This window comes from Rhodopseudomonas boonkerdii, from assembly GCF_021184025.1.
GTDB lineage: Bacteria > Pseudomonadota > Alphaproteobacteria > Rhizobiales > Xanthobacteraceae > Tardiphaga > Tardiphaga boonkerdii.
On the sequence record NZ_CP036537.1, the window covers coordinates 859,310 to 1,317,836 of the forward strand.

At 61.8% G+C, this 458,527-nt stretch carries 413 protein-coding genes, 3 tRNA genes and 3 pseudogenes (2 of these 419 cut by a window edge); 229 read left to right on the forward strand and 190 right to left on the reverse strand.

Annotated features, from left to right (window positions below; translation table 11 throughout):
* The 3 genes in view from E0H22_RS04035 to E0H22_RS04045 are tightly spaced (at most 24 nt apart) and all read left to right on the forward strand, a layout consistent with a single transcriptional unit that may run on beyond the window.
* On the forward strand, positions 1 to 1,277 hold the 3' portion of the coding sequence (locus E0H22_RS04035; protein ID WP_151612083.1) for a relaxase/mobilization nuclease domain-containing protein. The gene continues 463 nt to the left of window position 1, outside the view; 1,277 of the gene's 1,740 nt are visible here — the last part of the coding sequence; its start codon lies beyond the left edge, outside the window; it ends in the stop codon at positions 1,275 to 1,277.
* A gap of 24 nt (positions 1,278 to 1,301) precedes the next feature.
* Positions 1,302 to 3,287, forward strand: a complete 1,986-nt coding sequence (locus E0H22_RS04040; protein ID WP_151612085.1) for a conjugal transfer protein TraG — start codon at positions 1,302 to 1,304, stop codon at positions 3,285 to 3,287.
* Positions 3,288 to 3,297: 10 nt separating this feature from the next.
* Entirely contained in the window at positions 3,298 to 3,729 is a 432-nt protein-coding gene (locus tag E0H22_RS04045; protein ID WP_151612088.1) for a ribbon-helix-helix protein, CopG family, read from the forward strand.
* Between the two features lie 34 nt (positions 3,730 to 3,763).
* Here E0H22_RS04045 and E0H22_RS04050 read toward each other — a convergent pair whose 3' ends face one another.
* Positions 3,764 to 4,243, reverse strand: coding sequence for an SRPBCC family protein (locus E0H22_RS04050; protein ID WP_151612090.1), 480 nt, complete (start codon positions 4,241 to 4,243; stop codon positions 3,764 to 3,766).
* Positions 4,244 to 4,410: 167 nt separating this feature from the next.
* On the opposite strand from E0H22_RS04050, the gene trbB reads away from it, so the two are divergent.
* Genes trbB through E0H22_RS04105 form a run of 11 tightly spaced genes read left to right on the forward strand, consistent with a single transcriptional unit; the run spans position 4,411 to position 14,264 of the window.
* Complete coding sequence (gene trbB / locus E0H22_RS04055; RefSeq protein WP_151612092.1) at positions 4,411 to 5,427, forward strand: P-type conjugative transfer ATPase TrbB; 1,017 nt, start codon at positions 4,411 to 4,413, stop codon at positions 5,425 to 5,427.
* Between the two features lie 50 nt (positions 5,428 to 5,477).
* A complete protein-coding gene (locus E0H22_RS04060; protein ID WP_233026127.1) occupies positions 5,478 to 5,771 on the forward strand; it encodes a TrbC/VirB2 family type IV secretion system protein in 294 nt (97 codons plus the stop codon).
* Positions 5,771 to 6,052: a VirB3 family type IV secretion system protein gene (locus tag E0H22_RS04065; RefSeq protein WP_151612094.1), complete on the forward strand. Its 282-nt coding sequence runs from the start codon at positions 5,771 to 5,773 to the stop codon at positions 6,050 to 6,052. The genes E0H22_RS04060 and E0H22_RS04065 overlap by 1 nt, the downstream gene beginning before the upstream one ends.
* A gap of 14 nt (positions 6,053 to 6,066) precedes the next feature.
* Positions 6,067 to 8,505 carry a conjugal transfer protein TrbE gene (gene trbE, locus E0H22_RS04070; protein WP_151612096.1) on the forward strand — a complete coding sequence of 813 codons (2,439 nt, stop codon included), beginning with the start codon at positions 6,067 to 6,069 and terminating at the stop codon, positions 8,503 to 8,505.
* Positions 8,502 to 9,263, forward strand: a complete 762-nt coding sequence (gene trbJ, locus E0H22_RS04075) for a P-type conjugative transfer protein TrbJ (protein WP_151612098.1) — start codon at positions 8,502 to 8,504, stop codon at positions 9,261 to 9,263. The genes trbE and trbJ overlap by 4 nt, the downstream gene beginning before the upstream one ends.
* 10 nt (positions 9,264 to 9,273) lie before the next feature.
* Complete coding sequence (gene trbK-alt, locus E0H22_RS04080) at positions 9,274 to 9,675, forward strand: putative entry exclusion protein TrbK-alt (RefSeq protein WP_151612100.1); 402 nt, start codon at positions 9,274 to 9,276, stop codon at positions 9,673 to 9,675.
* Between the two features lies 1 nt (position 9,676).
* Positions 9,677 to 11,032: a P-type conjugative transfer protein TrbL gene (gene trbL, locus E0H22_RS04085; RefSeq protein ID WP_151612102.1), complete on the forward strand. Its 1,356-nt coding sequence runs from the start codon at positions 9,677 to 9,679 to the stop codon at positions 11,030 to 11,032.
* 2 nt (positions 11,033 to 11,034) lie between these two features.
* Positions 11,035 to 11,715, forward strand: a complete 681-nt coding sequence (gene trbF / locus E0H22_RS04090; protein WP_151612104.1) for a conjugal transfer protein TrbF — start codon at positions 11,035 to 11,037, stop codon at positions 11,713 to 11,715.
* The gene (gene trbG, locus E0H22_RS04095; protein WP_151612106.1) at positions 11,715 to 12,767 is read left to right on the forward strand and encodes a P-type conjugative transfer protein TrbG; all 1,053 of its coding nucleotides are present in this window, start codon (positions 11,715 to 11,717) and stop codon (positions 12,765 to 12,767) included. Before trbF ends, trbG begins: the two co-directional genes overlap by 1 nt.
* Positions 12,764 to 14,023: a TraB/TrbI/VirB10 family type IV secretion system protein gene (locus E0H22_RS04100; protein ID WP_192799971.1), complete on the forward strand. Its 1,260-nt coding sequence runs from the start codon at positions 12,764 to 12,766 to the stop codon at positions 14,021 to 14,023. Before trbG ends, E0H22_RS04100 begins: the two co-directional genes overlap by 4 nt.
* A 1-nt stretch (position 14,024) precedes the next feature.
* On the forward strand, positions 14,025 to 14,264 hold the full coding sequence (locus tag E0H22_RS04105; RefSeq protein ID WP_024584635.1) for a DUF2274 domain-containing protein: 240 nt from the start codon (positions 14,025 to 14,027) through the stop codon (positions 14,262 to 14,264).
* On the opposite strand, the gene E0H22_RS04110 is transcribed toward E0H22_RS04105, so the two are convergent.
* The 6 genes from E0H22_RS04110 to mgtA form a co-directional block, all read right to left on the reverse strand.
* The gene (locus E0H22_RS04110) at positions 14,197 to 15,156 is read right to left on the reverse strand and encodes a LysR family transcriptional regulator (RefSeq protein ID WP_080890913.1); all 960 of its coding nucleotides are present in this window, start codon (positions 15,154 to 15,156) and stop codon (positions 14,197 to 14,199) included. The genes E0H22_RS04105 and E0H22_RS04110 overlap by 68 nt on opposite strands.
* A gap of 418 nt (positions 15,157 to 15,574) precedes the next feature.
* Complete coding sequence (locus tag E0H22_RS04115) at positions 15,575 to 16,207, reverse strand: response regulator transcription factor (protein WP_151612108.1); 633 nt, start codon at positions 16,205 to 16,207, stop codon at positions 15,575 to 15,577.
* Positions 16,207 to 17,271, reverse strand: a complete 1,065-nt coding sequence (locus E0H22_RS04120) for a sensor histidine kinase (protein WP_151612110.1) — start codon at positions 17,269 to 17,271, stop codon at positions 16,207 to 16,209. Before E0H22_RS04120 ends, E0H22_RS04115 begins: the two co-directional genes overlap by 1 nt.
* An 87-nt stretch (positions 17,272 to 17,358) precedes the next feature.
* The gene (locus tag E0H22_RS04125; RefSeq protein WP_151612112.1) at positions 17,359 to 18,057 is read right to left on the reverse strand and encodes an MgtC/SapB family protein; all 699 of its coding nucleotides are present in this window, start codon (positions 18,055 to 18,057) and stop codon (positions 17,359 to 17,361) included.
* 82 nt (positions 18,058 to 18,139) lie between these two features.
* A complete protein-coding gene (locus tag E0H22_RS04130) occupies positions 18,140 to 20,275 on the reverse strand; it encodes a carbohydrate porin (protein WP_233024414.1) in 2,136 nt (711 codons plus the stop codon).
* Positions 20,276 to 20,837: 562 nt separating this feature from the next.
* Positions 20,838 to 23,552 (reverse strand): magnesium-translocating P-type ATPase, encoded by a 2,715-nt coding sequence (mgtA, locus tag E0H22_RS04135; RefSeq protein ID WP_151612203.1) that lies wholly within the window; start codon positions 23,550 to 23,552, stop codon positions 20,838 to 20,840.
* 969 nt (positions 23,553 to 24,521) lie between these two features.
* Here mgtA and E0H22_RS04140 point away from each other — a divergent pair.
* Together E0H22_RS04140 and E0H22_RS26020 are read left to right on the forward strand one after the other, a co-directional pair.
* Entirely contained in the window at positions 24,522 to 24,998 is a 477-nt protein-coding gene (locus E0H22_RS04140; protein ID WP_124810153.1) for a hypothetical protein, read from the forward strand.
* A gap of 145 nt (positions 24,999 to 25,143) precedes the next feature.
* Positions 25,144 to 25,389, forward strand: a complete 246-nt coding sequence (locus tag E0H22_RS26020) for a PilZ domain-containing protein (protein ID WP_080655009.1) — start codon at positions 25,144 to 25,146, stop codon at positions 25,387 to 25,389.
* A 548-nt stretch (positions 25,390 to 25,937) separates the two neighbouring features.
* On the opposite strand, the gene E0H22_RS04145 is transcribed toward E0H22_RS26020, so the two are convergent.
* The 3 genes from E0H22_RS04145 to E0H22_RS04155 all read right to left on the reverse strand — a co-directional run bounded on the left by E0H22_RS04145 (position 25,938) and on the right by E0H22_RS04155 (position 31,685).
* Complete coding sequence (locus tag E0H22_RS04145; RefSeq protein WP_006022566.1) at positions 25,938 to 26,633, reverse strand: VIT1/CCC1 transporter family protein; 696 nt, start codon at positions 26,631 to 26,633, stop codon at positions 25,938 to 25,940.
* Between the two features lie 598 nt (positions 26,634 to 27,231).
* Positions 27,232 to 30,414, reverse strand: coding sequence for an efflux RND transporter permease subunit (locus E0H22_RS04150; RefSeq protein WP_230646591.1), 3,183 nt, complete (start codon positions 30,412 to 30,414; stop codon positions 27,232 to 27,234).
* Positions 30,415 to 30,458: 44 nt separating this feature from the next.
* A complete protein-coding gene (locus tag E0H22_RS04155; protein ID WP_223806706.1) occupies positions 30,459 to 31,685 on the reverse strand; it encodes a TolC family protein in 1,227 nt (408 codons plus the stop codon).
* Between the two features lie 167 nt (positions 31,686 to 31,852).
* Here E0H22_RS04155 and E0H22_RS04160 point away from each other — a divergent pair, with 167 nt between their 5' ends.
* Both E0H22_RS04160 and E0H22_RS04165 read left to right on the forward strand, forming a co-directional pair.
* On the forward strand, positions 31,853 to 32,506 hold the full coding sequence (locus tag E0H22_RS04160) for a response regulator transcription factor (RefSeq protein ID WP_024343199.1): 654 nt from the start codon (positions 31,853 to 31,855) through the stop codon (positions 32,504 to 32,506).
* Positions 32,506 to 33,852: a sensor histidine kinase gene (locus E0H22_RS04165; protein ID WP_006022561.1), complete on the forward strand. Its 1,347-nt coding sequence runs from the start codon at positions 32,506 to 32,508 to the stop codon at positions 33,850 to 33,852. The genes E0H22_RS04160 and E0H22_RS04165 overlap by 1 nt, the downstream gene beginning before the upstream one ends.
* A 31-nt stretch (positions 33,853 to 33,883) precedes the next feature.
* On the opposite strand, the gene E0H22_RS04170 is transcribed toward E0H22_RS04165, so the two are convergent.
* Entirely contained in the window at positions 33,884 to 34,330 is a 447-nt protein-coding gene (locus E0H22_RS04170) for a tetratricopeptide repeat protein (RefSeq protein WP_209612057.1), read from the reverse strand.
* 882 nt (positions 34,331 to 35,212) lie between these two features.
* Here E0H22_RS04170 and E0H22_RS04175 point away from each other — a divergent pair.
* Positions 35,213 to 36,472, forward strand: a complete 1,260-nt coding sequence (locus tag E0H22_RS04175; protein WP_233026130.1) for a DUF6538 domain-containing protein — start codon at positions 35,213 to 35,215, stop codon at positions 36,470 to 36,472.
* Positions 36,473 to 36,580: 108 nt separating this feature from the next.
* Here E0H22_RS04175 and E0H22_RS04180 read toward each other — a convergent pair whose 3' ends face one another.
* From E0H22_RS04180 to mbfA, 6 genes are all read right to left on the reverse strand, one after another.
* Positions 36,581 to 36,832 carry a recombinase family protein gene (locus E0H22_RS04180; RefSeq protein WP_210251723.1) on the reverse strand — a complete coding sequence of 84 codons (252 nt, stop codon included), beginning with the start codon at positions 36,830 to 36,832 and terminating at the stop codon, positions 36,581 to 36,583.
* Between the two features lie 141 nt (positions 36,833 to 36,973).
* On the reverse strand, positions 36,974 to 37,702 hold the full coding sequence (istB, locus tag E0H22_RS04185) for an IS21-like element helper ATPase IstB (RefSeq protein WP_151612119.1): 729 nt from the start codon (positions 37,700 to 37,702) through the stop codon (positions 36,974 to 36,976).
* Entirely contained in the window at positions 37,702 to 39,201 is a 1,500-nt protein-coding gene (gene istA / locus E0H22_RS04190; protein ID WP_151612121.1) for an IS21 family transposase, read from the reverse strand. The genes istB and istA overlap by 1 nt, the downstream gene beginning before the upstream one ends.
* A gap of 59 nt (positions 39,202 to 39,260) precedes the next feature.
* Complete coding sequence (locus E0H22_RS04195; protein ID WP_151612123.1) at positions 39,261 to 41,270, reverse strand: hypothetical protein; 2,010 nt, start codon at positions 41,268 to 41,270, stop codon at positions 39,261 to 39,263.
* A gap of 256 nt (positions 41,271 to 41,526) precedes the next feature.
* Entirely contained in the window at positions 41,527 to 42,063 is a 537-nt protein-coding gene (locus E0H22_RS04200) for a cytochrome b (RefSeq protein WP_151612125.1), read from the reverse strand.
* Positions 42,064 to 42,080: 17 nt separating this feature from the next.
* Positions 42,081 to 43,085 carry an iron exporter MbfA gene (gene mbfA / locus E0H22_RS04205; protein WP_151612127.1) on the reverse strand — a complete coding sequence of 335 codons (1,005 nt, stop codon included), beginning with the start codon at positions 43,083 to 43,085 and terminating at the stop codon, positions 42,081 to 42,083.
* Between the two features lie 157 nt (positions 43,086 to 43,242).
* Between mbfA and E0H22_RS04210 the strand changes: the two genes are divergently transcribed.
* Positions 43,243 to 43,602 (forward strand): hypothetical protein, encoded by a 360-nt coding sequence (locus E0H22_RS04210; RefSeq protein ID WP_192799973.1) that lies wholly within the window; start codon positions 43,243 to 43,245, stop codon positions 43,600 to 43,602.
* Positions 43,603 to 44,347: 745 nt separating this feature from the next.
* On the opposite strand, the pseudogene E0H22_RS04215 reads toward E0H22_RS04210, so the two are convergent.
* The 7 genes and pseudogenes from E0H22_RS04215 to E0H22_RS04245 form a co-directional block, all read right to left on the reverse strand.
* Positions 44,348 to 44,640 (reverse strand): annotated as a pseudogene (locus E0H22_RS04215) (SDR family NAD(P)-dependent oxidoreductase); the annotation flags it as partial.
* A gap of 36 nt (positions 44,641 to 44,676) precedes the next feature.
* On the reverse strand, positions 44,677 to 44,874 hold the full coding sequence (locus E0H22_RS04220) for a substrate-binding domain-containing protein (RefSeq protein ID WP_192799974.1): 198 nt from the start codon (positions 44,872 to 44,874) through the stop codon (positions 44,677 to 44,679).
* Entirely contained in the window at positions 44,871 to 47,603 is a 2,733-nt protein-coding gene (locus tag E0H22_RS04225; RefSeq protein WP_192799975.1) for a molybdopterin-dependent oxidoreductase, read from the reverse strand. The genes E0H22_RS04220 and E0H22_RS04225 overlap by 4 nt, the downstream gene beginning before the upstream one ends.
* Positions 47,600 to 49,099 carry an NADH-ubiquinone oxidoreductase-F iron-sulfur binding region domain-containing protein gene (locus E0H22_RS04230; protein WP_192799976.1) on the reverse strand — a complete coding sequence of 500 codons (1,500 nt, stop codon included), beginning with the start codon at positions 49,097 to 49,099 and terminating at the stop codon, positions 47,600 to 47,602. The genes E0H22_RS04225 and E0H22_RS04230 overlap by 4 nt, the downstream gene beginning before the upstream one ends.
* Positions 49,089 to 49,886: a phosphonate ABC transporter ATP-binding protein gene (phnC, locus tag E0H22_RS04235; protein WP_151612138.1), complete on the reverse strand. Its 798-nt coding sequence runs from the start codon at positions 49,884 to 49,886 to the stop codon at positions 49,089 to 49,091. Before phnC ends, E0H22_RS04230 begins: the two co-directional genes overlap by 11 nt.
* A 33-nt stretch (positions 49,887 to 49,919) precedes the next feature.
* Positions 49,920 to 50,783, reverse strand: a complete 864-nt coding sequence (gene phnE, locus E0H22_RS04240) for a phosphonate ABC transporter, permease protein PhnE (protein ID WP_151612140.1) — start codon at positions 50,781 to 50,783, stop codon at positions 49,920 to 49,922.
* A gap of 106 nt (positions 50,784 to 50,889) precedes the next feature.
* On the reverse strand, positions 50,890 to 51,771 hold the full coding sequence (locus E0H22_RS04245) for a phosphate/phosphite/phosphonate ABC transporter substrate-binding protein (protein WP_233024415.1): 882 nt from the start codon (positions 51,769 to 51,771) through the stop codon (positions 50,890 to 50,892).
* Between the two features lie 318 nt (positions 51,772 to 52,089).
* Between E0H22_RS04245 and E0H22_RS04250 the strand changes: the two genes are divergently transcribed.
* A complete protein-coding gene (locus E0H22_RS04250) occupies positions 52,090 to 52,959 on the forward strand; it encodes a LysR family transcriptional regulator (protein WP_151612142.1) in 870 nt (289 codons plus the stop codon).
* A 41-nt stretch (positions 52,960 to 53,000) separates the two neighbouring features.
* Positions 53,001 to 53,981, forward strand: a complete 981-nt coding sequence (locus E0H22_RS04255) for a phosphonate dehydrogenase (RefSeq protein ID WP_151612143.1) — start codon at positions 53,001 to 53,003, stop codon at positions 53,979 to 53,981.
* Between the two features lie 25 nt (positions 53,982 to 54,006).
* Here E0H22_RS04255 and E0H22_RS04260 read toward each other — a convergent pair whose 3' ends face one another.
* On the reverse strand, positions 54,007 to 54,183 hold the full coding sequence (locus E0H22_RS04260; protein ID WP_192799977.1) for a hypothetical protein: 177 nt from the start codon (positions 54,181 to 54,183) through the stop codon (positions 54,007 to 54,009).
* A gap of 191 nt (positions 54,184 to 54,374) precedes the next feature.
* On the opposite strand from E0H22_RS04260, the gene E0H22_RS04265 reads away from it, so the two are divergent.
* Positions 54,375 to 55,400 (forward strand): IS110 family RNA-guided transposase, encoded by a 1,026-nt coding sequence (locus E0H22_RS04265; RefSeq protein ID WP_151612146.1) that lies wholly within the window; start codon positions 54,375 to 54,377, stop codon positions 55,398 to 55,400.
* Positions 55,401 to 55,781: 381 nt separating this feature from the next.
* On the opposite strand, the gene E0H22_RS04270 is transcribed toward E0H22_RS04265, so the two are convergent.
* Positions 55,782 to 55,955 (reverse strand): hypothetical protein, encoded by a 174-nt coding sequence (locus tag E0H22_RS04270; protein ID WP_192799978.1) that lies wholly within the window; start codon positions 55,953 to 55,955, stop codon positions 55,782 to 55,784.
* A 360-nt stretch (positions 55,956 to 56,315) separates the two neighbouring features.
* Complete coding sequence (locus tag E0H22_RS04275) at positions 56,316 to 56,528, reverse strand: hypothetical protein (RefSeq protein WP_210251724.1); 213 nt, start codon at positions 56,526 to 56,528, stop codon at positions 56,316 to 56,318.
* 282 nt (positions 56,529 to 56,810) lie between these two features.
* Between E0H22_RS04275 and E0H22_RS04280 the strand changes: the two genes are divergently transcribed.
* Both E0H22_RS04280 and E0H22_RS04285 read left to right on the forward strand, forming a co-directional pair.
* Positions 56,811 to 58,162 (forward strand): IS3 family transposase gene (locus E0H22_RS04280; protein ID WP_151612149.1). Its coding sequence is split into 2 segments (ribosomal slippage): positions 56,811 to 57,147 and positions 57,147 to 58,162, totalling 1,353 coding nucleotides; the frame shifts between segments, so codons are not numbered across the junction.
* A gap of 134 nt (positions 58,163 to 58,296) precedes the next feature.
* Positions 58,297 to 60,126, forward strand: coding sequence for a prolyl oligopeptidase family serine peptidase (locus E0H22_RS04285; protein WP_233026132.1), 1,830 nt, complete (start codon positions 58,297 to 58,299; stop codon positions 60,124 to 60,126).
* A gap of 130 nt (positions 60,127 to 60,256) precedes the next feature.
* Here the strand turns inward: E0H22_RS04285 and E0H22_RS04290 are convergent, their stop codons facing one another.
* Entirely contained in the window at positions 60,257 to 61,336 is a 1,080-nt protein-coding gene (locus E0H22_RS04290; protein WP_233024416.1) for an MBL fold metallo-hydrolase, read from the reverse strand.
* Positions 61,337 to 61,365: 29 nt separating this feature from the next.
* On the reverse strand, positions 61,366 to 62,526 hold the full coding sequence (locus tag E0H22_RS04295) for an NAD(P)-dependent alcohol dehydrogenase (RefSeq protein WP_233024417.1): 1,161 nt from the start codon (positions 62,524 to 62,526) through the stop codon (positions 61,366 to 61,368).
* 104 nt (positions 62,527 to 62,630) lie between these two features.
* Here E0H22_RS04295 and E0H22_RS04300 point away from each other — a divergent pair, with 104 nt between their 5' ends.
* The 4 genes from E0H22_RS04300 (at position 62,631) to E0H22_RS04315 (ending at position 66,610) form a co-directional block, all read left to right on the forward strand.
* Positions 62,631 to 63,530 (forward strand): LysR family transcriptional regulator, encoded by a 900-nt coding sequence (locus E0H22_RS04300; RefSeq protein ID WP_233024418.1) that lies wholly within the window; start codon positions 62,631 to 62,633, stop codon positions 63,528 to 63,530.
* 173 nt (positions 63,531 to 63,703) lie between these two features.
* Positions 63,704 to 64,564: a pirin family protein gene (locus E0H22_RS04305; RefSeq protein WP_233024419.1), complete on the forward strand. Its 861-nt coding sequence runs from the start codon at positions 63,704 to 63,706 to the stop codon at positions 64,562 to 64,564.
* A 26-nt stretch (positions 64,565 to 64,590) separates the two neighbouring features.
* Positions 64,591 to 65,547, forward strand: coding sequence for a zinc-binding dehydrogenase (locus E0H22_RS04310; RefSeq protein ID WP_233024420.1), 957 nt, complete (start codon positions 64,591 to 64,593; stop codon positions 65,545 to 65,547).
* A gap of 58 nt (positions 65,548 to 65,605) precedes the next feature.
* The gene (locus E0H22_RS04315; RefSeq protein ID WP_233024421.1) at positions 65,606 to 66,610 is read left to right on the forward strand and encodes a zinc-dependent alcohol dehydrogenase family protein; all 1,005 of its coding nucleotides are present in this window, start codon (positions 65,606 to 65,608) and stop codon (positions 66,608 to 66,610) included.
* A 674-nt stretch (positions 66,611 to 67,284) separates the two neighbouring features.
* On the opposite strand, the pseudogene E0H22_RS04320 reads toward E0H22_RS04315, so the two are convergent.
* The 3 genes and pseudogenes from E0H22_RS04320 to E0H22_RS04330 all read right to left on the reverse strand — a co-directional run.
* Positions 67,285 to 67,621: pseudogene (locus E0H22_RS04320) on the reverse strand (Atu4866 domain-containing protein).
* A gap of 125 nt (positions 67,622 to 67,746) precedes the next feature.
* Positions 67,747 to 68,295 carry a nuclear transport factor 2 family protein gene (locus tag E0H22_RS04325; RefSeq protein ID WP_233024423.1) on the reverse strand — a complete coding sequence of 183 codons (549 nt, stop codon included), beginning with the start codon at positions 68,293 to 68,295 and terminating at the stop codon, positions 67,747 to 67,749.
* Positions 68,288 to 68,479: pseudogene (locus tag E0H22_RS04330) on the reverse strand (hypothetical protein); the annotation flags it as partial. The gene E0H22_RS04325 and the pseudogene E0H22_RS04330, both read right to left, overlap by 8 nt.
* Before the next feature lie 76 nt (positions 68,480 to 68,555).
* Here E0H22_RS04330 and E0H22_RS04335 point away from each other — a divergent pair.
* A complete protein-coding gene (locus E0H22_RS04335) occupies positions 68,556 to 68,729 on the forward strand; it encodes a hypothetical protein (RefSeq protein WP_233024425.1) in 174 nt (57 codons plus the stop codon).
* Positions 68,730 to 69,142: 413 nt separating this feature from the next.
* Here E0H22_RS04335 and E0H22_RS04340 read toward each other — a convergent pair whose 3' ends face one another.
* The 4 genes from E0H22_RS04340 to E0H22_RS04360 form a co-directional block, all read right to left on the reverse strand.
* Positions 69,143 to 69,292 (reverse strand): hypothetical protein, encoded by a 150-nt coding sequence (locus E0H22_RS04340; protein ID WP_233024426.1) that lies wholly within the window; start codon positions 69,290 to 69,292, stop codon positions 69,143 to 69,145.
* 33 nt (positions 69,293 to 69,325) lie between these two features.
* Entirely contained in the window at positions 69,326 to 70,621 is a 1,296-nt protein-coding gene (locus E0H22_RS04345; RefSeq protein ID WP_283818787.1) for a hypothetical protein, read from the reverse strand.
* A 227-nt stretch (positions 70,622 to 70,848) separates the two neighbouring features.
* Positions 70,849 to 72,276: a hypothetical protein gene (locus E0H22_RS04355; protein ID WP_233024428.1), complete on the reverse strand. Its 1,428-nt coding sequence runs from the start codon at positions 72,274 to 72,276 to the stop codon at positions 70,849 to 70,851.
* Between the two features lie 41 nt (positions 72,277 to 72,317).
* On the reverse strand, positions 72,318 to 73,187 hold the full coding sequence (locus tag E0H22_RS04360; RefSeq protein WP_233024429.1) for a MotA/TolQ/ExbB proton channel family protein: 870 nt from the start codon (positions 73,185 to 73,187) through the stop codon (positions 72,318 to 72,320).
* Positions 73,188 to 73,507: 320 nt separating this feature from the next.
* Here E0H22_RS04360 and E0H22_RS04365 point away from each other — a divergent pair, with 320 nt between their 5' ends.
* Positions 73,508 to 74,014: a hypothetical protein gene (locus E0H22_RS04365; RefSeq protein ID WP_233024430.1), complete on the forward strand. Its 507-nt coding sequence runs from the start codon at positions 73,508 to 73,510 to the stop codon at positions 74,012 to 74,014.
* Between the two features lie 10 nt (positions 74,015 to 74,024).
* Here the strand turns inward: E0H22_RS04365 and E0H22_RS04370 are convergent, their stop codons facing one another.
* From E0H22_RS04370 to E0H22_RS04385, 4 genes are read right to left on the reverse strand one after another with little or no spacing between them, the layout of a single operon-like run.
* The gene (locus tag E0H22_RS04370) at positions 74,025 to 74,657 is read right to left on the reverse strand and encodes a hypothetical protein (RefSeq protein ID WP_233024431.1); all 633 of its coding nucleotides are present in this window, start codon (positions 74,655 to 74,657) and stop codon (positions 74,025 to 74,027) included.
* Between the two features lie 2 nt (positions 74,658 to 74,659).
* Positions 74,660 to 75,214, reverse strand: a complete 555-nt coding sequence (locus tag E0H22_RS04375) for a hypothetical protein (RefSeq protein ID WP_233024432.1) — start codon at positions 75,212 to 75,214, stop codon at positions 74,660 to 74,662.
* Positions 75,215 to 75,231: 17 nt separating this feature from the next.
* The gene (locus E0H22_RS04380; RefSeq protein WP_233024433.1) at positions 75,232 to 76,707 is read right to left on the reverse strand and encodes a VIT domain-containing protein; all 1,476 of its coding nucleotides are present in this window, start codon (positions 76,705 to 76,707) and stop codon (positions 75,232 to 75,234) included.
* A 1-nt stretch (position 76,708) separates the two neighbouring features.
* Complete coding sequence (locus E0H22_RS04385; protein WP_233024434.1) at positions 76,709 to 77,095, reverse strand: MerR family transcriptional regulator; 387 nt, start codon at positions 77,093 to 77,095, stop codon at positions 76,709 to 76,711.
* 209 nt (positions 77,096 to 77,304) lie between these two features.
* Between E0H22_RS04385 and E0H22_RS04390 the strand changes: the two genes are divergently transcribed.
* The gene (locus tag E0H22_RS04390) at positions 77,305 to 78,003 is read left to right on the forward strand and encodes a hypothetical protein (protein WP_233024435.1); all 699 of its coding nucleotides are present in this window, start codon (positions 77,305 to 77,307) and stop codon (positions 78,001 to 78,003) included.
* 477 nt (positions 78,004 to 78,480) lie between these two features.
* On the forward strand, positions 78,481 to 79,122 hold the full coding sequence (locus E0H22_RS04395) for an AAC(3)-I family aminoglycoside N-acetyltransferase (protein ID WP_283818788.1): 642 nt from the start codon (positions 78,481 to 78,483) through the stop codon (positions 79,120 to 79,122).
* A 108-nt stretch (positions 79,123 to 79,230) separates the two neighbouring features.
* Here E0H22_RS04395 and E0H22_RS04400 read toward each other — a convergent pair whose 3' ends face one another.
* Both E0H22_RS04400 and E0H22_RS04405 read right to left on the reverse strand, forming a co-directional pair.
* On the reverse strand, positions 79,231 to 79,821 hold the full coding sequence (locus tag E0H22_RS04400) for an alanyl-tRNA editing protein (protein ID WP_233024436.1): 591 nt from the start codon (positions 79,819 to 79,821) through the stop codon (positions 79,231 to 79,233).
* A 146-nt stretch (positions 79,822 to 79,967) separates the two neighbouring features.
* A complete protein-coding gene (locus tag E0H22_RS04405; RefSeq protein WP_233024437.1) occupies positions 79,968 to 81,266 on the reverse strand; it encodes a DUF2130 domain-containing protein in 1,299 nt (432 codons plus the stop codon).
* 172 nt (positions 81,267 to 81,438) lie between these two features.
* Here E0H22_RS04405 and E0H22_RS04410 point away from each other — a divergent pair, with 172 nt between their 5' ends.
* On the forward strand, positions 81,439 to 82,608 hold the full coding sequence (locus E0H22_RS04410) for a Fic family protein (protein WP_233024438.1): 1,170 nt from the start codon (positions 81,439 to 81,441) through the stop codon (positions 82,606 to 82,608).
* A gap of 166 nt (positions 82,609 to 82,774) precedes the next feature.
* Positions 82,775 to 84,178, forward strand: coding sequence for a methyl-accepting chemotaxis protein (locus E0H22_RS04415; RefSeq protein ID WP_233024439.1), 1,404 nt, complete (start codon positions 82,775 to 82,777; stop codon positions 84,176 to 84,178).
* Positions 84,179 to 84,521: 343 nt separating this feature from the next.
* Here E0H22_RS04415 and E0H22_RS04420 read toward each other — a convergent pair.
* Together E0H22_RS04420 and E0H22_RS04425 are read right to left on the reverse strand one after the other, a co-directional pair.
* A protein-coding gene (locus tag E0H22_RS04420) for an IS3 family transposase (RefSeq protein ID WP_151612149.1) occupies positions 84,522 to 85,873 on the reverse strand; the annotation gives its coding sequence in 2 pieces (ribosomal slippage) (positions 84,522 to 85,537 and positions 85,537 to 85,873; 1,353 coding nt in all).
* A 15-nt stretch (positions 85,874 to 85,888) separates the two neighbouring features.
* Positions 85,889 to 86,380 carry a GntR family transcriptional regulator gene (locus E0H22_RS04425; RefSeq protein WP_233024440.1) on the reverse strand — a complete coding sequence of 164 codons (492 nt, stop codon included), beginning with the start codon at positions 86,378 to 86,380 and terminating at the stop codon, positions 85,889 to 85,891.
* A 421-nt stretch (positions 86,381 to 86,801) separates the two neighbouring features.
* Between E0H22_RS04425 and E0H22_RS04430 the strand changes: the two genes are divergently transcribed.
* From E0H22_RS04430 to E0H22_RS04450, 5 genes are all read left to right on the forward strand, one after another.
* Positions 86,802 to 88,229 carry an FAD-binding oxidoreductase gene (locus E0H22_RS04430; RefSeq protein WP_233024441.1) on the forward strand — a complete coding sequence of 476 codons (1,428 nt, stop codon included), beginning with the start codon at positions 86,802 to 86,804 and terminating at the stop codon, positions 88,227 to 88,229.
* Complete coding sequence (locus E0H22_RS04435) at positions 88,226 to 88,996, forward strand: SDR family NAD(P)-dependent oxidoreductase (protein WP_233024442.1); 771 nt, start codon at positions 88,226 to 88,228, stop codon at positions 88,994 to 88,996. The genes E0H22_RS04430 and E0H22_RS04435 overlap by 4 nt, the downstream gene beginning before the upstream one ends.
* A 20-nt stretch (positions 88,997 to 89,016) precedes the next feature.
* Positions 89,017 to 90,360, forward strand: coding sequence for an MFS transporter (locus tag E0H22_RS04440; RefSeq protein ID WP_233024443.1), 1,344 nt, complete (start codon positions 89,017 to 89,019; stop codon positions 90,358 to 90,360).
* Positions 90,357 to 91,220, forward strand: a complete 864-nt coding sequence (locus E0H22_RS04445) for an isocitrate lyase/PEP mutase family protein (protein WP_233024444.1) — start codon at positions 90,357 to 90,359, stop codon at positions 91,218 to 91,220. The genes E0H22_RS04440 and E0H22_RS04445 overlap by 4 nt, the downstream gene beginning before the upstream one ends.
* A gap of 133 nt (positions 91,221 to 91,353) precedes the next feature.
* On the forward strand, positions 91,354 to 93,210 hold the full coding sequence (locus E0H22_RS04450; RefSeq protein WP_233024445.1) for a bifunctional sugar phosphate isomerase/epimerase/4-hydroxyphenylpyruvate dioxygenase family protein: 1,857 nt from the start codon (positions 91,354 to 91,356) through the stop codon (positions 93,208 to 93,210).
* A 114-nt stretch (positions 93,211 to 93,324) separates the two neighbouring features.
* Here E0H22_RS04450 and acuI read toward each other — a convergent pair whose 3' ends face one another.
* The 8 genes from acuI to E0H22_RS04490 form a co-directional block, all read right to left on the reverse strand.
* Complete coding sequence (acuI, locus tag E0H22_RS04455; RefSeq protein WP_233024446.1) at positions 93,325 to 94,311, reverse strand: acrylyl-CoA reductase (NADPH); 987 nt, start codon at positions 94,309 to 94,311, stop codon at positions 93,325 to 93,327.
* A 33-nt stretch (positions 94,312 to 94,344) separates the two neighbouring features.
* Positions 94,345 to 95,091 (reverse strand): SDR family NAD(P)-dependent oxidoreductase, encoded by a 747-nt coding sequence (locus E0H22_RS04460; protein ID WP_233024447.1) that lies wholly within the window; start codon positions 95,089 to 95,091, stop codon positions 94,345 to 94,347.
* A 51-nt stretch (positions 95,092 to 95,142) separates the two neighbouring features.
* On the reverse strand, positions 95,143 to 96,102 hold the full coding sequence (locus tag E0H22_RS04465) for a sugar kinase (RefSeq protein ID WP_233024448.1): 960 nt from the start codon (positions 96,100 to 96,102) through the stop codon (positions 95,143 to 95,145).
* 33 nt (positions 96,103 to 96,135) lie between these two features.
* On the reverse strand, positions 96,136 to 96,822 hold the full coding sequence (locus E0H22_RS04470; RefSeq protein ID WP_233024449.1) for an L-fuculose-phosphate aldolase: 687 nt from the start codon (positions 96,820 to 96,822) through the stop codon (positions 96,136 to 96,138).
* A 72-nt stretch (positions 96,823 to 96,894) separates the two neighbouring features.
* Entirely contained in the window at positions 96,895 to 97,464 is a 570-nt protein-coding gene (locus E0H22_RS04475) for a peroxidase-related enzyme (protein WP_233024450.1), read from the reverse strand.
* A gap of 15 nt (positions 97,465 to 97,479) precedes the next feature.
* Positions 97,480 to 99,792, reverse strand: a complete 2,313-nt coding sequence (locus E0H22_RS04480) for a molybdopterin-dependent oxidoreductase (RefSeq protein ID WP_233024451.1) — start codon at positions 99,790 to 99,792, stop codon at positions 97,480 to 97,482.
* A 33-nt stretch (positions 99,793 to 99,825) separates the two neighbouring features.
* The gene (locus E0H22_RS04485; RefSeq protein ID WP_233024452.1) at positions 99,826 to 100,593 is read right to left on the reverse strand and encodes a CoA transferase; all 768 of its coding nucleotides are present in this window, start codon (positions 100,591 to 100,593) and stop codon (positions 99,826 to 99,828) included.
* Positions 100,593 to 101,408 carry a CoA transferase subunit A gene (locus E0H22_RS04490; RefSeq protein WP_233024453.1) on the reverse strand — a complete coding sequence of 272 codons (816 nt, stop codon included), beginning with the start codon at positions 101,406 to 101,408 and terminating at the stop codon, positions 100,593 to 100,595. Before E0H22_RS04490 ends, E0H22_RS04485 begins: the two co-directional genes overlap by 1 nt.
* A gap of 246 nt (positions 101,409 to 101,654) precedes the next feature.
* Between E0H22_RS04490 and E0H22_RS04495 the strand changes: the two genes are divergently transcribed.
* The 4 genes from E0H22_RS04495 (at position 101,655) to E0H22_RS04510 (ending at position 106,551) form a co-directional block, all read left to right on the forward strand.
* Positions 101,655 to 102,806: an ABC transporter ATP-binding protein gene (locus E0H22_RS04495; RefSeq protein ID WP_233024454.1), complete on the forward strand. Its 1,152-nt coding sequence runs from the start codon at positions 101,655 to 101,657 to the stop codon at positions 102,804 to 102,806.
* Positions 102,803 to 104,596, forward strand: coding sequence for an ABC transporter permease subunit (locus tag E0H22_RS04500; protein WP_233024455.1), 1,794 nt, complete (start codon positions 102,803 to 102,805; stop codon positions 104,594 to 104,596). Before E0H22_RS04495 ends, E0H22_RS04500 begins: the two co-directional genes overlap by 4 nt.
* A gap of 27 nt (positions 104,597 to 104,623) precedes the next feature.
* On the forward strand, positions 104,624 to 105,712 hold the full coding sequence (locus E0H22_RS04505) for an extracellular solute-binding protein (protein ID WP_233024456.1): 1,089 nt from the start codon (positions 104,624 to 104,626) through the stop codon (positions 105,710 to 105,712).
* 83 nt (positions 105,713 to 105,795) lie between these two features.
* A complete protein-coding gene (locus E0H22_RS04510) occupies positions 105,796 to 106,551 on the forward strand; it encodes an IclR family transcriptional regulator (protein WP_233024457.1) in 756 nt (251 codons plus the stop codon).
* Between the two features lie 298 nt (positions 106,552 to 106,849).
* Here the strand turns inward: E0H22_RS04510 and fahA are convergent, their stop codons facing one another.
* From fahA to E0H22_RS04535, 5 genes are all read right to left on the reverse strand, one after another.
* Positions 106,850 to 108,118, reverse strand: a complete 1,269-nt coding sequence (gene fahA, locus E0H22_RS04515) for a fumarylacetoacetase (RefSeq protein ID WP_233024458.1) — start codon at positions 108,116 to 108,118, stop codon at positions 106,850 to 106,852.
* Between the two features lie 9 nt (positions 108,119 to 108,127).
* Positions 108,128 to 109,474 carry a homogentisate 1,2-dioxygenase gene (gene hmgA, locus E0H22_RS04520; RefSeq protein WP_233024459.1) on the reverse strand — a complete coding sequence of 449 codons (1,347 nt, stop codon included), beginning with the start codon at positions 109,472 to 109,474 and terminating at the stop codon, positions 108,128 to 108,130.
* A gap of 3 nt (positions 109,475 to 109,477) precedes the next feature.
* Positions 109,478 to 110,431, reverse strand: coding sequence for an MBL fold metallo-hydrolase (locus E0H22_RS04525; RefSeq protein WP_233024460.1), 954 nt, complete (start codon positions 110,429 to 110,431; stop codon positions 109,478 to 109,480).
* 107 nt (positions 110,432 to 110,538) lie between these two features.
* Positions 110,539 to 110,751, reverse strand: a complete 213-nt coding sequence (locus tag E0H22_RS04530; RefSeq protein WP_233024461.1) for a DUF2783 domain-containing protein — start codon at positions 110,749 to 110,751, stop codon at positions 110,539 to 110,541.
* Positions 110,752 to 110,760: 9 nt separating this feature from the next.
* On the reverse strand, positions 110,761 to 112,371 hold the full coding sequence (locus E0H22_RS04535) for an FAD-dependent oxidoreductase (protein ID WP_233024462.1): 1,611 nt from the start codon (positions 112,369 to 112,371) through the stop codon (positions 110,761 to 110,763).
* Positions 112,372 to 112,526: 155 nt separating this feature from the next.
* Between E0H22_RS04535 and E0H22_RS04540 the strand changes: the two genes are divergently transcribed.
* Positions 112,527 to 113,003 (forward strand): MarR family winged helix-turn-helix transcriptional regulator, encoded by a 477-nt coding sequence (locus tag E0H22_RS04540; RefSeq protein ID WP_233024463.1) that lies wholly within the window; start codon positions 112,527 to 112,529, stop codon positions 113,001 to 113,003.
* A gap of 378 nt (positions 113,004 to 113,381) precedes the next feature.
* On the opposite strand, the gene E0H22_RS04545 is transcribed toward E0H22_RS04540, so the two are convergent.
* A complete protein-coding gene (locus E0H22_RS04545; protein WP_233024464.1) occupies positions 113,382 to 115,442 on the reverse strand; it encodes a GumC family protein in 2,061 nt (686 codons plus the stop codon).
* 233 nt (positions 115,443 to 115,675) lie between these two features.
* Here E0H22_RS04545 and E0H22_RS04550 point away from each other — a divergent pair, with 233 nt between their 5' ends.
* The 6 genes from E0H22_RS04550 to E0H22_RS04575 all read left to right on the forward strand — a co-directional run bounded on the left by E0H22_RS04550 (position 115,676) and on the right by E0H22_RS04575 (position 122,997).
* On the forward strand, positions 115,676 to 116,647 hold the full coding sequence (locus E0H22_RS04550) for a WecB/TagA/CpsF family glycosyltransferase (RefSeq protein ID WP_233024465.1): 972 nt from the start codon (positions 115,676 to 115,678) through the stop codon (positions 116,645 to 116,647).
* 173 nt (positions 116,648 to 116,820) lie between these two features.
* Complete coding sequence (locus tag E0H22_RS04555; RefSeq protein WP_233024466.1) at positions 116,821 to 118,113, forward strand: lipopolysaccharide biosynthesis protein; 1,293 nt, start codon at positions 116,821 to 116,823, stop codon at positions 118,111 to 118,113.
* Position 118,114: 1 nt separating this feature from the next.
* Positions 118,115 to 119,248 (forward strand): glycosyltransferase family 4 protein, encoded by a 1,134-nt coding sequence (locus tag E0H22_RS04560; protein WP_233024467.1) that lies wholly within the window; start codon positions 118,115 to 118,117, stop codon positions 119,246 to 119,248.
* Entirely contained in the window at positions 119,245 to 120,732 is a 1,488-nt protein-coding gene (locus E0H22_RS04565) for a glucosamine inositolphosphorylceramide transferase family protein (protein ID WP_233024468.1), read from the forward strand. Before E0H22_RS04560 ends, E0H22_RS04565 begins: the two co-directional genes overlap by 4 nt.
* A gap of 205 nt (positions 120,733 to 120,937) precedes the next feature.
* Positions 120,938 to 121,867 (forward strand): cupin-like domain-containing protein, encoded by a 930-nt coding sequence (locus E0H22_RS04570; protein WP_233024469.1) that lies wholly within the window; start codon positions 120,938 to 120,940, stop codon positions 121,865 to 121,867.
* Positions 121,868 to 121,875: 8 nt separating this feature from the next.
* Positions 121,876 to 122,997 carry a GNAT family N-acetyltransferase gene (locus tag E0H22_RS04575; RefSeq protein ID WP_233024470.1) on the forward strand — a complete coding sequence of 374 codons (1,122 nt, stop codon included), beginning with the start codon at positions 121,876 to 121,878 and terminating at the stop codon, positions 122,995 to 122,997.
* Between the two features lie 170 nt (positions 122,998 to 123,167).
* Here the strand turns inward: E0H22_RS04575 and E0H22_RS04580 are convergent, their stop codons facing one another.
* The gene (locus E0H22_RS04580) at positions 123,168 to 124,814 is read right to left on the reverse strand and encodes an amidohydrolase (protein ID WP_233024471.1); all 1,647 of its coding nucleotides are present in this window, start codon (positions 124,812 to 124,814) and stop codon (positions 123,168 to 123,170) included.
* Positions 124,815 to 124,974: 160 nt separating this feature from the next.
* Here E0H22_RS04580 and nthA point away from each other — a divergent pair, with 160 nt between their 5' ends.
* The 3 genes from nthA to E0H22_RS04595 are packed head-to-tail and all read left to right on the forward strand — an operon-like array spanning position 124,975 to position 126,640.
* Positions 124,975 to 125,601, forward strand: a complete 627-nt coding sequence (gene nthA, locus E0H22_RS04585) for a nitrile hydratase subunit alpha (protein ID WP_233024472.1) — start codon at positions 124,975 to 124,977, stop codon at positions 125,599 to 125,601.
* Positions 125,601 to 126,257 (forward strand): nitrile hydratase subunit beta, encoded by a 657-nt coding sequence (gene nthB, locus E0H22_RS04590; RefSeq protein ID WP_233024473.1) that lies wholly within the window; start codon positions 125,601 to 125,603, stop codon positions 126,255 to 126,257. Before nthA ends, nthB begins: the two co-directional genes overlap by 1 nt.
* Positions 126,257 to 126,640, forward strand: coding sequence for a nitrile hydratase accessory protein (locus E0H22_RS04595; protein WP_233024474.1), 384 nt, complete (start codon positions 126,257 to 126,259; stop codon positions 126,638 to 126,640). Before nthB ends, E0H22_RS04595 begins: the two co-directional genes overlap by 1 nt.
* Positions 126,641 to 126,731: 91 nt before the next feature.
* Here E0H22_RS04595 and E0H22_RS04600 read toward each other — a convergent pair whose 3' ends face one another.
* Positions 126,732 to 127,883, reverse strand: a complete 1,152-nt coding sequence (locus tag E0H22_RS04600) for a serine hydrolase domain-containing protein (protein WP_233024475.1) — start codon at positions 127,881 to 127,883, stop codon at positions 126,732 to 126,734.
* 144 nt (positions 127,884 to 128,027) lie between these two features.
* On the reverse strand, positions 128,028 to 129,884 hold the full coding sequence (gene recQ, locus E0H22_RS04605; protein ID WP_233024476.1) for a DNA helicase RecQ: 1,857 nt from the start codon (positions 129,882 to 129,884) through the stop codon (positions 128,028 to 128,030).
* Between the two features lie 178 nt (positions 129,885 to 130,062).
* Here recQ and E0H22_RS04610 point away from each other — a divergent pair, with 178 nt between their 5' ends.
* The 4 genes from E0H22_RS04610 to E0H22_RS04625 all read left to right on the forward strand — a co-directional run bounded on the left by E0H22_RS04610 (position 130,063) and on the right by E0H22_RS04625 (position 132,375).
* Positions 130,063 to 130,386, forward strand: coding sequence for a hypothetical protein (locus E0H22_RS04610; protein WP_233024477.1), 324 nt, complete (start codon positions 130,063 to 130,065; stop codon positions 130,384 to 130,386).
* 139 nt (positions 130,387 to 130,525) lie between these two features.
* Complete coding sequence (locus E0H22_RS04615) at positions 130,526 to 130,870, forward strand: RidA family protein (protein ID WP_233024478.1); 345 nt, start codon at positions 130,526 to 130,528, stop codon at positions 130,868 to 130,870.
* Positions 130,871 to 130,873: 3 nt separating this feature from the next.
* The gene (locus tag E0H22_RS04620; protein ID WP_233024479.1) at positions 130,874 to 131,689 is read left to right on the forward strand and encodes a beta-keto acid cleavage family enzyme; all 816 of its coding nucleotides are present in this window, start codon (positions 130,874 to 130,876) and stop codon (positions 131,687 to 131,689) included.
* A 119-nt stretch (positions 131,690 to 131,808) separates the two neighbouring features.
* Positions 131,809 to 132,375 carry an NUDIX hydrolase gene (locus tag E0H22_RS04625; protein WP_233024480.1) on the forward strand — a complete coding sequence of 189 codons (567 nt, stop codon included), beginning with the start codon at positions 131,809 to 131,811 and terminating at the stop codon, positions 132,373 to 132,375.
* Here the strand turns inward: E0H22_RS04625 and E0H22_RS04630 are convergent.
* Complete coding sequence (locus E0H22_RS04630) at positions 132,359 to 133,426, reverse strand: methyl-accepting chemotaxis protein (RefSeq protein WP_233024481.1); 1,068 nt, start codon at positions 133,424 to 133,426, stop codon at positions 132,359 to 132,361. The two genes, E0H22_RS04625 and E0H22_RS04630, sit on opposite strands and share 17 nt — an antisense overlap.
* A 323-nt stretch (positions 133,427 to 133,749) precedes the next feature.
* On the opposite strand from E0H22_RS04630, the gene E0H22_RS04635 reads away from it, so the two are divergent.
* The 5 genes from E0H22_RS04635 (at position 133,750) to E0H22_RS04655 (ending at position 138,026) form a co-directional block, all read left to right on the forward strand.
* Positions 133,750 to 134,073 (forward strand): hypothetical protein, encoded by a 324-nt coding sequence (locus E0H22_RS04635; RefSeq protein WP_233024482.1) that lies wholly within the window; start codon positions 133,750 to 133,752, stop codon positions 134,071 to 134,073.
* Between the two features lie 151 nt (positions 134,074 to 134,224).
* On the forward strand, positions 134,225 to 134,383 hold the full coding sequence (locus E0H22_RS04640; RefSeq protein ID WP_233024483.1) for a hypothetical protein: 159 nt from the start codon (positions 134,225 to 134,227) through the stop codon (positions 134,381 to 134,383).
* Positions 134,384 to 134,492: 109 nt separating this feature from the next.
* Positions 134,493 to 136,364: a molecular chaperone HtpG gene (htpG, locus tag E0H22_RS04645; RefSeq protein ID WP_233024484.1), complete on the forward strand. Its 1,872-nt coding sequence runs from the start codon at positions 134,493 to 134,495 to the stop codon at positions 136,362 to 136,364.
* 112 nt (positions 136,365 to 136,476) lie between these two features.
* Entirely contained in the window at positions 136,477 to 136,698 is a 222-nt protein-coding gene (locus E0H22_RS04650; protein WP_233024485.1) for a hypothetical protein, read from the forward strand.
* A gap of 122 nt (positions 136,699 to 136,820) precedes the next feature.
* Entirely contained in the window at positions 136,821 to 138,026 is a 1,206-nt protein-coding gene (locus tag E0H22_RS04655; protein WP_233024486.1) for an ABC transporter substrate-binding protein, read from the forward strand.
* A 67-nt stretch (positions 138,027 to 138,093) separates the two neighbouring features.
* On the opposite strand, the gene E0H22_RS04660 is transcribed toward E0H22_RS04655, so the two are convergent.
* From E0H22_RS04660 to E0H22_RS04675, 4 genes are read right to left on the reverse strand one after another with little or no spacing between them, the layout of a single operon-like run.
* Positions 138,094 to 139,134 (reverse strand): lipocalin-like domain-containing protein, encoded by a 1,041-nt coding sequence (locus tag E0H22_RS04660; protein ID WP_233024487.1) that lies wholly within the window; start codon positions 139,132 to 139,134, stop codon positions 138,094 to 138,096.
* A 31-nt stretch (positions 139,135 to 139,165) separates the two neighbouring features.
* Positions 139,166 to 141,628, reverse strand: coding sequence for an ABC transporter permease (locus tag E0H22_RS04665; protein ID WP_233024488.1), 2,463 nt, complete (start codon positions 141,626 to 141,628; stop codon positions 139,166 to 139,168).
* Entirely contained in the window at positions 141,625 to 142,278 is a 654-nt protein-coding gene (locus E0H22_RS04670; protein WP_233024489.1) for an ABC transporter ATP-binding protein, read from the reverse strand. Before E0H22_RS04670 ends, E0H22_RS04665 begins: the two co-directional genes overlap by 4 nt.
* Positions 142,279 to 142,330: 52 nt before the next feature.
* The gene (locus E0H22_RS04675) at positions 142,331 to 143,542 is read right to left on the reverse strand and encodes an MFS transporter (RefSeq protein WP_233024490.1); all 1,212 of its coding nucleotides are present in this window, start codon (positions 143,540 to 143,542) and stop codon (positions 142,331 to 142,333) included.
* A gap of 473 nt (positions 143,543 to 144,015) precedes the next feature.
* Between E0H22_RS04675 and E0H22_RS04680 the strand changes: the two genes are divergently transcribed.
* The 3 genes from E0H22_RS04680 (at position 144,016) to E0H22_RS04690 (ending at position 148,142) form a co-directional block, all read left to right on the forward strand.
* A complete protein-coding gene (locus E0H22_RS04680) occupies positions 144,016 to 145,569 on the forward strand; it encodes a GMC family oxidoreductase (protein WP_233024491.1) in 1,554 nt (517 codons plus the stop codon).
* A 10-nt stretch (positions 145,570 to 145,579) separates the two neighbouring features.
* On the forward strand, positions 145,580 to 146,743 hold the full coding sequence (locus E0H22_RS04685) for a M20 family metallopeptidase (protein ID WP_233024492.1): 1,164 nt from the start codon (positions 145,580 to 145,582) through the stop codon (positions 146,741 to 146,743).
* 298 nt (positions 146,744 to 147,041) lie between these two features.
* Positions 147,042 to 148,142: an alpha/beta hydrolase family protein gene (locus tag E0H22_RS04690; RefSeq protein WP_233024493.1), complete on the forward strand. Its 1,101-nt coding sequence runs from the start codon at positions 147,042 to 147,044 to the stop codon at positions 148,140 to 148,142.
* Here E0H22_RS04690 and E0H22_RS04695 read toward each other — a convergent pair.
* Positions 148,139 to 148,480 (reverse strand): MarR family winged helix-turn-helix transcriptional regulator, encoded by a 342-nt coding sequence (locus E0H22_RS04695; RefSeq protein ID WP_233024494.1) that lies wholly within the window; start codon positions 148,478 to 148,480, stop codon positions 148,139 to 148,141. The genes E0H22_RS04690 and E0H22_RS04695 overlap by 4 nt on opposite strands.
* Before the next feature lie 561 nt (positions 148,481 to 149,041).
* On the opposite strand from E0H22_RS04695, the gene E0H22_RS04700 reads away from it, so the two are divergent.
* The 9 genes from E0H22_RS04700 to E0H22_RS04740 all read left to right on the forward strand — a co-directional run bounded on the left by E0H22_RS04700 (position 149,042) and on the right by E0H22_RS04740 (position 160,894).
* Complete coding sequence (locus E0H22_RS04700; protein WP_233024495.1) at positions 149,042 to 150,547, forward strand: porin; 1,506 nt, start codon at positions 149,042 to 149,044, stop codon at positions 150,545 to 150,547.
* Positions 150,548 to 150,773: 226 nt separating this feature from the next.
* A complete protein-coding gene (locus tag E0H22_RS04705; protein ID WP_233024496.1) occupies positions 150,774 to 152,756 on the forward strand; it encodes an O-linked N-acetylglucosamine transferase, SPINDLY family protein in 1,983 nt (660 codons plus the stop codon).
* A 496-nt stretch (positions 152,757 to 153,252) separates the two neighbouring features.
* Positions 153,253 to 153,459: a hypothetical protein gene (locus E0H22_RS04710; RefSeq protein ID WP_233024497.1), complete on the forward strand. Its 207-nt coding sequence runs from the start codon at positions 153,253 to 153,255 to the stop codon at positions 153,457 to 153,459.
* Between the two features lie 245 nt (positions 153,460 to 153,704).
* The gene (locus E0H22_RS04715; protein WP_233024498.1) at positions 153,705 to 154,604 is read left to right on the forward strand and encodes a LysR family transcriptional regulator; all 900 of its coding nucleotides are present in this window, start codon (positions 153,705 to 153,707) and stop codon (positions 154,602 to 154,604) included.
* 295 nt (positions 154,605 to 154,899) lie between these two features.
* The gene (locus E0H22_RS04720; RefSeq protein ID WP_233024499.1) at positions 154,900 to 155,376 is read left to right on the forward strand and encodes a formate dehydrogenase subunit gamma; all 477 of its coding nucleotides are present in this window, start codon (positions 154,900 to 154,902) and stop codon (positions 155,374 to 155,376) included.
* On the forward strand, positions 155,373 to 156,929 hold the full coding sequence (locus E0H22_RS04725) for a formate dehydrogenase beta subunit (RefSeq protein WP_233024500.1): 1,557 nt from the start codon (positions 155,373 to 155,375) through the stop codon (positions 156,927 to 156,929). The genes E0H22_RS04720 and E0H22_RS04725 overlap by 4 nt, the downstream gene beginning before the upstream one ends.
* A 13-nt stretch (positions 156,930 to 156,942) precedes the next feature.
* On the forward strand, positions 156,943 to 159,846 hold the full coding sequence (gene fdhF / locus E0H22_RS04730; protein WP_233024501.1) for a formate dehydrogenase subunit alpha: 2,904 nt from the start codon (positions 156,943 to 156,945) through the stop codon (positions 159,844 to 159,846).
* A gap of 3 nt (positions 159,847 to 159,849) precedes the next feature.
* Positions 159,850 to 160,695, forward strand: a complete 846-nt coding sequence (gene fdhD / locus E0H22_RS04735) for a formate dehydrogenase accessory sulfurtransferase FdhD (RefSeq protein WP_233024502.1) — start codon at positions 159,850 to 159,852, stop codon at positions 160,693 to 160,695.
* Complete coding sequence (locus E0H22_RS04740; RefSeq protein WP_233024503.1) at positions 160,664 to 160,894, forward strand: formate dehydrogenase subunit delta; 231 nt, start codon at positions 160,664 to 160,666, stop codon at positions 160,892 to 160,894. Before fdhD ends, E0H22_RS04740 begins: the two co-directional genes overlap by 32 nt.
* Before the next feature lie 54 nt (positions 160,895 to 160,948).
* On the opposite strand, the gene E0H22_RS04745 is transcribed toward E0H22_RS04740, so the two are convergent.
* The gene (locus tag E0H22_RS04745) at positions 160,949 to 161,218 is read right to left on the reverse strand and encodes a BolA family protein (protein WP_233024504.1); all 270 of its coding nucleotides are present in this window, start codon (positions 161,216 to 161,218) and stop codon (positions 160,949 to 160,951) included.
* Between the two features lie 147 nt (positions 161,219 to 161,365).
* Here E0H22_RS04745 and E0H22_RS04750 point away from each other — a divergent pair, with 147 nt between their 5' ends.
* Both E0H22_RS04750 and E0H22_RS04755 read left to right on the forward strand, forming a co-directional pair.
* Positions 161,366 to 162,013, forward strand: coding sequence for a J domain-containing protein (locus tag E0H22_RS04750; protein ID WP_233024505.1), 648 nt, complete (start codon positions 161,366 to 161,368; stop codon positions 162,011 to 162,013).
* A gap of 393 nt (positions 162,014 to 162,406) precedes the next feature.
* A complete protein-coding gene (locus E0H22_RS04755; protein ID WP_233024506.1) occupies positions 162,407 to 163,900 on the forward strand; it encodes a L,D-transpeptidase family protein in 1,494 nt (497 codons plus the stop codon).
* Between the two features lie 12 nt (positions 163,901 to 163,912).
* Here E0H22_RS04755 and E0H22_RS04760 read toward each other — a convergent pair whose 3' ends face one another.
* Together E0H22_RS04760 and secA are read right to left on the reverse strand one after the other, a co-directional pair.
* A complete protein-coding gene (locus tag E0H22_RS04760; RefSeq protein ID WP_233024507.1) occupies positions 163,913 to 164,617 on the reverse strand; it encodes an MgtC/SapB family protein in 705 nt (234 codons plus the stop codon).
* Between the two features lie 167 nt (positions 164,618 to 164,784).
* Positions 164,785 to 167,634: a preprotein translocase subunit SecA gene (gene secA / locus E0H22_RS04765; RefSeq protein ID WP_233024508.1), complete on the reverse strand. Its 2,850-nt coding sequence runs from the start codon at positions 167,632 to 167,634 to the stop codon at positions 164,785 to 164,787.
* Between the two features lie 345 nt (positions 167,635 to 167,979).
* Here secA and E0H22_RS04770 point away from each other — a divergent pair, with 345 nt between their 5' ends.
* Complete coding sequence (locus tag E0H22_RS04770; protein ID WP_233024509.1) at positions 167,980 to 168,912, forward strand: peptidylprolyl isomerase; 933 nt, start codon at positions 167,980 to 167,982, stop codon at positions 168,910 to 168,912.
* A gap of 361 nt (positions 168,913 to 169,273) precedes the next feature.
* On the opposite strand, the gene E0H22_RS04775 is transcribed toward E0H22_RS04770, so the two are convergent.
* Both E0H22_RS04775 and E0H22_RS04780 read right to left on the reverse strand, forming a co-directional pair.
* Positions 169,274 to 170,236, reverse strand: coding sequence for an acetyl-CoA carboxylase carboxyltransferase subunit alpha (locus E0H22_RS04775; protein WP_233024510.1), 963 nt, complete (start codon positions 170,234 to 170,236; stop codon positions 169,274 to 169,276).
* A gap of 106 nt (positions 170,237 to 170,342) precedes the next feature.
* Positions 170,343 to 170,999: a DedA family protein gene (locus E0H22_RS04780; protein ID WP_233026136.1), complete on the reverse strand. Its 657-nt coding sequence runs from the start codon at positions 170,997 to 170,999 to the stop codon at positions 170,343 to 170,345.
* A 258-nt stretch (positions 171,000 to 171,257) separates the two neighbouring features.
* On the opposite strand from E0H22_RS04780, the gene cobS reads away from it, so the two are divergent.
* The 4 genes from cobS (at position 171,258) to E0H22_RS04800 (ending at position 175,770) form a co-directional block, all read left to right on the forward strand.
* Positions 171,258 to 172,265 (forward strand): cobaltochelatase subunit CobS, encoded by a 1,008-nt coding sequence (gene cobS / locus E0H22_RS04785; RefSeq protein WP_233024511.1) that lies wholly within the window; start codon positions 171,258 to 171,260, stop codon positions 172,263 to 172,265.
* Positions 172,266 to 172,275: 10 nt separating this feature from the next.
* A complete protein-coding gene (locus tag E0H22_RS04790; RefSeq protein WP_233024512.1) occupies positions 172,276 to 172,686 on the forward strand; it encodes a GNAT family N-acetyltransferase in 411 nt (136 codons plus the stop codon).
* On the forward strand, positions 172,686 to 174,584 hold the full coding sequence (gene cobT, locus E0H22_RS04795) for a cobaltochelatase subunit CobT (RefSeq protein ID WP_233024513.1): 1,899 nt from the start codon (positions 172,686 to 172,688) through the stop codon (positions 174,582 to 174,584). The genes E0H22_RS04790 and cobT overlap by 1 nt, the downstream gene beginning before the upstream one ends.
* 142 nt (positions 174,585 to 174,726) lie before the next feature.
* Entirely contained in the window at positions 174,727 to 175,770 is a 1,044-nt protein-coding gene (locus E0H22_RS04800) for an esterase-like activity of phytase family protein (protein WP_430715213.1), read from the forward strand.
* A gap of 24 nt (positions 175,771 to 175,794) precedes the next feature.
* On the opposite strand, the gene E0H22_RS04805 is transcribed toward E0H22_RS04800, so the two are convergent.
* The 3 genes from E0H22_RS04805 to E0H22_RS04815 all read right to left on the reverse strand — a co-directional run bounded on the left by E0H22_RS04805 (position 175,795) and on the right by E0H22_RS04815 (position 180,993).
* Entirely contained in the window at positions 175,795 to 178,533 is a 2,739-nt protein-coding gene (locus E0H22_RS04805; RefSeq protein ID WP_233024514.1) for a bifunctional diguanylate cyclase/phosphodiesterase, read from the reverse strand.
* A 102-nt stretch (positions 178,534 to 178,635) separates the two neighbouring features.
* Positions 178,636 to 180,048: a GGDEF domain-containing protein gene (locus tag E0H22_RS04810; protein WP_233024515.1), complete on the reverse strand. Its 1,413-nt coding sequence runs from the start codon at positions 180,046 to 180,048 to the stop codon at positions 178,636 to 178,638.
* A gap of 252 nt (positions 180,049 to 180,300) precedes the next feature.
* Positions 180,301 to 180,993, reverse strand: a complete 693-nt coding sequence (locus E0H22_RS04815; protein WP_233024516.1) for an SDR family NAD(P)-dependent oxidoreductase — start codon at positions 180,991 to 180,993, stop codon at positions 180,301 to 180,303.
* 298 nt (positions 180,994 to 181,291) lie between these two features.
* Here E0H22_RS04815 and E0H22_RS04820 point away from each other — a divergent pair, with 298 nt between their 5' ends.
* On the forward strand, positions 181,292 to 182,203 hold the full coding sequence (locus E0H22_RS04820) for an AraC family transcriptional regulator (protein ID WP_233024517.1): 912 nt from the start codon (positions 181,292 to 181,294) through the stop codon (positions 182,201 to 182,203).
* A 377-nt stretch (positions 182,204 to 182,580) separates the two neighbouring features.
* Positions 182,581 to 183,213: an HAD-IA family hydrolase gene (locus tag E0H22_RS04825; protein WP_233024518.1), complete on the forward strand. Its 633-nt coding sequence runs from the start codon at positions 182,581 to 182,583 to the stop codon at positions 183,211 to 183,213.
* A gap of 335 nt (positions 183,214 to 183,548) precedes the next feature.
* Here E0H22_RS04825 and E0H22_RS04830 read toward each other — a convergent pair whose 3' ends face one another.
* From E0H22_RS04830 to rpmB, 5 genes are all read right to left on the reverse strand, one after another.
* On the reverse strand, positions 183,549 to 183,872 hold the full coding sequence (locus E0H22_RS04830) for a PepSY domain-containing protein (protein WP_233024519.1): 324 nt from the start codon (positions 183,870 to 183,872) through the stop codon (positions 183,549 to 183,551).
* A 188-nt stretch (positions 183,873 to 184,060) separates the two neighbouring features.
* Positions 184,061 to 185,749 (reverse strand): adenylosuccinate synthetase, encoded by a 1,689-nt coding sequence (locus E0H22_RS04835; protein WP_233024520.1) that lies wholly within the window; start codon positions 185,747 to 185,749, stop codon positions 184,061 to 184,063.
* Positions 185,749 to 186,312, reverse strand: coding sequence for an AAA family ATPase (locus E0H22_RS04840; RefSeq protein ID WP_233024521.1), 564 nt, complete (start codon positions 186,310 to 186,312; stop codon positions 185,749 to 185,751). The genes E0H22_RS04835 and E0H22_RS04840 overlap by 1 nt, the downstream gene beginning before the upstream one ends.
* A complete protein-coding gene (locus E0H22_RS04845) occupies positions 186,309 to 187,034 on the reverse strand; it encodes a hypothetical protein (protein WP_233024522.1) in 726 nt (241 codons plus the stop codon). The genes E0H22_RS04840 and E0H22_RS04845 overlap by 4 nt, the downstream gene beginning before the upstream one ends.
* A gap of 176 nt (positions 187,035 to 187,210) precedes the next feature.
* Positions 187,211 to 187,507 (reverse strand): 50S ribosomal protein L28, encoded by a 297-nt coding sequence (gene rpmB, locus E0H22_RS04850; RefSeq protein WP_233024523.1) that lies wholly within the window; start codon positions 187,505 to 187,507, stop codon positions 187,211 to 187,213.
* A 571-nt stretch (positions 187,508 to 188,078) separates the two neighbouring features.
* Here rpmB and E0H22_RS04855 point away from each other — a divergent pair.
* The 5 genes from E0H22_RS04855 to E0H22_RS04875 all read left to right on the forward strand — a co-directional run bounded on the left by E0H22_RS04855 (position 188,079) and on the right by E0H22_RS04875 (position 194,958).
* Entirely contained in the window at positions 188,079 to 188,870 is a 792-nt protein-coding gene (locus E0H22_RS04855; RefSeq protein ID WP_233026140.1) for a DUF3108 domain-containing protein, read from the forward strand.
* A gap of 387 nt (positions 188,871 to 189,257) precedes the next feature.
* Positions 189,258 to 192,608, forward strand: a complete 3,351-nt coding sequence (locus tag E0H22_RS04860) for a helicase-related protein (protein WP_233024524.1) — start codon at positions 189,258 to 189,260, stop codon at positions 192,606 to 192,608.
* A 54-nt stretch (positions 192,609 to 192,662) separates the two neighbouring features.
* Entirely contained in the window at positions 192,663 to 192,932 is a 270-nt protein-coding gene (locus E0H22_RS04865; protein ID WP_233026141.1) for an RNA-binding S4 domain-containing protein, read from the forward strand.
* A gap of 212 nt (positions 192,933 to 193,144) precedes the next feature.
* The gene (gene fdxA, locus E0H22_RS04870; protein WP_233024525.1) at positions 193,145 to 193,483 is read left to right on the forward strand and encodes a ferredoxin FdxA; all 339 of its coding nucleotides are present in this window, start codon (positions 193,145 to 193,147) and stop codon (positions 193,481 to 193,483) included.
* A gap of 572 nt (positions 193,484 to 194,055) precedes the next feature.
* Positions 194,056 to 194,958 carry a CarD family transcriptional regulator gene (locus E0H22_RS04875; protein ID WP_347340824.1) on the forward strand — a complete coding sequence of 301 codons (903 nt, stop codon included), beginning with the start codon at positions 194,056 to 194,058 and terminating at the stop codon, positions 194,956 to 194,958.
* Positions 194,959 to 195,111: 153 nt separating this feature from the next.
* Here the strand turns inward: E0H22_RS04875 and E0H22_RS04880 are convergent, their stop codons facing one another.
* Positions 195,112 to 196,671 (reverse strand): M48 family metalloprotease, encoded by a 1,560-nt coding sequence (locus tag E0H22_RS04880; protein ID WP_233024527.1) that lies wholly within the window; start codon positions 196,669 to 196,671, stop codon positions 195,112 to 195,114.
* Positions 196,637 to 197,368: a thermonuclease family protein gene (locus E0H22_RS04885; RefSeq protein ID WP_233024528.1), complete on the reverse strand. Its 732-nt coding sequence runs from the start codon at positions 197,366 to 197,368 to the stop codon at positions 196,637 to 196,639. Before E0H22_RS04885 ends, E0H22_RS04880 begins: the two co-directional genes overlap by 35 nt.
* Before the next feature lie 255 nt (positions 197,369 to 197,623).
* Between E0H22_RS04885 and E0H22_RS04890 the strand changes: the two genes are divergently transcribed.
* The 4 genes from E0H22_RS04890 to E0H22_RS04905 all read left to right on the forward strand — a co-directional run bounded on the left by E0H22_RS04890 (position 197,624) and on the right by E0H22_RS04905 (position 202,763).
* Positions 197,624 to 198,835 (forward strand): ABC transporter substrate-binding protein, encoded by a 1,212-nt coding sequence (locus E0H22_RS04890; RefSeq protein ID WP_233024529.1) that lies wholly within the window; start codon positions 197,624 to 197,626, stop codon positions 198,833 to 198,835.
* A gap of 136 nt (positions 198,836 to 198,971) precedes the next feature.
* Entirely contained in the window at positions 198,972 to 199,760 is a 789-nt protein-coding gene (locus E0H22_RS04895; protein WP_233024530.1) for an enoyl-CoA hydratase, read from the forward strand.
* Positions 199,757 to 200,524, forward strand: coding sequence for a VOC family protein (locus tag E0H22_RS04900; RefSeq protein ID WP_430715214.1), 768 nt, complete (start codon positions 199,757 to 199,759; stop codon positions 200,522 to 200,524). Before E0H22_RS04895 ends, E0H22_RS04900 begins: the two co-directional genes overlap by 4 nt.
* 109 nt (positions 200,525 to 200,633) lie before the next feature.
* Complete coding sequence (locus E0H22_RS04905) at positions 200,634 to 202,763, forward strand: acetate--CoA ligase family protein (RefSeq protein WP_233024531.1); 2,130 nt, start codon at positions 200,634 to 200,636, stop codon at positions 202,761 to 202,763.
* A 208-nt stretch (positions 202,764 to 202,971) separates the two neighbouring features.
* On the opposite strand, the gene E0H22_RS04910 is transcribed toward E0H22_RS04905, so the two are convergent.
* The 3 genes from E0H22_RS04910 to E0H22_RS04920 all read right to left on the reverse strand — a co-directional run bounded on the left by E0H22_RS04910 (position 202,972) and on the right by E0H22_RS04920 (position 206,143).
* Positions 202,972 to 203,775 carry an enoyl-CoA hydratase/isomerase family protein gene (locus E0H22_RS04910; protein WP_233024532.1) on the reverse strand — a complete coding sequence of 268 codons (804 nt, stop codon included), beginning with the start codon at positions 203,773 to 203,775 and terminating at the stop codon, positions 202,972 to 202,974.
* Between the two features lie 137 nt (positions 203,776 to 203,912).
* Complete coding sequence (locus tag E0H22_RS04915; protein WP_233024533.1) at positions 203,913 to 205,073, reverse strand: acyl-CoA dehydrogenase family protein; 1,161 nt, start codon at positions 205,071 to 205,073, stop codon at positions 203,913 to 203,915.
* Positions 205,074 to 205,090: 17 nt separating this feature from the next.
* A complete protein-coding gene (locus tag E0H22_RS04920) occupies positions 205,091 to 206,143 on the reverse strand; it encodes an acyl-CoA dehydrogenase family protein (RefSeq protein WP_233024534.1) in 1,053 nt (350 codons plus the stop codon).
* 243 nt (positions 206,144 to 206,386) lie between these two features.
* On the opposite strand from E0H22_RS04920, the gene E0H22_RS04925 reads away from it, so the two are divergent.
* On the forward strand, positions 206,387 to 207,181 hold the full coding sequence (locus E0H22_RS04925) for an SDR family NAD(P)-dependent oxidoreductase (RefSeq protein ID WP_233024535.1): 795 nt from the start codon (positions 206,387 to 206,389) through the stop codon (positions 207,179 to 207,181).
* A gap of 43 nt (positions 207,182 to 207,224) precedes the next feature.
* On the opposite strand, the gene E0H22_RS04930 is transcribed toward E0H22_RS04925, so the two are convergent.
* A complete protein-coding gene (locus tag E0H22_RS04930) occupies positions 207,225 to 207,494 on the reverse strand; it encodes a GlsB/YeaQ/YmgE family stress response membrane protein (RefSeq protein WP_233024536.1) in 270 nt (89 codons plus the stop codon).
* Between the two features lie 23 nt (positions 207,495 to 207,517).
* Positions 207,518 to 208,162, reverse strand: coding sequence for a YidB family protein (locus tag E0H22_RS04935; RefSeq protein ID WP_233024537.1), 645 nt, complete (start codon positions 208,160 to 208,162; stop codon positions 207,518 to 207,520).
* A gap of 134 nt (positions 208,163 to 208,296) precedes the next feature.
* On the opposite strand from E0H22_RS04935, the gene E0H22_RS04940 reads away from it, so the two are divergent.
* The 3 genes from E0H22_RS04940 to E0H22_RS04950 all read left to right on the forward strand — a co-directional run bounded on the left by E0H22_RS04940 (position 208,297) and on the right by E0H22_RS04950 (position 210,799).
* The gene (locus E0H22_RS04940; protein WP_233024538.1) at positions 208,297 to 209,301 is read left to right on the forward strand and encodes a 2-dehydropantoate 2-reductase; all 1,005 of its coding nucleotides are present in this window, start codon (positions 208,297 to 208,299) and stop codon (positions 209,299 to 209,301) included.
* A gap of 476 nt (positions 209,302 to 209,777) precedes the next feature.
* Positions 209,778 to 210,068, forward strand: coding sequence for a hypothetical protein (locus E0H22_RS04945; RefSeq protein WP_233024539.1), 291 nt, complete (start codon positions 209,778 to 209,780; stop codon positions 210,066 to 210,068).
* A 293-nt stretch (positions 210,069 to 210,361) separates the two neighbouring features.
* Entirely contained in the window at positions 210,362 to 210,799 is a 438-nt protein-coding gene (locus E0H22_RS04950) for a CAP domain-containing protein (RefSeq protein WP_233024540.1), read from the forward strand.
* A 54-nt stretch (positions 210,800 to 210,853) separates the two neighbouring features.
* On the opposite strand, the gene E0H22_RS04955 is transcribed toward E0H22_RS04950, so the two are convergent.
* Complete coding sequence (locus E0H22_RS04955) at positions 210,854 to 211,525, reverse strand: hypothetical protein (RefSeq protein ID WP_233024541.1); 672 nt, start codon at positions 211,523 to 211,525, stop codon at positions 210,854 to 210,856.
* 246 nt (positions 211,526 to 211,771) lie between these two features.
* A complete protein-coding gene (locus E0H22_RS04960) occupies positions 211,772 to 212,221 on the reverse strand; it encodes a hypothetical protein (protein WP_233024542.1) in 450 nt (149 codons plus the stop codon).
* Between the two features lie 191 nt (positions 212,222 to 212,412).
* Between E0H22_RS04960 and E0H22_RS04965 the strand changes: the two genes are divergently transcribed.
* The 9 genes from E0H22_RS04965 (at position 212,413) to E0H22_RS05005 (ending at position 220,564) form a co-directional block, all read left to right on the forward strand.
* Positions 212,413 to 212,489: transfer RNA gene (locus E0H22_RS04965), tRNA-Arg, on the forward strand.
* 72 nt (positions 212,490 to 212,561) lie between these two features.
* Positions 212,562 to 212,912, forward strand: coding sequence for a VanZ family protein (locus E0H22_RS04970; protein ID WP_233024543.1), 351 nt, complete (start codon positions 212,562 to 212,564; stop codon positions 212,910 to 212,912).
* Positions 212,913 to 213,173: 261 nt separating this feature from the next.
* On the forward strand, positions 213,174 to 214,037 hold the full coding sequence (locus tag E0H22_RS04975; protein WP_233024544.1) for a LysR family transcriptional regulator: 864 nt from the start codon (positions 213,174 to 213,176) through the stop codon (positions 214,035 to 214,037).
* A 145-nt stretch (positions 214,038 to 214,182) separates the two neighbouring features.
* Entirely contained in the window at positions 214,183 to 214,620 is a 438-nt protein-coding gene (locus E0H22_RS04980) for a TadE/TadG family type IV pilus assembly protein (protein WP_233024545.1), read from the forward strand.
* Between the two features lie 2 nt (positions 214,621 to 214,622).
* Positions 214,623 to 216,293, forward strand: a complete 1,671-nt coding sequence (locus E0H22_RS04985) for a TadG family pilus assembly protein (RefSeq protein WP_233024546.1) — start codon at positions 214,623 to 214,625, stop codon at positions 216,291 to 216,293.
* Between the two features lie 53 nt (positions 216,294 to 216,346).
* Entirely contained in the window at positions 216,347 to 216,727 is a 381-nt protein-coding gene (locus E0H22_RS04990) for a ribbon-helix-helix domain-containing protein (protein WP_233024547.1), read from the forward strand.
* Between the two features lie 109 nt (positions 216,728 to 216,836).
* Positions 216,837 to 218,504, forward strand: coding sequence for a methyl-accepting chemotaxis protein (locus E0H22_RS04995; RefSeq protein WP_233024548.1), 1,668 nt, complete (start codon positions 216,837 to 216,839; stop codon positions 218,502 to 218,504).
* A 55-nt stretch (positions 218,505 to 218,559) separates the two neighbouring features.
* A complete protein-coding gene (locus tag E0H22_RS05000) occupies positions 218,560 to 219,189 on the forward strand; it encodes an NUDIX hydrolase (RefSeq protein WP_233024549.1) in 630 nt (209 codons plus the stop codon).
* A gap of 151 nt (positions 219,190 to 219,340) precedes the next feature.
* Positions 219,341 to 220,564 (forward strand): hypothetical protein, encoded by a 1,224-nt coding sequence (locus E0H22_RS05005; RefSeq protein WP_233024550.1) that lies wholly within the window; start codon positions 219,341 to 219,343, stop codon positions 220,562 to 220,564.
* Positions 220,565 to 220,598: 34 nt separating this feature from the next.
* Here the strand turns inward: E0H22_RS05005 and E0H22_RS05010 are convergent, their stop codons facing one another.
* The 5 genes from E0H22_RS05010 to E0H22_RS05030 form a co-directional block, all read right to left on the reverse strand.
* Positions 220,599 to 221,321, reverse strand: coding sequence for a DUF4167 domain-containing protein (locus tag E0H22_RS05010; RefSeq protein ID WP_233024551.1), 723 nt, complete (start codon positions 221,319 to 221,321; stop codon positions 220,599 to 220,601).
* A gap of 523 nt (positions 221,322 to 221,844) precedes the next feature.
* Positions 221,845 to 222,735 carry a peptide chain release factor N(5)-glutamine methyltransferase gene (gene prmC / locus E0H22_RS05015; protein ID WP_233024552.1) on the reverse strand — a complete coding sequence of 297 codons (891 nt, stop codon included), beginning with the start codon at positions 222,733 to 222,735 and terminating at the stop codon, positions 221,845 to 221,847.
* Entirely contained in the window at positions 222,732 to 223,817 is a 1,086-nt protein-coding gene (gene prfA / locus E0H22_RS05020) for a peptide chain release factor 1 (RefSeq protein WP_233024553.1), read from the reverse strand. Before prfA ends, prmC begins: the two co-directional genes overlap by 4 nt.
* 55 nt (positions 223,818 to 223,872) lie before the next feature.
* Positions 223,873 to 226,140 carry a phosphoenolpyruvate--protein phosphotransferase gene (gene ptsP / locus E0H22_RS05025; RefSeq protein WP_233024554.1) on the reverse strand — a complete coding sequence of 756 codons (2,268 nt, stop codon included), beginning with the start codon at positions 226,138 to 226,140 and terminating at the stop codon, positions 223,873 to 223,875.
* 265 nt (positions 226,141 to 226,405) lie between these two features.
* Positions 226,406 to 227,659 (reverse strand): aspartate kinase, encoded by a 1,254-nt coding sequence (locus tag E0H22_RS05030; RefSeq protein ID WP_233024555.1) that lies wholly within the window; start codon positions 227,657 to 227,659, stop codon positions 226,406 to 226,408.
* 155 nt (positions 227,660 to 227,814) lie between these two features.
* Between E0H22_RS05030 and E0H22_RS05035 the strand changes: the two genes are divergently transcribed.
* The 4 genes from E0H22_RS05035 to E0H22_RS05050 all read left to right on the forward strand — a co-directional run bounded on the left by E0H22_RS05035 (position 227,815) and on the right by E0H22_RS05050 (position 232,721).
* Positions 227,815 to 228,282 carry a PH domain-containing protein gene (locus E0H22_RS05035; protein WP_233024556.1) on the forward strand — a complete coding sequence of 156 codons (468 nt, stop codon included), beginning with the start codon at positions 227,815 to 227,817 and terminating at the stop codon, positions 228,280 to 228,282.
* 9 nt (positions 228,283 to 228,291) lie between these two features.
* Positions 228,292 to 229,050: a bifunctional 2-polyprenyl-6-hydroxyphenol methylase/3-demethylubiquinol 3-O-methyltransferase UbiG gene (ubiG, locus tag E0H22_RS05040; RefSeq protein ID WP_233024557.1), complete on the forward strand. Its 759-nt coding sequence runs from the start codon at positions 228,292 to 228,294 to the stop codon at positions 229,048 to 229,050.
* Between the two features lie 876 nt (positions 229,051 to 229,926).
* A complete protein-coding gene (locus tag E0H22_RS05045; protein WP_233024558.1) occupies positions 229,927 to 231,114 on the forward strand; it encodes an HlyD family secretion protein in 1,188 nt (395 codons plus the stop codon).
* Positions 231,111 to 232,721: a DHA2 family efflux MFS transporter permease subunit gene (locus tag E0H22_RS05050; RefSeq protein ID WP_233024559.1), complete on the forward strand. Its 1,611-nt coding sequence runs from the start codon at positions 231,111 to 231,113 to the stop codon at positions 232,719 to 232,721. Before E0H22_RS05045 ends, E0H22_RS05050 begins: the two co-directional genes overlap by 4 nt.
* Here E0H22_RS05050 and E0H22_RS05055 read toward each other — a convergent pair.
* The 4 genes from E0H22_RS05055 to E0H22_RS05070 all read right to left on the reverse strand — a co-directional run bounded on the left by E0H22_RS05055 (position 232,718) and on the right by E0H22_RS05070 (position 237,442).
* A complete protein-coding gene (locus tag E0H22_RS05055) occupies positions 232,718 to 232,912 on the reverse strand; it encodes a hypothetical protein (RefSeq protein ID WP_233024560.1) in 195 nt (64 codons plus the stop codon). The two genes, E0H22_RS05050 and E0H22_RS05055, sit on opposite strands and share 4 nt — an antisense overlap.
* Complete coding sequence (locus E0H22_RS05060; RefSeq protein WP_233024561.1) at positions 232,909 to 234,108, reverse strand: PepSY-associated TM helix domain-containing protein; 1,200 nt, start codon at positions 234,106 to 234,108, stop codon at positions 232,909 to 232,911. Before E0H22_RS05060 ends, E0H22_RS05055 begins: the two co-directional genes overlap by 4 nt.
* A gap of 71 nt (positions 234,109 to 234,179) precedes the next feature.
* Positions 234,180 to 236,471 (reverse strand): TonB-dependent siderophore receptor, encoded by a 2,292-nt coding sequence (locus E0H22_RS05065; protein WP_233024562.1) that lies wholly within the window; start codon positions 236,469 to 236,471, stop codon positions 234,180 to 234,182.
* A 155-nt stretch (positions 236,472 to 236,626) separates the two neighbouring features.
* Positions 236,627 to 237,442: an MBL fold metallo-hydrolase gene (locus tag E0H22_RS05070; protein WP_233024563.1), complete on the reverse strand. Its 816-nt coding sequence runs from the start codon at positions 237,440 to 237,442 to the stop codon at positions 236,627 to 236,629.
* A 228-nt stretch (positions 237,443 to 237,670) separates the two neighbouring features.
* Between E0H22_RS05070 and E0H22_RS05075 the strand changes: the two genes are divergently transcribed.
* From E0H22_RS05075 to E0H22_RS05100, 6 genes are all read left to right on the forward strand, one after another.
* On the forward strand, positions 237,671 to 238,570 hold the full coding sequence (locus tag E0H22_RS05075) for a DMT family transporter (protein ID WP_233024564.1): 900 nt from the start codon (positions 237,671 to 237,673) through the stop codon (positions 238,568 to 238,570).
* A 73-nt stretch (positions 238,571 to 238,643) separates the two neighbouring features.
* Entirely contained in the window at positions 238,644 to 239,399 is a 756-nt protein-coding gene (locus E0H22_RS05080; RefSeq protein ID WP_233024565.1) for a thermonuclease family protein, read from the forward strand.
* A 112-nt stretch (positions 239,400 to 239,511) separates the two neighbouring features.
* Positions 239,512 to 240,462, forward strand: coding sequence for an AAA family ATPase (locus E0H22_RS05085; protein ID WP_233024566.1), 951 nt, complete (start codon positions 239,512 to 239,514; stop codon positions 240,460 to 240,462).
* 3 nt (positions 240,463 to 240,465) lie between these two features.
* Positions 240,466 to 241,842 carry a vWA domain-containing protein gene (locus E0H22_RS05090; RefSeq protein ID WP_233024567.1) on the forward strand — a complete coding sequence of 459 codons (1,377 nt, stop codon included), beginning with the start codon at positions 240,466 to 240,468 and terminating at the stop codon, positions 241,840 to 241,842.
* A gap of 135 nt (positions 241,843 to 241,977) precedes the next feature.
* Positions 241,978 to 243,183: an amidohydrolase family protein gene (locus E0H22_RS05095; RefSeq protein ID WP_233024568.1), complete on the forward strand. Its 1,206-nt coding sequence runs from the start codon at positions 241,978 to 241,980 to the stop codon at positions 243,181 to 243,183.
* A gap of 69 nt (positions 243,184 to 243,252) precedes the next feature.
* Positions 243,253 to 244,842, forward strand: a complete 1,590-nt coding sequence (locus E0H22_RS05100) for a gamma-glutamyltransferase family protein (RefSeq protein WP_233024569.1) — start codon at positions 243,253 to 243,255, stop codon at positions 244,840 to 244,842.
* Positions 244,843 to 244,976: 134 nt separating this feature from the next.
* Here the strand turns inward: E0H22_RS05100 and E0H22_RS05105 are convergent, their stop codons facing one another.
* From E0H22_RS05105 to E0H22_RS05150, 10 genes are all read right to left on the reverse strand, one after another.
* Positions 244,977 to 246,554 carry a class I adenylate-forming enzyme family protein gene (locus tag E0H22_RS05105; protein ID WP_233024570.1) on the reverse strand — a complete coding sequence of 526 codons (1,578 nt, stop codon included), beginning with the start codon at positions 246,552 to 246,554 and terminating at the stop codon, positions 244,977 to 244,979.
* 124 nt (positions 246,555 to 246,678) lie between these two features.
* Complete coding sequence (gene dmeF / locus E0H22_RS05110) at positions 246,679 to 247,623, reverse strand: CDF family Co(II)/Ni(II) efflux transporter DmeF (protein WP_233024571.1); 945 nt, start codon at positions 247,621 to 247,623, stop codon at positions 246,679 to 246,681.
* 8 nt (positions 247,624 to 247,631) lie between these two features.
* Positions 247,632 to 247,907: a metal/formaldehyde-sensitive transcriptional repressor gene (locus E0H22_RS05115; RefSeq protein WP_233024572.1), complete on the reverse strand. Its 276-nt coding sequence runs from the start codon at positions 247,905 to 247,907 to the stop codon at positions 247,632 to 247,634.
* Between the two features lie 97 nt (positions 247,908 to 248,004).
* On the reverse strand, positions 248,005 to 249,555 hold the full coding sequence (locus E0H22_RS05120) for a SpoVR family protein (protein ID WP_233024573.1): 1,551 nt from the start codon (positions 249,553 to 249,555) through the stop codon (positions 248,005 to 248,007).
* Positions 249,552 to 250,820 carry a YeaH/YhbH family protein gene (locus E0H22_RS05125; RefSeq protein ID WP_233024574.1) on the reverse strand — a complete coding sequence of 423 codons (1,269 nt, stop codon included), beginning with the start codon at positions 250,818 to 250,820 and terminating at the stop codon, positions 249,552 to 249,554. Before E0H22_RS05125 ends, E0H22_RS05120 begins: the two co-directional genes overlap by 4 nt.
* A 32-nt stretch (positions 250,821 to 250,852) precedes the next feature.
* Positions 250,853 to 252,796 (reverse strand): PrkA family serine protein kinase, encoded by a 1,944-nt coding sequence (locus E0H22_RS05130; protein WP_233024575.1) that lies wholly within the window; start codon positions 252,794 to 252,796, stop codon positions 250,853 to 250,855.
* Between the two features lie 446 nt (positions 252,797 to 253,242).
* Positions 253,243 to 253,698, reverse strand: coding sequence for a DUF1178 family protein (locus E0H22_RS05135; RefSeq protein ID WP_233024576.1), 456 nt, complete (start codon positions 253,696 to 253,698; stop codon positions 253,243 to 253,245).
* Complete coding sequence (locus tag E0H22_RS05140) at positions 253,695 to 254,579, reverse strand: carbon-nitrogen hydrolase family protein (protein WP_233024577.1); 885 nt, start codon at positions 254,577 to 254,579, stop codon at positions 253,695 to 253,697. The genes E0H22_RS05135 and E0H22_RS05140 overlap by 4 nt, the downstream gene beginning before the upstream one ends.
* Positions 254,576 to 254,845: a glutaredoxin 3 gene (gene grxC / locus E0H22_RS05145; protein WP_233024578.1), complete on the reverse strand. Its 270-nt coding sequence runs from the start codon at positions 254,843 to 254,845 to the stop codon at positions 254,576 to 254,578. Before grxC ends, E0H22_RS05140 begins: the two co-directional genes overlap by 4 nt.
* Positions 254,846 to 254,885: 40 nt before the next feature.
* Positions 254,886 to 255,695 (reverse strand): ComF family protein, encoded by an 810-nt coding sequence (locus tag E0H22_RS05150; protein WP_233024579.1) that lies wholly within the window; start codon positions 255,693 to 255,695, stop codon positions 254,886 to 254,888.
* A gap of 225 nt (positions 255,696 to 255,920) precedes the next feature.
* Here E0H22_RS05150 and E0H22_RS05155 point away from each other — a divergent pair, with 225 nt between their 5' ends.
* Positions 255,921 to 256,766, forward strand: coding sequence for a methyltransferase domain-containing protein (locus E0H22_RS05155; protein WP_233024580.1), 846 nt, complete (start codon positions 255,921 to 255,923; stop codon positions 256,764 to 256,766).
* 10 nt (positions 256,767 to 256,776) lie between these two features.
* Here the strand turns inward: E0H22_RS05155 and E0H22_RS05160 are convergent, their stop codons facing one another.
* The 3 genes from E0H22_RS05160 to E0H22_RS05170 form a co-directional block, all read right to left on the reverse strand.
* Positions 256,777 to 257,175 carry a (deoxy)nucleoside triphosphate pyrophosphohydrolase gene (locus tag E0H22_RS05160; RefSeq protein ID WP_233024581.1) on the reverse strand — a complete coding sequence of 133 codons (399 nt, stop codon included), beginning with the start codon at positions 257,173 to 257,175 and terminating at the stop codon, positions 256,777 to 256,779.
* A gap of 160 nt (positions 257,176 to 257,335) precedes the next feature.
* Positions 257,336 to 258,583: a bifunctional glutamate N-acetyltransferase/amino-acid acetyltransferase ArgJ gene (gene argJ, locus E0H22_RS05165; protein ID WP_233024582.1), complete on the reverse strand. Its 1,248-nt coding sequence runs from the start codon at positions 258,581 to 258,583 to the stop codon at positions 257,336 to 257,338.
* 112 nt (positions 258,584 to 258,695) lie between these two features.
* On the reverse strand, positions 258,696 to 259,010 hold the full coding sequence (locus E0H22_RS05170; RefSeq protein WP_233024583.1) for a hypothetical protein: 315 nt from the start codon (positions 259,008 to 259,010) through the stop codon (positions 258,696 to 258,698).
* A gap of 194 nt (positions 259,011 to 259,204) precedes the next feature.
* Between E0H22_RS05170 and E0H22_RS05175 the strand changes: the two genes are divergently transcribed.
* The gene (locus E0H22_RS05175; protein ID WP_233024584.1) at positions 259,205 to 259,681 is read left to right on the forward strand and encodes a hypothetical protein; all 477 of its coding nucleotides are present in this window, start codon (positions 259,205 to 259,207) and stop codon (positions 259,679 to 259,681) included.
* A gap of 109 nt (positions 259,682 to 259,790) precedes the next feature.
* Here E0H22_RS05175 and E0H22_RS05180 read toward each other — a convergent pair whose 3' ends face one another.
* The 5 genes from E0H22_RS05180 to E0H22_RS05200 form a co-directional block, all read right to left on the reverse strand.
* Entirely contained in the window at positions 259,791 to 260,792 is a 1,002-nt protein-coding gene (locus tag E0H22_RS05180) for a Bug family tripartite tricarboxylate transporter substrate binding protein (protein WP_233024585.1), read from the reverse strand.
* Positions 260,793 to 260,889: 97 nt separating this feature from the next.
* Complete coding sequence (locus E0H22_RS05185; RefSeq protein WP_430715215.1) at positions 260,890 to 262,179, reverse strand: MFS transporter; 1,290 nt, start codon at positions 262,177 to 262,179, stop codon at positions 260,890 to 260,892.
* Positions 262,180 to 262,300: 121 nt separating this feature from the next.
* Positions 262,301 to 263,272 carry a TAXI family TRAP transporter solute-binding subunit gene (locus E0H22_RS05190; RefSeq protein WP_233024587.1) on the reverse strand — a complete coding sequence of 324 codons (972 nt, stop codon included), beginning with the start codon at positions 263,270 to 263,272 and terminating at the stop codon, positions 262,301 to 262,303.
* A gap of 39 nt (positions 263,273 to 263,311) precedes the next feature.
* Positions 263,312 to 264,268: a TAXI family TRAP transporter solute-binding subunit gene (locus E0H22_RS05195; RefSeq protein ID WP_233024588.1), complete on the reverse strand. Its 957-nt coding sequence runs from the start codon at positions 264,266 to 264,268 to the stop codon at positions 263,312 to 263,314.
* Positions 264,269 to 264,480: 212 nt separating this feature from the next.
* Entirely contained in the window at positions 264,481 to 266,511 is a 2,031-nt protein-coding gene (locus E0H22_RS05200; protein ID WP_233024589.1) for a TRAP transporter permease, read from the reverse strand.
* 222 nt (positions 266,512 to 266,733) lie between these two features.
* Between E0H22_RS05200 and E0H22_RS05205 the strand changes: the two genes are divergently transcribed.
* The 5 genes from E0H22_RS05205 (at position 266,734) to E0H22_RS05225 (ending at position 270,878) form a co-directional block, all read left to right on the forward strand.
* Entirely contained in the window at positions 266,734 to 267,672 is a 939-nt protein-coding gene (locus tag E0H22_RS05205) for a TAXI family TRAP transporter solute-binding subunit (protein ID WP_233024590.1), read from the forward strand.
* Positions 267,672 to 268,184, forward strand: coding sequence for a tetratricopeptide repeat protein (locus E0H22_RS05210; protein WP_233024591.1), 513 nt, complete (start codon positions 267,672 to 267,674; stop codon positions 268,182 to 268,184). Before E0H22_RS05205 ends, E0H22_RS05210 begins: the two co-directional genes overlap by 1 nt.
* 66 nt (positions 268,185 to 268,250) lie before the next feature.
* Positions 268,251 to 270,161 carry a propionyl-CoA synthetase gene (locus E0H22_RS05215; RefSeq protein WP_233024592.1) on the forward strand — a complete coding sequence of 637 codons (1,911 nt, stop codon included), beginning with the start codon at positions 268,251 to 268,253 and terminating at the stop codon, positions 270,159 to 270,161.
* A gap of 63 nt (positions 270,162 to 270,224) precedes the next feature.
* A complete protein-coding gene (locus tag E0H22_RS05220) occupies positions 270,225 to 270,491 on the forward strand; it encodes a hypothetical protein (RefSeq protein WP_233024593.1) in 267 nt (88 codons plus the stop codon).
* Positions 270,492 to 270,659: 168 nt separating this feature from the next.
* Positions 270,660 to 270,878 (forward strand): alkylphosphonate utilization protein, encoded by a 219-nt coding sequence (locus E0H22_RS05225; RefSeq protein WP_233024594.1) that lies wholly within the window; start codon positions 270,660 to 270,662, stop codon positions 270,876 to 270,878.
* Positions 270,879 to 271,011: 133 nt separating this feature from the next.
* Here E0H22_RS05225 and E0H22_RS05230 read toward each other — a convergent pair whose 3' ends face one another.
* A complete protein-coding gene (locus tag E0H22_RS05230; protein WP_233024595.1) occupies positions 271,012 to 271,713 on the reverse strand; it encodes a DUF1013 domain-containing protein in 702 nt (233 codons plus the stop codon).
* Positions 271,714 to 271,976: 263 nt separating this feature from the next.
* Between E0H22_RS05230 and ispH the strand changes: the two genes are divergently transcribed.
* Genes ispH through rnhA form a run of 3 tightly spaced genes read left to right on the forward strand, consistent with a single transcriptional unit; the run spans position 271,977 to position 274,382 of the window.
* Complete coding sequence (ispH, locus tag E0H22_RS05235; RefSeq protein ID WP_233024596.1) at positions 271,977 to 272,942, forward strand: 4-hydroxy-3-methylbut-2-enyl diphosphate reductase; 966 nt, start codon at positions 271,977 to 271,979, stop codon at positions 272,940 to 272,942.
* A 4-nt stretch (positions 272,943 to 272,946) separates the two neighbouring features.
* Complete coding sequence (locus E0H22_RS05240; protein ID WP_233024597.1) at positions 272,947 to 273,939, forward strand: homoserine kinase; 993 nt, start codon at positions 272,947 to 272,949, stop codon at positions 273,937 to 273,939.
* The gene (gene rnhA, locus E0H22_RS05245; protein ID WP_233024598.1) at positions 273,936 to 274,382 is read left to right on the forward strand and encodes a ribonuclease HI; all 447 of its coding nucleotides are present in this window, start codon (positions 273,936 to 273,938) and stop codon (positions 274,380 to 274,382) included. Before E0H22_RS05240 ends, rnhA begins: the two co-directional genes overlap by 4 nt.
* Positions 274,383 to 274,489: 107 nt before the next feature.
* Here rnhA and E0H22_RS05250 read toward each other — a convergent pair whose 3' ends face one another.
* The 6 genes from E0H22_RS05250 to E0H22_RS05275 all read right to left on the reverse strand — a co-directional run bounded on the left by E0H22_RS05250 (position 274,490) and on the right by E0H22_RS05275 (position 282,578).
* Positions 274,490 to 274,975 carry a peroxiredoxin gene (locus E0H22_RS05250; RefSeq protein ID WP_233024599.1) on the reverse strand — a complete coding sequence of 162 codons (486 nt, stop codon included), beginning with the start codon at positions 274,973 to 274,975 and terminating at the stop codon, positions 274,490 to 274,492.
* Positions 274,976 to 275,205: 230 nt separating this feature from the next.
* Positions 275,206 to 275,751 (reverse strand): DUF924 family protein, encoded by a 546-nt coding sequence (locus E0H22_RS05255; protein WP_233024600.1) that lies wholly within the window; start codon positions 275,749 to 275,751, stop codon positions 275,206 to 275,208.
* Positions 275,752 to 275,855: 104 nt separating this feature from the next.
* Positions 275,856 to 277,544 carry a long-chain fatty acid--CoA ligase gene (locus E0H22_RS05260; RefSeq protein ID WP_233024601.1) on the reverse strand — a complete coding sequence of 563 codons (1,689 nt, stop codon included), beginning with the start codon at positions 277,542 to 277,544 and terminating at the stop codon, positions 275,856 to 275,858.
* A gap of 294 nt (positions 277,545 to 277,838) precedes the next feature.
* Complete coding sequence (locus E0H22_RS05265) at positions 277,839 to 279,296, reverse strand: D-alanyl-D-alanine carboxypeptidase family protein (RefSeq protein ID WP_430715216.1); 1,458 nt, start codon at positions 279,294 to 279,296, stop codon at positions 277,839 to 277,841.
* Between the two features lie 299 nt (positions 279,297 to 279,595).
* The gene (locus tag E0H22_RS05270; RefSeq protein ID WP_430715217.1) at positions 279,596 to 281,371 is read right to left on the reverse strand and encodes a glucan ABC transporter ATP-binding protein/ permease; all 1,776 of its coding nucleotides are present in this window, start codon (positions 281,369 to 281,371) and stop codon (positions 279,596 to 279,598) included.
* A 151-nt stretch (positions 281,372 to 281,522) separates the two neighbouring features.
* The gene (locus tag E0H22_RS05275; protein WP_233024602.1) at positions 281,523 to 282,578 is read right to left on the reverse strand and encodes an ABC transporter substrate-binding protein; all 1,056 of its coding nucleotides are present in this window, start codon (positions 282,576 to 282,578) and stop codon (positions 281,523 to 281,525) included.
* A 251-nt stretch (positions 282,579 to 282,829) separates the two neighbouring features.
* Between E0H22_RS05275 and E0H22_RS05280 the strand changes: the two genes are divergently transcribed.
* From E0H22_RS05280 to E0H22_RS05340, 13 genes are all read left to right on the forward strand, one after another.
* Positions 282,830 to 283,237: a hypothetical protein gene (locus E0H22_RS05280; RefSeq protein ID WP_233024603.1), complete on the forward strand. Its 408-nt coding sequence runs from the start codon at positions 282,830 to 282,832 to the stop codon at positions 283,235 to 283,237.
* Positions 283,238 to 283,331: 94 nt separating this feature from the next.
* Entirely contained in the window at positions 283,332 to 283,721 is a 390-nt protein-coding gene (gene hisE / locus E0H22_RS05285; RefSeq protein ID WP_233024604.1) for a phosphoribosyl-ATP diphosphatase, read from the forward strand.
* A gap of 78 nt (positions 283,722 to 283,799) precedes the next feature.
* Complete coding sequence (locus E0H22_RS05290; protein WP_233024605.1) at positions 283,800 to 284,381, forward strand: YqaA family protein; 582 nt, start codon at positions 283,800 to 283,802, stop codon at positions 284,379 to 284,381.
* A 48-nt stretch (positions 284,382 to 284,429) separates the two neighbouring features.
* Positions 284,430 to 284,996, forward strand: coding sequence for a hypothetical protein (locus tag E0H22_RS05295; protein ID WP_233024606.1), 567 nt, complete (start codon positions 284,430 to 284,432; stop codon positions 284,994 to 284,996).
* Between the two features lie 150 nt (positions 284,997 to 285,146).
* Entirely contained in the window at positions 285,147 to 286,115 is a 969-nt protein-coding gene (locus E0H22_RS05300; protein WP_233024607.1) for an NAD(P)H-dependent flavin oxidoreductase, read from the forward strand.
* A 20-nt stretch (positions 286,116 to 286,135) separates the two neighbouring features.
* Positions 286,136 to 286,909: a thioesterase family protein gene (locus tag E0H22_RS05305; RefSeq protein WP_233024608.1), complete on the forward strand. Its 774-nt coding sequence runs from the start codon at positions 286,136 to 286,138 to the stop codon at positions 286,907 to 286,909.
* A 93-nt stretch (positions 286,910 to 287,002) separates the two neighbouring features.
* Positions 287,003 to 288,478, forward strand: coding sequence for an ATPase domain-containing protein (locus E0H22_RS05310; protein ID WP_233024609.1), 1,476 nt, complete (start codon positions 287,003 to 287,005; stop codon positions 288,476 to 288,478).
* Positions 288,475 to 290,532 (forward strand): hybrid sensor histidine kinase/response regulator, encoded by a 2,058-nt coding sequence (locus tag E0H22_RS05315; RefSeq protein WP_233024610.1) that lies wholly within the window; start codon positions 288,475 to 288,477, stop codon positions 290,530 to 290,532. Before E0H22_RS05310 ends, E0H22_RS05315 begins: the two co-directional genes overlap by 4 nt.
* 181 nt (positions 290,533 to 290,713) lie before the next feature.
* Positions 290,714 to 290,983 (forward strand): hypothetical protein, encoded by a 270-nt coding sequence (locus E0H22_RS05320; RefSeq protein ID WP_233024611.1) that lies wholly within the window; start codon positions 290,714 to 290,716, stop codon positions 290,981 to 290,983.
* A 119-nt stretch (positions 290,984 to 291,102) separates the two neighbouring features.
* The gene (locus E0H22_RS05325; protein WP_233024612.1) at positions 291,103 to 291,774 is read left to right on the forward strand and encodes a hypothetical protein; all 672 of its coding nucleotides are present in this window, start codon (positions 291,103 to 291,105) and stop codon (positions 291,772 to 291,774) included.
* A gap of 119 nt (positions 291,775 to 291,893) precedes the next feature.
* A complete protein-coding gene (locus E0H22_RS05330; RefSeq protein WP_233024613.1) occupies positions 291,894 to 293,522 on the forward strand; it encodes an inorganic phosphate transporter in 1,629 nt (542 codons plus the stop codon).
* 331 nt (positions 293,523 to 293,853) lie between these two features.
* The gene (locus E0H22_RS05335; RefSeq protein WP_233024614.1) at positions 293,854 to 294,885 is read left to right on the forward strand and encodes a CorA family divalent cation transporter; all 1,032 of its coding nucleotides are present in this window, start codon (positions 293,854 to 293,856) and stop codon (positions 294,883 to 294,885) included.
* A gap of 5 nt (positions 294,886 to 294,890) precedes the next feature.
* Positions 294,891 to 296,252 (forward strand): carbohydrate porin, encoded by a 1,362-nt coding sequence (locus E0H22_RS05340; RefSeq protein ID WP_233024615.1) that lies wholly within the window; start codon positions 294,891 to 294,893, stop codon positions 296,250 to 296,252.
* Between the two features lie 74 nt (positions 296,253 to 296,326).
* On the opposite strand, the gene E0H22_RS05345 is transcribed toward E0H22_RS05340, so the two are convergent.
* Positions 296,327 to 297,343, reverse strand: a complete 1,017-nt coding sequence (locus E0H22_RS05345; protein WP_233024616.1) for an LLM class flavin-dependent oxidoreductase — start codon at positions 297,341 to 297,343, stop codon at positions 296,327 to 296,329.
* A 297-nt stretch (positions 297,344 to 297,640) separates the two neighbouring features.
* Positions 297,641 to 298,654: a 1-aminocyclopropane-1-carboxylate deaminase gene (locus tag E0H22_RS05350; protein WP_233024617.1), complete on the reverse strand. Its 1,014-nt coding sequence runs from the start codon at positions 298,652 to 298,654 to the stop codon at positions 297,641 to 297,643.
* Between the two features lie 159 nt (positions 298,655 to 298,813).
* Here E0H22_RS05350 and E0H22_RS05355 point away from each other — a divergent pair, with 159 nt between their 5' ends.
* Both E0H22_RS05355 and zigA read left to right on the forward strand, forming a co-directional pair.
* Positions 298,814 to 299,278, forward strand: a complete 465-nt coding sequence (locus E0H22_RS05355; protein WP_233024618.1) for an Lrp/AsnC family transcriptional regulator — start codon at positions 298,814 to 298,816, stop codon at positions 299,276 to 299,278.
* A gap of 209 nt (positions 299,279 to 299,487) precedes the next feature.
* Entirely contained in the window at positions 299,488 to 300,693 is a 1,206-nt protein-coding gene (gene zigA / locus E0H22_RS05360) for a zinc metallochaperone GTPase ZigA (protein WP_233024619.1), read from the forward strand.
* A 94-nt stretch (positions 300,694 to 300,787) separates the two neighbouring features.
* Here the strand turns inward: zigA and E0H22_RS05365 are convergent, their stop codons facing one another.
* Positions 300,788 to 301,699: an alpha/beta fold hydrolase gene (locus tag E0H22_RS05365; protein ID WP_233024620.1), complete on the reverse strand. Its 912-nt coding sequence runs from the start codon at positions 301,697 to 301,699 to the stop codon at positions 300,788 to 300,790.
* Positions 301,700 to 301,855: 156 nt separating this feature from the next.
* Positions 301,856 to 303,124: a hypothetical protein gene (locus E0H22_RS05370; RefSeq protein WP_233024621.1), complete on the reverse strand. Its 1,269-nt coding sequence runs from the start codon at positions 303,122 to 303,124 to the stop codon at positions 301,856 to 301,858.
* Between the two features lie 134 nt (positions 303,125 to 303,258).
* Between E0H22_RS05370 and E0H22_RS05375 the strand changes: the two genes are divergently transcribed.
* Positions 303,259 to 304,425, forward strand: coding sequence for an acyltransferase family protein (locus E0H22_RS05375; RefSeq protein ID WP_233024622.1), 1,167 nt, complete (start codon positions 303,259 to 303,261; stop codon positions 304,423 to 304,425).
* A gap of 193 nt (positions 304,426 to 304,618) precedes the next feature.
* Here E0H22_RS05375 and E0H22_RS05380 read toward each other — a convergent pair whose 3' ends face one another.
* The 6 genes from E0H22_RS05380 to E0H22_RS05405 are packed head-to-tail and all read right to left on the reverse strand — an operon-like array spanning position 304,619 to position 309,125.
* The gene (locus E0H22_RS05380) at positions 304,619 to 305,650 is read right to left on the reverse strand and encodes an ABC transporter substrate-binding protein (RefSeq protein ID WP_233024623.1); all 1,032 of its coding nucleotides are present in this window, start codon (positions 305,648 to 305,650) and stop codon (positions 304,619 to 304,621) included.
* A 34-nt stretch (positions 305,651 to 305,684) separates the two neighbouring features.
* Complete coding sequence (locus E0H22_RS05385; protein ID WP_233024624.1) at positions 305,685 to 306,008, reverse strand: hypothetical protein; 324 nt, start codon at positions 306,006 to 306,008, stop codon at positions 305,685 to 305,687.
* A gap of 3 nt (positions 306,009 to 306,011) precedes the next feature.
* Positions 306,012 to 306,770, reverse strand: coding sequence for an ABC transporter ATP-binding protein (locus E0H22_RS05390; RefSeq protein WP_233024625.1), 759 nt, complete (start codon positions 306,768 to 306,770; stop codon positions 306,012 to 306,014).
* Positions 306,767 to 307,576, reverse strand: coding sequence for an ABC transporter permease (locus E0H22_RS05395; protein ID WP_233024626.1), 810 nt, complete (start codon positions 307,574 to 307,576; stop codon positions 306,767 to 306,769). The genes E0H22_RS05390 and E0H22_RS05395 overlap by 4 nt, the downstream gene beginning before the upstream one ends.
* Positions 307,573 to 308,349 (reverse strand): ABC transporter permease, encoded by a 777-nt coding sequence (locus tag E0H22_RS05400; RefSeq protein ID WP_233024627.1) that lies wholly within the window; start codon positions 308,347 to 308,349, stop codon positions 307,573 to 307,575. The genes E0H22_RS05395 and E0H22_RS05400 overlap by 4 nt, the downstream gene beginning before the upstream one ends.
* On the reverse strand, positions 308,346 to 309,125 hold the full coding sequence (locus tag E0H22_RS05405) for a FadR/GntR family transcriptional regulator (protein ID WP_233024628.1): 780 nt from the start codon (positions 309,123 to 309,125) through the stop codon (positions 308,346 to 308,348). The genes E0H22_RS05400 and E0H22_RS05405 overlap by 4 nt, the downstream gene beginning before the upstream one ends.
* Before the next feature lie 153 nt (positions 309,126 to 309,278).
* Here E0H22_RS05405 and E0H22_RS05410 point away from each other — a divergent pair, with 153 nt between their 5' ends.
* The gene (locus E0H22_RS05410) at positions 309,279 to 310,406 is read left to right on the forward strand and encodes an iron-containing alcohol dehydrogenase (protein ID WP_233024629.1); all 1,128 of its coding nucleotides are present in this window, start codon (positions 309,279 to 309,281) and stop codon (positions 310,404 to 310,406) included.
* 135 nt (positions 310,407 to 310,541) lie between these two features.
* Complete coding sequence (locus E0H22_RS05415) at positions 310,542 to 311,294, forward strand: SDR family oxidoreductase (RefSeq protein WP_283818792.1); 753 nt, start codon at positions 310,542 to 310,544, stop codon at positions 311,292 to 311,294.
* 195 nt (positions 311,295 to 311,489) lie between these two features.
* On the opposite strand, the gene E0H22_RS05420 is transcribed toward E0H22_RS05415, so the two are convergent.
* Positions 311,490 to 311,574: transfer RNA gene (locus E0H22_RS05420), tRNA-Leu, on the reverse strand.
* A gap of 255 nt (positions 311,575 to 311,829) precedes the next feature.
* On the opposite strand from E0H22_RS05420, the gene E0H22_RS05425 reads away from it, so the two are divergent.
* The gene (locus E0H22_RS05425) at positions 311,830 to 312,294 is read left to right on the forward strand and encodes a disulfide bond formation protein B (protein ID WP_430715261.1); all 465 of its coding nucleotides are present in this window, start codon (positions 311,830 to 311,832) and stop codon (positions 312,292 to 312,294) included.
* A 13-nt stretch (positions 312,295 to 312,307) separates the two neighbouring features.
* Here the strand turns inward: E0H22_RS05425 and E0H22_RS05430 are convergent, their stop codons facing one another.
* The 3 genes from E0H22_RS05430 to E0H22_RS05440 form a co-directional block, all read right to left on the reverse strand.
* On the reverse strand, positions 312,308 to 314,578 hold the full coding sequence (locus E0H22_RS05430; RefSeq protein WP_233024632.1) for a TonB-dependent siderophore receptor: 2,271 nt from the start codon (positions 314,576 to 314,578) through the stop codon (positions 312,308 to 312,310).
* A gap of 222 nt (positions 314,579 to 314,800) precedes the next feature.
* Positions 314,801 to 315,871, reverse strand: a complete 1,071-nt coding sequence (locus E0H22_RS05435) for an AbrB family transcriptional regulator (RefSeq protein ID WP_233024633.1) — start codon at positions 315,869 to 315,871, stop codon at positions 314,801 to 314,803.
* Between the two features lie 111 nt (positions 315,872 to 315,982).
* On the reverse strand, positions 315,983 to 316,258 hold the full coding sequence (locus E0H22_RS05440; RefSeq protein ID WP_233024634.1) for a PsiF family protein: 276 nt from the start codon (positions 316,256 to 316,258) through the stop codon (positions 315,983 to 315,985).
* Between the two features lie 186 nt (positions 316,259 to 316,444).
* Between E0H22_RS05440 and E0H22_RS05445 the strand changes: the two genes are divergently transcribed.
* From E0H22_RS05445 to E0H22_RS05465, 5 genes are all read left to right on the forward strand, one after another.
* Entirely contained in the window at positions 316,445 to 316,939 is a 495-nt protein-coding gene (locus E0H22_RS05445; RefSeq protein WP_233024635.1) for a hypothetical protein, read from the forward strand.
* Positions 316,940 to 317,017: 78 nt separating this feature from the next.
* Entirely contained in the window at positions 317,018 to 317,404 is a 387-nt protein-coding gene (locus E0H22_RS05450; protein ID WP_233024636.1) for a CidA/LrgA family protein, read from the forward strand.
* Positions 317,401 to 318,123: an LrgB family protein gene (locus E0H22_RS05455; RefSeq protein WP_233024637.1), complete on the forward strand. Its 723-nt coding sequence runs from the start codon at positions 317,401 to 317,403 to the stop codon at positions 318,121 to 318,123. The genes E0H22_RS05450 and E0H22_RS05455 overlap by 4 nt, the downstream gene beginning before the upstream one ends.
* Positions 318,124 to 318,230: 107 nt before the next feature.
* The gene (locus tag E0H22_RS05460; RefSeq protein ID WP_233026148.1) at positions 318,231 to 319,010 is read left to right on the forward strand and encodes a sulfite exporter TauE/SafE family protein; all 780 of its coding nucleotides are present in this window, start codon (positions 318,231 to 318,233) and stop codon (positions 319,008 to 319,010) included.
* 33 nt (positions 319,011 to 319,043) lie between these two features.
* Positions 319,044 to 319,715, forward strand: a complete 672-nt coding sequence (locus E0H22_RS05465; protein WP_233024638.1) for a DsbA family protein — start codon at positions 319,044 to 319,046, stop codon at positions 319,713 to 319,715.
* 107 nt (positions 319,716 to 319,822) lie between these two features.
* On the opposite strand, the gene E0H22_RS05470 is transcribed toward E0H22_RS05465, so the two are convergent.
* Positions 319,823 to 320,038, reverse strand: coding sequence for a hypothetical protein (locus E0H22_RS05470; protein ID WP_233024639.1), 216 nt, complete (start codon positions 320,036 to 320,038; stop codon positions 319,823 to 319,825).
* A 135-nt stretch (positions 320,039 to 320,173) separates the two neighbouring features.
* Between E0H22_RS05470 and E0H22_RS05475 the strand changes: the two genes are divergently transcribed.
* On the forward strand, positions 320,174 to 320,830 hold the full coding sequence (locus E0H22_RS05475; RefSeq protein WP_233024640.1) for a DNA-3-methyladenine glycosylase family protein: 657 nt from the start codon (positions 320,174 to 320,176) through the stop codon (positions 320,828 to 320,830).
* 93 nt (positions 320,831 to 320,923) lie between these two features.
* Positions 320,924 to 322,018, forward strand: a complete 1,095-nt coding sequence (locus E0H22_RS05480; protein WP_233024641.1) for a DUF2855 family protein — start codon at positions 320,924 to 320,926, stop codon at positions 322,016 to 322,018.
* A gap of 7 nt (positions 322,019 to 322,025) precedes the next feature.
* Here the strand turns inward: E0H22_RS05480 and E0H22_RS05485 are convergent, their stop codons facing one another.
* Positions 322,026 to 323,780 carry a chloride channel protein gene (locus E0H22_RS05485; protein ID WP_233024642.1) on the reverse strand — a complete coding sequence of 585 codons (1,755 nt, stop codon included), beginning with the start codon at positions 323,778 to 323,780 and terminating at the stop codon, positions 322,026 to 322,028.
* Positions 323,781 to 324,006: 226 nt separating this feature from the next.
* On the opposite strand from E0H22_RS05485, the gene E0H22_RS05490 reads away from it, so the two are divergent.
* The 3 genes from E0H22_RS05490 (at position 324,007) to E0H22_RS05500 (ending at position 326,946) form a co-directional block, all read left to right on the forward strand.
* Positions 324,007 to 324,564 (forward strand): HNH endonuclease, encoded by a 558-nt coding sequence (locus E0H22_RS05490; protein ID WP_233024643.1) that lies wholly within the window; start codon positions 324,007 to 324,009, stop codon positions 324,562 to 324,564.
* A 253-nt stretch (positions 324,565 to 324,817) separates the two neighbouring features.
* Positions 324,818 to 325,885 carry a carboxylesterase family protein gene (locus tag E0H22_RS05495; protein WP_233024644.1) on the forward strand — a complete coding sequence of 356 codons (1,068 nt, stop codon included), beginning with the start codon at positions 324,818 to 324,820 and terminating at the stop codon, positions 325,883 to 325,885.
* A gap of 89 nt (positions 325,886 to 325,974) precedes the next feature.
* Positions 325,975 to 326,946, forward strand: a complete 972-nt coding sequence (locus E0H22_RS05500) for a S1C family serine protease (RefSeq protein WP_233024645.1) — start codon at positions 325,975 to 325,977, stop codon at positions 326,944 to 326,946.
* Positions 326,947 to 327,605: 659 nt separating this feature from the next.
* Here E0H22_RS05500 and E0H22_RS05505 read toward each other — a convergent pair.
* The 4 genes from E0H22_RS05505 to E0H22_RS05520 form a co-directional block, all read right to left on the reverse strand.
* Positions 327,606 to 328,565, reverse strand: coding sequence for a DUF1775 domain-containing protein (locus E0H22_RS05505; protein WP_233024646.1), 960 nt, complete (start codon positions 328,563 to 328,565; stop codon positions 327,606 to 327,608).
* Positions 328,566 to 328,609: 44 nt separating this feature from the next.
* Entirely contained in the window at positions 328,610 to 330,802 is a 2,193-nt protein-coding gene (locus tag E0H22_RS05510; RefSeq protein ID WP_233024647.1) for a TonB-dependent receptor family protein, read from the reverse strand.
* A 69-nt stretch (positions 330,803 to 330,871) separates the two neighbouring features.
* Complete coding sequence (locus E0H22_RS05515) at positions 330,872 to 331,255, reverse strand: DUF2946 family protein (RefSeq protein ID WP_233024648.1); 384 nt, start codon at positions 331,253 to 331,255, stop codon at positions 330,872 to 330,874.
* Between the two features lie 296 nt (positions 331,256 to 331,551).
* Positions 331,552 to 332,439, reverse strand: coding sequence for a cation diffusion facilitator family transporter (locus E0H22_RS05520; RefSeq protein ID WP_233024649.1), 888 nt, complete (start codon positions 332,437 to 332,439; stop codon positions 331,552 to 331,554).
* A gap of 157 nt (positions 332,440 to 332,596) precedes the next feature.
* Between E0H22_RS05520 and E0H22_RS05525 the strand changes: the two genes are divergently transcribed.
* From E0H22_RS05525 to E0H22_RS05540, 4 genes are all read left to right on the forward strand, one after another.
* Positions 332,597 to 332,827: a hypothetical protein gene (locus E0H22_RS05525; protein WP_233024650.1), complete on the forward strand. Its 231-nt coding sequence runs from the start codon at positions 332,597 to 332,599 to the stop codon at positions 332,825 to 332,827.
* An 87-nt stretch (positions 332,828 to 332,914) separates the two neighbouring features.
* Positions 332,915 to 333,589 (forward strand): L,D-transpeptidase, encoded by a 675-nt coding sequence (locus E0H22_RS05530; protein ID WP_233024651.1) that lies wholly within the window; start codon positions 332,915 to 332,917, stop codon positions 333,587 to 333,589.
* A gap of 125 nt (positions 333,590 to 333,714) precedes the next feature.
* Positions 333,715 to 334,599, forward strand: a complete 885-nt coding sequence (gene gluQRS, locus E0H22_RS05535; RefSeq protein WP_233024652.1) for a tRNA glutamyl-Q(34) synthetase GluQRS — start codon at positions 333,715 to 333,717, stop codon at positions 334,597 to 334,599.
* 90 nt (positions 334,600 to 334,689) lie between these two features.
* Positions 334,690 to 335,952, forward strand: coding sequence for an ATP-binding protein (locus E0H22_RS05540; protein ID WP_233024653.1), 1,263 nt, complete (start codon positions 334,690 to 334,692; stop codon positions 335,950 to 335,952).
* Here the strand turns inward: E0H22_RS05540 and E0H22_RS05545 are convergent.
* Positions 335,876 to 336,769 (reverse strand): YihY/virulence factor BrkB family protein, encoded by an 894-nt coding sequence (locus E0H22_RS05545; protein WP_233024654.1) that lies wholly within the window; start codon positions 336,767 to 336,769, stop codon positions 335,876 to 335,878. The two genes, E0H22_RS05540 and E0H22_RS05545, sit on opposite strands and share 77 nt — an antisense overlap.
* Before the next feature lie 198 nt (positions 336,770 to 336,967).
* Between E0H22_RS05545 and E0H22_RS05550 the strand changes: the two genes are divergently transcribed.
* Positions 336,968 to 338,221, forward strand: a complete 1,254-nt coding sequence (locus E0H22_RS05550) for an aminopeptidase (protein WP_233024655.1) — start codon at positions 336,968 to 336,970, stop codon at positions 338,219 to 338,221.
* Positions 338,222 to 338,227: 6 nt separating this feature from the next.
* On the opposite strand, the gene E0H22_RS05555 is transcribed toward E0H22_RS05550, so the two are convergent.
* A complete protein-coding gene (locus E0H22_RS05555) occupies positions 338,228 to 338,668 on the reverse strand; it encodes a DUF2147 domain-containing protein (RefSeq protein ID WP_233024656.1) in 441 nt (146 codons plus the stop codon).
* Between the two features lie 238 nt (positions 338,669 to 338,906).
* A complete protein-coding gene (locus tag E0H22_RS05560; RefSeq protein ID WP_233024657.1) occupies positions 338,907 to 339,431 on the reverse strand; it encodes a GNAT family N-acetyltransferase in 525 nt (174 codons plus the stop codon).
* Between the two features lie 115 nt (positions 339,432 to 339,546).
* On the opposite strand from E0H22_RS05560, the gene E0H22_RS05565 reads away from it, so the two are divergent.
* The 11 genes from E0H22_RS05565 to E0H22_RS05615 all read left to right on the forward strand — a co-directional run bounded on the left by E0H22_RS05565 (position 339,547) and on the right by E0H22_RS05615 (position 348,429).
* On the forward strand, positions 339,547 to 340,788 hold the full coding sequence (locus E0H22_RS05565; protein ID WP_233024658.1) for an MFS transporter: 1,242 nt from the start codon (positions 339,547 to 339,549) through the stop codon (positions 340,786 to 340,788).
* An 87-nt stretch (positions 340,789 to 340,875) separates the two neighbouring features.
* The gene (locus E0H22_RS05570; protein ID WP_233024659.1) at positions 340,876 to 341,475 is read left to right on the forward strand and encodes a superoxide dismutase; all 600 of its coding nucleotides are present in this window, start codon (positions 340,876 to 340,878) and stop codon (positions 341,473 to 341,475) included.
* Between the two features lie 168 nt (positions 341,476 to 341,643).
* On the forward strand, positions 341,644 to 342,018 hold the full coding sequence (crcB, locus tag E0H22_RS05575) for a fluoride efflux transporter CrcB (RefSeq protein ID WP_233024660.1): 375 nt from the start codon (positions 341,644 to 341,646) through the stop codon (positions 342,016 to 342,018).
* A gap of 105 nt (positions 342,019 to 342,123) precedes the next feature.
* Positions 342,124 to 342,333, forward strand: a complete 210-nt coding sequence (locus tag E0H22_RS05580) for a hypothetical protein (protein ID WP_233024661.1) — start codon at positions 342,124 to 342,126, stop codon at positions 342,331 to 342,333.
* The gene (locus tag E0H22_RS05585) at positions 342,330 to 343,088 is read left to right on the forward strand and encodes a metal ABC transporter ATP-binding protein (RefSeq protein WP_233024662.1); all 759 of its coding nucleotides are present in this window, start codon (positions 342,330 to 342,332) and stop codon (positions 343,086 to 343,088) included. Before E0H22_RS05580 ends, E0H22_RS05585 begins: the two co-directional genes overlap by 4 nt.
* A 2-nt stretch (positions 343,089 to 343,090) precedes the next feature.
* Positions 343,091 to 343,960, forward strand: coding sequence for a metal ABC transporter permease (locus tag E0H22_RS05590; protein WP_233024663.1), 870 nt, complete (start codon positions 343,091 to 343,093; stop codon positions 343,958 to 343,960).
* Between the two features lie 32 nt (positions 343,961 to 343,992).
* Entirely contained in the window at positions 343,993 to 344,889 is an 897-nt protein-coding gene (locus tag E0H22_RS05595; protein WP_488267563.1) for a metal ABC transporter substrate-binding protein, read from the forward strand.
* 149 nt (positions 344,890 to 345,038) lie between these two features.
* The gene (locus E0H22_RS05600; protein WP_233024664.1) at positions 345,039 to 346,088 is read left to right on the forward strand and encodes a CobW family GTP-binding protein; all 1,050 of its coding nucleotides are present in this window, start codon (positions 345,039 to 345,041) and stop codon (positions 346,086 to 346,088) included.
* The gene (locus E0H22_RS05605) at positions 346,088 to 347,107 is read left to right on the forward strand and encodes a WD40 repeat domain-containing protein (protein ID WP_233024665.1); all 1,020 of its coding nucleotides are present in this window, start codon (positions 346,088 to 346,090) and stop codon (positions 347,105 to 347,107) included. The genes E0H22_RS05600 and E0H22_RS05605 overlap by 1 nt, the downstream gene beginning before the upstream one ends.
* A 209-nt stretch (positions 347,108 to 347,316) precedes the next feature.
* Entirely contained in the window at positions 347,317 to 348,033 is a 717-nt protein-coding gene (locus tag E0H22_RS05610; RefSeq protein WP_233024666.1) for an MgtC/SapB family protein, read from the forward strand.
* Between the two features lie 69 nt (positions 348,034 to 348,102).
* The gene (locus E0H22_RS05615; protein ID WP_233024667.1) at positions 348,103 to 348,429 is read left to right on the forward strand and encodes a hypothetical protein; all 327 of its coding nucleotides are present in this window, start codon (positions 348,103 to 348,105) and stop codon (positions 348,427 to 348,429) included.
* A 59-nt stretch (positions 348,430 to 348,488) separates the two neighbouring features.
* Here the strand turns inward: E0H22_RS05615 and E0H22_RS05620 are convergent, their stop codons facing one another.
* From E0H22_RS05620 to E0H22_RS05645, 6 genes are all read right to left on the reverse strand, one after another.
* Positions 348,489 to 349,001 (reverse strand): MaoC family dehydratase, encoded by a 513-nt coding sequence (locus E0H22_RS05620; RefSeq protein ID WP_430715218.1) that lies wholly within the window; start codon positions 348,999 to 349,001, stop codon positions 348,489 to 348,491.
* A gap of 280 nt (positions 349,002 to 349,281) precedes the next feature.
* Positions 349,282 to 350,730, reverse strand: a complete 1,449-nt coding sequence (locus tag E0H22_RS05625; protein WP_233024668.1) for a homospermidine synthase — start codon at positions 350,728 to 350,730, stop codon at positions 349,282 to 349,284.
* Between the two features lie 122 nt (positions 350,731 to 350,852).
* Positions 350,853 to 351,239: a RidA family protein gene (locus E0H22_RS05630; RefSeq protein WP_233024669.1), complete on the reverse strand. Its 387-nt coding sequence runs from the start codon at positions 351,237 to 351,239 to the stop codon at positions 350,853 to 350,855.
* A gap of 54 nt (positions 351,240 to 351,293) precedes the next feature.
* A complete protein-coding gene (locus E0H22_RS05635; RefSeq protein ID WP_233024670.1) occupies positions 351,294 to 351,884 on the reverse strand; it encodes a GNAT family N-acetyltransferase in 591 nt (196 codons plus the stop codon).
* A 233-nt stretch (positions 351,885 to 352,117) separates the two neighbouring features.
* Positions 352,118 to 353,260 carry a type III PLP-dependent enzyme gene (locus E0H22_RS05640; RefSeq protein WP_233024671.1) on the reverse strand — a complete coding sequence of 381 codons (1,143 nt, stop codon included), beginning with the start codon at positions 353,258 to 353,260 and terminating at the stop codon, positions 352,118 to 352,120.
* An 849-nt stretch (positions 353,261 to 354,109) separates the two neighbouring features.
* Entirely contained in the window at positions 354,110 to 354,361 is a 252-nt protein-coding gene (locus tag E0H22_RS05645; RefSeq protein WP_233026154.1) for a hypothetical protein, read from the reverse strand.
* Between the two features lie 194 nt (positions 354,362 to 354,555).
* On the opposite strand from E0H22_RS05645, the gene E0H22_RS05650 reads away from it, so the two are divergent.
* The 6 genes from E0H22_RS05650 to E0H22_RS05675 all read left to right on the forward strand — a co-directional run bounded on the left by E0H22_RS05650 (position 354,556) and on the right by E0H22_RS05675 (position 361,260).
* A complete protein-coding gene (locus E0H22_RS05650) occupies positions 354,556 to 356,637 on the forward strand; it encodes a M3 family metallopeptidase (RefSeq protein ID WP_233024672.1) in 2,082 nt (693 codons plus the stop codon).
* Positions 356,597 to 357,286: a DUF1007 family protein gene (locus E0H22_RS05655; protein WP_233024673.1), complete on the forward strand. Its 690-nt coding sequence runs from the start codon at positions 356,597 to 356,599 to the stop codon at positions 357,284 to 357,286. The genes E0H22_RS05650 and E0H22_RS05655 overlap by 41 nt, the downstream gene beginning before the upstream one ends.
* A 101-nt stretch (positions 357,287 to 357,387) precedes the next feature.
* Positions 357,388 to 358,515 (forward strand): nickel/cobalt transporter, encoded by a 1,128-nt coding sequence (locus E0H22_RS05660; protein ID WP_233026156.1) that lies wholly within the window; start codon positions 357,388 to 357,390, stop codon positions 358,513 to 358,515.
* 38 nt (positions 358,516 to 358,553) lie between these two features.
* Complete coding sequence (gene hemH / locus E0H22_RS05665; protein ID WP_233024674.1) at positions 358,554 to 359,591, forward strand: ferrochelatase; 1,038 nt, start codon at positions 358,554 to 358,556, stop codon at positions 359,589 to 359,591.
* Positions 359,592 to 359,823: 232 nt separating this feature from the next.
* Positions 359,824 to 360,804, forward strand: a complete 981-nt coding sequence (locus tag E0H22_RS05670; protein ID WP_233024675.1) for an SPFH domain-containing protein — start codon at positions 359,824 to 359,826, stop codon at positions 360,802 to 360,804.
* A gap of 12 nt (positions 360,805 to 360,816) precedes the next feature.
* The gene (locus E0H22_RS05675) at positions 360,817 to 361,260 is read left to right on the forward strand and encodes an NfeD family protein (protein ID WP_233024676.1); all 444 of its coding nucleotides are present in this window, start codon (positions 360,817 to 360,819) and stop codon (positions 361,258 to 361,260) included.
* Here the strand turns inward: E0H22_RS05675 and E0H22_RS05680 are convergent, their stop codons facing one another.
* The gene (locus E0H22_RS05680; RefSeq protein ID WP_233024677.1) at positions 361,261 to 361,599 is read right to left on the reverse strand and encodes a winged helix-turn-helix transcriptional regulator; all 339 of its coding nucleotides are present in this window, start codon (positions 361,597 to 361,599) and stop codon (positions 361,261 to 361,263) included. It abuts the gene before it with no gap.
* Positions 361,600 to 361,669: 70 nt separating this feature from the next.
* Here E0H22_RS05680 and E0H22_RS05685 point away from each other — a divergent pair, with 70 nt between their 5' ends.
* On the forward strand, positions 361,670 to 362,209 hold the full coding sequence (locus E0H22_RS05685) for a carboxymuconolactone decarboxylase family protein (protein ID WP_233024678.1): 540 nt from the start codon (positions 361,670 to 361,672) through the stop codon (positions 362,207 to 362,209).
* 18 nt (positions 362,210 to 362,227) lie between these two features.
* On the opposite strand, the gene E0H22_RS05690 is transcribed toward E0H22_RS05685, so the two are convergent.
* Positions 362,228 to 363,235, reverse strand: a complete 1,008-nt coding sequence (locus E0H22_RS05690; RefSeq protein ID WP_233024679.1) for a KpsF/GutQ family sugar-phosphate isomerase — start codon at positions 363,233 to 363,235, stop codon at positions 362,228 to 362,230.
* Between the two features lie 215 nt (positions 363,236 to 363,450).
* On the opposite strand from E0H22_RS05690, the gene E0H22_RS05695 reads away from it, so the two are divergent.
* Positions 363,451 to 365,133 (forward strand): outer membrane beta-barrel protein, encoded by a 1,683-nt coding sequence (locus E0H22_RS05695; RefSeq protein ID WP_233024680.1) that lies wholly within the window; start codon positions 363,451 to 363,453, stop codon positions 365,131 to 365,133.
* 25 nt (positions 365,134 to 365,158) lie between these two features.
* Here the strand turns inward: E0H22_RS05695 and E0H22_RS05700 are convergent, their stop codons facing one another.
* Positions 365,159 to 365,431 carry a hypothetical protein gene (locus E0H22_RS05700; protein ID WP_233024681.1) on the reverse strand — a complete coding sequence of 91 codons (273 nt, stop codon included), beginning with the start codon at positions 365,429 to 365,431 and terminating at the stop codon, positions 365,159 to 365,161.
* A 155-nt stretch (positions 365,432 to 365,586) separates the two neighbouring features.
* On the opposite strand from E0H22_RS05700, the gene E0H22_RS05705 reads away from it, so the two are divergent.
* Both E0H22_RS05705 and E0H22_RS05710 read left to right on the forward strand, forming a co-directional pair.
* Positions 365,587 to 365,769 (forward strand): hypothetical protein, encoded by a 183-nt coding sequence (locus tag E0H22_RS05705; RefSeq protein ID WP_233024682.1) that lies wholly within the window; start codon positions 365,587 to 365,589, stop codon positions 365,767 to 365,769.
* Positions 365,770 to 365,779: 10 nt separating this feature from the next.
* Positions 365,780 to 367,129 carry a sensor domain-containing diguanylate cyclase gene (locus E0H22_RS05710; RefSeq protein ID WP_233024683.1) on the forward strand — a complete coding sequence of 450 codons (1,350 nt, stop codon included), beginning with the start codon at positions 365,780 to 365,782 and terminating at the stop codon, positions 367,127 to 367,129.
* A 66-nt stretch (positions 367,130 to 367,195) separates the two neighbouring features.
* Here E0H22_RS05710 and E0H22_RS05715 read toward each other — a convergent pair whose 3' ends face one another.
* Positions 367,196 to 368,080 carry a UTP--glucose-1-phosphate uridylyltransferase gene (locus E0H22_RS05715; RefSeq protein WP_233024684.1) on the reverse strand — a complete coding sequence of 295 codons (885 nt, stop codon included), beginning with the start codon at positions 368,078 to 368,080 and terminating at the stop codon, positions 367,196 to 367,198.
* A gap of 295 nt (positions 368,081 to 368,375) precedes the next feature.
* Here E0H22_RS05715 and E0H22_RS05720 point away from each other — a divergent pair, with 295 nt between their 5' ends.
* On the forward strand, positions 368,376 to 369,713 hold the full coding sequence (locus E0H22_RS05720; RefSeq protein ID WP_233026158.1) for a lytic murein transglycosylase: 1,338 nt from the start codon (positions 368,376 to 368,378) through the stop codon (positions 369,711 to 369,713).
* A 14-nt stretch (positions 369,714 to 369,727) separates the two neighbouring features.
* On the opposite strand, the gene E0H22_RS05725 is transcribed toward E0H22_RS05720, so the two are convergent.
* A complete protein-coding gene (locus tag E0H22_RS05725) occupies positions 369,728 to 370,606 on the reverse strand; it encodes a TauD/TfdA dioxygenase family protein (protein WP_233024685.1) in 879 nt (292 codons plus the stop codon).
* Between the two features lie 115 nt (positions 370,607 to 370,721).
* Positions 370,722 to 371,501 (reverse strand): SDR family NAD(P)-dependent oxidoreductase, encoded by a 780-nt coding sequence (locus E0H22_RS05730; RefSeq protein WP_233024686.1) that lies wholly within the window; start codon positions 371,499 to 371,501, stop codon positions 370,722 to 370,724.
* Positions 371,502 to 371,679: 178 nt separating this feature from the next.
* Here E0H22_RS05730 and E0H22_RS05735 point away from each other — a divergent pair, with 178 nt between their 5' ends.
* Positions 371,680 to 372,042 (forward strand): CsbD family protein, encoded by a 363-nt coding sequence (locus E0H22_RS05735; protein ID WP_233024687.1) that lies wholly within the window; start codon positions 371,680 to 371,682, stop codon positions 372,040 to 372,042.
* Positions 372,043 to 372,115: 73 nt separating this feature from the next.
* Here E0H22_RS05735 and E0H22_RS05740 read toward each other — a convergent pair whose 3' ends face one another.
* From E0H22_RS05740 to E0H22_RS05750, 3 genes are all read right to left on the reverse strand, one after another.
* Entirely contained in the window at positions 372,116 to 373,801 is a 1,686-nt protein-coding gene (locus tag E0H22_RS05740) for an SGNH/GDSL hydrolase family protein (RefSeq protein WP_233024688.1), read from the reverse strand.
* Positions 373,802 to 374,063: 262 nt separating this feature from the next.
* On the reverse strand, positions 374,064 to 374,471 hold the full coding sequence (locus E0H22_RS05745; RefSeq protein ID WP_233024689.1) for a DUF930 domain-containing protein: 408 nt from the start codon (positions 374,469 to 374,471) through the stop codon (positions 374,064 to 374,066).
* Positions 374,472 to 374,772: 301 nt separating this feature from the next.
* Positions 374,773 to 375,654, reverse strand: coding sequence for a hypothetical protein (locus E0H22_RS05750; RefSeq protein ID WP_233024690.1), 882 nt, complete (start codon positions 375,652 to 375,654; stop codon positions 374,773 to 374,775).
* Between the two features lie 534 nt (positions 375,655 to 376,188).
* Here E0H22_RS05750 and gltB point away from each other — a divergent pair.
* Positions 376,189 to 380,946 (forward strand): glutamate synthase large subunit, encoded by a 4,758-nt coding sequence (gltB, locus tag E0H22_RS05755; protein ID WP_233024691.1) that lies wholly within the window; start codon positions 376,189 to 376,191, stop codon positions 380,944 to 380,946.
* A 137-nt stretch (positions 380,947 to 381,083) separates the two neighbouring features.
* Entirely contained in the window at positions 381,084 to 382,541 is a 1,458-nt protein-coding gene (locus E0H22_RS05760; protein ID WP_233024692.1) for a glutamate synthase subunit beta, read from the forward strand.
* A gap of 247 nt (positions 382,542 to 382,788) precedes the next feature.
* Here E0H22_RS05760 and E0H22_RS05765 read toward each other — a convergent pair whose 3' ends face one another.
* Positions 382,789 to 383,265 (reverse strand): Hsp20 family protein, encoded by a 477-nt coding sequence (locus E0H22_RS05765; protein ID WP_233024693.1) that lies wholly within the window; start codon positions 383,263 to 383,265, stop codon positions 382,789 to 382,791.
* A 197-nt stretch (positions 383,266 to 383,462) separates the two neighbouring features.
* On the opposite strand from E0H22_RS05765, the gene E0H22_RS05770 reads away from it, so the two are divergent.
* Together E0H22_RS05770 and E0H22_RS05775 are read left to right on the forward strand one after the other, a co-directional pair.
* Entirely contained in the window at positions 383,463 to 384,410 is a 948-nt protein-coding gene (locus tag E0H22_RS05770) for an alpha/beta fold hydrolase (protein WP_233024694.1), read from the forward strand.
* A gap of 85 nt (positions 384,411 to 384,495) precedes the next feature.
* Positions 384,496 to 385,134, forward strand: a complete 639-nt coding sequence (locus E0H22_RS05775; RefSeq protein WP_233024695.1) for a LysE family translocator — start codon at positions 384,496 to 384,498, stop codon at positions 385,132 to 385,134.
* A 2-nt stretch (positions 385,135 to 385,136) separates the two neighbouring features.
* Here the strand turns inward: E0H22_RS05775 and E0H22_RS05780 are convergent, their stop codons facing one another.
* Positions 385,137 to 385,889, reverse strand: a complete 753-nt coding sequence (locus E0H22_RS05780; RefSeq protein ID WP_233024696.1) for a sulfite exporter TauE/SafE family protein — start codon at positions 385,887 to 385,889, stop codon at positions 385,137 to 385,139.
* A gap of 90 nt (positions 385,890 to 385,979) precedes the next feature.
* On the opposite strand from E0H22_RS05780, the gene E0H22_RS05785 reads away from it, so the two are divergent.
* On the forward strand, positions 385,980 to 386,873 hold the full coding sequence (locus E0H22_RS05785; protein WP_233024697.1) for a LysR family transcriptional regulator: 894 nt from the start codon (positions 385,980 to 385,982) through the stop codon (positions 386,871 to 386,873).
* Between the two features lie 196 nt (positions 386,874 to 387,069).
* On the opposite strand, the gene hisN is transcribed toward E0H22_RS05785, so the two are convergent.
* From hisN to E0H22_RS05805, 4 genes are all read right to left on the reverse strand, one after another.
* Positions 387,070 to 387,852, reverse strand: coding sequence for a histidinol-phosphatase (gene hisN, locus E0H22_RS05790; RefSeq protein WP_233024698.1), 783 nt, complete (start codon positions 387,850 to 387,852; stop codon positions 387,070 to 387,072).
* 662 nt (positions 387,853 to 388,514) lie between these two features.
* Positions 388,515 to 388,679, reverse strand: a complete 165-nt coding sequence (locus E0H22_RS05795; protein WP_233024699.1) for a Flp family type IVb pilin — start codon at positions 388,677 to 388,679, stop codon at positions 388,515 to 388,517.
* A gap of 185 nt (positions 388,680 to 388,864) precedes the next feature.
* Positions 388,865 to 389,752 carry an N-formylglutamate amidohydrolase gene (locus E0H22_RS05800; RefSeq protein ID WP_233024700.1) on the reverse strand — a complete coding sequence of 296 codons (888 nt, stop codon included), beginning with the start codon at positions 389,750 to 389,752 and terminating at the stop codon, positions 388,865 to 388,867.
* On the reverse strand, positions 389,749 to 389,931 hold the full coding sequence (locus tag E0H22_RS05805; protein WP_233024701.1) for a hypothetical protein: 183 nt from the start codon (positions 389,929 to 389,931) through the stop codon (positions 389,749 to 389,751). The genes E0H22_RS05800 and E0H22_RS05805 overlap by 4 nt, the downstream gene beginning before the upstream one ends.
* Before the next feature lie 109 nt (positions 389,932 to 390,040).
* On the opposite strand from E0H22_RS05805, the gene cpdR reads away from it, so the two are divergent.
* The 9 genes from cpdR to E0H22_RS05850 all read left to right on the forward strand — a co-directional run bounded on the left by cpdR (position 390,041) and on the right by E0H22_RS05850 (position 399,470).
* The gene (cpdR, locus tag E0H22_RS05810) at positions 390,041 to 390,400 is read left to right on the forward strand and encodes a cell cycle two-component system response regulator CpdR (protein ID WP_092145876.1); all 360 of its coding nucleotides are present in this window, start codon (positions 390,041 to 390,043) and stop codon (positions 390,398 to 390,400) included.
* Between the two features lie 107 nt (positions 390,401 to 390,507).
* Positions 390,508 to 390,582: transfer RNA gene (locus E0H22_RS05815), tRNA-Val, on the forward strand.
* A gap of 157 nt (positions 390,583 to 390,739) precedes the next feature.
* Entirely contained in the window at positions 390,740 to 391,543 is an 804-nt protein-coding gene (locus E0H22_RS05820; protein WP_233024702.1) for a gamma-glutamyl-gamma-aminobutyrate hydrolase family protein, read from the forward strand.
* 242 nt (positions 391,544 to 391,785) lie between these two features.
* The gene (locus E0H22_RS05825) at positions 391,786 to 392,700 is read left to right on the forward strand and encodes an amino acid ABC transporter substrate-binding protein (protein ID WP_233024703.1); all 915 of its coding nucleotides are present in this window, start codon (positions 391,786 to 391,788) and stop codon (positions 392,698 to 392,700) included.
* A 226-nt stretch (positions 392,701 to 392,926) separates the two neighbouring features.
* Positions 392,927 to 393,658 carry an amino acid ABC transporter permease gene (locus tag E0H22_RS05830; RefSeq protein ID WP_233024704.1) on the forward strand — a complete coding sequence of 244 codons (732 nt, stop codon included), beginning with the start codon at positions 392,927 to 392,929 and terminating at the stop codon, positions 393,656 to 393,658.
* Between the two features lie 3 nt (positions 393,659 to 393,661).
* The gene (locus tag E0H22_RS05835; protein ID WP_233024705.1) at positions 393,662 to 394,354 is read left to right on the forward strand and encodes an amino acid ABC transporter permease; all 693 of its coding nucleotides are present in this window, start codon (positions 393,662 to 393,664) and stop codon (positions 394,352 to 394,354) included.
* Between the two features lie 23 nt (positions 394,355 to 394,377).
* Complete coding sequence (locus E0H22_RS05840; RefSeq protein WP_233026159.1) at positions 394,378 to 395,109, forward strand: amino acid ABC transporter ATP-binding protein; 732 nt, start codon at positions 394,378 to 394,380, stop codon at positions 395,107 to 395,109.
* 295 nt (positions 395,110 to 395,404) lie between these two features.
* Positions 395,405 to 397,435: a methyl-accepting chemotaxis protein gene (locus E0H22_RS05845; protein ID WP_233024706.1), complete on the forward strand. Its 2,031-nt coding sequence runs from the start codon at positions 395,405 to 395,407 to the stop codon at positions 397,433 to 397,435.
* Positions 397,436 to 397,466: 31 nt separating this feature from the next.
* Positions 397,467 to 399,470, forward strand: coding sequence for a HAMP domain-containing methyl-accepting chemotaxis protein (locus tag E0H22_RS05850; RefSeq protein ID WP_233024707.1), 2,004 nt, complete (start codon positions 397,467 to 397,469; stop codon positions 399,468 to 399,470).
* A 115-nt stretch (positions 399,471 to 399,585) separates the two neighbouring features.
* Here the strand turns inward: E0H22_RS05850 and E0H22_RS05855 are convergent, their stop codons facing one another.
* Positions 399,586 to 401,388, reverse strand: a complete 1,803-nt coding sequence (locus E0H22_RS05855; RefSeq protein WP_233024708.1) for a carbamoyltransferase family protein — start codon at positions 401,386 to 401,388, stop codon at positions 399,586 to 399,588.
* A 361-nt stretch (positions 401,389 to 401,749) separates the two neighbouring features.
* Between E0H22_RS05855 and E0H22_RS05860 the strand changes: the two genes are divergently transcribed.
* The 5 genes from E0H22_RS05860 to hemC all read left to right on the forward strand — a co-directional run bounded on the left by E0H22_RS05860 (position 401,750) and on the right by hemC (position 406,378).
* On the forward strand, positions 401,750 to 402,058 hold the full coding sequence (locus tag E0H22_RS05860; RefSeq protein WP_233024709.1) for a hypothetical protein: 309 nt from the start codon (positions 401,750 to 401,752) through the stop codon (positions 402,056 to 402,058).
* Positions 402,059 to 402,281: 223 nt separating this feature from the next.
* Positions 402,282 to 403,394: an NADH:flavin oxidoreductase/NADH oxidase gene (locus E0H22_RS05865; protein ID WP_233024710.1), complete on the forward strand. Its 1,113-nt coding sequence runs from the start codon at positions 402,282 to 402,284 to the stop codon at positions 403,392 to 403,394.
* Between the two features lie 285 nt (positions 403,395 to 403,679).
* The gene (locus E0H22_RS05870) at positions 403,680 to 403,865 is read left to right on the forward strand and encodes a DUF3311 domain-containing protein (RefSeq protein WP_233024711.1); all 186 of its coding nucleotides are present in this window, start codon (positions 403,680 to 403,682) and stop codon (positions 403,863 to 403,865) included.
* Entirely contained in the window at positions 403,855 to 405,327 is a 1,473-nt protein-coding gene (mctP, locus tag E0H22_RS05875; protein ID WP_233024712.1) for a monocarboxylate uptake permease MctP, read from the forward strand. The genes E0H22_RS05870 and mctP overlap by 11 nt, the downstream gene beginning before the upstream one ends.
* Positions 405,328 to 405,406: 79 nt before the next feature.
* Entirely contained in the window at positions 405,407 to 406,378 is a 972-nt protein-coding gene (gene hemC / locus E0H22_RS05880) for a hydroxymethylbilane synthase (RefSeq protein ID WP_430715263.1), read from the forward strand.
* Positions 406,379 to 406,407: 29 nt separating this feature from the next.
* Here the strand turns inward: hemC and E0H22_RS05885 are convergent, their stop codons facing one another.
* Positions 406,408 to 408,510: a S9 family peptidase gene (locus tag E0H22_RS05885; protein ID WP_233024714.1), complete on the reverse strand. Its 2,103-nt coding sequence runs from the start codon at positions 408,508 to 408,510 to the stop codon at positions 406,408 to 406,410.
* A gap of 145 nt (positions 408,511 to 408,655) precedes the next feature.
* On the opposite strand from E0H22_RS05885, the gene E0H22_RS05890 reads away from it, so the two are divergent.
* The gene (locus E0H22_RS05890; protein ID WP_233024715.1) at positions 408,656 to 410,194 is read left to right on the forward strand and encodes a class I adenylate-forming enzyme family protein; all 1,539 of its coding nucleotides are present in this window, start codon (positions 408,656 to 408,658) and stop codon (positions 410,192 to 410,194) included.
* A 9-nt stretch (positions 410,195 to 410,203) separates the two neighbouring features.
* On the opposite strand, the gene E0H22_RS05895 is transcribed toward E0H22_RS05890, so the two are convergent.
* From E0H22_RS05895 to E0H22_RS05905, 3 genes are all read right to left on the reverse strand, one after another.
* Positions 410,204 to 410,419, reverse strand: a complete 216-nt coding sequence (locus tag E0H22_RS05895; protein WP_233024716.1) for a SlyX family protein — start codon at positions 410,417 to 410,419, stop codon at positions 410,204 to 410,206.
* Positions 410,412 to 411,206: an oxygen-dependent tRNA uridine(34) hydroxylase TrhO gene (gene trhO, locus E0H22_RS05900; protein WP_233024717.1), complete on the reverse strand. Its 795-nt coding sequence runs from the start codon at positions 411,204 to 411,206 to the stop codon at positions 410,412 to 410,414. Before trhO ends, E0H22_RS05895 begins: the two co-directional genes overlap by 8 nt.
* A gap of 154 nt (positions 411,207 to 411,360) precedes the next feature.
* A complete protein-coding gene (locus tag E0H22_RS05905) occupies positions 411,361 to 411,576 on the reverse strand; it encodes a CsbD family protein (RefSeq protein ID WP_233024718.1) in 216 nt (71 codons plus the stop codon).
* Positions 411,577 to 411,745: 169 nt separating this feature from the next.
* Here E0H22_RS05905 and E0H22_RS05910 point away from each other — a divergent pair, with 169 nt between their 5' ends.
* Positions 411,746 to 412,282, forward strand: a complete 537-nt coding sequence (locus tag E0H22_RS05910) for a cupin domain-containing protein (RefSeq protein ID WP_233024719.1) — start codon at positions 411,746 to 411,748, stop codon at positions 412,280 to 412,282.
* Positions 412,283 to 412,458: 176 nt separating this feature from the next.
* Here the strand turns inward: E0H22_RS05910 and E0H22_RS05915 are convergent, their stop codons facing one another.
* The 11 genes from E0H22_RS05915 to ygfZ all read right to left on the reverse strand — a co-directional run bounded on the left by E0H22_RS05915 (position 412,459) and on the right by ygfZ (position 426,000).
* Complete coding sequence (locus E0H22_RS05915) at positions 412,459 to 413,967, reverse strand: flavin-containing monooxygenase (protein WP_233024720.1); 1,509 nt, start codon at positions 413,965 to 413,967, stop codon at positions 412,459 to 412,461.
* A gap of 137 nt (positions 413,968 to 414,104) precedes the next feature.
* Positions 414,105 to 415,433, reverse strand: a complete 1,329-nt coding sequence (locus E0H22_RS05920) for an amidase (protein ID WP_233024721.1) — start codon at positions 415,431 to 415,433, stop codon at positions 414,105 to 414,107.
* Positions 415,434 to 415,659: 226 nt separating this feature from the next.
* Complete coding sequence (locus E0H22_RS05925) at positions 415,660 to 416,628, reverse strand: ABC transporter substrate-binding protein (protein ID WP_233024722.1); 969 nt, start codon at positions 416,626 to 416,628, stop codon at positions 415,660 to 415,662.
* Positions 416,629 to 416,676: 48 nt separating this feature from the next.
* Positions 416,677 to 417,534, reverse strand: coding sequence for an ABC transporter permease (locus E0H22_RS05930; RefSeq protein ID WP_233024723.1), 858 nt, complete (start codon positions 417,532 to 417,534; stop codon positions 416,677 to 416,679).
* Positions 417,531 to 418,313 (reverse strand): ABC transporter ATP-binding protein, encoded by a 783-nt coding sequence (locus tag E0H22_RS05935; RefSeq protein WP_233024724.1) that lies wholly within the window; start codon positions 418,311 to 418,313, stop codon positions 417,531 to 417,533. The genes E0H22_RS05930 and E0H22_RS05935 overlap by 4 nt, the downstream gene beginning before the upstream one ends.
* Positions 418,314 to 418,545: 232 nt before the next feature.
* Positions 418,546 to 420,237 (reverse strand): thiamine pyrophosphate-dependent enzyme, encoded by a 1,692-nt coding sequence (locus E0H22_RS05940; RefSeq protein ID WP_233024725.1) that lies wholly within the window; start codon positions 420,235 to 420,237, stop codon positions 418,546 to 418,548.
* Between the two features lie 130 nt (positions 420,238 to 420,367).
* A complete protein-coding gene (locus E0H22_RS05945; RefSeq protein WP_233024726.1) occupies positions 420,368 to 423,067 on the reverse strand; it encodes a DUF2339 domain-containing protein in 2,700 nt (899 codons plus the stop codon).
* Positions 423,068 to 423,341: 274 nt separating this feature from the next.
* Complete coding sequence (locus E0H22_RS05950; RefSeq protein WP_233024727.1) at positions 423,342 to 423,848, reverse strand: tyrosine phosphatase family protein; 507 nt, start codon at positions 423,846 to 423,848, stop codon at positions 423,342 to 423,344.
* 33 nt (positions 423,849 to 423,881) lie between these two features.
* Positions 423,882 to 424,496, reverse strand: a complete 615-nt coding sequence (locus E0H22_RS05955; RefSeq protein ID WP_233024728.1) for an HD family hydrolase — start codon at positions 424,494 to 424,496, stop codon at positions 423,882 to 423,884.
* Positions 424,496 to 425,122, reverse strand: coding sequence for a DNA-3-methyladenine glycosylase I (locus E0H22_RS05960; protein WP_233024729.1), 627 nt, complete (start codon positions 425,120 to 425,122; stop codon positions 424,496 to 424,498). Before E0H22_RS05960 ends, E0H22_RS05955 begins: the two co-directional genes overlap by 1 nt.
* On the reverse strand, positions 425,119 to 426,000 hold the full coding sequence (ygfZ, locus tag E0H22_RS05965) for a CAF17-like 4Fe-4S cluster assembly/insertion protein YgfZ (RefSeq protein WP_233024730.1): 882 nt from the start codon (positions 425,998 to 426,000) through the stop codon (positions 425,119 to 425,121). Before ygfZ ends, E0H22_RS05960 begins: the two co-directional genes overlap by 4 nt.
* A 130-nt stretch (positions 426,001 to 426,130) precedes the next feature.
* Here ygfZ and E0H22_RS05970 point away from each other — a divergent pair, with 130 nt between their 5' ends.
* Positions 426,131 to 427,465 carry a dihydroorotase gene (locus E0H22_RS05970; RefSeq protein ID WP_233024731.1) on the forward strand — a complete coding sequence of 445 codons (1,335 nt, stop codon included), beginning with the start codon at positions 426,131 to 426,133 and terminating at the stop codon, positions 427,463 to 427,465.
* Positions 427,466 to 427,592: 127 nt separating this feature from the next.
* On the opposite strand, the gene E0H22_RS05975 is transcribed toward E0H22_RS05970, so the two are convergent.
* The 4 genes from E0H22_RS05975 to E0H22_RS05990 form a co-directional block, all read right to left on the reverse strand.
* Positions 427,593 to 427,859, reverse strand: a complete 267-nt coding sequence (locus E0H22_RS05975) for a hypothetical protein (protein ID WP_233024732.1) — start codon at positions 427,857 to 427,859, stop codon at positions 427,593 to 427,595.
* 239 nt (positions 427,860 to 428,098) lie between these two features.
* Entirely contained in the window at positions 428,099 to 428,761 is a 663-nt protein-coding gene (locus E0H22_RS05980) for a sulfite oxidase-like oxidoreductase (RefSeq protein ID WP_233024733.1), read from the reverse strand.
* 30 nt (positions 428,762 to 428,791) lie between these two features.
* Positions 428,792 to 430,027 (reverse strand): MFS transporter, encoded by a 1,236-nt coding sequence (locus E0H22_RS05985; RefSeq protein WP_233026160.1) that lies wholly within the window; start codon positions 430,025 to 430,027, stop codon positions 428,792 to 428,794.
* Positions 430,028 to 430,414: 387 nt separating this feature from the next.
* The gene (locus tag E0H22_RS05990; protein WP_233024734.1) at positions 430,415 to 431,839 is read right to left on the reverse strand and encodes an amidase; all 1,425 of its coding nucleotides are present in this window, start codon (positions 431,837 to 431,839) and stop codon (positions 430,415 to 430,417) included.
* 155 nt (positions 431,840 to 431,994) lie between these two features.
* Here E0H22_RS05990 and E0H22_RS05995 point away from each other — a divergent pair, with 155 nt between their 5' ends.
* The 8 genes from E0H22_RS05995 to E0H22_RS06030 all read left to right on the forward strand — a co-directional run bounded on the left by E0H22_RS05995 (position 431,995) and on the right by E0H22_RS06030 (position 439,639).
* Positions 431,995 to 432,837: an alpha/beta hydrolase gene (locus E0H22_RS05995; protein ID WP_233024735.1), complete on the forward strand. Its 843-nt coding sequence runs from the start codon at positions 431,995 to 431,997 to the stop codon at positions 432,835 to 432,837.
* Positions 432,838 to 433,261: 424 nt separating this feature from the next.
* Positions 433,262 to 433,891 (forward strand): flavodoxin family protein, encoded by a 630-nt coding sequence (locus tag E0H22_RS06000; protein WP_233024736.1) that lies wholly within the window; start codon positions 433,262 to 433,264, stop codon positions 433,889 to 433,891.
* Between the two features lie 39 nt (positions 433,892 to 433,930).
* Positions 433,931 to 435,310, forward strand: a complete 1,380-nt coding sequence (locus tag E0H22_RS06005; RefSeq protein WP_233024737.1) for a glutamine synthetase family protein — start codon at positions 433,931 to 433,933, stop codon at positions 435,308 to 435,310.
* Between the two features lie 36 nt (positions 435,311 to 435,346).
* Positions 435,347 to 436,123, forward strand: a complete 777-nt coding sequence (locus E0H22_RS06010; protein WP_233024738.1) for a creatininase family protein — start codon at positions 435,347 to 435,349, stop codon at positions 436,121 to 436,123.
* Positions 436,120 to 436,836, forward strand: a complete 717-nt coding sequence (locus tag E0H22_RS06015; RefSeq protein WP_233024739.1) for a TetR/AcrR family transcriptional regulator — start codon at positions 436,120 to 436,122, stop codon at positions 436,834 to 436,836. Before E0H22_RS06010 ends, E0H22_RS06015 begins: the two co-directional genes overlap by 4 nt.
* A 98-nt stretch (positions 436,837 to 436,934) precedes the next feature.
* Positions 436,935 to 438,005 carry a putative urea ABC transporter substrate-binding protein gene (locus tag E0H22_RS06020; protein ID WP_233024740.1) on the forward strand — a complete coding sequence of 357 codons (1,071 nt, stop codon included), beginning with the start codon at positions 436,935 to 436,937 and terminating at the stop codon, positions 438,003 to 438,005.
* Between the two features lie 45 nt (positions 438,006 to 438,050).
* Positions 438,051 to 438,863 carry an ABC transporter permease gene (locus E0H22_RS06025; protein WP_233024741.1) on the forward strand — a complete coding sequence of 271 codons (813 nt, stop codon included), beginning with the start codon at positions 438,051 to 438,053 and terminating at the stop codon, positions 438,861 to 438,863.
* Positions 438,860 to 439,639: an ABC transporter ATP-binding protein gene (locus tag E0H22_RS06030; protein WP_233024742.1), complete on the forward strand. Its 780-nt coding sequence runs from the start codon at positions 438,860 to 438,862 to the stop codon at positions 439,637 to 439,639. Before E0H22_RS06025 ends, E0H22_RS06030 begins: the two co-directional genes overlap by 4 nt.
* A gap of 141 nt (positions 439,640 to 439,780) precedes the next feature.
* Here E0H22_RS06030 and E0H22_RS06035 read toward each other — a convergent pair whose 3' ends face one another.
* Positions 439,781 to 440,791, reverse strand: a complete 1,011-nt coding sequence (locus E0H22_RS06035) for a polyprenyl synthetase family protein (protein ID WP_233024743.1) — start codon at positions 440,789 to 440,791, stop codon at positions 439,781 to 439,783.
* Positions 440,792 to 441,014: 223 nt separating this feature from the next.
* On the opposite strand from E0H22_RS06035, the gene E0H22_RS06040 reads away from it, so the two are divergent.
* From E0H22_RS06040 to E0H22_RS06070, 7 genes are all read left to right on the forward strand, one after another.
* Positions 441,015 to 441,245: a putative signal transducing protein gene (locus E0H22_RS06040; protein WP_233024744.1), complete on the forward strand. Its 231-nt coding sequence runs from the start codon at positions 441,015 to 441,017 to the stop codon at positions 441,243 to 441,245.
* Positions 441,245 to 442,009, forward strand: a complete 765-nt coding sequence (locus E0H22_RS06045) for a tRNA1(Val) (adenine(37)-N6)-methyltransferase (RefSeq protein ID WP_233024745.1) — start codon at positions 441,245 to 441,247, stop codon at positions 442,007 to 442,009. The genes E0H22_RS06040 and E0H22_RS06045 overlap by 1 nt, the downstream gene beginning before the upstream one ends.
* Before the next feature lie 226 nt (positions 442,010 to 442,235).
* Positions 442,236 to 443,120, forward strand: a complete 885-nt coding sequence (locus tag E0H22_RS06050; protein WP_233024746.1) for a S49 family peptidase — start codon at positions 442,236 to 442,238, stop codon at positions 443,118 to 443,120.
* A gap of 257 nt (positions 443,121 to 443,377) precedes the next feature.
* Positions 443,378 to 443,566, forward strand: a complete 189-nt coding sequence (locus tag E0H22_RS06055; protein ID WP_233026164.1) for a hypothetical protein — start codon at positions 443,378 to 443,380, stop codon at positions 443,564 to 443,566.
* A gap of 279 nt (positions 443,567 to 443,845) precedes the next feature.
* Positions 443,846 to 444,781, forward strand: a complete 936-nt coding sequence (locus E0H22_RS06060; RefSeq protein ID WP_233024747.1) for a glycine--tRNA ligase subunit alpha — start codon at positions 443,846 to 443,848, stop codon at positions 444,779 to 444,781.
* Positions 444,781 to 447,021: a glycine--tRNA ligase subunit beta gene (gene glyS / locus E0H22_RS06065; protein WP_233024748.1), complete on the forward strand. Its 2,241-nt coding sequence runs from the start codon at positions 444,781 to 444,783 to the stop codon at positions 447,019 to 447,021. The genes E0H22_RS06060 and glyS overlap by 1 nt, the downstream gene beginning before the upstream one ends.
* A 376-nt stretch (positions 447,022 to 447,397) precedes the next feature.
* The gene (locus tag E0H22_RS06070) at positions 447,398 to 448,492 is read left to right on the forward strand and encodes a hypothetical protein (protein ID WP_233024749.1); all 1,095 of its coding nucleotides are present in this window, start codon (positions 447,398 to 447,400) and stop codon (positions 448,490 to 448,492) included.
* 321 nt (positions 448,493 to 448,813) lie between these two features.
* On the opposite strand, the gene E0H22_RS06075 is transcribed toward E0H22_RS06070, so the two are convergent.
* Positions 448,814 to 449,179 (reverse strand): DUF1236 domain-containing protein, encoded by a 366-nt coding sequence (locus E0H22_RS06075; RefSeq protein WP_233024750.1) that lies wholly within the window; start codon positions 449,177 to 449,179, stop codon positions 448,814 to 448,816.
* Positions 449,180 to 449,422: 243 nt separating this feature from the next.
* Here E0H22_RS06075 and E0H22_RS06080 point away from each other — a divergent pair, with 243 nt between their 5' ends.
* From E0H22_RS06080 to E0H22_RS06110, 7 genes are all read left to right on the forward strand, one after another.
* A complete protein-coding gene (locus tag E0H22_RS06080; RefSeq protein ID WP_233024751.1) occupies positions 449,423 to 449,581 on the forward strand; it encodes a DUF3096 domain-containing protein in 159 nt (52 codons plus the stop codon).
* 118 nt (positions 449,582 to 449,699) lie between these two features.
* On the forward strand, positions 449,700 to 452,645 hold the full coding sequence (gene ppdK / locus E0H22_RS06085; RefSeq protein ID WP_233024752.1) for a pyruvate, phosphate dikinase: 2,946 nt from the start codon (positions 449,700 to 449,702) through the stop codon (positions 452,643 to 452,645).
* A 683-nt stretch (positions 452,646 to 453,328) separates the two neighbouring features.
* Positions 453,329 to 453,853 carry a crossover junction endodeoxyribonuclease RuvC gene (gene ruvC, locus E0H22_RS06090; RefSeq protein ID WP_233024753.1) on the forward strand — a complete coding sequence of 175 codons (525 nt, stop codon included), beginning with the start codon at positions 453,329 to 453,331 and terminating at the stop codon, positions 453,851 to 453,853.
* On the forward strand, positions 453,850 to 454,467 hold the full coding sequence (gene ruvA, locus E0H22_RS06095; protein WP_233024754.1) for a Holliday junction branch migration protein RuvA: 618 nt from the start codon (positions 453,850 to 453,852) through the stop codon (positions 454,465 to 454,467). Before ruvC ends, ruvA begins: the two co-directional genes overlap by 4 nt.
* 79 nt (positions 454,468 to 454,546) lie before the next feature.
* A complete protein-coding gene (gene ruvB, locus E0H22_RS06100; protein WP_233024755.1) occupies positions 454,547 to 455,593 on the forward strand; it encodes a Holliday junction branch migration DNA helicase RuvB in 1,047 nt (348 codons plus the stop codon).
* Positions 455,594 to 455,596: 3 nt separating this feature from the next.
* Entirely contained in the window at positions 455,597 to 456,052 is a 456-nt protein-coding gene (ybgC, locus tag E0H22_RS06105) for a tol-pal system-associated acyl-CoA thioesterase (protein WP_233024756.1), read from the forward strand.
* An 82-nt stretch (positions 456,053 to 456,134) separates the two neighbouring features.
* Positions 456,135 to 456,602, forward strand: a complete 468-nt coding sequence (locus tag E0H22_RS06110; protein WP_233024757.1) for a nuclear transport factor 2 family protein — start codon at positions 456,135 to 456,137, stop codon at positions 456,600 to 456,602.
* On the opposite strand, the gene phnF is transcribed toward E0H22_RS06110, so the two are convergent.
* Entirely contained in the window at positions 456,603 to 457,337 is a 735-nt protein-coding gene (gene phnF / locus E0H22_RS06115) for a phosphonate metabolism transcriptional regulator PhnF (protein ID WP_233024758.1), read from the reverse strand.
* Positions 457,338 to 457,462: 125 nt separating this feature from the next.
* Between phnF and phnG the strand changes: the two genes are divergently transcribed.
* Both phnG and phnH read left to right on the forward strand, forming a co-directional pair.
* The gene (gene phnG / locus E0H22_RS06120; protein WP_233026166.1) at positions 457,463 to 457,924 is read left to right on the forward strand and encodes a phosphonate C-P lyase system protein PhnG; all 462 of its coding nucleotides are present in this window, start codon (positions 457,463 to 457,465) and stop codon (positions 457,922 to 457,924) included.
* Position 457,925: 1 nt separating this feature from the next.
* Positions 457,926 to 458,527: the 5' portion of a phosphonate C-P lyase system protein PhnH gene (gene phnH, locus E0H22_RS06125; RefSeq protein WP_233024759.1), read on the forward strand. 7 nt of this gene lie beyond the right edge of the window; the window shows 602 of its 609 coding nt (coding positions 1-602); it begins with the start codon at positions 457,926 to 457,928; its stop codon lies off the right edge, out of view.

Consider the following 458,527-nt stretch of genomic DNA (forward strand, 5'->3'; position numbering starts at 1 on the left):
CCCGCGACCTGATGGGCCAGATGGCAAAGGATCTCGGCACGAAGCTCGATTGGGCGGCGGTCGATCACTGGAACACCGACAACCCGCACGTCCATATCATCCTGCGCGGGCGCGCCGACGATGGGCAGGATCTCGTCATCGCGCGTGACTACATCAAGGAAGGGATGCGCGCCCGCGCCGCCGATCTCATCACGCAGGAATTGGGGCCGCGCACCGATCTCGACATCCGCCGCAATCTGGAGCGCCAGGTCGAGGCGGAGCGCTGGACCCAACTCGATCGGCAGCTTGTTCGCGATGGCCGCGAGGGAGGCGTCATCGACATGGCGCCCGATCCGAACATCCGGCCCGACGAGTATCACGCGCTGAAGGTCGGGCGGCTTCGCAAGCTCGAAACGCTTGGTCTCGCTGAACAGGTCGGCCCCGGCCAGTGGATGATCGACGGCAGGGCCGAGACGACGCTGCGCGAGCTCGGCGAGCGCGGTGACATCATCAAGCGGATGCACCGCGCGCTGACCGAACGCGGCATCGAGCGCGGCTCGGCCAGCTATGTGCTGGCGGCAGAGAGTCTCGACACCCCGATCATCGGTCGGCTGGTCGATCGCGGCCTCGACGACGAGCTGAAGGGCACGGCCTATGCTGTGGTCGATGGTGTCGATGGCTGCACCCATCACATCAAGCTCCCCGACCTCGATGCGGCCGGCGACAGCGCGTCGGGCTCGATCGTCGAGCTGCGCAGGTTCGAAGACAACCAAGGGCAGCGGCGCGTGGCGATCGCCATCCGCTCCGATCTCGACATCGACCGCCAGATCTCCGCGTCAGGCGCAACCTGGCTCGACCGGCAGAATATCGCCCGCGAGCCGGCCGCGCTGTCCCAGGGTGGGTTCGGCGCTGAAGTTCGACAGGCGTTGGAGCGCCGCGCTGATCACCTGGTCAGACAGGGTTTCGGGGAGCGTCATGGCCAGCGTGTTACCTTCACTCGAAACCTGATCGACACGCTGCGCCGCCGCGAGCTTGAGGCGCTCGGCGACAAGCTGGCCGCCGAGACCGGCCAGCCGTTCAATCGGGCGGCCAGCGGCGAATATGTCGCCGGCTCCTACCGTCAGCGCTTCACGCTCGCCTCGGGCCGTTTCGCCATGCTCGACGACGGCCTCGGCTTCCAGCTCGTGCCGTGGACGCCCTCGCTGGAAAAGCAGCTCGGCAAGCACGTCTCCGGCGTCGCCCGCGATGACGGCGGCATCGACTGGAGCTTCGGCCGCAAGCGCGGCCTCGGCCTCTGATCCCTCGCAGAAAGATCCATCCCAATGTCCGCTACGAAAATTCTCTGGGGCCAGATTCTCACCGTCTTCGCCATCGTGCTGGTCACGACCTGGGGCGCGACCGAATGGGTGGCCTGGCGGCTCGCCTTCCAGCCTGAGCTGGGGCAGCCGTGGTTCCGGCTATTCGGCTTTCCCTTCTACCTGCCGCCCTCGTTTTTCTGGTGGTGGTATGGCTTCGACGCCTATGCGCCATCGATCTTCGTCGAGGGCGCCTACATCGCGGCATCGGGCGGCTTCATCTCGATCGCGGTCGCGATCGGCATGTCGGTCTGGCGGGCGCGCGAGGCCAAAAAGGTCGAGACCTACGGCTCGGCACGATGGGCCGAACGGCAGGAGGTGCAGGCCGCCGGCTTGCTCGGCGCCGATGGCGTCGTGCTTGGTCGATACGAGCGGGACTACCTCCGCCATGACGGGCCGGAGCATGTGCTGTGCTTCGCGCCGACACGATCCGGCAAGGGCGTCGGCCTGGTGGTGCCCTCGCTGCTGACCTGGCCCGGCTCGGCCATCGTTCATGACATCAAGGGCGAGAACTGGACGCTGACGGCGGGATTCCGCGCCAAGCACGGCCGCGTACTGCTGTTCGATCCGACCAACGCCAGATCGTCGGCCTACAATCCGCTGCTCGAAGTGCGCCGCGGCGAATGGGAGGTCCGCGACGTTCAGAACATCGCCGATATCCTTGTCGACCCCGAAGGCTCATTGGAGAAGCGCAATCACTGGGAAAAGACCAGCCATGCGCTGCTGGTCGGCGCGATCCTCCATGTCCTCTACGCCGAGGAGGACAAAACGCTTGCCGGCGTTGCGGCGTTCCTGTCGGACCCGAAGCGCCCGATCGAGTCGACGCTGGCGGCGATGATGAAGACAGCGCACCTCGGCGAAGCTGGGCCGCATCCCGTCATCGCCAGCGCCGCGCGCGAGCTGCTCAACAAGAGCGACAACGAGCGATCGGGCGTGCTCAGCACCGCCATGTCGTTCCTCGGCCTCTACCGTGATCCCGTCGTCGCCGAGGTGACGCGGCGTTGCGATTGGCGCATCACCGACATCGTGGGCGGCAAACATCCGACGACGCTCTATCTTATCGTGCCACCCTCCGACATCAACCGCACCAAGCCGCTCATACGTCTGATCCTCAATCAGGTCGGCCGCCGCTTGACGGAGGATCTGCAGGCGAAGGCCGGCCGCCATCGGCTGCTGCTGATGCTGGACGAGTTTCCGGCCCTTGGGCGGCTCGACTTCTTCGAGTCCGCGCTGGCCTTCATGGCGGGCTACGGCCTCAAGAGCTTCCTGATTGCCCAGAGTCTCAACCAGATTGAAAAAGCCTACGGCGCGAACAATTCGATCCTCGATAACTGCCATGTGCGCGTCAGCTTCGCCACGAACGACGAGCGCACGGCCAAGCGCGTGTCAGACGCGCTCGGCACCGCCACCGAGATGAAGGCGATGCGGAACTATGCGGGGCATCGGCTGTCACCCTGGCTCGGGCATCTGATGGTCTCCCGATCCGAGACGGCCCGCCAGTTGCTCACCCCCGGCGAGATCATGCAGCTCCCGCCGACCGACGAGATCGTCATGGTCGCGGGCACGCCGCCGATCCGAGCGAAGAAGGCGCGCTATTATGAGGATGCCCGCTTCAAGGAACGCATCCTGCCGCCGCCGGCGCTCGCGCAGCCGAAGCACGGCCGGCCTGACGATTGGACCGCGCTGCCGCTTCCGGCTCGGCCTGCGATCGCCGAGGCAAAGCCCGGGATGGAGACGGGCGACGAAGATCCGACCGGATCCGAGCGTCGCCAACAGCCCGAATTGAGCCGCATGAAGCCCGTCGAGAAGAAGGCGCCGATCGAGAACGAGTTCGAGATCGGCCTTGCCGATGACGCCGAGGATGACGCCACCCGCAATAGCCGGATGAACCGGCTGATGCAGGGTGTGGCGCGTCAGGTGTCGCTCGATCCCGGTGACGGCATGGAGCTTTAGTTAGGTCGCCATGACGAAATCCGCGAAAAAGCAGCGCCTCTCTGTCTATCTCGATCCCGCCGTGATGCGCCGGCTTACCGAGCATGCTGCGCGCCGCGATCATTCACGATCGCTGGTCGCGGAGGCGGCCATCGAATCCTTCCTGTCGCCCGATGCGGCTGAGCGGCAGGAAGCCGCAATCACCAAGCGCCTCGATCAGCTCGATCGCCGCATGACGCGGATGGAACGCGACGTCGGCATCTCCGTCGAGATGCTGGCAGTGTTCGTGCGGTTCTGGGTCGCCACCACGCCGGCGTTGCCGGAACCTGCTGCGCAGGCTGCGCGTGCCAAGGCCGGCGAACGCTATGATCAGTTCGTCACCGCTCTCGGCCGCCGCCTCGCGAAGGGTCCGAAGCTAAGGCAGGAGATTTCCGAGGACGTCGCCGCCGACGGTGAGCCATAGTGTGTCGCGTCAATCTAACCGGATCGGCGTAAGATCATCCTTCGACAAATCTCGCGAGGTTTTCGAGAGTCGAACGAAGCCCGACATCGTGGTCCGCTTTGCTTATTCCGATCGGCACATTCTCGGCGATGATCGAGACATCAGTGCCGCCCGCCACGGGCGACAGGCTCCACGTCATTCGCATCTCGCCGGCGAAAGCCGGATCATCGGACTGAAACGTCACGATCTGGACGACGCGACGATTCGGGACCAGCTCTGCGAAGCGACCTTCGACGACATCAGTGTCGTCGGAGGTCTTGCCTGCATTCGGGTGATCGCCGCGATAGGTCAGCGCCATCCTGTAGGTGCCACCTGGCCGGGCGTCGAACTCGTAGATCTGGCCGGTCATCCCATCCGGCGGAAGCCACTGCGGCCATGCCTTGGGATCAACAAACGCACGATAGATCACGTCCGCGCTGGCGGCGATGAATCGCGTCGCTGAGTCGGTTCTCCCATGGCTGATATTCGCCGTCATTGATCGCTCACCTCGCGTCGTTCGAATTCTGACCCCGCCGTTCTCCTGTATTTGCACGCTACACTACTACGCCGATGAATCTTTGTTGAATCGGCCCAAAATCAGGCCCTTTTAATCATCCCCGTCCGGGGAAGGACTGTCTCGACCCCGATGGAATCGGGGGTCATGTGGCGGCTTCACATCAACATGCGGAAGGTCTGGCGCGCGGCGCGCGAATGCTGCGCACGGCGCTTGGCCCGGCGATCGCCCGCTACCTCGACGACGCCAGCATCGTTGAAGTGATGCTCAACCCTGATGGGCGGCTCTGGATCGACCGCCTATCCGAGGGGCTGTCCGACACGGGCGAGCGGCTGTCAGCGGCGGACGGCGAGCGCATCGTCCGCCTGGTCGCCCACCACGTCGGCGCCGAGGTTCACGCGGGCGCGCCGCGCGTGTCGGCGGAGCTGCCCGAGACGGGAGAGCGGTTCGAGGGCCTGCTGCCGCCTGTCGTCGCCGCGCCGGCCTTCGCGATCCGCAAGCCCGCGGTCGCGGTGTTCACGCTCGACGATTATGTCCACGCCGGGATCATGTCGGCCGGACAGGCTGTGATGCTGCGCCAGGGCGTGGCGTCTCGCGCCAATATCCTCGTCGCCGGTGGCACATCCACCGGCAAGACCACGCTTACCAACGCTCTCCTCGCCGAGGTCGCGAAGACCGCCGATCGTGTCGTCATCATCGAGGATACGCGCGAGCTGCAATGCGCCGCGCCGAATCTCGTGGCGATGCGTACCAAAGACGGCGTCGCCTCGCTGTCCGATCTCGTGCGCTCGTCGCTGCGCCTGCGCCCCGATCGCATTCCGGTCGGCGAGGTGCGCGGAGCCGAGGCGCTGGAGCTGCTCAAGGCTTGGGGCACCGGACACCCCGGCGGCGTCGGCACGATCCACGCCGGCACCGCGATCGGTGCGCTGCGCCGGATGGAGCAGCTCATCCAGGAGGCCGTCGTCACTGTCCCGCGGGCGCTGATCGCCGAGACAATCGACATCGTCGCCGTCCTCTCCGGCCGCGGCTCTCTGCGCCGGCTTTCCGAACTCGCACGCGTCGAGGGCCTCGGCCCGGACGGGGACTATCGCATCGCGCCGGCCGTCATCGAGGGCGACGGCGACCCGGCCCTGCTCACCCCAAGCCCTGAAGGAGAAAGCCTGTGATCGACCGCCTGCGCCCAATGCGCCTGACTCAAGTGCGCCAACGTCTCGGCATGACCGTGTCCATCGCCACGCTGTCGGTAGTGATGGCCGCGCCCGCCCACGCCTCCGGCTCGTCGATGCCGTGGGAGCAACCGCTGCAACAGATCCTGCAATCGATCGAAGGCCCCGTGGCCAAAATCATCGCGGTGATCATCATCATCGTCACCGGCCTGACGCTCGCCTTCGGCGACACGTCCGGCGGCTTCCGTCGGCTGATCCAGATCGTGTTCGGTCTCTCGATCGCCTTCGCCGCGTCGAGCTTCTTCCTGTCGTTCTTCTCGTTCGGCGGCGGGGCGCTGGTCTGATGACGGGCATTGTCGAACAGGGCGGTGAAGTCCCGGGTTACACGGCCCCCGTTCACCGGGCGCTGACCGAGCCGATCCTGCTCGGCGGCGCGCCGCGCGCCATCGCCATCATGAACGGGACGCTCGCTGGCGCCGTCGGCCTGGGGCTGCGTCTCTGGCTGGTCGGCATCGCCATCTGGGCGATCGGCCATGTCGCGGCAGTTTGGGCAGCGAAGCGCGATCCGCTCTTCGTCGACGTAGTGCGCCGCCATCTGCGCGTCCCCGCGCACCTCTCGGTCTGACGGGGAGCGCGCCGATGATGAACCTCGCCGAATACCGCAACCGCAACAGCCGACTCGCCGACTTCCTGCCGTGGGTGGGCCTGGTGGGCGCCGGCATCGTCCTCAACAAGGACGGCAGCTTCCAGCGCACCGCGCAGTTCCGCGGCCCCGATCTCGACAGCGCCGTCCCGGCCGAACTGGTCGCTGTCGCCGGCCGCCTCAACAATGCCTTCCGACGCCTCGGCTCCGGCTGGGCGATCTTCGTCGAGGCGCAGCGCCATGCCTCGAACCTCTATCCCGACAGCCGCTTTCCCGATCCCGCGTCGGCGCTGGTCGATGCCGAGCGCAAGGCGGATTTCGAGGAAGCCGGCGCGCATTTCGAGTCGAGCTATTTCCTGACCTTCACCTATCTGCCGCCGGCCGAGGACGCCGCGCGTGCAGAATCCTGGCTCTACGAGGGGCGGGAAAAGTCGGGCCTCGACCCCAACGAGGTGATGACCGGCTTCGCCGATCGCACCGATCGCATCCTGCGCCTGGTCGAAGCCTTCATGCCGGAATGCCGCTGGCTCGATGACGCGGAGACGCTCACCTATCTCCACGGCTGCGTCTCGACCAAGCGGCATCGGGTCCGCGTCCCCGAAACGCCGATCTATCTCGACGCGCTGCTCGCCGATCAGCCGCTCACTGGCGGGCTCGAGCCGCGCCTTGGTACGTCGCATCTGCGCATCCTCACAGTCACCGGCTTTCCGACGGCGACGACGCCGGGCCTGCTCGACGAGCTGAACCGTCTCGCATTTCCGTATCGCTGGTCAACGCGCGCGATCCTACTCGACAAGACCGACGCGACCAAGCTGCTGACCAAGATTCGGCGGCAGTGGTTCGCCAAGCGCAAGTCGATCGCCGCGATCCTCAAGGAGGTGATGACCAACGAGGCGTCCGTCCTCGTGGACACCGACGCCGCGAACAAGGCGGCTGACGCCGATCTCGCGCTCCAGGAACTCGGCGCCGACTATGCCGGGATGGCGTATGTCACCGCGACGGTGACGGTGTGGGACGAGGATCCGCGCATAGCCGACGAGAAACTGCGCCTGGTCGAGAAGGTCATCCAGGGCCGCGACTTCACCGCCACGGCCGAGACCATCAACGCGGTGGACGCCTGGCTCGGCTCGTTGCCCGGCCACGTCTATGCGAACGTCCGCAAGCCTCCGATTTCCACGCTCAATCTCGCCCACATGATCCCGCTGTCAGCGGTGTGGGCGGGGCCGGAACGGGACGAGCATTTTGCAGCGCCCCCTCTGCTCTTCGGCAAGACCGAAGGCTCGACCCCGTTCCGGCTTTCGCTTCACGTCGGCGACGTCGGCCACACGCTGATCGTCGGCCCGACCGGCGCGGGCAAGTCGGTCCTGCTGGCGCTGATGGCGCTGCAGTTCCGACGCTATGCCCGCGCCCAAGTCTTCGCCTTCGACTTCGGCGGCTCGATCCGCGCGGCGGCGCTCGGCATGGGCGGCGATTGGCATGACCTCGGTGGCGATCTCAGCGACGGCGCGACCGATAGCGTCAGCCTTCAACCGCTCGCTCGCGTTCACGACGTGCCCGAGCGCGCTTGGGCGGGCGACTGGATCGTATCGATCCTGACCCGCGAGGGGGTGCCGATCACGCCCGAGGTGAAGGAGCATATCTGGACGGCGCTGACCTCGCTGGCATCGGCGCCCGTCGAGGAGCGCACGATCACTGGCTTGGTCGTGCTGCTCCAATCGAACGATCTCAAGCAGGCGCTCAGGCCTTATTGCGTCGGCGGTCCCTACGGCCGGCTGCTCGACGCCGAGCGCGAGTATCTTGGCTCGGCCTTCGTTCAAGCGTTCGAGACCGAAGGGCTGATCGGCACCGGCGCGGCGCCCGCGGTTCTCTCCTACCTCTTCCATCGGATCGAAGATCGGCTAGATGGTTCGCCGACTCTTCTCATCATCGACGAGGGCTGGCTGGCGCTGGACGATGACGGCTTCGCCGGCCAGCTCCGCGAATGGCTGAAGACGCTCCGCAAGAAGAACGCCAGCGTCATCTTCGCCACGCAATCGCTCAGCGACATCGACGGCTCGGCGATCGCGCCCGCCATCATCGAAAGCTGTCAGACCCGGCTCCTGTTACCGAACGAGCGCGCGATCGAGCCACAGATCACCGCGATCTATCGCCGCTTCGGCCTCAACGACCGCCAGATCGAGATCATCGCGCGGGCGATGCCGAAGCGCGACTATTACTGCCAGTCGCGGCGCGGCAACCGGCTGTTCGAGCTCGGCCTGTCCGATGTCGCGCTCGCGCTCTGCGCCGCGTCATCGAAGACCGATCAGGCGGCCATCGCCCGAATCGTCGCCGAACACGGCCGCGACGGCTTTCTCGCCGCCTGGCTTGATCACCGTGAAGTCGGCTGGGCCGCCGATCTCATCCCCACGCTCACCAACAAGGAGACGTCCCAATGAAACTGCGCAATTCCCGCGCAGCGCGTTTTGCTGCCGCGCTGCTATCCGCTCCCGTCGCGCTCACGCCCATGCTGGCGACGCCCGCCCACGCCATCATCGTGTTCGATCCCTCGAACTATGCGCAGAACGTGCTGACGGCGGCCCGATCGCTCCAGCAGATCACCAACCAGATCACCTCGCTTCAGAACGAAGCGCAGATGCTGATCAACCAGGCACGCAACCTGGCGAGCCTGCCGTTCTCGTCGCTGCAGCAGCTTCAGCAGTCCGTTCAGCGCACGCAGCAGCTTCTCAACCAGGCGCAGAATATCGCCTACGACGTCCAGCAGATCGATCGGATGTTCCAGCAGAAATACGGGAACGTCTCACTGTCGGCCTCCGACCAGCAACTCGTCATCGATGCGCGCTCGCGCTGGCAGAACACTGTCGGCGGCCTGCAGGACGCGATGCGGGTGCAGGCGGGCGTCGTCGGCAACATCGACACCAACCGCACGCAGATGTCCGCGCTGATCGGCCAGAGCCAGGGCGCGACCGGCGCGCTGCAGGCGACGCAGGCCGGCAACCAGCTCCTCGCGCTTCAGGCGCAGCAACTCGCGGATCTCACCGCCGTCGTGGCGGCCAACGGCCGGGCGCAGGCCTTGCAGTCGGCTGAGCAGGCCGCCGCCGCCGAACAGGGCCGCGAGCAGCGCCGGCGTTTCCTGACGCCGGGCTCGGGCTATCAGCCCGGCAACGCCCGAATGTTCCCGAACAGCGGCAACTGAGGCTAGCGCGATGGACGGCAAGACCCTCGCTCGCGTCGGCGCCATTGTCTTCGTCGCGGTCGCCATCACGGCGACCGCGATCGAGATGAGCCGCAAGGACGTTTCGCCGGACGTCCTCGCGACGCAGGGCCGTTCGGTCACAGCACAAGATCCTCTCGCCGCCGAACTGCTTCGCTGTTCCGAGATCGGTGAGGCCGGCACGCGCGATCCCAATTGCCTGAAGGCATGGGCAGAGAACCGGCGCCGCTTCCTCGGCCGGCCGGCCCCGGTTTCATCATCGTCGCCGGTTGCGCCGACCACGATGTTTCCAAGTGCGCCCGCGTCGGCTGATCCTATCCACAAAGACAGTGCGCCAGCGGGCGTGACCGAGCCTGCGATGCAGGCCGAGCGCGCCCGGCCGGAGGTTCGCTGACATGGGCGGCACCGGCGTCATCGACCATTTCCTTGAGGTCTTCACTCGCTACATCGACGGCGGCTTCGGCCTGCTCGGTGGCGAAGTCGGTTTCATCGCCACCACCTTGATCGTCATCGACGTCACGCTCGCCGCACTCTTCTGGTCGTGGGGCGCGGACGACGACATTATGGCGAGGCTAATCAAGAAGACGCTCTTCGTCGGTGTCTTCGCCTACCTTATCTCCAACTGGAACAATCTCGCCCGCATCATCTTCGAGAGCTTCGCGGGCCTCGGCCTGAAGGCGTCGGGTACGGGCTTCGCCGTCAGCGATCTCATGCGACCCGGCAAGGTGGCCCAGACCGGTCTCGATGCCGGCCGCCCACTGCTCGACTCCATCTCCAGCCTGATGGGCTACTGGTCGTTTTTCGAGAACTTCATCCAGATCGCCTGCATGTTTTTCGCCTGGGCTCTGGTGCTGCTGGCGTTTTTCATCCTCGCGATCCAGCTCTTCGTCACCCTGATCGAGTTCAAGCTGACCACGCTCGCCGGCTTCGTCCTCATTCCCTTCGGCCTGTTCGGCAAATCCGCCTTCATGGCCGAGCGCGTGTTGGGCAACGTCATCTCCTCCGGCATCAAGGTGCTGGTTCTCGCCGTCATCATCGGCATCGGCTCGACGCTGTTCTCCGAGTTCACCTCCGGCTTCAACGGCGCAACGCCGTCGATCGACGACGCCATGGCGATCGTGCTTGCCGCGCTGTCGCTGCTTGGTCTCGGCATCTTCGGCCCCGGCATCGCCAACGGCCTCATCTCCGGTGGCCCGCAGCTCGGCGCAGGCGCGGCCATTGGTACTGGTCTCGCCGCCGGTGGCGTTGTCGCAGCCGGCGCGGCCGCCGCCGGCGCAGCCGTGTCCGGTGGAGCTGCACTTGCTGGCGGCGCAGCCGCTGCGGCCCGCGGTGGTGCAGCCCTCGCAGGCGGGGCCTCCACCGCCTATAGCCTCGGCGCGGCCGGACAAACGGGTGCATCGGGTGTCGCGTCCGGTCTTGGTAATGTTGCCAGCACCGGCGCGAAGGCGGCCGTCTCACCGTTGAAGCGCGCAGCCGGGCGCGCCGCCGACAGCCTCAAGCAGAGCTATCAGGCCGGCGGCCAAGCCGCGACGGAGATCGCCACGGGTACTTCCGGCGCCGCAACGACAACCGCTGCGGAGGCCGCATCTGCGGGAGCCGCGTCCTCTGCCGGCGACGGCCCGCCGGCCTGGGCGAAGCGCATGAAACGCTCGCAGCAGATGTCACACGGCGTTCAGGCCGCCGCCCACGCCGTGCGCAGTGGCGACAGCCATGGCGGCGGCTCCTCCGTCAACCTTTCCGAAAGCAACTGACCATGTTCAAACGACCATCCACTCATTACGGCAAAACCCCTCAGCCCGAGACGCCCTATCAGCGCGCCGCGCAGGTCTGGGACGATCGCATTGGCTCCGCCCGCGTGCAGGCCCACAACTGGCGCTACATGGCCTTCGGCTCATTGGCGCTCGCGGGCGGGCTTTCGGCCGCGCTGGTCTGGCAGTCCGCCAACGGCTCGATCGTGCCCTGGGTGGTGCAGGTTGACCGGCTCGGCCAGGCGCAGGCCGTGGCACCGGCGACCGCCGACTATCAGCCGAACGATCCGCAGATCGCCTTCTACCTCGCGCGCTTCATCGAGCAGGTCCGCTCGATCCCGTCCGACGCCATCATCGTGCGGCAGAACTGGCTGCGCGCCTATGATTTCACGACACAGGGCGGCGCGCTCGCGCTCAACGACTATGCTCGCGCCAACGACCCGTTCACCAAGGTCGGCAAGCAGCAGATCGCGATCGAGGTGTCCTCGGTCATCCGCGCCTCGCCGTCGAGCTTCCGCATCGCCTGGATCGAGCGCCGCTATCAGGATGGCTCGCTGGCTTCCACCGAGCGCTGGTCCGCCATCCTCACCGTTGTCGTGCAGCCCCCTCGTGACGCCGACACGCTGCGGAAGAATCCCCTCGGAATCTACGTCAACGCCATCAACTGGTCGAAGGAGCTTGGATAATGACACCGACCTTCCGCAAAGCCGGGAGGCCGGCTTTCCTCAACCGCGCCGTTCCGGCTTTCCGTAAATCCGGCTTGCCACTTCTCTGGCTTTGCACGTCGGCGCTCGCCGGCTGTGCCGGACACACGCCGCCGCCGGAGATCTCCTACGACAATGCGGCTCCGGCCGTTCAAACGTCCGATCCGCCAGCGCCGGTCAGGGTGGTGGAATTGCCCAAGCCGCTCCCGCTGCCCGGTCAGTTGAAGCCGCTCGGCAAGGACGGCAAGCCCGAGCCAGAACCGGCCGATCCCGCCACGCGCGTCAACCAGGCCAACGCCGCCGCGCGCGTCCAACCCGTCCGCAACGGCTTCATCAACTCGATGCAGGTCTATCCCTTCGTCGATGGCGCGCTCTATCAGGTCTACGCGTCACCGGGGCAGATCACCGACATCGCGCTTCAGCCCGGCGAGCAGCTCGTCGGCTCCGGTCCCGTCGCCGCCGGCGACACGGTGCGCTGGATCATCGGCGATACCGAGAGCGGCGTTGGCGCGGCGAAGCAGATCCATATCCTCGTGAAGCCCACCCGCGCCGAGCTGATGACCAACCTCGTCATCAACACCGACCGGCGCACCTATCACATGGAATTGCGCGCGACGCCTTCGACCTACATGGCGTCGGTGTCCTGGCAATATCCGCAGGACCAACTCATCGCGCTGCGCCGTCAGAACCAGCAGGCCGAGGCCGCGCAGCCCGTCTCCAGCGGCATTGATCTCGCCCGCGTCAATTTCCGCTACGAGGTGACGGGCGACCGCGCGCCGTGGCGGCCGCAGCGCGCCTTCGATGACGGGAAACAGGTGTTCATCGAATTTCCGCGCGGCATCGGCCAAGGCGAGATGCCGCCGCTGTTCGTGGTCGGGCCGGAGGGCGACACCTCCGAGCTGGTGAACTATCGCGTGCGCGGCAACTACATTATCGTGGATCGCCTGTTCGCCGCCGCCGAATTGCGGTTCGGCGCGGGCAAGGACCAGAAGCGCGTCCGCATATCCCGCACCGACGGGAGGCCGGCATCGTGAGCGACGAACGCGATCCCGAAATGGAAGAAGGCCGGGCGCTGGGTTCGACGCCCGAGCCTCAGCCGGCCGACGTTGATGACACCCGGCCGCTGACCGGCGAACCCGCCGCGACGATGCGGCTGCGTGCCGAGCCGCCGCGTGTGACCCGCCTTTCCCGCAAAGTGCTGGCCGGTCTGGGTCTCGCTGCAAGCCTCGGTGTTGGCGGGGCGCTAATCTACGCGCTTCAAACCCGTCACGGCGGCCAGGGCCAGGAGCTGTACTCGACGGACAACCGCTCGACACCGGATGGCCTCGCTGGATTGCCGAAGGATTATTCCGGCGTTCCGAAGCTCGGCCCGCCACTGCCCGGCGACCTCGGCCGTCCGATCCTCAATGCGCAGAATGGCGCCCCCGTGCCGCCGATCGGCGCACGGCCGACAGGCCCCGTGGGACCAAGCCCAGAGGAACAACGCCGGGCCCAGGAGCTGGAGGCTGCGCGGACCGCACGGCTGTTCGCCTCGACCGAGAATCGGCCCGCCAGTGCCGCGACCTCGGCGCAACCGACCGCGACCGCCACGCCTCTCGCCGATCTCTCCAGCCTCGGCCTCGCGCCGCAGCCGGCGACGCCCTCGGCGCAGGACCGGCAGCTCGCATTCCTCAACCAGGCGCCCGACAAGCGAACCGTCTCGCCGGATCGTGTTGCGGCGCCGGCGTCGAAGAATGTGCTTCAGGCCGGTGCCGTCATCGCCGCCGCGCTCATCACAGGCATTCGCTCCGACCTGCCCGGTCAGATCACCGCGCAGGTGACCGAGAACATCTATGACAGCCCGACCGGCAAGATCCTGCTCGTGCCCCAGGGCACGCGCGTCGTCGGGCAGTATGACAGCGGCGTCGGCTTCGGTCAGCGGCGCATTCTCCTCGTCTGGAATCGGCTGATCTTCCCCAATGGCCGCTCCATCGTGCTGGAGCGTCAGCCTGGTGCAGACGCGGAGGGCTATGCCGGGCTCGAGGATGGTGTCGACTATCACTGGGGCGAACTGTTCAAGGCCGCTGCGCTCTCAACGATCCTGAGTATCGGCGCCGAGGCCGGTTCGTCGGGTCAGGACAGCGATATCGTCCGCGCTCTTCGTCAGGGCGCCTCGAACAGCGTCAGCCAGACCGGTCAGCAGATCGTCCAGCGTCAGCTCAACATTGCTCCGACGCTCACCATCCGGCCGGGGTTCCCCGTCCGCGTCATCGTCACGCGCGATCTAGTGCTCGAACCCTACGGAGGCTGAGATGGCCAAGCTGAAATTGGGACCGATCGTCGACGACAAGCCGGTGAAGGTCTCGGTGGAGCTGCCAGCGAGCCTTCACCGCGATCTCGTCGCCTATGCCGAGATTCTCGCCCGCGAAGCGGGGCAGTCACCGGCCGACCCCGTTCGCCTAATCATCCCGATGCTGGAGCGGTTCATAGCCACGGATCGGGGATTTGTAGCGGCGAGGAGGTCAAAAGGATCGCCGCGGTCGCCTGGATGATTGTCGCAGCTGCTGACCGTGACATCGAACGTGCGAGACTCAGGAGGCGGCGCCATGCGGGGTTGTCATTCCGTGGTGACCAGACCGCACAAAATGGTAGAACCTCATCCACAAGCTGCCGATAAACAGTTCCAGGAAACTGGGCTGCCGTTCCGGCCTCACTCATGACGGTCAGGCCACGCCCGATCGCAACGAGCGATAGGAGATTGTCTCTCCCCACGTATTGGGTGTGGATTTCCGGGTGTCGCCCAAGATCGGCGAGGCGCTGGACCAAATAGTCGTGGATCTCCGATCCAGGGGCGCCGTCACTTACAATAAATCTCTCGCCAGCAAGATCACTCCAGCTAAGCACCGGTTTCTCGGAAAGAGGGTGGTCGCTGGGCAGCACTGCGAATACTCGCTCGGACCAAAGCTGTTCTGTTTGGCAGTCCGACCACTGTGCGGTTCCCGTAATGAAAGCTACATCGAGCTGAAGTCGCCGGATCGAGGCAACATGATCCGCAGGATCACCGTCAAAAAATTCGACCCGTACACTCGCATGTTCCTTGCCATAGGCCCCCAGTAACTCGCACAGGAATCCGGACGCGAGCGACGAAAAGATACCAACCTTGATATGCCCCCGCTCAGAGCGGCCTATGGCGGCCACATCCCTAGCGCCGTGCTCGATCTGCTGAAGACCCTTACGTGCGCGACGCACGAAATGCTGCCCCGCCAACGTCAGGCAGACGCCGCCGTTGTGCCTCTGAAACAACGAGGCACCAAGTTCGTCTTCAAGATCGCGGATGCGACGGCTGATCGCTGATTCCTGTATCTCCAAGGCCGACGCCGCCTTTCGAAAGCTACCGTGCTCGGCCGCAGCAAGGAAGTACCGAATCTGGCGGAGTTCAAGCATGGGCCGCTCGCGACCACGGCCTATTTGAAATGAGGTCTGACGTTGTAACAGCCCAAGGTCGCATTTGCTTCTGTATGTATTCGGCCAGAAGCGCTTTTGTATGTTCCTTGAGTGGGCGTCGACCGTTCAAGAACGTACGCGCGATACCGATCGACAACCTTCGCAACCTGATCGCATGCATCGATCTATATGCACAAGCTACCACGACCACCGCGTCCAAACCGCAACTAAGGCAGCACCTCCTGATTCATGCCTCAAATAGACGGTCGCATGCGCGCGCGGACGGATGATTTTATATAGTCTCGATATACGAAGGTATCGATCAAATATACCGGCCCCTGAATAGGTCGGGCGCCGATATATCCCACTGATTTGGTGCCGACGAATTTGGCAGATGTCATTCAGCCGGTATCGAGATTCAGACGCTTAAATTGTCTGAAATCCTAACAAGGTCAATAACCGTCTTGGCTTGCAACTTTTGCATAAGATGGCTCCGGCGAACCTTCACCGTAATCTCACTAACATTCAATTCGGCAGCAATCTGCTTATTAAGAAGACCCTTTACAACGAGCTTGAAAACGTCTCGCTCGCCGGGCGTTAGCGTCTCCCAACGGGCGTTCAAGTCCAGCGAGCGCGCTTCATTCTCTCGCCTTTGTCGATCTTTCTCGATCGCCTGTTGGATGGCATCCAGCAAATCTTGGTCGCGAAAAGGCTTCGTCAGGAATTCGAAGGCGCCATTCTTCATGGCGCTCACGCCCATCGCGATGTCCCCGTGTCCCGTGATGAAAATTGTCGGGAGATGAATGCCGTATTCCGGCATTTGTCGGTGAAAATCGATGCCGCTTTGTCCAGGCATTCTAACGTCAAGCAGCAGACAGCCGGGTACATCCAAGATAGTGCTTTCGAGGAATTCGGCGACCGAGCTGTGCGAGCGAACTTGAAGCCCGACCGACGCGAGCAAATCTTCAAGCGCAGCTCGAACAGACCGATCGTCATCTATGACATAGACGATGGGTTGCGGCCGCGGTTCTATGATCGGTTCGTTCTTCATCAGGCTACCTCCGTGTAGCGCGGTAGGCGTACCTCGAATGCGGCTCCGCCCACCGGATTGGGAGCAGCACAAATTTGGCCCCCATTTGCTTCGACGATCGCCTGACTGATGGTCAGGCCGAGCCCCATGCCTCCTTCTTTTGTCGTCCAAAAGGCATCAAAAAGATGTTCGCGCGCGCTTGGCGTCAGGCCGGCACCGGAATCGGCCACCGTAAGAACAACGGTATCTGGCGCCGCCTGCGAGGCGGTGATTCGTAAGCGACGCTCAGGCAACGCGCCGGCCGCCATCGCCTCCGTAGCATTAAGAACAAGGTTGCTTATGACCTGCTGGATCTGCACTCGGTCAGCGAAAACGCGAGGTAGGTCGTCATACATGTCTAGCTGCAGGGCGATGCCGCTACGCTCGATCTCGCTGCGTGACAAGGTTACGATTTCACGAACGGCTTCCCTTAGGTCGAATGGCTGTCTGTGCGGAGCCTCGCCCTTCGAAAGGGCACGGATCCGCGCTATGACCTGACTCGCCCGGTTCGCGTCACTAACGATGCGGTCAAGCGCGCGACGGGCCTTCTCGAGATTTGGCGGCTCCTGGCTCAGCCATCGGGCGCACGCACCACCGCTGGCGACAACGGCAGCCAATGGTTGGTTTACTTCATGCGCTATCGACGCCGACAGTTGGCCCAGCGTCGTCACCCGCGCAATACGCAAGAGGCGGTCGCGGGCCTCCAGCGCCTCTGCCTTTGCGGCGACCATCCTCAAACTGAGATAGGTTGTGACCCCGATCGCAACGATGCTAATCCCGGTATTGACGATGCCTACTTCGTATGCGCCGGAGGGGGTCAGAAAGAAGCTGATCAAGGTCAGCGCGACGCAAATGCAAGCGAGAACTACCACAGCCGCGCCAGACAAGATGCGTGTAGCAACGAGAATGACTGCCGTGTAAAATACGGCTGCAGCGATGGCATAATCCGTAACCGTATCGGCGATGAAAATGCCTGCCATCGCAACACCCATCGCGATCAGTGTCAGTGCCGATCTTGGACGGCTGTCATTGACCACCTTGAGCATTGTTAGCCTCTCTCGATCAACCTACGCGCTTTCAGTATTCTTCCCGAATCTACTCCGCTCAGTGGCTAGATATCTATTAATTCTCGATCATTCGCCTAGCTCTAACCGCCATCGAGCGGACGTTACCAGCGGCTCCAGGCTGAGACGACCGATAATCTGTTCCAGAACGCGATCCTGCCGAGTGTCGGCCCGCACGGTCGCGCTCACCTGGACTCGATTTGTGTCCTCGATATTGGTGCTTTCGAGGTCGCGAATGTGTAGAACGCCGGCAAGATCACGAAGAAGAAGCGCTCGAACATGCGCCTCGGCCTCTCCATGACAGATAATGCTGATAGCATAGGCGCTCTCCAACTGGCCTCCAGCGAATGACTGGCGCTCAATGAGGCGCACGAGCGGACGCAGAACTCCATTGACTGCGATGACGAACATCGTCGCAATCAACGCGTGAAAGAAAAATCCAGCTCCGCATAGCGCGCCGATCGCGGCCGAACACCACAGCGTCGCCGCCGTGTTGAGCCCGCGCACGTTCAATCCCTCCTTGAAAATGATGCCTGCGCCCATGAAGCCGATGCCGGAAACGATCTGGGCCGCAACACGCGTCGGACTCGACTCTCCGGGGAATAGCCCTGCAAAGAGGACGAAGATGGCGGCGCCGAGTGCAACGAGGGTGTTGGTTCGTAGCCCAGCCAGGCGTTGGCGCCATTGCCGCTCGAAGCCGATCAAACCGCCGAGAAGGAATGCGCCTCCGAGCGTGAGCGCAGTATGGCCAAGACTTTGCCAATCCATATGAATGTCCCATCTTGCAGCGTCGGCTACACTCCACCGACGGAAGTCCCTGCAATTGTTGGAATTTCTGCTCCATCGGCTGTCAGAACTCGGCGTGTGCGCGAAGCGACAGAATCGAAGCTGGTCCGCGGTCGGCGTTGTAGGCGGGGTTTGCAACAAACTGATAGTCGAAGGTGACGGCGCTCCAATCGTTGAACCGCAGGGCGTAGTATGCCTCGATGATCGACTCGTGACCGTAACGCAGCCGCCCATCACCGATCAGCAATCCCGTGCCTCCCGCAGCGAGGAAATCACGATGTGCGCGTGACAGGCCGTTGACCGCAGCCCCGAGCCCAATGGTGTCCGAGGGCCGTCCCCATGCGGTGCCCTTCAGGGCGAAACCGCCGGAAATGCTGCGGTCGATATCCGTGAAGGATAGAATTTCGGTTCGACCGTCGTTCCAGCTTGCACGGGCGAAAAGCCCGAGGTCAGCCGTCAAAGCCTGTTCGATGTTCCCGTAAAAGCCATATTTATTCTGATTGCGGCGCAGGGCCGTCATCGCATCGTTGATATCCGTTTGCGGACTTGCCTGGGCGATGTCGATGGCATCGCGATACGCGCCGGTGCGGCCGCGGTTGACGAAAGTGCCAATGCGAACCTTACCGGGCTGCCCGAACAGGCTGTGCCGTTCCTCGAACTCGACGACGCCGCCACCGCCGCCCTTGAAGACCAGGACGTCGCTGTTTGGCTGCTCCGGCACCTGGAAGGCGCCCGCTCGCACGGCCCAATTCTTCTGATTAAGCTCGATCACCGCGCCGCGCGTGAAGCCCGGCAGGTCGGCGGGAAAATCATAGGCCCCCGATGACCAGATCGCCCAATTCATGAAATCGGCGCGCGGATCCTTGGCATAGGCATTGGCGTCGAAGAAGTCTCCAACTGCGAAACGGCCAACCGTGACGGTGATGCGATTGATATCGCGTCGTCCCGCCAGTTGCAGAGGGCCGTCCGCGACATCCTCCTGCTCGCCGCCGAGACCAAATGTCTGCCGAACATAGTAGCGCTGAGCGCGGAATTTTGGAAATTCTGTCCCGCCTTTTTGCGCTTCTCCATTTGGAAAACCTGCGAGTCCGAGCGTTCCGTTCAGTCCGAAGCCCTGGGCCAGTTCGGGATTGAAGTAGAACTCACCACCCTCCCAAAGCCGCACGCCGAGAAAAGCATCCGCGGTCCATGTCTCGCGCAGTTGCCCGCCGCCGGGGAGACTGTTGGCGGACGCGTAAGGAGATCGAATTGCAGGATAGCCCTGGGCAATGAATGTTGTCTGGCCATGAACATTCCAGTCCGGCGATGCTTCGCCAGTCGCCGATGGTTTCGCGAGTGCCGAGACCCCATCACCCAGTCGGTAGTTCAGACCAAATGTGATCCTTTGGACTTGAGGGTGGACCGAAACGTCGCGCAGTCCAGTTCCATCGAGTCGATAGATCGAAGAAGCCAAATCGAGGTAGTCGTACTCAGCGCGTGCGGTCCACGGTCCTCCCAAGGCCATTTCGATACCTACGCCCGCCGTCCACCCAGCGTGCCAGCGCCTCAGCTTCGACAAAACGGCGCCGTCATCTCCATTGATGTCGACCTTCGTTCGTGCCCAAGCAAACCCGCCCGTTGCATAGGGGAGGAATGGGCCGAACGCATAGCCGATCCTGGCGCGCACTGTCCCCATCGCGTCCAGGGTCGTATTGAAGGGAGCAGCAGTCCGACGCGTCTCGTCGGGCGGACTCACGAATGTGATGTCGGCTTCTGTGCCAAGTACCCAGCCATCACCTGGCTGAAAGTTGTAGCCCCCCTGAAGGCCGCCGATCATCCCCGTCACCGTCGGCGGCAGGCCAACTGACTGATTCAAGATCGCGTTCGTCCCTGGACCAAGATCGCCGGTCCCGAAACCGGTGTGACCACCAAAATAGATGCCCGACCAATCGACCTTGTTCGTTTTCGCGCTGCTCTCACGTGAAGCTTCCGGCAACTTCGTGGGCGTCGCCGGAATGGGTTGAGCATCTGGGCGGTCGGCAGTCGTTTGAAGCTCTTGCGCATGCGCCTTGGCGATCTGAAGAATTGCCACGATGCCGAGTGCCAGCAAATAGAAGGCGATCGCCATAAATCGGCAAAAAAGGACTCGGCGATTCCTGAAAACCCTCAATCCGGCAGCGCTCGCGGTATTGAAGAATCCTGGGGCGGCAAAATAGTTCATGGGGCACTCCTGGCGTCGGGTTACGAGAGCGCCCGTCGCCAATAACTCCGAGCCGCCCTGCTAGTTTTGTCGTGAATTCAAATGGCGCGAGTTATTGGTCGCGCCGCGACTAGACGGGTCGTCCATTTGAAGCTCCTTGCTGATCGAAACCCGGTTCGGGCCCGGGCCTCGTGCTTTGTTTCCATGCAAGCAATCGTTTTGCGCTTGTGTGGCTCACCAGCGGCAATGCCGCATTCGCGATATCGCCGCTCTGTTCAACCGCGCGCCGCCGCGTAGTAGGAATCTGAGCTTGGAACCGTCCAGTAGGCGGCGACGAGCAAGGTGGACGGCCACACGCGTCAGGAGCGTCGCCGAAACCGCCAAAGCCCAGCACAAACGTCTGTTCAACCGGTTCCGAAGCGAGGACAGGACATCGCGGGGCTCCCGATTGTGGGGCGGACGCGGCGCCTGTCGCCTCGGCTGCTTCGGTGGCGGCCCTCGTCTCGGGCGGTCTCCAGCCTGCGGCGGCGCAAATCTGAGGATCAACGATGTGGACATGATCATGATCTCTCATGCGTCGCCGTCAGAGCCATTGTCCGAACCGGCGGATGTAGACGGTCTTCATCAGTTGAGCGACGAGGCAGTAGCAGAGCAGCGTGCCAGCCAGCCACGGGAAGTAAGCGATAGGCAGTGGCTGCAATCCGATGGCCGCGCCCAGCGGAGAGAAAGGCAAATAAATCCCCAGCACACAGATGACGCTCGACATCAGCAGCACTGGCAAAGCCGCTGTACTGTTGACGAATGGAATCTTCTGGGTACGCAGCATGTGGACCACGAGTGTCTGAGAAAGAAGGCCCTCGATGAACCAGCCCGACTGAAAGAGCGACTGATGCTCTGGAGCATTGGCGGCAAAGACGAACCACATCAGAGCGAACGTCGTGATGTCGAAGATCGAGGACGTCGGTCCGATCCAGATCATGAAGCGACCGATATTCTTGGCATCCCACTTCCGCGGCCTGCTGAGGAATTCCTTGTCCATGTGATCCCAAGGCAGCGCCAATTGGGAAATGTCGTACATCAGGTTTTGCACGAGCAAATGGATCGACAGCATCGGCAGGAACGGAATGAATGCGCTCGCCACCAGCACCGAAAACACATTTCCGAAGTTGGAGCTGGCGGTCATATTGAGGTATTTCATGATGTTGCCGAAGGTTTCGCGCCCCTTCAGCACACCCTCCTCAAGAACCATCAAGCTCTTCTCGAGCAGGATAATATCGGCCGACTCCTTCGCGATATCAGCGCCGCTGTCGACGGAAATGCCAACATCGGCATCGCGCAGCGCCGGAGCGTCATTGATGCCGTCGCCGAGGAAGCCGACGGTGTGCCCGTTGGCCTGGAGTGCCTGTAGCACGCGTGACTTCTGAAGCGGCGTCAGCTTCGCGAAGATCGTCCGCTCCTCGACCAAGGTCCGGAGTGCGGCGTCGTCCAGTTTTTCAATATCGCGACCGAGCACCGGCTGGCCCGGTTCAAGTCCCACTTCACGGCAGATCTTGCTGCTGACAACCGCATTGTCGCCGGTAAGAACCTTGACCCTGACGCCGTGTTCGGCGAGCGCCGCGATCGCTGGTCCAGCCGTCTCCTTCGGCGGGTCGAGGAAAGTCAGGAACCCCTGAATCGTGAGATCGGTTTCGTCCTCGATGGCATAATGCGTATTGGTGTCGGACGCCGCGAACTCACGGGTGGCGACGACCAGCACACGGAACCCGTCTTCGTTGTAGGCGCGTGCCAGCGCGGCCAGGCTTTTGCGCTCCGCGTCGCCGAGGCGGATTACGCCTTCGCCACTCCTGACGCGCGTGGAGATTGACAGCATCTCCTCCACTGCGCCCTTGCAGATGAGCAGATGATCTCCCGCTTCGCCCTCGACGACCACCGAGAGCCGGCGACGCACGAAGTCGAAGGGCAACTCGTCGACTTTCCGGTAGCTCGCGGCTGCGTTCGTGATGGCTGGCTCCGCGCCGGCAAATCGCACGACGGCCTGGTCCATCAAGTTCTTCACGCCGCTCTGGTGATAGCTGTTCAACCAGCCCAACCGGAGAACGTCGGCGTTTGGTTGCCCGGTAACGTCGACGTGGTGCTCCAGAATGATCTTGTCCTGGGTAAGCGTGCCGGTCTTGTCCGTGCAGAGAACATCCATCGCGCCGAAGTTCTGAATGGCGTTGAGCCGCTTCACGACGACCTTGCGCCGGGCCATTGCAACGGCGCCCTTGGCGAGATTCGACGAAACGATCATCGGCAGCATTTCGGGGGTAAGTCCGACGGCGACGGCAAGGCCGAACAACAGCGCTTCCACCCAGTCGCCTTTGGTCAGGCCGTTGATGACAAAGACGACAGGAACCATGACGAGCATGAAGCGGATGAGCAGCCAGCTCACACTGTTGATGCCGCGATCGAACGCCGTTTGAGCGCGCGATCCGACGATCGCCTTGGCTAACGATCCGAAATAGGTGCGAGCACCCGTGGCAACGACAAGCGCGGTCGCCGTGCCGCTCACGACGTTGGTGCCCATGAAGCAGACGTTGGGCATGTCGAGCGCGTTCATTTCGCTGGACGCTACGCTCGCCGCGGACTTCTCGGCGACAGACCCGAGCGTGTCATACTTCTCAACAGGGATGGCCTCACCGGTGAGCACTGCCTGGCTCACAAACAGATCGCGGGATTCGATCAGCCTCACGTCTGCCGGGATCATATCCCCTGCTGAAAGACGCACGATGTCGCCGGCGACGATCTCTCGCATCGGGATTTCGAATGCTTCGGGATTTGACGTTGCCGATCCTCGACGAAGAACCGTCGCCGTCGTGCGGACCATCGCCTTCAGAGCTTCGGCCGCAGCGCTCGATCGGTACTCCTGAACGAAGCGCATCAAGGCGCTGGCAAGCACCATCACGATGATGATGGTGACTTTTGTCGGATCCGCATCCTCGCCATGTTGAAGCCGAAGCCAGATGTCCGTTACAGCGCTGATCCCAGCCAGGATCAGCAGCACTGCAATGAACGGATTCTTGAAAGCGCCAAAAAACTGAACAACCGCTGGCAGGCGTCGCTCTTGCGCAACCTCATTGGGGCCGTCTTTTGCCAGCCGTTCGATCGCATCTCGGGCAATCAGGCCGTTGCGGTCGCCTTTGACGTTTTCGAAGGTGTCATCCAACCCATTCTGGGCTTCACGGACCGCCTTCATCGACAGCTTGCGTTCGTCTTTTCCGCGCGGCTTGAGAGCCGCCTTGAGGATGGGGGCATTCATTGGATGAATCTCCTGCCGCAAGCGCCGAGACCATGCGCCTCTCGGCACGGTCTTCGGCGCTTGGGGTCTTGGTCGGCTGAGGGGATAATGAAACCGATGCATCTTCACGACGCTCGGCATTCGGACCGCGCTTGAGCAGCGCAGCCGCTCTTCACCAGGGAGGGTCCGCACCTTCGCGCGACCGTGCGATTCTGCGCGAGTACGGATTGCCGCCCCGGCGGGGGTGAAGCCCGTCCAGGCCGGCGGACACCAGAACCATCGCCGTGCTGGCCTTATGCAGCGTGAGGGAATGCATCACACGCCTCACGCCGCAAAGCGACCATGCTGGTAAACTGCAAGAAGGAGTCCGGCGCGCTCGATCAATCGGCGCAACCCGCCGCCCGTGTCTGGTTCGGCGTCAAGCATCCAGATGCATTCGAGCCGACCGGTCTCGCCATTGACACGCCACGCCGCGACCAGTCGAGTCCGGTTCGTGCGGGGAGACTTCGTGAAAGGACGGTCACGCTCGCATCGCGGGTCGGCGAATGCGGGATTGCGTTTCGGCGAGGCGATCCGCGAAACGCGGAGCGAAGCCGGCAGAGTAAAAAATTGGAGAGTCATGTCTCACCTCCGTGACGAGCCGCTCGGCCGTCACAGGCGAGACTGATGATTCAGACTCGCGAGAACGACCTGAGCGGCACGCTTGCTCGACTACTGTCGCTTGGCATTGCTCGTTGATCCTCATGCGTCGGCAGCGGGTTGGAGCCGCTAGATGACATTGGCTGGATATCACCGTCATTCCTTGAGTGACAGTGTCTTGCGGGGTTGATCCGATATACAAAACAATATCCGGGATATACCATCGTATATTGTAAGGTCTTCGGCGATAACTACCTGCGCAATATCAAGCCGCTTAGACTCACCGGACACGGGCGCGTCGACTTCACTAGCGATGTGATCGCTCTGATTTATTTCGATCCGAGGTCTAGTGTGGGTATCGATATGGTTCTTGTCGAGCGCATCGTCGCGCGAAGCCCTCGTCTTCGGCGATTGCTTTATTCGTTGTCCTTAACCTTTCTGAAAGCGGCGTTTCGGTTTCGCCGCACGGGCTTGGATGCCTTTGCCCGACCGACATTGCGTTTATCGCAGTGTCTCTTTCGTACTGCCTCTTCGCGGATACGACGTCGTTATGCAGCCGAGCCGAAAATGACGTCGGACTCGCGCTTTGTGCTCCGTCGCCTTTCTCTCAAACTTTTGATCGTGCTGATCTTTGCCGGTGCTCAAAGCCCGCTGCCCTGGGGATTCGGGAAAGCGCTTACGATGATGCTGTTTATGAGCGCGGCTATCAGCTGTGCCTTGGCCCTCATGAACCACCAACGATTCAGATTGGGAGTCTTGAGCTACTGGGACGAATCTTTGGCCTTTGTCCTGCTCGGCCAAACCGCGCGGATGGTGTTTCTACGTTGAAGTATTGCGAGTGCGCTATGCCGGGGGCTCTCGTCTTCAAAATACTCGCCAATAACCTGCCACGCGATACGGGAATCGCGAAGGTGGCCGTCGAGGCGAGACGCGGGGCAGCGACAACCGCCTGCGGCGTCGTTTGGTATTGGTTATGACGGAGCGTCGCACCACTCGCCGTCGCCGCACGCTGTTGACGGGGAAGATCATTCTCAATCAGCGATCGTCCGTGATAAGTTGCGTCGTCCGAAACTTGTCGGACACAGGCGCCTGCCTCGAAGTTCCTGCTGCCCTGAACATTCCGGATGCCTTCGAGCTGAAAATAGAACCTGGCGGCGCTTGCTCACAGTGTCGAATAGTCTGGCGGAGCGCTACGCGCATCGGCGTGGCGTTCGATTGACACAAAGCTAGAACGCGCCTTCACTTTCAAGGGCGAGTGTAAAGGCGCTGGCCCGAGATACTGGCCGCGCGCACGGCGCTGCAGGCGTGACGGCTGATATGGCCGGACGGCAGGCTACAGAAATAACAAGGACAATGTGTGGGGGAAAGAGCCAATCTCACAAGGAGAATGGCGCGCCGTACTGGATAAAAGTGCGAACGCATATGTGATTGAATCTGCGATTAATTTATTTTGGGGCATCGTGATCCTCTCATCTTTCAGCGTTCGCCGGCTGCCGCCAATAGCCCCACCCAAACGGGTGCGCCGAACCGAACGCGGAGCTGATATCGGACCAAGTACAAGGTATCCGGTATTTTGCTTCTCCCGGGTCTATGAGGAAATGACTAGCTCTTTCCAAATCTGGGCCGCGTACGCAGTGGCTCTCTCCTAGTCCTGAAGTCCGCGGCATGTGTGATTGGGTACCGCTGGAATACATCGCAGAAAATCCCATTCTGCAGCGATGCAAATATCGAGTGCAAAATCGATTAAAAAATAGAGAGCTCCGCGAACTAGACGGCTCGACCGATGAGGGCACCAATGGTCGCAGTTGAGGCCATGGCGACTGCTCCCCAAAACACGACCCGAAGAGTGGGTTTCCATATGCTGGCGCCGCCAGCGCGAGCGCCGATCGCTCCGAGAACGCCAAGTCCGATGAGGCAGGCAATGGAGACGGTCCAGGTGGCGGTCCAGGCCGGCGACAGGAGAGCGACGGCCAGCGGCAAAGTCGCGCCAGATGCGAAGGTGACCGCCGAAGTGAAAGCCGCTTGAACTGGCTTCGCCATCACATGACTGGTCAGTCCGAGTTCATCCCGCGCATGGGCCCCGAAGGCGTCCTTTGCCATCATCTGCTCGGCGACCTGTCGCGCCAGTTCGGGCGTTACACCACGCTGCTCGTAGATCGCGGCGAGTTCGGCCAGCTCCGCTTCAGGTTGCGTGGCAAGTTCGCGGCGCTCACGCGCCATGTCGGCTTCTTCCGTATCGGCCTGGGAACTGACCGACACATATTCGCCTGCAGCCATCGACATTGCTCCGGCGACGAGCCCCGCTACGCCAGCAACCAGAATTTCGTGGGAAGCGGCGGTCGCGGCGGCAACACCGACGATCAGACTCGATGTTGAAATCAGCCCGTCATTGGCGCCTAGCACCGCTGCGCGAAGCCAACCTATTCGTTCGATCAGATGGTTCTCTTTATGAAGGGCTCGCATGGAACATGGTCCTGAATTACATTTCTAAGGCTTTGTAACGCGGCGCTGAGCACATAGGAAAAGGCGCCTTGCCTTCGAGATCGATCTGGAAACTTGGCCGGTCAGGCTGATCAATGATGCTATCTTCCGATGAAACGCCTACCGTTCCATCGCCACATACGCTGTAGTCCAAAGCCGCATTCAACTTCAATCGCCGGAGTGTTGTCCAGGCCTCTCAACGTGACTTCATTTGCCCTGACACTCATCACCAGATGATATCGTCCGTGGTGCGACATGTAGACCTGATGGAGGCATTTTCCGCTGCTACAAAACGTAAGGCGGTCGCCACATCTGAGTTCATGAAGATGAAGAGCGATGAGACGAACGTTCCCAACGTCAATGAAGCGGCTGAAGCCACGCGTTGTTGTCAATTCATCGCCACATACCTTCCTGTATTTTTGAAGGCCTGCCCGCACTTCCGCCGGCAGGTTTTGCACGTAGAAAGGACTGGGTTGATTGTCATGGACAGGAGAACTTGCGAGCGAGAGGGCCGGCGAGACAAAGAAAAGTGACGTCATAGCGGCTAAGATTGCCACGTCACGGAGCCGATTCGATCTTTTCATGCTGAAACCTCCACTTCCAACGGCTGTTTCTCTCGTTCGACGACGGCTGCGGAGCGGCGCTCCATCCATCGGTAGATCGCCGGCAACAGCAGCAGCGTCAGAACGGTGGACGACAGGACGCCGCCGATGACGACAGTGGCGAGCGGTCGTTGCACCTCCGCTCCCGCGCCCTGTGAAATCGCCATCGGTACGAAGCCGATTCCCGCGACCATGGCGGTCGACAATACCGGACGGAGCCGATCCGTGGCGGCTTGCCGGACTGCCTCGATAACAGGCAGCTTCCGCCGCAACGCATTGATATGATCGATCAGAACGAGACCATTCAGCATCGCGATGCCGGAGACCGCGATAAAGCCGATCGCGGCGGTGATCGAGAATGGCATGTCACGTAGCCAGAGTGCCAGCACGCCACCGGTGATCGCAAACGGAATACCGGTATAGACGACGGCGGCATGACGGACGCTCCCCAACGCCGAATAAACGAGCAAGAAGATCATCAGCAGCGCCGCCGGCACGACGATCATCAGACGGGCTCGGGCCGCTTCTAGCTGACGGAACTGGCCTCCGAACTCGATGCGATAGGATTCAGGCAGCGCAAGCTTGCCGTCGAGGCGTGCACGCGCTGCGGTCACATAACCTTCGATGTCGCTGGTGTTGAGATTGACCATCAAGGCGGCGCGGCGCTTACCATTGTCGTGCAGGATCGGTTCGACCGTTCTCATCTCGCGCAGACTTGCAACGCGGTCCAGCGGCACAAGGCCGGACGCGCCGACGCGCAATGGAAGGGAGAGGATCGATTTTGTGTCCGCGCGTAAGGACTCGGGCATACGAACGACGATCGCGTGTCGATGCTCTCCGTCCGCGATGAAGCCGACCTCGTCCCCACCGATCGCTGACGCAATGGCACGGTTGACCTCGGCGGTTCCCAGCCCCAACCGCACCATCGCGTCGTGATTGATCTCGACCACCACACTGTGGGTGCGGCTGGCCGCTTCGAATGCGGCATTGGCGGTGCCGGGCACGCCTTGCAATTCCTCTCGCGCCTGCGCGGCGAGCCGCTCAAGCACGTCGTAGTCGTCTCCGAATATCTTGACCGACAGATCCGCCCGCGTGCCCTCCAACATTTCGTTGAAGCGCATCTCGATAGGCTGCGCGAAAAGGAATGACTGCTCCGGCGCCAGCGCAGTGGCAGCCTTTTCGATCGCCGCAACCAGCTCGCTCTTGTTGCGCGGCATGTCCGGACCTTGCGGCCATTGGTCGAGCGGCTTGTAGAAGATGTAGAGGTCGTTCTCATTCGGCGGCATCGGGTCGGTCGCAACCGCGCTGGTGCCGATGCGGGAGAAGGTTCGGGTCACTTGCGGAAAGCGACGCAAAATTTCACGCTCGGTTTGCTGCTCGATCTCAAGGCTACGGTCGAGCGACATCCCCACGGGCTTGTAGACCATCGCCGTGATGGAGCCCTCATCGAGGCGTGGCGTAAACTGCGAGCCAAGGGTCAGGAATATCCTCAATGCCACGGCCAACAGGACTGCCGATGGAACGAGAAGGGCAGCGGGATGACGGAGGGCGAAGTCCAGGACGGGACGGTAGCCCCGGATCACGAGGCCGGCGAAGCCACCGTTATGCGTGATGTGGTTGTCGGCGGTTATCTCCGGGAGAGAATCTTCCTTTTCACTGACGCTCGGCTGACGCACCTTCTCGCCTCGTAGCAGCCGGGCGCACAGCGCCGGCACTAGCGTAAAGGTAACGATCAGCGCCGCTGCCAGCGCCAGCATCACGGCTTGCGCCATCGGCTGAAACAGCTTCCCCTCGACGCCGCCCAGGCTGAGTACCGGCACATAAACCAGCGCGATGATGGCCATGCCGAAGAACACGGGCCGCGCCACGCCCCCCGCAGCGTTGATGACGATGCGACGGCGTTCATCGGCCGTCAGCTCGCGCCCCTTGAGGCGCTGTGCCTCGCCCATCAGACGCAATGTGTTTTCCACGACGACGATCGCGCCATCTACGACCAGGCCGAAGTCGAGCGCGCCGAGGCTCATCAGATTGCCCGATATACCGAGCGCATGCATGCCCGAGATCATCATGAGAAAGGCCAGCGGGATGACCGACGCGACGATAAATGCCGCGCGCCAGTTGCCGACCACGATCAGCAATACGACGGCGACCAGCAACGCTCCCTCGCCAAGGTTGCGCTCGACCGTCGCGATGGTGCGATCCACCAATTCTGAACGATCGTACTGAACCTGAAGGATCATGCCTTTGGGCAGCGCGGCGCGCAGGTTCGGCAATTGCGCATCGACGCGCCGGGCAACGTCCCGGCTGTTCTGCCCGACCAGCATCATCACTGTGCCGAGCACGGTTTCCTTGCCGTTGGTGGTCGCGGCGCCATCGCGTGGAGCATGGCCGATGGTCACGGTCGCCAGATCCGCTACAGTCAGCGGCCGCACGCCACCTGCGAATTTCACGGGTAATGCGCGGATCATCTCCGCCGTCGTGACACGCGCTTCGGTTCGGACGGTGAAGCGTTGGCCGTTCTTGGTGATGGTCCCGCCGCCGGCATTGGCGACGTTGGCGCCAACAGCCTGGGCAAGCTCGCTCGGCGTGATGCCCGCTGTCGTGAGCTTCTTCAGATCAGGCTCGATGACAAACTGACGTTCGAGGCCGCCGTTGGAATTGACGTCGGCGACCCCCTCGATCGCGCGCAGCATCGGGCGCACGATATATTCCTGAGCCTCGAACAACTCCATCAGTTGTTGCCGCTCGTCCAAATCGGACGGCGGTTGCGCCCATTCGAGTGTGTAGTACCAGATTTCGCCAAGCCCGGTGGTGATCGGAGCGAGGCGCGGCGATGATCCGGCTGGCAGCATGTCGCGCACTGCGGAAAGCCGCTCGTTGACGAATTGGCGTGCGCGAAGCTGGTCCGTGCCGTCCTGATAGATGAGCGTGACCTGTGACAGTCCGGTCTTGGTGAGCGATCGCATTTCCCGCAGGCCCGGCTGACCACCCATGCTGCGCTCGATGGGCAGCGTCACAAGACGCTCGATTTCCTCTGGCGCCAGGGCAGGAACAGTCGTGTTGATCTGCACCTGCACGCCTGTGATGTCGGGAATGACATCGATTTGCAGATTCACGAAAGACCAGATTCCAAGACCAGCGATCAGCAAAGCGATGATCATCACCGTGGCTGGTCGACCGGTTGTCCATTCCAGAATCCGCCGCGTCATCGGGACACGCCGTCGAAGCTGCGGCCGCCATTGAGCGCCCGAAGTTGAAGCATCGCTTCCATAGCCTCACGTCGCGTGTCGAGCAGAGCCGACAGCGCGTCCAGATACTGGCGCTGCATCTCGACGTAAGTTGCGATCGGGATCGCTCCCTGGCGATAACTATCGGCGGCGGCGGTAGCTGCGGCCGCAAATTTCTCGGTGGCCCCGGCTGGCCAGCCCGCAAGGGCTCGACGCTTCGCCTCGTAGTAGGCTGCCTGTTCGTAAACCTGCCTCGCGATCCGTCGGTTGGCGGCGAGCAGGGCCGCATCGCCCTGGGATTGACGGCTCAACTCCTGTGCGAGGCCAGCAGCCTGGCTATTCCAAAGCGGCAACGTCGTCGTCAGCCGTATGCCGAAATTGGTCTCGCGGCTGTCTGACTTCGCGCGATTGAAGTAGGGACCGACTGAGACGTTCGGCACACGCGCTGCTTGTGCGAGGTCAACGCGCAACCCTTGCTGCTGCAATTGCGCGCGCAGCGACTGAATCTCGAAATTGTTGATGCCAGCTTGTTGCGCCATGCGCTCGACCGACGGAAGGCCGGGCAGCGTGATATCGGGCGGAGCAATGCGGAGCCGCGCTTTGAGCGGCGCGCCGCGAAGTTGATTCAGTTCGTAGACGATCGTGCTGGTCTCGGAATCAGCCATCGCGGCATTTCGCTCCGCCGTGATGGCACCCGCATCCAGAATGGCCGTGTCCAGCGTGGTGGCGATGCCCGCCGGATCCCGCTGCTCCACAACGCGTGCAAGCTCGCGCATCCGCGCGGCAACGTCGCGTGCCGCGGCGGCTTTCCGCTCGGCCGCGAACAAGGCATATCCCAAAGAGCGTGCCCGGCTTGCGAGCGTTGCGTCGAATTGCGCAAGACCGAGCCGCGCCAGCGCGATCTGATGCTCGGCGATGGCGCGACGGAGCGCCCCGCGTCCGGCAAAGTCGAGCGGCTGCATAATCGACAAGCCATATGTCGGCCCGGCGCCTTTCGGTGCACCTGTCAGGCCGTCGGCCATCCGGCGTTCGCCTAACTCGAATGCAGCTTCAGGGTCCGGCAGGCGATCAGCCGCGTCGCGCTCAACACCTGCAAGCCCGATCTGCTGGAAATAAAAGCGTCGTTCGGGGTTACTTGCCACGACGGAATTGGCAAGTGCATCAATCGACAGCACGGCGGCCTGCTGAGCGAAGGCTGGGGTCACCAAGATAATTGTTGATATGCGAACGATTATCAGGAGCAATTTTAACATTGGCACGAGTCTCAACACTGACTTCTAGACGCCTGATTGCCACGCTAGTCTGAACACAAGCTGTCAGCGTAAATGCAGGTTGATCCAGTATCGGACTGCAGCAATCAGGAGACATGACCATTCGCATTCTTCTTGTCGAAGACGATCAGGACATTGGCGCCCGCCTGAAGGAAGGGTTGGCCAGCTTTGGCTTTGTCGTTGAGCATGTGGAAGATGGTGAGCACGCCCTTTCCTTCGCGCTGCAAGAAGAATTCGACGCGATCGTTCTCGATCTCGGTTTACCCGGCCTGTCAGGCATCGAGGTCTTACGGAGGTTGCGACGTACCGGGGCCGCCACACCGGTCCTGATCCTGACGGCGCGCAGCAGCTGGACTGAGAAGGTGGAAGGTCTCAATGCAGGGGCTGATGACTATGTGGCGAAGCCGTTTCACGTCGACGAAGTCGCAGCTCGCCTGCGCGCGCTGATGCGGCGCGTCGCGGGCCAAGCCACCTCCGAATTGCGCCACGGAGATATCGTGCTTGACCCCGTTGCCGGCACCGCCAATGTTGCGGGCCAGCCGATCGAATTGACGGCACAGGAATTTCGCCTGCTCCACCTCTTCCTGCATCGCGTCGGCCGCGTCGTGACGCAAGCCGAGTTGCTCGACCATCTCTACGGCCTGAATGAGGAACGCAGCTCGAATACGATCGAGGTCTATGTCGGTCGGCTGCGACGCAAAATCGGCCGCGATACCATCAGGACCCTGCGCGGTCTGGGCTACAGGTTCGGCTGATGGTCAGAAGTCTGCGCGCCCGGCTGCTGGTTGGCGTTATTCTCACGACCGTGACAGGTATCGCTGTCGCTGGCGTTTCGATTTCCGCGCTGTTCCGGGCGCACGTCACGGAGCTTGTCAATGCCGAGCTGATCGGTCATCTCGACGAGCTCGAAGGTCTGTTGGCCCGCACGGCCGACGGACATGTCGCTCTGGCACAAAGGCTCAGTGATCCGCGCTTCGCGCAGCCCGGGACTGGCTATTACTGGCAGGTGAGCGATCGCAACGGCATCGTCCTACAATCAGCCTCCCTCGAACCGCAACGGCGTTTTCCGCCACCCGCGCGGGGGGCGGATCGGCAGCTTACTCGCTCAGTCGAAGCTGGCCCGGCTGGTGAGCCGATGATCGCATATGAGCGACCGTGGCAGACCGCTGAAAACGGTTACGTGCTTCAAATTGGCGCCGACCAGCGGATCGTCGATGATGTACTGAGACATTTTAATCAGGCGCTGGCCCTGTCACTCGGCACACTGGCAATAGCCCTAATTGGGGCCGGCACGTTGCAGGCCTGGTTTGGTCTGCGTCCCATGCGCCGTCTGCGCGACGCGCTGGGCGACATTCGCGCGGGCAAAGCAGAAACCCTGCCTGGTGACTTCCCGTCCGAAGTTCGGCCGCTGGTCGATGATCTCAACGCTCTGATCGACGCCAATACCCAGATGGTTCGCCGCGCCCGCACGCAGGCGGGCAATCTCGCGCATGGCCTGAAGACACCATTGGCCGTGCTGACGGACGAAGCGCGCCGGCTGCTCGCGAGAGGTGATACCGAGGGCGCCGCGGTCCTGACTCAGCAAACAGGGCGGATGCAGCGCCAGATTGATTTCCAGCTTGCCCGAGCCCGTGCCGCAGCCAACGCCGGCCTGCCTGGCGTCATCACGCAGGTCGAACCTGCCTTCGCATCAATAGCCGCGGCGATGCGGCGGCTCTATGCTCATCGTGAGCTGACGATCGTCCATACAGCCGAGACGGAATTGCTTGCCGCCGTCGATCCCAACGACCTTGACGAGATGGTCGCCAACCTGGTCGATAATGCCTGCAAGTGGGCTCGTGGTGTTGTCTCGATCAAGGCTACGCGCGATACCCCGACGGGGCAGCTCCTTATTACGATCGTTGATGACGGGCCAGGCATCCCGGCTGATGCACTAAACCGCGCGTTCGCCCCAGGCGAGCGGCTCGACGAGGCCAAACCGGGAAGCGGGCTCGGACTCGCAATCGTCCGCGATCTCGCCACACTGCACGGCGGCTCTGTCGAACTATCCAATGGCAGAAATGGAGGCCTTCACGCGGAGTTGCGGCTCCCATCAGCCTGACAAGTTCAACGGCGTCTAGGTTGGGCGAGTTTCATCGTGGCCGCGTCGTCCGCGCACCATTCGACCTGAGCGATTCGGCGCGCTCGAAATCAGCATCCGCGCCGCTCTGATCTCCAGCGTTCGCTTTCATCGTTCCGCGTTCGAACAAGAAGGTCGGATTCTTCGGATCAGCCTTGATGACCAGATCATAATCCGCGATGGCACGATCAAAGAGTCCTTTACGCCCGAGTGCCTTCCCGCGATTATAATAGGCACCGAGGTAGTCAGTCCTCAGTTGTACGGCGCGATCGAAATCAGAAATCGCGCGATCAAGCTCTCCCTTGCTCATTAAAGCAACGCCTCGGTTGTTGAGCGCGACATAGTAGTCGGGGGACAAACGAAGTGCTCGATCGTAATCCTCCATGGCACGGTCGATATCTCCACTCGACCGCAGCGCGACACCGCGATTGTTATAAGCCGCCGCCAACTGGGTGATCATCCGCTCGCCTGCCTGGATAACCGCTGTGCATCCCCGGATCGAGCGATCGGGTACGATTTCGGCCGCATGCACGCACGAGTCCCAATCCTCGTCGCTCAAAGCTGATGTGGGCGACGAGTTAATTGCAAAGTACGCAATAAATATCGTTGTGCTCAATAACGTAAGAGCACAACGCTTCCAGCGGGTGGTTCGCGCTAGGATCGATGCAGTTCGTGTTCTCGTATACAGCGGCGTAATGCAAATGAGCAAAGAGTAGCCTCAAGTACGTGCATTATATTATTCCCAGTTTGTTCTCTAACAATCCTGTCTGAATTTTCCCTGACAATCGACGTTTGAGACATCCGATCTGGTCGCTTCCCGAACGAGAGTACACCCGTCGAGTGCTATAGAGATTACCAAGCGAGCGCCGTGCGTGCCATCCGACAGGGACAGATCCAAGACTCCCGGACTAAGCCTCAGTCTGGTAGCATGAAGACATCAGCGGTGTTTGATGTACTAGCAGCGGCAATCGACGGGACGGGATGGATCCGGACTCGGTCACGGGAGGGCAACGAGGAGCCGCTATCCGGAAGAAATCGTCCTGCAAGAATTGAACATCGCGCTCTGCGGCGCTGCCAACTTGAATGACCTCTGAAATATCTGGAGGTCAATACGGCGAATTGCTCTGCAACGGCGCTCCGCAAATATGCAAGATATCAACCTAATATTAAGTTGGCGCGCCCGACACGACCCCGTTCCCGCGTCCGGCCGCCAAGCCGAACCCATTCTTTTGATTGCGGATTCTCGGATCAGGGGTAGCCTTTCACCTTCATTTTGAACGGGTTGGCCGATCGTTTCGGCCGAAGGTGTGGGTGCAGATCGAGGATGCCGAGGTACGCGTTGGTGCCGTACTCGCGACAATGGACGAAGGGCGGCGTCTTCGGTTTCCGGCTCCAGCTTCCTGGCGATGTGTACGAGCGGCTGATCGATGTCGGCACGGCCGGTGCGCGACGCTCGGTGACCTTCTCGCTGAAGACCCGCGATCCGCAGGTCGCGCGAAGTCGGGCTTTGCGCGCTGCGGCCGACGTGGGCGACATGATCGTGGCGGTACGATCGGGGGCCACACCGCCCTGGACGTTCGACCCGGCCGCATATCTGTACGAGCGCGGCAGCGTGACCTCGATGCGGCCGGAGCCCTTGATCTCGAAGCGGAAGGCCGAGGCGAAGCAGATCGTCGGGATGACGATGCGCAAGGTCTACGAGGAGGTCTATCTGCCGCGCCGCCAGGAGCGGAAGGGAGCGCCACCGCGTCGGCGATCCAGGCTCGACATGGAGAAGGCGATCACTCGCTTCGTGGCCTCAGCCGGGGACATCCCGATCACCAACATCACCCGGCAGGTGGCCGAGCAGTTCGTGCGCTCGGTGAAGGTGGGTTCGGCCGCCACGATGAAGAAGACCACGACCTGTCTCTCGTCGATCTGCAACGCCGCCGTTGCGGCCGACCTGATCCCCGGCAATCCATTTCGCGGGCTTGGTCCAGACCGGGCCACGATCGTCGCCTCACGGCGCAGCTACAGCCGTTTCGACCACGACCAGCTTGCCCGCTTCTTCGGCCGGACTGAGCGCGAGGACGGGGCGGTCCTGTGGTTGCCCCGGCTGCTGCTGCTGACCGGTGCCAGACTCGAAGAGATGGCCCAGCTTCGCAGCGAGTGGTTCGTCCGGCGCGACGGCATCGACGTGATCGACCTGCACGAGGCCAGGGTGAAGAGCGCGCACAACAAGCGGTACATCCCGCTCCACCGCGACCTGATCGACCTCGGTGTTCTGGACCGTGTTCGTCGATCGCCCGAGCGGCTCTTCCCCGAGTTGAAGTACAGAGCCTCGGCCGAGCGTTGGAGCGGCGCGATCAGCACGAGGCTCAACCGCGAGATCGATGCGGCGCTCGGCGCGGATCGCAGGCTGACCGTGCACTCGCTCAGGAAGACGTTCGAGCACGCGGCCTATGCGGTCGGGATACCGAAGCCCTCGATCAACGCGATCTCCGGGCACAAGCCGAACGACATCAGCGAGGAACACTACCTGATGTTGAAGGACGACGTGCCGCTGCTGAAGCAGCATATCGACCGGATCGACTTCCCATTCCTGCGGCGGATCGCGGCCTGAGAGGGGTCGTTTTTGACTGACTCTCGTGCATGGGGACTGACGAGGGCATGGTCTCCATGACCATGTTCTGGTCGATGTAGATGCCCATGTAGACCATGAAGAAGCAGCCTATGCGGCGACGGTCCCCCCGCCGTCTCCGACTGTCATCGCGCGCTTCAGGCGCTGGACCGTAGCGGTCCCTGCACCGGTCCGGCGGGCCGTCTCGCGCACACCCAGCCCCTGCGCGAGCATGGTGCGGATGGCCTCGACCTTCTCCTCAGGCATGGGCGGGCGGCCCAGGCGCTTCGTGGTCCGCTGCAACCCGGCTCGCACTCTGGCCACGATCATCGAGCGCTCGAACTCGGCGAAGACGCCCAGCATGTCAAACGGCCCGCAAAGTTGCCCCCCGATCGGCGTCCAATGTTGACCCCTTGAGTATGCTTCGCGGCGAGGAGGCGGCGCGGCGGAGCTGGTGTGGATTGCGCAGCCGCGCCGGCTCCGGATCGGTGGTGTGCGGGGAACTCAGAGCCTGTTCTTGAAGCGCCAGCTCTCGTTGCCGGTCTCGACGATGTCGCAGTGATGGGTGAGCCGGTCGAGGAGCGCGGTGGTCATCTTGGCGTCGCCGAAGACGGACGGCCATTCGCCGAAGGCGAGGTTCGTGGTGACGATGACGGAGCTCTGCTCGTAGAGCCTGCTGACCAGGTGGAAGAGCAGTTGTCCGCCGGACTGGGCAAAGGGCAGATAGCCGAGTTCGTCGAGGACGATGAAGTCCATGCGTGCGAGATAATCGGCCATGCGGCCCTGGCGGCCGGCGCGGGCTTCGGCCTCGAGCTTGTTGACGAGATCGACGACGTTGAAGAAGCGGCCGCGAGCACCGGCACGGATGCATGCCCGGGCGATCGCGATGGCGAGATGGGTCTTGCCGGTCCCAGTCCCGCCGACGAGGACAACGTTGCGCTGGTGCGCCAGGAAGTTGCCGCCGGCGAGATCATGAACGAGGGTCTCGTTGATCGGGGTTCCGTCGAAGGCGAAGTCGGCGACATCCTTGGCGAGCGGCAGCTTGGCGATGGTGATCTGATACTTGATCGAACGAGCCTGCTTCTCGGCGATCTCGGCGGCGAGCAGATCGCCGACGACGCGCTGCGGCTCGTGCTGGCGCTTCACCGCCGAGGCGATGATCTCGTCGAAGGCGGCCTTCATGCCATAGAGCTTGAGCTCGCCCATGGTGGCGAGAATCTCCGAGCGTTCCATCACACGGCTCTCCTGAGGCTGTCGTAGCGGGCACAATCGGCGGCGGGCTCATGGCGCAGGCGCAAGGCATCGGGCGTCATGATCGTGATCGCTGCCGCCGGCTCGCGGCGCCGGGCCAGGATGTTGATGATCACGTCGGCGGAGTGGACGCCTTGCCGCAGAGCGTCCGCGCAGGCGGCTTCGACGGCGGACAATCCGTCGCTCAGCACCGCGGTGAGGATCTCGACCATCTGCCTGTCGCCGTCTTGAACGGCCGCGAGCTTGCGCCGGACCCGGTCGATCGCGCCGGGCAAGACCCAGTCCTTGAAGGGCGCTCCGTTCCGCAGGGCGCCCGGCTTGCGAGCCAGTACCGGGACATAGTGCCAGGGATCGTAGATCGTCTGGTCGCGGCCATAGCAGCGGGAATGCTCGCCGACGATACGCCCGTCCTGGCGCAGCTCGATCCGATCGGCATAGGCGCGGATCTCGACGGGGCGCCCGACCGCACTCGCGATGACCGAGTACTTGTTGTTGTCGAAGCGCACGAGACAGGTCTTCGACACCGAGGCTGGCAGTGAGTGGAAGCCGTCGAACCGCCCCGCGTAAGGCACCAGGCTCGGGCGCTCGGCTTCGAACATCTCCCAGATCGTGCGGTCACGTTGCTCCGGATGGCGGTGGGCCTTGGCGTAGCGGAGCACCTGATCCAGCAGCCAAGCGTTCAACTCGTCGTAGTTCTTGACCCGCAGGCGCGGGGCGAAGAAGCGCTCGCGCACGAGCCCGACCTGGTTCTCGACCTGCCCCTTCTCCCAGCCCGAGGCTGGCGTGCAGGCGACAGGGTCGACCAGATAGTGGCTGCACATCTGCTGGAAGCGGCGGTTATAGGCCCGCTCCTTGCCGACGAAGATCGTCTCCACCGCGGTCTTCATGTTGTCGTAGATGCCGCGCGTGCAGGCGCCCTTGAAGAAGGCGAAGGCGCGGTCATGGGCGTCGAAGACCATCTCCTGGCTCTCGCGTGGATAGGCCCGCACGAACAGCATGCGCGAGTGACAAAGCCGGACATGCGCCACCTTCACCTGGGTCGTGGCGCCATTGATGACGACGATCTCGTGGCTCCAGTCGAACTGGTAGGCCTCGCCGGGCGCGAAGCTCAAAGGCACATAGGCGTCGGCTGTGACGGCGGATTGCTCGCGGCGCCAGCCTCGCGCATAGCGACGAACGGCATCGTATCCGCCCTCGTAGCCGAGATCCCGCAGCTCTTCAAAAAGACGGATCAGCGTCAGGCGCTCGCGGGCCGGCTTGCCGTTGTTCGCCATCAGCAGCCGATCCAGCTCAGGGCGCCAGGGCCCTATCTTCGGCTGCGGCTGAACCTTCCGCTCATACTCGAACGACGTCGCGCCAGAGCGCAGCACCTTGCGCACCGTGTTCCGAGAGACGTGCAGCTCGCGGGCGATCTCCTTGATCGTCTTCCCGCGGATCGAAAACTCGCGCCGGATCCGCGCAATCGTATCCACGCCCTTCATCCCCCGCCCGCCCATCCGAAACCAGGATGGGCAGTCTCACCGAAACCGGCTCAAGGGGGTCAAAGTTGGACGCCGATCCCCCGCCTCATGGGGTCAAACTTGCACGCCGAAACACAGTTGGTCTCCTTCCGCAGAATGGCGTCGCGGTCGTCACCGAGATCGTCCATCCAGTACGAGCGCGCCCACATTGTCCGGGTCGGGCTGTTCTTCCACCAGTCATGGGCGACTTGATGGACGGCGAAGAAGACCGGCTGCTGGCTGCCGACCTGCGACCACGCCTGCGCGTGCCGTTGGCGAAACCGATCCATCACCTGCGGCTGACGTTGCCGGATTGCGCTGAAGCGCGAAGAGAACCCGGACCGGGCAGCCTCTACGGTCGAGAGCACCTTCAAGCCCAGGCGCTGGCACTCCTCCTCATACATGCGTGAGAAGCTCGGGATCGTCACGCCGACGAAGCCATTCGTCCGTTGCAACTTGTTGAAGGCGGCGCATTTCTCGTCTGCCGTCTTGTAGTCAGCAAACGCGTACATCGCGAGTGTGCTCTCGCCGCGACGTTCGAGGTCAGCGGCGATCTCATGATGCTGCGCCATGACGACAGAGGTCTTGCCGACACCTTCCGGGCCGACGACCATCATGACGGGATTCACCGGTATGGTGGCGCGGAAGAAGCGGTTCATCGCCGTCGCGGCGCTGGCGTTGTCGATGACATCGTCCCGGAATTTTTGCTCGATTTCGGTGAGAGGTTGCGTAGGCGGGGCAGCGATCAGATCGTCGAGCAGGACGACATCGTCTTCCCGACCCTGCTTGCGAGCCAACTGGCCGCGCCACAGGCGGAGCATCACGCCGAGGTCGTAGGGCAGCCGCCGGGGCTTGAGATCAGTCGCGTCACGACCGGCCAGATGAATGGTCGAGTAGTCCTCGCGCATGATCGAGGCCGGGTTGCGATCGGCCTCCGAGTTCCTGAACAAGGCGCTCCACTTGCGGCCGTCGAAGTCGAAGTGATCAAACCGAGGCCAGCCAGGATACCATTCGCGGAGCCGTTCCCCGCAGTAGGCGATCTCCTCCTGGCTCATGTCGCCGACCGGCTTCGCAGCGCGCTGGGGCTGCGATTTTGTTGTACCCTTCCGGGTGGGCATGGTCCCGCCGAATGCCTCGGGCGTCCAGAACAGGGGCAGATCGTTGCCCGATGCCCTTTCCCTCGACTTCTCCCACAACGTGATCTGGGGCACCAACGTCCCGACTGGAATGCCCAGCAAATGCGTCTTGTCGATCTGGCGACAGCCGTTGGGCACGCGGCGGAACGCTTCGGCGAACCGAAGCGCCGAGTCAGCGCGGAGACCCTCAACGCCCAGGATCGGCAGCAGCGTCTCATGGAGCCGTTCCCAATGGGTCGCGAAGCCGTCACGCAGTTCGGTCGCCCCGCAGCCGTCCAGGCCGAGCTTCTGGCGGGCGAGCGCGGTCGAGAACACGACGTGGATGTGCAGGCTCTTGCTGCCGCTGTAGTTGACGGTGATCCCGGAGAAGTCAGCATAGCCCGAGCAGTGCTTGAACAGCCCGCCGATCGGAGAATCGAGCTTGTTTCCCGAGGTGCGCAGCCACGAAAGCTGCTTCTTCAGGAACTCGATATCGTCCAGATCGAACTCGTAGGTCAGGATGTGGTAGTCGCCGAGGACCACGCGGTCCTTCGGGGCATCGGCGGCGATCGCCTCGTTGATCGACTGGTCTTCGCCGACTGGACTACGGTTCCAGACACGAAGGGGGTTGGCGAAATAGGCCAGCGCCGACCACGGGTCAGCGCCGAATTTCGTCAGCGGATCGGCCTCGGACGCGATCGTTTCCGCGACGTGGTGATTGCGACCGACCGAAAACGTCGTCACGTCCACAGGGTAGTAGACGCCGCCGAACTGGTCCGGCAGGAACAGCCTGGGCCGGACAAGGTCGGCGAACCACTTTTCCTGCTTCTGCGTGGCCGAGAGGAATTGCTTCAGAGGCCACTTGCCAAGCGTCGGGCCGACGTACTCGTGCCACAACGTCTTGAAGTTCTTTGTGTCGGTGTTCGAATAGATCATGCTCAAATCCAGGAATGAAAAACCCTGCACGCTCGGCAGCCGTGCAGGGTTCTCGCCACTGGATCGTGGCCATTCTCTCCGGCGATTTCTTCTCCCTCCAACGGAGTTTCATCGCTTGGGTGAGCATGTTCTGTTTCGCCCTGCCGAGGCGCGCTTCAATATTTATCCAGTCTACGGCAGGCAGGGCCGGAAAGTCGAAATTCAAATGAAGGCTGTCTTACTTCTGGAGTGTGGCGAACGATCCTGCTGAGGATGTTCACCGCCTCGGCGCGATCATGCGGTTAAGCACGCCATCTTTTCGCACGAACTGATGATATAGCGCAGCCAAAGCGTGGAATGCGGCAAGGCCAAGCAGAACATTGGCAGCAAGTTCATGCCAGCCGTTGATGGAGCGGCGGAGAGCACGATTGTCGGGTGCAAAAGCCGGTACTTGCACGAATCCAAAAAAGTCCCACCCTCTGGCGGCCACGTTGACGATCCCGAGGGCGAGGGTCGCCGCGAGGAGAACGTAGAGCAGTCCATGGGTGGCATGTTCCAGCAGCCGAAGCAGACCGGAGTTGACGGAGGCAAGCCGCGCTCCCGATGTCATGCGCCAGGGCAGACGAACGCAGTATATCAGAACAAGGGTTGCTCCAGCGGCAATGTGGATGGACCACATCCCGTGACGCCATTCGCGCGGCAAAAGCCCCTCGCTTTGAGCCATGAGCCAGAGCACCAGCACAAGTACAGCAGTCAGCCAGTGAAAAGTGATGCTGGCCCGGTCGTACCGGTCTCTATCGGGATTACTCAGCATAAACGTCCTCGTTTCTATCACGCGCCGCCGATGAGGATGCCAGTTGCGAGGACGAGAAGGCCGCCCAGAATGATCTGGAACATGGCGCGACCGATGGGGGTCTCCATGTATCGGTTCTGAATCCAGACAATTACCCAGAGTTCCACGAAGACAACGCAGAGCGCGATGGCCGTCGCAGTCCAGAAATGTGGGATGAGGTAAGGAAGCGCATGCCCCAAACCACCAATCGCCGTCATGACACCTGATGCTAGGCCACGCTTCCACGGCGATCCACGCCCCGACAGCTTGCCGTCATCGTGCGCTGCCTCGGTGAAGCCCATGGAGATACCAGCGCCCACTGAAGCAGACAGACCGATCAGAAAGGTCGTCCACGGATTCTGCGTGGCGAACGCTGTCGCAAAGATCGGTGCCAAGGTCGAAACTGAGCCATCCATGAGCCCAGCGAGGCCCGGCTGGACCCAAGTCAACACGAACTGGCGCTTGGCCTGATCCTGCTCGGCCTTACCCTCGCCGCCCGTCGTCAATTCGCCTTCGAGAGACAGAGCCTTGCGCTCGTGCTTCGCCTCGGCGGCTGCGAGGTCACCGAGTAGCTTGCGCGTTTCCGCATCGGTGCTGCGCGATGCCGCCAACCGGTAGAAGGCTTCCGCCTGCCGCTCCATCTCGGCAGCATCGGCGCGTGCGCGCTCCAGCGGCAGTGACCTCACCAGCCACAGGGGCTTTCGCGCATAGAACCCTTCAACATGTTCCCGGCGAATTGGGATGATCGTGGGGCCGAACTTGCGAACATAAAGGTCCAGCAAGGCGCTCCGATGCTCATTTTCTTCCGCAGCCATGGTGTCGAACATCGCCGCCGATGCGGGGTATTCTTGGCTCAGGTTTGCTGCATAGGCAGCGTAGATGCGTCCGTCCTCTTCCTCAGCGAGAATCGCGAGCGACAGGACCTCCTGCGCATTCAGGTCATCGAACCGTCGCCGTGTAGGACGAAACAAGGAGAAGAGAGCGGGCACAATCCACCAGCGCATGAGAGGCGGTGCATTGATTAGAATTATTCTAATCTATAGTCCAGTGACCAAATGACGCGGCGACAACCTCGCCAGCCTCTGCGCGGAGTTTCGCGCTGCCCGTCCCAACGACTCCTGGTTCATCGTTTCCAACCGTGTCGCGACGCTGACCGACACCATGACCCATGTCGGGGCTCGGGGATCGAATGCCCTGAAGGGCCTCGACATTCTCCAGACCATGACCTGGATGACGGCGTTCGAGTACGAGCAGCTACAGGCGCTGAATGCCTGGACGGGCCGCAACGATCTGGTTGGCCTTCGTCACATCGACGAGTTCAACCAGACCTGCGGCCGGAACCTTGGCTTCCGCCATCGGGGAGACGCTCGCCACACGTTGCTGGTGAACCTTCGCCTGCTCAAGGTTCTCCTCGATCATCATGCCGGTGTTCTCGGTCGCGCCCGGTATGGGCTGTGCCTGCACATGGATTCGGACCAGCGCTACGAGGCCACCGGCCGCGCCAAATCGCGCGCGGCCTGATCAGGGAGTTCTCTCGGGAAAAACCCCTTCAGTAGTCGTATTCCTTATATGTCTTATAGGGAATACGGCCTGTGTAGGGGATTTTCCGCGCGCATCTCTGGCCAGAGCCATCGACGGGGGAGCGGGCGGGTCGAGGCCGCGCAGCAGGCCGAAGTTGCCCGGCCCGATCTCCCCGGCGCGAGCGGGTGGGTGCGAAGCACCTACCCCTCGTTGATCACACGGGTATCCTTAGCCCGGTATTGCGCACCTGTACTCAGTGTCCCACGCGATAGGCTCAGCGTCCCGACTGCTGTGCTTCGGGTCTTGCGCCCGCCCCTTCTCCCACCGTCGCGCCAACGATTGGCGCGCATCATCGCTCGTTGATTATGGCCTCGACCGGGACAACATCAACAACATCGTCATCCCGACCTTGAACGGCACGTTCTTGAAGACCGTCCTTCCCGGTCGGATTCGGAGCGTTCGAAAACGGTCCTAAAAACCGGTCCTAACGCCTCGTTCGAGACGGTCCTAAAAACCGGAATTCTTCAATGAAATTAGGGTGTGGCGCGCCATTCAGGACAAAACTGCGAACACTTATGTGTTTGAAATCGTGATATAATGGAATTCCTTCGAACGCTGCTGGGGGCGGGCCCTGCCACGGGTCGCATTTCGCGCCAGACGGCAACGTCCTCAACGGCCCCCATCGCGCCGCTGCCGCCGGCAGAGGATCACGGCATCCCGCCGATACGAAGAAGCGAGGTTAGCTCCACCGCTTGACCACGTCGCCTTCGCCTCCACCATCGCGTCGAAGCCGATCTGCGCGGCCTCGGCAGGGTCGTCCTTCTCGGCCTAGCCGATCTGGGTGTCGAGCAGGTCGGCCCGCTCGAACAAACGGGTCTCGGTTGCGCCCGGCATCAGGCAGGTCACGGTCACGCCACCGGTATCCTTCAGCTCGTTGCGCAGCGCGAAGGAGAAGGAATCGATGAAGGCCTTGGTGCCGTTGTAGACTCCACCGATCGGCAGACGCTCGTTTTGTCCAGAGCCTTCAGGCAGACCCGCGGCTGCCACGCGTCACCAGCCCCGGCGAAGCAAGCTCTATCGTGTTCCGAAACCTTGGGCAGCCCACGCCTGTTTCAACGCTGGCGAAGAAAGATAGGCGATAAGATCTTTTGTGGCTGCGATGTCTTTGCTGCTTGCGGCAGTTCCGATCGTATAGATCGTGTAGGTCTGAATGTCGGCCGGCAGCGGCGTGGCAACAAGACCGCTCACGACCAGAGCGTCGCCGCGGCTCATGGCATCCATCGCTCCACGGTTGCCGCGCAGAATTTGTACACCGGCACACGCGTCGTCGGATCAAGACGATTCATGGTCAGTTCATTGGCGGCCGCCTCAAAGAAGGACATCGCCATCCAGATCACGCCGGGCTGCAAAGTCGCATCCGGTTTCACAATCAGGCAGACCGCACCCCGCCTTGTCCGCACCTCAACCGTGTCGCCGGCCTTGACGCCAAGACGGGCCATGTCATCCGGATGCAGATGGGCGCGCGGCTCCGAGCTCAGGGCTTCCAGCACGGGCGCGCGACGTGTCATGGCGCCCGTATGCCAATGCTCGCGCAACCGTCCCGTCATAAGAATAAAGGGATAGTCGGCATCCGGTATCTCGTCCGCACCGGTCGCATCAAGCGGCACGATGATGGCTTTCGAGCCATGAGCGAAACTGTCGCTGAACAGACTGTCACTCGCTCCATCACTTTGCAGCGGATACCGGGCATGTCCAGACCGGACGAGAAACGGCCAGCTAAATCCCTTGAGCACCGGCACGACATTCGCCATTTCGTCGAAGATGCTGCCCACAGTGACGTCCTGCCACGGCAATCCGAGACGCACGGCAAGATCGCGAACGATCATCCAATCCGGCCGCGCTTCACCGGGCGGCGGCAGTGCAACCGCGATGTGTTGCACGATGCGATCCGTATTGGTGACTGAACCTTCCCGCTCGGCCAGAGCCGCCGCAGGGAAAATCACGTCCGCGAAGGCTGCCGTTTCGGTCGGGAAAATGTCCTGAACAACGAGATGATCGAGTCCAGCCAGCGCCGCGCGCGTCATCGCAAGATCAGGATTGGCGAGCGCCGGATTCCCGCCCATGACATATACCCCCCGGATATTTCCTCCGCGAGCGGAATCAAACATCTCCACGACCGAAAGACCAAGGTTGGACGGCGTATCGATATTCCATAGCGCGTCAAAGATGGCGCGCTCGGTATCGTCTTCCAGATCGCGGTAGCCCGGAAGATAGTTCGGCAACAGCCCTGCGTCGCAGGAGCCTTGCACGTTGTTTTGACCGCGCAACGGGTGAAGTCCCGCTCCAGGCCGTCCCACCTGGCCGCACACTAGAGCGAAAGCAATAACGGAACGGATGTTGTCGGCACCGAACGTGTGCTGGGAAGCGCCCATGCCCCAGAACGTCATGGCGGCACTGGCCCCGGCGAACAGCCGCGCTGCTGCGATGATGTCTTCTTCCGGCACCTGACAGACCCGGGCTGCAGATTCCAATGTGTATGGCTCAACACGTGCACGGAGCGCTTCAAAGCCTTCCACGCGTGCATTGACAAAGTTACGGTCGTAAAGCCCTTCTTCAATCACGAACCGCGTCATCGCTGAAAGCAGCGTCACATCGGTTCCGGGAGCGATACGGAAGTGATGGGTCGCAAAGCGTGACAGGGCCTGAATATGCGGGTCCACCAGGATCAGCTTGGTCCCGCGCCGCAACGCGCCCTTCATGAAGGAGGCAGCGACTGGATGGTTCGAATCCGGATTTGAACCGACCATCAGAACGACATCGGCCTTTTCGATCTCCTCAATGGGAGCGGTGACGGCGGCAAGACCCGTCGCCTCGGCCAATGGCGGAACCGATGCACAAAGACGGGTGCAATGATCGATATGCGACGTGCCGAAGCCAGTGCGCCCGAGTTTCTGAAGCAGATAGGCATCTTCGTTCGAAGCCTTTGCCGAACCGAGCACGGCCAGCGACGAACCACCATGGTGGCTTCGCACGCGGGCGAAGCCCTCAGCCGCCACGCTGAGCGCTTCGTCCCAGCTCGCGAGCCGGAAAAGCGCGAGCGCCTCGGGGCCGCTCAATGTTTGTGTGGCATCTTTGGGCGTATTTGGCCGCCGGATGAGAGGAGCCGTCAGCCGGTCAGGATGGCGCAGATAGGAAAAGCCGAACCGCCCCTTCACACAAAGCCGCCCATGGTTCGCGGGGCCATCGGCGCCCTCTGTGAAAACGGTGCCGTTATCGGCGGCGTGAAGCGTGACGCGACAGCCGACACTGCAAAACGGGCACACTGTCTCTCCCGACGAGTTAACGCCAGAACGCCCGCCGATTTCCACGGCCGCCTTTAATGAAAACGCACCAGTTGGACAAAGCTGCGCACACTCGCCACACGATGCGCAATTGCTTTTCCCCATGGCCGCGCCGCTATCGAAGGCCACATGAAGATCGCTGCCCCGACCCGCCAGCGCGATAACCCCGTTGACCTGGACATCGCCGCATCCGGTCCGGCATCTGCCGCAATGAATGCAAGCGTCGGAGTCGAACACGATCCCGGAATGGCTTGCATCCGGCGCATGCGTTTCCTGCTTGCTCCCAAAGCGTTCGGCATCCGCGCCATTGCGCGCAAGGAGCAACATAAACGGACTGTCGGGCTGGCGCGCGCGCGCCTGCCCGGTCATCTCGGACGCCAGCAACTCCGTCGCCAGCCGGCGAACGCGATTAGTCCGCTCCGTATCGGTGCGAATGTGCAATCCGGGCGCAGCGGGATAACGGCAGGCCGGCACCAGATCCGCCTCGCCCTCCACCTCGACGAGGCATGTGCGGCAGCTGCCGATCGTGGGAAAGCCCACGCGGGTGGATGCACACAAATGGGGAATATCCAGCCCGCCCTGCGTAGCCGCCTGAAGTAGACTCTGACCGGACTGCGCGGGGATCGCCTGCCCATCGATATGGATATCGAAGCCGTTCATGAATCGCATGTCTCCAGAAGAGAAGGCAAGCGGCCCAGGAACCGGCCCGCATTGCGGCCGAGCGCGCAGATGGATGCTTCGCTCATCACGACGGAAAGATCATTGATAAGCGGCACATCGAGACGTCCGGGCGCGTTGAGAGCTTGCGCGGCCTTGGCCGTTCCCACACGGCAAGGGCCGCATTGCCCGCAGCTTTCGCGGGCGAGATAACCCGCCATCTTCGAGGCAACGCCCCGCATGTCGTCGCCAGTTCCAAAGACGACAATGCCGCCGGTGCCGAGCCGCAGTCTGCCGCTCAGAAGCTCGTCCAGCGGACGCCGGCAATCGGCGGCGGGAAGCAACGTTCCAGAAGACCCGCCTACCACCATGCCGCCAAGCTCGACTCCCTCCGTCAAGCCGCCTGCAATGTCTACAAGATCGATGAGCCGCGAAAGGCCGCGCACCGGCTTTGGCCCCGGATTCCGGACCCGCCCCGATACACTGAAAAGCGTTACCTCCGCGGCCAGCAGGTCAGACACGGGCAGATCGGGCTCCGGCGCACTGCCCCAGACAGACCTCAACCGGAAGAACGTTTCGACGTTGTGCACGAGCGTCGGGCGCCCGAAATAACCGCGCGTGGTCGGAAACGGTGGCCGCTCCGCTGGCCTCGGCGGACGGCCCTCAAGGCTTGCAATCAGCGCGGTTTCTTCACCGCAAATATACGCCCCGCCGCTTCGCCTCAATTCAATGGCGATGCCGCTGGCGAGCCCCGCCGACACCACATCCGCGATGGCCTTCCGCAGAATGACATGAATGGGCTTGTAGTCGTCCCGGATATAGAAAAAGATTTTGTCCGCGCCTGTCACCCGCGCCGCGACGAGCGCGGCTTCAATGACGCCATGCGGATCGTTTTCGAGAATGAAGCGATCCTTGAAGACGGCAAGCTCGCCTTCATCGCCGTTGACGATGACGACCGGAACTGCGCCGCGTCTCATCACTTGGCGCCACTTCTCAACCACCGGAAAGCCGACGCCAGCCCGGCCGATCGCGCGATATGTGGCGATGCTCTCCATGAGGCGCGGCACCTCCTGCAAATCTCGGCTGAGGCGATCGAGTATTTGATATCCTCCCGCAAACCGATAGGCAGAAAAGCTGCGCGGATTTGGCGCGGACCTTGCTCCATCGCACCTGTTGCGGCAGACGCCGTGCCCCGAACCTTCTCCATGCAGCAGTGAACAAACAAGATCGCCGCACGCATGAAGCGCATAAGGAACGGAAGCCATATAGTTCACAGCCGGAAAGGCCGTCGCCACTTCATAGGCTTCGGATGGAAACAGGCGGAGACGCTCCGCGACACGAAGCAGTCCCTGCTCCGAAATGCCGAGGCCGCCCTTGACGTCACGGACTTCAAGCAAGATTTCAAGAAGCCGCTCCCGGCTTGCGCCGCGCGCGAGTGACTCCGTGATCGCTGCTGCTTCAACCTCTTCCAGATGAAGGGCTTCAGACTCATGCGGCACGATACAGTTCCTCTCGCAGATCGGAGGTAAAGGCCTCGGCCGGACCGTCGAAGAAAATGTTCCCTTGGCGCAATGCAATGATGTGGTCCGCATAACGAAGAGCTAGCTCCACCTGATGCAGGCTGCACAGAACCGTGAAACCCCGCTCGCGCGCGGCTTGCTGGAGAATTTGCAAAACATTCTCCGACGATTCCGGATCGAGGCTGGAAATAGGTTCGTCGGCCAGAATCAATTCTGTCTGCTGGGCAAAGGCGCGGGCGATGGCAACACGCTGCTGTTGACCGCCGGAAAGCCGCTCGGCCCGTTGATAGGCCTGATCGAGAAGACCCACGCTGTCCAGGCAGGCAAGCGCAAGCTGCCGGTCATCGTAACGGAAGCGCCTCAACAACACCCGCCACAAAGGAGTTCCGGCAAGCCGGGCCGTCAGAACATTGTCTATTGCGCTGAAGCGCTTGACCAGATTGAACTGCTGAAACACGAAGCCGACTTCGCGGCGCAATGCCCTAAGGGCTTTCAGTTTCAGCGCAGTCACCTCACTGCCGCGGATCGTCACAGTGCCGCTGTCAGGTTCTACAAGGCGCGTGAGACAACGGAACAAAGTGGACTTGCCGCAGCCAGATGGCCCCAGCAAGACAACAAACTTTCCGACGGGAATGGAGCAGGAGATGCGATCCAGCACCATGCGCCCTTCAAAGGTCTTGCTCAGGTCCGTCACGGTGATCGCGTTTTTGCTCTTGTCCATCGACGGCCCGGCAGGAACAAGATCAGCGGGCGATACGGTCTTCATGAGGTAATTCCACCGATTCGGCACAGGGCTTTGCTAAGCGATACGCGAGGGCGTACCGGCGCGAGTTGCAGTCGTTTCGGGATTGAGAACGAGACGGCGCAGGTACGCGCTCAAGGTATCGATGGCGATGACCATCGTCAGGATGACGCCCAGCACCGTCGCCAGCTTAGGAAAATCGAGCAGGTCGATCGAATCTTTAAGCGTCTGCCCGATGCCGCCCGCACCGACGATGCCGAGCACCGTGGAAGCACGAACATTGAACTCCCAGATGTAAAGTGTCACGGAAACGATATTGGGCCACACATCTGGAAGCAGCGCATAGCGAAAGGCGCGCACCGATCCGGCGCCGGTCAATTCCGCCGCCTCGACAGGCCCGGGATCAGCAGGCTCAATAACTTCGGTCAGCAATTTGCCGAGCGCACCGACCATGTTGAACGTGATTGCGAGCACGCCCGTAAACGGCCCAAACCCCACCGCAGCCACGAAGATCAGCGCGAAGACCAGCATCTCGGTGCCGCGCAAAACACCCAACAGGCTGCGCACCAGCCGTGACAGAACAGGATTTGGAGTGGTATTGCGCGCCGCGAGCGGCACAAGCGGAATGCAGATCATAAGAGCGCAAAGCGTGCCGACCGTTGCCATGGCCAGGGTCTGGAAAGCATCTCGCAGCACGCGGCCAATATCGCTCACATCCGGCGGAAACATCTGCGTGAACCAGGAAGCGATCTTGGGCAGACCCTCGGCGAGTTTGCCGAAATCGACCCGCGCGGACACAAAGCATGCAACCAGGAACACTGCGACGGCCAGGAAAACGATAGCCCGCGCGATGGTGTGCCAGCCAAGCAATGACTGAGTCGGCTCCGCATAATGCTGCTTGTTAAAACCGACGATGCTCATTCCCTCTCCTGCCGCTTGCCGCCGCTGAAAACCCAGGCGAATGGCCCGACACAAAATGCCGGTTTGAAGGACGGGGCGGCCCAGCGGACCGCCCCGTCCGGGATCATCAGGATTTCAGCTTGCCCGTCAGGACGCCTGCTTCCTCGATAGTCGCATAGTCCTTGTGCACGGCCGGAACGAAGCCGTTATAGCCGCTGCCCATCATAGACTGGGCTTTTTCTTCGGAGAGAGAGGTCAGGATGTCGCGAATCTTGACCTTGAGCGCCGGATCAAAGCCCTTGGGCACACAGATGGCATCATTCGGCAGTTCTTGCGACGTCCAATAGACTACGACTTTTTTCGGGTCCATTTCGCCAGCTTCGATCATGCCGTTACGGCCGCGATCCATATTCGAGCCGAGATCGATGAGACTCTGCTGAATCATGGAAACGTTGTTGCCGAAGGTCGCTCCCTCGCGCAGCTGGAAGAATTCGCGCGGATCGACGCCGTTCTTGACGAAGAATGCATAAGGGATGAGCCAGCCGGACGTATTGCCCTGATCGCTCAGGGACAACTTCATGCCCTTCGCATCCTTCGGAAAATCCTTGATGGGCAAACCGGGGCGCCCCTCGATAATCGCGTGATAGGACGGCTTGCCATTGTATTTCGCCGTTGCGATGACCTCGGTGCCGGCATGCTTGTTGGCAAGCACATAGCCCCACGGCCCCAGCCAGCCCACATCCAAATGGCCGTTACTCATCGCGACGGAGATAGCGGCCCAGCTCTCAGGGCTGACCAGTTCGTAAGTGGCCCCGAGTTGCTCCGCAAGATAGCGAAACATCGGCTCGAATTCCTTGATGGTGGTTGCCGGAGTCGGCCGCACCGGAGCAATTGCGAAACGAAGATGAAGCTTGCCATCGCGCATCGCCTGCCCTTGCGCGGCATTGGCGATGAACGGCAGCGAAAGCGCGGAAGCGGCGACCGCCCCAAAGCGACGACGTGTAATCATGACGACCTCTCGAATTTGCATCGCGTGCGTGAGAGCGAGCCGACCCAAGCCATTCGCGCAGTGCTGGACCGGGCGGCGCGCCTTGGCTATGAACATTACGAATTCTTATGAAAATAAGATGACAATAATTTTTAGTTTCATGAAAATTCAAGCAAAAGGTCCTATCCGCACAATTTATAACGTAGAATCAATGTACTAGTTTGATTATCAGAAATGCCCCGATCGTATCCGATCAATGAAATTTGGCTTTTCATTGCAGTTTCTTATATATCTCCTCTAAGCGCCGCCAAAAAACGTTAAGGCGGCAGGATCGAAGCGATGTTGAATCTGGCCCAAGTTCAGACCTTTCTCGCCGTTGTCGACGAAGGCGGCATTCAGGCGGCTGCCCAGCAGCTCAATTGCTCGCAGCCTGCCGTTTCTCAACAATTGAAAAAGCTTGAGGAGTTTTTTGGCGTCCTTCTGGTGGTACGAAATCGCAGTCGGGCGATACCGACTCGCGACGGTGAACTATTCCTGCCCAAAGCTCGTTCGTTAATCGCCGCAGCCGAGCGCGCACGCGGGGTGATCGTAAACCGCCGCCTCGTCATTCATGCCAGCGGCAATGCCGGCACATTCCTCGCTCCCAAACTCATCGCAACATTCGAGCGTGAGATAAATCGGCCTGAAGGTGCAGAACTCATCATAGGAACAAACCGCGAGGCCGTGGACGCTCTTCTCGCCGGCGAAGCAGACGTGATCCTGACCGAGTGGAATGAGGATCACCCGCTTATCGAATGGCAAAAATGGCGCCGCGAAAAATTGGTGGTGATAGTTTCGCCGGATTATCCGCTCGCAACCCATCGCCGCGTTTCTCCGGAAGCACTTCTCGATTACCCCATGATCGGAGGAGAACCCGGCACCGGCACGGGACGCGCGCTCGCCAGCGTATTGGGCGCTGACGCCAGCAAACTCAAAATTGCCCGCCAACTCGGCAGCACCACAGCCGTCAAGGAAGCCGTGAAAGCCAATCTCGGGCTGTCCATCGTGTTTGCTTATACCGTGACGGAAGAAGTCAAGGCCGGAACGCTTGTGGCGCTGGAACTGGAAGAGGCAGACATTTTCAAGACGCTGTTTGTGGGCATCGCACACGAAAGCCCCGGCACATCGATGGCACGACGCTTCGCTGCCATCTGCACCTCTTTCATTTAATTCAAAAACGTCTTCCTCCTTAGCGCTCCAGGAACATCATCATGACCCGCAAGACCCTTGTCACCAACTGGGTCCACCCTGAAGTACTCGATCTGCTCAGGACCCGAGGCGATGTCGACGCCAACTTAACGCGTGAACCATGGCCGCAGGCAGAGATTATCCGCCGCGCCGCAGATGCCGACGCGATCATGACCTTCATGACAGACACCATCGATAACGCCTTCCTTGATGCTTGCCCCAATCTCAAGGTGGTGGCGTGCGCACTCAAAGGAGCGGACAATTTCGATATCGAGGCCTGCAAGGCTCGGGGCGTCGAGGTCGCTGTCGTGCAAGACTTGCTGACCGCTCCCACGGCCGAGCTTGCCATCGGCCTCATGATCACACTTGCCCGCAAGATTCTTTCAGGGGACCGGGTCATCCGCGAAAAGCCATTCGCCGGCTGGCGACCGATACTCTACGGACTGGGTCTTGACGGCTCTAATGTCGGAATCGTCGGCATGGGGGCAGTGGGCCAGGCTGTCGCTCACCGCCTGTGGCCGTTCCGCTGCCGCATGTCCTATACCGACCAAACTCCTCTCTCGCCCACCAATGAAGATCGGCTGGGGCTGATACGGCGAAACTTATCGGATATTCTTGCCAACAGCGACTATCTGGTGCTCACACTGCCGCTCACGGCTTCGTCTCAACATCTGATCAATGCCGCCAGTTTGTCCGCCTTGAAACCGGGAGCGCTTCTCATCAATCCGGCTCGCGGCTCGTTAGTCGATGAAGCAGCCGTAGCCGACGCGCTGGAACAAGGCACGCTCGGCGGCTACGCCGCAGACGTGTTTGAAACCGAAGACTGGGCCCGGCCCGATCGGCCATCCGGTATCGAACCGCGCCTGCTTTCGCACCAAAACACTGTCTTTACACCTCATATCGGTTCGGCAGTCGACAATGTACGACGCGACATCGCTCTGGATGCCGCTCGCGATATTCTGCGTCACTTGGATGGCCTACCTATGAGAGGACGGCTCTTCTAGCGATCACACTGATCGATATCGGCCTTCAACGCATAAGCTTGGCGGCCGAGACGACATTGAAGGCGGAGTCCATGGCATCGATGGAGCCGCCGTTCTCGCCGACGATGCCAAGCAGCATGAGCGTGTTTGCCGTCGACGATCCTGCGGCGATCACCACCTTCTGCTTCAGGTCGGACCTTGCGATGTCGCTATACGAGGTCATCAAACTCTGAAAGTCATAAGCCGGACAGGTGACCGCAACGACCAAGTGCCGTAACGGCCGAGTAGACTTGAGTCGATGGTGGCTGCATCGGCGGGTGCATCGGCGGGTGATGGTGTGGATGGCGTCCGCAACCGGCATCTGATGTGCCAAAGTGAGTCGTTGTCAGATTCACTCAAAGGGAGCCATCCACGATGCCCGTTATGACAGTCGGTCTTGATCTTGCAAAACACGTTTTCCAGATTCATGCGATCGACGAAACTGGTGGAGTCGTCGCCCGTAAAAAGCTTCGCCGCTCGGAAGTGCTCGAATTCTTCCAGGCGCTGTCACCCTGCTTGATCGGCATGGTGGCCTGCGGTAGCGCTCATCATTGGGGCCGGGAGCTGACCGCGCTCGGCCACGACGTTCGGCTGATGCCGGCGGCCTACGTCAAGCCTTACATCAAACGAGGCAAGAACGACGCGGTCGACGCGGAGGCAATCTGCGAGGCGGTCACCCGACCGACGATGCGATTTGTCGAGATCAAGAGCGCTGAGCAGCAATCTGGCTTGATGCTGCACCGGACACGCGAGCTGCTGGTCCGGCAAAGGACCGCATTGATCAACTCGCTTCGCGGCCAGCTTGGCGAATTTGGATTGATCGCGCCGAAGGGCGTCTGGAGCATCCCCGACTTGCATGCGCTCGCCAAAAACGCGACCTCTGCCATCCTACCCGACGCGGTTCGCGGATGCGTCGAGCTGATCATGGGCCAGATCGACGATCTGCAGACGCGCATCCGGACCATCGAGAAGGCTATCCGCGTTCAAGTTCGCGCCAGCGAGGTTAGCCAGCGGCTGAAGACAATACCCGGCATCGGAGTAATCACGGCTTCCGCTCTCACCGCCACTATTGGCGACATCAAGGCCTTCAAGTCTGGGCGGCATCTAGCAGCTTGGATCGGTCTCGTGCCACGACAGTCCGGATCGGGCGGCAAGGTCCACATGGGCAGCATTTCGAAGAAAGGGGACGCCTATCTGCGCAAGCTACTCGTCCTCGGCGCCACCGCGGTGATCCGTTATTGTCGCAACAAGCCCGAGCTTGCCGGCTGGATTAACGCGCTGCTCCAGCGACGCCCCGCGCGTGTGGTGACGATCGCGGTGGCCAACAAGATGGCGCGGATTGCGTGGGCGATCATGAGCCGTGGCGAAACATTCCGCCAGGCGGCGTCTGCGATCGCCTGAGCTGAGATCGCGCCGACAAGGAAAGTAAGTTAGCTGCCGGAGTGGGACTATCGAATTGGTGAGAGCGACGACGACGTAATGGCAACCGGTCGAGACCGGGGATCAGGAAAACCCGAACCTGTGCATGCGCATCAAGCGCGACACGAGTGGCTGGGACCAGATCCGCGGACTACCATTAGGGCCCGCGGACAGGAATCCGCTTCGATGAGGCCGGATCGATGACCGCACCCCGACCAAACGTTGCTGAGACATCGAAAAAGTTCTTGCCAAGCGGACGCCATCCATCGATGCACAGGTGTGATCTCTGCGATCTTCTGCATTTTCTGCAATGTAAGGCAGAATTTTACCGAAATTTGCAGAACGGCCATGAGCTCCTATCTCTCAGAGATACTGTGAGGGATCGACGTGGTTGGAAACAAAGAACTGGAGGCCGGGCTTAAGGCCATGGCGGAGGACTTCCATCTGCCTGGTGGAGGACGCAAGAAGCTCGCGCGGCTTGTCGTCGGACACCTGTGGTGGTTCGATGCTGCCGAACAGCGGGGCATGAGTTGGCAAGACATGATCCGGGCGATGACTGCCGCCGGTGTGAACGGCAGAGGCAACAAGCCCATCACCGTTGGGACACTATCCTCAACGGTCTGGCGAGTACGGACGAAGGGAGAGGCGAGCGGTGCCCGCGAACAAGAACGGCCTGGACCAACGCCCACCCTACCGAGCGGGCAAACTCGGAAAAGCACAAAAAACTGCGGCACCGGCCAGCCGCGGCAACGCATACGAAAGGCCCCCCCGGAGAATAGTGATGATGACGAGCTCAGTCGACCTGCACCGAAGTGGGCGGTAGACAGAGAACGGTCCGGTCGGGCCAACAAGCATGTGCGGGCCTTTATGGACAGAGCCCGAGCCGTGCGCCGCCGATCAGAGGACGACTAGCAACGGCCGCACCTCGCCGAGGGCATGAGCCGGACCGTCAGCGGCTTTCGGCCTTCCAAATCGGCTCAGCGGGTTCGGCCCAGACCGGGCGCTCCGCAGTTCCCGCTCGATCGGCTTGTCGGCGAACCGCTGCCTACTCTTGCCGCGTTGTCGCTCAATCAGCTTAGGAAAGTCGACAACATCGATATCGAGGCGCATACCGAAATCCTTGGCGAGGATACTTTTCCGCGTGGGCAGGGACCTCGGGGGTCGGAACTACGAGTCGCGCCTGCCCCATCGGGGAAAAGCTTTTTTCCGCTCTTGACCCAGAAGGCGCACCCGCCGTATCCGGATGAGGGTCAGCCGGCGAGATAGACTCGGCGTTTGCCGTCCCTGCCGGTCACCCTGCTCACGATGTGTTCGGCGTCATCGCCTCTGAGACCAAATGAGGGACTTCACGAAAGGAGGATTTCTGGTTCATCGTAGCCGTCAGGAGCGAAGATGAAGCAGAAATCCGAACTGGGCAAAGCGCCCGCAGAACAAGTGCTAAAAGATATCCGGCGGCAGACGCGTCGGCAGTATTCGGCGGAAGAGAAGATCCGTATCGTGCTGGAAGGACTGCGCGGCGAGGAGAACATCTCCGAGCTGTGCCGCCGCGAAGGCATTGCCGCCTCGATGTATTACGGTTGGTCGAAGGAGTTTCTGGAGGCCGGCAAACGCCGCCTGGCGGGTGACACGGCCCGTTCCGCCACGTCCGGTGAGGTGAAAGACCTTCGCCGCGAAGCCTCCGAATTGAAGGAGGTGGTGGCCGACCTGACCCTGGAGAACCGCCTGCTCAAAAAAAGCATGAACGGGGCTGGGGAAAACGAGGCATGAGGTATCCAGCATCCGAGAAATCCGAAATAATCGCGCTGGTCGAGCAATCGCATCTGCCTGCCAGGCGCACGTTGGAAAAGCTCGGCATCCCGCGAGCCACCTTTTATAGATGGTACGATCGCTATCGCGAGGGTGGCATCGAGGCGCTGGCCGATCACCGCTCCAAGCCGGACCGGGTCTGGAATCGCATCCCGGACGATGTCCGCGGTCAGATCGTCGATCTGGCACTGGAACACCCCGAGCTGTCGCCGCGAGAGCTGGCGGTGCGCTTCACCGACGAGAGAAAATACTTTGTCTCCGAGGCTTCGGTCTATCGGCTGCTGAAGGCGCACGACCTGATCACCAGCCCCGCCTATGTGGTGATCAAGGCGGCTAATGAGTTCAAGGACAAGACCACGGCGATCAACCAGCTTTGGCAGACCGACTTCACCTACCTCAAGATCACTGGCTGGGGCTGGTACTATCTATCGACGGTGCTCGACGACTTCTCTCGTTACATTGTGGCCTGGAGGCTTGGTCCCACCATGTGCGCCTCCGACGTCACGGCCACGCTCGATCAGGCGCTTGCCGCCTCAGGCCTGGACCACGTCAATATAAAGCAGCGGCCACGGCTTCTGAGCGACAACGGATCAAGTTACGTCGCGGAAGATCTGGCCACCTGGCTCAAGGGCAAGGATATGCAGCATGTGCGCGGTGCGCCGTATCATCCCCAGACCCAAGGCAAGATCGAGCGCTGGCATCAGACCTTGAAGAACCGCATCCTGCTCGAGAATTACCATTTACCGAGGGACCTCGAACGTCAGGTCAGCGGCTTCGTCGAACACTACAACCATCACCGCTATCATGAGAGCATCGACAACCTCACGCCTGCGGATGTTTACTTCGGCCGAGCCGAAACCATCCTGACTGAGCGTGCGCGCATCAAACGTGAAACCATTGCAAACCGCCGCTTGCAGCATCGATTGCAAGCCGCTTAAACTTTAACCCTAGATGAGCCAGATCCTCCCTTCTCGAAATGCCTGAGCGGTCTCAAATTATCTGACGACGAACACCTGGTCGCGACCTGTTCAAGCAGCGCCTCCAAGCGCTTTTCGATCACGAACGCCTCCCGATCCCTCCCGAAAAGCGCGGCGACCGTTACTTCTTCGTCCGGAGCGCCGGTTTAGAGGCGCAACCAGTCCTGTATGTCCGCGAGGACGGAACGGATCGCGTTGTAGTCGACCCCAACGGCTGGTCTGAGGACGGAGCAACCGCGCTTGCCGAATGGGCGGTCTCCAATAACGGGCGCTATCTCGCATACGCGATCCAGGAGGGGGGCGCCGATTGGCGAACCATTCGCGTGATGGATATGGACACCGACAGGATCCTCAATGACGAAATCCGCTGGGCGCGTTTCTCGAAGATCGGGTGGGCACAGGATGATTCTGGCTTCTTTTACTCCCGCAACGCCGAGCCAGAAGAAGATGCCGCCTTCGAAGCGAAGGTGCTTGAGCATACCGTGCACTTCCACCGACTTGAGACGCCGCAGTCGCAGGACAGACTTATCTACTCTTCCGACACTGATCAGCCGCTCCTCCACATAGCGGTCACGACGGCGGACGGGCGCTATGTTATGATCTATTCAACCCGGCTTGGAGGCGGCAACGGCGTTACCGTCATCGATCTGGCGAAGGATGGATGGAAACCCGAAAAGCTAGTCTCCTCGTTCGATCATGCGTGGACCTTGATCGGAAACGTCGGCGCGCGGTTGTTCTTCACTACGCAGGAAGGTGCCGAGCGCGGCAAGGTCGTCGCCATCGACTTCGATGCAGAAAAGCCGGCATTCCGAGACTTCGTTCCGCATCGGGAGGATTCCATCATTCTCGCAGGCAGCATCGTCGGCGATCGGCTCGTGATATCCTACATGGTAGATGCGAAGACGCGGATTGAGCGCTTCAAGCTGGACGGCACGCGGGATGGCGTTGTTGAACTTCCCAGCGTCGGCACGGCCGGCGCCTTCAGGGGGCGGCCCGGCGACAATGAGTCATTCTACGTCTTCAGCAGTCAGGATACGCCTACTACGATCTATCGCTACGACGTGGAGACCAACACGAGCACTGTATGGGCGAAGCCCCGGATTGCGAGCGATCTCGATCAACTCGTCGTGGAGCAGCACTTCTTTGCCTCGAAGGATGGTACGCGCATTCCAATGTTCGTCATGCGGCGCAAGGACGTGACAGGCCCGGCCCCCACCATGCTGTACGGCTATGGCGGCTTCGGGATTCCGCTCGTCCCATACTTCTCTGCGGAAGCGCTAGCCTGGGTGGAGCAAGGCGGCGTCTACGCCGTGCCCAACATCCGCGGCGGCGGCGAATATGGCCGAGCGTGGCACGAAGCTGGGCGACTGACGAACAAGCAGAACAGCTTTGACGACTTCATCGCCGCTGCGGAATTTCTGAAGCGGGAGGGCATTACTCCACTCGATGGGCTGGCGATCCACGGCGGGTCGAACGGTGGCCTTCTGGTTGGAGCCGTGGTGAACCAGCGTCCGAATCTCTTTGCTGCGGCCTTGCCCGATGTCGCCGTGCTGGACATGCTGCGCTTCTCCTTGTTCACGGGCGGAGCGTTCTGGACCCAGGAATATGGTGACCCGGCGGTTCAAGCCGACTTCGAGAACCTTCTATCCTATTCACCGCTCCATAACGTAAAGGACGGCACGGACTATCCCGCCATCCTGACCACGACTGGCGACACGGACGATCGAGTGGTGCCGGCGCACTCGTTTAAATACGTGGCCACGCTCCAAGCAGCCGCCCTCGGATCTCGGCCTCGGCTCCTGCGCGTCGAAACGAGAGCGGGACACGGAGCGGGCAAGCCGACGGACAAAATTATCGAGCAGACGGCGGACATGTGGGCCTTTGCGGCACACTGGACAGGCCTGCGCCTCCAAAAGGGAAGGTAACCGATGGCGGTGGCCGTCCCGCGTGCGTCGGCAGCGCGTTCGTCGCTCGCTTGGATTGATCATGGCCCGTGTCTGGAAGGAGACGGCCCGCGGAAGTTTCGGCTGCCGCGAGGCCGCGAGGCCGCCGGGGTCAGGTCAGGAAAGGCGGGGCGTTCTCACCGCGCAGGCGAAAGTTCGGCCGCGGGCGCTCGAGCCTGATCGACTCCAGCACCGTGTAGGCGTGATACTTCGTCTGGGTAGTCACTCCGGCCAGCCGTTCCGACCACAGTTGCCCGTTGCTGCTGCGCTTCTCGAGCACATACTTCGTGGCGAAATTCACCATCGAGTTGATCCAGTTCTCCGTTCCGACGAATACCTTGTCCCAGCCCGCACCGTCGAGTATGCCGATCAGCGCGTCTGAGCGGGAGAAACGGTCGACTGCGGCCTGGGCGCCGTCGAGGACGTCGGCGAAGTATTCGATCGAGGCCTTCACCGTCTCTGGTGTGCCGTAGGACATGTGATGACCGGCGACCAGGAAGTCGAAGTCGAATTCCGTCAACTGCTGCTGCGCCTGATACCAGCCCATGATATTCTGCGACGCATCGCAATGCATGAAGGTGGCGCTGCCGGGGCTGATGATGTCGATGACAGTCAGCACTCTATGGGCCGGCGCATAGATGAAAATGTTACCGGGGCAGTGGTTCTCGCCCTTGTACGATAACTCCAGAGTCACGCCGCCGACGTTCAGCGTATAGTCCTTGTCGAATGTCATAGTCGGGATCGGGCGGTTCCGGTCGGGAAAGCGTTCGAGCAGTTCCTTTGTTATCTCGTGCGCGACGATCTCAACGCCAGAGCCGAACACCGATGCGGCCCCGATATGGTCGGTGTGCCAATGGCTATAGATGACGTGCGTAACGGGCTTGTCGGTGACCTCCTCGATCGCCGCCAGCATGTTCTCGCCGATCGTCGGGGGGGCGTCGATCGCGATTACGCCGTCGTTTGTCACGACGAAGGCCGCGTCGTACCCGCCGCTCGTAACCCAGTAGAAGCCGTCGCGAAGCTCCTCGACATGGTAGCCGAGCCTTTGAAAGCGTTCGCTGGAAAAATAGGGCGGATAATAGTTGGGTGGGTCCGCCGGATGCTCACCAGCTTCGGGGAAGCCGTAGTTGTCGATCGCGAAGAATGCCGGCGTATCGCTAGCGGTGATGTGCTTTTGATGATTTTTGCACATGGGTCTGTTTCCTTTTGGTAGTGAAGAGGTCAGGCGTGCGCGGCGTCAAACCGCAGCACCGCCTTGATGACGCGGCCGGCGGCCACGTCGTCGAACGCCCGGTTGATGTCCGCGAAGTCGTAGAAGGTGATGAGGCGGTCGAACGGGAAGCGACCAGTGCGGTAGAGGCCGATCAGCTCCGGGATCATCAGTGCGGAAACTGCGTCACCTTGGATGATGCCCTGCAGCGTCTGCCCGATGGTGAGGCGCGATGCGTCGACGAACGCGCCTGAATGCGCATTGAAGGCGACGAAGCCGAAATGCCCCATAGGTGCCAGCGCTCCGATACCGGCATCGAGGTTGGCGGCCCGCCCGCTGGTATCGAGGACGAACTCGATCCCGCGTGGCGTGATCGCGCGGATCGCGGCCGTAACGTCCGGTCCACCGGCGGCGTTCACGACGTGCGTCGCTCCGAGTTCGCGTGCGAGCTCGAGCCGTTCGGCATTCACGTCGATCGCAATGACGGTTGCGGCGTCCGCGACCTTCGCCGCCATGATGGCGGCAAGGCCGACCGCGCCGACGCCAAAGACCGCGACGCTCGCGCCCACCGGCACCTTCATCCCCTTGAGGATCGCGCCCGCGCCCGTCTGGAAGCCGCAGCCTAGCGGGCCCAAAATCTCCAGCGGAACATCATCCGGCACTTTGACGGTGTTGCGCTGGTGAGCCAGCGCGTAGGTCGCGAAGGACGATTGGCCGAAGAAATGCGCGTGGAGGTCGTCGGCGCCATCTCGCTCGATGCCGATGGTGCCGTCCAGCCGTGCCCCCGCGAAATTCGCCTCCCAGACCCTCTCGCAATAGGCGGCATGAGAGGACAGGCATGGCTTGCACTGTCCGCATGAATGATAGGACAGTACGACATGGTCGCCCGGCTTTAGATGGGTGACCGACGCGCCGGTCCGCATGACGACGCCGGCGCCTTCGTGACCAAGAATGGCGGGCAACGGTGACGGCATGAGTTGTTGGCGGACATGCGAGTCGGTGGCGCAGATGCCAGTCGCGACCATGCGAATAAGAACTTCGTCGGCTCGCGGCGCTTCGAGAGCGATGTCCTGCATGATGAACGGTCCATCCTTTTGCTCGACCACGGCCGCGCGGGCATGGGTGATCGTGGCTTGTTGCTGTGCGGCACTAGGGAGTGCTGGCTGGTTCATCGGTCCTCCATGAGGTTCGTGAGCGGTCTTTCGCTGCGTCGGCGTCTGGTTTACCCCTCGTGCCCTGTTGCAATAGCCGCCAAGGCAGGAACCTGGAGTTGCGCATGCCGGAACCCGCGCCCGTCGATCTGCTCGATGTGATTGCTTTCGTCCGCGTGGTTGAGACGGGAAGCATCGCGAATGCAGCGGCGCGCCTGGGCATCGCGAAATCGATCGTCAGCCGCCGTGTGAGCCGCCTGGAGGGGGTGCTCGGCGCGCAATTGCTGACGCGCACCCCGCGCGGCACGACGCTGACCGATATCGGCCGCGAGTATCACGAGCGGGCCGCCGCCGGCCTGTTGGAGCTGGAATCGGCGCGCGAGGTCGTCACCAAGTCCACCAGCGAGATCTTCGGGCAGCTTCGCATCCAGGTGCCCGCCGCCTTCGGCGAGTTCTTGCTGGCACCGATCCTTGCGGAGTTCGCGGCGCGCTATCCGCGCATCGAGTTCGACGTTCGGTTCACCGATCGTCAGGTGGACATGATCGCCGAGGCCTATGATCTGGCGATCTGGCCGGGTGCCGTGCCGGACTCGGTCCTCATCACGCGCAAACTGGCTAAGGTGCGATGGGCGATGGTGGCGAGCCCGGCCTATCTCGACGCGCGGGGGCGTCCCGCCGGGCCGGCGGACCTGGCCGACCACGATATTATCCTGTACGCGCTCGATCCCGGTCGCTGGCGACTACAGGGACCAGACGGCTGGGAGCCCGTGCGGATAAACTCGCGCTTCTGCACCGACAGCGGGCGGATGCTGCTGGCCGCGGCGCGCGCGGGTCTCGGCATCGTGCTCGTCCCCATGTTCATGGTTGAAGAGCCGCTGGCACGCGCCGAGTTCGAGGCGGTGCTGCCGGACTTCCCGCACGAGGGCGGCGACCTGCAGATTTTTATGCCGCCAGCACGCGCCGGTATCGCACGGGTGCGGGCACTCGTCGCCTTTCTTTACGAAAAGTTCGACCGCGAAGTCTGAGGTGCGTAGGAGACCGATCGCGAACTTCTTCCTTGTTCGGGTTGCGCTTCCAGCAACGCTGAGTTCTTCGATCCCCGTCTTCATTGCCGCGAGGATATTTCGAGATGATGAGGCACAAATCGACACGATGACCGGTTTGGCAATAGTCCGGCTTCACCCCGAAGGGATGGAACATGCTTCACAGATCGATCGATCGTGTCACCGCCATACCGCCGCTCGGACCTGGCTTCGATGGCGAGCATCACAAGGCGGCGCTGGTGGTGGCCCCGGGAAATTTCCACGCCACAGACCCGTTTTTTCTGATGGCCGACGACCACATCACGCTGGAAGGGCGCTTCGGCGAGGCGCATCCCCATGCCGGGCTGGAAACTGTAACCTTCATGCTGGACGGCACGATGGAGGACACCGGCGGCCGGCTGGCAAAAGGCGACGTCGAATGGATGACGGCAGGCAGCGGCATCGTCCATTCGGAGGATGCGATGGTGTCGACGGGTATGCGATTGTTCCAGCTATGGCTGGTGCTGCCCGTGGAACAGCGCAACATGCCGCCGCGTGTGCAGATCCTGCAGCGCGCGGCGATGCCGGTCCATCTTGAACCGGGGATCGAGGCGACGGTCTACAGCGGCCGGTTGGGTAACGCGGCGGCGCCGACGAAGAATGCGGTCCCCGTCACGCTGGCGGACATCCGGATGGAGCCGGGCGCTACCTTCGCGCCGGAACTACCCGCCGCCTATAACGCCTTCACAGTGGTGATCGATGGTGAGGCGGCGGCCGGTGCCCGTGACGAACCGCTGTCGGGCAACATGGTTGGCTGGACCGGTCCCGTCGGCGGCGGTTCCAGCACGCTTGCGCTGCGAGCCGGGGCGAAAGGCGCCCGGATGTTGCTGTACGCCGGACAGCCCCAGAACATTGAGGTCGTGGCGCAGGGGCCATTTATCGCCGGGTCCCGGGACGAACTGGCGGCATATCACGCCGCTTATCGCCACGGCAGATTCCCGCACGCCGGCACGATGCGGCCGATGGCCCTCGCATGACGCGGTCAAATCTAAAGGAGCCGAACATGGCGAGGAAAATCGAGATACCGACGACCGGCACGCCTGCCGTCCTGAGAGTGGTGGAAACAGAGGTCGGATTGCCCGGCGCCGGGCAGGTGCGGCTGGTGCAAACAGCGATCGGCATCAACTATGTCGATGTCATGGTCCGCAAGGGTCTATACCCGATGCGGCTTCCCGCCACGCTGGGCTTCGAAGCGGCGGGTGTGGTCGACGCTCTAGGTCCGGGAGTGATAGGCTTCACACCGGGAGACCGCGTCGCCTATTTCTTCGTCGAGGGAGCATACGCCACCGCCTCGCTCGTCCCCGCAGAGGCGCTGGTTCGCCTGCCGGGCGATATTTCAAACGGGGTGGCGGCGACCTTCCTTGCGAAGGGACTGACGGCCTGGATGGGATTGTACGCCTTGCACCCGCTGAAGGCGGGTGAGGTCGCCCTCGTGCTCGGGGCGTCGGGCAGCGTCGGGTCGATCCTGTCGCGCTGGGCGCGGTCGCTTGGCGCGACGGTGATCGGAGTAGCAGGATCGGGCGGCAAACTGGCGTCGGTCGCGGCCGGCGCCGACCATGCATTCGTCGCCGACGATCTAGCGCTTTCCGAGAGGGTCCGCACGATCGTGCCCATCGGCGTGGACGTGGTTTACGACTTTGTCGGACGTGCGACCTTCCCGTTGGCGGTCGCTTGTGTGCGCGATGGCGGCGTGATCGCCTCGATCGGTGCCGCGTCGGGACAAGCGCTTCCCGCAGCCGATCAGCTCCGCTCTCGCGCCGTCCAACTCCGGGGCGGCGGCACGCCGCAATATGTTCGGGGCGAAACCGTTGCTGTTGCCACGTCGCAGCTCTGGGGCGCGATCCGTGACGGCCTGTTCAGTGATCTCCAGGTGGCCCGATATTCGTTCGACAGGATCGCCGCCGCACACGAGGACATGGAAGCACGGCGGCTCACCGGCCTTCCTGTTGCGATAGTGTGACATCCATGCAGGTGTGCGCTTCTTTTGCTCCTGAATTTAACTTCATGGGAGATTTCCCATGACCGAAACCATGAAGGCGGTTGTTCTTAGTCGCTTCGGCGGGGCCGACGCATTCGAACTGCGCGACGTGCCCGTGCCGCCAGCCGGCGCCCGGCAGCTACGCGTCCGGATTCATGCGACAGCTGTCAACCCGCTCGACTACCAGATCCGTCGCGGTGACTATGCCGATCTGGTGCCCTTGCCATCGATCATCGGACACGACGTTTCCGGCGTAGTCGAAGAAATCGGGACAGAAGTGACGGAATTCGCGGCAGGCGATGAGGTTTACTATACACCTCGTATCTTCGGCGGTGCTGGCTCCTATGCCGAACGGCACGTCGTCGACGTTGAGCTGGTGGCCCGCAAGCCGTCGAACCTCAATCATGTCGAGGCGGCCAGCCTGACGCTGGTCGGGGGCACTGTCGTGGAAGCGTTGGTGACGCGTGCGCGCCTTTCTGTCGGTGAAACCGTTCTCATCCACGGCGGTGCCGGCGGCGTGGGAACGATCGCGATCCAGATTGCCAAGGCGATAGGCGCCCGCGTGCTGACCACCGCGCGTGCCGCCGACCATGCGTTTGTGCGGTCGCTCGGCGCCGACGAGGCGATCGACCATAGTATGGAGGGTTATGTCGCTGCCGCAACGCGGCTGACGGGCGGTCGCGGCGTCGACGTCGTGTTCGACACGATCGGCGGCGATACGCTGACGCGTAGCCCGTTGGCGCTTGCGGACATGGGACGTGTCGTCAGCATCGTTGACATTCCAAAGCCGCAGAACCTTATGGAGGCATGGGGCAAAAACGCCGCATATCACTTCGTTTTCACACGTCAGAATCGAGGAAAGCTTGATCTGCTTACCGGCCTTGTGGAACGCGGCCTCGTTCGGCCCATCGTGGGTGCGGTTCTGCCGCTGGCCCGTATCGGAGAGGCGCACGAACTTTTAGAGGGCAGGAGTGCTTACGCGCTTCGTGGGAAGGTGGCGATTGACGTGGCGGGAGACACTGTATCTTTCCCGCCCCGCCGCTGACAGCCGACGGTCCAGCAGCCATCTCCTAGGTGGTGATCGCAAGGTTCGCGCAAGCGTGCGGCCATGTCGCCGATGTTTCAGCGGCAACGCTGCCACGTCGGCGCGCGGCCGTCGTCGGTAAGGTCGTTCACATGTTAAGGACCGTTTCTTCGAAGCCCGGGGGCTCCCACGGATCGCCTGGCGGCACTCGCGTCGAAACTTGGTCGACATCCACTCGAAGGCGTGCAGCCAATGAACGGCCGGCCGCTACTTCGACGGACACCGGCGCGGTGTCTGACGCTAGCGACGATGGTCGCGTTGCTCTTTGCGCCGGTAGCCATCCCCGCTTCGCGTCTTGCTGTTAGCCGGGCCGGCGCTGCTGTGGACCTTCGTAGAGGCGGGAAGGCTGGCGCCGGTCGGCCGACCTCGGCTATACCAAGAAAACCTCGAACGATAAGGCACGGCGAGTGCTCGCGTGGACCCACGCGATCCTCATGAGGCGATAGTCGCGGCGGCCACTTCTATGATCGAGAGAGCTTGCTAAGCCGTCGAACAGACTGCGTAGCAATCATTTTGGATCACGCGTTCTCTATCAGAATGTGAGGGGCGGGTCAGTTCCGAAGCGACGCTCGAAGGCTTTCAATCGATTCAGGCATCTGTAAATCGAAGAAGCCCTTTGTCCGCCGCAACGGGGCTCAGGGCTTTCCCGCCGGGCTCGGTCGACGGCGCAGTATCATGCCGCCGTGATGCAAGGTGTCGGGGTCCACAAAATCACCATCGGCAGTAAAATGGGTATCGTCCCAATATTCGATGTGCGTGCCCCTAATTTCATAACGGCCTTCATAGGCGCGCTCGCGAGTGCCACGCGCCTCGACATAGCGACCATTGGGCAGGAGCTCGTGGCGGATACGGTCATCGTCCGTCATCCACATGCCAATATAAGGATGATCTGGTCGCATCGTGGGATGATCGGGCTCGTAGCGATTGGCTTAAGAAAGTGGTGGTCATCAGGATTGCAAGCGTATGTCGCATGATCGGGCTCCAAGACATCGTCTGACGCTGTCGGAGCCGAAAGCCGAACCGGAGCGCCGCAACAATTCTGGGGTCAGCTCCTGCGCGCGATGCGCAAGACTGGCCATGGAAGGGCGCGCCGCCAACTATTGCCGGCGCGGTTCGTTGTTCTCAATGACTTGCTGGTAGGCGACGAGATCTAGAAATGCCTCCGCCTCGATGACCAAGCCGTCCTTCATTCGAAGCATCCAGAGGAACCGGTTGCGATAGGGGGCGCCCGATGTGGTCGTCGCCGAACCGTCGAAGCGTATGAGGACCGTGTCTCCGACTGCATAGATACCGTGTACCTCCGGTACGACCGGACTGGCGAGACGGCTCGTCAGGGGGCGCGATGCCCGCTCGACGAAGTCAACCTGGCTACGATAGGTGCCAGCAACCGGGCCGGAGCCGTGGATCGTCCAAACGACATCGGGGGCGAGAAGGGCGGCGAAGACGTACGTTCCTTTGCGCCATTTGTCGAAAGCCTCCTGGACGATGTCCTTGTTCCGCTTTTCCATCGCGGTTTCATAGGTCTGTGCGCCCGGGTCGTGCGCCGTGATCTCCCCATGCGCTGGCCCCATAACAGTCAAGAACGCCGCGGCGATGAGCAACATATGGCGTGCGCCGGCAAAGCAGGAGCTTGAAATTTTAGTCATAGATCGTTCCTTTTCGTTGGCTTCTATGGTCGATGTTGGTCATGATTTGGTCCCAACCTGCCAAAGCGATTTCCGCCACGTTCTGAAGTTCGGCGCGATCCGCTCCATCTCGAGCGCGGATCGCCATGCCGCTTTGAACGGTCTGCACGAACCTTGCTAGTTTGGTGGTGTCTGCCGCGGCCTGAAGGTCGCCATCGGTGAAAACTTGCGCGACGCCTGTGCATGGGTTTTCGCTCTGGGACAGGCGTAAGAGCTCCGAAATGACGGCGCTGATCGGGCTGCGAATCGAGGGCCGGGTCGGCACCAGCAAGATCCCGCCCAACCAGATCACCTTCGGCACGCCCTTCGGGGCCCGTATGGCGCCCAAACTCGTCAAAGAGGACGAAGGGGCCGAATCGTATGTGTCCACTGAACTCACGTTATCCGGGCTGTAAGTGATTCGCCAAAAGCGATCTTTGCTAGTCCGGACAAATTCCTTTTTAGGCGATCTCGATCGTCTAATTCGTTAAGACGCAGCTTGTCTGTTTCGGACTTTGCCTGCGCAAGTCTGAGTGACCAATCTAAAACCCGTTTGGGAGCGTCGGCGGGACGAACAAGTGCGCGCACCGAACTACACAAACGTAGGACAGACCTTCTCGCCTTGCAAGGATATGTAAGGCTATCTGAATCAAATACTAAATATGGTGGAAAGGGCGGATAATCAGGGGGGCGGCCACGCCTTGATGCGTGCCAACTATCGGTGAGTCCACACAGAATCCCAAGCCGAAAACTTTTTGCAAAAGTGGCGAAGAGATCAGCCTAGACGGCCGTTGCATGTGCTGTCTCACCCACTGCGCTCTCATCCGACTCAGTTGATGATAATCTTCTGACAAATGCCGCCCGCGCTTTGATCGAAGCCGTCGGTCGTTTTGATTTTGCGCTGTTCATGATGTTGCAGATGCCGTTTGCAGCGTGCAGCTGCACCGTCTGTAATTTGCAGAAGCTGGACCAACGACATCAAGCGGCTCGAGGAGTACGGTACGCTCCGCGTTCACCACCGCTTGCCCAGTGCCGATGTGACACCCTTGAAATAGGGTTCGAGGCCATTGCGCTGAGTCTGGTCTAGGCGCGCGAGATAAGGCTCGATGGCCGGCCCCACGGGCTGGTTTGGTGCAAGTTCAAACACTTGGCCGGCGAACGCGAAGATCGCCTGGTCCGCGCGGTTCATAGGGCCGCCCGGGGTGTTCACCTCGGTGCGCCCGATGGAATTCGCAAGCTCGGCCGTTTTGATCATCGCGCGTTCCTTGCCGCGCACGGCTGCGGCCTGACTGAGAGCAAGTTGGGTCTCGACGTCGAAATCAAGCACGGGATTGGCGATAGATTTGACGCTGAGAATGTGCAGCGCCAAGCTATCGCCGCCGGCGGCGCGCTCTATAAAGGCATCCAGCGCGTCCGCCGGGGCCTTGTCGCCGGCATCGATCAAGCGGCCTGCAAGCGCAATTGTCATTTCCGGCAGCTTGTTGATATCAACTCCGATGCGCTTCAGCGTGTTCTGTGCCGATGAATCGCCGCGTCGCGCGACATCGACAATCTGCATGGCGCCCGGGCCATTGCGGGCATAACCATACATGAAGCTGTCACGCGGCGAATAAGCCCCGACCTTGATTCCGCCCGCCGGGGTCTCGCCGCGCATGAGCTTGAGGTCTCGCGCGCCGGGGCCGAAAAACGCAACACTCGGACCGGCATCGGCTATCCCAATCCGCTCCGCGATGGCCATCCATAGCTGTGCGCGGCTGCGCTGCTCAGGAAATGCGGGATCGTACAGATAGGGCCCCGCCAGCGCGAAGGTGCAGATCGCGCAGCCGAAATAATAGCCGGCCTCGTAGCGGAGTAGCGCGGTGGGCAGGTCGTTCTTTTTCTGCGCCGTAAACCCGGACAGATAGAGCAGCAATCCCTTCGTCACGTTGGCGGTTGGCTGTGCGGCCTGAAACGCCTTCTTTGCTGCATCATCCATCGCCCCCATAGCCCATTGGTCGGGCGGATCGCGGCGCTTGATCCAAGGCGGTTCAATGTCGGTGGAATTCTGGGCGAGCCGGGTCAGAATACGCTGCGCATTGTGCATGGTGGCGGCGTTCTTGCCCGGCTGCATCGTCGGAAGCGGCGGCGCCGGCGCGGCCGGCGCCGGAACGGGGATCGGTCGCACGGTAGATTGCGGTGCCGGGATCGCTTCGGGCGGCGGAGCTGGTGCAGGAGCAGGGCTCGGGGCAGCCGGCCGATCGGTAGAGGCCTGCTTCTGCAAATCAGGCGGATTTGCAGGCACCGGCGGCACGGTCTTCGGCTGCAACATGTAGACTGTAGCCCCGAGAAAAGCGACTCCGGCGACCGTCCATATTAACGGGGTCTTGTGCCACGGCGCAGGCGAGGGTGCCGCCTGCTCCCCGCGAAGGCCGTTGCTTACCGACCCTTCGGTAGGCGCCGCGCTGACCTTGGCCTCGCGCGAAGCACAGATTGGGCAGGTCTCATGGGCGTTGGCGTCGAACGGATGTCCCTGGACACATCGAACCATTCGCCGGGTCATTTGGCGGCCCCTTGCTGGATAGCGGCGACGCTGTTGACGCGCCTGGTGAACTCTTCCGGCGTCCACCAGCCCTGATTTGCGCGCGCAAGGAATTCACGCTGGAGCGCGGGCGGTGTGCCAAGCGCCGAGAGGCGCTTGGTCGCATCGGCGATGGCGTTGCCGTCCGGGACGGCGCCGCCTCCGGCGGATGCCGGAGCCACCGCCAAAGCCGCGAGGCGGGAGAGGGCGGTTTGCGTTAGCTGTCCGGTCAGGAACCGATCGCGGAATTCGCCGAGGATCGCGGTGACGGCCTCGCCATTGGCGGTGATCTGGCGCGACGGTGTGCGCATGAGGCGCGACTGGTAGGCCCCCTGCAAGGCGGCGAATGCGTCCGACTGCGCCTGTTTCGACGCGGGATCACACGTCAATGCGGTGCACGCCGACTGCTGCAGATAGTGTTCGAACCAGCCTCTTTCCGTGGGAGACGTATTGACAGCAACCAAGCGGTTCTGCTCGTCGAGCCGAACAACGCCGACCAGATTGAAGGGATTTTTGCTGCTGACGCTGATCCCGCTTTCCAACGTGCCGCCCCCTGCATAGACGCTCACGCGCACGCGACAACTGCTCTCGGCGAGGCTGGGACCTTGCGTTGAGATTTGTTGAGCGGGCTGCGTGTTCAGATAGTTTAGGTAGATAGCGAATGTATCGCCCGCCGCCGCAAAGTTTTCGCTCAGGATGTGCGAGACTTCCTCACCATAGATTGAGTCGGTACGGAACTTGAAGCTCGATCCCTTGAAGTCCGAGGACGCCGGGAAGCCCCTGCGAACGAGAGTGTAGCCGGATGAGTCCGCTGTCGGGATCAGTGGTTCCGGTTTCCCGTCCTTCCCTCTCTGGCGTGCCACGTCCAGTGCAAGGATGTCATCCCCGCAATTCTGGTAGCGCGCGAAAAAGATGACCGGGTCAGTCCTGCGGATCTTGTCCAGCACCTCTTCGAGTTTCTTGGCCTCAAGGATTCTCTCGACGAGGTCGGAGCTGAGGCGGTCGATTTCCGCCTGCATCTTGACAGGATCGAACGCCTTTAGGCGCGCGATCTCGGCTTTCAGTTCCTGCGTTTCCGTTTCGAGACGTGTGCGTTCGCCTTCGACCCGCCTGAGCTGCGAGACGGACTGATCGAGCCGTGTTTGCAGGCGCGTGATATCGCCTTCCGCTTGGGCGAGCTTGGCGAGCGCCACCTCGATCTCACGCTGGAGCGCATCCATGTCCTGCCGGGTGAAGTCACCCTTTTTTATGCGATCCACCGCACCGGCGAGCTCCTTGCGCACGCTGCCGATGGACCGGTTCACGATGGCTGCGATCTGCTCGGCGGTGAAGTCGGGGATGTAGTACTGCATGGCAAACACCATGAGGATGAGGAAGGCGCCCATCGCCTTCGTCATCACCGCCATCAGCGCCACTTCGCTGGTGTCGGACTGGCGCCTGCGCCGCCTCATGACATGGCGCCCGGCTTCTCCTGATCAATGTAGACACGGTTGATCAGGTTGGCGAGGCAGTATTGGCCGGCGGCGTTGAGGGCCAGCTCCTCCTGTTCCTGCACGCTGTGCTGGGCGAAGGCGAGGACGGCGCTGGCCAGCAGGGCCACCAGCGTCGTGTAGAACGAGACCGACAGGCCGCCGACGACGCGGCCGAGATCCATGTTCTTCGGGTCGATCAGGTGGAGCGCCAGCGACAGACCGATGACCGTGCCGAGAAAGCCGATGGTGGGGATCAGCCAAGCCATATAGCGCAGCATCTGGTAGCGGAGATCGACACGGTCTCCCATCAGGCTCAGCGCATTGGTCAGGATGGTCATCGACTGATCGACGGATTTGCTCGCCTGGAATTGCAGGATCGTCATGTCCAGCAGCGCCGGCAGGAACCCGCTCTCGGCATCATGAAGAGGCGCAACGCGGATGCGGATCGGCCCGAGTTCGTGGATCTCGAGCATCGTCGTCGAATCCTCCGGCAAGAACCCGGCGTTCAGGAAGGCACGCTCCCGCTGCGTCATGCGCCAGCGCACAAACAGATCCGCAAGCGACCAAGCCAGCAGAATGTAGGTGATGTTCTGAATAGTGAACGGGTAGGGGAAGATACTGTAGGGCTGACGATCAAGCAGGAGCGCGGCGCCAGCCGAGCCATAGGGCAGAACCAGCGTGAGCAGGGCGATGGTGGTGGCGGCGGCACCGATCGCGATGGCTCGGGCCCGGCCACGCGACGGAATCGAGGGCCAGACCGGATTGGATGGGTTTGAAAGTGGATCGGACGAGGTGGGTAGTCCGACGATCGGCAGGTGTGAGCCGGCGGTATTCTCGCTCGTCAACGCGAAACCTCCTGCTGGCGATCACAGCGCAGGCGATCGCCCTTACATAAGAAAAAGGTGTCGAAAGTAACGGAGTGCGTAAAAGACAATTTTCGGATGGTCGCGTGAGGCCATCCGAGAGCAATAGTTACAAGTGAGGACAGCCCTGTAAACTTGATAATTTGGCGGACATGATGGATCGGCCGGATGGATGCTACACATTTCTGTAATCGGTCGATGAAGGGCGCGATTGACGCTGCCGTGGTACCGTCCCTCGACAAGTCGACACCCGCTGTTGAGCAGATCGTTTCAAGAAGAGGCCGTTCATGATGGAAGATCATATGACCGATCTGGTCCTCTCGGACGCGTTGAAGCTCTACTTTGTGCGCCTCAGGCACACCCACGCAGCGGTTGGAATTTTCTATGGAAGCTGGGGCTCTCTGCGCGACATGCTTCCGTCGGAGATTGACGCCCGACTCTGTGAAGCCGTCGAACTCAACTGTCTCGGTGGCATCGTGTTTTTCGGCGCCCCGGTGCTCCACGTGCAATCCGGTCTGCATCCCGGCAGTGCTCCTGCTTATGCTGAACAATCTTGCGTGCTGACTGGCATGTTCCCGCAGATACTCGCCGACGACGGCACGGGCGAATGCGCGGACTACGCCGTGTTTGAGCCTCTCCTGCATGTGCCCGACTTTCCGGCGCTGGCGGCTGCCATGAGCGATTCCGCCTTGCTCGAGGACTGGAATGAGATTGTCATGTTTCCCGGCGGGCGGCCCGACGCGTGGAAGGTGGTCGTGAGGGAGCAGCTGCAACGTCGCGGCATTCCGCATGACGCGGAAGCGACATAGATACGGTTCGTCATGCCGCTTGCGGGTGTTGCGCCTGATAGGCCGCAAACCGCTCCTGCATCCGCATCTTGATGTAGAGTTGGTATTCCTGCCCTTCCCAGAACACGAGCCGCGATCGCCGGTCTGCCGGCTTCTTCAATTCGACCACGGCGAAGTGTCGCCCTTTATAGGCAGGCGTGTCCATGTAACGGATGGCCTTCACATCGGACCACGGAACGATCCCGCCGGATGAGGCTTCGTCCGCGTAGGAAATGCCCTCCTGTGTGAGTTCACGGATCATCACAAGTTCGGATCGCTTGACGTGCCGCAGGGGCGCGTCGGTCTTCATGATGTCGTAGAATTTCCAGAGGCTCCCGGGACCGATGAGAACGACGATCGGAACAACAGCGATGTGCCTGGCAAGGACTAAGGTCATTCCGAGATGATGACCGAGCGAATACTGCCCGAGATTTGACCACCATTTGGCCAGAACGCCCGGCAGCGCTTGCGCCGTGCCGATCATCGCAAACGGCACTAACATCGTGACACCAAGGCCGACGACCAGCAAAAGACCGGCAAGCCATAGCCTGGTTGGCTGCGGCAGCACACCGGCATAGATCTCTTTGTAGGATGCGTCCATGGATGCCGCGGCCGGCTCGCTCATCGTCACTGCTCCTCTGTCTCATCGCTGACCGAAGTTGAAGCAAAGCCCGCCAGCCGCATCGGATGATGCGCGGCATGGGCTGCAATCAGAAGCGCGGCGGTGCGTGCGGCCTGCTGGCGATCTGCCATAAGCACCGTGGCAACCGCGGCGCTGTCGGGACGGCTTGCCTGGCACAGCCACGCCGTTCGGTGGTGCCTCGAGACCATCGCGCATAGTCCGGGGGCAATGGGATTGTCCATCGTGGACATGACGTGACCCGCATCATGCCGCCACATGCGCGGCAGGAAATTTCGCAGAAAGGCCGTATCGTCGTCGTCTGACGGCTTTTCGCCAAGCCCGCGCGACAGGTGGGCGACGTGGCGGGCATCGGCCGGCGATCGATAGAGGGTCAGCATCATGTGGTGTTCGGGGCGTCCCGACATCCAGCGCCGTGACCAGGGACCGCGATCATGCACGGCCAGGAACGGCTTTCCGGGCGCCCAGCCGGGCAGACCGGGCACGGAGCGGCCCTGCGCGCGCACGGGCGGGCCGTCGAGGGTGCCGGCGCAGATCAACATCGCGAGGCAGACCTGTCTCAGCATGGCAGACCGAACCGATTGGCAAGCGAGCGCAGCGCCGGCTTCAAGGTGCCGCTGCGGTCGTCCGGAAAGAGGTCGGCAAGGGCATGGACCGCGAGCGGATTTGCGGGTCCGGCGGCGATTGCGAGCAGGATAAGCGCGATGTGCTCCGGCGACAGCTGCAATCCGTCCGCCGCCTCGCGGACCGGCGCGTGGCGCGCGATTTCGCGTATCAAAAAAGCAGTGGCCGGGGGCAGGTGCGCGGGGTCGCCGCTTCGCAGGGCAAGCAGCCCGTCCGGACGCCATGTAACGCCGGTCGCGGCCTGGACAAGTGACACGCCGAGATCGGGTAGGCTCTGTTCGCGCGGCGCGCGGTGCAAACGGTGCGCCAGCCAGTTGCGCCATCGTGTGATCAACGGGGGTGGCTGCAGCGCAATCCGTGGCCGCGACAGCCGTCGCCGTCCCGGTCTTTCCGAACTCGGTGGAGATAGGGTGGGCTCGACCTCTGGCGGCGGCGGTGCAGCACTCGGGACGGAAGGCGGCGCGGCAGGCACAGGCTGCATCGATTGTTTGCCTGCCATCAGGGCAACCTTGCGCATCGCGGGAAGGATACCGCTGGCCTCGCCGTCGGGGCCGGTGAAAACGAGACTTGTTTCGGGCGTCATCAGGTTGGCCGAAAGCGCCAATGCGCGGATTTCGTCGCGCTGGCTGGTCGAGGCGCCTGAGCTTGCCAGGGCGGCAATCCGTTCGGCTGCCTGAAGCGCTGCCAATGCGGCTCCATCCTGTGCCGCGGTCGGCTGTCCGAAACTCGCTGGCACATCGATGGCGAAGGCAATCGGTGCGGGCGTGATTGTAATGGGCGTGCTGCGTGGGATCGTATCAGCGTCCACCCGGATATCGATGTCGGGGGACGCTTCGACGATCAGAGCCATGTCGTGAGCGATGTCGGTGAGCCGCGGCAATAGGTGATCCGGCAGCGCCGGCACCACACGATCCGGGTCGGCACCGGGGCGCAGCGTTAGGATTGTCATCCCGGGCGGTAGCGCGACGACACTGTCCGTCCGCACCGAAACCGCTTCGCCGGGCTGGATGCCGGCGATCGACAAAGTGCGCCAACCGTCCTTCAGTTGTTCGATGAGAATAGCGCGGTTACCGTCGACAGTCGCCGCGTCATAGCTGTTTTCCGCGCGTCGGCGGGCCTGCGCGTGTGCGTGCCAGACATGGCCGCCGATTTCGACAGAAGTGGCATACACGACCTCCTTATCGACTGCCGGCGGCAACGTCAGCACGGCCTCGATCGGAACAGCTTCGGTATTGCTGAAGTGGCGCTCGACGATCAGTCGCGCGAGCGGCGGGGCCAGCCGTAGATGTATGTTGGTGCGCGAAAGCAGGAGGGGTGGCGTCGGCAGGGGCGCAGGACGCAGGAAAGGGGCAAGCGGATCGGTCAGTCGGTCATGTCCGCTCGACGGCCACTCGTTCCCCGCGCGCTCCATCCTATCCCCTCGCGCCATGTGCGGCCGCACGCCGACGTCGTTTCGAGACGTTCTGCGTCAACACCTCGGTCAGGCGTATCTTGGCAAGTTCGCCAAGACGTTCCGCTTCCAGGCTGTTACCGATGATGTCCGGCGCAACCACCAACGTCACGCCATCCGCGACGGGCACCGGCACGCCTTCCCGAGCATTCATCAACAATCGGATAGCCGCATTCGGAAACCCCAGTGATTTCATGCGCTGGAAGCGACGGATCGCGCGCACATGCGGATCGCCGTAGGTTGCGTAGGTGCGTCCTCCCTGAGGCGACGGCACGAAGCCCTCTGCGATCAGGAAACGGATCTGTCGGACGCTGACGTCCGTCGTTGCAGCGAGTTCTTCAATCTTCATGGGTTTCTTTTATCATGCCGCTTGTCGAAAGCAATTGGCGCGAATTCTATGCGCGATTGACCACTCATGACGCGAGAAGCGTGTCGAGGGCGGTGATCACCACTCAAGCAGGAGCGAGGGTGTCGTGCCGGCTTCTGGTAGTTTCGAATTGTCTCTTTTCTTTTTACAATAGATCTGTTAAAAGACTTGAGTAAGCTGGAGGAGCGGCAATGCATAGGCTTCTTGCACTGGCCACAATCTCAATCTTGGGCGGAGTGGCGGCGGACGCGAAAGCCGACAACACGAAGCAGGCAAGGCCTGGTTGGGACGCCGCAGCTCGCGTCGGAAGCAATCCGGGAAGCACGTCCGCTCGGATCAACGAGGTTGCCAAGGATGCTTTGCAGGTAACGGAAAGTTCGCAAGCTACACCCGGGCCATCTCCCGAACGGCTCCAGGCGGCCAACAGGGTGGCGAAACTTCTGCCCCCAATCGGTAGCGGAGAGAGTGGGGCGAAAGTGACTCAGTATGAGATCAACATAGATCCGCCGCCGGACGCACCATACGTTGCGCGCGCAACGATATCCTTCGCGGGCGATCGCCCGGTTACTCTTTACGTGCTCAAGAAGCCCATTGTTCAGCCAGGCGCGCCGGATCAGGACGGGGCTAAGGCAGCCAGCAATACGCTCATGGACATCGTCGGGCTGCCGACGGGTGAATCGGCCCGATTGTCTTCCGCCGGTGGCAACCCGACAATTGCCTGCATGGCAAAGCCAATGGTCAAGGATGGCAATGGCACATGCTCGGTCAGCCTGCCTGGAATTCCAATGCTGCTAACGGGGGCATATCCCCGACGAAACGATAAGGATCAGGCATTCGATCGGGAGACCAACAATCGACTCGTTGCAATTTTTAACAGGCTTCGACGCTGACGTTCGTGGCGTCCAAGATCGATCTTGAAGACCACGAAAGATCGATTTCTACCCCTCTGAACTCGTCTGGAGATCCCCTAATCACCCATGTGCAAAGGAGAATGAATATGTCGAAGACTACCTACCGCCTTTCGCTCATCCTGTCGGTCCTATTTGTCGTGGCAGTTGCGACCCCAAGCATGGCGCAAAACAGCCGTTGCGCAGTGACCTGTAACGGAACAGACAACGCTTGCTATCGGGCGTGCGTCGGACGGTGAAGAAAGCTGCTGGAAGCAGCAGAACTGGGCACAATGTGAGAGACTAAAGCCCATTCGGTCGGAACCATAAGAAGCGGTGCCATTTCTCGTTTGTATAACTAGCACGGACGGTACAACGGCGCCCGTGCTAGTGAGACGGCCGATAGCAGATCGCCGGAAATGCGGTGATTTCACGGGCATTTGGTTGGGGAGCTACTGATCTTCCGACGAGAGACGGCCCGTGCGCGAAGCGGACGGAGATACAGCATTCATCCGGGCAACGCGGCTATATGGCACAAGGATGCCGCGCATCTACCGTCTACGCGTTTTCGCTTTTGCTGATGTAAGGTTTGGCAAATTTGCTTTCTCGGAGAGCGTTGCCATGAAGCAGGACAGAGATCAGATCATCTATTCGCAGTTGACGACAGGCGACCTCAAGACGTTCCGGTCATTGCTGAATTTGTTTGCCGAGGCGTTCGACGACGCGGAGGCGTATGCCAGTAGTCCTCCGAGGAACAGCTACGTTGAAGACTTGCTCGACACGTCTCATATCATCCTGATTGCCGCTAAGCATGGAAACGATGTCATCGGCGGCCTGGCGGCCTATGAAATGAAGAAGTTCGAGAAAGAGCGGACCGAGATATACATCTACGATCTGGCGGTTTCCGGATTGCACAGGCGTCGTGGCGTGGCCACCAATCTGATCAAGTCGTTGGCGTCGATCGCTTCGCGTAGGGGCGCATACGTCATGATGGTGCAGGCTGATCCGCCAGACGAGCCCGCCGTGGCTCTCTACGAAAAGCTAGGCTCGCGCGAGGAAGTCTATCACTACGACATTCCGGTCCCGAAAGACCGCGGAATAATAGATGACACGCCTCGCTGAGTGCCGAACTCTCCGAGGATCGCTAAAGCCTATGGCCGCTTTGATAAAGGGAGTCGGCGCGCGCCTCTAAGCATGCACGGGCATGCGGCCGTTAGGTATAATTGCCTCTCAAACATCAAACCCGACTTTGATACGTCGGTTCTGCCGGCCCTTGTTGTCAACCTTGAGAATTCGCACCGGCCTTGCTTCTCCAGTCGACTTCAAATGCGTGCCGCCGCATCCCTGCCGGTCGATGTCTCCAATCTCCACGATGCGGATATTGCCGTCGGCCTGTCGGGGCGGCGACACGGCTTTACTCCGAAAATGACCGGGAACTGCGTTTGCAGCGTCCCATGACATCAGGAAGGCTCTTATGGGATGATCAGCCTGTATGACGTCATTGACCGAGCCGGCCAGGATACGAAGCCGGTCGACGTCCGAAGCGGGAATGTCAAAATCTAACCGGAAAGTCCCGTCGCCCGACAATTGGGCCCCCGTCAGAAGCGCTCCGTCGAATGTCTTGAAAACGATGCTGTTGGCAATATGGGCCAAAGTGTGCAGTTCGCACATGAGTCGACGAAAACCGGCGTCGACCGAGACGCGGACAGGTCCTGCGACCTCCTCTCCCTCGAATGTGTGCCACCATCCGCGCTCGTCTCGGGTTACGCCCGTGATCGCCGCTTCGCCATCGTACCATTGCAGCAGAGCCCGGTCAGGCAACTGACCGCCTCCACCGGGAAAAAAATCGACTGATCCAGCAGCACCATCCCGGGACGTGCGTCGATCACACTGGTTTCCAGCGCGAGAAGATCGGAATGCGTCTGATAGAGAGGTTGAGCGTTCAAAGCGTTACCCATGATAGGTCTTCATCTTGCCCCCGCCGTTGCGGACTCTTCGAGGAGCCGCGGCTCCAGGCTTTCGATCTCAGGCATTGCCTTCCCGGCGATTGCCTGCAGGTCGCCGACCATGCCGACCGTGGAATCGATCACCGAAAGAATCTGGGTTTCACGCTTGGCCCACTGCCGGCCCATGAACTTGCGCTCTTTATCAAGGTCTTCGCGCATATCATTGAACTTTTCGACGACGGCCTCGACGCGCTGCCTGAACTTCATGCCGGTCAAATATTCGTAGACCTGCTCCATCTTGCTCCTTTGGCCCTGCTGCACCAGCCGGGAGCTGCTGACGTCGATCACGCCTTGGCGGAGAGCGACGGCAACGGCGAGGGCACATTGGGGATGAGCGACCCAGATGCCATCTATCAGATCGAAGTGCTCGACATGCTTGGGCAGGGCTTGAGAGACGATGAGGGCAACATCCGCGCCGCTGCGCCGCTGATCGTCCCTGAGTTTGGCGAGCCAGCCGTCACTCCATGACTTGGTCCGCTTGCTTTCCCACAGGATCACGCCAGCGGGCTGACCGATCGCGGCATTGACGCGCTGGACGATATCGGCGCCAAGCTCACCTTTACTGACCGGCTCGACTGCATCCATCGGGAAGCGGCCGCGCAACAGATCCTCCAGCTCGATTTCCAGGACTTCGCCTTGCGTCTGCTGGGAGCCTTGCTCGGCTTTACGCTTGAGCTCCTCGATCGTCCGGGCCATTGACTCGATAGTCTGATCTTTCTCAGCGACCCTCAGGCGCGCCGCTTCATCGGCGTCCTGCCGGGCCTTGGTACGAATGCCTTCTACTGAAGCCTGAACCCGTTTCTCGATGGTGAGATCCAATTCGCGTTTCTCCTCATCGAGCGCGCGCTGTTTGCGCATGAGCTCCGCCTGCGCCTGTTGGGCCTCGGCAAGCTTGGCATTGTTAGCCTCCAGCAATGCTTTAAGTTCTGCAGCTTCTTTGTCCTTGGTGGCCAGTTCAGCCGCAGCCGCTTCGCGTGCCTTCTTGCCTTCGGCCGCAATCAACTGCGCGCGCTCGGCATCCAGCCGTTTGGCGACATGGTCGTTCAGCTCCGCTCGCTGCTTGGTGAGGCTTTCCCGCTCCTCCCGGACCTGGTCCTGGATCTTTCCCATTTCAGCGTTGCGGTCTGCGAGCAGGGCCTCATAAGTCCGCTTGGTCTTCTCAAGTAGCGGCCCGGCCAGCGACTCGGTGAGCCGGATGTCGTTGCGACAGTGGGGGCACTGTAGGGTCGGCTCATGAGCCTGCGTCGCTGCGAAATTCATTTCATCCTCCCTGTTCCCGGTTTGTCCAGAATGGCGGAATTCTGCCAACGGGTCAATTTACGGTGTAATGATGCCTCTTAAAGCGGCAAATAAACCGGCAAAGTACCGTGACCGGTCGGGGCCTAATCCCCTATATTTCCACACGAATTAACCGGCAAAGAAAGCGGCAAAAATGTCGATCGCACGTATGGAGCCGATGCTCCCGCCTGAAAACAAGGGCTTAACAGATCTGGCGACCGATCTCGTCTCGAAGGCCAGTGGTCTGGCCGCACGTTTGAACCCTGCCCTGCGCGAATCCGTCGGCGACCTCGTCCGGTCGATGAATTGCTATTATTCGAACCTGATCGAGAACCATAGCACGACCCTCATCGACATTGATCGGGCACTAAAGAACGATTTCGAGAAAGAGCCCGAGAAGCGCAATCTGCAGCTCGAAGCGCGTGCCCACATCGAAGTCCAGCAGATGATTGACCGGGGGGAGGGGCCTCGCGCGGGTTTGTCGGTCGAGACCATCCAGTGGATACACCGCGAATTCTATTCGCGCGTTCTGGAGGACATGTGGTGGGTCACCAACCCTGAGACGGGCGAACGCATCAAGATGGAGCCCGGCGAACTGCGAACGCGTCATGTGGCGGTCGGCCGGCACGTGCCCCCCGACCCAGACGAACTTGACGAATTTCTCAGGCGCTTCTGCGAGGCCTACTCGTCGAAGCATCTAACGAAGATTGAAAAAATCATTTCGGTTGCAGCCTCCCATCACCGCCTTGCGTGGATCCACCCCTTCCTGGACGGCAATGGCCGCGTGTCCCGCCTGCTTTCTCACGCCTATATGCGCGAGCTCGGGATTGGCTCCGAGCTCTGGTCCGTCTCCCGCGGACTTGCACGCACCGTCAATGACTACAAAGCGAAACTGCAGGCCGCCGATGAGCCCCGGCGTGGAGACCTCGATGGCCGCGGCACGCTGACCGAAAAAGGTCTCGTTGATTTCTGCACCTACTTCCTGACCGCTTGTGTCGATCAGGTCGACTTCATGGAAAAGCTGCTAGAGCCTTCCGAGCTCAAGAACCGAATGGAGATATGGACCAAGGAAGAAATCGCCGCAAAACGCCTTCTGAAGGGTTCATGGCCCATTTTGCAGCTCGCGATCATGCAGGGCGAGTTTTCGCGCGGAGAGGCAGCCAACGTCACCGGCTACGGGGAGCGCCAGGCCCGTAGTGTGCTGAATACCCTTGTCGACAAGGGATACCTGGTCTCACCAACGTCGCGAAGCCCAGTGCGACTGGGTTTTCCTGCCGACGTGGTCGATCGCTGGTTTCCAAGACTTTATCAGCCGCGACAATAGCCTGGTTGAGACAAGGCTCAGCACTACTTAACTACGAATTAACGTAGAATCTTCATAATGAATCTGTATTTCAGCGGAGAAATATTCAGTGTTTAGATTTGGAAAGACGGCTTCTTCGCGCTCGTTACTCACTTCGGTGGCCCTAGAATCGCTCAGGGCAAACGTGATGATTGCCGACGCTGAACTAAACATCGTCTACATGAATCCCGCGCTGACTGACCTGCTGCGGGAAGCCGAGGACGAACTCAAGCGGGAATTGCCTCGCTTTAGCGTGTCGACGCTTATCGGCAGCAACATCGACATTTTTCATAAGGAGCCGTCACATCAGCGTCGAATGCTTGCGGCACTTGTAAAACCACACAAGGCGACCATCCGAGTGGGCAGTCGTGCTTTCGATTTGGTCGTGACGCCGCTCATCAAGGACGGAGGCCGTAATGGTTTCGTTGTCGAGTGGGCCGATGCAAAGGAGCGCCTTCTCAACCTCGATTATGCTGCTCAGATTGCAGCGATAGCGAAGTCACAGGCTGTGATTCAATTCGCTATCGACGGATCCGTCGTGGATGCGAATGCGAATTTCTTACAGGCGATGGGTTACACTCTCGACGAAATTCGCGGGAAGCATCACAGCATTTTTGTCGAACCTTCGTTTCGCGCTTCGGCGGAGTATTCCGCGTTCTGGGCATCGTTGCGACGAGGTGAATATCAAGCTTCTCAGTACAAGCGCATCGGTAAGGCCGGAAACGTCGTGTGGATCGAAGGCGCATACACGCCAATTCTTGATCTCAACGGAAAGGTTGCAAAGGTCATTAAGTTTGCGACTGACGTAACCAAGCAAGTTGAACTTCTATCTCAGCTCAAGGCCCTCATCGACACAAATTTCGGCCAGATCGATGTCGCTATGGACTTGACGAATGATCAGGCGAACGCCGCTCTGCAATCCGCCATCGCAACCTCGCAGGACGTCCAGATGGTGGCTACGAGTGCAGATCAACTCGCCGATTCCATCCGGGAGATCGCCACGGCGATGGCGAAATCGAAGGATGTATCGGACACTGCGTATAATCAGACGATAGCGGCAGACGAAGCCACTCAACGCCTGGCAAAGACTGCGGGTGCCATGGGAAACATTGTTGTCCTCATTCAGGATATCGCCAGCCAGATCAATTTGCTGGCGCTCAACGCCACCATCGAATCAGCGCGGGCGGGAGAAGCCGGACGGGGGTTCGCAGTTGTGGCAGGGGAAGTAAAAAATCTCGCGAAGCAGGCAAGCGATGCCACGAGTAGGATCACGACAGAAATCGAGGCGATGCAGAGCGTATCCAGCGAGGTAGTCACAGCTCTCGGCATCATTGGTCAATCGATCGAGTCTGTCCGCTCTTACGTCGCTGGCACTGGTAGTGCTGTCGAAGAGCAGAGTAGTGTCACGCGCGGGATGTCCGACAGCATGCGGACTGTCGCCACGTCGGTTGAGGCGATCAACACGAATATCAGTCGGATTGCATCTTCCGTTGAGCAGGCAACAAGCGCGGTTGGCAGCACAAAAGAAGCCGCTAGGGTACTGGCTCGCTAAGGATCGGTGCGAAGTCGCAGACGAACGCAAGGCACCGCCGAGACTAGGGCCTAACTTGTTCGCGCGGCTCTAGCAGTTGATGGCGGTCTCGCAACGAGAGAGCTGCCGCGGCCCGTGCGCGCTAACTAGAGCGGGCCGAAGCGTCGGACCTAGCCCGAAGTCGTCGATTGGAATACCTACGCTTTCTCGGGACAGAGTAGAAAGTTTGTCATTTGTTGCGCATACCCATGGTAGTCTCCGTGGTGGCTCGATCTCGAGCATGGACGAAGTGTTCGTCGTCAGATAATTTGAGACCGCTCAGGCATTTCGAGAAGGGAGGATCTGGCTCATCTAGGGTTAAAGTTTAAGCGGCTTGCAATCGATGCTGCAAGCGGCGGTTTGCAATGGTTTCACGTTTGATGCGCGCACGCTCAGTCAGGATGGTTTCGGCTCGGCCGAAGTAAACATCCGCAGGCGTGAGGTTGTCGATGCTCTCATGATAGCGGTGATGGTTGTAGTGTTCGACGAAGCCGCTGACCTGACGTTCGAGGTCCCTCGGTAAATGGTAATTCTCGAGCAGGATGCGGTTCTTCAAGGTCTGATGCCAGCGCTCGATCTTGCCTTGGGTCTGGGGATGATACGGCGCACCGCGCACATGCTGCATATCCTTGCCCTTGAGCCAGGTGGCCAGATCTTCCGCGACGTAACTTGATCCGTTGTCGCTCAGAAGCCGTGGCCGCTGCTTTATATTGACGTGGTCCAGGCCTGAGGCGGCAAGCGCCTGATCGAGCGTGGCCGTGACGTCGGAGGCGCACATGGTGGGACCAAGCCTCCAGGCCACAATGTAACGAGAGAAGTCGTCGAGCACCGTCGATAGATAGTACCAGCCCCAGCCAGTGATCTTGAGGTAGGTGAAGTCGGTCTGCCAAAGCTGGTTGATCGCCGTGGTCTTGTCCTTGAACTCATTAGCCGCCTTGATCACCACATAGGCGGGGCTGGTGATCAGGTCGTGCGCCTTCAGCAGCCGATAGACCGAAGCCTCGGAGACAAAGTATTTTCTCTCGTCGGTGAAGCGCACCGCCAGCTCTCGCGGCGACAGCTCGGGGTGTTCCAGTGCCAGATCGACGATCTGACCGCGGACATCGTCCGGGATGCGATTCCAGACCCGGTCCGGCTTGGAGCGGTGATCGGCCAGCGCCTCGATGCCACCCTCGCGATAGCGATCGTACCATCTATAAAAGGTGGCTCGCGGGATGCCGAGCTTTTCCAACGTGCGCCTGGCAGGCAGATGCGATTGCTCGACCAGCGCGATTATTTCGGATTTCTCGGATGCTGGATACCTCATGCCTCGTTTTCCCCAGCCCCGTTCATGCTTTTTTTGAGCAGGCGGTTCTCCAGGGTCAGGTCGGCCACCACCTCCTTCAATTCGGAGGCTTCGCGGCGAAGGTCTTTCACCTCACCGGACGTGGCGGAACGGGCCGTGTCACCCGCCAGGCGGCGTTTGCCGGCCTCCAGAAACTCCTTCGACCAACCGTAATACATCGAGGCGGCAATGCCTTCGCGGCGGCACAGCTCGGAGATGTTCTCCTCGCCGCGCAGTCCTTCCAGCACGATACGGATCTTCTCTTCCGCCGAATACTGCCGACGCGTCTGCCGCCGGATATCTTTTAGCACTTGTTCTGCGGGCGCTTTGCCCAGTTCGGATTTCTGCTTCATCTTCGCTCCTGACGGCTACGATGAACCAGAAATCCTCCTTTCGTGAAGTCCCTCATTTGGTCTCAGAGGCGATGACGCCGAACAATCCGCGCGGCCATAGCTTCTGCCGTCGTTCTGCTGAAGCGCCTTTTTCATATCCAGGTTCGCGGCTTTCATGCCCGCACTCGCAGCTGCCCGGTTGCGCTCGAATGAAAACGAGGCGGCGTGCAATTCCAGCATCAAGCGATACTCGCAGAGCTGCTCCATGTCGGCTTCCGTTGGCTGGAAGACAAATGTGCCGGCCCGTGGGAGGACAGTCACGAGGCCCTGGAGTCTCAGCAGAGCAAGCGCCTCGTGAACGGGCGTGCGGCTGATGCCGAATGCGAGCGCCAATGTCTCCTCAGAAAGTGCCTCGCCAAGCTGCAGTGCGCCCTCGACAATTGCGTTCCTGATCTGCTCCGCTGCTCTCGAAGCAGCCGATGGGGAAGAATCTGAGAAAGCGCCCTTGTTCTTGTGTCCCCGTTTCATGGGCGAAGAAATACGAGATAATCTCCACCACAGCCAACAATTTTTGCAGTTGACTCCGTCGGGCAGTGTTCGATGGCGATTGTGAATCGATGCTCTTAAGAGCCGATCATGTCTCGAGAATTGAAGCGTTGCCGTGGCTCCAGTCAGGCTATTCGCTTCGCCGGATCAACGCTTGCGACTTTCTCGTTGAACGCCTTCCTCGCCGTGACACGGGCATCTTCCGAAGCACGAATTTCTCTCGCCGCGCGGCGATCATTGCGCTCCTTCTGCCCAGCGCGAAGCAAATCCAGCGCGACACCAGTCAGCATTCCGGTGCTTTAGTACCTTAAGCTGACATGTCACATCTGATATATCAGTGTTGATGCGGCGATATTGTCGTGCTAGGGAGCGGCCAAATCCGAATGATTGCACGGGAGGTTTTATGGACGCGGATGCAGCACCTGCACGTCGAAGCGAGACAGACAGCCGCATCCCGCGAGCCGCAATCGATGCATTGATTTCGATCCTGGCGGATCGATTTTCGCTCAATCGCGCCGAGCGCGATCAGCATGGTCGGGGCGAATCCTATCATCCAACGATTCCTCCCGACGCCGTCTGTTATCCGCTTTCGACGGACGAGGTCTCACAGATCGTTCGAATCTGCGCTGCTCATCGCGTCGCGGTCATTCCTTTCGGTGCCGGAACCTCACTCGAGGGCCACGTCGCTGCCTTGCAGGGCGGCTTGTGCATCGATCTCAGCAGGATGACGCGTATCGTCGCGGTTCACGCCGATGACCTCGATGCGACGATCGAGGCCGGGGTAACGAGGCAGCAGCTCAACGAATATCTGCGTGACACAGGGCTCTTCTTTGCCGTTGATCCGGGCGGCGAGAGTACGATCGGGGGCATGGCGGCCACACGCGCCTCCGGCACGAATGCGGTCCGCTACGGCACGATGCGTGACAACGTCATCTCGATCACGGCAGTCATGCCAGATGGTCAGGTCATTCGCACCGCAAGCCGTGCCCGCAAGTCCTCGGCCGGCTATGATCTGACAAGGCTGTTGGTCGGCTCCGAAGGGACGCTTGGCATCATCACCGAGCTGACCGTGCGTCTTTACGGCATTCCGGAGGCCATCAGCGCCGCCGTTTGTTCATATGCCACTGTCGAGGACGCTGTCGCGACAGTCGTCGGCGTCATCCAATGCAACATTCCGATCGCTCGAATTGAGCTCCTCGATGCCCGCACCATCAAGGCAGTGAACAGCTATTCGACGATGGGGCTCAAGGAGGGGCCGACCCTTTTTCTGGAGTTTCACGGCTCACCGACCAGCACGGCGGAACATTTGATGCTGACGCAGGACATCGCTCAATCCAACAATGTCGTGCAGTTCGACGCAGCAGGGACTGCGGACGATCGAAGCAAGTTGTGGCGGGCGCGGCATGACGTGCATTACGCAATTCAGAGCATGCGCCCGAACGCGAAAGTCTGGAGCACGGATGTCTGTGTCCCGATCTCTAACTTGCCGCAATGCATTGCGGAGACGCAGGCCGACATCGACGCCGCATCTTTCTTCATTGCCACCGTAGGTCATGTCGGCGACGGCAATTTTCACCTGGGTTTGGTCGTCGATCAATCCAATCCCGACGAAATGGCCGAAGCCGAAATCCTCAATGAGCGCCTGATGCGCCGCGCGATCGCGCTTGATGGCACATGCACCGGGGAGCATGGAGTGGGGCTCGGAAAGATCAAGTTCATGGAGTTGGAGCACGGTCCGGCTGTTGACGTGATGCGCGCCGTGAAAGCCGCGATCGATCCGAACGGAATCATGAATCCCGGAAAAATTCTGGCTGCGAAGGAGAGCCGATGATGGGTGTGGCCTCAGGCTCGGCCGTCTTGGCATCGAGAGATCTCAACGAGGCGACGGTGATCGTAACCGGTGGCGGGTCGGGCATTGGCCGCGCCATCGTTGATGCCGTCGTAGCCAGCGGTAACCTCGCCGTGGCGTGGGATATTAATGAAGAGAGCCTCGCATCCTGCAGAGCGCAGCATGGCGATGCTGTTCTAACCGCTTGCGTCGACGTATCCGATTATAACGGTGTGGCAGAAGCGATGAGCAGGCTCTCCGGCAAATGGTCCCCCACGCATCTGGTCAACAATGCCGGGATTATTGGCCGGCGCATGATGCTCGCGGAGATGGATCCTGCAGAAATTGATCGGGTGCTCTCGATCAATCTGAAGAGCGCAATCTACTGCACGCGAAGCTTCCTGACACACCGCCGTTCGCATGCATCATCGGCCATCGTCAATCTGGCGTCGATTGCCGCTCGGACAGGTGGCATGCCAGGAAATGCACTCTATGCCACCACCAAGGGCGCCATCGTGTCACTTACGATTGCTTCAGCGAAGGAGCTGGCGCCGGCCGTGCGTGTCAACGCGCTCGCGCCGGGAGTGATCGATACTCCGATCCAAGGGGATGTGTTCGACGATCCGACCAAGGTCGCAGAGATTGCGAAGGTTATCCCGGCGAAGCGCGCGGGATCGGTCGAGGAAGTCGCGGCAGCGGCAATCTGGCTGTTATCGCCAGCCGCATCCTATGTGACCGCCACAGTGCTGGACGTCGCCGGCGGGCGGTGACGTCAAACGACAAGAAAAACATGGAGGAAACGGTGCAACAAACTGATGTGACGACCAGGGCGATTCAACGCGCAAAGTGGCGTTTGATCCCCTTCCTCGTGCTCATGTATATTCTGGGATATCTCGACCGCGCGAATGTCGCTTATGCGAAGCAGGCGCTGCAGACATCTGTCGGAATTACCGAAGCGGCCTTTGCATTTGCCGCCGGCATCTTCTTCGTTGGTTATGCCGTCTTTGAACTTCCAAGCAATCTGGTTTTGCACCGTATCGGTGCGCGGACATGGCTCGCCCGCATCATGGTGACGTGGGGGCTCGTTGCAAGCGCGATGGCTTTCGTTGTCGGCGATACCTCATTCTGGATACTGCGCCTGTTGCTGGGTCTGGCCGAGGCTGGCTTTTTCCCTGGCGTGCTTCTTTACCTGACCTACTGGTTCCCGGCGCGTGATCGCGCTCAGATGATGGGGCTGTTCTATCTGAGCCAGCCGCTATCGTTCATTTTGGGTGGCCCGCTATCAGGCCTCTTGCTCGACATGGACGGCGCGTTCGGACTGCATGGCTGGCAGCTCATGTTCCTGGTCGAGGGGTTGGCCGCAAGCGCAGTCGGAGTCTGGGCATATTTCTATCTGACCGATCGTCCGGAGACCGCGCAATGGATGCCGGCCGATGAGCGAAAGGCGCTGAGTCAGGCGATCGCTGCCGAGGAGCAGGCGAAATCAAAGCAAGGCACGATACATTTCTGGGACGCCATGCGGAATCCTCTGCTTTTGCAATTTGCGCTCACCTACTTCTGCGTCGCTATCTGCGGTTATGGCATCGCATTCTATCTGCCGGCACAAGTCAGCGCACTGCTGGGCGTTAAAGTTGGACTGTATGTGACAATCGTTGCGGCCCTGCCCTGGCTGTGCGCATTGGCCGTCACCACATTCTGGCCGGGTCTCGCGCAGCGCACAGGGCTGCGGCGCACCTTTACCGTGATATCGCTGCTTTGCGCCGGTGGCGGGATGATCGCAGCGGGATACACGACTCCGGCGATCGCAATCGTGGCACTTTGTATCTCGGTATCCGGGCTTCTGAGCGCTCAGCCGATCTTCTGGACGTTCCCGACGATCTATTTTGGTGGCTACGCAGCCGCAGGTGCAATTGCTGTGATCAACGCCATCGGCAATCTGGGTGGGTTCGTCGCTCCCAACCTCAAGGTGGCGGCTGAGGCAACCTTCGGCACCAGCGTGGCTGGTAACTGGGTGATCGGCGGCGGCGCTTTGGCGGCGGCGTGCATTGTCATGCTGATCCCGCGGAAAGTCGACGCCGTTAATAGTTCGTCGGAGACGCAGGATCGCATAGCAACTTCAGGGGTACGCTCATGAGCGCTGCGGCCACTCTCAAGGCATTGTTGACGCGAGATGAGATCATCATGGCGCCCGGCGCCGCCGATCCTCTGACCGCTCGTTTGGTGGAGCAGGCCGGCTTTCCGTCCGTATACATGACAGGGTTCGGCGCGACAGCCAGCCGGCTTGGTTTGCCGGATCTAGGTCTTCTAACCCAGACGGAAATGACCGAGCACGCGCGTAATATGACAAATGCAGTCGGCATTCCGGTCATCGCGGACGCCGATACTGGCTATGGCGGTCCGAACAACATTCATCGGACCGTGCGAGAATACGTGCAGGCTGGAGTTGCCGCGATCCACCTCGAGGATCAGGTGTCGCCAAAACGGTGCGGTCAACTGGCGGGCGTTCGACTGGTTGACGCCGCCGAGAGTGTATTGCGTCTGCGGTGTGCAATCGAGGCGCGCGGGAACGACGAGCTGCTGATCATTGGAAGAACCGACGCGTTGCCGGCGCAAGGCATCGACGAAGCAGTGCGTCGTGCCAAGATGTATCAGGATGCCGGCGTCGATCTCGTCTTTGTCGATGGTATCAAACGGATTGCGGAGGTCGAAGCCGTCGCGCATGCCGTTTCCGGGCCGAAGGTGGTGTCGATCGTCGACGGCAACGAGACCACCGCTCTCACGGCGTCGGATTTGCAGTCCATGGGCTTCGATGTCGTCTTTTATGCCGTGAGCGCGTTGTTTTCTGCGGTGAAATCAATCGCAGACACGCTTGCGGTGTTGCGCGAGACAGGTACGCCAGCAGGCCGGGCCGACGCGATGATGAGCTACGCCGATTTTGCGAAGATCGTCGGCTTGCTCGATCTGCAGCAGCGCGCAGACAAATTTGGAGGATGATCGGTGATTGCCCGGTGAGCGGTGCTCACGGGCTTCTACGATTATCTACCAAGAGGCCACCGACACAAGCCGTCCGGATCATCTGCTGCGCCGTGCCGTCGTCTATCGTTTATTCATCTAGAAAGCTGCAATCATGAATATACGCTCCATCGCAACGGTGTCGCTGTCGGGATCGTTGGATGAAAAGCTGCGTGCGATAGCTTTCGCTGGCTTCGAGGAGGTCGAGATCTTCGAGGCCGATCTCCTTTCCTTTAATGGCTCCCCGCGCGACGTACGGAAGATGTGCGAGGATCTCAATCTAAAGATCTGCGCCTTTCAGCCGTTCCGAGATTTTGAGGGAATGCCGGAGCCGCTTCGGAGTCGCAACTTCGTGCGCGCCGAACGCAAATTCGAATTGATGCAGCAGCTCGGCACCGGCCTGCTGCTCGTTTGCAGCAACATATCTCCGGCCGCAATCGGAGGCCTTGATCGCGCAGCGGCGGATTTCCATGAACTCGGTGAACGGGCCAAAGAGTACAACATCAAGGTCGGATACGAAGCGCTCGCATGGGGAGTTCACGTAAACGACTATCGCGACGCATGGGAGATCGTTCGTCGCGCCGATCATGGAAACATCGGTGTCATCTTAGATAGTTTTCACACGCTTGCGCCGGGGTTTCCAACCAACTCCATTGCTTCGATTCCGCCCGAAAAAATTTTCCTCGTCCAGCTCGCCGATGCCCCGAAGCTTGGTCTGGACGTACTCTCGTGGAGCCGGCACTTTCGCTGCTTCCCTGGTCAGGGCGACCTTCCTGTGGTCAGATTCATGGAAGCCGTTCAAACTGCCGGTTACCGCGGTCCCTGGTCGTTGGAGATTTTCAACGATCAGTTCCGAGCCGGGTCCGCCGTGCGGACGGCAGCCGATGGTTTACGTTCATTGATCCAGCTCCAGGATCAGCTATCGGATCAGCCGAAGGTTTTGCAGCCTAAATCGCAGACACTCGGTGTCGGTTTCATCGAGTTCGCGGTAAACGAAGGCAAGGCCGAAGATTTCTCGGTCCTTCTGAACCAACTTGGATTTCGCAAGTCCGGTTTGCATCGCAGTAAAAACGTGTCTCGATGGTCTCAGGGAGAGATCAATCTCGTGGTGAATTGCGAGCCTGACGGCTTCGCCCATTCGCACTACATCGCCCACGGTGCCGGCGTCTGCGCGATCGCGCTAGAAGTCGGCAATGCGCAGCAGGCGATGGCCCGCGCGGAGGCGCTGAAGGCTCGGACTTTCTACCAGCCAGTCGGTTTGGGTGAACTGGAAATTCCAGCAATCCACGGGGTCGGAGGCAGCTTGCTCTATTTCCTCGATGAGACGCGTGACAACTGGGATACCGATTTCGTTAAGCTCGAGGCGTCGCCCTCGTCAGAGCACCTCATCGCCGTCGATCATATCTCGCAGTCGATGCCTTACGATGAGATGTTGTCATGGCTTCTGTTCTATACGGGCATCCTCGATCTCCAGCGCCTGCCTCAGACCGAGGTCCCCGATCCATCAGGCCTGGTACAGAGTCAGGCACTGGTTGCGCCGAATGGGTCGCTGCGTTTGATCCTTAACGGATCATCAGCGACACGCACTCTGTCGAACCGTTTCATTGCCGAATTCTTCGGTTCCGGCGTGCAGCATATCGCATTTTCATGCAGCGACATCTTCCAGACGATTTCGGCGATGCGAGCCAGGGGCGCCAGATTTCTTCGTATTCCCGACAACTATTACGACGATATCGAAGCCAAATATGGTCTCGATCCGATGATGATGCGCGCACTGCGCGACAACCATATTCTGTATGATCGCGATGGCGAAGGACAGTTCTTTCAATGCTATACTGAACCGTTCGACGATCGCTTCTTCTTTGAGATCGTGGAGCGACGAGCCTATGCGGGTTTCGGCGCTCCCAATGCAGGTGTAAGGCTGGCCGCCCAGTCGCGCGATACTCGCTCGTTCACGGTGCCACGCGTATAGTTTGTCGTGTCGTCTTCGAAACGCTTTGGAGGATATCGGGGCAGTATCGCACCCCAACGGCTCGGATGCTCCGATTGGCCGTTGAGGTGATCTCTTTGCGGATGTGTCTGTGATTTAGCCGACCTTGACCACGATCCGCCCCCGAACCTGTCCGGCCAGCACCTTGGCTCCGGCATCGATCACTTGGTCGAGTGCGATTTCCTGGGTGATTTCAGCCAGTTTTGCGGCGTCCAGATCGGTGGACAGACGCGCCCAGGCCTGTTTGCGCAGCGCGATGGGGGCCATCACGGAATCGATGCCGAGAAGGCACACGCCGCGCAGAATGAAGGGCGCAACCGAAGATGGCAGGTCCATGCCCCCGGCGAGACCGCAGGCTGCGATGGCGCCGCGATACTTCGTCATGGCCAGGAGATTCGCTAGCGTGGTCGAACCGACACTGTCCACGCCACCCGCCCAGCGTTCCTTGGCGAGAGGCTTGCCGGGCGCCGAGAGCTCATTGCGGTCGATGATCTCGGCGGCGCCGAGGCCTTTGAGATAGTCCTCTTCCGAGGACCGGCCGGTGGAGGCGATGACGTGGTAGCCGAGCTTGGAGAGCACGGCAATTGCCACCGAGCCGACGCCGCCGGCCGCGCCGGTGACGACCACCGGACCATCGGCTGGCCTCAGCCCATGATTTTCCAGCGCCAACACTGACAGCATCGCTGTGTAGCCGGCGGTGCCGATCGCCATGGCGTCGCGTGCGCTCATGCCGTCGGGTAGGCGCACCAGCCAGTCGCCCTTGACACGGACCTTTTCGGCATAGGCGCCGAGATGAGTCTCGCCCATGCCCCAGCCATTGCCAATGACCTGGTCGCCGACCTTCCAGTTCGGATTGCTGGAACTCTCGACGGTGCCGGCGAAATCGATGCCGGCGATCATCGGAAAACGTCGCACCACCGGTGACTTGCCGGTGAGCGCCAGACCGTCCTTGTAGTTCAGCGTGGACCACTCGACGCGGACGGTGACGTCACCCTCCATCAGCTCCGCTTCGTCGAACTGCGTCAGCGCAGCCGTGGTTCCCTTGTCCGCCTTGTCGATGCGGATAGCCTTAAAGGTCGCCATGTATCTCTCCTTTAATCCGTTCCCGGTGCAAGTTTAGCTGTAGAAGATGCCGCCATCGACATTGAGCGCCTGACCCGTCACGAAAGCTGAATCGTCGGAGGCGAAGAATGCGACCGGGCCGACCACGTCTTCGGGTTCGCCGAGCCGGTGCAGATCGGTGATCTTCTCAAAATAGGTGACGCGCTCGGGATCGCGCAGATTGTTGCGGCCCATTTCGGTGAGGATGATGCCCGGGCATACGGCATTCACTGTAATGCCGTGGCCGCCGAATTCCATCGACGATACGCGTGTGAAGCCGACCACGGCGGATTTCGACGCCGCGTAATGCGACTGGCCGGGGCCGCCGGTGCGTGCGGCCAGCGAGGCGATGTTGACGATGCGCCCGTATTTACGTTCTTTCATATGGACGACCATAGCCTGGGTCATCTGGAACACGCCGCGGACATTGACGGCAAAGGTCTGGTCCCAGTGCTCCGGCGTGGTCTCGTCGATGGTGGCGAGGCGCAGGATGCCGGCATTGTTGACGAGCGCATCGATATGGCCGAGGCCGTCGACCGCTTCAGCCACCGTGCGCTGGCAATCCTCGATCTTGCTGACATCGGCCAAAATCGGGACGCATTTGCGGCCGAGCTTCTTCACTTCGGCGACGGTCTCCTGCAACGTGCCTTCCTGGGCCGCGATATCGGTGAGAGCCAGATTATAGCCTCGCTGGGCGAGGCCGAGGGCGATGGCGCGTCCGATGCCGCGGCTCGCGCCGGTCACAATGGCATGTCTGGTCATAGGAGGTTCCTCGAGACGTTTTCAATTTAGAGAAATTTATCGTTAAGCCGATTAGGCACGCGCGCCGCGAATGGGCAACGTGTTCATCGCCTTCACCGTTTCCTCGAAGGACACGAGATTGGCGCCGGAGCCCAGCCCTGTCGCTACAGTGGCTGCCGTGGCCGTCGCCAGTCTGGCGCAATCCAGCAGATCCCAGTCGCGGACCAGGCCGGCGATGAAGCCGCCGGTATAGGAATCGCCACAGCCCGACGTATCGCGAACCTTCACGTCGAAGGCCGGTACAGTGAATTGGCGTCCATCGCGTGTCATGACGAATGAGCCGTGCTCGCCGAGTGAAATTGCGCAGGCGCCAGCACCCTTGCCGATGAAGTACTGTGCGCAAGCGGCGGGATCGTCGGTGCCGACCAGCGCATGGGTCTCGTCGATGCTTGGCATGAAGAAGTCCGTATAGGGCATCAGCGGCTCGACCAGTTTCAGCGTTTCGGCGCGGGCCTGAATCAGATCGACGGTGGTGATGCAGCCGGCCGCCTTGGCATCGCGCAGCAATGCGATTGTCGGCTCGCCGTCCATCGCCAGCAGCGAGCCGACGCCGCCGAGATGCAGCACCTTGCTCTGGCAGGCGGCCTTCTGAGCCTCTGGAGAAATCTTCCAGCGGGCCGAAGCGCCGCGCGCATGCAGCACTGGCCGCGAGCCGTCGGGGCGGATCGGCAGGATGGTGGCGGAGGTCGGCGCATCGGCCATGCGTTCCATCACCGAAATGTCGATGCCCTCGCGCTCCATCGCATTCAGCACCCAGTCGGCTTTCTCGTCGTCGCCGACCGCACCGACGGCCAGGGCCTTCAGGCCGAGACGCGCGCAAGGCACCACGGTGCCGCCAGCAGTGCCGGCGACCGTGAGCTTGATTTCATCGATCAGCGCGCGGCCGCCGCCGGCCGGGATTTCAGTGACGGGCACGCCGAGGATATCGAGGATATAGGTGCCGCAGACGCTGACGTCTTGGGAATGGGCCATGGGCAAGTCTCGCAAATTGTCGGTTCTGATTTGTTAGGTCGAGGTCTTCGGCATGCCGTTGCTGTCGCGCAGGCCGTATTGTCCCCATCGCCTCAGGATGCTGTCGATCTCCGCATCCGGCAGCAGCGGCGGTGTGCCGAGCTGCAGGCAGCCGTGATACTGCTTGGCCAGCACCTCCACTTCCACCGCAAGCCACAGGGCCTTGCGCAGGTTGGGGCCGATGGCAATCAGTCCGTGATGGGCGAGCAGACAGGCGCGCCGATCACGTAGCGCGTCGAGCGCGGCTTGCGACAGTTCCGCGGTGCCATATTGGGCATAGGGCGCGCAGGGGATATCGTTGCCGCCACCCGCCGCGATCATGTAGTGGATCGCCGGAATCGCGCGGTTCATGATCGCGATGATGGTGCAGAAGATCGGATGCGCATGCACCACGGCATTCGTTTCAGGCTTGGCCTTGAGAATGTCGAGATGGAAACGCCATTCCGTCGAAGGAACGCGGCCATCCGGCGCGGTCCAAGAGCCATCCCACTTCATCGCGACGATGTCTTCCGGGCGCATCGTGTCATAGGGAACGCCCGACGGTGTCAGCAGGATGCCCTCCTCGGTGCGCACGCTGATGTTGCCGGACGTGCCCTGATTGATACCCGCGGCCGACATCTCCCGGCAGGCATCGATGATGGCCTGCCGGGTTGCGATGTCTGTGGCGCTCGGATGCGTCATGGCGTGTTCCTCGAAGGTCGTCGATGCGGCTCTTCGGGCCGCTGCTGAAGTCGCGATACCGGATGAGGCGCATCAGCGCCCCATGGAGAAGAACTCGTCGTTCGGCCGCATGCTGGTGACATTGGCAAGGCGGTTGGACATGCCGAAAAAGGCGGCGATGGCAGCGATATCCCACGCATCGTCTTCAGTGAAGCCGTGGCCTGCCAGCGTCTCGATATCGGCGTCGCCGACCTCGTAGGCCTGCATCGCGACCTTCATGGCGAAGTCGAGCATCGCGCGCTGGCGCGGCGTGATGTCGGCCTTGCGATAGTTCACAGCGATCTGGTCGGCGATGAGCGGGTTCTTGGCGCGAATGCGCAGGATCGCGCCGTGCGCCACCACGCAATACTGGCACTGATTGGCGTTGCTGGTGGCCACCACGATCATCTCGCGCTCGGCTTTGGTGATCGGGCCGGGCTTGTCCATCAGCGCGTCATGATAGGCGAAGAAGGCGCGGAATTCGTCGGGGCGATGCGCCAGCGTGAGAAACACATTGGGCACAAAGCCGGATTTCTCCTGCACCGCAAGGATGCGCGTGCGGATGTCCTCGGGCAGGCTGGAAATTTCGGGAACGGGGAAGCGGCTGATGGCAGGTTCGGTCATGATGTCTGTTTCCTCTCAGGCGGTCGCGAGTGCAACCAGTCGATCCTGGTATTCTTCAAAAGCATCGCGTTGGTCTGCGATATAGGGTTCGGCACGGACAAGGCATGTATGTGCGGAACAGCCCTGGCCGAATTGTGAAGTGCCGATGTCGAGTGTTAGCACATTCGGATTGCCGGCGACTTCGAGACCGTTCTCGTCACGGGGCGTGAACCATGCGCCGGTCGGCAGCACCAGCACGCCGGGGCGCACGGTGTCGGTGATAGCGGCAGTGGCGAGGCAGGCGCCGCGTGCATTCCAAATGCGGATGGTCTGGCCATCGCTGATGCTGCGCGCTTTGGCGTCATCCGGATTCAGCCGCGCCTGTTCGCGACCATTGCGCTTGGTAGAGGCGCTGGCTATGCCGGTTTCGATCTGGCTGTGCAGCCGGCCGACCGGCTGATGCGAGATCATATGCAGATCGGCCGCCTCGCTGTCGCTGCGGAGCCATTCTGCAGGTTCTACCCAGGTGGGATGCGACGGGCAGTCGGCATAGCCGAGCCGGGCAAGGGCCTCGCTGCCGAGCACGATCTTGCCGCTTTCGGTCTTGAGCGCATGCGCTTCGGGATCGATGCGGAAATCGGCCAGGAAGGTGTGGTTGGCGCGTACCGGGCAGCGTGCATAACCATCGCGCCAGAACGTATCGAAGTCCGGCATCTCGAAGCCAAGTCGTTCGGCGGCATCGCGCCGGCTTTCTTCGTAGAGATGCTGCACCCAGCCCATTTCGTCGCGGCCTTCGTTGAACTGCTCGGCGACGCCGAGTTTGCCGGCGACGCGATTGAATATCTCGAAATCGGGCAGGGAGTTTCCGATCGGCTTGATGGCCTGCTTCATCGCCAGGATGAAATCAGATCGTTTGTTGCCGGCGAGGTCGTTGCGTTCGATCGATGTGGTTGCTGGCAGCACGATATCGGCGCGTTGCGCCGTCGCGGTGAACATCGGATCCTGGACGATAATCGTCTCCGGTCGCGTCCAGGCTTCGGACAGCCGATTGAGATCCTGATGGTGATGATAGGGATTGCCGCCAGCCCAGTAGACCAGCCTCGTGTCGGGATAAGTCCGTGTCTCGCCTTCATAGGTGAAGGTTGCACCGGGATTGAGCAGCATGTCGCTGATGCGCGCCACCGGGATGAAGCTGTCGATCGGGCGCGTCAGTTGCGAGATGGCCGGTGACTTGCCAAGATTGAAGGGAGAGCCGACGCCGCCGAGCGAGGCATAACCGTAGCCGACCCCGCCGCCCGGTAGCCCGATCTGACCAATGATCGAGGCGAGGCCGAGTGCGGCCCAGAAGGGTTGCTCGCCATGATGCGCGCGTTGCAGGCTCCAGCTCACGGTGAGCATGCTGCGCGTATCGATGAGGCGCTGCGCCAGCTGGCGGATGGCCCCGGCATCGAGTCCGCAGATATCGGCCGACCAGGCTGCATCCTTGTGCACGCTATCGGCTGAACCATCGAGATAGGCGAGTAGTTGTTCGGAGCCGCTGGTGCAGCGGGCGAGGAAGTCGCGGGCATGCCGACCAGCCTTCACGATCTCGCCGGCAAGGCCGAGCATCAGTGCGGTGTCGGTGTTCGGGCGGATCGGCCACCATTCGGCACCGGCCCAGTCGGGCATATCGTCCTTCAACGGTGAGACATGGACGATGCGGATGCCGCGCTTGGCGATGGCCCTGAGATAGGTTTCGAGCCGATGCGCGCCGATGCCGCCGGCTTCCGTCTGGGCGGTACGCGGCGACAGCGCGCCGAATACGACAAGCGTCTCCGTATGTTCGGCGATAGTGTCGAGCGTGTTTGCCTGACCGTCGCAGGCGTCCGAACTTCCCAGCGTGTGGCGCAGGATCACCGGGCCGGCGGCGATCGAATACGTATCGACGTGGCGTGTAAAGCCGCCGGCCAGATTGAGCATGCGCTTGAGCAGCGATGATGCGTGATGCAGGCGGCCGGAATTGGTCCAGCCATAGGAGCCGGCAAAGATCGAGGCATTGCCATAGGTGCCGGAGACGCGCCGGATTTCATCGGCCACGAGCGTGGTCGCCTCGTCCCAACTGACGGGAACGAATTTCTCCGCGCCGCGCTTGCGCCGGTCGCTGCCTTCGCGTTTCTCGAGCCAACCCTTACGCACCATCGGACGCAGGATGCGACGTTCGGGATTGGCCCATTCCGGCACCGAATGAATGATCGGTGAGGGGGCAGGATCATGGGCGAACGGTTCGACGCCCACGATCTTTTCGTCCTGCACGAGCAGCGTATAGGCGCCCCAGTGGCTGCAATGCGGGATTCGCCTGATCTCACTCACGCGCTGTCTCCGTGTGGCTGCTCATTCGTTCGGTCAGGATGCATCGGCGAGAGGACGTTCGATCTCGCGTCGCATCTGCGCGGCGAAGTCCGGATAGGTCTCCGCCACTTCGTCGTAGACGCGTCCGCGCAGCAAGGCCAGCGTTTGCGTGTCAGGCAGTGCCGTCTGGACCGGCTGGCTGTCATATGTGAACTGGAAGCCGGTGGCCTCCTTGATATCGCCGATGCTGTAGCCGGGATGAATGCTCTGCAGTTCAAAGCCCGGCCGCGTCTTGTCGAAGCGGAACAGCGCCTTGCCCGTCAACAGCGCGATCGGGCCGCCGCTGCGATGGACGCCGGCGTCGCTGACGCCTGGCGTGCTGATGAAATCCACTTTCTCCACCAGCGCTCGCGGCGTGTGTTCCTCTCGAAACAGGATCACACGCGGCACCACGTAATAGAGATAGGCCGAGCCGAACGAGCCGGGCCAGCGCACCGGCGTCTGCGGATAATCGCCCGTACCCACCAGATTGATATTGCCACGGCCGTCGATCTGGCCGCCGCCCAGAAAGAATGCATCGATACGGCCCTGTCCGGCGCAATCGAACAGTTCGGCGGAGCCGTTGGTGAAAAAATTATGCTCCACGGATCCGAGGATCGAGATGCGTGGGCCCTTCTCGCCGGCCTGCTGCTTTTGCGCGCGGAGCAGCATCGCGCCGGCGGCAGGAATCGGTGATGACGCACCGACCGCGACATGGCGAACGCCGTCCAGCAGCTTCGCGATGGTGCAGATCAGGATTTCGCGCGGATGAACCTCGCTCATCATGCTGGCTCCGTTTGTGTTCGTGCCTGTGCCATATACTCGGCAAAGCCATCGGAGCTACGGGCTGCGCGCGCATAGCGCAGGATCTCGGCGGTGTCGGTCGCATACTCGCCCCATACGCCGTAGGGCCACGCGCCCTTCGGCGCCACGGCGATCTCGGTAACGTAGAGCGCTGGCAACACGCCCGCGGCGCTCATTTCATTGGCGAGCAGGCTGTCGTCAACGATACGCTCCACTGTGACGAGCGTGGTGGTCGAGGCATAAGCCATCGCGGCGAGTTCGCGGCGACGTCCAATCCACACGTTGCCGAAGCGGTCGGCCATCGGCGCGTGGAAAATGGTGACATCGGGCCTGATGGCGGGAATGAGTACGATGGGATCGCTGTCATCGGCCATGGGATTGTCGATCACGCGCCAGTCGTCGCGATGGCGCAGCAGGTCGCTGCCGATCAGGCCGCGCATCGGCATGAACGGGCTGCCTTTCTGGGCGGCCGTCAGGCCGGCATGGATGGCAGGGCAAGTAGCGTCTTTCAAGGCGATGGTGCCGTCCTTGACGGCTGCGTTGAAACGCGGTGCACCGCCGGCCTCGCCGAGCGACACGGCGCTTGTCTCGACCGAGCGAACGCAGCCTGCGCCGATCAGCTGATCGACCTGAAGGCCGCCGGTCGGGACACAAACGAGATCGAGATTGCGCGCGCCGCGTTCGATAATCGGGCGCGTCATGGCCATCGAAACGCCGGCATAGTCGACCGGCACGGCCAGCCGGATCCCCGGTTCGACATGCTTCGCCAACGCGCGAAGATCGCTCATCACCATTCGCCTCCCGTTCGTATTGTTCTACATTGTGGAACGTAGTTCTAAATAAAAGTAGTCGCGAGCTCGGGCTGCTGTCAATTGGCATGCGTGCGAAACGGCTGTGATCTCGGCGTCAACGCGTGCCGTAGGTAATTTCAGTCGATGTGCGACGATCTTCGCGACGCCCGTTCTCTTGACAACACTTCGCACTCAGCGAACAATAATTGGAATAGTGTTTCATAATATAGAACGTCTAGGGAGGTTGAGATGGCTGAGCCTTTGGCTCTGCGCACGGGGAAGCCCGGCGCGGAGACGTCCGCATCGCAGGCGCGCGGAGCGCGCGCCGGGCAGGTCATCGGCTCGAGCATCACCGTGCGCGATGCGGTGAAGCGATATGACCAATTCCATGCGGTCGATCACATCGATCTCGACATCGAGCCGGGGGAATTCATCACGCTGCTCGGCCCTTCGGGCAGCGGTAAGACCACCTTGCTGAATCTGCTGGCGGGCTTCCAGAATCTCGATGGCGGCGAGATCCTGGTCGATGGCAAACCGGTGCACAATGTCCCCACGCACAAGCGTGGTTTCGGCATGGTGTTCCAGAGCTATGCGCTGTTTCCCAACATGACGGTGACGCAGAACGTCGCCTTTCCCATGCGCATGGCCGGCATCGACCGCGCGACCACGGAGCGGCGCGTAGCGGAGACGCTGGACATCATGCGGCTGTCGGCGCATGCGCACAAGTCGCCCTCGGAAATGTCGGGCGGCCAGCAGCAGCGTGTGGCGATTGCGCGCGCGATCGTAATGCGGCCGAAAGTGGTGCTGATGGACGAGCCGCTCAGCGCGCTCGACCGTCGCTTGCGGGAATCGATCCAGATCGAGATTCGCGATCTGCATCAGACCATCGGCAGCACGATCCTGTTCGTGACCCACGATCAAGGCGAGGCGCTGACCATGAGCGATCGCATCGCCGTGCTCGATGCCGGCAAGATCGTGCAGATCGGCCGGCCGCTCGAGATCTATCGCCATCCGTCCAATCGATTCGTGGCCTCGTTTGTCGGCGAGAGTAATCTGATCGAAGCCGAGATCGTGCAAAAGCGTGGCACCACGGTGACGCTGAAGAATCGCGCCGGCTATGTGTTCGATGCTGAGAGCCGCGATGCCATCGATGTCGGCCGCGTGACCGTGCTGGTGCGGCCGGAGCGTGTCGCGATTCACAATGAACAGACCGCGAGTTCGACGTCGGTCAGTGTGACGTCGGCGATCTTCCTCGGCGAGATCCTGCGCATCGAGGCGCAGATGGAAGGCGGTGATACGCTGATGATCCGCTGCACCGATACGGCGCGGCGGCCTCTGCCAAACATCGGCGACCGGCTGCATGTCAGCTGGGGCCCGGACGATTGCTGGGTGCTGACATGACGACGATCTCGTTGCACGACGCGCCGCAGCCACAGGTGCGCGCGAGCCTGGTCCTGAAGCTCAAGAACCCGGCGTTGCTGCTGCTACCGGCCGTCGGTTTCCTGACCTTCATCTATATGCTGCCGCTGATCGACCTCATTCGTATCAGCATCAGCGGGCCGAGCTGGCTGACATACTTCGAGCGCGTCTTCGCCGTGCCGCTATACTGGGAATCGCTGGTGCGGACCATGCAGATTTCGGTGACGGTGGCATTCCTGTGCCTGCTGTTCGGCTATCCCACCGCGCTGCTGATTCATCGCACCCGCGGCCTCACCCGCGCGCTGATCGCCACGGCGATCGTGCTGCCCTACTTCATCGCGATCCTGATCCGCACCTATGCCTGGATGGTGCTGCTCGGCCGCAACGGGCCGGTGAACAAGTTTCTGGTCTCCATCGGCGTGCTCAGCGAGCCCGTGCAGCTCCTGTTCCATCGCGGCACTGTGCTGCTTGGCATGACAGCGGTGCTGCTGCCGTTGATGGTACTCACCATCTATTCGAGCGTGTCGCGGCTCGATCCCGCGCTCACGCGTGCCGGATTGGCGAGTGGCGCGGGTCCGCTCGCCATCTTCTGGCGCGTGCTGCTGCCATTGACACTGCCCGGCATCGGCGCCGGCTTCCTGCTGGTCTTTGTCGCTGCGATCGGCTTCTTCATCACGCCGACATTGCTTGGCGGTCCGGGCGACCAGATGTTTGCGATGCATATCACGCAGCAGGCTGACTCGGTGACCTCCGAAGGCTTTCTGCAGGCGCTTGGCGTCGTGTTACTGCTGATCACGCTGGCCGTTGTCGCCATTGCCGGTCGTTTCCTTGGCCTCGAATTCATTTGGGGCGGGCGCAAGCTCACGGAAACGAAGGCCTCCCATGTCACGTCTGCGGCTATTTCGGCAATGCCGCGTCAGAGCTTCGGCATCCGCTTTGCCGACACGATCGGCTGGCCACTGCTGCGGCTGTTCGGCATGCTCCCGGCGAGCTGCGGCACCTGGACCGTCCGCATCATGGGCGGCCTCGTCGTGGCCGTGCTGATTCTGCCGATCATCGTGGTGATGGTCATCTCTTTCAGCAGTGCCAGCTATCTGACTTTCCCGCCGCCCGGCTTCTCGCTGCGCTGGTATGAGCAGTTCTTCTCCGACAGCAACTGGATGAGTGCATTCTGGTCGTCGGCGCTGATCGCGCTTGTCTCCGCTGCGATCGCAGTCGGTCTCGGCACATGTGCCGCGCTCGGTATCGTCCGCGGCGATGTGCGCGGCAAATCGGCGATCATGCTTTTGTTGGTGAGCCCGATCATCGTGCCGCCTGTTGTGCTCGGTCTGTCGCTGTACACGCTGTTCCTGAAATTCGATCTGGTCGGCTCTGTATTCGGTCTCGCCGCAGCCCATGCCATCGGCGGATTACCCATCGTGGTGGTGATCCTCGCGGCAGCTCTCCAAGGGGTGGACAAACGGCTGGAACAGGCGGCTTCGGTGCATGGCGCGTCGTCGTTTACGGTACTGTGGCTGGTTACGTTGCCGGCGATCGCGCCGGGCCTTGCGGCGGCGACTTTCTTCGCCTTCCTGCATTCGTTTGATGAACTGGTACTGACGCTATTCTTGTCAAGCGCGCAACTGAAGACGCTTCCATTGATGCTGTGGGGCGACATCAATTACCGACTCAATCCGGTGCTGGCTGTGGTCTCCACGCTCGAAGTTCTGCTGGTCGTGGGAGGACTTTTCCTCGCGCGTCCGGTGCTTGCAACGTCGCAAAAGGCGACCTGACAAAAGTTCAAACAGAGGAAATGGATGATGCTGGAAATGAAAAACTTGCGGTTGACCGCTCTCGCCTCGGCGGCGTTCATCGCAATGGGAGCCGGCATGGCGGTTGCCCAGAGCAATGTCGTGATCATGCAGGATCCGGGTGGTGGCTATGGCGACGCGCTCCGCAAGGTGATGTACGGCCCATTCGAGAAGGAGACCGGCATCAAGGTCGTCACCGTGCAGGAAGCGCGCAGCGGTCCGCGCATCAAGGCGCAGGCAGAAGCCGGCAAGGCGCAGTGGGACCTGACCTTCATCTTCGATCAGGAAACCAAGCTGCTCGGCGATTGCTGCCTCGCGGACATTGACTATTCAAAGTTGTCGGAATCCGCGCAGAAAACTCTGGCGGCGATGCCGGAGAATCTGAAGCGCAAGAAGGGCGTCGCGCTGCAGGTGATCGGCGTCGGCCTCGTCTACAACAAGGACAAGTTCAAGGGCGACAAGGCCCCCCAGAACTGGGCAGATTTCTGGGATGTGAAGAAGTTCCCGGGTCGCCGCTGCATGCCGGCCTGGCCACGCTTCACCTTCGAGGCGGCGCTGATGGCCGATGGTGTCGACAAGGACAAGCTGTATCCGATCGATATGGAGCGCGCGCTCAAGAAGCTCAAGGAAATCAAGCCTCATATCGTCAAATGGTGGACTACCGCCGCACAGCCGCCGCAGCTTATTCTCGATGGTGAAGCGGATATGTGCCAGGCCTATACCGGCTCGATGAGCAAACTGGCCCTGGAAGGTGCCCCCATCGATCTCACATTCAATCAGGGCTTTGTCTATTACGACTTTTTCTCGATTCCGAAGGGGGCTCCGAACTACGACAACGCGCTCAAGCTGCTGTCCTGGCGTCTCGACCCGACGCGAGCGGCCCAGCTGACGTCGACATTCCCTGTCGCGTTGCCGTCGAAAGTCGTGTTCGATGCTGCGACCGACAAGAACATCGCGCGTTACTGGGCGAACAATCCCGACAACGTCTCCAAAGCAATCGAATGGAGCCCGGATTTCTGGGGCGCGCCATCGCCGGCGGGCAACTCGACCAACGAGGAATATGCCCAAGAGAAGCTAAACGCATTGCTTGCCCAGTAAATTGGGTCATACAGCGATCAGATCGGCGGTCTTAGGCCGTCGGTCCGATTTCGACAAAACGGCAACTGACAGCGGCTGCTCAAATGGATAAGGCCTTTATCAAAGGACTACGACTCCTTGAGGCGCTGGCCATGAGCGAGCAGCCGCGTGGCGTCACCGATCTTGCTAATGAGTTGAATTTCACTAAGAGCAATGTGCACCGGCTTCTTGCGACGCTGCAGTCTCAAGGCTTCGTTCGTCAGATCCCGCCGCACAGCACCTACGAACTCACCACCAAACTATGGATGCTGGGCAATCAGGTCATTCAGCGTATGGATCTCATCCGTATCGCGCGCCCGGCGATGGCGGCTCTGGCCGAAGTAACCGGTGAGACCGTTCATCTCTCGGTGCTTGAGGGTACGGATGTCGTCTATGTCGACAAAATAGAAAGCGCGCATCATATTCGTGCGCATACCAGCGTCGGCATGCGCGCACCGGCGTTCACTATGGCGACGGGGAAGGCCATGTTGGCCCAGATGCCGGACGATTATCTCGAGAATTTCCGTCCGCATCTCAGGCGTTACACTGAAACGACGCGGACGAGCATCGAGGAACTGCGTGAGGACATTCAGGCCATACGTGCGCAAGGCTATTCGTCGGTGCTGCACGGCGAGTGGCGGGAGGGGATCGCCGCCTGCGCCTGCGCGATCGTAGGGCGCTCCGGCGAACTCGTTGGGGCCATCGGCATGTCTGGCCCGGACATCCGGGTGAAGCGCAAACAGATCAAGGAATATTCCGTGCACGTCGTGGAAGCTGCTCGCCGTATCGGTTCGGCGCTAGGCCATATCCGAGCGAAGTGAATACCCGCCGACGCCATGCAGCGTTAGTCAGAACTGATGCGTAGGCCCGCGCCCGTATAGATCGCCTCTATAGCTTGTCTATCTACTGACAGGTATTCTCGGTAGAATTGCTTGCGCGCTCGGTTGTCTCGATTTCCGTTTCGCGTCCTGTGCCTGGCGCGCGTCGCGGCCCGCGCTCAGTTCCTGGTTCGCACGCATTGCTTAGCGTCCATCGCTACGAGCTTCCGTTCCAGTTGAGGCATGAGGGAGGACGCCGAGCGGGCGTACCGTGCCATTTGCCTCGGCGCGTCGGGCAGGATCATCGTGCCGGGATAATCGTGCCTTCGACCTGACCGAAGCCGACGCGGTAGCTGTTGCCTTGACACCAACCGCGCATGGTCAGGGAGTCGCCATCCTCCAGGAACGAGCGCCTGCTGCCGTCTGGCATCTCGACCGGCTCCGATCCGTTCCAGGAAATCTCTAGCAGGCTGCCGCGCTGATGCTTTTCCGGGCCGCTGATCGTGCCGGAGCCGAGCAGGTCGCCGATACCGATCGCACAGCCGTTAGAAGCCTGATGCACGAGCTGCTGCACCGAGGACCAGTACATTAGCTTTGAATTGGTGGTCGAAAGCCTCACGGGCTGCGATGTACCGGCACCGAGCAGGTCGACTTCGAGATGCAGGTCGTAATTATTTGCGCCACGCTGTTGAAGATAGGGCAGCGGCGCCGGCTGCTGAACGGGACCGTGCACGCGGAATGGCTCTAGGGCCTCGCGCGTTACGATCCACGGGCTGATCGAGGTGGCAAAGCTCTTGCCGAGAAACGGGCCAAGCGGGACATACTCCCATTGCTGGATGTCGCGGGCGCTCCAGTCGTTAAGCAGCGTAAAGCCGAAGATGCTTTCTTCCGCCTGTGCTTCGCTGAGCATACCGCCCATGGGTGAGGCCTGGCCGATCACGACGCCGAGTTCGAGTTCGAAATCCAACCGCTTGCAAGGGCCAAAGGATGGCTCATCCACATTCGGCGATTTCAGCTGGCCGCGCGGGCGCGGCACCTTGGTGCCGCTGACCACCACGGTGGAGGCGCGACCGTTATAGCCGATCGGCATATGGAGCCAGTTCGGCTGCAGCGCATTGTCCTTGCCGCGGAACATCACGCCGACATTGGTGGCGTGTTCTTTCGATGAATAGAAATCGGCAAAGCCCGCCACGACGAGCGGCAGATGCATCGTGACGTTTTTGCGCGAGAGGAGCGCGCGCTGGCGCAGGGCCGCGTTGTCGCGCAGCTCGATATTGTCGTGGCGCAGCAACGCGCTGATGCGCGCCCGCGTCGCTGTCCAGACTTTCGGGCCGAGCACCATGAAGGCATTGATCGACGATTGCGCAAATACGCCCTTGGCGCCGCCAAGATCGAGCAGCCCCTCGGCGTCGATGGCCGTGAGATCCAGCACGTTGTCGCCGATGGCGACACCGACACGCGGCGATGTGCCTGCTGTCGAGAACACACCATAAGGCAGGTTCTGAATCGGGAAGTCTGACGCTGGATCGACGTCGATGAAGGAGCGGAGCGCGGGATCGTTGGGATGCATGACAGTATCTTATGGCTTGTTCGGATCGAAGCGCTTTTCGAGCCCGTTCCAGCAATCGGCATAGTCGCTCTGCAAGGCCGGCGTCTTGGCGGCATATTCGGTGACCCGTTGCGGAAAACGCGTCTCGAACATGAAGGCCATGGTGCCGGTCAGCTTCACCGGTTTCAATTCGCCATTGCTGGCATGGTCGAAAGCTTCGCGATCCGGTCCGTGTGGCAGCATCATATTGTGCAGGCTGATGCCGCCCGGGACGAAGCCTTGTGGCTTGGCGTCATAGACGCCATAGATCAGGCCCATGAACTCCGACATGATATTCATGTGATACCACGGCGGACGGAAAGTGTTCTCGCCCACCATCCAGCGCTCGGGGAAGATGACGAAATCGATATTCGCGGTGCCCGCCGTTTCCGACGGCGAGGTGAGCACCGTGAAGATCGACGGATCGGGATGATCGAAGCCGATGGCGCCGATCGGCGAGAAGGTGCGCAGATCGTATTTATAAGGTGCGTAATTGCCGTGCCATGCCACCACATCGATGGGTGAGTGACCGAGCTTGGTCACATAGAGTTCGCCGCCCCATTTCACATAAAGCTCGGTTGGCGTGTCCTTATCCTCATAGAACGCCACCGGCGTGAGGAAGTCGCGCGCATTGGCCAAGCAGTTGGCGCCGATCGGGCCGCGCTCCGGCAGCGTGAAGGCGCCGCCATAGTTTTCGCAGAGATAACCGCGCGCCGGACCATCCGGCAGTTCCACGCGAAACTTGACGCCGCGCGGGATCACCACGATTTCGCCGGGCTCGGCATCGATGCGGCCGAATTCGGTGACGATCAGCAGCTTGCCCTGCTGCAGCACGAACAGCAGTTCGCCATCGGCATTGTAGAAATTCTGGTCCACCATGGATGCGGTGATCAGATAGACATGCGCAGCCATGCCCGCCTGCGCTCCGGCATCGCCAGCGGTCGTCATGGTGTGAATACCCTGAACGAAAGTCAGCTTCTCGCTCGGCATCGGCAGCGGATCCCAACGCAACTGCGCGATGGGCAGGTCGTTTTCATGGCACGGTGCTGTGCGCCAGTGCTGGCGATCGACCTTGATGAAGCGGCCGGAGTGTTTCACCGACGGACGAATACGATACAGCCAGGAGCGCTCATTGGTGCCGCGCGGGGCGGTGAAGGGTGATCCTGACAGTTGTTCGGCATAGAGGCCGTAGGCGCAGCGCTGCGGCGAGTTGCGGCCGATGGGGAGCGCGCCGGTCAGCGCCTCGGTCTCGAAGGAATTGCCGAAGCCGGACATGTAGCCCGGTGTCACTTGTGCGGAGGCACGGTGGATCTTGTCAGGAGCGGTGTTGATGTTCATGGCTCAATCTCCCTGCAGGGCAGCCCACATCTCGCGGTCGCGCTTGTCGGTCCAGATGACCGGATCGTCGATACCGGACGCTTCGTCATAGGCACGCGAGACGTTGAAGGGAAGACAGTGCTCGTAGATGGCGAAACTTCCGAACTTCTTGTCCATGACGTCGCGTGTCGCCGCCATACTCTCCTTGAGGCTACGACTCTTGGCGACGGATATTTCCGCAGCGCCATAGAGCGATGTCACGAAATCGCGTGTCATGGCGATGGCTTCGCGTGTGGTGTCGAGACCTTTCAGCGCATCGCCACGGCCCGGCGCAATCGCCTTCGGATTGAAGCTGCGGATTTCGTCCAGGGTGGATGGCCATTCGCGCAGCCAGGCATCGCCGCAATAGCAGGCGGAGTGATACTCGATGAGATCGCCGGAGAACATCACCTCGGCATCGGGCACCCAGGCAACGATGTCGCCGGACGTGTGACCTGCGCCGAGCTGCATCAGGCGCACCTCGCGCTTGCCAAGATAAATCGACATCTCCCCTTCGAAAGTCAGCGTCGGCCAGGTGAGACCGGGAATACTCTCCGAACCCTGGAACAGGCGCGGGAAGCGGCCAAATTCGGAATCCCAGTCCTGCTGGCCGCGCTCTTCGACCAGACGATAGGTCTCCTGCGAAGCCACGACGCCCTGTGCCTGGAAGGCGGATGCACCAAGCACACGCACGGCATGATAGTGCGATAGCACCACATACTTAATCGGCTTGTCGGTTACGGTGCGGACGCGTTCGATCACCTTGCTTGCCAGTGTCGGCGTGGCCTGCGCGTCAAACACGATGCAGCCATCGTCGCCGACGATGACCGCGGAGTTCGGATCGCCCTCGGCGGTGAAGGCATAGAGGTCTGGGCCGATTTCCGAGAAGGTGATTGTTTTCTCGGTCATGTCAGTGGTGGATGCGAAACCTTTTGCCATCTCTCGATGTCCTTTTTGATTTCAGTCGTCATTGCGAGTGCGACGAAGCAATCCGGAAAGCCAAGAGCTGGAGTGTTTCGTCGCTACGCTCTTTGCAGCGGAGAGGTTCATCTGTGTTGCTCCATCTCCGGCAGCTGTCGCTTTGCCAGTGCCAGTGCTTCCTTCAGCACTTCGATGTCGCCGATATGATTGGCCAGGATCAGCACCAAAGCGGTGTCGAGCGCGGCGCTTTGCATTTCGCTGAGGCCGCGATGTGCCTCGACGACGCTGCGATAGGCGGCATCGGGGTTGGGGAAGTTCGATTGCGTCGATAACGCCATGATCGGCCCTCACGACTGGCCGCTGGCGCGCGCAAGGGCTTCGGCGACCGCTTGCGACGTCGGATGCTGGAAGCGCGCGGCCACATAACCGTCGGGGCGCAGCAGATAGGCTGCGCCGGGTTCGGTGCCATAGCGCTTCCTGAAAAGGCCGTTGACATCTCGCAGTTGTGCATCGTCGCCGATCACGAGACGTCTGACGCCTTCGGGCAAGTCGATCGCGCTGGCGTCGGTCTGCAGCACCGTGAAGCCGCGCCCGGCCATGGCAAAGCACTCCGACAGAAACACATTCGCGCCGTCGACGGTTGTCAGCGGTACGTCCGGCATGTGAGTGCCCGGACAGGGGCCGTTCTGCCATGCATCGCCATCCGCCGTGGACAGCGGAGACGGATAGACCGAAGGCACCGAAAGCCGTCCGCCATTGATCATCCGTTTGGCAAATTCCGTCTCTCTGGCGAGCGCGAGAACGGCCTGTCGCAATCGCTGCTCCTGCAGCGAAGGCGGCGCCATAAAGTCGGTGGCATGCGTGGAGGCGCGGATATTGTCGTCCGCAGCGAAGCCGCGTTCGAGATCGTAGCTTGCGAGCAACGAAGCGGGCGCATCGCCTCGCAGGATCATGGCCAGTTTCCAGGCCAGATTCTCCGCATCTTCCAGCCCGGAATTGGCGCCGCGTGCGCCGAACGGGGACACCTGATGCGCGGCGTCGCCTGCGAAGATCACGCGCTCGTGCACGAAGCGCTGCATGCGGCGGCACTGGAATTTATAGACCGAGATCCATTCGAATGTGAAATCGTCGTGGCCGAGCATGCGTGCGATCCGCGGACGCACTTTTTCAGGTTGTCGCTCTGTCGTCGCATCGGCGTCGCGGCCGAGCTGCAGATCGATTCGCCAGACATCGTCGGGCTGGCGATGCAGCAGCGCCGATCGGCCGGCATGGAACGGCGGATCGAACCAGAACCAGCGTTCGGTCGGGAATTCCGCGGTCATCCTGACATCGGCGATCAAAAACTGGTCTTCGAAGACCTCGCCGTCGAACGTTGCGCCCACCATATCGCGCAAGGTCGAGCGCGCGCCGTCGCAAGCCACCACATAATCCGCGCGAAGTCTGTAGGGGCCGTCCGGCGTATCGACCGTGAGTTCGACGTGATCGTTGCGCTGCGCGAGGTCGGTGACCTTGTTGCGCCAACGCAGGTCGATGCCCGGCAGATCGTGGAGCCGATCGACCAGAAAGGCTTCGGCGTAATATTGCTGCAGGTTGATGAAAGCCGGCATCTTGTGCCCGTCTTCGGGCAGCAGATCGAACTGATACAGCAGGTCCGGGCCGGAAAAGATCTTGCCGACATTCCACACCACGCCCTTCTCGATCATCCGGCCGGAGATACCGAGACGGTCCCAATATTCGAGCGAACGTTTGGAGAAGCAGATGGCGCGCGATCCTTCGCCGATCCGGTCGGCGTCATCGAGCAGCACGACCTTCTGATCGCGCAAAGCAAGATCGATGGCCAGGGACAACCCGACCGGGCCGGCGCCGACAATCACGACGGGATGATGCGCAGCCTCACGCGCCAGGCGTGCCTGATCGGCATGGCGGCGATAGGAGAATTGGCGGGCTTGCTGCGCCATGATCCGCGTCCCTGGGTTCCCGTATCGGAGCTTGGCATCAACATCGGGCTGGCCGATGGCGTGCAGACTCTCTATGATAGTTTCACTTGCAACTATCTAAGCGCCGATCACCGGGACTCGTCAAGAAGGAACGCGCATATTTCGCGGAGACTCGGATGAATGAATTCGACCTGTTTCGCTTTGTACCGTTCCGGCTCAATCGGCTGTCAGCCGAGGTGAGCGCCGCGCTGGCGGAGGAATATCGCGCGCGTTACGGCCTTGATATCCCGGAATGGCGCGTTCTGGCGACGCTCGGTGCCAGAAATGCACCCTGTAGCGCGCAATTCATTGTCGAATCCACGCGCACCCACAAATCGACGATCAGCCGCGCCGTGACCAATCTTCTGGCGCGTGGTCTGCTCGAGCGGATCGGGAGCAGCGACGATCGGCGGGCCTTCGAACTCAAACTATCCATCGCCGGGCGCAAGCTGTTCGATGAACTCTGGCCTCGCCTGATCGCGAAGGAGAGCGAGATTCTTGCCTGTCTTTCGCGTCAGGAGCGCAAGCAGCTCGCTGGAATCTTGAACAAACTGGAAAGCAGTTTTGAACTTCCCACGACTCCGCACGAGGAAGATCGCGTTAACGCGCGATAACCTTGTCGAGATTCAGCGAAGTGCTCCTTTGGCTGTCGAATGGTTAGCGGATTTCAGCTGTCCAAACTCGTCGCGTTGAGGCGAAATCGGCTGATTTCAGCGTGTTTTCAGGGGTCGGAAGAGTTGCCGCCGTCTAAACGCTCCTTGCCCGATTTGCCTTCTCTCAACCATCGCCGCCGTTCATCTGTCGGCAACCACGCCTGTTAGGCCGCAGGGAAGGTCGCGGGGCGATGGTGGTCGCACGATCGAAAATCAATTTCGACAGGAGGCAACTTTGGCTCTTACGATTCTTCCCTATATCGCTGCAGCACTCGGCGTGACTGTTTTCGCACTGGCCACCAGCGCGCCAGCGCGCGCCGATCGACCAGATACCGAGGCCTAAGCAGCAACAGCATCCGGCGCGGGATCGACGAGCACGGTGCGTGCCTTGATGCGGCGATGCTGCAGCAGGTCCGCGACCACCTGTACGTCGTCGGCATGGGCGTCGCGGCCGGTCTCCAGCAGGATCACCTCGTCGACCATGGCATAGAGGCCATATTCCGACGATGTGGTCCCGAGTTCGCCGCCATCGATGATCACGCGATCGAACTGGCGTGCATCGCGTAGTGCAGAAGAGAGAGCCTCGCGCATCTGCTGGTCGGGTGCGCGCAGGCTGACGGTGCCGGTTGGCACGATATGAATATTGGTCTTGCCGAGCCGATGCGCGGCATCCCGCATGCTCGCGACATGGGCGAGCAATTCGCGCAGGCCCGTACGTCCGTCGAAGCGCAGGCGTGAGGTGACGCGGTGGCCCCGCAGGTCGGCATCGATGATCAGCGTGTTCTGTCCGGCTTCTTCCAGCGCGCGGGCCAGCTCAAGCGCAACGAGGCCGAGCGAGGGATCGGCCGAGGCGCGAACCAGCAGCACGGAGTGCCCCTTCGGCGCGGCGGCCAGTTCGGCTGTCACGCGCGCCAATTGCGCTTGCGGCCGGGTTGGCGCAGGTGAAGGGGCCGGTGCAGGCGGCGAGATCTGCGGCGGCGTTTCGGGCTCCGGCGATGTCACCGGCCGTGCAGCGAGGCTTTCGCGCGCGAGAGCGGCGACGATGCCGAGGAACAGGCCGCCGAACAGCGCCGCTGCCATGATGATCATGGATGGCGGCCAGCTCTTGCGATCGGGAGGCGAGGCGCGCGAGATCAGGCGGGCATTCGTGGTGTCGATCACCTGTTGCTCGCTGGCGGTCTTCGCCTTGGCGAGGAAATTCTCATAGATCGCGCGATCGGAATCCGCCTTCCGCTCCAGTTCACGCAGCGGCACGATGGCTTTCTCGTTGGTCTGCGACAGCGTTTTCAGCGTGTCGAAGCGTGCCTGCAGATTCTGTACGTTGGTACGCTCACTGGCCGCTGCATTGCGCACGGCTTGGGCGATCAGCCTCACTTCGCTCTTGATGGCGGCCTGAGCATCGCGTACCTGCGCGCGGGCTGCCTGTAGCAGCGGGTGACTCGGCCCGTTGATCTGTGCCAGCTGCGCTTCCTCGCGCGAGGCATTTGCTGCCTGTGCGCGCAGCTGTGCCATGGTCTGCGACTGCACAGCCTCCGGCAATGCGTCAAGCGAAGCACCGCCGGCCTCGATCTGCTCGATCAGCTTGACGCGCGCTTGCGCGTCTGTGAGACGAGCGCGGGCATTGGTGAGCTGCGTGTTGGCCTCATCCAGTTCCTGCTCGGTAACCAGACGATTGCGCGCGCCGACCAGATTGTTCGCGGCCTTATAGGCGGTTACCGCTTGCTCGGACTGGCTCACCGCATTGCGCATGCGCTCAAGTTGGGTGGTGATCGCTTCGGAGACGCGGCGATTGAAGCCGGCATTCGCATTGGCCTGTTCTTCGAGATAGGCATTGGCGACTGCGTTGGCGAGCTTCGCCGCGCGCGCGGCCGTGTCGGCTGAAACCGAGATATCGATCACGAAGGAGCGGTCATTGCGCTTAGCGGTCGTCTTCTGGCGCAGATTGCGTATCGCAGCTAGTGCAGGATCTTCTGATCGCGCGATGCCGAACAGCGCTTTGATATTGGCGCCGAGACCGCCTGTGCCGTTGAACTCCGGATCTCTCGTCAGATCCGTTTCGGAGACGACGCGCGATAGTACCTCACCGGAGGTGATGATCTTCAACTGGCTTTCGACCAGCAGCATGCCGTCGCCCGGCACTGAGTTCTGCATGGCCACGTCGTCCTTGGGCGTCTGTCGATCACGGGGATCGACATAGACCTGCGATGTGGCCGTATAGGACGGGCGTGCGGTGAGGATATAGCTGGCGGCGAGCGTGCAGAATGCGGCGGTGACGCCCACGACCCAGCCTTTGCGTCGGAGCAGGATGCCGATCATATCCCTGAAATCGAAGCCGTCAGTTATGTTGTCCGGTACACCGCGGGCGGCTGTATCGTTACTCTCCGCACGCTGAACCGACATGTCCCACTCCAACTCGATCGGCCGATCACTGACATTCGCCGCTCGTAGTCATCGTAAATAAGTAGGGTTAATCGCCGGTTACCCGCGCGGCGCAGGACAAAAGCATAACGGATGATTAATGCTGGACGTGCAATTGCACGTTTCTTCTATCCGGTTAACCAGTGCTTAAGTGTGTAGCAAGTCGCAGTGCAGTTTTACTACACATGTAATCATATGCGTATAAGGATACGCCTATGGTTGTACACTCGAACAAACTCGTCGCGGCAAAGATGCAAGCCGTTATCGACGCAGCACATGACGCCTCCGAGCGCATCCTGGACGAGCGCCGGGACACGTCCGACCGGCGCACGGCGTCCTTCATTGCCACACAAACGAATCTCGCGCAGCTCGGCCTCGAGGAGCGGCGTTTGTTGCCCGACCGGCGCAGCAGTGTGTTTCATCGCTGGCGTCGTCTGCCGCTTGGTGGACTTCCGGTGGTTGCGGCCGACAGCAAAGAAACCGCGCGCGTCATCGTGGACGAGGCTCTGAGGCGCAGTTCGCTGTGGCGCTTTCCCGCTTATCTCACCTCGACCAATGGCGAGGTTACCTATCGTTGCGCGGTCGATAGCGCGGAACGCGCTCTCTTCATGGAGGCCGACGCCATTCATGCCGATGGCATGGCGCATGTCTTCGCGTCGCGCCTGCATCACGCCGATGGGCTCCCCGAACGCGTCGCTACTTCCGATCTGTTCTATGACGTCGCAGCAGAAGCAGAGGAGCGTGGCGCTAGCATGTATATGCTCGGCGCCACCGAGGCTTCAAATGCCGCCGCGGTGACGGCGTTGAAGGCACGATATCCCGGAATCAAGATGGCGGGTCATCGTCATGGTTTTTTCCGCGACGAAGCCGAGGAGATTGCGGTTTGCGCCGACATTTGCGCGCGGCAACCGGATATCCTGTGGATCTCCATGGGCGTACCACGCGAGCAACGCTTCGTCGTCCGGCACCGTCATCGGCTCACCGCGGTCGGAGTCATCAAGACCTCGGGTGGTTTGTTCGACTTTATCTCAGGGGCGAAAAAGCGCGCCCCGGTCTGGATGCAGGCGATCGGCGTCGAATGGCTGTGGCGCATGTTGCTTGAGCCTCGCCGGCTCGGCTGGCGCTACCTGAAGACCAATCCGCTCGCTTTGTATCTGCTTCTGAAGAAGCAGGAGTTAAACAAGTAGTTCTGCCCCTGCGCCGGATATGCGTGCAGGTGACCGATAAAAGACCGGGCGTAGACCAAACAACTCTGTCCGGGGCCCGTTCGCACCGATATTCTGCGCCAATGATATTGCCCGTCATTCATAGAGCCAAAGGCCTGTTCGGTTCGGCAGTCTCGCGACATCTCCGTCAAGGAGTGGCGCTCACTTTCGGCCTGCAATTCGGCGGCGCCATCGTTTCCTTTGTCATGTACACGCTGGCGGCGCGGATTCTGTCGCCGGCCGACTTCGGCCATTTAGCGATGTGGCTCTGCGTCTGTCAGCTCAGCAGCGTGGCCGCCGTGCTCGGTCAGGAAATGTTCGTGCTGCGATCCCTGCACGAATACGCCGTTGCCGGACGGCCCGATCTCGCCAAGGGATCGTTGCTGTTCTCGCTGGCGATCGTTGCCGTCACGCCGCTGTTGCTGGCCGTTGTCATCGGGATTGTCGGTGTTCTCCTGCTCGGCGAGACGCCGCGTTTGATGGTGGCGACAGGCCTGTTCCTCGTGGGGTCATCGTCGATCACGTTATCCAGCCATATCGGCCGCTCTACGGTTAGCGTCTTGCTCGCCGAAGGCATGCGCGATTTCTTCTGGCGGAGCATTGTCGTGGCCGTGATGCTCGGCCTGATCGTAACCGGCACGATCATCGAGATCCATGAATTCTTCCTGTTGTCGGTCGCAGGCATCGTGCTTGCGCTAGCAATACAGATTGTCGCCATTGCCCGGCGGTTGCCGAAGGATCTCTTGGCCGCGCGCCCGAACTGGCAGTTTCGCCACTGGATCAAGGCTTCGCTCGGCTTCTGGGCCGCCGCGATTCTCGAGACCATCAACCAGTATTTCGATGTGATCATCGTCTACTGGTTTCTCGATCCGGTCTCCGCCGGCGCCTATTTCGTCGCGTCACGCATTGCCAATATGTTTGCGGTCGGACTAGGCGCTCTGCACAACGTGTCCACGCGCCGGATTCCGGCGTTGTATTTCTCCGGCAATACGGAAGAGCTGAACAAGGTCCTGAAGTCGATGGCGGAAATGATGCTGCTCTGCGTCGGAGCCGGTATCGCGCTCGTCCTGTTCGGCGCAGATGAAATCCTTGCGTTGTTCGGTCCTTCTTTCATCGCGCAGAAATGGACGCTGATCACCCTGGCGCTGGGCACCGCGTTCTATGCGGCTGGCGGGCCCGCATCGTCGGTGCTGATGATCGCTGGTTATGAACGGCGCTATCCATGGATCGTCGCCGCCAATATCGTGCTGCGCTTCATTGGATTTGCGATTTTCATTCCGATTTTCGGCCTTTGGGGCGCGGCGTTGGCCGCGTCGATCAGCCTCGCCATCGTCACCATTGTGCTCAATGTGTTGTGCCGGCGCTGGCTTGGGCTCGATCCGTCGGTACTATTCCTGTTCCGCAAGCGTCCTGCAACGCTGCCGGAAGCCACGACGCGCGTGTCCTGACATGTCATCGCGCCGCCTCCTCTTCATTCAGACCCAGGGCGAGAATGCCGGAGCGCAGGAGATCTCACGCCTGGTGGGGGCCGGGCTGGGCAATCGCGGTTACAATGTCAACCATCTGTTCTTCTACCGAAAGTCTCCGAGCTTCGACGCGCCTGCCAACACGCGCTATTGCAGCCTCGATCGCCCGCGCGGCTTGGCCGGCGCGCTCAAGTTTCCCATGCAATTGTTGCGCGAAATTCGTGCGATCAAGCCGGATGCCATTCTCACTTTCCAGCACTATGGCAATACGGTCGGCGGCATCGCTGCGCGACTTGCCTGCTCTGCGCCAATCATTGCCAATCAGGTTTCGGCACGGATGCTGATGAATCCTTTCGTACGCACAGCAGATCTCGCACTCGGCCTGCTCGGCACATTCGACCTGATAACCGTCAACTCCGCCGACATGCTCGCGGACTATTCGCGCTATCCGAACAACTACAGCAAACGGCTGCGTTACATTCCGCATGGCTTCGATCTGAAGCGGACGAAACTCACCAGGCAGCAAGCCCGCGCTGCTTTCGGTTTGCCCTCCGATGTTCCTCTGCTCGGTTCCGTCGCCCGCTTGAACTCGGGCAAACGTCTTGATGCGGCGATACGCACGTTGACGAGCTCGCCCGACTGGCATCTCGTGCTCGCCGGGCAGGGCCCGGATGAGCGACGGCTGCGACAACTTGCTGTTGAGAAACATCTAGAAACTCGGGTATATTTTACCGGCGAACTGCCGCCTGAACGGATCGGCGATTTTCTGGCGGCCCTCGATGTCTTCGTTTTCCCATCGCAAGCAGAGACGTTCGGCCTCGCAGCAGTTGAGGCCGCGAGCGCAGGCGTGCCTGTCGTCGCCAATGATCTTCCTGTTCTGCGCGAAGTTCTTGCAGCCGACGGCAAGCCGGCGGCGCTGTTCGTCGATGCGGCAGATGATCGCCAGTTTAGCGATGCGATCTCACGTGCACTCCACGACGAGAGACTCCGCGCCGATCTCATTGCGGCCGGCCGGGGGCTGCATGCGCGGTATTCTGTCGCGCGTATGGTCGATCAATACGAGCAGCTCCTGTGCGGTCTGTTTGCGCCCGCTGAACAACTTGCGCGGCAGCCATGATCGTTGAGCTGCGCTGCGATCCGAAACGCCCGAGGGCCTGGATCGCAGCTGCGGTTCGGTCGCTGCAGGCGGCCGGCCATACTGTTCAGTTGCGCTGGGTCGAGGCGGCGACAACTCTTCCTGGCTATTTCGACAGGCTGTTTGCCCTAGAGAAACTGGTGCTGCAAACAGGACCGGCCTGCGGCACTGATCTTGTTGATCGCAATACGGTTGCATCGTCTCCGCCTGAGCCGTCCATCGATATTGTCGTCGATTTTACCGACGTTCCGGCGCGTGAAGCCGCGACGCGATCCTATCTGCGCCCACTCTTCAACGGCGAAGCGGGGGAGCTTGCGGCGGTCACCGCCATTCTCGCCGGCGATATGCCCGTGGTCGAATTGCGGGACGAGGTCACTGGCGAGATTGTCGATCGCGGGCATCCTTCCACCGAAGTAGCCAACGGACTGAGCGGCGCGCTGGACTCGCTGATGGTGCGCACGGTCACGCTCGTCATCGCCAATCTGACCGGCGTGCCACGGCCGCCGCTTCATATGACGCCGTCGTCACAGCGGCGGGATATCGGTCTGGCACCGCGCTTCGTGCTGTGCGGGCTGGTCAAGCACTTCTTGCGGAAGGTCTATCGGCGGGTCTGCTATGCCCCGCACTGGCATATCGGCTGGCGCTTCACCGACGATGACGGGGTGTGGCGGAACCATGATCTCACTGGCGCGCCATGGCATCGCCTGAAAGAGCGTCCGCATCGTTTTGCGGCGGATCCGTTTGCGGTGACATGGCAGGGCCGCACGGTTGTGTTCTTCGAGGAACTCGATCATCGCGTCGGCAAGGGCGCCATTGCGGCAATCGAGTTCGATGATAGGGGGCCGGTCGGCGAGATTTTCACCGTGCTCGACGAGCCGTGGCATCTATCTTATCCGTTTCTGATCGAGGATGGCGGCGAGCTCTGGATGATTCCGGAGTGCTCGACCACCGGCGAGGTTATCCTCTATCGTTGCAAGCGTTTTCCGGATCAGTGGGAGCGCCGCGCCACACTGCTTTCCGGCATCGAGCTCAGCGATGCGACCATCACCCGGCACGATGGCCGTTATTATCTGTTTGGCGTCACCCGTGAGGGTTCTGGCGGTTATTCCGATACGCTATCGATCTATCACGCGGACTGCCTGCTGGGCCCATGGCGACCGCATGCACAAAATCCGGTGTTGCTGGATCGTGCCAATGCGCGCCCCGCCGGCAACTTCGTCGTTCGTGATGGCCGTCTCTGGCGCCCAGTGCAGGACTGCAGCAGGGGCTATGGTGCCGCCGTCGCGCTGGCCGAGATAACCGAACTCTCGCCGACACGCTTCGCGCAAATCCGCCGCCATCACGTGACGCCGTCGTCACACTGGCCCGGCCGTAACCTACACACACTCAATCGTCTCGGCCGGCTGGAATTCATTGATGGCACGCGCATTCAGCCGAAGATCTTTTCTTATTTATTCAAATTGTAACGATTGTGGTTACGTTTCGTTAGTTCGATTGACAGCAATGCGATGAGCGCAACTTAACCTTGATATCGCTTCCCACGTCAGCGCGATTCCAGCGCTTCCGGAATATCGGTACAACGCTACTCAATATCGTTTGAATTTTTCGGTGATCGTCGGCTCGGTTAGGGTCGCGGTGGCCGGCCCGATACAAATCGACAGGGATGGAGTCATGCTGAAAATTCCGGACAACAAGATCATTGCCGACTGGAAGCCTCATCATAAGGATTTGTTCGGCGTCCACGTCATCAAGCTGCATCATCGCCTCATCGATACCGGCCTGTTCACGCGCGAAGCGCTGGGCAGGGTGATCGAGCGCTGCCCGGCCAAGGAGCTCGGAATCGAATCCGTCAGCTTCGATGGCGACGATCATCGCCGCGTCTATGGCGAACTCGGCAAGACCTCTGGCGTTGACGCCATCGCTGCCATCGAGAAAGGTCGCATCTGGATGAACATCCGCCGCGTCATGGATTGGGCACCGGAATATCGCGAACTGCTCGACAAGATCTTCGACGAGTTCGACGATCGAATGGACGGATTCAAGACCTTCAAGCGCAATCTCGGCATTCTCATCTCGTCGCCAAACTGCAAGGTGCCGTATCACTCGGATATCCAGGGGCAGTCGCTGTGGCAGATCGAGGGCATCAAGCGCGTGTTCCTGTATCCGCGCTCGGATGTTTTCATGTCGCCGAAGAACATCGAGAGGATCCTGCTGCGCGAGACCACCGAGGATATGCCTTATCGAGGCTGGTTCGACGAGTTCGCTCAGACCATCGATCTGCATCCGGGCGAGATGATCACCTGGCCGCTTTATGCGCCGCACAAGGTGGAAAATCATGACTGCCTGAACATCTCGGTCACCATGGAACACTGGACCAAGCCTATCTGGAATTCCTATGCCGTGCATTACGGCAACGGCGTGCTGCGGCGGACGATTGGTCTGAGCAACGGATCGACAGCGGATCACGGCATCCACGTCTATCCGAAGGCCGCCTCGGCGTTGATCTGGAAAAAGATGGGCAAGCAGATCGAGGGCGATGTCATCAAGACACGCAATTTCCGCCTCGATCCTGCGAGTGACGACGGTCGCGTGGCGATCTGAGCGCCGCCATGGACATGCAGGTTGAAACACGTGTGGCCATTGGAGGCGCCGCCGTCGTCGGCGTCGAAGCCGATTTCGACTTTTTGTCCGCCGAGTACCGCGACCTGTTCGCACGCTCGGACGTAACGGCTTTTCAATCGCCGCTGTGGCAGGCGGCGATCCATCGCGATCTCGCCCCGGCACTCGGTGCGCGCCAACATACGGTCACGGTGCGCAATTCCGTCGACCGCAGCCTGCTCGCGGTCTTGCCGCTGGTGATACAGAAACTCGGCCCGCTCGCGGTCATCCAGCCGGCCGATTTCGGCGTTTGTGACGCCAATGCGGCGATTGGTGAAACTGCCGTGCTGGGCGCGCTCGCGGAGGACGCGGCGATGCGGCAGCGTTTCGGCGCGGCGCTGAAAGGCGCCGGCGCGCTGCTGTTTCGCAAGGTCCGCCGCGATGGTTTCGACGTGCGCCAGCTGTTCAATGGCGCTGTGACGAGCATCAATGAAAATGCTGCCTATCATAGCGAGACCGGCGATGATTTCGAATTCTGGCAGCGCAAGACGCTGAACCGGAAGTTCTCCAAAGAGCTCGGTCGCCTCAATCGCCAGGTCGAGCGCGAACTCGGGCCCTATGAGCATCGCGTTGCGATGTCCGAAACAGATATCCGGGCGGCTTTCGACCTGTTGCAACGCGCGCGAAAGGATCGCTTCAAATCGGATCTGCTCGACAACCCCGTTTTCTTCGATTTCTATCGCAACTACGCCATAGTCGGAGCGGCGAGCGGCGAGGCCATCACCTATGTCAGTTGTCTCAACAGTGAGCCGGTCGCGGTGCTGTTCGGTGTCGGCCACGAGGAGCAGTGCCACGCAGTGCTGATCGCCGCCGATACCGAACGTCTGGCGAAGTATTCGGTCGGCATGCAGTTGCTTTATCGTGTTATCAAGCTCCGCTTCGACGCCGGCCTGCACCGGCTCGATTTCGGCGTCGGCAATACCGGTTACAAATCGCTGTTCCGCGTCGAGGAAGTCCCACTCGACAACTTCAGCGTGTCGCGCTCGCCGGCTGGTGCCTTGCTGACGACAGTCTATCACCACGCCAAGCCGTTGAAGAACAAGCTGCGGAGATTTGCGCAGCGGTTGCGGTAGGCGAGCAGGGCAGAGGTAGTGCTTATCTCTCACTCCACCCTCATCATGAAGAGCGCGCCGGTGGCGCGCGTCTCGAAGGATGGCGATACGCTCGGAGCCAAGTCAGCTCATGGTTCGAGACGCGGCCAGGTGGCCGCTCCTCACCATGAGGGACAGAGTGTATGGCGACGTTACTCTGCCGCTTCCGCCACCTGTCCTAGCCGGTCATACACCACCTCGCCACCGAGGATGGTGAGGTCGCAGCGCGTGTCCTTTTCCACCTGCTCCGGCGCGACGGTGAAAACGTCGTGGCTCAGCACCGCGATGTCCGCAAGCTGGCCTGGCACCAGGCGGCCGACATTGCTCTCGGCAAATTGTGTATAGGCACCGAAATAGGTGTAAGCGTGAATTGCTTCCGCCATCGATAGTTTCTGGTTCTCTCCCAGCACCGTATGCCGATTGGACATACGCGTCGTCATCGTGAACAAGTTCTTGAACGGATCGGTAGTCGAGACCGGCGCGTCCGAGCTTGCTGCCGGATGCAGTCCGGCCTCGAACCATTTGCGCATAGGATAGGCGACATCGGTGCGCGCCTGGCCGACGTTGGTGACATAGAGATCGCCGAATTCATACATGAAGACCGGCTGCGGAACGGGATCGATGCCGGCTGCGGCCATGCGCGCGATCTGACCGTCCGAGAGAAATCCGCAGTGCTCGATGCGATGGCGGCGGCCGAGCACCGGATTGGCGTCGGTGGACGCCTTCTCGATGCCCGACAGTACCTGTTCAATGGCGGCATCGCCGATGGCATGGATGGCGAGCTGGTAACCGCGGTTGTGGTAATGCGACAGGAAGTCGTGCATCTCTTTGTCAGTATAGCAGAAGATGCCGCGATTGTCGGGGGTGCCGACAAGATAGGGCTCGCTCATTGCTGCGGTGAGGCCGCCGGCGCTGCCGTCACCGAACACCTTCATCGCCCCATAGCGCAGCTTGCCGACCTCGCGGCCGAAACGGTAGCCGGCGTCATACGCTTTGTCACCGATGCCGTCGGTGTTGCCATAGATGCAGACCCAGGTGCGGATTGGCAGCGCGTCGGTCTTCGCCAGATGCTCATAGGCATCGATCTCGTCCATGCCCGCAGCCATGCCGACCGCGGCGTCCATCACAGCGGTGAAGCCCTGCGAAAGCATGAAACGTCCGGCACTGTCGATGGCTTCGCGCAGATGCTCGGCGCTCGGTTTCGGTGCCGCATCGACGATCAGGCGCAGCGCGCGCTCGGCGATCAGGCCGGTCAGCTTGTTGTCGCGCCGCTCGATCATGCCGCCATCGGGCTCAGGCGTGTTATGGCCGATGCCGGCCTCGCGCATCGCAGCAGTATTGATGACGGCCACATGGCCGCAGGTGCGTTTGAGATAGACCGGGTTGTTCGGCGCCACCGTGTCGAGTTCTTCGGCCGTGGGATGGCGGCCTTCAGCCAGCTCGTTGTGGTCGTAGCCGCGGCCGTTGATCCATTCGCCGGGCTTCGCGATCTTTGCCTTTTCGGCGACGCGGCGCAGGATTTCACCGATCGAGTTGGCGCCCGTTTCCGGCCGCAGATTGATCTCGGTCATGGTCAAGCCGAGCGGCAGCAGATGCATATGCGCATCGTTGAGACCGGGGATCGCTGTGCGGCCGGCCAGCTCGATGACACGGGTGTCGGGACCTGCCATGTCAGCGATCTGCTCGGCGCTGCCGGTGGCAAGCACGCGGTCGCCAGACAGCGCTATCGCTTCTGCAAAACCTTCGTTGAGGCCGCAGAAAATGCGACCGCCGGTGAGGATCAGGCTAGGCTTGGACATGTTGACCTTCCGTCGTCATTGACATCAGGCGAATGACGCAATTCCCGGTACGCTGCAAGATTGTAGAGTGGGCACCTCGCCTGCGCTTTCAGCAGGCGGTCGCGTGTTGCCTGGGCGCGCCATCTGTGATGGATTCTCCGGTAACAAGGGGATCAACGCTATGAGCGGGCACGATCATCATCATGACCACGATCACTCGGAGTTGTCCGAGACCGAGCTGCGCGTGCGCGCGCTGGAAAGCATCTTAGTCGAGAAAGGCTATGTCGATCCTGCCGCGCTGGACGAACTGATCCAGACCTATGAGACCAGGGTCGGTCCGCGCAACGGCGCGCGTGTCATCGCCAAGGCATGGAGCGATCCCGCTTATTACGAACGCCTTTTGCGGGACGCGACGCCGGCCATCGCCGAACTCGGCTATGAAGGCCGCCAGGGCGAGCACATCGTTGCAGTGGTCAACACGCCGGACATCCACAACATGGTCGTGTGCACCTTGTGCTCCTGCTATCCGTGGTCGGTGCTCGGCCTGCCGCCGGTCTGGTACAAGGCCGCACCGTATCGCTCGAAAGCGGTGCGCGATCCGCGCAGCGTGCTGGATGATTTCGGCGTGTCGCTGCCGAAGGCAACAAAGATCAAGGTGTGGGATTCCACCGCCGAGATTCGCTATCTCGTGGTGCCGATGCGGCCGAAGGGCACCGACGGCTGGAGCGAGGAGCGCCTTGCCGATCTCGTCACTCGCGACAGCATGATCGGTACCGGCCTCGCCAGGCAGCCGGCGGAGGTGGTCTGATGGACGGCGCACACGATATGGGGGGCGTCCAGGGCTTTGGCCCGGTCGAGCCCGAACAGAATGAGCCGGTCTTCCATGGCGAGTGGGAGCGCCGCATGCTCGGCATCACGCTGGCGATGGCAAGGCCGGGCCAGTGGAACATCGACATGTCGCGCTATGCCCGCGAAAACCGCTCGCCGCGCGATTATCTCAACTGCAGCTATTACGAAGTCTGGCTCGGCGGCCTTGAGACCCTGATGGCCGAACGCGGCCTCGTCTCGCGCGAGGAACTCGACAGCGGCCAGGCGTTGCTGCCGCGTAAGAACGTCCCGGTGCTGAAGCCCGATGAAGTCGATGTCATGCTCCGTCGCGGCGGCCCGACCGAACGCGCCATCGATACTCCGGCGCGCTTCAAGGTCGGTGATCGTGTTCGCGCCAAGGTGATGGCGCCCGCGACACACACGCGATTGCCTCGTTATGTGCGCGGGCATGCCGGCACCGTCGAACTGCTGCATGGCGCCCATGTTTTTCCGGACAGTAATGCCATGGGCAGGGGCGAAGCGCCGCAATGGCTCTATACGGTGTGCTTCGATGGGCGCGAGCTGTGGGGCACTGACGGCGATCCCGATGTCACCGTGTCGGTGGACGCGTGGGATTCCTATTTGGAGCCAGCGTGATGTCGGGCGATCGTGCCGCCGCCGTCGTTGCCGTCGCGTCCGTCCCGACCATCCCGCGCGACGCCGATGGTCCGGTGTTTCGCGCCCCGTGGGAGGCGCAGGCCTTTGCGATGACGGTGACGCTGCATGAGCGTGGCGTCTTCACCTGGGCGGAATGGGCCGATGCGCTCGCTGCCGAGATTAAGCGCGCGCAGGCCGCCGGTGATCCCGATACAGGCGAGACCTACTACCAGCACTGGCTGGCGACGCTGGAAAACCTGATCGCGGAAAAGGGCGTGACGACGCGCAGCGATCTGCATCGCTACCGCAATGCCTGGGATCACGCTGCCGATCGCACACCGCATGGGCAGCCGATCGAGCTGAAGCCGGGAGACTTCCGGTAGGCGGATTAGCGAAGCGTAATCTGCCGGCCGAGTTCCTTCCTGAAACTCCACGGCGGATGACGGCTTCGCCTAACCGCCCTACCGTCGAGCGCTACCTCACCGCCTCCACCAGCGCATTGAAGAACGCATTGTCAGCTACTGCCGGATTGATCATGCTCGCCGGCTTCGAGCGTGCGCTGAGCACCACGCAGATTACCCGCTGCCTCGGATTGATATACATCAGCTGCCCAAAGATGCCGCGCGCCGTGAAGGCGCCATCGTCCAGCGAGCCGTCTGCGCCCGGGACGATCCACCACATATAGCCGTAATCGACGCGTTTGCCGCCGATCTCGCGTGCCGAACCCGCCTCGCGCACCCAGCCTTCCGGCAGCACGCGGATGCCATCGATCACGCCATCATCGAGAATGAAGCGGGCGAAGCGCGCATAGTCGCGCAGCGTGGCGAAGAAGCCACTCCCAGCGACTTCGAGACCCTCAGGTGCCTCCAGCCACCACGCGCCATCCTGCTCCATGCCGAGCTTCGACCAGATTTTCTCCGAGAGATAATCACTTAGCCACTTGCCGGTCGCCGCCTTCACGAGCGCGCCAACGACGTGGGTGTCGCCCGTCGAGTAGCACCACTGCGTGCCCGGCGCGGCAGCGCGTGGCCGCTCGGCCATGTAACGCATAATAGCGCCGTCCTGCTGGGCGATCTGCATCTCCAGCATGTGGCGACGTTCGGAATTGGCGTCGGTCTGGTCGTCGCTCCAGCGCACGCCCGACGTCATCTGCATCAAGGTCTTCACCGTCACGCCGTCGAAGGCGGTGCCGGTGAAATCCGGCAGATAGGTGGTCAGCGGCTCGTCCACGTTCTTGATGAAGCCATCCTGGATCGCAGCGCCGATCAGCGTGGTGCTGATCGATTTAGCCATCGACATGGACAACCAGCGCGTTTGCGCGTCGATGCCGAGGTCGTAATGCTCGAGCCGGATCTCGTCGTTCTTCATCACCAGCAGGCCGGCAACGCGGTTACGCGAGACATAGTCATAGATGTCGTAGGTTGCGCCGTTCCATGCAATTGGAAAATCCGGCAACGGGCGGTTGCAGTATGTCAGCGGCCGCACCGGCGCTCCTGCCTCGACGGCGCGGGTCGCGAAATTCATCTCGGGGGTGACGAAGGTCCGCTGGTGCTCGATTGGCATCGACTTGCCGGCATAGGAGCGGACAATCGCCTGGCTGTCGGAGAGGGATTTTGTGTCGGTCAACGGTCCACCTGCTCGTCCGGCGCATTGGCACGCCAGTGATCGGGGATAGGGCAGCGGCGTCCTGATGTCGACCGCGTGGACGCGATGGCTGTACTGCGGCGCGTGGTTTCCTTCCTGTTCGCCTTGCTCTGGAGCGAGAAGAGCTTACCTGTTCACGATCGCCAGAATGTTCGCGCCGTAATGTTCCAGTTTCTTGTCGCCGATTCCCGGGACCTCGCGAAGCTGGCTCATTGTGGTCGGATGTTCGCTCGCAATCACATCGATGGTCGCATCATGCAGCACCACATAGGCCGGCACATTGCGCTCGCGTGCGATGCCGGCTCGCCAGGCGCGCAGGCGTGAGACAAGATCTGCATCGGCATTGTCGGCACGTGGCGAGGCCAGTTCGCCGCGGCGCGCATGTTTGCGCGGTGCGCGGATGCGGCCGGTCTCCTCGCGAAACATCAGCTCCACTTCGCCGCGCAGCACACCACGCGCGCTTTCGGTCAGCATGAGCGCGTTAAAATGTTCGGCATCCGCATAGAGAAAGCCGCGCGCCACCAACTGCCGCATCACGGCGCGCCATTGCTTCTCGTTGAGCTCGGAGCCGATGGCGAAGACCGACAGTCTGTCGTGGCCGAACTGCTTCACCTTGTCGGTGAGTCGACCAATGAGCACGTCGATCAGATGCATGGCACCGAAGCGCTGCCCGGTCCGATAGGCGCAGGAGAGTAATTTTTGCGCGGCGACCGAGCCGTTCCAGAGTTTGGGCGGCGAGACGCAGTTGTCGCAGTTGCCGCAACTTGTGCCGGCGGTTTCCTCGCCGAAATAACGCAGCAGCCGTCCGCGTCGGCAATCCACAGTCTCGGCGAGGCCGACAAGCGCATCGAGCTTGCCGATGGAGACACGCTTGAACGCATCTGAGCCATTGGATTCATCGATCATTCGGCGCTGCTGCACGATATCCTGCAGGCCGTAAGCCATCCATGCCGTGGACGGCTTGCCGTCGCGACCGGCGCGGCCGGTCTCCTGATAATAGGCCTCGACGCTTTTCGGCAGATCGAGATGGCAGACAAAGCGTACGTCCGGCTTGTCGATGCCCATGCCGAAGGCGACGGTGGCGACGATGATCACACCGTCCTCATTGATGAAGCGGTCCTGATTGCTCTCGCGGATGCGCGCATCGAGGCCGGCATGATAGGGCAGCGCCAGAATGCCAGCCTTGTTCAGCGCAGCGGCGGTGTCCTCGACCTTGGCGCGGGACAGGCAATAGACCACGCCGGCATCGTTCGGGTGGCGCTCGTTGATAAAGGCTTGCAACTGCTTTTGCGAATTCGTCTTATCGACGATCTCGTATTTGATGTTGGGCCGGTCGAAACTGGAGATGAAGCGCGGCGCGTCGGTGAGGCCGAGGCGTTGGGCGATTTCCTCACGGGTGAGATCGTCGGCGGTCGCGGTCAGCGCGATTCGCGGAATCTGCGGGAAGCGCTCGGCAATGACCGACAGGCCGATATATTCCGGACGGAAGTCGTGCCCCCACTGCGACACGCAATGTGCCTCGTCGATGGCGAACAGCGCGATGTCGGTCTGTTCTAGCATGGCGAGGCAGCGCGGTGTCACCAGGCGTTCGGGCGCCACATAGAGCAGATCGAGATCGCCGGCGCGCAGGCGCCGCTCCACTTCGTTGGCCTCTTCCCACGACAGAGTGGAATTGAGTACCGCCGCATTGACGCCGAGTTCGAGCAGGCCTGCGACCTGATCGCGCATTAAGGCGATCAGCGGGGATACCACGATGCCGCAGCCTTCGCGCAGTAGGGAGGGCAGCTGGTAACATAGGGATTTGCCGCCGCCGGTGGGCATCAGCACGAGGCAGTTCCCGCCATCGGTGACGTGGCGAACGATTTTCTCCTGCTCGCCGCGGAACCCGGGCAGCCCGAAGGTCGACCGCAGCCGCGCCAAGGCATCGGCGCCGAGCGGGTCGGACGGAGCAGCGGACTGACGCGCAATACCGGAAACGGGCATGACGATGGTCTATTCCTGATTCGGTGGCAGGGTATATCCTGGGGAATGCCTTCGTCCTTCCGGGAATCCGGCGCCTTGCCTTGATCAGGCCGCTTTACCCCTGTGAGTGCAAGTTCTATGACATAGGAGATGCGCGAGCACGCCGGCCGCGCTGCAACCGGGCAAAAAGAAAAGCCGTATGCCATTCATTTTGCGCCTGTTTTCTTGGCTTCTGAATCGCAAGCCGCGGCCACGCGTCCGCTGGCAGGCCGCGAACGAGAATGCCGCACGGAAGAAACGCCGCCGTTTTGGCAAGGGACCGAAAACGGCGGTGCTAGCACATGTGATCGCGCACAGGCCTCCGGTCGAATTGCTCGGCCGCTTGCCGACGGTTGAATTCTGGAATCTATCCGATCCGAAGCGCGTTGCGCTGCTGTATCTGCAGCATGGCCGCCGGCTGCGCCTGCCGGCACCGAAAGCGCTGATGGACGATGCGGTGAAGCGAGCGCGGGCGGCCGAGTAGAACGACGCTTGGTTCTCGGTGGATAGCGGACACGGGTTTGGAGCGTCTCTCATTTGCGCGAGGTCGATGCTCTTGACGCCGGATGCATGACCGGGAATGGTCGCGACGTTTTTCTGCTCCAGCAATGAAAGTGCTTCGCATGATCAAGCGTCTCGGCCCCGGCAAGCGTCTCAGCCAGGCTTCCATCCATGGCAACACCGTCTATCTCGCTGGCCAGGTGCCAGATGACTACAGCGGCGACGTCAAGGCGCAGACCAAGCAGGTGCTCGACAAGATCGATGCCCTGCTGACGGAAGCGGGCACCGACAAGAACAACATTCTCAGCGCGACCGTCTGGCTGCCGAACATCGGCGATCGCGACGCCATGAACACGGTCTGGGACGCCTGGGTGCCAGAAGTCGGCCCGGCGCGTGCCTGCGTCGAATCGAAGCTCGCCGATCCGGCCATCCTGGTCGAGATCGCTGTCATCGCAGCGATCCCGTAAATCATGCAGTCTGTTGCCATTGCGGTCGCCCCCAACGGCGGCCGCAAGGTCAAGGCCGATCATCCCGCCGTTCCGCTCACCGCAGCGGAACTGGCGGTGACTGCCGCGCACTGCCTTGACGCCGGCGCGGCGATGATTCACGCCCATGTCCGCAATCCCGATGGCAGCCATCTGCTCGATGCCGATGCCTATCGCGCGGCCATTGCCGCGATCCGCAGCGCGGTCGGCAGTCGACTTGTTATCCAGATCACCTCGGAAGCACTTGGCAAATACACGCCTGCACAGCAGCGCGCGGTGGTGCAGGCAGTGAAGCCGGAAGCCGTATCGCTCGCGTTGCGCGAGCTGGTGCAGGATGCGGGCGAGGAGAAGGCATTCTCCGATCTGCTCCGATGGATGAAGCGCGAAAACGTAACGCCGCAGATCATTCTCTATGACGTGAATGACGCCATCAGGCTCGCCGAATTACAGAAACGGGGATTGATTCCTTTCGAACGCCTGCCGGTGCTGTATGTGCTCGGGCGCTATACGGCTGGCCAGACATCGAAGCCGGCGGATTTGCTCCCTTTTGTCGCTCCGGATGCACCCAAATTTGCCCATTGGAGCGTGTGCGCTTTTGGTGCGCAGGAGATCGCGTGCGTGACCGCCGGCGCGTTGCTCGGCGGCCATATGCGCGTGGGCTTCGAGAACAACGATCTGCTGCCGGATGGTGCACGCGCCAAAGGCAATCGGGATCTGGTCTCCGCAGCACGCAGCGCCATGTTGGCAGTGGGTTTGAAGGTGGCAACCGCTGACGAACTGCGAGCCGCGACGGCAGACTGAACCAGGCTGCTTCGTGACGATCGTGTGACAGCTGCACGCGGGCAGGAGACATCCAGCCCTGCGCTCACCGCGTGTCACAGACCGGTTGTATTCGTCGGCAATCCGGTTATGTCAGCAAGATGGCGCGTGAAATCATCATGGCTGCTGGAGGCATCGTCGTGCGACGTGAAGCCACGCCGCTGTTCGCGGTCGTATGCATGCGCAAGCGTGGCGACTGGGTGTTGCCAAAGGGCAAACTCGACCATGGCGAGACCCCGTTGGACGCCGCCCGGCGCGAGGTGCTGGAAGAGACGGGGCAGGCGACGTCGGTGCAGCAATATCTGGGTACGCTGGCTTATCCGTTGGGCGAGGAACGCACCAAAGTCGTGCATTTCTGGCATATGGAAGCCGACGGAAGGCCGCCGCGCAAACTGATGAAGGATATCGCCGAAGTTGCGTGGCTACCGCTCGATCAGGCGTTGAGGCGGCTGACCCGAAATCATGAGCATGCGTTTCTCGCCCAGGTCGGTCCGATGGTGCTGGCAGCAATGTACGAGGCTGCTGCTCCTGCCGAAGCGGCGCCGCAGATCGTCGAATCGCCGCCTGTTGTGCCACCGATTCCTGTGGGGCCTTCGCCCGAAGGCTGGTTCGCCAAACTCCGCCGCTGGCTGAATGGCAGCGCGGGGCCCGTCAGTTCCCGCGAATGATCACGCCATACCAGCCGAGGCCTTTATAGGTTTCGTAGCCGGGTGTGGCATGGAAGGCGATGAGGCGGCCGGAGCGGTCCTGATAGAAACCATTGGTGCGGCCGTTCAGCGCCAGCGAGATGCGTTCGCCGAACGGGTCCTGCCCGTCGGAGGCAGCGATCACGCGCAGATTGGAGTCCACCAGCAGCACGCGTGTCTTGTCGTCATCCACGCGAACGCCCCCGACAATGGCGCGAGCCTGCGCTTCCCAGTTGAAGTGAATGGCGAGCACGCCTATCGCGCGGCTATTGGCCTTTCCACCTTCGCGCACGCTGGCGCAATAAGTTGCGACCTGTGCATTGCCGAGCAATGGCTGACGTTCGACATCACCGGCCACATAGTCGTTGCCCGAGCGCAGGCTGCGGGCATCGCGAAACCATGCGGTGTCGGCGACGTTTTGGCCGTGTAGGTCGAAGCGGCCGCCGCGGCCGCTGGCGATCACATTGCCCTGCATGTCGCAGAGCCATAGGTCGAGATAGACGGTGTAGGCGCCGAGGATCACAGCCAGACGTTCGGACACATGGGTTAGCGTCTCGTCGTCTGGATGCGCCGCGCCGTCGACAACCGCGGAATCGGTCGCCCACCAGCGCACGTCGCAGGTGCGCTCATAGAGATTCCGGTCGATCAGCTCGATGGCATTGAGTGCAAGATCCACCATGCGTTCGCCGCGGGCGCGCTCGGTCATCTCCTTGATCGAGGCCATCAGGCTGCCGGTGCGGGCGGTAAGCTGCGATTCCAGGTCGCGCGCAATGGTCTCGACCTGCTGGCCGACATTACGAACCTCCTGCGCGACGACGGCGAAGCCCGCACCCTGTGGGCCGGCGCGCGAGCTTTCGATCAGCGCGTTCAGTGCCAGCATCTTCATTTGATTGGTAATGTGCTGAATCGCCCCCGTTTTCTCACAGGCGATCTCGTTGACCTCGCTGGTCAGGCGCGCGATCAGCGCGGAAATGTCGGCGGCATCGGTATCGTCACCCTCGTTTGCTGCCGCGGGCGGGACTGCGGGCACCATGGGGGTCATCGCTAAAACCATCTATGCGTCCCCATCGGCCGTAAGTTCTATCTGAAGTTGTTTATCGTTATGGCTAATAGAGCGTTAATATTCCGCCATATGGATACCAGGGCATTTAAATCAGAACACAATGCGAGGGCAGGCTTGCTCCAGGCTGATCGGTGGAACCGAAGTGATGAGGAGGTGTCCATCCCCCGCCGTGTATTTAGGTGGCGTTAACCATGGAGGCGCCCACATATGGTGATCCGTTGGAGGAACAACGGGATATCAACCAGACGCAGGCATGACTGACGCGTCACCACCTTGACCGGAATCGGCCTGCCATGCCCGTACCTGACGATCAAATCGGCGGTCGCGCCGCCGACCCCCTGGGCGCAACCACGTCCGAACTGTCTGAAGAGCTGATCTTCCAGATCGCCTCGGCCGTGACGGACGACCAGCGCAAACGGGCCACCGAGCTGTTTCGATACTTCAGTCGACAACTCGAAGAAGAGGCGTATCGGCGCGGGCAGGAAAGCGTCGCTGCGCGCCAATTGCCGCCGCCGGGGGCGCCGCTGGTGCTGGAGGCGCCGACGCTTCAACCCTCGGAGCAGGCTTCCGACGAAGCGCAGGACAGCTTGCTGCCGCAGGTGCGCTGGCTGCGTTGAGGCACGGACGCGGGGCGAGGTCGTTAGCCATTAGCTTAACCATTCGCTGGCCAAATGTGCTTCTGTGATTCGTGCGTGTCCCTTCGTGCAGAGCGGTTGTCCAGTGAGTGTAGTCATCCCATTTCCAAAGCGTACGGCCCCAATCGACGATGTGGCCGATGAGTGTGAGATCGATATCTTCAGCGCCGTCGACCTGGCGATCCGTGATCTGCGTGAAATTTCCGAAATCGCCAATGAAGTCGGCCGCGCCCGTGCCCGCGAATGCCTGGCGATGCTGGAAAACGCCTATGCGGGGGCTCTGGAAGCCTGAGCCCGACATCACTAGTTAGGGGGCGTGGAGCCGCGGTCATCGCCATGGACTCCGCAAAATCGCGCCGTTATATGCGGCGTCCTCCCCCTATCGTATATCGGGCTCCTTCATGACGACCACCGACACCGCTGCACCTGTTTCCCAGCCGTTTCAGGCCGAAGTCGCCGAATTGCTGAACCTGATGGTTCACTCGGTCTATTCCGAGACCGACATCTTCCTGCGCGAACTCGTTTCCAATGCGTCGGACGCTTGCGACAAGCTCCGCTATGAGGCGATCGCGAATCCGCAGCTGATTGCCGAAGGCCAGTCACCGCACATCACCATCGTTCCGAATAAGGAAGCGAACACGCTGACCATCGTCGATACCGGTATCGGCATGGATCGGCAGGAGCTGATCGACAATCTCGGCACCATCGCCAAGTCCGGCACCAAATCGTTCCTCTCACGCCTCACCGAAGCCAAGGATGGTGTCGGCCTGATCGGGCAGTTCGGCGTAGGCTTCTATGCGGCTTTCATGGTGGCGGAGAAAATCGTCGTCACCAGCCGCCGAGCCGGCACCCACGATGCGTTCACCTGGACCTCGACAGGCGGCGCCGGTTTCGAGATTGCGCAGCTCAATGACGGCATGAGCGTGCCGGCCGGGACGTCGATCGAGTTGCAGCTCAAGGACGATGCCAGGAAGTACCTTGAAAGCTGGGAGATCGAGCGCATCGTCACTTCCTATTCGGACAACATCCAGTTTCCGATCATGCTCAAGGACGGCGATGCAGAGCCGAAGCAGATCAATTCGGCAAGCGCGTTGTGGCAGCGCTCGAAATCCGAGCTGACGCCGGAAGACTACAGTAAGGCCTACAAATCCATCGCCCATGCCTATGACGAGCCGGCGATGACACTGCATTATCGTGCCGAAGGTCGCTACTCCTACGCCGTGCTGCTGTTTGCGCCGGAATCAAAGCCGTTCGATCTGTTCGAGCCCGAGCGCAAGGGCCGCGTCAAACTGTATGTCCGGCGTGTCTTCATCACCGACGATGCGGATCTCTTGCCGTCCTATCTGCGCTTTATCCGCGGTGTCATCGATGCCGAGGATCTTCCGCTCAACCTCTCGCGCGAAATGCTGCAGAACAATCCGCAACTCGCCCAGATCAAGAAGGCGGTGGCAACGCGTGTGATCGGTGAATTCGAGACACTCGCCGAGAAGGACGCGGAGACCTTCACCAAGATCTGGGATGCCTTCGGCCCGGTGCTGAAGGAAGGCATTTATGAGGATTTCGAGCGTCGCGAAAAGCTGTTGGCGTTGTCCCGTTTCACCACCACGGCTGGCGAGAAACGCACGCTGAAGCAGTATGTCGCCGATCTCAAGCCGAACCAGACCGAGATCTATTATCTTGCCGGCGACAGCCTCGATCGTCTGAAGTCGAATCCGAAGCTCGAGGCCGCCAAGTCGCGCGGCATTGAAGTGCTGCTGCTGTCGGACGCGGTGGACGCGTTCTGGACTTCGGCGCCGCTGGAGTATGAAGGCAAGCCGCTGAAGTCGCTGAGCCAGGGTGAGGTTAATCTCGACCTGATACCGCAGGTTGATGAAGACAACAAGGACGAGCCGAAGCGGGAGGCGGCCGACGAGGCCTCAACGATCGCCGTGATCAAGGAGGCGCTCGGCGAGCGTGTCTCTGACGTAAAGGCTTCAACGCGCCTCACCACCTCGGCCTCGTGCCTCGTTGCTGGTGGCCGCGGTCCGGATCGCGAGCTAGAGCGGATGCTGGCGATGCAGAATCGCGGCAGCGCCACCAAGCCGATCCTCGAGATCAATCTGCGCCATCCGTTGGTGACGAAGATCGCGAGCGCCGACAAGGCTGCAGGTGGCGAAGCCTCGGATATCTCGTTCCTGCTGCTGGAGCAGGCGCAGATTCTCGACGGCGAATTGCCGGAAGACCCGGCTGCCTTCGCAACTCGCCTCAATCGGCTGGTGCTGCGCGGGCTGTAGGATCGTCAGTGCGAGCGCAGCGAAGCAATCCAGAAAGCCAAGAACTGGATTGCTTCGTCGATGCGCTCCTCACAATGACGGTTATCTCCCCTTCGTTGAAAAGGACCATCCCATGAGCGCCGTTTTCGAAAAGCTGATCGGCAAATATGCCGAGCGCGGGGACTTCGAACGCCTGAAGCAATATCAGGCCGACCGCATCGCCTGGATCGAGAGCATCCGTAACGGCACTTATGAAAAGATGCATCTCGTCGACGACAACGACCCTGTACCGCTGATCGCGGAGATCGAGCGCGAACTGGCCTGTATCGAAGCAGCGCTCAGAAAGCAGCACTGAACTGCCCGCCCCGGATGCTGCAAATGACATCCTGGTGATCGTACCGCATCATCCGAAAGTCACACTCGCCAGTTGCAACCATCTCCCATAGTGTGCCGCCATAAAAATCCTGGGAGGCACCTATGAAACTTGGACTTGTGCCCGCTGCTGCGCTGTGCGGGCTTTTCCTCGCCACATCGACGCTAACGCCCGCTGCGGCGCAAGGCGTCAAGATCGGCATTCTCAACGACCAGTCCGGTGTCTATGCCGACTACGGCGGAAAGTGGTCGCTCGAAGCTGCCAAGATGGCAGTGGAAGACTTCGGCGGCGAAGTGCTGGGAGGCAAGGTCGAACTCGTCACCGCTGACCACCAGAACAAGCCGGATCTGGCTGTCGCCATCGCGCGGCGGTGGTACGATGTCGAGAATGTCGACATGATCACCGAGCTGACCACCTCGTCGGTGGCGCTGGCAGTGCAGGAATTGTCCGCGCAAGCCAAGAAGATCGACATCGTGGTCGGTGCCGCGACCTCCCGCATCACCGGCGATGCTTGCACGCCCTATGGCTTCCACTGGTCGTTCGATACGCGCGCGCTGGGCGTCGGCACGGGTGGCGCGTTGACCGAGACCGGTGGTGACACCTGGTTCTTCCTCACTGCGGACTATGCTTTTGGCTATTCGCTGGAGAAGGACACAGGCGATATCGTGAAGGCGAAGGGGGGCAAGGTGCTTGGCGCTGTTCGCCATCCTCTCAACTCGTCGGACTTCTCGTCCTTCCTGCTGCAGGCGCAGGCATCAAAGGCCAAGGTCGTTGGTCTCGCCAATGCCGGCCTAGACACCACCAATGCGGTGAAACAGGCGGCCGAATTTGGCATTGTTGCCGGTGGCCAGAAGTTGGCGGGCCTGCTGATGACCCTGTCGGAAGTGCATGGTCTCGGTCTTAACGCGGCACAGGGCCTCGTGCTGACCGAATCGTTCTACTGGGATCGCGATGACAAATCGCGCGACTTCGCCGAACGTTTCTTCAAGCGCACCCAACGCATGCCGAACATGATCCAGGCCGGTACCTATTCGTCGACACTGTCCTATCTCAAGGCCGTCAAGGCTGCCGGCACCAAGGACGCTGACGCCGTCGCCAAGAAACTGAAGGAGCTTCCGGTGGATGACGCCTTCGCCCAGGGCGGCAAGGTGCAGGCCAACGGCCGCATGGTGAAGGATCTCTATCTGTTCGAGGTCAAGAAGCCATCGGAATCTAAGAAGCCATGGGATTACTACAAGCAGCTCGCTGTGGTGCCCGGCGACAAGGCCTATCCGACCGCCAAGGATAGCGGCTGCCCGCTTACGAAGTAACCCGCTTAACCTCTCCCCGCCTGCGAAGCTTCGCTTTGCGGGGAGAGGCTAGCAACGTCGCTGCTGCTCAATATCCCGTCATTTCCAGATAGCCGACGCCGTCATGTGTGCCGCTGAAATGTACCGGCCCCTCCCAATAGGCGAAGCTCGTCGCCATCCAGCTTTGAGCATTGAGCGGCGTCGTTTCGATCTGTAACCCGCGTGATGCGATAGAGACGTGCCAGGCGGTAGGAATCTTGCGGCCTGCGATATCTGTTGTAACCGTCGACGTCATTGCGATCGCGTCGGATGCCAATTGCTCGGACTTGCCGTTCGCCGAGATCCAGTTGCCAGCAAAATAGTGGCTGCCGTCCTTCTGCCGAAGCCGAAACAGCATCAGTTTCTCATCTCCGGGCAGATGCAGCGAAAACCAGTCCCAGCCGGTTTGATCCGAGGCCAGCGGTTGGCTGGAAAATTCGCGGTCCATCCAGGCGCGGCCCGTGACGGCGATATCCTTGCCGTCAATCGTGGCCGACCCCGATGCGGTGAAGTAAGGCTGGCTGTAATAGTAGGACGCTTGGCCGCGCTCCGATTTACGGCTGTAACCGGAATCGCCCTGCAGCACCAAAGACTGGTTCGCGTCGAGGCGAAGCCGGTAACTGAAATTTTCGGCCGACGCCGCGACATCGAGTGGGGCCACGTTCATATCGGTGAAGCGATCGAGCCCGCGCATCTCCCACGCATCGATCCAGGCGCGGAACGGGGTTGCCGTGACACCCGCTTGTCCAATGCCGCCGCGGGCGAACGTTTCTGCGGAGCGATGCGCCGTTGCCGACGTCACGGCGGCATGGCCCATCCAGATCTGCGGCGTCGCCCAGCCGTTGTCTCGTGCGTCAGGTGCCATCGCCTGCCGGAACAGCGTCCATTGCGCGCCATAGGCATGGCCCGCAGCATCGGCGAGATTGGCGGTGAGGTACCACCACTCAATGCGGAAATCGGGGTGCGGACCGTGATCGGCAGGAAAAGCCAGAGTCCGGCCGGCCACAACGGGAGCAAAGTCTCCGGAATCGCGGCCAAGGCCTGCAAATCCCTGAGCCAGAGCGCGCGGGGCCGTCAGGCTCGTCAGCATGAGACCGGCCGCAAAACTCCGTCGTGTCGGCCTAACGCTCATTGGCGAATACTTTCACGAGTTCGACAGGCTGCATGCGCAGCAGCCGCAGGATGGGAAGCAGCGATGCAAGCAGCGCCGCCAGCATGGCAACGCCCAGCAGTTCGATCAGCTGCAGCGGGAAGACGTAAAACGGCAGACGCCAGCCAAATGCCTTCACATTGACGATGGCGATCAGGCACCATGCCACCAGCAGGCCGAGCGGTAGCGCCAGCAGCGAGGTGATTAGCGCCATACACATGGTCTTCAGCAGTTCGATGCCTGCGAGTCGCCGTCGCGTCAGGCCGATGGCCCAGAGCGGCGCGAGCTGAGGCAAGCGCGAATTGCCCAGGGTCAGCAAGCTGGTCAGCAGCGCCACGCCGGCAACGCCGAGCGTGAAGGCATTGAGCGCGGAAGTGACGGCGAACGTGCGATTGAAGATGCCGAGCGACTCCTTCTTCACGCTGGCCTGATCGGCGAGATTCCGCCCGTCCAGGCCGAAGCGCATGCGGATAGCGTCGATCACTGCGGGCACATTTTCCGGCGTGACCCGCAGACCCATGCGGGTCCGCGGACTTTCGGGAAAATGTTTCAGCAGCGCATCGACATTGACGGCAAGCTGTCCCTTCGGATTGCCGTAATCGGCATAGATGGCGGCGATCCGCATGGTCCAGGGGCCGGCTGGCGTCGGCACGGTGATCGTCTGGCCGATGGCAAGGTTCATCCGCCGCGATAATTGCTCGCTGATCAGTGCGCCATCGCCATCACGGACTCGATCCCATGCATCATGGGTCGCATCGAGGAGCGGCCAGCGATCGCGGAAGGTCGCATGATCGGGCAATCCGTTGATTTCCACCGGCGCGCCTTCGAGCTGAACTTCAGCGCGACTACCTGGCAAGATCGCTTGCACGTCGGAACGCTGCTTCAGCCAGTCTTGGATCTCGCCGGCCTGCGCATCGCTCGCGGCGTTGATGTAGATCTCGGATGACAACCGTCCATCGAGCCAGCCGGTGAAGGTGCGGCTGAAGCTCTCGACCATGGTGCCGACGCCGACATTGACGGCGAGTGCCAGCAGCAGGGCCATCAGCGCCAGCGAGAGGCCGGAGAGCTGCAGACGGCTGTCGGCCCAGAACCAGGCGAGTAGCGGTCGTCGCGTGTTGCGCTCGCCGGCAGCTAGTACCAGACCGAGCAGCACCGGAAGCGCGAGCGCAGCACCAAGAAGCAGAGCAGCGAGAACGGTGAAGCCGGCAATCAGGGAGCCACCGAACCACAGCACGATGGCGGCGGCGGCGAGGACGAGCACCGCGCCGGCGCCCTGCAGCCGCAGCCAGCGTTGCTGGACCTGCTGCCAGGCATAGGGCTGCGCGGTCGCGAGCAGCGGCAGGCGCGCGGCCTTGAGCAGACTTGATATTGCGGCCAGTAGTGCGCCGCTCACCGAGATGGCGAGACCGGCCAGCCACCATTGTGGCTTCAAGGTCAGCTGTCCGGGGATCTGCGCGCCATAGAGTCCACGCAGGCTGGCGGCGACATCGGGCAGCAGCGAGGCGGCGATAACATAGCCACAGATGAGACCGATGATGCCCGCAAGTAGCGCGATGGAAACGAGTTCGAGGATCAGTACGGCATTCAGCTGCCGCGCCGAGACGCCACAGGCGCGCAAGGTGCGCAGCATCGGCAAGCGTTGCTCGAAGCCGAGGCCGATGGCGGAGTTGACGATGAACAAGCCGACGAAAAAGGACAGTAGGCCGAAGGCGGTGAGGTTGAGATGGAAGCTGTCGGTGAGGCGCTCGAGGTCTGTCTCACTTTCGGGTTGCACGATGCGGAGCTGCTGCCCGGTTACGCTGTCCAAGGCAGCGCGGGGACCTTTTGCTTTGCCGATCAAGAGCCGAGTGACCTGATCGGGCAGCGCCAGCAGCGTCTGCGCGATCCCGATATCGACCACGATAACGCCCGGTGCCAAGGCAGGCTGCAGTTTCAGCGGCGGCAGCATGCGGCCATTGCCGAGTGTCGGCGTTGCGCCCTCGCGCAAACCGAGTTCGGTCATCGTCTCGCGTGCGATCAAGGCCTGTCCGGGCGGGGTGATGAAGGCCTGCGCGCCGGAAGTGCCGATTTCGGCGGCGGCACCGGCTTCCGGTGGCATGGTCACCGGCTCGATGCCGAGCAGGCGCACGCTGCGACCTTCGATCTGCGCGCGCGCTTCCAGCACGGGCGACACCGGCCAGCCTGCGCGGCGTAGATCGACGAACAGTTTTTGTGAGAACGCGCCGCCGCCCGGCGATACCAGCATCGGTGTCCGCATGCCGCCGAAGGCCGCTGCGGCGCGGTCATAGCTTGTGCGCGCTTGCTGGTTCAGCGCCTGCACGCCGCTCCAGAGGGCCGTGGCAGCGATCAGTCCGATCATAACCGTGGCGAACTGCAGCGGATGCCGACGCCAGTGGCTGAGCAACACGGCGAGAACCCAGAGCGCGCGCCTCACGCGATCAGTCCTGCGTGGAGATGGACATGGCGGTCCAGCATGGCGGCAAGGCGCTCGCTATGGGTCACCATCAGGAAGCCGCAGCCGCTGCGGGTGACCAGGTCGCGGACGAGGCGCATCACCTCGTCGGCAGTGTCTTCGTCGAGATTGCCGGTGGGCTCGTCAGCCAGCAGGAGCGATGGCTTCGAGGCCAGCGCGCGGCCAATGGCGACGCGCTGCTGCTGGCCGCCGGAGAGTTGCTCGGGATAGCGTTTGAGTAGCGCGCCCAGCCTGAGACGTTCGATCAGTTCATTTTGCCAGGCAGCGTCGTGTCGTCCGGAAATGCGCGACTGGAAAGCGAGATTGTCCGCAACGGAGAGTGACGGGATGAGGTTGAACTGCTGGAATACGAGACCGAGCCGGTCCCGGCGAAGCGTGGCGCGTTCAGCATCGTTCAGCCCGGTAATGGCGACATCGCTCAGCACGATTTCACCGGCATCGGCTTCGTCGAGGCCGGCGATCAGATGTAGGAGCGTGCTTTTGCCGCTGCCGCTCTCGCCGGTGAGTGCGACACTTTCTCCAGGGGTAACAGCAAGATCGACGCCGCGGAGAACTGCGACGTCTTCCTGCGCGGAACGATAAGATTTAACGAGATGACGGACTGTGAGCATGTGGTGCCATCCTAGCAAGGATGGCAGGTGAGATCACGGGTTCAATGTCCCGCTAGGCGATGGCCGGTTTCGGTTTTCGCTCCGACACCATTGCCAGCAACACCGTCGCCAGCATGAAGCAGGCCGAGGCGCCGAATACCCAATGCGGCAATGCATGGTCCATGAACCAGCCGAACATGATCGGCGAGACGATGCCGCTGAAATTGAAACCGGTGGAGACGATGCCGAAGGCACGTCCGGCCGCACCGGGCGGCGCGGCTTGGCGCACCAGCATGTCGCGCGACGGCGTAATGACGCCGCCGAGAAAACCGGCGACGGTCATGGCGATGACGATCGCCGGTGCCGGCAGGGCGAAAGCCGCGATCGCGCCGATGATGGCCGCATTGACGGTGAAGCATACGGCAGCAACGCGGCTGTGATGCACGGTGCGATCGGCCAGCCAGCCGCCGGCCAGCACGCCAGCGGCGCTGGCGGCGAGGAACGAGGTCAGCGCGATATTGGCCGAGGACAAAGTGACGCCATAGCCATTCATCAGTGCGACGATGCCGAAGCTGTTGATGCCGCCCTGCGACAGCGCCAGCAGCGTGAAGAACACCGTCAGCATCATGATCGCGGGAGTCATGACGCTGACCTTCGGGGCATCGCCCTTGGTGCCGCTGCTCTGTATTGCGCCCGCGTCGGGAATGCCGACCACGATCAGCATCAGGGCGATGGCGATCCCGATGCCGCCAGCGACGATCAGTGCGCCCTGGCCGCCGGCCGAGGCCAGCAACGCGACCATCATGGGAGGCGCCACTGCGCCGCCGACAAAGCCGGCAAAGGTATGGATCGAGAAAGCGCGGCCCATCCTGGACTCGTCCATATGGGCGGCGAGGATCGCATAGTCGGCGGGGTGATAGACGCTGTTGGCTAAGCCGAGCAGGCCGGCACAGATGATCAGCGTGGGATAGTTGAGAAACAGGCCGAGTGCGACCAGCGCGGCGCCGCCGAGCATGACGCCCAGGATCAGGATGATACGCGCGCCCACACGATCGACCAGAAAGCCGATCGGCGCCTGGGTCAGGCCTGACACGACGGCGAAAGTCGTGAGGGCGAAGCCGAGATCGATATAGCTGACGCCGAGCCGGTCCTTGAGAAAGGGAAACAGCATCGGCAACACGAAAATATGAAAATGGCTCACCCAATGCGCGATCGAGATCGCGGTCAGGGTCCGGTTGGCCGAAGCCTCCGGCGGATGCGCTGTTGCGGCCGGAATATCGACCATTCTGTTTCCACCCTCTAACGTGTTGTTCAAGGTCGGGAATTTCCCGCTATCCGTAGAGCGCGCGCGGCAAATTGTCCATGAACGGGGCAACATGCTGCCATTGCAGGCAGCGCAGGGGAGGCCGGCGCTACGACACCTCCCGCCACAACGTTGCGAGGGGAGAGCTGCCTCCATCGATGCACATCAATGGGGTTTCTGCCGATAGTTTATCTTCCGGTGATGCTGCGCAAAGTTGCGCTGACTGTGGTCTTGCTCATCATCCGACGGGAATGTCCGGCCGACCGTCGCTTGAGCATGCGGTCGGACCGGCCGTAATTCGCGGCGCGATCTGTCGCGGGCGCATCGGGCGGTTTTCCGTCGCATGCATCCGCTCGTCACCGGGCGCATGCTTCCAGGAATAGTTCTTGCAAACGAAGCGGCGGCGCATGACGCTCCGTCATGTTGCGTGACTCGTCCTGGAAGAAGCGACTTTGATGTATGATGTGATCGTTGTCGGCGGCGGCTCCGCCGGCGCTGCCATTGCCGCCCGCCTCACCGAAAATCCCTCAACGCGCGTGTTGTTGCTCGAAGCCGGTCTCGACTGGCGCGCAGACGACGCCCCATGGGAGGTCACCACAGCCAATCCGATCCCGATCATTCACCAGCGTGAATTTCAAGAAAAGTGGCAATGGCCGGACCTGCACTCGCGCCGAGTGGCCGGGCAGGACCAGCGCTTCTACTGGCGGGGCAAGGGCCTCGGCGGCTCCTCCATGATGAACGGCCAGATCGCCATTCGCGGTGTTGCCGACGCATTCGACGAATGGGCCGATCTCGGCTGCGCCGGCTGGTCGGCGAAAGAGATCATGCCGCTGTTCTCGGTGATCGAGGACGATGCCGATCTGGGCGACGCGCCCGGCCATGGCCGCGGTGGCCCGTTACCGGTCTATCGCGCCCCGCCGGAGACATGGGGCCCGATCGACAAGGGCCTGCGCGATGCCGCGCTGGCATCTGGCTACAAGTGGTGCGATGACGTCAATGGGCCGGATGGCGAGGGCGTGGCCTGTTATCCCATCAACAGCCGCAACCTGCGCCGCATCTCGACCAATGAGGGCTATCTCGAGCCAGCACGGGGCCGTGCCAATCTCGAAATCCGCGGCCACGCGCTGGTCGATCGCGTGATTATCACCGATGGTCGCGCTACTGGCGTGGTCGTGCATATCGAAGGACAGGGCACGCAGGAGCTATCGGCGCGGGAGATCGTGCTGTGCGGCGGCGCGATCCACAGTCCGGCCATCCTGCTGCGTTCGGGCATCGGTCCGGCGGCCGATCTGCAGGCGATGGGGATTGCGGTCGAGAGGAATCTTCCCGTCGGCCAGCATTTCTTCGATCATCCGCTGTTTCGTCCGCTGATCAAAATGCGGGATGATGTTGCGCCGACAGATCGCGACACCCGCCATACCAACTGCTGTGTCACCTATTCCTCCGGTCTCGACGATGGCCGCCGGGACATGATCTTCATCGCCTTCAACCATCGCGGTATCGGCAATCCCGGCGCGATCGGTGCCGGGCTCTACCGCGCTTATTCGCGCGGTACGCTAAAACTGGCGGCACGCGATGCATCCATCGATCCCATCGTTGAAGAAAACATGCTGGCCGATCCGCGCGATATGGCGCGGATGATCGACGCGGTGAAGCGGCTCGCCGTGATCACCGCACAGCCAGCGCTGACAGGAATCTCCGAATGGATCGGCCTGTCCGAAGGAGGCTTGACGATGCAGCAGGCCACGGCGCTGCCGACCTCCGAAATCGAGGCCGTGTTACGCCGCGAGACCGGCGACATTCAGCATGCGGCGGGCACCTGCCGCATGACGGGCTTCGATCGTGATGACGGTGTCGTTAATCCGGATGGCACCGTGAAGGGTATTGAGGGCCTGCGTGTCGCCGATGCTTCGATCATGCCGGCCGATTGCCGGGCCAACACCCATTTCACCACGGTGGTGATCGGCGAGAAAGTCGCACGCATGATGATGCGTGCCGCGACGAAATGAAGGATTCGCGATGTCGAGCAACACTGAAGCACTGATCGTCGAGTGGCTTGCCTCGCAGCGGCAAGCCATGATCGATCTCCTGCGCGATGTCGTGAACATCGATTCAGGCTCGTATGACAAGGCCGGCGTCGATGCGGTTGGCGAGCGATTCCAGCAGTATTTTGCGGAACACGACATCGAAACCTGGCGCGAGCCGAACGATGTGTATGGTGATGCCGTCCACGCCGTCGTTACCAAGCCTGGCAGCAACGAGAAGCCGATCCTGTTGCTCGGCCATCGCGACACCGTGTTTCCAAAGGGGGAAGTCGAAAAGCGCCCATTTACCATCAAGGACAACAAGGCTTACGGTCCCGGCGTTGCCGATATGAAAGCCGGCGTCGTCATCAACGTCTTCGTTGCTGCGGCGTTGAACAAGTTCGAGGCCGCGCCGCATCCCATCAAGGTGCTGATCACCGGCGACGAGGAAATTGCCTCGCGTGCGTCCCGCCCGATCATCGAGCGCGAAGGCCGCGCGGCTCGCGCTGTCTATAATTCAGAGCCAGGCCGTCCGTCTGGTAATATCGTCACCGGCCGCAAGGGTGGCGTCTTCATGCGCTTCGAGGTGTTCGGCAAGGCTGCGCATTCCGGCAACAACTTTTCTGTCGGTGTCAGCGCTATCGGTGAACTCGCGCATAAGGTCTTGCAGATTCACGCGCTCACCGACATGGACAAGGGCATCACGCTGAATGTCGGCCTGATCTCCGGCGGCCAGTCGGTCAACACCACCGCGCCCTATGCCGCGGGGGAGATCGATTTTCGCTACGTCGAACCTGCCGATCGCGCTGTGATCATGAGCGCAATCGAGACCATTATCGCAACATCGACGGTTCCGGGGACGACGGCGAAACTGCATGTGGATGGCGAGTTTCTGCCGCTCGTCCAGGACGCCGCAGCGAAGGCGATGTTCCGGACCTATCAGGCTGCCGCCGTCGATTCCGGCCTTGCGACCCTGGACGGCGAATTCGCTGGCGGGTGCGCGGATTCCGGGTTTACCGCCAGCGTCGGCACGCCGACCCTGTGCGGTCTGGGTCCGGTGGGGGGCAATGTCCATACCGATCTCGAATGGCTCGATATCGACAGTATCGTTCCGCGCGCGCAGACGCTGGCGCGTGCGATCCTGCGGTCGCAGATCTAGTGTACTTGCTGCGTCGATGTCTCGCTCAGGGGTTGCTTATTTCGCCAGATCAACCATCATCCGCGTCGCTAGGCCGCGAGGCTTTGTCAAAAAAGTGTCACATCTGCCTTGCGCTCTGCCAGAACTGGGCTAGCGTCCTCGCCGCGCAGTTGCCGCAGAAGCAACGCGCACTCCTTCCAAACCGGCCAGAGCGCCGCCACACATTGGCACCGAGCCGATGCGTACAGACAACGACACCGGGGAAATGACGCATATCGCATCTGAGGAGTTGCTCCCGTCTTTCGATTCGCGCGGTTGGATGCAATGGCCCGCGAATGAGGATTACTCGCTCCAGTTCCGGCGTCTGCTCGGCGCTGCGCAGGATGGCGGAAGCACCGTCTCGGAATGCATGCTGGCTGCAAGCGGGATCAATCCCGCTTGTGAGGAGAGCTGGTACGGGCAGTGGAAGAAAGCTGCGGATCTCAACAAGTCGCGCGGGGATATCGCCCGGGCGCGTGGCCATATCCCGACCGCATTGAGCAACTGGCTGCGGGCGGCGAATTATTATCGCACGGCACAGGCCTTCATGGGCATCGACGATGCCCGCCAGGGGGCGGCGATCGCTCAGATGATGGCCTGTTCCCGCCTCTATCTGCAGAACTCGACGCCGGCAGGTGAGGTCGTCGAGATCGCCTGGGGTAACGAGGGCGCCCTGCAGGGTTATTTTCTGCCGCCGGCGGGGCGGGCTGGCCGTAAGGTGCCGGTGGTGGTCTGTGTGGGCGGTCCGGACCAATACAAGGAAGAACATCTGTGCCGGATGCCGCGCTACGCCCATGAGCGCGGCATGGCGCTGTTGCTGATCGACCTTCCCGGTCAGGGCCATCGGCGCAGCCTCGACGAGGGGTTCGGTCGTTACGACATCGAGACGGCGATCAGTGGCTGGATCGACCTCCTGGAGACGCGGCGCGAGGTCAATGCACGCAAGATCGTGATTCTCGGCGATGGTCTCGGCGCTCCGATCGCCACCCGCGGCGCCAGCTTCGATCCGCGCTTTGCTGCAGCCGTATGCGACGCGGGTATCTGGGACCAGCACGAACGGGCGTTTCTCGCCTCACGCATCTATGGCGCGGAGTCGACCTCCGACCAATTCGGCGATGACGTCGTCCGGCTTTGCAGCAGCAGCAGTATCGCCACCCGGATTGCATGCCCGATGCTGGTCCCGCTCGGCGAGCGCGACTGGCTGGATGCGGGCCATGTCAGGAAATGTTGCGAGGCTCTTGCGGCGGGCGGATGCGACGTTGAGCTCAAGGTTTTCTCCGCTGCCGAGACGGCGGCCTCGCATGCCCAGCGTGACAACCCGACCGTCGCCAACGAATTCATCTTCGACTGGATCGCCGACCGTCTGGCCCGGACACGTTAGCTTTCTACCGCCAGCATCACCGCCGCCTTCTGCAGGCGGGCTTTCAGCTTGCCCAGCTGGGACATGATGTCCAGCAAGGCCTTGTGATCGAAATCCGCCAGCACGAAATCGCTCAGCGAATCGCGCCGCGACGCCAGCATGGCAATCTTCTTGCTGGCCTTGTCCGACAGCGACATCAGCACCACCCGGGCATCCTGCCGGGACGGAACCCGGCGCATGAAGCCATTCTTCTCGAGCATCTTGGACTGGGTGGTGACAAAAGACGGGTCCACATGCAGCATGGCCGAGACGTCTTTCACCGGCACGCCATTGCCGGAATCGAGATCGCCCACCGCCATCAGAATCATCCATTGCGGACCGCTGATGCCGAGCTCCTTGGCCCAGAAATGCCGAATCTCCTCCAGGTGGACATTGATCGATGCAATGTCCCAGAGAAATTGCCGGACAGCCTCCTGATTCCTGCCGTTTTCGTCGTTGTCTGCGGGCTTGCTCTTGCTCAAGGGGAAGGCCATCGGGTCCGTGTGCTTCTCGTCGTCTCAGCATTCCCATAGCGGGGAATTTTGTAGAATACATAACTGGATCAAATAATTGTGCGCCGCAATTGCGGGTTGGGGCGTGTGGCGCAGATACCACACTGCATCGCGATAAAGTTACCTGAGTACATAAAGTATTTTGCTTCTAAGAATTGCGAAGGCATTCTCTGTGGCGGCGATGGGGCAAACCCGTGATCGTCCCGTTGAAGTGGTTCGCTTGAGTGCCTCGCGTGATGCGGGTTTCCGAAAGCGCGAAGCACTCCGGCGGTTGGTTTGGGGAATGGGGGAACCAACCATCGGGCTTAGCCTTCGGGCTCAAGTCTGGCGGATCCGGAACCTTCCCGATTAGCAACTTGGAGGTTTAACATGACGAAACTTAAGAGCCTCGTTCTCGGCTCTGCGGCGGGTCTGATCGCCATCGGCGGCGCCCAGGCAGCTGACCTTCCGGTCAAGGCCAAGGCCGTTGAATATGTGAAGGTCTGCTCGCTTTACGGCGCAGGCTTCTATTACATCCCGGGCACCGACACCTGCATCAAGATCGGCGGCGCGATTCGTTTGGACACCGCTTTCGGTGGTAGCACCTACGACGTTCCGTTCTGGCAGGGCGGCGCTGGCGGTGCTGGCGCGTTCACGCAGGACTACTTCGTGACCCGTGAGCGTATCAACCTGACCACGGACACCCGCACCGCGACTGAATACGGCGTGGTCCGCACCTATGCGAACATCCAGTTCGACTTCCTGCAGAACCGTGAATCGATTGCCGGTGGTTACACCGAAGTCGACTACGCCTTCATCCAGTTCGCCGGCTTCACCTTCGGTAAGGCCGTATCGCAGTTCGATCCGCAGTGGGCGCTCTCGAAGCCGTACATCTCGTCGGGCTTCAACGCCGGTTCGAACAACGCGACCGGTATCCCGCAGATCGCCTACACCGCTTCGTTCGGTAACGGCGTGTCGGGCACCATCTCGCTCGAAAACGCTTCGCCCTATCGCAACGCCGGTCTCTGGAACACTGATACGCAGATCATCGGTCCGTTCGGTGCGACCGCTCCGGGCTACGGCACGGTGTCGAACAACTTCGCTGGTAACGCCTATGGCGGCAACCACATTCCGGACGTTGTCGGTAACCTCCGCCTCGACCAGGCATGGGGCACCCTGCACTTCGGTGCGGCGATGCACGCCATCACCCCGACCTTCTACGCCACCGCTGCTGGCGCGGCGGGCAATGCCAGCCTCGGCCATGCCGATGACTCCTACGGCTTCGCTGTGACGGGTGCTGTCGAGTTCAAGAACCTGCCAACCGGCGCAGGCGATACCTTGAAGCTCGAAGCTTCGTATGCGAAGGGCGCTGCCAAGTACATCTTCGGTGGCACCACCGATACTATCGGTGGCGGTCGTTACGCCAAGGCTAACGCTAACAGCATTGGCTTCGGCTATGTGCTCGACGGCGTCTACCAGAACAACGGCCAGATCATCCAGAGCGAAGCCTGGCAGGTCAGTGCATTCTACGAGCACTACTGGAATCCGGCATGGCGCACCTCGGTGTTCGGTAACTACAGCCACATCTCCTACGGCGACGGCAACGCGCTCATGCTCGCCGCGTTCCAGGCTGGCCGCAACAACACGGGTGGTGTTCTGTCTCCCGGCACGACTGGCAACTTCGACCTCGGCCTGGCCCAGATCGGTACCCGTACCGCCTGGACTCCGGTTCAGAACCTGACCCTGTCGGCTCAGTTCACCTATAGCCGCATCGAGCAGAACCTGAACGGCACCTACACCGGTCCGGTGACCGGTCGTGCGACTCCGGTTGGTGGCTACACCCTCAGCAACCAGAACGCCTACAACGGTTCGGTGCAGATCCTGCGCTCGTTCTAATACCGACCGCCTCAGGGCGATCGATATCTGAAACAGAAACCCCCGGCGGGAAACCGCCGGGGGTTTTTGCTTCTGGCTTGCAGGGGCCTTCCGGAGCTGGCCAGGCCTGATCGTTCGGCTGTCCCGCGACGCAGGGTCTCGCCGCTGTCCTCGACGATAGTACGACTGGCGGCTATACCGGCTTCGACCCGTTGTCTCCGTGTTTCGATCTGAAGTCCCGCACGTCATGGCGCCGCCGACCGATCTCTTCCAAAGCGCTTTCGCCGCGTTCCAGCAGGGTAAGATGGGCGACGCGGAGCGCGATCTTCGCCGTATCCTGCGCAAGGCGCCCGACCATGTCGGCGCTCTGAACGTGCTGGCGGTCGTGCTCGTGACACTCAAACGGTACGTGGAGGCCGAGCCATATCTGAAGGCCGCGCTTCGGCTGCAACCGCGATCGGATGTGACGCTCTATAATTACGGTTTGGTGCTGAAGGCGTTGAACCGGCCCGACGAGGCATTGCAGCGCTTCACCGAGTCGCTGGCGCTCAACCAAGCCAATGCCGAGACACTCAACAATCGCGGAACGGTCTTCAACGATATCGGCGACTACACCGCGGCTCTCGCAGATTTCGACCGCGCCCTGACCCTCAGCCCGCGCCACGCCGCCGCTCACTTCAATCGCAGCAAGTCGCTTGCCGAGCTGAAGCGATTTGAAGAGGCGCTCGCTGCCAGCGATGCTGCCCTCGCTTTGCAGCCTGATATGGCCGAGGCGTGGTTCGGTCGCGGTTTCATTTTCGCAAGGTTGCGCCGGCCTGTGGAAGCTGTTGCCGCTTACGAGCGTGTCCGCACGCTGAATCCCGAATTGCCTCTCGTGAAAGGCAATCTTCTGCATCAGAAGATGCTGGTCTGCGATTGGGCTGGCATCGGCGATCTTGTCAGCGAGATCGAGGCCGATCTCGTTGCCGGAAAACTCGCGGCAGAGCCGTTCGGCTGGCAAGGGATCGCGAAATCGGAAGCCAGCCTGCAGCGCTGCGCAGAACTCGCCAATGCTGCGCAGTTCGGCAAAGCACCGACTACGAAAAACATCAGGCCCACCGCGCCAAACGGCAAGATTCGTGTCGGCTATCTCTCCGGCGAATTCCGCGAGCAGGCGACGTCATTACTACTCGTGGGGGTCCTCGAGCAGCACGATAAGAACAACTTTGAAATCGTGGCCTTCGATAACGGTTTCGATGACGGTGGGCCGACACGGCGGCGTATCAATGATGCGGTAAGCCGCATCGTCGATATTTCAGCGATGGGCGATGTAGAAGCGACAGCAGCCGTCCGCGCCGAAAACATCGACATCCTCGTCAATCTCAACGGCTATTTCGGCGCCCAGCGCAATGGCGTGTTCGCCCGCCGCGCGGCGCCAGTTCAGGTCAATTATCTCGGCTTTCCCGGCACCCTCGGCGCCGGCTTCATGGATTACATCATCGCCGATCCGCATGTGCTGCCGGCCGAACATCGCCGCTTCTACAGCGAGAAGGTCGTCTGGCTGCCGCATTGCTATCAGGCCAATGACGATCGTCGCGAGATCGCCGCGCAGGGCCTTACGCGCGACGACTGTCGTCTGCCCCTGGATGGCGTCGTGTTCTGTTGTTTCAACAATGCCTACAAGATCACGCCTGAAGTCTTCGACGTCTGGATGCGGATTCTCGATGCTGTCGATGGAAGCGTGCTCTGGCTGCTCGATGACAGCGAGACCGCAGTTGCCAATCTCCGCCGCGAGGCTGCGGCGCGCGGTGTCGATCCAGCACGGCTCGTGTTCGCCAAACGGTTGCCGCCCGCAGAACACCTGGCCCGGCATCGTTGTGCCGACCTGTTTCTGGATACGCTGCCTTACAATGCGCATACGACTGCGAGCGACGCGCTGTGGGCGGGATTGCCGCTGCTGACCTGCGAAGGAACGACATTCGCGGGTCGTGTGGCGGCGAGTCTGCTCCGCGCGCTCGACCTGCCGGAACTGATCACCCGTGACAGCAGTGATTTAGAGCGCCGCGCAATCGAACTGGCCCGATATCCCCGGCAGCTCGAGGCGATTCGCGAGAAACTGGTCCTGAGCCGTTCGACAAAACCGTTGTTCGATACGCGCCGTATGGCCCGTGACATCGAAGCAGCGTTCCAGACCATGCAAGGGCGTCGATTGGCCGGATTGGCGCCGCAGCATTTTGCGGTAACACCGTAACCCGCAACGATAAAAATGATTATCTGAGTAGATCAGGTATTGCGCTCAACGATCTGGCTCATGTAATCTTTTTCTTGCGCAGCCGCGATCTCTTTCACGGCCCTGCCTTTTCGAAGGCCGCGAACTTTATGTAGACCTCCGAAGCCACCGGCGATGCCCCGCCGGTGGCTTTTCGGTGTCTGGTCTGCGAGTCAAAATTTCGGTTTGTACGGTAGTAAGGTAAGCCTTTTTATGGCCGGCCTTCACGGCTTGTTAACGTATGTTTTGCCGCTCCCCAGCAGTGACCGAATCAGTCAACCTCCTCAAAATGCAATGGAATTGCTGCTGGGAGAGGCGGCAACAGGCGCTTAATTCCGTCGCATCCGCCTCAAGATTATGGCGGTTTGGTTGCTCGCGCATAGCAGTCCTGCCCGGCTATCTGGCAGAAATTGCTCATGAATTCTTGATTTTTGGAATTGTTGTGGCTAAAAAGCGCACATCGTGGAGAGTATGAATTATGGCGCATAACTACGCAATCAATGAAGACGTCCACCACCAGCTGCAGGGTCCGCAGGGCCGCACCGGTGCCCGTGAGCGCGCGATTTACACCATCACCGGTCGCCTGCCGATCGAGGCCGATGGCCGTGCCCGCTACCGCATTCGCAGCAAAGCCGACAATGTCGAGCGTGTTGTGACCGAAGAGCAGATTAGCCGCCTCGGTTGATCCTTTCGCCGCTCGCCATCGGCGGTTCCGATGGCGAGGCCGGCAACAAAATTCCCACATCGATGATTGTCGCAGGCTCGGCCATCCGGTCGGGCCTCACTCTTTCCTGCGTCATTGCACCGCCTGCCGCGAGTTGCAGAGGTGCCTGTCTGCGCCCTATGTTCATTGCGGGAACGGATTGGCCGTAAGCCAAACACGCAGCCGCGTGCCGGCCCCAGTCCTCTGGCGCCCGGAGCGAGACGCTTTTGATCGACAAGCTTGAATTATTGTTGTCGCTCGCCAAGGAGCGCCATTTCGGCCGCGCCGCGGAGGCCTGCGGCGTGACGCAGCCGACCATGTCCACCAGCCTCAAGCAGCTTGAGGACATGCTGGGTGTCATGCTGGTCCAGCGCGGGTCGCGTTTCCAGGGCTTTACGCCGGAAGGCGAGCGTGCACTCGACTGGGCTCGCCGTATTGTCGGCGATGCCCGCGCCATGAAGCAGGAAATTAACGGCCTCAAGGACAGTCTGTCCGGCGAGATCCGGATCGCCGCGATCCCCACCGTGCTCGGCATGGTGGCATCGCTGACCACGCCGTTCCGGGCTCGTCATCCGGATGTTCAGTTCCGCATCGTGTCCTGTACCTCGGCCGCGGTGCTGGGCCTCCTCGAAAATCTCGAGGTGGACGCCGGTCTGACCTATATCGAGAACGAGCCGCTCGGAAAGGTGCGTTCGATTCCGCTTTATAAAGAGAGCTACCGCCTTCTGACGTCCCCCGATGGCATGTTCGGTGACCGCAAGCAGGTGACCTGGGCGGAAGTCGGCCAGGTGCCGCTGTGTCTATTGACGCCTGACATGCAGAACCGCCGTATTATCGATCGGGCGTTGAAATCGGTTGGCGCCGAAGCACGCCCCACGCTGACCTCGAACTCGATCATCGTGCTCTACACCCATGTGAAAACGGGCCGCTGGGCAAGCGTGATGCCAGCCAAATTGGCTGAGACGCTCGGTCTCACCGCTTCGGGCTCCGTCCGGATGATCCCGATTGTCGACCCGGTAGTAAATTATGGCGTCGGCCTCGTCGTACCTCAACGTGATCCGATGACCCCACTGGTGGCCGCTTTGGTGCAGGTCGCCCGCGAAGTGGCGCCGTCGCTGGAGAGCTGAGGCCTCAACTCCGCCCCTCATGATCGCGCCCCTCATGGTGAGGAGCGCGCCTCTTGGCGCGCGTCTCGAACCATGAGATGGCCTGGCTCGGATTTCGCGCCATCCTTCGGGACGCCGCTGTGCGGCTTGTCAGGACGAGGGTGGAGCAGGCGGTACCCGCTGCCTGCGACAAAACGGCAATTCCGCCAATCGCTTGATACAGATTCCGTATCGCAGCATGAGACAGCTTTATTGATCTTTGGATCGATTCCAATTCCAATCGCATTTCTACCAATAACGCGATCGAGTACCCGGGATGAACGCTGTCTACGAACCATGGAGCGCCGCGCGCTGTACCGAGATCATCGAGAGCCATTCCCATGTGGAAGGCGGGGTGATCGTGATCCTGCACGCAATTCAGGATGCTTTCGGTTATGTCCCGGAACCTGCCATCCCGATGATTGCCCAGGCGCGGAATCTGTCCCGCGCCGAAGTTCATGGCGTTTTCACCTTTTACCACGACTTCCGGCATGAGCCGGCTGGCAAACGGGTGCTGAAAATCTGTCGCGCCGAGGCCTGTCAGGCCGCCGGCGGCGACGCGCTGGCTGCGCGGGCCGAGCAGTCGCTGGGTGTGAAGCTCGGCCACACCACCGCCGATGATCGCGTCACACTGGAGCCGATCTATTGCCTCGGTCTCTGCGCCACCGCGCCATCGGCCATGCTCGATGGCAAACTGGTCGGTCGCCTCGATGAGAAGCGCATGGATGCGCTGGTCGCGGAGGCGCAGCGATGACCCTCAAGGTCTACATCCCGCGCGATGCTGCCGCCGTTTGTGTCGGGGCCGATGAACTGGTCACCGCCTTCGAAGCCCAGGCTGCGGCCCGCCAGCTCGACATCGAGATCGTCCGCAATGGTTCACGCGGTCTGCTCTGGCTCGAGCCGATGGTCGAGGTTGTCACGTCGAAAGGCCGCGTCGCCTTCGGCCCCGTCGAGGAAAAGGATGTCGCATCCGTTCTCGAAGCGATGGTCGCCGATGGTCCGCATGACCTGCGCCTCGGCATCGCCGACGAGATCCCCTGGCTGAAGAAACAGACCCGCCTGACCTTCATTCGCTGCGGTGTCGTCGATCCGCGCTCGGTTGCCGATTACGAGGCGCATGGGGGCTACAAGGGTCTTACCCGCGCGCTAACGATGGATGGTGCCGGCATCATCGCCGATGTCACTACCTCCGGCCTGCGCGGCCGCGGCGGCGCCGGTTTCCCCACCGGCATCAAATGGAAGACCGTCGCCGACACTGCGGCCGATCGCAAATTCATCGTCTGCAATGCGGACGAGGGCGACAGCGGCACCTTTGCCGACCGCATGATCATGGAAGGCGATCCCTTTGTGGTGATCGAAGGCATGACGATCGCCGGCATCGCGGTGGGCGCCACCAAGGGCTATATCTATATCCGTTCGGAGTATCCGCACGCCGTCGAAGCGATGAATGCAGGCATTCAGGCTGCGAAGCGTGCCGGCTGGCTCGGTGAGAAGATCAAGGGCTCCGCCCATTCGTTCGACCTCGAAGTTCGCGTCGGCGCCGGCGCCTATGTCTGCGGCGAGGAAACCTCGCTGCTGGAGTCGCTCGAGGGCCGCCGCGGTCTCGTTCGCGCCAAGCCGCCGTTGCCGGCGCACAGAGGCTTGTTCGGCAAACCGACCGTCATCAACAACGTGCTATCCTTCGCGGCCATCCCGTTCATCCTCGACAATGGCGCCAAGGCTTATGCGGATTACGGCATGGGCCGCTCGCGCGGTACCATGCCGATCCAGCTCGCCGGCAATGTGAAGTTCGGCGGCCTGTTTGAAGTCGCATTCGGCATCACGCTCGGTGAACTCGTCGACGACATCGGCGGCGGCACTTTCACCGGCAAGCCTGTAAGAGCCGTGCAGGTCGGCGGTCCGCTTGGCGCATATTTCCCTCGCGAGTTGTTCGACACGCCGTTTGACTATGAGGCCTTCGCCAAACGCGACGGCCTGATCGGCCATGGCGGAATCGTCATCTTCGACGACAGCGTCGACATGTCGAAGCAGGCGCGTTTCGCCATGGAATTCTGCGCCATCGAATCCTGCGGCAAGTGCACCCCATGCCGCATTGGCTCCACCCGCGGCGTCGAGACCATCGACAGGATACGCCGCGGCGAGCGCGTGGCCGAAAATATCGCCGTACTGGAAGATTTGTCGCAGACTATGAAGTTCGGCTCGCTCTGCGCGCTGGGCGGCTTCACGCCATATCCGGTGATGAGCGTTCTCAAGCATTTCCCTGAAGATTTCGGTCCGGCGCCCACGCGCCTGCAGGCCGCCGAGTAAGAGGAGCAACACCATGTCGCTCGTTCACGAAATCGATTACGGCACTCCGAAGTCCAAATCCGAGAAGATGGTGACGCTGACCATCGACGGGCAGAGCGTCACGGTGCCCGAGGGCACCTCGATCATGCGTGCCGCCATGGAGATGGGCACGCAGATCCCCAAACTTTGCGCCACCGACATGGTCGATGCCTTCGGTTCCTGCCGCATGTGTCTGGTCGAGATCGAGGGCCGTGCCGGCACGCCGGCGTCCTGCACTACGCCGGCGATGGAAGGGCTCGTCGTCAAGACGCAGACCTCGCGGCTCAAGGCGCTGCGCAAGGGCGTGATGGAGCTCTATATCTCCGACCACCCGCTCGACTGCCTCACCTGTGCCGCCAATGGCGACTGCGAATTGCAGGACATGGCAGGCGCAGTCGGCCTGCGCGACGTACGCTACGGCTATGACGGCGAGAACCATGTGTTCGCCAAGTCCGGCCCCAAGCACACCCACAATTCGCCGGAAGCCTGCGAAAACGATCGCTGGATGGCGAAGGACGATTCCAACCCGTATTTCACCTATGATCCGTCAAAGTGCATCGTCTGCTCGCGCTGCGTCCGCGCCTGCGAGGAAGTGCAGGGCACCTTCGCGCTGACCATCTCCGGCCGCGGCTTCGACAGCCGCGTCTCCCCGGGCATGAGCGAATCGTTCCTCGGTTCGGAATGTGTCTCCTGCGGCGCCTGCGTGCAGGCCTGCCCGACGGCGACGTTGACCGAGAAAGCGGTCATCGAGATCGGTCAACCCGAGCATTCCAAGGTCACTACCTGCGCGTATTGCGGCGTTGGCTGCACGTTCAAGGCGGAAATGCGCGGCGAGGAGCTGGTGCGCATGGTGCCGTATAAGGACGGCAAGGCCAATCGCGGCCATTCCTGCGTCAAAGGCCGCTTCGCCTGGGGCTATGCGAATCACAAAGAGCGCATCCTCAATCCGATGATCCGCGACAAGATCACCGAGCCATGGCGCGAAGTGTCGTGGGACGAAGCGTTCAACTTTGCTGCCACAAAGTTCAAAGGCATCCAGGCCAAGTATGGCAAAGACGCTGTCGGCGGCATCACCTCGTCACGCTGCACCAACGAAGAAGTCTATGTGGTGCAGAAGCTGATCCGCGCCGGCTTCGGCAACAACAATGTCGATACGTGCGCCCGCGTCTGCCATTCGCCGACCGGCTACGGCCTGTCGTCCACCTTCGGCACCTCCGCCGGCACCCAGGATTTCGACTCGGTGGAAGACACTGATGTGGTTGTCATCATCGGCGCCAATCCGACCGATGGGCATCCGGTGTTCGCCTCGCGCCTGAAGAAGCGCCTGCGCCAGGGCGCCAAGCTGATCGTGGTCGATCCGCGCCGCACCGACATCGTCCGCTCGGCGCATATCGAGGCTCAGCACCATCTGCCGCTGCTGCCCGGCACCAATGTCGCCGTGCTTACGGCGATGGCGCATGTCATCGTCACCGAAGGCTTGGTCAACGAGACCTTCGTGCGTGAGCGTTGCGACTGGAGCGAGTTCGAGGACTGGGCGAGCTTTGTTGCCGAACCCTCGCGAAGCCCGGAAGCCACCGCCGTCCAGACCGGGGTCGATCCGAAGGAACTGCGTGCGGCCGCCCGTCTCTATGCCACCGGCGGCAATGGCGCGATCTATTACGGCCTCGGCGTCACCGAACACAGCCAGGGTTCGACCACGGTCATCGCCATCGCCAATCTCGCCATGGCGACCGGCAATATCGGCCGTCCCGGCGTCGGCGTGAATCCGCTGCGCGGCCAGAACAATGTGCAGGGCTCCTGCGACATGGGCTCGTTCCCGCACGAACTGCCGGGTTATCGCCACATCGCCGGTGATGCGGTGCGCGAGCAGTTTGAGGCGATGTGGAACGTGAAGCTCAATCCGGAGCCGGGCCTGCGCATCCCCAACATGTTCGACGCCGCTACCGAAGGCACCTTCATGGGCCTTTATGTACAAGGCGAAGACATCCTGCAGTCCGATCCTAACACCTCGCATGTGGTCGCGGCGCTGTCGTCGATGGAATGCGTCATCGTGCATGATCTCTTCCTCAACGAGACCGCCAACTACGCCCACGTGTTCTTCCCGGGGTCGACCTTCCTGGAGAAGAACGGCACTTTCACCAACGCCGAACGTCGCATCCAGCGCGTGCGCAAGGTGATGTCGCCGAAGAACGGCATGGAAGACTGGGAAGTCACCTTGGGCTTCGCCAAGGCGCTCGGCTTCGAGATGAACTATACCGATCCGTCCCAGATCATGGACGAGATCGCGGCGTTGACGCCGACTTTCGCCGGCGTCTCCTACGAGAAGCTGGAAAAGGAAGGTTCGGTGCAGTGGCCGTGCAACGAGAAGCAGCCGCTGGGCACGCCGATCATGCACATGGATGGCTTCGTGCGTGGCAAGGGCAAGTTCATGCGTACCGAATATGTAGCGACGGACGAGCGCACCGGTCCGCGCTTCCCGCTGTTGCTCACCACCGGCCGCATTCTCAGTCAGTACAATGTTGGCGCGCAGACCCGCCGCACCGATAACGTCGTCTGGCACGAGGAAGATCGGCTCGAACTGCATCCGCACGATGCCGAACAGCGCGGCATCCGCGATGGCGACTGGGTGCGGCTGCAGAGCCGTGCCGGCGAGACGACCCTGCGTGCGCTCATCACCGAGCGTGTGGCGCCGGGCGTGGTCTATACGACCTTCCATCACCCGACCACGCAGGCCAATGTCATCACCACGGAGTTCTCGGACTGGGCCACCAATTGTCCGGAATACAAGGTGACGGCGGTGCAGATCTCGCCCTCGAACGGTCCGTCGGAATGGCAGAAGGAATATGAGGAGCAGGCCCGCCAGTCGCGCCGGATTGCGCCGTTGGAGGCCGCCGAATAATCCATGTTTGAGCCGGTTCGCAAAGCTGCCCGAAAAGTCTGGCGCCGTCACGGCGTCAGCGAGGGGCTGCGCGCCGTACCTGAAGAGACTGCGCTGGCGATCACCTATAACGGCGGGACCTATGCCGTCATGATGGGAACGCCGCAGGATTACCGGGACTTCGCCTATGGCTTCAGCCTGAGTGAGGGGGTGGTTGCAGACATCGGCGAGATCGAAAGCTTCGAGGCCGTCGAATTCGACGATGGTGTCGAGCTGCGCATGTGGCTATCCTCCGACAAGGCAGAAAGCATCAGCGCGCGGCGTCGGCAGATTGCAGGCCCGACGGGCTGCGGATTGTGCGGCATCGACTCGATCACCGAAGCGGTAAAACCAGCTGCGGTGGTCGGAGCGGGTGGCTCATTCACTTTCGGTCAGATCATGACGGCAGTGGATGCGCTTGCGCCGTTGCAGAAGATCAATATCGAGACGCGCGCCGTGCATGCGGCGGCATTCTGGACGCCGGATCACGGTATCGTCGCGCTGCGCGAGGATGTCGGTCGCCACAATGCGCTCGACAAGCTCGCGGGCTCGCTGGCGCAAGCCAGGATCGATACAGGGCAGGGCATGGTGCTGCTCACCAGCCGTGTCTCCGTCGAAATGGTGCAGAAGACCGCTGCCATCGGTGCGCCACTGATGGTGTCCGTTTCCGCGCCCACTGCGCTTGCCATCCGTCTGGCCGAAGCTGCGGGCATCACGCTCGCCGCGATCGCGCGTAGCGACGGTTTCGAGGTTTTCACACATCCGCACCGCGTCACCGCGGGCGTTTCGGGACAAGACAATGGACACCCACGTGCACACTTCGTCGCCTGACCGGCTGATCTACATGGCCAACCAGATCGGCGACTTCTTCAACAGCCAGGGTCATGACAAGGCCGTGGCGGGCATCGCCGAGCACATCAAGAAGTTCTGGGACCCGCGCATGCGGAAGAAGATCTTCGAGCACATCGACAATGGCGGGGCAGGGCTGAAGCCGAATGTGCTGGAAGCGATCACGTCGCTGAAGAAGTGACGCTGTTGCGTCGTTCCGGGTTCGCGCCTGTGGCGCCCCCCGGAATGACGAATATTAGGCCTCCCCCGGCGTCTGTGCCTTCACTGCGAGCGCATGCACGGTTCCGGCGAGTTCCGCAGCCAGCAGGGTATTGATCATCCGGTGCCGGTCGATCCGGCTCTTCCCTTCGAAGGCCTCCGACACAATATTGACCCTGAAATGGGTTTCACCCTCGGGACGGTGGCCCATGTGACCGGCATGCAGATGCGACTCATCGGTCACGGTTAGGCTGTGGGGCGAGAAAGCCTCCGTCAGCTTCTTTGTGATGTTATCTTTCATGGTCATGATGACCGGCTTAGCCGCTCGGGCGGGGGGCCGCAATCGTGATGTCATGTCGGCCGGCAGGGGTGGTATCTCCCTCGTGGAGGGCCTGTGAGGGTAATCCGAATGTCAAGACTTGAAGCTTTGTGCGTTGCGTAGTCAAAGTCAGCCATGCCCATCGACTCATCCAAATTCTTCGACAGCATCCGTATCAAGCCGAACAAGCTGAGTGCGAAGCAGCAAGCCGCTGCCCGCGAGGCGTCGGTGATGTGCGAGTGGCCCGAATGCAAGAACAAGGGCCCCCATCGTGCGCCGAAGGGCCGTGCGCAGGACAAGGAATATTGGCATTTCTGCCTGAATCACGTCCGCGAATACAATCAGGGCTACAACTTCTTCCAGGGCATGGCCCCGGATGCCGTTGCCAGTTACCAGAAGGACGCGCTGACGGGCCACCGTCCGACCTGGAAAATGGGCGCTAATGGCACCAAGGGCAAAGGCAAGACCGGCGCGGCCAATCTCGACGGCGCCGTCGATCCATTCTCCATGTTCGATGAGATGAATGGCCTCGGCCGTGGTCGCCGCCGCGCTCAGGCGGAAGCGCCGAAGCCCGAAGCGCGCAAGGTCATGAATGCCGAGCGCAAGGCGCTCCAGGTCATGGGCCTGACCGCCGAGGCGACGCTGGACGACGTCAAGGCCAAGTACAAGGCGCTGGTCAAACAGCACCACCCGGACGCCAACGGTGGCGACCGCTCCACGGAAGATCGCCTGATCGAAGTCATCAAGGCTTACAACTACTTGAAGACGGTTATCCGGGCTTAGGCTCTGCCTTCGGGTGGCCTCGCCACCCATTCCGCCCGTCATCCTAAGGAGCCGCGTAGCGGCGTCTCGAAGGATGGCCGAAGAGCGCCGGGCCATGCCATTTCATGGTTCGAGACGGCGCTGCGCGCCTCCTCACCATGAGGGACTGCGGAAGTGGCCTCGGGCGCACCCATACTTCCAATTAACCATCTGCTCCGTCCGTCGATCCTCCGCCGCAATTCCGCCCGTCGTCGAATCTTCAATCTCTTTTCACCATCGCCCGAATGGAACCGGGCCCTCACGGGTGGTTGTGTTGCGAGCAGGGCGCCTTAAGGCTAATATTTCGAAATGAATAAGGACAAATTTGTCTTTATTCGTTGGGGTGTCGGTTTCAGCCGGCTGCGGAGTTTCATCTTGATCAATCGCACGCTCGTTCGCGCGCTGCTCACCTCGGCCGTGTTGTCGGCCGGTGCGCTGTTGGCTGGCTGCAACGGCGAGCAGATGTCGCTGGCCAATAATGCCAAGGCGAACAAGCCGATTCCGGAGAAGATGCTGGCCGAGATGGCGGCCAAGGACATGGATCCGCAGTCACCGATGCTGATCCGTCTGTTCAAACAGGAGGCCGAACTCGAGGTCTGGAAGCAGACGCGCTCAGGCCAGTTCGCGCTGCTGAAGACCTATCCGATCTGCCGTTGGTCTGGTGACCTCGGTCCGAAGATCAGGGAAGGTGACCGCCAGGCGCCGGAAGGTTTCTACGCGATTACGCCGGCTCAGATGAACCCGCAGTCGTCCTACTATCTCTCCTTCAACATGGGCTATCCGAACGCGTTCGATAAATCGCTCGGCCGCACCGGCTCGCAATTGATGGTGCATGGCGATTGCTCGTCGCGCGGCTGCTACGCCATGACCGATGAGCAGATTTCGGAAATCTATTCGTTCGGCCGCGAGAGCTTCTTCGGCGGCCAGCGTGCCTTCCAGGTGCAGGCCTATCCATTTCGCATGACGCCGGTGAACATGGCGCGTCATCGCAACAATCCGAACATGCCGTTCTGGAAGATGATCAAGCAGGGCTATGATCATTTCGAAGTGACGAAGCAGGAGCCGAAGGTTGAGTTTTGCGAGCAGCGCTACGTGTTCGATCCCGCTGCGCCTGCCGGCTCGAACAGGCCGCTGACCTTCAACGCCTCAGCCAAATGCCCGGTCTATGAAGTGCCGGCCGAGATCGCCGACGCCGTTCGCGCGAAGGAGGCGTCGGACGATGCCAAGACGGCGGAGCTGATCTCGAAGGGCACGCCGATGGCGCAGCGCCGCCCGGACATCGATGGCGGCATGAACCGGATCTTCGCTTCCAAGATTCCCGAAGGCTCGACCGGCCTGTCGGAGCCGGATCTGCCGGGCTCGCAGAGCGTCGCTTATACGCGTGCGCCTGGCACCATCCCGCCTCACGTCAATCCGCCGAAGGCGACGGCCATGGCAACGGCTTCGCCGTCGTTCGCTGCCTCGATGTTTGCGTCGTCGGATGAGACGGCTTTGCCTGCGGCCCCGGCCACGACGCGCGTTGCCGCCGCTTCGTCGGAGAGCGGCTTCTTCAGCAGCCTCGCCCGGAAGGTGGGTATCGGCGGTGACGATACGACGGCAACCGCGGCATCGGCCCCTGTTGCCGTGCCCGTCCCCGTGGCGAAGCCGAAGTCTGCCGTTGCCAGCAAGTCCGGTCCGGCGCCTGCACCCGCAGCGAAGCCTGCTGCTCCCGCTTCGGCCGCTGTCGCTGCGACCGGCCGTCCGCCGCTGAAGCCGACGGTTGCGGCCGAGCCTGCTGCGCCGGTTGCCTCAGCCAGTGCCTCCCTATCCGGCGCGGCGCCGGTGATCTCGGGCAATTCCTTCGACAGCCGCTTCTCGGCGATGCGCTGATCGTGCACGCGGTCAGGTCAGGTTGGCCGGCCGATCCGCGACACGCTTGATCACCGTCACGCTTCGTACGCCGTCGAGTTCCCGCAGCTTTGCCGGATAGGTCGCAATATCCTGCGACGACACTTTGTTGAGCAGGATCGAGAGTTCATCGATCCCCTGCGGATCGCGGCTCTCCACGAGAAAGCGTTTCACCTGACCGGCGCGCAGCGTCAGCGTTTCCCGCAGGAGCTCCGGCGTCAGCGCATTGTTCTCCACTTCCACCTTCAGCATGCAGGTCTGGCTGCGGGAACGATAGGCTTCCTCCAGCGGCTTCATGCCGGCGAGAATGATCAGGATAATCACCGTGGACGCGCCGGCAGCGAGATAAAGTCCGCCGCCGACCGCGAGCCCGATCGCCGCCACCGTCCATATGCTCGCGGCCGTTGTCAGTCCCTTGATGATCTCGCCGCGCACGAGGATCGCCCCCGCGCCGAGAAAGCCGATTCCCGACACCACCTGCGCCGCGATACGCGAGGGATCGAGCACCACATGTTCCTGCGTGAGGATATGGGTGAAGCCATATTGCGAGACCAGCATGACCAGACAGGAGCCGACACAGACGAGCATGTGCGTGCGGATGCCCGCGGCCCACAGCAGCCGCTCGCGCTCGAAGCCGATCAGGCTGCCGAGCGCGGCCGCGGAGACGAGGCGGATCATCATTTCGGTGTGGGACAGCATCGGCAATTCCTCGCGGAGTGCGCGAGGATGGCAACGATGAGGAGCGGGGGCAAGTTCCGTCAGATTTAGCCGTAGGACGGATTAGCGAAGCGTAATCCGCCGGCGAGCATATAATTGAAACACCGCGGCGGATTACGGCTTCGCCTCATCCGCCCTGCGGCAATGCCTTACGCATACCGACCGTGGCAGTGCTTGAACTTCTTGCCTGACCCGCACGGGCAGTCCTCGTTGCGTCCGACCTTGCCCCAGGTCTGCGGATTGTTCGGATCGCGCTGCGCGGCCGGCACGACGGCCGCCCCTGACGGCGCCAACGCGACGTTTGCGAAGGCCATCTCGTCCTCGCCCGTGTTCGGATTGAGCTTGTGCGCTTCCATGACAGGCAATTCGGGCTGCTGTTCGGGCGGCACGATCTCGACGCGCATCAGCTGCGCCGTGACCGCCTCGCGCATGTTCGAGATCAGGGCCTCGAACAGGTTGAATGCTTCTGCCTTGTATTCCTGCAGCGGATCGCGCTGGCCATAGCCGCGCAGGCCGATCACTTGGCGCAGGTGGTCCAGCATCACCAGATGCTCGCGCCACAGATGGTCGAGGGTTTGCAGCAGGATCGTCTTCTCGACGTAACGCATCACGTCGGGACCCCACTGGGCGACCTTGGCCGCCATGTGCTCGTCGGCCTTCTGCTCGACGCGGCTGAGGATTTCCTCATCCGCGATGCCTTCTTCCTTGGCCCATTCGTCTACGGGCAGATCGAGGTCGAGCACGCGCTTCAGCTCTTCCTTCAGGCCGGCGACATCCCACTGCTCGGCATACTGGTTTTCCGGCACGTGCTTGGAGACGAGTTCGTCGATAAAGGCGTGACGCATGTCAGCCACGGTCTCAGCAACGCTTTCGTTCTTCATCAGGTCGATGCGCTGCTCGAAAATGACCTTGCGCTGGTCGTTCTGCACGTCGTCATATTTCAGCAGGTTCTTGCGGATGTCGAAGTTGCGCGCCTCGACCTTCTGCTGCGCCTTTTCCAGCGCCTTGTTGATCCACGGATGGATGATCGCCTCGCCTTCCTTCAGGCCGAGCCGGGTCAGCATGGTGTCGAGCCGATCCGATCCGAAGATGCGCATCAGGTCGTCTTCCAGCGACAGATAGAACTTCGAGCGGCCGGGGTCGCCCTGTCGGCCGGAGCGGCCGCGCAGCTGGTTGTCGATGCGGCGCGACTCATGGCGTTCGGAGCCTATGATGTAGAGCCCGCCCGGCTTCTCGACGGTCTTGGCGGGCTTGTTGCCCTTCGCCGGCTCAATCTCGACGGTTTCCTTGGCGTTCAGCACGGCCTCGCGGAACTTGTCGATCTCGGCCTTGATCTCGGCGATCTTGGCCGCCTTCGCAGCTTCGTCCTCGATGCCCGCGGTCTCGACCTGCGTGCGCATTTCCAGCGAGCCGCCGAGTTTGATGTCGGTGCCACGGCCGGCCATGTTGGTGGCGATGGTGATGGCGCCAGGCACGCCGGCTTCGGCGACGATGTAAGCTTCCTGCTCATGGAAGCGCGCATTCAGCACCGCGAACAACTTTGCCGGCTTGCCCGAGCGCGCAGCAGCATAGAGCTTCTCCATCCCCTTGGGATCGGCGAAGTCGATCATCTTGTAGCCGTTCTTGAGCAGGTATTCGGCCAGCACTTCCGATTTCTCGATCGATGCCGTACCCACCAGCACCGGCTGCATCCGCGCATTGGCGCGCTGAATCTCGGCCAGGATCGCGGCGTTCTTTTCGTTCTGGGTGCGATAGACCTCGTCGTCTTCATCCAGACGGTTGATGCCGATATTGGTCGGCACCTCGACGACTTCGAGCTTGTAGATGTCGAACAGTTCGTCCGCTTCGGTCAGCGCCGTACCGGTCATGCCGGCGAGTTTGCCGTACATGCGGAAGTAGTTCTGGAAAGTGATCGAGGCCAGCGTCTGGTTTTCCGGCTGGACCGTCACATGTTCCTTGGCTTCCAGCGCCTGGTGCAGGCCTTCCGAGTAACGGCGGCCCTGCATCATGCGGCCGGTAAATTCATCGATGATGATCACCTCGTCATTGCGGACGATGTAGTCCTTGTCACGGGTGAATAGCGAATGGGCGCGCAGCGCCTGATTGACGTGGTGCACGACGGAGACGTTCTCGACGTCGTACAGGTTCTCGCCCTTGAGCTGGCCGGCATCGCGCAGCAGTGTCTCGATCTTCTCCATACCGGCTTCGGTCAGCGTCACCGTGCGCTGCTTCTCGTCGACTTCGAAATCGGTCTTCTTCTCGAGCGAGGGCAGGAAGGTGTCGATGGTGTTGTAGAATTCCGAACGGTCGTCGAGCGGGCCGGAGATGATCAGCGGCGTGCGCGCTTCGTCGATCAGGATCGAGTCGACTTCGTCGACGATCGCAAAATTGTGCCCGCGCTGGACCATGTCCTCGAGCCGGTACTTCATGTTGTCGCGCAGATAGTCGAAGCCGTATTCGTTGTTGGTGCCGTAGGTGATGTCGCAGGCATAGGCCGCCTGGCGCTCGGCATCGTCGAGGCCGTGCACGATCACGCCGGTGGTGAGGCCCAGGAAACCGTAGATCTGGCCCATCCAGCTCGAGTCGCGCTTGGCGAGGTAGTCGTTGACGGTGACGACATGCACGCCCTTGCCGGCCAGCGCGTTAAGATAGACGGCGAGGGTGGCGACGAGGGTCTTGCCTTCGCCGGTCTTCATTTCGGCGATGTCGCCTTCATGCAGCACCATGCCGCCGATCAGCTGCACGTCGAAATGGCGCTGGCCGAGGGTGCGCTTGGCCGCTTCGCGCACCGTGGCAAAGGCAGGCACGAGGATATCGTCGAGCGTCTTGCCGGCGGCGAGCTGCGCCTTGAATTCGTCGGTGCGGGCCTTTAGCGCTTCGTCGGAGAGCGCGGCGATTTCGCTTTCCATCGCATTGATGGCGGCGACGCGCGATTGATACGTCTTGATGCGGCGGTCGTTGGCGGAGCCGAAGAGCTTGCGGGCGAGCGCGCCGATCATCACGAAATCCTGTCTTCTCGATGCGGCCCTGGAGGGCCGTGGAATTGGTTCAGCGGATCGCCCCGCGATGGTCTGCGGCGCATCGCCTGCCGGCCACGATATCGAAGGCCGTCGGGTGATAGTGGAGGTCGGGCGATCAAGGGTTCAATGGCCTCGGCGCAGCCGAAATCGCACCTTCGCCACCGGCCCGGTCGGGGAGAGATATGGGGCGTCCGGGGGGATGTCAACGGCGGCAAGGTGTCAAGGATTTCATGATTTTGACAGAGTTTTCGCGTTGCCAAAATGGGTAGTTTGGGAGACTGTCCGCCGTCCCAAACAGGCACCCTACAGATTGAGGAATTCCCGATGTTCAACGTTTCGCCCGCCCAGAAGCCGGGCAAGCGCCCCGGCCTGATCCTGGCCTCTCTCACCGGCGCTGTTGCGGTGGCGTTCCTGTCCAGTTTCCCGGTTTACGCGCAAGACGCCAATCCGGTTCTGGCCAAGGTCAATGGCCAGGAAATCCGCCAGAGCGACGTCGCCATCGCGGAAGAAGAGCTCGGGCCGAGCCTCGCCCAGATGGACCCGGCGACCCGCAAGGACAACGTGCTGTCGTTCCTGATCGACATGAAGATCGTCGCCAAGGCGGCCGAGGACAAGAAGGTCGCCGACCGCGACGACTTCAAGGCCAAGCTGGCTTTCGCCCGCAACCGCCTGCTGATGGACAGCCTGCTCGGCACCGAAGGCAAGGAAGCGTTGACCGATGCCAATATGAAGAAGGTCTATGACGACGCTGCCAAGCAGATTTCCGGCGAGCAGGAGGTTCATGCCCGCCACATCCTGGTGGAGACCGAGGACGAGGCCAAGAAGATCGCCGAGGAACTGAAGAAGGGCGCCAACTTTGCCGAACTGGCGAAGAAGTCGTCGAAGGATCCGGGCGCGGCCGATGGTGGCGATCTCGGCTTCTTCACCAAGGACCAGATGGTGCCGGAATTCTCCAAGGTCGCCTTTGAGCTGGAGCCGGGCAAGATTTCGGACCCGGTGAAGTCGCAGTTCGGCTGGCACATCATCAAGGTCGAGGAAAAGCGCAACCGTCAGGCGCCGAGCTTCGATCAGGTGAAGCCGCAGATCGAGCAGTATGTCGTCCGCAAGGCGCAGGCGGATTATGTCACCAAATTGCGCGAGGGCGCGAAGGTGGAGCGTCTCGATCAGGCTGCTGCGAAGCCGGCGGAAGCCGCTCCGGCCGCAAAGGATGCACCGAAGCCGTCCGACAACAAGATGGCGCCTCCTGCAAAGAAGTAAGCACGACGCTAGCTGCTGAAACGCGAAAGCCCGCCGAAAGGCGGGCTTTTGTTATGTGTGTGAATGACTAAGGCCGCCTGCAGCCATCCTTCGAGACGCCGCTACGCGGCTCCTCAGGATGAGGGACGGAGAATCGAGATCCTGAGCTGAACGGGCATTATTCCGAACAAAAGCAGCCGAAAACCACCTCGACTGCTTTATGAGTCGACTCTTAGGATGAGGACTGAGGATGGCTCTGTAGAAGATCCTCATGGTGAGGAGCCCGCGAAGCGGGCGTCTCGAACCATGCAGGCCGAGCACTATCCTCTTTGCGCTTCGCCAAATCCTCTAGCCCTGCCCTTGCGGGGAGGGAGAAGAAAGATCAGCCAATCTTCCTGCCGATATCCAGAAACTTCTGCCGGCGCTGCTGACGCAAAGCTGTGCTGTCCATGCCGTTCAGTTCCTTGAGTGCCTGCGCGATCGCATCGCCGGTCGTCGCGATCATGGCTGCGGGATCGCGATGGGCACCGCCGGGCGGCTCCTTGAGCACCATGTCGATCACGCCGAAGCGAAGCAGGTCCTGCGCGGTGATCTTCATGTTGGTCGCGGCTTCCTGCGCCTTCGATGAATCGCGCCACAGGATCGAGGACGCCGCTTCCGGCGAGATCACGCTGTAGATCGCGTGTTCCAGCATCAGCACCTTGTTAGCGGTGGCGATGGCGATGGCGCCGCCTGAGCCGCCTTCACCGATGATGACGGCGATATTGGGCACGCCGAGCGCGAGGCAGGCATCGGTGGAGCGCGCGATGGCTTCCGCCTGCCCGCGCTCTTCCGCGCCGATGCCGGGATAAGCGCCGGCGGTGTCCACCAGCGACAACACCGGAATGCCGAAACGGTCGGCCATCTCCATCAGGCGAACGGCCTTGCGATAACCTTCGGGGCGGGCCATGCCGAAATTGTGCTTGAGGCGGGTTTCGGTGGTCGAGCCTTTTTCCTGACCGAGCACGCAGACGCTCTCGCCGCGGAAACGGCCGAAGCCTGCGATCAGCGCTTCGTCCTCGCCGAATTTGCGGTCGCCGGCGAGCGGGGTGAATTCAGTGACCAGCGAGTCGATGTAGTTGACACAATGTGGACGCTGCGGATGGCGCGCGACCTGGGTCTTCTGCCACGGCGTCAGGTTCGCATAGAGCTCGTGCAGCGCGGCGACTGCCTTGTCCTCGATACGGACGATCTCCTCGCCGATATCGCTGCCACCGGCGGCGAGCACGCGCAGTTCGTCGATCTTGGAATCAAGCTCGGCAACCGGCTTTTCGAAGTCGAGGTAGCTGCGCATGGGGTCGGACATTCGTTCAATATGGGGAGATCGGGCGGCAGGCAAAACTGCGGTGGCAGGCTTTTCGGGTGAAACAGTGGCCGGAGTCAAGCCGAGAAGGTTTCTTTTAGTTGATAAATCAAAGGGTTGATTTTTGGTTGCCGTGCGACGCATTGCGCCGGCACCACCACCAGATGGCGCCGCCGAGGACAATCGCAAGCACCAAGACGACCAAGACGCTGTAATGCCTGGCCTTGTGCTCGAGGCCGGCGAGCCCGCCAAAATGTTCGAGCGCGGAGACGGCGAAGGCGGCCGGCAGCACATGCGCGGGCGCCCAGATCAGTGCGGCGGGGATGTTTACCGGAGCGAATTTTGCTGGCGCCATGCCGAGCGCGCCGGCGGTGACCGGCACGAAAGCGCGGATCGGCGGCACGAAACGGGCAAGGAACACCGCCCAGACACCGAAACGATCGAAGAAGGTTTCGCTCTGCGCAACGACGCCGGGATAGTTCTTCAGCGGCCAAGCCTGCAACAATGCGCGCTGCCGCACATGTCCGGCCCAGTACGCACCGCCATCGCCGAGGACAGCTCCGAGGACCGCCGCTGCCAGCACGCCGGCAAGGCTGAGGTCACCCGCCGGGATCAGGGCCGAGAGGGCCAGGATCAGCGTCGTACCGGGGATGAAGGTGCCGAGCACCGGGATCGCCTCCAGCAGCGCGGCCAGGAATACGGTGAGATAGCCGAGCCAGGCATGGGCACCGACGAATTGTGTGATGGTGTCGATGATGTGGTGCACGAAAGTCCGATCTGGCCGGGTGGCCAAGGATTACCTCAATGAATGGCAGCTACTTTAGCATCGCCCAATTCGCAGGGCAGGGCTCCAAAAACCGTCATTACAACCTATCTATATGATTACATTTTGGAACTTTGCCGTTCGCTTTGACGTCCCCTTGGGCTTTGTCCGGCCGCGGCTCTCTGCTACGTTCCGCAAAGCACCCCATCCGTAGCCAAACTGAAAGACTGGTTTCGGCATTCCCGGGACCACGGAGGATCGATGACCGCCGCCATGACCAAAGCGCAAGACCAGCAGGAAGCGTTGACCGGCATTCCCGACATCAAAGTGTCGGTGCGCAAGGTATTCGGTATCGATTCCGACCTCGAAGTGCCTGCCTTCTCCTATGGCGATCCGCATGTGCCGGATGCCGATCCCGATTACCGCTTCGACCGCGCCACGACCCTCGCGATTCTCGCCGGCTTCGCCCGCAATCGCCGCGTGATGGTCACCGGTTTCCACGGTACCGGCAAGTCGACCCATATCGAGCAGGTCGCGGCTCGCCTGAACTGGCCCTGCGTGCGCGTCAATCTCGACAGCCACATCAGCCGTATCGACCTCGTCGGCAAGGATTCCATCGTCGTCCGCGACGGCAAGCAGGTCACGGAGTTCCGCGACGGCATTTTGCCTTGGGCGCTGCAGCACAATGTCGCGCTGGTGTTCGACGAATACGACGCCGGCCGTCCGGACGTGATGTTCGTGATCCAGCGCGTGCTGGAAGTCGCCGGCCGCCTGACGCTGCTGGACCAGAACAAGGTCATTAAGCCGCACCCGGCCTTCCGCCTGTTCGCGACCGCGAACACGGTCGGTCTCGGCGATACGTCAGGTCTCTATCACGGCACCCAGCAGATCAATCAGGGCCAGATGGACCGCTGGTCGATCGTCACCACGTTGAACTATCTCGCTCACGACGAGGAAGTGAAGATCGTGCTGGCGAAGGCCAAGCACTATCAAACCGCCGAGGGCAAGGACATCGTCAACAAGATGGTGCGCCTCGCCGACCTCACGCGCAACGCCTTCGCCAATGGCGATCTCTCCACGGTGATGAGCCCGCGTACGGTGATCACCTGGGCCGAGAACTCCGACATCTTCGGCGATATCGGCTTTGCCTTCCGTGTGACCTTCCTCAACAAGTGCGACGAACTCGAGCGTCCTTTGGTCGCCGAATTCTATCAGCGCTGCTTCAATGCCGAGCTGCCGGAAAGCTCGGTGAACGTGGCGCTGACCTGAGGCCGATTAGATGGAAGTCCAGATCGAGACAACATACGGCGCGACGAAGAAGTTCGTCGCCGCCGGTCTCGGGGACTTCAATCGATCACATCAGACCGTCAGTCCGCTGAAATCATTCGCGGTGACCGTGAAAGAGAAAGACGTCGCCCGCGGCGGCTTGGTTACTGAAGGGGTCGGGACATGGATGATCGTCACGCTGTTGTGGGTCGAGGATGGATACCGGGCACGCGGGTTCGGTTCGTCCCTGCTACAGGCTGCGGAAACCGAAGCAAGGCGAAGAGGTGCGACAGGTCTATTGGTCGATACCTATTCGTTTCAAGCGCCAGCTTTCTATAAGAAGCACGGATATCTGGCGTATGGACAAGTCGACGACTTTCCCGAACCGGGAATGACGTGGTTCCGATTCAAGAAGGCGTTGTGATGTCGTCGCCCAACATTAAGTTCAGGACTGGAGCCAAGGAAGCGCCGACAGAGCCGTTCAAGCGCTCGGTGGCCTCCGCATTGCGCGCGATCGCCAGGACGCCGGAGCTGGAAGTCACGTTCGCGGCCGAGAAGCCCGGCCTCGCGCCCGGCAAGGCGCGGTTGCCGGAGCCGGCGCGCAAGCTGAGCAAGCGCGATGCCGCCATCGTGCGCGGTCATGCCGACTCGATCGCGCTGAAGCTCGCCTGCCACGATCCGAAGGTGCACCGCAAGCTGATGCCCGGCAATCCGCAGGCGCGTTCGGTGTTCGAGGCCGTCGAGCAGGCGCGCGTCGAGGCGATCGGCTCGCGCCGCATGGCCGGCGTCGCCAAGAATCTCGGCGCCATGCTGGAAGATCACTTTCACCGCGGAAAATTCGACGAGATCACCGACCGTGCCGATGCGCCGCTGGCCGATGCGCTCGCGATGCTGGTGCGGGAGCGCCTGACGGGCCTTGCGCCGCCTGCCGCAGCGAGGAAAGTCGTCGATCTCTGGCGTCCGATCCTCGAAGAGAAGATCGGCGCGCGCCTCGATCAGCTCGAAAGCCTCACCGAGAATCAGGCCCGGTTCGGCGATGCCATTCACAGCCTGCTCTCCGATCTCGATCTCGGCGATGACCGTGACGCCCAGCCCGATGACGAGGAGAGCGATGACGACGAGCGTCAGGGCGAGAACAATCAGGACGGCGCCGAAGGCTCGCCGGAAAGCGACGCCGCGCAGGAGATGAGCGCGGACCAGGCGCAGCAGTCGTCGGACGAGATGACTGACAGCGCCATGGAGAGCGCGCAGGCCTCCGCCTCGGACACGTTCGACGAAGACGGTGAGATGGGCGACGACGAGACGCCCGGCGAAGCGACGCGTCCGAATTCGCGCAACCAGAACGAACGCCTCGGTCCCGAATATCACGCCTTCGCGCCGAAATATGACGAAATCATCGCCGCCGAAGACCTGTGCGATCACGACGAGCTGGAGCGTCTGCGCGCCTATCTCGACAAGCAGCTCGCGCATCTGCAGGGCGTCGTCGCGCGCCTTGCCAACCGGCTGCAGCGCAAGCTGATGGCGCAGCAGAACCGCGCCTGGGATTTCGACCTCGAGGAAGGTATCCTCGACCCCGCGCGGTTGTCTCGCGTGGTCACCGATCCGTTCTCGCCGCTGTCATTCATGCACGAGAAGGAAGCGACGTTCCGCGATACGGTCGTCACGCTGCTGCTCGACAATTCCGGCTCGATGCGCGGCCGCCCGATCACCGTCGCTGCCACCTGCGCCGATATCCTCGCGCGCACGCTGGAGCGTTGCGGCGTCAAGGTCGAAATTCTCGGCTTCACCACGCGGGCGTGGAAGGGCGGGCAATCGCGCGAGGCGTGGCTGGCGGCCGGCAAGCCGGCCAATCCCGGCCGCCTCAACGATCTCCGCCACATCATCTACAAATCCGCCGACGCCCCCTGGCGCCGTGCGCGCAAGAATCTCGGCCTGATGATGCGCGAAGGGCTCCTGAAGGAGAACATCGACGGCGAGGCGCTCGATTGGGCGCATAAGCGCCTGCTCGGCCGTCCCGAACAGCGCAAGATCCTGATGATGATCTCCGACGGCGCACCGGTGGACGACTCCACGCTGTCGGTGAATCCCGGCAATTATCTGGAGCGTCACCTCCGCCACATCATCGAGGAGATCGAGACCCGCTCGCCGGTCGAACTGATCGCCATCGGCATCGGCCATGACGTCACGCGCTATTATCGTCGCGCCGTGACCATCGTGGATGCCGAAGAACTCGGCGGCGCCATCACCGAGAAGCTCGCCGAACTTTTCAGCGAGACGAATGGGCCCGCGCCAAGCCACGGCCGGCGGCGAAGGGCGAACTGAGGTCATGTACTCCGCCCTCATCCTGAGGAGCCGCGAAGCGGCGTCTCGAAGGATGGCCGAGCACTCCATTCATGGTTCGAGACGCGCGCTTTGCGCGCTCCTCACCATGAGGGTGGTGGGCGTGGCAAAGTAGTTCATCATCATGCTCACCCGCCGCTCCATGCTCGCCTCGCTCGCCGCCACCGCGGCGCTGCCGGCGATGGGGCGCGCGCAACCGGTCCCCGTTCCGGCGCCGGCTTCCGCCAAAGCGGCGGAAAAGATCTCCGTCGATGCCCGCCCGGTGCCGGCCTTCGACACCCGCGATCCGTCGCGCACCCGTTTCGGTTCGCTGCAATATCGCAGCGGCCTCGTGCTCACGTCGTCCTATCGCGACTTCGGCGGCATTTCCGCGTTGCGGCTCGACGACAAGGGTGAACGCTTTGTCGCGCTCAGCGACAAGGGCATGTGGTTCACTGGCAAGATTACTTATGGCGGCGCCATCATGACAGGCCTCGTCGATGTGGAAGCCGCGCCGATTCTGGGCGCCGACGGCAAACCGCTCGAAGCACGCGGCTGGTATGATAGCGAAGCCCTCGCCCTCGAGGACGGTATCGCCTATGTCGGCTTCGAGCGGGTGCATCAGATCGTGAAGTTCGATTTCGCGCGCGATGGCGTCTATGCGCGCGGCGAGCCAATCCCGCAGCCGATCGGCATGCGCAGGTTGCCGGACAACAAGAGTCTGGAATCGCTGGTTCTGGTGTCGAGGGAGAAGTTCAAGTCTTCGCCGCTGGCCGGCATGTTGCTGGCGATCTCCGAGCGCGGCCTCGATAGCGCCGGCAACATTCAGTGCTGGATCATCGGCGGCAAGGCGCCGGCGACATTCGGCATTCGCCGCACGCTGAAATACGACATCAGCGACGCCGCCCAGCTGCCGTCCGGCGATCTGCTGTTGCTGGAGCGCAAATTCTCGCTGTTCGGCGACACCGGCATTCGCATTCGCCGCATTCCGCTGGCCGCGGTGGTGCCCAACGCCGTGCTCGACGGCGCGACCATTCTCGAAGCGGATCTCGGCTATGAGATCGACAATTTCGAAGGCATCGACACCCACGAGACCGAGCATGGTGAGACGGTCATCACGCTGATCTCCGACAACAACTTCTCGATGCTCCAGCGAACGCTGCTGATGCAGTTCACGCTCATTGAATAGCACTCATCCGCTCTAAGGCGGAGTTCACGCCGCGGCGCCTTCTTGCGGTGTTCCGCGCGCCAGCAGTTCCCGCACCTCCGCTGCCGGTACAGGCTTGCTGAACAGATAACCCTGCATCTCCGTGCAGCCGAGCGCGCGCAGCAATTCCTTCTGCGGCAGGGTCTCAACGCCTTCCGCCGTGGTCGTCATCTGCTGCGAGGCCGCAATGTTCACCACTGCCTGCACGATCGAGGACGAGCCATGGGCGTCGGCGATATCGGTGACGAAGCAGCGGTCGATCTTGATCTTGTCGAACGGGAAACGCTGCAGATAGCTGAGGCTCGAATAGCCCGTGCCGAAATCGTCGAGCGCGATGCGAACGCCGATGTCGCGCAGGTCGTGCATGATTCCGAGTGCGATCTCGTCATCGCGGATCAGCACCGCTTCGGTGATCTCGAGTTCGAGCCGCCGCGCCGGCAATCCGGACGCGACGAGCGCCGCCGCCACCTTCAGCGGCAGCGATCCGCCGCGGAACTGTGCCGGCGAGACGTTGATCGCGATGCGAACTTCGTCCGGCCAGTGGGTGGCCTCCTGGCACGCGGTCGAAAGTACCCATTCGCCGAGCTGGCTGATGACACCGATGTCCTCGGCCACCGGAATGAAGTCGGCTGGCGAGATCATGCCGCGCTCCGGGTGCCGCCAGCGCAACAGAGCCTCGCAGCCGACCACGGCGTCGTCGCGCAGGTTCAGCAGAGGCTGGTAAAACACCTCGAAGCCGCCGGCCGCGAAGCCGCCATCGGTCGCCGCCTGCCGCAGGTCGAACTCCAGCATCCGCCGTGCCTTGGCCCTGGCGTCCATCTGCGGTTCGAAGAAACGGAAGGTGCGGCGGCCCTCTGCCTTGGCGCCGTACATCGCGAGGTCAGCGTTCTTCAGAAGTTCATCCAGATCGGTGCCGTCGCGCGGCGCCATGGCGATGCCGATCGAGGCGTCGGTGAGCAGGCGATGGCCGAGACATTCATGCGGCTCGCGGATCGCCGCATAGATGCGGGTCAGGAGGTCGGTGATGTCGCTGTGGGTGCTGATGTCGGTCTGTACGATGGCGAACTCGTCTCCGCCGAGACGGGCCACCACATCGGAGCCGCGCACGCATAGCCGCAGCCGGCGCGCGATTTCCTTCAGCAGCTCGTCGCCCACGGGATGCCCGAGCGAGTCGTTGATGCTCTTGAATTCGTCGATGTCGATATAGAGCACGGCGCATTGCGCGCCGCGGCCGACGCGCGTCAGCTCGCGCTCCAGCTCGGTGCGAAACAGCGTGCGGTTGGGCAGATCTGTGAGCGCATCGTAATGGGCGAGATGTGCAATGCGTTCGTCGGCAGCACGCCGCTCGGTAATGTCTTCGTGCGTCGCCACCCAGCCGCCATCGGCCACCGGCTGCGACAGGATCTGGATCGAGCGGCCGTCGGCGGTCTGCATGAATTGTGTGTGGGAGCGACCGTTATCGCGCATCACGGCGTCGATATAGTCATCGACGTTGCCGGCGAAGGAACCGGTGTCCTTGCGATGCTGGATTACGCCGCGGAAGGAAAGGCCGGGGACGATGATATCCGGCGACAGGCCGTACATATCGAGATAACGCTGATTGCAGACGACGACGCGGGCATCGGCGTCGAACAGCAGCAGGCCTTGCGTCATGTTGTTGATGGCTGTCGCCAGCCGGTTCTTTTCGAGCGTCAGTTCGCGCTGCGCGTTCTCGCTCTGCCGGCGGATGTGCCGGATGATGAGGAACAGAAAGCCGGTCAGCAGCAGGGTCGCGGCCACTGCGAGAAGGACAAGGAACTTGGTCTGGTTACGCCAGTCCGCCAGCACGCCATCGACGGACGATGTGGCGATCAGCGCGATGGGAAATTCCTTCAGCAACCGGATCGTGCCGAGGCGATCGGTGTTGTCGATCGGACTGACGGTACGGATCGTCGCCGGCTCGTTGCTCTGGCGCAGATGTTCGAGCAGGGGACTGCCACTGAACACACGTCCGATGGCGTCCTGCTTCTGCGGGTAGCGCGCCAGCAGCGTGCCGTCGCGATGAAACATGGCGACAGTGGAATTTTCGCCCAGCGACACCGAGGCGAAGAACTTTTCCAGGTAGATGGGCTCGATGCCACGCGTGATCACGCCGAAGAATTCACCTCGGGGGCCGTTGATGCGGCGCGCGAAAACCGTTTTCCATTTTCCGCTAAGCCGGCTGAACACCGGCCGTACGATCTCTTCGTCGCGGAAGTTCTGCGCCTTGATGATGTTGAAATAGTCCCGGTCGGCCATGTTGATGTCCGGCGCCGGCCATGAGCCTGACCAGTTGATCAGGCGCCCCGATGCATCGATCAATGTCAGCTCGCCGGCGAATTCGTCGTCGAGCTTTGACTTCAGCATCAGATGCGCTTCGAAGCCGCTCAGCGCGTGAGCGAAGCTCTGCGGCGTCATGATGCCGTCGGTCATCAGTTGTGCGCGCAAACCTTTCTGGATGCGCTGCAGTTCCTGAAACTGCTGGTCGAAATGGTGTTGCAGCAGCAAGGCCGTGTTTTCGAGTTCGCGTTTGCTGTTGTCGAGGGCGCGCTTGCGGAAGTTGTTCACGGTCATGGCCGTGCCAATGATGATGGCGATGATGATCATCGCGCCCACCAGGATGAGCCAGCGTACCACGCCGCGCCGCGGTATGGCGCCACGAACGCCAGGCACGAACGGTGCGATGTGCCCGTTTTCCCTCACCTGTCCTTCAAACTGCAAACGCATGTCCTCGCCTCTGTGAGGATATGGATACCCTCACAGAGGTAGAAGCGAGGTTAGTAAGTCAGGTGAATATGGAGTTAATTGCAACCAGAAAGTGGTATTGAGTTATGCGGCGAGGCTGTTTCGTGCGCTCGGCGGATAGGTCTGGTTGCGGCCGAGCGATTTGGCGGCATAGAGCGCCGTGTCGGCCTTGTTGATGAGTTCCATCATCGATGTCTGTGCCGACGGCACCAGACAGGCAGCGCCGACGCTGATGGTGGTTGGTGCCATGCCCTCGCGCTCGATGCTGCCGACCTCGTTGCGGATGCGTTCACCGAGTTCGATCGCCTCCGCCAGCGACAGGCCGGGCAGGATCAGTGCGAACTCCTCGCCGCCATAGCGCGCCGCGCAGTCGCTGGCGCGCTTACCATGGCGGGCGATGCTCCAGGCGATGCCGCACAGAACGAGGTCGCCTGCCTGGTGGCCATAATGATCGTTGAAGTCCTTGAAATGGTCGGCATCGATCATCAGCAGCGAGATCGGCTGCTGCGCGCGCATGGCGCGCTGCCACTCGCGTTCGATCACGATATCGAAGCGGCGGCGATTGGCGAGGCCGGTGAGGCCGTCGGTCATTGCGAGGCGTGCCATCTCGGCTTCCATGGTGGCTCGTTTCTTCATCTCGCTGGCCAGCACCAGAATCAGGATACAGGCGATCAGGCCGAGCGCACCCATGGCGCCGGCAATCTGCTGCGCTTCCTTGTGCCATTGTCCGAAGATCACCGCCGTGGAGCGGCCCACCATCACGATCAGCGGATGTGAGCTGTCGCGCCAGACATAGAGGCGCTGGACACCATCCTGGGCGGTTTCGCCGAGATGGCTGCCGGTGAAGGCCGCAAGCGCGCGCTGCACCGCGGGCAATCGGCTGAGATCGCGGCCGATGAGGTTCTGGTCGAAGGGGGCGCGCATGATCAGCACGCCGTCCTGCCGCAGCACCGAGATCATGTCACCGGTCTCGAGCTGCAACCGGCTCGCGATCTCATTGAAGTAATTATAGTCGATGAAACCGGTGACGACGCCGATGAGCTGACCGTCACGGGCCGCGATGCGGCGGCTCAGCACGATGCCGTAAACGCCGTTGTGCAGCATCGGGCGGGAGATATAGAGGCCGAACAGCGGGTCGCGCTGGTGCGTGGTGAAGAATTCGTCGCCGGCAAAATTCTGCTGTTTCGGATCGAGCGTCGATGAATCGAGCGTGACATTGCCGCCCGCATCCAGCACCTGGATCGCGCCGAAATGACGTGCCGTGGCGGCATAGTCGAACAGCACCATCTGCCGCACGCTGCGCGAGACTTCCATCAATTCCGGCGACGTCATGTTGGCGGCGACATTGCGCATCGACATGTCGTAGAGTTCGAGATTGCGCGCGATCTCGGCGTCGATGGAGGAGGCGAGATTGCCGAGGGTCTGCTGCGCCAGCTTCTCGTCGCCACGGCGCATGCTGAACAGCACGCTGGCGCAGATCAGTGAAAAGCCGATCACGATCGTCGCTGCCGCGGCTACGAGCCAGCGCGGGGAGAGTCGCCATGTCGGTTTGATGTCGTTGCGGGAAATCATCGTCGGGCAAAGGTATGTTGTTGCAATTGTGGTACCCTTTAGCACCCGACGATGTAATTATTTGAAGCTTCCGCGACGTTTCAGCAGCTTGTCCTGCCAATTTACCACCGGCGGTTAACGCTGGGTGAAGGCCCCATGCGCGATTGGATGCATGACGGACGGCTGACAGCCGGGGCGTCAGCTTGCCGCCATCAGCGGCGCACAGCCGTTGCCGCAGGCCAGGTCGGCGGCGAGCCTCGCCACCGCGTCGGGCGACGTATGCCGGGGCAGGGCAACGAACTGCCTGCTTCGGGCATCGCCGTCGAGCACATCGATCTCCGCGGGTTCCTGCGGCCCGAACACGCCCGGCGCGATGGCATGGACGCGGATGTTGCGGCCGCCGAGTGCGCGGGCGAGGCCGAGGGTCAGCGCGTCGATGGCCATTTCCGGCACAGCCTGGGGCGCAAGCTCGCAGCGGGCGAGCGAGGTGAGATTGATGATCGCGCCGCCGTCATTGCCAAACAGGCGGATCGCCTCCTGGCACATCAGCATGGCGCCGAACAGATTGATCTCGTCGCGCCGGCGGTCGTCGCCGGTCCACTCCGCCGCGCTGCGTGCATCGTTCACCAGAATGTCCAGCCGCCCGAAGGTGGCGGCGGTTTCCTCGAACAGCCGGCGCACATCCGGCCAGAACGCGACGTCGCCCTGCACGGCCATCGCACAGCCGCCCCGCCAGATGATGTCAGCGACCAGGCGCGAGGCGCTGTCCGCGTCGTCCTTGTGGCTGATCACCACGCAGGCACCCTCGGCGGCAAGCCGGCGGGCGACCGCGGCACCGATGCCGCTCCCTGCCTGCGTGACGAGCGCAACCTTTCCTGCCAATCGTGTCATGGCATGATCCCTGTCTTGCTGTCGCACGCGCACATCCCGGAAAAGGAGAGCGGTGGCGTGCGGAATGTCGATGAGAGAGAAGAGGTGGCGTCACCGCGATCCGGGGGCCCTCGGGCAACCCGGCGATCACCGGTCTGGCGCAACTCCCTTATCGCAGATCGCGGCGCTGCAGCGTTAGCGCGATCCTGCCGATGTCATGCACGATCCTGCAAATGTGATCGCCGTGCCATTCCCCTGCCGTGGCCCCGTTGCTAGATGCGACACGGCCCAAAAGGCCAGCACCATGAGGGGTTTGCAGATGACTGATCGGATCGCCGAATTCCGCGACATCATTGCCCGGAACGCCAGCGCGGATATGACGACCCCGATCCGCGGCCTCTATCTGAAGCAGCAGACCGCCCCCACCGAGCTCACCCACACCGCCCAGTCGCCGATGTTCGGTCTCGTGGTGCAGGGCCGCAAGCGGCTGCAATTCGGCAGCGAGACTCATGAATACGGCGTCGGCGACTATCTCCTGGTCTCGCTCGATCTGCCGGTCTCGTCCTGCATCGTCGATGCCACGGAAGACGAGCCGCATCTCGGCATGGGCCTGATCATCGATCCGCGCCAGCTCCATGACGTGCTCGGCCGCTTCGGGAACGGTTTTGCCGATGCGCAGGCCGCCGTCCCCGCGCGCGGCGTCGTGGTCGCCAAGGCGTCCGACGACCTGCTCGATGCCGCCCTGCGTCTGGTCCGCCTGCTCGATCGCCCGCAGGACATTGCCGTGATGGCGCCGCTGCTCGAACAGGAGGTGCTGTACCGCCTGCTGGTCGGCCCCTATGGCGCCCGCCTGCGCCAGATCGCTCTGGCCGAGAGCCCGAGCAACAAGGTCGCCAAGGCGATTGCGTGGTTGCGGGAAAATTACACGCGCCAGCTCCGCATCGAGGATCTCGCCGACAGCGTCGGCATGAGCGAGAGCTCGCTGCATCATAATTTCAAGACCATCACGGCGATGACGCCGATGCAGTATCAGAAGCAGCTCCGCCTGCACGAAGCGCGCCGCCTGATGCTGGTGGAGCGCCTCGATGTCGGCTCGGCCGGCTATGCGGTGGGCTATCAGAGCCCGTCGCAATTCTCCCGCGAATATGCCCGCCTCTATGGCGCGTCCCCCCTGCGCGATCTCGGCCCGCGCAGCGGCCTCGCCGTGTCCGAACAGCGCGCCGCGGAATAGCAGCGACGCTGTTCTAGAGCAAATTCACTTTGAGATGAATCAGAAGCTTACACTCCGCCCTCATCCTGAGGAGCGGTCGTTTTCGACCGCGTCTCGAAGGATGGCCTCACGCGTAGAAGCTGAACATCTCATGGTTCGAGACGCGCGCCAAGCGGCGCGCTCCTCACCATGAGGGTAGTGGATCGCTTCAATATAAAAACGCTCTAACCTCTCCCCGCTTGCGGGGAGAGGTCGTCCGGCGTAGCGAAGCGGAGCCGGGCGGGTGAGGGGATTCTCCACATGCTCCGCGCCCGCGGAGAGTCCCCCTCACCCAGCCTCTCCCCGCAAGCGGGGAGAGGAGCGCCCTCGCGCCCAAGCAACAACATCAGGGAAACCCCATGATCTCGGCAGTGATCTTCGATTTCGGCGGCGTCATCACCTCGTCGCCGTTCGAGGCATTTGCGCATTACGAGCAGACCCACAATCTTCCGAAGGACATCATCCGCCGCACCAATGCGCTGAACCATCACGAGAACGCCTGGGCGAAATTCGAGCGCGCCGAGCTCGATATCGACGCCTTCGACACGCTGTTCGCCGACGAGTCCAAAGCCCTCGGCGCCGAGGTGCGCGGCCGCGAGGTGGTGAAGCTGCTCAAGGGCGAGATCCGCCCCGAAATGGTGGAAGCGCTCCGCCGCATCAAGCAGAGTTTCAAGACCGGCTGCATCACCAACAACCTCCCTGCGAACGCGATGGGCTCCACCGATGGTCGCGCGCTCTATGTGGCGGAGGTGATGGTGCTGTTCGATCACGTCATCGAAAGCGCGAAGATCGGCCTGCGCAAGCCCGATCCGCGCATCTACACGATGATGACGGAGAAGCTGGGCGTCGATCCCAAAACCTGCGTCTATCTCGACGACCTCGGCGTCAACCTCAAGCCCGCCCGCGATCTCGGCATGCGCACCATCAAGGTGACGGGTGCGGCGCAGGCGCTGGCCGAACTGGAAGCCGCCACGGGATTGAAGCTGACCTGAACCCAGAGGCTTCGCCAGATGTGTCCCCTCTCCCGCAAGCGCAGGGCCATCGCATATGGCGTTTGAGAGATGCAGATAGTGCTCGGCCTGCATGGTTCGAGACGCCCGCTTCGCGGGCTCCTCACCATGAGGGTCTTCTATCACAACATACTCTGCCCTTATCCTGAGGAGCGGCCACTTGGCCGCGTCTCGAAGGATGGCCGCAGGATGCTTCTCGCGATTCATATGTGATAGCTCTGCCGGCTCAAGCGAAGCTTCGCTTCGCACCGGCGGGCAGGGGACAAAAAAGCGACGCGCCTCCCGGCGCGCCGCTTCCATCCTCATCCTCACCCGTCTCAGATGATCGAGCGGTCCACATTGCGCACCTCGCCGGTGCGCGCATCCACATCGACCTGGATCCACTTGCCATAGGCGTCGCGGCCCTCGATCTCCCATTCATCCCCATCGAAATGGGTGTTCTTCACCTGCACCACGCCGATGCGATAGGCGACCTGGATCGCCTGTTCGACGGTGAGCGGACCGACCGGCATCACCGGCACGGCGACAGCCGCGCGCGGCGCGCGGGGCACATAGACATCGGCCGCCATGGCCGGCACCGCGGTGACGAGGGCGCCCACAGCCAGCATCGGCAGCACGGCTTTTCGCAGGGTCTGTTGCATCGGAAATCTCCTCATGAATTCGCATCTCGCCTTCGCCGGCACGGCGAAGCGCACCGCCCACAGCAGCGCTCCGGAAATACGAACGCGAGCGGCGGCAGGGGAGTTCCGCAGGGAAATGGGGCGATTTGATGCGGGAAAAGCGGCGACATCGCTAGGATCGGCTTGTCCGATCAAGTTTTCAGTACCGTTCAAATGAAACGCGGTGTTCTCGATGTCTTCCAATTTCTACGATCAATTACGCTTCTAAGATCGATTGATCGTTCATCATCTCGAGAGAAGCGAGTGTTAATCAAAGATACTGGGGATTGAGAGATTCGTTCGAGTTCTTCGATGAACTTGATTGTATCTTCGCTCAACTGTTCAAAACGTCGAGCATTCTGATTTTCGACGTCAATATAGTCCGCAAATGTGAGGACAATATCAGTAGGCGCGTTGAGAACGCATGCTTTTCGAAACTGATCCCATTCGAACCAGCCGACACGGCGAGGGCGCTTGGTTGTCGATGTGATTTCTTGCTCGGTTACGATATCGGGATCGAGGTGGGCTTGCTCCGCGACCTCCTTAAAAGATATTTCGTGTTTTAGGGTACCTGACGTTTCCCCAGGAGTGTCCGGATTCCCGACACGGATGGGTTGCGGTCGAACGACCATTAGGATGCGACGAACACGAGCGGGAGAGATACCTGCTTCAGCCAAGCAGCCCGCAACGTTAGTGTCGCGCGATGTCACGTACGGGTGTTCGCCGTGAAAAATGCTTAGGCCGCTGCCTTGTGTCCCCTCCAGTAGAATCGAGTTTCCGCTTTGATAGGCCTTCTCTAGGTTTGCGACGATCGAACCTCGGAACGGCTCGGTTGTGCCAACATAAGGCTCAAGTTCAGGAATGTCTTTCGCAAGACGAATCTCACCTGGCTTGCGGCCGAGAATTCGTCTTGCCATTGCGGCGCCACTCCCGCGTCCGGTCGATGCAATCTTTTTCTTTAGAGAAGCCTCAGCTTGAATATCGAAGTCTTCAATAATCATAGCTTGAGGATCAATAAAGAGACGATCCGGCGTGATTTTGCAGTCTTTGATTTCTTCAAGGAGGTCTGGAACGCGAATAGTCATGCCCGGACCAAGTAGTAGTACGGCGTCTGTGTCGCGACTTCCTGAAGGAAGTTGATGGTACGTGTAGATGCCCGATTCGCTGGAAACAGTATGGCCAGCATTCGGTCCTCCGACGCGTACAAGGACATCGTAGTTACGAGCGAGGTAGGCGGCAACGTGACCCTTCCCCTCACTTCCGTACATTCCTCCAACTATAACATCGACGCACCTGGTGTCCGAAGGGGCGTAGAGACCGAGGCGCGCGGCAACGCGGACAAGTGTATCTTTGCCGTCGGTCCTTTGAGTATTTATTCTAACATCAGCGTCTCTTTTAAATTGCTCGATGTCCTTTTCGTTCTTAATCAAGTCCGCATTTGAGTAGTTTTCGTTGGAGCCCTGAGGTCGCCTTTGGTTTTTTTCCTCGAAGCGCCTTTCGAGTTCTGCCTTCGGTGCGTAGAGATGGGCATGAACCACCACGAAGTCTCGTTGGGTCCGAAAGAACTCGAGTTGGCTTCCGGTTCGTATGCTATCAACAATTATTGGGCGGTTGGCAGGCAGCAAGTTCACTTGACGTAAAACGTGCTCAAAGACCCATCTGCTATTTGTTTCAGCATCAAGGCAATCGCCGAGCGTCTGAAGCGATACGCGGTCATTTGGAAGTCGCCGATGGTCTGCAATTTCTCTCAGAATGTCGCTTGTTCTTATGCTGTGAAACGCGAACTCTTCTTTTAGGCGGCGTGCCAGGTCCGATTTTCCAGTACAAATATGGCCGCTTATAAGAACTACTTGACGCATCAAACTCCCCCAGCATTCCAGTTTTTTATGATCTCAGTCGCCGTCTTCTCGGGAGGCGTTTGGCTGACATCAAAAATAAAGTCCGCAATCTCGATGAGGCTGCGAGATGCAATTTCATTAGGATGGATCCTTGCTAGTCCGTAAGGTGTTGCGCCGGAATATTCTCCGCCCGTATCGGACCGCTTTTCGTACCTTTGCTTCAAGATAGATTCTGGCGCCGTGAGGTGAACGTGCAGCGTTTCTTTTTTGTAAGCGTTCTTGAAGTGAAGTACTTGTCGATGTTTTCGAACGCTATCAAATAGCCAAAAGTCTTGTTGTTGATTCTTTTCAAATATCTTTGCGGCGATGTCGTCGATCAGCCAGCGATAGTCAGTTGCAGCGTCGAGTTCGTCGCCAAGAACCTGTAGGTCAGCTCTGCTCGATCCTATACCTTTGGATTCCGCTAGTTCTTTTAAGTATCCACCTGAACGGATTGATAGAAAGCCGTGTTGCTCAATAAGGTTAGCCGCGATCGCGGACTTTCCTGCCGCGATTGGGCCACTTATGAGCAATAGCCGCTTCATTTGAATTTATCGAACTCAAGGCCGTTTCCGCGCCATGAAGGGTCGGCTAGCGCCTGCGCGATGAAATCGGCGACAGACTTGCTGTGCAAGTCGCTTCGAGGATAGTTGCTCGGAGGGTGTGTTAAGTCGACACTCCAGGGCGAGCCTAGTTGCGTTAGGATGTTTTTTGTGACCTTGAAGTCCTCATCTGAGTAGCTGATGATTTTCGTGTTAGTAGGCAAAAGTAAATCGTCGTGAATTAGAACCTCGATCATCGTCCGAGCGTTGAGAGGGTGGCTGAGCATTGTCGTCTTTTCGTTGATCGTTCGGGCGATCGGAATCTCATGGCCTTCGTAGTACTTACCATTTCGGGTGCTTTCGTCATGGCCTGGCATGTTTCCCCGGCGAAGTTTGCGCGTCATGGCAACATTGAAGCGACAGAGACTGTGATCGACGGCGTCGACGGCGGCCACAGGTATGCTGATCGCGATATGTGGAAATCCTGCCGCGAGCTTTGCTTTAAGAATTCTGGGTTCTAGATCGAGAGTTAAGTGGGCGTAATCGCCAAAGCCCCGGACAACGTCCTGTCCATTTGACATAGAGCGATAGTGAGTTTTCGGAAAACCCGCTGCAGCAAGCGAGGGTTTGCGCATAAGCGAGTTGGAGCGAGCAATAAAAGGTAGATAATGCAGAGGCGCGTAGTGACGGACGTCCTCGATTCCTTGGTCAGAAAGCGTTCCCATAAAGCAACTACTCCTTATGCATCCTAGAGTAGCACGAGGGAATCTGTCCTGTCAGCGTTCTCAGAAACAAAAACGGCCGGATCTCGCGATCCGGCCGTTTTGTTAGTTCTGATACGAAGCTGCGTCCTTACGACGCGCCGTCCTTCAGCCCAGGCGGCTCACGCCGCCCAAAAACCTCAGGCAGCCTTGGCTTCGGCCTGCTTCTTCTCGATGGCGCGCTTGAGCAGCACGGCCTTGGCGGAGAGCTCGCTCTCCTTCGCCGCGATCAGGTACGCGTCGAAACCACCGCGGTGGTCCACCGACTTCACGGCATTGGCGGAGACGCGCAGGCGCACGCCGCGGCCGAGCGCGTCGGAAATGAAGGTCACGTTGACCAGGTTCGGCAGAAACCGGCGCTTGGTCTTGATGTTCGAATGGCTCACCTTGTGGCCGACCTGCGGGCCCTTCAGTGTCAGTTCACAACGCCGGGACATGGCGAAAATCCTCTGTCATCCCCGCCTGCGACCATCAGGCCGGGCAGGGGTTCAAAAATCACGTCCATTTCAGGAACCGCGGACGTATAGGGTTTGGAGCTGCTGGCGTCAAGACGAGTCACGGAAATGACATGCCATTTAAGGACTTGGTATCTCAGGATTTGGCATGTCAGGACGTGCGACAAGACCCGGCCCGCCGTGCAAGGGGCCGCGCTGGCAACGCCGGCTCTATAACCGGTCCCGGCCGCATTGACCACAGGGAACTGCGCCCCATCCGCCGCTCACATGTTGGAAAGCGCGAAAGTTCCCATCATATAAAGGACGTATTCCGGCCGGACACCACATCCGGCACCGCGATGTGCTTTCCCAATGACGCAGGGCGCCGCGGTTTGCGCATGATCCCGAAAAGCGGTCGACCGGTTTTCGGACAAGATCGTGTGCGAAGAGAGACATAACCCATGAGGTGAGACGAGACGTGCGCTGGCTTGACCTCCCTGGCTCCAATCGCTCCCGAAAGCCGACCCTGACGCCGCGCGCGCGCCTGCTGGTGGCGGGCGCCGTGGCCGGTTTCATGGCGGCGGGCAGCGCGCAGCCGGTGTTCGCGCAGGGCAAGGTGGAAGCGAAGTATGAAGCCAGCCTCGCCGGCATTCCGGTGGGCAAGGGCACCTGGGCCATCGACATTGCCGAGGATCAGTACAGCGCGGCGGCGACCGGCGGGACCGCGGGTCTGCTGAAGGCGTTTTCCGGCGGCTCCGGTTTCGGCCAGGCGCAGGGCCGGGTGGTCGCGGGCCAGCTGTCGCCCACCAATTATTCCGCCACCACCACCTCGGCGCGGAAGTCCGAAGCGATCAAGATGCTGATCGCGCTGGGCTATGTGAAGGAATACTCCATCGAGCCGGAGCCGCCGGACGATCCCGAGCGCATCAAGGTCACCGATGCGCATCGCCGCAACGTGATCGATCCCATGACCGGCGCGCTGCTGCGCGTGAACGGCACCGGCGACTTGCTGGCGCCGGACAGCTGCCGCACCGGCACGTCGATCTTCGACGGCCGCATGCGCTATGACATCAAGCTCGACTACAAGCGGATGGAGCAGGTGAAGGCCGAGAAGGGCTATCACGGTCCGGCCATCGTCTGCGCCGTCTATTTCACGCCCATCGCCGGCTATGTGCCCGACCGCGCCGCCATCAAATATCTCGCCGCCCAGCGCGGCATGGAGGCGTGGCTGGTTCCCGTCGCCGGCACCCGCGTGCTGGTGCCCTATCGCGTGACGATCCCGACCCCGCTCGGCCAGGCCATGCTGGAAGCGACGGAATTCGTGACCACGGCGACGCCGGCCAGGGCGGCGGCGAAGACGAATTAGCGCGCAAAGGCGCTGCCTCTGTATTGCCGCAAGAGATGCGGCCCCTATGTGGGAAAAACCGGGTTCTCGACGGCCAATGTCCCGCGGCAAACCAGCGGCGGCTGCGGCAGACCGGCGGCAGTCTTGCGGCATCGCAGCGGCACCGGAGCGCAGTTGACTCTTTTGCCAATCGGAGTCCGCCGGACTCCGCGCTGACGCCATGAATCCACAGGCCTTGTTGCCCTGTCACAAACTTGATCTAGTGAGGAATTAGGGCGCTCGCCGCGACATCTTGGGGATGAACGGACACCGGCGGTGGAGAGTCACCGATTCGGACCGGTTTCGTTCCGGAGTCGTTCCAGACCTCTCTCGCCTTGACAGAAGGCCGCTCGGAAATACTTGATAAACATGGCCTTTTCGCATTCCCCGCTCGGCTCCGGCCGGGCGCCCGGCGCCGGCGTCACCGCCGTCCTCGGTCCCACCAATACCGGCAAGACCCACCTCGCGATCGAGCGGATGCTGGCGCATCCCTCAGGAATCATTGGCCTTCCGCTGCGCCTCCTGGCCCGCGAAGTGTATAACAAGATCCTTGCCAGAACCGGCCCCGAAGCGGTCGCGCTGGTCACCGGCGAGGAGAAGATCAAGCCGGCCAAACCACGATATTGGGTATCCACCGTCGAGGCGATGCCACGAGATCTTGATGTTTCGTTCCTGGCCGTGGACGAAATCCAGATCGCATCCGACCTCGAACGCGGTCATGTTTTCACCGACCGGATTCTGAATCGCCGCGGCCGCGACGAAACCTTGTTGCTCGGCGCCGCCACGATGCGCCCGATCGTCGAGAAATTACTCCCTGGAATCAACATCGTAACCCGCCCGCGGCTGTCCACGCTGGAATTCGCCGGTGACCGCAAGATCACCCGCCAGCCGCGCCGCACCGCCATCGTCGCGTTTTCCGCCGATGAAGTTTACGCCATCGCCGAACTCATCAAACGCCAGCACGGCGGCGCCGCTGTCGTGCTCGGAAGTCTTTCTCCGCGCACGAGAAATGCCCAGGTGGCGATGTTCCAGAACGGCGAGGTGGACTACCTCGTCGCCACCGACGCGGTCGGAATGGGCCTCAATCTCGATGTCGATCACGTCGCTTTCGCCAGCGATCGCAAATATGACGGCTACCAATTCCGCCGCCTCACGCCGTCCGAATTTTCCCAGATCGCCGGCCGCGCCGGCCGTGCGACGCGGAACGGCACGTTCGGTACGACAGGACGCTGCGAGCCGTTCGAGCCCGAACTCGTCAATCAGCTGCAGAACCACATTTTCGACCCGGTGAAAGTGCTGCAATGGCGCAATTCCAAGCTGGATTTCGCTTCTATTGCAGCATTGCAGGTCTCGCTCGCCGAACCGCCGCTTCATGAGGCGCTGACGCGTGCGCCGATCGCGGAAGATCTGCGTGTGCTCGATCATGTCGCGCGCGATCATGAGGTGCGCGATATCGCGCAGGGTAAGGATGCCGTCGAGACATTGTGGGACGCCTGCCAGATTCCAGATTACCGCCGCATTGCGCCAGCCGCGCATGCGGAGCTGGTGGCGACGATTTTCAACTTTCTGATGAAGCGTGGCCGTATCCCCGATGCCTGGTTCGGCGCCCAAATCGCGCAGGCCGATCGAACGGATGGCGATATCGATACGTTGTCGGGCCGGATTGCGCAGATTCGCACCTGGACTTTTGTGGCAAATCGCCCCGATTGGCTCGCAGATGCCGAACATTGGCAGGGAATCTCCCGTGAATTGGAAAATAAACTGTCAGATGCCCTTCATGAGAGGCTTACAGAGCGTTTCGTTGATCGTCGTACCAGTGTATTGATGCGCCGCTTGCGGGAAAACACGATGCTGAATACTGAAATTGGTAAGACGGGCGAAGTTGTTGTCGAAGGCCATACCATTGGTCGGCTCGATGGTTTTACATTCTTGCCCGATGCGGCCGAGGCCGGCTCCGATGCGAAGGCCTTGCAGGCGGCAGCTCTCAAGGCGCTTGCCGGCGAGATCGATTCGCGCGCGGAGAAACTATCCAACGCGCCGGACGATCAGTTCGTTCTGACGTCGGACGGCACGCTGCGCTGGACCGGCGATGCCGTGGCGAAGCTGGTCGCTGCCGACGACGTTCTGCATCCGCGCCTGCGTATCATCGCTGATGAACGCCTCACCGGCGCTCCGCGCGACGCCGTGCAGGCCCGTCTCGATCTGTGGCTGAAGACCCATATCGAAAAGCTGCTCGCGCCGCTGTTTGAACTCGCGAAGGCCGAGGACGTCACAGGCATTGCCCGCGGCATTGCCTTCCAGCTGAATGAAGCGTTGGGCGTGCTCGAGCGGCAGAAGATCGCTGCCGAGATGAAGGATCTCGATCAGCCGTCGCGTGCGACGCTGCGCAAATATGGCGTGCGCTTCGGCGCCTATCACATCTACTTCCCGAACTTGCTGAAGCCGGCCGCTCGCTCGCTCGCTGCGCTGCTGTGGGCGCTGAAGCAGGACAATGTGGATATGTCCGCGCTGTCCAGCGCGCAACATCTCGCAGGCTCCGGGCGTACGTCGTTTCCGGTCGACAAGGCGCTTGGCCGCGATGCCTATCGTGTGCTCGGTTATCGTCATGCCGGCGAGCGCGCCGTGCGCGTCGATATTCTCGAACGCCTTGCCGATCTCATTCGTCCCGCTTTGTCATGGCGCGAGAATTCGCCGGGCGAGAAGCCGGCTGGCGCCTATGACGGCCGCAGCTTCACCGTTACGCAGGCGATGACCTCGCTCACGGGCTCGGCTGGAGAAGACTTTGCCTCGATCCTGCGTGCGCTCGGCTATCGCATGGAGAAGAAGCCGGCACTGCCACCAGCGCCGCCGAAGCCGCTCGCGGCAACGACGCCGATCGAAGCTGTGACCGCCGATGCAACGGTGGAAGCGACGGCGGATGCATCCGCGTCCGATGCCGCGCCGACTGCCGTGCCCGCGAGCGAGGCCGCCGCTGCAGAACCCGTCGTCCAGGCCGAAGCCACCGAGACGGCGACGGCCGAAGCGGCTGCTCCGTCGTCTGCGTCGCTGCTGCCGGAAGTCTCGCCTGTCGCCAGCGAGCCCGTTGTCGAAGCGCCTGCGGAAGCAACGACGGAAGAAGCTGTTCAGGTTGAAGCTGCGGTTGCCGAGGCTGCTCCTGCTGCGACTGCTGATGCGGAAACGCCGGCTGCTGAGGCTGCGGCGCCTGCAGAATCCGAGATGGTCGAAGTCTGGCGTCCGGGCGGTCGTTCTGACGAGCGTCGTCCGCCGCGACACGATCGCAACCGCAATCATCACCGCCGCGACAACAATGCGGCGCAGGGGGCGGCTGCCGCCGGTCAGGCTGAAGGCACGACCAATGAAGGCGGCCGCCGCGATCATCGCGATCGCAATGGCGGCGGTGGTCGTCGCGACCGCGACGGCGATCGTGGCAATAAGGATTTCCGTCGTCCGCGCAGTGATGCGCCGGAAGGCAGCCCGAACCGCGAGGCGCGGGGCGACAAGGGCGGCCGTCCGCCGCGCGATCGAGATCAGCGTTTCCAGGGTGGCAAGGGCAAGTTCGGTGGCGACAAGGGCCGCGACGGTGGTCGCGACCGTGATCGTGGCGGTGCCACGCGGCCGTTCGCATCAAGCGCCTCGCCGCGCGATCGCGGTGGCGCCATGGATCCGAATTCGCCTTTCGCCAAGCTCGCTGCCCTCAAGGAGCAGATGGGCAAGGAGTGAGGTTTCTAACCTCGTCCCGCTAGCGGGGAGAGGTCAGATTGCGTGAGCTTCCCATTGGACCGACAGCGTCTCGACAAGTGGCTGTGGCATGCGCGGGTCGTCAAAGCCCGCACGAGCGCCGCTGCACTGGTGGAAGGCGGTCAGGTCCGCGTCAATGGCGGGCGGCAGAAGTCGCCCGGCCACGGCATCAAGGTCGGCGATGTCATCACCGTCGCGCTCGATCATGCGATCCGGGTGATGAAGGTGGAAGGCTTTTCCGAGCGCCGAGGGGATGCAACGTCCGCCCGCGTGCTCTATACGGATTTGCAACATCCGCCGGAGTAGCTATCTAGCGTACGACCCTGAAAAGCGGTTACCGGTTTTCGAACCAGGTCATGCGCCAGCAAACAAGGTGGAACAGCCCGGCCGGAGCCGGTTCGTGGCAAAATCCTTTCATATGACGGAAACGCACCGATCCAATCCTGCCGCATGTCTTGCAGCAGGGGGGTGGGTGCGCTACGCAACCGTCAAAATATTGATCGTTTCCGGAGTTTTGGATGACCTACGTCGTCACCGACAACTGCATCAAGTGCAAGTACACCGACTGCGTCGAGGTGTGCCCCGTGGATTGCTTCTACGAGGGCGAGAACATGCTGGTCATCCATCCCGATGAATGCATTGACTGCGGCGTGTGCGAGCCCGAATGCCCGGCCGACGCGATCAAGCCCGATACCGAAGGTGGGATCGAGAAGTGGCTGCAGATCAATCTGGAACACGCCAAGAAGTGGCCGAACATTACCCAGAAGATCGATGAACTGCCGGAAGCCAAGGAGTTCGACGGTCAGGAAGGCAAGTACGAGAAGTACTTTTCGGCCGCTCCCGGCAAAGGTGACTAAGACGCACCATTAATACTTTGCGTCATCCAGCTACCTGTGACGACCTGGAATTTACCCTGACGCCGATTATGGCCCCGCTTGCGACCGCTCGGCGGCCGTGAGGGGCATAAATCATTGATTTTTGCGGGAAATGTGCTATTATAGGCGCATTCAGAAGCTGGACCGTGTGGTGCCGCTCGTTTTTGGCCCTGCCGGGTTCCCGTTTAACAAAGATCAAACAGGGGCGCGGCGGTTTCCGCGCACAGGCCGTGTCACAGAAAACGCGTAAAAAGAGTATTTCCAAGGCTTCGAAGAAGACAGCTGCCGCTAGCTCCATTTCGAGCAAACGCAGCGCAAGCAAAGGCCATGCACGGCCCCCTGTCAAGGACACACGGACGACGACCCGCACCACAGCCAAGGTTCCTCCGGCCAAAGCTTCACCGGTCAAGGCTTCGACAGCCAAGGTTCCCGCAGCGAAGATTGCTGCAGGCAAGCCTTCTGCAGCCAAGACCGTGATCGGCAAGACGTCGGGAGCCAAGACTTCGGGTGCTAAGGCCGCTGCGCCAAAGTCCGCCCAGAACAAAAGAAATGAAATGCCGAACAAGACTGCCAAGCCTGCGACCGAGAAGCCCGCCGTCAAGGCGGCCGCTCCCAAGAATGCTGCCGCCAAGCCTGCTGCTGCCAAGCCTTCGACTGAAAAGACTGCCGTGAAGCTCGCCGCAAAGCCGGTGACTGAAAAGGTGCATGTCGAGAAGGCTTCCATCGAGAAGTCCGCTGCACCGAAGACCACCGCGTCGGCGATGAAGGCGGCTGCGGCCAAGGAGCAGGCGAAGGCTGCGGCGGCCGAGAAGCCGGTGGCCGCAAAGCCGGTAGCGCCGGCCCCGCGTGTCGAGGAGCCGAAGAAGGCGGCGACCCAGCGTCAGGGCTTCAAGACCAACGAGTATGTGGTCTATCCGGCCCATGGCGTCGGCCAGATCATGGCCATCGATGAGCAGGAAATCGCGGGCGCCAAGCTCGAACTGTTCGTCATCAATTTCATGAAGGACAAGATGACGCTGCGCGTTCCGACCGCGAAGGTCGCGAATGTCGGCATGCGTAAACTGTCCGAACCGGCGCTGGTGAAGAAGGCGCTCGAGACCCTGAAGGGGCGCGCACGCATCAAGCGCACCATGTGGTCGCGTCGTGCGCAGGAATATGAAGCGAAGATCAATTCGGGTGACATCGTTGCCATCGCCGAAGTCGTCCGCGATCTGTTCCGTTCGGAATCGCAACCCGAGCAGTCCTATAGCGAACGCCAGCTCTACGAGGCCGCTCTCGATCGCCTGTCGCGTGAGATCGCTGTGGTCCAGCATGTCACCGAGACCGAGGCGGTTAAGGAAATCGAAGGCCAGCTCGCCAAGAGCCCGCGTCGCGGCGCGAAGGCCGAGGATGCCGAGGCCAACGCAGACGACGCGGACGAAGGCGATGAGGATGTCGCCGAGGACGAAGCTGCATAAGCGGCGACGCTCCGAACAAATTCAAAAGCCCGGCCGAAAGGTCGGGCTTTTTTGTTGCCTGATGCGCTTTGCACTCGCTCAGCTTGTCGTGGCCCGGCCTCGACATTACTGGATCACCCGCTTTCGCGGGTGATGACATAAGGAGGTTGAGCGTCAGTCCACCACGATCTTCACACGATCACGCGCTTTCACCTGCGCATTAGCTTCGAGCCCGTTCATCACGCGAAAACGCTCCAGTGGACGATCGACGCCGCTCATGCGATGCGACAGCGATTCCACGGTGTCGCCGGGCTGGACATTGATTACTTTAATGCGCAGCGGCCGTGCGGCCTGGATTTCCGCCAGAGTCAGGCGTCGGAACGAGTTGACGGTCTCGCGGGCGTTGCGCTCGCTCTCATTGGTCTTCTGCTTGGTGGCGAAGATGAAGCGATAGACGTCGCTGCCGAAGCGCAGCGCATAGACGCGAAACTGCCACTGGTCGCCACGAGCGAGCGCCGTCGCTGCAGGAAAGCCGTTGATGGTGACTTCCTCGGTCGTCGCCTTGTCGACATTCTCCATCCAGCCGGAATTGAGATAGTCGCTGAGCGATTGCTCGGATGGCACACGCACCACGTCGAAACGCATGGCCTGGTTGCCGCCTTCGCGCACGCCGATCACCGCCTGTGCGGTGTTGTCGAGTGTAAAAGCGTCCGGCGCCTGGAAGGTGAAGCCTAGTTTCGGATGCAGGAAGCGTCGGCCACGCACAAAGCCTTCGCTCGGATCTTCGCCATAGACGATGCCGTCGATGGCGGCGAGATAGGTGTCGCGGTCGCGCTCGCCGCTGCCGCCCGAGGGCGAGGCATACTGCCGGGCATTGGCCTGCGCGTTCTGGACGCGTTCCGGCGTTGCGGGGTGCGAGGACAGGAAGTCCTGAGCCCGCGGGTCCAGCGGTGTGCGGCTGGCTTTCAGCGCGGCGTTGCGCTCCATCGCCGAGAGGAAACGTGAGGCGCCGAACGGATCGAAATGGGCGCGGGCGGAGATGCCGACGCCGATGCCATCGGCCTCGAATTCCTGCGCACGCGAGAAGCTTGCCATGGTGAGTTTCGATTTGGCGAGCGCCAGCGCAGTGAGATCGGGATCGTTGGTGCCCATGTCGGAGACGACGCGGGTGACGACCGCAGCCTGTCGCGCCTGCTCCTCGCGGATCGAGGCGTGCTTGGCGAGGACGTGCGCCATTTCATGCGACAGCACGGAGGCAAGCTCCGACGTGTCGCTGGCGAGTGCGATCAGACCGCGCGTCACATAGAGCTGGCCGGTCGGCAGCGCAAAGGCATTCACGGCGCCGGAATTCAGGATGGTGACCTTGTAGGCGAGGTCGGGCCGTTCGGAGACGGCGACCAGGCGGTCCACGGTCCTGGAGATCAGGGCTTCAAGTCGTGGATCGTCATAGGAGCCGCCATAGGAGGCGAGGATGCGTTCGTGCTCTTTTTCTGCAGCGGGGGTCTGGACGACAGCAGGTTTCGGTGGCCTGGCGGGCGCCGGTGGCTTCACGGCGGCAGAGGCTGCTTCGAAACGGCTCGCGTCGCCGCAGCCCGAAAGCGCGAGGGTCACGCATAGCACCACCGGCGCAGCCCAAAGGCGGCGGCTGAAGCTGGTTTGCCGTCCCACACCCGTCACGTTTACGTCCTGCCTGGCGGTCCTACTGGTCCCCGACCACCTCGATCTGCCCCACATGGCGGGCCTCGATCCGCGGCCCGCCGCGGCTCTCGACCCATCCACGCACACGAATTCGTCGTCTTTCAAGGGACTTGATCGTGATTCCTGCCCCTGCGAAAGCAGTCATCATGCGCCTTGAAATAGACACGGCAAAGTCCCGTGTCCAGCGACGGCCGAAATTGAGATAAGTCGTGTTTCCGGCTTCCCGGACAGACAAAACGTGTCCCTCGACCACGACAAAACGCCCCAACTGGGCCAGAATATCGCCGGGAATTACGGCCTTTTTGATGACGCCACTGCGCGACCATATTCCCGTTTTGGCACGCCGGGCAGCGGCCTCGGCCGCGGCAAGTTCCATGGCGCAGGCATGATCGGGAACCGTGCCGGAGGCGAAGGCGGCGCCGGCGAGCAACAGCCGGACCTGCAGCGGCGGCCCGTCGGTCTCGACGAAGATGAACGCGGACTGCCGGCCATAACGATCCGGAGTGTCGCTGTCGCCATGGAAGGCGACGTCGCCATCGGGGATCAGGGCGGTGAGTGCCGCGCTGGAAGACTCGTCAATGGCGGGCTCGATACCCGCCAGCCGGATTTCAACGCCATCGGCCATGCGCAGTGTGCGGATATCGATTACGTCTGCGATTCGTCCCGTGCCTTGCGGCTCGAACGAACAGGCGGATGCGCATGCGATGGTCGTGGACACGAGGACGCCGACCATGGGTGACGTCACCATCGCCGCACATCGTCCCGCATGCCCGTGGGCTGTGACACGCATTGGCCGCCCTGCCGATTGATACGCAACTCTATGTCGGCGCGATCGATCGTGTCCATTCCGCTTGGCGGAAACTTTGTTTCTTTCGAATAATTCTCGCAACGGGGTGCGTCGCGCAGCGGCTTGCCGCTGTGGTTCCCTTGTTGCATGATCGCGGCAACAACAAATGCCGTGCCCAATGCGCGGCGAGGGAGGGACTACGTGAAGACGCTGCTTTCTGGCCTGCTCGCATCGACCATGATTCTGGCCGCGACATCGGGAGCGATGGCGCAGAACAAGCCGCTCAAGCTTGGCGCGATCCTCGATATGTCCGGCCTCTATGCCGACATCACCGGACCGGGCAGCGAAACGGCGGCCAAAATGGCGGCGGAAGATTTCGGCGGCGAGGTGCTGGGTCGCAAGATCGAGATCGTCGCCGCGGATCATCTCAACAAGGCCGATCTCTCGGCGAATATCGCGCGCGATATGCTCGACAATCAAGGCGTCGAGGCGATCATCGACGTGGCGGCATCGGCCACTGCCCTGGCTGCGAGCGAGATTGCGCGGGCGCGCAACAAGATCATCATTTTCAACGGTCCAGGCTCGATCCGCCTCAGCAACGAAGCCTGCGGTCCCTACACCGTGCACTATGTGTTCGATACTTACGCCCAAGCCAACGTGACCGGCCTCGCTACCGTCAGGAACGGTCTCGACAGCTGGTTCTTCCTGTCGGCCGACTATGCATTCGGTCAGGATCTGGAAAAGGATACAACCGCTGTCGTGACCAAGGCGGGCGGCAAGGTACTGGGCAGCGTCAAACATCCGCTGAATACCGCGGATTTCTCATCCTTCCTGCTGCAGGCGCAATCGTCCAAGGCCAAGGTCGTCGGTCTCGCCAATGCCGGCGGCGACACCATCACCGCCATCAAGCAAGCGGCCGAATTCGGTCTCACCAAGAGCGGTGGTCAGAAGCTGTCGCCGCTGCTGGCCTTCATCTCGGACATCGACAGCGTCGGTCTCGACACCGCGCAGGGCCTGATTCTCGCGGAAGCTTTCTACTGGGATCTCAACGACGAGACCCGCGCTTTCACTAAACGTTTCCAGGAACGCAATAAAGGCCGTGTGCCGACCTCGGCCCAGGCCGGCGTCTATTCGTCCGTGTTGCATTATCTCAAGGCGGTGAAAGCGGCCGGTACGACCGATTCTGCGGCGGTCATGAAGCTGATGAAGGAAACCCCTATCAACGACATGTTCGCCAAGAACGGCAAGATCCGCGAGGACGGCCGCATGGTTCATGACTTCTATCTGTTCGAGGTGAAGAAGCCGTCGGAATCAAAGGGACGTTGGGACTATTACAAGCTCTCTGCCACCGTTCCGGCCGATCAGGCATTCCAGCCGCTGTCGGAATCGCGTTGCCCGCTGGTGAAGAAGTAATACTCCGCCCTCATCCGGAAGGGCCTTGCAGCGACGTGTCGAAGGATATGCGGCCATGGTTCGAGACGGCCCCAAGGGAGCCTCCTCACCATGAGGGCGGGGATGAGATGACGAAGAAAAAGAAAAGGAAAATGCAATGAGCGACATCGTCCTGCAGGACCTCGACAACGGTCTTCTCACCATCACCATGAACCGTCCGGATCGGCGCAACGCGCTCAATCCGGAAATGACCGAAGGGCTGGTCGCGGCCGCGCGCCGCGCCCAGGAGGATCACGAGGTGCGGGCGGTGCTCATCAAGGGCGCCGGCGGCACGTTCTGCGTCGGTGGCGATGTCAAGTCGATGGCGGCGGGGCGCGCGCCGCTTCCGTTCGAGGCCAAACGCGTCAATCTGCGCAAAGGCATGGAGGTCTCGCGTATCCTGCACACAATGGCGAAGCCGGTGGTGGCGCAGCTCGATGGTGCCGCTGCGGGCGCGGGTCTTTCGATCGCGCTGTCCTGCGATCTCCGCGTTGCCTCGTCCTCGGTGAAGATCACCACGGCATTCGCCAAGGTCGGTTTCTCCGGCGATTATGGCGGCACCTATTTCCTGACCAAGATGCTCGGCAGCGCCAAGGCGCGCGAACTCTATCTGATGTCGCCGGTGCTCACGGCACAGGAGGCGCTGGCACTCGGCATGGTCACCAAGGTGGTCGATGACGCCGAAGTGGAAACGGCGGCGCGTGACCTCGCGATGTCGCTCGCGCGTGGGCCGAGCATCACTTACGGCTATATCAAGACCAACATCAACAACGCCGAGACGATGACGCTGGAAGCCTGCTTCGACGGCGAGTCGATACACCATACCCGCTGCGGCGACACCGAGGATCACAAGGAAGCCGCCAAGGCCTTCGTCGAGAAGCGCAAGCCAGTCTTCAAGGGGCAATGATCATGAGCCAGGTGCGGTTGCGGCAAGTCTGTCTGGTCGCTTCGCATTTGGAGCCTGTGATCAGCGACATCACGGCTATTCTCGGTCTCGATGTCTGCTATCGCGATCCGCATGTCGAGAAATACGGGCTTGAAAATGCGCTGATGCCCGTCGATGCCACGCTACTCGAAGTCGTAGCGCCGACACAGCCGGGGACCGCGGCCGGACGTTTCCTGGAAAAGTCCGGCGGACGCGGTGGCTATATGGTGATCCTGTCCTGCGAGGATCCGGACGAGCGCGGGCGCTTTGCCGCCAGCATCGGTGTTCGCACCGCCAATGTGATTGATCATCCACCCTATCACGGCGTGCAGCTGCATCCGCGCGATTGTCGGGCCGCCTTTATCGAATTCAATCATACCGCGGGCAGCGATGACGATTTCGATATCTATCCACCGGCCGGACCAAACTGGCAGGAATCGATCCGCCACGATGTGACGCGCGCATTGCTCGAAGTCGAGCTGCAGAGCCCGGACCACTACGACCTGGCGCAGCACTGGAGCAATCTGATCGGTGTCCCGCTGACCTCGTCGAAAGGGAACGATCCGCAGATCGCCTTTCCGAATGGTTGCTTGCGTTTTGCCAAAGGCAACGCCGAAGCGATGACCGGACTGACCTTTCGCGTCAATGATGTGGCGCAGGTGCTGGGCAAAGCGAAGGCGCGCGGATGCCCGTTGGCCGGTGATGCATTTCTGCTGGGTGGGGTCACATTCCGGGTCGTTGCCTGATCAGCGTTGCCGCGGCACGATCCCGTTTGCTCTGACGCGTGTCTTTAATACGAGCCGGAAGCCGCTTCGTTCGGAAACGCGATGACAACAACAAGAAACGGGAAGCGCCATGAGTGTATCAGGTCCGCCGCATCCGCTGGACTCGTTCTTTAACCCGTCCAGCATTGCCATCATTGGCGCTTCGCGCGATGCCACCAAGATCCCCGGTCTCCTGTTGGCCTTTCTGCGTAAGAATAAATTTGCGGGCGCGATCCATCCCGTCAATCCGAACTATCCCGATATCGATGGGTTGACATGCTATCCATCGCTGGATGCGATTCGACAGCCGGTCGACCTGGCGATCGTCATCATTCCCGCGCGCGCAGTGCTTGGCGCACTGGAAGATTGCGCGGGACTCGGCGTCAAGCATGCGATCGTCATTTCCTCGGGCTTTGCCGAGGAGGGCGGCGATTCCGTCGCCATGCAGGAAGCGATCGCGGCACTTGCGAAGCGCACAGGCATGCGGATCTCTGGGCCGAATGCCGAGGGCTATTACAACCAGATCGCCGGTATCGCCGCAACCTTCAGTCCGACCGTTGACGTGAAGCCCGACCAGCCGCGTCTCGTCGCAACCACAAAGCGGATCGGCATTGTCGCGCAGTCCGGCGGCATCGGCTTTGCGATTTATAATCGCGCCAAGGCGCTGGGTATCGCGCTGAGCACGGTGATCTCGACCGGCAACGAGTCCGATCTGGGCGCCGGAGAATTCCTCGACTATATGGTGCAGGACCCTGGGACCGATGTGATCCTGCTGTTCATCGAGGGCATTCGCGATGTCGATCAATTCCTGGCTGCCGCAAGGAAAGCGGCGGAGATCGGCAAGCCGGTCATTGTCACCAAAGTCGGTCGCTCCGGCGCGGGTGAGCGCGCGGCAGCGTCGCACACGGCGAGTATGGTGGGCTGGACGACAGCCTATGATGCCATCTTCGCGCGCCATGGTTTCATCGTTTCCAACGATCTGGACGAGGCGGTAAGCATCGCTGCCGTGCTAACAACGACTCCGTTGCCGAAGGGCGAGCGGGTGGCTGTCGTGACGGTCTCGGGCGGTGCAGGCATCTGGGGCGCCGATGCGATATCGGCGCAAGGGCTTCAGGTCCCGGAACTGTCGGACGGCTTACAAGCGGCGATCCGCGGCCTGATCCCGTCCTACGGCTCGCCGCGCAATCCCATCGATATCACGGCGCAGGCCGTGCATAGCGGCGGGCTGCAGAAGACCATCGAACTGCTCGACAGATCGGACGAGGTGGATGCGATCCTGGTGGTCATCTCGCTGTCCAGCGAAACGCGAATGCCGTTCAAGACGCTGGAGCTGAAGCCGGTGATCGCGGCACAGAACAAGCCAATCGTGTTCTGGTCCTATACGCTGCCGTCGAATTTTGCCCGGACGGGACTGGCTGAATCCGGCGTCGTTGTCCTGTCGGGGCTCACGCATGTGAGTGTGGCCTTGAGACGGCTGGTCGATCATGCGCGCTTCAAGCCGGTCGAGGCCGTCGTGATGGCCAGGCAAATGCCAGCCGATCTTGCCAAGCACCTCACGGCATCGACTTTGTCCGAGCATGACAGCAAGACCTTGCTGCATGTGGCGGGCGTTACGTTGCCGGATGAGATTCTTGTCGTCGACAAATCTGGACTTGACGCTGCGCTCGCCAAGATTGGCTTCCCGCTGGTGATGAAGATCCAGTCGCGCGATATCCCGCACAAGAGTGAGGTCGGCGGCGTCAAGGTCAACATCGCGACCAAGGAGGAAGCGGCTGCCGCCTATGACGCGTTGATAGCAAGCGCGCAGAAGCACAGGCCCGAAGCGGCCTTGCAGGGTGTTCTGGTCTCACCGATGGCAAAGAAAGGCGTTGAGATCATCGTCGGCACGCTGCTCGACAAGACATTCGGGCCCATGGTGATGGTCGGTCTCGGCGGCGTGACGACGGAGCTGTTCAAGGATGTCGTCTATCGCCCTGCGCCAGTGAGTGGGCAAGAGGCAAAGGAGATGCTGAATGCCTTGAAGGGGGCGCCGTTGCTGAACGGGTTTCGTGGGGCGGCGAAAGCGGATGTGTTGGCTGCGTCGACACTGATTACGCAAGTCTCGGAACTGGCTGCGCAGCTCAAGGGCGAGGTGGCGGAGATCGAGCTCAATCCCGTGCTGGTACATCCAGCGGGAGAAGGTGTGACGATCGTCGATGCGTTGGTGGTGCGGAAGATTTAATGGGCTTCCGTACACTCCGCCCTCGTCCTGAGGAGTGGCCATAGGCCGCGTCTCGAAGGATGGCTGCAGAGTCCGATTCGAGTCAGCTCATGGTTCAAGACGCGCCGAAGAGCGCGCTCCTTACCATGAGGGGCGGAGTGAAAATAAAAATGGCCGGGCAAGCCCGGCCATTTCGCAGTGAGGTTTGCAAAACAAACCCGGCGGGGACTTAGCGCCCCTTGAAGTTCGGTACGCGACGTTCGGCTGTGGCCTTCACGCCCTCCTTGAAGTCTTCGGTCTTGCGTAGACGTGTCTGTTCCGCCAGCTCGTGTTCGGTCGCCTTGGCAACGCGATCGGCCAGGCCGTTGCGCATGGTGGCGCGGGTGGAGAGCAGGCCGAGGGGCGAGTTCTCTGCGATTTCTTCCGCCAGCTTGATGGCGGTGTCGCGGACCTGATCCTGGGGCACCAGCACATTGGCGAGGCCCATCTTCAGCGCTTCCTCGCCGCCGACGCGGCGCGATGTGTAGAACATCAGCTCGGCATTGTTCTTGCCGATCAGTTCGGTCAGCGACACCGTGAGGCCAAAGCCGGGGTGGAAGCCGAGGCGGGTAAAGTTTGCGGCGAAGCGGGTTTCCGGGCAGGCGACACGGAAGTCGGCAGACACTGCGAGGCCAAGGCCGCCACCAATGGCTGCGCCATGCACTGCGGCGACAATGGGTTTCTTGGCGCGGAAGATGCGCACGGCTTCCATATAGAGATGCCCGATAGAGCCGAGATTGTCGGCCGGATCGCCAGACGCATCGGCGACGGTTTCCTTGCGGTTGGGATCGCTGAAATCCGCGCCGGCGCAGAACGCCTTGCCCTGCGCGCACAGCACCGTGGCGCGCAGCTCTGGGTTGGCGTCGATCTCGTCGAGCGCGTTGGCGATCTGCTGGATCAGCAGGATGTCGAAGAAGTTCAGCGGCGGCTTGCGAATCTCGATGATCGCGATGTGGCCTCTGGTCTCGATGGCGATGTCTTTGTAGCTGGTCATGTCCTGGTCCTCGTCGGCATTCCGGGGCGCGAGCGCCACTTGACGGTCGCTAACCCGGAATCTGGATGTGTTTTAGCTACTTCGAGGTGCCGGGTTCGCACGCAAGATACGTGCGCCCCCGGAACGACGAGGTCGTGTCACCGCAGCCCCAGCCCCCGCGCGATGATGCCGCGCAGGACTTCGGTGGTGCCGCCCTGGATGGTGAGTTTCGGGGCCGTCTTGATGGCGAAATCGAGCATCTCCTCCAGCGTCGCATGGTTGGAGGCGCTCTCATCGACGAAGGCGGCGAGGTCGCGCACGCGATGCGGGAGCTGCTGCTCCCAGACGGTGCCGATGTCCTTGACGATGGAGGCTTCCACCACCGGTTCTTTGCCGGCCTGCAGCATGCCGGCCACCGACACCGACATGCGGCGCATCGTGTGAAGCTGCGCAACCAGCCGGCCGATGCCTTCGGCGCTGCGTGTATCCGGATCCGAGCCGATCGCGCGGACCAGTTCGGTCAGCGTGTAATAGGTTTCGAGGAAACGCTCGGGGCCGGACCGCTCGTAAGCGAGTTCGGAGGTGGCCTGTTTCCACGCGCCGTCAATCTCGCCGAGCACGTGATCGTCCGGGATGAAGGCGTCGGTGAAGACGACCTCGTTGAATTCCTGTTGGCCGGTGATCTGGTCGATGGGGTTCACCTTGATGCCCGGTGCCTTCATGTTGACCAGGAACTGGGTGAGGCCGTGGCGACGATTTTCCTTGGTCGGCGGTGAGGTGCGGAAAATCGCGATCATGTAGTCGGCGATATGTGCCGAGGTCGTCCAGATCTTGCTGCCATTGATCAGAAAGCCGCCGTCGGTCTTGGTCGCCTTGGTCTTGGCGGCGAACAGATCGGAGCCGGAATTCGGCTCGCTCATGCCGATGGAGAAGCAGATCTCGCCGCGGCAGATGCGCGGCAGAATGTCCATCTTGATGTGTTCGGGCGCATATTTCAGCAGCACCGGGCCGCTCTGGCGGTCGGCCACGAAGAAGCGGCGCACCGGCGCGTTTGCGACGCGCATTTCTTCAGTGACGACGTAGCGCTCAAGGAAGCTGCGCTCATGACCGCCGTATTTCTTGGGCCATGTCATGCCGAGCCAGCCCTTCTCGCCGACACGGCGGGAGAATTCGCGGTTATCGGCGTCTTCCTGCACCGGGCGGTGCGGATCAAAAGTGCCGGCGGCGATTTCATCGGCGAGAAAGGCGCGGACTTCCTTGCGGAGCTGTTCGCATTCGGGCGGCAGGCGGATCGGATCGAAACGAAGGGCTGCGGTCATGATGTTTGTTTCCGTCGTCAGCGCGATGCAACCAGCGGCCACAGCTCGTCAGCGCCGCGTTTGGCGACGAGCCTGCCGAGTTCGACGGCCCAGTAGCTCTCGCTGCCGAAATCGTCGCGCCAGGCGAGAGCACGCAGGGTGTAGCGATGCAGGATATGCTCCTGCGTGAAGCCGATGGCGCCATGCACCTGATGGGCGATGGCCGCGCCTTTCTCGGCTGCTTCGGAGCAGCGAATCTTGGCTGCTGCGGCTTCGAGGAAGAGCGCGTCGTCGATCGGAGCGCCGTGCGAGAAGGCGTCGGCAGCTGAGCTCGCCGCGGCGAGTGCGGCAGATGTCTCGCCAGCCAGCTTTGCGAGATTGTGCTGCACGGCCTGGAATTTCGAAATCTTCTTCTCGAAGGCGACGCGCTCGCCTGAATATTGCACGCTGATGCCGAGCATGGATTCCAGCGCGCCGGCGATCTGCAAGCTGCGCGCGAGGGCGCCCATCAGCAGCAGGGCTTTTTCATCGACGCCGTCGGGCGCCTTCGCGGTCGCGACGGGCTTCACCTTGTCGAAATGCACGGTGTCGGAATGATCGCCGGCGAGGCTGAGGCCTGCATCGATCTTGCAAGCGCCAGCATCGACCAGTGCGATCGAGCCGCCGGCGATGACAGCGATGTGCTTTGCTTCCTTGGCGAAGGGAATAGCGCGGGCGCGGCCGGAAATGGTGCCATCGGCATTGAGCGTGAGGCGATCGCGCGGACCTGCCGGTGCCACGGTCATCATGCCTTCGGGTGACTTGATCTTGCCTTGGGTCAGCAGCCAGCCGGCAAGCATGGTTTCGGCGAGCGGAACGCTGACGCCGGCGCGGCCGGCAACACCGAGCACGCTGAATCCTTCAGCCATGCTGGTACCGGAGCCGTCGCACTCTTCAGGTACCCAGGACAGAGGCAGACCGGATTCGGTGAGCGCTTGCCAGAGCGGCGCCTTCCAGGCGCCTGACTTGTCGTGATTGATGGTCTGTGCGTCCGCGAGATCGGCGAAAATCCTCTCAGCGGTTTCAGCGACAATATTGTCTGGTTCGGTCAAGGCGTTCCCCGTCTGATAGCGCATCTCATTCGGCAGGGAATGCCGGGCATGGGATGCTGCCACTCTTGTTGCGGGCATGATGCGGAAAAGCCGGCGCGATGCAAGCGGCGCACCTGCATTGTGGTCTGCGGTGGCGACATGATGCACGCTTATTCCGCGCAGCGAATGATTGGGGTTGTATACCAGCGCAAGGCGGCCGTGTTAGATCACTCAGCCTGAACAATAGAAACAGAGGAAATGCTGATGTCTGCGGATGGTTTGTGTGCAGTGATTACGGGATCGGCGTCGGGGCTCGGCGCTGCAACGGCGGCCATCCTCGCGAAGGATGGGGCACGCCTCGTAATCAACTATTCGTCGAGCGCGAAGGAGGCAGAGGCGACTGCCGAGCAATGCCGCCAGCTGGGAGCCGCCGAGGTCGTGGTCGTGCAGGGCGATGTCTCGAAAGACGAGGACTGCAAGAAGATTGTTGCTGCTGCCGAGCCATGGGGGCGCATCGATGCTCTGGTGAACAATGCGGGCGTCACCAAACATGTCGCACACGACGATCTCGACGGGCTTTCGGCGGAAGACTTCCAGTGGATCTATGGCGTCAACACCATCGGGCCCTATCAGATGATACGTGCGGCGCGGCTCCTGCTTGAAAGCAGTGCAAAGGCTTCCGGTCGTGCGGCGGCGGTAGTGAATGTATCGTCGATAGCTGGCTTGTCGGGCGCGGGTTCATCGGTTGCCTATGCGGCCAGCAAGGGTGCGCTGAACTCGATCACGCTGTCACTGGCGCGCGCATTGGCACCGCTGATCCGCATCAACACGGTTTGCCCCGGCTATATCGATACGCCGTGGTTTACCAAGGGGCGCGGGGCGGATGCGGCCGCCAAGGTACGCGAGGCGGTCATAGCCCGCGTACCGCTTCAGGCGGCTTCAACGGCCGAGGATATTGCGCAACTCATTTACTTCCTCGCCACGCCGCCATCCAGCCATATGACCGGAGAACTGGTGCGCATGGATGCCGGCATGCATCTGTTGACTGTGCGGGCATAAAAAAAAGCCCCGGTCGAGACGACCGGGGCTTTTCATTCGGTCTTCAACGCTGGCCGGGATCCGGAATCGATCCACGGACGACCAGCCTGTTCCAGATGAACAGCACCACCAGTGCGCCGATCGTGGCGGTGATGAAGCCGGCGCCCTGGTTCGGGCCGTAATGGCCGATCTGCTGACCGATGAAAGTGGCCAGGAACGCGCCGGCAATCCCGAGCAGCGTCGTCAGGATAAAGCCCGAGGGATTATTCGGGCCCGGGGATATGATGCGTGCGAGAATACCCGCGACGAAGCCGACAAGAATGATCCAGAGCATTGCAGTCCCCCTCTCAGTATAAATTAGACCCAGTGGGACGAGGCTTCGTCCTCGGTCGGTAGCCGGCCATGTGGTGTAAATGCATCCACCGCACCGGGAAGTTCGCTACTAAGTTCGGAAAGCAGTTGTTCGCGCGACATGCCAGTACGTGCGGTGAGCTGCGCGATACTGTCTGCACCGAGTGCGGCGCCGAGATCGCCCGGTGAGATCTGCTTGTTCGGCCCTGGCTGAACCCAGGAGTCCGCTGCATCGCCTTGACCGCTCTCCTGCAGGCGTTTCACGAGATCGCTGAGACCGCCGCTGAGCACTGTGCCGGCTGCTGCGCCGCCAAGCAGCCCGCCGAGCGGGCCACGCAGCAGGTCGCTGAGACCTCCGCCACCGGTCGCGCCACCCTGTGAGGCTCCGGCGTTGCCGCCCAGAAGACCACCGAGCAACCCGCCGAGACCGCCGCTATCATTGACGCTGGCCTGGGTCGGTGCCGGTACTTGCTGCGGCTGCCCTTGCGGTGCCGGCTGTTGCTGGCCCCCGGCGATATGTTTGTAGCCTTTGTAGGCTAGCAGCGCGAGGATCGCCATGGTGAGTGGCGACATGCCGCCGCTCTTGTCATTGGGATCGCTGGGGCCGCGCGGCCCGTTCGCCATGCCATTTAGAATGTCGAGCAAACCCATCGTCGTCTCCTGTCAAGCCAGCCCATGGAAAAAGATAGCTTCGCGATATGACGCGGACAAGTCCAGTCGGTTCCACAGGTATGCAGGACTGTCGCATTTTGCTAGGAACGGGCAGTTCATGAATGGGAGGTGACGTGAACGTACAGCGTCCCATCTGTATTGCCGGTGCCGGCAGCATTGGCTGCTACGTCGGAGGCATGATCGCAGCGGCTGGTCGTCCCACATCGCTACTGGGGCGCCGGCGTTTGGTCGATGGTATCACGCGCCACGGATTGCAACTGACGAGTTTTGAGGGCGGGCGCTGGCAATTGCGTGCCGAGCACGTCAATCCTTCAGATGATCCGACGATCATGGCAGACGCCGACACCATCATTGTGGCCGTGAAGAGCGGCGACACGGCTGCAATGGCAGAACTGATCGCTCGACACGCCGCAGGAGACGCCGTAGTCGTCAGCTTGCAGAATGGCGTCGGCAATGTCGCTATTCTCAAGCAGGCCTTGCCCGGCCACAAGGTGTTGGGCGGCATGGTGCCGTTTAATGTGGTGACGCAGGATGACGGTACGGTGCATCGCGCAACGTCCGGCGCATTGGTGATCGAGCGCGACAGCAATGACATGGCGGCCCGATTGTCGGTCGCCAATTTACCGGTTCGGCCGACCGACGATATCGCCGGTGTGCAATGGGGCAAGCTGCTGGTCAATTTGAGCAACGCGTTGAATGCGCTGTCCGATCTGCCGCTGTACACGCAGCTGCAGCAGCGCATATGGCGACTTCTGTTCGCCGATCAGATGGCTGAAGGGCTCGCGGTATTGCGTGCCGCCGGCATCTCGCCGGTCGCCGCGACGCCAATTCCTCCCTGGTTCACGCCGCATCTGCTGCGGCTGCCGGATAATCTGTTTGGTCCAATCCTGCGACGAGTGATGAAGATCGATGCGAATGCGCGCTCGTCGATGTGGGAGGATCTGCAGCGCGGGCGTCCTACGGAGATCGACTATCTGCAAGGCGTTATTCTGCAGTTGGCGAATCAATATGGCGTCGCAACGCCGCTGAGCCGGCGCGTGGTCGAAACTGTGAAAGCCGCGGAGACGGCACGGCAGGGGTCACCGGCCCTGTCAGTTCAGCAAATTCGTGGTCTGTAGTTATTCGCTACCGACTTCCATCGTTCCTTTCCCCGCTCCTGCACGTTCTGAAATCAAATCGAGCAAGCGCTCGTGCAGCCGCATAACGAGCGAGTGATCGTTTAACTGCACGCATCGTCATACGCGGCGGTAACATCATGCATCATTTGATGTGTGAGTTGCCGATGAAAATGTTTAGCTGAGCTGCGCTACTTAGAAACTGACAAATCTTCATACGATCAGTAGTGCAGCGACTGATCGGAAGGTGCGGTAGTAAATTCGTATCAATCATTGAGTTCGAAGAAGCGTAGAATGCGTTCGATACTGCTCATCGCGATGTGTCATCAAATCCTATGTCATTCTCAACTTCTCTAGTATAGATAGTCACGTGATTTGACGGAGGTTCAATCTCGTTGAGAAAATCTGACGTCAATCCTTCCATACGCATCGGCAGGACGTGTGCCAGCTGAAATTCTCAACTACAAATCGGAGCTCCTATGGCCAAGAAAGCAAAGAAGAAACTTGTGCGTCGTGAATACACGAAAGAAGACGAAAAAATCCTCCGCGCACATTCGAAGGCCCAGACCCCGCTCGAACAGATCGCCAAGGAAATGAAGCGCACCGGCGGTTCGCTGCGTCAGAAGGCCATCAAGCTTGGCATTCCGCTGGGGCACCGCCGCCGTAAGGCCAAGAAGGTAGCAACCGCGAAGACCGCCAAGGTCGCCGCGAAGTCCGTGAAGAAGGCGAAAGCGGCCAAGACCGGCAAGGCGAAGAAGACCAAGAAGTAAGCTTCGATCTCGAAAGCTGTGGCCTGAAGCGCTTGCGCTTCAGGCCATTTTGGAGATGACGAGGAGGGTTGGCAGATGCGACCTCTCTCTGTTTTTTTGATTTCGGCGTTGTTCGCATGTGCAGTCGCTGCACCTGCCCTGGCTGCTCCGCCGACAGTCACGCCATCGCCTGGCTATGATGCGCGTCTGGCCGAGCAGCGCCGCGTGCTTCAATCTCAGCAGCCTCGGATCATCGAAAAACCGGTCAGGCGCCGACCGGTACTCTGGCATCGTCACACGCGCTGAGTGCCCCGATGAAGTCGCCGATCCTGAGAACGCTCCTTCTGAGTTGTATCGCTGTTATCGTCACTTGCGTGCCTGTCATCGCGGCAGATTATGCCAGCCAGATCAGTGCGTTCCGGCGCGCGCACAAGCTTTCGGCCGTTACGCAGGATAGCAAGCTTGCAGCCGTCGCTCTCGGTCAGGCGCGGGCCATGGCGACAAGCGGCAAGGTCAGTCATGACGTCGGGGGATCGTTTCCGGCTCGTGTCGCCAAGTTGCGCAAGTCGAAGGCTGCCGAGAATATCGCGGCCGGATTTCTCACTTTTACGGAAACATTGAAGCAGTGGGAGGAGAGCCCGGGTCATCGTGCCAATCTGCTGATGCCTGGCGCACGCAAGGTCGGCGTGGCCTCGGTAACCAATCCGAAGTCGCCATATCGCATGTTCTGGGCGATGGTGATCTCGGACTGAGCACGCCCCTCGCGGCAGCTCGCGTCGATCAAGGAACCAGGCCTGGAGGCAGAATCAGGTGCGCTTGCTCTTGATCGGTGCGGGTGTGCCGAACAGGGCATCCTTGATGTCCTTCAGGCCTGACGACAGTTTTGACCAGCCGCAGACGAGCGGCTCTGTGGCGCAATCCGGCCCTTTGGCGGCGCGCTGCTTCGGGCGCGGACGAGGGAGTACGACCGGCGATGTATTCCTGACAACAGGTTGCGTCCCGGCATCGTCGCGAAAGTCTGCCGCGACGACGGCCTGTTGCTGAGCTTCACTTTGCTTCTTGGCGAAAGCGGCGAGGATGACATTGCGTCGTTGATTGTTGAGATAGATCGCGTATTGCTCGTCGATCATCTTCTGCTCCGCTGCCGTGGGATTGGGCCCGGCGATGTCGAAGCTGCGGTTCTGCATGAAGTCATGATAGGTGTAGCCGCCGCCGCGCTTGCGTCGCGCGGCAAACTTGCTTTCGCAATTCGATAGCGCCGATGCCTTCGCCTCACCGCTCAGTAAAGATTTTTCCACGCGTTCGGCACAATCTTCATAGTCAGCCGGCGCCGCTGTCCACCATTGCGCATGTGCGTGATCCGGCAGCGTGAAAGGTGCCGCAAGCAGGATAATTGCCGATGTCGTTGCTGTCAGGCTCGATTGCCTTGATCGGATCACGCCCGCCCCCGTGGTCGTATCTGCGGCGATTGTCACCATCGAGCGCCATTTTTCAACCGTGGTTGACGCATTGCTCCCCCTTTTTAGACACAAAGCATCCCGGCACAGTAACTGTGGTGCTCACTGTGCCTCTCATGGAGCTTTTGCACGCAGGTTATTGTGTAGTTGAGGAGTCAATCGCGAGGCGCGGGGCTTGTGGTCTCGCGTGGTCGCCGACCTGGACCGAGAACCTTCCGCAGAAAAGGCGGTCGAGACCGCCTTTCCTATTGTATCGATTATCAAGCCTTACTGGCAAAGATGTCGCTGTCCATCTTCGCCACGGATCCAGGTGCCGGGCTGGCAGACGAAGTTATTACGACGCGCATATGAGTCGCGTGCGTCGTAGCTATCCATCGGCCCGATAGTGTACCCGTTATTGTAATAGGCATAGCTATTGTCCCAGGGACGGAACGGAGCGGCCGCGATCGCGCCAGCTGTGTTCACCGCCGCGCTGGCGACACCGATCGCACCGCCAACGGCACCCGCGGCGACGTCAGCCGGCCAGAAGCCGCTGTCCGCGCGGCGTATATCGCTGCGATAGCCGCTATTTCGATAACCATGACCGTTGTCATTCATCTGCATGCTGTAATCAGGCGGCATCTTCGCGCGATGCTTGGCCTTGTCCTTGGCGAGTGCCGGTGTTGCCACCAGTCCGGCGGCCACGGCTACAGCCGTGAGGAGTTTCATGGTCTTCATGCGGGGTCTCCATCTTTTGTCATAACTCAAGACCCAACCAACGGTGATGGAGGGCGTTCCTCTTATCGGGAAACCGCTTTTCAAAGGAATGTGAGACCGAGAATCTGCAGTATATGGGCGCCAACAAGTGGTAGCGACCTGCGTTGCGCTCTGATATGGAACAGGCCGGTGGCCCTATCGGCCATTCGAGCGGTCCCGTAGCTCAGCCGGATAGAGCGGCGGTTTCCTAAACCGTAGGTCGGATGTTCGAGTCATCCCGGGATCGCCAGTCAGTTCCGGCCTATTAACCCTGCATTACGAGAAATGCCGCGCTGGCGCGGGCTTGCGATAAGACCGCGCGATGTTTCAAAGAATTGTCATCATTCTCGCCTGGTTGATGCTCCTGGCCATCGCTTTTGCGACGCTGTCACCGATTGGGCTGCGGCCACATCTGGGCGATGTCAGCGGTGAGCGGTTCTTGGCGTTCGCGGCGCTTGCCCTGTTGTTCGGGATGGCCTATCCGCGCCATTTGTGGCTGGTGGCCTTCATGGTTGGCGGTGTTGCGGTGGGTCTCGAAGTGCTCCAGCACCTGACCCCTGACCGTCACGGCCGAGTTCCCGATGCGCTTGTGAAACTGTCTGGCGGCTTCGCTGGCGCGGGGCTGGCTTACGTCCTAAGCGGGACGATGAGAAAGATGTCGTCACCGGATTGATGCTCTCCGGTGGATCCGGCAATTGAGTATCATTTCGGTAAAATAGAACCGACCATCCTTCTGCGCTATGTATGTACCGAAAATTGCACGAAAATACTTGGCAGCGGACGTGGATCGATACACCTTGAGACGGTGTAGATTCGGATATGCAACCCTTGGCCTAGAGGTCGCGCTGCACCCTTACTGCGCACTTCGGCGGGGCGAGCGGAGAATACTGCGTCGCTGGGCAACGGTCGTTGCCGATCTCGAAGGATCATGTCGATGCACCGCCGGTATCAAAGTTCGAGCATCCCGACCGAGATCATGCGCTCGGTGGTCGGAATTTCCGAAACGGGCAGCATCACCAAGGCCGCCAAGGTCCTCGGTCTCAGCCAGCCAGCTATCAGCTCGCAGATCAAGCGCATCGAACATGTGGTTGGTGGCAGCATCTTCCAGAAATCGGCGAACGGGTCCGCCGCGACCGAGCTCGGCAAGCTGGTCCTGATCCAGGCAAAGAAGATTCTCGAAGCTAACGATCAGTTGTTGATGCTGCGGGGCGGCACGCCGGACGATCTGCCGATCAGGATCGGTTTGAGCAACATCTATTCCCGGCGCATGATGGAAGTGTTCAGCAAGGCCGAGATTACGAATATCTCGATCTACGCAGACAACTCCGCCGAGATCGTAAAGTGTCTGATCGACGGTTTCATCGACATCGGTATCTATCTGAGCCTCAGCGATACACCGCCGGATCCGACGATCGAGGTCGTCGATCAGCGCGCCGATGAAGTCGCTTGGATACGTGCGAAGGATTTCACGCTAAGTCCTGGAGCGCCGATCCCGTTGCTCACTTGGCCGGGGCAGATCATGCACGAACTCATGGTGCAAGCGCTCGAGCGCAAGGGAATGATCTATCGGATCGCCTTTTCCAGTCCCGATTTTCACACCCGTATCGAAGCGGCGAAAGCCGGGATCGGACTCACGGTGTTGCCGAAGCGGCTGGTGCCATCCTCCTTGACGATCGCCAATGAGTATTATCTTCCGAAGTGTGGTACGCCGCGCATGTTGCTCTGCGCGCGCCGTGATGGCGGTGCAAGAAGCACAAAGCTGCTCGAAGCCCTGCGATCGCGCTTCAACGATATCTGATGGCTCGGTATCGGCTAAAACTGATGGAGCCATCAATTTCGATGCATGTATCGCAGACGATGCCTACATTTGAGATGATTGCCTGTCGATTGTGGTAATAGAAGTTGTATAGGTAGTCTTCACTCGCCGTTGCGAAGCTCGCATCATGACGAGATTCGCCATCAAGCGTTTGCAGGTTTTCGCGTCGTGCCGGCATGGCTCAAGTGCCGTCGAATTCGCGATGCTGCTTCCCCTGTTCCTGACGATCGTGTTTGGCATCGTCGTGTTCGGATCGTATCTCGCGATCATCCATGGCGTGCAGCAACTTGCGGCGGAAGCTGCGCGTTCGTCGGTGGCCGGCATGACCGAGACCGAGCGCAGTTCGCTTGCATCGGCTTATGTCGCCAACAACGCCACGACCTATCCGTTGATCGATCCGGCGAAGCTGACAACCGCCGCCGCAACCTCTTCCTCCAATGCGAATGTGTTTGTCGTCACAGTGAATTACGACGCTTCGAGCATGTTCATCTACACGCTGCCTTTCGTGCCGAAGCCGACCACGCTGATTACGCGTTCGGCTTCGATCCCGTATGGAGGGTTCTGATCGTGACATCGTTAATATGTCTCCTGCGCCGCTTTGCTGCCGATCAACGCGGCAATATCGCACTGATGTCCGTCGGCGGCATGATACTGGCCGTTTGCTGTGCGGCGCTCGGCATCGATATCGGCACGATCGCAGCGGATCGCCGCAAAACGCAGAGTGCGGCCGATATCGCTGCAATCGTTGCCGCCAGCAATCTGTCCAACGCCACCAATGCCGCAACATCGGCGGTGACGAAAAATAATTACCCAGCCTCGGCTCTGACCAAGGTCGAGCTCGGCACTTATACGGCGGACCCTGCCATTCCTGTCCAGAACCGCTTCGTGACGCCGGCTGTGGGTAAGGCAAATGCCGCGCGGGTCACGTTGCAGACCTCCACACCGCTGTATTTCAGCAAGTTCTTTACCGGCAGCAACGCATTTACGATCACGACACAGGCAATCGCAGCGAATACGCAGATCGCATCCTTTGCCATCGGCTCGCGTTTGGTGTCGCTGAACGGCGGGGTGCTTAACAGTGTGCTTGGCTCGCTGCTCGGTACCACGCTGTCCCTCTCGGTGATGGACTATCAGGCGCTCCTTAATGCACGCATCGACGCATTTGATTTCCTGTCGGCACTGGCGACACGCATTGGCTTGACTGCGGCCACCTATGAAACGGTGCTGAGCGCCAATGTTAAGGTCGGCGACATCCTGGCAGCGGCGCTCAACGCACAGCAGTCCACGAACGGCGCCAGCACGGCCACAACCGCGCTCTCGACGATCTCGCAGGCTGCGATCTCCTCCACCGCCAAGCTTACACCGCTGTCGCTGATCGACGCGGGGCCGTATTCCGATCTCAAGACAGGAACCAAACCGAAGATCGGTGTCAGCATTTCGCTCTATGATCTGCTGCAGGCCACAGCCGGCATCGCCAATGGCTCCAGTCAGGTAAATACGGGCGTCAATATCAACCTGCCGGGAATCGCCAGCGTCCAGCTGATCGTAACGATTGGCGAGCGGCCGCAGGGGTCCAGCTGGGTCGCTGTCGGAGCCCAAGGGATCAGTGTGCATACAGCGCAGACCCGTGTGCTGCTGCAGGTCAAACTCGTCGGCACAGGCGCCGCCTCGGTGGTCAATCTGCCGGTTTATGTGGAAGTTGCTTCCGGTACGGCGACGCTCAACAAGGTGAGTTGCGGCTACCCCGATATCAGCACGTCCACCGTTACGCTGGGGGTGACACCTGGCGTTCTTGACGCTTGGATCGGCAATGTTTCTGCAGCCGACCTGCAGAATGTGACGACGAAGCCGAATCCCGGTCCGGCCACGCTGGTCGATCTTGGTTTGATCACGGTCACCGGAAAGGCCCATGCCGGCGTAGGGAATACGACGCCTGTCAATGTCGACTTCAGCTATGCCGATATTACGTCGCAGACCAAAAAGACCGTCACGTCCACGAATTTCACGTCGTCGCTGATTGGCAGCCTGCTCGGCGATCTCAATCTTTCCGTGACTGTCATTGGTCTTGGCATTCCAATTCCAGGTCTGGGCGCGCTGGTTGGCGGCATCCTCGGCGCAGCCACCGGAGCGCTCGATCAGTTGCTGTCGAGCGTGCTCTCCAGTCTCGGCGTCGGTCTAGGACAGGCCGATGTCTGGGTTACCGGCATCCGCTGTGACGGTGCCGTGCTGGTGAACTGATGTGTGTATGCGTGAACAATGGCTGAAATTTCAAGACTGAAAGGGAAGGACCCATGCCTTACGAGACCTCGATGAACCGCCCGAACGTCAACCGCAAGCGCTCCGTGGTGGTTTCGAAGAAGCGCACCAGCGTCAGCCTGGAGGATAGTTTCTGGGCCAGCCTGCAGGCAATTGTGAAGATGGAGAACACGACGATCGAAAACTACATCGAAAAGATCGAGCGCAAGCGCGAAACGCCGAATCTGTCGTCGAACCTGCGCATTGCCGTGCTGGAATACTATCAGCAGCTGGCTGCGCGCAGCATGGTTGCCGGCATGCCGGAAGGCTCTGCGCCAAGCGTCGTGCCGAAGCAGGGCGAACGTCAGGGGCAGCTGGCCGAGAAAGTCGCCGCGTACTGGAGCCGTATTGGCAATGACAAGCAGCTGGCCGATTAGGCCAGCTGTCACGACCCGACTTTATAAAATTTAAGGAAGCAACGCGCGGTGCTGCGTGCGTTGGATCCATATCCTTTCAGTTAATGGCTTTCAAGCCACGGAGCAACTCATGTTCACTCGGCGCAGCAAATTGGAATTGCAGAATGCGTTGGAGAAGGCAGTCGCCATCAATCGCTCTCAAGCACTGATCGAGTTTAATCCCGACGGAACGATCATCACCGCCAACGAAAACTTTCTTGCCGCGATGGGCTACACGCTCGATGAAATCAAGGGCAAGCATCACAGTCTGTTTGTCGATCCGGCGACACGTGAAAGCGCCGCTTATCGGGAGTTCTGGGGTAACCTTAACAGGGGCCAGTTTCAGGCTGCCCAGTACAAGCGAATCGCCAAGGGAGGACGGGAAGTATGGATCGAAGCAAGCTACAACCCGATCCTGGATCGCGGTGGCAGGCCATACAAGGTGGTCAAATTTGCCACTGACATCACGGCGAGCAAGCTCGCAAGCCTCGATGCCCAGGGCAAGATCGCGGCGATCGATCGCGCCCAGGCGATGATCGAGTTCAATCTCGACGGCACGATCATTACGGCCAATGAGAACTTTCTGACCGCCGTCGGCTATGGTCTTTCGGAGATACAAGGACGGCATCACAGCATGTTTGTAGAGCCGCAGGAACGCGACGGAAATGCTTATCGCGATTTCTGGGCTCGGCTGGCTCGCGGGGAATATCAGGCGGCGGAGTATAAGCGCATCGGCAAGGGTGGCAGGGAAATCTGGATTCTCGCCTCTTACAATCCGATTTTCAACGAGCTTGGAAAGCCCTTCAAGGTGGTGAAATTCGCGACCGACGTCACTCAGCAGAAGTTGCGGGCGGCGGACAGCGACGGGCAGATGGAAGCGATCCGCAAATCGCAGGCGGTGATCGAATTCCGCATGGACGGCAACATCATCACCGCGAACCAGAATTTTCTGAATACGCTCGGCTATTCGCTCGACGAGATCCGCGATCGTCATCACAGCATGTTTGTCGATCCTGCCGAGCGCGCGTCTGCGGCTTATGGCGAATTCTGGGCCAGCCTCAATCGTGGCATCTATCAGGCGGCCGAATACAAGCGGCTGGGTAAAGGTGGGCGCGAGATCTGGATTCAGGCCTCCTACAATCCGATCCTCGATCTCAACGGCAAGCCGTTTAAAGTGGTGAAATATGCTACCGATATTACGGCCCAGGCGACGGCACGGATGAAGGCCGAGCGTGCACGGTCGCTGATCGAATCCGTGGCCGCCGGCAGTGAGGAGATGAATGCCTCGATCCGGGAAATTTCCGAGACCATGGTGAAGTCGCGGCAGACGGCGGAAGCCGCTGTGAGCCAGGTCGAATCGGCCGATGTCCAGGCACAACGTCTCACATCGGCGGCACATGCCATGGGCGGCATTGTCGGGCTGATCGGCGATATCACCGGCCAGATCAATCTGCTGGCGCTGAATGCCACGATCGAATCGGCGCGTGCCGGCGAGGCGGGCCGCGGTTTTGCCGTGGTGGCATCGGAGGTGAAGAATCTCGCCAACCAGGCCAAGCAGGCCACCGACAAGATTTCCAGCGAGATCGAGGCGCTCAACGGCATTTCCGGAGACGTCGTCAGCGCGTTGGTGACGATCAAGCAGGCCATCGAACACGTCAACGAGTTTGTCACCTCGACCGCCGCTGCGGTGGAGGAGCAGAGCACGGTGACGTCGGACATGTCGGACAATATGCAGCGCGCGGCTGCAGAACTGGCATAGCGATCGGCTTCAGGTCATCTTTGCATCATCCGCGACCATGCTAGTGTCGCGGACGATGGTTCCTTTCAATGCAGCCACGCGGACGACAATCGAGGCCCGCGTCGGCGAATTCACCCGCCTCGAGGTCAACGCGACGTCAACGCAGACGCTCAAGCGAGCAGCTGTGGCGCTGGTGCTTGCCCGCGCCGACGAAGAAGTATCCGCCGGTCTGTTGCTGACATTGCGGGCCTCCAGTCTCCGCGCGCACAGCAATCAATGGGCGCTGCCGGGCGGGCGTTGCGATCCCGGCGAGACGCCAGCCGAAACGGCGTTGCGCGAGCTCGACGAGGAACTAGGCCTGCGGCTCGGCGCCGATGACGTGATCGGGATGCTGGATGATTATCCGACACGATCCGGATACCTGATCACGCCGGTGGTGATGTGGGCGGATGATAGCCGGCGGCTGGTTCCCAATCCGGACGAGGTCGCCTCCGTGCACCGGATCGCGCTCACGGAATTGCTGCGTCCACAAGCGTTCGATTTTATCAGCATTCCCGAGAGCGAGCGCCGCGTGATCCGCTACAGCCATTTCGGCCATCGCATTCATGCGCCGACCGCGGCATTGATCTATCAGTTCAGTGAGCTGCTGGCCGGGCGCATCACAAGGGTCGCGGAACTGGAACAACCCGTTTTCGCCTGGAAGTGAGACAACCGGTCGCGAAATCGGGGTTGGCTGGCAAGACAAAATTCACCAAACTGCTCCAACGTCGGTCGGACAGGAACACCGCGGCCCGGCGCATGTTGCGCGGCGCCCCGACCATTTTCAGTGCGCTTTGCGCGCGAACGCGACAGGTCTCATGTCCCATTCGATTCGCATATTCTCCGTTGCCCTTCCGCTCGCAGTGTTGCTCGGCACGTCGGTGCTCGCATCGGAACCCTCGGCCCTTCCGCCGTCGGTCGCCAATGCCATGGCGCAAGGTGCATCGCCTCAGGCCATCGCTGAATATCGCCGCAAGCTGGCCGAATACCAGGAAGCGCGTGCCGCTTTCGATCAGGAAGCGAGTGCCTATTGGAATGCGATCGCCGACAAGCGGAAGACCCGCTTTGCCAAGCGCCGCGCGGGTCAGGCGGTCACGCTCAATGACTATGTGCTGGAGCAGGCGCCGCTCTATGACGGCCCGAAGCGGCCGGTGAATCCGGAGCCCGAGGATGATGGCGGTCCGCGCGTGCGCAAGGATCTGCCCGTTGTGGCTGACTTCCTGAATGCGGCGCGATCGGAATTCCAGTTCGCGCCGTCGCGCCCGAGCAGCGAAATGGAATTCAAGCGTGCCTATGCGCGTGCAGCGTTGCAGGCCGGCCTGACGCGCGAGCAGGCGGTGCGCGTCTATTCGTTCGAAACCGGTGGCAACGGCGGTCACGACATGCAGTCGGGGCTCAATCCGTCGAAGCCGGGTTCACGCGCGATCTCGACGGCGATCGGCTACAATCAGCTCCTGACGGCGAATACGACGACATTGATCGCCGAGAAGGGTCCGCAGATCCTGAAGGTTCTCACCGACAAGGCAGCGATGCTTCAGGGGCCGCAACGCAAGGCGATGGACCACAAGATCGCGGTGTTCAAGCGCATGTATGCAGTGGTTCGCAGCGGGCCGCAGGGCTGGAGCGCGCTCGAGAAGCTCGGCACCACGCCGCAGGGCTGGGCGATGCATGCGCTGGTTCTGGACATGGATGTCGGGCCGCTATTGCAGGTCCACAAACTGCTCACTTCGGTGCAGTTCGCCCGCGCGCGAGGTTTCGAGCGTCCGCTCTCTGCCGCCGAACTCGAGATGATGAATCTCACCGGTGATGGCAACGGCTTCGATATGGTGACCATGCCGCAAGCAATGCGCGAGCAGGTGCCGACGGCGAACTTCTTCCAGCGTGGCGGCTATGAGCGCAATCCGGTGGCGATCCGCCACAACACCGTGGCGAAGCTGCTGGCCATCACCAACAATCGGATGGACGTGAACAGCAATCTGCCAGGCGCCAAAGAATTGGCCGCGGCCTTCGGATCGGCCACGGCCAGCAATGAGATCAGATAGCGTCGCGTCTGAACGCGATGCGATGAAGAGCCGGCTACGAGTTGCCGGGATTGAAGTCTTCGCCGACGGCGGCCGGCGCAGCAGCCGCGTCCGGACGCGGACCGTGCGGACGACGGCGACGACGCGGCGGAAAGCGCTGTTCGCCATTTCCGTTGCCATTGTTGCCGTTCTGCTCGAACGGCGCGCCATTGGCAGGCTGCGGAGCACCGCCGGTGATGAAAGAGGGCAGGCCGATATTCTCGCCGGCCGGTGCGGCCGGCTGCGGCTGATATTGCGGCTGCGGCTGGCGCGCATCGCGGGGATAGGGCTGCTCGCCGCGCTGCTGATAATTTTCGCGCGGCTGCTGCTGTTCACGCTGCTGCGGCACAAAACCCGGTTCGGCGCCGAAATTCGAAAAGCTCTCGCTATCGTCGTCGCCATCCTCGAGCTGCACATCGCTGCTGTTGTCGGCGCGCTGTTGCTGCTGAGGCTGATTCTGGCGGAATTGCTCTTGCGCCGCGGCGATCAGGCGGAAGTAGTGTTCGGCGTGCTGATAGTAGTTTTCGGCCGCGACCGGATCGCCCGACGAACGTGCGTCCCGGGCGAGTTGCAGATATTTCTCGCCGATGTGAGAGGCTGTGCCGCGGATCTTGATATCGGGGCCGTTCGATTCGTAGACCCGGGTCATCGGGTTCTGGCCGCGCCGATTGTTATTGTTGTTGTTATTATTGTTGCGGTTGTTGTTCCGCATCCGCTTGTTGTTCTGACCGTTTCTCATGTGTCGCTTTCGTTACTGAGATTTGTCACAGAGCTACTGACTGAGTGCTACTTACTGAGTGGCTACGCGCTGAAATTCATGGCCGCGGCAGCAATCCGCGGGAGCCGGACGAGCCTCTTCCAGGCGTGCATCCGAATCGTCGTGCAGGTCATCGCTGCATCGATCTTGCCCAAAGTCGCGTTCAGCAAAGACGCGTTCCCCAATCGCCGGCCGATCTCATCAAACCGGCCAAGTCAGACTCCTGCCAAATTCGGGCACATGTCCCGGCGCGGCTTTTGTCCGTGAAATTCAAAGCGCAATAATCAGGCTTTCGTTCGCTCTGCGGTCGTGAGCTGCGCAGCACTTTCAGCCATCGCGCTCAGCCAGACCTGCCTGTGGAACCTGTTTTCGGACGGGTTCTCTTGCGAGATTACGGGCCACCCACCAATACCTTCGGGCGAACCATCCCTGTTCCGATGCTGTGCCCGGAACGTAGTCGCTCGCGGGGGATATTCCAAGCGGTTTTTTTCGATTTAAGAAGGCTTTATCGCGGCTTTTTTTGCCCAATAACCGCCCGCCGGACGCCCCCAAGATCGGCTTTGGGAGGGCAGGGCAAAGTCAGGCCGGCCGCGGTCATCAATCCGGCGACTGTCTCGCTTTGATCATGTCCCACCTCGACGACCAGCGTGCCGCCCGGACAGAGCAGGTGCGCGGCTTCGGGCACGATGATGCGATAGGCATCGAAGCCGTCGCTGCCGCCATCGAGCGCGCGCAACGGATCATGATCGCGGACCTCGATGTCGAGGCTGGCGATGTCGGCGGACGGAATATAAGGCGGATTCGACACGATCAGGTCTAAGCCATCGGCTAGCGCCGAGGCATAGTCGCAGGCGACGAAATACGCGCGATGCGCAAGGCCGCTTCGCTCTGCGTTGCCACGCGCGGTGCGCAGCGCGGCGAGATTGATGTCGGTGGCGACGCCCGTCGCATTGGGCAACTCGGAGAGCAGCGCCAGCAGGATCGCACCCGAACCCGTGCCGAGATCGGCGATGCACAATGCGCGCGCGCGAGGACCGGCCAGATCGAGACATTCGAGCGCCGCTTCGACAACGGTCTCGGTATCCGGGCGTGGCACCAGCGTGTCTGCCGAAAGCGCCAGCTGCAGCCCCCAGAATTCCTTGATGCCGACGATGCGTGCAACCGGCTCGCCGGCAAGACGCCGGCGGGCGAATTGCGCAAGCTGTGCGGCTTCGTCGGAGCTGAGGAAGCGTTTTGCGGCTGAGATAAGACCGGTCAGATCGAGGCCCAGGACGGCGCCGACCAGCAGCCGGGCATCGAGGTCGGGTGTTTCGACATGGCCGGCACGGAGCAAATTCGTGAGCGAACGCCGCGCGGATTCGACGCTTTGAGCGGCGAAGCTGTCGATGGCGATCACGCGGCATCGCCCTGAGCTGCAAGCTGCGCGGCCTGATGCTCGGTGATCAATGCGTCGATCAGCTCGCCCAGCGCCTCGCCGGCGATCACCTGCGGCAGCTTGTAGAGCGTCAGGTTGATGCGGTGGTCGGTCACGCGGCCCTGCGGAAAATTGTAGGTGCGGATGCGCTCGGAGCGGTCACCGCTGCCGACCTTTTCCTTGCGGTCTGCGGAGCGCGCTGCATCGAGGCGCTGCTGCTCGGCGTCATAGATGCGCGAGCGCAGAATGTTCATGGCGGAGGCGCGGTTCTTATGCTGCGAGCGGCTGTCCTGCATCATGACGACGATGCCGGTGGGGATATGCGTAATACGGATCGCCGACTCGGTCTTGTTGACATGCTGGCCGCCTGCGCCGCCTGCACGCATGGTTTCGATGCGGAGATCGTCATTCTTGATCTCGACGTCGACTTCCTCGACTTCCGGCAATACGGCGACGGTAGCCGCCGAGGTATGAATACGGCCCTGCGTTTCGGTATCCGGCACGCGTTGTACACGATGCACGCCAGACTCGAATTTCAGCTTGGCGAAAGCGCCGCGACCCTTCACCTCGGCGATGATTTCCTTGAAGCCGCCGACGGTGCCTTCGGACGCCGAGATCACCTCGACCTTCCAACCCTGCAGCGCGGCGAAACGCTCATACATGCGGTAGAGATCGCCGGCAAACAATGATGCCTCGTCGCCGCCGGTGCCGGCACGGATTTCCAGCATCACGTTACGGTCGTCCATTGCATCCTTCGGCAACAGCGCCACGCGGATTTCCTGAGCGAGAGTCTCGATGCGTTCTTCCAGCGCCGGGCGCTCCATCTCCGCCATTTCGCGCATGTCGGCATCGGTCGTGCCATCAGCGATCATCGCGTCGATGTCTTTCAACTCGCTCACGGCGGAACGATAGGTCTTTACCGCGTCGATCAGCGGATTGAGTTCGGACAACTCGCGCGTGGTCTTCACATAGTCCTCGGCGGAGAGCTGACCGAGTACCGCGGCCTCAAGCGAGGCGTGATGAGCGAGGAGAACGTCGAGTTTGGCTTCGGGAAGTGCAGACATATGGGAATCTCGGAAACGCAGATGAACGGGGAGACGTCGTTGGGGCTGAGCCTCGCTACAACGACAGCCCCTCTGCTTCGGCAAACTCGGTCAGCTTCTGCCGGATCGAGACGCTGCCCGACGGTGCATCGAGCAGTTGGGTCATCAAAGTCTCGGCCTTCTTGGCATCGAGGTCGAGGATGAGCGCCTTCACCGGACCATGCGCGGTCGCCGATAGCGATAGCGAGCGATAGCCGAGTGCGACCAGCGCCAGCGCGCCGATAGGCTGTGACGCCATTTCGCCGCACAGCGAGACATGACGCTTGGCGGCGTCGCCCTTACGGACGATGTCCCGCAATACGCGCAGGATCGGCGCTGACAAGGTATCGAAGCGATCGGAAACCTTGGAGTTGCCGCGATCGACCGCGAACAGGAACTGGAACAGATCGTTGGAGCCGACTGATACGAAATCGACCTTCTTCAGCAGTTCGTCGAGCTGATAGACGAGCGCGGGCACCTCGATCATGGTGCCGACATCGATACGCTCCGGGAGCGCATGGCCATGCTGACGCAGATAGGTCAGCTCACGCTCGACGATCGCCTTGGCCTGATCGAATTCGGCGACTTCCGAAATCATCGGGAACATGATGCGCAGTGCGCGACCGCCGCCGGCACGCAGTAGCGCGCGAATCTGGCCGCGCAGCAGGCCTGGACGATCCAGGCCGAGGCGAATCGCGCGCCACCCAAGCGCCGGGTTCTCCTCGACCACGGTCTCCATATAAGGCAGCGCTTTGTCGCCGCCGATATCGAGGGTTCGGAACGTCACCGGCTTTGGACCGGCAGCGTCGAGCACGGCGCGATAAAGCTGCAGCTGATCGCTCGAGCGGGGCAGGCTTTCGCCGACCATGAACTGCAGTTCGGTACGAAATAGGCCGATGCCTGCCGAGCCGGTATCGTCGATATGCGGCAGGTCGATGATCAGGCCGGCATTGATCAGAAGATCGACCTTCACGCCGTCTTTGGTCACGCAGGGCTTGTCGCGCAGCGCCGAATATTGCGCCTGCCGCCGCGCGCGGAAGCGGACGCGTTCGGCATAGGCAGATTCGATTTCCTGCGACGGGCGGATATAGATCGAGCCCGAGGTGCCATCGACGATGATGGCGTCGCCGGGGTCGGCAATGCCGGGCGCATTGGCGACTTCGCCGAGCGCGGGAATGCCGAGCGCGCGCGCCACGATAGAGACATGGGAATTTGCCGTGCCTTCTTCCAGCACGAGGCCGCGCAGTTTCTTGCGATCGTAATCGAGCAGCGCCGCGGGGCCCATCGCACGCGCGATCAGGATCGCGTTGTCCGGCATCTGCTCGCGCGATGGTGCGTGATCCTGTCCGACAAGCTGGCGCATCAGGCGATGGCCGAGATCCTCGAGATCGTGCAGGCGATCGCGCAGGTAAGGATCGGTCGAACGCAACATGCGCGCGCGCGTGTCCGACTGCACGCGTTCGACGGCGGCTTCGGCCGTGAGACCGGTCGCAACCGCCTCGTGCAGCTTGTGCGACCAGCCGTGATCGTTGGCGAACATGCGATAGGCTTCGAGCACGTCGCGATGCTCGCCGCTCTCGGCGACATCGCCGCGCTCCAGCATGCGGTCGAGATCGGCGCGCAGTTTTGTGAGCGCCGCATCCAGCCGCTTGACTTCCTTCGGCAGGTCTTCGGCGATGTAATTGGTGATGACCACGCGCGGCTCGTGCAGCACGACGTGGCCGAGCGCGATGCCGTCGGAGAGGATCGCGCCGGTCTTGTGGATCGAATGCCGCGCGGCCGGTTCTGCGCCGGGCTGCGCGAGGGCCGAGAGTTCGCCCGAGGCGATCATTTCCGCCAGCACCATGGCGGTGGTCTGCAGCGCCTCGACCTCTTCCTCGACATAAGTGCGTTTGGCGCGGTTCTGCACCACCAGTACGCCGAGCGTATTGCCGGCGCGCAGAATCGGCACGCCGAGGAAGGAATGGTAGATTTCTTCGCCAGTCTCCGGGCGGAAGGCGAAGGCCGGGTGGCTTTGCGCGTCGTTGAGGTTCAGCGGCGTCGCTTCGGAGGCCACGAGGCCAACGAGGCCTTCATGCGCATTCAGCACCGTGCGGTGCACGGCTTCGCGGTTGAGGCCTTCGGTGGCGTAGAGTTCGAGAGTGTTGTCGACACGCAGCACATAGGTGGAGCAGACCTCGGCCACCATATTGGCGGCGATCAGCACCACGATCTTGTCGAGACGTTCCTGAGCGCTGACCTGCTCCGCCATGACTTCACGGAGCCGTCTCAGCAAGACTCGGGGGCCGCCCGACGCGCTCCGCATGTGCCCACACCTCCCATGTGACCAACGCCCCGGGGGAAACGTGCGCTGGCGCTAAGCCTCAGAAATCGATGGCATTTGCACGGTCGCGCAAATGGGGCGCGACCGTGGGAACCGAATCAGATTGTCCGAAACGGCGCCCTCAACCGATACGGCTGCCCTACCAGGGCCGTATACCGAATTGAGGCTTGTTTTGCCAAGCAAAACGCCTGCCAGACCAGAAACATCCCGTTCAAATCGTAATAACGGATGTTTCAGGTCAAATTTTCTACGCCTTGTCGAGACCGTACAGCGTATGCAGCGTGCGTACCGCCAGCTCCGTATAGGCGGCATCGATCAGCACCGAAAATTTGATCTCCGAGGTGGTGATCGCGCGGATGTTGATCTGCTTCTCGGACAGGGCCGCGAAGGCCTGGGCGGCCACGCCGGCGTGGCTGCGCATGCCCGAACCGATCACCGAGACCTTGGCGACGTCGGTGGCGCTGTCGATCCGGGCGAAGCCGATCTTGGCCTTGGCCGCTGAAATGGTCTCCTTGGCGCGGGCGTAGTCGGTGGCCGGCACGGTGAAGGTGAGGTCAGTGGTCTTGCCGTCCTCGGAGACGTTCTGGACGATCATGTCCACATTGATGTTGGCATCGGCCAGCGGCACGAAGATCGAGGCGGCAACGCCCGGCTTGTCTTCGATCTGGCGCACGGAAATCTGGGCCTCGTCCTTGGAAAAGGCGATTCCGGTGACGACGTGGTTTTCCATGATTTCCTCCTCGCTGCAGATCAGCGTGCCCGGCGGCGTGCCGTGCGGGTCGATATCTTCGGGTTTGTCAAAGCTGGAGCGGACAAAGATCGGCATGTTGTAGACCATGCCCAGCTCCACGGAGCGGACCTGCAGCACCTTGGCGCCCTGCGAGGCCAGTTCCAGCATTTCTTCGAAGGCCACCTTGTCCATGCGGTGCGCCTTGGGCACGACGCGCGGGTCAGTGGTGTAGACGCCATCGACGTCCGTATAGATGTCGCAGCGGTCCGCCTTGATGGCGGCGGCGACGGCCACGGCCGACGTATCCGAGCCGCCGCGGCCGAGCGTGGTGATGCGGCCGGTTTCGGCATGGATGCCCTGGAAGCCGGCGATGACGGCGACTTCCTTGCGTTCGGCGAAGCGCTTGATGATCTCTTCGCCGTTGATTTCCTCGATGCGCGCCGAGGCATGGGCGTCCGAGGTCTTGATCGGGATCTGCCAGCCCTGCCAGGAGCGCGCCTGGATGCCGATGGCCTGCAGCGCGATGGCCAGCAGGCCCGACGTCACCTGCTCGCCGGAGGCGACGATGGCGTCGTATTCGCGGGCGTCATGCATGGGCGAGGTTTCGGTGCACCAGGCCACCAGCTCGTTGGTCTTGCCCGACATCGCCGACACGACGACCGCAACCTCGTGACCGGCATCGACCTCGCGTTTGACGTGCTGCGCGACGTTGCGGATGCGATCGATATTGGCGACGGATGTACCGCCGAACTTCATTACGAGACGGCCCATGACGAGTGGTGCATTCCCTGGCGACAGTGGGTAAAGATACCGCGCCCGCGACGCGGGCGGGTGAAAAGGCGCGTATACATAGCGACGGGTGTGCGGGCAAGCAACCCGGCCCGAAACTGCTTGGAAAGCCCCGAGACAGGAAGTTTGGACGGCGTATGGGACGCTATATCGACGATATCCTGCAGCCGGGCGAGAAGGTGCTGTATTCCAGCAACCTGCACTGGGTCGTCTACTGGAAGGGCATTCTCGGCTGGATCGCCGCCGTCGTCCTGTTCGTGGCGTCCGGGCAGACGCTGAACCCGACCCTGACGGCTGCCGGTCTGATTGCATCCGGCGTCGTGGCGGTGATCGCGCTGTATTTCACGGTGCTGGCCTGGTTCCGCCGCTGGACCACCGAGACCGATGTGACGACGCTTCGGGTGGTCCATAAGGAAGGTTTCATCACCCGCCGGACCTTCGAGATCGGTATCGACAAGGTCGCCAGCGTCAGCGTGGATCAAAGCATCCCCGGCCGCATTCTGAACTATGGCAATGTCACCCTCGAGAACATGGGTGACGACGAGCAGAAGATCGAAACGATCGCCTCGCCGCTCGCGTTCCGAAGCCACATCACCGCACGATAGATTTTGATCATGACCACAGACTCCACTTTCGCCGATGCCTCCGCCGCCTCCGTCGATGCAGCCGAGATCGAGAAGTTTTCAAAACTTTCCGAGCAATGGTGGGATTCGCGCGGAAAAATGGCGCCGCTGCACAAGATCAATCCGCTGCGGCTGTCCTTCATCCGCGACGCGGCCTGTCGGAAGTTCAATCGCAATGCCCGCAGTCTGAACTGCCTCGACGGTCTGCGCCTGCTCGATATCGGTTGCGGCGCCGGCCTTCTGTGCGAGCCGTTCACGCGGCTCGGCGCCGATGTCACCGGCATCGATCCGTCGGCCACCAATATCGCCGCCGCAAAACTGCATGCGGAGAAGGGTGCGCTGTCGATCGACTATCGCTGCACCACGGTTGAAGAGCTCGATCCGAACGAGCGCTTCGACATCGTGCTGGCGATGGAAGTGGTCGAGCATGTCGTCGATGTCGGCGCCTTCCTCGAGCGTTGCGCGGCGAAGATGAAGCCCGGCGGATTGATGGTGGTTTCCACCCTGAACCGCAACTGGCGCAGTTTTGCGCTCGGCATCGTCGCGGCCGAATATGTGTTGCGCTGGCTGCCGCGCGGCACCCATCAGTGGGAGAAGTTCGTCACGCCCGATGAGCTTGCGCAGCATCTGGAGCGGAGCAAGCTCGGGATCACCGAACAGGCAGGCGTGAGCTACAATCCGATCGCCGATCGATGGTCGATCTCATCCGATATGGGCGTGAATTATATGGTGGTGGCGGAAGAGGTTTGACAGTCTCTCCTCCCTCCCCGCTGCGCCGCTGCGCGGCTTGAGGGAGGGAGCACGACGCGCGGCGCGTCACTTCCTATTCGAATGTCAAACAGCCACGTCCTTCCCGAGATCATGAGTCCTCATTCTCGCGGCGCTTGCGCGTCCGAGGTGTGAGCAGGTCTCCCCTCGAAGACATGAGGGGAGGCGGCACGCCGCAAGGCGCGTGGGGGTGGGACTGACGCGATCGGTTTGCACTGGATCGCCAGTGCTGGCCGGCCGCGCAACGCCTGACGGCGTGCCACCGCGGGACTTTTGGCTGGAGGACCGCTCTGTCGCACACCGGCACGTCCCTTACTCCTTGCCGCAGCAAGTTTCCGAGCCGCTGATCCCGACGGATTTCTCCGCCGTTCGCCTGTGCCGTCGCAGCCGACCTATCGGTTCCCCCTCGTATTGGGGAGGGACGGTGACCCCCGGCCTCCCGAGTCCTGCTTGCGAGGCAGGCCGCGGGCTCCGCATCCTGTCCCGCTCAAAGAACGCCTCATGAGAGCGCCCCCCGCGAACAAGACGGCAGCGATAATGGACGGGATGGGAATTTTGTCAAGAACAAAATAGGAACGACGTTTGCCGTCATTCCGGGGACAGGCGGCGGGGCGGAGCCCGGAATCTCCACGTGAGTGCCCGTGGCAGGAGCCAAGCCAGTATCGAGGTTCCGGGTTCGCTCGCTGACGCGAGCGCCCCGGAGTGACCTTATGGGACTTATGGGAGCGCGCCCAAGCGTTGGCGGGCAATTCGGCTCATCCGCCCTCCGGTTGGACGGATCTAGGCCTCTCCGGAACCAATGCCTGCGTCAGATTGTTGCAGCGCATTGGACTGTCCACGCGTTGTCACGGGTTTCATATGGCCTCCTCCCAAGGTGCCACGGTTTCCGAGCTCGAAAATCGCGACCATCCCGAGCCGCGCAACGATGCCGCGCCGAAACCCGATCCGCGCGACAAGACCGATCAGCGCGATCGTCGAACTCACGACGACGGCGACAAGGCCGAAGCCAGGCCGTCGCTGCGCGAACGCCTGCGCCAGCACCGGGTGCTGACGGCGATCGGTCTCGTCGCGCTGGTGGTCTGCATCGCGTTCGGCATCGTCTACTGGCTCAATGCACGGCATTACGAGACCACCGATGACGCATTCATCGATGCGCGCAGTTTCTCCGTCGCCGCCAAGGTCGGCGGCTATGTCACCGATGTCGATGTGACCGACAACCAGCATGTCGAGGCCGGCGCCGTGCTGGCGCAAATCGATACGCGCGACTATGTCGCCGCGCGCGATCAGGCGCAGGCACAGGTCGAACAGGCGCAGGCCAATATCAAGAATGTCGAGGCGCAGATCTTCAGCCAGGACGCGCAAGTGCAGCAGGCGCGCGATCAGGCCGATCAGGCGGCCGCGCAACTGCAATTCGCCGAGCAGGAAGCGGCGCGGGCGCAGGAGCTGGTGCAGAAGGGCGCCGGCACCGTGCAGCAACAGCAGCGCACCAAGTCCGATCTCCAGGCCTCGCAGGCGAATGACAGCCGCGCCAAGGCAGGCGTCATTTCGGCCGAGCGGCAGATCGATGTCCTCAAGGCGCAGCAGAAAAGCGCTGAAGCCGGTCTCGCACAGGCCAGGGCGCAGCTCGCGCAGGCCGAACTCAATCTGAGCTACACGAAGATCACCGCGGCGCAGGCCGGCCGCGTGGTCAAACTGTCCGGCGCCAAGGGCACGCTGGTGAATGCGGGCCAGAGCCTGATGATGTTCGTGCCTGACGATATCTGGGTCACCGCCAACTACAAGGAAACCCAGGTCACCGACATGCGGCCGGGTCAGCCTGCCGAGATTCGCATCGATGCCTATCCCGATCACAAGATCACCGGCAAGGTCGCATCGGTGCAACCGGGCTCGGGCACGGTGTTCAGCCTGCTGCCGGCAGAGAACGCCACCGGCAATTACGTCAAGGTGGTGCAACGCGTGCCGGTGAAGATCGTCGTCGATCGCTGGCCGACCGACGTGACCATCGGGCCGGGCATGTCGGTGGTGCCGAAGGTTCGGGTGCGATGAGCGACACCACCGCCGATGCAGGCGGATGGTCGCCGGAGCGCTCGGCGGCGGGTGGGCACAATCCGTATCTGATCGCGGTCGTGGTTTCGATCGCCACCTTCATGGAGGTGCTCGACACCACCATCGCCAATGTCGCGCTCCGCCATATCGCCGGCGGACTGGCGGTTGGCATCGACGAAAGCACCTATGTCATCACCAGCTATCTCGTCGCCAACGCCATCGTGCTGGCGATCTCCGGCTGGCTTGCCACGGTGATCGGCCGCAAGCGTTTCTATATGATCTGTGTCGCCGTCTTCACGCTGGCGTCGTTGCTGTGCGGCTTCGCCTGGAGCCTGGAATCGCTGGTGCTGTTCCGCATCCTGCAGGGGCTTGGCGGCGGCGGCATGGCCACATCAGAGCAGGCGATCCTCGCCGATTCGTTTCCGCCGCAGAAGCGCGGGCAGGCTTTTGCCATCTATGGCGTCGCCGTCGTCGTCGCGCCCGTGGTCGGTCCGACGCTCGGCGGATGGATCACCGACACCTATTCCTGGCACTGGGTCTTCCTCATCAACGTGCCGATGGGCCTGATCTCGCTGTGTCTGGTCGGCACGCTGGTGAGCGAGCCTTCCGGCGCCGAGGCCGAGCGCAAGGCGCTGCTGAACAAAGGCCTGCGCGTCGACATCACCGGCTTCGCACTGGTGGCGATCGGGCTCGGTTCGCTCGAATTCGTGCTCGACGAGGGCCAGCGGAAGGACTGGTTCGGCTCGACCATGATCACAAGCTTCGCTGTCATCGCCGCGGTCAGCCTGCTGGCGCTGATCCCGTGGGAACTGACGCGCAAGGAGCCCATCGTCGATCTGCGCCTGCTCGGCCGCCGCCAGTTCGGCGCCTGTTTTCTCGTGATGCTCGGCACCGGTGCGGTGCTGATCTCGACCACGCAGATGATGCCGCAAATGCTGCAAGCCGATTTCGGGTACACCGCGTTGCTTGCCGGCCTCGCGCTGTCACCCGGCGGTATCGCGACCCTGTGCATGATGCCGATCGTCGGCCGCCTGATTGGCGTCGTGCAGCCGAAATATCTGCTGGTGTTCGGCGCGACGGTGGTGTCGCTGTCGATGTGGCATCTCACGGGATTGAACGGCAACATCACCTATGGCTACGCCGCCTTCGCGCGCATCTTGCTCGCCATCGGCCTGCCGTTCCTGTTTCTGCCGGTGACGACCGCCTCCTATGACGGCATCCCGCCGGACAAGACCAATCAGGCTTCGGCGCTGATCAATGTCGCCCGCAATATCGGCGGCTCGATGGGCGTGGCGCTGGCGCAGACCATGCTGGCGCAGCGGCAGCAGTTTCACCAGTCGCGGTTGATCGAGCAGGCGGCTCCGCCTGATATCGGTTATCAGCGCACCCTCGATCAGGTGACGCGCTACTTTCTCGATCACGGCTCCAGCCAGTCCGATGCGTCGAGCCGCGCCATCGGCTGGATCGGCCAGACGATTCAGCGTCAGGTCGATCTGCTCGCCTATATCGACGTGTTCTGGTGTCTCGCCATCGTCGGCATGATCATGATCCCGATCGCGCTGACGATCAAATCGATGGATCTGTCCGCGCCGCCGAGGGGGCACTAGACTGGTCGGGGTGCCCGGCGGCGGCGATGGATCGCAATGACGATGACCACCAGCGGGATCGCAAGTGCGATCCATGACAGCCCCCACCACACGCCGCCTTCGCCGAGCAGTGCGGAGGCGAGGCCGAGACAGGTGAGGGCGGCCAGAACGAGCGGCCATTGCCAGATCCTGGCTGCGTTGTTGCCGGTCATTCGGCGGCCTCCCGGGGCAGAGCCGGATGCGCGGCCCTGTTGCTGGCCACGAGTTCACTGTCGGCTTCCGGCACCCGCGCCGACGATTTGCGCGACAGCCAGAGATACAGACCGCTGCCCAGCACCACGATGGTGACGAGGTCTAGCAGAGCCCAGATGATCTTCAGCGGCATCCCGCCGTAATCGCCGAAATGCAGCGGCCGCGACACCTGCAGGGCGCGGAGATACCAAGGCATTTCGATGCTGCGATCGAACGCACCGGTGCGGGCATCGACAAGCGCAGGGGTGAAGAGGCGTGACGTCAGTGCCGTGCGCCCCTTGGTCCAGACCAGATAATGATAGGGCGAGCCGAAGGCGGCGCCCGGGAACATGATGCTCATGGGCGTCATGCCGGGGAGGTTCTTCTGCACGGTGTCGAATGCCGCCTGCGGCGAGCTCAATTCCGACGTTGACGGCACCGGCTTGCCGCGCAGCGGCTCCAGCATGGCCTTCACATCGGTCTGCTGCCAGAGCGAGAACAGCGGCGTCGACAGTTCGTTGATGACGCCGGTGACGCCGACCACGAGCAGCCAGGCGAGCGTCACCACACCGAGCACATTGTGCAGATCCAGCCATTTGATGCGCCGCGAACGATCGGCGCGGACGGTGGCGAAATCCAGTTTCCGCATGAACGGGCCATACACGACGATGCCCGAAACAACTGCAATCACGAACAGCACCGCCATGAAACCCATGAACAGATCGCCGGGCAGGCCGGCGAACAGGTCGCGGTGCAGGCGCAGCATCAGTTCGGTGAAGCCGATGCCGTCGGCATTGTAGGGCTTGGTCTGCTTCAGCACCTGGCCGGTATGGGCATCGAAGCGAATCCAGTGCGAAGACTTGCGGTTCTCGATATAGGTCGCCCAGCTCGGCGCCATGGTGACGACGATCTTGGGTTCGTCGTCATCGATGAAGGTGAACAGCACGATCTCGCCCGGATACATCTTCAGGCTGGTGTCGATCACCGTATCGGCGCTGACCCGCGGCGTGCCTGACGGGACAGAAGCATAGGGCAGGCCGTTATCAAGAAGATCGTCGATCTCGTCGTGGAACACCAGCGGCAGGCCGGTGAGGCAGATCAGCAGCAGAAATGCGGTGCAGACGAGGCTGGTCCATTTGTGGACCCAGAACCATTTTCGCAATGCCGAGCGTGTCATCGCCGTTTCCCCGATTGCAGCAGCCGCGGCAGTTACCTGCCGCGGCTGCTTTCCGAATTGCTGTCGTCAGCCTACCAGCGGTAGCGCAAGGTCGCGATCACCTCGCGGCGAAGGCCATAGTAACAGCCGAAATCCTGGCACAGCGTCACATAGGTCTTGTCGAACATGTTGTTGGCATTGACCTGGCCGGTGAAGCCCTTCCACTCCTTGTTGAGCGCGCCGAAATCGTAATGCAGGCCGGCATCGACCAGCGTGACGGACGGCACGAAGAAGGTATTGGCATTGTTGCCGGCGGTGTCGCCGAGATAGCGCACGCCGGCGGAGAAGCCGAAGCCGTCGAGCGGGCCGCTGTGGAAGGTGTAGTCGGCCCACAGATTGGCGCTGTGGCGCGGCATGCCGGTCAGGCGCTGGCCGAGTTGTGCGGCATTGTTGGTGCTGGTCACCTTCTGGTCGAGATAGGTGTAGGAGCCTAGCACCGTGAGGTCGCGCGTCACTTCGGTCTTGGCTTCGAGTTCAAGGCCGCGCGAGCGGATCTCACCGGTCTGCACGCTGAACAGCGGATGCAGGAGGTCGCTGGTGAGCACGTTCTGCTGTTTCAGGTCGAACAGCGCCATCGTATAGATCGATTTCGCATTCGGCTGATACTTGATGCCGGCCTCATATTGCTGGCCGCGGGTCGGCACGAAAGGCAGACCATTGAAACCGGTGCCGACGGCGGGCTGGAACGACTCGGTATATTGCACATAGGGCGATATGCCGTTGTCGAACTTGTAGAGCAGGGCTCCGCGCTTGCTGGTTGCAGTGTCGGTCTGGTCGACGGCGGTGATGACATTGGTCAGGAGACTGGTCGAGGTGCTCTTGCTGTTGGCCTGATCGCGGCGGATGCCGAGCAGGGCAACCCAGTTGTTGAAGGTGATCTGGTCCTGCGCATAGAAGCCGAGCTGCTCGATTTTCTGGTCGCGCTTCTGTGTCAGGGTAACGATCGGTGACGGACCATAGACCGGGTTCAGCGCATTGATGGTGGTCGCCGTGCCGGAGCCATTGATCGCATTGTCGGTGGCGTAGCGATAATCGATGCCGAACAGCACGGTGTGCTCGAAGGCGCCGACGCGGAATTTACCCTCAGCCTGGTTGTCCATGGAGAATGAGCGGATCGCTTCCTGGGTGGTGTAGGCGCCGCGGGTCAGCTTGGTCGGATCGGTCAGATTCACATCCGGCGAGGTCACTGCCGAATAGCTCGCATTGTCCATGTAGCGCAGATTCTGGCGCACGGTGAGGCCGCCGTCGAACTTGTGCTCGAACTGATAACCGATCGAGGTGAAGTCGCGGGAGGTGCGATCGAAGCCGGGCTGGCCGGAGAAGAAGCTGGTCGGGATATACTGGCCGTTATAGGGCGTGATCATGCCGATGCCGCGCGGCAGCAACTGATTGTAGAAGCCGGCCTTCGGATCGCGTTGATAGACGCCCTGGATCGTGAGCGTGGTCTGGTTATCCGGGCGCCAGGTCAACGACGGTGCGATGGAGACGCGCTGATAGCTGCGGGTGTCCACCTGGCTGCCGACATCGTAGCCGGAAGCGGTGAGGCGGTAGAGAAACTCCTTGTTCTTGTCGAGCGGACCCGACAGATCGACGCCGCTCTGCACGCGGCCATAGCTGCCGGTGGAGACGAACATCTCGTGATAGGGATCTTCGGTCGGCCGCTTGCTGACCATGTTGACGACGCCGCCGGGCGAGGCCTGGCCATAGAGGATCGAGGACGGACCGCGCAGCACTTCCACGCGTTCGAGATTGAAAGGCTCAACGATCGGATAGCCGAAGATACCGAAATTCACGAGCCGCATGGAATCGAGATACTGATCGGCGAGGAAGCCACGGATATAGACCTGATCGAAGCGGCCGTCGCTGCCCAGCACTTCGCTGCGCGTGCCCGGCACATAGCGCACCGCCTGCGCGATGCTTTGCAGCCCTTGCGCCTGGATCTGGTCTTGCGTGACCACCGAAACGGACTGCGGCGTTTCGATCAGCGGCGTGTCGGTCTTGGTGCCGGTGCCACTGCGCGTCGCCACATAGCCATCGACATGGCCCCATGCGATTTCACGCGCCGGCGCGGCGGCAGGCACGGCTTGCGGCGCATTGGCATTGCGCGAATTGGCGCGGCGGCCCGCGGCGCTGCGCGCGGTGGATGCGCGGCGCGATGCGGCCGTCGGTTTGCGTTTGGCGGCGGATTCCTGAACCACGACCGGTGCGAGCTGTTGCGGTGCTGTCTGCGATGCGGCAGGCCGCGACATGCCTGCCGAAAGTGCAATCGTACTCACTGCGCCAAGCGTGATGGCGCGCATGATGTTCCGTTCAAGACCGTTCACTGAAGTTGCCCCGCATTCCCGCGCCGCAACGGGCGGCATCGTTTGTGCGACGTTCTAGCGCGGCGGGTGCGGCAAAAAAGTCTTTGAGGTTTAGAATTAGTTGAAAGTTAGCTTTAGAATTTTTCCAGTGAGCGCAACGGTTGAGCGTGTTGTCGCTACACCCCGTCGAGGATGATCACCGTCGGTCTCTTCGGTAGCGCGCCGAGGGAGATGGTCAATGTTCGTTGTGTCCGCTGATCGATCTCGAAATTCTGCCCGATCTTCTGCATGAAATCGCTGAGCGGCGTCATGAAGCGATGCATGGGCAGCACGACGGACGCGCGCAGCCGCTTGGTGATGTCGGAGATGCCGTCCAGCGACATCGTATAGCTGCCGTCGATCGGCACCATCACGATGTCGAGCCGGCCGATGGCGGCGAAGTGACTTTCATCGAGCTTGTGATGGAGGTGGCCGAGATGACCGATGCACAGGCCGGCGACCTCGAAGATGAAGATCGAGTTGCCGTCTTTCATCATTTCTCCGCCGGCATCGTCGCCATAGTAGCGACGGATGTCGGTGGTCACATTGCGGATCAGCACATCGCCGATGCGTTCGTGGATGTGCGCCGGCTGTCCGTTCTCGCCCCAGCCATGCAGCACCGTCTTGATACGTGGATCGGGATTCAGTGTGTAATGCGTGCTGTGCGCACGGTTCATCGTCACGACGTCGGGAATCCGGTTCAGCTTGTAGACGCCGTTGTAATCCGTAGCGATGGTCACGCCGCCGGGCGTGTCGATGTAATAAGTCGAGTGGCCTGCATAGGTGATGGAGACTTCGTCCGCCTTGGCCGCGGTGCGGCGGAGGCTGACCGGAATAGCGCGAGGCGGGCGCTCGGCCATCGCGAGGCATTCGCTGCCACGCGGCGTATTCTGTGCGAAGGTGGGGACGGATAGCCAAGCGAGCGCGGCGAGGACGACGGAGAGAAAACGCATGTTTGACGGTCTCCGGATTGCGCAGTGACTGTAACGCCAAACCCGGCCTCCGCAACGGCAGGAATGCCGCGCTACTGCTGCTTGAGCGGTCGTCGTGCGAAGCAATTGCCCGGTTTCGCGGCGTGGCGGACCGGAACGGCCTGCATCGCAGGCATGGCCGCACATCACTTGACCCTGCGGCGGGACGCAGTCAGGTTCCGCGCCATCGCCCGCGAACCCTGACGACTCATGTTCACTATCGCCTCGCTCTGGATCCCTTTCACCATCATCGCCTCACTCGGGCAGGTGGCGCGCAATGCCATGCAGCGCTCGCTGACGGGGCCGCTCGGGACATGGGGCGCGACGAATATCCGCTTTCTGTTCGGCTTTCCGTTCTCGCTGGTGTTCTTTGCGGTGATTGCGCTCGCCACCTGCGATCGCGTGGCCTGGCCGAGCATGGCGTTCTGGCCATGGCTGTTGCTCGGTGCTCTCAGCCAGATCTTCGCCACCGGGCTGATGCTGGCGGCGATGAACGAGCGTTCCTTCGTGGTCACGACGGCCTATCTCAAGACCGAGGCGATCCAGACCGCGATTTTCGGTTTCGTGTTTCTCGGCGATCACCTGACGGTTCTGCGGGTGGTGGCGATCCTGATCGCGACGCTCGGGGTGGTCGTGACAGCGCTGCGGCCGGGAGCGGCGCGCGAACTTGGCAGCATCAGGCCGACGGTTCTGGGTCTCGTCGCCGCTGCGGGTTTCGCGCTGTCCGCGGTCGGCTTCCGCGGCGCCATCATCGCGGTGCCCGATGTGAGTTTCGTCACGGCCGCCTCCTATGCGCTGGTCTGGTCGCTGTTCGTGCAGACCGCGATCCTCACCGTCTATCTGCTGCTGCGGGAGCCGGTGATCCTGCGCAACATCCTTGGCTTGTGGCGTCCGTCGATGCTGGCCGGTTTTGCCGGTGCCGCGGCCTCGCAGTTCTGGTTCCTGGCCTTTGCGCTGACCGCCGCCGCCAATGTGCGGACGCTGGCGCTGGTCGAGGTGCTGTTCGCGCAGGCTGTGGCCTACTATTCGTTCAAGCAGCCGCTCTCCGTGCGCGAAGTGTCGGGCGTGGTGCTGATCGTGGCCGGTGTGGCGCTTCTCGTCGCGGCATGACTGCGCATCATGTCTCTTTCGCCGCCTGAAACGCTGCGATAGGACTGGCCTTGTTTCGTCCGAGGCGAGATCGATGCGCATTCTGCCCCTGCTGCTGCTTTTGTCGCTGACCGGTCCTGCTTTCGCCGCGGACGTCATCGTCAGGGATGGCGACACCATCCAGATCGGCAACGTCGCCTACGAACTGGCCGGCGTCGACGCGCCGGAGATGGATCAGCCCTGTGTCGACGAACACGCCGACAACTGGGCCTGCGGGACAGAGGCCCGCGACTGGCTGATCAAGCTCATCAACAAGCGCGAGGTCCGCTGCGAGGATCTCGGCGAGGACAAGATCGCAAGGAATCGCCGGCTGGGTATCTGCACCGTCGCGGGTGAGGCGGAAAGCCTCAACCGGTCGGTGGTCCTGGCTGGGTACGGCGTGCGCATCGCAGCGCCGGCCAATGCCGGAGCATCGTCGCCGGCCGATGAGGCGGGGGCGCGCGACAGGCGACAGGGGCTGTGGCGCGGCTGCTTCGTCGCGCCGGCGGATTTCCGCAGCAAGGCCGTGGGCGGCAAGCTGCTGGGGGCGTCCTGCCAGCCCGGCAAGGAGACCGCCTTGCGCGCTGCGCTGTTCCCGGCCGATCTCGCCATGCCTCAAGGCTGCAATATCCGCGCAAAACAGGTCCGCCGCGCCAAGCTCACGGGCAATGTCGGCGTCTATCTGATCCCGCAATGTCAGAACTACGCCACCCAGCCGAAGCCGGACCGCTGGTTCTGCAGCGAGGACGACGCCCGCGCTGCCGGATACCGCAAGGCGCTGAATTGCCAGGCATCCAGCAGCCGCAAGTGAGCCCTCCGCCCGGCGCGCTGGACCTCGCGGGCTGAACCACGTAGCACAACGGAAAGCTGGTTCTGTCGCGGCTTGCGGCTTATTCCAGCATGCGAAATCCGGAGTGAAGCGCTTGGCCGAGACCATCAGTTCGTCCGCATCGATCGAAGCCGTTGAACGCGGGCTGGCCTCTGCCGGCTACATCGCCAGCCGGCAGATTTCCACCGCCGTCTATCTCGCCGAAAAGATCGAGAAGCCGATCCTGGTCGAGGGCCCGGCCGGCGTCGGCAAGACCGAACTCGCCAAGGCCATCGCCGCCTCGCGCGGGCTCGAGATGATCCGCATGCAGTGTTACGAGGGGCTCGACGAGGCCAAGGCGCTGTATGAGTGGAAATACGCCAAGCAGTTGCTCTACACGCAGATCCTCAAGGACAAGCTCGGCGAAGTGCTGGGCGGCGCCGATACGCTCGCCAAGGCACTCGATCAGCTGCATACGTTCGGTGACGTTTTCTTCTCCAAGGAATTCGTCGAGCCGCGGCCGCTGCTGCGCGCGCTGGAGCAGCCGAAGGGCTGCGTGCTGCTGATCGACGAGATCGACAAGTCCGACGCCGAATTCGAGTCGCTGCTGCTGGAAATCCTGTCGGACTTTCAGGTCACCATTCCCGAACTCGGCACCATCGCTGCCATCGTGCCGCCGACGGTGATCCTCACCTCCAATGGCGAGCGCGATCTCGGCGACGCGCTGAAGCGCCGCTGTCTGCATCTGCATATCGGTTTCCCCGAGCCGAAGCTGGAAGAACGCATCGTCGAGACCCGTGTGCCCGGCATTCCCGCCACGCTGCGCAAGCAGCTCGTCGGTTTCGTCAATCAGGTCCGCACGCTGGATCTGAAGAAGCTGCCTTCGGTGAGCGAGACCATCGACTGGGCCAAGGTGCTGGTGCTGCTCGGCGCGTCCGAACTCGGCCATCAACTGGTGAAGGACACGCTCAACGTGCTGCTGAAATATGAGGGCGACATCGAAGCTGCCTTGCCGAATGTCTCCACTTTCGTCGCCAATTCGGGGCGGCAGGGCGTGTTCGGCTAGGCCATGCGCGATACGCTGCATCGTTTCTTTCGGGCGGCGCGCGGCGCCGGGGTGCGAATCTCGCCTGCCGAAAGCATCGATGCCATGCGTGCAGCCGCCGAAGTCGGGCCGGGCGACCGCGAGATCCTGCGCGACGCGCTGCTGCTGACGATGGCGAAATCCGGTGAGGAGAAGGCCGCGCTCGCCGCCTGTTTCGATGCGTTCTTCACCCATCCCGATTTCGAAACGCCGCCGGCGGCGAACGATGATCAGGCGGACGAAAGCAGCGATACTAGCGAGGGTGCTCCCGACACCGCCGAAGGCGTCGCGTCCGGACAGGTTTCGTCCGAGCTCGGTGCGCTCGCGCAGATGCTGCTGGCGCAGGATCGTGCTGCTGTCGCCGCCGCGCTGTCGAATGCCGCCAACGCGGCGGGGTTGACCGATATCCGCGTCTTCACCCAGCGTGGGCTGTTTGCCAGCCGCGTGCTCGAACAGCTCGGCATCGCGCAACTGCGCGACGATATCGACGCGCTCAATGCCCGCAATCCGGCCGATGCCGAACGCCTGACCTCCGCGCTCGGCAGCCTGCGCGAAACCGTCAGCGAGATGGTGTCACAGGCGCTCCTTCTCTACGGCCGCGAGGAGACCGAGGCGCTGCGCAACGAGATCCTGCGCAGCGCGCCCATGGCGCGGCTGGAGCAGCGCCAGATCGCGCAGATGCGTCTCCTGATCCGGCAGATCGCGCGCCGCCTGCGCGAGCGCTTCAGCAAGCCGCGCAAACGCCAGCGCCGCGGCCATCTCGATGTCCGCCGCACCATCCGCCGCAACGCCGCCTGGGGCGGCGTGCCGTTCCTCACCGCCTGGAAACGCCGCCATCGCGACAAGCCGAAGATCGTCGCCATCTGCGATGTGTCGGGCTCGGTGGCCCAGGTGTCGGATTTCTTCCTGCTGCTGATTCACAGCCTGCATGAGGTGGTGTCGGATGTACGCTCCTTCGCGTTCTCCGGCAATCTGATCGAAGTCAGCGCCATGCTGGAGAACAACAAGCCCGAAGAAGCCATGAAGCAGATCATGTCCTCGGTCGGCTTCGGCTCGTCGGACTATGGCCGCTCGCTCGCCGACTTCGAAAAGGGTTTTATGAGCGCGGTGACGCCGCAGACCACGGTGATCGTGCTCGGCGATGCCCGCAGCAACAATCTCGATCCGCGCGCCGACATTTTGAAGCGGATCGGCGAGCGTTCGAAGCGGCTGGTCTGGCTCAATCCGGAGGGGCGGGTGAGCTGGGGCTTCGGCGATTCCGAAATGCCGCGTTACGCGACCTTCTGCAATGTCGTCCGCCAATGCGCGACCGCGCAGCAGCTTGAGCGGGCGGTGTCTGACATCGTGGCGGCGTATCAGTAGATCCGCTGTCATCGCCCGGCCGGCGCGCAGTTGCGCGCCAGGACCGGGCGATCCAGTAAACGCCGATGCTTCTGTGTCTACTGGACCACCCGCTTTTGCGGGTGGTGACAATCTGAGTGATTGACGGAGTTGCCCATGCCCACCATCGATACACTTTTCATCTCCGCAAAATTGCCGGACGGCACGTTGAACGACGTCGCCGTGGCCGGCGGACTTATCGCTGGGATCACGCCCAGCGGCGGCACGCCTGCCGCAACCGAGACGATCGATCTCGGCGGCGCGCTCGTCATTCCGTCCTTCGTCGAAGGCCACATCCATCTCGACACCAGCTTCTACGGCGATGTCTGGCGGCCGCATGTGCCCTATTCCAATGGCTTCAAGGTGCAGGAGCGCGTGGCGATCCAGGCCGATAACATGGCGAAGGCTGCGCCGATGGCCGAACGGGCGACAAGCCAGCTCGAACTCTGCCTCGGTCACGGCAGCACGCGGATGCGCAGCCATGTGATGGTCGATGGCTCGGTGGGGCTGAAGTCGCTGGAGACGATCCTCGCGGTGCGCGAAGCGCATCGCGAACTCATCGACGTCCAGCTCGTGGCCTTCCCGCAGAGCGGAATCCTGCGCAGCCCGGGGACGCCCGATCTGCTTGATGCGGCCTTCGATCTCGGCGCCGACGTGATCGGCGGTCTTGATCCCGGCGGTTTCGACCGCGATGTCGAGAAGCATCTTGATGTCGTGTTCGGGATTGCCGAGCGCCGCGGGGTCGATGTCGATATCCATCTGCACGATCCCTCCATGCTCGGCATTTTCGAAATCGAGCAGATCTGTGCGCGCACGCGCGCGCTCGGCATGCAGGGCCATGTCGCCATCAGCCACGCCTATTCGCTCGGCGATGTCGGTGCCGATGTGGTGCAGCGGACCGCCGAGACGCTGGCCGCGAGCGGCGTCGCCATCATGACCAATGCGCCGGGCGCGCGGCCGTTTCCGCCGGTGAAGGTGTTGCGCGCGGCGGGCGTCACCGTGTTCGGCGGCTGCGACAATATCCGTGACAGCTGGTGGCCCTATGGCGACGGCGACATGCTCGGCCGCGCCATGATGATCGGCTACCGTTCGGGCTTCAACACGGACGAAGACCTGACGCTCGCCTTCGACATCGTCACATCGGGCGGCGCCAGGGCGTTGCGGCTGGACGATCATGGCCTGCGCATCGGCGCCAAGGCTGATTTCGTCGCCATCGATGCCCCGCATGTGCCGCAGGCTGTCGTCGATCTCCCCAAGCGCCGCGCGGTCTACAAGAACGGCCGGCTGGTGGCGCGGGACGGCGAGATCGTTCGAAAGGCTTGAATCATCGGCCAGAAGCGGTAGGACTGCGCCGACAATCCGCTGGCATGCCAGAGATTTTGGAGACGCAGAATGCTTGAAACACCGCGCGCGCGCCGGGGCATGGTGACCTCGCCGCATCATCTGGCGTCGCAGGCCGGCCTCGATGTGCTCAAGGACGGCGGCACCGCCGTCGAAGCCGCGATCGCCACGGCGGCGGCGCTGGCGGTGGTCTATCCGCATATGACCGGTATCGGCGGTGACGGCTTCTGGCTGATCGCCGAACCCGGCAAGACACCGGTGACGGTGGATGCCTGCGGCCGCGCCGGTGCGGCCGTCGATCTCGCTTATTATGCGAAGCACGGCGTTTCGGCGATTCCGTTCCGCGGCCCGCTCGCCGCCAATACCGTGGCCGGCACGGTATCCGGTTGGCAGAAGGCACTGGATGTCTCGAAACACTGGCAGACACCGCTGTCCCACGGGCGCCTGCTGGACAGCGCGATCTATTATGCCGAGAACGGCATTGTGGTCACGCGCAGCCAGTCCGAACTCACCGCCGAGAAATCCGCGGAGCTCAAGGGCCAGCCAAACTTCGCCGCGACCTTCATGCCGAACGGTCAGGCACCTGCGGAAGGCGATGTGCTGAAGCTGCCGGCGCTTGGCGCCACGCTCAGGCGCCTCGCTGCCGATGGTTTCGAGAGCTTCTACAAGGGTAAGCTTGCGGACAGCATCGCCGCCGATCTTGCCAAGGTGGAGTCACCGGTCACGGCCGCCGACTTGCAGCAGCATCAGGCCAGTGAGCGCCCGCCGCTGACGACGACCGTGCGCGGCGCGCAACTGTTCAACATGGCGCCGCCGACGCAAGGTTTGTCGTCGCTGATGATCCTCGCGATGTTCGATCGTCTCGGCGTGACGCAGGCGGAAGGTTTCGATCATATCCATGGTCTGGTCGAGGCCACCAAGCAGGCCTTCATCGTCCGTGACGAGCATGTCGGCGATCCCGATCACATGACCGTCGATCCCGCGATCTTCCTCGAGGAAGCCAAGCTCGACGAACTAGCTCGCCGCATCGATCGCAAGACCGCGCTGCCGTGGCCGCATATCCGCAAGCCCGGCGACACGATCTGGCTCGGTGTGATCGACGGCCAGGGACGTTCGGTGTCGTTCATCCAGTCGGTCTATTTCGAATTCGGCTCCGGCGTGGTGCTGCCGGAAACCGGCATCTGCTGGCAGAATCGTGGCGCCTCGTTCCGCCTTGCCGAGAGCGGCTGGAATGCACTGAAACCGGGCCGCAAGCCTTTCCACACGCTCAATCCGGCGATGGCGATCTTCGATGACGGCCGCCGCATGGTCTATGGCAACATGGGCGGCGAAGGGCAGCCGCAGACGCAGTCCGCGGTGTTTTCGCGCTATGGCATGTTTGGCATGCCGCTGCAGCAGGCGGTGACTGCGCCGCGCTGGCTGCTCGGCAAGACCTGGGGCGACGAGAGTGTCACGCTGAAGGTGGAGGATCGGTTCGATCCGGCCTTGATCCAGCAGTTGCGCGATGCCGGTCATGTTGTTGAGGTGCTCGGCAGCTATACCGGCACCATGGGCCATGCCGGTGCCATCGTGCTGCACGAGAACGGCGTGCTGGAAGGCGCGACGGATCCGAGGTCGGATGGTGCCGTGGCGGCGTGGTGACTCTTGTCGTTGCCCGGCTTGACCGGGCAACCCAGTTGACACCGGCCTGTCATGTCATCGCAGGCGTCTGTGTGTACTGGATCACCCGCTTTCGAGGGTGATGACAAATGAGCATGGGGCTCGCCTCGGCCGTCCTAAACGGCCATCATCTTCCGCAATTCGGTCTTCAATATCTTGCCGTTGGCATTCCGCGGCAGCGGTTCGCTCAAGAACGTGATGCTCTCCGGCACCTTGTAGTCGCTCAATCGCTCCGCGCAGTAGGTGCGGATATCGGCCTCGTCGCCGCCATCGGGACTATAAGCGAAGGCGTGCACGCGCTCGCCCAGCACCGGATCCGGTTTGCCCACCACGGCGCTCTCGACGATGGCGGGATGATGCGACATCACATTCTCGACCTCGGTGCAGTAGATCTTGAAGCCGGCGCGGTTGATCATGTCCTTCTTGCGATCGACGACATAAACATAGCCGTCTTCGTCCATGCGCCCGATATCGCCGGAGCGCCAATAGCCGCCGACGAAGCCCGTTCGCGTCGCTGCCGGATTGTCCCAATAGCCCGGCACCACCATGGCGCCGGCGATCAGCAATTCGCCGTCCTCGCCGCGCGGCACCTCGCGCCCCTCGTCATCGGCAACGATGATATGGGCGCCTGTCACAGGTCGGCCTACCGAGTTGATCTTTTCAGCGGGCGAACCCGGCGGAAACATCGTTGCGGGTGACGTCGTTTCGGTCGAGCCATAGGCATTGCAGAGATTGAGTTTCGGCAGCGCCTCTGCGAGACGCGTGATGGTCGCGTCCGGCATCGGAGCGCCGCCGAAGCCGGCGATGCGCCAGCAGGACAGGTCGTGCCTGTCGAAGTCCGGCTGCAGCAGGCAGAGATTGTACATCGCCGGCACCATCAGCGTGTAGGTCATGCGCTCGCGGGCGGCGAGGGCGAGAAACTCCGGCGCCTTGAAGGCGGGCATGATGACGAGAGTCCCCGCGACATTGACGGTGGTGAGGATCAGCGCGACCAGTCCGGTGACGTGCGAGGCCGGCACGGCCAGCATGGTGACATCGTTGTCCCCCAGGTTGTAGCCGTGCTGGAAGTTCAGGACCGAATGGATGATGCTGGCATGGGTGAGCATCGCGCCTTTCGGATTGCCTGTGGTGCCGGATGTATAGAGCAGACAGGCGGTGTCCTCCTGATGCAGAGCGGGAAAGGCGATGGCGGGCGCTTCGGCCATCAGTTCGGCGAAGGATGTGGCGCGGCCATCGCCGACCACCCATTGCCGGCGCAATTCGGCGCGCGGCGCGGGCAGGTTGGTTTCGCAATCGGCGTCGTAGACCAGCGCCGATGCTCCGCACTGCTGCAGCACATAATCGACCTCCGGCGCACGCTGTCGCGTATTGAGCGGGACGACGATCATGCCGGCGCGGCCGGCGCCCAGCGCGCAAAAAACGAACTCCAGACCATTGCCGAGCAGCATCGCGATACGCTCGCCTTTCCGGAAGCCGGCGGCAGTCAAATTGCGGGCGATATTCTCGGCCATGCGGTCGAGCTCGGCATAAGTGATGCGCCGGTCGCCGAGCACCAGCGCGATGCCATCGGGCTTGCGCGCGACGGCGGCGCGAAACATGGCGTCGACGGAGAGTGGACGGTCCTTGAAACAGGCGACGACGCGGTCGCCGTAGAGCGCCTCATGGCGGGTCGCGGGGGCAGTTCGCTCTGGCATTTGCATCCCTGACTTTCTTGTTCCGCCATTGTGCTGGCGGTGTAGGCGTCAGGTTAATCAGACGGGCGGCCATTGCCAACAGCTTCGGAGTCCGGGAAATGATCCCGAAAGGGATGCCGCTTCCTCAACGAGGATCAAGCGCGTTCTCACGAGCTTCCACCGTCACATGCCGAAGCTCATGCACGGCTGCGAGCCGTTGCCGCACGGCATCGGCGCTTGCGGCGCCGGAGAAAGCCACGATGGCGGCATGGGCGCCCGGACCGATGCGCCAGACATGCAGATCGAAGATGCGAGCATCGCCGGCGCGCTCGACCTCCTCGCGGATCTCCTGTTCGAGATGCGGATCGGAGGTGTCGAGCAGGACGCGGGATGTGTCGCGCAGCAGATTCCACGACCAGCTCGCGATCACGATGCCGCCGACAATGCCCATCACCGGATCGAGCCAGACCCAGTCCAGATAACGGCCCGCGAGCAGGGCGGCGATGGCCAGCACCGAGGTCAGCGCATCGGCCAGCACATGCATGAAGGCGGAGCGCATGTTGTTGTCGTGATGATGCACGCCGTGATGATCATCGTGGTCATGCGCGTGATCGTGGTGGCCGTGATGATGGCCGGCGCTGAGAAGGAGCGCGCTTGCAATATTCACGATCAGGCCGATGACGGCGATCACCGTGGCCTCGCCGAAAGCGACCGGGGACGGGTTGAACAGCCGTTGCGCGGATTCGGTCGCGATGCCGATCGCAATCATGGCCAACACCAGCGCCGACGCGAAGCCGGCGAGATCGCCGACCTTGCCGGTGCCGAAAGTGAAGCGACGGTTATGCGCGTTGCGCCGGGCATAGGCATAGGCGCCGGCCGCTACGGCAAGCGCCACGGCATGCGTCGCCATGTGAAAGCCGTCGGCCAGCAGCGCCATGGAATTGAACACCGTGCCGGCGACGATCTCGCCGACCATCATCAGCGCCGTCAGCGCGACCACCCACAGGGTACGGCGCGCGTTCTCGTCGTGGCTGTCGCCGAGAAACATGTGATCGTGAGCGAGAGCGTCTATGTCGCCTTGGGTAGGCATGACGATTCCTATTTGGCGTAGCGCCGGATCGCGGCGATCAGTTCCTCCGCGCCCTCGGCACGCGCGGCGGCGGAAAGCTTGGGATGGGCGACGTGGTCGCGGACGTGGTTCTCGATCAGCTCGTCCATCAGTCCGTTCACGGCACCGCGCACGCCCGCGACCTGATGCAGGATCGGGGCGCAGCCGGCATCCTCCGCGATGGCCTTCTCGATGGCTGCCATCTGGCCGGACAGGCGGCGGACTCGGGCGAGCAGTTTGGCCTTGTCGGCGATCAGGTGGGACATAGGATAGTCCCCTACCCTATATTTCCTTCGGGCGAAAGACCCCGCCCGGCGGAAAGCCGGGCAGGGAAGTCTGCGGGAGAGAACGGAAACGGACGGATCAGGCGGCGGCGGCCATCACGCGGGGATGAGCGACATGCTCTTTCAGCACGGAACCGGAAGCATCGACCTCGGCCAGCGAGACGTCGTAACTCCACAGGTCGGCCAGATGCTGCAGCACGCGCTTGGTATCGGGTTCGTTGAGAAGCGCGCCGTCGAGAACCGAGTGCCTGAGCATCAGCCGACGGTCGCCGGCGAGATCGACGTCGACGACCTCGATATTGGCGTCGATGAGCCCGACGTCATACTGCCGCGACAGCGCGCGGCGGACGCTGCGGTAACCGCGCTCGTTGTGAATGGCCTCGACGAGGATGCCCGAGGTGTCGGCGGGATCGTCATGCAGGTGGAACATCCGCATGTTCCGCATCAGGCGCGGCGACAGGAACTGGCTGATGAAGCTCTCGTCGCGATAATTGGCCCAGATGTCGCGCAGCACACCCATGACGTCGCCCTTGCCGGCGATATCCGGAAACCACTCGCGGTCCTCGTCTTCCGGATGGGTCACGATGCGCTCGATGTCCTGCATCATCGCGAAGCCGAGGGCATAGGGGTTGAAGCCGGAGAAATACTTGCTGTCGAAATCCGGCTGGAACACCACGTTGGTGTGCGATCCCAGAAACTCCAGGAAGTTGCCATCCGAGATCTGCCCGCGCTCATGCAGGGCTGTCATGATGCGATAGTGCACGTAAGTCGCCGTGCCTTCGTTCATGACCTTGGTCTGGCCCTGTGGGTAGAAATACTGTGCGATGTTGCGGACGATGCGCAGCAACTCGCGCTGCCAGGTGTGCAGGCGCGGCGCAGTCTTTTCCAGGAAGTACAGCAGGTTTTCCTGCGGCAGGCCGAGCAGCGCGCGACGGCGCTCGGCACTGAGTTCCGCCCGCTTCTTCGAAGGGCCGGTCGGTACCGTGCGCCAGAGGTCGTTGAACGACGCTTCCTCATGCTCTCGGCGCTCCATGGCGCGCTTTTCCTCGGCGCGCAGGTCGAGCGACTTCTTGCCGGGATACCGATCGACACCGTGGGACATGAGCGCATGAGCGGCATCCAGCGTCTGTTCGACGGCGATGCTGCCATGTTTTTCCTCGCATTGCGCCACATAGGCCTTGGCGAAATCGAGATAGTCGAGGATGCCGTGGGCATCGGTCCACTGCTTGAACAGATAGTTGTTCTTGAAGAAGTGATTGTGCCCGAAGGCGGCATGCGCGATCACCAGCGTCTGCATGGTCGCCGTGTTCTCCTCCATCAGATAGGAGATGCAGGGCGAGGAGTTGATCACGATCTCATAGGCGAGGCCCATCAGACCCTTGCGATAGGACGCCTCCTGATGCGCGAACTGCTTGCCGAACGACCAGTGCTTGTAATAGAGCGGCATGCCGATGGACGAATAAGCGTCGAGCATCTGCTCGGCAGTAATGACTTCGATCTGGTTCGGATAGACGTCGAGACCGAGCTCGTTGAGCGCGATCTCCTCGCAGGCGTCGTGGATGCGCTGGATCGTCCTGAAGTCCCAGTCGGCACCTTCGAAAAGCCGTTCACCCTTGCTGAAGGTCGTCATGGAGCCACCTCTTTACCGGTGCGGCGCTGGAACAGGTCGTGGAACACCGGGAAAATCTCGCTGCGGTCGTTGACCTTGCGCATGGAGAGCGGTTCGCCCTCGCTGCGCAGCCGCTGGTACAGCGTCCACAGTGAGGATTCCGACATCTCGAACGGGTGGCCGCCGCTTTCGCCGACTTCGAGATAGGCGAAGAACTGCGACACCGGCAGGATCATGTCTTTCAGCAGCACGCCGGTGCGGTCGCTGTCGGCATAGGAGTTGTCGCCGTCGGAAGCCTGCGCGGCATAGATGTTCCAGTCGGCCGGGCGGAAGCGCGATTGCACGATCTCGTGCATGGTTTCCAGCGCGCTCGATACCAGCGTGCCGCCGGAGGCCGGCCCATGGAAGAAGGTCTGTTCGTCCACCTCCTCGGCGCGATCGGTGTGACGGATGAAGACGATCTCCACCTTCTTGTAGCGCCGCGTCAGGAAGACGTAGAGCAGCATGTAGAAGCGCTTGGCGAGGTCCTTCATATGCTCGGACATGGAACCCGAGACGTCCATCAGGCAGAACATGACAGCCTGCGCCACCGGTTTGGGCATGGTCTCGAAGCGGCGATAGCGGATGTCGATGGGATCGATGAACGGAATGCGTTTCGCCTTCGACTTCAGGCGTTCGATTTCGGCCAGCAAAGCCGGGCGGCGTTCATCGTTGCAATCGTCCAGCTCGGCTTCGAGTTGCGCGATCGTCTCGGGGCGTGGTCGCTGAAGTGCGACGCGCCGCGCCAGCGCGAGGCGCACGGTCCGCCCGATAGAGATATTCGCGGGTGAGCCCGTTGTCGTATAGCCTGCGCGGCGCAGGCCTTCGTTTTCGACCTCGGCAAGCTTGCGCTTGGAGAGATCGGGCAGTTCGAGATCGTCGAGAAATATATCGACGAACTCGTCGCGGCTGAGGACGAAACGAAATGCGTCTTCGCCGTCGCCTTCGCCGGCCCCGTTGCCGCCGCCGCTCTTGGATTGCGGCCGCTGCAGGATATCGCCTTCGACGAATTTCTTGTTGCCGGGGAGCACGCGGTCGCGCACCCCGCCCTCGCGATGGAAACGTGGCTCATTCATGCCGTCGAGCGGGATCGTGACTTCGCCGCCTTCGAGGACCTCCTTGATATCGCGGTCCTCGGAGGCTTTCTTCACTGCACCCTGCACCAGAGTCTTCGCGCGCCGTAAAAACCGTTGCCGATTTTCCAGGCTCTTGCCACTCGGGTTGAGGCGCCGATCGACGATATGCATGGCCACGTATTTCCTTGCGTCGTTCCTTAAGTTCAGCCGGCCTGCTTCACCCGCATGTACCATTCGACGAGCCGGCGCACCTGGCGTTCGGTGTAGCCGCGCTCGACCATGCGGGCGACGAAGTCGTCATGCTTCTTCTCGGTCTCGCCGTCCTTCTTCGAACCAAACGAGATGACCGGGAGAAGGTCCTCGACCTGCGAAAAAATTCGCTTCTCGATGACTTCGCGGATCTTCTCGTAGCTGGTCCAGGTCGGATTCTTGCCGCTGTTATGCGCCCGGGAGCGCAGCGAGAACTTGACGACCTCGTTGCGGAAGTCCTTCGGGTTGGCGATCCCGGCGGGCTTCTCGATCTTGCTCAGTTCCTGATTGAGCAATTCGCGGTCCATCATCTGGCCGGTGTCGGGGTCCTTGAAGTCCTGATCCTCGATCCAGGCGTCGGCATAGTCGACGTAGCGATCGAACAGGTTCTGGCCGTAATCCGCATATGATTCCAGATATGCCTTCTGGATCTCATGGCCGATGAATTCCGCGTAACGCGGCACCAGTTCCGCCTTGATGAATTCGAGATAACGCTTCTCGACTTCATCGGGCAGCTGTTCGCGCCGGATCGCCTGTTCCAGCGTGTACATCAGATGCACGGGATCCGCGCCGACCTCCGACGTGTCGTGATTGAAGGTCGCGGCGAGGATCTTGAATGCAAACCGCGTCGAGACGCCGTCCATGCCTTCGTCAACACCGGCGGCGTCCTTGTATTCCTGCACGCTGCGCGCCTTCGGATCGGATTCCTTCAGGCTTTCGCCGTCATAGACCCTCATCTTCGCAAACGTGGTGGAGTTCTCGTGCTTGCGCAGACGCGACATGACCGAGAAGCGGGCCAGGGTCTCCAGCGTGGCCGGCGCGCAGGGCGCCGTGGCAAGTTCGGAGCCCGAAATCAGCTTCTCGTAGATCTTCTGTTCTTCAGTGACGCGCAGGCAGTACGGCACCTTGATCACGCAGATGCGGTCGATGAAGGCCTCGTTGTTCTTGTTGGCCTTGAAGCTCTGCCACTCCGATTCGTTGGAGTGGGCGAGGATCACGCCCGTGAACGGAATCGCGCCGATGTTCTCGGTGCCGATATAGTTGCCTTCCTGCGTCGCAGTGAGCAGCGGATGCAGCATCTTGATCGGCGCCTTGAACATTTCGACGAATTCAAGCACGCCCTGGTTGGCGCGGTTGAGCCCGCCGGAATAGGAATAGGCGTCGGGATCGTTCTGCGCATAGGTTTCGAGTTTGCGGATATCCACCTTGCCGACCAGCGAGGAGATATCCTGGTTGTTCTCGTCGCCCGGTTCGGTCTTGGCGATGCCGATCTGGCGCAGCCGCGACGGCTGGATGCGCGCCACACGAAACTGTGAGATATCGCCGCCGAAGGCTTCGAGCCGCTTGTAGCACCACGGTGACATCAGACCGGTGAGGCGACGGCGCGGGATGCCGTACTTCTCCTCGATCATCGGGCCGAGCTGATCGGGATCGAACAGCGACAACGGGCTCTCGAATACTGGCGAGAGCTCGTCGCCGGCCTTCAGCACATAGATGGGATGGACTTCCATCAGCTGCTTGAGCCGTTCGGCGAGCGACGACTTGCCGCCGCCGACCGGGCCGAGCAGATAGAGGATCTGCTTGCGTTCTTCGAGGCCCTGCGCCGCATGGCGGAAGAACGCGACGATGCGCTCGATCGTGTCCTCCATGCCGTGGAAGCCGGCGAATGCAGGATAGGATCGAATCGTCCGGTTCAAAAAAATACGGCCAAGGCGGGAGTCCTTGGCCGTGTCGATCATTTCAGGCTCACCGATCGCAGCAAGGAGGCGTTCCGCTGCGTTCGCGTATTTCATGGGGTCGCCGCGGCAGGACTCCAGATATTCGGACATCGACATGTCCGTCTGGCTCCGGGCTTCGAAGGTTCGAGCGAACGCATTGAACAGAGAATCGTTGTACATTGATCCCTCTCTCCTTTGGTCGGTCGGCCGTCCTATTGATCGCGATCCTTTTTTGTGGTAATGGCGCGCGGCTCAAACCTGATCGCGACTCAATATCAGCGCTTGGTCTTCAGGACACATCCAGGTCCATTGCAGCGCAATGCGATCTGAGTGCATTTCGCGACTCATATTCGTGCACATGCTTATAAGTTAGGCCAGATTCGCGCGCTCTCAAGGCCTGTGTGGGCGATTGTCTGTCTCTGTGACTCAACCGCCACAAAATCGTCGCATCTGGAAAATGCTTCTGATGGCGCGCTAAGGCGCGCAATATCCATCGCGCAATAAAACGTTAATGTGGATGAACGCCGCACGCGCATGCTGCCGGAAAGCGGGGGCCGTTTCCGGATAAGATCATGCTTCGATGGAGAAAAACGCCAGCGTTCGATTCGCGGAAGGTGCCTCGGACTCTAGTTCCGGTCGCCCGGCAGCACGGGAATCGGCGTTACCTCGATGCCTTCATCGATCAGGGAGCGGGCTTCTTCGGGAGAGGCCTCGCCGTAGATCGGACGGTGCTCCTTGTCGCCATAGTGCATGGCGCGCGCCTCGTCGGGAAAGCCTTCGCCGACATTGTCCGCATGCTTCACGATGTGATCGCGGAGCTCCTTCAGCTTGGCGCGCAGTTCGGCTTCCTGCGGCGCCATCATCAAGGAAGTGCTGTCCGCAGGTTGCGCGGCTGAGCTGTCCTGCTTCTGATTGCCCTTGCGCCCGAGCTGCGGGGCCATGATGGCCTTCTCGACCTTCGCCGAACCGCACTGGGGGCAAGTCACCAGCTTGCGCTTCACTTGGGAGTCATAAGCACCCGAACTCTGGAACCAGCTTTCGAAACCGTGACCCTTGTCGCAACGTAGATTGTAGCGAATCATTTTGCGTCCCGGACCAGATGCAAGTAGCCCGGTCCGCCTTTGGTATCGCTGACGGCGAAGCGGCGGCCATGCTGCAGCGATGGGACGGCCTTGCGCGCCTCCGTCACCTTGGCCGGATCGATCTCGGCGACGATGAAGCCGGGGTCGACGCCGTTGGCTTCCGCGATCACCGTGCCCCACGGATCGACGATGAGCGAGTGGCCGTAAGTGGCGCGCTTGTTCTCGTGCACGCCGCCCTGCGCGGCTGCGAAGACGAAACTGCCATTCTCGATGGCGCGGGCGCGCAGCAACGTGTGCCAGTGCGCCTCACCGGTCTTCTGCGTGAAGGCGGAAGGGACCGTCAGGAATACGGCGCCGCTCTCGGCCAGCGCGCGATACAGCGACGGGAAGCGGACATCGTAGCAGATGGTGAGGCCGATTCGGCCCCACGGAAGATCGGAAATGACGGCTGCCTCACCCGGCTGGTAGTTCGCCGACTCGCGATAGGTCTCACCGTTCGGCAGATCGATGTCGAACATGTGGATCTTGTCGTAGGTCGCGATCACGTCGCCGTCCGGTCCGATCAGGAACGAGCGGTTGGCCGCGCGTTCCGGCGTGGCCTGCACCGCCAACGATCCGATATGCAGATGGATGCCGAGTTCGGCCGCCAGGGCGCGATACGCCTTCAGCGACTCGTCGTCTTCCTGGGTGCGCAGATGCTCGAACAGGCCGGCGCGGCCCGTCTGCATCATGTTGGTGACTTCGGGGGTCTGCACGTAATCGGCGCCGGCCAGCGCGGCCTCGCGGATCAGATGACGTCCCTGTTCGAGGCTGTCGCGCGGCACCAGGCCGGTGCGCATCTGCACCATGGCGGCCACGAAAGTGTGCTTGGCCTCGGTCATGCGGTCGCCCCTTCGATCATGCCGTCGAGCTTGCCCTCGCGGTCAAGCGCGTAGAGGTCGTCGCAGCCGCCGATGTGCCGGCCGCCGATGAATATCTGCGGGAAGGTCGCACCCGGCCGGGTGCGGTCGAACATCGCCTGTCGCAGATCCGGGTCCGTCGCCGTGTCGTAATGCGTGAACTCCGCCTTCTTGCGCTGGAGCAGCGAGATAGCTGCGCTGCAATAGCCGCAGCCGGGGCGGGTGTAGATTTCGATGGCGGCGGCCATGCCGGGCACTCCGAAGACGTCACAGAATTGTGTCACCGGATTATATGGGACTGCCGGCAATCTCGACAACCCGCGCGAATACCAGCAGGTCCACCTGCGCCGCCCTGGCCCGCAGCAGCGCACGGGCACAGGCGTCGGATGTGGCCCCCGAGGTCAGGACGTCATCGACAAGAACGATCCGGCGGCCCTGGATCTCGTGCCGACGCTCGGGCGGCACCTTGAACGCGCCCTGCACATTGGTCGCGCGCTGGGCGCGCGACAGGCCGATCTGGTGCTCGGTGGGGCGGACGCGGCGAAGCGCATCGCGCGCCACCGGAACGCCGCTGGCGTGTCCGATGGCCTTCGCCAGCGCGCCCGACTGGTTGAACCGCCTGCTGAAGGCTCGCCGCCAGTGCAGCGGTACCGGAACCAGGACGTCGGCCTCCGCGAGCAATTCGTGCCCGGCCCGCGCCATCCAGCGGCCCATGGTCGGGGCGAGGTCGGTTCGATCGTTGTATTTCAGGTGATGAACCAGCGTCCGCGCCACCTCGTCATAGCGTACGGCCGCGCGGGCGCGGTGATAGGCCGGCGGCGCAGCGATCGCCTGCATGGACAGAATGTCAGGGCCGGGATCGTAGACGAAGGGAATCCCGAGGCGGCTGCAGAAGGGCGGCGCAATGAAGGACAGCTGGCTCCAGCAAGCCGCGCAGACGCCGTCGCTTGCAACCGGTTCCCGGCAGGCGACGCATTGCAAGGGCAACGCGATGTCGAGGGCGAGCCGTGCGGATTGCGCGATGGTTTGCCTGCAATAATGAAGCGCACCGCGCAGGCGGGCGGGAAGGGACCTCGGTGCTGTCGCTTCGCTGTCCATGGGATGACGCTAAACGTGGCTCTCATTTTGCTCAAGCAGCATTCTCCGCCCTCATCCTGAGGAGCCGCGGAGCGGAGTCTCGAAGGATGGCTGTGTGCTCCGAGTCGGTGAACTCATGGTTCGAGACGGCGCTGTCAGCGGCGCAATTGCGCCGCTAGGCCTCCTCACCATGAGAGGCTGAGTGTGGGATTGCCCCTCAAGTCGCCAGAGCGTACCAAGCGCCCCATGAACCAGCCTCACACCGCGCCCGTCCTGTTCGACCGTGCCCTCCTGCGCGTGCGGCAGACGCGTGCGGTGACGCAGGGGGCGGATACGTTCCTGCTCGATCGCGTGATCGAAGACATGGGTGACCGCCTGCAGGCGGTGTTGCGGCAGTTCAGTAACGGAGCGGATGTCGCCACGCCGGGCACGGGTTTAGGCGATGCGCTCAAGGGCCGCGTGGCTTCTCTCGCGCATGTCGACGTGCCCGATGACGAAAGCAAGGGTCTCGGCCTCGCGCCGGCCTCGATCGATCTGGCGGTCTCTGCGCTCGGGCTGCATGTGGTGAACGATCTGCCCGGCGCGATGGCGCAGCTGCGTCACGCGCTGAAGCCGGACGGTTTTCTCATCGCGGCGCTGCCCGGCGGCGATACGCTGACGGAGCTGCGGCAATCCTTCGCCGCCGCAGAAGCCGAACTTGAAGGTGGAATCTCGCCGCGCGTTGCCCCGATGGCCGATCTGCGCGATGTCGGCGGGTTGCTGCAGCGGGCCGGCTTCGCCCTGCCGGTCGTCGATGTCGATAATATCGTGGTGCGCTATGACAGCGCCTTCGCGCTGATGCGGGATCTCCGCCGCATGGGCGCGACCAATATTCTGGTCGAGCGTCGCCGCACGCCGCTGCGCCGCGCAACGCTTTTGCGGATGGCGCAGATCTATGCAGAACGTTTCGCGGACACCGACGGGCGCATTCGCGCGACATTCGACATCATCTGGTTGTCCGGCTGGGTGCCGCATGAAAGCCAGCAGAAGCCGCTGAAGCCGGGATCGGCGAAAGCGAGCCTGGCGGATGCGGTGAGGGGCGTGAGGAAGTAGTGCGGGTTAGCTACAATAACCCCGTCAGATGCGGGATCAGCGGGATATCCGCTGCCGGCATCGGATAGTCGCGCAGCTTGTTGGGCCTCACCCAGGCGAGGTTCTGACCCTCCCTGGAGATGGCCAGTCCTTCCCAGCGCCGGCAGATGTAGAGCGGCATCAGGAGATGGAAGTCGTCATAGGCGTGGCTGGCGAAGGTCAGCGGCGCGAGGCACGCTTCTTTCACTGTAATGCCGAGTTCTTCATGCAGCTCGCGGATCAGCGCCGCCTCCGGTCGCTCGCCAGGCTCGAGCTTGCCGCCGGGAAACTCCCAGAGGCCGGCCAGCGTCTTGCCCTCCGGCCGCTGTGCAAGCAGCACGCGGCCATCGGCATCGATCAGCGCACAGGCGACGACGAGAACCATTTTCATGGTGCGACTCCGCTCACAAGGCTGCCGCTCTCTCCACTGTCATGCTCCGCGAAAGCGGGGCATCCAGTAGACACCGGCGCCGATGCATAAACGGAGCCGACGTCGTTGACTGGATCGCCCGCATTCGCGGGCGATGACATGAGAGAATGTGAGCAGGGCATCACGACCGGTAGTCGCCGTTGATGGCGACATATTCCTTGGTGAGGTCGCAGGTCAGCACGCGATCGCGGCCCTTGCCGAGGCCGAGGGCGACCTTGATCTGCACCTTCTGCGCCTTCATCGCTTCGGACACTTCCTTCTCGTCATAGGACGGATCGCGGGCGCCGAGCTTGGCGACGCGGATGCCGTTGAAGGAGATCGACAGCTTGTCGCGATTGGCCGGCTCGCCGGCCTTGCCGACGGCCATCACCACGCGGCCCCAATTGGCGTCCTCACCGGCAATCGCCGTCTTCACCAGCGGCGAATTGGCGATCGACATGGCAATTTTTCGCGCGGACGCCTTGGTGGTTGCGCCTTCGACCACGACTTCGACGAGCTTGCGCGCGCCTTCGCCGTCACGCGCCACCTGCTCGGCGAGATCGTTGAGGATCGCGTGCAGCGCCTTCACGAAGGCCTTGAGTCTGACGTCGCTGGCCTTGGTGATCTTCGGGGCGCCCTGCGCCGCCGCAGCGCCGGTGGCGAACATCAGCAGCGTATCGGAGGTCGAAGTGTCGCCGTCGATGGTCACGGCGTTGAACGAGTCGGCGACGCCGGCCTTCAGAAGCGCCTGCAGCGCCGGCGCCGAGATCGGTGCGTCAGTGAAGATGAAGGACAGCATCGTCGCCATATCGGGGGCGATCATGCCAGCACCCTTCGCCATGCCGTTGATGGTCACCGTGGCCTTGCCGAGCTTCACCTTGGCGGTGGCGACCTTCGGGAAGGTGTCGGTGGTCATGATCGCCTTGGCGGCCTCGAGCCAGCCATCCGGGGTCGCCGTCTCGTACAGCTTGTCGAGTACACCGTTGAACTTGGTGGCGTCGAGCGGCTCGCCGATCACGCCGGTAGAAGCGAGGAAGATCTCGTTCGGCTTGCAGCCGACGGCCTTCGCCGCGATGTCGCCGGTGAGCTTGGTCGAGGCCTTGCCGGTCTTGCCGGTGAAGGCGTTGGCGTTGCCGGAATTCACCACCAGCGCCTGTGCCTTGCCGCCCTTCAGCACCGCGCGACACCACTCCACCGGCGCCGAAGGGCACTTCGATGTGGTGAACACACCAGCCGCCGTGGTGCCCTTGTCCATGACCGCGAGCAGCACATCCGTGCGGCCCTTGTAGCGGATGCCGGCGGCAGCGGTACCGAGGCGAACGCCCGCGATTTCAGGCATGTCCGGAACGTGGGCGGGGGCAAGGGGCGAAACGGGAGACGGTTTGGCCATAGCGCTTTCAGCTTTCAGAACGAAGATGACGCGCTCTCTATCATCTCTCGTGCGGGCGTGGGAGAGGCGTTTGCCGTCACCTCTCTGTCACGTGTTTCTGTCATCCGGCGGTTCAGCCCGGCCCGAACTTGAAACGGCCGTCGCTCTCGAGAAACGGGCCGCTGCGCATATAGAGCTGGCCGTTCTCGCCGATGAAGAACAGCGTGTTCTTCGGTACTTTCTTTGCGCCTTTCAGCAGGAACTTGGCGTTATTGGTGCCCATCTTGTACGCAAAGGTTCGGCCGTCGGCGTCATACCCATAACCCATGTCCGGCGTCAGCACCCAGGGCGTCGCGCCAGCAGCCGGCGCCTGAGCGGAGGCCGGTGTGGCGAGAGCTGAGGTTGCCATCACGGCAGCGGCAAGCAAGGTGGAAGCGCGCGCAGTCATCCCGAAATCTCCGTTGAGCGAGCTGGTGAATGCGATCGGTGCACCGGCTGTCGTCCGAACAAATCACGAACGCATGCGCGTCGTCAACAATCGGCAGGCGCCGGAACCAGTTTGCCATTTCGCGCGCTCCGCGACGCGATTATCTTTTAATGCTGGTAATGCTGGGCGCAGCCGGTGCGATGGGGAAGAGTCGAATGCGTAGTTTTTGCAAAGGTATGCTTGTCGCTGGCCTGATGGCGCTCGCGCCCGGTATGGCGCAGGCTGAGGATTTCAAGCTCAGCCAAAACCAGCGCATTTCATGCGGCCGCGGGCTGAGCCCGGGAAAGCTGTCGACGGCCACCTGCCGCTCCTACGCGTATCTGTTCAATGCGAAGACGTCGGAATACTTCCGCTGTACCGTCTCGCTGTCGATGACCCGCGACACCAAGGAGGTCATCAATGTGCAGACCGATGGTGGTTGCAGCAAGAAAGCGCGCGTGTTCGATACGGATGGCAGCTATTCGTTCGATGTTGCCGAGACCGAACCGCCAAACACGAATTCGTTTTTCGGCCCGGGCGGTGTTGCGCTGTGGGTGAGCGACGACAAGCAGCAGAAGCTGCGCGGCTGCATGACCATTCCGTCGGGGCTCGGGTCCGACGTTTCACGCTGCGTGGACATGAAGTTCGAGTAAAATAAAGCTGGCTAACCCGTAGGGTGGGCAAAGCGAAGCGTGCCCACCATCATTTTCACCGAACGTGGGTGGTGGGCACGGCGCTGTGTGCCTTTGCCCACCCGACAGTTTATTCCGGTTTGATGCCGGCGAACTGGGCGACCTTGCCCCACTTCTCGGATTCCGACTGGACATAGGCATCCATCTCGGCCGGCGAGCCACCAACGGGATCGGCGCCGAGTTTGATCAGGCGTGCCTTGCCCTCATCCGACTTGATGTATTTGTCGGTCGAGGCATTGAGCTTGGCGACGATCTCCTTCGACGTCTTGGCGGGAGAGGTGATCGTGAACCACGAGGCGGCGTCGTAGCCGGGGACGCCGGCTTCGGCGATGGTCGGGATGTCCTTCATCGGCTCCCAGCGCGTGGCTGTCGAAACCGCGAGCGGACGGATCTGGTTGCCTTCGGCGAAGGGCTGCGCTGCCGGCAGATTGTCGATCATCAGCTGGACACGGCCACCGATCAGGTCTGTCAGCGCGGGCGCGCTGCCGCGGAACGGCACATGGGTCAGCTTCACGCCGGTCATCGACTTGAACAGTTCGGTGGAAAGGTGAGCCGTCGAGCCGAGGCCCGGCGTGCCATAGAAGAACTGGTCTGGCTTCGACTTGGCGAGATCGATGAATTCCTGCACCGACTTGACGGGCAGCGAGTTGGTCACCGACATCAGGTTCGGCACCTTGGCGATGATGATGACGGACGAGAAGTCCTTCACCTGATCGTAAGTCATGTTCTTAAACACGAACTTGTTGATCGCATGGGTGCCGGGCGTGCCGACCAGGAACGTGTAGCCGTCGGCATCCGCCTTGGCGACGAACTCGGCCGCGATATTGCCGCCGGCGCCGGTCTTGTTCTCGACGATGAACTGCTGGCCGTACTCTTCCGACATCTTCTGCGCGACGAGACGGGCGAGAATGTCGGTGGTGCCGCCGGCCGCAAAAGGCACGACGAATTTGACCGGCTTGGTCGGCCATTCTGCGGCGCTGGCGCGGCGGCTGATGAGCGGCAGGGCGCCAAGAGCGGCTGCGCCACCGAGAATCACGGAACGACGGGACGGAAAGCGAATCGACGACGACATCTCAAACAAGTCCTTTGCGATCGAGTCCCTGCGGGACGAATTGCGCGGCAAGTTACGTTGCCGTATCGCAGGTTGCTACAGTAGTGGCGTACCATCCTTAAGCATTTGGTACCAAACGGCGATGACATGCGCCGTTTGGTCGCGTTTCCGGCATCAGGATGATGAACAGAATGAGTCCGAATGCAGCGACGCCGGCAAGCGTCAGGAAAGCAGCGCTATAGCCCGCGGCGACGACGATGACACCTGCGACGAAAGTACTAAGCGCTCCGCCCAGACCTGCCGCAGTGGCGATTGCGCCCTGGCTCACATTGAAGTGGCCGGTCCCCAGTGTGAGATCGGCGACGACCAGGGGAAACAAGGCGCCGTAAATGCCGGCGCCGATGCCGTCGAGCAGCTGCACGCCAACCAGCCAATAGGGATTGTCACTCAGCGGGTAGAGCACACCGCGCACGATCAGTACCGCAAGCGCACAGGCAAAGATGGGCTTGCGGCCCCACGTGTCGGCCTTGTGGCCGACCAGCATGGCGACGGGCACCATCACCAGTTGTGCGGCGACGATACAGGCCGACATCAATGTCGTGCCGAGTGCATTGTTCACCAGTGCCAGCTTCTGTCCGACCAGCGGCAGCATCGCCGCATTGGAGAAATGGAACAGCACGGTCGCGGTGGCGAAGATCAGCAAGGGCCTGCAGGTGAGCAGCACACGGAAGCCAGAGGGGTGATCGTTGCTTCGGCCGTTCGCCTGTTCGCTTTCGTGCAAGCCGCGCGCGACCTCATGGTCGATCGCATCGGCGGGAATCGCCAGCATCGCCGCAATGCTGGCGATCGCCATCGCCGCCATTAGCCAAAACACGACGACGGGGCCGAACATATAAGCCAGGCCGCCAGCGAGCGCCGCGGCGACCGCATTGCCCGCATGGTTGAACGCTTCGTTGCGGCCGATGCGTTTGGCGAAAGCGCGGGGACCGACGATGCCCAGCGTGATCGCCGCCAATGCCGGTGCGAAGACGGCCGCAGCGATCCCGGTCAGGGCCTGGGTCGTCGCAACGAACAGGAAGCTGGAATAGAGCGGCAACACGACGGAGCCGACCGTGACGATGACGGCGGCGACAATGACTGCCGCACGTTTGGCTGTCGTCCTGTCGATCAGCGCGCCGGCGGGCGTCTGCGCGAGAATGCCGGTAATGGCCGCCACCGACATCACAGCGCCGATGGAGGCTTCGTCCCATTTCTGCACCGTCAGAAGATAGATCGCGAGATAGGGACCGAGCCCGTCGCGCACATCGGCGAGGAAGAAATTGAGTGCGTCGAGTGGATGTTTGGTCGTCGCTTCGGGGCGATGCACAGGATGGTCCTCATGGCACGTGAGGTGCCCGGCAAGCAACATCGGGGAGAGGACTTGAGTTCCGCGGTAAAATTCAAACGCGGCCGTGGGGCGGATCTGCACAAAAACAAAGGCCGCGATGCAATGTACATCGCGGCCTGTAGTCAAATAGCAAAGGCCGGTCTTACTTGCCGATGCCTTTCTCCTTGAAGTACTTCAGCGCGCCCGGATGGAAAGGCACCGGCGAGCGATCCTGCACCTGGTTGTCGAGCGAGAAGCTCTCGGCTTCCTTGTGCACGGCGACGATATCGGCCTTCTTTTCCACCAGCGTCTTGACGATGTTGTAGGCATCGTCGTCGCTCATCTTGTCGTTGGTGACGATGATGTTCCAGACCTCGGTATTGGCATTGTCCTTATCCATACCGGGATAGATGCTCTTGCTGATGGTCGAGGCCGAATACAGCTTGCCGTATTTGGCGTTCATCTTCTCGGCAAGATCGGCATGGTCGATCATCTTGATCTTCATGCCGGGCGTGGCGGCAAGGTCGGTCACCGCGGCCGTCGGCACGCCGCCGACCCAGAAGAAGGCGTCGATCTTGCGGTCCTTGAGGGCGTTGACGCTCTCGGCGACACCGAGGCGCTCGCGCTTCAGGTCCTTGTCCTTGTCGAGGCCGCCGGCTTCGATGACGCGGAAGGCCATCACTTCGGTGGCGCTGCCCGGCGATCCCGTGGAAACGCGCTTGCCCTTCAGGTCGCTGAATTTCTCGATGCCCGTGCCTTCCACCGTCACCACATGCATGCGGTTCGGATAGACCACCAGCAGCGTGCGCAGCGGAACCTTGCCGCTCTTGAACTTGTCTTCACCCTTGAAGGCGTCGAGCGCGGCATCGGCCATGCTGAAGCCCATCTCGCTCTGGCCGGAGGCGATCAGCTTGAGATTATCGACGGAGCCGCCGGTGACTTCCGCCGTCGCCTGCGTGTTCGGCAGGGTCTTGGACAGCACATTGGCGATGGCGCCGCCGAGCGGATAGTACACACCGCCGGTGCCGCCGGTGCCGATGGCCATGGTCTTCTGCTGCGCGATGGCCGCGCCGGCGAGGCCGGCGGTGGCGATCACGGCCGCGGCGATGGTCGTCTTCCTGAAACGCTTGAACATGGATTTCCTCTCCCTCCAGTTTTCGATGAGACGCGGCAATCATTTCACCGCGCCGACTTCCCTGAGATATTTGAGCGTGCCGGGGTGATACGGCGCCGGCGATTGCGCCGGGGTCTGCGTGGCGAGATTGATGTTCTCGGCTTCCTTATGCACGGCGACGAGATCGGCCTTGTTCTCGAAGATCGCCTTGGTGATCGCATAGGCCGTCTCGTCCGGCATCTTGTCGGTGGCCATGATCTGGTTCCAGGCGGCAAAGCCCTTGCTGTCGGTGGTCTGGCCGGGATAGCTGCCGGCCGGGATCACGCTCGCAGCGAAGATCTGGCCGTATTTTTTCACGATCGGTTCGAGCAGATGGTCGATCTCGATCAGCTTGATATGCACGCCCGGCGTCGCCGCGAGGTCGACCACGGCAGCGGTCGGCACGCCGCCGCCCCAGAAGAAGGCGTCGATCTTGCGGTCCTTCAACGCAGCAGCGGATTCCGCCACGGACAAGCGCTCGCGCTTCACGTCCTTGTCCTTGTCGAGGCCGGCGGCTTCCAGCAGCCGGAATGTCTGCGCTTCCGACGCGCTGCCCGGCGCACCGCCGGAAATGCGCTTGCCCTTGAGGTCGGCGAATGTCTCGATCCCGGTGCCGGAGATCGTCACCACGTGGACAGGACTGGAATAGACAGCGACGATGGTACGCAGCGGCACCGGCTTCTTGAACTTGTTCTCGCCCTTGATGGCATCGGAGGCGACGTCGCCGGTCATGAAGCCAAGATCGGCCTGGCCGGTTTCCAGCAGCTTGATGTTATCGACGCTGCCGCCGGTCACCTCGCCGGTGGCCTGGGTGTGCGGGAGCTTTTTGGACAGCAGGTTCGCGAGGCCGCCGCCGAGCGGGTAGAAGATTCCGCCGGTGCCCCCCGTCGCGATTGCGATGGTCTTGTCCTGCGCCGTAGCCGGGCTCGCCACGCAGGCGATGCCAAGCAAAGCAACGCAGACTGCCGTCCATTTCATCGTTGCACTCCCTGAAGTTGGCAGCGCCGCTTGGTTGCGGCGTCCGCTGTCGTTCTTGTTGTTGTCTTCGCTTTTGTCCCGGACGCGATGCGGCATTCTTATGCCGCCTCGCAGAGCCGGGATCGCACGGAGCTCCGTCGTCTTTGGCGGTCCCGGCTCTGCGGAGCAGCGCAAAAGCGCTGCACCGCGTCCGGGACAAGTTTTCTAACCCTCTATGCCGTCACCGGCTGCGCGCGCGTCCGCGCCTGCCAGAGCAAAACGCCAAGGCCGATGATCAGGCCCGGCAGGAATGTGTAGCTGATGTCGCGGCCGATGATGGTTTCGATGATTGCCTCGATCAGGCTCGGGAACACCAGCAACAATCCCGATAGCAGAAGCAGCCCACGCTCGATTGGCGTATTTTGTCGCAGACCCCAGTTCTGTGCGACGGCCGCCAGCGCCATCAGGCCGCAGGTGGTCTTGAAAGTGATCTCGACGATATCGACCCATGAGCCGCCCTTCGGGATCGACAGCAGCAGGCCGACGCCCTGGGGATCGCAGACGAACACGAACGGCACCAGGAAGGCCGGCAGCGTGTATTTCCACGACTGCAGCGTCGTCTTGTAGGGATCGCCGCCCGTGATCGCGGCCGCCGCGAAAGGCGACAGCGCGGTGGGCGGCGAGACTTCAGACAGCACTGCGTAGTAGAAGATGAACATGTGTGCGGCATAGTCGGGCACGCCCAGCTTGATCAGTGCCGGCGCTGCGATAACGGCGCAGATGATGTAGGACGCCGTCACCGGCACGGCGAGGCCGATGATCCAGACGATCAGCGCGGTATAGAGCGCGGTCAGCAACAGGCTGCCGCCGGCATAGGCGATCACGATCGACGAGAACTTCAGGCCGAGGCCGGTCAGCGTGACGACGCCGACCACGATGCCGGCGCAGGCGCAGGTGGTCGCCGCATTGAGCGCACCGATCGAGCCATCCGCCAACGCCTTCACCAGCTTCTTCGGCATCAGCGCCGTGTCCTTGCGCAGGAAGCTGAGCACCAGGGTCACGAGGATCGCGTAGAACACCGACAGTGCCGGCGAGAAGCCGATCACCATGAACACAACGACGGCGAGCAGCGAGATGAAGTGGAAGCCGTAACGCTTGGTCATGGTGCCGAGGCCGAGCTCGGGCGTGATGTTGACGTTCCTGGCGCCGAAGCGTTTGGCGTCGATCTCCACCATGATCAGCAGCGACAGATAGTAGAGAACGGTCGGGATGGTCGCCATCCAGATCACGTCGAGATAGCTGATCTTGAGAAATTCAGCGATCAGGAATGCCGCAGCGCCGAGCACCGGCGGCGACAGAATGGCGCCGAGGCCGCCTGCAGCGAGCAGACCGCCAGCGGCGTTTTTCTCGAAACCTGCCTTTTTCAGCATCGGTGCAGCCACGGTGCCGATCATCACCGTGGTGGCGACGCCGGAGCCCGAGGGACCGCCGAGCAGGAACGACGACAGCACCACCGTGCGGCCCGCGGCATTGGGCTTGTTGCCCATCAGCGCGAGCGAGAAATCGATGAAGAATTTGCCGGCGCCGGATTGCGCGAGAAACGCACCATAGATCGTGAACAGGATGATCAGCGTAGCCGAGACGTCCACCGCGACGCCAAAGATGCCCTCCAGCGTGATGAACAGATGGCCGACCAGGCGCGGCAGGTCATAGCCGCGATGGGTCCACGGCGCCGGCAGATGCGGGCCGAGCATGGCATAGGCGATGAAGAAGACCGACACCACCGGCATGATCCAGCCCGTGGTGCGGCGCGTTGCTTCCAGCAGCAACACAATGAAGACGACGCCGACGATGACGTCCATCCGGTCCGGAACCGTGGCGCGGTCGGTGAAGTCTTCGCCGCCCCACAACGCGTAGACGATGGTGGCAATGGCCACGATGCCCGGCACGATGTCCCACCAGCGCACACGGTCGCGGAATCGCTTGGCGACGGGGAAAAGCAGGAAAGCGAGGATCAACGTAAAGGCGACGTGAACGTAACGCAGCTCCTGCGTCGGCACGATCGCATAGGCGGCGTAGAGGTGGAACAGGCTCATCACCACGGCGATGCCGGTAGAGATGGTGCCGGCCCAGCCCAGCAAACGGTTGGTCGCGCCTTCTTCGGCTTCGATCAGCTCCTCGACCTTCTGCATCGTCTCGTCGGAGACAGCCTCCGTCTCGACGATCCCGGTGCCATCGGTCGCGTGTGCTTTGTCGTCAGCCATGTTTCTTCCCCCGGGATTTTCCCGCGAGCCGGATTTCCCGGCCTTATTAGTCTTAGTGCGGCGCATTCATGCCGGTTTGGCCGGCAGGCGCAAGAGCTTACGGCTGAAACTTTCGTCGCGCGTTGTTCCTTTCCTTGCTTGGGGAGAAGTGAGGAGAGCCCACGATTGACCGACGGCGGTGCCCGGTCCACCCTCCGTGTCATGATCGACCGTCGAACGAGAATGAAGCGACGCTGCATTGCAGTGTTTGCGAGCACGCTGGCGCTGTGGACGACGATCCTCCGTGCAGAGCCGATAACCGTTCTCACGGGCGGCAGCTCCGGCGTTTACTATCCGCTCGGCGTCGCCATCGGGATGGTCTATGCGGATATTCCGGACGCGAAAGTGCGGGTCGAGACAACCGACGGTTCGGTAGAGAATCTGCTGCGGTTGCAGCAGGGCAGCGCCCAGGTCGCTTTCGCGCTCGGCGACGCCCTGATGTCGGCATGGCGCGGCGACGGCGATGCCGGTTTCAGCGGCAGGCTGGATCGCCTGCGCGTGGTCGGCGCGTTATACCCGAACTACATCCAGATCGTCGCGACCAAGGCGAGTGGCATCCGTGGCTTGACCGATCTGAAGGGCAGGAGCCTTGCCGTCGGCGCCCCCAAGTCAGGTACGGAGCTCAACGCCAGGGCCATTTTCGCCGCCGCGGGCTTGCGCCTCGAATCGCTCGGCAAGGTGGAGACGATCCCCTTTGCTGAATCCACCCAGCGCATGCTGACGAATGAACTCGACGCCTCGCTGCAATCGGCCGGTCTCGGCGTGACATCGATCAGGGAATTGACCGATAACAGCGATACGGTGCTGGTGCCGGTGCCGCCGTCGGTGGTGAAGAAACTCGGTTCGCCGTTCCGTCCCGCGACGATTCCGGCGGACACCTATCGCGGCCAGACGAAGCCCGTATCGACTGCTTCGGTGATGAACTATCTGGTGACGAGCACAATGGTGAGCGATGAACTGGTCTATCAGATGACCAGGCGGCTGTTCGATTCCGTCGATGAACTCACCATCGCGCATCGCGCCGGTCACGAGATCAAACTCGCTGCCGCCGTGAGCCGCAGCCCGGTGCCGCTACATCCGGGCGCACTGAAATATTATCGTGAGAAGGGTCTGATCAAATAATGCGTCTGTCGATTCAGCTCCTCGTGGTCATGTCCCTGTTGGGCGCGTGTAGCGCGCATGCAGCGGTCGGTACCGATCCGGAGACGCCGCCAGCGCCGAAGCTCGATACCGCGCCGTGTTTCGCCGCCGTCGCGGCTGCCGACGATGACAAGATTATTGCCGCCTGCGGCGATCTGATCGGCAACGAGAAGGTTGCGACGAGCGATCGCCTCAAGGCCGCGAGCGCACGCGCCGCCGCCTATGCCCGCAAGGATCAGATCGACTCCGCCATCGCCGACTACGACACCGCCCTCAAGATCGATCTGTCGCGCCCCGATCTTCTCAACGCGCGCGGCGAGCTGTGGCGCAAGAAGGGGGACCGCCCGCGCGCCATCAGGGATTTCGGTGCGGCGATGAAGATCGATCCGCGGAACGAGGCGGTGCGCGCCAATTACAAGACGCTGGCACAGGAGATCGAGCGGATGGGCGCGAAGATGTCGGTGCAGCCACCGCCAAAAGCACCCTTGAAATAACCCGATGTCCCGTGACAATCAGAAATCAATAACCTTGGCGTCGACGCCGGGGACGGGAGATACGCCATGACGACCAGCACATCCAGCCGCTATCATGAAACCCATGCGCGCTCGCTTGCCGATCCCGAAGGATTCTGGGGCCAGGTCGCCAAGGCGATCGACTGGATCGAGCCGGCCAGGAAGGTGTTCGATCCGTCCATGGGGTTGTATGGCCGCTGGTTTGCCGGCGGCGTGCTCAACACCTGCTACAACGCGCTCGACCGTCATGTCGCCGGTGGCCGTGCCGATCAGGTCGCGTTGATCCACGATTCGCCGCTGACGAACACGATCACGAAATTCACCTATGCGGAGCTGCTGCGCGAGACGCAGGCGCTCGGCGCCATCCTGCATGATTTCGGCGTCGGCAAGGGCGACCGCGTCATCCTCTATATGCCGATGGTGCCGGAGGCCGTGGTCGCCATGCTCGCCTGCGCGCGCATCGGCGCGGTGCATTCGGTGGTGTTCGGCGGCTTCGCCGCGAAGGAGCTTGCGACGCGCATCGACGACGCACGGCCAAAGCTGATCCTGTCCGCAAGCTGCGGTATCGAGCCCGGCCGCATCGTGCAATACAAGCCACTGCTGGACGAAGCGATTACGCTGGCCGGTGTGAAGCCGGATGCCTGCATCATCCTGCAGCGCCCGCAGCAGACATGCGATCTGGTCGAAGGTCGCGATCACGATTGGGCCGAATTGCGCCGCCAGGCGATTGCCGCGCAGAAATCCGCCGATTGCGTGCCGGTGCAGGCGACCGATCCGCTCTATATCCTTTACACCTCAGGCACGACGGGCAAGCCGAAGGGTGTGGTGCGCGACAATGGCGGCCACGCCGTCGCGCTCGCATGGTCGATGCCGAATCTCTATGGCGTGAAGCCCGGAGAGGTCTGGTGGTGCGGCTCCGATATCGGCTGGGTGGTTGGCCACAGCTATATCGTCTACGGGCCGCTCCTGCATGGCGCGACCTCGATCATGTATGAGGGCAAGCCGGTGGGAACGCCCGATGCCGGTGCGTTCTGGCGTGTCATCTCCGAGCACAAGGCGGTCGCCTTTTTCACGGCGCCCACGGCATTCCGCGCCATCCGCAAGGACGATCCGGACGGCAGTTTCATCCGCAAATACGATCTGTCGAACTTCCGCACATTGTTCCTGGCCGGCGAACGTGCCGATCCGCCGACGGTGGAATGGGCCGAGAAGCAATTGAAGGTGCCGGTGATCGATCACTGGTGGCAGACCGAGACGGGCTGGTGCATCGCCGGCAACCCGGTGGGGCTCGGCATGCTGCCGGTGAAACATGGTTCGCCGACGGTACCGATGCCCGGCTACAAGATCGACGTGGTCGACGAAGCAGCCAAGCCGTTGCCGGCGGGGACCATGGGCTCCATCGTCATCAAGTTGCCGATGCCGCCGGCCTGCCTGCCCACGCTGTGGGAACAGGACGCGCGCTGCAAGGAGGCTTATTTCAACGAATTTCCCGGCTACTACAAAACCTCCGATGCCGGTTATCTCGATGACGACGGCTATGTCTATGTGATGGGCCGCACCGACGACATCATCAATGTCGCCGGTCACCGTCTCTCCACCGGTGGCATGGAGGAGATCCTGGCCTCGCATCCCGATGTCGCCGAATGCGCCGTGTTGGGCATCAAGGACACCATCAAGGGCGAGGTGCCCTGTGGCTTCCTGGTGCTGAAGGCCGGCGTCGACCGGCCGGTCGCCGAAGTCGAGAAGGAAGTCGTTGCGCTGGTGCGCGAGAAACTCGGCCCGGTCGCTGCGTTCAAGCTTGCCATCGCCGTCACGCGCCTGCCGAAGACACGGTCCGGCAAGATCCTGCGCGGCACCATCAAGAAGATCGCCGACGGCGAGAGCTGGACGATGCCGGCGACCATCGAGGACCCGAAATCACTGGACGAGATCGGCGCCGCGCTGAAGGGCAGGGTGTAAGGCACCTTACAATCCCCGCATTTCGCGCTAAACACGGCGCCACACTGCCGACAGGATTCCCGCATGCGCCTCGCTTCGACATCCCTCATCGCCCTGACGCTTGCCGCCACGCTGCTCGGCGCCTGCGCGCGCCGCACCGATGTTCCGATCTCCGATCTTGGCGACGATGACGATGCGATCTGCCGCGCCAATGGCGTCGCCGTCGGCTCGCCGCAATATTCGGCCTGCCGCAAGGATCGTGATGTCCAGCGCAGCAATGCCATCGCCCGTGCCGATCGCAAGCAGCGCGACCTCGGCGAATACATGCTGAACAATCCGGGGCGGCCGTAAAACGTAAAACTATGCCGTGGGGCGGCGCTCCCTTTGAGCGACATCAAAGTCGCCGCGCGTCATCCGTCGCATCGTCGGCGTGAACCTGCTTTCATGCCGCTCTGTTGCTTCCCGCGCCGGCCTCCTGTTGAGTCCGCGCCAATACTGTCGCACCATCAGGAAGACATCATGGATATCAAGGTCAGGGATTCGAACGGCACGCTGCTCGCTGAAGGCGACACCGTCACGCTTATCAAGGACCTGAAGCTGAAGGGGTCGTCCACGGTGCTGAAGCGCGGCACGGTGATCAAGAACATCCACCTCACCGATAATGAAGACGAGATCGAAGGCCGCACCGACAAGGTGAAGGGCCTCGTGCTGCGCACGGAGTTTCTGAAGAAGGCGTGAGACACGCCGAGGCGCGCGGACTCCCTCCCCGGAGCGAAGCGAATGGGGAGCGGCTACGCCGCTTGGGGGAGGGAAAACAAAAAACGCGGCGAGTTTCCCGCCGCGTCTGTTACTCCCGCAACTTGCGTCGCGCTTACTCTTCGTCTTCGTCCTGGCGCTTGTTGCCGCCGATGCCCTTGAGCTTGGCGAACACGGCATCGACATTGAGGTCGTCGTCGCTCTTCTCGGCGCCTTCGTACTCGTCCTTGCGCGTGGTCTCCGAGGCCGGCAGCAGCGTGGCGCCGCCATAGGCCTGCTGGTCCAGCGGCTTTTCCTTCGCGGCGCGCTGTACTTCGAAATCGAGTTCGATCTGCGAGCACAGGCCGAGGGTCACCGGATCCATTGGGGTCAGGGTCTGTGCGTTCCAGTGGGTGCGGTCACGAATCGAGGCGATGGTGGTCTTGGTGGTGCCGACCAGACGCATGATCTGGGCGTCCTTGAGTTCGGGATGGTTGCGCACCAGCCAGAGGATCGCACTCGGGCGCTCGTGGCGGCGGGACACGGGGGTGTAACGCGGGCCCTTCTTCTTGGCGGCCGGCGGCAGCACGACCTTGCTCTCCTCGAGCTTGAGGCGGTAATTCGGGTCGCTTTCGCCCTTTTCGATCTCGTCACGGGTCAATTGGCCGTTCGAAATCGGATCCATGCCCTTGATGCCCTGGGCTGCGTCGCCGTCGGCAATCGCGCGGACTTCGAGCACGTGCATCTTGGTGAAATCGGCGACCTGATCGAAAGTCAGCGCGGTATTGTCAACCAGCCACACGGCCGTCGCTTTTGGCATCAGCGGGGCGTTGCTCATGGCAAATCTCCTTTGTGCTCCGCCCACCTCTTTCGGAGGCAGAGTCGTCAAGTCATCGGTGATGACGGGGAATTAGCCTTCTATATAAGCTGGGCCGGGGCGGACGCGCAATGGCGGACAGTTCGGCCTTGACAGCGCCCCAAACGCGGCCCAAGTCCTTGTCTGGAAATACCCTTATCCGAACAAGCTCTTTGGCTGATTTTCCATCAATCTGACCGCCCGGTCCCGGATTTCCGGTACCAAGGCATGTGGATCGCCCCATTATGACGACCAAACCGGCCCTGAAAATCGTTCTTTGTTCGCCGCGCGGCTTCTGTGCCGGTGTGGTCCGGGCGATCGATACGGTGGAACGCGCATTGGCCATCCATGGCGCGCCGGTCTATGTCCGCCACGAGATCGTCCATAACAAATATGTCGTGGACAGCCTGAAGACCAAGGGCGCGATTTTCGTCGAAGAACTTGCCGAGATTCCGGACAATACTACCGCTCCCGTGGTGTTCTCCGCCCATGGCGTGCCGAAGTCGGTTCCCGAGGACGCCCGCCAGCGTAATTTCTTCTCGCTGGACGCGACCTGCCCGCTGGTGACCAAGGTGCACCGCGAGGCGGCGATCCATTTCAAGCGCGGGCGCGAGATTCTACTGATCGGGCATTCGCATCACCCGGAAGTGGTCGGCACGGTCGGCCAGCTGCCCCCCGGCGCCGTCCAGCTGATCGAGACTGCCGAGGACGCCCAGACCTTCCAGCCGAAGGATCCGAACAATCTCGCTTTCGTGACCCAGACCACGCTGTCCATCGATGACACCGCGGAAATCGTGGCCGTTCTGAAAGAGCGTTTCCCGAACATCAACGGCCCGCACAAGGAAGACATCTGCTACGCCACCACCAACCGCCAGCTTGCGGTGAAGAAGGTGGCGCCGGTGGTGGACGCCCTGATCGTCGTCGGTGCGCCGAACTCGTCGAACTCGCAGCGTCTGCGCGAGGTTGCCGAGCGTGAGGGCTGCAAGGTTTCGGTGCTGGCGCAGCGCGCCAGCGATCTCGACTGGAGCATGTTCGAGGGCATCGAGAGCCTCGGCATCACCGCGGGCGCTTCGGCGCCGGAGGTGATCGTCGAGGAAATCATGGACGCCTTCGCGCAGCGCTACACGCTGCATGTGGAAACGGTGTCCGCCGCGGAGGAGAACGAATTCTTCCCGCTGCCGCGCTCGCTGCGTCCCGAAGCCGCCGCATAAGGCGATGGCGGTCTATACCGACGTCGCCAACGACGATCTCCAGGACTTCCTCAAGCAATACGACATCGGCGAACTGCTCTCATACAAGGGCATCGCCGAAGGCGTCGAGAATTCCAACTACCTGCTGCACACCTCCAAGGGGACTTCGACCAGCGCGTATATCCTCACGCTCTACGAGAAACGCGTGGCGCTGGACGATCTGCCGTATTTTCTCGGCCTGATGGCGCATCTGTGCGCGCGCGGCGTCAATTGCCCGCAACCGCAGAAGACCCATGACGGGGCGGTGTATTCGTCGCTCGCGGGCCGTCCGGCTGCGATCATCAACTTCCTCGAAGGCATGTGGCCGCGCCGGCCGACTGCGGTGCATTGCGCCGGTGTCGGCGATGCGCTGGCGCGCATGCATGTGGCGGGCGCCGATTTCCCACTGAAGCGCGCAAACAACCTGTCGGTCGAGGGCTGGCGCCATCTGCTCGACCGCGCCGCGCCGCGTGCCGACATGGTGCAGGCCGGTTTGCGCGATTTTCTCGAGACCGAGCTTAAGCACCTTGCCGCGCACTGGCCGAAGGATCTGCCGGAAGGCGTGATCCATGCCGATCTGTTTCCCGACAATGTCTTCTTCCTCGGCGACGAGCTCTCGGGGCTGATCGACTTCCCGTTCTCCTGCAACGACATGCTCGCCTACGATGTTGCGATCTGCGTGAATGCCTGGTGCTTCGAGCCGGATCTGTCCTTCAACGCCACCAAGGCGCGCGCGCTGCTGAACGCCTATAACAAGGTGCGTCCGCTTACCGAGGCGGAGCGGGCGGCATTCCCGCTGCTCGCACGTGGCTCGGCCATCCGCTTCCTGCTGACGCGCCTGGTCGATTTTCTCAACGTGCCGGAAGGCGCGTTCGTGAAGCCGAAGGATCCGCTGGAATATGTCCGCAAGCTGCGCTTTCATCAGGCGGTGAAGAGCATGGCCGATTACGGCATCGAGGCAGCGGGACAGCCTGCGTGAGTGGTCCGAACGTTACGATCTATACGGACGGTGCCTGCTCAGGGAATCCGGGCCCCGGCGGCTGGGGCGCGATCCTGCGTTTCGGCGATGCCGAGAAAGAGCTGAAGGGCGGCGAGGCGCATACGACCAACAACCGCATGGAACTGATGGCCGCGATCTCGGCGCTGGAAGCGCTGAAGAAGCCATGCAGCGTCGATCTGCACACCGACAGCCAGTATCTGCGCAACGGCATCATGAGCTGGATTCACGGCTGGAAACGCAATGGCTGGAAGACGGCCGACAAGAAGCCGGTGAAGAATGTCGATCTCTGGCAGCGCCTCGACGCAGCACTACATACGCATGAGATCAGATGGCACTGGGTCAAGGGCCATGCAGGCCACGCCGAGAACGAACGCGCGGACCAGCTCGCGCGCGATGGGCTGGCTGAGGCGCGGAAGAAATAACTAAGCCGTAGGGCGGATGAGCCGAAGGCGTCATCCGCCGGCCGAGTTCATAGCTGAAACTCCGCGGCGGATGACGTTCCGCTCATCCGCCCTACGGTCTTTCGATCCTACAGCTGCCCCAGCAGCGTATCACCGCCCGAGACTTCGACCTTGCCCGGCGCCGGCTCGAGATTGAGCTTGGTCACCACGCCGTCTTCCACCAGCATCGAATAGCGCTTGGAGCGGATGCCGAGGCCGTTGCCGGAGGCGTCGAGGTCGAGGCCGATGGCCTTGGCGAATTCGGCATTGCCGTCGGCCAGGAACACGGCCTCGTCGCGCAGGTCGGTGTCCTTCTTCCAGGCATTCATCACGAAAGCGTCGTTGACGGAGGTGATGGCGATGGTGTCGACGCCCTTGCCCTTGATGGCATAGGCGTTGAGGAAGATGCTCGGCAGATGCATCTTGTGGCAGGTGCCGGTATAGGCGCCGGGCACCGCGAACAGCGCCACTTTCTTGCCCTTGAAGATATCGTCGGTGGTCTTCACCACCGGGCCTTCCTCGGTCATCACGCGAAACTTGGTTTCGGGCAGCTTGTCACCGACTTGGATGCTCATCGTCGTTTTCTCCGGATGTGGATGAGGGTTTTTAGACCGGGGTGATGACACGGGCAATATTGGGCGGTGCCCAAACGGATGGCGGCTTAACTGTGTCCCGCATCCTGACTCCACCCCTCATCCTGAGGAGCGGCCGCAGGCCGCGTCTCGAAGGGTGGCCGCGCGCTCTGAGCCAGGCGAGCTCATGGTTCGAGACGGCGCTTCGCGCCTCCTCACCATGAGGGGCAGGGTTATCCCTTGAATCCACCTGCATCCAGAAATGCCTGCTCTTCCGCCGTTGTCGCGCGCCCAAGCACTGCGTTCCGATGCGGGAAGCGGCCGAACTTGCGGATGATGTCCGCATGAATGTCGGCGAATTTCAGGTTATCGCTCTCGCCGGTGGCGCGAAAGAGGGCGCAGCACTGCTCCTGATCGGCGAGATTTTCCGAATGCATCAGCGGCATATAGACGAACTGGCGCATCTCTGCGTCCACCCGCGTATCGACGCCGCGGGCGATCGCGCGTTTGGCAAGGGCGCAGGCTGCGGCATCGGTCGCGAAGGCGCGCGGATCGTTGCGGAAGAGATTGCGCGGGAACTGGTCGAGCGCGAGGATCAGCGCCAGCGTGCCGTCGTCGCTGTCCTCCCACAAGGACAGCTTGCCATCGCGAGCGGCTTCGTAGGTGGGCAGGAAACGCGCCTTGATCTCGGCGTCGAAGGCGTCGTTCTTGGCGTACCACCGGTCCCAGCCGGCATTGGTCCAGAAAGCGATGATGTCGGCGGGGGTGGTATCGATCATGCGGGACTCCGTAGGGTGGGCAAAGCGAAGCGTGCCCACCATCCCGCGCGCGGCGATGAAGGTGGGCGTGGCGCAAGAGCGCCTTTGCCCACCCTACATGATCCTCAAGCCGCAGCTTCCTGCTTCTTCTCGTCGCGGAGTTCGCGGCGGAGAATCTTGCCGACATTGGTCTTCGGCAAGGCGTCGCGGAATTCGATCTGCTTCGGTACCTTGTAGTTGGTGAGCTGGGTGCTGCAGAACTTGATGATGTCCTCCGCCGTGACGTTCGGATCCTTCTTCACCACGAAGGCCTTCACCGCCTCCGTCGTCTTCGCGTCGGGGACGCCGATCACGGCGCATTCCAGCACGCCGGGATGGCTGGCGATCACGTCCTCGACCTCGTTCGGATAGACGTTGAATCCGGACACCAGCACCATGTCCTTCTTGCGGTCGACGATCTTGGTGAAGCCCTCGGCATCCATGATGCCGATATCGCCGGTGCGGAAATAGCCGTCGGCGGTCATCACCTTGGCGGTTTCGTCCGGCCGGTTCCAGTAGCCGGCCATCACTTGCGGGCCCTTGGCGCAGATCTCGCCGGGTTGACCGAGCGGCACTTCATTGCCGTCGTCATCGCGGATCGAGAGATAGGTCGATGGCACCGGCAGACCGATGGTGCCGGTGAAGCTGTCGATGTCAGGCGGATTACAGGTCAGCACCGGCGCCGTTTCCGACAGGCCGTAACCTTCGGCGATCAGGCAGCCCGTCGCTTTCTGCCACTTCTCGGCGACCGCCTTCTGCACCGCCATGCCGCCGCCGTTGGAAATCTTCAGCTTGGAGAAATCCACTTCGTCGAAGCCCGGCGCATTCAGCAATCCGTTATAGAGCGTGTTGACGGCCGGGAAGCTGTTGACCTGATATTTCTTCAGCTCCTTGATGAAGCCGGCCATGTCGCGCGGATTGGGGATCAGCAGATTGACGCCACCGGCGCGCACCGCGAGCAGGAAGCAGGCCGTCAGCGCGAAGATGTGATACAACGGCAACGCGCAGACGATGAACAACTGGTCCAGTTTCGGCGGCCTGCGGAGCGCCGGCTGCAGCCATGCGTCGTTTTGCAGCATGTTGGCGATCACGTTGCGATGGAGCAGCGTGGCGCCCTTGGAGAGACCGGTGGTGCCGCCCGTATATTGCAGGAAGGCGACGTCGTCCGGGCCGAGTGTCGGCTTCTTCAGTGTCATGCTGCGGCCGGCCGAGACCGCATCGTTGAACGCGACGGCGCCCGGCAGGCTGAAAGCCGGCACCATTTTCTTCACGCGGCGAACCACCAGATTCACGATCACGCCCTTGAAGCCGAGCATGTCGCCCATGCTGGCAACGATCACATGTTTCACCTGCGTCTTGGCGATCACCTGCTGCACGACGGAGGCGAAATTCTCCAGCACGATGATGGCTTCGGCGCCGCTATCCTTGAGCTGGTGTTCGAGTTCGCGCGGCGTGTAGAGCGGATTGACGTTGACGGCGGCATAGCCCGCGCGCAGCACGGCGCAGGTGGCGACGGGATATTGCAGCACGTTGGGCATCATCAGCGCGACGCGAGCGCCCTTGGCGAGGCCCTTGCTCTGCAGATAGGCGCCGAGCGCCAGCGAATGTTCGTCGAGGTCGCGATAGGTGATGGCCTTGTCCATGCAGATGAAAGCCTTGCGGTCGCGAAACTTCGCGAAGCTTTCTTCCAGCAAGGCCACCAGCGATGGATACTGGCCGATGTCGATATCGGCAGGGACGCCGGCCGGATAGTGCTTGAGCCAGATGCGCTCCATGTCATTCCCCCTCGGAAGTTTGTTCGTTGCGCGGAGTATTGAGCAGATCGCGCGGCCAAGGCAAGCCACGTCGCACGCAGCATGCGGCGGTGCCGGGGATCAACGCATGGGATTGGTTAAGGTTGGCGCTACGAAGGTCGCGGTCAGCCAAAAACACTGCCCTCATCCTGAGGAGCGCGCATAGCGCGCGTCTCGAAGGATGGCGAAGCGCTCGGAGCCCGGCAAATTCATGGCTCGAGACGCGCGCTGTGCGCGCTCCTCACCATGAGGGACTGAGCTGTTTAGCCCTACTGTCTAACTGCGCGGTGTTGTCGCAGCGGGCTTGGCTTCACCGGTGGTGGCGGGCTTGGCCGGCTTCGGTTTGGTGGGTGCGCTGGCGGCCGTGGCCGGTTTGGCGGCGGGCTTGGCGGCTGCAGCCGGTTTTGCCGCATCGGGCTTCGCCGCCGGCTTGGCGGCGGCATCGGGCTTGGCTGCTGCGTGCTTCGGGGCGGCGGGCTTGGCTGCCGGCTTCGCCTCGGCGGTCGCCTTGGCGTCCTTCTTCTCGGCGGCATCCGGTTTCTTCGCCGCGGTCTTGGTGCCCTTCTTGGGCTTGGCCTTCGGCGTCTGCCGGGCTTCTTCCGCCGCATTGGCGGCGATCAGCTCGGCGCCGGTCTTCTTCGGTCCGGTATACACGATGACGGGTTCGACCGGTGCGGCGGCCGCGGCGATCATGTCTTCGGGGCGCAGCGTCGGCGGCTGCAATCCGCCGGCAAAGAACGACAGCGCGGCGGAGCTGCTGGCCTCGCTGCTCGCCACCGCATCCTCGTCGCTCATGGGGCCCTGGCGCTTGCGTTTCGGTCCGCACATTTCGTCGCGCAGGTTCGGCGGTGCGGCGTCAATGGGAGGCATCGCGTCAACCGTACCGAGCGCCGGCTTCAGCCAGGTCAGGCCGCCACTGCCGTTGCCGAAGCCGGCTTCCAGCAGCTGCGCCGCCTTGACGGCGCGGGCATGTCCGGACGTCGAGCCGAGCACGACGGCAATCAGCCGCTTGTTGTTGCGCGTGGCGGAGGCGACGAGATTATAACCGGACGCGCAGATGAAGCCGGTCTTGAATCCATCGGCGCCGGGATAGCGGCCGATCAGCTTGTTGTAGTTCGGGGTGATGCGACGGCCGAATTTCATCGCTGGGATATGCATGAAATATTCGTATTCCGGCAGGTCGCGGATCACGGCGCGGGCGAGGATGGCGAGATCGCGCGCCGAGGTCACCTGTTCGTCGGCAGGCAGACCGTTCGGGTTGACGTAATGGGTCTGCGTCATGCCGAGCCGCTGCGCGTTGGAATTCATCATCGCGGAGAAGCCGTCGATGGAGCCGCCGACGCCTTCGGCGAGCACGGCGGCCATGTCGTTGGCCGACTTCACCATCATCATGGTCAGCGCGTTCTCGACGGTCACCTGGGTGCCCGCCTTGAAGCCCATCTTGGAGGGCGACTGGCCGGCCGCCTCCGGCGACACCGTGAGGACCGTGTCGAGGCGGAGGCGTCCTTCCTTCACCGCCTTCAGCGTCACATAGGCGGTCATGATCTTGGTGACCGATGCGGGATGCCACGGAAAGGTGGCGTTCTCCGCCTGCAGCACCTTGCCCGTGTCGGCCTCGATCACCAGCGTGGCTTCGGCGCGCGCAACCTGCGGCGCGAGAGCGGCAACGGCCAGCGTCGCGGCAGCGGCGACAGATGTCAGGGACAGGCGAAGCGATACGGAGGGAAACTGCACTATCCGGTTCCGGTCCTTGGCGGCCCGCCTGCCGTGCTTCGAGCACCGCGCGCAGCAATGGGAAGGTGAGGGACGTTCGAAAATCAGTGGGCCGTCACGCAGTGATGACAGCAAACCTATACCGGCCGAGCGCATCAGAACAGTGGCGAGTGGATTAAATCCGTGAGGAAGTGGGCCAAAGTTCGGCAGTGTCCCGGGTTGTCGTCACCGGACTTGATCGGGCGCCCCCGTAGACACCGCTGTCAGAGTTTACTGGATCGACCGGTCAAGCCGGGCGACGACAAGACTGGTTTGGCGGCTCACATCCCCGCCTCGGCCTTTGCCTGTTCCTGCACCATGAACTGCGCCTCGGCGAGTTTCGCGAAATAGCCGCCTTTCGCCACCAGTTCATCGAAAGTTCCCGCTTCGGTCACGCGGCCGTGTTCGAAGACGAGGATGCGCGTGGCGTCGCGGATGGTGGAGAGACGATGGGCGATCACGAAAGTCGTGCGACCCTTCATCACTTCATCGAGAGCGAGATTGAGTTTTGCCTCGGTCACCGCATCCAGCGCCGAAGTCGCCTCGTCAAGAATCAGGATCGGCGGATCCTTCAGCAGTGCCCGCGCGATGGAGAGGCGCTGGCGCTCGCCGCCGGACAGCATGCGCCCGCGTTCGCCGGCATTGGTGTCGAAACCGTGATCGCTGCGGGTGATGAAGTCGAGGGCCTGGGCGCGCTCGGCGGCAACACGCAATTCCTCGTCGGTGGCATCGGGCTTGCCGACGCGCAGGTTTTCCGCGATCGAGCGGTTGAAGAGCAGTGCTTCCTGGAACACGACGCCGATGTTTCGGCGCAGGCCCGATAGCGTCAGCGCGCGCACATCCATGCCATCGATGGAGATGATGCCGGATTGTGGATCGAAGGCGCGATGCAGCAGCGCGATGGCCGTCGATTTGCCGGCGCCGGTGGAGCCGACCAGCGCAATGGTCTGGCCGGGCGTCGCCGTGAACGACACATCCGCAATTGCCGGGCGCTTACCGTCATAGGAGAACGACACGTCCTTGAACTCAACGAGGCCCTGCACCCGGCCAGGGTCGATGGCATCGATACGGTCGCGCACCGCCGGCACGGCATCGAGCACATTCATGAATTCACGCAGGCGCGGCGCTTCCATGAACACGCTGTTGATGAAAGCGACGACCTGCTCGAGCCGCTGGATCAGCATGGTGGCGAAGGAGACGAACATCACGATCTCGCCGACAGTCGTGAGCCCCTGCTGATGCAGAGCGATGCCGACGGTGAAGATCGCCAGCACGGTGATGGTGGTCGACGCGCGCGTCATCACCGAGACGATCGCCCACCACGACAGCACCGGCATCTGCGCCGCGAGCAATTGGCCGGAGACGCCGCGCAGGCTGGAGACTTCGGCCTCGATACGGGTAAAGCTCTGCACCAGCGCGACATTGCTGAGCGAGTCCGATGCGCGTGCCGACAGATCGCCGTAGTGCTCCTCGACCTCGGTCTGCATGCCCGATGTCTTGCGCACCACCAACGTCGTAAGGATGGTGAACACCACACAAAGGATCATCAGCAAGGCGGCAAGCCGCCAGTTCAGATAGACCGAGAGCGGCAGCAGGATGAACAGCGAGACGATGGATGCAAAGTGTTCGCGGAAGAAGCCGAGCCAGACGCGCCACAATGCGTCGGTGCCGGCCAGCATCACTTTCATCAGGCGGCCGGAATGGGTGCCGGTGTGGAAAGTCAGCGGCAGCTGCATGATATGTTCGAAATAATCGGTGAGCACTGCCTGGCGCTGGCGATGCGCGAGGCGATCCGCATGTAGCGCGACAATGGCGCCGCACAGGATCGTGAACAGGCCGAAGCCGACCCAGGCGCCCAAGAGCGGCCATGGCGAGGTCGCCGTCGCCTCCGCTGGGCCCGGTGACGGCGTCCTGGTCAGCACATCGATGATGCGGCCGAACAGCACCGGTTCGGCAAATTGCGCACCGGCCAGCAGCAGGTTGGCGACCGCCAGAAGCCAGGCGAGGCGCTTCTCCTTGCCGAGGAGGTCCAGCACGCGGATGTAGAGTTTGATCATGGAGATTGAGCACCGGCCTGTGGAATGAATCTACTCTTGTCATCACCCGCGAAAGCGGGCGAGCCAGTAGACACCAAAGTTAGCGATGATCATAGGCGGCGGTGTTGACTGGATCGCCCGGTCAAGCCGGGCGATGACAAACTGAGCTATTTCAATTCACCTTGCGCCCATCCGCATCCGGGAGAAACGCCGCATCAAACACATCCGCGGCTACCGGTCGCTTGCGGAGCGCAACATCCTGCGCGATCGCGTCGAGTGAGGCCTCGAAACGCCCGGCGTCGATGCCGCCGAAGCCGTCGCGTTTCACGTCGTCGGTGAGAATGTTATCGCCGATGGCGATCTTCAGCCGGGCCAGTTCGAGCTCGCGCGTGCCGCCATCCATCTGCGTCATCACCTCGTCGATCGCCTTGTCCGGCTGGCGGATGGTCAGACGCACGCCTTCGGTGACGGCGCGCACGAAGCGCTTCACCGTATCGCGCCGAGCCGCCGCGACTTTCGGATTGACGATCACCGCGAGGCCGTAGGCGGCACAGCCGAACTCGGCGAAGCGAAACACAGCGAGATCGTCGGCGGGTATGCCGCGGTCACGCAGGTTGACGGCGGAGAGATAGGAGAAGCCGGTGACTGCGTCGACCTGGCCGGCGGACAGCATCGGTTCGCGCACCGCCGGGCTGATCTTCTCCTGCTTCACCGCGGATGCGTTGATGCCGTTTCGCTTTGCGAGCGCCGGCCACAGCCGGATCGCGAGATCGCCTTCGGCCACGCCAAGCGTCCGGCCCTCGAGACTGCCGAGCGAAATTACGCCACGGCTCTTGCGCGCAACCACGGCATAGGGCGTGCGGTTGAGCAGCACGAAGGCGGCCTTGATCGGCAGGGAATCCGGATCGGCGCGATAACGGATCAGCGCATTGAAGTCGGCGACGGCCATGTCGGTCGTACCCGTCGCGACGCGGGTGATCGTGTCCTTGGAGCCGGTGGCGACCTGCAGGGCGACATTGAGGTTTTCGGCTCGATAGAGACCGCGACTGGCGGCCAGCACGAAGGGTGCTGCGATCGCATCGATGGGACGGTCGAGGGTAAATTGGATGGGGGCCGCCGTCGCCTCATCGGTCGCGTGGACGAAAGGTGCGTGAAAAGCCGTGACGCCGAGCGCACCTATCCCCTGAATGATAGTCCTGCGGGAGATGAGAGGTGAGGGCTTGGGCATCGGCATATGCAAGTAAGCAAGGCAGAAGGAGCAAGGCAGAGACGTAATTCATCCGCCCGGTATGGTCGATTGAAGGCGCCGGGCTGCGACATCTTGCGCCTCAAAACTGCGCTTCACAACATGAATGGGAGGTGAGTGCCCCGATTTGGCCACCTGTCGTTCAGCTTCCATTGGGGTGAGGGAACCCAAAATGCGCAGCGTGGTTGATGATGCAGCGGCCCGCAGGGCCAAAGACCACGGAGGGCATTCAGATGTTTGGACGTCGTTCAGTCAAGAATACCGGCCGGGCGGTCGCCTTGGCCGCCGTCACTGCCATGTCGATGTCGGCCGTCGCGCCGACCGGCGCGTTTGCTGCGCCAGCGAATAATACGCCTGCCAAGGCAACCGCGCATCACGGCTCCAGCGATGCGACCGACTTCAGCGCACGGCGCCGGCACTATCGCGGCGGCGGCAACGCAGCCGGCCTCGCGGCTTTCGGTGCCATTGTGGGGACCATCGGCGCGATTGCCGCAGCCAATAGCGGTCCGCGCTATTATGACAGCTACGGCTATTATGGCGGTGGCCCGGTCTATTACAGCGGCCCCGGCTATTATGGCGGCCCGTATCGTGGCTATGGCGGCGGTTACGGCTACGACAATTCGCGCCGCATGACTTGGTAGCGAACCGCTACAGAACTCGGCATCGCCGGTCGCATGATGCGGCCGGCGATGTCGCGTTAACGTCACCGTTATCGCCTGGTGCTAGTGTCGCTGCATGAGTGATTCGCTCGACCGGCTCTATCAGGCGGTGCTCGCGGCCAGGGATCTCGACCCTGCGACATCGCGCACGGCCCGGCTGTTTCAGCAGGGTCCGGACAAGATGGCGAAGAAGCTCGCCGAGGAAGCCATCGAGGTCGTCATCGACGCGGTGGCCCGCCGGCCCGATGCGGTGATCCGGGAAAGCGCCGACCTGCTCTACAATCTGACGGTCCTGTGGGCTGCGGCCGGTGTACGTCCCGAGCAGATCTGGTTCGAGATGGCGCGTCGCGAACGCATGATGGGGATTGCCGAGAAGCTGCCGAAGCGGCCCAAGGCAGCAAAAACGCGCAGCAACAGCCGGCGACCGATTGACGCGCTGGAAGATCGAATCCGCAAACTGGTCTGATCCCGCGCGCGATCCTGTCGCGATATCGTCACCATTCAGGCATGGACAAATCGTCGTCGGGATGGTTCATCGCGGGCCATGCTCAGACGAATGTATGATTGGTGCATCGACGCCGCTCACAAGCCCTATGCCGTCTGGATTCTCGGCATCGTCTCATTCGCGGAAAGTTCGTTCTTTCCCGTGCCGCCGGATGTGATGTTGATCCCGATGGCGCTGGCCCGGCCGAACAAAGCCTGGCTCTATGCCGGCATCTGTACGCTGACATCAGTCGCTGGCGGCGTGGTCGGTTATCTGATCGGCCATTTGCTCTATGACAGCGTCGGCCAATGGGTGATCCATTTCTACGGCTATGGCGACAAGGTCGAAGCCTTCCGTGCCGGCTATGCCGAGTATGGCGCCTGGATCATCCTGCTGAAGGGGCTGACGCCGATCCCCTACAAGCTGGTGACCATCACCTCGGGCTTCGCCAACTATAATATCTGGATGTTCATCATCCTCTCGCTGATCGCCCGCGGCGCGCGCTTTTATGTGGTCGCGATCCTGATGAACCGTTACGGCGTCTGGATCCGCGAAACCATCGAGAAGCGCCTCGGCCTCTGGGTCGGCCTCGCGGTCGGTCTCGTCGTCATCGGCTTCATCATCGCTTTCCGTTTGTTCTAACCGCCAATGGACTTTCCCCGGCAAGGGTGCCGGAGTACGTTTCCAGACATGTCCGAGCCTGCGAATCCGTTGCGGTCTGATTTGCGTGTCGTCGCTATCGTGACGACGCTGGCTGTATTGCCGACGGCGGCGTGGCCGCAGGCGATGCAGCAGCAGACCGTCCCGCAGCAGAAATCCATCGTCATCCAGGTCGCTCCGGCACCGGCCACCCAGGCACCGCCGCCTCCGGCTGCCCTAACGCCGGCCCCGATGGCCCAGCAGGCCCCGCCACCTGCACCGGTGGAGCGGGAAAATCCCGGTCTTTTCAACGAGATCAACAAGCTGTTCAAGGATACGCCGTCGCTCGTTCCGTCCTGGTCGTTGCCGTCCCTCGGCTCGGGCAGCCTCAATACGGTGGTGAAAGGCCGGGTGATCTGTCCCGTCGCCGCCAATGGGGCGCCGGATTGCAAGGCGGCGTCCGACAAGCTTTGCCAGAGCAAGGGCTACAAGGAAGGCAAGAGCCTCGATACCGATGCGGCCCAGACCTGCTCGGCCAAGGTGATGATCCCCGGCCGCAAGCCCGAAGAGGGGGATTGCCGGACGGACAATTACGTGACCCAGGCCGTCTGCCAGTAGGAATATTCCGCCACACGGTGCCGCAAGCCTGCCGCTGTATTGCCGCAACGCAATTGCCATCCGCACGGCGTTTCTGGCATGTTTGCGGTGCATCACAGGCCCGTTTTGCGGGCCGCTTTCATAAGAAACGACCTCGAGGAATTCTCCCCAATGTCCATGCCGGCTTTGTTCAAAAACCGCCTGTCGCTGCCCGTGATCGGCTCCCCGCTGTTCATCATCTCGGGGCCTGATCTCGTCATCGCGCAGTGCAAGGCCGGTATCGTCGGTTCGTTTCCCGCCTTGAACGCGCGTCCGGCAGCGCTGCTCGACGAATGGCTGCATCGGATCAAGGAAGAGCTCGCCGCCCACGACAAAGCGAATCCGGATCGCCCGTCGGCGCCTTTTGCGGTCAATCAGATCGTTCACAAGTCCAACAACCGCCTCGAGCAGGATCTGGCGCTGTGCGAGAAGCACAAGGTGCCGATGATCATCACCTCGCTCGGCGCACGCGAAGAACTCAACCAGGCGGCCCATGGCTGGGGCGGCATCGTCTTCCACGACGTCATCAACCAGCGCTTCGCTCACAAGGCCATCGAGAAGGGGGCCGATGGTTTGATTCTCGTCGCGGCCGGTGCCGGCGGTCATGCCGGCGAAATCTCGCCGCTCGCTTTCGTCGCTGAGACCCGGGCCTGGTTCGATGGCCCGATCGCGCTGTCGGGCGCCATCGGCAATGGTCGCGCCATCAAGGCCGCGCGGGTGCTCGGTGCCGACTTCGCCTATATCGGCTCGGCCTTCATCGCGACCGAGGAGGCCAATGCGGTGCAGGGCTACAAGGATATGGTGGCGTCCTCGGCGGCCGAGGATATCGTCTATTCGAATCTCTTTACCGGCGTGCACGGCAACTATCTGAAGCCGTCCATCGTCGCCGCCGGCATGGACCCGGACAACCTGCCGGTCTCCGATCCCTCCAAGATGAATTTCGGCACCGACGCCAATGGCGAACGCCAGAAGCCGAAAGCGTGGAAGGAGATCTGGGGCAGCGGTCAGGGCATCGGCAGCGTCAAGCAGGTCGTGCCCGTGGCCGAACTCGTTGCGCGCTTCAAGAAGGAATATGACGAAGCAATCGACCCGCCACTGTGAACGGGTTGGACGCGCATCTCATGGACGCCATCTATCGTATCGACGGCAATCGTGTCGTCACAAGCCCGCATGCGGCAGGGCCGTGGAATCCGCACATGCAGCACGGCTCGGCGCCGTCAGCGCTGGTGACGTGGCTCGCCGAGCAGCTGCCGACGGCATCGCCAATGGCAGTGACGCGTGTCACCATCGATCTGATGCGACCGGTGCCGGTGGCGCCACTCACCTATGAGATCGAGGTGCTGCGCGAAGGTCGCAAGATCCAGCTCGTCGGCATTCGCCTGCTCTCGAACGGCACTCTGGTCACCAATGCGACAGTGCTGAAGATGCGTGTCGAAGCGCAGACGCTCCCGGCGGAGATCAGGGACGCGCCGGTCACCGTGCCGCTTCCCGACGCACCTGGCCTGACCGAGCCGAGCGATCACAGCAGCGCTTTCGTCACGGGGGTCAGCATCCGTGTCGTGCATGGCGGCTTTCGCAAGCTCGGTCCCGGCGCGATTTGGTATCGTGCCAACCGCGCCGTCGTCGAAGGCCAGCCGATTTCGCAGGCGATGCGCGCAGTCATCGCGTCCGATTTCAGCAACGGTTCGTCCTCGGTGCTGAACTTCAAGGACTGGATGTTCATGAATGCCGATCTGACCGTCAGCCTTGCGCGGCCGCCGGTGGGCGACTGGATCTTGCTGGATTCAGAGACCTGGGTCGGTCCTGACGGCGCCGGGCTGGCTGCCTCCAAGCTGGCCGATGCGAATGGCTATTTCGGCCGCGCAGTACAGAGCCTGGTCATCGAACGGCGTTGACGTTCGCACATGATCCGACCATTCCATGCCGATGATGGAACCCGGTTTCGCCCGCCGGGTTGATATTCCTTTAGTGACGGACGGAATGTGGCGATGGACAAGGCCAAGACAGGTATCTGGGGGCTGGACGACGTTCTCTCCGGTGGTCTGTCCAGGGGACATATATTTCTCCTCGAAGGGGCTCCGGGGACCGGGAAGACCACCGTGGCGCTGCAATTCCTGCTCGAAGGTGCGCGAACCGGCGAGAAGGGTCTCTACATCACCATGTCGGAATCCGAGCAGGAGCTGCGCGATGGCGCATTGTCCCACGGTTGGACGATCGGTGACCACATCGACGTGTTTGAGCTGTTGCCGCCGGAGAGCCTGCTGGACGACGACCAACGGCAGAGCCTGCTCTATTCGTCAGATCTCGAACTCGGCGAGACTACGCGGCGGATCTTCGAGGCCGTGGAGCGCCACAAGCCGACGCGTCTCGTGCTCGACAGCCTGTCAGAAATCCGTCTGCTCGCGCAAAGCTCGCTGCGCTATCGCCGCCAGATCCTCGCCATCAAGCATTACTTCGGACGCTATGCCGCCACCGTGATGATGCTCGACGATCTCACGGCGGATATTACCGATCACACCGTCCATAGTATCGCCCACGGTGTGCTGCGGCTCGAGGAGCTGGCGCCGGATTATGGCGCTGAGCGGCGGCGTATCCGTGTCACCAAATATCGCGGATCCCAATTCCGCGGCGGCTATCACGATGCCTCCATCACCACCGGCGGGCTGAACGTGTTTCCGCGCCTCGTGGCATTGGAGCATCGCATCGGACAGGACCGTGCCGCTCGATCGACGGGCGTTGCCGCTTTCGATGCCTTGCTCGGCGGCGGCATCGAAAGCGGGTCGAGCACCCTGATCCTGGGGCCGTCGGGCACCGGTAAGTCGCTGATCGCGATTGTGAATGTGCTGGCTGCAATCAGGCGGGGTGAGAAAGCCGCGATCTTCATCTTCGACGAGGAAGTCGGCCTGCTGTTGGACCGCATGAAGAAGATCGGCATCGATCTCGTTGCCTTGCGTGACAATGAGCAATTGGTCATCGAGCAGGTCGACGCAACGGAATTGTCTCCGGGTGAATTCGCCCATCGCGTCCGCAAGCATGTCGATGAGCAGGATATCAAGACAGTGGTGATCGACAGTCTCAATGGCTATCAGGCCGCGATGCCGCAGGAAAATTGGCTCGTGCTCCATATGCACGAGTTGCTGCAGTATCTGAACCGGCGCGGCGCAGCGACCTTCCTGACGGTCGCACAGCATGGTCTCGTCGGCGACATGAAGGCGCCGGTGGACGTCACCTATCTCGCCGATACGGTCATCTTGCTGCGCTATTTCGAGGCTTTCGGCGCCGTACATCGTGCGGTTTCCGTGGTGAAGAAGCGCACCGGCATGCATGAGACGACCATTCGGGAATATCGGATCGATGAACGCGGTCTCACCGTTGGCGACCCGCTGAAGGCGTTTCAGGGCGTATTGCGTGGCGTGCCGAGTTACGCCGGCGCGACGCCGATGCTGGATGGAAGCAAGTCGTGAGGCCAGGACCATTTTCCGAACGTGCCGTCATTCTGGCGCCGACCGGCCGTGATGCAGCGGTGGCCGAGAATTTGATTCTGGAAGCCGGGTACTTTGCAACCGTTTGCGAAGACTTTGATCACCTCGTGCAGGAGGTTGAAGGCGGTGCCGGCTGCGCCGTGATCGCGGATGAAGCGATTAAGACGGCCGATCTGCGCCACCTCGATCGCTGGCTTCACAATCAGCCTGTCTGGTCGGATTTTCCTATCGTGTTGTTGACGCGCCATGGCGGCGGCCCTGAGCGAAATCCCGATGCGACGCGGTTGCGTCAGGTGTTCGGGAATATCACGTTCCTCGAACGGCCGTTCCATCCGACGACTTTGGTCAGTGTTGTGGGTTCTGCCGTGCGCGCGCGCCGTCGCCAGTATCAGACGCGGACCATTCTCGAAGACCTCAGTGACAGCCAGGCGCTCTTGCAAACCGCGCTCGATGCCGGTCGGCTAGGGGCGTTCGAACTACATCTGCCGGACATGCGGCTCGAGGTCTCGGAAACGACCAAGGCCTGTTTTGGCCGCAGGCCGGACGAGGTCTTTACGTTTGCCGATCTACAGGCCTCGGTGCATCCGGACGATCGAGCGCAGCGCCAGAACGCACTCGATGCGACGCTGACGACTGGCGTCGACTACAATGTGGAGTATCGCAATGTCTGGGCCGATGGGACGGTGCACTGGGTAGAGACGCGCGCGCGCATCGTGCGCGGGCTGAATGGTGCGCCGAAAACGCTGGTCGGCGTTTCCGTGGATATCACCGCGCGGAAGAACGCCGATATCGAACGAGATAAATTGTTCGACCAACTTACATACGAACGCTCCACGCTTGCCGAACTGACGGCCACGCTCGAAGAGCGGGTCGAGCAACGCACAGCTGACCTCCTTAAGGAGTCTGCCGCCCGCGAACGCGCGCAGGAGCAATTACGCCAGGCGCAGAAGATGGAGATCATCGGCCAGCTTACCGGCGGTGTGGCGCACGACTTCAATAACTTGCTGATGGCGGTGATGGGCAATCTCGAACTGCTGCGCAAGCGCATGCCCGACGATTCCAGGCTCCAGCGACTGCTCGATGGCGCCATGCAGGGCGCTGAACGCGGCGCCTCACTGACGCAACGTCTGCTCGCCTTTGCGCGCCAGCAGGATCTTCGCACGGAAGCGGTGGATCTCGGGGCGCTGGTGCGGGGTATGAGCGACCTGCTCGACCGCTCGCTCGGCCCGCGCATCGTGCTGAGTTTCGATATTCCCGACGGGCTGCCTCAGGCACGGATCGATGCCAATCAGCTCGAGCTTGCCATCCTCAATCTCGTCATCAATGCCCGCGACGCCATGCATGATGGCGGCGCCATCGCGATCAAGCTCTCCAGTCATCGCATCGAAAAGCATGCCGGAACATTGAAGGCGGGTGACTATCTCAAAGTCTCGATCATCGACGATGGCGAGGGCATGTCCCCGGAGACCCTGAAGAAGGCCATCGAGCCGTTCTTCTCCACCAAGCCCATCGGTAAAGGCACGGGTCTGGGCCTGTCGATGGTGCACGGTCTCGCCGAACAGCTTGGCGGCACGCTCGAACTCACCAGCACGGTCGGGCAGGGGACGACAGCGACACTGATCCTGCCGGCGACCAGTGCTGCGCCGGTTGTTGTCGATGAGATCGAGCCGGAACGACAGGAAGTACGTTCAGCCATCATCCTATTCGTCGATGACGATCCACTGATCGCCATGTCTGCGGCGGAGATGCTGGAAGATCTCGGGCACAAGGTGATCCCCGCCAGTTGTGGCCGCGATGCGCTGGATATCTTGCACAGCGCGCAGCCGCTCGACCTGATGATGACCGATCACATGATGCCCGGCATGACCGGGATCGAGCTCGCGGCACGGTCCCGCGAGGTGCGGCCGCGGCTCCCGATCCTGCTTGCGACCGGTTATGCGGACCTGCCGGAAGGCGTCCAGCTCGATCTGCCGCGTCTGGCAAAACCCTATCATCAGGCGCAGCTGAGAGATCGGCTCGAACAGCTGCTGGGGTGAGTTTCGATCTAAGTACTATCAATGAGACATTGGACGCCGGTTTCGCGCGACGATGCTGCATGCCATTGCCAGCCTGGATCCTGCTCCGTCCCGCTTTTGCAATTGCAGCAGATTAACGTTTCGCTAACCGGCGTTAACGCACGATCAGGAACAGCCGATTCGACCCATTGCGGGACCGATTATGAATAGTGACATCCGTCTTCCCCGGACGCCGGCCACTCTCGACGAAATCCGCGCGCGTGTCGCCCTTGCCTTTGGCCGCAATTTCCTTTGCCGCGATATCCGGTTCGAGGTGATTTCGACGCCGCGCCTCGGCCAGGGGGCCAATTGGACCATCAGCATGCAGCAGGTGACGCCTGACGCGCTTTGGGAAGCCTCGGAGATCGTTTCGGACATCCAGGAGGCTTATTTCCTGATGGACAAGTACAGCATCCTGTCACACGCCGCCTGAGATCTGCGCGTGCTGTTTTCACGTGGTATGGTTAGGCCTTAATTAATCTCCATTTGTGAGGAGGATGGTCTGGGGATGTCCTTGGAGATCCCAGGGGGCTATCGCAAACGGAGACTGGCTTGACACGCGCGCTGATCTTTCTGGCCCTGGGCTGCCTGCTGCTGACCGGCGTCGCGGTGGCCAGCATTCTCGGTGGCGACAGCGTGCCGATGCTGCCGTCGTCGGGCTCGTCCCATGTGACCCAAAGCTCAATCCCTGTGTCGCGCGGCCCTGTTGCCAATCGCGAGGGCAAGACAGACCGGCTGCCGCCGGCCGCGATGATGGCTTCGTTCGAGCCTGCGGAGAGTAACCCGCCTGCCGGCCAGCTGCGCCAGGCCTTCGCCAATGACGGTCTGATCGAACTACCGCGGAATTCGACCGCCTTGCCGCCGGTGGTGGTGCCGCAGCCGGCTGCGCGGCCAAAGGTGACTGCCAAGAACAACGGCCAGAAGAATTACACGCTGCTCAGCGATGCCCAGATTTCGGCGATCAAGGGACGACTCAACCTGACACCGTCGCAGGAAGCCTATTGGCCGGATATCGAGCTCGCCCTGCGCGCCATCGCCAGAAAGATGCATGACAACAAGCCGGCTGCAGGCAATGCGCCGCCTATCGATCCCGAGAGCGCCGAAGTTCAGCAGTTGAAGTCGGCGGCCATGCCGCTGTTATTCCAGTTGCGCGAAGACCAGAAGCGCGAGGTCCGCGCATTGGCCCGGATCATCGGATTGGAAAAGGTCGCCGCGGCGATCTGATCTCTACCAAATTACCATTTTCGCCACTACGCAGCGACGTTGACATATTGTCGCGGGTGTCATCCGCGCTTCGCACTGGGCATGCAGAAATTAACGCCTGTTAACCGCAGGGGCGTTGCATGACCGATTTTACCCTTAACCAGAATATTTCAGGAGCCAGGCCGATCGAGCCGGCGTCGCGGCCCAATCTCGACAAGGGTTTCAACCCGCTCACCATGATCTTGTTCTTCGCGGTGCTGGCCGGGGGCGTGCTGTTCGTCGCCTACAGCATTTACGCGGACGTCGCTGCGACCGGCACGCGTGTCACCAGCTACCTGCCCTATTTCCTGCTGTTCGTTGCGCTGATGATCGCGCTCGGCTTCGAATTCGTGAACGGATTCCACGACACTGCGAACGCGGTGGCGACCGTGATCTACACCCATTCGCTGAAGCCCGAGATCGCGGTGATGTGGTCGGGGCTGTTCAATTTCCTCGGCGTGCTGTTTTCGTCGGGCGCGGTGGCCTTCGGCATCGTCTCGCTGCTGCCGGTGGAGCTAATCCTGCAGGTTGGCTCATCTGCCGGTTTCGCCATGGTGTTTGCGCTCTTGATCGCGGCGATCATCTGGAATCTGGGCACCTGGTGGCTCGGCCTGCCCGCCTCGTCCTCGCATACGTTGATCGGTTCGATCATCGGCGTCGGCATTGCCAATGCGCTGATGCGCGGTCGCGACGGCACCTCGGGCGTCGACTGGACCAAGGCGACCGAAATCGGTTACGCGCTGCTGCTGTCGCCGCTGTTCGGCTTTGTCTGCGCGGCGATCCTGCTGCTGGTGCTCAAATTTCTCGTGCGCAACAAGGCTCTGTACGAAGCGCCGGATGGAGCCAAGGCGCCGCCGCTGTGGATTCGCGGCATCCTGATCGCCACCTGCACCGGCGTTTCCTTCGCACATGGTTCGAATGACGGCCAGAAAGGCATGGGCCTGATCATGCTGGTGCTGATCGGCACCGTGCCGACCGCCTATGCGCTGAACCGCGCTCTGCCGGAATCGCGCATCGAGCAGTTCCAGAAAACCTCGGTAGCAGCATCGAACGTCATTGCAGCGAAGGGCGCCGGCCACAGCATCATCGGCGATCCGCGTCCGGTCGTGACCCAGTATGTCGCGGCCCGCAAGATCAGCGAAGGCACCTATCCGGCGCTGTCCGTGCTGGTGAAGGATGTGGGCAATCAGGTCCGCACCTATGGCTCTCTCGACAAGGTGCCGGCCGAGAAGGTCGGCAATACCCGCAACGATATGTATCTCGCATCGGAAGCGATCCGCTTCCTGATGAAGGACAAGGAAAACGACCTCAGCAAGGACGAGATCGCAACTCTCAATGCGTACAAGGGTTCGCTGGATGCGGCGACCAAGTTCATTCCGGACTGGGTGAAGATCGCCGTCGCTATCGCGCTCGGCCTCGGCACCATGGTGGGCTGGAAACGTATCGTCGTCACCGTCGGCGAGAAAATTGGCAAGACCCATCTGACCTATGCGCAAGGTGCCTCGGCGGAACTCGTTGCCGCCGGCACCATCGGTGCTGCGGATATTTTCGGTCTGCCGGTTTCGACCACCCATGTGTTGTCGTCGGGTGTTGCCGGCACCATGGCTGCGAATGGCTCGGGCTTGCAGATGGCGACCATCCGTAATCTGCTGATGGCCTGGGTGTTGACGCTGCCCTGTGCGATCGCGCTGTCGGCGGCATTGTACTTCGTCTTTGCCAGCATCTTCTGAACGAGGTTGAGCACCTAAGGCGCCACGCTTGTGCTGTCTTTTGTTCTTCCCGAAACCGCGTGGAAAGAAACGAAATGCGGGAATGTCGAGCCCATTGAAGCGCCGTTCCCGATTTCGTTTCGTTCCGTGGTGAGGTCATCGCCGACATGACGACGACGGCTGTGGACGAGTTCGGCAGCATCGATATTCCAGTCAACAATGTGAGCATCGGATCGTCGCGCCGGTGGCGGACATTCAGTTACGCGAGGGGCGAACGCAGGCAAGCGTCATGCAAGAGCAACGATTGAGAAATGTCGCTCCGGCGCCTTGGCCCGGTGATGATCGATGCGCGATGCCGGTTGAAGATGCGACAGGTAATGTCATTGGCGGTTCTGTATTGCCGTCCGAAGATGTCATACCCGGCTTGGTATGGGCGTTCCGAATCCATGCGGACGGTCGTCCTGAGGCGTTGCCGATCGAACGGACGATCGATGTGACCCGTGACGGCGTGTTGTGGGTCCATTTCAATCTCGCCGATACGCGCGCACTGCAATGGCTGGCGCAAGCACCCTGGCGGGCGCCGGAACAGGCGCGCGCCCTGCTGCTGTCCAAGGATAGCTATCAGCAGCTGCACACGGCCGATGATTGCATCTACGGTGTGATTTCGGATCTGCTCCGTGACATCGACGATGCCGACGACGATACTGGCTATCTGCGCTTTGTCATGACGGAACATCTCCTGATCAGCGGCCGTCATCATGCACTTTGCGCCGTCGATGCAACGCGCCGTTCGCTCGAAGCCGGCATGCGAGTCGACAGCATGGCCGCGCTGTTCGAGACCATCATCGAGAACGTCGCCGACACCATGGATGGGATGATCGACAAGATCTCACGCGCTCTCGACGAGATCGAAGAGCAGGTGGTGTCCGGCGAGTCGCGCCACATGCTGCAGAAGCTCGGGCCACTGCGGCGGACCTGCGTTCGTCTGCATCGCCAGCTCGGCGGTTTGCGCCTCGTATTCCAGCGCTTCGAGCAGAACGGACCAGCGGATCTCAAGCCAGCCTTGCAACTGCGTGCCGGCGAACTGGCGCAGCGACTCGACGGCCTCGACCGCATCATTATCGAACTGCGCGAGCGCAGTCGCTTGCTGCAGGAAGAACTGCACCTGCAGATCGCAGAAACCGGCAACGAGAGCCTTCGCGTTCTCTCGGTGCTCACTGCCTTGCTGCTGCCGCCGACACTGATGACTGGATTGTTCGGCATGAACGTCAAGGGCCTGCCCTTCGTCGATACCGAGACCGGTTTTCTCTGGGCGCTGCTGTTGATCCTGCTTTCGTCGGCATTCGCTTATTTCGTGATGAAGCGCATCGGGATCATCAGGTAGGCGTCATGATCGGCGTCATCCGGTGCTGGGCGGTCCGCGCGTCTATGGCGCTCGTGGCATTTGTCATCCTCGCGTTCATGCCGCCGTCCTCAGCTCAGGGTGGAGATTGGCGCGATGGCGGGTTGAAGGCGCTCAATGAACGGCTCGATCAATGGGGTGTGGCGTTGTCGGCGACCTATGTCGGCGAAGTGCTCGGCAATGCCTCGGGGGGAATCCGGCGTGGCGCGGTTTATGAAGGCCGACTCGATGTCGGCATCGATGTCGATCTGGAAAGGGCAATGGGGTGGCGGGGTGCCACCTTCCATGCCAATGCGTTCCAGATTCACGGACCCGGCCTGTCGCGCGACTATATCGGCAATCTCATGCTGGTCAGCGGCATCGAGGCTTTGCCGTCGACCCGGCTCTATGAATTCTGGATCGAGCAGTCGTTGTTCGATGGCCGACTGCAAGTGAAGGTCGGCCAGCAGCCGTCGGATACCGAATTCATCGACAGCAAATATGATGACATCTTCGTCAACTCCGCGCTCGGCTGGCCCGGCATCACCGGGGTGATCCTGCCGGCCGGCGGGCCGTCGCCGCCGCTGGCCGTGCCAGGTGTGCGGGTGAAGGCGCAATTGTCGGACGCAATCACGGCCTATCTCGCGGTGTTCAACGGCAGCGCCGGTGCGCCGGGACCCGACGATCCGCAGATCACCAATGCCAATGGTCTGGCATTCCGCGTCAACGATCCCCCCTGGCTGATCGGGCAGTTGAAATACAGCTATCGACTCGGTGCATTAGGGCTGCCGGGATCGATCGCAGCCGGCGGCTGGTTTCATTTCGACGAATTCGACGACGAGCGCTGGACGGCGCAGGGCTTGTCCCAGGCCGATCCCCTCGGCACCGGCGAACCGGCGATGCGCCGGACCAATCGCGGCGTGTTTGCCGTTTACGAGCAGCGCCTCGCCTCCAGCGCTTTCGATCCCGGCAAGGGGATCGGGTTCTTCATGCGTGCTTCCATCAGCCCGTCGGATCGCAATCTGGTCAGCTTCTATTTCGATGGCGGCATCCAGGTCTCCGGCTTCTCGGCCGCGCGCCCGGACGATCGCTTCGGTATCGCCATGACGTATGCACGCATCTCCGACGGCGCGCGCGGCCTCGACCGCGATATCCAGCGCTTCACGGGAGTCGCAACACCGATCCGGGATTTCGAAGCGGTGTTCGAGGCGACCTATGTCGCCATGGCCGCACCGGGCGTCGCAGTGCAGCCGGTGTTTCAATATGTAATTCATCCTGGTGGCGGCGCGGTCAGTCCGAACGATCCGACCCAGACCCGGCGCATCGGGGATGCTGCCGTGTTTGGCGTTCGCACGACGATCACGTTTTGACGTGAAACCTAGGGGGGGATCAGGCGAAGCCGTAATCCGCCGGCTGAATTCTTGTTGCGGGCGACAGCGGCGGATTACGCTGCGCTGATCCGCCCTACGGCATCGGCGAGATCCGATGCGGCCTCGGCGATCATCTCGTAAGACTTCAGGCGCCTGGCGTGATCATAGACGTCAGAGACGATCATCAGTTCGTCCGCCTTCGTCTCTGCGATAAGGGCGGCAATGCCGACGCGGACGGTTTCTTTTGAGCCGATGATCGAACGGCGCAGCATGCCCATCGCCTGCATCTTCTCGGCTGGCGACCAATAGGTCTCGATATCGTCGATGGGCGGCTGGCTGAGGCCACGGGTGCCACGGAACATGTTGGTGAACGACATTTGCTGCGTGGTCCACAGCCGCTTCGCTTCGGCATCGGTATCGGCGGCAATGATGTTTACGCCGACCATCGTATGGGGTTTGGCAAGTTGCTCCGACGGTTCGAAATGGGTGCGATAGATGTCGAGCGCCTGCAGCAGCATTTCAGGCGCGAAATGCGAGGCGAAAGCGTAGGGCAGCCCGAGCACGGCAGCGAGCTGGGCGCCGTAATTGCTGGAGCCGAGAATCCATAGCGGGACGTTGGTGCCAGCAGCGGGAACGGCCTGCAGTCGCTGGCCCGGGGCGGCAGCCGCGAAATAGGCCTGCAGCTCCTGAATGTCCTGCGGAAAATTGTCTGAATTCTGCAGCGAGCGGCGCAGCGCGCGCATGGTCATCTGGTCGGTCCCCGGTGCACGGCCGAGGCCGAGATCGATGCGGCCCGGAAACAGGCGCTCCAGCGTGCCGAACTGCTCGGCGATGACGATGGGCGCATGGTTCGGCAGCATGATGCCGCCGGCACCGACCCGGATGGTCCTGGTGCCCGCTGCGATATGGCCGATCACCACAGAGGTTGCCGCGCTCGCGACGCCGATCATGTTGTGATGTTCGGCCACCCAGAAGCGACGATAACCCCATTGCTCGGCATGGCCGGCCAGATCCCTCGAATTATCGAGCGCGCCCCGCGCGTCGGTGTCTTCGGTGACGCGGACGAGATCGAGGATAGAAAGGGCTGTCATGGGCAAACTCCGGATGCGCCCTCGATCTAAGTGCGCATCCCGGCGATTACCAGACGGGGTAGAACGTATCGTTCGCGCAGTTCAGCCATGCGGCGAGGATGCCGAATCAGGTCAGCAGCGGAAACAGGCACATGATCGCTAGAAGCGCGGCGGTCGCTGTCGCGGCTTCCAGCGCACATCTCCAGAGTGGAATCACGCTGTGCTTCCACTCTGGAACATACGCGCCGTAGAGTGCCAGAGAGACGAGATCGCAGCTCAGCGTTGATTGCCTAGCGTCGTCGTTCCCGGTCACGGCTTCTAACCGTTACGGAACGTATAGCCGTAGCCGTTGAGCGCCGGTGCACCGCCGAGATGGGCATAAAGTACCTTGGAGCCCTCCGGGAAGTAGCCCTTTTTCACGAGATCGATCATGCCTTGCATGGACTTCCCCTCGTAAACCGGGTCGGTGATCATGCCTTCCAGGCGTGCGCAGAGGCGGATGGCATCTTTGGTCTCTTCCGAGGGAACGCCATAGACCGGATAGGCATAGTCCTCGACGAGAACCACATCGTCCTCGACAATCTCCTTGCCGAGCTCGACTAGCTTCGCGGTGTTGCGGGCGATCTCGAGCACCTGCGCCTTGGTCTGAATCGGTGTAAACGATGCGTCGATGCCGATCACCTTGCGCTCACGGCCATCCTTGGCGAATCCCACCAGCATGCCGGCATGGGTCGAGCCGGTGACAGTGCAGACGACGATATAGTCGAACGCGAAGCCGAGCTCTTTCTCCTGCGCACGGACTTCCTCGGCGAAGCCGACATAGCCGAGGCCGCCATATTTGTGCACGGATGCGCCCGCTGGGATCGCGTAGGGCTTGCCGCCTTTGGCCTTCACGTCCTCGATGGCTTGCTCCCAGCTTTCGCGGATGCCGATATCAAAGCCTTCATCGACCATCTGGACGTCGGCGCCCATCACCCGGCTGAGAAGGATGTTGCCAACCCGGTCATAGACAGCATCCTCGTGAGGGACCCAGCTTTCCTGGACGAGCCGGCACTTCATGCCGATCTTCGCGGCGACGGCCGCGACCATGCGCGTGTGGTTCGACTGCACACCGCCGATGGACACCAGCGTATCGGCGTTGGAGGCGATCGCATCGGGGATGATGTATTCGAGTTTGCGCAACTTGTTGCCGCCAAAGGCCAGACCGGAGTTGCAGTCATCGCGCTTGGCATAGAGTTCGACTTTGCCACCGAGATGTGCGGTGAGGCGGTTCATCTTCTCAATATGCGTTGGCCCGAAGGTCAGCGGGTAACGTGTGAATTTCTCCAGCATTTTGGGCGTCTCTCAAGTCGTTGCGATGTGCTGAATACTCGCATTTTACGTGAGAAAGGTGCTCTCAAAGTTTGTGGATTTATCTGATATAATCGCAACATTATATCTATAAGATGGCGTAAGTAGTAGTTTGATTGACAAATATCGAAAGATTCTTTCATGTCCTTTGAGCTCGACCGAACCGATCTCAAAATCCTGCGCCTGCTGCAGGGCAATGGCCGGCTATCAAATGCGGATCTGGCGCAGGCGGTGGGCGTTAGCCCGGCGACCTGCCACCGGCGGACGCAGGCGCTGTTCGACGAAGGCTACATCAAGTCCGTCCGGGCGATGATCGCCCCCAGTAAGGTCCGCAAGGGCGCGCTGGTCATGGTCGGCGTGGTTCTCGACCGCTCGACGCCGGAAAGTTTCGCGACCTTTGAAAAAGCCGTTGCGAAACTGAAGTTCATTCTCGATTGCCATCTGGTTGCCGGCGACTTCGACTACTTCCTGAAGATCAGGGTCGGCGACATGGCAGACTTCAACCGGATCCACGGCGACCAGTTGATCGCGCTGCCCGGGGTGCGGCAGACGCGGACTTTCTTCGTCATGAAGGAGGTCGTCGACAACGCTCCGCTGGAATTGTGATCCGCGCGAGCGAGCGAAATCCATCGTCTTTAATTCCGGCGACTCTTAAGCCCCGCAAATCGAACGAGCCGGCCATCAGGCCGGGACCCTCACTGGCTTGACAGTCCGTGCATTCAAATCGTAATGTTATAACATAACAAATGGCGGAGCCTTTAAGTTGTCACCTGTGTCCCGCCGTTCCCTGTCCCTCCAGGAACTATTCGATCACGATGCGCAAACTCCCCGTCACCGTGCTGTCCGGCTTCCTCGGGGCTGGCAAGACCACTTTGCTGAATCACATCCTGAACAACCGCCACGGACTGAAAGTGGCGGTCATCGTCAACGACATGAGCGAGGTGAACATCGATGCGGATCTAGTTCGCGATGGCGGTGCGAATCTTTCGCGGACGGATGAGAAGCTGGTGGAAATGACCAATGGCTGCATCTGCTGCACGCTGCGCGACGATCTGCTGCAGGAAGTCCGCTTGCTCGCAGAGAGCGGCCGCTACGACTACTTGCTGATCGAATCCACGGGCATCGCCGAGCCGTTGCCAGTGGCGGCCACCTTCGATTTCCGCAACGAGAACGGCGACAGCCTCTCGGACATCGCACGGCTTGATACGATGGTCACCGTGGTCGATGCAGTGAATCTCCTGAAAGATTATTCTTCAACGGATTTCCTGCAGGACCGCGGCGAGGCGCTTGAAAACGATAAGCGCACGCTGGTCGATCTCCTCGTCGAGCAGATCGAATTCGCAGATGTTGTCGTGCTGAACAAGGTGAATGACGCGACGCCCGAGCAATGCGACAGCGCACGAAAGATCATCTGCGCGCTGAACCCCGAGGCTGAGATCATCGAGGCCGATTTCGCCGACGTGCCGTTCGATCGCGTGCTCGATACCGGGCTATTCGATTTCGAGCGGGCGCAACAGCATCCGCTCTGGCATAAGGAGCTATATGGCTTTGCCGATCATGTGCCAGAGACGGAGGAATACGGCGTCGGTCATTTCGTCTATCGGGCGCGTCGGCCGTTCGATCCCGTTAAATTCCAGAAGTTTCTGCGCGAAAGTTGGGCCGGGGTGATCCGCTGCAAGGGGCATTTCTGGCTCGCCACGCGACCGCAATGGGTCGGCGAACTCAGTCAGGCCGGTGCCATCGTTCGCACCGAAGGCATGGGCTTCTGGTGGGCCAATATTCCCGCTGAGCGCTGGCCGGACGATCCCTATTGGCGGCAGGCGCTGAAGAAAAACTGGAACGATATCTATGGCGATCGTCGTCAGGAAATCGTCTTCATTGGCACCGGCATGAATGAGGCCGATCTGCGCAATCGCCTCGATGCATGTCTCGTCGAGGGGAAGCCCGGCATGGAGATTGCGAGTTGGGCAAAGCTGCCTGATCCGTTCCCGAAATGGAAGCGCGCAGACGAGATGGCGTAAACGTATGGCGGATGAGCGCAGCGTCGTCCGTCGTTCTTTGTCTCACACACTCGGCTGGCGGATTACGCTGCGCTCATCCGCCTACGATCTACGTTCACAGGCGGGCATGGAATGCGCGAACGATGGCCGCGCATTCTTCGGGTTTCTCCATCTGCATGAAGTGGGTGGCGTCCTTCACCGTGGTGAAGGCAAAGCCGCCATCGCGCGCAAAGGCACTTTCGATCGCCATGAAGGGGCTGGTGCCGGTCTTCGGCTCTCCTGCGACGAGCTGCACGGGGATCCTGATTCCGCACATCCGTTCCCATGCGCCCTCGACATCCTGCATGGCGAAGATGCTGGCCTCGAATTCGCGCGCGCAGGCCAGTTCGAAGAGTTGCTTGTCGACATTCCAGCGCAGGGTCGAGGCCGCGAGGGCCTGCAATCCGGCATCGTCGACGCCAGCGAAGGCCGAGCTGCGGCGGTATGAGTCGAAAAGCTCCTGCACGGTGTTGAATTCATAGCGGCGCTTGATCGCGCGCTCACCCAGCCGGTTGTTGTCGGCGCGGAAAATCTCGAACTCCGGATAGTGCTGCGGTGGTTTGGCCGGTGGCTCGAAGCCGACGATGCCGATCCAGGGCGACTCGTATTCGGATGCGTGCAGCAATGTGGTGAGTGCGCTCATGGAATGAAAGGCACCAAGGCTTGGCGCTGCGCCGATCTCGCTTGCGATACCTCGCATGATCGCATGATAGTCGCGTATCAGCTGCGGCCAGACATGCGGGATCGGCTTGGTGTACGGGCTGCTGCGACCATGATGGCGAAAGTCGAACACGACGGTTTCGTAGTCACCGATGAAGAGTTGCCAGAAACTCCGGAAGGCATCGGCGGCTAGGCCGTTACCGTGGCTGCAGATCACCCGCGGACCACTTCCGTATACGCGCACGCTTGCGCTGGCGCCGTCCTCAAGCACAACGTCGAATGCATGCTTCTCGACCGGAAAGACCGGAGCGGAGGGGACGTACGTCATATCGCGGAGAACCTGTCATCGTGGAGCGAAAGGCGAGGCCGTCGATTGCTTGGCCGGATCGCAGAGTTCCGCTCTGCCGCTCCCCATCAGTCGCAAGGCCTCCGCAGGATACAAAGCACAGAAGAGGGGTTCAAGCCGCGCGGGGTCATACCGGCTCTACGCTGCCGGACGGACAATGGCGACCCGACCGTCGAGGGAAATCGTAGCATGGCCATCGGTTACCGGCATACGCTGCCACTGGCTGCCATCGTTGGGGCGATTGAACGACAGCGAGGTGATGCGGCCTTCCACGGCGATATCGACTGGTTCCGCGGCGACGGCGATATCCTCGGCTTTCGCCACATCCCAGCAACGTACGGCCCGCCAGACGGCGAGCACGGGCTGTCCCTGCGCATCCCGAAACGCGATGTGCCTGATTTCGAGCGAGCGAGTGGTAACGCGGAGCGGTTGATCGTCTCCCGCGCGATGTGCGCCTTGCAGCGCTGAAAGCAGATGTCTGACGGCGTGATAGCCGGGTTTCGGGGTGCCGTCATTACGAACCAGGCCCCAGTGATGTTCGCCCTCGTTCGGATCGGTGCCGCCATCACAGAACTCGTAGAGAAAGGTGCGCAGGATGCCGGAGCGAAAATTGTTGAGCAGCAGCCGCGGCAGATAGATGCCGGCGGCGATCTCGCCGACGGTAGCGCTGCCGGGCTTGACCACCGTGCAATAGCCGCACTCGGTTACGACGGCCGGCGCACCGGGCTTGAAGGCGTCGCGCATGTTCTGGAGATACCAGGCGACTGCGGCGTAATCGTCGGAGGTCTCGGGTTCCTGCCCTCCCTGTACATAAGAATGGATGGCGACGGCATCGCTGTACGGGCTGGCCGGCCGCAACAGTGCCACATCCGCTGGCTTCCAATTGAGCACGCTGGGTGACAACAGCGGCAACTGTTCGGCGGTGTAATGCGCGCGCAGCGCCTGATGGACTTCGCGCTGATAAGCAACGACGACATTGCTCCAGCCAGGTTTCGCCAGCGGCAGCGACATGAACCATGGGCTGTCGCCTTCATTCTGGCCTTCCATCGCCGAAATGCGCTCGATGCCGAGCGCATCGAGATAAGCCATCATCTCGGGAACGGTGTTGGTCGCCGGCGACACCAGGATATTGAACAGGACGTTCGAACGCTCATTCAGCATACGCCAACGGGCGAGGTCGTTGCTCGGACGGAGCTCGTCACGCAGATGGCGAATGCCTGATGTCGCCAGCAGGCCATGAAAACGATCGAAGTTCGAGGCGTAAGGCTCGCTGCCGATATGGACGTTGACGCCAACGCTGTCGGTGAACAGGTCCGACGGGCCGGGGAGCGGCGCGGCGACGGCTGGGCCGACCAGCAGCGCGGCTGCCGAACCGGCCAGAAACTTCCGGCGATTGAATGCCGTCATGCCGATCTCGCGCTCCCGTATGCCGTGCCGCCGCAAGCCTATTGGAAATCTCAAGAAGATTTAAGGATCGTTAGGATTTGGTCCGCTAGCCTCACCTAAAGTTGTAGATACGCAACCTCGCCTCGTGGGGAGCGATGAAGACCCTCGGCTCAGTCTTGGACGAACAGAGTGGCTTCGGGCAGGGTTTTGATTTCCTGCGTATATTCCTGGCCACCGGGATCATCGCGTCGCATACGGCGCAGCTCAGCGGCCATTCCGATCTGGCGCAAGGTTCGGTCTTTTGGTTTGTCGAGAACATGCTTGTGCCGATGTTCTTTGCGCTCAGCGGCTTCCTTGTCGCCGGGAGCAGCACGCGTCTCAGTCCACGTAGTTTCCTGCTAAATCGGATGGCACGCATCGTTCCGGCGTTGGCCGTCGATATCGTATTTGCGGCCCTGATCATCGGCCCTCTCGTCACCACGCTGCCGTTGCAAGCCTATTTTTCTGATCCGATGTTTCACAGCTATTTTCTGAACATCATCGGTTCGATTCACTTTGACTTGCCCGGTGTATTCCAGGGCAACCCGTCGAAGAACGTCAATGGCGCGCTGTGGACCGTGCCGTTCGAGATCTGCTGCTATGTGGTTCTGGTCGGGCTGATGGTGTCCGGAGCCATGAAAGACGCCAAGTGGATCACATGGCTCACTCTCGGCGTCCTGATCGCAGGGGTCACGTTGCGGGCGATGGGACCGGGCCTTGCCAGCGGTGAGCCCTCCTTGCTCAAAGTCGCGGCTCTGAACCTGTTCGGCCAGCGATCGTCACTGCTGCTGCAGTCATTCCTGATCGGCGTGTGTCTCTACCTGCATCGCTATTCCATCCCCTTCTCCAGCCGGGCAACGCTCGGCCTGACCGGCGGGGCGGTGCTGATCGGTGTTGTCGGCGACGCCCACGGGGTGCTCAGCCACCCGGCTGCGGACGCCATCCTGCTTCCGCTGGTCGTCTATCTGACGGTCGCGATCGGCCTGTCGCGCGTGCCGCCGATTCCGGGATTTGGCGGCGGGGACTACTCGTATGGCCTCTATCTCTACCACGTGCCGTTTATGCAATTGCTGATCCACGTCTTTCCGAACGCATGGACTGGCACTTGGTGGTGGACGTTGTTCTTCGTCGGTTTTCCCGTCTCGTTGGCAGCGGCCATGATCTCATGGCACCTCGTCGAATATCCCGTGCTGAAACTGAGGAGGTCGTTCGTCATCAGGCATAGGCCCGAAGAAACCGCGAACGGCAGGCAGATTCCTGCGGTCCTCCCGGAGGCAAGGTGATCGCCGAAGCGCAGTTTCGCTCGACAAATAATTGATTCGTCGCACGCTGCATTGGTGGAGTTTGGGCGCTTAGAGAAGGCTCATTCGCGTCATGAGCGGTTATGGAACAGTGTTTCCTGAAAACGCATATTCAGAACTGTAAGTAGGAAGTTTGTTGCCGCGCACCGGCTACAGAGTGCGCGACAACTCAACTTCAGGGCTTGAAAACGAAGCCCGGTTTGATCGCCACATCTGCAGGAATGGGCTGCAGATCGGAAAATAGGTTCGGGTGAGTATTCATCACGTTGATGATGAACTTGGGTTCGATGTGCTTGTTCACATCGAACCCCGACTTGATCACGCCGAGCCGTTGCAGCGTATCCTGCGCCTTCCATAGCGCGCGATAGTTGTGAGCGGAAATGCGGCGGTCCACCTGCTGGATATTGTACTGCATCGCAGTCTCCGCCACATCGAGCTTCAACCCTGGAATCCAGCGCGTACCGATGGCTGCGGCCTGCTTGGGATTCTTGCGCATCCACTGGTCGGCCTCCGACACCGCTGCCAGGAATTTCTCGATCGTTGCCCCGTTCTTTTCCACCCAGGGCCGCAGCGCGATATTGAAGCCGAGATAGGAGATGACATCGCCGCCGCGGATGACCTCGATAGCGCCCGGCACGTCCTTCATGGCGATCACCGGTGCCGGGTCCCAGCACACAAACGCATCCACACCCTTGGCAAGCAACGCCACGCTCATCTCCGGCGGCGGCGTATTGATCAGCGTCACGTCGGTCGGCGCGAGGCCAGCCTTCTCGAGCAAGCCGAGAATGTAGAGATGGTTGATCGTGCCGAATGAGGTTGCTATTTTTTTGCCCTTGAGACTTTTCAAGTCGCCTTTGACGATTCCAGAATCGCCGTTGGCGATGAGGGCGAGCGTGGCATCGGATCCGAGCTTCGTAGCGTTGCCGCTGAAGTTGCCGAGGAAAACGAGATCCATATTGCGTAGAATAGCGCCGATGGCTGGTACGCCAGCTTGCACCATATCTGTTTCACCCGCCTGCAAGGCATTGAGCGCGTCGACGCCGGTGGCGTATGGGCGGGCGATGGTTACGTCGAGCCCGTGCTTTTCGAAGAAACCACGCTCCAGTGCAATCGGCAGCGCCAGCATGTCCACGGCTGCCACCATACCGACCTTGAGTTTTACGGGATCCTTGGCTTGCGCTATGGCCAGTGACGGCAACAGCAACAAGGCGCAGAGCAGCATCGCAATTCGTCGCATTTGGTCATCCTCCTGGTTGAAGAGGCTCGACGCGCGTAACCCAGTAAGGCCGGGCGACGGTCGTCAAGTCCGCTCGTTTCACTCCCCGAACTTCAATGGATTTTTCTTGTGTTCCGGATACCCGGCCGTACGTCTGCATCAGCTGAACGTGGAAACGTTCAGGTTCGAACGGCAGCACGACGAGGATATTCACCTTTTCCGGGCCGCCGGCGAAGTTCGCGATCTTTTGGGAGGCAGCGACTGTCAGCCAGAGCTGCCAGGCCGTATAGCTGACCGCTACCGCGATCAGGATGTGCGCCTTTCTTGATCGAAGGGCATCTTTCAACATGGCTCAGGCCGACCGCACGAGTTGAAGAACGCGACCCGACAACTCTTTGAACTGCGCATCATCGTTCAGCGCGTCCCATGATCGCGGCCGTGGCAAGTCCACGTCGATTTCCTCAAGCACGCGTCCCTTCGACAGCGCGATGACCCTGTTGGCCAGAAACACGGCCTCCGCGACATCATGCGTGATGAAGATGACGGTCGGCCGCTTCTCCTGCCAGATGCGCGTCAGTTCTTCCTGGAGCGTCATCCGAGTCTGGGCGTCGACGCTCGCGAACGGCTCGTCCATCAACAGAACATCCGGCTCGTTCGCCAGGGCACGCACCACGCCGACACGCTGCTGCATGCCGCCCGACAATTCGGCGGGATACCGCCCGGCCGCCTCGGTCAGTTTGGCGAGCGCCAGATATTCATGCGCGATCTTCTCGCGTTCGGCCCTGCGGACGCCGCGCATCTTCGGGCCGAAGGCGACATTCTCGAGCACGGTTCGCCATGGGAACAGGGCAAAAGACTGAAAGACCACGCCGCGGTCGGGGCCCGGTCCGTTTACCGGGCGGCCGCCAACCAGGATCTCACCGCCGGTGTGCGGAATGAAGCCCGCGATCATGTTGAGTATCGTCGTCTTGCCGCAGCCCGAGGGTCCGACGATGCAGACGAATTCTCCCTGCTCCACGTTCAATGACACATCATGCACTGCGGTAACGTTGATGCCGGCATAGGGGTCGAAATACGTCTTCGACAAATTACGGATCGTTAGATTCTTCATCGCGTTACTAGCCCCCACCGCTGTCCGGTAGCTCGCTCGATCGGTGCCAGTATCCAGCTGTCGACGATGTACCAGAGAATTCCCAGGATGATCATGCCGAGCAGGATCTCGACGACCGACCCGGAGCGGCGCGCGTCGAACATGAGAAACCCGATGCCGCTGGTACCAACGATAATTTCGGTTGCGATCAGAGCGCGCCAGCCGTAACCGAGCCCGTTGCGCAGGCCGGTCACGATGTTAGGCAGCGCTCCAGGCAACACCACCTCCCACAACATGCGAATGCGCGAGGCACCAAGGCTCTGAGCGGCGCGATGCAAGGTGATGGGGATTGAGCGCACGCCCAGCACCGTGTTCAGGACGACCGGAAAGATCACCGTGTAGACGATGACGACCGTGATGGTCGTGAGGCCATAGCCGAACCAGATCACGAGGATCGGCAGCCAGGCGATATCGCCGATGGCCTGAAAGAACAGAAGCAGCGGCCACAGCGCCGTGCGCGCGCGCTGGCTCAGACCGATCAGGATTCCGAGAGGAATGCCGAGAGCGATGCCCCAGAACGCACCGACGGCCAGGCGCACCATGCTGTCCTGCAGGTACTCCGGCAGGATGCCTTGATAGACTAGCGAACGGAATGAGCCTACGACCTCCGCCGGTCCTGGCAGGAACACACGTGGAAATATTTGCAGCTCTGTGACGATCCACCAGGCTGCGATCACCGGAATGAAAGGCGCGAAGGAGCCGATCGACGGCCAGCGCGCCATCAGTCGTACGCAGTAACCCCAAATCCTGAGAAGAAACTGGTTCATGCGCGCTGCACCATGCCCCAGCGTTCAATGGTGGCGCGTTCGATCGGTGCCAAGACCAGCCGGTCGAGCAGTAGCCAAAGCACGCCGATGACAATCATGCCGAGCACAATCACCTCGGTCTTATAGTAATCGCGCGCCACGAACAGCATGTAACCGAGGCCGACGTTCGTGGCGATCATCTCGGCTGCGATCAGCCCACGCCAGGCAAAGCCTAAGCCGGTGCGTATGCCTGTGACGATGTTAGGAAGCGCGCCTGGCAACAACACTTCGGTCAACATTGCCCAACGCCCAGCACCAAGCGATGCGGCCGCATTGCGCACGTGCAAGGGAATGGTCGATACGCCGAGCAGCGTGTTGTAGGTCACGATAAAGAACACGGCATTGAAGATGACGAAGGTAATGGCGCCGAAGCCATAGCCGAACCATAGGGTGGCAATCGGGATCCATGCGATACCAGCCAGCACCGAGAAAAACCTGAACAAGGGTGTCAGGAAACCCGAGACGGTCGGACTGACGCCCATAGCAACGCCCAGGGGAATGGCAACCAATAGCGCGAGCACCGTGCCGACGGCGACGCGCAACAGACTCGCACGTATGTGCTGAACAAGTGTTCCATCCTGAATACCCTCAATTCCAGCCTGGACCACAGAGGAGAGGTGAGGAAAGATCCGAGGGTTGACGTCGAAGTAGGGGATAAGAACAGCCCAGAGAACGAGCAGCACTATAAAGGGAGCGCAAAACCAAAATGCCGAAGATGCTCTGTGCAGCATCATGTCTGCCTCAGACTGCGAGTGCGGCTTAGCCGAGCATTCCGGCGGGAGGCGCCGACATTTTTTCTAGACAGTTTGGAGTGTGTGTAGCCAAGGACTCGCTCCATGGCTTTTCGGGCCTTATCTGCATCACCTTCTTCGATGGCACGGGCAGCAGTCGCGTGGTTGGGAAGGTTGCCCTCGAACCAGCCATCGATACTATCGACAGCGACCACAAATACCGCGCTCAGAATCGTGTCGATCGCGCCTCGAAAGCCCTGCAGCACCGGATTGTGCGTGGCGTCAAGAACGGCCAGATGAAATGCCTTGTCTGCAGCCGTTGCGGTAGCCTGATCGTTCGACGTTTCCATCGCTACGAGGGCTGCATTGATCCGCTGCCGGTCCTTCTTGGTGGCGCGCGTCGCAGCAAGCGCGGCAGCGGCAGGCTCAATGATCGAGCGCACTTCTTGAATGGCCAGCAGTAATTCGCGATCGAGTTTATCTTCCCCGACCAGCCAATTCAAAACGTCACGATCGAGCAGGCTCCAATCGCGCCGCGGCAACACGTGAGTGCCATGGCGCGGCCGAACGCTGACGAGTCCTTTTCCTGAGAGCATTTTGATCGCCTCACGAACCACGCCGCGGCCGACGCCGAAGCGGATTTCGAGATCGCTTTCCGGAGGCAGTACCGTGCCTGCCGGGATAACCTCTTGAGCGATCTCGCGGCCGAGCGTCGTCAGCACCGCGTGAATGCGGCCTGGCTTCGAACGCTTCTCGGAGGATTTGACACGCTTGGTCAATCTGTTCACTCCCGACCGCCGGCTCTTCGGCTGGCTAGTATGTTCAAGCCATACACCGATTTTGTTGCCGTCGCAATCATCCGATGTTAAACATCCGATGAATAATAAAATGATTGCAGCGCAGCAATCTCCTCGGTCGCAAGGAGACGGACGATGTCGACCATCGGCTATCTGACGACGACGATATTCGATTTCGGTGCCATCAAGAGCCTGCCGACCGAGTTGGAAGCGCTCGGAATTCGCCGGCCGTTGCTCGTCACGGACGCCGGCGTGCAGGGTACCGGCATTGTAGCGCAGGTGCTAACTCACCTCGATCCGACGACCGTTGCAGTATTCGCCGGCACGCCGCCGAATCCGACAGAGGAAGCAGTGCGCGAAAGCGTTGTTGTCTACCGCGACGGCGGTTGCGACGGCATCATTGCGCTCGGCGGCGGTTCGCCGATAGATCTTGCCAAAGGTGTGGCTTTGGCCGCCACCCACGAGGGGCCGTTGGAGCAATATGCGGTTATCCGTGGCGGCGTCGGTAAGATCACTGCGAAGGTCGCGCCTGTGATCGCTATTCCGACCACTGCAGGAACTGGCAGCGAGGTCGGCCGCGGTGCGTTGATCAATCTGACTAACGGCTCGAAGCTGGCGTTGATCAGTCCGTATCTAATACCGAAAAGGGCGATCTGCGATCCTGAACTCACGCTGGGCCTGCCGCCGTTGTTGACAGCGGCAACCGGCATCGATGCGCTCACGCATTGCATCGAAACGTTCCTGTCACCGTTGGTCAATCCGCCGGCAGAAGCGATAGCGCTCGACGGTGCACAGCGCGCATGGCGATTCATCCAGCGCGCTGTGACCAACGGTGGCGACCGCGAAGCGCGTTGGGAGATGATGATGGCGTCGCTAGAAGGTGGCCTCACATTTCAGAAGGGGCTCGGCTTAGTTCACTCGCTTTCTCACGCGGCCGGCGCGTTGCGCTCGCCGACGCTGCATCACGGTATGCTGAACGGCGTGTTCCTGCCGCACATCATGCGCTTCAACGTTCAAAGTGTTGGGAGCAAATACGAGAAGCTAAGTGATATATTTTGCATTGCGCGCGAAACGGACCTTGCCGCTGCGGTGTCCGATCTCGTCCAATCGTTAAATCTGCCAGTAACGCTCGGCCAAATGGGTTTTGAGGCCAGGCATATTCCTCAGACAGTTGTCCGAGCGTTGGCCGACCACTCGAATGCCACGGCTCCTCGAAAAGCGTCTGCAGAAGAATTTGAGAGTTTACTGCGTGCAGCGCTCTGAGAATCATCCGAAAGAAACGCCACTAATTTCGAATTCCTAGGGCCACCGCCAGCGCAGACATATGCGTATCTCGTACAACAAGGCGTATCGTAACTCGCACAGCAGCAATGGGGCATCCGTCGTGTGGAGGTAGCTTTGGGCACTCAAAGAAAAATTGCACTTGTTACCGGGGCAGGGTCAGGGATAGGACGTGCGTCCTCGCTCGCTCTCATGAAGGCGGGTTTCACTGTCGTCTTGGCCGGACGCCGCATCGAGTTGCTTGAAGAAACCAGGAATTTGGGGCCACCTGGAATGAGCACATCTGTCATATGCGACATATCAGATCCGGACTCGATTGCTTCTTTATTTGCTAAAGTTATGGATCTTCACGGACGACTTGACTTGCTGTTTAACAATGCGGGCGTAAGCGCTCCATCGATTCCCATGGAGAATGTTAGCTTATCGCAATGGAAAGCTGTGATTGATACCAATTTAACCGGTCCGTTTATCTGCACGCAGTTTGCGTTTCGAATTATGAAAGATCAAACGCCTCGAGGGGGGAGAATCATTAACAACGGTTCGATATCCGCTCACGCGCCGAGGCCTTTCTCGGCTCCCTATACCGCGTCAAAGCACTCAATCACCGGCTTGACTAAGGCGGCCTCGTTAGACGGTCGAGCATACAATATCGCGGTCGGCCAGATTGATATCGGCAATGCTGAAACACCCATGACGACGGGTATGACTAGCGGTGCATTACAAGCCGACGGTCAGCAGGTGCCAGAGCCGTGTATGAATGTCGATGATGTCGGCAATGCTGTAGTTTGCATGGCAAATTTGCCCCTCGATGCCAACGTGATGTTTATGACGATCATGGCAACAAAGATGCCGTTCGTTGGAAGGGGATAAGTTGTTCGGTCGTGCTTTGGAGCACGTTGATCTCAGTTTGTCAGGGAAAGGCCGCGCTTGGCTCAATGCTGAAGCCGTCAATCACCTCAAGCGGTTCCGCTCATGCAGTGAATTTCACCTGTCTTTTCAACGTGCCGCGAAAAATCAGGATCGAACTAAGGCTTTAAGAAATTGTTGTTGCTGGTGTTTTTGTTGTGGTGCCCCTGGCCGGGATCGAACCAGCACTCCTTGCGGAACTCGATTTTGAGTCGAGCGCGTCTACCAATTCCGCCACAGGGGCCATCGGACGCCGGAACCCGCCGTCGCGAAGCGGGCGGACTATAGCCGGGACTTCTTCCGGGTCAACCGGTGGACAGGTCAGAAAAGGCGCTGCGCACATCCTGTTCGATGTCGGCAGTGTGATCCCATGTGTCTCGACAGCCTGGCAGGGCCGCGATAGGACGCGATAGCCATCCCGGAGAGCCATGTGACCGCCGTTTCATCCTCGCCTGCCGCGTCGACCGGCTCGAATCACGCATTTGTCGCAGCCGTCGCGATCGCCATCGTCGCCGTGGTCACTATCGCGGGGGCGTGGTTCTTTCAGCTCGTGCTCGATATCCGGCCATGCCCGCTGTGTCTCGAGCAGCGCTATGCCTATTATCTATCGATCCCGCTGGCCGCGCTGGTGGCGATGGCCGCCGGCCGCGGGGCGCCGCGCGGCGTGCTGGTCGTGGGGCTTGCGATCCTGGCGCTTGCGTCGCTCGCCAATGCAGTGCTGGGCGGCTACCACGCTGGCGTCGAATGGAAGTTCTGGCAGGGGCCGACCGACTGCTCCGGGCCGGTGGTCGATCTCGGCAACGCCGGCAGCCTGTTCGAGCGGCTCGACACCGTGAAGGTGATTCGCTGTGACGAGGTGCAGTGGCGTTTCCTTGGCCTGTCGCTGGCCGGTTATAACGTGCTGATCTCGCTCTTGATGGCTGCCATCGCCGCGTGGGGCGCGGGGAGGACCGCGCGCCCCTGATGGTGGGCATGACCTACCAGCGATAGCGCAATGTGCCGATCACCGTGCGGCCCTGGCCGAGATAGCAGAAGCCGGCATTGCAGACCGTGACCTGATTGTCGGCCACGTTGTTGGCGTTGATCGAGGCCTGGTAACCTGCGAATTTCGGCCCGAGCGCGGCGAGGTCGTAGCGCGCCGCGAGATCGAACAGCGTGGTGCCGTCATTGCGGGCCGTGTTGGCATTCGTCGTCCAGGTGGCGTCGATGTAACGGATGCCGGCGCCGAGGCCGAGGCCGTCGAGCGGGCCACTGAGGAACGTGTAGTTCAGCCAGCTCGAGGCCGTGTGTTTCGGCGTCACGGCCGGAGTCTTGCCGAGTTCGGTCGCGATCGTGCTCCTGGTGATTTCGGCATCCGCATATGTGTAGGCCGAAACGGTCTCGAGCTCCGGTGTGATCCGGGCGCGTGCCTCCAGTTCGAAGCCCTGCACACGGATTTCGCCGACTGACGCATAGTAGGCGACGCCGTTGACATAGCCCGCGAGTTTGGCGGCATTCTTTTCCTTTAGTTCATAGGCCGAGGCAGTGAGCAATACATCCGGGCGCGGCTGATATTTCACGCCGCCTTCGATCTGCTCGCCTTCGGATGGCGCCAGCACGCTGCCGTCGATGGCGAGCGAGGTCACCGGCTGGAAGGAGGTCGAATAGCTGACATAGGGCGCAATGCCGTTGTCGAAATGATAAAGCAGGCCGGCGCTGTAGGAAAAGGCGCTGTCGTTGCGTGCGCCGGTCACGGCACCGGTGAAGGCGTCGATCTGGGTGCGGTCTGCCCAATCATGCCGTCCGCTCAGCGACAGGTGCCAGTTGCCGATTCGCATCTGGTCCTGCAGATAGACGCCGACCTGCTCCTGCTTTGAATGCGAGCCCGATGTGAAGCTGGGGGTTATGCTGGCGATCCCGTAAACGGGATTGAGGAGGTTCAGGGCGTAAGCCGGATTTACCGCGCCGGTGCCGAGCCGGAAGTCCCAGACATTGTGATCGTAATTCACGCCGAACAGGGCCTTGTGAATGATCGCTCCGGTGGCGAAATCGGCCTGCAGCGCATTGTCGGTTTGCCAGCTCGTCTGGTCGTCGCCGACGGAGACCGGGCTGCGGTTATAGATATTGGGATCGGTGATACTGAAGCTGCCGCTGAGATAGCGCGAATTCGTATGCAACGTGCCGAAGCGGCTATGCTGGCGGAAGGTGAAAATATCGTCGAAGCGGTGTTCCAGCTTGTAGCCGACCTGCGCCTGTTCCTGCCGCAGATAATCGTATTTCGGATCGCTGGAGCGCAGCCGCACCGGCTGGCCGTCGATGGTCAACAACGCACCGTCGCGGTTGAGCATGGCGACGCTGGCATCGCTCTCGTCCTTCTGCAGGATCGCATAGGCTGTCAGTGTGGTGTCGACGGTTGGGCGCCAGGTGATCGAAGGGGCCAGTAACAGTCGCTGATCAGCGATGTCGTAGTTGGTCTCGCCGGCGCGGCCAAGTCCGACAAGGCGATACAGCAGTGATTTGTCGGGATTGGCACCGCCGATGTCGAATGCCGTTTGCATGCGGCCATAGGTGCCCCCTTGCAACGAGATTTCGTTGACCTGATTGTCGACCGGAAATTTCGAGCGGCGATCAACGAGGCCCCCCGGTACCGACTGACCATAGAGCACGGCCGCCGGGCCCTTGATGACCTCGACGCTGCTGAGCTGGTATGGCTCGGTTCGGAACGTCGTGAAGCCGGCCGGAAACTGTTTCAGTCCGTCGCGGAAGTCACCGAGTGTGGTGGTGGGAAAGCCGCGAATATAGATCTGGTCGAAGCGCGGATCGTAGCCGAAGCCGCCGGTGGTGACGCTGGCGCTATAACGAACCGCGTCCGCGATGCTGGTGACGCCGCGATCGTCGAGCTCCTTGCGGTCGATCACACTCACCGAGCGTGGCGTATCGATCAGGGGCGTATCGGTCTTGGATGCCGAGTTTGTGGTGCCAGCAACGTAACCGTAGTTGCCGGCATAGATGCGTTCGTTGACGGAAGGCGTCGGCGCGACCTGCGACGCCGGTGCGCGTGCGGCTGCCCGGCGTTTGGTGGAGGCCGTCTGGCGCGATGTCGTGGTAACGTTGCGTACGCGCGGTTGCGGCTGCGGTGCATCGACGGTCACCGCAGGCAGGGCGGATTGTGCAGATGCGCCATGCGGGAGATCGGTGGACAGTGCGAGCAGGCCGACTGTGGAGAGCAGGAATGTCTGCTTCGTCGCTTTTCTTGTTTGGAGATTCATGCGTGGGCCTCAATCATGCTGGTCACGCCAGCGTGATGGTGCCTCTAGCCGGATTATTCAGATATCGCACCCCGATGCGGGATAGAATCCATCTAGAGCGCAAGCAGATGACGGGAAGCTGTTGCAGAGAAGAGAAGCTCGCGCATGGACCGCGACAATATGACGTGGCCGACTTATGTTTCACGTCATGTCTGGCTGTGGACACAGTGGCCGTTGCCGAGCTCAGTCGTCGATATCATCCTGTGCCTTGCCGAACAGGTGTACGATGCCCGGTGTGACGATCGACACGTAGATGAAGCGCGACAAGTGGTGCGCACCGACGAAGATGGGATCGATATGTAGTGTCAAAGCCAGCGCCAGCATGGCATCCATCGCACCCGGCGCGAAGGCGACCACCGCATCGCTCAGCTTCACATTTGTAGTCAGCGCAACGATGGCCACGAACACCGCCGAGATGGCGATCGCTACCGAGAATGAACCGAGTGCCGCCCAGACATGGCTCAGAATGGTGCGAGGCGAGATCTTGCCGAAACGCGAGCCGATCAGGCTGCCGATGCCGACAAGGGCGGTGATGTAGGCCCATTGCGGCAGGGTGCCATGGACCCAGCCGGTGCCGTGCAACACTGACGAAGCCATCATGGCACCGAACATCCAGCTGGCAGGAAACCTGATCCACTTCATCACCAGGGAGACGGCGACGGCGGCCACGGCCAGTTCGAACAGTGCGAGCGGTGTTGCTTCCGGTCCGCGCGAGGGCAGCGGGCCGTGTCCCATCAGTCCGGTGGCCGCGAGCAGCAGCGGCACCATGCCGGTGAGGATGATGACGCGAAATATCTGTACAACGGCGATGCCGGGCACGTCGGCATTGCGTTCGGTGGCGAGCATGATGATCTGCGACAGCGCGCCGGGACTGCCAGCGAGCAGCGCCGAGGTGCGGTCCCAGCCATGGACGCGTTGCAGATAGACGCTGCTGCCGAATGTGGCGCAGAAGGTCGCAAGCGCGAGCAGGGCGATCGTCAGCGGATAGGCAGTGAGATTGTGCACCATTTCCGGCGACACCATCGAACCCAGCGACAGGCCCAGCGTCATCAGGATCACATGGGCCAGCGGTTGTGGCAGGCCGACGGGGCGGCCAGAAATGCCATAGGCGGCCACCGCCACCATTGCCCCCGAGATCAACCCGCCAGGCAGCTCGGCCCAGTAGAAAAGCGCGCCGCCGAGAGTGCCGAGCAACAGCGTTTCGACGGTGGTGCGGATCTGTAGCAGATTGGGGAGGGCGAAGGGCAAGGGCATTTGGCGGCGGCTTGAGGAGCTCGCTTTATGACAAAGTCCGGCCCGAACGACAAATGCGCCCCGGTCTACCTGTCCCTCGCTTTCGTTGGCGAGGGACAGGCCACGGCTCGTTTAGTTCGTCTTTGCGCCCTTCTTGCATTCGGAGCGGAATTTGCGGCGGGCGTCGCCATGCAGGCCCTTGGCATCCGCCTGCTTGGAGCATTCCAGCGATGCGGCCGTACGCGGCTTCTCCGTCTTGCTGTCGGCCTTGCTATTGTCGGCGGGAGCCATCTTGCTGGCGGGGGCCATTTTCTGGTCACCCGTTGCGGGTGCCTGGGCGCTTGCCGCGCCGATCAGCATCAAGGAGGCAAAAGCGGCTGTGACAAGGCTGGTAAACAATCGGGTCATAGTGACACCTCTTCTTTCGGGGATTGGCAGCCTGATAACGCCGGTATGAACCGCAGGTGAACGAACTACAATTCGTCCCGGGCCATCGATCACGATAAATTTTCGCTACCGCGCGCGATATTATTGCCGTTGAATGTAGCAACGCTAGGATAGTCCCGTCATTCGCATATCCAGGGAGAAAACGACATGACGAAGCAAATCGCTCTTGCCAGTGCCTTTGTGATTTCCGGATTGACCTTGTTCGCCGCCCAGCCAGCCAGTGCTCTGACCGCGGCTGAATGCAGCGCAAAATATCAGGCGGCGAAAACGGCCGGCACGCTCAACGGTCAAAAATGGAATGACTTCCGCAAGGCCGAATGCGGCGCCAATGCCGCCGCGGCGGCACCGGCTGCGACAGCCGCCCCCACCGCTCCGGCGGCTGCCGACGCCAAACCGACCGCTGCGCCGAAGACGGCTGCTGCTCCCGCGGCAGCACCTGCGACTCCGTCCGGCCCGGCGACCTTCCCTTCGGCGGTCGATCCGAAATATGCCAAGGAAACTGCCGGCAAGGCCCGCATGCATACTTGCGTGGATCAGTACAATGCCAACAAGGCGACCAATGCCAATGGCGGCTTGAAATGGATCCAGAAGGGCGGCGGCTACTACAGCGAATGCACCAAGCGCCTGAAGGGCGCGGCCTGATCAAATCAGCCGTGCAGCCGACCTGATCGACATATTCCGCTCCGCGGGCGATAAAACCCATGCACCCGCGGAGCTTCCATGATTGCCAGTCTTTGTTTGATTCTGCTTTGCCAACTCGTTGGCGAGATCGTCGTGCGTAGCTTGGCTTGGCCCGTTCCCGGCCCGGTGTTCGGGATGCTATTGCTGTTCCTCCTGTTGTTGCTGCGCGACCGTGCGGCGCTATTTGCCAACGGCCCTCTGCAAGGCGGCGGTGTCGAGAACGCGGCCAGGGGATTGCTGGCGCATTTGTCATTGATGTTCATTCCGGCCGGTGTTGGGGTCGTACAACGGCTTGATCTGCTCGCCGAGCACGGCACCGCTATCGCGGGTGTGCTGGCGATTTCCGTTGTGATCACGCTGCTGGTCACCGTCGGTACATTTCTCCTCATCAACCGTTTGATGACGCGGGGCGGGCAGGCGTCATGAATCCGAATCCCTTCGCGCTGTGGGTTTATCTCTCGCAGCAGCCGTTGCTGTGGCTGACGGTGACGTTGTTCGTCTATGCAGCCGCCGACGCCCTGTCGCTGGCGACGGGACGGCACCCGTTCGCCAATCCCGTCTTCCATTCGATGTGGATCATCGCGGCGTTCCTGCTGCTGACAGGAACGTCCTACACCACTTATTTCAGCGGTGCGCAGTTCGTGCACTTCCTGCTTGGCCCGGCCACTGTGGCGCTGGCCGTCCCACTCTATGAGAATCGCAAGACGGTGCTGGCTGCCATCGTGCCGATGCTTGGGGCGCTGGTGGTGGGCTGCATCACCGCCATCGTCTCCGTGGTGCTGCTGGCGAGGGCTTTCGGTTTGCCTGATAAAGTGACGCTGTCACTGGCGCCGAAATCGGTCACGGCCGGCGTCGCCATGGGCATCAGCGAGTCTCTCGGGGCGGATGCGTCGCTCACGGCGGTGTCTGTGGTGCTGACCGGCATCATGGGCGCGATCATCGTGACGCCGATGATGAACCGGATGCGGATCACCGACTATCGTGCCCGTGGTTTTGCCGTTGGCCTCGCCTCGCATGGTATCGGCGTTGCCCGGGCCTTCCAGGTCGATGCCATGGCTGGCGTATTTGCCGGCATTGCCATGAGCCTGAATGCTCTGGTCACCTCACTGCTCGTCCCCATCGCCATCACGCTGCTGATGCGTTGAGGCGCGCACAACTGTTCACAAGCTGCTGAGCCATGCGCTTCCCAGCATGGAGATGCAGTAAAAACGCCACTAAGGTCCCTGCCGTAGCAATCGCGAATCGGCGGATGATGATCACGGTGATGCAGGGCGTGCTGGGGTTGGCCTCCGGCGCACTGGTGGGCTTTTCGCTCGGTCTCGTCGGCGGCGGCGGATCGATTCTTGCCGTCCCGCTGATGGTTTATGTGGTCGGTGTCCCCAATCCGCATGTCGCAATCGGCACCAGCGCCATCGCCGTGGCCGCCAATGCTGCAGTCAATCTCGGTAATCATGCGCGCGGCGGCAACGTGCACTGGTCCTGCGCGCTGGTCTTTGCGGCTGCGGGTATCGTCGGAGCCTTTGGCGGTTCGCTGCTCGGCAAACGGATGGACGGGCAGAATCTCCTGGCGCTGTTCGCGGTGTTGATGCTGATCATCGCCGTTCTGATGCTGAAAACTCGGACCCACATCGGCGAACAGCGTGTGGCAATCAGCTCGGCGAACACGCCGGCATTGGTCGGCCTTGGACTGATGACCGGCACACTGTCCGGTTTTTTCGGAATTGGCGGCGGCTTCCTGATCGTGCCCGCGCTGATGCTGGCGACCGGCATGTCCATCATGAGCGCGATCTCGTCGTCGCTGGTCGCGGTCACAGCCTTCGGTCTCACCACGGCGCTCAGCTATGCCTGGTCCGGGCTGATTTCCTGGACGCTTGCGCTGGTGTTCATCGTCGGAGGCATTGTCGGCGGGTTGGTCGGGACCGCTGTGGCGCGCTCGTTGTCGGTACGGCGAGGCGCGCTGAACGTCGTTTTTGCGACTATCATTATCCTCGTGGCGCTCTATATGTTGGCCCGCAACATCTATGTGACGTGACGATTGGCGCATGACGCGTCCGCGGAGAACATCATGAGCGGCCGTAGCCTTCTTACTCTCGCACCCACGCGTCGGACCGCGCTCGCCCTGGTTGGCGGAGCCATGTTGCTGGGTGTCGACCGTCGTGCGATGGCTGCGCCGGGCACCGATGAGGACGACGAAATCCTCAAGGAATCCCTTGTGCTGCGCGATCCCGATATTCCGGCTTCGGGCAATCCGAAGGGCGACATTACCATCGTCGAATATTTCGACTATCAGTGCCCGTATTGCCGCAAGCTCGCGCCGGATCTCCGTGCCGTGGTCAAGGAAGATGGCAATGTTCGGCTGGTGTCAAAGGACTGGGCGATCCTTGGCCCCGTTTCGGTCTACGCCGCAGGTCTGGTGCTGGCGACGCGCTATCAGAACAGGTTCATCGAGGCGCAGGACGCACTGATCAGCCTCAACACCAAGCTGACCGAGCAGATCGCGCGCGATACGCTCGCCAAGACCGGGATCGATGTCGAGCGAGCTCTTGCCGATCTGCAGACCAATCGCGCCGCTATCGCCGCGAAGCTCAAGCAGATCGACAAACAGGCGACAGCTTTTGGCTTCCGCGGCACGCCTTCCTTCATCGTCGGGAAGTTCCGCATTCCGGGGCCGATCAGCAAGGAGCACTTCAAGCTGGCCATCGCCGATGCCCGTAAGGCAGTGGCCGAGAGGAAGTAATCGGCAGATCAAAGCGCCCCGTCTTGAGACAGGGCGCTTTTCGAGCCGGCTTGAACGGGTCTGGTTGATCTCTGTCTGGCCCTGGCGTGTTTCCCCCGCTAGCCGCGTTACGACTTCATCTGTGCCGTCAGTTTGGCCCAGTCATCCCTGGTCCGCGCCTTCAGCGCTTCCCAGTTGGTCTGGGCGACATCCCAATTAACGATGGTGCGGCGGTCCTGCGCGGTCTGGCCGTTTGCCACTGACGACGTCGCCATTGAGTCGTGCAGATAAACGCCGATACCCAGGATCAGCGCACCCAGGATCATTCCGAAAATCGTCCGCATGACAAAAGCCTCCATTGAGCCCCGACAACGCGGCGCGGAAGGCTTTGGTTCCGGCGCCGCCGCGCCGCTTCGTCGCAGTGCGGGAAGCGGGTGGGATTGATCTCTGTAAGGCGTCATGATGATCCTTCACCCACCATGACCGTCCATCTCACCGATCAGTCCGCTCTCGAAGCCGCCATCCGGCAGCTGGTGAAGGACGATCCGCGTTTGAAACCCATTCTTGCAAAGGCCGGCATGCCGGCGCTGCGCCAGCGCGCGCCGGGCTTCGAGGGATTGGCGCAGATCGTCTGCGGACAGCAAGTCTCCGTTGCTGCAGCCGCGGCGATCTGGGGCCGGATTTCGGCGGCCTATGTGCCATTCGATCACCAAGCCATCCGCAAGGCGCGCACCGATCGACTCGGCCGGCTCGGTCTGTCGGCCGCGAAGATCAAGACGCTGAAGGCCATCGCGAAAGAACTCGTTGACGGACGCCTGAATCTCGATGTGTTGGCCGAGGAAGAGGCTGACGCTGCTCACAATGCGCTCGTCGCGCTGCATGGCATCGGTCCATGGACGGCGGATGTGTATCTGCTGTTTTGTCTCGGCCATGGTGATGCCTGGCCGGCCGGCGATGTCGCCTTGCAGGAGGCCATCAAGGTCGGGCTTGGATTGAATGAACGCCCGACCGTGAAGCAGATGGCGCCCCTCGCCGAGCCATGGCGCCCGCTGCGCGGCGCCGCAGCGCATCTGTGGTGGGCCTATTATCATGCGATCAAGAAGCGCGAGGGTGTGATCGCAGGGGCACCGGCATGAAACGTCGTTTGAAACGAACGTCGTTTTAAACGCCACTCCTGTCGCAATACGGACATCGCTGCTGGCGAAACTGCTCGTAAACAGGAGGCAGCGATGAACAGCATCAAGCAATTCAACGTCGATAGAGCCGATTTCGAGCGGACATCACTGACGGAAGTTCCGCTGCCATCGCGCGAGGTGCTGCCGGATGATGGCCTGCTGGTGAAGATCGATCGCTTCGCCTTCACCGCCAACAATATCACCTATGCCATGCTCGGGGATAGCATGAAATACTGGCAGCTGTTTCCTGCGCCGGATGGATTCGGCAACATTCCGGTGTGGGGCTTTGGCGATGTCATCGCCTCAAAGCATTCGCAGATCGAGGAAGGCGAGCGTCTGTTCGGCTATTTCCCGATGGCGACACATCTGGTGATCGAGGCAACCGATGTCAGCAAACGCGGTTTGCGCGATGGCGCGGCGCACCGGCAGGGCGTCGCACCCGTCTACAATGCCTATGCCCGCGTCGGCGCTGATCCTGCATTCGCGGGTCGTCAGGGCGACTATCAGGCGCTGCTGCGGCCGCTGTTTATGCTGTCATTTCTCGTCGATGATTTTCTCGCGGAGGCTGAGTTTTTCGGAGCGCAACAGGTGGTCCTGTCGAGTGCATCCAGTAAAACGGCGTTCGGTTTGGCCCATCTGCTGCACACCGGGCGACCGTCGATCCGCGTGATCGGTTTCACCTCTGGTCGCCATAGCGCTTTCGCCGCGTCGCTCGGCTGCTATCACGAGATCGTCCCCTATGATCGCATCGACACGTTGCTGCCGGAGCAGGCAACTGCTTTTGTCGATATGGCCGGCAATGCTGAGCTACGCAGCCGGCTGCATCGTCATTTTGGCGCCCGGCTCGTCTATAGCGGTCGGGTCGGCATGACCCATCAGGACACGGCCGAGGCCCACGATTTGCCCGGAGCCAAGCCGTCCTGGTTCTTCGCGCCGGATCAAATTCGCAAGCGCGCCAAGGAGTGGGGGCCGGGTGGTATCGATCAGCGCTTCAGCGCGGCCTGGGCCGGTTTGGTCCCGATGCTGGAGAAATCCCTCACGATCGTTGAAGGGGGTGGCGTGGAAGCCGTCGAGGAGGTTTATCGCCAGACACTGGCAGGACAGGTCGCGCCAAGCGAAGGGCACATGGTTTCGCTGGTCGGGCGCTGATCGATCCTCACATCTCACCCAGCGCTTCCCGGCGCCGCTGCTCGGATTCTTCGGCATAGCGGCGCGTGGCATGCGCTTCCGACAGTGTGCCGACCACACGGTAACTTTCGGCCTCGACGACGGCGAGCGATTCCGCTTCGTTGCCTTCGAACACCACCATGGCATCCCGGATGTTCATCTCGGGATGCAGCACCACGTTCCGACAATGTAACAGGCTGTCGAGCCGGAATGCGCTGACGTCGGGTGAATGCGCCTCGGGCACGCTGGCGAGCCCGACATAGCTGCCTTCGGAGTCCACCACGACCACCTGATTCTTCGATCCGAGCGGAAATTTGGCGCGGAATTCATCGAGCGGCATGGTCGATTCCACGATCGAAATATCCGGCCGCATCAAGCGCCGTACGGTGAGATCGCGGATCCAGCCGATATCGGCCGCGCTGCGGATCGTCTCGCCGCGCAGATGCAGGCGCCAGGTCGCAAAGGAGTAGCCGAACAGTTCGCGGGTGATTTGCGTGGAAATGATGACGGCCACCAGCACGGCCGTGGTGAGCCAGAGATTGCCGGTGGATTCCAGTGCGATGAAACTCATGGTGAGCGGCCCGCCGATCACCGATGCCGACAGCGCGCTCATGCCAATGATCGTATAGATATTCGGATCGATATTGATCTCGGGCCACAGCACATTGACGCCGGTGGCAAACAGATGGCCGCCGAGCGCACCGATGAACAACGAAGCGAAAAACAGACCGCCACGAAACCCTGTTCCCAGCGAGATGATCGAGGCGATGGTCTTCAGCACCATTACGAAGGCGACCAGAGCGATCGGATAGGCGGTCATCCCGCCGAAATGCAGCGCGCCGTGACCGGATGACATCACCTGCGGGGTCAGCAGTGCGAGGGCACCGACGCCGAGGCCGCCGAGAGCAGGCCGCAGAGGCGACCACAGGCGGAGCTTGGCGAGCAGCCATTCGCACCAGGTCACCACGCGCATGATGCCGATGCCATAGGTCGCGGCGAACACCCCGAGCAGGGCGGCAACCGCGAGGTCATGACCCTGCACGTCACCGAATCGGCCGGCGACAACGCCGAGCGTGAGCGGAGAAAAGGAGTGGGCGACGAAATAGCCGGTGACGGCGGCGACGCCAACCGGCATCAGGCTTGCCGAGCTGTAGGCGCCGATCACCAGCTCGAAGGCGTAGAAGGCGCCGGCCAGCGGTGCTCCGAAGGCGCCGGCAATCGCCGCTGCGGCTCCGCAGCCCACCAGCACACGCTGGTCGGCACGGCGCAGATGGAACGCACGGCCGATCGAGGCACCGAGACCGCTGGCAAGCTGGGTGTAGCCGGCCTCCAGCCCTACCGAAGCACCGACGCCGCTCGACCAGACGGTCTGCAGCGAGACGATGATACTGCCGCGGAACGACATCCGGCCACCATAAAGTGCATTCGCCTCGATAGGATCGATCTCGCGGGACGGGCGCCAGCGCAGCAGCAACAGGAAGGCAATACCGAGCGCCAGTCCGCCGAGGGTGGGAACCAGCAATGCGCGCACCGGGTCGATCCAATACTGGCTCGACAGCCGCTGGCCCCATTCGAGATTGAACAGCACGGCATGCAGCACGCTCACCATGGCGCTCATGCCGGCCACCACGAGGCCGCCAATCACGCCGATCGCCGCAGCCAGAAGCGCCAGGCTGGTTTCATGCGCGCGGACGAAGACGCGCAACCACTGCGGGGCCTCAAGATATCGTGACGAAGTGACCATCGGGCGGCGTCCGGACGTGGCAGGCCTCGAGCAAGATGCGCGTCCCGCAGCTAGCGGCGGCCCTTCTCGCGAGACCACCCGATGTAGCGGAAAAGAACGGGATTGCGGCATGCTTTTGCGGAGGGGATAGACCAGAGCTATGCCCTTCACAACCCTGTCACGCTGCCTGTAGTATGTGAAACGCAGGCTGCTTCGCGCAGTCGAATTGTGGAGCCAGGAGCGTTACTTGAACGCACATGTCTCGCAAGGCGGCTGGCCGGTTCTGGTTCTCAATGCGGACTTCCGGCCGCTGAGCTACTATCCTTTGTCGCTTTGGTCGTGGCAGGACGCGGTCAAGGCGGTCTTTCTCGATCGTGTGAATATCGTAGCTCACTACGATCACGCGGTGCGGAGCCCTTCGGCCGATTTTCAGCTGCCGAGCGTCGTGTCGCTGAAGTCGTTCGTGAAGCCGACCACGCATCCGGCCTTCACGCGGTTCAATGTTTTCCTGCGCGATCGCTTCTCCTGCCAGTATTGCGGTTCGCGCGATGACCTCACCTTCGATCACATCATTCCGCGCTCGAAGGGTGGCCAGACCACTTGGGAAAACGTCGTCGCGGCATGCTCGCCCTGCAATCTGCGCAAGGGCAACTTGACCACTCATCAGGCCGGCATGTTCCCGCGCCAGACAGCATTCGCGCCAACCGTGCATCAGCTGCATCGCAACGGCCGGCTGTTCCCGCCGAACTATCTGCACCAGAGCTGGCTGGACTACCTGTATTGGGACACGGAACTCGATCCGTAAGCGGTGCGGTCGCATCGCCCTCTGTCCGCGTGCGAGCTTCGGCTATCGCCTCACGCATCTACCGGACATCCCACGTGGAATCCCTTGCAGCTGTTTGGCACGGAATTGACAGCGTAAGCTGACATAGGCGGTTACGTACCGGTGGGCCTCGATGGATCTTTCGGTACTTGCTCTGCGGGTGGCAGAGCATTGATGTCGGTATTCGGCCGTGGTTATGGCTCCTGCAAGGCGCGCGGCCGAGCTGGAGGATATGATGAGCGACAGGGTCGTCGATGACATCGTGGCTTTGCTTCCGCCTTTGCTGCAAGGGCTGGAGGCGCTCCAGTTCGTCGCGCGCAATCTGCATCCGCCGGCTTTCGATGCTGTCATGGAAGCAGTCGGGCAACCCGAGGCAGCGCTGCAGGCGGCGCGTGCGGATCTCGGCGACTGGCCGGAGGAGTTCGCCGATCTGCGCCGCCATCTCGAAGCCGCGAGCGAAGCGGTGATTGCTGGCGTTGCCGGCTTGCACGCCGCCCGGCAGCCGGGCGGCGACATGACTATGGTGTTCCGCGCGCTGCGCCATTCTCCGCGGGCGCAGGAAGCGCTCTATGCGACCGGGGCGCGGCTTCCGCCGGTCAGCAGTTTCTTCCTGCCGCCTGCCTTGCGGGAAGATGGCGCGCTTGCCGAGCGACTGGCGCAGCCAGCGGCAGACGGCACCGGTGTGATCCATGGCGGCGTGCCCGGCGCGCGTGGCAGCTTCTCGCTTTACGTGCCCGAATACTACACGCCGGATCGCGCATGGCCGCTGGTGGTTGCTTTGCATGGCGGCACCGGTAACGGTCGCGCCTTTCTATGGAGCTGGCTTGCGGATGCCCGTGCCCGCGGGGCGATCGTGATCGCGCCGACGGCTGCCGGCAGCACATGGGCGCTGATGGGTGACGACCCCGACACGCCGAACATCTCCCGTATCCTCGATCTCGTGCAGTCGCGCTATAGGATCGACGTCGCACGTCAGCTGCTCACCGGCATGAGCGATGGCGGCACATTTTGTTATGTTACCGGTCTGCGCGCCGAATCGTCCTTCACCCATCTGGCGCCGGTCTCAGCCACCTTCCATCCCCTGATGGCACAATTCGCCGACGCCGATCGCATCCACGGTTTGCCGATCCATCTCGTCCATGGCCGTCTCGACTGGATGTTTCCAGTGCAGACTGCACACGAAGCGCGAGATGCGCTGACAGTCGCGGGAGCGCACGTCAGCTACCGCGAATTCGATGACCTCAGCCACTGTTATCCCCGCGAGATCAATACAGTGCTGCTCGATTGGCTGGATGAACACTAGATTGGGTGCCGATGCGGCCAGCGGGCTTTTGCAACGAAGGTCGGTTCCTATATGTTCGCAAGGCGGGCGATACGGACGAGGAGATCTGAATGCCGTCATTGACCGAATGGAAGGTGCCACCTGGCGTGCAGCCCCGTGCGGAAGATTTTGGCTTCGATCTCGACCGCGCGCTCGAAGCGGTGGTGGGCCTTCATTGCATCGTTCCTGAAGACGCCTTCACGGCGGAAACGCTCGGTACCGAGCGCGCCGGTAATGGCGTTCTGATCGACGACGGCCTCATTCTCACCATCGGCTATCTCATTACCGAGGCTGAAACCATCTGGGTCCATCTCGGCGACGGCAGCGTCGTGCCGGGCACGGTGCTCGGCGTCGATCAGGAAACGGGATTCGGCCTGGTCCAAGTGCTCGGCAAGATCGATGTCGCGCCGCTCAAGCTCGGCAATTCCAGTGCCGCCAAACCCGGCGATCGGGTGCTGATCGGCGGTGCCGGCGGGCGGGCGCGTTCGGTGTCCGGCAAGATCGCTGCGATCCAGGAATTTGCCGGCTACTGGGAATACCTCATCGAGGACGCATTCTTCACCCATCCGGCACATCCGAACTGGGGCGGCGCGGCGCTGATCGACAGCAAGGGCGCGCTGATCGGCATTGGCTCGCTGCAGATCGAGCGCGAGCAGGCTGGGCAAAACGAGCATCTCAACATGATCGTGCCAACCGATTTGTTGAAACCGGTACTCAATGACCTCCGCACGCTCGGTCGCGTCAACAAGCCGCCACGGCCTTGGCTCGGCCTTTATGCCGCCGAGGTCGAGGACAAGGTGGTTGTGGTCGGCGTCGCCAAGAGAGGTCCTGCGGCGCGGGCCGAGCTGAAGACCGGGGATGTCATTTTGGCAATCAACGGCGAGGAAGTTCGCGATTCCGCTACGTTTTACCGTGTCTTATGGGATCTCGGTATCGCGGGTTGTGACGTGCCGCTGACGCTCTATCGGGGTGGAGATACCTTTGACGTGGAGCTCGTCTCGACGGACCGGGCCCGCATGTTCAAGGCGCCGCGGCTGCATTGAGCGCCTGATGTTCGAAAACGGGTCCGAGGTCACTCGCTGTGTCGTGAACTGAGGCGATTTTGTGCACCACCCGGTGTCGGATCACCGTTCACTTGGCGGATGGAGCGATTGTGAATGGCTTCGCGATAGCTTGCGCTGCAAGCTATCAGGATAAGATAAGGTTCAACTGATCTATTCCTGATTCGAGTCGCGTTTCGCAGTTTCTCGTTCATCCGCTTGGTTCCATGGCCGCCGCGAGGGCGCCAATGCCCCGCTGAGGTTCCAGATGACGCATCGTCGGCACGGTAACGACAACATCCGTACCAGCCACCTCAAATGCAATCGTTGTCGCGCCCGCACTCAGCTCAAGTCGATCGATCAGTTCGACAGGTTCGAAACACGGTCATTCGCATGTGACCGCTGCGGCGCCGTTAATCTCGTCCGCGTGGATCAGCCACGGCCGCAGCGGATCGGAGATCATACGTTCTATTGAGTCGGACCGCGCTGTCGCGCGATCCTTATCCAACGTTTCGAGTGGCCGGAGTTTGATCCGGAGCGTGAACCTTGTCCGTGTCCGGCCATTTTTAACGGTTTCGGTGCTGCAAAGCGGCAACTCGCGCCGCATCGCCTCAATGAGTTCAAATCGGCACCGGAGGCTCGTTCATCTTCGATGGATATGGCTAGTGAGCGTGCCCGCCGCGTGCCGGCGCCGCAGCGCCGACGGCATTGACGTCGAGCTCGATATCGACCTTGCCGGCCTTTTCGAACTGCAGCTGCGCCTTCACCTTGTCGCCTTTGATGAACGGCTTCTTCAGATCCATCAGCATCAGGTGATAGCCGCCGGGCTCGAGCTTCACGGTGGCGCCGGGTTTGATCTCGAGCCCGTCATTCAGCGGACGCATCTTCATCACGCCATCGGTCACGCTCATCTCATGCACTTCGATCCGGCTGCCGTCGGCGAACGAACCGCCAAGCAGCTTGTCGCTGTTCTTGCCGGTGTTGGTGATGGTGAGATAGCCGCCAGCCACTTTCGCTGACGGCGGGGTCGCGCGCGTCCACGGCGTGGCGATCATCAAGTCGCCTGCATGCACCATATTCGCCATCTGCGCCATAGCATCCTTCGGCGAAGCCGCCACGAGACGCAGGGATGGAGCAGGTGACTTCAGGCTGTGCGGATCCTGTCCAGCTGCTGGGATCTGCGCCCAGTCTTCCGAGCCGTTTTCGCAGGTCTGTAGTGTTGGCAGATAGAGTGGCGTATCGGCTGTCAACGACGCCGGCAAATAGGCAGAGAAAACGAATTCGTCGTAGAAGTCGTTGTCGAGTTTACCCGTCCACGAAATCTGCTTGATGCCTTCGGACGCTTTCATGCCATGCATGAAGTCGTAGCTCTGCGCATACGGGCCTTTCTTGGTTTCGATCAGCCAGCCCGGCTTCGGCATCGGCTTCACCGCGATCATTCCTTCGGGAATCTGCACGGTGATTTTCGTTGTTGGCGAAGCGCCACAGCCATGCGGCACGGCCAGCACCGCGCGATAGGAGCCGCCAATGGTGGCCGTGCCGCTCTGCACCAACACATGGGCGGAAGCGGGCATTGCGGCTGTGCCGAGCGCAGCGATGAGCAGCAAGGTGCGGTTGACCATGGCATGTCCTTTCATGAATGGCAGTTTAACGCAAATCGTCATCGTCACCACCTCGCTTTGATACCGGCATAGATGGCGCGGCCAGTGCCGGGTTCGAACAGTGGCGAGTTTGCCGTCGCTACATTGAGAATGCTGGCGGAGGCGATGTAACGGGTATCGAGAATGTTGCGCGCTTCGATATAGCCCGAATAGGTGCCCCCATTGTCCACACCGGCCTTAAGGCCGAGCAGCGCATAAGGCTCCGTCTTCAGCGTATTCGCGCTGTCGACATAATAGGATTCCGGCACCCATTCGACATTGGGGCCAAGATAGAATCCGTTGGCATGTTTGTAGAGCAGCTCCGCGCGCAGATAGTGCCGCGGCGCGCCCGGCAGCAGGTTGTTGCCGTAGAGCGGATCGTTGTCAAAGCGGAAGTCGTTCAGCGTATAGGCCATGTTGAGCCAGAGCTTGTCCGGCTGCGCGGATGCATCGAACATGCCCTTCAACACGGCGATACCGAGACCTGCCTCGATGCCCTGATGGATCGTTCGATCCGCATTGGTCACGTTGCAGTTGCCGAACGCACTGTAGAGGCATTGCAGTTCGTCTTTGATATTGGCGCGGTAGACCGTGAGTTCCCACGTCACATCGGGCCGTCGACCGCGCGTGCCGATCTCATAGGTGGTCGCGCGCTGCGGGCGAATACTGGTGAAGGGGATGGTCGGAATGCCGGGTCCGGATGAGCTCTCGCCGAAGCTCGGCATTTCCGCGCTGCGAGAAACATTCGCATAGGCCTGCCAGGTCGGATCGATGTTCCAGAGCAGGCCGCCCTTCGGGCTCCACAGATTGAACTCCGTCGAACCCGATTGGTCACCATCGCTGAGGAAACGGTCCTTCCGGTTTCGCGTGGCATAGAGGAACTGGGTGCCACCGATCAGTGCCACGCTCGGAAGGACATAAAGTGAGTTCTCCACATAGACCGACGTGTTCTTCGAGCTGTCGATCGATGACGAGGCGAGAGCGCCCTTCTGTCCGGCGACATTGACATACTGGTTGTTGTCGATCCGGCCATTGATCACATTGACGCCGGCCACGAACACGTTGCGGTAACCGCCGATCACGCGGTCGTCAGTGACCTTCGCGAAGCCGCCATAGTCCTGATAGCGATAGTCCAGATACTGGAAGATCGGATGTATCAGGTGGCGATCGACGCCGAACAGGCCAAAATCGATGGTGGTGTTGTCGAGCCGGATCGTCGTCTTGTTGGCGAGGCGCACCGTGTCGATGTTGCGCTGCTGGTCCATCGTGACGTTGTTTGCAGCGGCCGTGGTCGGAGAATTCAGCGCGCTGTCCTTGCTCACCGAGCCTGGAATGCGCTGCCGTACGCTATTGGCATTGAGATAGAAACGCGTTTCGAAATCCGGCGAGAACTGATAGCCGACATTGCCGCTCACGCGTGTCGCATTGCCATAGCTGTGGTCGCGATAGCCGTCCGCCGATTGCGTCGAGGCGGTGATGAAGCCATCCCAAGGCCCGTTGGCGCCGCCGGTCGAGGCCTGTAGGCGGCGAAAGCCGAAGGCACCCGTGTCGAGCGAGACGGCATTGAGCCAGGGGTCGCGTCCGGTCGGTGTCACGAAATTGATGGCGCCGCCGAGCGAATTGGCGCCGAAGCGCAGCGCGTTACCGCCCTTGAACACCTCGACATATTTATAGGCGGTCGGCTCGATCTCCTGGAAATCGCCGTAGCCGTCCGCCGTATTGATCGGGATGCCGTCCATATAGAGCTGCACGCCACGCAGATGGAAGTTCCGCGACAGGCTCGAACCGCGGATCGACAGCCGCGTATCATCGCCCCATTTCGGCTGCGCGAACACGCCGGGCACATAGTCCAGGATGTCCTTGATAGTGTTGGATGGCGTGGAGTTCTTCCACGCATCCGCGGTGACCAGTGCGACGCCGCCAGGGGTTTGCTGGATTTCGCGCAGCGCCTGCTGTGCGGTCAGGACAGTGAGGGCGCCGGGCGTTGGTGCGGCTGTAGCCGGCAGCGCTGCCGGAGCGGCAGCGCTGCGTGCTGCGCGCGAATCGGGCGGCGCTTGCCGTGGCTTGCGCGCAGTGGCGGAACGTTGCTGCGCGGGCGCCTCGACGGTGACCGCGGGCAGTGATGTGGACGAACCTATTTGAGCAGACACCGCGCTTGGCATGAGCGCAGCAGCGGATGCCAGCAGAACGCTGCGCAGCCGCATGGAAACGGATAGCATGAGGTGAAACTCCACCGGAATTGGACTGAGCACGCACGTGCAAGCACGTGCGCATGGCGACGTGGGACGTCAGCTCAGCTGCGGCGGTGCGCGGGCCCGATGGTCGGAGGTTGCCGTGCGCGCGACGATGCGGTCGTTGTGCGCGACGATCGGAGCCATCGCAATGGCGATGCGCGAGATGGAGAAAGTGACGCTTGTGGGCGGCGTGCCGGGCGCATGGGTGCCAACGCAGGCCGGGCAATGCACCGCCGGCGCACCCGTGGTCTTGCCATCGGTGCCGGGCGAAGCGGCGAGATCGGGATGAGTGAGACAGAGCTCCAAGCCCGCGGCTTGCGCGGCCGGCGAGATCGAAGCCAGAATGAGGCTCGACAACACGACATTGAGAACGAGCGCATAAACCGCGGCCAAAGAAGCCACGGCGCCAAACCAGCGTTTGCGCGATCCATGTGTCACGGGTGCGATCCTCGCCCCATGGTTAGCATGGGCGAGGGAACTGTCAAAGCCGCAGGGCGGATCAAATCACGTGATCCCTCATGGTGAGGAGGCGCGCAGCGCCGTCTCGAACCATGAGATGGCTTGGCTCGGCGCTCTTCGGCCATCCTTCGAGACGCCGCTACGCGGCTCCTCAGGATGAGGGGCGGAGAAGCGAGAGACTGAGTTGAAGGCAGCATTGTTCCTAGCAATGCAGTCGAAAAGCGCCCCAGATCGCTTGATGAGTCAGGCTCTCAGGATGAGGGAAGCGAGCAACCCTACAGCACCACGATGCCGGAATGCTTTGCCTTGTCGTCCGGCTCCACATGGATGGTGATCAGTGCTTCGCCGATTTCGGCGCGGATTGCCTGTTCCAGCTTGTCGCAGATGTCGTGCGCGGCGCTCACCGTGGTCGATCCCGCCACCACGAGATGGAAATCGATGAAAGTCATGCTGCCGGCGCGGCGGGTGCGCAGATCATGTGCCTCGATGGCGCCTTCGGCGTGGGCCGAGATGGTCTGCTTGATGGTGGCTAGTGTCGCCGGCTCCAGCGCTTCGTCCATCAGTCCGCTGAGCGATTGCTTCATCAGGCCCCAGCCTGCCCACAGGATGTTGAGCGCAACCAGCCCGGCAAGGATGGGATCGAGAATCGCAATGCCCGACACGGAAGCGATGATCACGCCGCCGAGCACGCCGACCGACGACCACACGTCGGTCATCAGATGATTGCCGTCGGCGGTCAGCGCGGGCGAACGCATTTTCTTGCCGGTGCGGATCAGAAGCCATGCCCAACCGGCATTGATCACGGTGGCTGCGGCATTTGCGGCAAGGCCGAGCCATGGTGTATCGAGCTGCCGCGGCGAGAGATAAGCGTGATACGCCTCGCGCAGGATCAGGACCGCTGCCAGCACGATCAGCACGCCTTCGAGCACGGCCGAAAAATACTCGGCCTTATGGTGCCCATAGGGATGTTCGTCGTCGGCAGGTTTTGCGCTGAAGCTGATGGCGAGATAGGCGACCAGCGCCGTCACAACATTCACGATGCTCTCGATCGCATCCGACAGCAGCGCGACGCTGCCGGTGAGGTGATAGGCCCAATACTTCAGTCCGAGCACAAGCAAGCCAACGGCAATGCTGCCTTGCGCAAGATTGCGAACGCTTGTCATGAAAAATCTCGTGTCGATGGAAATGCGGCGGCAACGCCGTCGTGCTCTAGACTGCGTGCGCAAGCGATGCAAGCTGTGTCAAGTTGCTGCAAACGCTTCGCATTATGATACGCAAAATGGAGGTGCGTTTGCAGTTCGCAGGTCGGGCTGAGTGAGGATGCAGACGCCGAAGCGATCCCCCAATGTCTGTGCGGCGGATAACGGAAATCGCGCCGCTGGATCCATTCTCAAGCGTGCCGACATTGCTCCCTTGCGCAGCAAGCCGCTTCGCGGAACCAGATTTATCGGAGAAAAATGCAGCTTTAGATCGTTCGTTGACAATCTGTCGCTGTGGCAGGCCCGTCACAGCGACGCGCAAAATGCGCTGCAGCACGTGTTCCGTGCCTGAATGACGTGCTCTTGAGCCTGTCACGACGCGCCGAACCTGTATGACAGGCGTGTCGCCTCGGTCGGCGGGTTGCAGTTGGGAATGGAAATGACTGGTTTGGCTGAAATGCGCTGGCCGCGCCTTGTGGCGTTGTTTGTTTTGCCTGCCGTGCTGGCAGGCTGCGTCAGCAGCGGTGGGATGATGTCGTCGGGCCTTGGCGGTTCATCCGCGAAATATGCCGAGCTGAATGACGGCGGCCACACGCTGCCGGCGATCGATGTCTCCAGCATCGATCCCGCCATGCTGCGCCAGCGCGTCGATTATCGGACGCGGGAGCCTGCCGGGACCATCGTGGTCGATACGGCCGCGCGTCATCTCTATCTCGTCGAGGGCGACGGCAAGGCGATGCGCTACGGCATCGGCGTCGGCAAGGCCGGTCTTGCTTTCGCCGGTAGCGCGACCATCAAGCGCAAGGCAGAATGGCCGCACTGGAGCCCGACCGAGAACATGATGAACCGCGAGCCGGCGCGCTATCGCCATCTGGCCAGCGGCATGGCCGGTGGCCTCGACAATCCGCTCGGGCCGCGCGCGATGTATCTCTATCAGGGCGATCGCGACACCATGTTCCGCATCCACGGCACGACGGAGCCGGAGACCATCGGCCACGCCGTGTCCAGCGGCTGCATCCGGCTGATGAATCAGGATGTCATCGACCTCTACAACCGCGTCAAGATCGGCAGTCGCGTGGTGGTGATCCAGGGCGGCCGGGCGGCAGAGTCTTAAAGGGCGAGCGGTGGACCAGCTAACGAAACGGCAGGTATAGGCCGATGCCTGCCGTTTCGCATTGAAATATCCATACGTGGAACGGTTGTCGTCCGGCATCGTCGATTGATGCTAAGGATCCGAGCATGAATCCGGCTCCCGTCTTCCGTTTCGCTCCCAGCCCGAATGGCTATCTCCATCTCGGCCACGCTTATTCGGCCCTGCTGAATTTCGATCTCGCGCGGCAGGCCGGCGGGCATTTGCTGCTGCGGATCGAGGATATCGATGTCACGCGTTGTCGGCCGGAATACGAGCAGGCGGTCTATGAGGATCTCGAATGGCTTGGGATCATCTGGGAGACGCCGGTGCGCCGGCAGTCCGATCATCTCGATGCCTATGTCGCCGCAAGCGACAGGTTGGCCGCGATGGGGCTGCTCTATCCCAGTTTCGAAAGCCGGGCGGAGATCGCACGGCTGGTGGCCGGCGAGGAGGCCAAGGGCCCATGGCCGCGCGATCCCGATGGTGCGCCGCTCTATCCGGGCACAGCAAAGTCCCTGTACGCCGACGAGGTCGCTGCACTGAAGCGCTCCGGGGCGCCGATGGCGCTGCGACTCGATATGGCTGCGGCGATCGAACGTGTCGGCGCGTTGACCTGGCAGGAGCAGGGCAGCGGCCCGGATGGCGAGACGGCGGAGGTCGCCGCGCGCCCGGACGCCTGGGGCGATGTTATTCTGGCCCGTAAGGAAGTGCCGACCAGCTACCATTTGTCTGTCGTCATCGATGATGCGCTGCAGGGTGTCACCGATGTCGTACGCGGCCAGGACCTGTTCTGGTCCACCAGTGTGCATCGTCTGCTGCAGGCGCTGCTCGGCCTGCCAGTGCCAGCCTATCGGCATCACGCCTTGCTGCGTGACGAGACCGGGGCGAAACTCGCAAAATCCCTGGCATCCACGGGGCTTCGCGAACTGCGCGCGCAAGGTATGACATCGGCGGATGTGCGCCGCCTCGCCGGATTGCCGCCCTATCCGTAACCTGGCGGGGTTATCCCAACGCAGATGCGGACGGTGACGTGACTCGGCACGGGGCGCCATGCCATGGTGCAAGGGACGAGTGGGCATCCAATGGCGCTGACATCGCGCGCGCCGCGCAAATCGCGGAAGCGCAGAACGACTATCGCAAAGCCGAAGACCGTGAAAGGGCGCGTCGCCAAGAAGGCCGTGCGAAAGCCGCGCATGGCGCCGGGGGCGGCACGTGCAGATGCAATGGTCGAACAAGCGCTGGCGATGTTCGCCCACGAGGTGCGCACGCCGCTCACTGGCATTCTCGCAGTCAGCGACCTGCTTGTCACCTCCGAGCTCTCGGAGCGCGAACGGCGCTGGGTCGAAACCATCCGGGCTGGTGCCGAACATCTCGCCGGCCTTGCGACCCTGTTCGTCGATGCCGCCAGAAGCCACAAGGCCAGGCTTGACCTGCGACGGGACTTCTTCGACCTGCGCACGCTGACGCGCGCCATCGGGGATTCGCTCGCCGGCCGTGCCACGGCGAAGGGGCTGCAGGCCGTGGTCACGGTCTCCGAGAAATTGCCGAATTTCGCCGTTGGAGATCCGGTCCGGCTGCGTGCGGCGTTGGAGAATCTGATCGACAACGCGGTGAAATTCACCGACAGCGGCAATGTCATACTGAAAGTCGCCTCGGTCCGCATCGCCGGCAAGGTTGGCGTGTCGTTCGCAGTATCCGACTCAGGGATCGGCCTGACGCCCGCAGAAACCAAAAAGCTGTTCCGGCCGTTCTCGCAGGCCAATGTCTCCATCGCCGCGCGCTTTGGTGGCGCCGGGCTCGGCCTGTTCTCGGTCAAGCAACTGGCCAGGGCGATGGGCGGCGATATCGCAGCAACGGCGCGGCAGGGCGGCGGCACGACATTTACGCTGACTGTGGCACTCGATCGGGTGCGCGGTGACATCGCGCAGATGGCGCAGTCGGAGCAGGCATCGGCCGGCGGCGCTGGCCGGCGCGTTCTCAGCGTCGAGGACAATCCGTTCGGTCGCGTGGTGCTGAATGCCATTCTTACCGAACTTGGCCATCATGCCGAATTCATCGGCCGCGGCGAGGATGCCGCGATACGGGTCGCGGAAGGCGGTTTCGATGCGGTGTTGATGGACATGGTGCTGCCGGATATCAGCGGCGTCGAGGCGATCCGTCAGATTCGCGCGTTGAAGAAGCCGTATGGCGGCATCGCCGTCATCGGCGTCTCCGGCCGCGGCGAGGATGAGGCCGCGGCGCGTCAGGCCGGCGCCGACAGTTTCCTGATCAAACCGGTTTCTCCACGTGCTCTAGCGACTGCGCTGCTTGCAACGAAACGCCGTTCGGCAGCCGCGAACGGATGATCGCTGCATTCAGCGCGCCGCCGAACACGAAGATCGCGGCGATGAAATACAAGAACACCAGTGCGATGATCACCGAGGCGAGCCCGGCATACATCGTCACGTAGTTATTGGCGAAGCGCGCGAGATAAAGGCCGAAGCCGATGGCGGCGGCCAGCGAGCCCAGCATCGTGAATACGATGCCGGGCAGGATCTGCGGAAAGGTTCGCCGCCCCGCCGGCAGCCGGCTATGCAGGATGACGAGAGCGATGAGCATCGCCGCGACGGTGATGCCGTAGCGAGCGACCGTGAGTAGCCGCTCGTTGTTCTCCACCATCAGAGGCACGTAACGCCGCACGATTTCCAGCACCAGCGGGCCGAGCACGATCAGGAAGGCCATCACCAGCGCCGTCGCCGCAGCGATCAGCGTGTAGCCGATGGATTCCAGCCGCAGCCAGTACCAGCGGCGTGGCTCGGTTACCGAATAGGCGCGGTTCAGCGCCACCCGCAGGCTCTCGACACCATTGGAGGCAAAGTAGAGCGCGAGCACGAGACCGATGGTCAAGGCATCGCCGCGTGTCGTGGTGAGCACCTGATGGATCTGGCCGGATAACGCATTGGATACCTGGTCGGGCCAGATCTCGAGCAGCAGGTTCATGGCCTGATCGGCGAGATCCCGGGAGCCGAAAAAACCCGCCAGCGAGGTCAGCACGATCAGGAACGGAAACAAGGCCATCAACGTGGACAGCGCGATATGGCTGGCGATCGCCCAGCCGTCATCGGTGAGAAAACGGTAGAAGGCGTCGAGGCCGATATCGAAGGCGATGCGTATCTGCCTCACAGTCCACCTCGTTAGCGGCTTCGCCAAATCGGCCTGCCTACGCGAGCTTCGGATATATAACGTCCAAAAGCCAGAACGTTGCCTAATCCATCTGCATGACAGCCGTGGCGCTATGCGGGCGAGCGGCGCATGCGGCATGGCAAATCGGCAGAACATTCCCTACATTTGCGGTCGCCGATCATTCATCGAGGACCCCCCATGACCGTTCACCAGCGCAACATTGCCACCGTCGATCCCGTGAAGCTCGATCGGCTTGCCGAGGTCGCTGTCAAAGTGGGGCTGCAGCTGGCGCCGGGACAGGATCTATTGCTGACGGCCCCGGCCGCGGCACTGCCGTTGGTGCGCAAGATTGCCGAACATGCCTACAGGGCCGGCGCCGGTCTGGTGACGCCGTTCTTCTCCGACGAGGAAATGACGCTGGCCCGTTATCGCTACGGCCATGAAGATACCTTCGACCGCGCGGCCGGCTGGCTCTATGAGGGCATGGCCAAGGCGCTCGGCAACAACACCGCCCGCCTTGCCGTCGTCGGCGACAATCCGATGCTGCTGTCGAACGAGGACCCGGCCAAGGTCTCGCGCGCAAGCAAGGCTAATTCGATCGCCTATCAGCCGGCACTGCAGAAAATCGCGGGCTTCGACATCAACTGGAACATTGTCGCTTATCCGACGCTCTCCTGGGCCAGGCAGGTTTTTCCCGGCGATGAGGACGACGTCGCTGTGCAGAAACTCGCCGAGGCGATTTTTGCCGCGTCGCGTGTGGACAATGCCGATCCCATCGCTGCCTGGGCCGCGCATAACGCCTCGCTGCGCGCCCGCACCGATTGGCTCAACGGCCAGCGCTTCCATTCGCTGCATTTCAAGGGGCCGGGCACCGATCTCGTGGTCGGCCTTGCCGACGGTCACGAATGGGAGGGCGGCGCCTCGACTGCGAAAAACGGCATCGTCTGCAACGCCAATATCCCGACCGAGGAAGTCTTCACCACGCCGCACGCTGCGCGGGTGAGCGGTCACGTCCGTTCCACCAAGCCGCTGTCCTATCAGGGCACGTTGATCGAAGACATCGCGGTGCGCTTCGAGGATGGCAGAATCGTCGAGGCCACGGCCTCGCGGGGCGAAGCGGTACTGAACAAGGTGCTCGACACCGACGAAGGGTCGCGCCGTCTCGGCGAAGTGGCGCTGGTGCCGCACTCGTCGCCGATCTCAGCCAGCGGTCTGTTGTTCTACAACACGCTATTCGACGAAAATGCCGCCTGCCACATCGCGCTCGGCCAGTGTTATTCGAAATGCTTTGTCGGCGGTGACAAGCTAACGCCTGAACAGATCGCAGCGCAGGGCGGCAACAAGAGCTTCATCCATATCGACTGGATGATTGGCTCTGGCGAGATCGATATCGATGGCGTTCAAACGGATGGTCGCCGTGTGCCGGTGTTCCGCAAGGGAGAATGGGCCTGACTGAGATCAGCGCCCGACGCGCGACCAGTTCTCGCTGCCGCAAAGGGCGCCGACGCAGCCTTCGACCTTCAGCGTATCCGGCCCGGTGAGCGAGACATTGCTCACATAATATCGGCCATCATCGGCATTGTAGATCTGGCCCGACCACGCATTGGCGCCGGCCGGCTTCATGCCGAAGAACAGATGAATGCCGATCATCGAACGCGTGGCGAGTTTCGGATCGGGATTCTTGTCGTCGATCGGTGGCTGGCCGGTGCGCGGATCGATCTTGTCGCGCAGCGAAACGATGGTACCGCAAAGCTGCGTGCCGCATTTGCTGACACGCACATTGGCATCGCCGGCCTGGGTCTGCCACACGCCGCTGATATCGCCACCGGACTGCGCGTGGGTCGGGCCCGCGAGTGCAACGCCCAGCAATGCGGTCATGACGGCGGCGCGGATGATCATGTGGTTCTCCTCGGATCAGGCGGCTTGCATAGCAAGAAAACGGATTCGTGCAATTGGCGTGAGACGCCAGGGTAAAGCGAAATTGTCGCGATTAACGAGATTTGATCGGGATCGTGCCAAGTCGTAACTTCCGACCGCAGAGAAGATGCGCGCCGACTGTAAACCTGTTTGAATTGCGGGAAGATTGCGATCGTTTGTAGATCGGTATTGCGTTGCTATTGTCTGACCGTGGCGGAGATCACCATGGCAGACCGCATAGGTCCAACTCTCCCTCATGCGGCGCGCGCTTCAGATAATAGACCAGAGGCTGCATGACATCGAAGCGGATGCGCTCGCCCTTCTGTTGTGCGAACACATCGCCCATGAAAGGCTTCCAGTTGCGGCTCGTATAAAATCCCGTCATTGGGGGATCGCAGAACAGCAGCGCGAAATCGTTCGAACGCTCGTCGCGCAACGTGTGCAAGGCTGCGTCCATCGCCACGCTGGCCAGTCCTTGACGGCGAAAATCCGGATGCGTGAGAACGCCGCCGATCCCGCCGATCCGGATCGGACGTTCTCGCCAAACGCCCTGGCGACGATACAGCCCCACATGGCAGACCGGCTGCTCGTCAGCCTCGACAATCACGCGTAGATCCGCATGCGCGAATTCCACATTCGCCCAGGCGCGTTGCGCGACGGTCTCTGCGGGCCAGACGAGGTCGTACAGTGGCTTGACGCGCGGCCAGGCCTGATCGCCCGTCACGATTTCGATCTCGATGCTCATTTCCGCTGATGACCCCTGCGTCCGGTGCAGCCTTATAGAGCGGAGTATGGGTAGAAACTTGTCGAATCCGGTGCTTAGGTGAGAAAAATTTTCCAGTAATATTATGGGCTGTGGAATGACCGAGGCGGAGCTTACCAAGTATCAGCGCTGGGCGATTTTGGCCGGTGCAGCGACGCTGCTCAGTCTGGCCATGGGCATGCGCCAGAGCTTTGGCCTCTTTCAGCCGTCGATTTTGCGCGACACCGCGATCACGACTGCCGATTTCTCGCTGGCGACGGCCTTGCAGAACGTCATCTGGGGAATTTCGCAGCCTTTCGTCGGCGCCATCGCCGATCGCTTCGGCACCCGCTGGGTGATGATCTCCGGCGTGCTGATTTACGCGGCCGGTCTCGTGTTCATGCTGTTTGCCACCACACCGCTCTATTTCACTCTCGGTGCCGGCTTGTGTGTCGGTCTCGCGCTGTCCTGTACGGCGTCGAGCATGACGATGACGGTCGCCTCGCGCTCGGTCTCGGCCGCCAAACGCAGCGTCACCATGGGTGCAGTGTCGGCGGCGGGCTCGCTCGGTCTCGTCATCGCGTCGCCTTTGGCACAGACACTGATCTCCACCGCTGGCTGGCAGGTGGCGCTGATCGGTTTCCTCGGTCTCGTCGCCGTCATGCTGCCAGCCGCTTTGCTAGCCGGCCAATCCGACAAGATCGAGCGTGCGGCCGCGGACGAACTGCCGCAATCGCTCGGCCAGGTGGTGCAATCTGCACTCGGCCATTCCGGTTATATCGTGCTGGCGCTGTCATTTTTCGTGTGTGGCCTGCAACTCGTCTTCATCACGACCCACCTGCCGAACTACCTTGCGACCTGCGGCCTCGATGCCTCGTTGGGCGCCACGGCGCTTGCGCTGGTCGGCCTGTTCAATGTGTTTGGCTCCTACGCATTCGGGTGGCTCGGCGGCCGCTATCCGAAGCAGATTTTGCTCGGCGGAATTTATATCGCGCGCTCGCTGGCGCTGGCCGCCTATTTCTATTTTCCGGCGACGCCCACCACAACCATGGTGTTTGCCGCGGTGCTCGGCTCGCTCTGGCTCGGCGTGGTGCCGCTGGTGAATGGTCTCGTGGCACAATTGTTCGGGCTGCGGTTCATGGCAACGCTCACCGGCATCGCCTTTCTCAGCCATCAGGCGGGTTCTTTCATGGGAGCGTGGGGCGGCGGCGTGATTTTCGCGCATCTCGGCAATTACGATCGTGCCTGGCAGGCTGCGGTGGTCATCGGCCTGATTGCCGGCTGCTTCCAGATGCTGATGAACGTCAAACCGCCGGTGCTACGCGATGCCGTGCCGCGGGTCATGCCGAACGCGGCTTGATTGCGGAGAGGGGTGGGCGATTTAACGGGAACCTTCTATAAAGGTTCCCGTTAAGCCAACTCTCCCATCAAAGTGGATCTTGACCCCATGACCTTCACGCTTCCCGATCTGCCTTACGCCTATGATGCGCTCGCGCCCCATATGTCGAAGGAAACGCTGGAATTCCATCACGATAAGCACCATCAGGCTTACGTGACCAACGGCAACAACCTGCTGAAGGGCACCGAATTCGAGGGCAAATCGCTCGAGGAGATCGTCAAGGGCTCGTTCGGCAAGAATGCGGCGCTGTTTAACAATGCCGGCCAGCACTACAACCATCTCCATTTCTGGAACTGGATGAAGCCGAACGGCGGCGGCGACAAGCTGCCGGGCCGCCTCGCCAAGAAGATCGACGAGGATCTCGGCGGTCTCGACAAATTCAAGGCCGATTTCGCGGCCGCCGGCGCTGGCCAATTCGGTTCGGGCTGGGCCTGGCTCGCTGTCAAGAACGGCAAACTCGAAGTTTCGAAGACCCCGAACGGTGAAAATCCGCTGGTGCACGGCGCGACCCCGATCCTCGGCGTCGACGTGTGGGAGCACTCCTACTACATCGACTACCGCAACCGCCGTCCGGACTATCTGAAGGCGTTCGTCGATAACCTCGTCAACTGGGAATATGTGGACGAGCTGTTCGGCAAGGCGGCCTGATCGTCTTTGCGCTTCATAGCGCGAGGGAAGGGCGGCGGCGGCAAGCCGCCGTCCTTTTCTTTTCCGCGGACATCCTTGTGTCGTGCCGTTCCGCCGCCACGCCTTGCCGTCGCAGATGTGCTGCGGCAAAACGGTTCAACGTGAGCGAACAAGCACGGCGGGTATTCGATGAATTTCGTTCTGGTTTTTGTCGGTGGTGGCCTCGGCGCGACGCTGCGCCATGTGATCAACGTCACTTGCGCTCGCTGCATGCCTCCCGGATTTCCATGGGGCACCTTCATCATCAATGTCAGCGGCTCGACCGTGATGGGCCTAATTGCGGGTTATCTCGCCTTCAAAGGCGAGGCCTCGCAGCCCTGGCGGCTGTTCCTCATGACCGGCATCCTCGGTGGCTACACGACCTTCTCGGCCTTTTCGCTCGACGCCGCGCTGCTCTACGAACGCGGCGAACTCGGTCTTGCGCTGGCCTATGTCCTCGGCTCGGTCGTGCTTTCCATCGCGGGCCTGTTCGCAGGGCTGGCTCTGGTGCGTCACTTCGCCTGACGGCTGCTTGCGCTACGTTATAATGTAACATAGATTGAAGGCATAGCGCCTGAGGGCGCGTTGTTTTCATTGGCCTTTTGGCCGCTACACCGGTTTCGGCCCGTCATGGCGCACGCGCATTCTCACGACCACGACCATCATCATGGTCACGCGCACGGCCATGCCCATCACAGCCATGACCCTGCCAGCCCGCATCCGGCCCAGCCATCGCCATGGTCGATCCTGCGTATGTCGCTGCCTGGCCGGCTTGCCGCCGCGCTGGCGGTCTCCGTAGCGCTGTGGGCGGTGGTTTTGCTGGCGATGAGGCCGTCATGACCGCGCAGCTCACCTTTCGCGACGTCACCCTCGGCTATGACCGCCATCCCGCCGTGCATCATCTGAACGGTGAGGTTTTGCCGGGCGCCTTGCTTGCCGTGATCGGCCCCAACGGCGCCGGCAAGTCGACGCTGTTCCGTGGCATTGTCGGCATTCTCAAGCCGCTGGCCGGCAAAATTACGCTCGGCAGCCTCAAGCCGCATGACGTCGCCTACCTTCCGCAAAGCGTCGATATCGATCGCACCTTTCCAATCTCGGTGTTCGATTTCGTCGGCACCGGTCTGTGGCGCAGCACGGGTATTTTCGGCGGCATCGGCAGGAAAGCCCGCGCGCAGATCGCACAGGCGCTTGCTGCCGTCGGTCTCAACGGCTTCGAGAACCGCAATATCGGCACGCTCTCCGGCGGCCAGATGCAGCGCATGCTGTTCGCGCGGGTGCTGTTGCAGGATGCGGATGTGATCGTGCTCGACGAGCCGTTCAACGCCGTCGATGCCAAGACGACCATGGACTTGATCGCGCTGGTGCAGCGCTGGCACGGCGAAGGGCGCACGGTGCTGGCTGCCCTGCATGACATGGAGATGGTGCGCGCGTACTTCCCGCAAACGCTGCTGCTGGCGCGTGGTGCGGTGGCGTGGGGGAAGACGACCGACGTGCTGACCTCGGACAATCTCAGCGAAGCGCGCCGCATGTGCGAGGCCTTTGACGATACTGCCGCGGCCTGTGCGCTCGATCATGTGCGATCGCAGGCGGCATAGCGATGCTTTACGACGCGTTGATCGCGCCTTTCGTCGATTTCGAGTTCATGCGCCGGGCGCTGGCCGGTGTCATTGCATTAGCTCTCGGTGGTGCGCCGATCGGCGTGTTCCTGATGTTGCGGCGGATGAGCCTTGTCGGCGACGCCATGGCCCATGCGATCCTCCCCGGGGCCGCGATCGGCTTCCTTTTCTCCGGCCTCAATCTTTTCGCCATGACGTTTGGCGGTTTGATTGCCGGTTTCTCCGTCGCACTGCTTGCAGGCCTCGTCTCGCGCGTCACGGTGATCAAGGAAGACGCATCCCTCGCAGCGTTCTATCTGGTCTCGCTCGCGATCGGCGTCACCATCGTTTCCATGCGCGGCACCAATATCGATCTGCTGCATGTGCTGTTCGGCAACATTCTCGCCCTCGATGATCAGACGCTGCTGGTGATTGCTTTCAACGCGACGATCACGCTTGCCGTGATGGCCGTGATCTATCGACCGTTGGTGATCGAATGCGTCGACCCGGTTTTCCTGCGCTCCGTGTCGCGTGCAGGCGCACCGGCGCATCTGGCCTTTCTCGCCCTCGTCGTCGTCAATCTCGTCAACGGTTTTCATGCGCTCGGCACGTTGCTCGCGGTCGGGCTGATGATCCTTCCCGCCGGCATCGCGCGGTTCTGGTCGCGCGATATCACCGGCATGATGCTGATCTCGGTCGCGAGCGCGATGGTCTCGGGCTATGGCGGGCTCGTCATTTCGTTCCAGACCAAGGTGCCATCAGGGCCTGCGATCATCCTCGTGGCAGCGGCCTTGTACGTGTTTTCAGTGTTCTTCGGCAGCGTGTCCGGATTGGTCAAACAGTTGTTTCCGGGCCGACATCTTGAGGCTTAGTTGTGACTTTCTTGCGTAATTCTTGCGGCGCGCTGCTCGGCGCCTTTGTCTTGCTCGCCTCGTCGATCACGCCGTCCTTGTCGCAGGACAAGATGAACGTCGTCGCCAGTTTTTCCATTCTGGGTGACCTGGTGCGCAATGTCGGTGGCGAGCGAGTCGCTGTGACCACCCTGGTCGGTCCCAATGGCGACGCACATGTCTACACGCCGACGCCAGCCGATGCGAAAACCATCACCTCGGCAAAACTGGTCTTTGTGAATGGCTTCGGCTTCGAAGGCTGGCTGCCTCGGCTGGTCAAATCTGCTGGCGGCAAGACCGATATCGTCACCGCCACGCAAGGCATCAAGCCGCGCGAGGCGGAGGAGGGCGGCCACGATCACGGCGGCAGGCACGATCACGGCCACGAGGATCCGCATGCCTGGCAGTCGGTCGCCAATGCGAAAATCTATGTCGCCAATATCCGCGATGCGCTGACCAAGGCCGATCCGGCGGGAGTGGATGTCTATAAGGCCAATGCCGAGAATTACCTGAGCGAGCTGACCAAAGTGGAAGGCGAGGTGAAGGCCGCCGTCGCGGGCATTCCGGAAGCGAAGCGTAAGGTCATCTCGACCCACGATGCCTTCGGCTACTTCGCTGCAGCTTACGGCATCCAGTTCGTGGCACCGCAGGGCGTCTCCACCGAATCCGAAGCCTCGGCGCGCGATGTGGCCCGTATCATCACCCAGATACGGCAGACGAAAATTCCGGCCGTGTTTCTGGAAAATGTGAGCGATCCCCGCCTGATCCGCCGGATTGCCGCCGAGACCGGGGCGAAGATCGGCGGAACGTTGTATTCGGACAGTTTGACGGCCGAAAACGGCGACGCCCCCACTTACATTGCCATGGTCAGGCACAATATAAAGGCGCTGGCGGGCGCGCTGACCCCATAAGCCGCGCCTGCACAGCCCTCATCCAAAGGAGCTCGCGCCAGCGGGTGTCTCGACGGATGGCGGCCTACCTCGATCTTCGTCTTCACCCTTCGAGACGCGCGCGAGGGCGCGCTCCTCAGGGTGAGGGCCGCGCCTGGAGAACCTCTGCGATGACCACTGCCGCTGCCGAAAAAATCCCCGTGACCGTGCTGACCGGCTATCTTGGCGCCGGCAAGACCACGCTCCTGAACCGCATCCTCACGGAGAACCACGGCAAGAAATACGCCGTCATCGTCAATGAGTTCGGCGAGATCGGCATCGACAACGACCTCATTATCGGCGCGGATGAGGAAGTGTTCGAGATGAACAATGGCTGCGTCTGTTGCACCGTGCGCGGCGATCTCGTGCGCATTCTCGAAGGATTGATGAAGCGCAAGGGCAAGTTCGACGCCATCATTGTCGAGACCACGGGTCTCGCCGATCCCGCGCCCGTCGCGCAGACCTTCTTCGTCGATGAGGACGTGCAGGCCAATGCGCGGCTTGACGCGGTCGTTACGGTGGCCGATGCCAAGTGGCTGAGCGACCGTCTCAAGGATGCGCCGGAAGCCAAGAACCAGATCGCCTTTGCCGACGTCATCGTGCTCAACAAGACCGATCTTGTCACCGCGCCCGAGCTCGCCGAAGTCGAAGCCCGCATCCGCGCGATCAATCCCTATGCGAGGCTTCATCGCACCCAGCGTGCGCAGGTGAAGCTGGAAGACGTGCTCGACCGCGGCGCCTTCGATCTCGATCGCATCCTCGAGATCGAACCGGAATTCCTCGAAGCCGGCGATGGTCACGATCATCATCACGATCACGGCCATGATCATCATCACCACCACGATCATGACCACGGCCATGGCCTCAAGCACTATCATGACGAGGACATGCAATCGCTGTCGCTGCGCACCGACAAGGCGCTCGATCCCTCGACTTTCATGCCCTGGCTGCAGGACCTGATGGCCAGAGAGGGCGGCAAGATCCTGCGCTCCAAGGGCATCATCTCCTTCGTCGGCGATGACGACCGCTATGTCTTCCAGGGCGTGCATATGATGCTGGAAGGCGATCACCAGCGCCCCTGGCGCGACGACGAGAAGCGCGAAAGCCGCCTCGTTTTTATCGGCCGCGAACTGCCCGAGCAGACGATCCGCGACGGCTTCGAACGCTGCATCCCCGCCTGATGTCCGATTTCAATCCGCTCAAGGAGCAAGAGTCGATCGTCTCCGTCACCGACCGCGTGGTCGGGGTCACGATCGGCGCAGCCGTGTCGGCCGTGCATTTTCTCGGCGACAAAGCTGTGTTCGTCGGTGCCGAAGAGAAGGTGACGCTGGTCGATCAGGGTGGCAGCGCAGCGCCCGTCGATGTCGCCTTCGGTGGCATCCTGTGCTCGGCGTCCGACGGCAAGCGTATCGCCATGGGGGCGGACGACGGCAAGGTGCTGATCGTCGATCAGGCGGGCGCGGTCTCGACCTTTGCCACCGATGCCAAGCGGCGCTGGATCGACAATGTCGCTCTGCATCCCGATGGCGCCGTGGCGTGGTCGGCCGGCAAGACGGCCTTTGTGCAGGCGCCGAAGGGCGAGGTGAAGAGTTTCGATGTGCCGTCCACCGTCGGCGGCCTCGCTTTCGCGCCGAAAGGCATGCGGCTCGGCATCGCGCACTACAATGGCGTGACGCTGTGGTTTCCCAACATGGCCGGCAGCGCCGAAGTGCTGGAATGGCAGGGCTCGCATCTGGCCGTCACTTTCAGCCCCGATAACAAGTTTCTCGTCACTGCGATGCATGAGCCGGCGCTGCATGGCTGGCGCCTCGCCGATGGCAAACATATGCGGATGACCGGCTATCCCGCCCGTGTGCGTTCGATTGCCTGGACTGCCGGCGGCAAAGGCCTCGCGACCTCGGGCGCAGATACCGTGATCGTCTGGCCGTTCACCACCAAGGACGGCCCGATGGGCAAGGAGCCCGCGATGCTGGCACCGCTGCAGGCCAAGGTCACCGCGGTTGCCTGCCATCCCAAGCAGGACATCCTTGCTTGCGGCTATAGCAATGGCACGGTTCTGATGGTGCGTCTGGTCGATGGCGCCGAGATTCTGGTCCGCGCCAACAAGGGCGAGCCGGTGACGGCGCTCGCCTGGAATGCCCGTGGCTCGCTGCTGGCCTTTGCAGACCAGGCGGGCGATGCGGGACTGCTGGCGGTGTAACGCCGTCCCTCATCCTGAGGAGCCGCGCAGCGGCGTCTCGAAGGATGGCCGAAGAGCGCCGGGCCAAGCCATCTCATGGTTCGAGACGGCGCTGTCAGCGGTGCAGTTGCGCCGCTAGGACTCCTCACCTCCGCCTGAACGCACCTGCGTTCAGGCGGAGGGACGCCCATTGTCATTCGCCCGTCATCTCCTGTACGCATGCAGGCAGCATGAAATTTATCGCCACCTTTCAGACCCTGGATTTCCTCGACACGTTGTTGAGCCTGGCAACGGCCTTTGTGTTGGGGACGCTGATCGGCGCCGAGCGGCAATACCGCCAGCGCACGGCGGGCCTGCGCACCAATGTGCTGGTGGCGGTAAGCGCGGCGGCCTTCGTCGATCTCGCCATGAAGCTCGACGGCTCCGGCGGCGCGGTGCGGGTGATCGCCTATGTCGTGTCCGGCATCGGCTTCCTCGGCGCCGGCGTCATCATGAAAGAAGGGATGAATGTTCGCGGCCTGAATACGGCGGCGACGTTGTGGAGTTCGGCGGCTGTCGGCTCCTGTGCCGGCGCCGACATGATCGTGCAGGCGACCGCTCTGACGGTGTTCGTGCTGGCCGGCAATACGCTGTTGCGGCCGTTGGTGAATGCGATCAACCGCTCGCCGATCGATGCGCTGTCCTCGGAAGTCACCTATTACATGCGCCTGACGGTCACACCGGATGCGGTGGCCGTGATGCGCGAGAAGCTGCAGGACGCGTTAGAGGCCGCCAAATATCCGGTCGGCGATGTTGAGGTGAATGAGCTGAGCGAGACGCAGCGCGAGATCGTCGCCACGCTGGTGTCGACCGCGGTCGATCCGAAAGAGCTCGATGCGGTGCTCGTGAAACTCGAGACACATCCCGGCGTCCGCAATGCCACCTGGGATTCCAGCACCAAAGAGTGACGGTCTCCGTCGCGGGAACCTTGGGCCCGCGCATCCGTTGTCGCCGCATAGTCAATTGCGGTGGACGCCATGCCCTCGATGAAATCGATGATGTTCCGAAAATGCCTTGCGGTCGCTGCCCTGGCGATCATGGGAGCAGGCACGTCCACATCGGCGTCCGCTGGCCTCACCATGGACCCGCCGCGCGCCCGGCTGGTCCAGGCCACCCAACCGCTGCAATCGACGCCAGGCGCGGAAAGCAAGCCGCCGGCGCCCGCCGAGCCCGGCACCACCGGTCAGCGCCCGCACGAGACGCCGCCGCAGCCTGCGCGGCCCGATGCCGACGCCAAGGATGCCGGGACAAAGCCCGCGCTGCCGCCTGCGCCGGCTGAGAAAACGGCGCCACCGATCAAGTAGGATGGGGATGAGCGCAGGAGCAGCATGCCGGAGTGATACCCATCCTGCACGTTGCCGTGTCAGTCGCCATTCGGATCCAGCAGCGTCAGCGTAATCCAGTGCGCCTCAAGGGCCGGTTTCTTCACGCCTTCGATCTCGATGACGGTGTCCCATGCCGATTGGATCGACACTGCACGTTCCGTCAGCCCCACCAGATGAAACTTGCCGCGCACGCGGGCGCCGACTTTCACTGCACTGTTGAAGCGCACGCGATCGAAACCGTAGTTCACACCCATGCGCGCGCGTTCCACACCTGGCATGGCATCGAAGGCGAGCGTCGACAGCAGAGACAATGTCAGAAAGCCATGCGCGATCGTGCCGCCGAAAGGTGTTTCCCTGGCGCGCTCGGGATCGACATGGATGAACTGATAGTCGAGCGTGGCGTCGGCAAAGGTGTTGATCATGGATTGATCGACCGTCACCCAGTCCGACACCAGCTCTTCGCCGTTCAGCAGCTTGCGATAGTCATCCAGCGGGATGAGTTTGGCGCGGATGACTTCGAGCTGCTGTGTAGCACGTTCTGCGTATGACACCGTGTGAGTCCTTGTGTTCGCCGGTTGTTGTCTAGCACAGGTTTCAACTGACGAGAGAAGGGCGGGGGCGGATTAGCGCAGCTTAATCCGCCGGCCAAGTTCATTGCTGAAACTCCTGTCAGCCACCTTCGCTGCCGATCCCTCATGGTGAGGAGGCGCTTTTTCAGCGCCGTCTCGAACCAAGAGGCCCATGGCGACGCGCTCTGCGGCCATCCTTCGAGACGCGGCCAGATGGCCGCTCCTCAGGATGAGGACGGAGTTTGTGAGGTTCAGGGCTGCACTACCAGCCCTGAACCAGGATGTTCTTGAACTGCCAGGGATCCGAGGTGTCGAGGTCTTCCGGGAACAGGCCCGGACGGCCTTCGAGGGGCGTCCAGTCGGTGTAGTAGCCCTTCACCGGGCCGAGATAGGGCAGCTGGATTTCCAGCAGGCGCTCGAAGTCCATTTCGTCGGCTTCGACGATGCCTTCGTTCGGATTTTCCAGAGCCCAGACCATGCCGCCGAGCACGGCGGAGGTCACCTGCAGGGCTGTGGCGTTTTGATAGGGCGCGAGCCTGCGCGTCTCCTCGATGGAGAGCTGCGAGCCGTACCAATAAGCATTGTTGTCGTGGCCGAACAGCAGAACGCCGAGCTCGTCGATGCCATCGACGATCTCGTTTTCATCCAGGATGTGATGCTTCTCCTGCATCTTCGCGGCGCGGCCGAACATTTCGTGCAGCGACAACACGGCATCGTCTGCGGGGTGATAGGCATAGTGGCAGGTCGGACGATAGACGGCCTTGCCCGATGCATCGCGCACCGTGAAATAATCGGAGATCGAGATCGATTCGTTGTGGGTGACGAGGAAACCGTATTGCGCGCCGCGGGTCGGACACCAGGTGCGCACGCGTGTGTTGGCACCGGGCTGCATCAGATAGATCGCAGCACCGCAGCCGGCTTCATGGGTCTTGGCATTCTCCGGCATCCACTTCTCATGGGTGCCCCAGCCGAGTTCGGACGGCTGCACGCCTTCCGACAGAAAACCTTCCACCGACCAGGTGTTGACGAACACGTCCGGCTCTTTCGGATTCTTCGAGCGCTGGGTGTCGCGTTCGGCGATGTGGATGCCCTTGATGCCGGCCTGGCGCATCAGGTCGGCCCATTCAGCCTTGGTTTTCGGCTTCGGCGCATTCAGCTTGAGGTCGGCGGCGACATTCAGCAGCGCCTGCTTGACGAAGAACGACACCATGCCGGGATTGGCGCCGCAGCAGGACACGGCCGTGGTCGAGCCGGGCTTGCGCGCGCGCTTGGCCGCCAGCGTGTTTTCGCGCAGCGCATAGTTGGAGCGCGCTTCGGGGCCCTTGGTGGCGTCGAAATAGAAGCCGAGCCACGGCTCGTTGACGGTGTCGATATAGAGCGCGCCGATCTCGTTGCAGAGCTCCATGATGTCGGTGGAGCCGGTGTCGACCGAGAGGTTCACGCAAAAGCCCTGGCCGCCGCCTTCGGTGAGCAGCGGGCTGAGGAGTTCGCGGTAGTTGTCCTTGGTCACGGCCTGCTGGATGAAGCGCACGCCGTGCTTTTCGCAATGCGCCTTGCGGCCCTCGTCCTTCGGATCGATCACGGTGACGCGCGACTTGTCATAGTCGAGGTGGCGCTCGATCATCGGCAGCGTGCCTTTGCCGATCGAGCCGAAGCCAACCATGACGATGGGGCCGGTGATCTTCGCGTAGATCTGCGAGGGAATGGTCATCCAGTTTTTCTCCTGTCATTCCGGGATGCGCCTTCGGCGCAGACCCGGAATCTTGTCATGTCGGGATTCCGGGTTCGCAGCTTACGCGGCGCCCCGGAATGACGGTGTGCGGCCTGATGGCCTTACGAGCGACGTTTTGCCGTCACTTCGATTTCGACTTTCATCTCCGGCTTGTAGAGCCCCGCGACCACGAGCAGGGTCGCGGCCGGGCGGATTTCACCGAGATGCTCACCGGTGACCGCGAACACCTTGTCGGCGTCTGCGGCGTCAGTGATGTAGTAGGTGGCGCGTACGATGTCGGCCATGGTGAATCCGGCTTCCTTCAACGCGCCTTCAATGGTCTTGAAGCAGTTCTGTGTCTGCGCCGTGACATCGGCCGGCAGCGTCATGGTGGTGTAGTCGTAGCCGGTGGTGCCGGAGACGAAGCAGAAATCGCCATCGACCACCGCGCGGCTGTAGCCGGCGGTCTTCTCGAACGGCGATCCCGTGGAAATCAGCTTGCGGGTCATTGCGAGGCTCTCCTGCAGAGATGAGCCCCGCAATGCCGTGTCTGGAAGGTCAAATCAAGCCGCGAGGGCAGATGGCGTGAGCTCGGTATCAGTGTGGCGGACCCGCTTACCGCTCGGCAGAATGATGCCGCGAGCGCGGTCCAGCGCACCGGGCTTCAACTCCAAGCCGAGCAGGCGTTCGGGCTCGAACGGGCCGGGGAGGGCCAGCATGTTCATCCGCTCCGACGTGAAACCGAAGCGGGCATAATAGGGCGCGTCCCCGAGCAGCAGGATGGCGCCGTGGCCACGCGCCGCGGCTTCGGTGATCGCATGCGTCATCAGCGCGGCGCCGATGCCGAGGGTGCGCACCGAGGGATCGACCGCCAGGGGGCCGAGCATCAAGGCGGCTCGGCCCCCGGCGTCGACATGCCAAAGCCGGATCGTGCCGACCAGCTTGCCCTCGTGGTCCACCGAGAAGGCGAGGCCTTCCGCGGGCAGTCGTCCGTCACGCAGTCGCTGGCAGGTGCGGGCATGGCGCGCGGCGCCGAAGCACACATCCAGCAGGGATTCACGGGCGGCGATGTCGAAGCCGGTTTCCGCACGGATCACGAACGGAGCGGCTGCGATGGTCGGGGCGATAATGTTGGTCTCGTGCAGAACGGTCATGGCATGGTCCCCACTCCGCTTGCGGCGGAGTGTTGTCATTCCGGTGAGTGACGGGATGAGAGCCGGCGAACCGGATCTCGCTTTCTTCTCCCTCTCCCGCGCTTGCGGGGGAGGGTCGGGGTGTGGGTAGCCACAGGCTCAGGAGCGTGTGGCACCCCCACCCGCCCGGCTTCGCTACGCCGGACGACCTCCCCACCTAGCCAAGCTTCGCTTCGCGCGGGGGGAGGTGAAGATCAAATATGATATGTCTTCAGCGGCGGGATGCCGTTGAAGGCCACCGCCGAATAGGTCGAGGTATACGCCCCGGTGCCCTCGATCAGCAGCTTGTCGCCGATCTCCAGCGTGACGGGCAACGGATATGGCACCTTCTCATACAGCACGTCGGCCGAATCGCAGGTCGGGCCGGCGAGCACGCAGGGCGCCATTTCCGCGCCGTCGTGACGCGTACGGATCGCGTAGCGGATCGACTCGTCCATCGTCTCGGCGAGACCGCCGAACTTGCCGATGTCGAGATAAACCCAGCGATTGTCGTCCTCGTCGCTCTTCTTCGAGATCAGCACGACCTCGGTCTCGATGATGCCGGCGTTACCGACCATGCCGCGGCCCGGCTCGATGATCGTCTCCGGAATCGCGTTGCCGAAATGCTTGCGCAGCGCGCGGAAGATCGAACGGCCGTATTGCACGACCGGCGGCACGTCCTTGAGATACTTGGTCGGGAAACCGCCACCCATATTCACGAGGGTGAGGTTGATGCCGCGCTCGGCGCAGTCACGGAACACCGACGAGGCCATCGCCAGCGCGCGGTCCCATGCCTTCACCTTGCGCTGCTGCGAGCCGACATGGAACGAGATGCCGACCGGCTCGAGGCCGAGACGCTTGGCGAGATCGAGCACGTCGACGGCCATTTCCGGGTCGCAGCCGAATTTGCGCGACAGCGGCCATTCGGCGCCGGCGCAGTCATACAGGATGCGGCAGAACACTTTCGCGCCGGGCGCGACGCGTGCCACCTTCTCGACTTCCGGCGCGCAGTCCACGGCGAACATGCGGATGCCCAGCGCGAAGGCGCGCGCGATGTCGCGCTCTTTCTTGATGGTGTTGCCATAGGAGATGCGGTCCGGCGTTGCGCCAGCGGCGAGCGCCATCTCGATTTCCGCGACGGTCGCGCAGTCGAAGCACGAGCCGAGCGAAGCCAGCAGCGACAGCACTTCGGGCGCCGGGTTGGCCTTCACCGCGTAGAAGACGCGGGAGTCCGGCAGGGCCTTCGCGAAGCTCTGGAAATTGTCGCGCACGACATCGAGGTCGACGACCAGACACGGCTCGGTGTCTAGGCCTTCGTTGCGGCGGGCGCGCAGGAATTCCTGGATACGTTCGGTCATGGCACTCTCCCAACGCCCTTCGCGAGAAGGGGCGCAAAAGCAAATATGCGTAAGATCGAAGCTCTTCGGCGGCGTCACGCGATGGAGGCGGACGAGCCAAAACGCTCGGATCAAACTGTGCTGCCGTGGATTGGTTGGGAGATTTCCCGCCCGCACACCTGGCAATGAAGGACAAGCCTTTTCAGTAGCCCGCGCCGGCGTTGGACTGCCGGTAGAGACCAAAAAAGCCCGCTCCGTCGTTGCTTTAAGTCGCGTCCCCCGTTGAGAACGAGGTGCGCCGGTTCGCCTCCGGCTGCCAGTCACGGTTGCAAAGAGCAAAGTCGCCTTCATCAAGGCATCCCTGGAGAGAGATGCTGGCCTCCCGCAATGTCTCTTCGAAGAGAAAGATCTCTTCGAGGGATTGGCGAGCGACCCTCGGCTTCTTCGCCCCTTGGCGGCTGTCCGGCCTCTTGTCCGGATACCTACCGACTGACACACGACCACAGGCACGTGCGAAATTGGGCAAGACCGCAAATAGGTTCTTTGGCCCCCTCTCGCAACATCTTTTTTGAGGTGATGGGCAATTTTATCAACGCGCGCCCGCGACGTTGCAAACGGGACGCAGTGGGAGCCGCGAAGATGAACGAACGTTAACGGTGGAGGCGCGTTTGCGCCTAGCGGGCTAGCCGTTTGCGACGATTCCTTGGCGGAGATGTGAAGTATCGAAATGAACGCTGAGGAGGATCGCCGCGCTCTCACTCGTCACCCTCCGCGAAGGCAGCGGATCCGGTGAGCGGTGTCGGTCATCGCAGGACGCGGGCGCCGGCGTCGACTGGTTACCCGGTCGAGCCGGGCAACGGCAGGATGGGTTCAGCCCTTCCGCGTGAAAGGCTCGACGCGGGCTGCGGTGCGCATGAAGGCCGCCATGACCGCCACGCCGCACAGGAATAGAACGACCTGAAGCACGTGTTCGCCGAAGGTATCCAGACCGAACAGGATCGAAAGTGCCCATCCGCCTGCGAAGGCCGCGCCAAAGACCTCGGCGCCGATCAGGATCGCCGCCGAAATGACGGTGATGACGCTGGGCCAGTTGATGCGGCGGGATCCGGTGGAGGTGGTCATGGTCGATAAGGTCCTGTTTGCGCGCGCAATCTCTCCGAAAACGCCCGCTGCGGCAAGCGCCAGCCTTTTGTTTTGACGCGTTTTCTCGACCTGATTCAGCATCCGGATCGCTCGAAAACGCCCCGGAAGGCTCAAAAAAGCCCCATGCGTGGTATAGTTTCGCGCATAATTTGGGCCGTAAAGCAGGATTTATGATGTCGGACACGCAGGTTTCGCCGGTTGCGTCGAAAGGTCTCGATAACCCCCTTCTGAAGCCGTGGCAGACCCCGTTCGAGACCCCGCCCTTCGACGAGATCAAGCCGGAACATTTCATGCCGGCCTTCGAGCAGGCCTTTGCCGACCATGCCGGCGAGATCGCGGCCATCGTCAACGACCCGTCGGCTCCCGATTTCGCCAACACCATCACCGCGCTGGAGCGCGCCGGCAAGCTGCTGTCGAAGGTCGCGGCGGTGTTTTACGACCTCGTGTCGGCGCATTCCAATCCCGCGATCCTGGAGATCGACAAGGAGGTGTCGCTGCGGATGGCGCGGCACTGGTCGCCGATCATGATGAATGCGGTGCTGTTCGGCCGCATCGCGGCGTTGCGCGACAGGCGTGCCGACCTGCATCTCAAGCCCGAGCAGGAGCGCCTGCTGGAGCGGACCTATACGGGCTTTCACCGTGCCGGCGCCGGCCTCGACGATGCGGCCAAGGCGCGGATGGCGGAGATCAACGAACGTCTCGCCCATCTCGGCACTACCTTCGGCCACCATCTGCTTGGCGACGAGCAGGAGTGGTTCATGGAGCTCGGTGAGAACGACCGCGACGGGCTGAGCGAGAGTTTTGTCGCTGCGGCCAAGGCGGCCGCGGAAGAGCGTGGCATGGCCGGCAAGGCGATCGTCACCACCTCGCGCTCGTCCATGGAGCCGTTCCTGCAGAGCTCGACCCGGCGCGATCTGCGTGAGAGGGCCTACAAGGCCTTTATCCAGCGCGGCAACAACGGCAATGCGAACGACAACAACGCGACCATCGGAGAGATTTTGAAGCTGCGCGAGGAACGGGCGAAGCTCCTCGGCTATCCGACCTTCGCGGCCTATCGCCTGGAAGATTCCATGGCGAAGACGCCGGAGGCTGTCCGCAACCTGCTGGAGCGGGTCTGGAAACCGGCTCGTGCCCGCGCTCTGGCCGATCGCGATGCGCTGCAGGAGCTGATCGCGGAGGAGGGCGGCAATTTCAAACTCGCCGCCTGGGACTGGCGTTACTATGCCGAGAAGCTGCGCCAGCGCCGCGCCAATTTCGACGATGCGGCGATCAAGCCCTATCTCGCGCTCGACAACATGATTGCCGCGCAATTCGATGTGGCAACGAAACTGTTCGGCGTCACCTTCCACGAACGCAAGGATGTACCTGTCTGGCATCCCGACGTACGTGTCTGGGAGGTGAAGGATAGCAAGGGTGAGCACAAGGCGCTGTTCTATGGCGACTATTTCGCGCGGTCCTCGAAGCGCTCGGGCGCCTGGATGACCTCGCTGCGCGATCAGCAGAAGCTCGACGGCGATACGGCGCCGCTGGTGCTCAATATCTGCAATTTCGCCAAGGGCACGAACGGTCAGCCGTCGCTGCTGTCACCGGACGATGCACGCACGCTGTTCCACGAATTCGGCCATGGATTGCACGGCATGCTGTCCAACGTGACCTATCCCTCATTGTCGGGAACCTCGGTCTTCACCGATTTCGTCGAGCTGCCGTCGCAGCTCTACGAGCACTGGCAGGAGCGGCCGGAAGTGCTGCAGCAATTCGCTCGGCACTACCAGACCGGCGAGCCGTTGCCGGACGACCTGCTCAAGCGCTTCATCGCTGCCCGTAAATTCAACCAGGGCTTCGCGACGGTGGAATTCGTGTCCTCCGCGTTGATCGACCTCGAATTCCATACCCAGCCGGCGTCGGCCTCCATCGATGTTGCGGCCTTCGAGAAGAAGGAGCTGGAAAAGATCGGCATGCCCGAGGAAATCGCGCTGCGGCACCGGCCCACGCAGTTCGCTCACATCTTCTCCGGCGACCATTATGCTTCGGGATATTACAGCTACATGTGGTCGGAAGTGATGGACGCCGATGCGTTCGGTGCCTTCGAGGAAGCCGGTAATATCTTCGATCCTGCGACGGCCAGGCGGCTGCATGACGACATCTATTCGTCGGGTGGCTCGGTGGACCCGGAGGCGGCTTACATTGCGTTCCGCGGCCGCCCGCCGGAAGCCGATGCGTTGCTGCGACGGCGTGGTCTGCTGGACGCGGCGTGAGGTGCGAAACGTGATTCGGAGCCTTCTCGGATTGCTCGCCATCGCGACCGTGTCTTTGAGCGGTATCGCCGCCGCGTCCGCGCATCCTCATGTCTTCGTCGCGGCGCGGAGCGAATTGCTCTATGCGCCGGATGGTACCATCACCGGCGTCCGCCACGCCTGGACGTTCGACGACATGTTCTCGACCTACGCGCTGCAGGGAATCCCAAGCAAGACGCCGGGCACCTATACGCGCGAGGAGCTGGCTCCGCTGGCCCAGACCAATGTGGAGTCGCTGAAGGAATATGCCTTCTTCACCTTCGCCAAGGCGGATGGCAAGAAGGAACGCTTCAACGATCCCATCGACTACTATCTGGAAAAGACTGACCTCGGTCTGACCCTGCATTTCACGCTGCCGTTCAAGACGCCGTTCAAGACCAAGAAGCTGGCGCTGGAAGTTTTCGATCCGTCCTTCTTCATCGACTTCAGTCTGGAGAAGAAGGACCCGATCAAGCTCGTCGGTGCGCCCGCCGCCTGCACGATGGGAATCCAGCGGCCGTCCGACGGCGCCGCCAAGGCGCAGACCATGAATGAAGACACCTTCATGAACGGCGAGAACAGCAATTTCGGCGCGATGTTCGCCAACAAGGTGACGGTGGACTGCCCATGAGTTCGCATATCTCTCCACGTCCTGCCCAGGCTTGTCCCGGGCATCCAACTTTGGCTGCGCGTATCGGAAGATGGATGGCCGGGGCAGGCCCGGCCATGACGATGCTGTTGTGTGTGGGGCTTGTCACTGTTGTCATCGCCGACGCCTCGCTGCATCACGCCTTCGCGCAAAACCCGTTCGGTGCGCCCAAGGGCGCCGCGCCGGACTCGCAGGTCGGCGGCATCGTCGGCTGGCTGCTGACCAAACAATCCGAATTCTATCGCGCGATCTCCACGACGATCCGCGCCGCCAAATCCGATGGCAGCGCGGTATGGACCCTGCTTGGCATCTCCTTCCTCTACGGCATCTTCCATGCCGCTGGTCCCGGTCATGGCAAGGCGGTGATCTCGTCCTATCTCGTCGCCAATGAGGAGACGGCCAAACGCGGCATCGTGTTGTCTTTCGTCTCGGCGCTGATGCAAGCGCTGGTGGCCGTGCTGATCGTCGGCATCGGTGCGTGGCTGCTGAACGTGACAGCGCGGACCATGTGCAGCACCGAACGCGTGGTGGAGATCGCCAGCTACGGCCTGATCGCCGCCTTCGGCGCCCGACTGGTCTGGATCAAGGGGCGCGGTTTCTTCCGCGCGATCAGGCCCTCGCTCGGTGCGAGCGGTCCGCAACTGGCGGTGGCGCATGCATCCGCCCATGCGCACAGCCACACCCACGATCACGGGCATGATCACCACCATCACCATGATCACGGCCATGCGCATGCCCATGCGGCTCATGCGGAAGCTCACTCTCACGCTCATACTCATCATGGTCACGCCGACCACCATCATGCCCATGACGAGCACTGCGATCATTGTGGCCACTCCCATGGCCCGACGCCGGATCAGCTCGCCGGCCCCGGCGGCTGGGCGCGCGGGCTGTCGGCAGTGCTGACCGTCGGCATCCGGCCGTGTTCGGGGGCGATCCTTGTGCTGGTGTTCGCGCTGGCGCAGGGCCTGTTCTGGGCCGGCATTGCCGCTACGTTCGTGATGGGCCTCGGCACCGCCATTACCGTGGCCACCATCGCGGTCATCGCCGTTTCCGCCAAGGGCCTTGCCGCGCGCTTTGCCGGGAGCCGGGATGGTTCCGGCGCGCTGGTGATGCGCGGGATTGAACTGGGCGCCGCGGCTTTGGTGCTAGTGTTCGGCGTCGGCCTGCTGCTCGGCTATCTCGGCACCGAACCCGTCAGGTGTTTCTAATTGACAAGCCCGGGCCAAAGCGCGAAGCCAGCGGCATCATGACCGACGCTGTTCCCCTCGAGAAAACGCCGCCCGTCGCTGCTGCGCTGCCGGAGCGTGTCGGCGTGCTGCTCGTCAATCTCGGCACGCCCGACACCGCCGATGCCAGAGGCGTTCGCGTCTATCTCAAGGAATTCCTGTCCGACGCCCGGGTGATCGAGGATCAGGGGCTGATCTGGAAGCTGGTGCTGAACGGCATCATCCTGAACACGCGGCCGCGCAAGAAGGCGCTCGACTACCAGAAGATCTGGAACACCGAGAAGAACGAGTCGCCGCTGAAGACGATTACGCGCGCGCAGTCCGAAAAGCTGGCGGCGTCGCTCGGCGACCACTCCCATCTCGTGGTGGATTGGGCGATGCGTTACGGCAATCCGTCGATGCGCGACCGTATCAATGCGCTCGCCGCGCAGGGTTGTGATCGCATCCTCGTGGTGCCGCTCTACCCGCAATATTCGGCGGCGACATCGGCGACGGTCTGCGACCAGGCGTTCCGCGTGCTCGCCGAGATGCGCGCCCAGCCGACACTGCGGGTGACGCCGCCCTACTACGTCGATGCCACCTATATCGATGCGCTCGCGATCTCCATCGAGAAACATCTGGCGACACTCGACTTCACGCCGGAGATGATCGTGGCTTCATTCCACGGCATGCCGCAAAAATACATCGACAAGGGCGATCCCTATCAGACGCAATGCGTCGCCACCACCGAAGCACTCCGCGAGCGGCTCGGACCGAAAGCGCCAAAACTTCTGTTGACCTTCCAGTCGCGCTTCGGTTTCGACGAGTGGCTTCAGCCCTATACGGACAAGACCATCGAACAGCTCGCCAGGGATGGCGTGAAGCGCCTCGCGGTGGTGATGCCGGGCTTCTCGGCGGATTGCCTGGAAACCCTCGAGGAAATCGCGCAGGAAAACTGCGAGATCTTCCTGCACAATGGTGGCGAGAAATTCTCCGCGATCCCGTGCCTGAATGACAGCGACGAGGGCATGGATGTGATCCGCCAGCTGGTGCTCCGCGAATTGCAGGGTTGGATCTAGTACACTCTACTCATCCTGAGGAGCCGCGAAGCGGCGTCTCGAAGGATGACCGTGGCCTCGGCGCCAAGCCAGCTCATGGTTCGAGACGCGGCTGTTCGCCGCTCCTCACCATGAGGGGCTGAGACGTATGAGGTCCCTCGCTTTTCCTCGCGTCGAACCTTAAAATCTCCGTGAACGACAAAACAGCGGGACGCGATGCTTCGCGCGTCCATTTTGCCGCAGGGAGACACCGATGTCCGGTTTTGATATTTTTGCCATTGCCATTGCACTGCTCATCATCTTCACGCTGTTCGCTGGCGTGAAAACAGTGCCGCAAGGTTTTGACTGGACCATCGAGCGTTTCGGCAAGTTCACCCGCACGCTGTCGCCCGGCCTCAATCTTATCATTCCCTATTTCGACCGTGTTGGCCGCAAGGTGAACATGATGGAACAGGTGATCGACATCCCCGAACAGGAAGTCATCACCGCGGACAACGCGACTGTGGGCGTTGACGGCGTCGCCTTCTTCCAGGTGTTCGATGCCGCCAAGGCGAGCTACGAGGTCTCCAACCTGCATCAGGCGATTGTCGTTCTGACCATGACCAATATCCGCTCGGTGATGGGCTCGATGGATCTCGACAAGATGTTGTCGCATCGCGACGAGATCAATGAGCGCCTGCTGCGCGTGGTCGATGCTGCCGTGGCGCCGTGGGGCATCAAGGTCAATCGTATTGAAATCAAGGATATCGCGCCGCCCGCCGACCTCGTCGAGGCGATGGGCCGGCAGATGAAGGCCGAGCGCGTCAAGCGCGCCGACATTCTGCAGGCCGAAGGCCAACGGCAGTCGGAAATTCTCCGTGCGGAAGGCGCGAAACAAGCGCAGATTCTGCAGGCCGAGGGCCGCCGCGAAGCCGCTTTCCGCGATGCCGAAGCGCGCGAGCGCGGCGCCGAGGCTGAAGCCAAGGCAACGCAGATGGTGTCGGAAGCGATCGGCCGTGGTGACGTCGCAGCGCTGAACTACTTCATCGCGGACAAATACATTAAGGCATTCGGCCAGCTCGCGGAATCGCCGAACCAGAAGGTCATCATGCTGCCATTGGAGGCTACCTCCATGCTTAGCTCGTTGGCCGGCATCGGGGAAATCGCCAAGGCGACCTTCGGTGAGCAGGCCGCTGCCGCGCAGGCTGCGCGTCGCACCGGCTCGGTCCCGCCGACCACACCGCCGCGCAGCTAAAGGTATCACGCCATGGCAGAGATGTTCGTCACCCTCGGCACCTGGAATTGGCTGATCCTCGGTGTGCTGCTGATGGCGCTGGAGCTGCTGGCGCCGGGCATCTTCCTGTTCTGGCTCGGCCTCGCGGCGTTTCTGGTCGGGATGCTGTCCTTCATCATTACGCCGGGCTGGCAGCTGCAGATGCTGCTCTTCGCGCTGTTCGCCGCTGCTGCAGTGCCGGTCTGGCGCCGCGTCGCGCAGCAAAAGCCTGGCGCCAATCCGAATCCGTTTCTCAACAAGCGCACCGACGCCATGATCGGCCGGGTCTGCACGCTCGACCGTCCCATCGTTGATGGCTCAGGCATCGTGCGGATCGACGACACCGTCTGGCGCGTCAGCGGCCCCGACCTGCCAGCCGGGACGAAGGTGAAGATCGTGAAGGCGGATGGCGCGAGCCTGACCGTGGATGTGGCCTGACTATCGCTCCTGCGACTTCCGCCAGCGTTCGGCAAAGTGGTGAAGAGGCAGAAACGTCGCAAGCAATTCCTGTCCGATCTCCGTCAATCGATAGCCACTGCCCGATTGCAGTTCGACCAACCCGGCTTGCCGGAGTTCTGCCAGTCGTGTTTGCAGAACGGTCGGTGAGGCGTCGTCGCATAATTCGCGGAGAGACCGTGAAGTCTGGGTGCTCTCCCGCAATTCCCAGATGATCCGGAGCGTCCAGCGACGGCCGAGCAAATCGAGCAGAGCCATGATCGGCTTGCCTGTTGTCGAACCGCGAACGGCTTTTTGGTTCTTCGGGAGAATTTCCGTCATCGAAGCCTCTTGTCAGGCGCTACAGAAAATGTAGCATTCTGCTACAATATTTGTAGCATGGAGATGGCCGATGTCACGCGTAGAACCGCTGCAGCCTCCGTATGATGCTGAAACCCAGACTCAATTCGATGCGATCATGCGCGGCGCGCCTCCGCTCGTCCTGTTTCGCGTCCTTGCCGCCCAACCACGAGCGTGGAGAAAGTTCCGCAATGCGGCTCTGCTCGATCCCGGGCCGCTGTCTTTGCGCGAGCGAGAGATCGTCATCGACAGGACCTGCGCCCTGACGGGATGCGAGTACGAATGGGGTGTCCACATCGCGATTTTCGCGAAGGCAGCGAAACTGTCGGACGAGGAGATCCGGGCAACTGTCGATGGCGGCGCCGATGCTGCGTGTTGGTCGGCAGCTGAGCGAGTTCTGATCGAAGCTGTCGATGCCTTGCATTATACGGCGACGTTGAGCGAGGCAGAGTTTGGCAATCTGCGCGCTAGCTTTAGTGAGGCGCAGATTCTCGAGCTGATGATGCTCTGCGGCTTCTATCGCACGGTGTCGTATATCGCGAATGGCCTCGACCTTCCGTTGGAAACGAAGGGAGCGAGGTTTCCGCGGTAGCGGTGTCGAGCTGCCAACTTACGCCACGCCCGCGCGCAGCAAATCGTGCAAATGCACAATCCCGACCGGCTTCCGGCCATCGGTCACCAGCAGCGCGGTGATCTTTGCCGCATTCAGAATCTCCAGCGCCTCTCCGGCGAGCAGGTCGCGGCTGATGGTCTTGGGATTCTTCGTCATCACTTCGTCGACCGATACCGTTATCAGGTCGGCGCGCATGTGACGGCGGAGATCGCCGTCGGTGACGATGCCGACCACGTGGCCACTGCCGTCGACGATGCCGACACAGCCAAAACCCTTCGCCGACATCTCTACCAGAGCATCCGACATCTTGGTGCCGAGCGGCTTCAGCGGCACGGCGTCGCCCTGATGCATGAGGTCGCGGGTGTATTTGAGGAGGGCGCCGAGCTTGCCGCCCGGATGCAACACGCTGAAATCGCGGGACGTGAAACCGCGGCCCTCCAGCAATGCGATCGCCAGCGCGTCGCCCATGGCCAGCATCATCAGCGATGATGTCGAGGGCGCGAGATTGTGTGGGCAGGCCTCGCGCGCTTTCGGCAGCGTCAACGCGATATCGGCGGCCTGCGCCAGCGTCGAGCCGGCTTCGGAGGTCATCGCGATCAGACCGATGCTGAAGCGGGTCGCGTAGGTGATGAGATTCTTCATCTCCGGCTGCTCGCCGGACCACGACATCGCCAGGATGACGTCATCTGCGGTGATCATGCCAAGATCGCCATGGCTGGCTTCGGCAGCATGGACGAAGAAAGCCGGTGTACCGGTCGAGGCAAAGGTCGCGGCGATCTTGCGGCCGATATGACCGGACTTGCCGAGGCCGGTGATGATCAGGCGGCCCTTGGCGCTGCGAATCAGATCTGCGGCAGCCGCGAAGGCCGGGCCGAGATCGGCCTGCAATGCGGTGGCGAGCGCGGTCACGCCGCTGGCTTCCGCTTCCAGCGTGCGCAGCGCCGAGGCGATGGCCTCGCTGGCCTGATCGCTCATGGTTGAAGTGGGGGTTTTGGAAAGCGCCATTGGTCGTGTCCTGCGGCTGGTCCGCCAGCCATTTGATAGCCGTCCTTTAGCACGCTGCGGTGCTGGAAGCGAAACGCCGGGCGGGTATCTCAACTGCCCATTAACCATAACGGTTTTAACTCCCTTAACCATGAGTTGTCGCCCGGCTGCCCGCCGCGGATGGCGACGAAATTGTCCAAGTTTTTGATGGCGTTGGAGTTTTTGTGGTCGTGAGGATGCGTCGGGCAGACCGGACGAAGAACCGCGCACGGGCGACCGGCGCGGTGTCGGCGTGTCTGTGCCTCGCGCTTGCGGCGCCGTCCCCTGCTTTTGCGCAGGCTTTGACCTCCGATCTGCTCGCGCCAGTTCCCGGCGGCTTCGTGCAGCCCGAAAATCTGCCGTCGCGACGACCCGGCAGCAATGTCCTGCAGTCGCGGGGAACGTTGCAGAGCAGTCTGTTGTCGCCGGAGCGGGCGCAGCAATCGGTCGTCACGTCGCCGACTCCTGCGGCGTCCGGCGCCGCCGTGACCGGCTATGACGCGCTCAACCGCAAGCGCCAGCAGGTCAAATATTATCCGGGCCAGCAAAGGCCGAAGCGTCCGGTCGGCCCCGGCAGCCCGCCGCCGCTCGTGCAGGAGACGCGGCCGATGCCGCCGTCGGCCAAGGCTGCCAAGCCGCCTGTTGCGCCTGCCATCGCGGGTACGATCATCGGCCAACCCGCGCGAAAGCGCCTGCCGATCGATCCCGATCCCTATGCGCCCACGGGCATCCGGGTCGGCAGCTTCCTGGTCAAGGGCGCGGTCGAGATCATGGGCGGCTATAGCGACAATCCTGCGCGCCTTTTGCAGCCGAAGGGCTCGTCGCTCTATCAGATCGCGCCGGAGCTGCTTGCGGCTTCCGACTGGTCGCGGCATTCGGTGATCGTCGATTTGCGCGGTTCTTTCACCGGCTACGCCAACCAGTTCCCGTCAGCGGTGCTGCAACAAGTCTCACCGTCCCCCGAGAACGTCGATCGCGCCGAATTCAACGGCAAGATCGCTGCTCGTATCGACGCGACGCGCGACACCCGCATCAATACCGAGGCGCGCATGCGCGTTGGCTCCGATAATCCGGGCAGCCCAAACATCCAGGCAGGTCTCAGGGACTTTCCGTTATTCACGACCACCGGCGCCACGGTCGGAGTCGAGCAGGATTTCAACCGCCTCCAGTTGAAGATGGATGCCCTGGTGGATCGCACCGTCTATCAGGACTCCAAACTGACGGATGGAACGTCGACGAACAACAGGGACCGCAATTTCAATCAGTATGGCGGCGTTGGCCGCGTCAGCTACGAAGTGTTGCCGGGACTGAAGCCGTTCGCGGAAATCCAGGGTGACGTGCGTGTGCACGATCAGCAGGCTGATCGCTTTACCTATCTGCGTGATTCAAGCGGCGGCTACATCAAAGCCGGCACGACCTTCGAATTCACGCGCATGCTGACCGGCGAAGCATCGGTCGGCTATCTCGCGCGCAAATACGAAGATCCACGCCTCGAAGTGCTCAAGGGCCTGTTGACCTCGGCTTCTCTGGTGTGGACGGCAACGCCGCTGACCACGGCGCGCTTCATCACGACGACGTCCATCGACGAAACCACGGTGCCCGGTGTTCCCGGCGTGCTGACGCGACTCTATACGGTGCAGGTCGATCACGACTTCCGGCGCTGGCTTACCGCGGTCGGCAAGTTCACCTATGGCACGCAGGATTATCAGGAGAATTTCCGCTCCGATAAGATCTATTCGATCGAAGGGAACCTGATCTACAAGATGAGCCGTGAACTCTGGGTCAAAGGGCAGATCCGGCGCGACATACTCAATTCGAATGTCGCGGGCGCCAGCACGGCGGCGACCGTCGTGATGCTCGGCGTGCGGTTGCAGCGCTAGCCGACTTCGCAAGGACGGAAGAGGGTTACTTCCACTTTCGCAGGAACTTCGCCGTCTTCCGGTTGAACCTCACGCCGGATCCGTCGGGCAGGCGGGTCGCCACGAAGCCGGCCGCGATACAGGCCTCGCGCTGGGGCATCTGCTCTTCCGGCGCCCGGTCGGTTTCCCACCATGACGCGCGCTGCGAAGCCCGTGGCAGCGCGTCGTCCATGATCTCTTCGATGGCATCCATGGTCAGGACGAATTCGTCCTTGGTTTGGGCTGCGAGATAGGCTCGCAACAGCTCATAGTCGGGCACGGATAGTCCTCGGAAAGTTAGACGTCGAAACCGTCATACGCGGCTATCAGGTCTTGCGCCACCTTCGCTTTCGGTAACGAAGCACCATGTCGCGTATCGTCCCAATCCTCGCAATGCTTCGTTAACGTCGTGGGGAGCCAGCATCGGGTATTTAAGTGCCCGGCAAGCTTTCGCATGCGATGGGTCGCCGCGGGAGTTTTATTTATGCATTTTTGGAAGTCAGTGATTTCGATACGACAGTGGCCGTCATCGGCCAAACTGTTGATTCTGTCATCGCTCGTGACGATTGTCTGTTTTTCCGCCATCTGTGGCAGCGTCATGCTGGACATGCGCCATAGCGAACGGGCGTTGGCCAAGCAGACCAGCGAGAATCTCGCCACCTCGATCGATTCCGATGTGGGCCGCACCATCGAGCAATATGATTTATCGTTACGTGCAGTCGTCTCGGGCATCAATACGCCCGAGATCGGCCAGCTCAGCCGCGAGCTGCGCCAGTTGATCCTGTTTGACAAGGCGGCCTCGTCCGCGCAGTTCGGCGCCATCCAGGTGTTCGATGCCGATGGCAATCTCGCGATCGAGGCCGGTTCGCTCGACCCGGCGAAGGAAAACAGGGCGAGCGAGGATTTCTTCAAGGTCCACCAGCTGGACGGCGAGCGTGGCCTGTTCATCGGCGTGCCCCGGATGCATCGCGGCGTCTATGCAATTGCACTCAGCCGCCGCATCACCGATGCCGAAGGTAACTTCGCAGGTGTCGTCGCCGGCTCGATCCGCTTTTCCTATTTCCTCGATCTGTTCGATCGGCTTCGCCTCAATCCCGGCGAGACGATCACGGTGATTCGGCGTGATGGCGTCGTGGTCATGCGTGCGCCGTTTGATTTGAATGTCATCGGCAGAGATCTCGGCAAGACGCCCCGCGTCATGCGAGTGCTCGCGCGTGCCAATGGCAGCTATTCTGGCGTCGGCGCCGTCGACAAGATCAAACGCCTGTTTGTTTGGCGTGATAGCGGCCGGCCGTTGATCGTCATCGTCGGAAAACCATGGGATGGCATCTATAGTCTATGGCAGCGCCAGGCATGGCGCATCGGCGCCATCATGCTGGCGCTGATCGCGTTCATCAGCGTGGGAACGGTGTTTCTTGCCCGAGAGATCGGCCGCCGGGCCCGAGCCGAAGACCGGCTCGAAGAACTTGCCACCACCGATGCGCTTACGGGCCTGCGCAACCGTCGCAAATTCGATGGCGCGATCGAACTGGAATGGCACCGTGCCATGCGCACCGCCAGGCCGATCGCCTTGCTGCTGGTGGATGCCGATTATTTCAAAGTCTACAACGATACATTCGGGCATCAGGCGGGCGATCAGGCGTTGGTAGCCATCGCCGGCTGCGTCTCCGCCGCGGCGAAGCGTGCGGGCGACTGCGCCGCGCGCTATGGCGGTGAGGAATTTGCCGTATTGCTACCCGGGGTATCGGAGCGCGATGCGCGCGAGATTGCCGAGACTATCCGCCAGCGCGTGGAATCCCTTCCCGCCGATCCCGCGCAGTTGTCGGTCAGCATCGGCATCGCCAGCATGCGTCCGCTGGTAACCATGGAATGGACCGAACTGGTGGAAGCCGCCGACAAGGCGTTGTATGCGGCTAAAGCCGCCGGCCGTAATCAATGCGTCGTCGCCGAGGATACTCATCGTTCGCTGGCGGCTTGATGCTGAACCTGCAGGGCGGGTGGCGCTCCGGCGCAACTACGCCTTCGCGCAACCCATCCTACGTTTTCATTTGCCGAGATAACGCAGCATATCGGCGCGCAGGGTTTCGTTGAGGTCTGCTCGCTGCAAGCCATAGGCGATGTTGGCGCGTAGGAAGCCGGCTTTGGAGCCGCAATCGTGGCGTTCGCCTTCGAACTTTACGCCGAAGAAGGGCTGATTCTTGGCGAGACCGATCATGGCGTCGGTGAGCTGGATCTCGCCGCCGGCGCCGCGCTCCTGGGTCTCCAGGATCTTGAAAATTTCCGGCTGCAGGATGTATCGGCCGGTGATCGAGAGATTGGATGGGGCCGTGCCTTTCGGCGGCTTCTCCACCATGCCGTCAATGCTGAACGCGTTCGGATGAGACGGGTGGCGTCCGCTGACGCTGCAGATGCCATATTGATGCGTCATCTCCATCGGCACTTCTTCGACGGCGACGAGATTCGATTTGGCATCGAGAGCGCTGGCGATGTCCGCCATCTGCTTCAGGGCGCCGGGCGAATTGAGCACCAGTTCATCCGGCAGCACCACCGCAAAAGGCTCGTTACCGACGATGTGACGGGCACACCACACCGCGTGACCGAGGCCGAGTGGAGCCTGCTGACGCGTGAAGCTGGTCTCGCCGGCACCGGGCTGGAAGCGCGCGAGCTGCTCCATTTCGGCGGTCTTGTTGCGGCCCTTCAAGGTCTCGTCGAGTTCGAACATGCGGTCAAAGTGGTCTTCGATCACGCCCTTGTTGCGGCCGGTGACGAAAATGAAATGCTCGATGCCGGCTTCGCGGGCCTCGTCGACCACATACTGGATCAGCGGCCGATCGACGATGGTCAGCATCTCCTTCGGCATCGCCTTGGTGGCGGGAAGAACACGGGTGCCGAGACCAGCGACAGGGAAGACGGCTTTGCGAATTTTCATCGGGAGCTTTGCAGTGAGCTGGAAGGAATGACATGCAGGCGACACAACAAGGATTGCGCGCCATGGTTCCCTTTGCAAGCGGTAACAAAGGCGGATGTATGTCACCCGTACGGCGATTGTCGGTATTCCGGGCGACGGTGCCGTCTGACTTTGCCGACGGAATCGGACTAATGTTAAGCGGATCGAAAGCCTCGTCGGCCTTTTGTCATCACACCGTTACGATGGGAAATTTGGGATGACGACCATAGGAAAGAGCGGACGCAAACCCGTCCTGCGCTGCGCGCGTCTGGCTGCGATGGTTGTCGGTGCCGCGTTCGCCATGTCGCCCGTTGAGGCGCAGGCGCAATCAGGCAATCCGCTTAGTTTCCTCGACAGCATCTTCAATAATTCCGGCCAGCGACCGGCGCCGGGCGCACCGGCGTCCGGCTCCAGCGCATCGCCGCCATGGAGCGGTGAAGATGGCGCGTCAGGCCATCCGCTGATGACCGCGCCGGCGATCCGCGAAGCCGCCGCGAATTTCGACAACTGTGTCGCCGGCCTGTGGCCTGATGCCGCACGACGTGGCATCTCCGAGCAGAACTATCGCGATATCACGGCCGGCCTGACGCCCGATCTGCGGCTGATGGACCTGATGGATTCCCAGCCAGAATTTACCAAGGCGATCTGGGACTATCTCGACATCCTCGTCAACGACAACCGCGCTGCCAAGGGCCGTGAGGTGCTGGCGCAGTACAAGACGATTTTCGATGCGGCCGAACGAGCTTACGGCGTCGATCGCTACATCATCGCCTCGATCTGGGGCATCGAGTCCAACTACTCAACCATGATCGGCGATCGCGATGTTGTGCGATCCACGGCAACGCTCGCCTGCGTCGGTCGGCGTCAGGCCTACTTCAAGGACGAATTCCTGACCGCCGTCGAGATCCTGCATCGCGGCGATCTGCGTCGCGATCAGCTCAAAGGGTCATGGGCCGGTGCGTTCGGTCCGACGCAGTTCATGCCGACGGCGTTCAAGCGCTTCGCTGTCGATGGTGATGGCGATGGACGCCGCGACGTTGTCGATAATCCGACCGATCTGATTTTTTCGACGGCCAACAACCTGAAGAAGGACGGTTGGCAGAGTGGACAGCCCTGGGGCTATGAGGTCGTGGTCCCGCAGGGCTTCAACTACATGCAGGCCGACCGCGCCAAGATGCTCACACTGGCGCAGTGGGAGCAAATGGGTCTGAAACGTGCCAACGGTCAGCCATTTCCACGCAGCGGCGAGAAGGCCTACCTGCTTGCGCCTGCCGGCGCGCAGGGACCGGGCTTTTTGATGATGCAGAATTTTCGTGTGATCATGAAATACAATCCTGCCGAAGCCTATGCGCTGGCCATCGGCCATTTTGCCGACCGGCTGCGCGGCGGCCCCCCCTTCGTCCAGCCCTGGCCGCGCCAGGAGCGTGTGCTGTCACGCGCCGAACGGCTCGAACTGCAGCAATTGCTGGTTCAGCGTGGTCTCTACAAGGGCACGCCGGACGGCCAGTTCGGTAGCATGACCCGTGAAGCGTTACGCAACTTCCAGGCTTCTATCGGCATGCCTGCTGATGGTTTCGCAACCTCGGAAGTGCTGGACCGCTTGCGCGGCAGATAGCGCTATTCAGCCGCCTACTGCTGCGCCACCGTCGGCTCGCTGCCTGCCACGGTCGCGCGACGCATGTCGCGTGGCTGCGACTGATCGTAACGGCGCACGCGATGCATGGTCTGGCGATTGTCCCACATCACGAGGTCGTGCAGCGTCCATTTGTGAACATAGACGAATTGCGGCTGGGTGGCGTGTTCGTTGAGATCACGTAGCAGGACGCGGGCTTCGGGCACGCTCATGCCCTTGATCGCGCCGGCATGGGACGACAGATAGAGCGACTTGCGGCCATGAACCGGATGCGTCCGCACCAGCCGCTGCAGCACCGGCTTGAACATCTCCTTCTCCTCATCGGAGTAATCGAGGAAACCGAGCGCGCCGCGTGAGTTCATGAGCGAATGTTCGCAGATCATGTCTTCGATCTCGACCTTGGTATCACCGTCGAGTGCATCATAGGCGGCGCGCATGTCGGCGAATTCTGTATTGCCGCCCCTCGGGTTTACGACACGGGCCGAGAGCAGCGAGAATTTTGCCGGGATGGCGCGGAAGGAACTGTCGGAATGCCACAGGCAGTTGCCCAGATTGAACAGATGGGTGCGGCTGTCTTTCGCCAGCGGCTTGCCGTCCTTGCCGAGATTGGAGACGTCGGCGAGACCGGAGCTCAGCCGATAGTCTTCCTTCTTGGTGACGCTGCCGCCTTTCCTGTTTTCGCGCTCGCCAAAATGATTGGCGAAAGCGAGCTGCTGTTCGTCGGTGATGTCCTGATTGCGGAACACCAGCACGGCATGCTCGTCCATCCCGCGTTCGATGGCTACAGCGTCTTCCGCACTGATCGGCTTGGTGAGATCGACGCCAGAGACTTCGCCGACGAAAACAGGATGGAGCTTGCGGATGGTCACGGGCATTGCATTTCCTCCGTGGTGAATGGTTGAGCCCATTCGATTGCGGCTCTGGTCATGCCGTGCCGCTTGGGGAAAATGCTACGCCCGCACCAAGTGATGTCAATCAGCGGAAATGCACTCAGGCATTGCGCGCCATCAATCCTCCGTCCACCGGAATGACCGTGCCCGTCAGATAAGACGCCGCGGGCAGACACAGACTTACGGTCATATGCGCGACCTCCTCGGGATCGCCGTAGCGGCGAAGCGCCGTGCGGCGTTTGGCGAAGATGGCCTTGTGCTCGTCGCTGATGCGCGCGGTGATGCCGGTCGTGATCGGGCCGGGGCAGATACAGTTTACCGTGATGCCCTCGCGGCCCAGCTCGACGGCGAGCGAGCGTGTCAGGCCGGTGACGCCGGCTTTTGCCGCGGAATACGGGCTGTGCAGCGCGGTTGCGCCGAGCGCTTCGGTGGAAGCGATGTTGACGATGCGCGGGCATTGCGACTTGCGCAGATAAGGCAGCGCCGCGCGGATCGTGCGCTGATGCGAGGTCAGCATGATCGCGATGGCGCGATCCCATGCAGCGTCGTAGCCGTCCTTGTCGATCTCGGTGGAAATCGACATGCCGGCATTGTTGACGATGATGTCGAGTCCGCCGAAGTGCGACGCGGCCTCGTTCACCACCGTCTTGATGCGTTCGGGATCGGCGACATCGAGCGTCCAGGCGTGCGCGTTGCCGCCATTCGCGGTGATGGCGTCGGCGACCTTCGCCGTCCCTTCGGGTGACAGGTCGGTGACGGCGACATTGGCGCCTTCCTCGCCGAATACGCGGGCGGTTGCGCGACCCATGCCGCTTGCGGCGCCGGTAACGAGAACGGTGAGGCCGCGCACGGAGCGGCTCAGGGACTTGTAGTCTGACAAGGGAATCCTCCGATGTTTCGCCTTCATGTCGAGGCTTGCGCTAAGGCTCGCATCGATCGGAAGACGGGTCAAACGCGCTTGGATCGTGCTTTATCGAAGCCCGTATGATTGGGGCGGAACCTGCAAGCTATTCACGCATTACACCGGCGAGAGAGTTTTTCCTCACGGAGTGATTGATATGGATAAAGACCGCATTGCAGGTGCCGCAAAAGATGCTGCCGGCAAAGTTGAGAACGTTGTCGGCAAGGTCACCGGCGACGAGCGCACCGAAATGTCCGGCCGCGTGCGCGAAGCGGAAGGTGCCGTGCAGAACCTGTACGGCCAGGTGAAAGACGGCGTGCGCGACGCGTCGGAGAAAGCCGCCAGCTATGCCAAGGACGCGCTCGATAGCGATACCTATCGCGACGGCACGCAGGCGCTGTCGCGTCAGGTCCGCGACAATCCGCTTGGTTCGCTGCTGATCGCGGGCGGCATTGGCTTTGCGCTGGCCATGCTGATGACGCGCCCGCCGCGTCGCCGTCCGAGCCGTTTCGGCTACTAAGTGTCTCAGGTCTTTAAGTAAAATGCCTCGTTCGCGAAAGCTGGCGAGGCATTTTCGCGTGTCAGTTCCGCAATCAGCGGAAGAAGAATCCGGACGGGGCGGAGGCGGCGGGGCCGATATTGGCCGGCGGGCGCGGGCCGCCCTGCTGTTGTTGACGGGGCCGCGGGGGGGCCTGCTGCGCCGGCCGGCGCGGCTCGTCATTGCCGAACAGGTTGCCGATGAAGGACGGCGTTTCGCTGGCCAGCGGCGTCTTCTTCTTGGCCTGCTGTCTTGGCGCGGCAGCCGGCGCTATCACCGGTGTGATGCCCTCGGGCGGGGCCGCGGCCGTCGCAGTGCCTGAGTTGGAAGGAGACGGCGTCATTACCGCCATCGGCATATCGCTCCTCGGAGTCTCTTTGGCGGGTTCACGGCCGATCTCGCGGCGCGGCCAGGCAAAATCGTCGGCGCGGCCGGGCGGCGCATTCAGCGGTTCGCCCTTCGCCAGCGTCTTCGTGACGAGTGGATCGATGTTCAGCGTCTTGGCGCCGGGACCGCCGAGCAGGGTGTCGCCGCCGATAGAGGCCGCGACCAACGGCACGATCGGACCGGCCAGCGGGCGCGGTGGCGGCCCGCCCGGGACGACATTGATGTCAGGCTGCGCCGGTTCGGTCGGCAGCGCCACCGGCGCGACGCGGCCCGACAGCAGGCGCGTGATCTCGCGCTCGACATAGTGTGCCATCTTGCGGGCGCCGGCCTTGGTGAAATACACGCCGTCCGGCGTGCGCAGCCGTCGGATCTGACCTTCGAAATCCGGACCCTGCTGCAGGAAGCGGCCGGATTCGTCGACGAAGCCGTCCCAGATATCGACATAGGTGATACCCGCCTTGCCGGCGGCATCGCGATAGAGATTGTTGAGATAGACCATGTCGGCCATCGCTTTCGGCCCCCGCACCGCGGGCAGGCCGACCCAGAGCACGGGCACGCCCTTGCTCCTGGCGATGTTGATCATCTCCTCGATCTTCTTCTCGTAGAGTTCACCCCAACGGTCGTCGCGGAATTCCACCATGCCGCCACTGCCACGCGTGTTGCGCTCATTCACGATGGCGCCGGGATCCGGAATATCCGCGTCGTCGGCATCGGCATTGTCTGTCGGCTTGTCCCCGGGCTTCACCTCGGCGGCGCCGTCCTTCTTCGCAGCCTTCTTGTCAGGCTCACGAAGCGGGATGCGGTCATTGAGGCCGAGCATGATGACGATGGCGTCGGGCTTCTCAGTGGCGAGTATGCCCTTGGCCGCCGCCGCCCAGTCGGATGGCTCGCCCTTCGGCTGATAGCGGAGCAGGCCGGAGACGGTCTTGTGCTTGCGGATCACGCCCATGTCGGGCTGTTCCGAATAGGCGTCTTCGAGGCCATAGCCGAGCCAGTCGGCCATACTGTCGCCGAGCACCAGCACATTACGTTCGGCCTGGGCGTCGCGCTTGTCGGATTGCGGGGCGCGAGAATAGTCCTCGCGGCGGCGCGGTGCCTGCTGTTGCTGCGGCGCCTGCTGCTGGAATGGCTGGAAGAAGTCGCCGCCGAACCAGCCTCCGCCGAACCCGCCGCGCTGTGGCTGCGGCCGCTGTTGCGGTGGCGGGCCGCCGAAGCCGAAAAATTGCGCCGAAGCGGTGCCCGCGATGCCGATCAGCAGCGCCAGCGCCGTGACGCCGACGGCCAGCGTCAGCCGTTCGCGGCGCCACAGATCGGGCCGCCATCGGGCTTTCGGTGCTTTCCGTTTGTCGGACATTCGGACTGATGGCCTCGACCGCTGGACGGGCGCAAAGGCCCAGGTTCCTATCCAGATTATACCCGGATTCGGGCTGCAAGCAGGCAACCTCGTTGCCCGCCATCAAGCCTTGCGGGCGGGGAAGGTCAAGCTGCCCAGCGATCTTTTCGCGGCAAGGTTACCGGCGAGCCTTATCCCGGGCGCGATGCGGCGTGACACGGTTCCGGCTCTGCGAGGTATCACGTCGAAGAAGCGCGCCGCATCGCGTCCAGGACAAGATGGATCACTTCCAGAGCCCGTAAGAGGCCCACTTCGCGGGCGGAATCGCAGCACCGGTCTTGTAGCTGAAATCCAGCACGGTCTTGTGGTCCGGCGTCGCCTTGCAGGTGAAGGACATCTGGTACCATTTGCCGCCGGCGCGGAATGCGCCGCCTTTAGCTACCAGCGTGTTGCCGAGATGCTGCGGCGGCACGATCACGTCGGATTTGGCGCGGTCGACCCGTGCGCCGGCCGACTTGCTCTGGCTCATCCGTCGCATCGCCTCAAGATCGCAGATTTGCTCCAGCCGGGTTTTCGGATCGAGCCTGTCGAGCGCGCGGAGAAACCGTGCATCGGGTGCAGCCGAGACGGCCGTCGTAGGCGCAACTGATGCGACCGTGATCGCGGCGAGCGCGAGAGCAGGGGATTTCATAGGGACCTGCGAATTCGGGAAAGCGAAGGAGCGGGATGTGTCGGTTAGCGCAGGAGCGCCGTGCTGACCAGCGACCGATGGTTTTATGCAGCGGCGGCGTCGCGTGAGGCGAGTCGCGCCCTCGTTTGTCGTCACCCAGCCGTGCGCGCAATTGCGCGCCAGGACTGGGTGACGACAACGGAGTGTCTGGATTTCCTTCCAACTGCCCGCCGAAAGACGCGAGTCGCGCTTCTCTGTGCGGTTGCAGCCGACCTGTCGGCTCCTCCTCCCCTGCAACTAGGGGAGTAGGTCACTCGCTTTGTTATTCCAGTCCCTGAACCACGGCCGGCTTGTCGCCGGTTGCTGCAGGTGTCTCCGGCTTTGCTTCCGTTGCAGGCGGAGCCACGGTTGGCGGCGTTTCGGCCTTCTCGGCGGGAGGTGCCGCGGTTGCCGACCCTGGCTCCGGTGCTTTCACCTCCGCAGGTTTCGTCTCCGTCACCGCCGATTGCTGCACCGGTGCGGGGACAGGCGTGGCGGCCGGTTCAGGCGGCTTCTCGGCAATCGGTTTGTCGATCGCCGGTGGCTTTTCCACGGCGACGGGCTTTGCGGGTGTTGCAACGGCCTTGGCCGGTGGCGCTTTTGGCAACGGCACGGTCGCCGTACGGCTTGCCACTTTCTGCTTGGAAGGTGGCGTGACAGCGGATGGCGCACCACCGGCAGTTCTGGCTGCATTGGCATCGAATGGCGGCCGGCGATATTGCGGCAGCTCCGGTAATGCGGCCTGGGGGCCGTAACGGACCACGATTTCTTCGTTCATGCGGTCGCCCATCTGGTAGGCCGGCATGAAACGAAGAATTCTGCCGGAGCGGGCATCAATCACCATCCGCCCGTCCTCGCCTCGGCGATCGATGGCCGCCATGGTGTAAACGAGCCCGCGCTGCTGCGGTGCGCCGAGCGGCGAGAAGCCGGCTTCGCGGACGATCGCGTAAATTTCGTGCGGCAGCAGCACCGAGGGCGCGTAACCCTCGCTATAGCGGGGGCCGGGCATATAAATTCGTGGTTGCCGCATTGCCGCATAGGGGCCGGGTTCCTCGAAATCCGACACCACGACTGCATCGCCCCGCATCGGCGGCAAAACCTGTGCCTGCGCGGCGGTCGCCAGCACGAGACCGAACGCGGTGAAGCATCCCATCGTGAATTTCATCGCATACTCCTTCGACACCCCCGCGCCCGGAGACTGATCTGGTCGGGAAACCACTTCATCGTCCGCCCCGGCCTGGCGATGTTCCCCGCGTCAGGCGGTAACGGACGGCGCTAACCTCCCTGCCGAATTCGGCAGGGAAAGGGCCGGATCGAGGCACCTTTGACGCAGGACGTTGCGGTTCGTTAAACCCCTGAAGCCAGCGATTGCCATGCGCTGTTGCATTGCGACGGCGGACTCTCGCGCGCTTGTGTGCTAGATAAAAGTTTGGCAAGGTGATGGTTAGGACAGCATCACTGTCGCAATTTTTTGTGGCAGAACCCGTATTGGGGCTGCGACAAAACCAGGCGCTCCGGTTAAGGAGGCGCCTGGTAAGGCAGGATATGGGGTGGCCACCGGGGACGATGGGCGCCACCAGTCTGAATTCTGAAAACGAGGCTCGCAAGACACGCGAGCGGTAGCCCAGGAGGGTTCCGCGAGCGTCAAGGGTGCGCCGACAAAGGTGGCAGAGCCCCGACGGGGGCTGAGAGGACGAAGATGAGCGGATCAGAGCACGAGCGCCAATTGATCGAAACCGGTACGCAGACGGCGGCCCCGGCTATCAAATCGGCTCACGTGAAAGATACCGTCATCAAACCGGAACTGCACACCTACCGCCCGCCGGCGCTGGGCCTGTATGACCCGGCCAAGGAAAAGGACGCCTGCGGCGTCGGTTTCATCGCCAATATCAAGGGTGCGAAGTCGCATCGGATCGTATCTGACGCGCTGAATATCCTGTGCAACCTCGAGCATCGCGGCGCCACCGGCGCGGATCCGCGCTTCGGCGACGGCGCGGGCATTCTGGTGCAGATTCCCCACAAGTTCTTCGCCCGCAAGGCGACCGAACTCGGTTTCGAATTGCCGGAGCCCGGCCAATATGCCGTCGGCGCGTTGTTCATGCCGCGCGACGTGCCGTGGCGGAAAGTGCTGCAGGGCATCATCGCCGACCAGATCAAGGCCGAAGGTCTGAAGCTGCTCGGCTGGCGCGAGGTGCCGACCGACAATTCCTCGCTCGGTGAAAGCGTGAAGCCGACCGAGCCGACTGTCATGCAGGTCTTCATCGGCATCGGCAAAGCCAAGATCGCCGATGCCAACGATTTCGAGCGCCGTCTCTATATCCTGCGCAAGTCGATCTCGCAGGCGATCTATTCGCGCCGCGAGCGCGGCCTGTCGGGCTATTACGCCTGTTCGCTGTCGTGCCGAACCATCATCTACAAGGGCATGTTCCTGGCAGACCAGCTCGGCAGCTACTATGCCGACCTGCACGAGGATGACTTCGAATCAGCGCTCGCCCTCGTGCATCAGCGCTTCTCGACCAACACCTTCCCGACCTGGTCGCTGGCGCATCCATTCCGCATGGTCGCGCATAACGGCGAAATCAACACGCTGCGCGGCAACACCAACTGGATGGCGGCGCGTCAGGCCTCGGTGGAATCCGAACTGTTCGGCAAGGACATCAGCCGTCTTTGGCCGATCTCCTATGAAGGCCAGTCGGACACCGCCTGCTTCGACAACGCTCTCGAATTCCTCGTGCAGGGCGGCTATTCGCTGGCGCACGCGGTCATGATGATGATTCCGGAAGCGTGGGCCGGCAATCCACTGATGGATGAGCAGCGCCGCGCCTTCTACGAATATCACGCGGCACTGATGGAGCCGTGGGACGGTCCGGCTGCGCTGGCCTTCACCGACGGCCGCCAGATCGGCGCCACCCTGGACCGTAACGGCCTGCGTCCCGCGCGCTATCTCGTCACCAAGGACGACCGCATCGTCATGGCGTCCGAAATGGGCGTGCTCGACATTCCGGAAGAGAACATCGTCACCAAGTGGCGCCTGCAGCCGGGCAAGATGCTGCTGGTCGATCTCGAGCAGGGGCGCCTGATCCCGGACGAAGAGATCAAGGCCGAGCTCGCCGCCAGCCATCCCTATGCGCAATGGCTGCACAACACCCAGATGCGCCTGGAAGAACTGCCCGACGCGCCGTCGACGGGCCAGCGCTCGAACCTGCCGCTGCTCGCGCGCCAGCAGGCCTTCGGCTACACCCAGGAAGACATCACCATCCTGATGACGCCGATGGCGTCGCAGGGCGAGGAAGCCGCGGGTTCGATGGGCACCGACACGCCGATCTCGGCGCTGTCGAACAAGCCGAAGCCGCTCTACACCTACTTCAAGCAGAATTTCGCGCAGGTGACCAACCCGCCGATCGATCCGATCCGCGAGGAGCTCGTCATGAGCCTCGTGTCGATCATCGGGCCGCGGCCGAATCTGCTCGACCATGAGGGTGTCGCCACCACCAAGCGCCTCGAAGTTCGTCAGCCGATCCTGACCGACCAGGATCTGGAAAAGATTCGCTCGATCTCCGACGTAGCCGATTCGCACTTCGTCTCGCGTACCCTCGACACCACCTTCCATGCCGGGCTCGGTGCGTCGGGAATGGAGCAGGTGCTGGACGAACTTTGTGCGCGCGCCGAAGGCGCGGTGCGCGAGGGCGTCAACATCATCATCCTGTCGGACCGCATGGCGGGCTCGGATCGTATCCCGATCCCGGCGCTGCTGGCCTGCGCCGCCGTGCATCACCATCTGATCCGCACAGGCCTGCGCACCTCGGTGGGTCTCGTCGTTGAATCCGGCGAGCCTCGCGAAGTGCATCACTTCGCTTGTCTGGCTGGCTATGGCGCCGAAGCGATCAACCCGTACCTGGCCTTCGAATCCATCATCGCGATGAAGGACAAGCTGCCGGTCAAGCTCGACGACTACGAAATCGTCAAGCGCTACATCAAGTCGATCGGCAAGGGCCTGCTGAAGGTGATGTCCAAGATGGGCATCTCCACTTATCAGTCCTATTGCGGCGCGCAGATCTTCGACGCGGTCGGCCTACGTTCGGAGTTCATCAGCAAGTACTTCACCGGCACTCACGGCCAGATCGAGGGCGTCGGCCTGCCGGAGATCGCGGAAGAAACCGTGCGTCGCCACAATGAGGCGTTCGGCGAGATCCAGATCTTCAAGAACGCGCTCGATATCGGCGGCGAATACGCCTATCGCAGCCGCGGCGAAGACCATGCCTGGAATGCCGAGACGGTGTCGCTGCTGCAGCACGCCGCCCGCGGCAACTCGCAGGAGCGTTATCGCGCTTTCGCCAAGATGCTCAACGACCAGGCCGAGCGCCTGCTGACCCTGCGCGGCCTGTTCAGGATCAAGACCGCCGAGGACGAGAAGCGCAAGCCGGTGCCGCTCGAGGAAGTCGAGTCTGCGAAGGAGATCGTCAAGCGCTTCGCGACCGGCGCCATGTCGTTCGGCTCGATCTCGCGCGAGGCGCACACCACGCTCGCGATCGCCATGAACCGGATCGGCGGCAAGTCGAACACCGGCGAAGGCGGCGAAGAGGCGGATCGCTTCAAGCCGATGCCGAACGGCGATTCGATGCGTTCGGCGATCAAGCAGATCGCGTCCGGTCGCTTCGGCGTGACGACGGAATATCTCGTCAATTCCGACATGATGCAGATCAAGATGGCGCAGGGCGCGAAGCCCGGCGAAGGCGGACAGCTGCCCGGCCACAAGGTCGACGCGACCATCGCCGCCGTCCGCCACTCGACCCCGGGCGTCGGCCTGATCTCGCCGCCGCCGCATCACGACATCTATTCGATCGAAGATATCGCGCAGCTCATCTACGACCTCAAGAACGTCAATCCGACGGGCCAGGTCTCGGTGAAGCTGGTGTCGGAAATCGGTGTCGGTACGGTGGCCGCAGGCGTCGCCAAGGCGCGTGCGGACCATGTGACCATCGCCGGCTTCGAAGGCGGCACCGGCGCCTCGCCGCTGACTTCGATCAAGCATGCGGGCTCGCCCTGGGAAATTGGCCTTGCCGAAACCCACCAGACGCTGGTGCGTGAGCGGCTGCGCTCGCGCATCGTCGTTCAGGTCGATGGCGGCTTCCGCACCGGCCGCGACGTCGTCATCGGCGCGCTGCTGGGTGCCGACGAGTTCGGCTTCGCGACTGCGCCGCTGATCGCGGCGGGCTGCATCATGATGCGCAAGTGCCATCTCAACACCTGCCCGGTCGGCGTCGCGACGCAGGACCCGGTGCTGCGCAAGCGCTTCACCGGCCAGCCCGAGCATGTGATCAACTACTTCTTCTTCGTCGCTGAAGAAGTCCGCGAGATCATGGCGACCCTGGGCTACCGTACCTTCGATGAAATGGTCGGTCAGGTGCAGATGCTCGACCAGACCGCACTGGTCTCGCACTGGAAGGCCAAGGGGCTTGACTTCTCCAAGCTGTTCGTGCGCCAGCCTGAACTGCCCGGTCAGAAGATCTATCATTCGGAAGAGCAGAACCATCACCTGGAGAAGGTGCTGGATCGCGAACTGATCGCCAAGGCTCAGTCCGCACTCGACCGCGGCGCCCCAGTGAAGTTCGACGCCAAGATCAACTCCACCAATCGTTCGGCCGGTGCCATGCTGGCAGGCGCGGTGGCCAAGATCTACGGCCATGCAGGCCTGCCCGAGGACACGATCAAGGTGTCGCTGAAGGGCACTGCCGGTCAGGCCTTCGGCGCCTGGCTGTGCAACGGCATCACGTTCGATCTCGAAGGCGAAGGCAACGATTATGTCGGCAAGGGCCTGTCAGGCGGCAAGATCATTGTCCGTCCGCCCGCGCATTCGGGCATCGTGCCGGAAGAATCCATCATCGTCGGCAACACCGTGATGTATGGCGCGATCGAGGGCGAGTGCTATTTCCGCGGCGTCGCCGGCGAACGCTTTGCCGTGCGTAACTCGGGCGCGGTGGCCGTCGTCGAAGGCGCCGGCGATCACTGCTGCGAATACATGACCGGCGGCATTGTCGTGGTGCTCGGCAAAACCGGGCGCAACTTTGCGGCCGGCATGTCCGGCGGCATCGCCTATGTCCTCGACGAGGCCGGCGATTTCGAAAAGCTGTGCAACATGGCGATGGTCGAGCTCGAGCCGGTCCTCTCCGAGGAACTGGTTGCCGAGAATGCCTATCACCACACCGGCGATCTCGAGGCCCATGGCAAGGTGGACGTGTTCGCCAACCTGCTGGAATCGGACATCGAGCGTCTGCACATTCTGATCTCGCGTCACGCAAAATATGCGGGCTCGAAGAAGGCGCAGACGATTCTCGCCGACTGGAAGACCTGGCTGCCGAAATTCCGCAAGGTCATGCCGGTCGAGTATCGCCGCGCTCTCAAAGAGATGAAAGCGAAAGCCGCCGACGCCGAACCGAAGATCGCGATCGGCGCGTAAACACCAAGGCCCCTCATGGTGAGGAGGCGCGCAGCGCCGTCGCGAACCATGAGGGTACCGCGCTCATCCTTCGAGACGCGCTGTGCGCTCCTCAGGATGAGGTCCGAGTTAGAATTCTCGCTTAAGGCGTCACGTTAATGGGCAAGATCACCGGTTTTCTCGAAATCGAACGTCACGATCGCAAGTATGCGCCGGTCGCGGAGCGGCTGAAGAACTACAATGAGTTCGTGATCCCGCTTGGGGACAAGGATACGCAGAGCCAGGCAGCGCGCTGCATGAATTGCGGTATCCCCTATTGCCACGGCACAGGCTCGGTGCAGCCCGGCACGCCCGGCTGTCCGGTCAACAACCAGATTCCGGACTGGAACGACCTCGTCTATCAGGGCAATTGGGAAGAGGCCTCGCGCAATCTGCATTCGACCAACAACTTCCCGGAGTTCACCGGTCGTATCTGTCCGGCGCCGTGCGAAGCGTCCTGCACGCTGAACATCGACGACAATCCGGTGACCATCAAGACGATCGAATGCGCCATCGTCGACAAGGCCTGGGACAATGGCTGGCTGAAGCCGCAGGTCGCCACCGAGAAGACCGGTCGCAAGGTCGCCGTGATCGGCGCCGGCCCGGCCGGCATGGCCTGCGCGCAGCAGCTGGCCCGCGCCGGCCACGAGGTCCATGTCTATGAGAAGTTCGCCAAGGCCGGCGGCCTGATGCGCTACGGCATTCCCGACTTCAAGATGGAGAAGGGGGTCATTGATCGCCGCGTCGAGCAGATGGTCGGCGAAGGCATCGTCTTCCACTACAACACGCCGGTGGGGGGCACGGCGCCGAACGCCGTCGATCCCGCCGAGTTGGTGAAGAGCTACGACGCCGTCGCCCTGACCGGCGGTGCCGAGCACGGCCGCGATCTGCCGATCCCGGGCCGTGAACTCGATGGCATTCATTTCGCCATGGATTTCCTGCCGCAGCAGAATCGCCGCGTCGGCAACGAGCCGCTCGGCGACGTGAAGGACATTCTGGCCGGCGGCAAGCATGTCGTCGTCATCGGCGGCGGCGACACCGGTTCGGACTGCATCGGCACCTCGCTGCGCCAGGGCGCATTGTCGGTGACCCAGCTCGAAATCATGCCCGCCCCGCCGGAGCGCGAGAACAAAGGTCTCACCTGGCCGAACTGGCCGCTGAAGATGCGTACCTCGTCCAGCCAGGCCGAAGGCGCCGAGCGTGAATTCGCCGTGCTGACCCAGAGCTTCGAGGGCAAGGATGGCAAGGTCACGCAGCTCAATTGCGTGCGGGTGGACGACAAGTTCAAGCCGATTCCCGGCAGCGAATTCGTCCTCAAGGCCGATCTCGTATTGCTCGCCATGGGCTTTGTGCATCCGGTGCACGAAGGCATGCTGAAGACCCTCGGGGTCGAGCTCGACCAGCGTGGCAATGTCCGCGCCGGCCTGACCGACTTCGCGACGTCGCTGCCGAAGGTGTTCTCGGCCGGAGACATGCGCCGTGGCCAGTCGCTGGTGGTGTGGGCGATCCGTGAGGGCCGCCTGTGCGCCCGCGCGATCGACACCGCGCTGATGGGGACGACGACGCTGCCGCGTTGATGCGTAGGGCGGATGAGGTGAAGCCGTAATCCGCCGTTCTTCGCCACACGCCATCGGCCGGCGGATGACGCTTCGCTCATCCGCCCTACGACTGAGCGAAATCACAGAAGCCTCGATGCGGTCGCATCGGGGCTTTCTCTATGCTTCGCTGCGCACTCTCGCGATGAGCGCCAAAAAAACGCCCCGGATTGCTCCGGGGCGCTCGCAATGGATAGCTACACTTACTTACTTCACTAAACAGTCGCCTTTACGCGGCGACTTTCTCGGCCGAGCCATCGACCACCTGCGGCGAGCTTACGGCGCCGGTGGAAATCGGGATGCTCCGCGGCTTCGCGGCTTCCGGGATCTCGCGGACGAGGTCCACATGGAGCAGGCCATTTTCGAGCGAGGCATTCCTGACCTGCACGAAGTCGGCGAGCTGGAAGGCACGTTCGAAGGCGCGGGCGGCAATGCCGCGATAGAGCACTTCGGACTTGTTGCCGTTCTCGTTGGCGGCTTTCTCGCCCTTGATCGTCAGCGTATTTTCCTTCGCGACGATGGAAAGTTCATTCTGGGCAAAGCCGGAGACGGCGACGCTGATACGATACTCGTTCTCACCGGTACGTTCGATATTGTAGGGCGGATAGCCCGGCGCGCTGTCGCTGGTGCTCTGATCGAGCAGATTGAACAGGCGATCGAAGCCGACGGTGGAACGATAGAACGGGGTCAGATCATAGGTACGCATAGGATAGTCCTCCATTGAGCGACTGTTTCGGTTACCCGCCCGCCAAACCGGGCCGGGCTCTCGTGTCATGCAGCCTAGAGAGGCCTGCATGAAGGTGATATGGGAGGGGTGTTACGGCCTGCAAGGGGCCCCAAAAGAATCTCGCCGAAATCCAGGAAGACCTTGAAAACTCGCCTCTTTTACCTAGCCGGTCCCGCATGACGCTTGTCTCGATCCCTGCCAATCCGGTTCCCGAAGGCGCCACTTCCGGCATAATCAAGACGCCCGATGGGGTCGAGCTGCGCTTCGCGCGATGGGCGCCGCCGGCAGGTCACAAGGGTACGGTCTGTGTCTTCAGCGGCCGCGGTGAATTCATTGAAAAGTATTTCGAGACGGTGCGCGATCTGCGCGACCGCGGATTTGCGGTCGCGATGATCGACTGGCGGGGCCAGGGCCATTCGGCGCGGCAACTGCGCGATGCCCGCAAGGGCTATGTGCGCAGCTTCTCGGACTTCGAAATCGATGTCGAAGCCTTTGTGCAGCAGGTAGTCATGCCGGACTGCCCGCCGCCTTACTACGCGCTGGCGCATTCGATGGGGGGCGCGGTGATGCTGCGCGTGGCCCATGCGGGGAAGCGGTGGTTCGATCGCATGGTGCTGTCGGCGCCGATGATCGATCTGCCGGGCCGCGCGACGTCGCTCCCGGCACGGTTGCTGCTGCGTGTCATGCGGTTCACTGGCCAGGGTGGCAACTACATTCCGGGCGGCAACGGCGAACTGGTCGGGACGACCTCCTTCCCGGACAACAAGCTGACATCGGACCCCGTGCGTTATGCGCGCAACGCTGCGATCCTGCAGGAAGATCCGGCGCTCGGCATCGGTTCGCCGACGATCGCCTGGGCAGACACCGCGATCCGCGCGATGCATGGATTCCGGGCGACGCGATATCCGGCCGATATCCGCCAGCCGATCCTGATGCTGGCTGCGAGCCATGATCAGGTGGTTTCGACGCCAGCCATCGAGGAATTCGCCTATCATCTGCGGGCAGGATCGCATCTCGTCATCGCTGGTGCGCGGCACGAGATTTTGCAGGAGCAGGACCGCTACCGGCAGCAATTCTGGGCGGCCTTCGATGCCTTCGTGCCGGGGACGCCGTTATTTAAGTGAGCTATGTTTGTCATCACCCGCGAAAACGGGTGATCCAGTGGACGCCGGCGACGACAAGTGAAGTGTAGTTCAAGGATCATCATCAATGTTCGGCATTCACGATATCTGGCTGTTCGTCCTTTCTGGTCTGCTACTCAACATCACGCCGGGGCCGGATACGGCTTACATCGTCGGGCGGAGCGTGCAGATCGGGTGGCGTGGCGGTGTCGCGGCGGCGCTGGGGATTTGCGCGGGATGTCTCGTCCATGTCTTTGCGGCGGCCATCGGGCTCTCGGCGCTGCTCGCGGCATCGTCGACGGCCTTCACCATCGTGAAATGGGTTGGCGCTGCCTATCTGCTCTATAGCGGCATTCAGATGTTGCGTTGGAAGACGCCGGAGAATCCGCTTGCCTCATCTATCGAGAAGCCGGCGATACGGCTTGGCCATGTGTTCTGGCAAGGCGCTTTGACCAATGCGCTGAATCCAAAGGTCGCGCTGTTCTTCCTCGCATTCCTTCCGCAATTCGTGGACGCCGATGCGTCCCACAAAGCGCTGGCCTTCATGGCGCTTGGCATGATGTTCATCGGCACCGGCGCCATCTGGTGTCTGTTGGTCGCGGTGTTTGCCGCCCGTGCCGCACGACGTGTGCGACAGTCCGGCAAAGGACTGGTCTGGATCAACCGCGCCCTTGGCAGCGTGTTCATCTATCTCGGGATTCGCGTGGCATTGCTGGAGACCCGATAGCGTTACTTCATCACGGCCAGTGTCGCGCTGACGGCGAGATAGATGCCGAGCAGCAGCATTGCGATCAGGAACCAGCGGCGGAATTGCTCCGGTGCCATGCGGTCACGCACTGCCTGGCCGAGAAACATGCCGGCGAAAGCGGTGATCATGGCGACGATTCCGGGCACCGCGGTTGCCGCATTGAGCAGGCCGGCACTGGTGAGGTTAAAGGCCTGGGCCACCGTGGCGACGGTGAAGTAGAGACCGAGCGCCTGGACGAGTTCGTTTTTCTCCATGCCGATGGATTGCATGAACGGCATCGAGGGGATGACCTGCACCCCCGTCGCAGCCGAGACGACGCCGGTGATCGCACCGACGATGCCACCGACCCATTTTTCATCCTTGGGCGCGGTCCTGAACTGGAATTTGACCAGCGTTACGACGGCATAGATGACCAGCAACACGCCGAGCACGATCGCGCCGTATTTGGCGTAAGGCCCCGTCATCAGGCTTCCGCACAGCCAGATCGCGATCGCGGTGGTGAGCAGCAGCGGCCATAGCCGGTAGATGATATCGCGCAGATAGGGGCCGGCGAAGGTCTGCCAGATGTTGGTGACGATGGCCGGCACGATCACGATGGTGAGCGCCTGCACCGGCGTCATGGTGGTGGCGAGCAGGCCCATCGAAACCGTGGGCAAGCCGAGGCCGATGACACCTTTGACGAAACCGGCCAGGGCGAATACGGCGGCGATCAGAATGAGCAAGCTGTCGATCATGGTGCGACACATTGACCGATCCACGTGAGCGGCACAATCTGGAGGTTATGGAGAATGCCTTCGTATCAGCCGAAGGCTGGGAGGCGGATGATGCATTTCGATCTGGTCGATCTCAGGCTGTTCGCCGCAGTGGTGGAGGCACGGAGCATTACCGGAGGCGCAGCGGCGGTTCATCTCGCGCTTGCCTCGGCAAGTGCGCGCATTCAGGGCCTCGAAGCAGCCGCCGGCGTTGCTCTGCTTAAGCGCGGGCGACGTGGTGTGACGCTGACGGCGGCAGGAGAAAGCCTGCTCGGCCATGCTCGTGTGGTGCTGCATGACGTGGAAGCCTTGCGCAGCGATATGGCAGCCTATGCCAGCGGGGCCAAGGCCAGCATCGTCCTGCTCGCAAACACCGTCGGTTTGTCCGAGCATCTGCCAAAAGCGCTGGCTGCGTTTCTGCGGGAGCACCCGCAGGTCAGCCTTGAAGCCGAGGAGCGGGAAAGCGCCGATATCGCGCAGGCGATCGCCGCGGGCAGCGCCGATCTCGGTTTCGCCGCCGAGCATACGCTGCCAGACACGCTGGACCGCTTCATTTTCAGCGAGGATCGGCTGGTGCTCGTGACGGCGCCGCGGAGCGATCTGGCATCTCGCCGATCGATCGATTTTCGCGAGGTGGCCGATCGCGACTTCATCGGGCTCACCAATGCGACGGCGCTGCAGAATCACATCGGCAAATATGCCGCCCGGCTGGGTGCGCGGCTGAGATATCGCGCCCAGATGCGCGATTTCGATGCCATGTGCCAGATGGCGGCGGCGCATGTGGGCATTGCCATCGTCCCGGAAGTGGCGGCGCGACGGTGTGCGAAATCGATGGCGATCACGCTGGTGCGAATCCGCGATGTCTGGGCCAATCGCAAGCTGGCGATCTGTTTTCGCGATCTGAAGGCGATGTCGCGCCCCGCGCAGCAACTGGTGGAGCATCTGCGAGCAGCGGCAAGGGGCTGAGCTCACTCTGCCCTGATCCTGAGAGCCTGACTGATAATGCGGTCCGCAGTTTGGCGCTGCTGGTCGCTCAGGCTGAGTGCAACAGACGCTGTCTCTCCCGCCTGAACGCAGTTGCGTTCAGGCTGAGGTGAGGAGGCCTAGCGGCGCAATTGCGCCGCTGACAGCGCCGTCTCGAACCAGGGGGGTGTGGCTTCGCTCACCCATTCAGCAGCCTCATTGCGGCGTCATGCACGCGCGGGTCTCCGGCGGCGATGATCTTGCCACCGTTCTGGGCCGGCTTGCCGTCCCAGGTGGTGACTACACCACCGGCGCCGGTGACGATGGGGATCAAGGCGGCGATGTCATACGGCTTCAACTCGGTCTCGATGACGAGGTCGAGATGGCCGGCGGCCAGCATGCAATAGGAGTAGCAGTCGCCGCCATAACGCGTGAGGCGGACATGTTTTTCGACGCCCTGGAAGACGGCGCGGTCGGTCTCGTTCATCAGCAGCGGGCTGGTGGTGAACAGCACGGCCTTCTCCAGCGACTCGCAGCGGCGAACGGCCAGTTTGCGGGTGCTGCCATTGGCGCCCTGGTAGCGCGCCGAACCGTTGTCGCCGGAAAAGCGCTCGCCGATATAGGGCTGGTGCATCATGCCATAGACCGGTGTGCCCTTATGCAGCAGCGCGATCAGGGTGCCCCAGGTCGGAAAGCCCGAAATGAAGGACTTGGTGCCGTCGATGGGATCGAGCACCCAAACATAGTCGGCATCCGCGCGCTCGATGCCGAATTCCTCGCCGACGATGCCATGCTGCGGGAAGCTCTGCTTGATCAGGCGGCGCATCACCGCCTCGGCGCCGCGATCGGCCTCGGTCACCGGGTCGAAATCCCGCGTGTTCTTGTTGTCGATGCTCAGTGAGGTTCGAAAGAAGGGCAAGATGGTCTCACCGGCCGCGGTGGCGAGACGGCCGATGAAGGCAGTGAAATCGATGACCGTCACGATGGGAATCCTCTACGGCGGAGAAGCGTGGTCTAGCTGCCAATCTATATAGCGGCTTGTATCCGGCTGCATATGAGGCCGGCTTGTTTGCCCACCGCTCTTGCTCCTGCGCAGACTGCGCAGATGTATTTATGCGCACTCCGCGCAATTCAATCGGAAGGGATTTGTGAGCGCAAGAACTGGAATTTTGCGGATAAGAATGAATTTTTATTCATTTATGAAAATGGGTCAAAACAGCTGACCTTTTTCAAGTGTTTGTTTTTGCAGTATTTATTTTTGACAAGCATGCTGCACCGACCAAAGCGCCTTGCAATTTTTGCATGAGAAAATGCCGGAAAACCCTTGCACTTCGCGGCCCGAGAATGCATATTGTTGCGGTGCGGTAGCGCCTTGCGCTATCGCTGCCCTCCTTGGGCGTTTCCTCCCTAGACTTGGGCCGCTTGCTTTCGCAAGTGGCCCTTTTTTCTTGTCTATGGAGTTTTGCAAGACGCGCGGCAATCGGCCAGCAATCTTGTTTATGCCCTCACATCCTTCGCGAGCTCAGCCGACAGCTGCTGGCATCTGCTGCGACCGGTGCTATTCGCCTGGCTCAGCGGGCGTAGAATTGAGGCGGGCAGATCGCTCTGGCTGAGAGCCGGAGCCGATCGGAAGCGCGGCGTGATTTACTTCAGCGAGCTGTTGAGGTCGGTGAACTTCGTATTCAGGTTGGTGCCGAGGCCGTTAACGACGGCGATGATGGCGAGCGCGATGCCGGCGGCGATAAGACCGTATTCGATGGCTGTGGCGCCTCTCTCGTCCTTCACGAACTTCATGAAAACATTCGTCATTCTGGTCATTTTCTCTGCCCAATGTTGCTACGGCCCAAAGCCGTTGCGATCAAATGGCGGTCCGAAATCTAAGGTTGTGTGAATCGTTGCGATGAAATCGTGCGCTATCGCGCTATCTGCATCATTTGTCGCAGGCAACCCGTTCGTATCCTGGGCCCGGATATGGCCGGGGGCGCAGTTGCGGATTACTCGGCGGCCGTCTGGAACGGTCCGAGCACGCCGAGCGGAATGTCGATCAGGGCATCCGCCAGAACCGTGAAGTCGTGAGCGATCTGGTCGAAGCGGGCTGTGCGTTCGCGCTTGCGTTCGTCCATGTAGATCGCGCGGTTCAGCTCGATCTGGACCGCGTGCAGGCCGCTGGCTGGATTGCCGTAATGTTCGGTGATGAAGCCGCCGGCATAGGGTTTGTTGCGCCCGATCGAATAGCCAAGCCGATGATAAGTGTCTTCCACCACATCGGTGAGCAGTCCGGCGCAACTGGTGCCATAGCGGTCGCCGATCACCACGTCGGGCCGGCGCGGCTCCTCGCGTGCGATGCCGATGGACGGCATCGAATGGCAATCGACCAGAATGGCCGTACCGAAGGTCTGATAGGCCTTGTTGACCAGGCGGCGCAGAGCGCGGTGATAGGGTTTGTAGAGGCTTTCGATCCGGTTGAGGGCGTCATCCACATTGAGCCGCTCGCGATAGATCTCGTGGCCGTCGCCGACCACCCGAGGAATCGTGCCGAGGCCGCCGGCGACGCGCATGGAGCGCGTGTTGGCGAAACTGGGCAGCCGGCCGGTGAACATCCGCGGATCGAGTTCGTAGGGCTCGCGATTGACGTCCACATAGGAGCGCGGGAAATGCACGCGCATCACGGGAAAGCCGAGGTCGGCCAAGCCACCGATCAATTCGTCCATGAACGAATCTTCGGAACGGCGCAGGGTGGCAACGTCGATTCGCGCGGCGTTGAGGAATTCTGCGGGGTAGACCGTGCCGGAGTGAGGCGAATTGAAAATGACCGGCGCCCGCCATTCGGTGGGTTCGACGATCTCGAAAGGGGGCGACAGCTCACCGTCAGATTGGGTCATCGTCGCGTTTCGTCCTGCAGGCACGTGCTTCCAAGCCGCCAGTCTGGCAGAAAACGAGCGATTTGCGAGGTGTCATTGTCGGCAAGGCGCATGAACTGACCGGTGCGCAGCGGAATCCGGTTCCCCATTGACAGCAAAAGCCATGTTTTGTTGCTCTGAACCGCAATCTGGCGCACCATAATGAAACGCTTATCCACATGTCGGCCGCGCAAACTTCACCCGAAATTTACCAACACTCGGGCTTAGTAGGCGGAAGCTTTCCTCACTCGGGTTCGACGTCTCAACGCCATGCACAAGATCCTTCTCGCCGAAGACGACAACGACATGCGCCGGTTCCTGGTGAAGGCGCTGGAAAACGCTGGTTTTCAGGTGTCGCACCACGACAACGGAATGTCAGCCTATCAGAGGCTGCGCGAAGAGCCTTTTGAAATGCTTCTAACGGATATCGTGATGCCGGAAATGGACGGCATCGAACTGGCCCGTCGTGCCAGCGAACTCGATCCGGACATCAAGATCATGTTCATCACCGGCTTCGCTGCCGTGGCGCTGAATTCGGACAGCGAGGCGCCAAAGAACGCCAAGGTTCTGGCGAAGCCCGTGCATCTGCGCGAATTGGTCAGCGAAGTGAACAAGATGCTGGCCGCCTGAGTGCTGAAATAATTCTGCAAAAGAGGCCGGGATTGGTACCCCAGCGTCCTTGCCTGACCGGACCTTACCCGTTATAGGGTCCGCATTACCCGTCACGACCGGTTCTAGGGCGCGTAGCTCAGCGGGAGAGCACTTCCTTGACATGGAAGGGGTCACAGGTTCGATCCCTGTCGCGCCCACCATCTGCCCATCAGGTCATTCAAATATCCTCCAAATCGACCTTCCGAGGTCGATTTTTCTCCCATGCAGGGAAGAATGGATGTTCTGTTCCCTTGTCAGTCGTTTTTGTGGCAGGAGTCGGCTATAGCTGAACTGTCATAAAGTGTTCGACCGGAAGCTATGGCAATCAAGTCCCGGCCCGTCATTGGCGTGATCGGCAACGCCTATCGCATCGAGAACAGATTTTCCGTCCAGGCGGCCGGAGAAAATAATCTTCGCGCGGTGGCCGATGTGGCGGGCGCCTTGCCCATAATGTTCGCCGGCGCGCCGGATATCACAGATATCGGTGAGGTTCTGGACATCGTCGACGGCATCCTGCTCACCGGTGCCCGCGCCAATGTCCATCCCATCCGCTTCGGCGTGCAGCCCTGTGTCCGCCATGAGCCCTATGACAACGGGCGGGATGAAGTGGCGCTGACCATGGTGGAGGCCTGCGTGGCCCGTGGTGTGCCGATCTTCGGTATCTGTCGCGGGCTGCAGGAAATGAACGTCGCCTTTGGCGGCACGCTGCATCCTGAAATTCGCGAATTGCCTGGCCGGATGAATCACCGGATGCCGCGGCTCGAAAATGGCGAGATTCATCCCGATCCGGCTGTCGTGTTCGCCGATCGTCACGAGGTCCACCTGACCAGCAATGGCACCTTCGCCAGTCTGCTCAAGCGTGAGACCATCTCAGTCAATTCATTGCATGGCCAAGGGATCGAGATTCCCGGCCGAAGGGTGGTGGTTGAGGGGATAGCCGAAGACGGCACCATTGAAGCGATCCGTATTGCAGACGCGCCAAGCTTCGCTCTCGGGGTGCAATGGCATGCCGAATACGATCCGCAGACCAATCCGATCAATCGCACACTCTTCCTCGCTTTCGGCGAGGCTGTCGCGGCGCAAAAACAGCGTCGGAAGATCGGCGTCGCAGCGCCGGCCTGACTTTCGTAGCAAGATCGTCATCCTGCGACGATCCGCCTGTTAGCGTTCTGCGTCTTCTGCGGAATGCGCGAGAACCAATCTTCTCGTTTAAACGTATCACTTCCACGCGCGCCCCGGCCAATTCGTCATTTGTCGGGCGGGGCATTTGCGTTTGGCCCCGTTTGTGCAAGCATGACGGGCGGACATGCCCGTGTGCTCGGAGGGGGCGACGGTGTGAGACCGGAGTTATGAGGAGAGGGACTATGAAACGACTTTTTCTGCTAGGGACCGTGGTTGCGGCCGCTTTCGCGACCCAAGGCTTTGCCAGTGCGCAGGAGCTCACCGGCACGCTCAAAAAAATCAAGGACACCGGCGCCATCACCATCGGCTTCCGCGATTCCTCCGTGCCGTTCTCCTATCTCGATGACAATCAGAAGCCCGTCGGCTTTGCCATGGATATCTGTTACAAGATCGTCGAGGCGGTGAAGAAAGAGCTGAAGAACGACAAGATCGAAGTGAAGCTCAATCCGGTGACATCCGCGACGCGCATTCCGCTCATCGCCAACGGCACCGTCGATCTCGAATGCGGCTCCACCACCAATAATGTCGATCGCCAGAAGCAGGTGTCGTTCACCAACACTCACTTCCTTACCGCCAGCCGCTTTGTCTCCAAGAAGAGCGCCAAGCTCGAGAAGATTGACGATCTGAAGGGCAAGACGGTGGTCTCGACCTCAGGCACCACCAATATCAAGCAGCTCACCGAAGTGAATGCCGCGCGCAATCTCGGCATCAACATCGTGCCGGCCAAGGATCATGCCGAGGCGTTCCTGATGGTCGAAACCGACCGTGCCGTCGCCTTCGTAATGGATGACATTCTGCTGGCTTCACTCGCCGCCGGCGCGCGCGATCCGAACGCCTATGTCATTTCCAAGGATGCGTTCTCCAAGCCCGAGCCTTACGGCATCATGCTGCGCAAGGGCGATGACGCATTCAAGAAGGTCGCCGATGCGGCCACCGCCGAACTTTACAAGAGCCCGGAAGGCGCCAAGCTCTACGACAAATGGTTCATGCAAAAGATCCCGCCGAAGGGTTTGAACCTCAACGTTCCGATGGGGCCGGAGCAGACTAAGGCATTCGCCAAGCCGTCGGATTCGCCAGATCCGGATGCGTACCTCTAAGCTGCACTCCTAATCTCTCCCCGCTTGCGGGGAGAGATCGTCATTCGCATGCAGAGCATTTGAATGGTGGGTGAGGGGGCTCTCCACACGCTCTGAGCCCGCGGAGAGTCCCCTCATCCGCCCCGAACTTGCTCCGCGAGCGCGGGCCACCTTCTCTCCGCAGGCGGGGACGCAATGGCCCGTCCATTGCATAGTATTCGACCGGATTGCGTATCGGGGGCGCCGTGTGAACTATAATTGGAACTGGGGTATCTTCTGGGAGCAGACGCCGGACGCGACCGGAACCTATTTCGCGTCCCTGATGAGCGGCCTCAAGATCACGATCATTCTCGCGCTCTCCGCCTGGGCGATCGCCTTCATCCTGGGCTCTCTGATCGGTATCATGCGCAGCCTGCCGTCGCGCTGGCCGGTCCGCATCGGCAATGCCTATATCGAGCTGTTCCGCAATGTCCCGCTGTTGGTCCAGCTGTTCATCTGGTTCTTCGTGGTTCCGGAGTTGCTGCCGGGGGAACTCGGCACCTGGGTCAAACAGCTGCGTAACGGCCCGCTTTATTCAGCGATCCTCGGCCTCGGCTTCTACATGTCTTCGCGCGTCGCAGGTCAGGTGACCGCGGGCATCCAGGCGTTGCCGAAAGGTCAGCGCATGGCCGGCACCGCCATCGGCCTCACCACGGTGCAGACCTATCGATACATCCTGCTGCCGCTTGCCTATCGCATCATCTTTCCGCCGCTGACCTCCGAGTTCCTCAACACCATTAAGAATACCGCGCCGGCGCTGACCATCGGTGTGCTCGAACTCACGGCCCAGGCGCGTTCGATGCAGGAATTCTCGTTTCAGGTGTTTGAAGCATTCACTGCCGCCGCTGCGATCTATCTCGTACTCAGTGCCGTCGTCACCATCGCCATGCGCATGATTGAAAAACGCCTGACGATCCCCGGCTTCAACGGGGGGAAGTGAACGATGTTTGCCAATTTCGATTTCGACGTCATTCTGCGCAGCCTGCCTTACCTGTTCAAGGAAGGCATGGTGTTCACGCTGACACTGACGGCCATCGCCACGGTGTTTGGTCTGATCCTCGGCACCATCATCGCGTTGATGCGGCTGTCTTCCAATGCGCTGCTGTCAGGCATCGCCGCAAGCTATGTCAACCTGATGCGCTCGCTCCCGTTGGTGCTGGTGATCTTCCTATTCTACTTTCTCAGCCCCTATATCGGTCAGTGGATCATTCGCGCCGACCAGCCGATACAGGTCGGCGCCTATACATCCACGATCATCACCTTCACGCTGTTTGAAGCCGCCTATTTCTCCGAAATCATGCGTGCCGGTATCCAATCGGTGCCCCGGGGGCAGGTGATGGCTGGTTACGCCATCGGCTTCAATTATCGCGAGGTGATGCGCTTCGTGGTACTGCCGCAGGCGTTTCGCAACATGTTGCCGGTGATCTTCACCCAGACCATCGTGCTGTTTCAGGACACGTCGCTAGTCTATGTGCTGTCGATCACCGACTTCCTCGGCGCAGCATCCAAGGTCGCGCAGCGCGACGGCCGCCTCACCGAAATGTATCTGTTCGCGGCCGTGGTCTATTTCGCGATCAGCTTTACCGCATCGTTTTTCGTGAAGCGCCTGCAAAAGCGCATCAGCATCATCCGCTAGTCAGTACGGTTGCACCCATGCCCATGATTACCATCGATAACGTCAGCAAATGGTACAATCCTCAGTTCCAGGTGCTGAAGAACTGCACGACGCAGGTGGAAAAAGGCGAGGTCGTCGTCGTCTGCGGTCCGTCAGGATCAGGTAAATCGACCCTCATCAAGACCGTGAATGCGCTGGAGCCGGTGCAGGAAGGCACCATCACGGTGGATGGGCTCGACGTCACCAAGATGAAGAAGGATCTGCCGAAACTGCGTTCGCGCGTCGGCATGGTGTTTCAGCATTTCGAATTGTTTCCGCATCTGAAGATCGTCGAAAATCTTTGCCTCGGCCAGACCATCGTGCTCGGCCGCAAGGAAGAGGCGGCGCGCAAGAAGGCGATGGCCATGCTGGAGCGCGTCGGGCTGACCGCGCATGCGGAGAAATATCCCGGCCAGCTCTCCGGCGGCCAGCAGCAGCGTGTCGCTATCGCACGCGCCCTGGTGATGGACCCGATCTGCATGCTGTTCGATGAACCGACCTCGGCGCTGGATCCCGAGATGATCAATGAAGTGCTCGACGTCATGGTCGAACTCGCCCGCGAAGGCATGACCATGATGGTGGTGACCCATGAAATGGGCTTCGCGAAAAAGGTTGCGAACCGCGTCATCTTCATGGACGCCGGCGAGATCGTCGAGGATGCGCAGAAGGAGGACTTCTTCGGCCATCCGCGCAGCGACCGCGCCCAACAATTCCTGTCGAAGATCCTCGCGCATTGAAGCTTGCGATTTCATCGTTGGCTGCACGACATTTGTGCAGCGCAGTGGACACTATCACGCGCCACAATTAACGATTGCGTCAGGAATGCGATGGTACTCCTGAACCCGCGAGAACGGGCCCGCGCGGTTCGCGGCTGATCCCAAGACCTCTCAGGTCATCGTCCTCGCCGGCAACGCGTGCTCGTTGCTGTCTCAAGTTCTCCGTCGTTTATCGTCTGTTGGGCAACGCCGCCTTCAGCCGTGCAGACTTGGTCTGCGCGCGTGCCGGCTCGTGCCGTTCCGGGAAGTGAGTGGCATGGTAAAGATCAATCGCGTCGGCAACAAACTGGGTCTGGCCGGATTGATTGGCATCCTGTTGTCGATCGGTGTGGTCGCCAATCAGATTCATACGGAGACCGAGATCTCCCACGCCAATCGCCAGGCCGATGTGCAGCAACAGATTGCTGATGGCGCGCGCGAGGCGGATGCGCTGATGCGCAGCATGCAGACGGCCAGTCTGAGTCTCCGGATCGCGATCACGACGCCCGAAATGGACAAGAGCATCGCCGAGATCAAGGCTGCGAAGGCGGCGCAGGACAGTATCCTGGATGGCAGTATTGCAGCCGCCCATCGCCAGGACAATCGGGACAGTTTCGCGAAGATCAAAACGCTGACGGCATCTTACGTCACGGCCGCGGATGAGATCGCAGCTCTGCAGAAGAAGTTGCTCGATCTGTATCGAACGCGCAACGTCGCCGTGCTCGATTGGAACAGACATCTCGAACAGATGCGCCTCTCCACCGCGGTGAATGAGGCGCAAAGCTGGGCCGATGTCGATAATCAGCTCAAGATCGCCGATAGCGCCGTCAATGCAGTTCAGGCGGCCGCCTGGCGTTACGCCTCGCTGAACGAAATCGTTCAGAAGGGGCTGATCGTTACCAAGGCAAAGGTGCTGAACGACGCGCTCGCCCGAGCGAGTGTTCTCGAAGATAGCGAGCTGGTGCAGAATGGCCTCACCCAGCTCAGCGCCGACATGAGGAAATTCATGGCGGCGACTGACGAGGCCATCCAGATCAATGACCAGAAGACCGACATCGTTCGCAAGAAACTGACGCCGATCGCGGCGTCGGCTGGCGAGCTGGTCTCGGCGGCGGTTGCTTCCGCGAAGATGGCGGTGACCGAAGCCCGCGGCCAGGCTGCAACGACCATGGATCGCTCCGTCCAGATCAATCTGGCGCTCGGTTGCGCCGTCGTTGCGATGCTGATCGGATCGATGGTGTTCAGCTTCTTCGGCGTTGCCCGGCCCATGACTCGCCTCAATGCCGCGATGGGCCGGATGGCCGGCGGCGATCTGGACGTCGTGATTCCGGGTGCGCGGCGCGGCGATGAGATTGGCGACATCGCCAAGACCGTCTCGGTGATCCGTGACAATGCCGAACGCAAGGCACGCGATGAAGCCGCGGCGCGGGTGGATCAGGACAGCCAGGCCGCAGCAGCGCGCCGACATGAAATGGCCGAACTTGCCGATGGCTTCGAGCGGGCGGTCGGCAACATCGTCAATAACGTTTCTTCGGCGTCGTCGCAGCTGGAGGAATCCGCTGGCAGTCTGACGGCGACCGCCGAACAGGCCAAGCAACTGACTGTCGCCGTTGCCAATGCATCCGACGAAGCTTCCGGCAACGTGCAGGCGGTGGCTTCTTCGACGGAGGAAATGTCGTCCTCGATCAACGAGATCAGCCGACAGGTGCAGGAATCCGCCGGGATTGCCGGCTCCGCGGTGGAGCAGGCCCGCAGGACCAACGAGCGGGTTGCCGAGCTGGCGAAAGCCGCGGCGCGCATTGGAGATGTGGTCGAGCTCATCAACACGATTGCCAGCCAGACCAATCTCCTGGCTCTGAACGCGACTATTGAGGCAGCCCGGGCTGGTGACGCCGGGCGTGGTTTTGCGGTTGTCGCGTCTGAGGTAAAGGCGCTTGCCGAGCAGACGGCCAGCGCGACCAGCGAAATCTCCCACCAGATTTCCGGCATCCAGATGGCGACGCGGGAATCGGTGAATGCGATTGCCGAAATCGGCAACACCATTGGCCGGATGTCCGAGATCGCGTCGACCATCGCCTCCGCGGTGGAAGAGCAGGGTGCCGCAACCCAGGAAATCGCGCGCAATGTCCAGCAGGCCGCTCAAGGCACCATGCAGGTGAGCGCCAATATCGCCGATGTCCAGCGCGGAGCCACCGCGACCGGTTCGGCCTCGTCTCAGGTTCTCTCGGCCGCACAATCGCTGTCCAGCGAAAGCGGGAGGCTCAAGCTCGAAGTCGAAAGATTCCTCGACTCTGTCAGAGCCGCCTAACGTTTCGTCGATCCAGTAAGGAATGCCAGCAATGTCACTGCTTAATCTTCGCATCCGTGGCCGCCTCTATGGTGGTTTCGGCGCTCTGGTTTTGTTCGGACTGGCGAGTTCCGGATTCGCGGTCTGGCAGATGACGGAAGTGGCTGCGCGGGTCGGTGCGATGGCCCAGTTGTCGAACAATACCATCCGCGCCAGCGAAGTGGCGTCAGAGCTGCAGGCCGTGCGTGGTGCCATCCTCCGCTATTCCTTCGATCAGGACGAGGCGTCGATCGCCGACGCGGACAAGCGCTTGGTCAGTCTGGCGACGAGCGTCGATACGGTGATGAAGGCAAGCCGCTCGGAGGAGCGTCGCGCCGCCTATCAATCCATCGCAAAGGATGTCGCCGAAGTAACGAAACAACGGCAGGCGTTAGGCGAGGCCGTCAAGCAGGTGGTCGCCGGGCGTGAAGTGCTGCAGGAAGCCGGCGATAAGTTGTCCTCCAGCCTGCGCAAGCTCACGATCAGCACGCGAAACACAACGTACGGCCAAGGATCGACCAAGCTTGAGGCCGACACGTTGATGGTGCAGATCGCCAACTGGCGATTCTTCTCCAGCCGCGACGAGAAGCACATCGAGGCCTTCAAGGATCACGTTCGCATTGCCGAGCAGCAGATCGGCGAGATGGAAAAGATGCAGATGCCGCCGACGCTCAGCGCTCTTTTCGGCACCATCCGCACCAATCTGAAGAGCTATGCGTCGTTGTTCGAAAAGGCCGCTTCCAGCATGCAGGCGTCGGATGCGATCTTCAACAAGTCGATCAGTCCCATCATCGTCAATGCGATTGCCAGGATCGAAGTCGTGAAAGCCGGTGTCCAGCAGACCCAGTCGCAGACGGTCGCTGCGACCAATGACCGGATTTCGAACACCACGACATTACAGATCGTTGTCGCAACTGCTTCTACCGTGCTCGGCCTGGTCATCGCCTTTCTGATTGCACGTGGCATTATCGGCCCGCTGTCGGGCCTCACCGCCGGTATGAAGCGACTTGCGGATGGCGATTTCAGCGCGGTGCTGCCCGGCTTAAGCCGTAAGGACGAGGTCGGAGACATGGCGCGCGCAGTCGAGGCCTTCAAGATCAAGGCCGAGGAGAAGGCCCGCGTCGAGGCCGAGGCCAAGCTGACCCAGGATCAGCAGGCTGCGTTGCAGCGCCGCCGTGACATGATCCGACTCGCAGATGACTTCGAATCTGCCGTTGGCGAGATTGTCGAAGCCGTATCCTCCGCGTCCAGCGAACTCGAAGGATCGGCGGGCATGTTAACCTCGACCGCCGAGCGCTCGCAGGAACTCACCACCATGGTCGCCGCCGCTTCGGAGGAGGCCTCGACCAATGTTCAGTCGGTGGCGTCGTCGACCGAGGAAATGAGTTCGTCGATTAACGAGATCAGCCGCCAGGTGCAGGAATCCGCGCGCATCGCGCATGCCGCGGTGGACCAGGCACAGAAGACGAACGACCGTGTCGGTGAATTGTCGCGAGCCGCCGGCCGAATCGGGGCGGTGGTCGAGCTGATCAATACGATCGCCGGCCAGACCAATTTGCTGGCGCTCAACGCGACCATCGAGGCCGCCCGGGCGGGCGATGCCGGCCGTGGTTTCGCCGTCGTGGCGGCCGAAGTGAAGGCGCTGGCCGAGCAGACTGCCAGGGCAACCGGCGAGATCAGCACGCAGATCGCCAGCATCCAGACTGCAACAGACGAATCGGTGTCGGCGATCCAGGAAATCGGGACCACCATCGGCCAGATGTCGGAGATTGCCTCCACCATCGCTTCCGCCGTCGAGCAGCAGGGAGCCGCGACGCAGGAGATTGCTCGCAATGTTCAGCAGGCGGCGCATGGCACGCGCGAAGTGTCGTCTAACATCGTCGACGTCCAGCGGGGCGCCAGCGAGACAGGAACCGCATCATCGCAGGTGCTGTCGGCCGCACAATCGTTGTCGTCCGAAAGCAGCCGTTTGAAACAGCAGGTCGGCCGCTTCCTCGATACGGTCCGCGCGGCCTGATCAATCGTGACCAGGGGCCGGCGCCCGAACGTCGGCCCTTTCCGCACGTCGAGGGAATGGCCAGGGATGCTGAAGATTCGATGTGGATCGCCGGCATCGCAGCGCGGAAGGTAAGTTATCTCACATTCGACATCACCAGCCCAGCCACGTCCATGTAGGTTCTCACCAGTGGAGCTACGACCCGATGGGCGGCTGTTTTCGACACGATCCGATCATGCAGGATCAGGTGATCGATTCCTGTATTGATGAAGCACGCCATCGCATCGCGTGGCGTTTCCACGATCGGTTCGCCCTTGATGTTGAATGAGGTGTTGAGCAACACCGGCACGCCCGTGAGTGTTTCGAACTCCTTGAGCAGGCGATACAGGATCGGATTGGTATCCTCGGTCACCGTCTGCACACGCGCGGTGCCGTCCACATGCACGACGGCGGGGATGCGGTCGCGCCACTCCGGCCGCACCGGCTTGGCGATCAGCATGAATGGCGAATCTTCGTCACCTTCGAAAATCTCCTTGCAGCGTTCAGCGAGCACGAGCGGTGCAAATGGCCGGAACGGCTGCCGGTGCTTTACACGGGAATTGAGGATGTCTTTCATCTCGGCACGCCGCGGATCGGCGATGATACTCCGATTGCCCAGAGCCCGCGGTCCATATTCCGAACGCCCTTGAAACCAGCCGATCACCTTCTGGTCGACAAGCAGCTTTGCCGTGTCGCGGCAGATGTTTTCGCTGCGGGCCGTGCTCGTCTGCGCCTTCACCAATGTACGCCGGGTTGCAGCCTCCACCTCGCGCTCGTCATAGGCGCGGCCGGTATAGGAGTGCTTCATCACATAGCTGCGCGGCTGCTTCTGTATTTCATGCAGGCCGTAATAGGCGCAGCCGATTGCGATGCCGTTGTCGCCTGCTGCGGGCTGAATCCAGACATTATCGAAACCGGCCTCGCGCGCGATGCGGCCATTGGCGACGCAGTTCAGTGCCACGCCGCCAGCAATGCAGAGATTTGTTGCCCCGGTGGTCTCGCGTAGCCAGCGCGCCCGCGCGAGCAGAACTTTTTCGGTGTCGTCCTGAACGCGCCAGGCGAGATCCTCCCAATGCTTCATGGAGGGGCTGGCTTCCCACTTGCCTTCACTGTCGGCGATATAGGGTTGATTGAACTCTGCGGACCAGCGCGGCACGCTGAGCTTGTTGTTCTCGATCGACATTAGCGACGGGAACTGCTCGCGGCGGCCATAGGGCGCGAGCCCCATCAGCTCGCCGCATTTGTTCCAGTCGCCAAATACATAGGTTGATGCGCGGCTGTAGAGGGCGCCAAGGCCGGGCATGTTGGTGAATTCGTCGCTGAGGAACCCGCGATCCGGCTCCATCCAGACTTTCTTGATGCAGTCGAGCTGGGTGCCCTGGAACGTGTAGTAGCTTTCGGATTCGCGAGCGAGCGGCGATCCGCCGCCTTCAGCCGGATAGGGCTCCATCACGTCGGAGCGATAACTTCCGACGCCGTCCACGATCATGATAGCGCCTTCCTCGAAAGGCGAAACTGCGAAGGCGCTGTAGGCATGGGCGAGGTGGTGCGAGATCGCGACGACCTTCCCGTTGCGCGCCCGGAACAGCGGATGGCGGCGGGCATCCTGCCGTTCATATTCGGGCAGGAAGCCCGGCATGTCCTGGTAGACCAGCCGGTCTTCCATTTCCGGGACGGGCAGGATGTAGCAATTGCTTACCACCAGTTCGACATCGTTCAGGCTGATCCCCTCCGCCTGCAGGCAGTATTCGATCACTTCCTGATAGAAGCCCGTCGCGTGTTTTTCGCGGGTAATGCGCTCCTTCTCGATCGCATAGGCGATCTCACTATCTCGCAGCAAACAAGCGCTGACGTCATGATCATAGGTGTTGAGACCGAGAATGTAGCGGGACTTGGCCATACGGCTCACTTCTTGCGTTCAGGAAATCGAGGGAAGGGCGCTATCTCGCAGTTGCGAGCCAAGCCGGGAGGATAACGCAGGGCACTATGAAGGGAAGATGAATAAAGGCTAGCGCAAATGGCTGACATGCGTGTTTGTTCGCAGGCAGCGCGTTTCCGTCAACTTGACCGGCCTTCGCGCCTGACCCTATTCTACTGCTTATCCTGCATGCACGCCATGCCTAGGCCATATTGCTGGCCTGATTTCAAAGTCTGTATATCGGCATGTGTGAACTGGAATTGCTCGCTGAGTATCTCTGCTGAACAATTCGATATCGGAAGCATTCTAAAGCAGTGCTTCTGCAGAATGGGAGATCCCAAGAATGGCTCAAACGACATCGAAGCGCCGTAACCTCCTGACCCGCTGCCTCGCAGCCGCGGCGCTTGTCTCTGTTTATTGTGTTGGTCTGATCGGTGCGTCCACCATCATGCTGACCGCAGGCAGCACTGCCGCGCATGCGCAGCGCGGTCGTGGCGGCGGACGTGGCTGGGGCCGCGGTGGCGGTCGTGGCTGGGGCCGCGGCGGCGGCTTCTATCGTGGCCGTGGCTATGGCTTCTATGGCGGTCCGCGCTTCGTCGCGCCGGGTTGCTATTTCAGCCGTCGCTGGGGCCGGGTGGTTTGCCCGTATTGATCGACGACCGTCGCTGACGGTGACGATATCAAGATTGAAGGCGCTCCGATTATCGGAGCGCCTTTTTCGTTGCGTTCCGCTCATTTTTCGTGGAGCCGCATGCCTTTGCATGAGGCCTATCTGATGGCATCGTACCGTCTTGTCTTTTTTGCGGGGCGCACCAATCTCGTTCAGCAAGCCGGCGCTGTGTCGGCATTCACGCCCCTCCTGCCTCGGACTTCCCATGAGCAAATTGTTCTCTCCGGCCAAGCTGCGCGACCTCGCTTTGTCCAACCGCATCGTCATTGCGCCCATGTGCCAGTATTCGGCGGAAGAGGGCCGCGCCACCGACTGGCATATGATCCATCTGGGCAGCCTGGCGCTGTCCGGTGCCGGCATGCTGGTTATCGAGGCAACCGCCGTGGAAGCCATCGGCCGCATCACCGCGGGCGATCTCGGCCTTTATGACGATGCGACCGAGGCGGCCCTGAAGCCGGTGCTGGCTGCGATCCGCAAACATTCGAAAATCGCGGTCGCCATGCAACTTGGCCATGCCGGTCGCAAGGCATCGAGCAATGCGCCGTGGAATGGTGGCCAGCAGGTACCGCTCGACAAGGGCGGCTGGATCGCCGAAGCGCCGTCGGCAATTCCAACCAGGCCGGGCGAGTTGCCGCCGAGGGAAATCGATACGGCCGGCCTCGTACGCATCCGCGACGCTTTCGCGGCCGCAGCGAAACGAGCCGATCGCCTGGGTATCGATGCGATCGAGGTTCATGCCGCGCATGGCTATCTGCTGCACGAATTCCTCTCGCCGATCGCCAACCAGCGTATCGACAATTACGGCGGCTCGCTGGACAACCGCATGCGTTTCCCGCTCGAAGTGTTTGACGCGGTGCGCGCGGCGTTTCCTGCAAACAAGCCGGTGGGCGTGCGCGTCTCGGCGTCGGATTGGGTCGAGGGGGGCTGGGATGTTGAGCAGACCATCGCCTTTGCGCAGGCGCTCAAGAAGCGTGGAGTCGACTGGATGGATGTCTCGTCCGGCGGTGTCTCGCCACAGCAGAAGATCGCACTCGGGCCGGGCTATCAGGTGCCGTTCGCCGACGCGGTGAAGCAGGCGACGGGGCTGCCGACCATGGCAGTCGGTCTGATCACCGAGACGCAGCAGGCAGAGGAGATCCTCGCGGCGGGCAAGGCAGATTTCATCGCGATTGCCCGCGGTGTTCTCTACGATCCGCGTTGGCCTTGGCACGCAGCGGCCGAACTCGGTGGTCAGGTACAGGCGCCGCCGCAGTACTGGCGTTCGCAGCCTTCGACTCAAAAGGCGCTGTTCGGCGACATCACATTTGGCGCACGCTGAAGCCTGCTTGCTTGGTGGCTGTTATCGCCCGGCTTGACCGGGCGATCGTACACCTAGAGCCTTCGGCGTTACTGGGTCACCGGGGCACCGGGTCAAACCAGGTGACGACAGTTCTTCCGATTGCTGATCACGCAAAAGTTCCCGGGAATCGGGTCTGCCACGCGAATGGCAGCCCTGCGGCGAAGTCGTGTTTACACGCCATGGCTGTGCTCCTACACCCCCGAAAATTCTGCGCCGTAAAATAATCGTGGCATCGGCGCTGCCCGTTTTCGAGAGGAGCCCGCCATGAGCCGCCATTGTTTGTGGCTGTTGTTGATTCCGTTCGTCGGACTGCTCTGGGTCCCATTCTACAATTTCCATGACCCGGTGCTGTTCGGCTTTCCCTTCTTCTACTGGTATCAGCTCGCCTGGGTGCCGGTGACCGCTTTCCTGACTTGGCTCGCTTACCGGACCTACCCCAATGAAGACTGATCTCGACGTTCCGGCGTTGGCCGTCTTTCTATTCTTCTTCGCCCTCGTCACCGTGATGGGTTTTGTTGCCTCGCACTGGAAGCGTCCCAAGACGCTGGCGAGTCTCGACGAATGGGGCCTCGGCGGTCGCCAGTTCGGCACCTGGATCACCTGGTTTCTGGTCGGCGGCGATTTCTACACGGCCTATACGGTGATCGCCGTCCCGGCGCTGGTCTACTCCGTCGGTGCCTATGGCTTCTTTGCGCTCCCTTATACGATTCTCGTCTATCCCTTCGTCTTCGTGGTGATGCCGAAGCTTTGGCAGGTCGCCAAGGACAACGGCTATGTCACTGCCGCTGACGTGGTGCATGGTCGTTATGGATCGCGTACGCTGGAGGCTGCCGTCGCCATCACGGGCGTGGTCGCGACCATGCCGTACATCGCTCTGCAGCTCATCGGCATGGCCGCTGCGGTGAAGGCACTCGGCTTCGAAGGCGAAATGCCGCTGATCGCGGCCTTCATTGTGCTCGCGCTCTACACTTATTCGTCAGGCTTGCGCGCTCCGGCACTGATCGCCTTCGTCAAGGACATCATGATCTATATCGCGGTGATCGCGGCGATCTCGGTCATTCCCGGCAAGCTCGGTGGCTACGCCAACGTGTTCCATGCGGCCGATGAAGCGTTCAAGGCCAAGGGTAGCGGCAACATTCTGCTGGGGGCGAACCAGTATTTCGCCTATGCGACCTTGGCGCTCGGTTCGGCGCTTGCGGCCTTTATGTATCCGCACACGCTGACCGGCATCTTCGCCAGCAGGAGCGCGACCACCATCCGTAAGAATGCCGTGCTGCTTCCCGCGTATACGCTGATGCTCGGCCTGCTCGCGCTGCTGGGCTATATGGGCCATGCGGCACAGCTCAAACTCGGCAGCAACAATGACGTGGTGCCGGCGCTGTTCCAGACGCTGTTCCCGAGCTGGTTCGCCGGCTTCGCCTTTGCGGCGATCGCGATCGGAGCTCTGGTGCCCGCAGCGGTCATGAGCATCGGCGCGGCCAATCTGTTCACGCGTAATTTCTGGAAGGCTTATGTCAACCCGCAGATCGACACGGCCGGCGAAGCCACGGTGGCCAAGCTCGCTTCACTGGCGGTCAAGGTCGGTGCGCTGCTGGCAATCATCTATCTGCCGACACAATTTGCATTGGATCTGCAACTTCTCGGTGGCCTGTGGATCCTGCAGACGCTGCCGGCGCTGATCTTCGGGCTGTTCACCGGCTGGTTCACCGCGCCAGCACTGCTCGCAGGCTGGATGGTTGGCCTGTTTGGCGGCACCTATCTGACCTGGATCGACGGCCTCAAGCCGTTGCATCTGCTCTCGGTCGGCGGCTTCCAGGCGACGGTCTATATCGGCCTGATCGCGCTGGTGGCGAATGTTGTGGTGGCCGTCCTGGTCAATCTGGTGGTGCCGAAGCGCGTCGTGGCGACGTAGGGCCAGCGCATTGCCCCTTGCATGCGCTGGCTTTATTGTCTGCGCCCATGACAATGGAGCGTGAGACGTGACGGATCAGATGCGCATCGGCACCCGCAAGAGCACGATGGCGCTCGCGCAGACGGAAGAGATCGCGCGCCGCCTGAATGTGGCCGCGCCCGAACTCGCCGTCGAGATCGTCAAATTTGATCCGGTAGGTGATCGCGATCAGACCAGCAATCTGCTGCGCCATGGTGGCAAGGGGGGCGCCTTTGTCGGCGAAATCCGCGATGCCGTGCGTGCGGGCGAGCTGCACGCTGCAATGCATTCGTTGAAGGACATGCCGGGCAATGAAGACACGCCCGGCCTCGTCATCGGCGCCACGCTCGTGCGCGATCCGCCAACGGATTCGCTTGTGCTGCGTCCTGGATTGACACTCGAGGAATTCACGCGCTCACACGGCAGGGGTTTCAAGATCGGCACCAATGCCGTGCGCCGCGCTGCCTATCTGCGTCGGCTGTTTCCCGAGGTCGAGGTCATCCATTTCCGCGGCGCCGCCGATACGCGCGTGCGAAAACTCGACAATGGCGAAATGCAGCGCCTCCCAGGTGGTGGGGAGGTCGGACCGGCCGATGCCTTGATCATGGCACGCTCGGGGCTTGAACGGGTCGGACTCGCCAGTCGTATCGTGCGCGATTTCTCGCCGCAGGAAATGCTGCCCGCGGCCGGGCAGGGCATCGTCGCTGTTGAATGCGCGACGAATGACTGGGTAACGCGCCGCTATCTGTCACTGATCGACGACCCTGCCGCACACCTTGCCTGCGATGCTGAGCGCGAGGTGCTGTGGGTGCTCAACGGTCACTGCAATTCGCCCATCGCCGGCTATGCGGTGATCAATGGTGGCGAGATGAGCCTGACGGCATCGGTGCTGGACGAGACCGGTGAACGTTTCATCGAAGTGACGCGCATGGGGCCTGCCGATCGTCCGCGCGAACTGGGACGCGCGGTCGGGCTTGATTTGCTGGACAAGGGCGCCGCAGAGTTGATCGAGCTGACGCGGCCGGAGCATTGATCTCTGGCCCTCAGAATGAGGGGAAGAGTTTACGCGCCCTCCGCCATCCCTACGCTCCACAGCGCAAACGCATAAACGATTGCGATCTCATCCAGCCGGTCAAAGCGTCCCGACGCGCCGCCGTGTCCGGCACCCATATTCGTGCGCAGCAGCACTGGCCCGCCTCCCGTCATCGTCGCGCGCAGACGCGCGATCCATTTTGCCGGCTCCCAATAGGTGACGCGGGGATCGGTGAGGCCGCCCATCGCAAGGATTTTCGGATAGGCTCTTGCCGCCACCTGATCATAGGGCGAATAGGACAGGATCGTCCTGAAGTCCTCGGCGCTCTCGATCGGGTTGCCCCATTCCGGCCATTCCGGCGGCGTCAGCGGCAGTGTGTCGTCGAGCATGGTGTTGAGCACGTCGACAAAAGGCACTTCGGCGACGAGGCCGGAGAACAGTTCGCCGGATCGGTTGGCGACTGCCCCCATCAACATGCCGCCAGCACTGCCTCCATGGCCGACAATATTTTTCTCCGACGTGTATTTCGCTGCGATCAGGGCGCGCGCAGATGCTGCAAAGTCATCAAACGAGTTTGTCTTCTTGTCGCGCTTGCCATCGAGGTACCAGCTCCAGCCTTTGTCGGCGCCGCCGCGGATATGGGCGATGGCATAGACGAAACCGCGATCGACCAGGGACAGACGGTTGGCCGAGAACGAGGCCGGCATCGCCATGCCGTAGGAGCCGTAACCATAGAGCAGCAGCGGCGCCTTACCATCCTGCACGAAATTCTTGCGGTGCAGGATCGACACCGGCACCTCCGCGCCATCGTCAGCTTTCGCCATGATTCGGGTGGTGACATAGTCAGCCGGATTATGGCCCGACGGAATCTCCTGCCGCTTCCGCAGCACGCGGGTGCGTGTCACCATGTCGTAGTCATAGACTTCCGACGGGGTCGTCATCGACGAATAGGCAAACCGCAGATTGGTGGTGTCGAATTCATAGCCACCGAGTGTGTCGAGCGAATAGGCGGCTTCGTCGAAGGCGATGGCATGCTCTTCACCGGTCACAAGCTCGCGGATCACGATCGACGGCAGCGCGTTGGCGCGCTCCAGCCGGATCAGGTGGTTGGCATAGAGCTCCATATCGATGAGATAAATGCCCTCCCGATAAGGGATCAGATCCTTCCAGTTGGCGCGCTCCGGCGCTGAGATCGGCGCAGTGACGATCTTGAAGTCGATGGCGTCGTCGGCATTGGTGAGAATGAAAAGCTGGTCGCCGCGATCTGCCAGCGAGTATTGCACACCTTCCTCGCGCTTCGCGACGAGGCGTGGCGGCGCGTCCGGGGTAGCAAGGTCGATGATCTGCTGCTCGGACGTCTCATGATCGCCTCCGGCGATCACGCAGAAGCGACCGCTGGCGCTTTCATGAATATGCGTAAACCAGCCGGAGTCCTGCTCCTCGAAGACGAGCTTGTCGTCGACTTGCCTGCTGCCGAGGCGATGCAACCAGACCTGCATCGGGCGATGATTGTCGTCGAGCCTCACATAGAAGAACGCTTTCGAGTCGAGCGTCCATACCACGCCGCCATCTGTCTCTTCCACGCGATCATCGAGATCCTCGCCCGTAGCCCAGTCGCGGACGCGGATCGTGAAATATTCGGAGCCTTTGATGTCGGCAGACCAGGCCTCCAGCGTGTGATCCGGCGAATGTCTGGCCTCACCGAACTTGAAGTATTCCCGGTCCCTGGCGAGGGCATCGCCGTCGAGGATGATCTGGGCCTCGCCGCCGTCGCGCGGTGTGCGGCCAAACAGTTCGTGTTGTCCTCCCTCACGAAATTTACGCAGATAAGACCACTGGCCGTCAGGCGAGGGCACCGATGAATCGTCCTCTTTGATACGGCCGCGCATTTCGGCGACGAGCTTTTTCTGCAGCGCGTCGGTGCCGCCGAGCAGGCTCTCGGTATAGGCGTTCTCGGCCTCCAGATAGGTGCGGATCTCCGGCTTCAGCACCGAGGGATCGCGCAGCACCTCCTGCCAGTTGGCATCCTTCAGCCAGGCATAGTTGTCATGCACGATGATGCCATGAGCCGTGAAAGACTGGGGATGAACAGGCGCAACCGGCGCTGATATCTTGGAGGTCTGCTGTGTCACGAAGGCTCTTTTCGCGGAGGTCCGATCGGGTATGATCCGGTCCGTCGGCATGGCGACGTGCGGCGAATATAGGCGGGATCGCCCGCTTTGCCATCCTTCGAGTCCCCCCTCGAAGGACAAGACAAAACAAGAAACGAGGAAACATATGCTCGAATTCGTCACGCTCGACGCGCTGGTCCGGAACACCGCCGAGCGGGTGCCGCAGAAGACAGCTGTCATTGATCCCGACCGCGCGATCAACTATGCCGATTTCAACGCGCTGATCGATCGCGTCGCCGCGTCGCTTCAAGCGAGCGGACTGAAACCGCAGGACGTGATTTCGATCTGCGCACTCTCGTCGATCGAATACGCGGCCACCTTCCTGGGCGCGCTGCGTGCCGGTGTCGCTGTGGCGCCGCTGGCACCGTCGTCCACGCCGTCCGATTTCGCCGCGATGGTGAAGGATGCGGCTGCAAAGATCCTGTTCATGGATAATTCGACCGCGGACAGCTTTGCCACGGCAGATGTCGATCCGGCTATCCAGCGTGTGGCGCTCGATGGCGGCAAAGCTGGAAAGGCGTTCGAAGCGTGGCTCGCCCCCGAGGGCAGCAGGCCTCAGCCGGTCACGATCGACCCGGAATGGGTATTCAATATCATCTATTCCTCGGGTACGACGGGAACGCCGAAAGGCATCGTGCACACGATGTGGATGCGCTGGCGGCAATACGGCCAGCTCGATCCGCTCGGTTTTGGGCCGGACGCGGTCACCGTGCTGTCGACGCCGCTTTATTCCAACACCACGTTGGTCTGCTTCAATCCGACGCTCGCGGGCGGCGGCACGCTCGTGCTGATGAAGAAGTTCGATGCACGGGGGTTCCTCGAACTCAGTGCGAAGCATCGCGCGACCCACGCGATGCTGGTGCCGGTGCAGTATCGCCGCATCATGGCGGTCGAGGACTTCGACAGCTTCGACCTCTCGTCCTTCGTTATGAAGTTCTCGACGTCGGCGCCCTTCGCAGCGGCGCTGAAGGCTGATGTGCTGAAACGCTGGCCAGGCGGTCTGACGGAGTATTACGGCATGACCGAGGGTGGTGGCACCTGCATGCTGCTGGCCCACGAACATCCGGACAAGCTGCACACCGTAGGCCAGCCGGCACCGGATCACGATATTCGGCTCATTGACGAGAACGGGAATTTCGTCGCGCAAGGCGAGATCGGTGAGGTGGTCGGACATTCTCCGGTGATCATGCAGGGCTATCTTAATCAGCCCGGCAAGACCGCCGAGACATTCTGGCGCGATGCATCCGGCAAACTCTATGTCCGCACGGGCGATGTGGGTCGGTTCGACGAGGACGGTTTCCTGACGCTGATGGATCGCAAGAAAGACATGGTTATTTCCGGCGGCTTCAACATCTATCCAAGCGATCTGGAGGCGGTGCTTGTCCAGCATGAAGCCGTGCTCGAAGCGGCGGTGGTTGCGATGCCGTCGGAGGAGTGGGGCGAAACGCCGGTGGCTTTCGTGGTGCTGCGGCCCGGTAAATCCGTGGATCCCGCAGAGCTCAAGGGGTGGGCCAATGAGCGGCTCGGTAAATTCCAGCGACTCAATGATGTGGTGATGGTCGATGTTCTTCCACGCAGCGCCATCGGCAAGGTGTTGAAGCGGGAACTGCGCGATCGTCGGCTGTCGGGCGATCTGTCGGCCTGACGTCGGGTGTCAATAATGCGGTGGGCGCTCGTTGGTGGGAGTGCCCACTGCCGTTTCAGCTTCGGCCAGCCGTTCGCTAAGTGCCGTCACCTGCCGTGTCAGCATATCGATCTGCTTCCATTGTGCGGTGATGGTCACATTCAGCGTTTCGATGGTGTCGTCCTGATAGGCGATTCGTGTTTCCATCGAGTCGATGCGCTCACGCAGGCTGTCGATCTCATTCATCTGCGGCCTCGCGCGTAAGTGCAAAATCTTCCGAATTGATCGGCAGGCCTTTGCGGATCGGTTGGCTTTCCTTGAGGCCGTGACCGAGCGCGATACGTTGGTCGAACACGAAACAGTCGCCGCGCCACAAACTTTCGCTTTCGGGAATGTCCTCGAGATATTGCAGGATTCCGCCCTTGAGATGATAAACCTCGGCGAAACCATGGGCGAGCATATAGGAGCTTGCTTTCTCGCAGCGGATGCCACCGGTGCAGAACATGGCGATCTTCTTGTGCTTCGCCGGATCGAGCGTGCGCGCGACGAAATCCTTGAACTGGCTGAAGCTGGCGATCTGGGGATCGATCGCGCCGTCGAACGTCCCCATCGCCACTTCGAACGCGTTGCGGGTGTCGAGCACCAGCGTATCCCCAGCAGCGATCAACGTGTTCCAGTCGGCAGCGTCCACGTAGGTGCCGACGCACTTGGTGGGATCGGTAAGCGGATCTCCGAGAGTGACGATCTCCTTCTTCGACCGCACCTTCATATGCAGGAATGGCATCATACTGGCGCGGGAGAACTTCAGTTCGAGATTGGTGAGCCGGTTGCCGAACAGAACGCCGCTTTGAAGTTCGCGCACCAGCGCGTCGATCTCGGCATCCTTGCCGGCTACGGTGCCATTGATGCCTTCGCTGGCCAGTAGCAGGCTGCCCTTGATCCCGAGCAGATCGCATAGCGCGCGCAGGGGCGCCTGCAATTGACGAAAGTCAGGCAGGGCAGCAAATTGATAGAGGGCCGCAACTTTGTACATGCTGGGGGATGTAGCAAAGCATGCTGGGCGGCGAAACCCTGCAGCGAGCTGGTATGCCAATCTTCCAGACGCACAACGCCGGCCCGAAGGGCCGGCGCTCTTGTGGGTCTTTTGTCGCCGGCGAGAAAGTCAGGTCCTGCCGGCGGAAACCCGTTCATCGCTTGCGGTTGGCGAAATCCGAGGCCTTGTCGACGGCGTCCTTCGCCATTTGCTTGGCATCCCCCATCGCCTTCTGGGCATGGCCTTTACCCTCCTGGATCAGGCCTTCGCCCTGCAGGCGCTCGGACCCGGTGACCTCACCAATGCCCTGCTTCGCTTTGCCGATCGCTTCGTTTGCATGGCCCTTGATTTTGTCCGTGGTGGCGCCCATGAGATACTCCTGTTGCTGGAGGCGGAGAGTTCCAGGCTCGTCCTGAATTCGCACGCCTCGTTGAGTTGCATCGAAATAATCGACAGCTCAGTCGAATGTTCCTGGAATTCCGGGGCGCAATGCCGCACGAAAAGCCGCATTGTCGTCACGTCATTGAGAAGGCGCTGCCATGTCCGGTCACGGTCACGATCACACCCATCCGCACGATCACTCGCACGACCATTCCCATGATCACGATCCGGATCGCTGGAAGCATGACGGTGTCCGCGTCATTCCAGCCAATCAGCTCGACACCAACGTTCCTTCCACCAAGGGTATGGACCGCGCCGCAGCGATCAATTTCGCCCGAGTCGGAGCGCAGAAGCTGTGGGCCGGCACGGTCTCGATCCAGCCGGACGCCAAGACCGGCGCGCATCATCACGGCCATCTCGAAAGCGTCATCTATGTGGTGAAGGGCAAGGCGCGTATGCGCTGGGGCGATCGGTTGCAGTTCACCGCCGAAGCCGGTCCGGGCGATTTCATTTTCGTCCCGCCTTACGTGCCTCATCAGGAGATCAATGCCAGCCGTGATGAGGTGCTGGAATGCGTGCTTTGCCGCAGCGACGGCGAAGCGGTAGCGATCAATATCGACATCGAGCCGGTGGAAAAGCCGGAGACGGTGCTGTGGGTCGATCCCACCCATCCCGATGGTGCGGTGAAGAAGTAAGTTTTTATCTCACCTCTCCCCGCTTGCGGGGAGAGGTCGACTGCAACGCGCGAAGCGCGTGGAAGTCGGGTGAGAGGGCTCTCCACTTGCTCCGCGTTTGCGGAGGCTTCACCTCATCCGTCGCGGACTTCGTCCGCGCCAACTCCTCCCCGCAAGCGGGGAGGAGTTAAACGCTGCTAGCTATATTTGAACACCGTATCGTCGAGATCGATGGTCGGGAACACGTCGCGATCGTTCCAGTAGTTCTGGTCGTGCTGCCACTCCGGCTTGTCGCCGCGCTTTGGCAAGAGATGCAGCCCTCGCATGATATAACCAGGGTTGAAATCCTGTTCGTCGATCCACGGCAGCAGCGGCATGTCGGTGTCCTCGGGCCGCAGCCCGGGTGTGACGGTGGTCGCGCCTTTCTCGTCCATATGCCGTAGCAGGCGGCATACGAAATCCGCCACCAGATCGACACGCAACGTCCAACTGGCCCGGAAGTATCCGAAGATCCACACCATGTTCGGCACGCCGGTGAACATCATGCCGCGATAGGTCACGGTCTCCGCGAAATTGAGCGGCTGGTCGTCGATGGAGAATGCGATATCGCCGAGCACATTGAGATCGAATCCGGTCGCGGTGACGACGACGTCGGCGTCGAGCCGGTTGCCGGATTTCAATGTGATTCCGGTTTCGTCGAAATTCTCGATTTCGTCGGTGACGACGGTCGCTTTGCCGGTACGAACGCTCTGGAACAGGTCGCCGTCCGGAATGAAGGCGATGCGCTGGCGCCACGGTCGGTAGCGTGGCGTAAAATGGGTGGCGATGTCGTAGTCGTCACCGAGATAGGCGCGCACGCCTTTCAGAAGCTCATCGCGCACCACGTCTGGTTCGTTTTGCGCGCGCTTGGTGAAGACGCCTTGATCGAACAGGATTTTGCGGCGGACGATTTCATGGATCCACGTTTCGTCGATATCGAGTTCGCGCAGGGTCTCGGCCAGCGCATTGGCGTTGCGGCCGGTGATGAAGAAGGTTGGCGAGCGCTGCAGCATGGTGACCCCGGCGCATCTATCGGCGATCGCCGGCACCACCGTCGCCGCCGTCGCGCCGGAGCCGATCACCACGACGCGCTTGCCGGACAGGTCGAGATCGTCGGGCCAGGTCTGCGGATGCACCACCGTGCCCTTGAAGCGATCCAGGCCCGGCCAGTCCGGCGTAAAGCCCTTGGCATGATTGTAATAGCCCTGGCACATCCATAGAAAGCGCGTGGTGAAGGACAGCATCTCGCCGGTATCGAGGCGAGTCGCCGTCAACGTCCAGAGCTTGTCGTCATTCGACCAGTTGGCGCTGAGGATCTTGTGGCCGTAGCGAATGTGCCGGTCGATGCCGTTCTCGGAGATCACCTCGCCCATGTAGCGGAGGATTTCCGCAGCCGTGGCGATCGGCGCCGACGTCCACGGCTTGAAGCGATAGCCGAAGGTGTGGAGATCGCTGTCCGAGCGGATGCCGGGATAACGATGGGTATGCCAGGTGCCGCCGAAACCGTCTTTCATCTCAAGGATAGCGAAGCGCTTGTCCGGGCTCTGCTTGGTGAGATGATAGGCAGCGCCGATGCCGGAAATGCCGGCGCCGACCACGATGACATCGAAGTGTTCGGCTTCCTGGGCCGCGGACGGATTCGCGGCGATGTTTCCCTGAACGTTCATAGTCTCCCGATCTCTTTCTCGCTCCGCAGTCTGTGCGCGGATGCCTGGTCCGGCGGCCGCGTGAGCGGATCCGCCAGCAGTCATGATTGACGATCAGGAGGAATGTGCAAGGCTTATTGCACCGCCGAGCGGCGATTTCAGGCCGCGATCTTCGGCAGGCCGATCTGGAACGCCAGCGTGGTTTCGATCCATTTCGCCACGCGGAGCGTATGGATATCCTGCCGATACGGCCCGACTACCTGCAGGCCGAGCGGCAGGCCGTTGCGGCCGAAGCTCGCCGGCAATGCGACGGCGGGCACGCCCATCAGCGTCCAGGGTGCGCAGAAGGCCGCGTCGCCGGTGAAGTCGAGCCCCTCGGGCGCTTCGCCAGTGGCGGGTAAGGTCAGCACGGCGTCATAGGGCGCCATCCGTGCGGTGAACGCGTCACGCAATGCCTGCTGCTGTTTCTTTGCCTTGAGATAATCGGTTGCACTGATGTCACTGCCGGTCTTCACCAGCAGCTTGAGATGCTCGCTCGACTTCTCGGGATGGCGCGCGACGAGATCGCCGAAGATGACCGCCGCTTCGCTGGCGAGGACGGTGTTGATGGCGTCCCAATTGAGATGGTCGAGCTCGCTGAGCTCGAGGTCGTCGACGTCAGCGCCGGCTGATCGCAGGCGCGTAATCGATGCGCCGAACAGTTGCTGTTGCTCGCTCTCGGCCTTGGCGAATTTAGCGAAATGCACCACGGCAAGGCGCGGCGCCGGCAGCGGTGGGAGGCCCTGTGTCACCGATACTTCGAAGGCCGGCACCGGTTGCCCATGCAGATCGCTCGCGCTCGTGCCGGCCAGCAGGGATAGCGCAAGAGCGACGTCGTCGACCTTCCGCGCAAAGAAGCCGACATGGTCCAGCGACGGGCTGAGCGGATGGACGCCGATGCGCGGAATGGCGCCGTAGCTGGGCTTGAAGCCGACGACGCCATTGAAGGCGGCGGGGCGAATGATGGAACCCAGCGTTTGCGTGCCGAGTGCGAGCGGGACGAGGCCGGCGGCAACGGCGGCAGCGGAGCCCGATGACGATCCGCCCGGCGTGTGTTTGCTGTTCCACGGATTGGTGGTCGGGCCGGGATGGCGCCAGGCGAATTCGGTGGAGACGGTCTTGCCGAAAATGGTGGCGCCGAGATTACGCAGCCGCTCGACCACCCAGGAATCAGCGGCCGGCACATGGTCGCGATAGATCGGCGAGCCATTGGTGGTCGGCATGTCAGCCGTCGCGATGATGTCCTTGATGGCGACCGGGATGCCCGACAGTGGCCCCGGCTTGCGGGAGGTGTCGGACGGCAGCACTTCAAAGGCCTTGAGGACAGGCTCGATCGCTTTGGCCTGCGCAAGCCGCTCGGACGCATAATGATCGGCAGCGGTTGGGTTGGATTTGAACCGGCGCAGCAGGTCGAGGACGCCGGCTTCGGTCTTGGTCGAGTTGGTCACGTCAAAAACCTCAGAGCTTGCTTTCTTATCCCTCCCCGGAGCTAAGCGAATGGGGAGGGTGGATCGAAGCAAGCGTTCAGCGAGCTTCGAGACGGGTAGGGTCTATCCCTGCGTGACGTCCTACCGTGAGGATAGACCCCACCCGGCGCTACGCGCCACCCTCCCCATTGCGCTTCGCTTGAGGGAGGGAAACTATGATCGGCTGTGCTTCAACTAACGTCTCATCTCACTTCATCGCCAATGCCGGCTCGATATATTTCCGCACCACGAATTTGTCGTAGTCCGGCTGTGCTGCGAGATTACCGAGTGCAATCTGGGTGTCCATCGACACTTTGAGCGATGGTGCCGTGATGTCGACGCTCGGCGGATAGACCCCATCGGCCAGCATGCGCTTGACGGCGGCTTCAACCACGGTCGGCTCCAGCGACGGGAATTCCTTCTGCGCGATAGCGACGGTGCGGGCCTCGTTCTTGGCCATGAAGCGCATCGCCATCTCCATCGCATTGGTGACGCGCTGGGCAAGATCAGGATTGACGTCGTTGCGCGCGGTCACCGACGAGAACGCATAGGCGCCATAGGTCTTCGGGAAGCCAAACACGACCTTCATGCCCTTGGCGACGACCTGGTCAAGACCCGGCTCATACATCACGGCGACGGGCGCCTGCTTGGCGAGGAACGGGCCGGGCTCTGTACCGATGGCGACCTGGATCATCTCCACGTCGGTCTTGCCATCCATGCCGTTTTCCTTGAGCAGCTTCAGGAAGAGCGACGTGCTTGTGGTCGGCATGGTGCCGGTGACGACCTTCTGGCCCTTCAGGCTCTTGATGTCCCTGAAATCGAAATCCGGCGCTGCGGCGAGCCAGACGGCGGCGCCATTGACGACATTGGCGATGATGCCCACCGGCGCTCCCTTGGAGGCCGCGATCGCGGTCCATTCCGGCCCGTGGATCGAGAATTGCGCACTGCCGGAGATCACCGCCGACAAGGCAACCGTCGGCGATCCCGCGGTTTCCTTGGTGAGGTCGAGACCCTGCTGGGTGAAGAAGCCCTCATTGATGGCGACATAGAGCGGCAGATAGAGCATCGACTGGAAGGCCTGCGAGAGCACCACCTTTTTGTTCTGTGCCGAGGCCGGCGAGGCAAAAAGCAATCCTGCCAGCGCGGTGGCGCAGGCGATACGCTTGAACAACGACATGGACGTCTCCGTGATGCGAACGAGGGCGGGAAGAATTGGGAAAGATGTTCAGACCTGGACCTGATGCGACGTGGTTGCCTGCTTCCAGGGCAGCGAGGTGCGCTCGATCACGTCGATGACGTAATAGAGCGCGAAGCCCATGATCATCAGCGTGAACAGGCCGACCCAGACCGAATTGAGGTCGTAAAGGCTGGAGGCCGTGAAAATCATGTGGCCGAGGCCGCGTTGCGAGGAGATGAATTCGCCGACCACCGCGCCGACCAGGCCGAAGCCGATATTGATGCGGAAGGTGGCGATGATCGCAGGAAGCGTCGATGGCACCACGGCCTTGAAGAACACCTGATGCTTGTCTGCGCCCATGGAGATCATGAGCGACTGCAGATCGACGTCGGCGTCCTTCGCAGCCTGATAGGCGGCGATGAGGGCGACGAGCGCGGTGAGCGAGACGGCGAGCGCCACCTTGGAGATCAGCCCGGTGCCGAACCATAGCACTACGATCGGCGCCAGCGCGATCTTCGGGACCGAATTGATGGCGACGATGAAGGGCTCGACGAGTTTGGCGACGAAGACGGAATACCAGAGGGCGAGGCCGAAAAGCGATCCGAAGATCGTGCCAATGATGAACCCCAGAATGGCTTCGAACAACGTGAACCAGGAATCCAGCAGCAGTTCGCCGCTAAGGATCTTGTGATAGAAGCTGGCAAAGATGCCGCTGGGCGATCCCATCAGGAAGGCCGAAATATATCCGGCATGGACACCGGCTTCCCAGATCGCAAAGAAAATCGCGACAGCGGCGACCTGCAGAAAAGCGCGACCCAGCGTTGTGTCGAAGGTCGCACGTTTACGCTCGCGCACGACTTTACGCTTGCTGCGAACAAGCGCACTGGTCTGGATCGTCATCGTCATGCGGTTTTCTCGGTCTGGATGTCGAGTTCGGCACAAAGCGTTTTGAAATAGGTCGCGAAATTTGCGTCGTTGCGCGCGGTCACGGGCGAGGTCGCGTCGATATCGATCTCATGTACGACCTTCACCCGCGCGGGACGACCGGACAGCACGACCACGCGCTTCGACAGCGCCACTGCTTCATCGATGTCGTGGGTGACGAGGATCACCGTCTTCTTGTAGGTCTGCACGGCATCCTTGAGCACGCCTTCCAGATACAACCGCGTCTGGTAGTCCAGCGCGGAGAACGGCTCGTCCAACAGGAGGATATCCGGGTCCATGATCAGCGTGCGGATCAGCGCCACGCGCTGTCGCATGCCGCCGGATAGCGTCTTCGGATAGGCGTTCTCGAAGCCGGTAAGGCCGAACTGCTTGAGATATTCGCGCGCCTTGGCTTCGGCTTCTTTCGGATCGACGCCGCGGGTTTCCAGGCCAAGGAGGACATTGCCCAGCACGGTGCGCCAGGGAAACAGCAGATCCTTCTGCATCATGTAGCCGACGCGGCCGCGCAGGCTGTCGATCTCCTGGCCGCGATAAGTGATGGTGCCGCTATCGGGCTCGAGCAGGCCGGCAATGATGTTGAAGATCGTCGTCTTGCCGCAGCCGGAAGGCCCGATGATGCTGACGAAATCGCTTTCATTGATACTGAACGACAGATCGTCCAGCACGGTGACGTCACCATTCTTGCCAGCGAATGTTTTGCTGACATTGGCGACGCTCAATTGCACTTGCTTCGGCGGCATGGCGGCATCCCCGTTTGGATGCCGTTTTTACGCAAACAGCGTGCCATCTCGAAATATCATGTGCTGGCGGGCCATCGCGAAACTTTTCGCAACTTTCACGCTCTATGCGATCGCAATTGCTCGGGCTTTGTGCAGGCTTGAAATGTTTCCGGTGAGAAAATAAGCAGGCGAGAGAAAGCGTATTTTCTCGATACAGTGGCGCCTCACCCCACGACGGGAGAGACGCAAAAGTTCAACCGGTGACCGACATCACGGCTTCCTTGATCTTCGCCAGCGCGTAATTGCCGATCATGTTCACATCGATATGCGGCAGGTTCGGAATCTCGTCGGCAGCTACCACGCAATCGACGATCGCCGGGCCATCACAGGCAAGCGCATCAGCGATGGCTTTCTTGAGTTCGCCAGGTTGCCTCGCTGTAAAGCCCTGACCGCCACAGGCGCGCGCGAGGGCGGCGAAATCCGGGTTCGGGAATTCGATAGCCTCGCGAAATGGGGCCAGGCCGACGCTCTCGGCTTCCAGAGTGATCAGGCCCAGGGCGGAGTTGTTGTAGACGATAATCTTGAGCGGCAACTTGTGCTGTACGGCCGTCATGAATTCGCCCATCAGCATGTTGAAGCCGCCGTCGCCTGTGAGCACGATGACCTGCTTGGAGCGATCGAGAATCTGGATGCCGTTGGCCTGACCAACGGCCGTCCCGACCGCCGCATTGTTGAATGAACCGGTGATGCGCTGGGTGCCGTTCTGGCGGATCCAGTTTGCCGACCACAATGTGTTCAAGCCGGTATCGAGCACGAAGATCGCGTCCGAACGGGCGAGATCGCTGGTGACGCGCGCAACGGCTTGCGGATGAATCTTGCCCTTGCTGCGGGCAGGATCGGCCTGCTTGTCGAGCATTTGATCCCACTTCTGGCGTGCGTGCGCGGTCTTTTCAAAGAACTTACCATCGTTTTTCGCCTGAACGCGGCCGAGCAGGATCGCCAGTGCGGGCCGGGCCGAGCTGATCACGCCGAGGGCAGTCGGTGTGCGCCGGCCCAGCGCCTGGGCACGCTCGTCGATCTGGATGACGTGGCCCTTGGTGGGCAGGAAGTTGGAATAAGGATAGTCGGTGCCGACCATCACCAGCAGGTCACAATCATGTACGGCATCATAGACCGGCTTGGTGCCGATCATGCCGAGGCCGCCCATCCAGCGTGGGTCGTCGAACGCCATGATCTCCTTGCCGCGCACCGAATGCACCAGCGGCGCCTTTAGCTTGTCGGACAGCGCGCGCAGCAGGTCTGCGGTGCCAAGCGCACCGTGGCCGCACATGATGACGACGCTCTTGGCGTCGTCGATGCGGCGTATGGCATCGTCGATAGCGGCCTCATTGGGCAGGATCTCGCCACGCGGGATGAGCGTCGCGATGCTCGATGTCGGTATGTCGGATTTCAGCGACAGCACATCCATCGGCAGCGTCAGATGCGCGACGCCGGGGCCGGCATAGGCGGCGGCGACGGCTTCGTGAAACACGCGCGGCGCCTGCGCGGCGGTGGTCACCGTCTGGGTGTAAAGCGAGACATCGCGAAACAGCAGGTCCGGCTCGGTGGTCTGGAAGAAATCCGTGCCTTTCATCGCCCGCGCCATGTCACCCGACAGCGCCAACACCGGCGCATGATCGCGTGCGGCTTCATAAAGGCCAGCAACGAGATGCGTGCTGCCCGGTCCCGTCGATCCCGCACAAACGCCGAGCTTGCCGGTGAGCTTGGCTTGGCCCGCTGCGGCCAAGGCCGCGCCTTCCTCGTGGCGCACGCCCACCCATTCGATCTTGGAGCGCCTCACCGAGTCCGCTAGGGGATTGAGCGAGTCGGCGACGAGGCCAAAAATCTGCTGTACGCCGATTTGTTCGAGGACATGGACGAGATCATCGGCGACGGTCTTCGACATCGGAAGGCTCCAAATTTATTGGGGACGCCGCAGAGAGGATAGCGGCTGCAGCGTGACCAACGGAAAGATGGATATTCAATTGTCGCGTTGCAGCATTAACATCACGCCCCAACAAACTTGTGATGTTGAATTAAGTTCCGGCAATCTCGGAACGAACCTCGTTTGTTCTTTTTCGGGAGAACAGGATGCGTTGATACAGATAGCCGATCGCCACCAGCACCAGGCCGAGGCACATGAAGGACAATGCGCGCCAGACGCCCGTCAGCGATGACATATCGATGAGGAAGGCCTTCAGGACGGTGAGGCCTATCACGACCGCCGAAGCCAGCCGCGCGCGTTGTGAGGAGAAGATGAGGCCGGCAGCGAGCAGCGCTACGCCGAAAATGAGCCAGGCGATCGACAGCGTATATTGCTCGGCGTCAAAGATCGGCGTGTTGGAAAAGACAGGACCGTGATAGATGCGCCGGGTTTCGAACGTCACATAGGTCAGCGCCAGCACAAGGGCGGCACCAGCAACGGTGTTGGCATAAGCCGGCTTGCGCTGGCCGGCTACAGCGTAGGACAGCAGCAGCGCCAGCACCGCGGGCAAGGCATAGCCGAGCAGCAGGAGATTGAAGACCACACCGCCCACGTCGATGCGCCAGATACTGGGGTTGGCGATGAAGAGCAGCCCGCCCAGCGAGGCGAGGCCGGCATAGACCGTCAGGATCACCGCGCCGACGTTGTGCACGATGCTGCCGCTGCGCACCCGCAGCCGTTCAAGGCCGATCGCCATGGCGAGCGTTGTGCAAACCTGCAGCGCGACCTCAAGAAGGTCCGAGTCGACGCGATAGACATCGCCACCATTGACGTAATGGCGGATCTGCAGAAACACGAGCAGAACGGTGAACAGGATCGCGGCGGATTCCACCATGCGCAACGGCGCATCGTCGCCGCTGCGGCGCATCAGCACGCTGGCGCTCCAGAACGATGCGGCCGGCACGCCGTAACCCCACAGCAGCCAGTTGAAGATCGGCGTCGTCCCGACGAGATCACCGATTACCCGCGGCTCCCAGGCCATGCGGGCGCAGACGATGCCGGCGAGGAGGGCAGCGAGCCAGCGCAGGAACGGGATCGGGCGCTGCATGGAAATCCATGCGGTGCCGAGCGCCATTAGCGCCAGAGAAATGGTGAGCCAACCCTTCTCCAGCGCAAAGGTCAGTGCCAGCGCCAGTGCGCCGAGCGTTCCGGTGGCAAACAAGGCGGTGGAAATCGCAATGCCGGGCCGCTGCGCGCGCTTGCCGAGTATTTCGGTCGCGGCGGCAAAGCCGGCTGCGATGATGACGGCGAGGATCGCGAAGGGCACCGAGCGATCAAGATGCGCAATCCGGGCATAGAGCGCGATCAGGAGTGCAATCGGCACGAAGGTGGCGCAAGCGGCCCAGATCACCGGAACGACCGCACTGACCGACCGTCCCTGCGCCAGGAAGCCGATAATGCCGAAGCCGAGGGCGAACACCGCGGCGCTGGCGAGATGCGTTGTCACGGAGCCCTGAATCGGGCTGACGCCGATGCCTTCCAGCGGCCCTCCGGGGAGCACCAGCAGATCGAGATTGCCCTGAATGGCCCAGGACAGGAAGACCGCCGCGACGAAGACGGCGGCGATGGCGACCGCGCCGGTCGCGGCTTGCGCATACCAGGCGACGAACAGCGTGCCGGCGACCAGCAGCGCGAAGGCGGCCATCGCCAGATCCGTATGGAAACTGGCGAGCACGATCAGCGTCGCGCCGAGCAGGCTGGTTCCGAGCGCCGCCGATGAAATCCCTTCAATGCGGCCGGGCTCGGCCGGTGGGCCATACATGAAGCCGCACACCACCAGCAGCGCGGCGAGCACGAAGCAGGCGATGACGTGGAAGACATGCGGCGCAACCAGCGTGGCTGCGTTATCGAGTCCCGGCAGCGTCCAGAAGGTCGTGAAGGCGATGGTGGTCAGCACCAGCCAGCGCCACATCCGCATCCGCGCCAGCGCAAAGGCGGCGGCGGTGACGATGGCGAGATAGATGTAGAGCGCCCAGTAGTCGGGCTTGCCTGATGACACCAGCATCGGCGTCACAAAAGCGCCGACGAGGCCGAGCCCCGCAAGCGCGGGTCCATGTAACAGCGCTGCGGCCATGGTGCCCATGGCGACGATGCCGAGCAGCACGAAGGCGGTGCCGGGCACGAGGAAGTCGTAGAGCGCGTAAGCCGCATAGATCGTGGCGAAGGCGACGGCCGTACCGGCCGCGGTGAGGATCGCCGGGATGTTGGCAATCGGCAGCGGTGCGATCGAGGAGAGCGATTCCTTTCGGCGCGCGAATTCGCCGGTGGCGAGCAGCGCCAGCGCGAACAGTCCGCCGAGCAGCACGCGCACCTCCGGGCCGAGCAGACCAGCCTCGATGGAATAGCGCACCATGAAGAGGCCGCCGAGGGCCAACGTCAGGCCACCCACCCAGACCACCCAGCGCGTGCCGATGCGTTCTTCGAAGCTGGGGTTGACGGCCGCGGGTGCCGTGGTTTCCGGTGCGGTTGCGGCCTCCGGCACCGGCTGGGCAAGAGAGAGCTCGGGCGGCTGCGACGGAATGAGCTCGTCGGTGGCGCTGGTGATCGGGTCTGGTGTCTTGATCTCGGCGGGCAATTCGGGCGCGAGCGGCGCTGCTGTTTCCACGGCTGCAGCAGCTGCGGTCGCGACGCGCGGCGCGGCTTCGAGCGCGTCGAGCCGTGCGCGCAGGATTCGCACCTCATGGCGCGCCTTGCGTGCAAAGAAGAAGGCGACGATGGCAACGACAAGCGCAATGAAATCGAGATCGAACATGTAACGTAAGTCCTCAGTCTTCTTCCATCCTTGTCCCACAAGGGATGGAGGTAGGGAAGCTGCCGCGACCAAACGCTCAGCCCTCATGGTGAGGAGGCGCGTAGCGCCGCCTCGAACCATGAAAGGATGAGACTCCGCGTGTGCGGCCATCCTTCGAGACGCCGCTGCGCGGCTCCTCAGGATGAGGACCGAGTTGGTGGTGACATCTTGGCGACTAGCAGCTTAGTGCTCGTCGAAGTCGCAATGGTTCAAGCCGCGAATGAACTTTGGCGCATCAATCCAGATCGATGCGAAACGGCTTGCCGGCCACCATCAGGCTGCCGGGACCCATGGCATCGAGCGCACGGATCATCCGTCCGTTGCGGCCGAGCGCGTTGTCGGCGAGCGATACGATCAACCGGTTTGGCGATGCGATGGGAGAGGCCGCGCGGATGCGCTGCGCGATCTCGTGCTCGTCGCGATCGGGATTGAGCATGCAGGCCGCGGTGAAGGCGCTGGCCGTGGAGCGCGAGATGCCGGCATAGCAGTGGATCACCAGCGGCGCGGCACGATCCCAGCCGCGCACGAAATCCATCACCTGCGTCACATGGCTCGCATCCGGCGCGACGAAACCGTCCATGGCTTCGGTGATGTCGTCCACCTGCACTCGCAGGTGATTGTCCTCGGTCACCGTCTCTGGTCGCACCACCTGCGCCACGTTAGCCATGATCGTCAGCACATGGCTCGCCCCCGTCGCCTTGACGGTGGCATGCAGGTCGGCGAGGGAGCAGACATAGATCATGATGTTCTTTCTACCGCGAGCGCGCTGTGCGTGTCATCCCGCCTTCAGCACCTCGAACCGCGCGAGAAACCGCCTTTCCGCTTTGCTGGCAGACCACGGGGTCAGATACTCTGCCTCCATGTCGAGCGGCAAACACGGATCCTTGCCAAACAGCCGCTTCGCGTCGGCTTCGGCGAAGCCTGCAAGCCGCGTGGCTTCCAGATAGGCCGCGGCCATATCGGCATTCTTGATTGCCTTGGTCATTTTCGGGTCGAGCTCGGCCGGCAAGCCGAAACGCATATGGATCGCCGCGAGCAGGCGACGTTCCACCATCTTGTAGGCATTGCCAATCACGGCCTTGAACGGCGAGATCATGTCGCCGATCACATATTCCGGGGAATCGTGCAGCAATGCGGCGAGCCCCGCGCGGTCAGTCATGCGGGTGATCTGCTCGCGCATCACGGCTTCGACGAGCAGCGAATGCTGCGCGACTGAGAAGATATGGGCACCGCGGGTCTGCCCGTTCCATCGCGCCATGCGCGCGAGGCCGTGGGCGATATCTGCCACCTCGACATCGAGCGGCGAAGGATCGAGCAGATCGAGCCGGCGGCCTGACAGCATGCGTTGCCAGGCGCGCGGTGTGCCGCCTGTCACGGTTGCTTTGGCCATTACGTCGCCTTCAGCCGCAGCGGGCGTTTCTTCTTGCTGCACAGCGCGTGGCAGTAGCAGGAGGTCAGGTGGTCATTGACCATGCCGGTGGCCTGCATGAAGGCATAGACGATGGTCGGGCCGACGAATTTGAAATTGCGCGCCTGCAGTTCCTTGGAAATCTTGATCGACAGCGGTGTCGAGGCCGGCACGCTGGCATGCGTCTTGAAATTGTTGACGATCGGCTGGCCATCGACGAAATCCCACAGGAACTTCGAGAAGCCGGGTCCTTCCTCCATGATTTTCAGATAGCCTTTGGCGGAGAGGATCGTACCCTCGATCTTCGAGCGATTGCGCACGATGCCAGCGTCGTTCATCAGCGCATGCACTTTCTTCTCGCTATAGCGCACGATCTTTTCCGGCTGGAAGTCGTCAAAGGCCTTTCGGAAGTTGTCGCGCTTGCGCAGGATCGTGATCCACGACAGGCCGGCCTGGAAACCGTCGAGGATGAGCTTCTCATACAGCGCGCGGTCGTCATATTCCGGCACGCCCCATTCGGTGTCGTGATAGGCGACGTAGAACGGATCTTCGCCCGGCCAGGGGCAGCGTGTCTTGCCGTCGGCATGCGTGATCGGAGCTTTGCTCATGCGGTCTTTTTGGTAGCGAAGGCGCGGACGGCTTCGGGATCAGTGAGGTGGATCGTGATGTCGCCCGCCAGCAACGCGGCGCCCGCATCGAGTGCATCGGTGGCGCGGTCGGTGCGAACCAGCGCGAGACCATTGCCGCCCGCGGATGAGCCCATGGTGCCGACCGGCTTGTCGGCAGCGCGGATTTCCGTTCCGGCGACAGGCGTGGCGCCATCGAGCGTCACGGGTACGATCCGTGTCCTTGTGGTGCCGCGGTGCTGCATGCGGGACACGACTTCCTGGCCGATATAGCAACCCTTGTCGAAATCGACGCCGGCCATCCGGTCCATATTGGTTTCGTGCGGGAATGCATCGCCATAGGCGAAGTCGATGCCCCCGCGGGGCACACCGCAGGCGATGCGATGCGCTTCATAGCCGGTCTCATCGATGAGCTCGGCGCCCATGATTGCGGCCGTCTTCTCCGCAAGGTCGGCCGGCACCAGGATGCGATATCCCAGCGTTGCATTGCGTGGATCGGCGAAGCTCAGGTCCGGTTTCACTGCGGGTTCGCCGTCCCATACCGCGAGCACGCCGAGCCGGTCAGACAGATTCTCCACCGTCACCTTGGCGCGCAGCTTGTAGAAGCCGAGCTTGGTGGCGAGCGGCTGCGCCAGCTCGCGCGGGCAGTCGATCAGCAGGCTGCCGCCATTGCCAGCGGGCCCCTCCGTCACGAGAAAATCAGCCACGATCTTGCCCTGCGGCGTCAGCAGCGCACCAAACCGCGCGCTGCCCGGGACGAGCGCGGCGATGTCCGAGGTGATGAGGTTGTTGAGGAAGCTGCGGGTGTCGTCCCCGGTGATCCTCACCACACCCCGATCGGGGAGAAATGCTGCTTTCATGCGGAAAATCTCGAAAAAACTCAGGAATCGTGGCTGACGGATTTCAACGCCAAAGTTAAGCCGCTAAGATGCCGGTAACAAGGCCTGCGCCCATCATGCGCGGCATCCACAGAGTGCAAGCGAGACCGGTATGAGCGAGACTTTCGACACGATTCTGAAGAACGGCATCGTCGTCAATCAGGATGGTGAGGGCCAGCGCGACATCGGAATCCGCGACGGCCGCATCGCGGCGCTCGGCACGTTCGGGCCGCAGCAGGCGGGCAAGACCGTCGACTGCAAGGGCCTGCACATCCTGCCCGGGGTGATGGACACTCAGGTGCATTTCCGCGAGCCCGGCCTTGAGCACAAGGAAGACCTCGAAAGCGGCTCGCGCAGCGCCGTGATGGGGGGCGTTACCGCTGTGTTCGAGATGCCGAACACCAATCCGCTGACCATCGACGAGACGACGTTCACCGACAAGGTGAAGCGCGGTCATCACCGCATGCATTGCGATTATGCGTTCTTCATCGGCGGTACCCGCGAGAATGTGCAGGACCTGCCAGAGCTGGAACGGGCACCCGGCTGTGCCGGCGTCAAGGTCTTCATCGGCTCTTCCACCGGAGCCCTGCTGGTCGAGGACGACGACAGCCTCCGCCGCATCTTCCAGGTCATCAGGCGCCGCGCCGCTTTCCATGCGGAGGACGAGTTCCGCCTCAACGATCGCAAGGGCCTGCGGATCGAGGGCGACGCCCGCTCGCATCCGGTGTGGCGCGATGAGGTCGCGGCGCTGATGGCGACGCAGCGCCTGGTCAATCTCGCCCGCGAGACCGGCAAGCGCATCCATGTGCTGCATATCTCGACCAAGGAAGAGATCGATTATCTCCGGGATCACAAGGATGTTGCCTCCTGCGAGGCGACGCCGCATCACCTCACCATGGCAGCGCCGGAATGCTATGAGCGTCTCGGCACGCTGGCGCAGATGAATCCGCCGGTGCGCGATGCCAGCCACCGCGCCGGCATCTGGAAGGGCATCGAGCAGGGCATCATCGACGTGCTCGGCTCCGACCACGCGCCGCATACGCTGGAAGAGAAGCAGAAGGTCTATCCGGCCTCGCCCTCGGGCATGACCGGCGTGCAGACGCTGGTCCCGTTGATGCTTGATCATGTGAATGCTGGCCGGCTGTCGCTGCAGCGTTTCGTCGATCTCACCAGCGCCGGTCCGGCGCGGCTCTACAACATGGCGATGAAGGGCCGCATCGCTGCCGGCTATGACGCCGACTTCACCGTGGTCGATCTCAAGCGCAGCGAAACCATCACCAACAAGTGGGTGGCCTCGAAGGCGGGCTGGACGCCTTATGATGGGGTAACGGTGAAGGGCTGGCCGGTCGGCACCTTCGTGCGCGGCAGGCAAGTGATGTGGCAGGGCGAACTCGTCACGCCGTCGCAGGGCGAGACGGTGAAGTTTCTGGAGACGTTGAAGCAGTGAGCACGCTCGAACTGTCATCACCCGCGAAGGCGGGTGATCCAGTAAACGACGTCAGTGTGTTGAAGCGCGATCGGTAGAGTTTACTGGATCGCCCGGTCAAGCCGGGCGATGACAGTTCGATTGAGATCTACTGTCTTGCCAGCGTCAGTGAAAACTCGCCATTGCGCACGCGCGTTGGCAGGCCTTCGACAAACTTCGCCACCGCATCCTCGCCGTAGGTCCCGACCAGTTCCGCGAAGGCTGCGAACAGGCTCGCCTGGGCAAGGCAGTCGCCGTCGACGCCGTCATGCCGCGCTTCGGCCCATGCCTCGTTGAGATAGCTGAGCGCCGCTCGCTTCTGTTCCTGATCCGGGAGGGGAGCGCTGGTGGGCTGGTAGGACAGGCGTTCGCTCATGAAATTCCCAAACAATCTGCGGCAGGATGCCGGCGCATATCCGTGTCGGTGCGAAAATGATTCTGTCGGTGCAATTGAGATTTACCACGCGTGGCGTGGGCAGCGAGCGACATCTTTAAGAAAGGTTAACGCAGCGGATTCACATTGTCGGAGATCGTATTAACAACTGGAACCTAAATCGGAAAACATTGATTTCAATCGTGAAATCATTTGCGCGCATCGGCTGCCGGGGTGTCCGATCAATCATCCGAATAGCGCTGTTCCAGCCACGGATCGCCGCGATTGTGGTACCCTCGGATTTCCCAGTAGCCAGGCTTGTCATCGCCGCGGAACTCGATGCGCTGCAGCCATTTGGCGCTCTTCCAGAAATACAGATGCGGCACGACCACGCGCACGGGGCCGCCATGGTCGCGGTCGATCGGCGTGCCTTGCCACGAATGCGCCAGCAGCGCATCGTCGGCAGCGAAATCCTCGATCGAGAGATTGGTCGTGTAACCGTCATAGGATTCAAGCGACACGAAACGTGCATCGGGCTTCGGCCGGCATGCATCGAGCAATGCGCGGGTCGAAAGGCCTTCCCACTGATTGTCATAGCGCGACCAGGTGGTGACGCAGTGGATGTCGGAGATGAAAGTTGACTGCGATTGCGCGGAGAATTGCGCAAAGTCCCAGAACAGCGGCGTCTCGACGGCGCCATAGACATCGAGGCGCCAGCGCTCGCGGGAGATGTCGGGTGTGAGGCCCAGATCCAGCACCGGCCAGTCCTGTGTCAGGTGCTGGCCGGGCGGAAGTCGTTCGGTGTCCGGGCGTGCGTGCCGGCCGGTGAGAAAACGGCCCTCGCGCGCCCAGCGCTGCTTGGTCTGCGTCAGCTTGGATTCTGCAGGCGTTTTGTCCTCATCCATCGCTGACGCTCCATGGTTGGGTGTTGACCGTCACTCGTGACGGTGCATGGCCGAGTTGTGCTTGGTGTCGCGCATCGTGGCGTAGATGAGCAGCGACAGGAAGATCATGGCCGACAGGTAATAGTAGAAATAATGCTCGTGCCCCGACTGCTTGAAATACAACGCGACGGCCGGAGCCGTGCCGCCGAAGATCGAGACGGTCAGCGCGTAGGGTACGCCGACGCCCATGGCGCGGATATTGGTCGGGAACAGTTCCGCCTTCACCACCGCATTGATCGAGGTGTAGCCCGCCACGAAGATCCAGGCGCCGCAGATCAGCAGGAACGCGACAAAGGGCGACTTGGTGGTCTGCAGCGTGGTGAGGATCGGAACCGTGCAGAGCGTTCCGGCCACACCGAAGAAGATCAGCAACGGCTTGCGGCCGAAGCGGTCCGACAGCGCGCCATAGATCGGCTGCAGGATGCAGGCGAACACCAGCGTGCCGAAGATCACCGTGGTGGTCTGATCGGCTGTGAGGCCGACCGAGAGTTTGACGAAGGTCTGCATATACGTCGTGAACGTATAGAAGGCAGCCGTGCCGCCGGCGGTGAGGCCGACAACCAGCAGCAGTTCGCGCGGATATTTCAGCAGGCCGGCCATCGAGCCCATCGGCTTCGACTGCTTCTTTGCTTCCGTGAATTGCTCGGTCTCGTGCATGTCGCGACGCATCACGGCGGCGAAGATGGCGAGGCTGGCGCCGATGAAGAATGGAATGCGCCAGCCCCAGTCCTTCAGCTCCTGCTCGGTGAGGAACACCTTCTGCAGCAGCAGGAGAACGATGATGGCGGTGAGCTGGCCGCCGATCAGCGTCACATACTGGAAGCTCGAATAGAAACCGCGATGGTTGGGATCGGCGACTTCCGACAGATAGGTCGCGGAGGCACCATATTCGCCGCCGAGGCTGAGGCCCTGGATGATGCGGGCGAGCGCCAGCAGGACGGGTGCGGCGAAGCCGATGGTCGCATAGGTCGGGGACAGCGCGATGATCAGCGAGCCGAAGCACATGCAAAGCACCGAGACGGTGAGCGACAAGCGGCGTCCATAGCGGTCTGCCAGGAAGCCGAACAACCAGCCACCGAGCGGGCGCATCAGGAAGGTCGCGGCGAACAGCACGGCCGCATTGAGCTGCTGCACCACCGGATCGTTGGAGGGGAAGAAGGCTGGCGCGAAATACAGCGCGAAGGCGGTGTACGCATAGAAGTCGTACCATTCGACGAGATTGCCCATCGAGCCGATGAAGATCGCCTTGATGCGTTTTTTGGCGTCGTCGAAATGGAGTTTGCCGTCCGCCGGCGGTGCGAATGTATCAGCCACTAAAAGCCCTCATATTCCGTGAAACGAAATGTTCGGTTGCCATGAGTGGGGGAAAAAGCCAATGCCGGAAATGCATTGCTGATGGCGGGATCGTTCGATCCGCCTGCGCCCGCGACGCAGCATTACGTCTTTAAACGTAAACTGCGGCAATGTGGCTTATACTAAAGTATGAATTTCTCGGCGGTATCCGGCTCGGCCGTAGGGCGGATCAGGCGAAGCCGCAATCCGCCGCCGAGTTTCAACTATGAAATCGGCCGGCGGATTACGCTCCGCTTATCCGCGCCCTGCGTCCGAGTGCAGTTACTTCGCCGGGCGCGGATCGATGGGCGTGATCGATTGCAGGCCCAAAATATCCTCCAGCACGCGGGCGCCGGCGAGCAGCGAGGCTTCGCCGCGCGGCGGGCCGACGATCTGCAGACCGACCGGCAGGCCGGTGGTGGTGAACCCGCAGGGGATCGACAGCGCAGGGCAACCGGTGACCGTGATCGCATAGACGATGCCGAGCCACTGCACGTAGTTGTCGAACTTGGTGCCGTTGCATTCGGCGAGATAGCGCTGCTCGATCGGAAAGGGCGGCGTGATGGTCGCCGGGCACAGCAGCAGATCGTATGTCTGGAAGAACTCGTAGGCGCGGGCCGCGAGTGTCACGCGCTGCGTTTCGGCCTTGGCGATTTCCTCGACCTTCAGCTTCAGGCCTTCCTCGATATTCCAGATCACCTCCGGCTTCAGCTTGTCGCGATGATCGCGCAGCAAGCCGAGCTTGGAGATGGCGAAGTCATAGGCGCGCAGCACGTGGAAACATTCATGGGCTTCACGAAGGTCGGGATGTGCTTCCTCGACGATGACGCCTGCCTCGGCAAAACGCTCGGCCGCCTTGCGGGTCAGCGCCGCGACTTCCGGATCGACGGGGGTGATGCCGAGATCGGGCGAGTAGGCGATCCGCTTCGGCTTCTTGCCCGCACGCACGGCGGAGCGGAACGTCTCCGGCAGCTTTGGCAGCGAGATCAGGTCGGCGGGATGTTCGCCGCTCATGGCGTCGAGCATCAGCGCGAGATCTTCGACATTGCGTGCCATCGGGCCCTGCACGCTGACCATGCGAGCCAGCGCGATATTCGGCGTCGAGGCGACGCGGCCGACGCTTGGGCGCAGGCCGACAATGCCGCAGAAGCTGGCGGGGTTGCGCAGCGAGCCGCCCATATCCGAGCCATGGGCGATCCAGGCCGTGCCGCTGGCCAGCGCCGCGGCCGCGCCGCCGGACGAGCCGGCCGCCGATTTCGACAGATCCCAGGGATTCAGGGTCGCGCCGAACACGTCGTTGAACGTATTCGCGCCGGCGCCGAATTCCGGCGTGTTGGATTTCGCATAGACCACACCGCCATTCTCTTCGAGGCGTTCGACCAGCACGTTGGACTTGGTGGGCACCACATCCTTGAAGATCGGCGAACCTTGCGTGGTGCGCACGCCGGCGACGGAGGTCAGATCCTTGATCGGCACCGGTAGGCCGGCGAGGATGCCGCGCTCACCGAGCGGCTTCTTCATCAATGCCCTGGCATGGTCGCGTGCGCGATCGAAGCACAGGATCGGCAGCGCGTTGACCTGCCCTTCCACTTCCTTGACCCGGGCTTCCAGCGCATCGAGCAGGTCGAGCGGCGTCACCGTCCCGCTATTGAGTTGATCGACGACGGCGCAGGCCGTCGCTTTGATGAGGTCGGAATGGGAAGCCACGCACGTCTCCAGTGTGATGCAGAAAAAGCGGAGGCAGCATGATGGTCAGGTGCGTGGCGGTCTAGCCCATTTCTTGCATAATTGGGGCCCATGAGATGGGGGCCCATGAGCGGCCGCGTGCCATACAATCAGAGATGCAAGCAGGGAAGACAACCATGAGTAATGCTTTCGGCGATTCCAACTGGCGCGCGATGTCGCGCGAACAGCTCGATGCCGGTCTCAACAACGGCACGGCCGTTGCCGGAAGTGCCGAGATCGCCAATGGATGGGGACAACGTTCGGATGCGATGAAGGCGAAATACCCCGCATATCTCGACATCGCCTATGGTCCGCGCGAGCGTAACAAATTCGATCTGATCAAGGTCGCCGAAGGCGGCCCCGTGCTGCTGCTGATCCATGGCGGCTACTGGCAGATGCGCTCGAAGGATTTCTTCACCTGCTTCGCCGCTGGTCCCATCGCTCATGGCATCAATGTCGCTGCGATCGGTTACACGCTGGCGCCCGATGCGACGCTGGACGAGATCGTTGCGGAAGTTCGTGCCGGAGTCGATGCCCTGGTCGATCAGGCTGGAAAGCTCGGCATCGATGCGAATCGTATCGTGGTGTCCGGCTGGTCGGCTGGTGGTCATCTTACGGCGACCACGCTGTCGCATCCGAAGGTGAAGGGCGGTGTCGCGATCTCGGGCATCTACGATCTCGAGCCGATCCGTGCCTCCTATCTCAACGAAAAGCTCAAGCTCGATGAGGCGATGTCGAAGCGGCAATCACCGCTGATGCAGGATGGCCCGAACAAGCCGCTCGCCATCGTGGCCGGCGGCGCCGAGCTGCCGATCCTGCGTCAGCAGAGTGCCGATCTCGCGGCCTATCGCGCGCAACACGGGCTGCCCGTGAGCTATGAGGAGATTCCGGGCGCGGATCACTTCTCGATCATGGCTGAACTGGAGAAGCCCGACGGGCGGATCACGGCGCTGATCAAGGATTTGGTCGCGCGGATTTAAACTCCGCCACACACTCAGTCCCTCATCCTGAGGAGCCGCGCAGCGGCGTCTCGAAGGATGACCGAGTGCTCTGCATGCATGGTTCGAGACGCGCGCCAAGTGGCGCGCTCCTCACCATGAGGGTGGCGTGTGGGGCCTGAAAGAGCGCGTGGCTAATGCGTCCGCGCCAGGCAGACCGCCACCACCTGCTCCAGCGATTTGATCCAGAATTAGCGCTCGGCGTCGTTGCCGCGCACGGCAGACACGTTTCAGCACGTGGGTGTCGGCGCGTCTTCAACCTCTTGGCTCTCCGTCGGGGCTCGGCACTGCGATCGTCGGGAAGGACGGGCGTCGGTGCGGCGATGCCTCTAATTAATTTTATTGACCGATCATTTAAATTAATGTAGCAATCCCGTCACTGACGATCGAGTTTCAGAGAGGGATGATGCAGGCACTGGTTCTCAGTTCGAGCCCCCGACGGAATGGCAATTCCGCCGCACTGGCGCAGGCCGTCAGGCAGGGGCTGGAGGAAGCCGGCCATGCGGTCAGGTTCGTTTATGCCGACGACGTTCTCGCCGCCTTTCTGAGGGATTGCCGGCAGTGCCGTCGGGACGATGGCGAATGCGCAATCGATGACGGTTTTCGCGCCGTGTTTTTCGACGGCTTTCTGCCTGCCGAAGGCTTCATCGTTGCGACGCCGATCTATTGGTACGGCGTGTCATCGCAGCTCAAGGCCTTCTTCGATCGCATGTTTTGTTACGTCGCGGCGTCGCATCCGCAGTCGTCTTCGGTCGTGGAGCGGATGATGGGCAAACGGATCGGCCTGGTCCTGAGTTCGGAGGAGACGTTCCCGAACGTTCCCGCCGGGATCGTGCATCAGCTTCAGGAATACAGCCGTTACACGCGCTCGACCTTCGTCGGGCATGTCCATGGCTACGGCAATGCGCGGAGCGATGTGGAGCGCGATCCCCATCAGCCGCTCGCGCGTGCCCGGCAATTCGGGCGGGAATTCTTCACGCGTCACGCCACCGATTACCAGATCGATACGCCCCGCGCGGGGCGCGTCTGGGGCTAGTGCGTCGCGACACAAACAACGGATGAACAGGAGTTGATCATGCACGGACACCAGGAAGCAGCCGACCTGCAGAAGAAACTGACCAGCCAGGGCGTCGAATATTGCTTCGCCAGCTATGTCGATATTCACGGAATATCGAAGACGAAATGCGTTCCGATCAGCCATCTGGAGGATATGGCGCGCGGCTCGGAGCTCTTTACGGTCGGTGCGCTGGACGGCATGGGGTTGATCGGCCCGCAATTCGACGAATGTGCCGCCGTTCCGGATCTGGCGACCGCGACGATCCTGCCCTGGGACAAGCGATATTGCTGGTTTGCGTCCGACCTTCACTATCACGGCGAGCCCTATGCAAATAGCAGCCGCGTTATTCTCAAGAAGGCGCTGGAGAAGGCTGCATCGAAGAAACTTGCTTTCAATGTCGGCATCGAACCGGAATTTTACGTCTACCGGAAAATGTCCGACGGCTTTGCGCCCTTCCAGACCGAAGCCTTCCGGGGCAGCACGCCTGCCTATGATCTCGATCAGACGTTCCTTGCCACGCCTTTGCTGGAGCAGCTCACGCGCTATGTCGATGAACTGGGATGGGGACTCTACTCGTTCGATCAAGAGGGCGGGCACGGCCAGTTCGAGATCGATTTCGGTTATGCCGACGCGTTGACGACCGCTGATCGTCTGACGTTCTTCCGCTTCATGGTGAAAAATGTCGTTCGTTCGTTCGGAGCCGTCGCCAGCTTCATGCCCAAGCCGTTCAGCAGCGATTTCCGCTCTGGTGCCCATCACAACATGTCGCTGATGGATACGCGAACCAATGAAAATCTCTTCGATATCAAACGACGTCCAGTAGGCGAGCTTGCCCGCGGCTACGGACTCGAAGCAACCGACGAGGCCCTTCATTTCATCGGTGGACTGCTCGATCATGCGGAAGCGCTCTGCGCGGTGACGTGCCCCAGCTACAACTCCTACAAGGGACTGATCGCACGAGGAGACATGCCGGATATGTCATGGGCGCCCGTGCTGCAGGCCTATGGCAGTAACAACCGCTCGGCCATGCTGCGTCTTCCCATGAACCGGCCCTGCATCGAGAATCGCACGCCGGACATGAGCGCCAATTTCTATCTGTCGACGGCACTGAGCCTCCACGCCGGGCTCTATGGTCTCGAAAACCGCGGCGATCCGGGCCGGCCTCTGAATGAAAACCTCTACCTCGAGGACAATCCCCGTTCGAAGGGCCGCAATCTGCGGCGCCTGCCGCGCACCTTGCTCGAAGCGACGGAGGCATTGGAAGCGAGCACGTTTGCCAGGGATGCTTTCGGCGAGGCCTTCGTCGATATTTTCGTGGCGCAAAAGAAGAAGGAATGGGAAGCCCAGTTCTATGCCGTCACGCCAACCGAGCGTGAGCAGTATCTGGCTTTCGTTTGAGCGTGAGCGGGATGCTTTCGAACAAGGAGAGCGGATATGACGGCCTGGGCGCAATCGACGGGACCTCAATTGGGCAACTTGGTCCGCACTGCCGGACGCTCTCTGGCGGTCTTCCCGATCGGGGCGACCGAGCAGCACGGATCGCATCTCATGACCGGGACCGATACACTTCTGGTGGAAACGGTCTGTCGTGAGGCGTGCCACCGATGCAATGTGCCGATGCTGCCGGCGCTTCCCTACGGCTGCTCCTATGGTCATACGCAGGCCTGGCCGGGCACCGTGTCGCTTTCGCCTGGAACGCTTGCAAAGGTTCTGTGCGAAGTCGCTCGCTGGGCGATCGACGGTACCGGCATCGATCGATTGCTCTTTGTCTCCGGTCATGCCACGAACGCTCCGTCCATCGAAAGCGCCATTCTTCAGCTTCGTTATGAATATCCGCGCGTGCGCTTCGCGAATCGCGGGCTTTGGGAGATCTCGAATGAGGCCCACCGGATCTACACGAGCGATGGCGCGGACATCCACGCGAATGTAGCTGAAACATCGATGGTGCTGGCGATCGAGCCGCAGGGCGTTCAGATGGATCGGGCGGAAGATGTCACGGATGTGACTGCCGGGCGGCTCTGGCGTTATGCAATGCCTGCGGTGACGGCGAATGGCGTGGTCGGGCGCCCTTCCGAAGCAACGGCCGCCGCAGGGCGGCAGATGCTGGACCGGCTTGTGCAAGATCTGGAAACCGTGCTGGAGCAGGCCCAGGCCGAGACGTGGCCGCTGGTTCAATGCCCGCCTCATTCGGCGAAAGGTGATGCTGCATGACCGATAAAAAACGCATGGGCGCGAAGAAGCTCTCCCAAACCATAGCCGGGAGTCTCGATCAAAAATCGAGCGTGGTGGCCGATGAGGGCGCTCTTGCGGCGAAAGCTAAAGGCAAGCCTGCGCGAAAAGTGGGGCGGCCTCCGCTTGAGGTGCCGAACGAGGAGCGGCGCAATGCGATTGCCGCCGTTGCCTTGAAATTATTCTCGGAGTCCGGATTTTCCGCCGTTTCGACGAAGGAGTTGGGCGAGGCCGCCGGGGTCAATCCCGCACTCATCTATTATTATTTTGCAGACAAGGATGATCTCTTTCAGTTTGTGGTCCGCAAGGCACTCGCAGACGCCTTGTCGGCTTACGAACGGATAAGGCGCACGCAGAGCGGCGCCGACAGTCTGGAAGCCTGGCTATCCAGCAATCTCCTGCTCTTTGGAGAGATCACGCGCTTTCTCAAGATCGTGCTGGACTACGCCCATTCAGGGCGTCGGTCGGCCCAGACGGACGAAGCGATATCGCGATTTTACTCCACGGAAGTCGAGCTTCTCGCGAACGCGCTGCTTCAGGATGGCAAACTCACGCGTCCGCAGGCCGCTGATCTGGCGTCCCTTGTATCGGTTTTCCTCGATGGCGTGATGGTGGCGCGCGTCGTCCGGCCAGAGATCGATTCGGAGCGGCTTGTTGGTTTGATGCGCGAGCTGCTCGGCCGGAAGAAAAAGTAATCCAGGATACCGCAACAGAACCAAACATGCCTGCGTCATCCCGATGTTCTTTCGGAGCTGATGGAGCGGGAAGGTCAACCGATGAAAGGAGTTCCGTCATGACGCAGGCCGCTCGACTCTTACTTGCCATAGCGATTGTTCTGTTGCCCCACCACTCCGCCAGCGCCCAGGGCCCAAAGAAAGAATTCAAGGTGGCCTGGATCGTCTATGTCGGATTCATGCCATGGCCTTACGCGGTCGAGTCCGGCATTGCGGCGAAATGGTCGGACAAATACGGGATCAAGATCGATTTCACCCAAGTGAATGACTATGCCGAAGCGCTCAATCAATACACGGCGACACGCTATGACGCTGTGACTGCAACGAACATGGATGCACTCACCGTTCCATCGGGAAACGGTCTCGATACGACGGCTCTCATCGTCGGTGACCTCTCGAACGGAAACGATGCCGTTGTTCTGAAAAGCGGCAGCGGGGTGACTGATATCAAAGGGCTGCGCGTCAACCTGGTTGAGCTGTCAGTCTCCCACTATCTGCTTGCGCGTGCGCTTGAGAAAAACGGTTTGTCGGAACGCGACGTGACCGTCGTCAATACGTCCGATGCTGATATCGCCAGCGCATTTCACTCCGGCGAATCCCGAGCCGTGGTGACCTGGAATCCGCAGCTCGCAGACGTCAAGGCCGTCCGGGGCGCAAAGGTCGTGTTCGACTCCAGTCAAATCCCCGGCGAAATCATCGACGGTCTGTTCGCCAATACGGAGGTCCTCCGGGACAATCCTGCTTTTGGCAAGGCGCTCGCCGGCATCTGGTACGACGTCATGACGAATGTGCTCGACAAGGGCGACGTCGGTCAGCGTGCGCGCGAAGATATGGCGCGTCTCTCCGGGACAACAGCGGCTGAAATCGAACGCCAGCTTGCAACCACGCGCATGTTCGGGAGTGCTCAGGATGCCGTCGCATTCGTACGAAGCCCGGAACTTGTCACCACCATGGACCGGGTCCGTTCCTTTGCTTTCGACAAGGGGCTTCTGGGCGAGAAGGCCGCGGACAAGGATGTTGTCGGGATCTCCTTCGACGGAGGCACTGTGTTGGGAAACCCCAAAAACGTGAAGCTGCGGTTCGACGCCAGTTATGCGCTGATGGCCGCCGAGGGTCGTCTGAAAGACTAGGAGAGGCAGGTGGCACAGAGCATGTATCGGAGGCGGCGACGTTTCATGTCGATCGTTCCGCACCCGACCACTGGAGCGTTTCTTGCTTTGACGCCGTTCGCTCTTGTCGTTCTTTTCTACGTGGCGATGACGGGAGTTCACGCAACGGGCGCGGCGGGTAACAAGCTGTTGCCGACATTGGCAGAGATGTTCGATGCGATGACGCGCTATGCATTCGTTCCAGAGAAGCGAACCGGGAAATTGCTCCTTTGGTCCGATACGGCGGCGAGTCTCACGCGTCTTGCAATAGCGATGGCGATTGCCTCGTCGTCGGCGCTCATTCTGGGAATTGCCCTCGGAACCATTCCTGTGATCCGGTCCAGCTTCGGAGCTTTCATTGCGGCGCTGTCAATGATTCCGCCCATGGCCGTGCTGCCCATTCTGTTTCTGACCTTCGGCCTTGGCGAGGCATCCAAGATTGCGCTGATCACGATCGGCATCACGCCTTTTCTGGTCCGCGATCTATCCTTCATGTTGGCGGCCACGCCCCATGAGCAGATCATCAAGGCCCAGAGTCTTGGGGCATCGACTTTGCACTACATCCTTCGCATCGCTATTCCTCAGGCCCTGCCGCGTCTGATCGATGGGCTCAGGCTCGCGATCGGCCCGGCCTTTCTGTTCCTCATCTCTGCCGAGGCCATCGCATCCGAGGAAGGGCTGGGCTATCGGATATTCCTGGTTAGACGCTTCCTCGCGATGGATGTCATTTTGCCTTACGTCGTGTGGATCACGATCCTCGCCTTCGTGTTCGATCTGGTTCTGAAGTACGTCAGTGTCCGGCTGGCTCCCTGGAACGCTCAACGGGGAGGTTCGTCGTGACCGCGATAACAGTCCGAAACCTTTGGAAAGAATACGGTGACCGGATCATTCTGGAGCGCGTGAATCTCGACATCGTTTCCGGCGCATTTGTTTCTCTGGTCGGCCCCTCGGGGTGCGGGAAGAGCACTTTCCTTCGCATGCTCATGGGGCAGGAAAGGCCAACGAAGGGGCAGATCCTGCTCGGTGGACAAGATCTCCCCTGCGAGCCTGACGCCGATCGTGGTGTCGTATTTCAGCGCTATTCGGTCTTTCAGCACCTGACGGTCCTGGAGAACGTTCTTTTGCCGTTCGAGCTGGAGCAAAGCCGTTGGCTTGGCCGTCTGTTTGGCGCCGCGAAACAGACGGCCCGGGCGAAAGCCCTGGCACTGCTCGAAGGAGTGGGATTGGCTCAGCACTGTTCGCAGTATCCCGGCGCGCTATCGGGCGGCATGCAGCAACGGCTGGCATTGGTGCAGGCGGTTGCGCGGCAGCCGAAAGTTCTTCTTCTCGATGAGCCGTTCGGCGCACTTGATCCGGGAACGCGGCTCAGCATGCATGAATTGATGCGTGGGATTTGGGCCGAGAGCGGCATGACGATCTTGATGGTGACCCATGATCTCAAGGAGGCGTTTGCATTAGGTACGCGGGTGATTGCCTTCGACCGTGTACGCCGGGATCCTCATGCACCCGAGCGTTACGGCGCGACAGCCACATACGACCTCATCCCTGATCGCCTGTCGCAAATGGAGAGGGGCGTCGTCGCGCATTCGCATATGTCTGCGATATCTGCGAGATAATCGGACAGGCTCAGGTCCGGTGCGGATCGCAACACGTCGATCGTCGGAAAGCGGGAGCCCGGGACGCATGGTTCGAGACGCGCGCCAAGTGGCGCGCTCCTCACCATGAGGGTGGAGTGTGGGGCCTGAAAGAGCGCGTGGCTAATGCGTCCGCGCCAGGCAGAACGCCACCACCTGCTCCAGCGCCGTCTTCATCGGCGAGGACGGAAACAGCGCCAGCGCATCGACGGCCATGGCGCCGTAATGCTGCGCGCGGCTCATGGTGTCTTCCAGCGCGCGGTGCTTGGTCATCAGCCCGATGGCGTGATCGAGATCGGTGTCTTCGATCTCGCCGCGCTCCAGCGCCTTGATCCAGAACGCGCGCTCGGCGTCGTTGCCGCGGCGGAAGGCGAGCACCACGGGCAGCGTGATCTTGCCCTCGCGGAAGTCATCGCCGACATTCTTGCCGAGCTTGGCGGCCTTGCCGCCGTAGTCGAGCACGTCATCGACGAGCTGGAAGGCGATGCCGAGATTCATGCCCACCGAGCGGCAGGCGGTCTGCTCGGCCTTCGGCCGGTTGGCGATCACCGGCCCGACTTCGCAGGCGGCGGCAAACAGTTCGGCGGTCTTGCCGCGGATGACGGCGAGATATTCGTCTTCGGTGGTGGCGGTGTTCTTGGCGGCGGCGAGCTGCATCACTTCGCCTTCGGCGATGGTGGCGGCAGCCGACGACAGAATATCGAGTGCGCGCAGCGAGCCGACCTCGACCATCATGCGGAAGGCTTGTCCCAGCAGGAAGTCGCCGACGAGAACGCTGGCCTCGTTGCCCCAGAGCATGCGTGCCGACAGCTTGCCGCGGCGCAGTTCGCTCTGGTCGACCACGTCGTCATGCAGCAGCGTTGCGGTGTGCATGAACTCGACCGCAGCGGCGAGCTTGATGTGGCCGTCGCCGGTGTAGCCGGTCAGGTTGGCCATTGCGAGGGTCAGCATCGGGCGCAGGCGCTTGCCACCCGAGGAAATCAGGTGGTTGGCGACTTCGGGGATCATGGTGACGTCGGAGCCGGTGCGGGACAGGATGGTCGCGTTCACGCGCTCCATGTCGCCGGCAACGAGGCTGACGAGTTGATCGATCGACGCTGTCGCGTGACTTTCGAAGGGAACAATCACCGCCACGCTATAGTCTCCGAATTCTGAGGTCGCTGCGCAGCCGGCCGTGGCCGGCCAGCATGCAGGCCCTGATAGGCCGAATTCGCGCGAAAATCATGTAAATTCATGCGCGGGCTGGGCCGGTTAGACAATATGTCCGCAGAATAGGAACTGCGCCGGGACGCGGCAAGGGCTAGGGAACCCGAGCCAAATCCAGATATACCGGCCATGAACGGAGAATGGTGGTCAATTGCGCGAAATCATGCGGACAAACGACATGGTGCTGGTCTCTGCGGTGGGCGCATTGCTCGACGGCGCCAATATCCATCATCTGTTGCTGGATCAGAATATGAGTGTGCTGGAAGGCTCTCTCGGGATCATTCCGCGCCGGATTCTCGTGCATGAGGATGATGTCAGGCAGGCCCGCGCGCTTCTGACCGAGGCCGGGCTCGCGCATGAATTGCGCGCCGAGGGCGAGTGATGCGCGAGGCGATCGCCACCACCGACGATCGGGTGCTGGGCGGCACATTGCTGCTCCGGCAGCCTGCCTCCGGCCACCGTGCCGGTCACGATGCGATTTTGCTGGCGGCGGCGACAGCGGCTCGGCGTGGCCAGCGGGTGGTGGATTTCGGTGCAGGGGTCGGGACGGCCGGGCTCGCTGTCGCCAAACGTGTGCCTGGCGTCGCGCTCGCTTTGATCGAAATCAATCCGGACTTTGCCGATCTCGCGCGCCACAATGCGGAGGCCAATGGCATCGATGCCGATGTGATCACCCTCGATCTTGCGGCGGATGCGGAGACTTTCGCCGCCGCCGGCCTGCCGCCGGACAGCGCCGATGTCATCCTGATGAATCCGCCCTTCAACGATCCCGCGCGCCATCGCGCCTCGCCGGACAGGACGCGCGAGATCGCCCATGTCGCGGCCGGGGAAACGCTCGCGACATGGGTCCACGCCGCGCGCCGCGTGCTGAAATCGAATGGCGTGCTGACGATGATCTGGCGTGCCGATGGCATCGCCGAGGTGCTCGGGGTGCTCGATCGCGGCTTTGGCTCGCTCGCGCTGATGCCGGTGCATGGCGGGGCGTCGGCGCCGGCGATTCGGATTCTCGTGCGTGCTGTGAAAGGGGGGAAGGCGCCTGCGGCAATTCACCCCGGCATAGCGCTTCGGGATGCGAAGGGCGCGCCCGACGCCCATATCCAGCACATCCTGGAAGGGCAGGCCGTTCTTCCATGGGCGTCGCTCTAGGCGACGCACACATGCTTGTTATTGAGGAGCTGTCCCGGAATGCTTCTGCGGCGTGGACGTAAAATGGATCGCCGTGAGCAGCGTGCCGATGATCAGCATCAGCAGATAGATCTTCATGTTCTCTCCCAAGGCGCGTTTGTCCATTATGGTTTGCAAACGCTGAAAGTCTCTGCCGGTTCAATGACAGGCGCGTGATAAAATACGGTTAATCTCAAGGTAACTCTGCATGAGCGAATCCAGTCTGAAAGCGGCGATCTCAAGGCTGCTGCCTGCGCGTTTCCGTCGCGCGACATCGGTGGTCCCGGTGGTCCGTTTGTCCGGCACCATCGGCGCGGTGACGCCGCTGCGGCCGGGCATGTCGCTCGCCGGCATCGGAAAATTGCTGGACAAAGCCTTCGCGACGAAGAACGCGAAGGCCGTTGCGCTGGTGGTGAATTCGCCCGGCGGATCGCCGGTGCAATCACGGCAAATTTATCTGCGCATCCGCCAGCTCGCTGCCGAGAAGAAGCTGCCGGTGTTCGTCTTCGTCGAGGATGTCGCCGCCTCCGGCGGCTACATGATCGCCTGCGCCGGTGACGAGATCTTCGTCGATCCGTCATCCATCGTCGGCTCCATCGGCGTAGTCGGCGGCACCTTCGGTTTTCAGGAGCTGATCAAGAAGATCGGCGTCGAACGGCGGCTCTATACGGCCGGTGAGCACAAGGCGATGCTCGATCCGTTCCAGCCGGAAAACCCCGATGACGTCGCGCGCCTGAAATCGCTCCAGCGTGAGATCCATCGGATCTTCATTGGTCTCGTAAAGGAGAGCCGCGGCAGCAGGCTGAAGGGGCCGGAGGACGAATTGTTCTCGGGCGCCTATTGGGCCGGCGAGAAGTCCGTCGAATATGGGCTGGTCGATGCCATCGGCGATCTGCGCTCGGTACTGCGTTCCCGCTATGGCGACGAGGTGAAGATGCCGGTCATCGCACAGCCCACGGGCATGCTGTCAAGCCTGCTCGGCCGCAAATCCTCCAGCGGCGCGCAGCTGGAGCTCGGCGGGGTGGCCGATCTGCCGGACCAGATCGTGACCACGCTGGAAACCCGTGCCCTGTGGTCGCGCTACGGAATTTGATTATGGTGGTGACTCCCACCCGCCCCTCATGGTGAGGAGCGCGCTCTTGCGCGCGTCTCGAACCATGAGATCGCTTGACTCCGAGTTCGCCGTCATCCTTCGAGACGCGCGCGTTGCGCGCTCCTCAGGATGAGGGGTGGCGCGTGGGGCAAGACTTTCAGATCGCAGGGCCTTCACACCCCAAATTGCCATTGTCCCGCGCCAGCAGTTGAGCGAGATTGCCGGGAAGGGGGCTCGTCATGAGCAAGGACACCAAAATGCCGCCGCTGGTCGCCATTGCGGGTGCGCTCGGAAGCGCTGCCGTGGTCCGCTGGGCCTATCGCACCGTGAAGCGTGTGAATGCGGAACTGGATGCCGCCCGTGAAGCCCGCGTTACCGAGACATCGGCCCCCGAAGCCAGGACCCTCCGCCGCGATCCCGTCACCGGCGCCTATCGGCCGGGGTAAAAACGCTGGCCGCTCTTTTTAACTTCTCCCCGGCGTGGAGAGGTAAAGAAAAAACCGGCCGAGGACGGGCATGTCCTCGTGGCCGGCAGCATTCTTGGGGTTCGCCGGATCAACGCCCCATGGTCGGCTTTCGTTCCGTCCTGCGGCGTATCGCCTTGATTCCACAGGCCCGCGTGGATACGGTCCGCGCGCTTCGATCCGTCCTGAAACCGCTCTCAGCGTTTCCTGGCGAATCCGACGGCGACATCCCGAAAAACCGGCCCGGATATACCCAAGACCATGACGGACTCCCTGCCTCCGCATATGCGCCCGGAACGTTCGTTCCAGGGTTTTATTCTCGCTCTGCAGCGGTTCTGGGCCGAGCAGGGCTGCGTGATCCTGCAGCCCTATGACATGGAAATGGGCGCCGGCACCTTCCACCCGGCCACAACGCTCCGGGCCCTCGGCCCGAAGCCGTGGAAGGCCGCCTATGTGCAGCCGTCGCGCCGGCCGAAGGATGGCCGCTATGGCGAGAACCCGAACCGGCTGCAGCATTATTACCAGTTCCAGGTGATCATGAAGCCCTCGCCGGCCAACCTGCAGGATCTCTATCTGCAGTCGCTGAGGGCCATCGGCATCGACACCGCCCTGCATGACGTCCGCTTCGTCGAGGACGACTGGGAGAGCCCGACGCTGGGCGCCTGGGGTCTCGGCTGGGAATGCTGGTGCGACGGCATGGAAGTCTCGCAGTTCACTTACTTCCAGCAGGTCGCCGGCGTCGAATGCGCCCCTGTCGCGGGTGAGCTCACCTACGGCCTCGAGCGCCTAGCGATGTATGTGCAGGGCGTCGACCGCGTCTACGATCTCAATTTCAACGGCCGCGAAGGCGCCGAGAAAGTGACCTATGGCGATGTCTTCCTGCAGGCCGAGCAGGAATATTCGCGGCATAATTTCGAACACGCCGACACCGCGATGCTGTTCGAGCAGTTCAGGATGGCCGAGGCCGCTTGCAAAAAGTATCTCGATGCCGGCTGGGCGAATGACAAGCGCGAACAGCATCTGATGGCGCTGCCGGCCTATGACCAGTGCATCAAGGCCAGCCATGTTTTCAATCTGCTCGATGCGCGCGGCGTGATCTCGGTCACCGAACGCCAGAGCTACATCATGCGCGTCCGCGAACTGGCGAAAGCCTGCGGCGAAGCATGGGTGCACACCGAAGCCGGAAGCGCTGCCTGATGCCCGATCTTCTCCTCGAACTGTTCTCCGAAGAAATCCCCGCCCGCATGCAGGCCAAGGCGGCGGAAGACCTGCGCCGCATGGTCACCGACAAACTGGTCGATGCCGGCCTCGTCTATGAAGGCGCCAAGGCGTTTGCGACGCCGCGCCGCCTCGCGCTCACCGTGCACGGCATTCCCGCCCGCCAGCCGGACCTCAAGCAGGAGCGCAAGGGCCCGCGCGTCGGCGGCGCCGAAGCCGCCATTGCCGGCTTCCTGAAAGCCACCGGCCTCACATCGATCGACGAAGCCAAAATCCAGCGCGATCCCAAGGGCGATTTCTACATCGCGCTCACCGAGAAGCCGGGCAAGCCGGCCATCGGCGTGCTCGCCGAAATCCTGCCGATGGTGATCCGCACCTTCCCGTGGCCGAAACAGATGCGCTGGGGCGAACTCTCGGCGAAGTCGAGCGCGCTGACCTGGGTGCGTCCGCTGCATTCCATCGTCGCCACTTTCGGCATCGAGACCGAGGAGCCGGAGATCGTGACGTTCGATCTCAGCGGCATCCCCGTCGGCCAGACCACGCGGGGCCACCGCTTCCTCGCCCCCGGCGAGATCGAGGTGCGCCGCTTCGACGATTACGTCGCGAAACTGTATCAGGCCAAGGTCGTGCTCGATCCCGAGCGCCGCAAGGAGATCATCCTGGCCGACGCGCGCCAGCTCACCTTCGCGCAGGGCTATGAACTGGTCGAGGATCCCGCGCTGCTTGACGAGGTGTCCGGCCTGGTCGAATGGCCGGTGGTGCTGATGGGCTCGTTCGACGCGGACTTCCTGTCGATCCCTGACGAGGTGATCCGCGCGACGATCCGCGCCAACCAGAAGTGTTTTGTTGTGCGCGATCCGAAGACGGAAAAGCTCACCAACAAGTTCATCCTCACGGCGAACATCGAAGCCACGGACGGTGGCGCCGCCATCATCGCCGGCAACGAGCGCGTCATCCGCGCGCGCCTGAGCGATGCAAAATTCTTCTATGAGACCGACCTGAAGACGAAGCTGGAAGCCCGGCTGCCGAAATTCGATCAGATCGTGTTCCACGAAAAGCTCGGCACGCAGGCGGCGCGCATCAAGCGCATCGAAAAATTGGCTGTAGAGATCGCGTTGCAGATCGGCGCCGATCCTGAAAAGACCAAACGTGCGGTACAACTTGCGAAGGCGGATTTGCTCACCGAGGTTGTCGGTGAATTCCCCGAACTGCAAGGCTTGATGGGCAAGTATTACGCGCTGGCCCATGGCGAAGATGCGTCTGTCGCTGCCGCGAGCGAAGAACACTGGAAGCCGCAGGGTGCGGGAGACAGTGTGCCGAGCGATCCCGTCAGCGTCGCGGTGGGTCTAGCTGATAAGCTAGATACGCTGGTCGGTTTTTGGGCTATCGACGAAAAGCCGACGGGCTCTAAAGATCCGTTCGCGCTGCGCCGCGCTGCGCTGGGTGTAGTGAGACTTTTAACGGCTAATGAGCTGAAGTTTAGTCTATTCAAAGCGCTTTACATTGCTGGGATTGGCGTATCGCATGCGCTGGGCTATCAGTCCCTCGCGGGTATTGAAGCTGCCTTGATGAAACTGGCTCGTGAGACGAATGGACCCAAGCTCGCGTTGGCCGTTGTTGAACTTCTCGAAAACGACAATAACCGGATTGAGAAGGACGCGAATGCTACGGCTGTGAAGCTTGAAGCTGATGCGATCGATCTCCTCGCCTTCTTCGCCGATCGCCTGAAAGTCCAGCTCCGCGATCAAGGCGCGCGTCACGATCTCGTCGATGCGGTGTTCGCACTCGGCGGTCAGGATGATCTGTTGATGGTGGTCCGCCGCGTCGAGGCGCTCGGCAAATTCCTCGACAGCGACGATGGCAAGAACCTGCTCGCCGGCACCAAGCGCGCCAGCAACATCCTCGCCATCGAGGAGAAGAAGGACAAGCGCAGCTTCGACGGCGCGCCGGATGCGTCGCTGTTCAAGCTCGATGAGGAAAAGGCGCTGGCCAAGGCGATTGCCGAAGTCGGGCCGGAAGCGAGTGCCGCGGTGGCGAAGGAAGACTTTGCCGGCGCCATGGCGGCGATGGCAAAGCTCCGTCCCGCGGTGGACGCGTTCTTCGACAAGGTAAAGGTCAATGACGACGACGCGGCGGTGCGCGAAAACCGCCTGAAGCTGCTCAACGAAATCCGCGCCGCCACGCGTGCTGTCGCGGATTTCTCGAAGATTCAGGACTGAGGCGTCCGATATTTAAGTTTGAACCTCTGCGTCAGCTCGCCGCACCTATCACGGTGAGCAAGATGGAGGTTCTTATGTCGGTATCTGCGAAACGGTCAGCGGTCGGAGCGGCATGGATACGCAGCGCTCTCGTCCACTGTTTATGGTTTGCGGCAGCGGCGCTGTTCGTGTCGATCCTGTCGCTGACCTATGGGCGCGATCTCAGCGCCGGACTGTTTTGAAGCGTTTGTCGTCCTGTAGGCGAAGGCCGTCCTGATATGACGGCTTTCAGAAATATCCCGACATCTCCTGAAACATTTACGTTTCATTAACCATCCCCTGAAAAGGTCCGGTTCCATCAACGGTTTCTTAACCGTCCCATGGAGCGCGCCTGCTCATGACTTCGGTCAATACCGGTCTCAATCCCTACACCAATTACGGCTCCGCCTATGCGCGTGCCGCTGCCACGCAGCCCTCGCTGGCCAATGCGCTCAACGCCAATGAGAGCGCGTCGTCATCCTCGTCCGCAGCGACCAATCTGACGCTGTCGGAGGCGGCCCGCGCGCAGCTCGCCAGTTCGAGCGATGCCAAGAGCATCGCTGCCGTGATCGCAGACAGCCGCACGGCGCTCGACGGGCTCTACGCTGCTGCCAAGGTCAAAGGTCCGTATGATGCGAGCGGCAAGCCGACCGTCGATCTCGCCTCGCTCGATCGCCGGGCGCTGTTCGCCATCTCCACCAACAATGGCGGCAAGTTCACGAGCGACGAGCAGAAGGCCGCGAGCGCCGAACTCACCCAGCGCTTCAACGCCGCGATGGCGCCGGCCGCCGGCACGGCAAAGCTGACGGGCAATTTCGCCGGTCTCTACAAGGCCGCCGCGGATTATCTCGATGCGGCCGGTCCCGAGGAAAAGGCCACCGCGCTGTGGGCGGCGCAGCGCGATGCCGTCGCCAAGGGCGTGCAGGCGACGCAGCGGACGCCGGACAAGGCGCCGTTGGGGATCGCCAACGATCCCGTCGCGGCTTATCTCGCGCAGCCCGATACGGCCCAGCCCGTGAAGAGCATCGGCGATGTCGCCAAGGCCGTGCGCGCCGTGCTCGATGCGCAGGCCAAGGCGGCCAAGGATAGCGGCAAGGGTGAGCTGGTGTTCGACGCCGGCCGTAAGACGGGTCAGATGGCCGATCTCTCCGGCATCGACAATCGTTCGCTGTCGGCGATGTCGCTCAATCAGGATGGCTTGTTCTCGAAGGAAGAGAGTTTTGCGGCCAAGCAGACCCTCGATGCGCGCAATCGCGCGGCGATCCTCGAGGCGCTGCAGGCGAGCCAGAAGAGCGGCGATCCCTCGCAACTCAGTCTCGGCATTCTCAATGTCTATTCCGGCATGAGCGCCGAGGAGCGTCTCGCGTCCAACTGGACACCGGCCTTCCGTGACAATGCGGTGGCGGCGTATAAATCGACGAACAATATTTTGTCGATGCTGAAGGGTGGATAGCCGTTGCAACTCACTCTCCCCTCATCCTGAGGAGAGCGCTTTGCGCGCGTCTCGAAGGATGGCTGCACACTCTGAGCCAGGCCATCTCATGGTTCGAGACGGCGCTGCGCGCCTCCTCACCATGAGGGACGGGTGTGGACGCACCCGAAACAAAAAGCCCCGCCCGGCAGGGGGAGAACCGGGGCGGGGCTTCTTCGCCCGGTCGCCGTCGCCAGCGCCCGCACGAATCTCTGGTCTTTTTGTCCCGCACGCGGCTCCGGCGATCAGGACGATCCCGGTTCTCCGCAGCGCTACGCGCTGCATCGCGCCCGGGATGCGACGTCAGTCGACCACCTGCACGATGCGGCGGGAGCGGGGTTCCACCAGCACCGTCTGCCCGTTCACTACCGTGAAGCGATAGGGCGTGGTCGCCACGCTCTGCGGCACGTCATAATAGGTCACGCCGGATTCCGGGAGCGTGGCGCCCACCACGATGCGATCCGGCACCGTGAAGGTCGGCAGGCGCTCTCGCACCACATATTCGCGGAAGGCGGGCCGTTCCTGCACGCTGATGCCGTCGGGATCGTTTTGATCGACGATCACCCGGTCGCCGCCGGAAACCCCGACCGTGACGCCCTGGGCCTGCGCGGCAAAAGGTGCGGCCATCATGCCCATCAGGGCGGCAGCCGTAATCAGTGTCCTACGCATGGTCATCTCCTTGATAACGATATCCGGCTTGCTCCGCCGGAGCTGCCCATCCAGCCGTTTGCCATTGCACCAACGGCCAATGCCTGCGATCCATGATCGTTCCGGAAATTGTGGGTCCCGATGCCGGTTTTCGGTGCATTGCAGCGTTGCAACCGGGAACCCATTGATGCGCGGCGCGTCTTCATGCTGCTTGTCCCCGCGGCGCGCAGGGCGCCGAATCGCATCACCGCATCGGAGATTCCCATGACCATCACGGCAGCTCACATCCAGCCGATCGTCGCCCTCGTCGCCGGTGTTCTGATTTTGCTGATGCCGCGACTGCTGAATTTCATCGTCGCGATCTATCTCATCTTCATCGGCCTGGTCGGCCTCGGCGTCTTCAGGCTGCTGAAGATCGGCTAAATTCCGACACGCATTTCCTTAACAAGCTACCGGCACCGTCGCTTGCACCACGTCGCTGAAACGTGGTGTAAGGCGGTTCCTTCCTGTCTCCATCCTCTCGCCGGATCGATTGAGAACCATGGCCAAAACCGCATCGAAGTCCAAGAAGGCTGCCAAGCAAGCCGTCGCGAAGTCCAAGGCAGCTGCAAAGGCTGCCCCCGCTGCCCGCAAGGCATTGAAGGCACCTGCGAAATCCGCTGCGAAGGCCAAGGCGTCTGTGAAGGCGTCTGTGAGGGCGCCGGTCAAGGCCAAGAAGGCCGTTACAAAGGCGCCGGTGGCGAAAAAAGCGGTCGTGGCCAAGGTGAACAAGGCGAAGGCCGCCAAGCCCGCATCGTCGGCCATCAAGGCCGGCAAGTGGGTCTATTCGTTCGGCGGCGGCAAGTCCGAGGGCAAGTCGGATATGCGCAACCTGCTCGGCGGCAAGGGCGCCAACCTCGCCGAAATGGCGAATCTCGGCCTGCCCGTGCCGCCCGGCTTCACCATTCCGACCTCGGTCTGCACCTATTACTACGACAACAAGAACACCTATCCGAAGGAACTGAAGGCGCAGGTCGAGAAGGCGCTCGAGGCGGTCGGCAAGCTCACCCGGAAGTCGTTTGGCGACGACAAGAACCCGCTGCTGGTCTCGGTGCGCTCGGGCGCCCGCGCCTCGATGCCGGGCATGATGGACACCGTGCTCAATCTCGGCCTCAACGATGTCACCGTCGAGGCCTTGGCCGAACTCTCCGGCGACAAGCGTTTCGCCTATGACAGCTATCGCCGCTTCATCACCATGTATTCGGACGTGGTGCTCGGCTTCGATCACCATCATTTCGAGGAAATCCTCGATACCTACAAGGATAACAAGGGCTATTCGCTCGACACCGATCTTGATGGTGACGACTGGGTTCACCTTGTCGGCAAATACAAGGACGCCGTCGCCCGCGAGACCGGCAACGACTTCCCGCAGGATCCGCATGCCCAGCTGTGGGGAGCCATTGGCGCCGTGTTCTCGTCCTGGATGAACCAGCGCGCGATCACCTATCGCAAGCTCCACGACATTCCGGAAAGCTGGGGCACGGCCGTCAATGTGCAGGCCATGGTGTTCGGCAATATGGGCGATACCTCGGCCACCGGCGTCGCCTTCACGCGAAATCCGTCGACCGGCGAGAGCAAGCTGTACGGCGAATTCCTGATCAACGCGCAGGGCGAGGACGTCGTCGCCGGCATCCGCACCCCGCAGGACATCACCGAGGAAGCGCGCATCGAGTCGGGCTCCGACAAGGCGTCGATGGAATCGGCGATGCCGGAGGCCTTCAAGGAGCTGACCCGCATCTACAAGCAGCTCGAGAAGCACTACCGTGACATGCAGGATCTCGAATTCACGGTGGAGCAGGGCAAGCTGTGGATGCTGCAGACCCGCAACGGCAAGCGCACCGCCAAGGCCTCGATCCGCATCGCGGTCGAGCTCGCCAATGAAGGCGTGATCTCGCAGAAGGACGCGGTGACCCGCATCGATCCCGCAGCGCTCGACCAGCTGCTGCATCCGACCATCGATCCCTCCGCCGAGCGCGACGTGATCGCGACGGGCCTCCCGGCTTCGCCGGGCGCTGCGTCGGGTGAGATCGTGTTCTCGTCGGATGAAGCGGCAAAACTGCAGGCCGATGGCAAGAAGGTCATCCTGGTCCGTATCGAGACCTCGCCGGAAGACATTCACGGCATGCATGCTTCGGAAGGCATCCTCACCACCCGCGGCGGCATGACCTCGCACGCGGCAGTGGTCGCGCGCGGCATGGGCAAGCCCTGCGTCTCCGGCACCGGCGCCATCCGCGTCGACTACGGCCGCGGCACCATGTCGATCGGCGGCCGCGTGTTCAAGGCGGGCGACATCATCACCATCGACGGCTCCACCGGCCAGGTGCTGGCTGGCCGCCTGCCGATGATCGAGCCGGAACTGTCGGGTGAATTCGCGACCCTGATGGGCTGGGCCGACAAGGTCCGCAAACTCAAGGTCCGCGTCAACGGCGATACGCCGGAGGATGCCCGCACCGCCATCAAGTTCGGCGCCGAAGGCATCGGCCTGTGCCGCACCGAGCACATGTTCTTCGAAGAGACCCGTATCCGCACCGTGCGCGAGATGATTTTGGCTGAAGACGAGCAGGCGCGTCGTGCCGCGCTCGCCAAGCTTCTCCCGATGCAGCGCGCCGACTTCGTCGAGCTGTTCGAGATCATGCACGGCCTGCCGGTCACGATCCGTCTGCTCGATCCGCCGCTGCACGAGTTCCTGCCGCACACCCAGGGCGAGATCGAGGAAGTCGCGCGCGTCATGAACACCGATCCGCGCAAGCTGGCGGATCGTGCGCGTGAACTCGCCGAATTCAACCCCATGCTCGGCTTCCGCGGTGTGCGTCTGGCGATCGCCTATCCGGAGATCGCGGAGATGCAGGCGCGCGCGCTGTTCGAAGCTGCGGTCGAAGCCGCCAAGCGCACCGGCGACGCGGTGGCGCTGGAAGTGATGGTGCCGCTGATCGCCACCAAGGTGGAGTTCGATCTCATCAAGGCGCGCATCGACGTCACCGCCCAGGCGGTGAGCAAGGAAACCGGCGGCAAGCTGAACTACACCGTCGGCACCATGATCGAATTGCCGCGTGCCGCGCTGATGGCGGGCGAGATCGCCGAGACGGCGGAGTTCTTCTCCTTCGGCACCAACGATCTTACCCAGACCACGTTCGGCATCAGCCGCGACGACGCCGCGAGTTTCCTTGGCACCTATATCGCCAAGGGCATTCTTACCGTCGATCCGTTCATCTCGGTGGACCGGTCAGGCGTGGGTGAACTGGTGAAGATCGGCGTCGAACGTGGCCGCAAGACCCGCAAGGGCCTCAAGATGGGCATCTGCGGCGAACACGGCGGCGATCCCGCTTCGGTTGCCTTCTGCCATGAGATCGGTCTCGATTACGTATCGTGCTCGCCCTACCGCGTGCCGATCGCCCGCCTCGCCGCAGCACAGGCGGCGCTCGGCAAGGAAGTCGCCAGTCAGGCGTAAGCGTGGTTGGGAGTGAGTTTGAAACGGCCGGGCAATTGCCCGGCCGTTTTTTGTTGGCATCGACACGCCGAAGCCAGCAATCTCCCTCCCCGCTGCGCGGCTACGCCGCTGGAGGGAGGGCGCGTAGTCGCACGGTTGTTCCTATTTTGTTCTTGACAATATTCCTCTCATTGCCCTATATCCCTCCCGTCTTGTTCGCGAGGGGCGCTCTCATGAGGCGTCTTTGAGCGGGGCGAGATGCGGCGCCTGCGGGCGGGGGAGGACGTATCCCTCGCACTCGGGAGGCCTGGGGTCACCGTCCGGGCCCACTACGGGGCTCTGCCGCTTGCGGCTGGACGGGTGCGGATGACGGCTGGCGAAAGCCGGTCCGATGGCAGGGCACCTGCCAGCTTCCAGTACCCGGAAGCACGGTCCCTCGGCCAAAAACCGTCGCGGTGGCACGCCGTCAGGCGTTGCGCGGCCGGCCAGCACTGGCGATCCAGTGCGCACCGATCGCGTCAGAAACCACCCCTCGCGCCTGGCGGCGTGCCGCCTCCCCTCATGTCTTCGAGGGGAGACCTGCTCACACCTCGGACGCGCAAGCGCCGCGAGAATGCGCATTCGCGCGTAACCACAAGGGGACAGATGCCACAAGCGCCCGCGTTATTGTTTCGTTCGCTGTGCCCCGCGGCTATCAAGGCGACATGACCGTGTCCTCGATTCGCGCGCCTGTCCGCATCATCGGTATCGATCCCGGCCTGCGCCGCACCGGCTGGGGCGTGATCGAGACCGAAGGCAACAAGCTCACTTATATCGCCTGCGGATCGGTGGAGCCCGAGGAAGGCCTGCCGCTGGCAAATCGCCTGCTTGGCATTCACGAAGGTCTGACAAAAGTGCTCAACCAATTCCAGCCGACCGAGGCTGCGGTGGAGCAGACATTCGTCAACAAGGACGGCGCGGCCACGCTGAAGCTCGGCCAGGCGCGCGGCATCGCCATGATGTCGCCGGCGATGTTCGGCATCGAGGTGGCCGAATACATGCCGAACCTCGTCAAGAAGACCGTGGTCGGCGCCGGCCATGCCGACAAGAACCAGATTCAGGTGATGCTGAAGATCCTGTTGCCGAAAGCCGAGTTCAAACGTGCCGACGCCGCCGATGCGCTGGCGATCGCCATCACCCACGCGCATCACCGCGCCAGCGCCATGCTGCGAAAGGCGGTGCTGGCGTGATCGGAAAACTAAAAGGTCTCATCGATTCCTATGGTGAGGATTATGTGATCCTCGACGTGCAGGGCGTGGGCTATCAGGTGCATTGCTCCGCGCGCACGCTGCAGGCGCTGCCGCAGGCTGGCGGAGCAGCTGTGCTCTCCATCGAGACCTATGTGCGGGAAGACCAAATCAAGCTGTTCGGCTTCCGCTCCGACATCGAGCGGGAATGGTTTCGCCTGCTGCAGACCGTGCAGGGCGTCGGTGCCCGTGTCGCACTCGCAGTCCTCTCGACACTGCCGCCGGCCGAGCTCGCCAATGCCATCGCGCTACGCGACAAGGCAGCCGTCGCGCGCACGCCGGGTGTCGGCCCGAAGGTCGCCGAACGCATCGTGTCTGAACTGAAGGACAAGGCGCCGGCTTTCGCGTCGGTCGATCCCGTCGTCGCACAACTCGCCGGCGCCGTCGCCGATGAAAACGCGCCGCGCGCCGTCAGCGATGCCATCTCCGCGCTCGTCAATCTCGGTTACGGCCAGCCGCAGGCGGCTGCCGCGGTCGCATCGGCATCGCGCAGCGCCGGTGAGAATGCCGAGACGGCGATGCTCATTCGTTTGGGTCTGAAGGAACTCGCGAAGTGACGGAGCGTAGCGAAGTCATTCCGGAAACCGCTGCGCGGCAGCGGTTATCCGGAATCTGTCGGTGTGCTAGGCTGTCCGCATGAATACGCCACCCAATCGCCTGATGACACCGGAGCGGCGCTCCGACGATGTCGGCGACACCGCCCTTCGCCCGCAGGCACTGTCCGATTTCGTCGGACAGGCACAGGCGCGTGCCAATCTGCAGATCTTCATCGACGCCGCCCGCAAGCGCGGCGAGGCGCTCGATCACACGCTATTCGTCGGCCCGCCCGGTCTCGGCAAGACCACGCTGGCGCAGATCGTCGCCCGCGAGCTCGGCGTCGGTTTTCGCGCGACGTCGGGGCCCGTCATTGCCAAGGCCGGCGACCTCGCCGCGTTGCTCACCAATCTCGAAGAACGCGACGTGCTGTTCATCGACGAAATCCATCGCCTCAGCCCGAATGTCGAGGAAGTGCTCTATCCCGCGATGGAGGATTTCCAGCTCGATCTCATCATCGGTGAAGGCCCGGCCGCGCGTTCGGTGAAGATCGAGCTGGCGAAATTCACCTTGGTTGGCGCCACCACGCGCGCGGGTCTTCTCACCAATCCGCTGCGCGACCGTTTCGGCATTCCGCTGCGGCTGAATTTCTACACCATCGACGAACTGGAAAAGATCGTCACCCGTGGCGCCCGCGTGCTGCAGATCGGCATGACGCCCGAAGGGGCCAACGAGATCGCGCGTCGTGCCCGCGGCACGCCGCGCATCGCCGGCCGCCTGCTTCGCCGCGTCCGCGATTTCGCCTCCGCGGCCGATGCCGCCGCCATCGATCGCAAGATCGCCGACCATGCCCTGAGCGCGCTCGAAGTCGATAGTGCCGGCCTTGATGCCATGGACCGCCGCTATCTCACCGCCATCGCCATGAATTATGGCGGTGGCCCCGTCGGCGTCGAAACCATGGCCGCCGCGCTGTCCGAACCGCGCGACGCCATCGAGGACATCATCGAGCCTTATCTGATCCAGTGCGGTTACCTCCAGCGCACCCCGCGCGGACGCCTGCTGACCTCGCACGCGTTCAAGCATCTCGGATTGGCGGAGCCGAAGCGCGATGTCGGGCAGATCGGGCTGTTTGGCGGGGAGGAGGATTGAACGATGAACGCAGTTTCCAATCCGCTCGACGGCATTATCGCCGATGGCATCCACCGCATGCCGGTGCGGGTCTATTACGAGGACACCGACTTCTCGGGCATCGTCTATCACGCCAATTACCTGCGTTTCATGGAGCGCGGGCGGACCAACTATCTACGGCTGCTCGGCGCCGATCAGCATGCATTGTTCGCTGAAGCTGAGAACGAGGCGCCGGGTTTTGCCTTCGTCGTCCGCGCGATGCAGCTCGATTTCCTCAAGCCGTCGAAGATGGACGATCTGCTCGACGTGCTGACGCGCCCGCTCGACGTGAAGGGCGCCTCGATCACGCTGCATCAGGAAGTGCGCCGCGGCGATGAGCTGCTGCTGGAAGCCAGGGTAAAGGTCGCTTTCGTCTCCGGCGGCCGCGCGCGGCCGATCCCGAAGGCGCTGCGAACAGCCATGAAGGCCGATCAGCTTTAGCGATCGGGCGATAGGCGAGACGCCATCGACTCTTTAAAATTCGGGACTACACTTCGGTTAAAAATCGAAACCGAGGTGTCTCATGTCCCGTCCACCATTCCCGCCATTCACCCGCGAGACCGCCGCCCAGAAGGCTCGCATGGCCGAGGATGCCTGGAATTCGCGCGATCCGGTCAGGGTATCGCTAGCCTATACCGAGGACTCTACCTGGCGCAATCGTGGCGAGTTTTTCCAGGGCCGTCCGGCGATCGTCGAATTCCTCACCCGCAAATGGGCGAAGGAACACGACTATCGCCTGATCAAGGATCTCTGGGCCTTCGATAATAATCGCATCGCCGTGCGCTTTCAGTACGAATGGCACGACGACAACGGCACCTGGCATCGCTCCTATGGCAACGAGCAGTGGGAATTCGACGAAGCCGGCCTGATGCGCCGCCGCGAGGCAAGCATCAACGATGTCGTGATCGCGGAGAAGGATCGTCGCTTCCTGTGGCCCGCGCCGGGCCCGCGGCCAGCGGATGTCCAAGGCCTTGGCGCCGATCCGTTCTGATTACAGCGGGCTGTTGTCGATGACGAATTCCACGCGCTCCGCCACGAAGCGGGAATGCGTGAAGTGCAGCGGCGTGCCATCGGCGTCGACATCGAGAGAATCGACGACCAGGATGGGACGTCCCAGCGCGACACCGAGACGTGTGGCATCGGTCGCGTCGATGATCCCCGCGGTGACGCGGGTCGAGGCTCGGCGATAGTCCTTGATGTCGTAATGCGCCAGCGCCTTCGTCATCGAACGCACGCGCTCATAGACCTTGCCGAAATCGGGGAAACGCTCCGCTGACAGCCAGTTGGTGCCGACGCAGATCGGCGTCTTGTCGGCGAGGCGCAGTGCTTCCAGGCGAATCAGCGGTGCGCCGGTCTTCAGGCCGAGTTGCCGGGCCAGTTCCCGTGTCGCTACGTCGTCCGAGGCGCCAATCAGCTGGCCCGCGGGCTCGCGGCCGCCGGCACGGGCGTTTTCCGAAAAGCGCGTGCGCGACCGCAGTGGATAAGCGAGCTTCGGTGCCTCTACATAGGTGCCGCTGCCGCGCTCGGCGCGCACCAGTCCGCGTTCGGCCAGCGTTGCCAGTGCACGGCGTACGGTGTGGCGATTGACACGATAGGTGTCGGCCAGCTCGGTTTCGCCAGGCAGTTTTTCGCCGGCTGGAAAACGGCCATCGGCGATACCGCGCTCGATGCCATCGGCCACATGCCGCCACAAGGCGACGCCGGTCGGCTTGTCTTGAATGGTCACAAATCAGTCCCTGAATGTCCGTCGCATCAGCGATAGCGAAAAATCATGTCGCTGTCACGAAACGGTCATTGCCTCCTTCTATGAAGTTGTCTAGTAAACCATACAACTTGTCGAGCGATGGTGACATGATGCAAACCCCTTCAAGCGACCTGCAGGCGCGGCGCCAAGAGGCAATGGGCGTACTTGGGCATTCTCCAACGGCGGACATCGCTCGGCGTTTCGCCGATGTCGCCGTGCCCGATCACGAACAGTTGCGAACTCCGGAAAACGGTTTGGTGATGCTGCGCGGCCGTATTGGGGGCGACGGTGCGCCATTCAATCTCGGCGAGGCGACGGTATCGCGCGCCGCGGTGCGCCTCAGCTCGGGCGAAGTCGGTTTCGGCTACACGCTCGGTCGCGATGGCACCAAGGCGCAGCTGATCGCGCTATGCGATGCGCTGATCCAGACATCTCAATTCGCCAGCGCCGTAGAGGCGAAGGTCCTTGCTCCGCTGCGTATGCGCGTCGTCGCGGAGCGCAAGCGCAGGGCTGAAGAAACCGCGGCCACCAAGGTGGATTTCTACACGCTCGTGCGCGGGGAGAGCTGACATGACAACAGTTGCAGAAATGCCGGCCGGCTTCGCCGACAAGGTTCTCGCCGCGCAGTCCACCTTTCGTACGGTGATGGATGCCATGGCGCGTCCTGGCAGCGTCCAGCTCGTTCGCGCGGTGTCTGGCGTGCCGGCACCGATGATGCGCGGGGCGGCAGCAATCGCGCTGACATTGTTCGATCAGGACACGCCGGTCTGGCTCGATGGGAAACTGGCAGCATCGGAAGACGTGGCGAAGTGGATCAAGTTTCATACCAGTGCGCCTGTAATTGCGGACTCCGCTGCATCCAGCTTCGCGGTGATCGCCGATCCCATCAATCTACCCGCCTTCGATCGTTTCGCGCTCGGTTCTGGCGAGTATCCGGATCGCTCGACTACCATCATTCTGCAGGCCGTGAGCCTGAGTGTCGGTCCGGCCTATGAGCTGAGTGGGCCTGGTATCGATGGCGCGACAATACTGCGTGCTGCGATTGGTGTGCCCGATCTGGTTGAGCGTCTCGCCGCGAATGCAAAGCTATTTCCGCGCGGCATCGATCTGTTGCTCGTCTCCGGCGAGTCCATTGTCGCCTTGCCGCGCACCACGCGTATCAGGATGCGGGA

Bases quoted from the DNA above. Each gene is read 5' to 3' on its own strand.
- E0H22_RS04040 (WP_151612085.1), top strand. From the start codon at position 1,302: ATGTCCGCTACGAAAATTCTCTGGGGCCAGATTCTCACCGTCTTCGCC.
- E0H22_RS04045 (WP_151612088.1), top strand. From the start codon at position 3,298: ATGACGAAATCCGCGAAAAAGCAGCGCCTCTCTGTCTATCTCGATCCC.
- E0H22_RS04050 (WP_151612090.1), bottom strand. From the start codon at position 4,243: ATGACGGCGAATATCAGCCATGGGAGAACCGACTCAGCGACGCGATTC.
- E0H22_RS04060 (WP_233026127.1), top strand. From the start codon at position 5,478: ATGACCGTGTCCATCGCCACGCTGTCGGTAGTGATGGCCGCGCCCGCC.
- E0H22_RS04065 (WP_151612094.1), top strand. From the start codon at position 5,771: ATGACGGGCATTGTCGAACAGGGCGGTGAAGTCCCGGGTTACACGGCC.
- trbE (WP_151612096.1), top strand. From the start codon at position 6,067: ATGATGAACCTCGCCGAATACCGCAACCGCAACAGCCGACTCGCCGAC.
- trbJ (WP_151612098.1), top strand. From the start codon at position 8,502: ATGAAACTGCGCAATTCCCGCGCAGCGCGTTTTGCTGCCGCGCTGCTA.
- trbK-alt (WP_151612100.1), top strand. From the start codon at position 9,274: ATGGACGGCAAGACCCTCGCTCGCGTCGGCGCCATTGTCTTCGTCGCG.
- trbL (WP_151612102.1), top strand. From the start codon at position 9,677: ATGGGCGGCACCGGCGTCATCGACCATTTCCTTGAGGTCTTCACTCGC.
- trbF (WP_151612104.1), top strand. From the start codon at position 11,035: ATGTTCAAACGACCATCCACTCATTACGGCAAAACCCCTCAGCCCGAG.
- trbG (WP_151612106.1), top strand. From the start codon at position 11,715: ATGACACCGACCTTCCGCAAAGCCGGGAGGCCGGCTTTCCTCAACCGC.
- E0H22_RS04105 (WP_024584635.1), top strand. From the start codon at position 14,025: ATGGCCAAGCTGAAATTGGGACCGATCGTCGACGACAAGCCGGTGAAG.
- E0H22_RS04110 (WP_080890913.1), bottom strand. From the start codon at position 15,156: ATGCTTGAACTCCGCCAGATTCGGTACTTCCTTGCTGCGGCCGAGCAC.
- E0H22_RS04115 (WP_151612108.1), bottom strand. From the start codon at position 16,207: ATGAAGAACGAACCGATCATAGAACCGCGGCCGCAACCCATCGTCTAT.
- E0H22_RS04120 (WP_151612110.1), bottom strand. From the start codon at position 17,271: ATGCTCAAGGTGGTCAATGACAGCCGTCCAAGATCGGCACTGACACTG.
- E0H22_RS04125 (WP_151612112.1), bottom strand. From the start codon at position 18,057: ATGGATTGGCAAAGTCTTGGCCATACTGCGCTCACGCTCGGAGGCGCA.
- E0H22_RS04130 (WP_233024414.1), bottom strand. From the start codon at position 20,275: ATGAACTATTTTGCCGCCCCAGGATTCTTCAATACCGCGAGCGCTGCC.
- mgtA (WP_151612203.1), bottom strand. From the start codon at position 23,552: ATGAATGCCCCCATCCTCAAGGCGGCTCTCAAGCCGCGCGGAAAAGAC.
- E0H22_RS26020 (WP_080655009.1), top strand. From the start codon at position 25,144: ATGACGGAGCGTCGCACCACTCGCCGTCGCCGCACGCTGTTGACGGGG.
- E0H22_RS04145 (WP_006022566.1), bottom strand. From the start codon at position 26,633: ATGCGAGCCCTTCATAAAGAGAACCATCTGATCGAACGAATAGGTTGG.
- E0H22_RS04150 (WP_230646591.1), bottom strand. From the start codon at position 30,414: ATGATCATCGCTTTGCTGATCGCTGGTCTTGGAATCTGGTCTTTCGTG.
- E0H22_RS04165 (WP_006022561.1), top strand. From the start codon at position 32,506: ATGGTCAGAAGTCTGCGCGCCCGGCTGCTGGTTGGCGTTATTCTCACG.
- E0H22_RS04170 (WP_209612057.1), bottom strand. From the start codon at position 34,330: ATGATCACCCAGTTGGCGGCGGCTTATAACAATCGCGGTGTCGCGCTG.
- E0H22_RS04180 (WP_210251723.1), bottom strand. From the start codon at position 36,832: ATGCTGGGCGTCTTCGCCGAGTTCGAGCGCTCGATGATCGTGGCCAGA.
- istB (WP_151612119.1), bottom strand. From the start codon at position 37,702: ATGGAACGCTCGGAGATTCTCGCCACCATGGGCGAGCTCAAGCTCTAT.
- istA (WP_151612121.1), bottom strand. From the start codon at position 39,201: ATGAAGGGCGTGGATACGATTGCGCGGATCCGGCGCGAGTTTTCGATC.
- E0H22_RS04195 (WP_151612123.1), bottom strand. From the start codon at position 41,270: ATGATCTATTCGAACACCGACACAAAGAACTTCAAGACGTTGTGGCAC.
- E0H22_RS04200 (WP_151612125.1), bottom strand. From the start codon at position 42,063: ATGCTGAGTAATCCCGATAGAGACCGGTACGACCGGGCCAGCATCACT.
- mbfA (WP_151612127.1), bottom strand. From the start codon at position 43,085: ATGCGCTGGTGGATTGTGCCCGCTCTCTTCTCCTTGTTTCGTCCTACA.
- E0H22_RS04210 (WP_192799973.1), top strand. From the start codon at position 43,243: ATGACCCATGTCGGGGCTCGGGGATCGAATGCCCTGAAGGGCCTCGAC.
- E0H22_RS04220 (WP_192799974.1), bottom strand. From the start codon at position 44,874: ATGAGCCGCGGCGACGCTCTGGTCGTGAGCGGTCTTGTTGCCACGCCG.
- E0H22_RS04225 (WP_192799975.1), bottom strand. From the start codon at position 47,603: ATGAACGGCTTCGATATCCATATCGATGGGCAGGCGATCCCCGCGCAG.
- phnC (WP_151612138.1), bottom strand. From the start codon at position 49,886: ATGAAGACCGTATCGCCCGCTGATCTTGTTCCTGCCGGGCCGTCGATG.
- phnE (WP_151612140.1), bottom strand. From the start codon at position 50,783: ATGAGCATCGTCGGTTTTAACAAGCAGCATTATGCGGAGCCGACTCAG.
- E0H22_RS04245 (WP_233024415.1), bottom strand. From the start codon at position 51,771: ATGATTACACGTCGTCGCTTTGGGGCGGTCGCCGCTTCCGCGCTTTCG.
- E0H22_RS04250 (WP_151612142.1), top strand. From the start codon at position 52,090: ATGTTGAATCTGGCCCAAGTTCAGACCTTTCTCGCCGTTGTCGACGAA.
- E0H22_RS04255 (WP_151612143.1), top strand. From the start codon at position 53,001: ATGACCCGCAAGACCCTTGTCACCAACTGGGTCCACCCTGAAGTACTC.
- E0H22_RS04260 (WP_192799977.1), bottom strand. From the start codon at position 54,183: ATGACCTCGTATAGCGACATCGCAAGGTCCGACCTGAAGCAGAAGGTG.
- E0H22_RS04265 (WP_151612146.1), top strand. From the start codon at position 54,375: ATGCCCGTTATGACAGTCGGTCTTGATCTTGCAAAACACGTTTTCCAG.
- E0H22_RS04275 (WP_210251724.1), bottom strand. From the start codon at position 56,528: ATGCGCCTCGATATCGATGTTGTCGACTTTCCTAAGCTGATTGAGCGA.
- E0H22_RS04290 (WP_233024416.1), bottom strand. From the start codon at position 61,336: ATGTGCAAAAATCATCAAAAGCACATCACCGCTAGCGATACGCCGGCA.
- E0H22_RS04295 (WP_233024417.1), bottom strand. From the start codon at position 62,526: ATGAACCAGCCAGCACTCCCTAGTGCCGCACAGCAACAAGCCACGATC.
- E0H22_RS04300 (WP_233024418.1), top strand. From the start codon at position 62,631: ATGCCGGAACCCGCGCCCGTCGATCTGCTCGATGTGATTGCTTTCGTC.
- E0H22_RS04305 (WP_233024419.1), top strand. From the start codon at position 63,704: ATGCTTCACAGATCGATCGATCGTGTCACCGCCATACCGCCGCTCGGA.
- E0H22_RS04310 (WP_233024420.1), top strand. From the start codon at position 64,591: ATGGCGAGGAAAATCGAGATACCGACGACCGGCACGCCTGCCGTCCTG.
- E0H22_RS04315 (WP_233024421.1), top strand. From the start codon at position 65,606: ATGACCGAAACCATGAAGGCGGTTGTTCTTAGTCGCTTCGGCGGGGCC.
- E0H22_RS04325 (WP_233024423.1), bottom strand. From the start codon at position 68,295: ATGACTAAAATTTCAAGCTCCTGCTTTGCCGGCGCACGCCATATGTTG.
- E0H22_RS04335 (WP_233024425.1), top strand. From the start codon at position 68,556: ATGACGGCGCTGATCGGGCTGCGAATCGAGGGCCGGGTCGGCACCAGC.
- E0H22_RS04340 (WP_233024426.1), bottom strand. From the start codon at position 69,292: ATGTCGTTGGTCCAGCTTCTGCAAATTACAGACGGTGCAGCTGCACGC.
- E0H22_RS04345 (WP_283818787.1), bottom strand. From the start codon at position 70,621: ATGTTGCAGCCGAAGACCGTGCCGCCGGTGCCTGCAAATCCGCCTGAT.
- E0H22_RS04355 (WP_233024428.1), bottom strand. From the start codon at position 72,276: ATGGCGGTGATGACGAAGGCGATGGGCGCCTTCCTCATCCTCATGGTG.
- E0H22_RS04365 (WP_233024430.1), top strand. From the start codon at position 73,508: ATGACCGATCTGGTCCTCTCGGACGCGTTGAAGCTCTACTTTGTGCGC.
- E0H22_RS04370 (WP_233024431.1), bottom strand. From the start codon at position 74,657: ATGAGCGAGCCGGCCGCGGCATCCATGGACGCATCCTACAAAGAGATC.
- E0H22_RS04375 (WP_233024432.1), bottom strand. From the start codon at position 75,214: ATGTTGATCTGCGCCGGCACCCTCGACGGCCCGCCCGTGCGCGCGCAG.
- E0H22_RS04380 (WP_233024433.1), bottom strand. From the start codon at position 76,707: ATGGAGCGCGCGGGGAACGAGTGGCCGTCGAGCGGACATGACCGACTG.
- E0H22_RS04385 (WP_233024434.1), bottom strand. From the start codon at position 77,095: ATGAAGATTGAAGAACTCGCTGCAACGACGGACGTCAGCGTCCGACAG.
- E0H22_RS04390 (WP_233024435.1), top strand. From the start codon at position 77,305: ATGCATAGGCTTCTTGCACTGGCCACAATCTCAATCTTGGGCGGAGTG.
- E0H22_RS04405 (WP_233024437.1), bottom strand. From the start codon at position 81,266: ATGAATTTCGCAGCGACGCAGGCTCATGAGCCGACCCTACAGTGCCCC.
- E0H22_RS04410 (WP_233024438.1), top strand. From the start codon at position 81,439: ATGTCGATCGCACGTATGGAGCCGATGCTCCCGCCTGAAAACAAGGGC.
- E0H22_RS04415 (WP_233024439.1), top strand. From the start codon at position 82,775: ATGATTGCCGACGCTGAACTAAACATCGTCTACATGAATCCCGCGCTG.
- E0H22_RS04425 (WP_233024440.1), bottom strand. From the start codon at position 86,380: ATGAAACGGGGACACAAGAACAAGGGCGCTTTCTCAGATTCTTCCCCA.
- E0H22_RS04430 (WP_233024441.1), top strand. From the start codon at position 86,802: ATGGACGCGGATGCAGCACCTGCACGTCGAAGCGAGACAGACAGCCGC.
- E0H22_RS04435 (WP_233024442.1), top strand. From the start codon at position 88,226: ATGATGGGTGTGGCCTCAGGCTCGGCCGTCTTGGCATCGAGAGATCTC.
- E0H22_RS04440 (WP_233024443.1), top strand. From the start codon at position 89,017: ATGGAGGAAACGGTGCAACAAACTGATGTGACGACCAGGGCGATTCAA.
- E0H22_RS04445 (WP_233024444.1), top strand. From the start codon at position 90,357: ATGAGCGCTGCGGCCACTCTCAAGGCATTGTTGACGCGAGATGAGATC.
- E0H22_RS04450 (WP_233024445.1), top strand. From the start codon at position 91,354: ATGAATATACGCTCCATCGCAACGGTGTCGCTGTCGGGATCGTTGGAT.
- acuI (WP_233024446.1), bottom strand. From the start codon at position 94,311: ATGGCGACCTTTAAGGCTATCCGCATCGACAAGGCGGACAAGGGAACC.
- E0H22_RS04460 (WP_233024447.1), bottom strand. From the start codon at position 95,091: ATGACCAGACATGCCATTGTGACCGGCGCGAGCCGCGGCATCGGACGC.
- E0H22_RS04465 (WP_233024448.1), bottom strand. From the start codon at position 96,102: ATGGCCCATTCCCAAGACGTCAGCGTCTGCGGCACCTATATCCTCGAT.
- E0H22_RS04470 (WP_233024449.1), bottom strand. From the start codon at position 96,822: ATGACGCATCCGAGCGCCACAGACATCGCAACCCGGCAGGCCATCATC.
- E0H22_RS04475 (WP_233024450.1), bottom strand. From the start codon at position 97,464: ATGACCGAACCTGCCATCAGCCGCTTCCCCGTTCCCGAAATTTCCAGC.
- E0H22_RS04485 (WP_233024452.1), bottom strand. From the start codon at position 100,593: ATGAGCGAGGTTCATCCGCGCGAAATCCTGATCTGCACCATCGCGAAG.
- E0H22_RS04490 (WP_233024453.1), bottom strand. From the start codon at position 101,408: ATGGTGATGAGCGATCTTCGCGCGTTGGCGAAGCATGTCGAACCGGGG.
- E0H22_RS04495 (WP_233024454.1), top strand. From the start codon at position 101,655: ATGGCTGAGCCTTTGGCTCTGCGCACGGGGAAGCCCGGCGCGGAGACG.
- E0H22_RS04500 (WP_233024455.1), top strand. From the start codon at position 102,803: ATGACGACGATCTCGTTGCACGACGCGCCGCAGCCACAGGTGCGCGCG.
- E0H22_RS04505 (WP_233024456.1), top strand. From the start codon at position 104,624: ATGCTGGAAATGAAAAACTTGCGGTTGACCGCTCTCGCCTCGGCGGCG.
- E0H22_RS04510 (WP_233024457.1), top strand. From the start codon at position 105,796: ATGGATAAGGCCTTTATCAAAGGACTACGACTCCTTGAGGCGCTGGCC.
- fahA (WP_233024458.1), bottom strand. From the start codon at position 108,118: ATGCATCCCAACGATCCCGCGCTCCGCTCCTTCATCGACGTCGATCCA.
- hmgA (WP_233024459.1), bottom strand. From the start codon at position 109,474: ATGAACATCAACACCGCTCCTGACAAGATCCACCGTGCCTCCGCACAA.
- E0H22_RS04525 (WP_233024460.1), bottom strand. From the start codon at position 110,431: ATGGCAAAAGGTTTCGCATCCACCACTGACATGACCGAGAAAACAATC.
- E0H22_RS04530 (WP_233024461.1), bottom strand. From the start codon at position 110,751: ATGGCGTTATCGACGCAATCGAACTTCCCCAACCCCGATGCCGCCTAT.
- E0H22_RS04535 (WP_233024462.1), bottom strand. From the start codon at position 112,371: ATGGCGCAGCAAGCCCGCCAATTCTCCTATCGCCGCCATGCCGATCAG.
- E0H22_RS04540 (WP_233024463.1), top strand. From the start codon at position 112,527: ATGAATGAATTCGACCTGTTTCGCTTTGTACCGTTCCGGCTCAATCGG.
- E0H22_RS04545 (WP_233024464.1), bottom strand. From the start codon at position 115,442: ATGTCGGTTCAGCGTGCGGAGAGTAACGATACAGCCGCCCGCGGTGTA.
- E0H22_RS04550 (WP_233024465.1), top strand. From the start codon at position 115,676: ATGGTTGTACACTCGAACAAACTCGTCGCGGCAAAGATGCAAGCCGTT.
- E0H22_RS04560 (WP_233024467.1), top strand. From the start codon at position 118,115: ATGTCATCGCGCCGCCTCCTCTTCATTCAGACCCAGGGCGAGAATGCC.
- E0H22_RS04565 (WP_233024468.1), top strand. From the start codon at position 119,245: ATGATCGTTGAGCTGCGCTGCGATCCGAAACGCCCGAGGGCCTGGATC.
- E0H22_RS04570 (WP_233024469.1), top strand. From the start codon at position 120,938: ATGCTGAAAATTCCGGACAACAAGATCATTGCCGACTGGAAGCCTCAT.
- E0H22_RS04575 (WP_233024470.1), top strand. From the start codon at position 121,876: ATGGACATGCAGGTTGAAACACGTGTGGCCATTGGAGGCGCCGCCGTC.
- E0H22_RS04580 (WP_233024471.1), bottom strand. From the start codon at position 124,814: ATGTCCAAGCCTAGCCTGATCCTCACCGGCGGTCGCATTTTCTGCGGC.
- nthA (WP_233024472.1), top strand. From the start codon at position 124,975: ATGAGCGGGCACGATCATCATCATGACCACGATCACTCGGAGTTGTCC.
- nthB (WP_233024473.1), top strand. From the start codon at position 125,601: ATGGACGGCGCACACGATATGGGGGGCGTCCAGGGCTTTGGCCCGGTC.
- E0H22_RS04595 (WP_233024474.1), top strand. From the start codon at position 126,257: ATGTCGGGCGATCGTGCCGCCGCCGTCGTTGCCGTCGCGTCCGTCCCG.
- recQ (WP_233024476.1), bottom strand. From the start codon at position 129,884: ATGCCCGTTTCCGGTATTGCGCGTCAGTCCGCTGCTCCGTCCGACCCG.
- E0H22_RS04610 (WP_233024477.1), top strand. From the start codon at position 130,063: ATGCCATTCATTTTGCGCCTGTTTTCTTGGCTTCTGAATCGCAAGCCG.
- E0H22_RS04615 (WP_233024478.1), top strand. From the start codon at position 130,526: ATGATCAAGCGTCTCGGCCCCGGCAAGCGTCTCAGCCAGGCTTCCATC.
- E0H22_RS04620 (WP_233024479.1), top strand. From the start codon at position 130,874: ATGCAGTCTGTTGCCATTGCGGTCGCCCCCAACGGCGGCCGCAAGGTC.
- E0H22_RS04625 (WP_233024480.1), top strand. From the start codon at position 131,809: ATGGCGCGTGAAATCATCATGGCTGCTGGAGGCATCGTCGTGCGACGT.
- E0H22_RS04630 (WP_233024481.1), bottom strand. From the start codon at position 133,426: ATGGTGCCCGCAGTCCCGCCCGCGGCAGCAAACGAGGGTGACGATACC.
- E0H22_RS04635 (WP_233024482.1), top strand. From the start codon at position 133,750: ATGCCCGTACCTGACGATCAAATCGGCGGTCGCGCCGCCGACCCCCTG.
- htpG (WP_233024484.1), top strand. From the start codon at position 134,493: ATGACGACCACCGACACCGCTGCACCTGTTTCCCAGCCGTTTCAGGCC.
- E0H22_RS04650 (WP_233024485.1), top strand. From the start codon at position 136,477: ATGAGCGCCGTTTTCGAAAAGCTGATCGGCAAATATGCCGAGCGCGGG.
- E0H22_RS04655 (WP_233024486.1), top strand. From the start codon at position 136,821: ATGAAACTTGGACTTGTGCCCGCTGCTGCGCTGTGCGGGCTTTTCCTC.
- E0H22_RS04660 (WP_233024487.1), bottom strand. From the start codon at position 139,134: ATGCTGACGAGCCTGACGGCCCCGCGCGCTCTGGCTCAGGGATTTGCA.
- E0H22_RS04670 (WP_233024489.1), bottom strand. From the start codon at position 142,278: ATGCTCACAGTCCGTCATCTCGTTAAATCTTATCGTTCCGCGCAGGAA.
- E0H22_RS04675 (WP_233024490.1), bottom strand. From the start codon at position 143,542: ATGGTCGATATTCCGGCCGCAACAGCGCATCCGCCGGAGGCTTCGGCC.
- E0H22_RS04680 (WP_233024491.1), top strand. From the start codon at position 144,016: ATGTATGATGTGATCGTTGTCGGCGGCGGCTCCGCCGGCGCTGCCATT.
- E0H22_RS04685 (WP_233024492.1), top strand. From the start codon at position 145,580: ATGTCGAGCAACACTGAAGCACTGATCGTCGAGTGGCTTGCCTCGCAG.
- E0H22_RS04690 (WP_233024493.1), top strand. From the start codon at position 147,042: ATGCAATGGCCCGCGAATGAGGATTACTCGCTCCAGTTCCGGCGTCTG.
- E0H22_RS04695 (WP_233024494.1), bottom strand. From the start codon at position 148,480: ATGGCGGTGGGCGATCTCGATTCCGGCAATGGCGTGCCGGTGAAAGAC.
- E0H22_RS04700 (WP_233024495.1), top strand. From the start codon at position 149,042: ATGACGAAACTTAAGAGCCTCGTTCTCGGCTCTGCGGCGGGTCTGATC.
- E0H22_RS04705 (WP_233024496.1), top strand. From the start codon at position 150,774: ATGGCGCCGCCGACCGATCTCTTCCAAAGCGCTTTCGCCGCGTTCCAG.
- E0H22_RS04710 (WP_233024497.1), top strand. From the start codon at position 153,253: ATGGCGCATAACTACGCAATCAATGAAGACGTCCACCACCAGCTGCAG.
- E0H22_RS04720 (WP_233024499.1), top strand. From the start codon at position 154,900: ATGAACGCTGTCTACGAACCATGGAGCGCCGCGCGCTGTACCGAGATC.
- E0H22_RS04725 (WP_233024500.1), top strand. From the start codon at position 155,373: ATGACCCTCAAGGTCTACATCCCGCGCGATGCTGCCGCCGTTTGTGTC.
- fdhF (WP_233024501.1), top strand. From the start codon at position 156,943: ATGTCGCTCGTTCACGAAATCGATTACGGCACTCCGAAGTCCAAATCC.
- fdhD (WP_233024502.1), top strand. From the start codon at position 159,850: ATGTTTGAGCCGGTTCGCAAAGCTGCCCGAAAAGTCTGGCGCCGTCAC.
- E0H22_RS04740 (WP_233024503.1), top strand. From the start codon at position 160,664: ATGGACACCCACGTGCACACTTCGTCGCCTGACCGGCTGATCTACATG.
- E0H22_RS04745 (WP_233024504.1), bottom strand. From the start codon at position 161,218: ATGACCATGAAAGATAACATCACAAAGAAGCTGACGGAGGCTTTCTCG.
- E0H22_RS04750 (WP_233024505.1), top strand. From the start codon at position 161,366: ATGCCCATCGACTCATCCAAATTCTTCGACAGCATCCGTATCAAGCCG.
- E0H22_RS04760 (WP_233024507.1), bottom strand. From the start codon at position 164,617: ATGCTGTCCCACACCGAAATGATGATCCGCCTCGTCTCCGCGGCCGCG.
- secA (WP_233024508.1), bottom strand. From the start codon at position 167,634: ATGATCGGCGCGCTCGCCCGCAAGCTCTTCGGCTCCGCCAACGACCGC.
- E0H22_RS04770 (WP_233024509.1), top strand. From the start codon at position 167,980: ATGTTCAACGTTTCGCCCGCCCAGAAGCCGGGCAAGCGCCCCGGCCTG.
- E0H22_RS04775 (WP_233024510.1), bottom strand. From the start codon at position 170,236: ATGTCCGACCCCATGCGCAGCTACCTCGACTTCGAAAAGCCGGTTGCC.
- cobS (WP_233024511.1), top strand. From the start codon at position 171,258: ATGACCGCCGCCATGACCAAAGCGCAAGACCAGCAGGAAGCGTTGACC.
- E0H22_RS04790 (WP_233024512.1), top strand. From the start codon at position 172,276: ATGGAAGTCCAGATCGAGACAACATACGGCGCGACGAAGAAGTTCGTC.
- cobT (WP_233024513.1), top strand. From the start codon at position 172,686: ATGTCGTCGCCCAACATTAAGTTCAGGACTGGAGCCAAGGAAGCGCCG.
- E0H22_RS04800 (WP_430715213.1), top strand. From the start codon at position 174,727: ATGCTCACCCGCCGCTCCATGCTCGCCTCGCTCGCCGCCACCGCGGCG.
- E0H22_RS04805 (WP_233024514.1), bottom strand. From the start codon at position 178,533: ATGCGTTTGCAGTTTGAAGGACAGGTGAGGGAAAACGGGCACATCGCA.
- E0H22_RS04815 (WP_233024516.1), bottom strand. From the start codon at position 180,993: ATGACACGATTGGCAGGAAAGGTTGCGCTCGTCACGCAGGCAGGGAGC.
- E0H22_RS04820 (WP_233024517.1), top strand. From the start codon at position 181,292: ATGACTGATCGGATCGCCGAATTCCGCGACATCATTGCCCGGAACGCC.
- E0H22_RS04825 (WP_233024518.1), top strand. From the start codon at position 182,581: ATGATCTCGGCAGTGATCTTCGATTTCGGCGGCGTCATCACCTCGTCG.
- E0H22_RS04830 (WP_233024519.1), bottom strand. From the start codon at position 183,872: ATGCAACAGACCCTGCGAAAAGCCGTGCTGCCGATGCTGGCTGTGGGC.
- E0H22_RS04835 (WP_233024520.1), bottom strand. From the start codon at position 185,749: ATGCGTCAAGTAGTTCTTATAAGCGGCCATATTTGTACTGGAAAATCG.
- E0H22_RS04840 (WP_233024521.1), bottom strand. From the start codon at position 186,312: ATGAAGCGGCTATTGCTCATAAGTGGCCCAATCGCGGCAGGAAAGTCC.
- E0H22_RS04845 (WP_233024522.1), bottom strand. From the start codon at position 187,034: ATGGGAACGCTTTCTGACCAAGGAATCGAGGACGTCCGTCACTACGCG.
- rpmB (WP_233024523.1), bottom strand. From the start codon at position 187,507: ATGTCCCGGCGTTGTGAACTGACACTGAAGGGCCCGCAGGTCGGCCAC.
- E0H22_RS04855 (WP_233026140.1), top strand. From the start codon at position 188,079: ATGGCGGCGGGCAGCGCGCAGCCGGTGTTCGCGCAGGGCAAGGTGGAA.
- E0H22_RS04860 (WP_233024524.1), top strand. From the start codon at position 189,258: ATGGCCTTTTCGCATTCCCCGCTCGGCTCCGGCCGGGCGCCCGGCGCC.
- fdxA (WP_233024525.1), top strand. From the start codon at position 193,145: ATGACCTACGTCGTCACCGACAACTGCATCAAGTGCAAGTACACCGAC.
- E0H22_RS04875 (WP_347340824.1), top strand. From the start codon at position 194,056: ATGCCGAACAAGACTGCCAAGCCTGCGACCGAGAAGCCCGCCGTCAAG.
- E0H22_RS04880 (WP_233024527.1), bottom strand. From the start codon at position 196,671: ATGTGGGGCAGATCGAGGTGGTCGGGGACCAGTAGGACCGCCAGGCAG.
- E0H22_RS04885 (WP_233024528.1), bottom strand. From the start codon at position 197,368: ATGGTCGGCGTCCTCGTGTCCACGACCATCGCATGCGCATCCGCCTGT.
- E0H22_RS04895 (WP_233024530.1), top strand. From the start codon at position 198,972: ATGAGCGACATCGTCCTGCAGGACCTCGACAACGGTCTTCTCACCATC.
- E0H22_RS04900 (WP_430715214.1), top strand. From the start codon at position 199,757: ATGATCATGAGCCAGGTGCGGTTGCGGCAAGTCTGTCTGGTCGCTTCG.
- E0H22_RS04905 (WP_233024531.1), top strand. From the start codon at position 200,634: ATGAGTGTATCAGGTCCGCCGCATCCGCTGGACTCGTTCTTTAACCCG.
- E0H22_RS04910 (WP_233024532.1), bottom strand. From the start codon at position 203,775: ATGACCAGCTACAAAGACATCGCCATCGAGACCAGAGGCCACATCGCG.
- E0H22_RS04915 (WP_233024533.1), bottom strand. From the start codon at position 205,073: ATGACCGCAGCCCTTCGTTTCGATCCGATCCGCCTGCCGCCCGAATGC.
- E0H22_RS04925 (WP_233024535.1), top strand. From the start codon at position 206,387: ATGTCTGCGGATGGTTTGTGTGCAGTGATTACGGGATCGGCGTCGGGG.
- E0H22_RS04930 (WP_233024536.1), bottom strand. From the start codon at position 207,494: ATGCTCTGGATCATTCTTGTCGGCTTCGTCGCGGGTATTCTCGCACGC.
- E0H22_RS04935 (WP_233024537.1), bottom strand. From the start codon at position 208,162: ATGGGTTTGCTCGACATTCTAAATGGCATGGCGAACGGGCCGCGCGGC.
- E0H22_RS04945 (WP_233024539.1), top strand. From the start codon at position 209,778: ATGGCCAAGAAAGCAAAGAAGAAACTTGTGCGTCGTGAATACACGAAA.
- E0H22_RS04950 (WP_233024540.1), top strand. From the start codon at position 210,362: ATGAAGTCGCCGATCCTGAGAACGCTCCTTCTGAGTTGTATCGCTGTT.
- E0H22_RS04955 (WP_233024541.1), bottom strand. From the start codon at position 211,525: ATGGTGACAATCGCCGCAGATACGACCACGGGGGCGGGCGTGATCCGA.
- E0H22_RS04960 (WP_233024542.1), bottom strand. From the start codon at position 212,221: ATGAAGACCATGAAACTCCTCACGGCTGTAGCCGTGGCCGCCGGACTG.
- E0H22_RS04970 (WP_233024543.1), top strand. From the start codon at position 212,562: ATGTTTCAAAGAATTGTCATCATTCTCGCCTGGTTGATGCTCCTGGCC.
- E0H22_RS04975 (WP_233024544.1), top strand. From the start codon at position 213,174: ATGCACCGCCGGTATCAAAGTTCGAGCATCCCGACCGAGATCATGCGC.
- E0H22_RS04980 (WP_233024545.1), top strand. From the start codon at position 214,183: ATGACGAGATTCGCCATCAAGCGTTTGCAGGTTTTCGCGTCGTGCCGG.
- E0H22_RS04990 (WP_233024547.1), top strand. From the start codon at position 216,347: ATGCCTTACGAGACCTCGATGAACCGCCCGAACGTCAACCGCAAGCGC.
- E0H22_RS04995 (WP_233024548.1), top strand. From the start codon at position 216,837: ATGTTCACTCGGCGCAGCAAATTGGAATTGCAGAATGCGTTGGAGAAG.
- E0H22_RS05000 (WP_233024549.1), top strand. From the start codon at position 218,560: ATGGTTCCTTTCAATGCAGCCACGCGGACGACAATCGAGGCCCGCGTC.
- E0H22_RS05005 (WP_233024550.1), top strand. From the start codon at position 219,341: ATGTCCCATTCGATTCGCATATTCTCCGTTGCCCTTCCGCTCGCAGTG.
- E0H22_RS05010 (WP_233024551.1), bottom strand. From the start codon at position 221,321: ATGAGAAACGGTCAGAACAACAAGCGGATGCGGAACAACAACCGCAAC.
- prfA (WP_233024553.1), bottom strand. From the start codon at position 223,817: ATGTCTGCACTTCCCGAAGCCAAACTCGACGTTCTCCTCGCTCATCAC.
- ptsP (WP_233024554.1), bottom strand. From the start codon at position 226,140: ATGCGGAGCGCGTCGGGCGGCCCCCGAGTCTTGCTGAGACGGCTCCGT.
- E0H22_RS05030 (WP_233024555.1), bottom strand. From the start codon at position 227,659: ATGGGCCGTCTCGTAATGAAGTTCGGCGGTACATCCGTCGCCAATATC.
- E0H22_RS05035 (WP_233024556.1), top strand. From the start codon at position 227,815: ATGGGACGCTATATCGACGATATCCTGCAGCCGGGCGAGAAGGTGCTG.
- ubiG (WP_233024557.1), top strand. From the start codon at position 228,292: ATGACCACAGACTCCACTTTCGCCGATGCCTCCGCCGCCTCCGTCGAT.
- E0H22_RS05045 (WP_233024558.1), top strand. From the start codon at position 229,927: ATGGCCTCCTCCCAAGGTGCCACGGTTTCCGAGCTCGAAAATCGCGAC.
- E0H22_RS05050 (WP_233024559.1), top strand. From the start codon at position 231,111: ATGAGCGACACCACCGCCGATGCAGGCGGATGGTCGCCGGAGCGCTCG.
- E0H22_RS05055 (WP_233024560.1), bottom strand. From the start codon at position 232,912: ATGACCGGCAACAACGCAGCCAGGATCTGGCAATGGCCGCTCGTTCTG.
- E0H22_RS05060 (WP_233024561.1), bottom strand. From the start codon at position 234,108: ATGACACGCTCGGCATTGCGAAAATGGTTCTGGGTCCACAAATGGACC.
- E0H22_RS05070 (WP_233024563.1), bottom strand. From the start codon at position 237,442: ATGCGTTTTCTCTCCGTCGTCCTCGCCGCGCTCGCTTGGCTATCCGTC.
- E0H22_RS05075 (WP_233024564.1), top strand. From the start codon at position 237,671: ATGTTCACTATCGCCTCGCTCTGGATCCCTTTCACCATCATCGCCTCA.
- E0H22_RS05080 (WP_233024565.1), top strand. From the start codon at position 238,644: ATGCGCATTCTGCCCCTGCTGCTGCTTTTGTCGCTGACCGGTCCTGCT.
- E0H22_RS05090 (WP_233024567.1), top strand. From the start codon at position 240,466: ATGCGCGATACGCTGCATCGTTTCTTTCGGGCGGCGCGCGGCGCCGGG.
- E0H22_RS05095 (WP_233024568.1), top strand. From the start codon at position 241,978: ATGCCCACCATCGATACACTTTTCATCTCCGCAAAATTGCCGGACGGC.
- E0H22_RS05100 (WP_233024569.1), top strand. From the start codon at position 243,253: ATGCTTGAAACACCGCGCGCGCGCCGGGGCATGGTGACCTCGCCGCAT.
- E0H22_RS05105 (WP_233024570.1), bottom strand. From the start codon at position 246,554: ATGCCAGAGCGAACTGCCCCCGCGACCCGCCATGAGGCGCTCTACGGC.
- dmeF (WP_233024571.1), bottom strand. From the start codon at position 247,623: ATGCCTACCCAAGGCGACATAGACGCTCTCGCTCACGATCACATGTTT.
- E0H22_RS05115 (WP_233024572.1), bottom strand. From the start codon at position 247,907: ATGTCCCACCTGATCGCCGACAAGGCCAAACTGCTCGCCCGAGTCCGC.
- E0H22_RS05120 (WP_233024573.1), bottom strand. From the start codon at position 249,555: ATGACGACCTTCAGCAAGGGTGAACGGCTTTTCGAAGGTGCCGACTGG.
- E0H22_RS05125 (WP_233024574.1), bottom strand. From the start codon at position 250,820: ATGCATATCGTCGATCGGCGCCTCAACCCGAGTGGCAAGAGCCTGGAA.
- E0H22_RS05130 (WP_233024575.1), bottom strand. From the start codon at position 252,796: ATGTACAACGATTCTCTGTTCAATGCGTTCGCTCGAACCTTCGAAGCC.
- E0H22_RS05135 (WP_233024576.1), bottom strand. From the start codon at position 253,698: ATGATTCGCTACAATCTACGTTGCGACAAGGGTCACGGTTTCGAAAGC.
- E0H22_RS05140 (WP_233024577.1), bottom strand. From the start codon at position 254,579: ATGACCGAGGCCAAGCACACTTTCGTGGCCGCCATGGTGCAGATGCGC.
- grxC (WP_233024578.1), bottom strand. From the start codon at position 254,845: ATGGCCGCCGCCATCGAAATCTACACCCGCCCCGGCTGCGGCTATTGC.
- E0H22_RS05150 (WP_233024579.1), bottom strand. From the start codon at position 255,695: ATGGACAGCGAAGCGACAGCACCGAGGTCCCTTCCCGCCCGCCTGCGC.
- E0H22_RS05155 (WP_233024580.1), top strand. From the start codon at position 255,921: ATGAACCAGCCTCACACCGCGCCCGTCCTGTTCGACCGTGCCCTCCTG.
- E0H22_RS05160 (WP_233024581.1), bottom strand. From the start codon at position 257,175: ATGAAAATGGTTCTCGTCGTCGCCTGTGCGCTGATCGATGCCGATGGC.
- argJ (WP_233024582.1), bottom strand. From the start codon at position 258,583: ATGGCCAAACCGTCTCCCGTTTCGCCCCTTGCCCCCGCCCACGTTCCG.
- E0H22_RS05170 (WP_233024583.1), bottom strand. From the start codon at position 259,010: ATGACTGCGCGCGCTTCCACCTTGCTTGCCGCTGCCGTGATGGCAACC.
- E0H22_RS05175 (WP_233024584.1), top strand. From the start codon at position 259,205: ATGCGTAGTTTTTGCAAAGGTATGCTTGTCGCTGGCCTGATGGCGCTC.
- E0H22_RS05180 (WP_233024585.1), bottom strand. From the start codon at position 260,792: ATGTCGTCGTCGATTCGCTTTCCGTCCCGTCGTTCCGTGATTCTCGGT.
- E0H22_RS05185 (WP_430715215.1), bottom strand. From the start codon at position 262,179: ATGTTGCTTGCCGGGCACCTCACGTGCCATGAGGACCATCCTGTGCAT.
- E0H22_RS05190 (WP_233024587.1), bottom strand. From the start codon at position 263,272: ATGTTCAAGCGTTTCAGGAAGACGACCATCGCCGCGGCCGTGATCGCC.
- E0H22_RS05195 (WP_233024588.1), bottom strand. From the start codon at position 264,268: ATGAAATGGACGGCAGTCTGCGTTGCTTTGCTTGGCATCGCCTGCGTG.
- E0H22_RS05200 (WP_233024589.1), bottom strand. From the start codon at position 266,511: ATGGCTGACGACAAAGCACACGCGACCGATGGCACCGGGATCGTCGAG.
- E0H22_RS05205 (WP_233024590.1), top strand. From the start codon at position 266,734: ATGAAGCGACGCTGCATTGCAGTGTTTGCGAGCACGCTGGCGCTGTGG.
- E0H22_RS05210 (WP_233024591.1), top strand. From the start codon at position 267,672: ATGCGTCTGTCGATTCAGCTCCTCGTGGTCATGTCCCTGTTGGGCGCG.
- E0H22_RS05215 (WP_233024592.1), top strand. From the start codon at position 268,251: ATGACGACCAGCACATCCAGCCGCTATCATGAAACCCATGCGCGCTCG.
- E0H22_RS05220 (WP_233024593.1), top strand. From the start codon at position 270,225: ATGCGCCTCGCTTCGACATCCCTCATCGCCCTGACGCTTGCCGCCACG.
- E0H22_RS05225 (WP_233024594.1), top strand. From the start codon at position 270,660: ATGGATATCAAGGTCAGGGATTCGAACGGCACGCTGCTCGCTGAAGGC.
- E0H22_RS05230 (WP_233024595.1), bottom strand. From the start codon at position 271,713: ATGAGCAACGCCCCGCTGATGCCAAAAGCGACGGCCGTGTGGCTGGTT.
- ispH (WP_233024596.1), top strand. From the start codon at position 271,977: ATGACGACCAAACCGGCCCTGAAAATCGTTCTTTGTTCGCCGCGCGGC.
- E0H22_RS05240 (WP_233024597.1), top strand. From the start codon at position 272,947: ATGGCGGTCTATACCGACGTCGCCAACGACGATCTCCAGGACTTCCTC.
- E0H22_RS05250 (WP_233024599.1), bottom strand. From the start codon at position 274,975: ATGAGCATCCAAGTCGGTGACAAGCTGCCCGAAACCAAGTTTCGCGTG.
- E0H22_RS05255 (WP_233024600.1), bottom strand. From the start codon at position 275,751: ATGATCGATACCACCCCCGCCGACATCATCGCTTTCTGGACCAATGCC.
- E0H22_RS05260 (WP_233024601.1), bottom strand. From the start codon at position 277,544: ATGGAGCGCATCTGGCTCAAGCACTATCCGGCCGGCGTCCCTGCCGAT.
- E0H22_RS05270 (WP_430715217.1), bottom strand. From the start codon at position 281,371: ATGATCAAACTCTACATCCGCGTGCTGGACCTCCTCGGCAAGGAGAAG.
- E0H22_RS05275 (WP_233024602.1), bottom strand. From the start codon at position 282,578: ATGCCCAAGCCCTCACCTCTCATCTCCCGCAGGACTATCATTCAGGGG.
- E0H22_RS05280 (WP_233024603.1), top strand. From the start codon at position 282,830: ATGTTTGGACGTCGTTCAGTCAAGAATACCGGCCGGGCGGTCGCCTTG.
- hisE (WP_233024604.1), top strand. From the start codon at position 283,332: ATGAGTGATTCGCTCGACCGGCTCTATCAGGCGGTGCTCGCGGCCAGG.
- E0H22_RS05290 (WP_233024605.1), top strand. From the start codon at position 283,800: ATGCTCAGACGAATGTATGATTGGTGCATCGACGCCGCTCACAAGCCC.
- E0H22_RS05295 (WP_233024606.1), top strand. From the start codon at position 284,430: ATGTCCGAGCCTGCGAATCCGTTGCGGTCTGATTTGCGTGTCGTCGCT.
- E0H22_RS05300 (WP_233024607.1), top strand. From the start codon at position 285,147: ATGTCCATGCCGGCTTTGTTCAAAAACCGCCTGTCGCTGCCCGTGATC.
- E0H22_RS05305 (WP_233024608.1), top strand. From the start codon at position 286,136: ATGGACGCCATCTATCGTATCGACGGCAATCGTGTCGTCACAAGCCCG.
- E0H22_RS05310 (WP_233024609.1), top strand. From the start codon at position 287,003: ATGGACAAGGCCAAGACAGGTATCTGGGGGCTGGACGACGTTCTCTCC.
- E0H22_RS05320 (WP_233024611.1), top strand. From the start codon at position 290,714: ATGAATAGTGACATCCGTCTTCCCCGGACGCCGGCCACTCTCGACGAA.
- E0H22_RS05330 (WP_233024613.1), top strand. From the start codon at position 291,894: ATGACCGATTTTACCCTTAACCAGAATATTTCAGGAGCCAGGCCGATC.
- E0H22_RS05335 (WP_233024614.1), top strand. From the start codon at position 293,854: ATGCCGGTTGAAGATGCGACAGGTAATGTCATTGGCGGTTCTGTATTG.
- E0H22_RS05340 (WP_233024615.1), top strand. From the start codon at position 294,891: ATGATCGGCGTCATCCGGTGCTGGGCGGTCCGCGCGTCTATGGCGCTC.
- E0H22_RS05345 (WP_233024616.1), bottom strand. From the start codon at position 297,343: ATGACAGCCCTTTCTATCCTCGATCTCGTCCGCGTCACCGAAGACACC.
- E0H22_RS05350 (WP_233024617.1), bottom strand. From the start codon at position 298,654: ATGCTGGAGAAATTCACACGTTACCCGCTGACCTTCGGGCCAACGCAT.
- E0H22_RS05355 (WP_233024618.1), top strand. From the start codon at position 298,814: ATGTCCTTTGAGCTCGACCGAACCGATCTCAAAATCCTGCGCCTGCTG.
- zigA (WP_233024619.1), top strand. From the start codon at position 299,488: ATGCGCAAACTCCCCGTCACCGTGCTGTCCGGCTTCCTCGGGGCTGGC.
- E0H22_RS05365 (WP_233024620.1), bottom strand. From the start codon at position 301,699: ATGACGTACGTCCCCTCCGCTCCGGTCTTTCCGGTCGAGAAGCATGCA.
- E0H22_RS05370 (WP_233024621.1), bottom strand. From the start codon at position 303,124: ATGACGGCATTCAATCGCCGGAAGTTTCTGGCCGGTTCGGCAGCCGCG.
- E0H22_RS05375 (WP_233024622.1), top strand. From the start codon at position 303,259: ATGAAGACCCTCGGCTCAGTCTTGGACGAACAGAGTGGCTTCGGGCAG.
- E0H22_RS05385 (WP_233024624.1), bottom strand. From the start codon at position 306,008: ATGTTGAAAGATGCCCTTCGATCAAGAAAGGCGCACATCCTGATCGCG.
- E0H22_RS05390 (WP_233024625.1), bottom strand. From the start codon at position 306,770: ATGAAGAATCTAACGATCCGTAATTTGTCGAAGACGTATTTCGACCCC.
- E0H22_RS05395 (WP_233024626.1), bottom strand. From the start codon at position 307,576: ATGAACCAGTTTCTTCTCAGGATTTGGGGTTACTGCGTACGACTGATG.
- E0H22_RS05400 (WP_233024627.1), bottom strand. From the start codon at position 308,349: ATGATGCTGCACAGAGCATCTTCGGCATTTTGGTTTTGCGCTCCCTTT.
- E0H22_RS05410 (WP_233024629.1), top strand. From the start codon at position 309,279: ATGTCGACCATCGGCTATCTGACGACGACGATATTCGATTTCGGTGCC.
- E0H22_RS05430 (WP_233024632.1), bottom strand. From the start codon at position 314,578: ATGAATCTCCAAACAAGAAAAGCGACGAAGCAGACATTCCTGCTCTCC.
- E0H22_RS05435 (WP_233024633.1), bottom strand. From the start codon at position 315,871: ATGCCCTTGCCCTTCGCCCTCCCCAATCTGCTACAGATCCGCACCACC.
- E0H22_RS05440 (WP_233024634.1), bottom strand. From the start codon at position 316,258: ATGACCCGATTGTTTACCAGCCTTGTCACAGCCGCTTTTGCCTCCTTG.
- E0H22_RS05445 (WP_233024635.1), top strand. From the start codon at position 316,445: ATGACGAAGCAAATCGCTCTTGCCAGTGCCTTTGTGATTTCCGGATTG.
- E0H22_RS05450 (WP_233024636.1), top strand. From the start codon at position 317,018: ATGATTGCCAGTCTTTGTTTGATTCTGCTTTGCCAACTCGTTGGCGAG.
- E0H22_RS05455 (WP_233024637.1), top strand. From the start codon at position 317,401: ATGAATCCGAATCCCTTCGCGCTGTGGGTTTATCTCTCGCAGCAGCCG.
- E0H22_RS05460 (WP_233026148.1), top strand. From the start codon at position 318,231: ATGATCACGGTGATGCAGGGCGTGCTGGGGTTGGCCTCCGGCGCACTG.
- E0H22_RS05465 (WP_233024638.1), top strand. From the start codon at position 319,044: ATGAGCGGCCGTAGCCTTCTTACTCTCGCACCCACGCGTCGGACCGCG.
- E0H22_RS05470 (WP_233024639.1), bottom strand. From the start codon at position 320,038: ATGCGGACGATTTTCGGAATGATCCTGGGTGCGCTGATCCTGGGTATC.
- E0H22_RS05475 (WP_233024640.1), top strand. From the start codon at position 320,174: ATGACCGTCCATCTCACCGATCAGTCCGCTCTCGAAGCCGCCATCCGG.
- E0H22_RS05480 (WP_233024641.1), top strand. From the start codon at position 320,924: ATGAACAGCATCAAGCAATTCAACGTCGATAGAGCCGATTTCGAGCGG.
- E0H22_RS05485 (WP_233024642.1), bottom strand. From the start codon at position 323,780: ATGGTCACTTCGTCACGATATCTTGAGGCCCCGCAGTGGTTGCGCGTC.
- E0H22_RS05495 (WP_233024644.1), top strand. From the start codon at position 324,818: ATGAGCGACAGGGTCGTCGATGACATCGTGGCTTTGCTTCCGCCTTTG.
- E0H22_RS05500 (WP_233024645.1), top strand. From the start codon at position 325,975: ATGCCGTCATTGACCGAATGGAAGGTGCCACCTGGCGTGCAGCCCCGT.
- E0H22_RS05505 (WP_233024646.1), bottom strand. From the start codon at position 328,565: ATGGTCAACCGCACCTTGCTGCTCATCGCTGCGCTCGGCACAGCCGCA.
- E0H22_RS05510 (WP_233024647.1), bottom strand. From the start codon at position 330,802: ATGCTATCCGTTTCCATGCGGCTGCGCAGCGTTCTGCTGGCATCCGCT.
- E0H22_RS05520 (WP_233024649.1), bottom strand. From the start codon at position 332,439: ATGACAAGCGTTCGCAATCTTGCGCAAGGCAGCATTGCCGTTGGCTTG.
- E0H22_RS05525 (WP_233024650.1), top strand. From the start codon at position 332,597: ATGCAGACGCCGAAGCGATCCCCCAATGTCTGTGCGGCGGATAACGGA.
- E0H22_RS05530 (WP_233024651.1), top strand. From the start codon at position 332,915: ATGACTGGTTTGGCTGAAATGCGCTGGCCGCGCCTTGTGGCGTTGTTT.
- gluQRS (WP_233024652.1), top strand. From the start codon at position 333,715: ATGAATCCGGCTCCCGTCTTCCGTTTCGCTCCCAGCCCGAATGGCTAT.
- E0H22_RS05540 (WP_233024653.1), top strand. From the start codon at position 334,690: ATGGCGCTGACATCGCGCGCGCCGCGCAAATCGCGGAAGCGCAGAACG.
- E0H22_RS05550 (WP_233024655.1), top strand. From the start codon at position 336,968: ATGACCGTTCACCAGCGCAACATTGCCACCGTCGATCCCGTGAAGCTC.
- E0H22_RS05555 (WP_233024656.1), bottom strand. From the start codon at position 338,668: ATGATCATCCGCGCCGCCGTCATGACCGCATTGCTGGGCGTTGCACTC.
- E0H22_RS05560 (WP_233024657.1), bottom strand. From the start codon at position 339,431: ATGAGCATCGAGATCGAAATCGTGACGGGCGATCAGGCCTGGCCGCGC.
- E0H22_RS05565 (WP_233024658.1), top strand. From the start codon at position 339,547: ATGACCGAGGCGGAGCTTACCAAGTATCAGCGCTGGGCGATTTTGGCC.
- E0H22_RS05570 (WP_233024659.1), top strand. From the start codon at position 340,876: ATGACCTTCACGCTTCCCGATCTGCCTTACGCCTATGATGCGCTCGCG.
- crcB (WP_233024660.1), top strand. From the start codon at position 341,644: ATGAATTTCGTTCTGGTTTTTGTCGGTGGTGGCCTCGGCGCGACGCTG.
- E0H22_RS05580 (WP_233024661.1), top strand. From the start codon at position 342,124: ATGGCGCACGCGCATTCTCACGACCACGACCATCATCATGGTCACGCG.
- E0H22_RS05585 (WP_233024662.1), top strand. From the start codon at position 342,330: ATGACCGCGCAGCTCACCTTTCGCGACGTCACCCTCGGCTATGACCGC.
- E0H22_RS05590 (WP_233024663.1), top strand. From the start codon at position 343,091: ATGCTTTACGACGCGTTGATCGCGCCTTTCGTCGATTTCGAGTTCATG.
- E0H22_RS05600 (WP_233024664.1), top strand. From the start codon at position 345,039: ATGACCACTGCCGCTGCCGAAAAAATCCCCGTGACCGTGCTGACCGGC.
- E0H22_RS05605 (WP_233024665.1), top strand. From the start codon at position 346,088: ATGTCCGATTTCAATCCGCTCAAGGAGCAAGAGTCGATCGTCTCCGTC.
- E0H22_RS05610 (WP_233024666.1), top strand. From the start codon at position 347,317: ATGAAATTTATCGCCACCTTTCAGACCCTGGATTTCCTCGACACGTTG.
- E0H22_RS05615 (WP_233024667.1), top strand. From the start codon at position 348,103: ATGCCCTCGATGAAATCGATGATGTTCCGAAAATGCCTTGCGGTCGCT.
- E0H22_RS05625 (WP_233024668.1), bottom strand. From the start codon at position 350,730: ATGACCATTCCCTCGCAGATCTACGCGAAGATCACCGGCCCCATCGTC.
- E0H22_RS05630 (WP_233024669.1), bottom strand. From the start codon at position 351,239: ATGACCCGCAAGCTGATTTCCACGGGATCGCCGTTCGAGAAGACCGCC.
- E0H22_RS05635 (WP_233024670.1), bottom strand. From the start codon at position 351,884: ATGACCGTTCTGCACGAGACCAACATTATCGCCCCGACCATCGCAGCC.
- E0H22_RS05640 (WP_233024671.1), bottom strand. From the start codon at position 353,260: ATGACCGAACGTATCCAGGAATTCCTGCGCGCCCGCCGCAACGAAGGC.
- E0H22_RS05645 (WP_233026154.1), bottom strand. From the start codon at position 354,361: ATGACCACCTCCACCGGATCCCGCCGCATCAACTGGCCCAGCGTCATC.
- E0H22_RS05650 (WP_233024672.1), top strand. From the start codon at position 354,556: ATGTCGGACACGCAGGTTTCGCCGGTTGCGTCGAAAGGTCTCGATAAC.
- E0H22_RS05655 (WP_233024673.1), top strand. From the start codon at position 356,597: ATGCGTTGCTGCGACGGCGTGGTCTGCTGGACGCGGCGTGAGGTGCGA.
- E0H22_RS05660 (WP_233026156.1), top strand. From the start codon at position 357,388: ATGCTGTTGTGTGTGGGGCTTGTCACTGTTGTCATCGCCGACGCCTCG.
- hemH (WP_233024674.1), top strand. From the start codon at position 358,554: ATGACCGACGCTGTTCCCCTCGAGAAAACGCCGCCCGTCGCTGCTGCG.
- E0H22_RS05670 (WP_233024675.1), top strand. From the start codon at position 359,824: ATGTCCGGTTTTGATATTTTTGCCATTGCCATTGCACTGCTCATCATC.
- E0H22_RS05675 (WP_233024676.1), top strand. From the start codon at position 360,817: ATGGCAGAGATGTTCGTCACCCTCGGCACCTGGAATTGGCTGATCCTC.
- E0H22_RS05680 (WP_233024677.1), bottom strand. From the start codon at position 361,599: ATGACGGAAATTCTCCCGAAGAACCAAAAAGCCGTTCGCGGTTCGACA.
- E0H22_RS05685 (WP_233024678.1), top strand. From the start codon at position 361,670: ATGTCACGCGTAGAACCGCTGCAGCCTCCGTATGATGCTGAAACCCAG.
- E0H22_RS05690 (WP_233024679.1), bottom strand. From the start codon at position 363,235: ATGGCGCTTTCCAAAACCCCCACTTCAACCATGAGCGATCAGGCCAGC.
- E0H22_RS05695 (WP_233024680.1), top strand. From the start codon at position 363,451: ATGCGTCGGGCAGACCGGACGAAGAACCGCGCACGGGCGACCGGCGCG.
- E0H22_RS05715 (WP_233024684.1), bottom strand. From the start codon at position 368,080: ATGAAAATTCGCAAAGCCGTCTTCCCTGTCGCTGGTCTCGGCACCCGT.
- E0H22_RS05720 (WP_233026158.1), top strand. From the start codon at position 368,376: ATGGTTGTCGGTGCCGCGTTCGCCATGTCGCCCGTTGAGGCGCAGGCG.
- E0H22_RS05725 (WP_233024685.1), bottom strand. From the start codon at position 370,606: ATGCCCGTGACCATCCGCAAGCTCCATCCTGTTTTCGTCGGCGAAGTC.
- E0H22_RS05735 (WP_233024687.1), top strand. From the start codon at position 371,680: ATGGATAAAGACCGCATTGCAGGTGCCGCAAAAGATGCTGCCGGCAAA.
- E0H22_RS05740 (WP_233024688.1), bottom strand. From the start codon at position 373,801: ATGTCCGACAAACGGAAAGCACCGAAAGCCCGATGGCGGCCCGATCTG.
- E0H22_RS05745 (WP_233024689.1), bottom strand. From the start codon at position 374,471: ATGAAATCCCCTGCTCTCGCGCTCGCCGCGATCACGGTCGCATCAGTT.
- E0H22_RS05750 (WP_233024690.1), bottom strand. From the start codon at position 375,654: ATGAAATTCACGATGGGATGCTTCACCGCGTTCGGTCTCGTGCTGGCG.
- gltB (WP_233024691.1), top strand. From the start codon at position 376,189: ATGAGCGGATCAGAGCACGAGCGCCAATTGATCGAAACCGGTACGCAG.
- E0H22_RS05760 (WP_233024692.1), top strand. From the start codon at position 381,084: ATGGGCAAGATCACCGGTTTTCTCGAAATCGAACGTCACGATCGCAAG.
- E0H22_RS05765 (WP_233024693.1), bottom strand. From the start codon at position 383,265: ATGCGTACCTATGATCTGACCCCGTTCTATCGTTCCACCGTCGGCTTC.
- E0H22_RS05770 (WP_233024694.1), top strand. From the start codon at position 383,463: ATGACGCTTGTCTCGATCCCTGCCAATCCGGTTCCCGAAGGCGCCACT.
- E0H22_RS05775 (WP_233024695.1), top strand. From the start codon at position 384,496: ATGTTCGGCATTCACGATATCTGGCTGTTCGTCCTTTCTGGTCTGCTA.
- E0H22_RS05780 (WP_233024696.1), bottom strand. From the start codon at position 385,889: ATGATCGACAGCTTGCTCATTCTGATCGCCGCCGTATTCGCCCTGGCC.
- E0H22_RS05785 (WP_233024697.1), top strand. From the start codon at position 385,980: ATGCATTTCGATCTGGTCGATCTCAGGCTGTTCGCCGCAGTGGTGGAG.
- E0H22_RS05795 (WP_233024699.1), bottom strand. From the start codon at position 388,679: ATGACGAATGTTTTCATGAAGTTCGTGAAGGACGAGAGAGGCGCCACA.
- E0H22_RS05800 (WP_233024700.1), bottom strand. From the start codon at position 389,752: ATGACCCAATCTGACGGTGAGCTGTCGCCCCCTTTCGAGATCGTCGAA.
- E0H22_RS05805 (WP_233024701.1), bottom strand. From the start codon at position 389,931: ATGGTGCGCCAGATTGCGGTTCAGAGCAACAAAACATGGCTTTTGCTG.
- cpdR (WP_092145876.1), top strand. From the start codon at position 390,041: ATGCACAAGATCCTTCTCGCCGAAGACGACAACGACATGCGCCGGTTC.
- E0H22_RS05820 (WP_233024702.1), top strand. From the start codon at position 390,740: ATGGCAATCAAGTCCCGGCCCGTCATTGGCGTGATCGGCAACGCCTAT.
- E0H22_RS05825 (WP_233024703.1), top strand. From the start codon at position 391,786: ATGAAACGACTTTTTCTGCTAGGGACCGTGGTTGCGGCCGCTTTCGCG.
- E0H22_RS05835 (WP_233024705.1), top strand. From the start codon at position 393,662: ATGTTTGCCAATTTCGATTTCGACGTCATTCTGCGCAGCCTGCCTTAC.
- E0H22_RS05840 (WP_233026159.1), top strand. From the start codon at position 394,378: ATGATTACCATCGATAACGTCAGCAAATGGTACAATCCTCAGTTCCAG.
- E0H22_RS05845 (WP_233024706.1), top strand. From the start codon at position 395,405: ATGGTAAAGATCAATCGCGTCGGCAACAAACTGGGTCTGGCCGGATTG.
- E0H22_RS05850 (WP_233024707.1), top strand. From the start codon at position 397,467: ATGTCACTGCTTAATCTTCGCATCCGTGGCCGCCTCTATGGTGGTTTC.
- E0H22_RS05855 (WP_233024708.1), bottom strand. From the start codon at position 401,388: ATGGCCAAGTCCCGCTACATTCTCGGTCTCAACACCTATGATCATGAC.
- E0H22_RS05860 (WP_233024709.1), top strand. From the start codon at position 401,750: ATGGCTCAAACGACATCGAAGCGCCGTAACCTCCTGACCCGCTGCCTC.
- E0H22_RS05865 (WP_233024710.1), top strand. From the start codon at position 402,282: ATGAGCAAATTGTTCTCTCCGGCCAAGCTGCGCGACCTCGCTTTGTCC.
- E0H22_RS05870 (WP_233024711.1), top strand. From the start codon at position 403,680: ATGAGCCGCCATTGTTTGTGGCTGTTGTTGATTCCGTTCGTCGGACTG.
- mctP (WP_233024712.1), top strand. From the start codon at position 403,855: ATGAAGACTGATCTCGACGTTCCGGCGTTGGCCGTCTTTCTATTCTTC.
- hemC (WP_430715263.1), top strand. From the start codon at position 405,407: ATGCGCATCGGCACCCGCAAGAGCACGATGGCGCTCGCGCAGACGGAA.
- E0H22_RS05890 (WP_233024715.1), top strand. From the start codon at position 408,656: ATGCTCGAATTCGTCACGCTCGACGCGCTGGTCCGGAACACCGCCGAG.
- E0H22_RS05895 (WP_233024716.1), bottom strand. From the start codon at position 410,419: ATGAATGAGATCGACAGCCTGCGTGAGCGCATCGACTCGATGGAAACA.
- trhO (WP_233024717.1), bottom strand. From the start codon at position 411,206: ATGTACAAAGTTGCGGCCCTCTATCAATTTGCTGCCCTGCCTGACTTT.
- E0H22_RS05905 (WP_233024718.1), bottom strand. From the start codon at position 411,576: ATGGGCGCCACCACGGACAAAATCAAGGGCCATGCAAACGAAGCGATC.
- E0H22_RS05910 (WP_233024719.1), top strand. From the start codon at position 411,746: ATGTCCGGTCACGGTCACGATCACACCCATCCGCACGATCACTCGCAC.
- E0H22_RS05915 (WP_233024720.1), bottom strand. From the start codon at position 413,967: ATGAACGTTCAGGGAAACATCGCCGCGAATCCGTCCGCGGCCCAGGAA.
- E0H22_RS05925 (WP_233024722.1), bottom strand. From the start codon at position 416,628: ATGTCGTTGTTCAAGCGTATCGCCTGCGCCACCGCGCTGGCAGGATTG.
- E0H22_RS05930 (WP_233024723.1), bottom strand. From the start codon at position 417,534: ATGACGATGACGATCCAGACCAGTGCGCTTGTTCGCAGCAAGCGTAAA.
- E0H22_RS05935 (WP_233024724.1), bottom strand. From the start codon at position 418,313: ATGCCGCCGAAGCAAGTGCAATTGAGCGTCGCCAATGTCAGCAAAACA.
- E0H22_RS05940 (WP_233024725.1), bottom strand. From the start codon at position 420,237: ATGTCGAAGACCGTCGCCGATGATCTCGTCCATGTCCTCGAACAAATC.
- E0H22_RS05945 (WP_233024726.1), bottom strand. From the start codon at position 423,067: ATGTTCGATCTCGATTTCATTGCGCTTGTCGTTGCCATCGTCGCCTTC.
- E0H22_RS05950 (WP_233024727.1), bottom strand. From the start codon at position 423,848: ATGATCTATGTCTGCTCCCTCGCCGACCTGCATGCCACCGTCAAGGCG.
- E0H22_RS05955 (WP_233024728.1), bottom strand. From the start codon at position 424,496: ATGGCCAAAGCAACCGTGACAGGCGGCACACCGCGCGCCTGGCAACGC.
- E0H22_RS05960 (WP_233024729.1), bottom strand. From the start codon at position 425,122: ATGAGCAAAGCTCCGATCACGCATGCCGACGGCAAGACACGCTGCCCC.
- ygfZ (WP_233024730.1), bottom strand. From the start codon at position 426,000: ATGAAAGCAGCATTTCTCCCCGATCGGGGTGTGGTGAGGATCACCGGG.
- E0H22_RS05970 (WP_233024731.1), top strand. From the start codon at position 426,131: ATGAGCGAGACTTTCGACACGATTCTGAAGAACGGCATCGTCGTCAAT.
- E0H22_RS05975 (WP_233024732.1), bottom strand. From the start codon at position 427,859: ATGAGCGAACGCCTGTCCTACCAGCCCACCAGCGCTCCCCTCCCGGAT.
- E0H22_RS05980 (WP_233024733.1), bottom strand. From the start codon at position 428,761: ATGGATGAGGACAAAACGCCTGCAGAATCCAAGCTGACGCAGACCAAG.
- E0H22_RS05985 (WP_233026160.1), bottom strand. From the start codon at position 430,027: ATGGGCAATCTCGTCGAATGGTACGACTTCTATGCGTACACCGCCTTC.
- E0H22_RS05995 (WP_233024735.1), top strand. From the start codon at position 431,995: ATGAGTAATGCTTTCGGCGATTCCAACTGGCGCGCGATGTCGCGCGAA.
- E0H22_RS06000 (WP_233024736.1), top strand. From the start codon at position 433,262: ATGCAGGCACTGGTTCTCAGTTCGAGCCCCCGACGGAATGGCAATTCC.
- E0H22_RS06005 (WP_233024737.1), top strand. From the start codon at position 433,931: ATGCACGGACACCAGGAAGCAGCCGACCTGCAGAAGAAACTGACCAGC.
- E0H22_RS06010 (WP_233024738.1), top strand. From the start codon at position 435,347: ATGACGGCCTGGGCGCAATCGACGGGACCTCAATTGGGCAACTTGGTC.
- E0H22_RS06015 (WP_233024739.1), top strand. From the start codon at position 436,120: ATGACCGATAAAAAACGCATGGGCGCGAAGAAGCTCTCCCAAACCATA.
- E0H22_RS06020 (WP_233024740.1), top strand. From the start codon at position 436,935: ATGACGCAGGCCGCTCGACTCTTACTTGCCATAGCGATTGTTCTGTTG.
- E0H22_RS06025 (WP_233024741.1), top strand. From the start codon at position 438,051: ATGTCGATCGTTCCGCACCCGACCACTGGAGCGTTTCTTGCTTTGACG.
- E0H22_RS06045 (WP_233024745.1), top strand. From the start codon at position 441,245: ATGCGCGAGGCGATCGCCACCACCGACGATCGGGTGCTGGGCGGCACA.
- E0H22_RS06050 (WP_233024746.1), top strand. From the start codon at position 442,236: ATGAGCGAATCCAGTCTGAAAGCGGCGATCTCAAGGCTGCTGCCTGCG.
- E0H22_RS06055 (WP_233026164.1), top strand. From the start codon at position 443,378: ATGCCGCCGCTGGTCGCCATTGCGGGTGCGCTCGGAAGCGCTGCCGTG.
- E0H22_RS06060 (WP_233024747.1), top strand. From the start codon at position 443,846: ATGACGGACTCCCTGCCTCCGCATATGCGCCCGGAACGTTCGTTCCAG.
- glyS (WP_233024748.1), top strand. From the start codon at position 444,781: ATGCCCGATCTTCTCCTCGAACTGTTCTCCGAAGAAATCCCCGCCCGC.
- E0H22_RS06070 (WP_233024749.1), top strand. From the start codon at position 447,398: ATGACTTCGGTCAATACCGGTCTCAATCCCTACACCAATTACGGCTCC.
- E0H22_RS06075 (WP_233024750.1), bottom strand. From the start codon at position 449,179: ATGCGTAGGACACTGATTACGGCTGCCGCCCTGATGGGCATGATGGCC.
- E0H22_RS06080 (WP_233024751.1), top strand. From the start codon at position 449,423: ATGACCATCACGGCAGCTCACATCCAGCCGATCGTCGCCCTCGTCGCC.
- ppdK (WP_233024752.1), top strand. From the start codon at position 449,700: ATGGCCAAAACCGCATCGAAGTCCAAGAAGGCTGCCAAGCAAGCCGTC.
- ruvC (WP_233024753.1), top strand. From the start codon at position 453,329: ATGACCGTGTCCTCGATTCGCGCGCCTGTCCGCATCATCGGTATCGAT.
- ruvB (WP_233024755.1), top strand. From the start codon at position 454,547: ATGAATACGCCACCCAATCGCCTGATGACACCGGAGCGGCGCTCCGAC.
- ybgC (WP_233024756.1), top strand. From the start codon at position 455,597: ATGAACGCAGTTTCCAATCCGCTCGACGGCATTATCGCCGATGGCATC.
- E0H22_RS06110 (WP_233024757.1), top strand. From the start codon at position 456,135: ATGTCCCGTCCACCATTCCCGCCATTCACCCGCGAGACCGCCGCCCAG.
- phnG (WP_233026166.1), top strand. From the start codon at position 457,463: ATGATGCAAACCCCTTCAAGCGACCTGCAGGCGCGGCGCCAAGAGGCA.